The 369,549-nt window shown below is 55.2% G+C and carries 346 protein-coding genes, 1 tRNA gene, 7 pseudogenes and 3 riboswitches; of the genes and pseudogenes, 36 read left to right on the top strand and 318 right to left on the bottom strand.

All coding sequences use genetic code 11. The annotated features are described in order from the left end of the window. A partial coding sequence (locus FE782_RS11215) for an IS3 family transposase (RefSeq protein ID WP_138194172.1) occupies positions 1-778 on the top strand: 778 nt, incomplete at its 5' end. Between the two features lie 511 nt (positions 779-1,289). On the opposite strand, the gene FE782_RS11210 is transcribed toward FE782_RS11215, so the two are convergent. The 12 genes from FE782_RS11210 to FE782_RS11155 form a co-directional block, all read right to left on the bottom strand. Continuing rightward, positions 1,290-1,889, bottom strand: a complete 600-nt coding sequence (locus tag FE782_RS11210; protein ID WP_138194171.1) for a class I SAM-dependent methyltransferase — start codon at positions 1,887-1,889, stop codon at positions 1,290-1,292. An 88-nt stretch (positions 1,890-1,977) separates the two neighbouring features. Then, on the bottom strand, positions 1,978-2,634 hold the full coding sequence (locus FE782_RS11205; protein WP_138194170.1) for a class I SAM-dependent methyltransferase: 657 nt from the start codon (positions 2,632-2,634) through the stop codon (positions 1,978-1,980). Positions 2,635-2,832: 198 nt separating this feature from the next. Next, positions 2,833-3,066 carry a class I SAM-dependent methyltransferase gene (locus tag FE782_RS32825; protein ID WP_238392425.1) on the bottom strand — a complete coding sequence of 78 codons (234 nt, stop codon included), beginning with the start codon at positions 3,064-3,066 and terminating at the stop codon, positions 2,833-2,835. 838 nt (positions 3,067-3,904) lie between these two features. Next, a complete protein-coding gene (locus FE782_RS11195) occupies positions 3,905-4,432 on the bottom strand; it encodes a redoxin domain-containing protein (RefSeq protein ID WP_138194169.1) in 528 nt (175 codons plus the stop codon). 327 nt (positions 4,433-4,759) lie between these two features. Next, entirely contained in the window at positions 4,760-5,473 is a 714-nt protein-coding gene (locus FE782_RS11190) for a cytochrome c biogenesis CcdA family protein (protein ID WP_138194168.1), read from the bottom strand. Between the two features lie 21 nt (positions 5,474-5,494). After that, the gene (locus tag FE782_RS11185) at positions 5,495-6,142 is read right to left on the bottom strand and encodes a ZIP family metal transporter (protein ID WP_238392434.1); all 648 of its coding nucleotides are present in this window, start codon (positions 6,140-6,142) and stop codon (positions 5,495-5,497) included. Positions 6,143-6,282: 140 nt separating this feature from the next. Continuing rightward, a complete protein-coding gene (gene lspA / locus FE782_RS11180) occupies positions 6,283-6,744 on the bottom strand; it encodes a signal peptidase II (RefSeq protein ID WP_138194167.1) in 462 nt (153 codons plus the stop codon). A gap of 96 nt (positions 6,745-6,840) precedes the next feature. Further along, complete coding sequence (locus FE782_RS11175) at positions 6,841-9,243, bottom strand: heavy metal translocating P-type ATPase (protein ID WP_138194166.1); 2,403 nt, start codon at positions 9,241-9,243, stop codon at positions 6,841-6,843. Continuing rightward, entirely contained in the window at positions 9,236-9,604 is a 369-nt protein-coding gene (locus FE782_RS11170; RefSeq protein WP_138194165.1) for an ArsR/SmtB family transcription factor, read from the bottom strand. Before FE782_RS11170 ends, FE782_RS11175 begins: the two co-directional genes overlap by 8 nt. 75 nt (positions 9,605-9,679) lie before the next feature. After that, positions 9,680-11,089, bottom strand: a complete 1,410-nt coding sequence (gene lpdA, locus FE782_RS11165) for a dihydrolipoyl dehydrogenase (RefSeq protein ID WP_138194164.1) — start codon at positions 11,087-11,089, stop codon at positions 9,680-9,682. A gap of 40 nt (positions 11,090-11,129) precedes the next feature. Then, positions 11,130-11,768, bottom strand: a complete 639-nt coding sequence (locus FE782_RS11160; RefSeq protein WP_138194163.1) for a cadmium resistance transporter — start codon at positions 11,766-11,768, stop codon at positions 11,130-11,132. Between the two features lie 570 nt (positions 11,769-12,338). Further along, entirely contained in the window at positions 12,339-13,247 is a 909-nt protein-coding gene (locus FE782_RS11155) for a cation diffusion facilitator family transporter (protein WP_138194162.1), read from the bottom strand. A gap of 557 nt (positions 13,248-13,804) precedes the next feature. Between FE782_RS11155 and FE782_RS11150 the strand changes: the two genes are divergently transcribed. After that, positions 13,805-14,284, top strand: coding sequence for a hypothetical protein (locus FE782_RS11150; RefSeq protein ID WP_338016888.1), 480 nt, complete (start codon positions 13,805-13,807; stop codon positions 14,282-14,284). Between the two features lie 730 nt (positions 14,285-15,014). Here FE782_RS11150 and FE782_RS11145 read toward each other — a convergent pair. From FE782_RS11145 to FE782_RS11050, 20 genes are all read right to left on the bottom strand, one after another. Further along, the gene (locus FE782_RS11145) at positions 15,015-16,454 is read right to left on the bottom strand and encodes a TniQ family protein (RefSeq protein ID WP_138194161.1); all 1,440 of its coding nucleotides are present in this window, start codon (positions 16,452-16,454) and stop codon (positions 15,015-15,017) included. A gap of 18 nt (positions 16,455-16,472) precedes the next feature. Continuing rightward, positions 16,473-17,462 (bottom strand): ATP-binding protein, encoded by a 990-nt coding sequence (locus FE782_RS11140; protein WP_238392423.1) that lies wholly within the window; start codon positions 17,460-17,462, stop codon positions 16,473-16,475. Between the two features lie 14 nt (positions 17,463-17,476). Continuing rightward, a complete protein-coding gene (locus tag FE782_RS11135) occupies positions 17,477-19,435 on the bottom strand; it encodes a TnsB C-terminal domain-containing protein (protein ID WP_138194159.1) in 1,959 nt (652 codons plus the stop codon). After that, the gene (locus tag FE782_RS11130; RefSeq protein ID WP_138194158.1) at positions 19,428-20,081 is read right to left on the bottom strand and encodes a PDDEXK family nuclease; all 654 of its coding nucleotides are present in this window, start codon (positions 20,079-20,081) and stop codon (positions 19,428-19,430) included. Before FE782_RS11130 ends, FE782_RS11135 begins: the two co-directional genes overlap by 8 nt. Before the next feature lie 261 nt (positions 20,082-20,342). Further along, entirely contained in the window at positions 20,343-20,720 is a 378-nt protein-coding gene (locus FE782_RS11125; RefSeq protein ID WP_158299342.1) for a GNAT family N-acetyltransferase, read from the bottom strand. A 535-nt stretch (positions 20,721-21,255) separates the two neighbouring features. Continuing rightward, positions 21,256-22,542 carry an IS110 family RNA-guided transposase gene (locus FE782_RS11120; RefSeq protein WP_138194156.1) on the bottom strand — a complete coding sequence of 429 codons (1,287 nt, stop codon included), beginning with the start codon at positions 22,540-22,542 and terminating at the stop codon, positions 21,256-21,258. A 136-nt stretch (positions 22,543-22,678) separates the two neighbouring features. After that, positions 22,679-23,122 (bottom strand): GNAT family N-acetyltransferase, encoded by a 444-nt coding sequence (locus tag FE782_RS11115; protein ID WP_138194155.1) that lies wholly within the window; start codon positions 23,120-23,122, stop codon positions 22,679-22,681. A gap of 330 nt (positions 23,123-23,452) precedes the next feature. Then, on the bottom strand, positions 23,453-23,632 hold the full coding sequence (locus tag FE782_RS11110; RefSeq protein ID WP_138194154.1) for a hypothetical protein: 180 nt from the start codon (positions 23,630-23,632) through the stop codon (positions 23,453-23,455). Between the two features lie 359 nt (positions 23,633-23,991). Further along, positions 23,992-25,284, bottom strand: a complete 1,293-nt coding sequence (gene serS, locus FE782_RS11105; RefSeq protein WP_138194153.1) for a serine--tRNA ligase — start codon at positions 25,282-25,284, stop codon at positions 23,992-23,994. 16 nt (positions 25,285-25,300) lie between these two features. Beyond that, on the bottom strand, positions 25,301-26,389 hold the full coding sequence (gene serC, locus FE782_RS11100) for a 3-phosphoserine/phosphohydroxythreonine transaminase (protein ID WP_138194152.1): 1,089 nt from the start codon (positions 26,387-26,389) through the stop codon (positions 25,301-25,303). Between the two features lie 551 nt (positions 26,390-26,940). Then, positions 26,941-27,921 carry a Gfo/Idh/MocA family protein gene (locus FE782_RS11095; protein ID WP_138194151.1) on the bottom strand — a complete coding sequence of 327 codons (981 nt, stop codon included), beginning with the start codon at positions 27,919-27,921 and terminating at the stop codon, positions 26,941-26,943. Positions 27,922-28,118: 197 nt separating this feature from the next. Continuing rightward, a complete protein-coding gene (locus tag FE782_RS11090; protein ID WP_138194150.1) occupies positions 28,119-29,006 on the bottom strand; it encodes a carbohydrate ABC transporter permease in 888 nt (295 codons plus the stop codon). A 17-nt stretch (positions 29,007-29,023) separates the two neighbouring features. Beyond that, complete coding sequence (locus tag FE782_RS11085; RefSeq protein ID WP_138194149.1) at positions 29,024-29,938, bottom strand: ABC transporter permease; 915 nt, start codon at positions 29,936-29,938, stop codon at positions 29,024-29,026. A 96-nt stretch (positions 29,939-30,034) separates the two neighbouring features. Then, entirely contained in the window at positions 30,035-31,726 is a 1,692-nt protein-coding gene (locus FE782_RS11080) for an extracellular solute-binding protein (RefSeq protein ID WP_138194148.1), read from the bottom strand. A 120-nt stretch (positions 31,727-31,846) separates the two neighbouring features. Next, positions 31,847-33,502 (bottom strand): response regulator, encoded by a 1,656-nt coding sequence (locus FE782_RS11075; RefSeq protein WP_238392433.1) that lies wholly within the window; start codon positions 33,500-33,502, stop codon positions 31,847-31,849. Further along, positions 33,489-35,270 carry a sensor histidine kinase gene (locus FE782_RS11070; RefSeq protein WP_138194146.1) on the bottom strand — a complete coding sequence of 594 codons (1,782 nt, stop codon included), beginning with the start codon at positions 35,268-35,270 and terminating at the stop codon, positions 33,489-33,491. Before FE782_RS11070 ends, FE782_RS11075 begins: the two co-directional genes overlap by 14 nt. A gap of 216 nt (positions 35,271-35,486) precedes the next feature. After that, positions 35,487-37,175, bottom strand: coding sequence for a putative phage tail protein (locus tag FE782_RS11065; protein ID WP_138194145.1), 1,689 nt, complete (start codon positions 37,173-37,175; stop codon positions 35,487-35,489). Positions 37,176-37,203: 28 nt separating this feature from the next. Further along, positions 37,204-38,250 carry an SGNH/GDSL hydrolase family protein gene (locus tag FE782_RS11060; protein WP_138194144.1) on the bottom strand — a complete coding sequence of 349 codons (1,047 nt, stop codon included), beginning with the start codon at positions 38,248-38,250 and terminating at the stop codon, positions 37,204-37,206. Further along, positions 38,232-39,227 (bottom strand): MDR/zinc-dependent alcohol dehydrogenase-like family protein, encoded by a 996-nt coding sequence (locus tag FE782_RS11055; RefSeq protein ID WP_138194143.1) that lies wholly within the window; start codon positions 39,225-39,227, stop codon positions 38,232-38,234. Before FE782_RS11055 ends, FE782_RS11060 begins: the two co-directional genes overlap by 19 nt. Next, positions 39,217-40,197: a zinc-dependent alcohol dehydrogenase gene (locus FE782_RS11050; protein ID WP_138194142.1), complete on the bottom strand. Its 981-nt coding sequence runs from the start codon at positions 40,195-40,197 to the stop codon at positions 39,217-39,219. The genes FE782_RS11055 and FE782_RS11050 overlap by 11 nt, the downstream gene beginning before the upstream one ends. 215 nt (positions 40,198-40,412) lie before the next feature. Between FE782_RS11050 and FE782_RS11045 the strand changes: the two genes are divergently transcribed. After that, positions 40,413-41,258 carry a helix-turn-helix domain-containing protein gene (locus FE782_RS11045; protein WP_158299341.1) on the top strand — a complete coding sequence of 282 codons (846 nt, stop codon included), beginning with the start codon at positions 40,413-40,415 and terminating at the stop codon, positions 41,256-41,258. Positions 41,259-41,364: 106 nt separating this feature from the next. On the opposite strand, the gene FE782_RS11040 is transcribed toward FE782_RS11045, so the two are convergent. The 3 genes from FE782_RS11040 to FE782_RS11025 all read right to left on the bottom strand — a co-directional run bounded on the left by FE782_RS11040 (position 41,365) and on the right by FE782_RS11025 (position 44,373). Further along, positions 41,365-42,534 (bottom strand): MFS transporter, encoded by a 1,170-nt coding sequence (locus tag FE782_RS11040; protein ID WP_274388708.1) that lies wholly within the window; start codon positions 42,532-42,534, stop codon positions 41,365-41,367. A 176-nt stretch (positions 42,535-42,710) separates the two neighbouring features. After that, positions 42,711-43,115 (bottom strand): (R)-mandelonitrile lyase, encoded by a 405-nt coding sequence (locus FE782_RS11035; protein ID WP_138194140.1) that lies wholly within the window; start codon positions 43,113-43,115, stop codon positions 42,711-42,713. 208 nt (positions 43,116-43,323) lie between these two features. Beyond that, complete coding sequence (locus tag FE782_RS11025; RefSeq protein ID WP_138194139.1) at positions 43,324-44,373, bottom strand: NAD(P)-dependent alcohol dehydrogenase; 1,050 nt, start codon at positions 44,371-44,373, stop codon at positions 43,324-43,326. A 231-nt stretch (positions 44,374-44,604) separates the two neighbouring features. On the opposite strand from FE782_RS11025, the gene FE782_RS11020 reads away from it, so the two are divergent. Next, positions 44,605-45,162 (top strand): TetR/AcrR family transcriptional regulator, encoded by a 558-nt coding sequence (locus FE782_RS11020; protein ID WP_138194138.1) that lies wholly within the window; start codon positions 44,605-44,607, stop codon positions 45,160-45,162. Here FE782_RS11020 and FE782_RS11015 read toward each other — a convergent pair. Next, a complete protein-coding gene (locus FE782_RS11015) occupies positions 45,145-45,300 on the bottom strand; it encodes a hypothetical protein (RefSeq protein ID WP_202914515.1) in 156 nt (51 codons plus the stop codon). The two genes, FE782_RS11020 and FE782_RS11015, sit on opposite strands and share 18 nt — an antisense overlap. A 177-nt stretch (positions 45,301-45,477) precedes the next feature. On the opposite strand from FE782_RS11015, the gene FE782_RS11010 reads away from it, so the two are divergent. Continuing rightward, entirely contained in the window at positions 45,478-46,656 is a 1,179-nt protein-coding gene (locus FE782_RS11010) for a copper amine oxidase N-terminal domain-containing protein (RefSeq protein ID WP_138194137.1), read from the top strand. A 461-nt stretch (positions 46,657-47,117) separates the two neighbouring features. On the opposite strand, the gene FE782_RS10995 is transcribed toward FE782_RS11010, so the two are convergent. The 13 genes and pseudogenes from FE782_RS10995 to FE782_RS10935 form a co-directional block, all read right to left on the bottom strand. Next, complete coding sequence (locus FE782_RS10995; protein ID WP_138194136.1) at positions 47,118-47,570, bottom strand: pentapeptide repeat-containing protein; 453 nt, start codon at positions 47,568-47,570, stop codon at positions 47,118-47,120. A 190-nt stretch (positions 47,571-47,760) separates the two neighbouring features. After that, positions 47,761-48,129, bottom strand: coding sequence for a GyrI-like domain-containing protein (locus tag FE782_RS10990; protein WP_138194135.1), 369 nt, complete (start codon positions 48,127-48,129; stop codon positions 47,761-47,763). 288 nt (positions 48,130-48,417) lie between these two features. Next, positions 48,418-48,819: a VOC family protein gene (locus FE782_RS10985; protein ID WP_238392432.1), complete on the bottom strand. Its 402-nt coding sequence runs from the start codon at positions 48,817-48,819 to the stop codon at positions 48,418-48,420. 113 nt (positions 48,820-48,932) lie between these two features. Next, positions 48,933-49,301 (bottom strand): VOC family protein, encoded by a 369-nt coding sequence (locus FE782_RS10980; protein ID WP_138194133.1) that lies wholly within the window; start codon positions 49,299-49,301, stop codon positions 48,933-48,935. 229 nt (positions 49,302-49,530) lie between these two features. Beyond that, a pseudogene (locus FE782_RS32820) lies at positions 49,531-49,784 on the bottom strand (MFS transporter); the annotation flags it as partial. A gap of 399 nt (positions 49,785-50,183) precedes the next feature. Continuing rightward, a complete protein-coding gene (locus tag FE782_RS10970; protein WP_138194132.1) occupies positions 50,184-50,684 on the bottom strand; it encodes a DinB family protein in 501 nt (166 codons plus the stop codon). A 287-nt stretch (positions 50,685-50,971) separates the two neighbouring features. Beyond that, positions 50,972-51,223 carry a YolD-like family protein gene (locus tag FE782_RS10965; RefSeq protein WP_138194131.1) on the bottom strand — a complete coding sequence of 84 codons (252 nt, stop codon included), beginning with the start codon at positions 51,221-51,223 and terminating at the stop codon, positions 50,972-50,974. Between the two features lie 112 nt (positions 51,224-51,335). After that, positions 51,336-51,776 carry a DUF2663 family protein gene (locus tag FE782_RS10960; protein WP_158299339.1) on the bottom strand — a complete coding sequence of 147 codons (441 nt, stop codon included), beginning with the start codon at positions 51,774-51,776 and terminating at the stop codon, positions 51,336-51,338. Between the two features lie 135 nt (positions 51,777-51,911). After that, entirely contained in the window at positions 51,912-52,442 is a 531-nt protein-coding gene (locus FE782_RS10955; RefSeq protein WP_138194129.1) for a class I SAM-dependent methyltransferase, read from the bottom strand. A gap of 46 nt (positions 52,443-52,488) precedes the next feature. Then, positions 52,489-53,373, bottom strand: coding sequence for an RCC1 domain-containing protein (locus FE782_RS10950; protein WP_138194188.1), 885 nt, complete (start codon positions 53,371-53,373; stop codon positions 52,489-52,491). A gap of 53 nt (positions 53,374-53,426) precedes the next feature. Next, positions 53,427-54,680 (bottom strand): cytochrome P450, encoded by a 1,254-nt coding sequence (locus FE782_RS10945; protein ID WP_138194128.1) that lies wholly within the window; start codon positions 54,678-54,680, stop codon positions 53,427-53,429. 213 nt (positions 54,681-54,893) lie between these two features. Continuing rightward, positions 54,894-55,688 (bottom strand): SDR family NAD(P)-dependent oxidoreductase, encoded by a 795-nt coding sequence (locus FE782_RS10940; RefSeq protein ID WP_138194127.1) that lies wholly within the window; start codon positions 55,686-55,688, stop codon positions 54,894-54,896. 75 nt (positions 55,689-55,763) lie between these two features. Next, complete coding sequence (locus FE782_RS10935) at positions 55,764-56,768, bottom strand: helix-turn-helix transcriptional regulator (RefSeq protein ID WP_138194126.1); 1,005 nt, start codon at positions 56,766-56,768, stop codon at positions 55,764-55,766. Positions 56,769-56,973: 205 nt separating this feature from the next. On the opposite strand from FE782_RS10935, the gene FE782_RS10930 reads away from it, so the two are divergent. Next, positions 56,974-57,783, top strand: coding sequence for an alpha/beta fold hydrolase (locus tag FE782_RS10930; RefSeq protein WP_138194125.1), 810 nt, complete (start codon positions 56,974-56,976; stop codon positions 57,781-57,783). Positions 57,784-58,012: 229 nt separating this feature from the next. Here FE782_RS10930 and FE782_RS10925 read toward each other — a convergent pair whose 3' ends face one another. The 9 genes from FE782_RS10925 to FE782_RS10885 form a co-directional block, all read right to left on the bottom strand. Beyond that, positions 58,013-59,095, bottom strand: a complete 1,083-nt coding sequence (locus FE782_RS10925) for a Gfo/Idh/MocA family protein (RefSeq protein ID WP_138194124.1) — start codon at positions 59,093-59,095, stop codon at positions 58,013-58,015. Positions 59,096-59,114: 19 nt separating this feature from the next. Continuing rightward, positions 59,115-60,098, bottom strand: a complete 984-nt coding sequence (locus tag FE782_RS10920; protein ID WP_138194123.1) for a Gfo/Idh/MocA family protein — start codon at positions 60,096-60,098, stop codon at positions 59,115-59,117. A gap of 37 nt (positions 60,099-60,135) precedes the next feature. Next, positions 60,136-60,924 carry a phytanoyl-CoA dioxygenase family protein gene (locus FE782_RS10915; protein ID WP_138194122.1) on the bottom strand — a complete coding sequence of 263 codons (789 nt, stop codon included), beginning with the start codon at positions 60,922-60,924 and terminating at the stop codon, positions 60,136-60,138. A gap of 46 nt (positions 60,925-60,970) precedes the next feature. After that, a complete protein-coding gene (locus FE782_RS10910) occupies positions 60,971-63,154 on the bottom strand; it encodes a type 1 glutamine amidotransferase family protein (protein WP_138194121.1) in 2,184 nt (727 codons plus the stop codon). 73 nt (positions 63,155-63,227) lie between these two features. Beyond that, positions 63,228-64,931 carry an extracellular solute-binding protein gene (locus FE782_RS10905; RefSeq protein WP_238392422.1) on the bottom strand — a complete coding sequence of 568 codons (1,704 nt, stop codon included), beginning with the start codon at positions 64,929-64,931 and terminating at the stop codon, positions 63,228-63,230. Between the two features lie 60 nt (positions 64,932-64,991). After that, positions 64,992-65,912 carry a carbohydrate ABC transporter permease gene (locus tag FE782_RS10900; protein WP_138194120.1) on the bottom strand — a complete coding sequence of 307 codons (921 nt, stop codon included), beginning with the start codon at positions 65,910-65,912 and terminating at the stop codon, positions 64,992-64,994. A 32-nt stretch (positions 65,913-65,944) separates the two neighbouring features. Then, positions 65,945-66,895 carry an ABC transporter permease gene (locus FE782_RS10895; RefSeq protein WP_138194119.1) on the bottom strand — a complete coding sequence of 317 codons (951 nt, stop codon included), beginning with the start codon at positions 66,893-66,895 and terminating at the stop codon, positions 65,945-65,947. Further along, complete coding sequence (locus FE782_RS10890) at positions 66,896-69,949, bottom strand: alpha-mannosidase (protein ID WP_138194118.1); 3,054 nt, start codon at positions 69,947-69,949, stop codon at positions 66,896-66,898. It lies immediately after the preceding gene. A 405-nt stretch (positions 69,950-70,354) separates the two neighbouring features. After that, entirely contained in the window at positions 70,355-71,518 is a 1,164-nt protein-coding gene (locus FE782_RS10885) for a GntR family transcriptional regulator (RefSeq protein ID WP_138194117.1), read from the bottom strand. Between the two features lie 351 nt (positions 71,519-71,869). Between FE782_RS10885 and FE782_RS10880 the strand changes: the two genes are divergently transcribed. Beyond that, the gene (locus FE782_RS10880; protein WP_138194116.1) at positions 71,870-73,672 is read left to right on the top strand and encodes an RNA polymerase sigma factor; all 1,803 of its coding nucleotides are present in this window, start codon (positions 71,870-71,872) and stop codon (positions 73,670-73,672) included. Positions 73,673-73,677: 5 nt separating this feature from the next. Next, complete coding sequence (locus FE782_RS10875; protein ID WP_238392431.1) at positions 73,678-74,814, top strand: extracellular solute-binding protein; 1,137 nt, start codon at positions 73,678-73,680, stop codon at positions 74,812-74,814. 42 nt (positions 74,815-74,856) lie between these two features. On the opposite strand, the gene FE782_RS10870 is transcribed toward FE782_RS10875, so the two are convergent. The 21 genes from FE782_RS10870 to cntA form a co-directional block, all read right to left on the bottom strand. Then, a complete protein-coding gene (locus tag FE782_RS10870; RefSeq protein WP_138194114.1) occupies positions 74,857-75,354 on the bottom strand; it encodes an AAA family ATPase in 498 nt (165 codons plus the stop codon). A 16-nt stretch (positions 75,355-75,370) separates the two neighbouring features. Continuing rightward, positions 75,371-76,264 (bottom strand): haloalkane dehalogenase, encoded by an 894-nt coding sequence (locus FE782_RS10865; protein ID WP_138194113.1) that lies wholly within the window; start codon positions 76,262-76,264, stop codon positions 75,371-75,373. A gap of 109 nt (positions 76,265-76,373) precedes the next feature. Continuing rightward, positions 76,374-76,835: a MarR family winged helix-turn-helix transcriptional regulator gene (locus FE782_RS10860; protein WP_238392421.1), complete on the bottom strand. Its 462-nt coding sequence runs from the start codon at positions 76,833-76,835 to the stop codon at positions 76,374-76,376. Positions 76,836-76,971: 136 nt separating this feature from the next. Further along, positions 76,972-78,651, bottom strand: a complete 1,680-nt coding sequence (locus tag FE782_RS10855) for an S-layer homology domain-containing protein (protein WP_138194112.1) — start codon at positions 78,649-78,651, stop codon at positions 76,972-76,974. Continuing rightward, entirely contained in the window at positions 78,648-79,388 is a 741-nt protein-coding gene (locus FE782_RS10850) for a stalk domain-containing protein (RefSeq protein ID WP_138194111.1), read from the bottom strand. Before FE782_RS10850 ends, FE782_RS10855 begins: the two co-directional genes overlap by 4 nt. A 117-nt stretch (positions 79,389-79,505) precedes the next feature. Further along, complete coding sequence (locus tag FE782_RS33095; RefSeq protein WP_158299337.1) at positions 79,506-81,536, bottom strand: LuxR C-terminal-related transcriptional regulator; 2,031 nt, start codon at positions 81,534-81,536, stop codon at positions 79,506-79,508. 196 nt (positions 81,537-81,732) lie between these two features. Next, complete coding sequence (locus FE782_RS10840; protein ID WP_138194109.1) at positions 81,733-82,587, bottom strand: aldo/keto reductase; 855 nt, start codon at positions 82,585-82,587, stop codon at positions 81,733-81,735. A gap of 35 nt (positions 82,588-82,622) precedes the next feature. Next, positions 82,623-83,129, bottom strand: a complete 507-nt coding sequence (locus FE782_RS10835) for a hypothetical protein (protein ID WP_138194108.1) — start codon at positions 83,127-83,129, stop codon at positions 82,623-82,625. A 149-nt stretch (positions 83,130-83,278) separates the two neighbouring features. After that, entirely contained in the window at positions 83,279-83,899 is a 621-nt protein-coding gene (locus FE782_RS10830; protein ID WP_238392429.1) for a helix-turn-helix transcriptional regulator, read from the bottom strand. Positions 83,900-83,955: 56 nt separating this feature from the next. Further along, positions 83,956-85,131, bottom strand: a complete 1,176-nt coding sequence (locus FE782_RS10825) for an ABC transporter substrate-binding protein (protein WP_138194106.1) — start codon at positions 85,129-85,131, stop codon at positions 83,956-83,958. A gap of 161 nt (positions 85,132-85,292) precedes the next feature. Beyond that, positions 85,293-87,026 (bottom strand): Rieske (2Fe-2S) protein, encoded by a 1,734-nt coding sequence (locus FE782_RS10820; protein WP_138194105.1) that lies wholly within the window; start codon positions 87,024-87,026, stop codon positions 85,293-85,295. 186 nt (positions 87,027-87,212) lie between these two features. Then, positions 87,213-91,403, bottom strand: a complete 4,191-nt coding sequence (locus tag FE782_RS10815; protein ID WP_138194104.1) for an FIMAH domain-containing protein — start codon at positions 91,401-91,403, stop codon at positions 87,213-87,215. Positions 91,404-91,624: 221 nt separating this feature from the next. Continuing rightward, positions 91,625-92,776 carry an enolase C-terminal domain-like protein gene (locus FE782_RS10810; RefSeq protein ID WP_138194103.1) on the bottom strand — a complete coding sequence of 384 codons (1,152 nt, stop codon included), beginning with the start codon at positions 92,774-92,776 and terminating at the stop codon, positions 91,625-91,627. 261 nt (positions 92,777-93,037) lie between these two features. Beyond that, positions 93,038-93,253: a hypothetical protein gene (locus FE782_RS32585; RefSeq protein WP_202914510.1), complete on the bottom strand. Its 216-nt coding sequence runs from the start codon at positions 93,251-93,253 to the stop codon at positions 93,038-93,040. A gap of 84 nt (positions 93,254-93,337) precedes the next feature. Then, the gene (rpmG, locus tag FE782_RS10800; RefSeq protein WP_138194102.1) at positions 93,338-93,487 is read right to left on the bottom strand and encodes a 50S ribosomal protein L33; all 150 of its coding nucleotides are present in this window, start codon (positions 93,485-93,487) and stop codon (positions 93,338-93,340) included. Positions 93,488-93,585: 98 nt separating this feature from the next. Next, entirely contained in the window at positions 93,586-94,761 is a 1,176-nt protein-coding gene (cntE, locus tag FE782_RS10795) for a staphylopine family metallophore export MFS transporter CntE (protein ID WP_138194101.1), read from the bottom strand. Between the two features lie 23 nt (positions 94,762-94,784). After that, positions 94,785-95,528 (bottom strand): ABC transporter ATP-binding protein, encoded by a 744-nt coding sequence (locus FE782_RS10790; RefSeq protein ID WP_138194100.1) that lies wholly within the window; start codon positions 95,526-95,528, stop codon positions 94,785-94,787. 3 nt (positions 95,529-95,531) lie between these two features. Next, positions 95,532-96,335 carry a staphylopine uptake ABC transporter ATP-binding protein CntD gene (gene cntD, locus FE782_RS10785; RefSeq protein ID WP_138194099.1) on the bottom strand — a complete coding sequence of 268 codons (804 nt, stop codon included), beginning with the start codon at positions 96,333-96,335 and terminating at the stop codon, positions 95,532-95,534. A 6-nt stretch (positions 96,336-96,341) separates the two neighbouring features. Further along, a complete protein-coding gene (gene cntC, locus FE782_RS10780) occupies positions 96,342-97,235 on the bottom strand; it encodes a staphylopine uptake ABC transporter permease subunit CntC (protein ID WP_138194098.1) in 894 nt (297 codons plus the stop codon). Then, entirely contained in the window at positions 97,236-98,168 is a 933-nt protein-coding gene (gene opp1B / locus FE782_RS10775; RefSeq protein ID WP_138194097.1) for a nickel/cobalt ABC transporter permease, read from the bottom strand. A gap of 57 nt (positions 98,169-98,225) precedes the next feature. Continuing rightward, positions 98,226-99,833 carry a staphylopine-dependent metal ABC transporter substrate-binding lipoprotein gene (cntA, locus tag FE782_RS10770; protein ID WP_138194096.1) on the bottom strand — a complete coding sequence of 536 codons (1,608 nt, stop codon included), beginning with the start codon at positions 99,831-99,833 and terminating at the stop codon, positions 98,226-98,228. A 630-nt stretch (positions 99,834-100,463) separates the two neighbouring features. Between cntA and FE782_RS10765 the strand changes: the two genes are divergently transcribed. After that, positions 100,464-101,303, top strand: coding sequence for a DUF2935 domain-containing protein (locus FE782_RS10765; protein ID WP_338016887.1), 840 nt, complete (start codon positions 100,464-100,466; stop codon positions 101,301-101,303). A 17-nt stretch (positions 101,304-101,320) separates the two neighbouring features. On the opposite strand, the gene FE782_RS10760 is transcribed toward FE782_RS10765, so the two are convergent. Both FE782_RS10760 and FE782_RS10755 read right to left on the bottom strand, forming a co-directional pair. Continuing rightward, a complete protein-coding gene (locus FE782_RS10760) occupies positions 101,321-102,274 on the bottom strand; it encodes an EamA family transporter (protein ID WP_138194094.1) in 954 nt (317 codons plus the stop codon). Between the two features lie 111 nt (positions 102,275-102,385). Further along, positions 102,386-102,498: riboswitch (purine riboswitch) on the bottom strand. A gap of 131 nt (positions 102,499-102,629) precedes the next feature. Further along, on the bottom strand, positions 102,630-103,412 hold the full coding sequence (locus FE782_RS10755) for a helix-turn-helix domain-containing protein (protein ID WP_138194093.1): 783 nt from the start codon (positions 103,410-103,412) through the stop codon (positions 102,630-102,632). Positions 103,413-103,537: 125 nt separating this feature from the next. On the opposite strand from FE782_RS10755, the gene pyk reads away from it, so the two are divergent. Beyond that, positions 103,538-104,953, top strand: coding sequence for a pyruvate kinase (pyk, locus tag FE782_RS10750; protein ID WP_138194092.1), 1,416 nt, complete (start codon positions 103,538-103,540; stop codon positions 104,951-104,953). A gap of 65 nt (positions 104,954-105,018) precedes the next feature. On the opposite strand, the gene FE782_RS10745 is transcribed toward pyk, so the two are convergent. From FE782_RS10745 to FE782_RS10590, 33 genes and pseudogenes are all read right to left on the bottom strand, one after another. Beyond that, the gene (locus FE782_RS10745) at positions 105,019-105,666 is read right to left on the bottom strand and encodes a metal-dependent hydrolase (RefSeq protein ID WP_138194091.1); all 648 of its coding nucleotides are present in this window, start codon (positions 105,664-105,666) and stop codon (positions 105,019-105,021) included. Between the two features lie 125 nt (positions 105,667-105,791). Continuing rightward, positions 105,792-106,817, bottom strand: a complete 1,026-nt coding sequence (locus FE782_RS10740; RefSeq protein WP_138194090.1) for an alpha/beta hydrolase family protein — start codon at positions 106,815-106,817, stop codon at positions 105,792-105,794. A gap of 22 nt (positions 106,818-106,839) precedes the next feature. After that, entirely contained in the window at positions 106,840-108,282 is a 1,443-nt protein-coding gene (locus FE782_RS10735) for an MFS transporter (RefSeq protein ID WP_158299335.1), read from the bottom strand. 94 nt (positions 108,283-108,376) lie between these two features. Next, positions 108,377-110,194: a hypothetical protein gene (locus FE782_RS10730; protein ID WP_138194088.1), complete on the bottom strand. Its 1,818-nt coding sequence runs from the start codon at positions 110,192-110,194 to the stop codon at positions 108,377-108,379. 13 nt (positions 110,195-110,207) lie between these two features. After that, complete coding sequence (locus FE782_RS10725; protein ID WP_138194087.1) at positions 110,208-110,660, bottom strand: hypothetical protein; 453 nt, start codon at positions 110,658-110,660, stop codon at positions 110,208-110,210. A gap of 99 nt (positions 110,661-110,759) precedes the next feature. Continuing rightward, positions 110,760-112,373 (bottom strand): extracellular solute-binding protein, encoded by a 1,614-nt coding sequence (locus tag FE782_RS10720; protein ID WP_138194086.1) that lies wholly within the window; start codon positions 112,371-112,373, stop codon positions 110,760-110,762. A 63-nt stretch (positions 112,374-112,436) separates the two neighbouring features. Then, the gene (locus FE782_RS10715) at positions 112,437-113,324 is read right to left on the bottom strand and encodes a carbohydrate ABC transporter permease (RefSeq protein WP_138194085.1); all 888 of its coding nucleotides are present in this window, start codon (positions 113,322-113,324) and stop codon (positions 112,437-112,439) included. Between the two features lie 21 nt (positions 113,325-113,345). Continuing rightward, positions 113,346-114,296, bottom strand: coding sequence for an ABC transporter permease (locus FE782_RS10710; protein WP_138194084.1), 951 nt, complete (start codon positions 114,294-114,296; stop codon positions 113,346-113,348). 174 nt (positions 114,297-114,470) lie between these two features. Beyond that, entirely contained in the window at positions 114,471-117,422 is a 2,952-nt protein-coding gene (locus FE782_RS10705; RefSeq protein WP_138194083.1) for a DUF5107 domain-containing protein, read from the bottom strand. Positions 117,423-117,558: 136 nt separating this feature from the next. Further along, positions 117,559-119,160, bottom strand: a complete 1,602-nt coding sequence (locus tag FE782_RS10700) for a response regulator (RefSeq protein WP_138194082.1) — start codon at positions 119,158-119,160, stop codon at positions 117,559-117,561. Then, positions 119,157-121,019: a cache domain-containing sensor histidine kinase gene (locus FE782_RS10695; RefSeq protein ID WP_138194081.1), complete on the bottom strand. Its 1,863-nt coding sequence runs from the start codon at positions 121,017-121,019 to the stop codon at positions 119,157-119,159. The genes FE782_RS10700 and FE782_RS10695 overlap by 4 nt, the downstream gene beginning before the upstream one ends. A 52-nt stretch (positions 121,020-121,071) precedes the next feature. Continuing rightward, positions 121,072-122,313 carry a Gfo/Idh/MocA family protein gene (locus FE782_RS10690; protein WP_138194080.1) on the bottom strand — a complete coding sequence of 414 codons (1,242 nt, stop codon included), beginning with the start codon at positions 122,311-122,313 and terminating at the stop codon, positions 121,072-121,074. A gap of 54 nt (positions 122,314-122,367) precedes the next feature. Then, positions 122,368-123,219 carry a MurR/RpiR family transcriptional regulator gene (locus FE782_RS10685; RefSeq protein WP_238392420.1) on the bottom strand — a complete coding sequence of 284 codons (852 nt, stop codon included), beginning with the start codon at positions 123,217-123,219 and terminating at the stop codon, positions 122,368-122,370. Positions 123,220-123,303: 84 nt separating this feature from the next. Next, positions 123,304-124,131 carry a carbohydrate ABC transporter permease gene (locus tag FE782_RS10680; RefSeq protein WP_138194078.1) on the bottom strand — a complete coding sequence of 276 codons (828 nt, stop codon included), beginning with the start codon at positions 124,129-124,131 and terminating at the stop codon, positions 123,304-123,306. A gap of 17 nt (positions 124,132-124,148) precedes the next feature. Further along, positions 124,149-125,048, bottom strand: coding sequence for a carbohydrate ABC transporter permease (locus FE782_RS10675; protein WP_138194077.1), 900 nt, complete (start codon positions 125,046-125,048; stop codon positions 124,149-124,151). Between the two features lie 72 nt (positions 125,049-125,120). Then, positions 125,121-126,392, bottom strand: coding sequence for an ABC transporter substrate-binding protein (locus tag FE782_RS10670; RefSeq protein ID WP_138194076.1), 1,272 nt, complete (start codon positions 126,390-126,392; stop codon positions 125,121-125,123). 39 nt (positions 126,393-126,431) lie between these two features. Further along, positions 126,432-126,908, bottom strand: a pseudogene (locus FE782_RS32805) (Gfo/Idh/MocA family protein); the annotation flags it as partial. 214 nt (positions 126,909-127,122) lie between these two features. After that, positions 127,123-127,386 (bottom strand): annotated as a pseudogene (locus FE782_RS32800) (Gfo/Idh/MocA family protein); the annotation flags it as partial. Between the two features lie 26 nt (positions 127,387-127,412). Then, on the bottom strand, positions 127,413-128,417 hold the full coding sequence (locus FE782_RS10660; RefSeq protein ID WP_138194075.1) for a Gfo/Idh/MocA family protein: 1,005 nt from the start codon (positions 128,415-128,417) through the stop codon (positions 127,413-127,415). A gap of 15 nt (positions 128,418-128,432) precedes the next feature. Continuing rightward, positions 128,433-129,284, bottom strand: coding sequence for a sugar phosphate isomerase/epimerase family protein (locus tag FE782_RS10655; RefSeq protein ID WP_138194074.1), 852 nt, complete (start codon positions 129,282-129,284; stop codon positions 128,433-128,435). An 18-nt stretch (positions 129,285-129,302) separates the two neighbouring features. Beyond that, entirely contained in the window at positions 129,303-130,274 is a 972-nt protein-coding gene (locus FE782_RS10650) for a Gfo/Idh/MocA family protein (protein ID WP_138194073.1), read from the bottom strand. A gap of 39 nt (positions 130,275-130,313) precedes the next feature. After that, positions 130,314-131,147, bottom strand: a complete 834-nt coding sequence (locus FE782_RS10645) for a sugar phosphate isomerase/epimerase family protein (protein WP_138194072.1) — start codon at positions 131,145-131,147, stop codon at positions 130,314-130,316. Positions 131,148-131,269: 122 nt separating this feature from the next. Continuing rightward, complete coding sequence (gene nagA / locus FE782_RS10640; protein ID WP_138194071.1) at positions 131,270-132,499, bottom strand: N-acetylglucosamine-6-phosphate deacetylase; 1,230 nt, start codon at positions 132,497-132,499, stop codon at positions 131,270-131,272. A gap of 159 nt (positions 132,500-132,658) precedes the next feature. Further along, positions 132,659-133,189: a P-loop nucleotide/nucleoside kinase family protein gene (locus FE782_RS10635; RefSeq protein ID WP_138194070.1), complete on the bottom strand. Its 531-nt coding sequence runs from the start codon at positions 133,187-133,189 to the stop codon at positions 132,659-132,661. Positions 133,190-133,251: 62 nt separating this feature from the next. Beyond that, positions 133,252-134,076 (bottom strand): MBL fold metallo-hydrolase, encoded by an 825-nt coding sequence (locus FE782_RS10630; protein WP_138194069.1) that lies wholly within the window; start codon positions 134,074-134,076, stop codon positions 133,252-133,254. Between the two features lie 17 nt (positions 134,077-134,093). Further along, positions 134,094-134,630 (bottom strand): hypothetical protein, encoded by a 537-nt coding sequence (locus FE782_RS10625; RefSeq protein WP_138194068.1) that lies wholly within the window; start codon positions 134,628-134,630, stop codon positions 134,094-134,096. A 512-nt stretch (positions 134,631-135,142) separates the two neighbouring features. Further along, positions 135,143-136,273, bottom strand: a complete 1,131-nt coding sequence (ald, locus tag FE782_RS10620; protein WP_138194067.1) for an alanine dehydrogenase — start codon at positions 136,271-136,273, stop codon at positions 135,143-135,145. A 191-nt stretch (positions 136,274-136,464) separates the two neighbouring features. Then, positions 136,465-138,240, bottom strand: a complete 1,776-nt coding sequence (locus tag FE782_RS10615; RefSeq protein ID WP_138194066.1) for a methyl-accepting chemotaxis protein — start codon at positions 138,238-138,240, stop codon at positions 136,465-136,467. Between the two features lie 87 nt (positions 138,241-138,327). Continuing rightward, complete coding sequence (locus tag FE782_RS10610) at positions 138,328-138,900, bottom strand: SUMF1/EgtB/PvdO family nonheme iron enzyme (protein ID WP_500690494.1); 573 nt, start codon at positions 138,898-138,900, stop codon at positions 138,328-138,330. A 7-nt stretch (positions 138,901-138,907) separates the two neighbouring features. Then, positions 138,908-139,771 carry a carbohydrate ABC transporter permease gene (locus FE782_RS10605; RefSeq protein WP_138194065.1) on the bottom strand — a complete coding sequence of 288 codons (864 nt, stop codon included), beginning with the start codon at positions 139,769-139,771 and terminating at the stop codon, positions 138,908-138,910. Then, complete coding sequence (locus FE782_RS10600) at positions 139,764-140,690, bottom strand: carbohydrate ABC transporter permease (protein ID WP_138194064.1); 927 nt, start codon at positions 140,688-140,690, stop codon at positions 139,764-139,766. The genes FE782_RS10605 and FE782_RS10600 overlap by 8 nt, the downstream gene beginning before the upstream one ends. Positions 140,691-140,725: 35 nt before the next feature. Continuing rightward, the gene (locus FE782_RS10595; protein WP_158299334.1) at positions 140,726-142,021 is read right to left on the bottom strand and encodes an ABC transporter substrate-binding protein; all 1,296 of its coding nucleotides are present in this window, start codon (positions 142,019-142,021) and stop codon (positions 140,726-140,728) included. Positions 142,022-142,046: 25 nt separating this feature from the next. Then, the gene (locus FE782_RS10590; protein WP_138194062.1) at positions 142,047-143,648 is read right to left on the bottom strand and encodes an arylsulfatase; all 1,602 of its coding nucleotides are present in this window, start codon (positions 143,646-143,648) and stop codon (positions 142,047-142,049) included. A 362-nt stretch (positions 143,649-144,010) separates the two neighbouring features. On the opposite strand from FE782_RS10590, the gene FE782_RS10585 reads away from it, so the two are divergent. Beyond that, on the top strand, positions 144,011-144,934 hold the full coding sequence (locus FE782_RS10585) for a TauD/TfdA dioxygenase family protein (RefSeq protein WP_138194061.1): 924 nt from the start codon (positions 144,011-144,013) through the stop codon (positions 144,932-144,934). 57 nt (positions 144,935-144,991) lie between these two features. Here FE782_RS10585 and FE782_RS10580 read toward each other — a convergent pair whose 3' ends face one another. The 3 genes from FE782_RS10580 to FE782_RS10570 all read right to left on the bottom strand — a co-directional run bounded on the left by FE782_RS10580 (position 144,992) and on the right by FE782_RS10570 (position 148,206). Beyond that, a complete protein-coding gene (locus FE782_RS10580) occupies positions 144,992-146,479 on the bottom strand; it encodes a MutS-related protein (protein WP_138194060.1) in 1,488 nt (495 codons plus the stop codon). After that, the gene (locus tag FE782_RS10575) at positions 146,476-147,864 is read right to left on the bottom strand and encodes a MutS-related protein (protein ID WP_158299333.1); all 1,389 of its coding nucleotides are present in this window, start codon (positions 147,862-147,864) and stop codon (positions 146,476-146,478) included. Before FE782_RS10575 ends, FE782_RS10580 begins: the two co-directional genes overlap by 4 nt. Positions 147,865-147,966: 102 nt before the next feature. After that, complete coding sequence (locus tag FE782_RS10570; RefSeq protein ID WP_138194058.1) at positions 147,967-148,206, bottom strand: hypothetical protein; 240 nt, start codon at positions 148,204-148,206, stop codon at positions 147,967-147,969. 209 nt (positions 148,207-148,415) lie between these two features. On the opposite strand from FE782_RS10570, the gene FE782_RS10565 reads away from it, so the two are divergent. From FE782_RS10565 to FE782_RS10550, 4 genes are read left to right on the top strand one after another with little or no spacing between them, the layout of a single operon-like run. Further along, complete coding sequence (locus FE782_RS10565) at positions 148,416-148,985, top strand: sigma-70 family RNA polymerase sigma factor (protein ID WP_138194057.1); 570 nt, start codon at positions 148,416-148,418, stop codon at positions 148,983-148,985. Further along, entirely contained in the window at positions 148,942-150,093 is a 1,152-nt protein-coding gene (locus FE782_RS10560; protein WP_138194056.1) for a hypothetical protein, read from the top strand. The genes FE782_RS10565 and FE782_RS10560 overlap by 44 nt, the downstream gene beginning before the upstream one ends. Further along, positions 150,090-151,070 carry an ABC transporter ATP-binding protein gene (locus FE782_RS10555; RefSeq protein ID WP_138194055.1) on the top strand — a complete coding sequence of 327 codons (981 nt, stop codon included), beginning with the start codon at positions 150,090-150,092 and terminating at the stop codon, positions 151,068-151,070. The genes FE782_RS10560 and FE782_RS10555 overlap by 4 nt, the downstream gene beginning before the upstream one ends. Continuing rightward, the gene (locus FE782_RS10550; RefSeq protein WP_138194054.1) at positions 151,067-151,912 is read left to right on the top strand and encodes an ABC transporter permease subunit; all 846 of its coding nucleotides are present in this window, start codon (positions 151,067-151,069) and stop codon (positions 151,910-151,912) included. The genes FE782_RS10555 and FE782_RS10550 overlap by 4 nt, the downstream gene beginning before the upstream one ends. A 37-nt stretch (positions 151,913-151,949) precedes the next feature. Here FE782_RS10550 and FE782_RS10545 read toward each other — a convergent pair whose 3' ends face one another. Further along, positions 151,950-152,714, bottom strand: coding sequence for an SDR family oxidoreductase (locus FE782_RS10545; protein ID WP_138194053.1), 765 nt, complete (start codon positions 152,712-152,714; stop codon positions 151,950-151,952). Positions 152,715-152,801: 87 nt separating this feature from the next. Then, complete coding sequence (locus FE782_RS10540; protein WP_138194052.1) at positions 152,802-153,779, bottom strand: metal-dependent hydrolase; 978 nt, start codon at positions 153,777-153,779, stop codon at positions 152,802-152,804. Positions 153,780-153,957: 178 nt separating this feature from the next. On the opposite strand from FE782_RS10540, the gene FE782_RS10535 reads away from it, so the two are divergent. Next, complete coding sequence (locus tag FE782_RS10535) at positions 153,958-155,427, top strand: stalk domain-containing protein (RefSeq protein ID WP_158299332.1); 1,470 nt, start codon at positions 153,958-153,960, stop codon at positions 155,425-155,427. 215 nt (positions 155,428-155,642) lie between these two features. Here the strand turns inward: FE782_RS10535 and FE782_RS10530 are convergent, their stop codons facing one another. The 26 genes and pseudogenes from FE782_RS10530 to FE782_RS10400 all read right to left on the bottom strand — a co-directional run bounded on the left by FE782_RS10530 (position 155,643) and on the right by FE782_RS10400 (position 191,921). Then, positions 155,643-156,548 carry an ADP-ribosylglycohydrolase family protein gene (locus FE782_RS10530; protein WP_439116431.1) on the bottom strand — a complete coding sequence of 302 codons (906 nt, stop codon included), beginning with the start codon at positions 156,546-156,548 and terminating at the stop codon, positions 155,643-155,645. 225 nt (positions 156,549-156,773) lie between these two features. Further along, entirely contained in the window at positions 156,774-158,546 is a 1,773-nt protein-coding gene (locus tag FE782_RS10525) for a P-loop NTPase fold protein (protein ID WP_158299331.1), read from the bottom strand. A gap of 112 nt (positions 158,547-158,658) precedes the next feature. After that, positions 158,659-159,263, bottom strand: a pseudogene (locus FE782_RS32795) (DUF3841 domain-containing protein). Between the two features lie 412 nt (positions 159,264-159,675). Next, positions 159,676-159,975, bottom strand: coding sequence for a hypothetical protein (locus FE782_RS10510; RefSeq protein WP_138194046.1), 300 nt, complete (start codon positions 159,973-159,975; stop codon positions 159,676-159,678). Between the two features lie 445 nt (positions 159,976-160,420). Then, complete coding sequence (locus tag FE782_RS10505; RefSeq protein ID WP_138194045.1) at positions 160,421-162,730, bottom strand: RNA-binding domain-containing protein; 2,310 nt, start codon at positions 162,728-162,730, stop codon at positions 160,421-160,423. 227 nt (positions 162,731-162,957) lie between these two features. Next, positions 162,958-163,599 carry a hypothetical protein gene (locus FE782_RS10500; protein WP_138194044.1) on the bottom strand — a complete coding sequence of 214 codons (642 nt, stop codon included), beginning with the start codon at positions 163,597-163,599 and terminating at the stop codon, positions 162,958-162,960. A gap of 99 nt (positions 163,600-163,698) precedes the next feature. Beyond that, positions 163,699-163,786, bottom strand: a riboswitch (cyclic di-GMP riboswitch). A gap of 167 nt (positions 163,787-163,953) precedes the next feature. Next, the gene (gene katG / locus FE782_RS10495) at positions 163,954-166,137 is read right to left on the bottom strand and encodes a catalase/peroxidase HPI (RefSeq protein ID WP_138194043.1); all 2,184 of its coding nucleotides are present in this window, start codon (positions 166,135-166,137) and stop codon (positions 163,954-163,956) included. 241 nt (positions 166,138-166,378) lie between these two features. After that, on the bottom strand, positions 166,379-169,447 hold the full coding sequence (locus FE782_RS10490; protein ID WP_158299330.1) for a copper amine oxidase N-terminal domain-containing protein: 3,069 nt from the start codon (positions 169,445-169,447) through the stop codon (positions 166,379-166,381). A gap of 171 nt (positions 169,448-169,618) precedes the next feature. Then, positions 169,619-171,358, bottom strand: a complete 1,740-nt coding sequence (locus tag FE782_RS10485) for an IlvD/Edd family dehydratase (protein ID WP_238392419.1) — start codon at positions 171,356-171,358, stop codon at positions 169,619-169,621. A 23-nt stretch (positions 171,359-171,381) separates the two neighbouring features. Then, on the bottom strand, positions 171,382-172,221 hold the full coding sequence (locus tag FE782_RS10480) for an amidohydrolase family protein (protein WP_138194040.1): 840 nt from the start codon (positions 172,219-172,221) through the stop codon (positions 171,382-171,384). A gap of 31 nt (positions 172,222-172,252) precedes the next feature. After that, on the bottom strand, positions 172,253-173,014 hold the full coding sequence (locus FE782_RS10475) for an SDR family NAD(P)-dependent oxidoreductase (RefSeq protein ID WP_138194039.1): 762 nt from the start codon (positions 173,012-173,014) through the stop codon (positions 172,253-172,255). A 21-nt stretch (positions 173,015-173,035) separates the two neighbouring features. After that, positions 173,036-173,692: an RraA family protein gene (locus tag FE782_RS10470; RefSeq protein ID WP_202914509.1), complete on the bottom strand. Its 657-nt coding sequence runs from the start codon at positions 173,690-173,692 to the stop codon at positions 173,036-173,038. 27 nt (positions 173,693-173,719) lie between these two features. Then, positions 173,720-176,062 carry a putative phage tail protein gene (locus tag FE782_RS10465; RefSeq protein WP_202914508.1) on the bottom strand — a complete coding sequence of 781 codons (2,343 nt, stop codon included), beginning with the start codon at positions 176,060-176,062 and terminating at the stop codon, positions 173,720-173,722. Then, entirely contained in the window at positions 176,059-176,253 is a 195-nt protein-coding gene (locus tag FE782_RS10460; protein WP_138194038.1) for a twin-arginine translocase TatA/TatE family subunit, read from the bottom strand. The genes FE782_RS10465 and FE782_RS10460 overlap by 4 nt, the downstream gene beginning before the upstream one ends. Positions 176,254-176,266: 13 nt before the next feature. Further along, positions 176,267-178,144, bottom strand: coding sequence for an NHL repeat-containing protein (locus FE782_RS10455; protein ID WP_138194037.1), 1,878 nt, complete (start codon positions 178,142-178,144; stop codon positions 176,267-176,269). Next, entirely contained in the window at positions 178,141-179,142 is a 1,002-nt protein-coding gene (locus FE782_RS10450) for a zinc-dependent alcohol dehydrogenase (protein WP_138194036.1), read from the bottom strand. The genes FE782_RS10455 and FE782_RS10450 overlap by 4 nt, the downstream gene beginning before the upstream one ends. 39 nt (positions 179,143-179,181) lie before the next feature. Then, complete coding sequence (locus FE782_RS10445) at positions 179,182-180,060, bottom strand: carbohydrate ABC transporter permease (RefSeq protein WP_138194035.1); 879 nt, start codon at positions 180,058-180,060, stop codon at positions 179,182-179,184. Positions 180,061-180,076: 16 nt separating this feature from the next. Continuing rightward, a complete protein-coding gene (locus FE782_RS10440) occupies positions 180,077-181,042 on the bottom strand; it encodes an ABC transporter permease (RefSeq protein ID WP_238392418.1) in 966 nt (321 codons plus the stop codon). A gap of 66 nt (positions 181,043-181,108) precedes the next feature. Further along, entirely contained in the window at positions 181,109-182,767 is a 1,659-nt protein-coding gene (locus FE782_RS10435) for an extracellular solute-binding protein (protein ID WP_238392417.1), read from the bottom strand. A 271-nt stretch (positions 182,768-183,038) separates the two neighbouring features. Then, positions 183,039-184,385, bottom strand: a complete 1,347-nt coding sequence (locus FE782_RS10430; protein WP_238392416.1) for an extracellular solute-binding protein — start codon at positions 184,383-184,385, stop codon at positions 183,039-183,041. Between the two features lie 148 nt (positions 184,386-184,533). Next, the gene (locus FE782_RS10425) at positions 184,534-185,157 is read right to left on the bottom strand and encodes a response regulator transcription factor (protein WP_138194033.1); all 624 of its coding nucleotides are present in this window, start codon (positions 185,155-185,157) and stop codon (positions 184,534-184,536) included. A gap of 11 nt (positions 185,158-185,168) precedes the next feature. Next, positions 185,169-187,340 carry a sensor histidine kinase gene (locus tag FE782_RS10420; RefSeq protein WP_138194032.1) on the bottom strand — a complete coding sequence of 724 codons (2,172 nt, stop codon included), beginning with the start codon at positions 187,338-187,340 and terminating at the stop codon, positions 185,169-185,171. A 9-nt stretch (positions 187,341-187,349) separates the two neighbouring features. Then, complete coding sequence (locus tag FE782_RS10415; RefSeq protein WP_138194031.1) at positions 187,350-188,153, bottom strand: hypothetical protein; 804 nt, start codon at positions 188,151-188,153, stop codon at positions 187,350-187,352. A 117-nt stretch (positions 188,154-188,270) separates the two neighbouring features. After that, a complete protein-coding gene (locus FE782_RS10410; RefSeq protein ID WP_138194030.1) occupies positions 188,271-188,894 on the bottom strand; it encodes a zinc dependent phospholipase C family protein in 624 nt (207 codons plus the stop codon). 233 nt (positions 188,895-189,127) lie between these two features. Continuing rightward, positions 189,128-189,940: pseudogene (locus tag FE782_RS10405) on the bottom strand (DUF2935 domain-containing protein). Between the two features lie 100 nt (positions 189,941-190,040). After that, a complete protein-coding gene (locus FE782_RS10400) occupies positions 190,041-191,921 on the bottom strand; it encodes a beta-L-arabinofuranosidase domain-containing protein (protein ID WP_138194029.1) in 1,881 nt (626 codons plus the stop codon). A 255-nt stretch (positions 191,922-192,176) separates the two neighbouring features. Between FE782_RS10400 and FE782_RS10395 the strand changes: the two genes are divergently transcribed. Further along, positions 192,177-193,028: a helix-turn-helix transcriptional regulator gene (locus tag FE782_RS10395; RefSeq protein ID WP_138194028.1), complete on the top strand. Its 852-nt coding sequence runs from the start codon at positions 192,177-192,179 to the stop codon at positions 193,026-193,028. Positions 193,029-193,077: 49 nt separating this feature from the next. Here FE782_RS10395 and FE782_RS10390 read toward each other — a convergent pair whose 3' ends face one another. From FE782_RS10390 to FE782_RS10385, 3 genes and pseudogenes are all read right to left on the bottom strand, one after another. Further along, complete coding sequence (locus tag FE782_RS10390; RefSeq protein ID WP_138194027.1) at positions 193,078-193,554, bottom strand: small multi-drug export protein; 477 nt, start codon at positions 193,552-193,554, stop codon at positions 193,078-193,080. 16 nt (positions 193,555-193,570) lie between these two features. Further along, positions 193,571-193,789: pseudogene (locus tag FE782_RS32790) on the bottom strand (hypothetical protein); the annotation flags it as partial. A 71-nt stretch (positions 193,790-193,860) separates the two neighbouring features. Further along, positions 193,861-194,061 carry a helix-turn-helix transcriptional regulator gene (locus FE782_RS10385; RefSeq protein ID WP_202914514.1) on the bottom strand — a complete coding sequence of 67 codons (201 nt, stop codon included), beginning with the start codon at positions 194,059-194,061 and terminating at the stop codon, positions 193,861-193,863. Between the two features lie 151 nt (positions 194,062-194,212). Between FE782_RS10385 and FE782_RS10380 the strand changes: the two genes are divergently transcribed. Continuing rightward, a complete protein-coding gene (locus FE782_RS10380; RefSeq protein WP_138194025.1) occupies positions 194,213-194,869 on the top strand; it encodes a DUF421 domain-containing protein in 657 nt (218 codons plus the stop codon). Between the two features lie 69 nt (positions 194,870-194,938). On the opposite strand, the gene FE782_RS10375 is transcribed toward FE782_RS10380, so the two are convergent. After that, positions 194,939-195,835: an AraC family transcriptional regulator gene (locus FE782_RS10375; RefSeq protein ID WP_138194024.1), complete on the bottom strand. Its 897-nt coding sequence runs from the start codon at positions 195,833-195,835 to the stop codon at positions 194,939-194,941. A 187-nt stretch (positions 195,836-196,022) separates the two neighbouring features. Between FE782_RS10375 and FE782_RS10370 the strand changes: the two genes are divergently transcribed. Next, positions 196,023-196,490: a hypothetical protein gene (locus FE782_RS10370; RefSeq protein WP_138194023.1), complete on the top strand. Its 468-nt coding sequence runs from the start codon at positions 196,023-196,025 to the stop codon at positions 196,488-196,490. Then, positions 196,477-196,989 carry a hypothetical protein gene (locus FE782_RS10365; RefSeq protein ID WP_138194022.1) on the top strand — a complete coding sequence of 171 codons (513 nt, stop codon included), beginning with the start codon at positions 196,477-196,479 and terminating at the stop codon, positions 196,987-196,989. Before FE782_RS10370 ends, FE782_RS10365 begins: the two co-directional genes overlap by 14 nt. A gap of 437 nt (positions 196,990-197,426) precedes the next feature. Here FE782_RS10365 and FE782_RS10360 read toward each other — a convergent pair whose 3' ends face one another. Continuing rightward, positions 197,427-198,110, bottom strand: coding sequence for a hypothetical protein (locus FE782_RS10360; RefSeq protein ID WP_138194021.1), 684 nt, complete (start codon positions 198,108-198,110; stop codon positions 197,427-197,429). Beyond that, positions 198,091-198,654: a sigma-70 family RNA polymerase sigma factor gene (locus FE782_RS10355; protein WP_238392415.1), complete on the bottom strand. Its 564-nt coding sequence runs from the start codon at positions 198,652-198,654 to the stop codon at positions 198,091-198,093. The genes FE782_RS10360 and FE782_RS10355 overlap by 20 nt, the downstream gene beginning before the upstream one ends. 269 nt (positions 198,655-198,923) lie before the next feature. On the opposite strand from FE782_RS10355, the gene FE782_RS10350 reads away from it, so the two are divergent. Together FE782_RS10350 and FE782_RS10345 are read left to right on the top strand one after the other, a co-directional pair. Further along, positions 198,924-199,949 (top strand): permease, encoded by a 1,026-nt coding sequence (locus FE782_RS10350; protein ID WP_138194020.1) that lies wholly within the window; start codon positions 198,924-198,926, stop codon positions 199,947-199,949. A 24-nt stretch (positions 199,950-199,973) separates the two neighbouring features. Beyond that, the gene (locus tag FE782_RS10345) at positions 199,974-200,882 is read left to right on the top strand and encodes a TIGR03943 family putative permease subunit (protein WP_138194019.1); all 909 of its coding nucleotides are present in this window, start codon (positions 199,974-199,976) and stop codon (positions 200,880-200,882) included. A gap of 4 nt (positions 200,883-200,886) precedes the next feature. Here FE782_RS10345 and FE782_RS10340 read toward each other — a convergent pair whose 3' ends face one another. From FE782_RS10340 to FE782_RS10255, 18 genes are all read right to left on the bottom strand, one after another. Next, on the bottom strand, positions 200,887-201,930 hold the full coding sequence (locus FE782_RS10340; protein ID WP_138194018.1) for a FecCD family ABC transporter permease: 1,044 nt from the start codon (positions 201,928-201,930) through the stop codon (positions 200,887-200,889). Further along, on the bottom strand, positions 201,923-202,933 hold the full coding sequence (locus FE782_RS10335) for a FecCD family ABC transporter permease (protein ID WP_138194017.1): 1,011 nt from the start codon (positions 202,931-202,933) through the stop codon (positions 201,923-201,925). The genes FE782_RS10340 and FE782_RS10335 overlap by 8 nt, the downstream gene beginning before the upstream one ends. A gap of 10 nt (positions 202,934-202,943) precedes the next feature. Next, positions 202,944-203,915 carry an ABC transporter substrate-binding protein gene (locus tag FE782_RS10330; RefSeq protein ID WP_138194016.1) on the bottom strand — a complete coding sequence of 324 codons (972 nt, stop codon included), beginning with the start codon at positions 203,913-203,915 and terminating at the stop codon, positions 202,944-202,946. Positions 203,916-203,960: 45 nt separating this feature from the next. After that, entirely contained in the window at positions 203,961-205,166 is a 1,206-nt protein-coding gene (locus tag FE782_RS10325) for a GTP-binding protein (protein ID WP_138194015.1), read from the bottom strand. Positions 205,167-205,383: 217 nt separating this feature from the next. Further along, positions 205,384-205,908, bottom strand: coding sequence for a polymer-forming cytoskeletal protein (locus tag FE782_RS10320; protein WP_138194014.1), 525 nt, complete (start codon positions 205,906-205,908; stop codon positions 205,384-205,386). Between the two features lie 273 nt (positions 205,909-206,181). Beyond that, positions 206,182-210,189, bottom strand: a complete 4,008-nt coding sequence (locus tag FE782_RS10315) for a DUF5722 domain-containing protein (protein WP_138194013.1) — start codon at positions 210,187-210,189, stop codon at positions 206,182-206,184. Between the two features lie 27 nt (positions 210,190-210,216). Next, on the bottom strand, positions 210,217-211,092 hold the full coding sequence (locus FE782_RS10310) for a carbohydrate ABC transporter permease (protein ID WP_138194012.1): 876 nt from the start codon (positions 211,090-211,092) through the stop codon (positions 210,217-210,219). A 15-nt stretch (positions 211,093-211,107) separates the two neighbouring features. Beyond that, the gene (locus tag FE782_RS10305) at positions 211,108-213,039 is read right to left on the bottom strand and encodes an ABC transporter permease subunit (protein ID WP_138194011.1); all 1,932 of its coding nucleotides are present in this window, start codon (positions 213,037-213,039) and stop codon (positions 211,108-211,110) included. Between the two features lie 86 nt (positions 213,040-213,125). After that, positions 213,126-214,802 (bottom strand): ABC transporter substrate-binding protein, encoded by a 1,677-nt coding sequence (locus FE782_RS10300; protein ID WP_138194010.1) that lies wholly within the window; start codon positions 214,800-214,802, stop codon positions 213,126-213,128. A gap of 240 nt (positions 214,803-215,042) precedes the next feature. Further along, a complete protein-coding gene (locus FE782_RS10295; protein WP_238392414.1) occupies positions 215,043-216,164 on the bottom strand; it encodes a GntR family transcriptional regulator in 1,122 nt (373 codons plus the stop codon). 117 nt (positions 216,165-216,281) lie between these two features. Then, on the bottom strand, positions 216,282-217,964 hold the full coding sequence (locus FE782_RS10290; protein ID WP_138194009.1) for an alpha-L-rhamnosidase-related protein: 1,683 nt from the start codon (positions 217,962-217,964) through the stop codon (positions 216,282-216,284). A gap of 21 nt (positions 217,965-217,985) precedes the next feature. Beyond that, on the bottom strand, positions 217,986-218,741 hold the full coding sequence (locus tag FE782_RS10285) for an SDR family NAD(P)-dependent oxidoreductase (RefSeq protein ID WP_138194008.1): 756 nt from the start codon (positions 218,739-218,741) through the stop codon (positions 217,986-217,988). Between the two features lie 22 nt (positions 218,742-218,763). Beyond that, on the bottom strand, positions 218,764-219,777 hold the full coding sequence (locus FE782_RS10280) for a zinc-dependent alcohol dehydrogenase (protein ID WP_138194007.1): 1,014 nt from the start codon (positions 219,775-219,777) through the stop codon (positions 218,764-218,766). A 37-nt stretch (positions 219,778-219,814) separates the two neighbouring features. Beyond that, positions 219,815-220,594: an N-acyl homoserine lactonase family protein gene (locus FE782_RS10275; protein WP_138194006.1), complete on the bottom strand. Its 780-nt coding sequence runs from the start codon at positions 220,592-220,594 to the stop codon at positions 219,815-219,817. Positions 220,595-220,610: 16 nt separating this feature from the next. Next, positions 220,611-221,810 carry an enolase C-terminal domain-like protein gene (locus FE782_RS10270; RefSeq protein WP_138194005.1) on the bottom strand — a complete coding sequence of 400 codons (1,200 nt, stop codon included), beginning with the start codon at positions 221,808-221,810 and terminating at the stop codon, positions 220,611-220,613. Next, positions 221,807-223,882, bottom strand: coding sequence for a glycoside hydrolase family 88 protein (locus tag FE782_RS10265; RefSeq protein WP_138194004.1), 2,076 nt, complete (start codon positions 223,880-223,882; stop codon positions 221,807-221,809). The genes FE782_RS10270 and FE782_RS10265 overlap by 4 nt, the downstream gene beginning before the upstream one ends. A 45-nt stretch (positions 223,883-223,927) precedes the next feature. Beyond that, on the bottom strand, positions 223,928-225,541 hold the full coding sequence (locus FE782_RS10260) for a hypothetical protein (RefSeq protein ID WP_138194003.1): 1,614 nt from the start codon (positions 225,539-225,541) through the stop codon (positions 223,928-223,930). After that, positions 225,538-227,928, bottom strand: coding sequence for an alpha-L-rhamnosidase-related protein (locus tag FE782_RS10255; protein ID WP_138194002.1), 2,391 nt, complete (start codon positions 227,926-227,928; stop codon positions 225,538-225,540). The genes FE782_RS10260 and FE782_RS10255 overlap by 4 nt, the downstream gene beginning before the upstream one ends. A gap of 195 nt (positions 227,929-228,123) precedes the next feature. Between FE782_RS10255 and FE782_RS10250 the strand changes: the two genes are divergently transcribed. Then, positions 228,124-229,305: an MFS transporter gene (locus tag FE782_RS10250; protein WP_138194001.1), complete on the top strand. Its 1,182-nt coding sequence runs from the start codon at positions 228,124-228,126 to the stop codon at positions 229,303-229,305. Here the strand turns inward: FE782_RS10250 and FE782_RS10245 are convergent. From FE782_RS10245 to FE782_RS10235, 4 genes are all read right to left on the bottom strand, one after another. Then, complete coding sequence (locus FE782_RS10245) at positions 229,302-229,715, bottom strand: globin domain-containing protein (RefSeq protein ID WP_138194000.1); 414 nt, start codon at positions 229,713-229,715, stop codon at positions 229,302-229,304. The two genes, FE782_RS10250 and FE782_RS10245, sit on opposite strands and share 4 nt — an antisense overlap. Further along, the gene (locus FE782_RS10240; RefSeq protein ID WP_138193999.1) at positions 229,708-230,049 is read right to left on the bottom strand and encodes a cupin domain-containing protein; all 342 of its coding nucleotides are present in this window, start codon (positions 230,047-230,049) and stop codon (positions 229,708-229,710) included. The genes FE782_RS10245 and FE782_RS10240 overlap by 8 nt, the downstream gene beginning before the upstream one ends. 140 nt (positions 230,050-230,189) lie before the next feature. Then, positions 230,190-230,333: a hypothetical protein gene (locus FE782_RS32580; RefSeq protein ID WP_202914507.1), complete on the bottom strand. Its 144-nt coding sequence runs from the start codon at positions 230,331-230,333 to the stop codon at positions 230,190-230,192. A gap of 26 nt (positions 230,334-230,359) precedes the next feature. Beyond that, complete coding sequence (locus FE782_RS10235; protein WP_138193998.1) at positions 230,360-230,875, bottom strand: NUDIX domain-containing protein; 516 nt, start codon at positions 230,873-230,875, stop codon at positions 230,360-230,362. 280 nt (positions 230,876-231,155) lie between these two features. Between FE782_RS10235 and FE782_RS10230 the strand changes: the two genes are divergently transcribed. Together FE782_RS10230 and FE782_RS10225 are read left to right on the top strand one after the other, a co-directional pair. Continuing rightward, the gene (locus FE782_RS10230; protein WP_238392413.1) at positions 231,156-231,701 is read left to right on the top strand and encodes a thioredoxin family protein; all 546 of its coding nucleotides are present in this window, start codon (positions 231,156-231,158) and stop codon (positions 231,699-231,701) included. Next, positions 231,701-232,642: a DMT family transporter gene (locus FE782_RS10225; RefSeq protein ID WP_138193997.1), complete on the top strand. Its 942-nt coding sequence runs from the start codon at positions 231,701-231,703 to the stop codon at positions 232,640-232,642. The genes FE782_RS10230 and FE782_RS10225 overlap by 1 nt, the downstream gene beginning before the upstream one ends. Here the strand turns inward: FE782_RS10225 and pdxR are convergent. Both pdxR and FE782_RS10215 read right to left on the bottom strand, forming a co-directional pair. Beyond that, the gene (gene pdxR / locus FE782_RS10220) at positions 232,565-233,989 is read right to left on the bottom strand and encodes a MocR-like pyridoxine biosynthesis transcription factor PdxR (RefSeq protein WP_138193996.1); all 1,425 of its coding nucleotides are present in this window, start codon (positions 233,987-233,989) and stop codon (positions 232,565-232,567) included. The genes FE782_RS10225 and pdxR overlap by 78 nt on opposite strands. A gap of 80 nt (positions 233,990-234,069) precedes the next feature. Continuing rightward, complete coding sequence (locus tag FE782_RS10215) at positions 234,070-234,441, bottom strand: YidH family protein (protein ID WP_138193995.1); 372 nt, start codon at positions 234,439-234,441, stop codon at positions 234,070-234,072. Between the two features lie 68 nt (positions 234,442-234,509). Between FE782_RS10215 and FE782_RS10210 the strand changes: the two genes are divergently transcribed. Next, entirely contained in the window at positions 234,510-235,040 is a 531-nt protein-coding gene (locus FE782_RS10210; RefSeq protein ID WP_138193994.1) for a TetR/AcrR family transcriptional regulator, read from the top strand. 36 nt (positions 235,041-235,076) lie between these two features. Here FE782_RS10210 and FE782_RS10205 read toward each other — a convergent pair whose 3' ends face one another. From FE782_RS10205 to FE782_RS10155, 11 genes are all read right to left on the bottom strand, one after another. Next, positions 235,077-236,231, bottom strand: coding sequence for a Ger(x)C family spore germination protein (locus FE782_RS10205; protein WP_138193993.1), 1,155 nt, complete (start codon positions 236,229-236,231; stop codon positions 235,077-235,079). Then, the gene (locus tag FE782_RS10200; protein ID WP_138193992.1) at positions 236,228-237,673 is read right to left on the bottom strand and encodes a spore germination protein; all 1,446 of its coding nucleotides are present in this window, start codon (positions 237,671-237,673) and stop codon (positions 236,228-236,230) included. The genes FE782_RS10205 and FE782_RS10200 overlap by 4 nt, the downstream gene beginning before the upstream one ends. After that, positions 237,670-238,773 carry a GerAB/ArcD/ProY family transporter gene (locus tag FE782_RS10195; protein WP_138193991.1) on the bottom strand — a complete coding sequence of 368 codons (1,104 nt, stop codon included), beginning with the start codon at positions 238,771-238,773 and terminating at the stop codon, positions 237,670-237,672. Before FE782_RS10195 ends, FE782_RS10200 begins: the two co-directional genes overlap by 4 nt. 68 nt (positions 238,774-238,841) lie before the next feature. Then, positions 238,842-239,141: a spore coat protein gene (locus FE782_RS10190; RefSeq protein ID WP_138193990.1), complete on the bottom strand. Its 300-nt coding sequence runs from the start codon at positions 239,139-239,141 to the stop codon at positions 238,842-238,844. A gap of 14 nt (positions 239,142-239,155) precedes the next feature. After that, the gene (locus FE782_RS10185) at positions 239,156-239,356 is read right to left on the bottom strand and encodes a hypothetical protein (RefSeq protein ID WP_138193989.1); all 201 of its coding nucleotides are present in this window, start codon (positions 239,354-239,356) and stop codon (positions 239,156-239,158) included. 36 nt (positions 239,357-239,392) lie between these two features. After that, entirely contained in the window at positions 239,393-240,529 is a 1,137-nt protein-coding gene (locus FE782_RS10180) for a zinc-dependent alcohol dehydrogenase (protein WP_138193988.1), read from the bottom strand. After that, on the bottom strand, positions 240,526-240,912 hold the full coding sequence (locus tag FE782_RS10175) for a spore coat protein (RefSeq protein WP_138193987.1): 387 nt from the start codon (positions 240,910-240,912) through the stop codon (positions 240,526-240,528). The genes FE782_RS10180 and FE782_RS10175 overlap by 4 nt, the downstream gene beginning before the upstream one ends. 16 nt (positions 240,913-240,928) lie before the next feature. Beyond that, entirely contained in the window at positions 240,929-241,180 is a 252-nt protein-coding gene (locus tag FE782_RS10170) for a spore gernimation protein GerQ (protein ID WP_138193986.1), read from the bottom strand. A gap of 128 nt (positions 241,181-241,308) precedes the next feature. Next, entirely contained in the window at positions 241,309-242,484 is a 1,176-nt protein-coding gene (locus FE782_RS10165; RefSeq protein ID WP_138193985.1) for a KamA family radical SAM protein, read from the bottom strand. Between the two features lie 172 nt (positions 242,485-242,656). After that, positions 242,657-242,810, bottom strand: a riboswitch (cyclic di-AMP (ydaO/yuaA leader). Between the two features lie 44 nt (positions 242,811-242,854). Beyond that, positions 242,855-243,151, bottom strand: coding sequence for a 4a-hydroxytetrahydrobiopterin dehydratase (locus tag FE782_RS10160; RefSeq protein WP_138193984.1), 297 nt, complete (start codon positions 243,149-243,151; stop codon positions 242,855-242,857). Then, positions 243,148-243,468, bottom strand: coding sequence for a Dabb family protein (locus FE782_RS10155; RefSeq protein WP_138193983.1), 321 nt, complete (start codon positions 243,466-243,468; stop codon positions 243,148-243,150). The genes FE782_RS10160 and FE782_RS10155 overlap by 4 nt, the downstream gene beginning before the upstream one ends. Positions 243,469-243,582: 114 nt before the next feature. On the opposite strand from FE782_RS10155, the gene FE782_RS33090 reads away from it, so the two are divergent. Next, the gene (locus FE782_RS33090) at positions 243,583-244,551 is read left to right on the top strand and encodes a C40 family peptidase (protein ID WP_138193982.1); all 969 of its coding nucleotides are present in this window, start codon (positions 243,583-243,585) and stop codon (positions 244,549-244,551) included. 148 nt (positions 244,552-244,699) lie between these two features. Here FE782_RS33090 and FE782_RS10145 read toward each other — a convergent pair whose 3' ends face one another. From FE782_RS10145 to FE782_RS10030, 24 genes and pseudogenes are all read right to left on the bottom strand, one after another. Then, positions 244,700-244,939 carry a hypothetical protein gene (locus tag FE782_RS10145; RefSeq protein WP_138193981.1) on the bottom strand — a complete coding sequence of 80 codons (240 nt, stop codon included), beginning with the start codon at positions 244,937-244,939 and terminating at the stop codon, positions 244,700-244,702. A gap of 49 nt (positions 244,940-244,988) precedes the next feature. After that, a complete protein-coding gene (locus FE782_RS10140; RefSeq protein ID WP_238392412.1) occupies positions 244,989-246,521 on the bottom strand; it encodes a sensor histidine kinase in 1,533 nt (510 codons plus the stop codon). Positions 246,522-246,532: 11 nt separating this feature from the next. Continuing rightward, the gene (locus tag FE782_RS10135) at positions 246,533-247,228 is read right to left on the bottom strand and encodes a response regulator transcription factor (RefSeq protein WP_138193979.1); all 696 of its coding nucleotides are present in this window, start codon (positions 247,226-247,228) and stop codon (positions 246,533-246,535) included. Positions 247,229-247,693: 465 nt separating this feature from the next. Next, positions 247,694-247,843 (bottom strand): annotated as a pseudogene (locus FE782_RS10130) (monothiol bacilliredoxin BrxC family protein); the annotation flags it as partial. A 37-nt stretch (positions 247,844-247,880) separates the two neighbouring features. After that, positions 247,881-248,357 (bottom strand): DinB family protein, encoded by a 477-nt coding sequence (locus tag FE782_RS10125; protein WP_138193977.1) that lies wholly within the window; start codon positions 248,355-248,357, stop codon positions 247,881-247,883. A 558-nt stretch (positions 248,358-248,915) separates the two neighbouring features. After that, positions 248,916-250,715, bottom strand: coding sequence for an L-fucose isomerase (locus tag FE782_RS10120; RefSeq protein ID WP_138193976.1), 1,800 nt, complete (start codon positions 250,713-250,715; stop codon positions 248,916-248,918). A gap of 67 nt (positions 250,716-250,782) precedes the next feature. After that, positions 250,783-251,772: a LacI family DNA-binding transcriptional regulator gene (locus FE782_RS10115; protein ID WP_138193975.1), complete on the bottom strand. Its 990-nt coding sequence runs from the start codon at positions 251,770-251,772 to the stop codon at positions 250,783-250,785. Positions 251,773-251,909: 137 nt separating this feature from the next. Continuing rightward, positions 251,910-252,809, bottom strand: a complete 900-nt coding sequence (locus FE782_RS10110) for an ABC transporter ATP-binding protein (RefSeq protein ID WP_138193974.1) — start codon at positions 252,807-252,809, stop codon at positions 251,910-251,912. Positions 252,810-252,828: 19 nt separating this feature from the next. Then, the gene (locus FE782_RS10105) at positions 252,829-255,690 is read right to left on the bottom strand and encodes an FtsX-like permease family protein (RefSeq protein ID WP_138193973.1); all 2,862 of its coding nucleotides are present in this window, start codon (positions 255,688-255,690) and stop codon (positions 252,829-252,831) included. 23 nt (positions 255,691-255,713) lie between these two features. After that, positions 255,714-256,817 carry an efflux RND transporter periplasmic adaptor subunit gene (locus FE782_RS10100; RefSeq protein ID WP_158299328.1) on the bottom strand — a complete coding sequence of 368 codons (1,104 nt, stop codon included), beginning with the start codon at positions 256,815-256,817 and terminating at the stop codon, positions 255,714-255,716. Next, positions 256,792-257,496, bottom strand: coding sequence for an ABC transporter ATP-binding protein (locus FE782_RS10095; RefSeq protein WP_138193971.1), 705 nt, complete (start codon positions 257,494-257,496; stop codon positions 256,792-256,794). Before FE782_RS10095 ends, FE782_RS10100 begins: the two co-directional genes overlap by 26 nt. Positions 257,497-258,392: 896 nt before the next feature. After that, entirely contained in the window at positions 258,393-259,238 is an 846-nt protein-coding gene (locus tag FE782_RS10090; RefSeq protein ID WP_138193970.1) for an SDR family oxidoreductase, read from the bottom strand. 21 nt (positions 259,239-259,259) lie between these two features. Beyond that, a complete protein-coding gene (locus tag FE782_RS10085) occupies positions 259,260-260,045 on the bottom strand; it encodes a Cof-type HAD-IIB family hydrolase (RefSeq protein WP_138193969.1) in 786 nt (261 codons plus the stop codon). A gap of 44 nt (positions 260,046-260,089) precedes the next feature. Beyond that, positions 260,090-260,593, bottom strand: a complete 504-nt coding sequence (locus tag FE782_RS10080; RefSeq protein WP_138193968.1) for a GNAT family N-acetyltransferase — start codon at positions 260,591-260,593, stop codon at positions 260,090-260,092. A 61-nt stretch (positions 260,594-260,654) separates the two neighbouring features. Then, a complete protein-coding gene (gene rarD, locus FE782_RS10075) occupies positions 260,655-261,557 on the bottom strand; it encodes an EamA family transporter RarD (protein WP_138193967.1) in 903 nt (300 codons plus the stop codon). Between the two features lie 23 nt (positions 261,558-261,580). After that, positions 261,581-262,075, bottom strand: coding sequence for a cysteine hydrolase family protein (locus FE782_RS10070; protein WP_138193966.1), 495 nt, complete (start codon positions 262,073-262,075; stop codon positions 261,581-261,583). A gap of 137 nt (positions 262,076-262,212) precedes the next feature. Beyond that, on the bottom strand, positions 262,213-262,401 hold the full coding sequence (locus FE782_RS10065) for a hypothetical protein (RefSeq protein ID WP_138193965.1): 189 nt from the start codon (positions 262,399-262,401) through the stop codon (positions 262,213-262,215). Between the two features lie 407 nt (positions 262,402-262,808). Continuing rightward, positions 262,809-263,198: a hypothetical protein gene (locus FE782_RS10060; protein WP_138193964.1), complete on the bottom strand. Its 390-nt coding sequence runs from the start codon at positions 263,196-263,198 to the stop codon at positions 262,809-262,811. Then, complete coding sequence (gene coaW, locus FE782_RS10055; RefSeq protein ID WP_138193963.1) at positions 263,195-264,031, bottom strand: type II pantothenate kinase; 837 nt, start codon at positions 264,029-264,031, stop codon at positions 263,195-263,197. Before coaW ends, FE782_RS10060 begins: the two co-directional genes overlap by 4 nt. 81 nt (positions 264,032-264,112) lie before the next feature. Continuing rightward, entirely contained in the window at positions 264,113-264,637 is a 525-nt protein-coding gene (locus FE782_RS10050) for a hypothetical protein (RefSeq protein ID WP_138193962.1), read from the bottom strand. Then, on the bottom strand, positions 264,634-265,185 hold the full coding sequence (locus FE782_RS10045; protein WP_138193961.1) for a GNAT family N-acetyltransferase: 552 nt from the start codon (positions 265,183-265,185) through the stop codon (positions 264,634-264,636). Before FE782_RS10045 ends, FE782_RS10050 begins: the two co-directional genes overlap by 4 nt. Positions 265,186-265,296: 111 nt before the next feature. Further along, positions 265,297-265,752 carry a divergent PAP2 family protein gene (locus FE782_RS10040; protein ID WP_138193960.1) on the bottom strand — a complete coding sequence of 152 codons (456 nt, stop codon included), beginning with the start codon at positions 265,750-265,752 and terminating at the stop codon, positions 265,297-265,299. 61 nt (positions 265,753-265,813) lie between these two features. Further along, entirely contained in the window at positions 265,814-266,773 is a 960-nt protein-coding gene (locus tag FE782_RS10035; RefSeq protein ID WP_138193959.1) for an alpha/beta fold hydrolase, read from the bottom strand. Positions 266,774-266,889: 116 nt separating this feature from the next. Continuing rightward, a complete protein-coding gene (locus FE782_RS10030) occupies positions 266,890-268,263 on the bottom strand; it encodes a S41 family peptidase (RefSeq protein ID WP_138193958.1) in 1,374 nt (457 codons plus the stop codon). 158 nt (positions 268,264-268,421) lie between these two features. Here FE782_RS10030 and mgrA point away from each other — a divergent pair, with 158 nt between their 5' ends. Next, the gene (gene mgrA / locus FE782_RS10025) at positions 268,422-269,420 is read left to right on the top strand and encodes an L-glyceraldehyde 3-phosphate reductase (protein ID WP_138193957.1); all 999 of its coding nucleotides are present in this window, start codon (positions 268,422-268,424) and stop codon (positions 269,418-269,420) included. A 73-nt stretch (positions 269,421-269,493) separates the two neighbouring features. Here mgrA and FE782_RS10020 read toward each other — a convergent pair whose 3' ends face one another. The 7 genes from FE782_RS10020 to hrpB form a co-directional block, all read right to left on the bottom strand. Then, the gene (locus tag FE782_RS10020) at positions 269,494-270,726 is read right to left on the bottom strand and encodes an aminopeptidase (RefSeq protein ID WP_138193956.1); all 1,233 of its coding nucleotides are present in this window, start codon (positions 270,724-270,726) and stop codon (positions 269,494-269,496) included. Between the two features lie 81 nt (positions 270,727-270,807). Further along, a complete protein-coding gene (locus FE782_RS10015; RefSeq protein WP_138193955.1) occupies positions 270,808-271,863 on the bottom strand; it encodes a hypothetical protein in 1,056 nt (351 codons plus the stop codon). Further along, a complete protein-coding gene (locus tag FE782_RS10010; RefSeq protein ID WP_138193954.1) occupies positions 271,844-272,107 on the bottom strand; it encodes a hypothetical protein in 264 nt (87 codons plus the stop codon). Before FE782_RS10010 ends, FE782_RS10015 begins: the two co-directional genes overlap by 20 nt. Positions 272,108-272,246: 139 nt before the next feature. Continuing rightward, on the bottom strand, positions 272,247-273,356 hold the full coding sequence (locus FE782_RS10005; protein WP_238392411.1) for a sensor histidine kinase: 1,110 nt from the start codon (positions 273,354-273,356) through the stop codon (positions 272,247-272,249). Next, positions 273,346-274,038 (bottom strand): response regulator transcription factor, encoded by a 693-nt coding sequence (locus FE782_RS10000; protein ID WP_138193953.1) that lies wholly within the window; start codon positions 274,036-274,038, stop codon positions 273,346-273,348. Before FE782_RS10000 ends, FE782_RS10005 begins: the two co-directional genes overlap by 11 nt. A gap of 123 nt (positions 274,039-274,161) precedes the next feature. Next, positions 274,162-274,554, bottom strand: coding sequence for a globin domain-containing protein (locus FE782_RS09995; RefSeq protein ID WP_138193952.1), 393 nt, complete (start codon positions 274,552-274,554; stop codon positions 274,162-274,164). 17 nt (positions 274,555-274,571) lie between these two features. After that, on the bottom strand, positions 274,572-277,049 hold the full coding sequence (hrpB, locus tag FE782_RS09990) for an ATP-dependent helicase HrpB (RefSeq protein ID WP_138193951.1): 2,478 nt from the start codon (positions 277,047-277,049) through the stop codon (positions 274,572-274,574). Between the two features lie 141 nt (positions 277,050-277,190). Between hrpB and FE782_RS09985 the strand changes: the two genes are divergently transcribed. The 3 genes from FE782_RS09985 to gluQRS all read left to right on the top strand — a co-directional run bounded on the left by FE782_RS09985 (position 277,191) and on the right by gluQRS (position 279,186). After that, positions 277,191-278,036 carry a tyrosine-type recombinase/integrase gene (locus FE782_RS09985; RefSeq protein WP_138193950.1) on the top strand — a complete coding sequence of 282 codons (846 nt, stop codon included), beginning with the start codon at positions 277,191-277,193 and terminating at the stop codon, positions 278,034-278,036. Between the two features lie 43 nt (positions 278,037-278,079). Continuing rightward, a tRNA-Asp gene (locus FE782_RS09980) sits at positions 278,080-278,156 on the top strand. A gap of 67 nt (positions 278,157-278,223) precedes the next feature. Further along, complete coding sequence (gene gluQRS / locus FE782_RS09975) at positions 278,224-279,186, top strand: tRNA glutamyl-Q(34) synthetase GluQRS (protein ID WP_138193949.1); 963 nt, start codon at positions 278,224-278,226, stop codon at positions 279,184-279,186. Between the two features lie 4 nt (positions 279,187-279,190). On the opposite strand, the gene FE782_RS09970 is transcribed toward gluQRS, so the two are convergent. Continuing rightward, entirely contained in the window at positions 279,191-279,991 is an 801-nt protein-coding gene (locus FE782_RS09970) for an MBL fold metallo-hydrolase (RefSeq protein ID WP_138193948.1), read from the bottom strand. A gap of 129 nt (positions 279,992-280,120) precedes the next feature. On the opposite strand from FE782_RS09970, the gene FE782_RS09965 reads away from it, so the two are divergent. Together FE782_RS09965 and FE782_RS09960 are read left to right on the top strand one after the other, a co-directional pair. After that, a complete protein-coding gene (locus FE782_RS09965) occupies positions 280,121-280,507 on the top strand; it encodes a DUF1540 domain-containing protein (protein ID WP_238392410.1) in 387 nt (128 codons plus the stop codon). A gap of 9 nt (positions 280,508-280,516) precedes the next feature. Continuing rightward, positions 280,517-280,753: a hypothetical protein gene (locus FE782_RS09960; protein ID WP_138193946.1), complete on the top strand. Its 237-nt coding sequence runs from the start codon at positions 280,517-280,519 to the stop codon at positions 280,751-280,753. A 113-nt stretch (positions 280,754-280,866) separates the two neighbouring features. On the opposite strand, the gene murG is transcribed toward FE782_RS09960, so the two are convergent. The 7 genes from murG to miaB all read right to left on the bottom strand — a co-directional run bounded on the left by murG (position 280,867) and on the right by miaB (position 288,957). Further along, positions 280,867-281,940, bottom strand: a complete 1,074-nt coding sequence (gene murG / locus FE782_RS09955) for an undecaprenyldiphospho-muramoylpentapeptide beta-N-acetylglucosaminyltransferase (RefSeq protein ID WP_138193945.1) — start codon at positions 281,938-281,940, stop codon at positions 280,867-280,869. Between the two features lie 21 nt (positions 281,941-281,961). Further along, on the bottom strand, positions 281,962-282,993 hold the full coding sequence (rsgA, locus tag FE782_RS09950) for a ribosome small subunit-dependent GTPase A (RefSeq protein ID WP_138193944.1): 1,032 nt from the start codon (positions 282,991-282,993) through the stop codon (positions 281,962-281,964). A 239-nt stretch (positions 282,994-283,232) separates the two neighbouring features. Beyond that, positions 283,233-284,339 (bottom strand): Ger(x)C family spore germination protein, encoded by a 1,107-nt coding sequence (locus tag FE782_RS09945; protein WP_138193943.1) that lies wholly within the window; start codon positions 284,337-284,339, stop codon positions 283,233-283,235. Next, complete coding sequence (locus FE782_RS09940) at positions 284,326-285,447, bottom strand: GerAB/ArcD/ProY family transporter (RefSeq protein ID WP_138193942.1); 1,122 nt, start codon at positions 285,445-285,447, stop codon at positions 284,326-284,328. Before FE782_RS09940 ends, FE782_RS09945 begins: the two co-directional genes overlap by 14 nt. Positions 285,448-285,456: 9 nt before the next feature. After that, positions 285,457-286,809 (bottom strand): spore germination protein, encoded by a 1,353-nt coding sequence (locus tag FE782_RS09935; RefSeq protein ID WP_158299327.1) that lies wholly within the window; start codon positions 286,807-286,809, stop codon positions 285,457-285,459. A gap of 143 nt (positions 286,810-286,952) precedes the next feature. After that, positions 286,953-287,381, bottom strand: coding sequence for a YlbF/YmcA family competence regulator (locus tag FE782_RS09930; RefSeq protein ID WP_138194177.1), 429 nt, complete (start codon positions 287,379-287,381; stop codon positions 286,953-286,955). Between the two features lie 103 nt (positions 287,382-287,484). Beyond that, on the bottom strand, positions 287,485-288,957 hold the full coding sequence (gene miaB, locus FE782_RS09925) for a tRNA (N6-isopentenyl adenosine(37)-C2)-methylthiotransferase MiaB (RefSeq protein WP_138193940.1): 1,473 nt from the start codon (positions 288,955-288,957) through the stop codon (positions 287,485-287,487). A 172-nt stretch (positions 288,958-289,129) separates the two neighbouring features. Here miaB and FE782_RS09920 point away from each other — a divergent pair, with 172 nt between their 5' ends. Beyond that, positions 289,130-289,366 carry a YczF family membrane protein gene (locus tag FE782_RS09920; RefSeq protein WP_138193939.1) on the top strand — a complete coding sequence of 79 codons (237 nt, stop codon included), beginning with the start codon at positions 289,130-289,132 and terminating at the stop codon, positions 289,364-289,366. Between the two features lie 3 nt (positions 289,367-289,369). Here the strand turns inward: FE782_RS09920 and FE782_RS09915 are convergent, their stop codons facing one another. From FE782_RS09915 to rimP, 46 genes are all read right to left on the bottom strand, one after another. After that, on the bottom strand, positions 289,370-290,464 hold the full coding sequence (locus FE782_RS09915; protein ID WP_138193938.1) for a GerAB/ArcD/ProY family transporter: 1,095 nt from the start codon (positions 290,462-290,464) through the stop codon (positions 289,370-289,372). 46 nt (positions 290,465-290,510) lie between these two features. Beyond that, entirely contained in the window at positions 290,511-291,710 is a 1,200-nt protein-coding gene (locus tag FE782_RS09910) for a Ger(x)C family spore germination protein (protein ID WP_138193937.1), read from the bottom strand. Beyond that, positions 291,707-293,299 carry a spore germination protein gene (locus FE782_RS09905; protein WP_138193936.1) on the bottom strand — a complete coding sequence of 531 codons (1,593 nt, stop codon included), beginning with the start codon at positions 293,297-293,299 and terminating at the stop codon, positions 291,707-291,709. Before FE782_RS09905 ends, FE782_RS09910 begins: the two co-directional genes overlap by 4 nt. Positions 293,300-293,412: 113 nt before the next feature. Further along, entirely contained in the window at positions 293,413-293,982 is a 570-nt protein-coding gene (pduL, locus tag FE782_RS09900) for a phosphate propanoyltransferase (protein ID WP_138193935.1), read from the bottom strand. Positions 293,983-294,115: 133 nt separating this feature from the next. After that, on the bottom strand, positions 294,116-294,982 hold the full coding sequence (locus tag FE782_RS09895) for a 2-oxoacid:ferredoxin oxidoreductase subunit beta (RefSeq protein ID WP_138193934.1): 867 nt from the start codon (positions 294,980-294,982) through the stop codon (positions 294,116-294,118). 3 nt (positions 294,983-294,985) lie between these two features. Beyond that, positions 294,986-296,722: a 2-oxoacid:acceptor oxidoreductase subunit alpha gene (locus tag FE782_RS09890; RefSeq protein WP_138193933.1), complete on the bottom strand. Its 1,737-nt coding sequence runs from the start codon at positions 296,720-296,722 to the stop codon at positions 294,986-294,988. Between the two features lie 193 nt (positions 296,723-296,915). Then, positions 296,916-297,857 (bottom strand): dipeptidase, encoded by a 942-nt coding sequence (locus FE782_RS09885; protein ID WP_138193932.1) that lies wholly within the window; start codon positions 297,855-297,857, stop codon positions 296,916-296,918. Positions 297,858-297,980: 123 nt separating this feature from the next. Continuing rightward, complete coding sequence (locus tag FE782_RS09880) at positions 297,981-298,241, bottom strand: stage V sporulation protein S (RefSeq protein ID WP_006211249.1); 261 nt, start codon at positions 298,239-298,241, stop codon at positions 297,981-297,983. 147 nt (positions 298,242-298,388) lie between these two features. Beyond that, the gene (locus FE782_RS09875; protein ID WP_138193931.1) at positions 298,389-299,183 is read right to left on the bottom strand and encodes a TIGR00282 family metallophosphoesterase; all 795 of its coding nucleotides are present in this window, start codon (positions 299,181-299,183) and stop codon (positions 298,389-298,391) included. Between the two features lie 91 nt (positions 299,184-299,274). Next, positions 299,275-300,819 carry a ribonuclease Y gene (rny, locus tag FE782_RS09870; RefSeq protein ID WP_138193930.1) on the bottom strand — a complete coding sequence of 515 codons (1,545 nt, stop codon included), beginning with the start codon at positions 300,817-300,819 and terminating at the stop codon, positions 299,275-299,277. A gap of 199 nt (positions 300,820-301,018) precedes the next feature. Continuing rightward, the gene (locus FE782_RS09865; protein WP_138193929.1) at positions 301,019-301,696 is read right to left on the bottom strand and encodes a RecX family transcriptional regulator; all 678 of its coding nucleotides are present in this window, start codon (positions 301,694-301,696) and stop codon (positions 301,019-301,021) included. Between the two features lie 97 nt (positions 301,697-301,793). Further along, on the bottom strand, positions 301,794-302,846 hold the full coding sequence (recA, locus tag FE782_RS09860) for a recombinase RecA (protein ID WP_138193928.1): 1,053 nt from the start codon (positions 302,844-302,846) through the stop codon (positions 301,794-301,796). 256 nt (positions 302,847-303,102) lie between these two features. After that, complete coding sequence (locus tag FE782_RS09855) at positions 303,103-304,350, bottom strand: competence/damage-inducible protein A (protein WP_138193927.1); 1,248 nt, start codon at positions 304,348-304,350, stop codon at positions 303,103-303,105. Positions 304,351-304,428: 78 nt separating this feature from the next. After that, a complete protein-coding gene (pgsA, locus tag FE782_RS09850) occupies positions 304,429-305,007 on the bottom strand; it encodes a CDP-diacylglycerol--glycerol-3-phosphate 3-phosphatidyltransferase (RefSeq protein WP_138193926.1) in 579 nt (192 codons plus the stop codon). Further along, on the bottom strand, positions 305,004-306,335 hold the full coding sequence (gene rimO, locus FE782_RS09845; RefSeq protein ID WP_138193925.1) for a 30S ribosomal protein S12 methylthiotransferase RimO: 1,332 nt from the start codon (positions 306,333-306,335) through the stop codon (positions 305,004-305,006). Before rimO ends, pgsA begins: the two co-directional genes overlap by 4 nt. A 126-nt stretch (positions 306,336-306,461) precedes the next feature. Continuing rightward, positions 306,462-306,953, bottom strand: coding sequence for a YajQ family cyclic di-GMP-binding protein (locus FE782_RS09840; RefSeq protein WP_138193924.1), 492 nt, complete (start codon positions 306,951-306,953; stop codon positions 306,462-306,464). A 125-nt stretch (positions 306,954-307,078) separates the two neighbouring features. Next, positions 307,079-307,243, bottom strand: coding sequence for a hypothetical protein (locus tag FE782_RS32575; RefSeq protein WP_202914506.1), 165 nt, complete (start codon positions 307,241-307,243; stop codon positions 307,079-307,081). Positions 307,244-307,317: 74 nt separating this feature from the next. Next, positions 307,318-308,223 (bottom strand): helix-turn-helix domain-containing protein, encoded by a 906-nt coding sequence (locus tag FE782_RS09835; protein ID WP_238392409.1) that lies wholly within the window; start codon positions 308,221-308,223, stop codon positions 307,318-307,320. An 18-nt stretch (positions 308,224-308,241) separates the two neighbouring features. Next, positions 308,242-309,006 carry a DUF3388 domain-containing protein gene (locus tag FE782_RS09830; RefSeq protein ID WP_138193922.1) on the bottom strand — a complete coding sequence of 255 codons (765 nt, stop codon included), beginning with the start codon at positions 309,004-309,006 and terminating at the stop codon, positions 308,242-308,244. Between the two features lie 179 nt (positions 309,007-309,185). Further along, positions 309,186-309,437, bottom strand: a complete 252-nt coding sequence (locus FE782_RS09825; protein WP_138193921.1) for a DUF3243 domain-containing protein — start codon at positions 309,435-309,437, stop codon at positions 309,186-309,188. 102 nt (positions 309,438-309,539) lie between these two features. Further along, entirely contained in the window at positions 309,540-310,289 is a 750-nt protein-coding gene (gene ymfI, locus FE782_RS09820; protein ID WP_138193920.1) for an elongation factor P 5-aminopentanone reductase, read from the bottom strand. Between the two features lie 11 nt (positions 310,290-310,300). Continuing rightward, entirely contained in the window at positions 310,301-311,581 is a 1,281-nt protein-coding gene (yfmH, locus tag FE782_RS09815; protein ID WP_138193919.1) for an EF-P 5-aminopentanol modification-associated protein YfmH, read from the bottom strand. A 3-nt stretch (positions 311,582-311,584) separates the two neighbouring features. Then, on the bottom strand, positions 311,585-312,868 hold the full coding sequence (gene yfmF / locus FE782_RS09810; RefSeq protein ID WP_138193918.1) for an EF-P 5-aminopentanol modification-associated protein YfmF: 1,284 nt from the start codon (positions 312,866-312,868) through the stop codon (positions 311,585-311,587). Between the two features lie 165 nt (positions 312,869-313,033). Then, complete coding sequence (gene sleB / locus FE782_RS09805) at positions 313,034-313,813, bottom strand: spore cortex-lytic enzyme (RefSeq protein ID WP_138193917.1); 780 nt, start codon at positions 313,811-313,813, stop codon at positions 313,034-313,036. 90 nt (positions 313,814-313,903) lie between these two features. Further along, positions 313,904-316,504 (bottom strand): FtsK/SpoIIIE family DNA translocase, encoded by a 2,601-nt coding sequence (locus FE782_RS09800; RefSeq protein ID WP_138193916.1) that lies wholly within the window; start codon positions 316,502-316,504, stop codon positions 313,904-313,906. Between the two features lie 58 nt (positions 316,505-316,562). Next, positions 316,563-316,775: a YlzJ-like family protein gene (locus tag FE782_RS09795; RefSeq protein ID WP_138193915.1), complete on the bottom strand. Its 213-nt coding sequence runs from the start codon at positions 316,773-316,775 to the stop codon at positions 316,563-316,565. Continuing rightward, a complete protein-coding gene (locus FE782_RS09790) occupies positions 316,772-317,530 on the bottom strand; it encodes a ClpP family protease (RefSeq protein ID WP_138194176.1) in 759 nt (252 codons plus the stop codon). The genes FE782_RS09795 and FE782_RS09790 overlap by 4 nt, the downstream gene beginning before the upstream one ends. Before the next feature lie 193 nt (positions 317,531-317,723). Continuing rightward, positions 317,724-319,400 (bottom strand): ribonuclease J, encoded by a 1,677-nt coding sequence (locus tag FE782_RS09785; protein WP_138193914.1) that lies wholly within the window; start codon positions 319,398-319,400, stop codon positions 317,724-317,726. 241 nt (positions 319,401-319,641) lie between these two features. Then, entirely contained in the window at positions 319,642-320,532 is an 891-nt protein-coding gene (gene dapA, locus FE782_RS09780; protein ID WP_138193913.1) for a 4-hydroxy-tetrahydrodipicolinate synthase, read from the bottom strand. Positions 320,533-320,625: 93 nt separating this feature from the next. Continuing rightward, positions 320,626-321,840 carry an aspartate kinase gene (gene dapG / locus FE782_RS09775; RefSeq protein ID WP_138193912.1) on the bottom strand — a complete coding sequence of 405 codons (1,215 nt, stop codon included), beginning with the start codon at positions 321,838-321,840 and terminating at the stop codon, positions 320,626-320,628. Positions 321,841-321,895: 55 nt separating this feature from the next. Next, on the bottom strand, positions 321,896-322,492 hold the full coding sequence (locus FE782_RS09770) for a dipicolinate synthase subunit B (protein WP_138193911.1): 597 nt from the start codon (positions 322,490-322,492) through the stop codon (positions 321,896-321,898). After that, on the bottom strand, positions 322,489-323,388 hold the full coding sequence (gene dpsA / locus FE782_RS09765) for a dipicolinate synthase subunit DpsA (RefSeq protein WP_138193910.1): 900 nt from the start codon (positions 323,386-323,388) through the stop codon (positions 322,489-322,491). The genes FE782_RS09770 and dpsA overlap by 4 nt, the downstream gene beginning before the upstream one ends. A 167-nt stretch (positions 323,389-323,555) precedes the next feature. Beyond that, positions 323,556-324,008, bottom strand: coding sequence for a dUTP diphosphatase (gene dut / locus FE782_RS09760; RefSeq protein WP_138193909.1), 453 nt, complete (start codon positions 324,006-324,008; stop codon positions 323,556-323,558). Beyond that, positions 323,986-325,257: a M16 family metallopeptidase gene (locus FE782_RS09755; protein ID WP_138193908.1), complete on the bottom strand. Its 1,272-nt coding sequence runs from the start codon at positions 325,255-325,257 to the stop codon at positions 323,986-323,988. The genes dut and FE782_RS09755 overlap by 23 nt, the downstream gene beginning before the upstream one ends. Before the next feature lie 57 nt (positions 325,258-325,314). After that, entirely contained in the window at positions 325,315-326,352 is a 1,038-nt protein-coding gene (locus FE782_RS09750; protein ID WP_138193907.1) for a polysaccharide deacetylase family protein, read from the bottom strand. A gap of 143 nt (positions 326,353-326,495) precedes the next feature. Then, complete coding sequence (gene pnp, locus FE782_RS09745) at positions 326,496-328,634, bottom strand: polyribonucleotide nucleotidyltransferase (protein WP_138193906.1); 2,139 nt, start codon at positions 328,632-328,634, stop codon at positions 326,496-326,498. A gap of 204 nt (positions 328,635-328,838) precedes the next feature. Then, entirely contained in the window at positions 328,839-329,108 is a 270-nt protein-coding gene (gene rpsO, locus FE782_RS09740) for a 30S ribosomal protein S15 (protein ID WP_138193905.1), read from the bottom strand. 160 nt (positions 329,109-329,268) lie between these two features. Then, entirely contained in the window at positions 329,269-330,234 is a 966-nt protein-coding gene (locus FE782_RS09735; protein WP_138193904.1) for a bifunctional riboflavin kinase/FAD synthetase, read from the bottom strand. A 36-nt stretch (positions 330,235-330,270) separates the two neighbouring features. Then, positions 330,271-331,233, bottom strand: coding sequence for a tRNA pseudouridine(55) synthase TruB (gene truB / locus FE782_RS09730; RefSeq protein ID WP_138193903.1), 963 nt, complete (start codon positions 331,231-331,233; stop codon positions 330,271-330,273). Beyond that, positions 331,230-332,225 carry a DHH family phosphoesterase gene (locus FE782_RS09725; RefSeq protein WP_138193902.1) on the bottom strand — a complete coding sequence of 332 codons (996 nt, stop codon included), beginning with the start codon at positions 332,223-332,225 and terminating at the stop codon, positions 331,230-331,232. The genes truB and FE782_RS09725 overlap by 4 nt, the downstream gene beginning before the upstream one ends. Continuing rightward, on the bottom strand, positions 332,222-332,578 hold the full coding sequence (gene rbfA / locus FE782_RS09720) for a 30S ribosome-binding factor RbfA (RefSeq protein WP_138193901.1): 357 nt from the start codon (positions 332,576-332,578) through the stop codon (positions 332,222-332,224). Before rbfA ends, FE782_RS09725 begins: the two co-directional genes overlap by 4 nt. A gap of 6 nt (positions 332,579-332,584) precedes the next feature. Beyond that, a complete protein-coding gene (infB, locus tag FE782_RS09715) occupies positions 332,585-335,725 on the bottom strand; it encodes a translation initiation factor IF-2 (protein ID WP_138193900.1) in 3,141 nt (1,046 codons plus the stop codon). Further along, positions 335,722-336,051 carry a L7Ae/L30e/S12e/Gadd45 family ribosomal protein gene (locus tag FE782_RS09710; protein ID WP_138193899.1) on the bottom strand — a complete coding sequence of 110 codons (330 nt, stop codon included), beginning with the start codon at positions 336,049-336,051 and terminating at the stop codon, positions 335,722-335,724. The genes infB and FE782_RS09710 overlap by 4 nt, the downstream gene beginning before the upstream one ends. Next, positions 336,048-336,380, bottom strand: a complete 333-nt coding sequence (gene rnpM / locus FE782_RS09705; RefSeq protein WP_138193898.1) for an RNase P modulator RnpM — start codon at positions 336,378-336,380, stop codon at positions 336,048-336,050. Before rnpM ends, FE782_RS09710 begins: the two co-directional genes overlap by 4 nt. 28 nt (positions 336,381-336,408) lie before the next feature. Continuing rightward, positions 336,409-337,503 carry a transcription termination factor NusA gene (nusA, locus tag FE782_RS09700; protein ID WP_138193897.1) on the bottom strand — a complete coding sequence of 365 codons (1,095 nt, stop codon included), beginning with the start codon at positions 337,501-337,503 and terminating at the stop codon, positions 336,409-336,411. 34 nt (positions 337,504-337,537) lie between these two features. Then, complete coding sequence (gene rimP, locus FE782_RS09695; RefSeq protein WP_138193896.1) at positions 337,538-338,011, bottom strand: ribosome maturation factor RimP; 474 nt, start codon at positions 338,009-338,011, stop codon at positions 337,538-337,540. Positions 338,012-338,223: 212 nt separating this feature from the next. Here rimP and FE782_RS09690 point away from each other — a divergent pair, with 212 nt between their 5' ends. Beyond that, positions 338,224-338,598, top strand: coding sequence for a MerR family transcriptional regulator (locus FE782_RS09690; protein WP_138193895.1), 375 nt, complete (start codon positions 338,224-338,226; stop codon positions 338,596-338,598). Beyond that, on the top strand, positions 338,595-338,927 hold the full coding sequence (locus FE782_RS09685; RefSeq protein ID WP_138193894.1) for a thioredoxin family protein: 333 nt from the start codon (positions 338,595-338,597) through the stop codon (positions 338,925-338,927). The genes FE782_RS09690 and FE782_RS09685 overlap by 4 nt, the downstream gene beginning before the upstream one ends. Here FE782_RS09685 and FE782_RS09680 read toward each other — a convergent pair. The 47 genes from FE782_RS09680 to FE782_RS09455 form a co-directional block, all read right to left on the bottom strand. Beyond that, positions 338,890-339,579, bottom strand: a complete 690-nt coding sequence (locus FE782_RS09680; RefSeq protein ID WP_138193893.1) for a DUF6483 family protein — start codon at positions 339,577-339,579, stop codon at positions 338,890-338,892. The two genes, FE782_RS09685 and FE782_RS09680, sit on opposite strands and share 38 nt — an antisense overlap. A 5-nt stretch (positions 339,580-339,584) precedes the next feature. Further along, positions 339,585-339,989 carry a RidA family protein gene (locus FE782_RS09675; RefSeq protein ID WP_138193892.1) on the bottom strand — a complete coding sequence of 135 codons (405 nt, stop codon included), beginning with the start codon at positions 339,987-339,989 and terminating at the stop codon, positions 339,585-339,587. A 12-nt stretch (positions 339,990-340,001) separates the two neighbouring features. Beyond that, positions 340,002-340,760 carry a class I SAM-dependent methyltransferase gene (locus FE782_RS09670; RefSeq protein WP_138193891.1) on the bottom strand — a complete coding sequence of 253 codons (759 nt, stop codon included), beginning with the start codon at positions 340,758-340,760 and terminating at the stop codon, positions 340,002-340,004. After that, the gene (gene murI, locus FE782_RS09665) at positions 340,757-341,554 is read right to left on the bottom strand and encodes a glutamate racemase (RefSeq protein WP_138193890.1); all 798 of its coding nucleotides are present in this window, start codon (positions 341,552-341,554) and stop codon (positions 340,757-340,759) included. The genes FE782_RS09670 and murI overlap by 4 nt, the downstream gene beginning before the upstream one ends. A 114-nt stretch (positions 341,555-341,668) precedes the next feature. Next, positions 341,669-342,055 carry a DUF5071 domain-containing protein gene (locus tag FE782_RS09660; RefSeq protein WP_158299326.1) on the bottom strand — a complete coding sequence of 129 codons (387 nt, stop codon included), beginning with the start codon at positions 342,053-342,055 and terminating at the stop codon, positions 341,669-341,671. Continuing rightward, a complete protein-coding gene (locus tag FE782_RS09655; RefSeq protein WP_238392407.1) occupies positions 342,055-342,600 on the bottom strand; it encodes a GrpB family protein in 546 nt (181 codons plus the stop codon). The genes FE782_RS09660 and FE782_RS09655 overlap by 1 nt, the downstream gene beginning before the upstream one ends. 22 nt (positions 342,601-342,622) lie before the next feature. Further along, positions 342,623-343,171 (bottom strand): GNAT family N-acetyltransferase, encoded by a 549-nt coding sequence (locus FE782_RS09650; protein ID WP_138193887.1) that lies wholly within the window; start codon positions 343,169-343,171, stop codon positions 342,623-342,625. Further along, the gene (locus FE782_RS09645; protein WP_138193886.1) at positions 343,168-343,605 is read right to left on the bottom strand and encodes an SRPBCC domain-containing protein; all 438 of its coding nucleotides are present in this window, start codon (positions 343,603-343,605) and stop codon (positions 343,168-343,170) included. Before FE782_RS09645 ends, FE782_RS09650 begins: the two co-directional genes overlap by 4 nt. After that, positions 343,602-343,976 (bottom strand): glyoxalase superfamily protein, encoded by a 375-nt coding sequence (locus FE782_RS09640; RefSeq protein ID WP_138193885.1) that lies wholly within the window; start codon positions 343,974-343,976, stop codon positions 343,602-343,604. The genes FE782_RS09645 and FE782_RS09640 overlap by 4 nt, the downstream gene beginning before the upstream one ends. 103 nt (positions 343,977-344,079) lie before the next feature. Continuing rightward, on the bottom strand, positions 344,080-344,538 hold the full coding sequence (locus tag FE782_RS09635) for a GNAT family N-acetyltransferase (RefSeq protein ID WP_138193884.1): 459 nt from the start codon (positions 344,536-344,538) through the stop codon (positions 344,080-344,082). Beyond that, the gene (locus tag FE782_RS09630; protein WP_138193883.1) at positions 344,535-344,846 is read right to left on the bottom strand and encodes an antibiotic biosynthesis monooxygenase family protein; all 312 of its coding nucleotides are present in this window, start codon (positions 344,844-344,846) and stop codon (positions 344,535-344,537) included. The genes FE782_RS09635 and FE782_RS09630 overlap by 4 nt, the downstream gene beginning before the upstream one ends. Continuing rightward, on the bottom strand, positions 344,843-345,304 hold the full coding sequence (locus FE782_RS09625; RefSeq protein ID WP_138193882.1) for an NUDIX hydrolase: 462 nt from the start codon (positions 345,302-345,304) through the stop codon (positions 344,843-344,845). Before FE782_RS09625 ends, FE782_RS09630 begins: the two co-directional genes overlap by 4 nt. Positions 345,305-345,329: 25 nt before the next feature. Beyond that, positions 345,330-345,755 (bottom strand): GNAT family N-acetyltransferase, encoded by a 426-nt coding sequence (locus FE782_RS09620; protein ID WP_138193881.1) that lies wholly within the window; start codon positions 345,753-345,755, stop codon positions 345,330-345,332. Between the two features lie 23 nt (positions 345,756-345,778). Further along, positions 345,779-346,330 (bottom strand): DUF6886 family protein, encoded by a 552-nt coding sequence (locus tag FE782_RS09615; protein WP_138193880.1) that lies wholly within the window; start codon positions 346,328-346,330, stop codon positions 345,779-345,781. A 49-nt stretch (positions 346,331-346,379) separates the two neighbouring features. Next, entirely contained in the window at positions 346,380-346,841 is a 462-nt protein-coding gene (locus tag FE782_RS09610; protein ID WP_158299325.1) for a DinB family protein, read from the bottom strand. 38 nt (positions 346,842-346,879) lie between these two features. After that, positions 346,880-347,410, bottom strand: a complete 531-nt coding sequence (locus FE782_RS09605; RefSeq protein ID WP_138193878.1) for a hypothetical protein — start codon at positions 347,408-347,410, stop codon at positions 346,880-346,882. A gap of 146 nt (positions 347,411-347,556) precedes the next feature. Next, positions 347,557-348,678, bottom strand: coding sequence for a glycoside hydrolase family 88 protein (locus FE782_RS09600; RefSeq protein ID WP_138193877.1), 1,122 nt, complete (start codon positions 348,676-348,678; stop codon positions 347,557-347,559). 104 nt (positions 348,679-348,782) lie between these two features. Further along, the gene (locus FE782_RS09595; RefSeq protein WP_138193876.1) at positions 348,783-349,718 is read right to left on the bottom strand and encodes an acetamidase/formamidase family protein; all 936 of its coding nucleotides are present in this window, start codon (positions 349,716-349,718) and stop codon (positions 348,783-348,785) included. Between the two features lie 2 nt (positions 349,719-349,720). Further along, a complete protein-coding gene (locus tag FE782_RS09590; RefSeq protein ID WP_238392406.1) occupies positions 349,721-350,299 on the bottom strand; it encodes a histidine phosphatase family protein in 579 nt (192 codons plus the stop codon). 97 nt (positions 350,300-350,396) lie between these two features. Continuing rightward, entirely contained in the window at positions 350,397-350,666 is a 270-nt protein-coding gene (locus tag FE782_RS09585; RefSeq protein ID WP_138193875.1) for a hypothetical protein, read from the bottom strand. A gap of 25 nt (positions 350,667-350,691) precedes the next feature. Then, positions 350,692-351,336, bottom strand: a complete 645-nt coding sequence (locus tag FE782_RS09580) for a pyridoxamine 5'-phosphate oxidase family protein (protein ID WP_138193874.1) — start codon at positions 351,334-351,336, stop codon at positions 350,692-350,694. Then, on the bottom strand, positions 351,299-352,060 hold the full coding sequence (locus FE782_RS09575) for an SDR family NAD(P)-dependent oxidoreductase (protein ID WP_138193873.1): 762 nt from the start codon (positions 352,058-352,060) through the stop codon (positions 351,299-351,301). Before FE782_RS09575 ends, FE782_RS09580 begins: the two co-directional genes overlap by 38 nt. A gap of 225 nt (positions 352,061-352,285) precedes the next feature. Continuing rightward, positions 352,286-352,948 (bottom strand): HAD family hydrolase, encoded by a 663-nt coding sequence (locus FE782_RS09570; RefSeq protein ID WP_138193872.1) that lies wholly within the window; start codon positions 352,946-352,948, stop codon positions 352,286-352,288. 71 nt (positions 352,949-353,019) lie between these two features. Then, positions 353,020-353,484, bottom strand: coding sequence for a GNAT family N-acetyltransferase (locus FE782_RS09565; RefSeq protein WP_138193871.1), 465 nt, complete (start codon positions 353,482-353,484; stop codon positions 353,020-353,022). A 67-nt stretch (positions 353,485-353,551) separates the two neighbouring features. Beyond that, the gene (locus FE782_RS09560; RefSeq protein ID WP_138193870.1) at positions 353,552-353,875 is read right to left on the bottom strand and encodes a DUF3221 domain-containing protein; all 324 of its coding nucleotides are present in this window, start codon (positions 353,873-353,875) and stop codon (positions 353,552-353,554) included. A 41-nt stretch (positions 353,876-353,916) separates the two neighbouring features. Continuing rightward, positions 353,917-354,423 carry a GNAT family N-acetyltransferase gene (locus FE782_RS09555; RefSeq protein ID WP_138193869.1) on the bottom strand — a complete coding sequence of 169 codons (507 nt, stop codon included), beginning with the start codon at positions 354,421-354,423 and terminating at the stop codon, positions 353,917-353,919. Positions 354,424-354,479: 56 nt separating this feature from the next. After that, the gene (locus tag FE782_RS09550; RefSeq protein ID WP_138193868.1) at positions 354,480-355,019 is read right to left on the bottom strand and encodes an HD domain-containing protein; all 540 of its coding nucleotides are present in this window, start codon (positions 355,017-355,019) and stop codon (positions 354,480-354,482) included. Positions 355,020-355,032: 13 nt separating this feature from the next. Then, positions 355,033-355,566: a histidine phosphatase family protein gene (locus FE782_RS09545; RefSeq protein ID WP_138193867.1), complete on the bottom strand. Its 534-nt coding sequence runs from the start codon at positions 355,564-355,566 to the stop codon at positions 355,033-355,035. A 323-nt stretch (positions 355,567-355,889) separates the two neighbouring features. Continuing rightward, a complete protein-coding gene (locus FE782_RS09540) occupies positions 355,890-356,606 on the bottom strand; it encodes a class I SAM-dependent methyltransferase (RefSeq protein WP_138193866.1) in 717 nt (238 codons plus the stop codon). A 45-nt stretch (positions 356,607-356,651) separates the two neighbouring features. Beyond that, positions 356,652-357,341, bottom strand: coding sequence for a class I SAM-dependent methyltransferase (locus tag FE782_RS09535; protein WP_202914505.1), 690 nt, complete (start codon positions 357,339-357,341; stop codon positions 356,652-356,654). Positions 357,342-357,386: 45 nt separating this feature from the next. Further along, on the bottom strand, positions 357,387-357,821 hold the full coding sequence (locus FE782_RS09530; protein WP_138193864.1) for a VOC family protein: 435 nt from the start codon (positions 357,819-357,821) through the stop codon (positions 357,387-357,389). Positions 357,822-357,900: 79 nt separating this feature from the next. After that, complete coding sequence (locus tag FE782_RS09525) at positions 357,901-358,398, bottom strand: NUDIX domain-containing protein (protein WP_439116430.1); 498 nt, start codon at positions 358,396-358,398, stop codon at positions 357,901-357,903. A 107-nt stretch (positions 358,399-358,505) separates the two neighbouring features. Further along, a complete protein-coding gene (locus FE782_RS09520; protein WP_138193862.1) occupies positions 358,506-359,123 on the bottom strand; it encodes a GNAT family N-acetyltransferase in 618 nt (205 codons plus the stop codon). Between the two features lie 33 nt (positions 359,124-359,156). Next, a complete protein-coding gene (locus FE782_RS09515) occupies positions 359,157-359,993 on the bottom strand; it encodes a nucleotidyltransferase domain-containing protein (RefSeq protein WP_158299324.1) in 837 nt (278 codons plus the stop codon). Between the two features lie 24 nt (positions 359,994-360,017). Continuing rightward, a complete protein-coding gene (locus FE782_RS09510; protein WP_138194174.1) occupies positions 360,018-360,485 on the bottom strand; it encodes an 8-oxo-dGTP diphosphatase in 468 nt (155 codons plus the stop codon). Between the two features lie 155 nt (positions 360,486-360,640). After that, complete coding sequence (locus FE782_RS09505; RefSeq protein ID WP_138193860.1) at positions 360,641-360,937, bottom strand: MazG nucleotide pyrophosphohydrolase domain-containing protein; 297 nt, start codon at positions 360,935-360,937, stop codon at positions 360,641-360,643. Between the two features lie 41 nt (positions 360,938-360,978). After that, a complete protein-coding gene (locus tag FE782_RS09500; protein ID WP_138193859.1) occupies positions 360,979-361,386 on the bottom strand; it encodes an MmcQ/YjbR family DNA-binding protein in 408 nt (135 codons plus the stop codon). A 154-nt stretch (positions 361,387-361,540) separates the two neighbouring features. Beyond that, positions 361,541-361,993, bottom strand: coding sequence for a VOC family protein (locus tag FE782_RS09495; RefSeq protein WP_138193858.1), 453 nt, complete (start codon positions 361,991-361,993; stop codon positions 361,541-361,543). Between the two features lie 107 nt (positions 361,994-362,100). Further along, on the bottom strand, positions 362,101-362,745 hold the full coding sequence (locus FE782_RS09490) for a P-loop NTPase family protein (protein ID WP_138193857.1): 645 nt from the start codon (positions 362,743-362,745) through the stop codon (positions 362,101-362,103). A 138-nt stretch (positions 362,746-362,883) separates the two neighbouring features. Continuing rightward, positions 362,884-363,336: a GNAT family N-acetyltransferase gene (locus tag FE782_RS09485; RefSeq protein WP_138193856.1), complete on the bottom strand. Its 453-nt coding sequence runs from the start codon at positions 363,334-363,336 to the stop codon at positions 362,884-362,886. Positions 363,337-363,457: 121 nt separating this feature from the next. Next, positions 363,458-363,886, bottom strand: coding sequence for an SRPBCC family protein (locus FE782_RS09480; RefSeq protein WP_138193855.1), 429 nt, complete (start codon positions 363,884-363,886; stop codon positions 363,458-363,460). Positions 363,887-364,223: 337 nt separating this feature from the next. Next, positions 364,224-364,787, bottom strand: coding sequence for a chloramphenicol phosphotransferase CPT family protein (locus FE782_RS09475; RefSeq protein ID WP_138193854.1), 564 nt, complete (start codon positions 364,785-364,787; stop codon positions 364,224-364,226). A gap of 318 nt (positions 364,788-365,105) precedes the next feature. After that, the gene (locus FE782_RS09470; protein ID WP_138193853.1) at positions 365,106-365,915 is read right to left on the bottom strand and encodes a class I SAM-dependent methyltransferase; all 810 of its coding nucleotides are present in this window, start codon (positions 365,913-365,915) and stop codon (positions 365,106-365,108) included. A gap of 204 nt (positions 365,916-366,119) precedes the next feature. Next, positions 366,120-366,641 carry a GNAT family N-acetyltransferase gene (locus tag FE782_RS09465; protein WP_138193852.1) on the bottom strand — a complete coding sequence of 174 codons (522 nt, stop codon included), beginning with the start codon at positions 366,639-366,641 and terminating at the stop codon, positions 366,120-366,122. A gap of 348 nt (positions 366,642-366,989) precedes the next feature. Continuing rightward, positions 366,990-367,085 carry a putative holin-like toxin gene (locus FE782_RS32775; protein ID WP_338016886.1) on the bottom strand — a complete coding sequence of 32 codons (96 nt, stop codon included), beginning with the start codon at positions 367,083-367,085 and terminating at the stop codon, positions 366,990-366,992. 381 nt (positions 367,086-367,466) lie between these two features. After that, positions 367,467-368,345, bottom strand: coding sequence for a S1 family peptidase (locus tag FE782_RS09460; RefSeq protein ID WP_238392405.1), 879 nt, complete (start codon positions 368,343-368,345; stop codon positions 367,467-367,469). A 306-nt stretch (positions 368,346-368,651) separates the two neighbouring features. After that, positions 368,652-369,293, bottom strand: a complete 642-nt coding sequence (locus tag FE782_RS09455; protein WP_138193851.1) for an HAD family hydrolase — start codon at positions 369,291-369,293, stop codon at positions 368,652-368,654. Positions 369,294-369,549: the final 256 nt, after the last annotated feature.

Genomic DNA, 369,549 nt, shown 5'->3' with positions numbered 1-369,549 from the left:
GAAGCCTACCTCCAAACAGGAGCGGCAGGAACGCCTTCTGGTCAAAATCAAAGAAATCATCGGTGAACATGAAGACAATTGCAATTACGGCGTCCAACGTATTCTGTTGGCGCTGTCACAAATAGATATCACGACCAGCTACAGCACCGTCTATCGAATCATGAAGAAGCACGGCCTGCTGAAGAAAGCCAAGCGTCATCCCAACGGCATTACACGCGAGGATGCTGCCGCCCAAAAGAGCGAGAACCTGATCCAGGGAGACTTCAGTGCCTCAGCACCAAACCAAAAGTGGCTATCGGATATCACCGAAGTCCCTTGTTCAGACGGCAAGTTATATCTGTCCGCGGTATTGGATTGTTTCAACGGAGAGATCGTTGGCCTCGCCATGGACGACAATATGCGTAAGGAACTCTGCATCCAAGCCTTCGAGAACGCCTGTAAAGCGAGAAATGCTCGCGGGATGATGTATCACAGCGATCGAGGCAGCCAATTTACGAGCTATGCATTCCGGGAAAGTCTGGCTAAACGTGGCGCCATTCAAAGCATGAGCGGCACGGGGCGTTGCTATGATAACGCAAGAATGGAAAGCTTTTTTGCTACGCTCAAGAAAGAGAAGCTTTACAAAATCAACACGGAGCGTTATCCGATGGCCTATATTAAATCGCTTATCTTCAGATACATCATGGTCTACTACAACAGACGGCGGATCTACACCTCCAACCCAGGGGGCTGGCCCCCAACTGTTTATCGCGAAAGGATGCTTTCTAAAGCAGCTTAGTAACGGAATTTCCTTATGAGGGTGTTTTCAAACTGCACTTTTTTTGACAACTCCATAGTATGTGCCTCCAGTATGTATGCTTGCTTGAGCGATTGTCGCTAAGGTGAATTATTAGTCATTAGGCACCTTTGCAATCAAACATTCGTTTGAATATGTTATACTGCCGATCTCTAATACAGTCAAACAATTAGTTTAATGTTTAAGTAAAATAAAAAAAATCCCCCTCCCGAAGTGCCGGACTGGAGGCGCACGGCCTTAATCACAAAATTGTAGCCTCCTTTTCATCGTCCCTTTTTAATACCGATTATGGTTTCGTCCGATCCAAGCCAGAGATAATGATTCCTCTCTCCTGTCAACCAAGCATGATGATTGAAAGAGTCTGATCATGATCAGTTTCTGGATTTCAAAAAAATTGTATTTGTCGTCGGTTCTGAATGTGGTTCTAAAACCGTTATCCTACATTGGGTTCAAGTCCAGGAGTTAGTTTTTCTTGAAACTGCCCGAACGATAATTAACTACTTTTTAAGCAAAGAAAACTCCCAATCCCATTTGTGAAAATTCTTTTCTGGTTCAAAATTGTAAATCCGGTTGCTTCAAGGCTGTCAGTAAATTGTTCCCATGAAAAGTACGCTTCCGGAGGATGATCCAATTTGAGATAAGTAGCAAAGAAGTGAGATGTATCCTTGTTCAAATCTTCGATTAAACATACCCCTCCTGGCTTAAGTACTCGATGAAGCTCAGTAACAGCTTGTCTCCAATCGGGTATATGATGTAATATGCCGAAAACGAAAATAGCGTCAAATTTGCCGGGAGGAAGATTTGTTTGAAGTACATTACCCACCTCAAAGTTTATGTGAGGGTAATTTATCTTTGCCCTTGAAATTTGTGAGGGCATTAGATCAATCCCCAATAGCTCTGATGGGGCATATGTCTGATGAATTAAGTTCGTACTGTATCCGGAACCACAACCAGCATCCAATATGGCTTTGCCTTCTAACGTTATATTATGCTTATTTAAAAATTCATTAAAGGCTTTAAACTCAATGTTCTTTTGAAGCCAACGTCTTACTGGATTATTCATTAACTTGAACTCTAATTTGTTTAATTCCATCAGGGTTTCCTCCAGAACGGAAGTCTGTTGACTTCCTTTTATTTTTTAATTTTAAATAATCGGAAGCTATATCAAACGCAATGCTGGTTTATTTCTTCGCTTTGTATAAAGAAAGAGTTCCGTACACTGTCATGAAACTATCCGTCTCTTTATATTTAGCAAACCCGGCCTTTTCGATAATTTGAGGTATGAGGCCATTTACGTTATCTGCTGTCGTTTTAAAACCATCGAGGATTTGGATTGAAAGGAACGCAATGCGCATGAGCCGATTTTGCGCCTTTCCCCAATCCGCTATGTGAAGCTCACCTTGTGGTTTAAGTACACGAAAAATTTCTTTTAGTGTTCGGAGTTTATTTTCAAAAGTCAAATGATGAAACATTAGACTCGTGACAACACGATCAAATGAATGATCAGGGTAGGGGAGTTCAAACGACATCCCTTGATTAAACTTGATATCTATCCCCATATCCACTGCTTTTTTCTCCGCAATTCGGAGAACATTCGGATCAATATCTAGACCTGTTACTTCTGCTTTCGGGTAAGCTTGTTTTAAAAGAAGAGTTAATGTACCAGTCCCACATCCTAGATCAAGCACCCGCTGCCCCGGATCAACTTGAATTTGTCTAATTAATTTGTTCTTGAAGGTAGACTCCCTCATAGTCCAGCGAAGTATTGGATCATAAAATGATGTTAGCCAGTGAAATCTCAGAGCTGGTATAAACTCTCTATTGTCTTGTTTACGCATCTTTCACCCTCCATCCGGCCATCCTGCCAGTAGTTTAAGCTTGGATTTTACGAAGTATGATTTTACGATACATCCCGTTTAATAAGGCAGCCTCATTCTCCACTCGAATATGACCTTCATACGGTTTTGCAATTTTTTCAAAATGACGGCCAATGTCTGTCCCCAACATTGTTACGACGGGACGAAGAAGTTTCTTAATTATGGACAATTCCTACGATGTGGGGCAAATTTATCGAAAATGCCTATATATACCCCAGTTCGAGTAACCCGAATCATTTCTTGAAAACATAGTTCCGGATTGGGTACGACAGATAGGATCAAATTCACAATGACCATATCGAACGTTTCCGGAGAAAAGGTCAAATTTTGCGCATCCATTTCTGTGAACTTAAAGTTTGGTACATCATATTTACTTCTTGCTTTATCAAGCATTTCGGATGACAAGTCGATTGCCGTAACGGAAATATCTCTGTTCGAAATGAACTGTAAGTTTAGGCTTCATGTCGAGGTTCTCAAAAATCTTTTCCCGGGCCTTTAAAAAAGGTACCGCATTAAAGAAATAATCGTACAAGGGAGCCTAAGACCGATAAGTCACTTTGTTCCATAAGTTATTCATAGTCGATGATTTGATTCCACCCCTACAATCAAACGTTATTTTGAATATTATAATACACCAAACCTCCCTGGTAATCAAATGCAAATTTGATTATTTTCGAATATGAAAACAAGTTTCGAAAATGTTTTTGGAATCCGAACTTCGAGACAATCCACTTTATAATTGGAAAGATAGACTAACGTTAGGTAAATTGTTCAGATACGCACCATTGCGACGAAACTCCGCCGCACTTCAAAAAGCAGGAAGAACAGATCTCGTGGATTCAAAGTGAGGGGCATAAAGATGTCTTCCAAAAATGCGAAAAGGCTGCAAAGGGCGGACAACTGTCTGGGGCCCTTGCTAGGCGTTCGTTATCCTGACGAGGTCGGCCGAAGAGGGAACATTGAGTGGCGGTTTTTGTTAGTGTCTGACAACAGCATATGGATTCGTTGAACGACATGCGCCAAAGATGCAGGAAGAAGCTCCGAGTTTCATGCTGAAGGATCGATGGCGATTGCGTGGACACCTGCTTCTTTTGTTGATCCCGTTGAGGGCAGTATGCCCAACGTTAGCTTCTTTTAAAATACACAAAGCGGCCCCCGAAGGAGCCACCCTGTTTGAGGCTTGTGTTCGTCTTACCGAAACGCACCTCACCCGCAGCTTCGGTCTCTTATTTTATTGAAGGAGTCGTAAGATCCGGGATTCGATATACCCTTCCGACATACCGCCGACTTTGACTTCCACAACCCGGCCCGATTCGTCCACGAAGAACGTGGTTGGGTACGAGCGAACCCCATATCGGTCCCGTATCTCGAGATCGGGGTCCAATAAAATCGGATACGTTACGCCGAATCGTTCCGTAAAGTTCTGGATCCGAACGATCGGCTTCTCCCCCAGATTGATACCAAGGATGACGATGCCTTGATCCTTATACTTATCGTACATCCGCTGCAGTGCGGGCGTCTCTTCTACGCACGGCGGACAGAAAGTCCCCCAGAAGTTAATGACCATTGGCTGGCCTTTAAAGTCGTCGGGACCAAGTGTTCCTCCGTTCAACGTCTCGAGAGAGAACGCGGCCACCGGATCGCCAACGCTCGGTGGGGTCTCCTTGCGATCAAATACGCTCGTCGTAACCGTATACCCGACGACGAGCAGCACGAAAAAGAAAATCGACGCTTGAATCCGCTTCCTATGTCTACCCATCGTCCTCACCTCACACCCTATTATAACGAAATTAGCGCTGGCACACTCAAATGTCCTTTTGAACGGTTTGTGTCACCTATTACTCCGCCGTCTGTGCGGCAACTTGTACGTTTGAGCCCCATGGAACCACGTCTTTGTTCAGCTCAAACAACCTTGAAGATATTGGTTCCATTTTGGCTACCTATTCCGGAAAAAAGGGCTGAAAATCCCCCGCTACCGCTAATAACTGTTTTGTTATTTTCCTCCAGCAAGCAGAACGGCAAGAAGCTTCCGCCAATCTTTTTTCGTTTCGCTCAACACTTCCAAATCCTCATCCCAGATAATTCTTTAAAACCCGCTGAATCCCCCATACAAACGTATAAGCCATATCGTGATTTCCGTCATTTTATCTGTATACAGCAAAATTCCCATCACAACCATCACGGCTCCACCGATTTTCATCAATCGTTGTGAATATTGATTTATCCATTTTATTCTACCGATGAAGAAGGCCATTAGGAAGAACGGAATGGCAAAACCCAGCGTGTAAGCCAATACATAGATTAAAGATTGCTCGGGATTCGTAGCTCCAAGAGCTAAAATGGCTGAGAAAATGGGACCAATACAAGGTGTCCATCCAGCCGCATACGTAATGCCAACCAAGACGGAACCCAAATAGCCTGATGGCCTCGTTTTTAACTCAAAACGTTTTTCTTTCATCAAAAGACGGGGTTGGAAAATGCCGAGCATAAACAAACCCATCGAAATAATAAAAATTGCACCCAGTTGACGAATGATATCCTGGTAAGTCGAGAAAAAATCCCCCAAAAGGCTGGCTGAAAGCCCTAGGGCAAAGAAGATAATAGAAAACCCAATGAGGAAGAACACTGTATGTAACATGGCCCGACGTTGAAACATGCCTTTATTCCCGGCCAAATCTTTCGTGGAAACACCCGTAATATACGACAAATAAGAGGGGTATAACGGGAGCATACAAGGAGAAATAAAAGATAAAAAGCCGGCACCGAGTGCCAGCCATACCGTAATATTTACAACATCCATTGAAAAACACCTCACTTTTCGTTAATGCAAGGCTGGGGTTAATGATTGAATTACCCAGCTTAACAAAAAATACAGCGATACTCCGACAAAGAAAAACGAAGACGCAAGTCTGTCACCGGTAGCGTTCACGGCGGGAAGCAGATCGGTTAACGCCACATAAATAAATATTCCAGCAGAGAATGCGATCGCAACCGCAACGATCTGTTCACTTGGAACAAAATAATTAGAAAGAAGCGTTGCTATAATCGCGCCAGCCACTGTCGATACGCCTAACAGCAACGCAGCGTGTAACGCTTTGTTCCTGTTCCTTGTGAAAACATAAATAATCGACGAGATCGTGATTCCGTCTGGTATTTTATGAAGAAAAATAGAGATAAACACGGTGATTCCAACCCGGAAATCTACCGTAAAACTGGCCGCGATCGAAAACCCATCAAAAAACGTATGGATGAGCATACCTGCTATCGTTCCAACGACTGTACTTTTACGATGCTTGGGAACGTGGGCTTCCTCCCCAAAGTGGAAATGGCCGGCCACAAAATGCTGAAAGAGGTACATCCCTATTATACCGATTAGGATAAAAATCGGACTGAAAGAGTTATGTTCTAGGGATTCCGGAACGAAATCCAAGATGGCAATCGCTAGTAACAGACCAGCACTTAACGCCATCAACGCATGAAGGCCCCTATGAGACCAATTCCGTTTTAACAGGAAGACAAAACCGCCCACTACATTTGCTGCGGCCGCCAAGCCTACGTACAGTAAGCTATTCCCACCCAGAGCAATCACTCCTCACACTTATGGAACGTTTAAGCGGATCCCTTATCCGTTCTTGACGCCCGCAGCGTATCGAAGATGATTAAACCGACTCCTGTTACGATGAAGACATCCGCCATGTTGAAAACGGGGTAATTAATAAAGGTAAATTCCAGCATATCGACGACTTCGCCATGTAAAGTGCGGTCCACAAAATTTCCAAGCGCCCCCCCAAAAATCAATGCAAGCGCATAGGATAGCAATTTTTGTTTGCGATATATTTTGTATAAATAAACAATTATTCCTATAAGTACAACAGTTGTAACTATAATGAAAAATAACCTTTGGTTCTGCAAAATGCCGAATGCGGCCCCCCGATTTCGATGGGATGTTAGTTGGATAAAGCCCGAAATCAATGGGATCTTTTGACCGATATCCATGTAAGTCGCAACATTCCACTTAAGGATTTGGTCAACGGCAAAGGCGATTATCGCGACAAAATAGTAACGAAGCACAGTGACACATCCTTCCAAATAAAGATTTAGGGGCGTTTCGCCCCTAAATCGCGAATCATCTGTTTAAACCTCACGTGGGTACGCAGTTTGCCTTGCTCATTCCTTTACCCGCATGAGTCGCAACCCGTTCAATGCAACCAAGAGCGTTGCCCCCATATCGGATAGGATGGCAATCCAAAGAGTCAGCCAACCTGGAATCACGAGCAACAAAGCAATTAACTTAATCGCGAGTGCAAAAGTAATGTTTTGTTTAATGACGCCCAAAGCATTTCGACTTAGTTTGATGGCGAATGGCAGTTTCCGTAAATCATCGCCCATTAACGCAACGTCTGCCGTTTCCAGCGCGGTGTCTGTACCGGCTCCGCCCATCGCGATACCTACTGTCGATGCCGCAAGCGCAGGGGCATCGTTCACGCCGTCCCCCACCATGGCTACGTTGCCGTAGTCCGATCTCAACTGCTTAATAAAATCCAATTTATCCTGCGGCAGTAGTTCAGCCTGAACATCGGATACGCCGACATGTCCGGCGATAGCCGATGCCGTTCCTTTGTTATCACCGGTAAGCATAATCGTTTTTTTGATGCCGAGTTGATGCAACTTTTGAATAACGTCTTTACTCGATTCACGAACTTCGTCCGCCACTGCGATCACCGCGAGAACCTCACGATCCGTTCCGACAATCATCGCTGTCTTGCCCTCGTTTTGGAGGGTTGTAACCTGCTGCTCCTGCTCGCTGCTGAAACGAACCGTCGGCAGTTCCTTAAAGAGTTTCGGATTTCCAATATAAAACATTGTTCCATTAACAATCCCTTTAATGCCCTTCCCCGTAATGGAAGAAAAGTCTTCCACCTTGACGTCGGAATAAGAAATGCTTTCTTCTTCCGCCTTTCTCATGATCGCCGACGCGAGTGGATGTTGGGATCGGTACTCTAATGCAGTGATAATGGATAGCAGTTCCGATGGCTTTGTATCATTGTTAAACATCTTGAAGTCCGTTACAACAGGGACCCCTTTCGTGAGTGTGCCGGTCTTATCAAATGCGATCGCCTTCAAGGCACCCATTTCTTCGAGATACACACCGCCTTTGATAAGGACGCCCTTTTTCGCCGCATTTCCGATTGCCGACACGATGGAAATTGGCGTCGATATCACAAGTGCACAAGGACAACCGACAACGAGTACAGCTAAACCTTGATAAATCCATGCGGCCCAACTTCCATCAAAGAAAAGCGGAGGAATAACCGCGACTAAAGCGGCCACAATCATGATGATGGGTGTGTAGTACTTCGCAAATTTATCAACAAACGCTTGTGAAGGGGCACGTTCTCCCTGTGCTTCCTCAACCAGGTGAATAATCTTCGCAATGGTTGTGTCATCCACAAGCTTTGTTACCTTAACTTCTAGTAAGCCTTCTTCATTTAACGTTCCGGCAAAGACATCGTCATTGACTGTCTTTTCTACCGGAACGGACTCACCTGTAATCGCGGCTTGATTTACGGCGGAGTATCCACTTACAACCACACCGTCCATGGCGATCTTTTGACCGGGTTTCACGATCATAATGTCCCCAACGGCGATATCATCGACATGGATCATCATCTCTTGTCCATTACGTCTTACAAGAGCTTCTTTTGGCGCGATGTCCATTAAGGAACGTATCGATTGTCTCGCGCGATCCATCGAGAATCGTTCCAAGGCTTCACTAATTGCAAACAAGATAACTACGATCGCGCCTTCTGCCCATTCCCCTATAATCGCAGCGCCAATGATGGCTACCGTCATAAGCGTCTTCATGTCGAATTCAAATCGAAGCAAGTTCTTGAAGCCGACTTTAAAAAGGTTATAACCCCCCAATACAATAGAGGAGGCGAACAGCAAGGAAGTAACGATGTTTTCTTCTCCATTGACGTATTGGGAGATATAGCCGAATACAATCAATAAAACGGCAGTCAATAAAGAGCTGTGTTTTTTATAAAACGGTTCTTTAGCTTCTTTAATCGCGGTCTCCACTGATCTCGGTTCGCGAGCCGTCTTTTCCGGGGTCACTTTAAGGTTTTCGAACGCACCGGCTTTCTCCAATTCCTCGATCGTGGAGCTGCCATAAACCGTAATTTTCGAAGCGCCGAAATTTACTTTCGCGTCTTGAACGCCCGGCAGTTGCTTTACGTTCTTTTCAAATTTCCCAGCACAGTTCGCGCACGTAAACCCCTGAACATTGAATACACTTTTTTCCTCGTTCGTTACCGGGACAGGTTTTGCCCCGCGTGCTGGCTTGTCGGGGATCACTTTCAGATTCTCGAACGCCCCAGCTTTTTCCAGATCATCAATCGTCGTTTCACCGATCACCGTGATTTTGGAAGCCCCGAAGTTCACTTTCGCGTCTTGAACGCCCGGCAGTTGTTTTACGTTCTTTTCAAATTTTCCGGCACAGTTTGCGCATGTAAATCCTTCTACGCGGTACACGTTTTTACTTTCTAATGACTCTGCCGTTTTACTCAATCCCAACGACCTCCTTCTGATGCTCGATCGCGAGCCTAATTAATTGTTTGAGTTGCTCATCCTCCAAAGAATAGAAAACGAGTTTTCCTTCCTTGCGGTAATTTGCAATGCCCATATTCCGCATTAATCGTAAATGATGGGACGCTGTTGCCATGGTTGAGCCGATGACATTGGCTACATCGCACACGCACAGTTCATCCTCATCGCACAGCGCATAAGCCACCTTTAGCCGTGTATTGTCGGCAAGCACCTTAAAGATTTGAGCCATATCCTGAAAATCATGTTTGTTTAGCTTTTCCTTTACCCGATTCACCTTATGCTCATCAAAGCAGAAGATATCGCAAGAATCTCCGCGTTCCACGAAATCACCCCAATCAAATATATATTTGATTATTATCATATACCTCGTCGGAGAGTTTTGTCAAAAGGAAAATCCTTAAATATGAATGGGATAGCCGAGAGCCACCTCGGCAGCTTCAGCTGACAGTTCCCCAAGTGTCGGATGCGCATGGATCGTAAGAGCCAAATCTTCCATAGTCGTTCCCATTTCGATTGCCAGGGCGATCTCCGGAATCAGATCAGATGCGTTTGTGCCGACGATTTGCCCGCCAAGGATGAGCCCTGTTTTCTTATCGCCAACAAGCTTGACAAAGCCTTCGGACGCCGTTAAGGATAGCGCTCGCGCATTGGCCGCGAAAGGGAACTTGCCAACCATCACTTCAAACCCTCGCTCCTTCGCCTCGGTTTCGCTTAGGCCCACAGCGGCAATCTCGGGATCGGAAAAGACGACAGCCGGGATGACCTTGTAGTCGAAAATGCTCGGCAGCCCTGTTATCGCTTCGGCAACGATTTTTCCTTCATAAGATGCCTTATGTGCCAGTGCAGGACCGGGGATAATATCGCCTATTGCATAAATGTTTGGAATGGATGTTCGACCCTGTTGATCGACTTCAACAAGTCCGCGTTCGCCGATCTTTACGCCGATCCGGTCTAATCCAAGCCCCCCGTCCGTGTTTGGCCGGCGGCCGACTGTGACCAACACATAGTCTGCAGTCACTTGTTTTTGCTCTTTATTTACGGTGAATGTAACGGTTATGTCTTCATCCGTTTGCGTGGCGGATTGTGCCATAGCATCTGTGTACACGGTCGTACCAAGGGTATCCAGATGTTTGCTGATAACGCGGGTAATGTCTTTTTCGAATCCAGGCAGTATGTTTGGTGTCCCTTCCAGTACCGTCACTTGCGATCCGAACTTCGCGTACATTTGCCCAAGTTCGATGCCAATGTATCCTCCACCGATGACAATCAGACGCTTGGGAATCTCCTCTAAATTTAACGCCTCGGTCGATGACAAGATTCGACCACCGTAAGGGAATGGTTTTAATTCGATCGGCCGGGAACCAACGGCAACAATACAATTTTCAAAACGGAAACGAAGCGTTTCTTGCTCATTATAAACCCGAGCTTCTCTATCACTAATAAATTCTGCCTCCCCTTTGAATACCGTGATCTTGTGTTTCTTCATCAACGAATGTATACCTGTCTTAAGCCGGTTAACTACCTCTGATTGCTTCCAGTGCTGAATTTGAGCGAAGTCAATCTCCACATCGATGGCTTTTAATCCGGTGATACCGGAATTACGCATGTGTACGTACCGGTGGGCAGCGGAGATGAGTGCTTTAGACGGAATACAGCCGCAGTTAAGACATACGCCGCCCATCTCCGATTTTTCAACGAGCACCACTTTTTTACCCAGCTGCGCTGCTCTTATTGCAGCAACATACCCCCCTGAACCGCCGCCAATCACCAACAACTCAATGTCTTGAATTTCATCCCTTAACACCATTGTCTCAGCCCCCAGTTTGAGTTTTAATATGTCATCAAAATTACCTAAATAGCCCGATCAAATATTCAAATGAATCACCGTGAACCATGATCGAAATACCTAAGGCGATAAAAACAAGCGGCACGATGACACTGCCGTATTTCTGCAATACCTTTAAGATGGCTGGAAAACGCGCGAGACGGTAACCGAAGAAACACCAAACCGCCACCATAACTAAAAATATAACCGCGATATATATAAGGGAGCCGGTACCCTGCGTCGTAAAATACGGAATATATATCCCCAGGTTATCCCCGCCGTTCGCAAAAGTAATGGCAGCCACTTTGCCGGTCAATGGCCCAAACAATCGATTGTTCGAGGCCTGGGTCTTTACATCGCCCAATTTCTCTAGAGCCTCTTCCGCCTCATCTTCTTCCTCTTTTTTCAGGAACATCCGAATCCCGAGAATTATAGGTATCAGCCCAAGAAATCCGGTCCATTCCGGTGGCAGAAAAGTGAAGCCGAAGGCGCCAAGTATGCTGATCAAAACCAAAAGCCCGAACCCAAGGTATTGCCCAAGAACAATATTCGCATGACGTGCCTTCTCGATCTGAGCAAAAAAGATCATTAGCACGAAAATGTCATCGATGTTTGTAACGACAAAAGTTCCAATAGCACTAAGAATTAACGCGATAGACATAAGGTTTCTCCACCTTTGATATTTTATCAAGCTTATTTTGTCCACATTATCATAAGAAAAAAAGTATTTGAATGATCGAGAGTGTTTTTTTATAAAGGAAACACAGTGAGGCACTCCGTCACTTTCCTATCCACAGCCGCTCAATCCTTCTCCAACATCATATCGTGTGCCATTCCGGGAAAAATCTCAGGTTCCACACTGTACGCTGCAGTCGTCTCCATTAATTCATGGCGATCAACCAGAAAGTCATTTTGCCGTACCAAGCACCAACATCGGCCTTGTTATTTTCAATTTGAACCGGAATACATTCCATATCCCTAAACGCACGGAGCGCTGCTGCCTTGAAGCTTGCGAATATGGAAAAATATTCGGCCCACGCCCAAGATCCAATGAAATGCGCCATGGAATAATAAAGGGATTCGGCACTGTAATGAAGATACTGTCGTAGAGATTTCAAATGTTGACCTATGTGCCCCTCCATTCACTCAAACTAATATTTGATTGTTATATTATTTCAACCGTTGGGAAATGTCAATTATATTCTAATGAATTTTTTGATTGATGCAAATTTTAAACCTTCTTTGGTTCCGTTCCTTCGTACCATGGGTTTATGTGCACTAGCACTTCACTTACTTCCACCATCTGTTCTTGAATACTGTGTTTAATGCGGCGCGTTACGTCATGTCCCTCCGCCACGCTGAGTTCGGCAGGTATTGCGACTCGGACATCAGCTATTATGTAATGTCCATGCTCCCTGGCACGAATCCGATCAATCCTTTTTACCCATGGTACCGAGAGAACGATCGCCTTCAGTTGCTTCATTTTATCTTCATCGATATTTTTTTCCATCAAAATGTCGATGGAGGAACGCCCCATATGTATCGCCAGCCGAAGCACCAGGAACGCAACGACAATCCCCGCAACAGGATCGCCGTATGTTAAAAATCTAATGCCGAAATATTCTCCGGCCATGGAAAGTCCGATACCAAATACAGCTGCAATGGAAGCATAAACATCTGCCAAATGATCGTATGCGGTCGCAACTAAACCGCTGCTTTTTATTTCCCTTCCGATTCGCATCGTATACATATACAGCCATTGTTTCCAAACAAGAGACAAAGCGGCCGCACCGAACACGAGCCAATTCGCCGCATGAGGCGGCTCCCATAATGCCAATGCCGAGTGATATCCTATGTACAAGGCAGCCATCACTAATATAACAGCGACGAAACCAGCCCCTATTACCTCCGCTTTTCCGTGCCCATAAGGATGTTCAAGATCAGGGTCGCGTTTGGAAACCATCATCGAAACGAGTGCAGCGGCCGTTGCAAAAACATCACCAGCGTTATGCACCCCATCCGCAATAAGAACCTGACTGCTGAATAAAAAACCAACGACAAACTTTAAGATCGTTAATACAATGTTGCTAAATAAACTAATCCATATTGCATAAACCGATCGTCGTTCAGTTGACAACATTTTCACACCTCATAACTAAAAAGATTGCATACACAAGAGCAAATCACCTTTATTTTTCTAAACAGTGATCGATTTTACTCATCACCTCCGTATTAGTAGTCCCCTCCGCTGGTTGAAACATTTATTATCAATTTGGTAAATCAGTTACCACTCAAAAGAACTCTCCGTTGTAAACGGGCTTTACCTGCGCCGGTTGAAAAAAGGCAACCAGTGCGTTAGTACTGAAGCCAAAAGAGCGGGCACACTCGAGAGGCTCATGACCGGGATCCAACAGACCCAACTCCTCGTTCTAGACGAATGAGGTTACATAACCGCTAGACAATGAAGGCTCGCAACTGTTCTTTCGTGCAGGCATGGATTAATGAAAAGTCATGTATCTGCCGCTGCTTTGATTATAATTTTATCGGATTATCTGAATAGGCCACCGAAGCTCCCAAGATACCATAATCAATGAAAGAAAATTTTTTAATCTCATACTTTTATTTTCATTGACCCCCCCATAACTTACCGCCTCTTCTCCATAGCCAACGCGATATAATTGAGGAAGAGGTGTTTTTATGCTCGATTTTATATCGCCTATGTTACTGGAGATAGCGCCCGCCCCGTTCGACGACGAGCGCTACGTATTCCAACCGAAAATAGACGGTCATCGTGCCATAATTACGTGCTACAACGGCGAAATACGCATATTCACACGGCACGGTAACGAAGTCATGGATTTGCGCAAGGAGCCACTTACTGAACGCCAGCGGACCATTGTGGACGTGTATGATGAGTCGCCGGCATTCCGATCGTTACTTACAGTTGACGGCACGGGTAAGGCGATGTTTGACGCGATTAAAACGCGAAATATGGAGGGTGTCGTTGCTAAGCGGAAAGGGTCCGTCTATGTCAGCGAGCGCAGCCCCAATTGGCTACAAATCATTAATTGGACGTATGCTGACGTTTATATAACGGGATGGCGTAAGCAGAAGTTCGGATGGCTGGCAGCGGTGTACGGCGATGGCGGTAAATTGCGGCCTGCCGGCGTAATATAACTCGGTGTACCTCCGAGAGCGAAGAAAGCATTTAGAGGCGTTGTAGGACCATTAATTACCGGAGAGGATAGCACCAATGTCTACGTAGAGCCACGGATTAGGGTGCGCGTGAGGATGCGGAATTGGACTCGGACAGGCTTGCTGCGAGCGCCGAGTTTCGTGGAATTTATAGTATAACGAGGGGGTACGTATAAGTTATCAACGTATTGAATAAGTGAAAACACGAGGAGACAACGTCGACGCATGAAAAGGCTACTTGTGCACCTGTTAGCGCTTTCTTAATGGATTAATGTAACAAGGCGCCCGAGTTAAAAGGCCACTGAGGACATCTGTCCCTTCATTATTTGCCTCTAATCGAACCATATTTTATGGATCATCTCTTCAATAACCACTTTAGATTCCATGCAAATATGGTCATAATCCTTGCAACTGCAAGTGCAAAGTTCAAGGTATTTTTAACACTACTCGCTCCGGTTATTTTGTACAGTATGATATTTATGTACAAACTAACAATTCGACAATAACTCATGGCGCAAAAGGACTAGGATTGTTTTTTATATAGTTACATATTTGTTTTATGAAGATACTTTAGGTTAAGGCAATTATGCACCTTGCATAGCGTGAGAAACTACTTTTAGGTAAAGATCGATGAGATAATACCCGTTTTCAAGATCCGTTTCCCAACCAATATTGGACTAAACCCCGCGAATATTAATAAATAATTAAACAGCTACCAAGAGTTACTCTTCCTAGAAGAGAATGGGCAGACCAAATTGGGGGTAGAAGATTTTTGGCCCCACCAATGATATTCAAGCGGTTCATTTTTATTATCAGGAATAACCAAAATATAAAAAGGGACATTTTCTTGTTTGAATGGAATCCTTCTGTACTCTAACCTTTTTTCGGAAGATTCTTGTGAAACCGATAGCCAATTCATAAAATGGTTCCATATCAAAAGGCCAATAAGTCGGTTAAATATCCATTTCACAGCCGCAAAGCTTTCCTCCAAGAAACCGATCCTCAAATCGTAAAAAAGATTAGTTAAATAATAATCATCTTGTTTTGAACCAAATTCAATCCTGCTAGGATACTTCCGATAATGAGTAGCTCTTTTAATGATCCATAGGTTTTCGTATCCCATTACAAATTTCATCCAATGTGCGTAGGCAAGTGCATATGGGCATATTGGATCGTTGGATAAGTTCGCTTTGAATAGTCTTTCCAAGCAGGATCGATGAGTCCCGAGAATTGATTTTTTAACGTATGATGCTATACTTTGAACCGTCTGAACCGAGGATTCGTAAACGACATCATATAATTGGAATCTTTTTAAGATATAGTTTGATTTACCCTTTCCATTCTCCTCTTCGCCTTTTAATTTCCGTATATATGGTGCCGATTTTACAATAGTATGGATTTCTTTACTTTTTGTTTGGTGTTCCGGGTTTAGTACGGATAATACATAGTCCATAAAACCTGAGCATTCCTCTAAATCAAGATTCAATGGAAAATGGAGGCTTTTTAGACGAGAAAGCTGCCAACCGTCAAAATTTAACCAAGTAATCATTTCTATTGATCTTAGATCGTTAAGTGAAACCTGGTTCCAAGCAGGTAAATAGGATTTTTCTATCTTTTCTTCTAAAAACGATTGACCACATAAACATCGAAAAGGCTCTTTTGTAAAATTGTCCGATAATTCAAAGGGGAGTGACTTCTTGCAGCTCACACATCCCTTATGCAAAGGAATCTGGTGATACGGGCATTCGTGCAGAAGTTTAAATTGATGAAATAGGCTATGATGTCCCGTTTTGATGCATTCCGGACAAAAGTAAAGTTCGTCTCTGATATAAGAGCGCATACTGTGGGATCTGGGTAGACTACCAACCATTTGTTCAATATATCGTTCATTTATTTTTATAATAGGTTGTAAGAAAACGGACTCTACCAAATCCCCATCTAACCCGGATAAATGTATGCATTCGCGATGTTTCTTGCTTATGATATGTGTTTTTAGATTTTTGACATAGTCAGTTCCGAACACATTGAAAATGTCTTTTACAGTCGCGGAATTTGCAAATTTAAATTTTTCGAGTATCCCCCATAAAGATTCATAAGGCGATATCCATTCTTTTCTCCAGGTATAATGGTAATCTATTTTTGTTCCTGTCATTTGGCCTACCCCATTCTTTCATTCCGGCGCACGATAAATTTCCGCTTCAATATAACCTGAACCTTTTATTGCTGTTTTCCATTGGTTACGAGTAATATCGTTTACGTCTTCCCCCTCGCACCCATATCTTCTTAATACGTACTCCACTGTTCTTGTGAGGTATTGCATTGGGATTTCAAAAGGTTTACCGATGCCGGCTTCCTGCCGAAGAGTTATAAAAACATCGTGTAACTCAGCCGCGTATTTATGAAGGCGAAAATCTTGTTCGAAAGGCTTCGGAAAGTAGTATCTCGTAAATGACCACCCGCTATCAGCTGGAAAGATAGAATCTTCATCGTAGCATAACAGGCATTCGTAGAGATCCTCCAACGTTCTGACACCATAAAATTTATACGGTTCAACCATAAAACGCCCTATGATCTGATACTTTTCTTCCTCAAAAAATACAGACCGCTGATTGAGCAGTTCATTCTGTCCGACCAAGAACACCGTCAGATTTACTCCGTGCCTGTCTAATTCATTACATATATCCATTAGCCAGTTATATTGCAGTTCGTGGAGTCTCTGTGCATCATCAATAAAGAATACTGTACGACTCTGGCCGGCTGCATCCGCACGTTCCAACAAAAATTTCATAAGGCGATCCCTTTTGGCTGTAGCTTTACCCGAAGCAAATAAACCATGCCCGACATCTTTTAAGATTTCCGTGAAAAAAACATCCTCATTCGGCTTTGAATGCTCCCGGCACAGTAAAGTATATATGGGCATATTTCCAAAATCAGCGGGTAACGTATTAACTAAATAAGAAATTGCTCTCGTCTTGCCCAGGCGCGGTCTTCCATGAACGACAGTTCCAGGTAATCGATTTTGAATGCTGTTTTTAACCTTTTCGTAAAGCTTGTTAATCTCGTTGGTTGGTATGTTATATTTCCCAGTTTCAATCGGATGTGTATCTTGAGGCAGAAAAGGACGTTGGCTTGATTGATGATTAAATAAAGAAGTTTGCACGATCGTTTCCCCTTTTAATAAATCATCGTTTTTCGCAGATTCCGGGTTGAAGGTTTGGGTTCAAAGGTTTTTGTATTTTCCTTCTTTTCTTCTGTCGACTCAAGTTTCTCAATTACTTGATCCGGCGGAGTTGGAGAAACATCGCTATCCTTATTTCGAACCTGATTTCGTTCCATCTCATAAGCTTTGCTTGCGTTTCTTTTCTTGGTTTTGGCTCCTTCTTCCAGAAATCGTTGATAAACTTTGATTGGATCGTCTGATGAAGTAAAATGAAGCAATTTCAACCTTTTAAGTTTAAAAATCTCTTGTCTGACTTGCAGGGTATGTGGTGTTAGCCCCCATTTTCCCATTGCCTTTAGTTTCCCGAGTTCTGCACCATCCGGCAGGTAGGCTCTTAAAACCCGAAGATCATCGACATTAACCATTAAATCAACCTTTTTCCCGATCAATCCCGGTGATTTTGCTAACAGCTCATTCGTATAACGGACATTCTCGTATTGAATATATGGGCGTCTTCCAATCCGCACGTCCCCTTTTATTTGCCGGCTAGCTTTTAATGACAAGAAGACTACCTCATTTCTTTGTTCCTCAGGCATTTGATTGACCGTAAACCTCTGTAATCTTTGTTTCATTGCATCCAAGGGAGTAGCATAGTTTACTCCTTCATGCGGTGTCGCATTATAATCTGCAATTAACACATCGATCAGTTCTTCGAGATGTTGGGCAGTAATTTTGAATTTTATCGCCTTTTTTTCTGGTTCATTTCTTCGAGGATCTTTCGGGTGGCTACCGGTTGTATTCGGCAATCGGTGAAAACCATTCTCCTCAAAAAGTCCAAAAAGCCGTTCGATATGGCTTCTCCTAATCGGACAACTGACTTTTCCCGGGTTTACTCTGCATTTCACGACTTGTTTCAAGCGATCCTTTACAATATTGGAAAGATTGGCTTGAGCTTGGTCATACAGTATTTCATCCCATAATGCCCATGCAACTTCTTGTATAATACCTGAGGGGAACCCGCCTTTCTCAGGATATGTTAAACCGGGAATCGTGAGTTTTTTGGGTTTCCACGGGACAATGGCGTTACGTATGCAATGCAGTACATCATTTGAGGTATATTCTTTGTTGTAGCTCACATGATACCCAAGAACCGCTCTAGTCCCGACATCAATAATGGCAAGCAGCCAGATCCGGTCAATTACCGTTAAGATTTCATCGCCTTCCGGGGTGTAAAGCACAAGAGTAATGGCCAAATCTATCTTGTGTCCGTCGAATTGGACTTGTTCATAAGGCCGTACGATATGACGATAGTTATCCCCCGCCCCGGTGGAGCGAATTAATTGGGAGGCTTCTTTCCCATATCTTTCAGATGCTTCGTTCATGTATTGCGCTTCTAATTTCTTTATGTAATTATAAAGACTTCGTCTGCCCATTTCTGAGGTATTAAAGGGGTAATCGTTTGGAGCCTTCAACCCCAAATCTCGGCATTTTTGGATAAATTGTTTATGAATATATTTCGTCTTGATCACTGGGTCAGAGGCGGATCTGTTTTTTTGCTTGAAAAATAATGTGTGAATTTCGTCTTTTAGATCTGAGTAAGTTTCGAGCAATAGCATAAATGCTCCATTTTTGTTCGGGTTGGGGTTACTGGGTCTTGATTCCGGCAAAGTTTCTCGTTTGTATGAGTTGATTCTTTTTCTTGGAATTAATGCCCTGAATCCCCATACGATGTTTTCCGAATCCGTCTCCAGACATCGCTTCACCAATTTAGTGACAATATTGCGATGGATCCCAGTTGCTTTCATGATTTGCTCATGCGTTTTAATTTGAAAGTACATTTCAACCGCTTTTCTTCGATTGTAGTATGTCTTTTGATCCTCTTCAGACAAATTATCCACTAGCACATTGGGCCAGGAGGATATATCGATAGCCGAACCGAAATTTTCATTTTCGATAACCTTCCTTTTAGTCATGAAGCCACACCTCCATCCTTGAACCTAAGGGCACAATGTCTAAATTGCTTTGTACTTTACCTTGGTATATCATCCAACATAAAGCTTCCGTAATTCGAGCTGGCGCAATTTTATCAGCGAAATGAAGGTGTATATCCTGTAATGAATATCTACCGCTCGAAATAAATTTTTTGATCCGGAGGTAATCGGTGTCTATTGGCTGCGATCTGTTGCATACAAAGGATATAAGCAATTTTTTGTTTGATAATAGCAATGGATTAGAGCGAATTGATTCCTCTTCGACAGTTTTATAGTTCGCGTTATTTTGCTCGCACCATTTTTGTTCAATTTGAATTTCTTTATCCAGTTTCTTAGAAAGAATTGGATTTCGAACATAGGAGGGTTTTACTTTAATATAATGTTCAGATTGGTCATGATATTTTATCCACATGCTCATAACGGATTCCATGGTTTTACTACCGATTAAATCACTTACTTTACGGGGTCTTTCACAAAAAGAAATAATGTTCGGATCTGTTTCAACCCAAAGCCAGTAGTCATACTCAAGATCGCTTGTAAAAAATACATCGCGCTTAAGTTTGGGACTGAATCCTTCCCAGTATCCTCTAACTTTCTCAGCTTTAGTTATAGGAATCGGAGTTTTCATATTCCACCCATATTTCGATAATATCTGACAATTATAGAATAAATCCAAGCTGTCTATTATGCAATATGTTTTGCTTCAAAAATACATTATGCAACCACTTTTGGTTCAATAAAAAAATGAAGCAAAAGTGATTGCATAACAAAAAAATCCTTGTATATCAAGGACTTTAATGCAACCTATTTTGCTTCAACGCCCCGTCAATAAGTCAGGAATATAGTTCTTATAAACCATTTAATCAATCAAACTTCTTTTGCATATAAATCACAACTTCGGTTCCGATTCCTTTATTTCCTTACAACCCATTTCTTTTGCTAAACGTTCGGCTTCTTGGATGATGGCTGTTGCAACACCTTTTCTCCGATATTCATATACTGTTAACCCAGCTTCTAAGAAAGCACTATGGGTAATATCCACTAATTTAGTTACAGGCTCATCATTAGGACCACTCCATCGTAGTAAGAAATGGCCAATAGGGGTGTTATTATGCCAAGCGATTAAATATAGTCCCTCACCCCTCTTTTGTGTGGCATATCGGTTGTATTGAAACAGAGGATTACCAGGTGAAAACTGAGTAACGAGGATTTTCAACCGGGACTCTTCTGCTTCTTTTATTTCTAAGCATAGTTTATCTTTATTCATTTCAAGTTCCTCTCTCCCAAAAAGCAATATACATATAATATTCAAGCAATAATTTCGTCTAAATGCTTGCATTATCCTGCCCAGTTTGTGTTTAGCGGCGGTGCACAGCAACAGATGAAGCGATGGATCGGTTCCACCGCTGCGCTCTTGTACCCGTCCCTCGGTTTTAAGGGTTTATCTCACGTAAACTCAGTCATTCGCAGGATTTCGTTACCTTGAAAATATGAATTGCTAGGGAAAGCTGTCGACATACCCGTCCGGCCCCAATGTTGGGCATGCGGAAATAAAGGAAACGCACACCTTGGAACATTTCCCCAAGTTGCTGGTTTACTGCACGCATCCTCCACAATCTCCCTGGTAGTTTACCATCCCACGGCTCAACGGGTCTACGCCCTAACATTCCTTCGTTACACTTATCCAAGGTGTGGAGACCGATAGCGTTTAGCTGATGGGTCTGAGCCCTTATCGGGTACGAACTCGGTCCTCCGTGCTTTCTTTGTCCGAAATCCTACGAATGAGTCAGCATACGTGACAGTTAGGCTGCTTTAGTGAAGGATTGAACTGTCTTTTCAGGAGTGAATGATTCGCCGTTTTGAACCATGCCAATCAGAATTCGTGCCAGCTTCCCGAGCAGTTTAAAGACAGACTGTTGTTTCCCTATATGTTTCACTTGGACGTTGTTCTCGTGTAACTGTCGAAAGACGGGGTTGGTTCCGACCAGTGTTAGTGTAGCGAGGTATAGATATTTCCGCAGTTTTGCATCCCCGCGTTTTGAGAGTACGATCTCCCCTTTTCGCTTGCCCGACATACTTTCAGCCAGGTTTAAACCGGCTTTTCGAAGCAACTGGCGCCCATGAGCGTACTGCCTCAAGTCACCTGCACCAGACAAAATGGCTGCAACATAGATGGGTCCAAGACCTTTTAAAGACCTCATTTGGTTCGCCATAGGAATGTCGTTTAGTACAGCCTCAATGTCCATCTCGATCGTGTTCAATATGTCGGAGATGCGCTCAAACTCTTCTACCAAGCGACGGAGATCCTGTTTTGCCTCCTCTAGTGCAGTCGTATCCCCGACACTTTGGCGAGCTAGGAAAATGAGCTCTGCGGCTCTCTGAGTGCCTGTTGTACCGCCCGCCCGCTTCATATGCTTACGCCAACTTGTAATGACCTCGGCCGCGGATCGCTCCTTAAGTTCTTTAGGAGTAGGGAATTCTTTGAGTGTCGCTATTGATCGAGGGCAGGTCCAATCCTTAAAGACCGAAGCATACTCTGGGAAACGAATATCCAACCAGCGAACAATCCGGTTCTGCAGTCGGACACTGTTCGTCACCCAAAATTCCCGATCGCTCATGATCGTGCGTAGTCTTTGGAAGTCGGTGGCTTGGCGAGTGTATTCGTAATAGTAACCGCGGCTTACGACATCGGAGATAACTAGCGCGTCCTTCGGATCACTTTTTGAGGGGCTGTTATCACGGTTTTCCTTGTTCCGTTTCGTCGTTGCTGGATTGACCAACACAACGTGTAGCCCTTGATCAACTAACCAATTCGCAAGGTTATACCAATAATGCCCCGTCGGCTCCATCCCGATGATAATACTCTTCAGCCGGTGCTTCTGCAGCAGGCCCTCCATCCAACGTTGGAGTTTTTCATATCCTTCAATTATGTTCTTGAAAGATAAGTGCTTATTTGAAAGTACAATGCCCCGGAAGTTTGTTGCTTGTGCTACGTGGATATCTTTCGCCATGTCGATTCCCACGACAAGATGAGAAGTGGTAATTCGTTCAATCCGTTGATTTTGTCCGTCCGTTTGCTTAAACTTCATAGATAAGAGCGCCTCCTTGATGGTGTTGGGTTTCGAACCCGTGGACAAACCCATCATACCGAGGCGCTCCTTTTTTAACAAAGCCCATTTCTTAGGCTATACAGGAATGTTTAGAGTAACGTAAAATGGGTATTCATTAGTCAAGTTTAATAATCTTATCAAAGCAGTATGAATCTTTGTCATAGCCATTATGCTCATAGAAAGCATGGGCATCGGTTCGCCTCATCCCAGTACATAGAATAATGTTGGATATTCCGCTGTCTTTCGCAAAATTTTCAGTGTATCTCAGCAGTTCAGAGCCTATCCTATGACGCCGAAAATCATTATGAACAGCAAGGCCGGTTATATGCAGATAACCATTCACAGACCCTACAGCTAATGCATGTACGATTGATATGAAACCAACAACATGATTCTCAAGTAACGCTACAAACGTTTTGTAATTACCGGCTTTAATCATCTGTTCCATCGTAATGCGAAAGTTCTCATCCGTAACAGTACGAACACCAAGTACATCGTTCCATAAGAAAACAACTTCAGTATAATCATTTGCTTCGATTTCTCGTATCTTAATTTCCATGCCCTGTCCCCGCCCAAGTATAAAAATATTCAAAAACGAAAGGGTTCGACAATCGATGAAGCAATCCTGCCCAGTTAACGCAATGAAGCTGTCGATTGTGCCAACAGCTTCGTCCCGGTTGTTTGATGCTAACGTACCCGATAGCTCAATCGATTTTGCCGTAATAATCTGGTTCGCAAAATACTGCTTCCCAAGCCCCTACGTTAGTAATATACGATGCTCCTAGGTTAATGGTATGAGTCATACCGTATGTATCTTTGGACTTGGGAATCTAACAATAATTACGACCTGACTGTTGCGCTCTCGTCCCTGTTAGATCAACAATCTTATCTACTCATTTACTTTTGAAGGATGCTTAATACTTAATAAGTCTGAACCGTTTTCTAAAGATGTGTATTCGTAAGTGGCAAAATACTCATTACCTTCTTCTATAAGATTCCAAGCGTTAATTTCGTCAGTTGTTAAATTGATTTCACGTTGTTGTCTAGAGTAAGGGTCAACTGCCTTCACCCAGTATTGCTCCCCTGTAATTCCCTTTTCGACAACTATAATATAGGACGTTGTTGATGATTTTGGCTCGGAACACCCGGTGAGTAGTATGATAATACCAATGGAGACCACAACCATTTTGGTTATATTCAATTCTCACACACCACCTCGGTTTATGATAATCCCCGTACTAACGACATCTTCTTACATAATTAAATACGTCATGGCAATGGAGAAGTTCTGGAACTCTCCATTAAACTACTCAGTTAACGTAATGAAGCTGCCCGGTCGTGCCGGCAGCTTCGTCCTAGTTGTGTGATGAAATTAACGTCCCCGTTTGCTTAACCCCGAAATCGATTCTTACGATGCATGAGAATAATTCACCGTGCCCCCACCCCGACTTCGATCGCGCTTATCCCCTTCATATAAGGTCTAAGCGCTTCAGGAATGTAGATGCTGCCGTCCGCCCTCTGGTGATTCTCCAGCAGGGGAATGAGAATGCGCGGCGTGGCGACCGCCGTGTTGTTCAGCGTATAACAGTACTGCAGCTTGCCATTCTCATCCCGATACCTAATGTTGGCGCGCCGTGCCTGAAAATCGCGCACATTCGACGACGAATGTGTCTCCCCGTAATCCTGCCGGCTTGGCATCCATGTCTCGATGTCGAATTGCTTGTGCGTTTTCTGCGACATATCGCCGGTACACACTGCTACAACTCGGTACGGGAGTTCAAGCAATTGTAAAATCTTCTCCGCATTTCGCGTGAGTTCCTGCAGCAGGCTCTCCGATTCCTCAGGATCCGCCCTGCATAGGACGACCTGCTCCACTTTCGAAAATTGATGAACCCTATACAGCCCGCGCACGTCCCGTCCAGCCGAACCGATCTCACTGCGGAAGCACGCCGTCTGCGCAGATAGGCGGATCGGTTCTCGCACGTCCACGATCTCATCCCCATAATAAGCGACCAAGCTCACTTCCGATGTCCCGACTAGATATCTGTCCTCCTCTTTTATTGCATAAATCTGATCCCGCCCCAACGGCAAATATCCCGACGACACGAGCGCGTTCTCCCTCACCAGCATCGGAACGTCCATCGGCGTGTAGCCACGCTCCTCCAGCACGCCCATCGCCAATTGTTGCACCGCTCTGTGAAGATGGAAGCCGGCGCCCTTCAGCACGTAATTTCGCGCACCCGCAATTTTAACCCCGCGCAGGATATCGATCATGCCATGCAGCTCGTCAAGCGTCACATGATCGCGCGGATCAAAGTCGAACACCGGCGGCTCGCCGACACGCTTCACTTCCACGTTGTCTTTGTCCGAAAGTCCAGGCGGCGTATCAGGCGACACCGGGTTCGGTACGAGCTGCATCAACTCGCTGAACGCCGATTCGACCTCCGCTTGCTGCGACTCCAGATGAGCCAGCGTCTCGTTGTTCCATTTCACGTCCGCTTTAATGCGGGCAGCTTCATCCTTTTCGCCTTGCGCCATTAAGGCGCCAATCTGCTCCGATGCCCGGTTACGTGCGTAACGGAGCTGGTCGATTTCCTGCATCAACCCACGGCGCCGCACATCCATTTCCAGCAAGCGCGAGATCGACAGTTCGATACCTTTGGCTTCCGCTGTCCACTGGTATAGCTCCGCATTCTCGCGAATATGTCGAATGTCTTGCATGTTCGATGCCCCCTTCCTACCCGTTCCGCCGTTGAAAATCCTGCATGAAGTCCGCCAACGCCTCGCAAGCGGCAACTGGCAACGCATTATAGATCGAAGCGCGTAGACCGCCTACGCTGCGATGTCCCGCCAGCCCCTCGAAGCCCGCCTGCTCCGATTCGCAGACGAATTGCCGCGCTAGCGCTTCGTCCCGCATCCGCCAGGTGACGTTCATCCGCGAGCGCGATGCCCGTTCGGCGAAGCCTTCATAGTAGCCGCCGCTTCGATCGATGACGTCGTACAACAGATCGCTTCGCTCCAAGCTGCGCTGCTCCATCTCCACGAGGCCGCCCTTCCGTTTAGTCCATTCCAGCATGAGCTTCATCACGTAGATCGTGTGCACCGGCGGTGTGTTATACAGCGAGTCGTTGCTCGCGAACGTCGCGTATTTGAATATCGTCGGAATTCGCGCATCGGTCGAAGCTTTCAGCAAGTCTTCTCTCACGATGACGACGGTAACGCCTGCGGGGCCGAGGTTTTTTTGCGCTCCGGCGTACATCAACCCGAGCTTCGTCCAGTCCAGCCTGCGGCTGAGCATATCGCTCGTCATATCTGCAATAAGCGGCACATCGCCGGTATTGGGAAGATTACGGAACTGCGTGCCTTCGATCGTATTGTTCGTTGTCAGGTGGACGTAAGCTACGTGGGCTTCGGGATTAAATCCGAACAATTCAGGCAATTTCTGCCACTTGTCGGCTATGCCGCTAGCCAACACATTCGCGACGCCGATCACTTGCGCTTCCTGGAACGCTTTTTCCGAGAAACTGCCCGACAGCACGTACTGTCCAACCTTGCCTGCGGTAAGGAAATTCATCGGCACAAATGCGAATTGCGTGCTGGCGCCGCCGCCCATGAACAAGACACGATAGCCGTCCGGCAAGTCGAGTAGCTCCTTGAGCAGCTCCTCCGTCTCTCCCATCATCCGCTCGACTGTCTTGCTCCGGTGCGACATCTCCATGAGCGACATCCCTTTACTGCCGTATTCCGTCAAATCTTGCCTCGCCTGCTCTAGCACCTCGAGCGGTAGCACCGCCGGACCCGGATTGAAATTGTGTTTTCTCGTCATCGTATCGCATCCCCTTAGCCTATGATAAAAACACAAAGACGCTCCTCGTCTGATTGGGACGAGGAGCGTCTGCTCGCGGTGCCACCCAATTTGATCGATCCGAGCGTTCGGTTCGATCCTCTTGGTACCGCGGTAACGGGCGGATGCCGGTAAACTTAGGCAACAGTCACAATGGACTGCGCTTGACGGGAACGCCTCGGAGTTGGAAGCTCGTCATTGGCATAATGTCGTATCGAATAGTTATGTTCATTATACGCTGATCAATTATGATGTCAAGGGATGAATACTGCCCGTTACTTCAACAAGCGGTTCGCCTCATGTTAAGGAAGGTTTGATTGGAATGTACTTCTTAAATCCACAGCTTACATCGCCTTTATATCCTTGCTTAATAAAAAAACCGGTTGCCTTTATTCGGGTTGCACTGCTCATTAACATTCTACATTAGAGTTAAGTTCTTGCCGCGCATCGATAAACGGGTCAAGTGTTCGTAAAGTCAAAATAAACGCGCCGGCATGGGCGCGTTTCGGTGATCAAGGTTATGCTGTTAGTTCTTAGTCGGACGCAGGCATAACGTCCGGCACGTATCCTGCAGCCTGGTAAACCATTTCGGAGAATTTCACGACTTTGAGCGCGAATTCGCCGGGGACCATGACTTCGTGGCGGCCAAGAATCGCATCGATAAAGCTTTTGTCTTGATTCGTCGCAGGCTCCGGCAGCTTCGGCACGACCGGCTCCTCCCCAGCTTTACGCAGCGTGATCTTTCCGTTGTCAAAGAAAATCCCGCCCTTTTCACCAATGAACACGTAGGTTTCATGCCAGCATGGCGCATGCCCGACGAGGTTCAGTCCAGCTATAGCGCCTTCGGCAAAACGGATAGAGCTGAACGTGTCGATTTCCACAGGCGAGCCCTGCCGGTGGAGTTGTGTCTTCACTTCGACAGGAGTAAGACCTGTGGTCCACAGCAGCACGTCAATAATATGGCTGCCTGAATCCATTAGGAACCCGCCCCCGGAGAGCGAAGGATCCTGGCGCCAGGAGTTCGTGGTCCCCTCTCGCCATCCTTGGTAGAGCGAGGCGGTGATGGAAGTCAGCTTCCCGATCTCTCCGCTTCGGATCGTATCTCGAATATACAGAAACTCAGGCTGACAGTGGCGCTGATACGACACCTGCAGAATTTTACCCGACCGCTCGGCCGCTTGAATGAGGTTTTCCGCCTCCGCCGATGTGCACGTCATCGGCTTCTCGATGAGGACATGCAACCCCCTGTCAAGCACATCGCGGGCTTGCCGGTAATGTTCGGTATGCGGCGAGCAGATGATGACTGCATCCAGCACGGCATCGTCCAACATCGTCTGATAATCCGGATAAGCCGCGGCACGATGAAGCCCGTATTTCTCCGTAAACCGTTCGAGACTGTCCGGATTCACATCGGCCAAAGCCGCGATTTCAACTTCGGGGAGCTCCAGCAGTTGGCGGGCGTGCCACCCGGCGATGCCTCCGGTGCCGATCATGCCGACGCGTAGAATTTCCATAAAAAAGCGCCTCCTCGCTCTCTTCCTTATACATGTAACGCGTCAAGTTTGTCATGGGATGTCAGTGAAAATAGAATCGTCCTTCTGTAATAGCCTATTCGTTGAAGGCGCTTTTTCTTCCTGCTGTGATTTCGCGACACTGGTCTGCGAATTGACTTCATAGGATTCTGAACCGCCCAATGCAGCTCCCTTTCCCATTACCCCTTGACGCTGCCGAGCACGATACCGCTCATGAAATAACGTTGCAGGAACGGGTAGACGAGCAGAATCGGCAAGGCGCCGATAAAGATTTGCGCCGCCTTGTTGGTCCGGTTGGACACCTCCTGAAGCAAGGCGGTATCCTGAATCGTGATCATCCGCTCCAACCCTTGCTGTACGACGACGGTTTGAAGGTAGCTTTGTAGTGGATAATTTTCCGTTCGATTCATTAGGATGATGCCGTCGAACCAGCTGTTCCAGTGGCCTACGGTGGTGAACAGGATTAACGTAGCGATCGCAGGCATCGACAACGGCACGAAGATTTTCCATAACGTATACCAGTGTCCCGCGCCGTCGATATAAGCCGCTTCCTCGATCTCCTTCGGCAAGTTCCGGAAGAAGTTGAACAATAAAATGACGTTGAAGACGGAAACCGCCCCGGGAAGAATGAGCGCGAAGATACTGTCGAGCAGGCCGGTCATCTTGATGACCATATACCAGGGAATGAGACCGCCTCCGAACAAAATCGTGATCATGAAAAATACGATATACCCTCTACGGAAAGAGAGCGTCCGCGCGTCCTTGGACAATGGATACGCAATAAGGAGCGTAAGCAGCATATCCAACGGAACGCCGATCAGCACACGCTGGAACGAGACGATCATCGATCGGGTGAACTCCGGCTTGTTCGCTACGTACTCGTAGGCCTTGAAGGTGAAGTCGACGGGCCATAGCGTGACGAACCCTGCCGCCGCCGCCGTGCCGCTGCTCAGGGAGATGGCGAGCAGATGAACCATGGGCAGCAAGCATAACAAGGCGAACCCGACTAAGACGATGTAATTGAACGCGACAAATACCGACCGACCGAAAGACATCTTGTATTGCATCGATTCCCCCCCCTCTGCTATAACACGCGATAGCCCGCGTATTTGTCGGCCAGCTTATACGATACGACGATGAGAACGACGGAGATGACCGATTTAAACAGCCCGATCGCCGTGGCCAAGCTGTATTGATTTTCGATCAGTCCCATACGGTAGACCATGGTATCGATAATGTCACCGGTGCTGTAGACGAGAGGGTTGTACAGATTGTACACTTGATCGAATCCCGCGTTTAAAATGCCTCCGAGGCTTAATACGGTCATTAAAACGACGATCGGGAGAATGCCGGGCAGCGTGACGTGCCACGTCTGTCTCCAACGATTCGCTCCGTCGACGATCGCGGCTTCGTACAGCGTAGGGTCGATGCCGGTCAAAGCCGCCAAATAAATGATCGTGCCGAAGCCGGCCTCCTTCCACACATGCGTCGTGACGAGCATGTACGGGAACACGTCCTCGTTCCCGAGGAAGAAAATCGGCTCGATCCCGAACCAGGATAACAATTGATTGACGATTCCTTCGGACGGAGACAAAATATCGATCAAAATGCCGGCGAGGAGCACCCAAGACAAAAAGTACGGAAGATAGATGATCGTTTGGATGCTTCGTTTAACGTATTTCGCCCGCAATTCGTTCAAGAGCAGGGCGAGCAGTACCGGAACGATCAAACCGGCCACGATTTTCATGAACGCGATGAACACGGTATTCCAAAATACTTGACGCACGTCGGGAATTTGCAGGATGAACTCGAAGTTGTCGAGTCCGACCCAGTCCGAACCGAAGAACCCTTTCACGACATTGTACCGTTGGAACGCCATGATCACGCCGATCATGGGCCCGTAGCTGAAGATCAGAAGCAGGATGATTCCCGGCACCATCATGAGATGCAGGGGGGATTCCCGAATCCACTTCTTCCCCTTCCTTCTTGCAGCCTGCATGGACATCTCTCCTTGATCCGGTCGCGTCCGCAGGGGAGAAGAAAGGGAAGTCGGCAGCACCAACTCCCCCCTGTATTTCCCCGCTCCGCAACGGAGTTATTGATTCGATTGGTACCACTCGTTCACTTCTTTCGTAATGTCGTCTCCGCCCAGCTTTTTCCACTGCTCCACGAAGTTGTCGAACTCGTCGATCGGCTCCTTCCCCATAATAATTTTCAGGAACGTTTCGCTTTGCATCTTGCCTAGCGTCGCGCCTTTGTCGATCATCGATTGGGTCGGCGCGCCATAAAATTCGTTGAAAATCATAAGGTTGTTTTGATCGATTTGCTCCAGAATCGATTGCGAGCCTCCCGGTCCGAACACGGAAGCGTACCCCCAGCTTTTGACGTCGCCGCCTTCGTACGCGAGCACCTTTTCATAGTTCGATTTGTCGGTGCTGTTCAGCCCGGTCGGATCTTTCTTCTCCAACGCTCCCCGAACCGCCTGGAAGCTTTCTAGGTTTTGCTTCGGCTTCCACACCCGGAACATGGACATCTTGAATACTTCCTTGCCTTCCAACGTCGTGCCGTACTTGTCGTTGTTCGCGTTCGGACCGATCGTGTTTTCAACCCAAAGGTTGATCATTTTGATCAATGCTTCCGGATGCTCGAAATTTTTGTTGACTACGTGGTAGTTCGCGGCCGGGTTGGATACCAGGGATAGGACCGGCTTGTCGTCGCTCGAAACCGGCGGAATCGGGATCCATTCGCCGGGGTCTTCGGCGTTTTCTTTGCTCGAGTTCAGCGGCCAGATCGAGTTCCACATAGCTCCGTACGCGATGCCGATTTTCCCCGCCGTCGTCGACTCGGCCACTTTCGTGCCGTCTTTGACGCCGAATTCCGGATCGATCATCTTCCGGTTGTATAAGTCATTCAAGAACGCTAGCGTCGTCTTCACTTCAGGTTGAATCGTACCGCTGACGAGATTGCCCGTATCGTCCTTGATCCAGCCGTTCGGATACGCGTGGAACGCGTAGAAGATCGGTGCGATGTCCGCCCACCCGGTAACGGTTCCGAGGACGGCGTCCTTATTGAAGGCGAAACCGTATGTGTCGGCTTGGCCGTTCCCGTCAGGGTCCTGCGTCACGAACGCTTCGGCTGTCTTCACCAGTTCGTCCATCGTCGTCGGGACCGGCAAATTGAGCTTTTCGAGCCAGTCTTTGCGAATCCAGATCATTTCGACGTTGTCCAGCATCGAAAGCGTTTCCGGGATCGCCATCAGCTTGCCGCCGATTTTCGCCGTCCCTAGCATGAGCCCGCCGTCGCCTTCGATCACGCTCTTGGTCAGCGGCGTGGCGTATTGCTCGTAGACGTCGGTGAGATCGGCGATGACGTCGTTCTCCGTCAGAAGCTTGAGGTTCTTAATGTCGACGTCAAGCACGTCCGGCAGATCGTTCGACGCGAGCGCGACGCCGAACTTCTGTTGGTATTGGTCGGACGGAACGACCCATTGATACGACAGGTTAATGCCGAGCTTCTCCTTGTATTCCTGAATCCATATGTTGTTGTCGATCGTCTCGCCTTGATCGTATTTGTAGTTGGTGCCGAGGTCCGCCCTAACGCTCGTGAGCGTAATTTCCGGTTCGAACGGATCTAGAGGACCGCTTGCGGGAACGGCGGACGGCTCGGAGGCGCCGCCGGGCGGAGTCGGTTCTTCCCCGGTCGAAGAGCCTGTGCTGCAAGCGGCCGTCGCGATTGCGAGAGCGGCGAGCGGTAACGTGATCGATCTTGCGTTGCGCCGTAGCTTCATACCATTCCTCCTAGATTCTTAAATACGTCTTGAGGCCTCTTGGTCCAATTATAAAAATGAATGTAAGCGTTTTATATATGACGTTCTTTACTTTCGAGCGTTCTGTTTACTTGTTTTCATTTATGTAACGGAGTCGCGGTATTCTTGCGGCGTCATCTGAGTCGATTTCTTGAAAAACTTAGCGAAATACGCCGGAGAGTCGAATCCGACGGCTGCCGATACGTCTTGGATTTTCATGGCGGTATTGCCGAGCAGCTCCTTCGCCTTATCGATTCGAGCTTGATGAATCAGATCCGAAATGTTAGTCCCGGTCACTTGTTTGAACAACCGAGATAAATAAGACGGATTGAAATGAGTCAGCTCCCCAAGCTTCACCAACGAAATGTCCTCCGACAGATGCTCGAAAATGTACTTCTGTACACGCAGGATCGTGTCCCTTTCCCTGTTCTCAAGATGGCGCGCTTGCACCGTGAAAATTTGTTCCGCGACGGCGCGCAACTCATCGGTCGCGTCCGCCCAGCTGTCGAATTCGAGCCGGGTCAGCCGTTCCAACCCTCCGGGCCATAACTGGGTTTCAGCCAATCCCCAACGGTTGATATACGAGATCAGCTTTAAGGAAAGCGAAAGATACACCTCTGACGCAGGGGCGTACCGTATATTGCGAACCCCCTTTAAGTAATCCGCGACTTCGGAAAACGTGTCGAAAAATTCTTCCTTGTCCCCACGTTCCAAGGCGCTGGCGAGCTTCCCGATTCGGTTCAGCTGGATCAAAAGGGTACTGTCCGGCCGAGGCGGACCGTAGGAGCCGCTGCCGTCGAATTCGTCGGAGCCGGGGTCGCCTTCGGTCGCGATGACGCCGCCGCTCGGACCGATTCGGAAGTTAAGCAGCCGCTTTAACCCTTCCGCCTTCGCTGCGACCATCCCCCATTCGCATGTACCCTTGCCCAGCGCGAAAGACATACCGACATGGAGCGATTCCGCGCATATTCTCTGCGCGGTGTCCAGCATCTCCCTCACGTACAGACACGCCTGTTCCCAGTCGGAAACGGACGCCGAGGGCTGGAACAACCAGATGAAGTACGGCTCCTCATGAACGAACGCGGTATGCATCCGCTCAAACGCCACGTCCTCGATTACGCTCCTCACGGTGTAGATCAGGCGATTTCTTTCTGGCCGGTTCGATTGTCCCGAATAATGGTCCATTCGCCCGAGCAGCGCAAGGACGGGAAGATCCGCCCGAAGCGGGAGCTCCGCATCGTCTAACTGCGCCTGCGTCACCGGAAGCAACGCCTGATCCCCCCAGAGCAAATGACTTAAATATTGTTTCTGAAGCAGCGGAATCGCTTTGTTGACCTGCTGATTCACCTTGTCCAGCCGCTCCGCGTCCCGGAAACTTCTTTCTACTTCCGCGATCGCTTTTTCGACCGAGCCGACGATTTCTTCGTCGGTTTCCGTTTTCAATAAATAGCTCACCCCGTCGTGCTTAATCGCCGTATACACATACTCGAATTGGTTGTATCCGGTTAAAAATACGACCTTGCAGTCGGGCCATCGGCTCTTGATGTTTTCGAGCAGCCGCATGCCGTCCATGCCCGGCATGTGGATATCGGTAAGCACGACATCGATTTTCGTCCGGTTCAGCCAATGCATGGCTTGTTCCCCCGAATACGCCCGGTAAATATCCAAGTTCAATCGCGGTAAGCCGCCGAACAGCCGGTACAACCAATCCACGATCAACTGCTCGTCGTCCACGATTAACAGCTTATACATCGCCATGTGCAACGCGAATCACCGCCTTTAATCCTCCGAACTCGCTTCGGGACAGCAACAATCCGCTGCCGGCGCCGAACCGGTACCGCAGCCTCCGGTGGATGTTTTGAATGCCTGTCGTTTCGACGTCGTCCATGCCGGGTTTTTCGTTCAAGGATTCGCACAGCCGCTCCAACCTTTCGTCGGTCAACCCCGTCCCGTTATCCTCGACGATCACGTCCAACGCCCCCTCCGATTCGGAAAATGAAATATTCAACACCCCGCCGCTCGCCGTATGCGTAAGCCCGTGCTCCAATGCGTTCTCGATGATCGGCTGGATAACGAGTCGGGGAACTTTGATGCGCTTGCACGCTTGCGGGGGTTCCTCGAAGCGGAGCGACAGCCGATTGGCGAAGCGCATGCCTACAATTTCCGTATAGATTCGCGCATGCTCGACCTCCCTGTCCAGCATGACCTCATCCTCGCCGCTCCGGGTGATGAATTTCAGGTAATTGCCGAGCAGCTGGGAAAATCGGGCCGCATGGTCATTGTCTTCGTCAATGACCATACGGTGCAAAATAAAGTAGCTGTTATAAAGGAAGTGAGGGATGATTTGCGTCTGCAGCTGCTTCAGCTGCGCATGCTGCGCGAGAATTTTTTGTTTATATACCTGTTCGATCAGCGTGTTGACTTTGTACACCATCGTATTGAACGCGCCGTATAAATAGCGGAACTCATCGTGGGTTTGATGCGTGATGGAAGCTTCCATTTCCCCTCTCTCCATTTTCCGGAACGCTTTCACGAGAATGGACAGAGGCTTGTAAATCAATCGATACGTAGAAAAGGAATATAGCAAAATCAGCAGCACGGACGTCGCGGTAAACACCCAAAGCCAGTAAGAGTATTTCTGGAAGTTTTTCAGCACTTCGCGTTCGGGGATAAATTTGCACAGAGTAAGACCGAGATAATCGGAGCTCGTATAGACGGCCCAATACGTCTCTCCCGCGATTTCGATATTAAAGGAACCGCTCTTCTCGACTGCGACGGCTTTCCGGATATAGCTCATCATCTCCAGGTTCGTCTCCGTTCGGTTCGTGCTCGCAAGCTCGAACTTCGCGTCGCGGTCGATCATGACGGCTCCGCCGTTTTCGTAATCGTTGAACTGCTTCAGAGCGTTCTCCAGAGTCTTCTGATCGAGCTCTACGCCGATGATGTACGCAGGCGTGCGCTTCCCCGCGTTCGCCTCTAATGGCGTATTCGACAAATTCGACACGCTTAAGAAGATCCGGCTGTTCCAGTAAATCATTTGCGCGTCTATCGAATAATAAGAATTCGTATCTAACACCTTAAATTCGTCTCTCGGAATAGAGCTCTCGAAGGTCGCCGAAGTAACGACTCGGTTCATGGTAGGAAAATAGGCACTAACGCTTTTAATATACGAGCTGCTGCTGGCAACCGCTTTCAAATATTGTTGAAACTGCGTCACCGCAACCGTCTTATCGTAGTCGTCCACCGAGTCGGGCTGGTAGGCCAATAACTGTAAATTTAGATCGTTCGTGCTGTAAAACTGGAGCAGCTTGATCCTTTGAATTTCCTTCTCGAAATTGTCGACGTAAAAATCGACTTGAGAGAGCATCGTGTTCGAAATATCCTGCTTCTGCGTCTCGATCGCCCATTTATATACTTCAATGCTAAGCACATATAATGGAGTGATAATGAGAAGGAACGTGACGACCATTCTGCTGAAAATGGACTGATTCAACCGCGCCTTCACGCGCTTCCAGGACATCGGCATTCGGCGAAACCTCCCTACGCGTTGCTCATCGCTATTTACTTGTACAATAGCAATTTTCGTTAGCAATTGATATTTAACCCGTTAATTGTTCCCATGGTTAATTTATAACGAAAGGCCGACGGCAACTCGCCGTCGACCTTGGAAATCTTATGATTTCTGCAGCGCGTTCACTTTCTCGTCAGCTGCGACCTGCTCTTCCCCGACGGGAACCCGACGTCAGCTTTTCATCTCGATCCAATCCGTTCCAAGCGCGTTCCCGGTGCCGTCCGTTAATCGGTACCAACCGATAAGATACCTGTCGTTCATCAACACGGGCTCGGTATTGTATACCGTGTCCCCTCTCCGCCATGTTCCGCTAGCCGGGACGGAGTTTTTGACATATTGGCCGTTGAACGAGAGTTGGTCGATATTCGGATCATATTCAATGGAGCCTTTCGCATGGTTTCCGTTGATGAACACCGGATGCTTGTTGCTGACGACTCGAATCGACGTCGCTACATCGGACGCTAGTCGATTGCCGGAGATGTGGGCATTCTCGACAAAATCTACTAGAATATCGTACCCTACCATGCCGGAGATAAAGTTGCCTTCGATCGTCGTATTGTTCTGATTCCAGCCGATGCTGATCCCGATCGCTTGCGTATTCGTACCGCCGTAATGACCGATCGTGTTATGCTCGATTCGGCAGGATGCGAGGGAGCCGGGTACGCCGAAATTGCCCGCGTAAATTCCATATAAAGCCGCTCCCTCCGTCAGCGCGATCCAGTTATTGCTGATCGTGAGGCCGCCTTCCGTCGTCAAATAGTTAATCCCGTATTTTCGGCAATAGTCGAAATCGCACTCGGTAATGACGCCATATAGGCATCGAACCCAGTTCACGCCCATATCGAAGCCGAATGTGAGCGTCTTCGTGATGACGAGGTCTTCCGGCCTGTGCTCCGTAGTCCCCCCGGGTTCGTAATCGAACGTAGCGTCAACGTAGATCGCCATAGAATCGCCGCTTCCCGTAATCGTACCGCCGCCTCGTATAATCTGGCAGCTGTCGATCACGTTCTTCACGCTTTGTCCGATCACCTTGATGCCGTTCCAGACATCGTTCATGTAACATCCGTATACTCTGGAATGCCATACGCCGCGCAAGCTCATGCCGGTACCGTAGTAAGCTATGTAAATATTGGAAAAGGTAATGCCCGTCGTTCGCTGCAGTTGAGCCGTACCCGGCACGTTAATGGCCGTATAATTCGTCGCATCGCTGCCGAATATAGCGAACTTCTCGACCACGACCGGCGATAGTCCGTTGGAGACCGTGAACGTCAAGCAATCGCAGGCGGAACCTAACAATTGTGAGGCGTAGCCCGTGCCCTGAATCGACGTCAGTTCAGGAATGATTACGGTCGACGTTACCTTAAACACTCCTGCGGGAATATACACCGTCCCGGTTTGCGCCGCGTTCGCGCACTGCTGAATCGCCGCCGTGTCGTCCGTTACGCCGTCTCCTGTCGCACCGAACCACTTAATATTGAGACCGCCTTCGTAAACCCGCTTGAATCTGGCCCCGGACGCCGTAACGAGAATCGTCCCCGTATTGTCTTGAGACGTTACATCCGTCTGATCGTACGCGAATACGCCTTCTTGTCCCTTGTCCGTTACATAGTAGACCGTGTTCGGCGAGGGCGTCGTATTCACGGCGCGCAACTCGGCGACGTTGATCGTCGGAAGCTGCCTTTCGGCATTATCCTTCTTCTTTTCCGAGTTTTCGCCACCGATTCCTTGGACGTCCTCCGCCGCTTGAGCGACTCCGGCCAATCCGGCCGCAGCGGCGGCGACGCCGAACATCCCGATCGACGTCAACAATTTCCTTCTCGTAAGGAACAAATCTTTTTCCGCGTTTTGGTTTTCGGTCATGGTTCGACATCCCTTCCTATTTATGAATTCATAACTTCAACATGGAGGCGAATGCGCAGCTGTAAATCCAGTGACCGTAATCGTTCGGATGGTTAATATTGTTCAAGAGCAGGCTCTCGGGCGTTTTTCCTGCGGATAGCTCTTCATTCCATAAGGCGTGTGCATCTGCTACGCCGACGCCATACTCGACGCCTAGCTTCTTTATCGTATCCGCGTACAGATGGGTCGCACCGCTTGCGTGTTCCCAGTGCGGATTCGGCTCGCAAGGGGTGACCAGCAAGATATCGCAACCGCACTCCTTGCGGAGCGTCTCGACCATGTATCGAAGATGGCTTTCGAAAAGCTTGAGCGGAACCGAGTTTCCGTGCGGGTGCCGATTTTGATCGTTCATCCCGTATCCGATGGACACCAAGTCCGGCTGCCGGGGAACCACATCGTCAAGGATCCGACTTGCGCCGCCGTCGCTGGCTTCTCCGCCGACGGACTTGTTTACGATCTTGATTCGCCCTTCCGGAAATAAGAGCCGCAAGCTTTCCGCGAATCGACCGTAATACGCCAGCCGTTCTTCGCTCGCTTCCCCGCCGGCGCTGATGCTGTCCCCATAGACGACATACAACGCTTCTTCCCCGGAAGAAAGCTTGCGGGCGATTCGCTTCAAATACGCGGACCGTTCGACGTCCGACACGGTAAACCGGTCGTCCGTACGCGGGTCGTCGGTCCAGTAATCCGCGTACACGGTATAATTGCGGTTGCTGTAATCCGGATATTGCGTATGGTCGAACGGAGATACGCCATACATCGGGTGCTGCGAACCGTCCGGAATCCGGCTTCCCTCCGTTCGGCGAATCGTTGCTTGGTCGTAGTCGACGACGAAGTCTTTCCCTTCCTCGAACCGAACGTGCTTAGCGTCCGAAGAGAGCGGACTTTTCCTCACCCCCAGCGTCTGGTCGGCAATCGGCCGATATCGAAGCGGCAGGGGGTCTTCCTTTACGAACACGAACGACTCGGACTTCTGCTTGCTCATCATGTATTCGTTATTTCCCTCCCCTCTCGCCGTTATGGCTTGTTCCGCCATTCGAGGATAACCCCGAGGAACGGCTCCGACTTTTCCATAATAAGCATCCAGGCATTCTCCGCCTCGGCGGCCGAAAACTTATGAGTAATCAGGGGAAGCGTTTGAAGCCATCCCTCATGAATGCCGGCAATCGTCTCGTCCATACGTTGTTTCGTCCACCCGGACGGGCAGTGAAGCGTCATCTCCTGCGCGCGCAGTTGTTGAATATCGATCGTTCCTTCGGTTCCTAGGAACCCGGCCGATACGAAATGACTGTTCCACTTCATGGCCGGTTGGATTTCGCGGAACGCGTTCATGTCCCCGACGGTGTCGACGACGACCGCGATATCCCTCCGCCCGTCGAGCCAGCGGGACAATGGCTCTTTCCGCGTATTGAAGGAACGGATCGGCGAGGGAAGCAATGACAGCCGAGCATCGTGCCGGCCTAGCACCGTAACTTCCGCCCCCCGGTGCGAGAGCGATTGGGCGGCCCATTGCCCTACCATGCCGTCGCCGATGACGATGGCCTGGTCGCCGGCGGTGACGTCCGGGCGGAAACCGCAGTTGTACCCGACCTGGGTTAGCACCGCCCCGCTGTACGCCAGCGGCTCGACCCTTTCGGGAAGCTTCCAAACCTGGCTTCTGTGCGTAACGGAAGGGTTGATATGCCCGCCCGAGTCGAATTTCATTCCGTTGACCTTACTAATGGAGGCGAATACCCAGTCTCCGGGCTCAACGTCCTTAACGGATTCGCCGACGCTCCGAACGATCCCGACCTTCTGGTATCCGGCCACCTGGGGGAACGGCAATGCATCCCCCGGCCTCGGCGCTTGTTCCCCGGTAACTCGCTCTCCATATAGGAAGGAGGATTCCGTCCCGTTGCTGATCCAGGAATAGACCAAATCGACGACTACATCCTCCGGCCCCGGATCCGGAACCTCGACTTCCATGAAGCGGACCTGCCTTACGCCGGTAAATACGACCGCATCAGCTCGCATGTTCATCCTCCGTAAGGGAATCGACGAAATCCGTCTTGGGGTAAGCGTACACCTTAATCGCTTCTTGTTTCTTCAGTAGCTCAATCGTCTCGTCGTAGCGGTAGAAAGGTACATGGTGCGTCTGAAGGCATTCGGTATTTAACCCCTTGTTTAACACGAGATCGATGAGTAACGCTTTGTCTTCTTCGCCGAACCGGCGATATTTATAAGATTCTAAAATCGTACCCTTCAACCAAAGATGCTGGCCGTACCGGACTTCGCCCTTTAATACGCCGAAAATCATGAGATGGGAATCGACCTGCTCGAGCAGCCGCTGCACGGAAGCCGAAGCGCCGACGCAATCGTATCCTAAATCGAAACGCTCCTCTCCGAGCTCATCCGGGTGCTTCGCCGTGCCGATTCCTAACCGGTTGACGAGCTCGATTCGATCGCGGTTAATTTCTACGGCTGTGACGTTCGACGCTCCGAGCAGCTTCGCCGCCTGCACCGCCAACATCCCCGCCGGGCCGAGGCCGGACACGAGCATCGATTTTCCGGTAATATTGCCGAACTGCAGTAAGCCGATTAATACGCATTTCAGCAGCTCGAACGATACCGCTTGCTTCCACTCGATCCCGTCCGGCAGTTTAATGAGCTCTTGTTCTCGGTAATTCAAATATTGCGCATAAGCCCCGTTACCGCCGATATGCTCGAGCGCGGCGACTCGATCCCCTACTTTCAAGGTACGCACCTTGTTTCCCGCCGCGACGACCGTTCCCGCAGCCTCATGACCCGGAAACCCGGGAAGCAATGGATAGTCGGGCCGCCGACCTGCGTCGAACATGTCCTTGCCGCCCATCATGTGAATGTCCCAGCGCGGACAGGTGGAGACGATTTCGATTTGTACCGTGACTTGATCGTCTTCCGGTTCGGGGAGCTGGATGTCGATAATTTCGTAACGGTTCTGCTCGGTAATGTGTAAAGCTTTCATTGGATATCAACTTCCTTTATTTTCATATTGAACGATTTGAAGTATATTGATCTTGTGACGTATATTGACCTTGTTGACATAAGTGTACATCGAGAAGAAAGCGCTGTCTTTGCACGATGTGACCCTTAAAAAAAAACTCAATCAGGATGATTCGTGAAGTTCAAGCGACTGATTTGCACATCATTGACTTTTCGGTTGTAGAGGAGGTCATTCAGGTGAGGATTCGACTATGCAGGGAGGGCTCGATCTCGCGATCGGCGGAGGCGCCCGGCGGAGGTATGCATCCGGCTCTCTATGAAATTCTTCATATTACCTCTGGGAAAGTTCGATTTCGTTGGATGAGCAACGTATGCGAAGCGGAAGCTCCGGCCGTGTTCATTATGTCCGTTTCTACGCCGCATCTGCTCGAGAGCTTGCGCGCGGAGGCGAAATTCCGTTTCATTGAGCTCGCCGAGTGGGATCGTTTCACGTTCACGGATAAGCAAATCGACCGATGGAACTTTATGCAAACCCGCAAAGACATTTACTCGGGAGCATTGGCCGCCGCGATCATTCAGTCCCTGGATTTCGTCCACCACCTCCAGTCCACCGGCGTCGCCGATCAATCCCAAACCCTTGAAGAAGTTTGTTTGCTGGAAATTCAGAAAACCTACAAGCTTATCGAGCATATCCTGAACGACTCGGGGAAAGCAGGCGGGGGGCAGTACAAACCGAAGCCGAGCGAAATGGCCGATTTGTTGATCGAGTATATGGATGCGCATTATAAGGAGGATATCACGCTTCATCGACTCGCCGACGTCGTTCGCTTAAACCCGTCTTATCTCGTACGGATGTTCAAAAAGCAAACGAACACGACCCCCTTCGACTACCTGCGCGATCTGCGCCTGAAGGCGGCCATCCGCTATTTATCCGTGACCAACCTGCCGATTAGCTCTATCGTGGAAGAAGCCGGCTTTAAGAGCGTCCATTACTTCTCGAGAACGTTCAAGCAGGAATATGGTCAGAGTCCCGCCGAGTGGCGCAAGCGATTTCGAAAAACCGGGGCAATCGATAATATGTGAAAGAGGCCACCTTGTATTAACTCCTTGCTCCCTAGTTGAAACATGGCTTGTATGGTCGATCGGAAACCAAAAACAGTACCTCTAGTGCTCACTAGGGTACCGTTTTTCATTTAGCATGTTGATATGCGGGGTTATGCATAAAGCGTCTTATAAAAATAGTGACTATGCTTATGATCGAAAATACAATTCCCCCAAGAACTACGTACTGTAACCCAATACCTGTAATAAACATTGCACACACCGCCGTTCCCGTCGTAACGCCTAAGTTTGCAGAAGTCAGAAATAATCCGTTCGCAAACTCAGGCGCCTCCGGGGCCGCAGAAGTGATCCAGTATTGGTTTATATTTGCCCCGATCCCTGCCACGATTCCCCAAAGTAAAATCAGGAAGGCCATAGGAAGGCCCTGGTGTCCCAGCAAAATGAAGACGATGTACACGGCTCCTAATGCGAATGGAAACGCTGCTACCGTCTTGAAGGCATGCTTCGTCAGCAACTTCCCTGCGGCAAGGTTTCCGACAATATTGGCTGCACCGTAAAGAAATAACATGAAGCTAATCATGTTCCAACTCATTCTCGTAACGCTTTCTAGGTACTCGGCCAGGTAACTATACACGCCGAATACGGCTCCGTTCATGAGAATGACGCCGGCGATGGATAGCCACATCGCGGACTTCTTCAGCACGCTCACTTGCGCTCCGTAAGAAATCTTCTCCGAGACGGGCAGGGACGGCACGAATAACAAGGTTGCGACAAATACGACAGCACTCACTGTTGCGAAAAATAACATGGCCATGCTTAAGGAGGTTTCGCTCGCAATGAGGCTCGTGACAGGCACGCCTAGTACCATCCCTGCGGATACGCCGACGAATATTTTGGAGACCGCCTTGGGGGCTTCCTCTTTGCTGACGGACGATGCCGCGACCGTGAAAGCCAATGACACATAAACCGGATGTAACAAGCCTTGGATCACGCGGGAGAGTAATAAAATCGTAAAGTTTGATGTGGTTGCGGAAACTAGGCTTCCCAAAATAAACACACCGAGCACAAGCAGCATCGTCGTTTTCCGATTCATCCGCGAAAACAATAACGGCATCGTCGGACCCGAAATCGCAATGGCTAGCGCAAAGAAACTGACGACCCACCCTGCCTCGGTGATGTCGACCTGAAACTGATCGGCAATCATCGGCAGCATCCCTATAACGCCCATTTCGGTATTCAATATTCCAAAGACGCCTAGCGTCAAAATATAAACTAATATACCCCTGTTTTTTATCAAGGATTTACCTCATTCCGTCATTTCCTTCCCGCTTTGGTAGAACATCTTACGGTTATAATCGTTATGCAATGTCGCTACTTGGATTCATTCGAAGCATTCAGTGACGAGCCGCGATCCCGATTGCGGCTACGTCTTACCGCATGTCGATTGTTGTTGGTCATGTCCTTGAAAATCTCCTAGTGTGGTTGGGCATTGTACTGATCGTCGGCGACTTTCTCCAGCCAATCGACCGCCTTACCGTCAAGTTGCTCTTGAATGGCAATGTGAGTCATTGCTGTGCTTGGAGAAGCGCCGTGCCAATGTTTTTCGCCCGGCGGAAACCAGACTACGTCGCCGGGACGAATCTCCTCAATCGGACCTCCCCAACGTTGAACCCTTCCGCAGCCCGCGGTTACAATCAGAGTTTGACCGAGCGGATGCGTATGCCATGCCGTTCGTGCACCGGGCTCGAACGTAACGCTCGCTCCGGCCGCGCGTGCAGGGCTGGGTGCTCCAAACAGCGGATCAATCCGAACTGTACCAGTAAAATATTCAGAAGGACCCTTGCCGGAAGGTTGCGTGCCGATTCTTTTGATTTCCATTTTCTAGAACCTCCATTACCAATCGATTTGTTTGCCGTCCTTGAAGAATCCCCCGTTAGGCCCTTCAGGTCCGATCGTCGCTAACCAAAGGATGGACTCCGCGGCTTGCTTATTATACTTTTCTTCTTGGATTGGCGCTGGTATCCTTATTTACGTAAAGAGGCACACCGTTGTAGGCGTGCCCCTAAAATATCGCCAGAATGACTCGTTATTCGTTCTCCATCGTGGCGATGTCGATTACGAATCGATACCGAACATCCGAAGCCAGTACCCGTTCCCAGGCCTCATCGATCTGATTCGCGGAAATGACCTCGATCTCGGGAGCGATGTTGTGTTCGGCGCAAAAGTTTAACATCTCCTGCGTCTCGCGGATTCCGCCGATCATCGACCCGGCGAACGACCGACGATGAGGAATCAGCGAGAATACTTGAACCGGCAACGGTTGCGCCGGCGCACCGACGTTAACCAACGTACCGTCCAACGCCAGCAACGAGAGGAAGGCGTTGATATCGATTTCCGCGCTCACCGTATTTACGATGAGGTCGAATGAACCAGCCAATTTCTTAAACGTCTCCGGATCGTTCGTCGCGTAGTAATGGTCCGCGCCAAGCCGCAAACCGTCCTCTTTCTTTTTCAAAGATTGCGATAGGACCGTAACCTCCGCCCCCATGGCATGAGCGAGCTTCACAGCCATGTGTCCAAGTCCGCCAAGTCCGACGACAGCTACCTTCTTGCCGGGAGCGGCTCCCCAATGGCGCAGCGGCGAGTATGTCGTAATACCGGCACACAGGAGAGGAGCGGCGGCGTCCAACTCCATACCGTCAGGAATTCGAACCACGAAATCTTCCGTTACGACGATGTGGGTAGAATAGCCGCCCTGCGTATATTGCCCGTATCGGTCGATGGCTCCATAGGTACCCGTATTCCCGCTAAGGCAATACTGCTCCTCCCCCTTATGGCAGTTCACGCATTCACCGCAGGAGTCAACCATGCAGCCAACCCCTACTCGGTCGCCAATGGCATACTTGGTCACTTCCGAACCGACCTGGGTAACGATACCGGCGATCTCGTGCCCCGGCACGAGGGGGTATTGGACCGGTCCCCAATCGCCGCGAGCGGTATGAATGTCGGAGTGACAAATCCCAGCGAATTTAATCTCAATGAGAACATCATGCGGCTTCAGATCCCTGCGTTCGATCGTTGTCAGTTTGAAAGGGCCTTCCGGATGAAATACAGCACGTGCATTAGCTTGAATCATATATATCCTCCTGTAATCCATGAGTAAAATCTCAATATTTTCATGCTCGCTTAGAAATACTAATAAACTCAACATAAGATCGATAAACAAAACGCATTGTCTAATCAACCTATGTTTATTATTATATATGCAAGGAATGGACATTCAATGGTTAAAAGAAACCGAAACGTTGATATATCAACAGAGTAATACAAAATGTCAATTATCTCAGAAAGCCTGGTGACGATCGCAATGGCCAAATTAGATCGAAGAATTCTTAAAACACAGGAATCCTTGAAAAAGGCTGTTATTGAACTGATGACTGAAAAAAACTTTGATGATATAACCATTCAGGATATTGCGGATCGGGCAAACGTAAACCGCGGAACCATTTATCTACATTATCAAGACAAATACGATTTGTTGGATAAACTCATAGAATCACACCTGAGCGAATTGGGCGAAATGGATGAGTGGGCGTGTCAGATGAATTGGTCCGAGGCTCTTGTCCCTTATTTTGAATATTTCGAACAAAATTACTTATTCTTTTCCACCATGTTAGCAAGCAAAGAGGCGAAAGGGGCCCCATCTTCTTTCAGAACTCGGCTTCTATACCACTTTATGGAAGGATTTAAAGGTGAAATTGATAAGGAAAGCGAGCGAAATATTGATTTAAGTGAAGATGTTATGTTGCAATATGCCGGAACAGCTTATGTAGGGGTGATTGAGTGGTGGATCCGAAATGGCATGCCTCATCCGCCGCAAGCAATGGCCAAACAAGTGGGAACTTTGTTAGAGAGAACGCTTTAATAGAGCATCGAGCATCTTATTTTCACGTTCCTCTTGACGTAACCCTTCCATGATGGCGCGAAGAGCAAATTTCGTTCCGCAATAAACAGCGCCTCCTTGGAAAACGACATGTCCGGCTACGGAATCAGTCGTAACAATCTGACCGGATTGTTATTTCTTTATAACAGGTAATACCGCACTGAAAGCGCTGCGACACCCCCTATATCGAATTAGCTTTCGCCTTTTAGCCCCATGCCGGAAGGATCTTTTGCTCTAACCTTTATTAAGGTACTATGAGACCTGTATGTGCTTGAATTTACGGATGGAGGTTGAGGAATGAAACGTCGCTCTGAACTAGTTTTTATAGCTTGCCTAGTTTGCATGTTTCCATTTGGCGGTTTGGTTCATGCTCAAGAGCAGGACCCGATTAGGGTTTATATCGATGGAGTCGAGCTCGCTTTCGCGCAGCAACCACTGGTTCATGAAGGAACGACAATGGTCCCGTTTCGGCCGATATTTGAGAATCTTGGTTATAACGTCCATTGGAATGCTGCTGAACGCGTTGTGCTCGCAGAGCGTTCGGCTGCCGACGTAGCCCTTCGCCTGAACATCTCGATCGGCACCGTGAATCAGGTGAAATATTGGCTGACAGAACCCCCGCAGCTATCCAATGGAACCACATACATTCCGCTTCGGTTTGTTGCCGAAGCATCGGGTGCAACCGTTCGCTGGGATAACGAACAACGATCGGTTTATATCGAACGACCGGACAAGTTGACGGAGGAAGAGCAAATCCGGATTTTTCTGGAAAAGTATTTCTCATCCCTAAGCCTCAATGAGTATTTACGGGTGGCGCTCCCAGCAAACGGTGTAAAAGTTAACCGTACAGAAATTGTGGATATTAGGAACTTTCCCGAAGACAACGCCGCTGAAGCCACTTATCAAATAGAAGTTACAGCTATGAATGGCCAGCAACTAAGTACCGTGGTGCTAGAATTCAAAGACCGGCTGACGGTCGATGAAGGCCGCTCATGGTCCGTAGATCATAGCGCCCGTGTCTTTAAAGTAATCCACGAAGCGGAGGTTCCCGTTACCGGCGACGATCTCTATATGGAGCAGCTTATGAAGCAAGAAACGCCGGCTTCCCTTTCGGAGCAATCTTCTATCGAAGAAGTGGTAGCATTCATCATCCATCGTTGGGAATATGGCATGGATCGCACCGATGTCGAAGAGATCCTGAAGGACTTGGGCGCTTCCGTCATTCATGCACCGGATGGACTCAACAGTCGAGTAGACTTTCATGCGCAAGATGGTTATACATACAATTCCGAAAATGGTTCGAGGGCAGACATTACCGGCCTGCGCGAGGGTGCCCTTCAGGGACAGATCTGGCTGGAGTGGAATTCGAACCGGAAGATAGAGCGGCTGGACATGTACTGGACGCGAACCGGGGATCATAAGCAGCCGAAGACAATTTTCACTTACGGCTTCACCTTGGGTGGGAAGTGGTATTAACCAAGGCCATTTTATAAATTTCCCCCATCCACATAGTTCGCAGCGAGACCGCCGATCGTCTGATAGTCTGTCGCCCGTTACATAAAAGAAAAAGAACAGAGGCCGCGGCACTCTGCTCCATGGGTAGCTTCTTTCCCCGATACATGGGCATAAAAGGGGCAATAGAACGTCACTTCGCTTCGACGGCTTCGATCTCAACGAGCAAATCCGGTGAAGCGAGCGCTTTGACAATAACTAACATCCTCTGGAACTGATGAGACGAACAGCAGCTCTACGCGCAACTTCACTCAGTTCAATCTCCCCTGCCAAGTTCATTTCGATATAGTCCATCGCCCGGTTCATCCATTCATGCCAATCCATCAGATTCCTCCTTTCAACCACAGTATAAATTAACAGCGATAACGCATCGCAACTATTTGTGCACAACAAAGTTTTGTCTTACTGGACATTTTAAGTTCTCATCACTCCTTATACTTACTCAGTAATTTATCAATCTCAATTCCGTTTATGATTAGTCCCGTTACATTGCAGTCATTGATTGCTACATTGGATAAATCACATTTCGTAAACTGTGTATTTCGCAATATGCAATTATCAAATACCACAGGCCTATAATTTTGATCAGGACTATAGTTGGCGTCAATACCTTCTATTGGCCAGTCAATATCTCGAAACTGCGCACCGGTCATTTGCGCTTTCTCGAAAACAATATAGCTCATATTTGCAATTGATATTTTGGCCCCCGTCAAATTCACATCGTTTAGAGTTACTCCTTCCAAATTTGCACAGTTGATTTGTGTTCCAGCCAAGTCCACTTCTTGAAACATGAGCCTTTTAGCATCGACTTGATTAAATTTGGAGCCTGAAATGTCGGTCATCTGCAATTGAACTGCTCCATTCGCCCATTCGTTCATATGTATTATCCTCCTATTATCTTTAATTAATATTATAGGTGTGAGTAACGTACCCGACAGCTTAGTGATTTGACATCGACAGATGGGAATGTGATGTTGGAACGAGGCAGCAAGAGCCGGGATCCGGAAACCGGGAGGCCTAACTAGACGTCGTAATAAACGATGCTACTGGACGCATTTGGAAAGCAAATTATTTCATATGACTTACCGTCGGGATGTACCATTCTGTTATGCCGTTGGGTTGTAGTTCTTGGGTAAACCGTTCGTATCTTGGCTTGGCCAGGTCGATTCGATAATACAATTGGTTCTCGTTACTACATATCGAGCTCCAGAAATCGCCAAGATATTTTTCTTCGATTCGAAATACAACATAATCGTCCTCCGGTATGCGATGCATGACCATCCCTGGTGGTACATCGTGCAGATCGGCCGCTTCAACGGCTACATAAGGGATAAACCGATCTGGAAGTATGACGAGGTAGAGTTCATCGTTCTTTCTCGACCGGACTTCTTCCAGTCTTGCTCTCATCTCGGTAAATAAACGATCTTGATCGTCCAAATCCGAGCCCTCCAAACCGACTAGACATACCGCTTCTATCCTCGTCACACGCACTTTCATGACATCTTGTATATTCATTCAATGTCACCCGCTTCTCCTAACATTACTGAAGTTATACCAGTTTTACCTAAATTATCCTGCCCAGTTAGCGCAACGCGGCACGCCGTAATTAAAATAAGCGACGGCTCGGTTCCTTGCGGATCAAGTTCATAATGACGTATCGTGATTCCGTACACCGTAACTTGCGTTAGATTAAGATAAAAAAGAACCTTTGGGATATTTACGAATTTATTGTGGCGGTTGATGAACGTCAAACATATTTCCAAAAGGATCGTAAAACGTAAAGAAGCTTCCATGTCTTTCAACAACGATAGGACTTACTTTCGCATCGAGTTGTGATAAAAAATTATGAAATCCTTGAATGTCCTTAACGCGAAATCCGATTGTGTAATGGTCTTGACCATTTACCTTGAATGTGGCTGTAGTATCATCATTTGTCTTGACTAAAAACAAACTGGGACCCATAGAGAAATCTACAAAAGCAAGTTCATCGTTCAGTAGTCCTAGTTTCGCACCCAGTTTCCCACAATACCAATCAACCGCCTTTTCCAAATCGGATACAGGGATCTCAGTGTACTGAATGCCTTCAATGTATGCGTTACTAGTGGTCTGCATATGTTGATCGTTCATATTCTGCAAAGTTAGATTCTCCTTTCGTTTTATGATTACCACATTTTCTATACAGAAATGTCATGTTGGCAACCTATTGTCATGAAGCTATCGTACCCGTAAGTTCAGCAGTGTTACATTTGTATTGCCATTAATCGGTTGCCGTCAGGATCTTCAAAAACGACGATATTGTTTTCTAATGTTTCGTTATGAATTACAATCTCGGATTCCTTCAGAAACCGGAGTGTCTGCCGAATATTATCCGTCTTAAAAAACATCAACGGCTGGGGAGCTGGTGCAACGCCATTGTTTGAATCCAGCAGAACCTCGGTTCCTGCGAAATGCAGTGTATAAACCGTAGATAGCCGCCCCTCCAAGTAATCCTCGTTGTATGGCAGTTCAAACACACGGCTATACCATTCAACTGCCCGTTTCATATCTGAAACGTGGATAAAGATAGAGCCTACTCTTTTTTCAAGCCTGCTTCCTGCCGTTGTATTCAATCAAATCCCTCTCCTTTAGATAAAAATTAATCTAAGTTCAGAGTAACGAATATACGTTCCCTTGTAAATGTTTATTTCATAATGTTTACCATATTATCCTGCGCGTTACTTCAACAAAACAAGGTTATGCCGAAGTGTCATATGGAGCTATCGCCCCCTATTTCCCTCTACGCTTCCAGCCGTTGTTACAACAGTCACAGTCTCCTTGTGGATTACTCAAACGTGCTCCTCAATCAATGGGATTTTCCTTCCTTAATCTCGAAAACTCCGTCGCATAATACGCCATGGCGATGGCCGGTAAGGCGATTCCGATCAGCAGTGCCGCCTCCCAGCCCCCCGTTGCGTAAGCCCATCCCCCTGCCGCGAGCTGATAGCGCCCCCTAAAAAGAAAATGGCCATATACAAACCGTTAAGCCTACTGTGAAATTCCGCTCCTAAAGAGAAAATCCCCCGCTGTCCTAGAACCATGTTGGCGGAAACCCCAGGCTGGGATTAGATGGATTACAGACTTTTAAGTGAAATTAGTGGACCTCTGCTTTTCGATCACCACTTTCTAAAGAATAGCATTTGCTAGGTATTAGAGTAATCTGCCCAGGCAGCTTAATACGCAGGCAGGAACTTTTTTTAATCCATCCCTTCCCTCTAGTTTAAATAAGGTCAAGTTCTTGTCGGGCATCGACGAACGGGTCAAGTTCTTTTCGTTGGCCCGCGACAAGAACTTGTCCGATTCAAAACAAAAACCCGCGTTTCAGGCGGGTTTTAATCGGGTTGTGTTGTTGTCGCTCGACATCATAGTAACCTTGATACTTAAATGTTCACCATACCATTCAACAGGCCGCTCAAAATTGATTACTGGTACGGTCCAGTACATCTATTTAAGTGTTATTCCCATACTAAATGCCCCTTCCTCATTTTTGCAATGTACATGATTTGTCCCGTGTGAGTAGGTAAATGTCTGAATTGATGCAGCAGCATTTCTAGAATAGTGGCTTGGTTGTCTAAGGCGCCGTTGAAGGTCGGATAATTTAAATATGGTTGCTCCATTAACTTTTCTGGGTTAGCTTTCATGATTTCAAGAACTTGTACGATGCAGTCGTATGATTTCTTTGAAAGTTCCAAGGCTTGCTCTTTTGACATTTGAAGACCGCGTTCGAATTCTTTACTCCTATCTTCGATAAAAGGAGCACCACAGTAAGCGGTTTCAAACCATTGATGTACAGTCCCTGAAATGTGTGCTATCAAATTAGCGATGCTGTTACTCACGGGCGTGGGCGACCATGCGATATCCTCTTCAGATAATTGTTCAATCACTATGCGAGTCCATTTCTTGTCCGCTTTGTATTTCCTTAAGAGGAGGTCAATTACTATAGTTGAACTGTCCAAACTCCTTCACGCCCCTAGGTTTTTCCTCAAGTCTACCAAACGTATCGCTACTTCGCTATCCCGTCCGATACCTCAACAGGCAGCCATTGTGGTTTACTTCCTCCACGACCTTATCCCAATAGGAATAACCGTAACACCTGTAGTAGAACCCATAACTTATATCCCCCCTCCGCGCAGCGAGGCCGCCGACCGCGGCAGCCTCGCTCTGTTGTTCATTGAGTTAACTTAATTTACCGATTTTGCCCTTGACCAACGGATGACTAGCCTTGCCAATGACGAATAGCGGTCTAATCTCTAGGATAATCTACTTTCATAATATCCATGAACGGTACTTTCGTAGTTTCTCCGCCCCTTTGGATGTGCACTTTTCCAGTCCGTGAATCCATCATCGTAATCAAACCGCGTACTTGTTCTTCCCAGCCCCAAACAGTAAGCACTATTTCGGAATTTTCTTGTTTCGCTTCGCTTAATTGATTCCCGATCTCCTCTAATACAAATTCATCCCGAGTAGGTCTCTTTGATACCTTTGCCTTTGCCATGTTGAACCTCCTAAATGCAAAAAAACCTAAGCATTACTAGTTCTATGGAGTTATTCCATTCTCCTGCCAGTTAGCGGAGCGATGCCGCCGACCGATCCACCTGCAAGATATTTTACTTTCCATAATAATTCACGTTAACCCCTTTTTTATGCATGATTTCCGTAACCCGATCCCGCAACTCTGACTTAGGGTTCGCGATCCACGTCGTGTCGAGGTGGGTAATTGCTTCTTTCCGCAGCACTTCGTATTTAAGTTTATATTCATTTACTTTCTTTGTAAGTTGCATCGTGTGAAAACCCGAAGCAATACTACACAATAAGGGAAGATATACTCGCTGGTCCCCTATTGTAAGACCCAGAACGTCAAAAGGATTTTTAATCATTGGGGAAACGAATCTCTGAAAAGCAATAAAAGAAAATGCCGAACAGGCGGCGAATATCAAACAAAATAATAAAAGCTGATTTTTGGCTCCATCCCATTTAGCTTTCCTTTTCGTTAACTCGTCCAACATTCGCCCTGTATCCTCTGAAACCTCTAAACCATGCCATGACATAAGGTATCCACCTTCCATCGCTAAGGCTTTTCCAAATATATATTTCTACTACATATGCTTCAGAACTGGGTTGTTGAGGCGAGACAAAATATACAAAAAGCCCCCGTATACCGGGAGCCGAGTCCATTGAATAGATCATCCAGAATAGCTGAGATCTGCAACTACGCGTACGACAGGCAACGGGGCTATTTCTCCAATCACGACCGATTTGACATGGAAGCCGGCGTTAAGCAAATTATTGACGGTTCGTTCCGCTACTTCTCCGACCTTTTCTTTGGTTGGCGGTTGATTATATAAATATACGGCTCCTCCCGGTAGAAGGCGATCCTTAAGCATTGCAAGTTCGCGAGCAGCCTTCATCCAAAACAGATTTACATTTACCGCTAACACTTTATTGAACTGCTCCTGACGCAGGTCGACTTGATGGAGCGGTGCCGCTATAAACTTCACTTTCCCTTCCTTTACGTAATCAGCGTTCGTTCTCCCTGCCGATTCGATCATCTTTTCCGATTGATCGATAGCCAAAACTCTACCATCTACCAAACCCTTGCAAATAAGTGAAACCGCGACTCCGTGTCCACATCCGATTTCAAGGATACGATCGGAAGGAGCGACTTCGAGTGTCTGTACAGCCCATAAAAGCCTGTCAGCAATCGGTTTTTCCATCACATTCTCCTCCTGTCGTCTCGGATATTTAACGATCTCGTCGCCGTTAGTCGGGCGGAAGCTGGGAACGGATGCCGCGCCAGCCGCTTACATCGCATTGGCCAGAGGCGTTATCGCCGACAGCAACCACCGTGCCGTTCGATTTAAGCCCAACCGTATGCGCGCAACCCGCCGCTATCGCCACAATATCGCGCCAATCGCTTACATTGCATTGGCCATGCTCATTCCAACCCACAGCCGCTACAGTACCGTCAGATTTAAGGCCGACGGTATGATTACTACCCGCCGCTATCGTCACAATATCGCTCCAGCTGCTTACATCGCACTGGTCATGTATATTCAAACCCACAGCCGTTGCAGTACCGTCTGATTTAAGCGCGACTGTATGAAGATAACCCGCCGCTACTTCCACAATATCGTACCAGCCGCTTACATTGCATTGGCCATACCGATTATTACCTGCCGCCGTCATCGTGCCGTCCAAAGTAAGACCGACGGTATGCCAGTCACCCGCAGCAACCGCCGCAATATCATGCCAACCGCTTACATTGCATTGACCTTCATTATTTCGACCTACTGCTACCACTGTGCCATCGGTTTTTAATCCGATGGTACGGCGCCAACCCGCCACAACCGCTACAATATCACGCCAGCCGCTTACATTGCATTGGTCATACTTATTCCAACCCGCAGCCACCACCGTACCGTCCGATTTAAGACCGATGGTATGAGCATTCCCCGTGTTCGTCGCCATATGAACACTACCCGCCGCGACCGCCACAATATCGCGCCAACCGTTTACATCGCATTGGCCATATTTATTATCGCCTACCGCCATCACCGTACCGTCAGATTTAAGCCCAACGGTATGACGACGCCCCGCTGCTATGCTATCTTTAGGCCACCGTTTCGACAATAACGCCACCTGCATAAGCTCACCCCAATATCCCTTCCTCCGTAGCTCGAAAGTACGCCGCAGGTTTCTTAAAACCGTACGTGCATCGATTCCAAACCACGGAACAAAATGTTCGATCGCCAATTCGGCTTGCTGTCCGCGAGGCGCATCTGCGGGAACCGTTCCAGCAGCGCGGCTAACGCGATTTCGCCTTCGATGCGTGCGAGCGGCGCGCCAAGACAGAAGTGAGAGCCGGAGGCGAATGCCAAATGACGGTTCGGCGAGCGCCTGATATCGAACCGGTCCGGCCGTTCGAACTGGGCGGGATCGCGGTTCGCCGCCCCAAGCATCACATTCACGGACTGTCCCTGACGGATCGTCTGACCGCCGATATCGTAATCGACGGATGCAAGCCGCGATGTCATTTGTACAGGGCTTTCGAACCGTAAAACCTCTTCAACGGCGGAAGCAGTCAATTCCGGACTTTCGAGCAGCCGTGCATGTTGTTCCAGATGGTTCAGCAGCACGAGAACGCTGTTTCCGATCAGGTTCACGGTCGTTTCATGGCCAGCTACGAGCAGCAGTACGCAGGTCGCTATGAGTTCTTGCTCGGTTAATGCGTCCGCTTGAACTTGAGCAGCAAGCAAATCACTAATCATATCTTCGCGCGGGGTGGATTTACGCTCCGCAATCAAGCGACGGAAATATTCGGCAATGTCTTCGGCGGCTCTTCCCGCTTGTCGGACAAATTCAGGCGGTCGGTCGCCGCCTTCAAGCACCTTCGCGAACGTATTAGACCAATCCTTGAACAGTTCGCGATCTTCCGGCGGTACGCCGAGTAGCTCCGCAATGACGATGACCGGCAACGGAAATGCGAACGAAGCGATCAAATCGGGCTGCTGTTCATTGGCTATTCGGTCGGCGAGATGTTCTGCGATGGAGCGGATTTTTGGCTTGAGCCGTTCCATCTTTCGTGGTGTAAAGGCATGGCTGACTAGGCCTCTCAGTCTCGTATGAGCAGGCGCATCGCGAAACAGCATCCAGTTGTCGAGCAATTCGTTGACCGGTCTCCATTCCTTAGATGGCGGAGGCAGTTCTTTAGGTTGGCGCTCCGGCACGGCATTCCGGTATTCACGGACGAACAACGGATCCTTCAATACCCGGTTGACGTCTTCGTACCGGGAGGCCACCCAAAAATTGCTTTCTTCTACGTAACATAGTGGCTCGTGCTCGAGCAAATAAGCATAAAACGAATACGGTTCACTGTGCAAGTGATCGGAATACGTCCGGAACCACGATGCAATATCAGGCTTTTCGGAGGCTGGAGGCTGCTTTTGCAACACTATCACACTCCTTTGCGAAATTTCCCTATCTTACCGTTTGATTGTCAACTCAAGACTGTTCTCAACTATTTCTTCATTTGTTACCTATTTCCTCCAAACGAGTTCAATAACTAAATGCAACCGGTAAACTAAACTGTCCGTCCCTTGCTTTACTTCAACGGTAAACGGCAACCGAACATCTGGCATGCTGCCGGAGTATATTTATTGGCTATCTTAAAATATTGTCGGTACCATTCCCCCATCCATGCGGATCGGAGATCCTTTGAAAGCTGAAGCCATCGGGCTGCAGACGAAAGCGGCCAAGCGGCCGATCTCCGCAGGTCTGATAAACCTTTGGATTTCGGATTGAGGCAGGTTCTTCGTCATAAAGTCTTTCTCTTTAACAACGAATGTCTCCCCTTCGCCTGGGTAAATGCTCTCGATGATCTGCTGCACATTCTCGGAGAGGGTCGGACCCGGAAGGATAGTGTTCACGGTAACCTCGGTGCCACGCGTAAGCCTGGACAAGCTCTTGGACAATGACAACAGCATGGATTTGGTCACGCAATATTGAGGCATCTGGCCGGAAGGCATAATGGCTTCCTCGCTTGCGATAAAGATAATACGGCCATACTCGCGCTTCAACATTAAGGGCATATAGAACTTGATAAGATTGTTGGCGGCGAGAACGTTCGTGCGGAAATATTGTTCCCATACGGAATCGTCCACGTCGTCATAGGACATGACCTCATAGATGCCCATGCTGTTAACGAGAATGTCGACATAAGGGAATTTCGAGAATATAGCTTCTCTCTGCCGCTCATCAGTGAGATCGGCCGCAGCATTCTGAGGACGAGTCTCGGGGAATTCCGCTTGGATTTCCGCTACGATGCGCTCAACGTCATCGTTGTTCCGACCATTTATGAGTACATGAACGCCTTCTCTGGCAAGTTCAAGGGCAATCGCTTTACCGATTCCCTTGGTAGAACCCGTTACTAAAGCAGTCTTATTTTTCAATCCCATATCCATCCGTCTGGCACTCCTTATGTTTAGGATAGGGATAATACTACCTCGTTTCGCCTCAACGGTAACTAGCGCAAGACGTCAACTCTCTTGCGCGACGCGCCAATTGGCGGGAGTCTCCCCTTCCCATGTTCGAAACGCACGATAAAACGAATTTTGGTCCTCGTAGCCTACAAGAAAGGCGACCTCTTTAATCTCCAACGACGTGTCTGCCAGGAATAAGAGCGCCTGTTCATGTCTAGTCTTCGATAGCAGCTTCTTAAAGCTTATTCCCTCTTCCGTCAGTCGGCGCTGCAACGTTCGATCGCTCATTCCTAGTTCGTTAGCTACGGTTTGAATGTCGATTCGCCTCCGAGTAAGGCATCGCGAAAGTATCCATTTGACCTTGTCGCTTATCGTTCGCTTGCTCTGATGTTCATCCAACGAACGTTCTAGGGCGGGAGTTAGAATGTCGAGAAGTTCTTCGTTGTACGACGCGAAAGGTCGGTTCAGATCCTCTCGATGTAACGTTAGCCGATTGCGGTCCCTCCCTGTCCGAACGCAGCAGCCGAAATACCCCTCAAGAACTTGAACGTCGCCCGTGGGATGGATAAATTCGACGGATTGGGCCGTCAAGCGACGTCCGGTCCCCCGGCGTCCAAGCTCAAGCAGGTAAGCGAACGTGATGCCGACTAGCACTGGCGGTCCGGGCTGCTCCGCATATTGCCACTCTAGCTCTATCGAGCATTGCTCGCCCTCTTCGCGTATGCGCAAGTTTTCGGGAGGGCACATTTGCTTGTAACTCGCCATTCGGTTCAGCGCGTCGCGGTAGTTGCGAGCGTGGAAGGTCGCCAAGGCGGCAGGCGGATACTGTGCCGTTTCGTACGCGGTCGCAAGTTTGACGATTCCCGCAGCTGCGTCGCCGACGATTTCGGAATAAGCTTGCCAGATAGCGTAATAATTAGAAGTTGAGACGACCGGATCATGAATTACGGTTAACGGAAGACTCGCTTTGCGTGCAACGTCAATAGGATCTATCCCAATTCCTCTCAGGCTTGTCCAGAAGCCTGGCGCCAGTTTGATTCGATCTGTAAATAGATTATTCATGGATGTCGACCTCCCGGGACAATAGCAACATAATATGGCCCGCGTTTCCGATTATAAATTAACCATCAGGCAAATTCATCTGTTCTTTCTAAAATCGCGTGGCGTGAAAGGCATTCCTGTGGGGTGTCCTCGAGCGGAGTTATGGAACGGTCGCCTGTCATCTCGAATATGGATATAGGGATGCAAGAAAGGAGGAATCTCTCGGATGAGCGACATTTTCAAGCAAACGAAAGCTATCGTTTTCAATAACCATCCCTTCCACTACCATCTATACGAAAACGAAGGCAAAGAAACGATTCTTATGCTCCATGCTGCTTTCGCGGACCACCATCTGTTCGAGCGTCAAATCGCTTATTTTCAACATAAGTATCAACTCGTTCTGATCGACCATCCCGGACACGGCTTTCACAACCGGGACGTCGTGCAGATTACAATGGGGGATTTGCCGGAGGTCATGCACCGGATTTTGTCGGAAAACGGTATCGAAGCGTGCCACCTGATCGGCGTTTCGTTGGGCTCGTTGGCGGCGCAAGCGTTCGCTGACCGTTATCCCGAACTTGTTCGGTCGGTGACCGTCGTCGGAGGCTACTCCGTTCACAAGGCGAATGAGCGGGCGCTCAAGGCGCAAAACAAGCTGCGATTGAAGTGGATCGTAACCAGCTTGTTCTCGATATCGAAATTCCGAAGCGACATCGTGTCCAAAACGTGCCGGACGGAGGAAGGCCGCGAACTCGTCGCGCGAGGGGCGAGACATTTCGGACGCGCGTCTTTCCGGGCGATGGCCGGAGTGGGAACATTTTTCATTAAGAAAACGTCCCCCGTCCCATATCCGCTTCTAATCGTCGTCGGCGAGCACGATTTGCCATATGTGGCTGACTCCTGCGAGGAATGGCATCGTCTGGAACCGAAGTCCCGGCTCGTCAGCCTGCAGGGCGCCGGACACTGTGCGAATGCGGACGCCCCTGAGGCGTTTAACGCAGTCGTTGAGGAATTTATTTCGGAGACATATATTTGATACGGGAAAACAAATAACCTTCTGTTGAAAATGAAACGGCCGCCTAAAAAGGCAGTCGTTTCATTTTTAAATAAAACAGGTTATTCAAACTGCTGCCTAGGTCCGATAATATGGAATAGATGATCTCTTGGGAAATCGTCGACACCTAGACATAGAAAAATCCCCTCCGGTCGACAATGTCGAGTCGTCAACCATGAGGGGAAGAATAATCGCTCTTTATTTCACATCCTTATTCTTTATCGAAATAAACGGTTTTTCCCGTTTCCGCGGAGATGTATACCGCTTCTAATATTTGTGTAACAATCATGGCCTCCTCCGGTTTAACTAAGGGTTCGGTGTCGTTCACGATACTGTGAATCCATTGTTTGGCTTCATACTCGAAGTCGGTCAGTTGTTCTCCCCGGAATAGTTCCCTGTTATTCGGATTTACATCGATTTTATTCAGGAACAAACTTCCGTCCCTCTCGCCGTTGATGCGCAGTTCATTTTTAGCGAAATCCGCTCCTCCCTTCGTTCCGCAAAGCAGATTGCCGCCGCCTTCCGCGATGTTAAGAGCCCAGCTCGTTTCGATAACGACCGTAGCGCCGTTTTTAAATTTCACGTACCCGAACGCCGAGTCTTCTACCTCGAATTCGTTCGGGTCCCAGGAACCCCATTCGTTCGCGGCATTTTCGGTATGCTTCAGCTTATGGAAGACACTGCCGACGACGCTCTCCGGTTCGTAGTTGTCCATTAACCACAAGATTAGATCAAGGGAGTGGGTGCCGATATCGATCATCGGACCGCCCCCCTGTTTCTCTTTATCCAAAAACACGCCCCAGGTAGGAACGCCTCTTCTTCGAGTAGCCACGGCCTTTGCGAAATAGATTTCCCCAAGCTCCCCATCGGCGATCATCTTTTTTAACAATTGGCTTCTGGCGTTGGAACGATTCTGATACCCGACGGTTAGCTTTTTGCCTGTGCGCAAGTGAGCTTCGTACATCGCTTTGGCTTCCTCGCCTGTGACGGCCATCGGTTTTTCGCACATGACGTGTTTGCCGCTTTCGAGAGCGTCGACGGAGATCGCCGCGTGAGAGCTGTTCGGCGTCAGCACATGTACGACCTCAATCTCTTCCATCGCAAGCAAATCCTTGTAATCCGTAAACACCTTCGCTTCGGGCGTACCGTACTTTTTTGCAGCTTCCTCGGCTCTTTCCGGCAACAGATCGCAGAAGGCCACCATCTGCACATTGTCTAGCTTGGACAAACACGGCATATGTTTGCCGTTCGCAATCATGCCGCAACCGATAATCCCTACATTTACCGTTCTCATATGAATACCCTCCCCCGGTTTATTTGAACTCTACCGTCCGGTTTTCCTTATGAGCGATGTATGCCGCTTCCAACAGCTCCGTCAATTTCGTTCCATCTTCCAATCCGAAGGGCATCGGCTTGTCGTCGAGTAATGCATCCGCCCATTGGATGATCGGAAGCGGCTGCTCTTTAGGGAGTTGAGTGGGTGAAATCCATCCGTTGAAAGGGAGATCGAGCTTCTTCGAGATGACGCGAACCGAATCATCCGAGATCATCAAGGTACCTTCCGTGCCGTAAATCTCAAGAGCGGAAGGAGTTCTGTAGGTAACCAGGCTTGTTTCCACCAACGCGACCGCGTTATTTACGAACTCAATAGAACACTGCGCATTATCTTCGACTGCTCGATTCGTGAAATAATGAAACATGGAAGTGATTCGCTTCGGCTTCCCCAACATCCAACTCGCTAAGTACATCGGATGACAGCCCAAATCCATCATCGCGCCGCCGCCGGCTTGCTTCTCGTCATACCAGTATTCCGGGAGCCAATTATTCAGTGCGCCGTCGTGGCCGTTCCGAATGCGCAATAGCGTAACGTCCCCTAAGGTTTGGTCGTCGATCAATTGCTTCGCGAACAATTGGTGCGGCCTTGTGCGAGCGGGGAACGAAATGCAAAACTTAACGCCCGCTTTGCGTACCGCTGCGGAAATTCGATCGCACTCTTCAACGGTAAGTGCCATGGCTTTCTCGGTAAAAATATGTTTGCCGGCTTCGGCGGCAGCGACCATGACGTCCGCATGCATGCTTGTAGGAGCGTCTACCACGACTCCATCGATGTCTTCCCGTCGTAAGAGCGTATCCAAATCCGCTTCGAAATCCGCTCCCAATTGGGCGGCCCATTCGCTCCCGCGTTCCGGCTGTTCGTCCCAGACGGCCGTGAGCTTCACATTCCCGTGAGATTGTAACTTTCTAGCATAATCGGCAGCATGCACATGCCACTTGCTCAACATCGCAACGTTCAACATTCGGATTCCCTCCGTTATCGTTAAATTTTCGGATGGTTCAGTTTCCTTCAAAGGGAGGCGGCGCATAATTGGCTCCGAATGGCGCATCGGGCCTCGTAAAGTCTCCCATTAAAGCTCTCCGAAGAGGCGTAGTTCTCTGCATAAAATCGACATCGTTATGGAAACGGTCCGAAGGCTTTACCCACGGAGGACTATAGATGTAATGCATGGTGTAGCGGTCGTAATCCCGATTATGTTCGTACGTCCGATGCCATATAGCGTTGTGGAACACCAGAACCGACCCTGCAGTTGCGCAGAGCACATGACTGATCGGCGTACCCGACTTTGCGGCGCGGACCGAATCCGGAAGAGGAGCGCTGCTTCGGTGACTGCCTGGAATGAACTCCATATTCCCCATGCCGGGCTCTTCTTGGTCGGTTAATAAGAAGGAAGCTCGGAGCTGGATTAGGGGTATCGGATACCCTAACTTCTTAAAATCGTAGGCGCCGGATCCATCTTGATGCCAGCCTCCCATACCGCCGCGCGCCGGTTGCTTCGTATTCCACCCGGACTGCACAATGAATCGATCTCCAAGCAAACCTCTGATCTTCGGTAAAACCGCCGGATGATCCATTAACCTTTCGATAGCCGGCTCCGTCTCGTATCCTCTGCCGACTTGACCGAATCCGAGGGTACCCGCCGCTTCATGAATTCGGATGGATGCATCTAAACATTGTTGAATCTCCTCTTTCGACAGCACATTCGGAATGACGAAGTAACCCCACGATTCGAAAATAAATCGATCGAGGTCCGTGAATTCTCCTGCGGAAACGATCGGGTGTAACACGTGTTGTCCCCTCCCTTACCTGTTTGAAAGAAGACTGACCTAAAGATCATGAAAACAATAACGTAATCGTTACCCCATCCGGATGATTAGGGTACTGCAGATGAAGAGTCCGACATTGCTCGTGCCATGTGAAGGCCATTTCCTTCTGCGTGCCGGCATGCTCCAAACGGACGGAAGCAGGTTTCTTTTTGCTGCGGATGCAAGCTACCGCTTGAACGCGCTCAGGACCTTTGGCTGTAAAGCTGTATTCCGCATGAGTCGAAGAAAGCTGCTCGGTTCTTGATGATGCGGCGATAACGGAAGGTTCCTCTGCGACGGGTACGGAATTCAAATCGTATAACAACGCATTATCGCCCGGGGAAATCTCGATGTGTTCCGTAACGCTCAAGTTCGGATCGAACAGATTCACATACATTCCATTCAATACAAGGGGTTCGGGGCTGACGGATTCGTCCAGAACCGCGGCGATGACATAAGGCCCGCGATGAAGCAGGAAGTAATTTTTCGGGCTCCATTGCAAGCTTTGGTCTCCAAGCGCGGTAATCGCGTCGGCCACCATGCGACGAAGACGGTCCGCCCCCTCTTTCGTCTTCGCGCATACGGCCGGATCCAGCCGTACATATCCGACGATCCCCTTCCCGAGCGAATGAATCCCCTCGTTCGCGTCCGCGTTCAAACCGAGGCAACCGAATAAATGCTCGGCGGGCGTGGCGTATCCTCTTTTGCCTTGATTCCACCATGCTCGTACGCTATGGAACGGATCTCGGCCGTCTCCGACATAAACGAGAATGCCGCCGCCGCGCACCCAATCCGTAATGGCGTTATGGATATCCGGAGATTCCGGCTTCATGAACTCATAACTAAGAACGAGCACGCGGTAATCGTCCAAATACGCGGGATACCGTCGAATATTTTCCAACTGAACGGGCCTCACCGTCATGCCATGTTTCAGCAAGGGCAGCGTAAGTCCGTAAAACGGAGACCAGTCTAACAGCTCCCTGAAGTCGGAGCCTTGGGCGGATTCGACGACCGTTCCGTCGTATTTAAACGAAGTTTCCGATTCGCTAGCACCGGGTACATTTCGCTGATACATCGCACTGTCCGAAAGCAGCACTCCGATCATGCAGTTTTCGCCTTGGAATCGGATCACTTCTTGCTGCATGTCTCCGAGCGTATGCATCACGTTCAAGAGTAACGTAGCATAGTGGTCCGGAATTCCTTCCCTGCCGTCTCCGTCCTCTTTCGGATATTTCCCTTCGAAGATGCGGCTGGGCCAAGGGGCTACTTCGTAATGAGAAATATGCGGATGAAGCAGCGAGGCGACGACGGTCTTCAAATAATTCTCGCGATAGTCCCTCCAGGTGTGCTCCGGATCATCCTCGATCGGATCGTGCAAAAACCACATCCGTCGATTCGTACCGCGGACTAACTCCTGCATCGCGCCGTATTCGAGGAACGCCGTTTCGAACGTGCGTTCTTTTCTTTTCCCTTCGTATACATTCGGCGTCCGCGACGTTCCCGTCCAAATTTGCGCAATATATCCGTCTATGGTCGGGAGATCGAGCAGCCATGACTCGGGACTTACAATCCGCCATTGCGTATAATTGATTAGACTATGCGTCGGTACATAGAACCGGAGATGGCGGTTATAAGCGATCATGGCGTATTCCTTCAAAGCCGCGCAAAGTCGGTCCAAGCAGCGTGTATATAAATACGCTTTCAGCTTGGCGGAACGAAACTGCGCGTCGACGGACTCATGCGGAGCCACCCATGGCTCATTGTAGTAAATCTGCCATTCCCGCTTAAAAGCCTCCGAATAACCTCCTTCCACCCAAAATTCCGGTTCTTCCAGATGAATGGCTTCGACGCCTGCATCGACCGCCCGTTTGATCCGGTTCGTCAGAAAGTCCGTAAAGGCGATGGTCGGAACCATATAGGGGATGTCTTTCGATGTACCGTGAATAATGGTTTCTCCGTACCGGTTCATCTGCGCTTCATCCCAATGCTCGCGTCCGTCCACCTTCCCGTTCAAATAATCTTGATAAGAGCCCCAAGAAACGCCTGTCATCAAGTGTACTTCGTACCCGCGATCGGCCCATTGGCGAATCCGATCCGGCATATCCGGCCCGACGCCGTATACCATAACGAAATCGGTTTGCAGATCGTAGGTCGGTCCGTAGGGAGCACCGATTTGAAAGCCGGTCCGCTCTTCCGTACGCGATCGATTCATGACTTCGTCATCTCCCGATAGGAAAGATCTATGGGATGGCTGCGATACCATCCCATAGTCATAAAGCTTCCTTCTAGAACCCTACATCATCTCTTTCCGCAGCTTTTTGAGCCACGAACTCCGCCATTTCTTCCACGCCGGCAGCTCTGAATTTCTCTTGAACGTTATGAAGCATATTAAGAGCTTCTTCGTCGGATGCCGCAAAAAATGCTTTCTTAAATTCCTCGTCGAAGTTCAAGCTGCTGGTTTTATCTCTAAATTCCTGATATTTAGGCCACTCTCTTGCAAGGTAGCTGGCGCTGACTTTGTCGATGATTTTAATAGGCATCTTCGCCGAGAAGCTGTCCTCCAGCTTTTCCCACTCTGTTTTTTCATCCTCGGCTTTCGGCCAAGCGACGTCAGGGGAGAATGCGCCGATGAACCGGCCCGGAAGATAATTGAGACCTGCGTCCCGTTTCAAATCCGGGTTTTCGTCGAATTGTTTTTTCACGTCGGGAATCCATTTCGGAACCCCGTTCTCCAACGTGTAGTGCGTTCCTTCGATCCCGAAGTGTGCAAGCAATCGGCCCTCTTCGCTGTTGACGTAATCGATGTACCGCAATGCCGCATCGGGATCTTTGATGTCGGCGCTTAAGAACAGGACAGGGAAACCGGAACGGCCGGGTTTTTCCACTTGCGTTCGAATATTTCCGCTCTTATTCTTCATCGGTCCCAGCAGTTCATATTGCATTTCCGGATTCGTCTTATAGAGCGTTTTTTGCAAATCGGCTAACATCGGTTGAGCTCCGAATACGGCAAGCTTGCCGGTCGTAAGCTTTTCGTTTGCGGTTGTACTCGTATTGCTGAAGGCTTCAAGATCGAATAACCCTTCCGTTAATAACTTTCTCATGTATAACAACCTAGCTTCATGGTCCTCGGATTGCGTCCAGTGAATCAGCTTTCCGTCCACTTCGCGATAATCCGAAATCGTGTAATCCGTCCACCCGGCAAGGAATTGGCCGTAGTCCCATCCATTCCACATCGTTCCGGCCGGGATGACCGGCTTCCCGCCGATATCTTTGAAGCCGCCGTCTCTAATCTTGACCAATAGATCATATAGCTCATCTTGGGTATCGATATCCTCCGCTTTTACATTTAAGGCTTTCAGGATATCACCCCTGGCGAAGAGACCGTAATTCCAGTTATGAATGCTCTCCGGGGTTCCGTCCGGGGTCTCCGTAGGAATGAGATACGACTTGCCTTCGAATTCGGGACTATTGAGATCGAATTCATTGAAATCCTTCGCGATCCCGGTCGTCACAAGTCTCTTAACATTCGGATATTTATCGAGATAAGGGGTTAAATCCAGAAGCTGTCCTTCCATTGCCGCCTTCTTGATGACTTGTCCTTCTCCCCCTGTAGTAGACCAGAAAGGCGCGTTAACGATATCCGGAACCGTACCGGAAGCGAAGATGGTGTTTAGTTTTTCTACTTCGCTTGTCGTAATGGATTCCAGCTTTAACGTGACCCCGGTGACTTCCCGAATTTTCTGGGCTACGGGGTTATTCTCTTGATCCTGCGGGAAACCGGCTCCGCCGCCGTTCCAAGCGCTAAGGAAGGTTACCGTTACCGGCTTGATTTCTTCCGCGCCCGACTCGTTCGCGGTACCCGATTCATTCGGTCCCTTCTCCCCCGTACCGGCTTCCTTGGTGCCGCTTGATCCCGTACATGCCGTCATGAAAAGCAACACAGCGATTAGTGTCATGCCTAGAAGATTTTTCAGACTGCTCTTCTTCATCCTACAATCCCCTTCCCAATGCGAAATTTTTATATAAAAGGGCTTAGCCTTTTATACCGACTACTCCTTAAGAGAACCTACCAATACTCCTTTAACGAAATACTTCTGAAGGAACGGATACACGCAGATGATCGGAGTCGTAATAATAATGACGAAAGTCATCCTCAACGCTTCAGGAGTTACCCCCCGCAGCTCCATTTGCGTCTCGGTCATGTTTTGAATCGCGGATCCGCTATTTCCAGACGACGACGTCATCGATTGGAAAGACGCTTCGCTGATCATCTTGTTCAGGAACGTAGCCGCAGGCTGCAGATTTTCATTCTGTATGAAAAATTGACCGGTAAACCAGTCGTTCCAGACGCCCACTCCGACGAACAAGGCGATTGTAGCGAGCACCGGCATCGAAAGCGGCATTACGATTCTTGCAAATACCGACAATTCGCTGGCTCCGTCGATTCGGGCCGATTCCGATAGTCCTTCGGGAATCCCGTCGAAGAACGTTTTCATAATGATCGCATTGAAAAAGTTATAGAGCGAGGGCAATACCAGCACCCAAAACGTATCCAGGATTTGCAATTGCCTGAACAGGATAAAGGTCGGAATCAGTCCCCCGCTAAATAAAGTGGTAAAGAAAAAGAAGAATACGATATACTTCCTACCGGGCAAGCCCTTCCGCGATAGCGCATAGGCTAATAAAGCCGTCAATAACACGGAAAATACCGTTACCACCAAGGTGCGGGAAATGGATATAAAAAACGAGTTGAGGATTAACGGGTTATTAAATGCCTTAATATAGTTTTCTAACGTAAATACTCTAGGGTAAAGATAGATCCCCCCCTTCATCGCGTCATAGCCGTCGTTGAACGAAAGGGCTAGAAAATAAATAAACGGATATAAGGCCGTGACGCAGAATACAAACAGCACCGTATAGTTAAGCGACATATATATTCTATCTGCCGGCGTCAGCCTTCTCGCACCCATACACACACCTCCTCAGGTACATCGCTAGCGTGTTACCAAAGCGATACGTCGCTCACGCGTCTGGATATATTGTTTACAGCAACGATGAGTATCAACGAGATCGCGGATTTGAATAAACCGATTGCCGTGGAATACGCTAATTGCCCCTGTTGGAGGCCTGTTTTTAAAACATAAGTGTCCAAAATTTCCGAGACGCTTAATGTTGACGGAGATTGCATCAGCCAGATTTGGTCGAAGCCCGCGTTCAGGATTCCGCTGAGAGAGAAAATCAGCAAAATGCCGATCGTTGGCGTAAGGCATGGAAGCGTGATCTTAAACAGCTTGCTCCACCGGCCAGCCCCGTCGATTTCCGCAGCTTCGTACAAATGCGGATCGATATTCGTCAACGCGGCCAAATAAATGATCGAACCCCAGCCTACTCCTTTCCAAATATCGGAAATGACGACCAGCGGATAAAATAAGGAAGGCATCCCCATAAAGAAGATCGGGTCCAATCCCATTTGGTAACGAATGTCGTTGACGAGTCCTACGTTAGGAGAAAGAATTTTTTGCATCAAAGTAACGACGACGACCCATGAAACGAAGTGGGGAAGATAAGAAATGGTCTGAAATACTTTCTTTATTCTTTCGTGCATGACGCCGTTCAGCATTAACGCCAAGATCAGCGGAGCCGGAAATCCGAAAATAAGTTTAAGGGCGCTAATGGACAACGTATTCCGGAGTACATCGTAAAAACTGGAATCGTTTAAAAACTGTTCGAAAAATTTAAAACCTGCCCACGGGCTCCCCAATATTCCCAGATTATATTTGAAGTCTTTGAACGCGATCAAAATGCCGTACATCGGATAGTAAGCAAAAACTAAAAACCATACGATGGCAGGAAGCAAAAATAAGTAAATATGCCTGAAATACCATATCTTTGCGAATTTCTTGTTCCTTCTTACTTGCTCAAACCCAGGGATGATAACCCCTCTTGGCATCATTCACCGAACACCTCCTAGAGCAGTCAATCTAAGGGTCACTATTTCGAAAGGGGCGAACGTAAGGTTCAGCGTTTGTCCTTTGATATCCAGTTGTTCGATACGCCTTTCCAACAGATCGGCAAGCCATGCATCGGACATCTGAAAGCCTGTATGCAGATTCGTTTGGATCCGGGTTCCTGCCGTTTCATACAGTCTAATGATGATCTCCTCGCCGTCCTCCGCCTTCTTCACGGTTTCGACCATGACGTTCGGGTGGTCAAGCTTCAGGAACGAATCCATTCCCGCCGGCTTAGGAGCGGTGCCGATGTCGCTGCGATTCGATGCTTCGACGGTACGAAGCGGAACATTCAATTCATAACCGCGCTTATACACTTCTGCTTGGACATGGTCCCCTTGATGCGGATAAAGCGAATAGATGAAAGAATGTTTCGCGCGATCCGCCTCGGGATCCGGATAACTCGGACTTCGCAGCAAGTTTATATCGAGAACGTTGTTTTCTGCGCGGTGCCCGTATTTGCAATCGTTAAGCAGCGCTACTCCGTAGTCCGGCTCCGATAGATCGATCCAATGATGGGCGCAAATTTCGTCCTTCGCGTAATCCCACATCGTATTGCGGTGAGTCGGCCGCTGGATGTATCCGAACTGGATTTCGCAATTGACGTGATCCGAACGGACATTCACCGGGAAGGATGTCCGGAGCATCTTCCCCGATTCCTTCCAATCGACTTCCGTTACGAAATCGATTCTTCTGCTTCCGGCGGTAAGAACGACTTTCTGCGTCAGACTGGATTGGCCAAATTTGTACCGGATCAAGAAGCCGGCGACCGGACCGTTGACGATAGGTTCCAATCCTTCCATCGTAAGCGGCGTTCCGCCGGACTGTCGATAGGTAGAAGGGAAATCCCAAGCGTCGCCTTCATCATGGTAGATGCGGAGGGCATTGGCTTGTTCCCCTGGAACGACGATTTCCCTTTCGGATTCCTTGTCCCATATGGACTTGATTCCGCCGTCCGCGCCGAACGTCACTTTAAGCAGGTCGTTCTCCGCCGCTCGCTCGCGAAGTGATACCTTCATCTCCGATACTGTTGCATCTTTGTTTACGATAGAAACAATATTGGAATCCCCCGAGACGAAGCCCATCGGCGGAACGCGAAGCCGCAGCCATTCTTCGTCCAGCTTCAGCCATTCTACCCGCTCCCATGGCAATGAATTGAAGATTAGGACGCTATTTTCTTTCTGACCGGCTAAACACATTGAACCCGCTACGGATGTATAGCTCGTTGCGATCATCCGCTCGACTTGTTCGAGCATCGTCGCATATCGTTCTAATGACTCGTCATAAACCCGCTTAATCGAGGACCCTGGAAGGATGTCATGAAATTGGTAAAGCAGCACTTCCTTCCAAATTCTCTCCAGTTCCTCGGATGGATACGGATATCCATTTGCCATCCATGCGAGCACGGAGGCATATTCAAGCTCGCGCAACGCTTTTTCCATCTTCCGATTGAAACGTTTGTTTCGCGCTTGGCTCGTTAAGGTTCCTTGATGTTTCTCCAAATACAGCTCCCCGCGCCAAGATTGATATCGTTCGCCGTCTTCGGCAAGTTTTTCGAAGAAACGTTCCGAGGGCTCTTGTACGACGGGAGCTAATCCAAGTAGATTTTTCTCTCGACTCAGTCTCTCAAGATGCTCTTCCCCCGGACCGCCTCCTCCGTCGCCGATGCCGAACAGCATTAGGCAACGATCGGAGATGTTCTTATCCAAATACTCCTTCTCCGCTTTCATAATGGATCGAGGTGCAGCAGGGCTATTGTAGGTATCTTCCGGCGGCATATGGGCGAGAACTCTAGAGCCGTCGATCCCTTCCCAAAAGAAGGTATGATGCGGGTGCCGGTTGTACATGTTCCAGGATAGCTTCTGGGTCATCATGTAGGTAACGCCGGATTTCTTTAAGATTTGGGGTAAGCTAGCGGAGTATCCGAACACGTCAGGCATCCATAAGGTACTGATGTCGTGTCCGAATTCTTGTTGAAAATACCGTTTCCCGTATAAGACTTGCCTGACAAGCGATTCTCCCCCTGGCACATTGGTATCCGATTCAACCCACATCGCGCCTTGAGGCTCCCACCTTCCTTCCTTGATTCTCTCTTTGATCTCCGAGTATAGTTTCGGATAATACTCCTTCATCCAGTCGTACAGTTGGGGCTGGCTTGCGCCGAACACATAATCCGGATAACGTTCCATCATTCTCAATGCGGTCGCAAAAGATCTCGCTCCTTTGCGAATCGTCTCTCGGATCGGCCATAGCCAGGCAAGGTCGATGTGCGCATGCCCGATGGCACTGATCGTTAACACCGGATCGCCTCCGCGCATCGCCAGTTCCTTGCCGAGGATTCGGCGCGCTTCCGCTACTCGTTGATCGGTCAGCTCCGTTAATAACAGGGAAACATCGGATAACGCGCGGTATATCTTCTCCTTGCGAGCGGAACCCGATGGCAGCTGTTCGGCGGTTTCCACCAGCACCTCCGCGTCGTAGTACAACTGTCTTACCTGTTCCCGGCAAATGGCGATAACCGCTTCCTTCAACGTTCCGCTTCGGAACTGCCCGAATAGGTCGTTGCAGCCGGCATCGGCCCATAGGTCGATCGTTTCCTCCCCCGTTGACGACTCGCAAATGTGTACGACGCGTTTCCCCGGAAGCCCAAGGGAGGTATCAAACTCCGAATTAATATTTGTCAGCCCTTGTTTCGGGATGCCTTCATGATCCACAATGCATAATTCGCCGTTCACATCGATGAGCAACACGACTTTCGCGCCTGCCGCTTCCCTGGGCACTTTGCCTGTGAAATGAAACCACCCGCAGTCCCATAATTTCCCCCATCGATCTCCTGCACGAAGTTCTAATTTTTGCCCTGAATACCTCTCGGCGTATAGAACCGGCTCGGGCGTCACCCAGACGGTAACGTGTAAATCCGAAAGCGGAACATAAATGGACTTCTCCAGACGCCTTAACATGGATTTCAATGTTTCCGGTCTTACTTTTTCGTAGGGCATATAGCGAGTGACCCCCCCCTTCTTTGCAAGCGATTTCATTTCCTTGGTTATAATATATTCCATTTAATAAATATATTCAATATGTCGGGAGAAATTTTCTATAGCTTCCTCATATAGGCATAAAGTAACCTTTATATCGGAAAACAAGGTTCTGGTGGGTATTTTATTGTGGATTTGCATGAAAAGGGGGAGATATTGATCTTGAGGAGGAATCCTGATCCGTAGGTAATAAAGAAGAGGATAAGCGACCGCTTACCCCCACCCTTTATTCAGGCGTATTTATGTTATGGAAATAATATACCCTATTCAATATATACATATTAATGATGTGAATTGTTTGAAGTTTGAAGTGGATTTCTGTATCTGTTTTGGGGACTTCTTTAGAGGTTTACATGAGCGTCGGACTCATTCGTTAGGCGGTTGTTGAATTCGTTGTCCCGTCGTCTCGCCGATGACCAATTCCGGCTCCACTAGTGTTTTTATGTATTTTCCATTTTGACCGTCATCACCGTTAATGACCTCGTGCAGCGTGTAAGCCGCACGGTAGCCCATGTCCCGTTCAAACTGTTTGACATGAGTGAAAGTGCCGTATCCCTCGATAATTGAGGTCGGATCGTCGAAACTGATAATGGATATGTCCTGGGGCACCTTCAATCCGGCCTGACGCGCAATCTCGTAGATTTTCACCCCAAGACTTCCATTTAGTGTGATGTAGGCCGTTGCCATTCGATTTTGGATATAACGGTACAGCGGATGTGTTTCAACCTGGTCTAGGTTTCCTAATTCAAAACCGGTTACGATGTGGGCAGGGTTAATTAGCGATCCTTTTTCCTTCAAGGCATTCATATATCCATCGATCCGCTCTTGAACGGTAACGGTTTGTAAGGGCGAATCGGAACATATGGCGATTTCGCGATGCCCCAGCTCCCACAAGTAATTTACGGCCAGGCCAACCCCGAACCTGCCGTCTGAAGCTATATAATGAGTTTCCACCCCGGGAAGGTAACGGTCGATGAGTACGAACGGAAATCCCGCAAATTTCATGCTTAAAATTTCCTCGTTAAACAATTCCTCGTCAACCGGAAAAATCAATAAACCTTCCACTCCGATTTTCCTACATGTCTTGATGGCCTCTTTCTCCTTATCGATGTCGCCTTCAGAGAAATAGATAACGCATCGGTAGCCATTCTCGTTTAATGCTTGCTGAATACCTTGTACAAGTCGGATGGTAAAATAGTCATAAATGCTGGGTAATATGAGGCCTATCAACCGCGTCCGCATTTCTCTGCTGGCTGCCTCGACACGCTTTACCGCGCTTTTAAGAGTCGTCGGGATTTCATGTTCAGGATCGCTTACGAAAGTCCCCTTTCCGGGTACCCTAGTTATGATTCTTTCGTTAACCAAACCGGACAGGGCATTCACGACAGTGATCTTACTTACTCCAAACCGCTCCATCAATTCCTTTTCCGTAGGAATACGGTCTCCTATCTTCAATTCTTGCGACGCAATCAAGTCTCGTATATACTCTTGGACCATCTGATACAAAGGTGTTCTTTCCGTTGTGTTCATCCGATTCACCACATTTCATGCAGTTTGGTTTGTATTATTATACCACGCTATTTTGGAATAATCAGATTTATCAGTAAAAATAAATATGTTCAATATATATTGTAAAGGACGCCGACAGCGGACGTACAACCTGCTGTTCCAGCCCGGAGTTTTGGACGAATCGCTGCTCCCCTTCCACGACTTTTCTAGGCGATGTTTTCGGCGTGCGCGCAGCGTAGAGATCGTCTATTTGGCACTTTTTCCATATTTTTTTCTTCTGATATTCATTAAAATGAAAGAAAGGTGTTGAGAACGTTTCGGCGATTGGCATCTAACTTATCGAGGGCAGGCGGAGACACGGAGGTCGGACATGTGAGCAGTTACGATTACAGCATCAACTTCAACGCTGAAACCGATCGCGGGGAAGCGGATGAAGTCGACCGCCGCCGAATGCTGGCGGAGAGAGCGCAGTTGGGCGATACGGAAGCGTTCGGCGAATTGATTGAGCAGCATCGGAGCAAGGCGAAAATGTGGGCCGAGCGGATGACCGGGGATCCGCATATGGCCGACGACATCGTTCAGGACGCGCTCATTCGCGCCTTTCTGCACATCGGTTCACTGCACGATACGAGCCGATTTCTGCCTTGGCTGCATAAAATCGTTCGCAACCAAGCGAACATGCGTCTACGGCGGGGCGGCCCGTACAAGCGGGAGAAACCGTTCGCGGCGTTCGGTTTGCCGGATAGCGAGGCGGACTCGGTGGATTGGGACGACTTGGACAGCGTGCTCTTCCATTTGACGCGGACGGCCGCTAACGCGGCAAAGAACGTCCATGATCCCGCGGAGTCTCTTATGCGCAAAGAGCTCTACGAGACGATCCATTCGGTGCTGAACTGCTTGAACCGCAAAGAGCGGGATATTTTCGAGGCGTACTTTTTCAAGCAGTTGAGTCCGGACGAAATCGCCGCCATGTACCAGATGACGACTGGCTCCATCTATACCTATATCCACCGCTCCCGCCAAAAGCTGCGACAAGAGCACATCCGCGTCTCTCTCGGCCTACTACCTGACAAGGGAGGAATGGCATTGGTCAAAAGCAGGCTGCTCCCATTGCCGGAATGGCCGGCATCGGATGCCGTCATGCAATCCTTCGTCGATCGAATCGGACATCTGCTCGCCGCGATAGGCGACAAGCGGGAAACCGCCGAGTTAATGGGCCTATCCGGCTTCGCCTTTCGCATTCAGATTTCCGATAAAACGACGTTCGCGGACGGCATCTACATGTTCGATTGGCGGCGAACGCTAATGTCGTTCATGCAGGAGCTCGGATACGAAGTCTCCCTGCTGTGCGGGCAACTAGCGGATTCGCCGGTACCGTTGTTGGGAGCCGTCGAGAGGTTTCCGGTCGTGCTGCCGATCGAGGAAGCCGTTATCCCTTTCATCCGCAGAGCGATCGATGCCGGCAAACCCGTGATCTATTTCGACACGACCGCTTCCAGGCCGTACGTGCACGAATGGTCGTTGATTTACGGCTACGACGATGAAAAGCGAACCGTACGACTGACCGACGTCATGAAGCCGGATGGCAAAACGTTGACTTACGAGGATATCGCCCTCAACCCGGTTCGGTTTTTAGCGTCGGTCAACCGGATCGAAGAGTCGGTGAAGCTGCCCGCTTTACATGCAAGAGATGCAGCGAGGCGGCATATGGCGGAGGTCAGCATTCGCCGTGCCGTCGAGCATGCGAAAAACCCGCGCGCCTATTGCCCGATGACTGCATATTTATCTTATACGTCAGGCTTGTCCGCTTACGATCGATGGATCCGGCATATGCGCGGGGATCCCGCCATTCCGCCGAACAGGTACGGGGTCGGCCAGCTTGCTGCCGTATATGCGCAGGCAAGATCCTACGCCGCCCGTTATTTGCGAGGCGTCCCGCTGCAAGGCGAAGCGATGCGGTTTGCGCTGCTCGCTTCGGAAGCGTATGAACAAGCCGGCGAAGCTTTGGGCGAGTTCAGCGCTGCGGTGCCGTTCATGCGAACGGCGGAGGTGCTGTCTCCCGAGCATTGCGAGAAATGCGCGGTATGGCTCGAGCAAGCCAAAGCCTTCGAAGCCGCAGCGATCGGTTACTTGGAAAAAGCAGTCGACCAATTGGAGAAGGGGAAATCACTTTGAGCGAAATGACGACAATTCGATTGATGACGGACTTTCACCACTTGCACAACCTCATGGACGCGAAGGCTTCCTTCGAGCGCGATTATCCCGAAGTACAAATCGTTCTGGAGCAAGCGACCGACCATTACGAATTAATGCAAGCCTATAAATCGGACGAAGCTCCGGATATTATCGAATCCGGCGGGTGGGCTCTTTTCAACTACAAAGGCATGTTCGTCGATCTGCTCCCTTACGCGGAGGAGGTACCGGGTCTAATGGAGGATTTGAACTCGGGACTCATGCGAGTCGCTTGCAAAGACGGTAATTTGCCTGGATTGCCCGTGGATGTCGCGCTTCCGCTCATTCTGTATCGGAAAGACATGTTCGATGCCGCAGGACTCCCCTATCCGACGGACGATTGGACATGGGACGACATGATAGCCATGGCGAAGCAGCTCACGATCCGGGGCGAAAACGGGGTGGCGCGCCAATTCGGCTTCGGCTTCGGCGTCGATATCGAGGAGTACGAGCCCTTCGTGATGCGGAACGGAGGTCGATACTTGTCCGCTGACGGCTCCACCGCGCGAGGTTACGTGGATCAGCCAGCCGTTATTGAGGCATTCCGGAAGCTGATCGACGCCTATCGAGTGCATCGCGTCATCCGCAATCCTGGAGAGCCTTCGGAAGCAGGCGAGCTGCATCAAGGCTTCGCGATGATTTTCGGGTTTACCTGGTTTGCAGGCGGCGTCGTCATTCACGGGCTATCCGACCGATATGGCGTCGTCGGATTGCCGAATATGCCAGGCGGCGAGCAGTCCAACATGATATATATGGGGGCCGCAGGGGTAACGACGAAATCGAGGCAGCCGCGTCTCGCTTGGGAGTTTCTGCGACGCTACGCGTTGGACCGCCGCGAGCCTTTCCGCCCGGAATCGGCGCGCACGCTACCCGTCACTCGCTCTCTGGCGGACGCAAGCGGCATGACGCAGCACCCGATTTGGTCGCGTTACGTACAAGAACTGGATCGCGTGCAAACGAGCGGCTTCTACATCAGCGAGAAGTGGAACTCCTCCCGCCAATTAATCAATGAAGACATCCACCGGATGATCACGGAAGGCGCGGACGTCGCTCAAACCTTGAAATCTTGGACTCGATTTGCGTAATATTGCGAGGCCCCTTTTTGAAGGGGCCTCGTTTTGTTTGGGTCAAGTATATTGGAGTACCCACTCTTTTATCCGGGAGGCGACGACGGTTACATCCGTATCCGTTGTATCAATCGTAGGCATAGGCGGGTTATAAACCTCGTCGGCAATCTCAAGCAATCGTTTTGCGAAGTGTTTGTGGTTTTGTATTTCTTCGTCCGACCAATTTCTTTCGCGCAACCGTTTCTCGCGTGTTACTTCATCGCAATGTAGATTTATATAATACACATGCTTAAAGAAATGGAAATCCACGCACTTTTCAATATCCCAAGGCATCAACGTTCCGCATATGATAGTCATGCGTCCGCTTTGAGCAATGTTTCTTGCAACCCGCAGCCAAATATTCCGCATTTTCTCCCAATCATGCCCAATAAATTCAATAAGATGATCAGGGTCAAAAATATCATATTCCGGCATCATTCTCCGTAATTCCTTGATGACATATGTTTTCCCAGAACCGCTTGCACCCGTTACGATAAATAAAGGCAATTTGCTTTCCATCTGTTGTAACCTCGTTTCATGTGTTATGGCGGCAACGTATATCGTTCAGCCATATGGCAAGCGCTTCTCCAACTTTATCGGGTGCGTCTTCTTGGGGATAGTGGCGTCCCGGCACAGTAACTTCGGTCTGCGATGGCCATGTTCTGCAGAAATCGATGTGGGATTGAGGCAATAAGCCGGGATCGCATTGAACGAATAGTTTGGGAACCGTGCTGTGCGCCAACCATTCCCCGTTTGCGACGACAATCTCCGTTACATCGGCCGGATCTCCGTCGAACGGAAGTTGGCGTGCCCAACTGAGCATTGGACGGCGGCTTTCGCCCGGCGCAAGGAACGGTCGACGGTACTGTGCCATCTCTTCTTCCGACAGCTTGCGCAATATGTTGACCGGCAGGTTGAACTCAATGAACGAATTTTGCTCCAGCACCATCTTCTCTCCTTCGGGCGTCCGGAGCGATTGGAAGACTTTCCGCCCGTTCTCCGGCATTTCAACCCAACTGCGAGGCTTAATAATCGCCTCCATGTAAGCGATGCCTTTGACCGCGTCGGAATGGCGCTTACTCCAGTCGAAACCTAGTACCGCCCCCCAGTCGTGCACTACGAAAGTTACACGCTCGCCTACGTCAAGCTGTTCGAGTAACTTGTCAAGGTAGCGGCGGTGTTGGACGAAGGTGTACGCGTGAGGCCCGCTCTCCGGAAGCTTCGCGGAATCCCCCATTCCAATGAGATCGGGCGCAATGCAGCGGCCAAATTTCTTGGCGTAAGGAATAATGTTGCGCCAGAGATAGGAGGATGCCGGATTGCCGTGCAGGAAGACGATTGGGTCGCCGCTTCCTTCCTCCACGTATGCCATCTCCGATTCGAATACTTGTATGCGTTTTTTTTCGTAAGGGAATGCCTCGTTAATCATGTTTCATCTCCCTTTTGATATTGTTAGGTCATATTTTGAACGCGCTAACTCGATAGCGCCCAAGTCGACAGTTGTTCCGTCAAGTCCGTTCTCCCGTATCCGCTGATCATTACGTCCCCTCCTGCTCGGTTAGATTGCGAAGCACGATTTTCAGCAAGCTCATTAACAAGTCATACTCTTCGTCGGTCATCCCTTTCCGCGTTTTGTTCTTAACGCGGGCCAGCGCTTCCTGCACCCTAGGTACCACCTCGCGTCCGGAATCCGTCAAATAGAGCAAATGATAGCGGTTGTCGGCAGGATCGGCTTCCCTCCTTACATAACCTTCTGCTTCCAGCTTGGTAATCGCTTTGGCTGTCGTTGTTTTGTCGATGAGCAGGTTCTTGCTTAACTCCTTTTGGGTGATGGGTTGCCGGAACGCTATCGCCATTAGAAAAATATACTGTCCGCTTCCGATTCGATATGGTGCCAACTCGGATGAGATCGCCACCTGCATGTGTCGGTAGATGGCCGAGATATATTGACCGTGCGATTCCGCTGCGCGCTTGTCATCCTGCCTCCAGTGTTCGCTCACATTATTCCTCCCTATATAGGATGCTATTGCAACTAATACAACAATACACCTAATAGGTTGTTATTGCAACTAATTTCTTGCGAAAGACCTAACAAAGAATAGACGGCCGATAGTCGGCCGTCGGGTTCGTGATTTCTTATTGAATTTCCAGCATCCGGACGATGGCTGCAGCGGCTTCGGCGCGGGTCGTCTGCGCATGCGGCGAGAATCGCTCGTTCGGCAGCCCGCCGACGATAATAATGCCGGTCTCCTGCGCCGCGTTGACGGACGGCTTCGCCCAGTCCGGGATGTCCGCGTCGTCGGCGAAGCCGGTGCTCCCCGTATCGACCGCAAGACTACCGGAAGCGCGAACGACCATCGCGATCATCTCCGCATGCGTGATGGTGGCGTTCGGCCGGAACGTGCCGTCTTCATAACCCTTGACAAGGCCGAGCGCTACGGCCTTCCGCACCGCCGGAACCGCCCAGTCCCCGATCATGGCGTTATCATCGAAGGCGAGCGGCGCCCCTTCCCCTTCCGGCTGCAGTGCGCGTACCAGCATGCTCGCAAACTCCGCGCGTGTGACGCTGCCGTCAGGCCGGAACGTGCCGTCTTCATAGCCCTTGACAACGCCGTACGACACCGCCTTCTCGACTTCGATCTTCGATGGATGCCCCGTGAGATCAGGGAAGTCGACGACCGGAAGCACGGGCGGTGTCGGAGGAGAGGCATCCCCTACGACCGTTACGATACAGACTGCGGTAAAGCCGCCGACCTTCGTCGCGGCGGAAATTCGCGCGATACCCGGCGATTTGCCCGTCACCTTGCCCGAACCGTCCACCTCGGCGATATCCGGACGGTCGCTGCTCCAGAGGACGGTTCGGTCGGGCGCGTCGGCGGGCGACACGTCCGCGAGCAGCGTCTGACCCTCCCCGACGAGCAGCGCGACGGACGTCTGATCCAGCCGGACGCCGCTCACCGCAGGCGGCAACTCCTCCGTCGGCGCAATATCGAATTTACCCAAATAATCGGAGATGTTCGCGCTGAGCTCCGGATCGATTCGATAGATGTCGAAGTTCCCCGGCGGCTTCTGGATAAGAATCGGAACGTCCTTCACGATCGCATCGATCGGCCGGATCGGCGCCTTCGTCTTCACCGTCGTCCAGACGACCCCGGGCCGAATATCTTCCGGCAGGTCGTAGCGGTCGATTACAGGCGTGAGCGAGTATACGTAGATCGTGCTCTTGGCCGTGTTCGTATCTTTATCGACGTACGTAAGCGGACCGATATGATCCGTCGTGTTCGGCACGTCGAACGTCTTGTCGCCGTCGGGTCCGGAGCGCACGATCCGGTAAGAAGACTCCATGTTGGCATTGTCGCTCCATCGCAGCGTCACCGTCCCGTCGTCGTTCGGCGTCGCCTTGAAATCCGACGGATCGCCCGGCTGAAGAATCGGGATCGGACCGATCGTCTTCTCCGAATACGTTCTCGATCCGAGCAACGGAATGAAATCGACGCTTACGCGGATGTGCGCCGACGTCACATTCGGGTCGATCGGCAAGCTGAACGTTACCCACTCGGCGTCTTGCAACGTTAAGGATTGCCAATTGAGACCGTTATTCGTGGAGTATTGGTAAGAGGAGACGAATTGCGTCGTCTGATGCCGGTCGCTCGTAAAATTCGCGGAATACGGAAGTCCGGCGATCAGATAGTTTTCGTCGAAGAAAATATTGAACTGCGTGACGACAGCCGCGTTCGCCCGCGGCGTCGGCGCCGCGAAGCCGAGAAACAGCAAGCATGCGAGCGTCAGAGCGAACGCTTTGCGGACCGCGCTCATGGACTCGCCGTCTCCCCGTTATCGAAATACGAAGTATCCAGAATTCGGGCGTAAATATACGGATTCAGGTTCGGGCTTTGCACATGAATGCGGATTTTTTCCAACCCTTCGACGTTGAAGCTCATTCGCGTCGAATCGTCCTCAGGGCTTACAGTATGCTTCTCAAGCACCGTATCGGCGGCGTTCCCCGCTAAGTCGGACGCATTGTAAAGCGAAACATCGACCTCGTGTTCGCCGGGGCTGACGACGGCTGCATCCAGAACGAGGCGCTTGTACTTCCGGTCGATCGTGAAGTAGACGTCGCCGTACTGGTCGATCTTCAACACCTCTTGATAAGAGACGCCGTTCACCAGCGTGTCCGCGGAGGCGCGCGATAGAATCGCATAAATATTATCGATTTCCATCGGCGCGGCGAAGATCGGCGTCTTCGCCCCGGGCTTGGATCCGATATAAATCGTCTGCGCGGCGGCGTCGTATTCGATCGGAATTTTGAGCGCCTCCGCCAACGCCCGGGCCGGCAAGTAATTGGCCCCTTCGTAGTAGACAACATTGAGCGCCTTGCCGTTGGCATCCGTCGGCTTCCAACGCTCCCCGTTCAAGACGAAAGAAACCCCTCTGTTAAAAAAAGCGTTGATCGGTTCTAAGTTTACCGCCGCGTAAGCGGAGCCCAAGGAGCTCGTCAACATGGCGGCGCAGAACGCAACCGTCAACACCGACTTTTTCCGGAACGACCGCATTCCCGATTCCCCTTCCCGTTACGATTCAGAACAACCTAAGGGTACCAGCGTTCCGAGCCGGGCGACAGTATCCGAAAGGTGTATTTTCGCGTTGCCGCGTAGCGGAAGGGATCGAGTCTAGGTTCGTTCCCGAACTTTGTTCATCAATTGGATCCGGTTTTTCACCTGCAGCTTGCTGTAAATATTATTAACGTGTTTCTTGACCGTCGCCTCGCTAAGAAACAATTCCCGCGCGATTTCCGCGTTCGTCTTGCCTTGCCGCAACAGCTCGGTCACTTCGCGCTCCCGCTTGGATAGTTGCTGCCGAAGCGCATCCGCGGCGGCTTGCTCCTGCATCCAACCGAAGGAAGCCGTCATTTTCCCTAAGTAATCGAGCAGCTTCCTGCCTCTCGTATCCAGAGCGAAGTACGGGGTGGGCATCTCGTCGTCGTAATCGCGATGAAATACGTCCTTCACCGGTTCGAAACCTAGGCTTAGGAATGCGTTATATAAAAACGGGATCGGCGGCGAGGTGGTCACGACCAATCCGGCTGGAAGCATAGAAGAGATGAATGTAAGGCCCGCAGCTTCCCGCATGGCATCGTCGCCGAAATCGGTCACGTCGATCGACGGGATGAAATATCCGGCGGCGGCCTCCCGTTGCGTTCTTAGCTCCTTAAGCATCGGTTCGGACAGGCTCGCGAAATACGCCCGGGAAGGCGGATGCGTCAATAAGTAGTCGAGCGTCCCTTCATGAATGGGGATCAGGACCGCCATGCCGCATACGTTCCCATGCGCGTCGCGGATCAGCTTCACGATGTTCGAGTCCAATTCGAGCAGCTCTTGCATATAAAAGTGCGCAAGCCAACGCTTCCCATCCTCCGCCTTGATCTCGTATTCGTATCGTTCGTTCGACTCGGGGTCGGTCTGGACGATGCGAACGTCCTTCTCGCAGCGGCGCCGGTTATCCAGAAATCGTTCGGCTTCGAGCCGGTTCGAAGCGTGAACCGGCTCCAACGTGAAAACCGCGGCATGTTGATAAAACAACGTGCGGATCAGTCGATCGCCGATGTAATACACCCACTCCAACGTCTCCCACGCGATTGATGCCTTGGCGGAAGCTCTTCGAATCCGGAGGTAATAATGAAGCACGCAACGCTTCCAAAGTTTCTCGTAGTTATCCGGAGCCCGATGACGCAACTCGCGGGCGACGGCGTCTCGCAGCAAGTCGTGCATGATCCACCCGCGGTCGGTTCGGCGGAAGAAAGAGTACCCGACCAGTTGTAAAAATCGATCGGTCGCCACGTCCTTTTCCAATACGAAGCTCAGCAGTTCCTGGTTGAAATGCCGCAGCACCGCGGCCGCCTCCACCAGCTCGCGGATGTCCGGATCCGGCACCTCCTTCAGCCAGGTCGAGACGACATACGGGAAAATATCCGGTTCGTTCGATATCGGCCGCGCGTCTGCCGACCGGGCGAGCATCGTGGATGCGAGCAGCGAAAGCGTAAGCGGATGGCCTTTGGTTTTCGCCCAAATCAGCCGCAATGATTCATCCCCTTGGATCCCCGCCCGTTCCAGATACGTCTTTACGGCGTAGTACTGCAAATCCCGAAGCGGGAGCCGATAAATCGTCCGCCCCCAAGTCGGCGAAGAAAGCCATTCGCCCTGCAGCGGCAATCGCCCCGCAATGACGATGCGCGTTCCGTCCGGGAGGCTGGGAAGAAACTCCTCCCGCAGCCATCCTTCCAGCTCCCCGCAGGCTTCGAACGTATCGATCGCGAGGATCAGCTTTCCCGGAGCGGCCGCTTGCCGCAGAAGGGAGCTGCATTGCTCCTGTGCCGAGCCGATCTCCGTAATCTCGCGATCCGGTCGGGCTAGCAATCGGACCAAGTACGAGTAGAACCCGGAAGGATTGCGCGGGAACGCGAGGCCGTCCACATACAAGAAGGACACCTTCGCATGTTCGGTAAGGCTGCGAAATTCGTCCAGCAAGTAACTTTTCCCTACGCCGCCTGTTCCGTACACATTCAAGATTCGCTCCTCCGGATCTTGCGAAGACAGAACGTCAAGAAACGCTTGGATTTCTCGTTCTCGACCTACGAGCGAGCGACGCTTCGTTCGCTCCACTGCATCCGCCAACAGGCGGGACGAATTCTCCTCCATGGACATTGCGCGTCGGTCACCTCGTCGCATTGGGTCTTAGAACAAAAGAAGAGCGCCTCGGTTAGATCGGGCTGCGTCGGGGCATGCCCCAAAACCCGTCATGGAGGTCGCTCTACTTTGAATTGTAAGGCACAGCCGAATGGAAAACAATCCTTCGCGCAGCCTACTTGAGTTCGGTTGAAACGTCTTTCGCCTTCCCACGCTATCGCCGATCGATCGGGAAGTGAATCTCAATATCATTAATATCTTCTTTTTGCAGCTCCCACCCCAACGCGCCAAGATTATCGACGATGTGTTCCTTGTTCGCCGCTTTGGGGATTGTTATTAATCCTTCCTGCCGTAACACCCAGTTTAACGCCACTTGATATGCAGTTTTTCCGTACTTTGCTCCTATGGAGTCCAACGCATTTCGTTCCGGCGATCCGATCTTGGGAAATCCTTTCATCCCAAATACGCCTGGTGCATATCCGAATGGCGAATACCCCATAATCGTAATCCCTTGTTTTTTGGCAAAGGGCAACACGTCGCTCTCGATGCTTCTATCGTTCAAATGGTATCCGACTTGATTACAAACCAAAGGGACTTTGCCTAAGTGATGTTGAGCCTCTTCCATTAAATCCGTTGAGAAATTGCTCACCCCGACATATTTAACTATGCCCTTATTCACTAATTCAACCATTGCCCCCATCGTTTCTGAAACATCGTACTGATCACTCGGCCAATGCTGTAGATACAAATCAATGTAGCTTGTCTTTAATCGATCTAAGCTTGCCTCCGCCGCTCTAAGGACACCTTTGTACGAACAATTTTTTGCAGAGACCTTCGTTACAAGGAATACATCGTTTCTAATATCCTGGATTGCCTTTCCGACGACTATTTCCGACCCGCCGTTTGCATACTCTTCGGCAGCGTCGATTAAAGTCAGCCCATTTTCTATGCCGAAACGTAAGGCTTCAATTTCGTCCTTTTCCCGATGCTTATCCTCGCCGAATTTCCAAGTGCCTTGGCCTATTACTGGAACGCTTATTCCCGTATTGGCTAGTTTATGCAATCGCATGACAACCCCCCGAGGTCTGCAAAAGTAGCGTTAGGTTATAAAGACTTGATAAATAAGAAAACTGGGGCACCCATTACCAAACACGCACCGATTTTTGCCATAAACAAATAGAAATCGGTCGGCTCCAGGTTTTCTACATAAAGATTGAAGTAAAACAGGTTACCGTTCGTTGTATGCTGCTCTTCGTAAGCCGCACGGATCAAATCGTTCGCCAAATAATATTCTTCGCCGGGCGTAAGAATTCGGGTGTCGTCAATGTACCTAGTGGCCGGCGTCACCCATTCCCCTTGCTCGTCATACACCATGTACATGCCGGTAAACCGCTCGGCTGTATACGTTTTACCGCTCGGATAAGTGATGGATAGCCGAGAGTTGCCTTCGCCTTGCATGCTTCTTATCCTATAATTTTCGCCCTTGATCATGACTTCCTTGCGGTCCCCATAAGAGGTTACGGAAACTGGAACGGGCACACCGCCGCCAAGTGCCCGGTATGTTATTGTGTTCCCCGCTTCCGACTGCTTTGAATATTTCGTTTGATCCAAATAAAACACCGGTGTGGAACGTACATCCTGAAAATGCCCGCTGCCTCAAACATAACGGTAATCAGCCACCATTTACCGTGGCATTGAGGTCTTTTCGATTGCGAAAAGAGGTGTTCCAAAAATATGCTTGGACATAACTCCCGCTACGCTCAGCGCAAGTATGACTGGCCGCTGTATCGGATCGATTCTATTCGATCGAGGCGGAAATGCTCCACCTCGCCGGATTGCTCGCACCAAGCGATCACGGCCACATACGCCGGCTCCACCCGAGAATACGTTCGGTACGGGTGAATGTCTACTACATGCTCGCCAGAGTTATCGGCGTAAACGATGCGCAGCTTGTGGCCGCGATCGATCGCCCGATCGACGTCATGCTTATGCTGCGCCGTCTTGGCGTCCACCATGAACGCAGGCAGCTCGCTGTCCTCCGGCTGGTACGGGACGAATCGTTTGAGCGTCTGCACGACCCGGTCCAACCCATCCACGTATCCTATCGATTTAACAGCTTCTTCGTATTTGTAGATGAGAAAGTTAACGATACGAATATCCGTCTCCGTTAAAAATACAGAGGGCAAAATATACGCTGCATCGTTGTATTCATAGCCGCGGCGCCTAGCGTTGTAGCTCATGGGCGCGCGCAGCGAGTCCTGCAAATACTCGATATCCCGTCCCGCCTGCCGCACCGATATTTCGAAATGTTCCGCCAACGCTTTCGCATTCGGGAAGTTCCCTGATCGAATTTGCTCATCGAACCACAGGATGCGGTGCATATTGCTCACAGCCGTACGCCCTCCTCTCGCTTCCGATTACGCGCCTGCGACCGAAACTACCACCACTCGAACCGGACCGGATCGAAGGCGGGCAGCTTCGGCGTCCGGCGCGCCGCAGCTCGCAGCACCTGTTCTACATCTTCGGCATGCTCCATCGTGCGAAACGTGTCGCGGAAATGGAACGCAGGAATCATATTCGGCCACTGATACGCGCTCAGTCGAGCAGAGCGCAGCTCACGCAGAAACGGAGCATATAACGCGTCCGTCGTCTGTCCGCTGTGCTCCGCCGCCGTATCCGAAACGGCCAACTTGAGTACCGACCACAGCTTGCCGATTTCGCCGCCGGGCGCAGTCAGCTTGCGCAAAAACGCCCACGCCAGTTCTCGCTCCGGGCATGACGGCGAAATACCGTAGCCGTACACTTCAAACAAATTCGGCTTCCCCGGATCGCGCGGAAACCCGGCTACTCCGAATTTCGCCCGCTGCTCCGCCTTCATCGGCCGGATCGCCCAGTTCGCATCGAGGTACATCGACATTTTGCCGTGAATAAAGCAGTCGATCCACGAATCGCGGCCGACTTCCATGCGCGGGGACAACCCTTGGTCGATCAACCGCAAATAACTACGAACCCCTTCGATAGTAGCTTCGCTGTTCAAGTAGCCGTCCAACGCCGTCCCGTCTTCCGACAAAAACGCTCCGCCGCGATTCCAGACGACCGGTTCGACGTAAATCATGTAACCGAAGCTGGCGAACGCGCCATAGCGCCGGATATCCCCCCGCTCATCCCGGAGCGTCAAACGCTCCGCCGCATCCGTGAACTCTTCCCACGTCCAGTTTTCTCCCGGATACGAGAGCCCCGCTTGGTCGAAATGGTCCCGGTTGTAAAAGACGCCGAGCGTATCGGCCATCACCGGAATCGCTCCGATCCGTCCGTCCGAGTGCACCGCCTCATGAACGCTCGGGTAGTAGTCGCCCATGTCGATACGATCGCGCGCGATCAAATCGGACAAATCCGACAACAGTCCGCCGTCCAGACATTGTCCCATGTTTGCCCCTTCCCACTCGACAATGTCCGGCCCGTTCCCTTCCGCCAACTGCCGCCGCATCGTCTTTCGATCCGGCGCAAACTCCAACACGATGGCGACGCCTGGATGGTCGTTGCGAAACTGCCGCGCCGCCTCTTGAATGACCGCCATCCGCTGATCGTCATGCGTCGCAATTCGAATCTGCATCGCGTACCGCCTCCCTGTATGAATTGACTTACAGCCTCAGTATACCGAAGGCGGTCGGACATATCGTGTCCGACTAACCAATAGGATCCAATTCTTGTCGCGCACCAAGAAACGGGTCAAGTTCTTGTCGCTTGCCCAGACAAGAACTTGACCCGCACCGTCTACGCTTCTTCGAACAATTTCTCGCCGCGATGGAGCCGCCATGCAATTTTCGCCGTGTGAGGCGTCTCGCGGGAAGTCGGAGCATGCGCCGCCAAATAACGAGTCATCGCAAGAATCAACGTTTCGCAGGCTTTCTCGGCGAAAGCGCCCGACTCGGAAGCCCAGTGGTCATATTCCGCCGCGGCCGCCTCGAACATTTGGAAGGAGTGGAATTCCGCATCCTCTCGAAGCAGCGCATGACCCAATACGTTGAACAACGGCTCAGGCTTTCCGCCGCCGCGCAAATAACGGATCGCCCACGCCGCCGCCGGCGCCACCTGCTGCTGCTTGTCGAGAATATCGAGCAGCTCCTCGGGATGCGGAACTTCTTCCGCGGCGCTAATGGCAGACGGTCTCGGAGCAGGCGGGATGTTCAAGAACCGGTCGAGGTAAATCGTAGCCGCCGTATGGAAAATGCCGCGAACCATCCATGGATCGGCGGAACGGATCAAGCCCTCGTGAACGGCGTGAGCATGAGTAAACGTATGCAGTACCGAAATCCAATCTCCGAAATCGTTTTGCGTATGGAAGCGGACGATCCGTTCCGCCGCTGCCAATGCGGAAATTTGCGCGATGCGCACCGGAGAAGTACCGCCGAGTAAAGCTTCCTTCAACACGCGAACCGTCTGCAGCGGATCGTCTCCGAGCAGCGTTCGGAGCAGATCTTCGTCGTCGACGACTTTCTTTCCAGAAGAAACTCCCATACTAGATAGCTCCTCGAAGGCTTCTTTCAAGGGCTGAACCAAATCGACCGGAGACTGCCAGCTGTGAAGCTCTTCACTGCGCGAGGCGTCTCCGAACATCGGAACGAGCGAGGCGAGGACATATTTACGTTGCTCTTGCCCGACGTGTTTTAAGCTTTCGAACGCTTTATTATGGAAATCCAGCGCGTGGCCCCCGTTAATGTAGAAATGGTCCGTCGCCGCCATGCTCATCATAGAGAATAATCGCTTCTCATCCGCACCCTTCTGCATGGCTGTTAGAAGCACCCGTTCGGCGCCGCGCGTATCCCGAACCTCTATGCAATCGCGGTACCATGTCGCCAACCGTTCTTCGGAGACGCTTGTATCAGGGAGCGGATCGAGCAAGAAGCGCGTTCCGCTTCCGGCCGAGTCGCGCGCCGTATGCAGCAATCCTTGAAACAACGCAAGGATACGGCCTTGTTTATCTAGTTTGGGCAATATGTTCGCCATCGCGGTCAGAATCGTCAATCCGGATCCCCACCCTTGTCTGCGCTGCTTAACCCCGAATTCGATTCCGATGGCGGCGATTTCCGTTTCCGGAACGCCGGCCTCCAGTAATCCGACGATGGCCTTGGCTATGACGAGCCCGATATTTTGCTCTAGACCGTTCTGCAGGCGGTCTTTATACATTTTTACTTGATTGCCATTCCGGGAGTTAGGATTCACCCAGATCAAACCTTCAAGAACGGTCGAGTCGTGAACCGGAACATCGTCCGCCCAGGGGTCGAGCGTTCCGCCGCTGCATACGTCGAACCGCGCATGATGCCAATGGCACGTCACAATTCCATTGCATAAGCTTCCCATGTGAAGCGGAAAACCTAGGTGAGGGCACCGGTTGTCGAGCGCATGCACTTCATCCTCATGATAGAATACTACGATCCCACCCTTGATCAACTTGGGCCCCTGCTCCCGGAGCTCTTCTACCGTACCCGCCTGTATCCAACCGTTCATGTAAACGCCTCCAATTTCAGTTATCATGTGCGCCCCTTGGTTATACAATATAATATTTCGCACACTTTTTAAATATGTATATTCATAAAGTCGAAACTTTCTATTCGATTGCATTTCATTAGAATAGGCAAAATCAAGAGAAGGAAGCCGTCAAACTCGGCTTCCTTCCTCGTTAATACATCAAGTTTATTCTGACCAAATTGCTTTAAGCGCCGCCACGTCCTCTTCTAACGTGGCTTTAGCGACCTCTTCAACGGCGGAGTTCTTCTCCGGATTGTTCAGATGCTTTACGAGATCGTCCAAATGTTTATAAGACTGTTCCATATTCCCCATCTCTTTATGATGAAGAGCTTGCTCTAGGTTTGCCCGGAGCTGTTGCGCCAAGGCATGTTTCAATTGCCCGTCGCCTTCGTAAATATCGATCCATGCCCGAATCGACTCTGCGCTAACAACGACCTGGATTTCTATAGGTGAGGTCGTATACTTGACGCCTTGGCTCACCGCCTCGGCCCATACTGCAGCCGTACCTGCCGCTCTGCCGGTAACCGTCCCGTCCGGCGCAACATCGACAACCATGGGATCGACGGTTTTGTACTCGATCTCGGAAAACGTTACATCCGCCGGCGTCTCTAAACTTGTGATACCGTACACGGATAGCGTGACGCTCTCTCCGCGAATCGTTTCCGTATTATCCGCATGAAGCGCTACGTCCCGTAATGTGACAATCGCCAAGTCGAACTGAACCATTGCCGCGTTCAATGCGTCCGTAGCTGAACGAATAGCCTGCGGGTCGTCATATAAGGCGCTCTTTACGTTGTTCGCTGCATCCCAGGCGTTCTGCAACGCCTGCTTCGGCGCGATCGGCACCTGCCCGATCTGTTCGCCTGTCGTTGTCGCTTGGAGCTTGTTTCTTGCGGATTTTAACGCAGTAAGCAACTCCATCATATTTTCACCGTAAGGCGGCGTATATTTCCAAAGATCCGAGCTATTGTCGGAAAAATAAAACGACCCATAATCATCGCGCTGCAAATAGTTTCCATAGTTCCCGTTCAGCAGCATGAACTCCATCGTTTCCGGCTTCACCATAAAAAATTGACCTCGGGATGTACCATACATGTTTCCATCCAGTCCTGGCTGCAAAAATCCATAGGTCCAGACCGTGCCGCCTTCTTTATACCGGCGCAGCTTGGCGATGCTCGACACAATCTTTCTCGAGGCAGAGTCGAACGTAAAAATATGGTCTTCCGCCACTCCCCAAATCAATCCGTCGGGTCCGACGTTTAAACCTGTCACTCCTTTGCGCCCCTGGACGGGAACCGTTTGAAACACGACTTCCCGGATTTCCGGGTCATAAATGAAAAGCTTTCCTTCCTGCTCCGCCGGACCGCTCGTTCCAAGCCCTCCGAAAATGGTCGTGCCTCCATACAGCAGCCCGTCTTTATAGAGCAGCGATACGATGCTCTGATTGGGAATCAAATTCCCCATGACTTCCAGCTCGTCGGACTGAAAATCGTAGACGGCCAATGCGCCTTGCAGCGAGCTTGGAACCGGCACATTCCCGACGAACAGTTGATCCCGGTCCTCCGCATACTGCATCGCGAACGGACGGTCCTGTGCGTACGGCCTTAGATCAAATAGCTGGGTCGGATTGGATTCCGACCAAGGCAACGTCGGATCGAAGTCTAGAATTCGGGACCCGGCGTAGGCACCCAACAGCATATGTCCGTCGCGTATCGCCGACGATTCGACTTGACCCAGTGTATTCGTCTCGGAGAGGCTTCCGACAATAGGGTCATATGCCGTGAACCCGGACATATACCCGGCCACGTAAATTTTTCCATCAGGACCGTTATGAATGCTTTGAATCAAGGTTGGCGCGCTATATGAAGCAGGCTTTGCATGAGCGATTCCGGTTGCAGCGTTGTAGTATTCAATATTTCCGTGTCTTCCGGCGGCTACAAACGTAAGCCCCGGCCAATCGGGACTGCCCAATTCAACGAACTTCCCGTCCCAGAAATTCGTTCCGCCCTCCACTCCCGTCACCTTTTCGAAAGAAACGGTTCCGGAATCGTATACATAATAATCGGTGTTATAGGAAAATAATGCGCGGCCCGGTTGATCGGGAACCTCGATCGCCCTTTCGGAATGGATATCCATGCCTTGAGGATCGTAATATTCTACTGCATCGTCCTCGGCGCGAAGGATAAGGAGATCCCCATTCGAGAACTTCACGAACAAGCGATCCGCGGCGAAGGATATTCCGTACGGCCAAGTATACGTATCCCCTCCTCCAGGAATTCGTCCCGCAAGCAGCTCTTCCATCGAACCGTCCGAACTCCTTTTGAATACGCGGCTCTTCGTCCCTCCAACCCCAACATATAAGACGTCCCGACTCGCGTCGTAAGCCAACGAGCGGACATACCTCTGTTCAGGGTCCGGCTGCCCTAGATCGCGGATCACCCCTTCGACGGGATCATACTCAAACAAGCGCCCCCCCGGGTACGTCCCCGCATACATCTTCCCGTCCGCTCCCGCTGCTAACGAAAAAACATGCGTCTCATTCCCGAAGCGCCCCAAATACTCAAAGTCTTTCGTGCCGGGCGTATACCGGTATAATCCCCCGTCGTAATGCGTCCCGATATAGACTCTTCCGTCCGTAGCGATTTTCACCCCCCAAGCGGCTTCAACGTCGGGCAATGGGAAGGATCGGAGCACCTCCCGCGTCAGAGCGTCGATCACGGCGAACGTGGCCGGCACCTCGCCCCTTCCTTTGAACAAGGTGTAGATAACGGCGAGTTCATCCTCAACCCCGATCGCAGCGTCTTCGTTAATCATTCCTTCCACGACAGCTCCGATGTTCTCGAACGTACCGATCGGATTCAGTTCCACGCGCACGGCGTCGGAATATCCCCTGGCCCTTCCGGTGGAGGAGGAATAAATCAAGACATTAGCCGTCACCGCTCCGGCGGGGACTACTGCAGATACGGCGCTTTTTGCCCAATGTCCGTCTGTTGGCACCATCCAGTTACCCGATTCTGCAATCATAGCGCCGGTTTCATCGAAGAAGCGTGCATAAAGCGCCAAGGATCCCCTCTCTACCTTCTGCATGGCGGAGACGGAGTAGCTTACACCCGGTTCCACTGGAAAATGAGCGCTCTCGAAGCCCAGGAGCGAGGTGGCGCTGTTATCGTCCAGAAGCAAGCTCCTTGCTCCTTCGTACGGATTCGCTTGGGATAATTCGAACGACACGTTCTGTTCCCCCGCTCCATACGTCTGCGTCCAGTCCGAAGGAATCATTCGAACCGCATCCGACTCAAAGCCTTCATTCCCGATCGAAGGCGTCGTTCGGACGATTTGAACGGCATCGGCAAAGCCGCGGGCTCTGCCCGAAGCGGAAGAATAAATGAGAATCCTTACAGCTTCTGTGCCGACAGGCGGCGTGAAGCCGATCAACTGATTCTCCCATGCATTGTTCGACACAAACTTGCCCGTTTCTCCGATTTTGACGCCCGAGGAATTATAATAACGCGCATAAATACCAAGCGCCCCGCGATCTACTTTCGTCATTACCGATAATGAGTAGTTCACGGAAGGAATGACTTTGATCGCAGCGCTTTCAAAACCAAGCCCAACCGCAGCGTTGTTGTCGTCCAAGAGCAGACTCTTGGTCCCTTCATAGTAGCTGCTTGAAGAAACCTCGTAATATACATCTTTCTCCCCCGTGCCGAACACTTGGGACCAACCCGGGATCGATGCCCCTGTTTGCGCTCCTTCGAATCCGGCATTCTCAACCCAAGGCTTAAGCTCTACATGTATTGAATCAATATAGCCCCTCGCTCTTCCGGAAGCCGACGAGTACACGAGGACTTTCGCTGTCGCTGCGTCGTCGGGCACAAGGCCGCTTATTTCGCTCTTTACCCATTCCCCGCTGACTGCGGCTGTCCACATCCCTTTCTCGGCAACTTTATCGCCGGCTTCGTTATAAAGTTGAATATACATTCCGACCGAACCCCGCTCCACCTTCATCATCGAGGATACCAAGTAGAACATGCCGGGCGACACCGGAAATGGATCGCTTTCAAAACCCAATCCAGCGGAAGAATTGTTATCATCGAGAAGTAACGATGCCCCTCCTTCATAGGGATCCTCATTCGAGAGCTCGTAATGTACATCTTCAATTCCATCGCCAAAAACTTGGGTCCATCCGGGAATGTTAAATTCCTCTACGATAGATTCAAACCCTGCATTCGGCACTTGAGGAGGTGTCATAGCGCTGGCGTCGGCTGCTGCGGTAGACCCGGGATGCCAGGTAATCCCCACGCTAACGGCAAGAGAAATGCATATCATTCGAATAATCAGACTTCTGATAATAATCAACCCCCTTAACTGATTTACATCTGACTCATTTAAAGTCTATATAGCAACTTATACCATGTCAATCCCACAAAAAAATAACAGCTTACGAAAAATGATCGCAAGCTGTTACATGGAATATTGATAAGAATCATGCCACTTCCCTTTTGCAAATAGATGCTCACGCAAATGCCCTTCATCGGTCATGCCGGGGCGGTCGACTGCTATTATTCCTTCCGGTGCAACTATTCAACAATCCATCCGCCTTGGGAGACTTGATAGGTAAACAGATCGTCGTCGAATTCTAGTCCGAATCCCGCTTTCGGCGGAACGTAAAACTTCCCCTCTTTCACGGAATACGCGCTGGCGTCCATCCCATGGATCGTAATGTCATCCCATTCCACGAACTGAAACCCTCTGATGGCGGCCGATAGATGCCCCGTTGCATAAATGCCGTAGGCGTTCCCATAGCAATGAGGCGCCGTAAACAAACCATGTTCATCCAGCTTGGCGCCGAGCTCCAGCCAATGGGTAAAGCCCGGATGGATAATGTCGTATTGCAGCACATCTACGTACCCTTGCGTGGCCCAATCGACCAAGCGCGGGGAGGCATACCCTTCTCCATCCGCGATCAGCACCTTCTGATCCCGTTCCTTCAGCCACAATTTTAAGTCTTTGTACAATTCATTGTCCTCGTGGAACATTTCTTCGATCCAATACAACCCGACGCCCGATAAAGCGGTCAGCACTTGCTTTGTCAGGTTGAGATTGTACCCATTATTCGCGTCGATCATCAGTTTGCCGTCCGGGCCGGCGACTTCCCTGACGCCCTCCACGATCGCGATATCCCGTCTCGTCCCCTCCGTCAGCGGCATATGCATCCCGCCGCGGCCGACTTTGATTTTGAAATGACGATGACCCTTCGCGTATCCTTGTTTGGCTTCTTCTTGAATGAGCTTTACCGCATCCTTGTCGTCGGTAAGATGCAAATCGTCGAAGTAGAGAGAAGTGTCGTAACATGGAACGGCAAACCCGCCAGGGGACGGACTGCTTGTTCCCTGGACCAGCTCGTACACCGGTTGATTCCACCTGCGTCCTAACCAATCCAATAGCGGATATTCGAGACCGATTCGATAAGGCTCAAGGATGTTCCCGTTCTCGCCGAAGAAGCCGCGAACGTTCCTCCCTTTCCACTTCTCCGCCTGTTCTTTCGTGATATGCGAGGCGCCATACGCCGTCTTACCGTCGATCGTAATTCGAACGAGACTCACTTCGCAGGCTTTGCCGTGAACGCCTAGTCTGGCGTTCGCCCCGGCGCTGCGCGCCCGTTCCCCATGAAGCTTTGCGAATTCGATCTTCTCGACGACCCAATCTTTATCGATCCCTGCCAGATTCATTATCGATCCCGCCCTCGTATATGGTGACCAACGCCCCCATTATAACCCATATGTAGGATAAGGTGGAGCGTAAATCGTGTCATTCTTGATTCCGCTGATTCAAGCGCGTACTGTCGAGCGTATCGCGCAAGCAAGAAGCAGAAGGATCGGTTGTGCGCAATGAAAAACGAAGACAGGTCGTACCGATTGCGTTCGGGTTCATATGTTATAAGAATTCGGTGTCGCATTCGATCCATCGGGTACTCAAGAAATCGCCGCGTTTCATTCGAATGGATGATTGTAAACATAGGCGTACAAAGAGTGATCCTCCGGGTCATCCTTAAGGCTTACCCCAGCGCAAGAAAACTCGGTGATTACGTTAATGCTCCTTATATACTGCAGCGACGGAAGCAATTCCTCCTCCCTCCGAAGCCAGAGGCGAGCCGCATGTCGGCTGATCGTCAACTCGTCGCCGGACAACGGATGATGAGATGTCATAACCGCTACCTCCCGTATTACTACTTAATAAAAGAAGAGCATTCGGTCCATATTCGGGATTCGAATGCTCCTAGTTTTTGATTTTTACCGCGTTTCGCGATGGATCGTATATTTTTTCAAACGCGGACTGTACTTTCTCATTTCCAAGCGCCCCGGGTGCGTCCTCTTGTTCTTCGACGTCGTGTAATTCCGATCGCCACATTCCGTACATGCCAAAGTAACGATGACTCTCAAGGGTAATCCCTCCGATGATTTATAACATATTCCATAATTTCCGAGTTCGACACCAACGTCGTTTCCATGAGTTTCATCGGGTCAATAGTTGCATAAAACTACATGTCGTTACGCATGTAGGCGAACCCGATCACCGACACGCCGAGAATGGCGCATACAGTGTACATAAACGAATACGAACTGAGGTCGGCAATCGGACCCATAAGGATCGCCCCCATCGAAACGCCCAAATCCGCCGTAGCGATGAATAACCCGATCAAGACGTTGCGGCTGGCCTGCGGCAAAACAAAAGATAAATATGTGGTCAGCGTCGGATAAAGAAGCGCTTGAGCAACCCCCATGAGCGTAGCCCCCGCATAGAAGAAGGCGACGCCCGCCGCAGCCGAATAGCTTACGCTTTGCGCCGCTAGGGTCAGTAGAAGCATCACCCCCATGACGTAGCGGGAATGCCACTTCCCGTCGGAAGGGATCTTCTTCCTTAGGAAGAAACGGGACAAAACAATGACTCCCGCTTGAATCATTAGATAGACGCCTGCGCTTCCGTGCTTCACCTGCTCCGCGTACAAAGGAACGAAGGTCGTCACCGCGCCGAATACGACGGAGGCCGTCAACATCAGGACGCTGCATCGGAACAAGTGCGGGTTTTTGAACAATTCGCCGAAAGACTTCGCCACCGACATTGGTACCTGCCCCGCCGGAACCGCTCTCGCTTCCGACTTGTTCCCGTCCATTTTCGCGGTGAACCCGACTACGCCGGTTCCGACAGCGATCGCAACCATCGCAAGAGAAAATCCATATGGGCCCCCATTTTGCCACATGCCTAGCGCCAACAACGGACCGAATATTCCAGGCAAGTAAGAACATAAAGAATACATGGAGATCCCTTGAGATCGATCTTTGTCCGGTAAAGCGTCGATAATGCCCAACTGCAGCGCCATCGAGAAAAAAGCCGTGCAAATTCCTTGGAGAACTCGAGCCGCGAAGTACCCCTCTAATCCGGTAAAGCTGTATAACATTAAGGCGAAGGCGTTAATTAGCAATATCGTACGCAGTACTTTCATCGGTCCGTACTTTTGGATCCAGCGCCCTGCCGACGGCCGAAAAAACATCGTTGTGAACAAATACGCGCCCATAATAACGCCGATCGCTGTATTGTTAGCGCCCAGAGACTCGCCCTTTAACGGGATCATAACGTTCAGAATCGCATTCGCGCTGAAGTACAAGAGGGTCAATACGTATAACCGCAAAAAAGGCCAAGATAGTGCTCCTTTCACCCTTGAGGCTCCTTCCGTCATCGTTACGTAATCATCATCTGCAACAGTTTTTTTGCATACGAGGATTGGACATTCTTCAGCTCTTTCACGCTAACGATCTCTTCCACGCGTCCGCTGCGAAGGAACATCGCTCGGTCGCATAAGTAAGCAGCCGCCTCGATATCGTGAGTGATAAAGATAAACCCCATCCCAAAGCTATTCTTTAAATCGTTTAGCAGTTCTAACACTTGAATTTGTACGGATCCATCCAGCGAGCTGACGGCTTCATCGAATACGATGCAACTCGGTTCGGCGGCAACGGCTCTCGCAATGCACACCCGCTGCGCCTCCCCTCCCGACAGCTCATGCGGATACTTGTCCCGGTAGGAAGGGTTTAACCCGACTTGGCACAGAAGGGAATCGATTTTACGTTGCATGTCCGATCGTTCCCGCCGTTGCATCGACAATGGCTCGAGGAGCGCTTTCTCAACGGTGTAATATGGATTCATGGAAGAAGTGTAGTCTTGAAATACGGCGCTGACGTTCCCGATTCTCGTCTTCCGATCGCTTACGCTTTTCCCATTGAATCGAACCGTTCCTCGATCCGGCTTCTCAATCCCCAAGAGCAACCGACCTAACGTGGACTTCCCGCTTCCGCTCTCTCCGATGACGGCTAAACATTCCCCAGGCTTCCACTCGAAACAGATATCGTGAAGCACCTGCTTTCGTTCTTGCGAAAACAGCCCGCCTACGCGATACCATTTACTGACGCGATCAACGCTCAGCACCGTCTACACCCCCATAAGTCGCTGAAAATGTTGCTGCAACGCCAGCTTTGTAGACACTAAGTAGCGAGTGTACTCATGTCTTGCGTTCCTGAAGATTGCCTCGCTCGTCCCCTGCTCGACGATGCTTCCGCCCTTCATTACCAACACTTCGTCGGCGAGCTTTCGAACGACGCCTAGATCGTGCGAAATGAATATCATCGCGTTCCCGAGCCGTTCCCGTAACCGGATAAACTGTTCCACGACTTCGAACTGAGACACCGTATCGAGGGCCGTCGTCGGTTCGTCGGCGATGACGACGTCAGGCTCCAGGACGATGGCCAGTGCGATCATGACCCGTTGAAGCATGCCTCCCGACAGTTGATGCGGATAAGAATTCATGATGTCCAGCGGATGTTTCAGCATGACGGTTTCCATCGCATGCTTCATGTTTTCCACGATGTCGCTGCGGCTCCAGTCGAAATGTTCGGCGAGCGTTTCCTTGAGATGGACGCCTACGACGCATGAAGGGTCGAAAGCGCGCATTCCATGTTGTAAAATCATGCAAAGCCGTTTCCCCCTCTTCTTCCTCATTTCTTTCTCCGGGAGCGCGGCGAGGTTCTCTCCTTTGAAGTAGATGTCCCCCGCCTGAACGAGTCCCGGTTTGTTCAATCTCATGATCGCCCTGCAGGTTGCGGACTTCCCGCTCCCGCTTTCCCCGACGATCGCTAAACAGCTTCCTTGTTTTACTGCAAATGAATTCCCCGGAATGATCACCTTCCCGGTGCTTCGTTCCCAAACCGTAAGATTCTCGATTTCCAAAATATTCAATGTAACCTATGCCCCCTCTCTTCTTTCCAACTTCCCGACTTGAACTGAAAACCATCCTCGAGGTTTCCGTTTCGCAGCCATTAACTTGGGATCTAACGCAACTTGAAGCGCATCGGACAAGAAGTTGGTGAAGCATACGACAACGATGATCGCGAATCCGGGCACAAACATAAATTCAGGCTTTGAGAACATAACCGCTCTGGCCTCGTTTAACATCATCCCCCACTCCGCATTCGGAGCTTGGATACCTAAACCTAGGAAAGAGAACCCCGAAATTTGAAGTACCATCGTACCGAAAGAACTGCTAGCGATGACCGCGATATCGGGAAGCGTCACCGGAACAAGATGCCTCAACATAATTTTGGCATCGCTAACCCCAGCGATTTTAGCGAATGTAACGTAGTTCGCTTCGGCATGCTGCATGACGGAAGTGCGGATAATCCGTGTAAACCAAGCCCATTTGAGTATTAGAAACGCAATTAAAATATTCTCGAGGCCTACGCCCAATATGCCGATAAGGGCCAGGGTCATAACATAGCCGGGGAACGAAAGCATTACATCACAAATTCGCATCAAAACGGCATCCGTCGTTCCTTTGAAATATCCCGCAAGAAAACCCAGGGCGGCTCCAAGCCCGACGGACAAGACAAGCGCAGCGAATACCCATAACACGCTGGGGCGAATACCGTAGATCATCCGGGATAAGATGCACCGCCCCAAGTGGTCGTTCCCTAGCCAATACTCCCATGAAGCCGATGCGTAGCGAAGCTCCATATGCACTTCGTAGGGATCGTGCGGCGCGAAAACCGGAGCTAAAATCCCTAGGATCATAACCGCGCCAAGTACACTGAAAGACATCGAAGCTAGACGATCTCTTAGTACGTTTCTTAAGAGTGCCATCTACAGATCATTCCTTAATTTAGGATCGAGAGCCGCGTTCAAAATGTCGGAAACCGTGTTGAACAGGACGAAGGCTGCCGCCAAGACGAGAACATACGCTTGGATGATCGGAAAATCCCTGGCGAGGATCGAGTTCACGCTAAGCGTTCCTAGCCCCGGCCACGCAAACAGGTTTTCGACTACGACCGTACTTCCGAGAATGATCGGGACCGCCATGCAAAAAACCGAAACGGCTACTTGCAGCGAATTCCTTATGACATGCATCATGACGGTTTTCTCCGGCAACCCGCATGCCCTGCAGTATAAGACATAATCTTCGTTCATATTGCTCAGCACGGAACTACGAACGATCCTGAAGTAAATGCCTGCATAGTTGACCGTGATCAAGACGACCGGCAACAGGTAGCTATTGAACGAGTCCATCCCGCTGGTCGGCAGCAAATCAAGCTTTACGGAGAAAAACCAAATCATTAGCGCTCCTAACCAGTACGTCGGCATCGAGGTTAGAACGAAAGACGCGCTTCTCACCGACCGGTCGACGAATCTCCCTTCCCTCCAAGCGCTGGCAACCCCAAGTCCGATGGACAACGCAATGATCGCAACGAGCGAAACGAGCGTCAGCTTCAACGTGTTCAGAAGTGCCGGCCCCAACAACGACCACACCGGCTTTCCCGTCACATAAGAATTTCCGAAATCAAGCTGCAGGCAGGAGACGAACCAGCTGACGTATCGAACGAAGAAAGGGCGGTCCATGCCGAGCTCCGCCTTGGTTTGGGCGATCAACTCTGCCGTAATCTTCGGCACGCCTTGCGCATGCAATACGACTTCGACCGGGTCCATGGGCGATAAGTGGATGAGAATGAACGTGAAGAACGAAGCCGCCAAGAACAACGGAATCGAAAGAAGAACCCTTTTGAACCTATAAAAGCTCATCGCTATCCTCCATCCGCAAAAATAAAAAGGGGTCGGCTCCCCTCTTTATTTGTCGATCTATTCGAAATACATGTTCTCGAACGGAAGTTCGAATTGCGTTTGTTTAAATGTGATGCCTTGCAGATTTTTCGGCGCCACGACCGTGACGCTGCCGTTCGTGATCGGGATGAAAACCGCTCCGTCGTGAACGATCGTTAAGATGTCCGCATATAACGATTTCCGCGCGGCCTCCTCCGTGGATACCGTCACTTGACCGATTTTTTCATACAACTCCTCCGCTTTCGCAATGCCGCTCGTCGTATGTAGATAAGAAGCTTCGGAAGTAAACGCTGCAATCGTGCTTTGCGGGTCGTAAGCCAGCCCCCAAGTTTGATTGAACAGTAGGTCATAGTCGCCGGTCGATCTCCGATTCGCGATCGAAGATGATTCCTCGCCGACGAGCTCCAGCTGCATTCCGATCTGCTTCGCCGTGCTTTGAATAAATTCCGCTTGCGACTTCTGGGACGAAGAATTGACGTCATAGTATAGACTCATGGACAACGGAATCCCGTCCTTGACTCGAACTTCGTCGTCGCTTCCCGACAACCAACCGGAACGCTCAAGAATGCTTTCCGCCATGTCCAAATCGAAGTCGCGGCGCTGAAGTTCGACGTTCGCGTAATTGACGTTAGATGCGAATAAGGTGTCGGCCGCCGTTTCCGTTCCGTTGAAGATGCGCTCGCTGATCGTGTCCCGGTCGACTGCATACCAGAGCGCTTCGCGAACGGCTGTTTCCTTCACCGGACTGTCGGCTTTGCTGCTGTTCGCCACGATCATCTTCGTATTCATCGGCTCGCTTCGAACGAACTGGAAGTCCCCGGAGCTTGCCAAGCTGTCCATCGCTTCCACGTCGATACTGTCCGCCCCTCGATCGTCCGTAAACACGAAATTTACTTCGCCTTTCAGCAGCGCCAAATACGTCGTCTCGCCCGCCGGAAGAACTTTCGCCGTAATCTTCTTCACGCGCGGCGCGCCGTTCCAGTAGCTTTCGTTCGCCTCGAACACAGCATATTGCTCCGCTTTATGTTCCGTTAATACGTAAGGACCTGTTCCATGATGTCCGTTCACGCCGTTCTTCGTTTCCCCTCCGACGAAGTCTTTCGGCGAAAGAAAGACGAACGGCCGCGTCATCGATAACTCTAGCAATGTCGGATAGTATGGTTCCGATAAAACCAATTCGACCGTATGCTCGTCGATTGCGTTGCAGCTCGTAATCATAGTCGATAGTTTGATCCAAGCATGCTTCTCTCGATTCTGTAGGACGGCTTCGATGTTTCGCTTGACGGCTTCCGCGTTGAAAGGCTCTCCGTCATGGAACGTCACGCCTTTCCTCAAATAAAAACGATACACCTTGCCGTCCTCGGAGATGTCCCACGATTCCGCAAGCAAAGGCTTTATCCCTTCCTTCGTATTTTCTACGAGCGACTCGTAGACCATCCCTTGCGCCGGCATGGAGCCCGTATACAAATGGGGATTCATATCGTTAATATCCTTCGCGGTAGCGTAAGTTAACTCTTGGCCGAGGTCGGCGCCGTCCGCGCTTCCTGCCTTTCCGCCGCTACAACCCGCTAGCGACAAACACGCAATGATCAACAACGCGATAAAGATAACCGTCTTTCTACTCATAACATCCCCCAGTTTGTAAATAGTAATGATTACGATTTATACTCAAGTACGATAATAACCACGATTAGAAAAACAGTCAATACAATTCGTAATAATTACGATTAAACTCATCACCTCATTTAAACTTGTCGGAATGCACAAAAAAACCCGCAGCAACCTATGCGGGTTTGACGATCTCTTCTGATCCCCTGCCTCCTTCGTTAGACGACCGGTAAACTTTTCAAATATTCTGCATGGGAGCGAACCTCGTTCACCTCAAGCGGCCCCCTTTCTATAACATTAACCTTCTTAACCTTTAACGCCGCCAAGCATCATCCCTTCGGTCAACCTCTCGTACCGCTCTAACTCCCGGGTCGCATTTCGGTTTACATCGTCGAGAATTTGCGTCGAGTAAGCGCTAATTTTCTCTGTGATGCTTGCTTCGTATTTTTATTAGCGGCCCCTCGCTTGCAAAAGAAGATTCGTTAATATGGTTTATTAATAGTATCGTAAGTTATTTCCGTCTCGCCGTGAATTCGAGTTCGCATGAAAGAAGCCGCCCGATATCACTTGGACGGCTTTCCCTAATGGCATGAATCATAAACCATAACAATCTGCAATAAACATACACAAAACGAATCCGAACGGAGCGTGATCGTCGTGTCCGCCAAACCGCCTTTGTCCCCGTGGAACGAGCACTTGTTTTGGATCGGGATCCTAGAGGATCATGCGGTGTTCGTGATCGACCACCTGTCGGCAAGGGAAACCCGCTGGGCGGAAGCGGCCCATGACTACGTTCAGGCATTCGGTCGGCTGCGCACGCAGCTCCAGGCGTTGGATGCAGCGCTCCCTGTCGACAATGAAAGCATGATCGACTTCGCTCGCATTGCACAGCCCGTAGCTCATGGTTACTACCGATTCGAGGGAGAGTTACAGCGTCTAAGGATAAGCAATGCCATTGATCTCCAGCTGATGCCGGTTTACTTTAACGGAACCCTGCTTGAAAATGAGGAGTACCTTCGTATCCTCGGATATTATGTCAACGGCAAATCGTATCCGCCGAAGTCGCTTTACGGCTTACTCGACATGTGGCTGGAGGATCAGCTCGGACATGCGGTTCTGCTGTACGATCATATCGACCCCACAGAGCTGCCGACGCTGCAGCAAACGCGTACATTCATCGATGCGTTCCAAGCGCATATGGCGAAAAATCGCGCGATCGGCGGCTTCCTGCGATTTACCCCGCCTGGCTTCCCGGTGCAGCGCAAGTTTGCGGTTGACGTGTCGGTCACGTCCATAGCATTCTATTCGTTCGTAGAACGAACGATCGAGCGGTTCCGTCACGATGAGCTTCTCGGCAGACTCACCCTGCGGTTCCTCGAACATCATCTGCCCGAAACGTGTTATTTTCTTTACCAGCTCTCCCGCTTCGACCCACGCATCATTCCGCCTGAAACCTGCTATTTGTGGAAGCCTAACGTTTCGAAATAAATCCTCGCAGCTCATTCTCAAGAATACATCGTATTTGACCGCGGGAGTCGCAATTTGCGAAGCTCGGGCAGCACGACGCCGATGAGCACGACGATCACGCCGATCCACTGCAATACGCTCACTTGCTCGCGGAGCACGACCGAGGACATGAGAACCGCCACCGGAAGTTCGGCCGCACCGATCATGCCCGCCATCCCGCCGCCGATGTGTGGCACGCCGAACGCGAATAACACGGGCGGAATGAATGCTCCAAAGAAGCCGAGCAGCAAGCCGAACGCTAGAAGCTGACCCCAGATCAGTCCGTTGAAGAGGAACGTCGGCGGGAATAGGAAACACAGCAGAATCAGCCCGCCGGTTACCATCCAGGCGCTCCGGTATACCGGATGCGCGTCCGGCACGGCCTTGCCGCTAAAGAAGACGAACAGCGAGTAGCTAACTGCCGACGCCATGCCCAATGCGATCCCCCAAACGTTGAAATCGCCAACCCCCTGCTCTAAGAACCCTGCAGCAAGCAGCGTACCGCCGAATAGGATCAGCAGCGTCAACAGCGTTATTTTATCGGGTCTCCGGCGCTTGCCCGCCGCCTGAATCAGCACGCTGATCCAGGTGAACTGAAACAACAGGATAATGGCCAGCGATGCCGGAATGTACCGAAGCGATTGATAATAGACGAGTCCGGTAATGACGTTCGGCGTACCCGCGGCCATTAGCATCAGGCGGTGTTTCCACGTCAGCCGCTGCAAGTCCTGTACCGAGTCTGCCCCGCCTTCCCCTCGGCCCGCTTCGCGCGCCTTCCTGACTTGTTTGAATTTGGTGTATAGAGCGAGCGTCCACGATAGGATAAATCCCGTCAGAAGCTGACTTCCGACCACTTCTCCCAGCTGATAGCCTTGCCCGTAAGCCAATACGACGATTGTTGATAATATGCCATAACTCATGGCTCCTGCGAGAACGGCCACATAATATTTCATTGCTCAGTACCCCCTGTTGTCTAGAATTGCTGTGATATGTCGTTCGTGCCCGGTTTCGCATGTCGGCTGGAACGCAAAAAATCCTAACCCCGTCGCTTGAAACGAGCGTAATGCTCATTTTCATAGCTACGTAGTTAGGAAGTTAAGGCTCCCTGTAGAAACCCTCGCCCTGTGTACACGGCATTGGCCTGCGAGGTTATACGAATGGAATATGATATTTGTTCGCTTATGCGACAACGTTTCATATATTACATGGCAGGTAAGATGCTGTCAACCCATGCCGGCATATTAAATCATCAGAAGAATGAGGCAAAGGTTGGAAAGCGTTCGCGCATTAAGCAAGCAAGCGCAACCTTTACCTACGCGCGCTCCTGAAGAAAGAAGGCGGATGTCCGGCGATTCGCTTAAACATTCGTTGGAAATAGGACAGGTCCGAATATCCTACGAAGTCGGAGATCTCGCTCAATGTCAGCAGCGATTCATTCAGCATATACTTCGCGGTGCGGATTCGGGCATGATGAAGATATTCGCTGATGGTCTGCCCCGTCACCCGGCGAAACAAAGTCGCGGCATGGTTGGGACTTTTCCCGATATGTTCGCCAAGCTCCTGCTTCGTCACCTTTTCCCTGTAATGATCGAGAATATATTGCTTCATGCGTTCGACGTTACGTATGACGTCGGACGCAACCGGACCGCGGTCAAGCTCCCGGTTCCAGATCACCAGCAGCTCAAGCAGCAGCGCCCCTGCCATCGCATCGGCGTGAGGGATCCGATCCTGCAGTTCCGTATGAAGAGCCTTCAAGCGTTCAAGAACCAGATCGAACGCGCCGACTTTCGATTTCACCCATCTCGCGGTTCCGAGAACGGGGAGTGAATATGGCTCCTGCGCGGGGGCGACGGAGAACCGCACGACATACTTTTCGTGGACGTTCGTCGGCACCCCTTTTCCATAAAATAGCGCCCCGGCGGGAATCAGCAGCAGTTCGCCTTTGTCAAGAATGACCTTCTCCTGCTCGGCCCCAAGCCAATAGACGCATCTCCCGTAGGACACCGCGACAAGCGTCATATCGTTCGACGGCGCTTCAGACTCGTACCAACGGTCGCCTCGGTCCGCGCGAACTTCGCTCACAACGAACATACCGGAACGCTCCCCTTTCCATTCGCTTGATCGTACCATATTACATGCATAATACTATACTTCATAGATCATGGTAATCATCTGCAATACAATGGGAAACATGTAACCAAGGAGGCGGTACTACAGTGCGAAAAACGAAAATCGTCGCGACAATGGGTCCGGCTTGCGATTCGCCGTCGGCGTTGCGAGACATGATCAGATCGGGTATGAACGTGGCGAGATTGAATATGGCGCATGGCGACTTCGAAGAGCATCGAGGGCGCATCCGCAAGGTTCGAGCGGCTGCCGAAGAGGTCGGGGCGATCGTTCCGATCTTGATGGACATTAAGGGGCCGGAGATTCGGATCGGGAAACTTCAAGCGCCGTCGTACGAATTGAAGGCGGGCGACAAGCTGACGCTGACCACGGAGACGATCGAGGGAACGGCGGAACGCGTTTCCGTGACCTACATGGAACTGCCCCAAGTGATTCGACCCGGCGGAAAAGTATTGATCGACGACGGCTTGTTGGAGTTGTCCGTGGACAGCGTCGAAGGCACAGAGGTCGTCTGTACGGTGACAAACCACGCATTTCTTAAGCCGCGAAAAGGCGTCAACCTGCCAGGCGTGAAAACCACGTTGCCGGGCATAACGGAGCGGGACATCTCCCATATCGATTTCGGTATTGCGGAAGGAATTGATATTCTCGCTGTATCGTTCGTCCGAAATGCGAAGGACATTATGAAAATTCGAGGCATCCTGGAGGAAAAAGGGGCGTCTCGCATCCAAATCATCTCTAAAATCGAAAATGAAGAAGGCGTCGACGAACTCGATGCGATTGTCGCCGCATCCGACGGCATCATGGTAGCGCGCGGTGACCTCGGCGTCGAAATTCCGACGGAGGACGTTCCGATTTTGCAAAGACGAATGATCGAACGATGTAACGCTGCGGGAAAGCCTGTCATTATCGCGACGCAAATGCTCGATTCGATGCAAGTAAATCCGCGGCCGACTCGGGCCGAGGTAAGCGACGTGGCGAACGCCGTGCTGCAAGGAGCGGATGCCGTGATGCTGTCGGGAGAAACGGCAGCCGGCAAATACCCGCTCGAATCGGTGCGGATGATGGCGAGCATAGCGATAAAAACGGAGGCGACGATCGATTACGGCGAGCGGTTTTTGCTGAAGCCGCACCGAAGCGAGGGCATCACCGAAGTCGTCAGTCGCGCCGTCGTCAACGCATCGATCGAGCTTGGGGCAAGAGCGATCGTCACCCCGACTTGTAGCGGATTTACCGCTAGAATGGTTTCGAAATATCGGCCATCCGCGCCGATTCTCGCCGTCGCGCCGGACGATCATACGTTGATGGCATTGCAACTTCTATGGGGCGTATTTCCTGTTCGCGGCGTAACCGCGGAGACGACGGACAACGTAATTGCTTCCGCACTACGCGAGGGCGGTCAAGTCGTGCCCTGGCGATCAGGCGATATCGTCGTCATTACCGCCGGCGTACCGGCCGGAAAGTCCGGTTCGACGAATTTGATTCGGATCCATCAAGCGGAGTAATGGCAAGGATAAAAAACGAGCCCGTACGCGGTAATTCCACGCATGCGAGCTCGTTTTTTGGATGTTTACCTTGGGATAAACTTAAATGATTTCTTGTACAGCGGAGACAGCCACTTCACGCCGTTCGGGGTCAGCATGTCCGCGAGCAAGTGGGATGCATATCCGGCAACGGCGGTCGCCGTCACTCCTGGTATACCGATTTGCTTTTCCAACCCCCACCCGATCGTTCCCCATATCAGAAGAGCCCAAACCGTATGCGTCATCCCTCGATGCTTCAGCCATGGAACCCACGCCACGAAACCGCCGAGCTCCATCAGCCACGCTTGACCCGATCGAAGGCCGGCGTACATCAGACCGAGCCCGACGATACTGACGAGCGCGTTACGGATCGTGCCCTGCGACGTGACGAGGCTGAGCAGCAGCACGACGACAGCGATGGACGAATACTGAAAGGAGAACCAATCCTCGAAAACGAACCAGTACGCATTCGCAATCACAAGGAGAATCCCGGACCAGAGGGCGAACCCGCGCAGCCACCGGGACAACTTGCCCAGCTTCCCGCTTAACAAGCTAGGACCGTCCAAATCAGCGGCCAAGGCCGAAAATGACGCCACGAGCATATAGACGGCGCCGTGATTTGGGTGGAACGGATAATACAAGGTAGAGGCTGCTCCGATAGCAGCGCCGATGGCGAGATGCGTCGATCCTTTCATGATTACCTCCGCTGACGTTCGATGCAAACATATGTTTGGTAATCCTATTATAACCGAAAACTGAAGACATGCAAAATCTATTCAGGGTCCCGTTCGCACGCCTCCCCTTGATACCCCCCGTCCAATCAGACGGTTCGCTGCAGCCAGTCGTACGCTTGCGCGCCGCTGATTTCATGTTCCCCGTCGAACGCGTCGCACGCCAAATTCGAAGGAACCTCCAGCAGAGCGTACGCTTCGCGAATCCGTTCGAACGCTTCGAGCGCTGCGGATAGCGGGAATATGTTGTCTTTCGTCCCCGCCTCCATCAACAGCGGCCTCGGCGCAATCAAACTGACGATATCCGGCATTTCGGCGAACTCGCCCAATCCGGGAACGTAGTTGTCGATGCAATGGTCGATGCCCAGGATACTGGCCTTAAATGTATTGACGTACCCGCTGACCACAGTGGACTTAATCCGTTCGTCCAAAGCCGCCGTGAAGGAAGCTACGAGTCCGCCGCCGGAAATGCCCATGCAGCCGATCCGTTCCGCGTCGACGTCTTCTCGCATGCATAAGTAATCGACGGTTCTCATCGCTTCATAGACGCGGTGGCCAGCCATCGTGCGGCCCATATGGAGTAAAAACTTGCTAAGCCGATCGCAAGAAGAATACTTGTCGCGCTCGTACTCGTCTCGCAATCGCCGATCGCCGAAGCCGAAAATTTCCGGCGCGACGACGATAAAGCCCCGCTTCGCCAGCTGAACCCCGAAGTTTTTCTGATACGTCGGCCGATCGACGATCGACTCGCCCGCGGGCGACAGCCCTACGACCTCCCTGCTGCCGTACCCGTGTCCATGGAACGCGGCGACGGCCGGAAGCCGCGCGCCTCGCGTCTTGCTCCCGGTGGGCAGAAGCACGTACGCCGGACACCGCAATCCGTCGTACGTCGTAAATTCGACGCGCTCTCGAACGTACCCGTCGCATTCGACGCGTTCAAGCAGCTTCGGCTCCAATGCCGCGGGCCGAGCCGGAAAGCCGCCCAGACGTTCCGCGAACCGTTCCCGCAGTCGATCCCGCCACGCCTTCCATTCCTCCGCGTTCCCCGCGGCGAATCGCAGCTCCGGGGTTACGCTCGCGTACAAGGATTCTATATATTCATCCGGATGCCACATGCCAATCCCCCTCCTATCATGATTATCGGTCTGTAAATTCCTTCGGTCGGAATCGCGCCTCCCGCATCCACCCCCGCCAGACGAGCGCTAGCAGAACGAGCATCGCGGCGGTCCACCAGCCGGTCGCCTCGGTCCAATCCAGACGCTGCGCGGCGAGGCCGAGCCCCATGACGGGGAGACTTACGCCAACATACGTTATCGCGTAATACAGCGAGATCAGGTCCGCCCTTGCCGCATCCGGCGAAATGCGATTCACCGCGCCGAGACCGACGGCGTACAGCGGCCCGTGGCCAAGGCCGACGCAAGCCGCGCTCGCGACGAGCCAAGCCGATGACGACGCCGCGTTCGAGAGGAACAAGCTAACGAGACCGAACGCCATGAACGCGCAGCCGAACGACGCGGCGACGGGAACCGGCATCTTCTCCATCGAACGCTGACCGAGAACCGACAGCCCGAGAACGAATGCGGCCGTGCATCCCGATACGAGATAACCGGAGCGGCCGACCCATTCGTCCAGGTAAGACGGCACTACGCTCAAGAAGAGGCTGACGGCCGACCAGGCGATGAAAGAAGACGCCGAAGCGGTCGCGAACGGCAAGCGCAATCCTGGCGGCACGAACGGCAGATGCAGCCGGCTTCGGGGCACCCGCTCCGTTCTCATCTCGACGAATGCCAATCCCGCCATCGCGGCGGCGAGCATCAGGAGATGCAAGGCGTACGGGAGCACTGTCGGCATCGGCGCGAATTCCGCCAGAGACCCGGACGCGACGGGACCGAGGGCGTTGCCCGCGGTGACCATCGCCGCGGCGGCGAACGCCGCCGTTCGGCGATCTCGGGTCGCGTGCAGGTCCGTCATCGCGCCGACCGCGACGCCGTTGAACATGCCCACCGCCACTCCCTGCATCGTCCTGGCGGCCAACATCCACCCGTACCCGTCCGCGACGGCCAACCCCAGCGATCCGATCGCCGCGAAGGCAAGGCCGGCGCCCAGAATGCGACGCGGGCCGAGCCGATGCGCCATCTGCCCGAACAGGACGATCGACGGGATGACCGGGAACGCATACGCCGCGAAGAGCGCTGTCACCATAGCCGGGGTTAGATCCCATGTTTCCTTATAGATGGAATAAATCGGCGAAGCCAGATTAATGCCGAAGATGACGACGAACAAGCAATAAGCGACGGTGCCGTAAGCCATCGTTTCTTTCCTGGCGTCGCGCGCCCGGACGGACAGCACCTCCTGCATCGCTTCCAACCGGGACAACAGCGTGGACAGCGTACGGTCGTCGGCCTTCGCGGAAATTTTCATCCAAGCGAGCGCAGGATCCCGGTCCGCGCTGACCGTCAGCCGGTCGATGTTGCAGTCCGCGAGCGCGAATTGAGCGGAGATGCCGGCCAATACGCCGGGACGGTTGCGGACGAGCGCCGAAATCGTTCGACTCCCCATATTCCCCATCGGATTCCCCATCGGATTCGCTCCTTCGCGCATCCCTCGAATGCGTTATCTTCCAATCGTATGTCTCGTGCATGATCTTCCATGCGTACGAGGATCGACAGCCCGCTCACCTCTCCCCGTCATACCAACCTTGGCCGTCCAAGTAAGCCAACACGTCTTTGCCGATGCGCTCGATCGTTCTCGGCGACCTCCCCTCGCCGAAGGCGGGGGAACACGCCCGATCAACCGCGCCGCCCGGCGAGAAATCCCATATTCTCGGCGGCGTATCGACGAAGTCCGGCGTCGCTCTCCACCATTCCCGGCCGTCTTCGAACCCGTAATGCCGGTTGACGATGCGCTTGACGCCGCCGTTCACGTCCGGGCCGCCGTATTCGATGTCGGTGCCGCGCGTGCCCATCAGCACGTCGGCCAATTGCATGAAGTTGCGGAGCGCCTTCAGACGGATCGACGGAAGCGGTTCCTTCATGCCGAGCCGCGCCCCGGGGTACAGGATAACCTCCCCTGCGATCGGTTCGGCTAAATAGTCGGCGCCCCGATGTCCGAACGAATTCCACACCGTGAAACCGTGAATGCCCGTCATGAACGCCTCCATCGGCCAAGTGAACAAAGTCAGCAAGTCGCGCGATAGATCGCCGATGACGTTCCCGCCGTAAATCCAGATCGTGTTGCCCTTCGCCTTCATGCTAGGCACGCTATCGGGAAACCAGCTGAACATCCCCTCGCCGACGACCCACAGCTTACACATGTCGGCGAACCGGTTCCGCGAGTGGGTTCCATAGTGGTTGCTGGAATCCATCCGATAGACGAAGGAGACCGGCGTCGCGTCGAAGACGCCTTCGATGAGGTCGTAATACGCCTCCATCGGCTCCTCGTCGTGTTCGTACCAAATTTCGTCGATCGTGAACGGATAAAACCGGTATTGTTTCTTATGATTCAAGAAAACCTCGAACGTCGTCTCCGTCCAACCCTTCTCTTCGAAATGACGTACGAACTCCGACAAGATGCGCCTCGTTTCCGTCCGATATCCCTTCTTGCCCCACTTCTCGAAGCGTGCCGGCCACTCCAGGTTGAACGGCAAGTACATGTACTCCAGAGGATACGCTCCGCGCTTCGATCCCGCGAACGCCGTGCCGTCCAAATACGGGCCGAAGTGACGGTCGAACAGCTCCCAAGACTTGACTCGGATGTTCTTGCCTTCCCCTTCGAGCTCAGGCGCGAACGAGGGCGTCACTTTGCCGGAATGGCGGTATCCGAGATGATGGTACACCGCTCGATGCTCGCGGGCCATGCGGACGACCTTCGCTTCCATCTCGAAGAAGGAGCCGTCCTCGTATCGAGCGGGATTGTCCCGCAGTTCCGGAAATTCCGGAGAGATCGAATCGGCGTACGCGTTCAAATCCGCCGTCATCCTGCTTCGGTTCGGTACGGTCACCGCGTATATGCGCAATTGCAGCTCGAACTCCCGCTCCTCATCGTTCGCGCGAACCGCGAAGGTGCCGCGGTAAGCGCCGGGCGCCAGTCCCGGCGGGACGAACCAATCGACCCACAGCGCCCCCGCCCGTTGATCCGGCATATACCGTTCGTCCAGCGGAAGGCGGAACGGGAACGCTTCGGACATCGGCACGAGCAGATCGGGCACCAGCTTTCCGTTCGTCCGATGGAACCACTCGACGTAGACGTCCGTCTCTCCGGCGGACAGCAAGGCGCCGTCCTCGCCGCGCAAGTCGCGGAGCTCGAGGGCGAACGACGTGACGGGCGCGCCGGACGTCTGCACGACGATCTGGAACGAGACGTATTGATTCGTGCCCGCATGCAATTCGACGATTGCCTCGCAAATTTCCAAATCCGATGCATGGTCCCGCTCGACGAACGTGCCGGTCAAGCCGTCTATCCGCGCATAGTCTTTAATCGCGAAAATTCGCATGACGAGCCTCCTTTTATAGATCCGCGACGACCGCGAGTCCGGCGATCAGCTCCAAAGCGCCCACGATCTCGGCGTCGCTGTTTCGTACCGGATAGTAATAATGCGTCGTCCCCGCGGCGGGGTCTTTGCGGATCGGGCGTTTGCCGCGCGAATATACCGCTGCGAGCTCCGCGCTCGTGCGCGTCCGCGTCCATCCCTCGAGCGGGAGGGACGACCCGGCCGCGACCGGCACGGACAAGCCCGGATTATCGGGATACGCCTGCCAGAGCACGGCGTACAGCTTCGCCCCTTCCTCGATTCGCTCAAGGAACGCCAGCGCGCGCTTCACCTGGATGAACGCGTCGAAGTCATAGTCCGTATCCCCGGCGCGATCGAGCAACATGCCTTCGAACGCGTCCCCGTCCAAGTACATCAAGCCGATTCTCGCTGCGCGATCCGCTAGTTCCCGCAACGCCTCTTGCGTCATGGCTGCGCCTCCTCATTTTCCAAGTCCGTTCTTCAGTGGAAAAAGAGAGGGAGCGTCCCCCCTCCCTCCCCTCCATGCGGCCGCCGCGGCGACCGTCGCTTATTGCCAGTGCCCTTCCACGCCCGCCTCCGCGATCTTCGCGTTGACCTCGTCGATGACGTCTTGCCCGCCGCTCTTCAAGAAATCGGAGACCATGGCGTCCCAGGCGTCCATCGGCTGATCGCCGATAATCATCTTCGTCTGCTCGTCGATGAGGATCGTTTGAAGCTCCCAGTATTTCGTATTATACATCTCCGAATTGATGCTGTTCGTCGGATCGATGTACACGAATTTCGGCTTCGACCACATCTCCACCGACTTGTCGACGAATGCTTGCTGCAGCGGCGTCGAGATGCTGCTTCGCATATCGACCGCTTCGTCGCTCGGTGCCCATTCCGCAGTCATGAAGTATGTCTGAGGGCGGTTAGGCGCGCCTTGCTCGGTGAGCACTCTAACGCCGTCGACGAAGTCGTACCCCTTGCCGAGTCCGCCGTACTTCCAGTCGAAATCGGGATTGTCCGGGTTCGCTTGCTCCGTCGGGATGAAGGCGGCGAAGAAATCGGTCATCTCCAGAATGCGCTTTACCTTCTCCGGGTGATCGGCGAGCTCCGCGCTCAAGGTATGCATCAAGTAAAAGCCGGACAACCCTTGATAGCCTTGCGATCCGTCCGGCGCCACGAACGGAGGAAGCGGCTCGATGGCGGCCTTCGGATCGGCCGAAGCCAGCTGCTCGAACAACCCTTTGCCTCCCGGCGTACCCTCGTAGTAGATGCCGGCTTTTCCCGTCCAGAACAAGTTGCGCGCGTCTTGGTACGTCATGATCGGCCAATCCTTGTGGACGTATCCGCCGGCGTAGGCGTCGCGCAGGAACTGAATACGTTCCTTGGAACCGTTGGAGATGATGCCGGGGATGAGCTGCCCGTTATCGTTCTTATGCAGCCACGTGCCGCTGTCGTAGTAAGCGCCCATCTGCATTTCGTTATCGATCCCGCTGCTCATGGCGAAGCCGTACGTGTCGTTCTTGCCGTTACCGTCCGGATCCTGCTCGGTGAACGCTTTGGACACGGCCAGCAGCTCGCTGTAATTCGTCGGCATCGAGAGGCCCAGATTGTCGAGCCAGTCCTTGCGGATGAGCGGCGAGTTCCGGTACTTCACGCGGAAATACTGCGGAATCGCATAGATGTTGCCGTCTACGGTCAGCTTCGCCAGAACGTTGTCGGGAATCAGGTTCAGCGTCTCGTATTCGCCGGATTCGAAATATTCGTTAAGCGGCAAGAACGCGCCCTGCTCCGCCCATTGGTAGAAGTTGGTTGACGGTCCTTCGAACCCGACGATGTCCGGAATGTCGCCGGACGCCATCAAGACGGACAGCTTCTGCTCCGCTTCGCCCATCGGCACGAGCTGCGGCTTGAAGTCGACGTTGAATCTCTCGTTGATCGCCTGTAGTCCTTCGCCGTCATTGGGCGGAATGGCGGCCCACACGCCCTTGAACATGGAAATCTCGAACTTCTCGGGGGCGGGTTCCGCGGCGGGCTGCTCCGCGACGGGCGCTTCCGTTTCGCCTTCGTCCTTCGGCGTCTCCGTCTCCGTTGCGCCTCCCCCGGTACAAGCGCTGAGCAGCAAAACCACGGACAATCCGACGACCATCCCTTTCCTTTTGTTGCCGTTAACCATGTGTACCCCTCCTCGATTCGATTCGTACGCACCCTTTTACCTACCGCCAATCGGAGCTTCGCATCAATCCTTCAGCGATCCGAGCATCACCCCTTTGGCGAAGTGCTTTTGCAGGAACGGGTAGATCAGCATGATCGGCAGCGTCGCGACGAGAACCGCGGCCATGCCGATCGTTTCCGGCGGCGGCGGATTCTCGGAACGGAACGCTGCGCTTTCCGCGGACGCCCGAATCGTCCCCATCGCTTCCCCGGCGATTACGATCTGTCGCAGAATGACCTGAATCGTCCACTTGTTGGCGTCGTTCAAATACAATATCGCGTCGAAGAAGTGATTCCAGTGATCCACCGCGAAAAATAATCCGAATGCGGCGAGCGCCGGCTTCGAGAGCGGCAGCATGATCGTGAAGTAAATGCGCATCTCGCTCGCGCCGTCGATCAAGGCCGCCTCCACGAGCTCGCCGGGGATGTTTCGGAAAAACTGCCGCATAACGATGAGGTTATATGCACTGATCAAGCCGGGAATTATGAGCGCCCAGTACGTATCGATCAATCCGGTTTCCTTCACGACCAAATAAGTCGGAATCAAGCCCCCGCCGAACAAGAACGTAAAGAGAACGATAAAGCTGAAAAATCTTCGCCCCGGAATCGCCCGCGACAACGAATAGGCCATCGTCGACGTGAAGACCAAATTGATGAACACGCCGACAACCGTGACGCCGGCCGTTACGCCGAGCGAGCGAAGGAACGGCCTGAAATTGAAAATGTAGTAGTATGCGTCGGCCACCCACACCTTCGGCCATAGAATGATATCCGATCTCATGTATTCGCCGAAGGAGACGAACGAGGTGACGAACATGTAATAAAACGGGAACACCATCGTCAAGGCGATCGCGAACAGCGCCGCGATGATCAACCCATAACTGAAACGGTCCCCGAACGACGTATCTCTCATGGCGCGCGCCTCCTCCACACTTTAGAACACACCGTCTTCTCCGAATCGTTTCGCTAGACGATTCGCCGCGAGAATCAGAACGAGACCGACGACGCTCTTGAATAAGCCGAAGGCGGTGGCGAAGCTGTAGTCCGCTTTCTCGATCCCTTTCTGAAACACATACAGATCCAGCGTCGTCCCGACGTCCCTCGTAAGCGAGCTCACCATTAGGAAAATTTGCTCGATGCCGGTATTCAAAATATTGCCAAGCTGCAAAATGAGCAAAATGACGATCGTGCCCCGTATACCGGGCAGCGTAATGTACCAAATCTTCTGCCAGCGCTTGGCGCCGTCCATCGCCGCCGCTTCGTACAGGTTCGGATTGATCCCCGCGATGGCGGCCAGGAACAGAATCGAGCTCCACCCGGATTCCTTCCATATATTCTCGAGTACGATGAGCGGCATGAACCAGGCGTCCGACGTCAAGAAGTTAATGGTAGGCAATCCCAGAAGTTTCAAGGCGGAATTCACGATGCCGTCGCTGCTCAGCAGCGTGAACACGAGGCCGACGACGACGATCCAAGAGACGAAGTGCGGCAGGTAGACCACCGTTTGGACCGTCTTCTTGAAAAATTCGTGCCGCACCTCGTTCAGCAGCAGCGCAAGCACGATGCCGGCCGGGAACGCCAGGCCCAGCTGCATGAAGTTCAGATACAGCGTGTTGAACAACACCCTGCCAAGATCGGAGCCCTCGAAGATGAGCTTGAAGTTATCGAATCCGACCCATTCGCTCCGGAAAAATCCGCGGAACGCGCTATAATCCTGGAACGCGACGACCAATCCGAACATCGGGAGATACTTATAGACGATGAAGTACGCGAAGCCGGGCAGCAGCAAAAAATACATGAATCGAAATCTCCAGATCCGGGCGAGCAGCTTCTTGCCCGCTTCTCTCCTCCGGATCGCTCGTCCATCCGCTCGGGTCGCGATCATGACACGGCATCCCCGCCTCTCTTTATTGTTCGAAACCTTCGGCTTCACGTTAATTATAGGAGACATTCCATGACGGATATAGGCGATTCTCATGACCGCATTCCTTGTTTCCGTGACATTTCTCTTACGCCAAATAACACAACACCCTATTCGGCGTAATGTTTCCTTACACATTCATCGCCCGAAACCGAGCCATTCCAGCTCTACCTTCCGATGCATCGCCTTCACGATATACTCGTATTCCGGCGCCGTATCGTCGAGCCGTTCGGCCGCCGCTTCGTTATAACGCTGCAACGCCTCGGAGAAATCGCCCTTCTTTTCGAGACAGACGCCCATCCAATACCGCTCCTCCGCGAACGATTGATTCCACGTCGTTCCGAGCCCCGTATTTTCCGGAAATTCCGACACCCGTTCCAATTCGCCGATGGCGTCGTCCCAGCGCCCCTCTTGCATTGCAATGCGGGCGAGCGCCATTCGCGCGGTCCGATATAGCTTCGCGAGCGACAGATCCGGAAAATATTCGTTCTCCCAGCTGCGGAATGGGTAGCTTGACAGCAAATCCATCGCTTCCCGGTATCGGCCGGCATCGTTCCATATGCCGATCGTCATGCGCGCGAACAACTGGCTGAGACGGCTCGCATCGACGGTATCGCCAAGTAAAGCGAGCCGCTTGTCGATCCGGCCCTCCCGCTTATAAATCGAGTTCAGCGTGACGGCGATCTCTTGATTGGCCGGCGGGCGGCGAAGTCCGTCCTCCAGCACGGCCGTCGCCCCTTCGGCGTCGCCGCGGCGAAGCAGCAGCGTGCCGAGGTTCAAGTATACGACCGAATAGTCCATCCCTTCGCGCACGCATCGGGTCCACTCGGCCTCCGCCTCCCCGAAGCGATCCTTCGCGTTCAAGATTAATCCGCGGTAATACCGCGCTCGTACCGCATGGCCGCCGCTATGTTCGATGGCGCGCTCCAACGCGCGGAGCGTCGACGGCAGGCTCGGGAACACCCAATTCAGCGGCGCCTCCTCGGCTTCGCGGAACGACCGCTCCGCTTCCTCGAGATCACCCGCCTCCGCGTGCAGCCAACCGAGCTGGTACAGCACGAGCGGATTTCGGCGATCCGTATAGTTCGCCAGTACGGCGAGCTGCGCTTCCCTGTCCCCGATCTGGTCGTAGAAAGCCGCGAGCGAGAGCGCGAAAAACTCGTCCCCGCGAACCAGCGACTTCGCGCGGAGCGTTCCTGACGTTATGTCCGATTCCACCGCCGCCGCATGGTTGAGCGGGTCCCTCGACAAGATCGAGCCGAGGAGCTCGCCGGCGCGCTCCTTTCTTCCCAGCTTGCGCAGGCACACCGCCGACAGGACGTCCGCCGTGTCGGCGTCGGCCGGTCGTTTGGCCGCTTTCTCTACATACTGAAGCGCTTTGGCATACTCCCCTTCCTGCATCGCCAACTTGCCTAGCAGAATATTCGAAGCGGCCGCCAACGCCGACGTGTCGTTCACCCGCAGCAGGAACGTCCTCGCCTCTTTCTTCCTCCCTTGCAGCATGCGCACGAGTCCGAAGTAGTACGGGATTTCTTGAGAGAAAGGCGTCAACCGGAGCGCTGCGGCCAAGGTGGCTTCGGCATCGTCCGGAAGCAGCATCTTTAGTTGAACGACCGCCTTGCCTACGTATGCCTCGACATATGCCGGGTTGTCGCGCAGCAGCTCGTCATACAATCGAAGCGCTTCCATATAGTGGTTTCGCTGCTCCGCCTCGGCGATCCGGAACGCCGGCGTCGCGACGACGTCCTTCCAAGGCACCGCCGCGGGCGCTTCGGCTTGCTCCACCGCCGGCAACGATCGATTCACGAGATGATCGACGACGGTTTCGCCGCCGACCGTCACGACCAAACGCAGGTCGCCTTCCGACAAACAGCGGTAATGCAGCTCCGCCTCGGCGTACACATTGTTCGCGGGCGTCCAATCCCCTTCGGCGCGGAATACTTCCGTCCCGTCGTGCACGATCGCGACGGCCGCTCCCGCCATCGGCTCGTTCGCGGACAACGTCAAATCCAGTTGCAGCGCGTCGCCCGCTCCGCGTCGAAATCGGGTCGTAGCCGCGAGTTCCTTGGAAGCATACGTGAACGGCCCGGTCTCCACCGCTTGGAACCAATATTCCTTCCATTCGTTCGTCTGGTACGGCCGCAGGAACCGGTATTCGTTTTGCGTCTCGACGTCCCCCGCCTGATGTTCAATGTACGGGCCGTCCTTGTCCGTCAACAGCCGTTGCCAGCGCATGCCGAGCCCCGCTCGCCCCCACGCCCAATATTTTTTGCCGGGAACCTCGCGGTGGTCCGCCACATGAACCGTACCGCGCTTTCGGAGATTGTCGTATACGCCGAAGAAATCCTCGTCCGTCAGCGATGCGAATACGGAGGAAAACTTCCGGATTCGGCTCGCCCAGCGTACGTCGACGTTCCCGTCCATCGGCCAAGGGGTGCGTTCCCGGCTGCCCTCGTCGATCTTCCACTTGGACGGATAACGGCACTCGAGTTCGTCCGTCTCCGGATACGAAGCCGTGTTCCAGAAGAAGAACCGCTGCGGCAGCGGCGTCGGGTTATGGATGCGGACCGTCTGTTCGATGTACGCCTTCCCCGGATACAGCCGAAGCTCGACCGAAAACCGCAGCTCGCTGACCTTGTCGATTTCGCCGATGAAAATCGAGGCGGAGCCGTCGTCGTTGGTTCTGAGCTCCGTGTCGATGACCTCCATCGCGGTCGGGCGATGCCCCGTCGGGAAGTTGAATTCGACGCCTCCGGACGTCCATGCCCCCGTTAAGCCTACCAGCTGCGGCTTCACGACGTTGTTGCGGTAAAACACCTCTTGCCCGTTCCTCTTGTCGAATGCGGAATACAATTTGCCGCCCAACGCCGGAAGAGCCATGACCTTCAGGTACTCGTTCTCGATCGCGAGCGCCTCGTATGCCGCAGTCGTCGGCCGGTCGTCCAAATCGTCGTACAGCTTATACGGGTATGGCTTCTCGCGCCGGTATTCCCGGATGATAGGGTTGATGTTCGCGGTCCGCACCGGGTATGTCGGTAGGGTGATGCTTTCTCGATAGGCCGCCGCTCGATCGTCGTGTTCCGTCGTCATCCGTAAACCCCTCCCCGTTCTTCGAATTGCGCCGAAACGTCGCTCGTGCGCTTATTCCTCAGTATAAAAAGAAGACGACTCCGGGAGTACCGGAGTCCGATGACTTTGCTATAGGGTTTCATTACCTATCGACGTCTTACGAAACGCCCTTCCCCGCTCGTCCCAGCTCGCCCGGCGTCGTTCCCCAGAACCTGCGGAACATCTTCGTGAAATGGCTGACGTCGCGGTATCCGACTGCGGCGGCGGCCTCGTATACTTTGGCGCCGTCCATCAGCAGATCGCGAGCTTTGGTCATCTTCCGATCGGTTAAGTATGCGGAAAACGCGACGCCGGTTTCTTTCTTGAACAGACGGCTTAAATAGGCCGGAGCCAAGTACAGCTTTTCCGCGGCGGAGTGAAGCGTAATATCGAGACTTAGGTCTTCTTCGATCATCGCAAGCAGCCGGCTGATGAGCCGGTGCATCATCGTGCTGCGCTGCAGACCGCCGTAGTGAACGATGCGACGAGCCGCCCGCTGCAGCCAGTGCATCGCAAGAACGGGATTCTTCAACGCCTCCGGCTGCATGAAATCCATGAATTCGTCGCCTGCCGTCTCCCTAACCGACCAACCGTTCTTGTGGATCGTACGAATCAATAAGCTGTAGAGATAGAGCGCCTGTTCCTGAAAATATTCGAGAGACCGCAATTCCCCGCCGCGAGGGTCGAATCGTTCGGCGATCAACTCCGCGGCGCGGTCCGCGGCCCCCATGCCAAGCGCCGTCTCGAGCTCGCGTTCGAATTCGGGGGTCGCCGGCGCCGGCAAGCCGTCTTCCGTTCGTTCCGTGAACGGGATTACCAGGTTGTTGCCCAACCATGCCCGTTCGAGCAGCGCGCGGATCGCCTGCCGGTACAGCGTCGGGGCGTCGCCCCGACCTCCGAGCGAAGAGACTCCGGCGCTGGCGGTTCGCTTGAGGGCGTCTTCGGTCAGCGCGAGCAGCTTCGACGCGCCGTCGTTCGCGCGGAACGCGAACTCGTCCGCAATCTCGTCCTCCTTGCCTATATACAAAGCGGCGACGCGCTGCTCCGCATCCTGAAAGACGAGGATCCCCTTCGTACCGAAGAAGTCCTCCGCGATGGTCTGCAGCGCGAACGATTCGAACGAAGCGTCCTCCGCCGACGGCTCGTCGGCCGGATCCAACTCGAACACCGTCAACGCATACAGCCGGTCCGACGGCAGGTCCAATACCAACCGCCCCGCCTGCCGGTCGATTTCCTCCTCCGTATAATCGCCGTGAATCCAGCGGCTGAAGAACATCGCCCGAAGCAGCGGCAGATGCTCCTCCCACCTATGTCTCAGCGACAGGAAATCGACTTCCGCTTCCCGCTCCTTGCGGATTCGCTCCGCCGTTTCCCGAACCGCCTCGACGATTTCGTCCTCGCCCGCCGGCTTCAATAAATACCGGACGGCGCCCAGCTCCAGCGCCCCCTTCGCGTACGCGAAATCGTCGTGACCGCTCAGCACGATGACTTTCATTCGCGTCCCGCGCGACATCGCCTTTCGAGCGACGGACAAGCCGTCCAATCCGGGCATCTGGATGTCGAGCAGGAGAATATCCGGCTGCAGACGCTCGATCATCGCGAGCGCGTCGATTCCGTTCGTCGCGGTCCCGACGACGTCGATTCCGTACTCCTCCCAAGGAATGGAATAGGCAGTGCTATATAGAAGTCTCGGTTCGTCTTCGGCAAGAAACAGGTTCAAGCGGCTCCCCCTCCTCTGCTCTCCGACCCGCACAGCTCGACCGGGATGCGAACGACGCTGCGCGTGCCCCGACCACCTTCGCTTTCGACGACGACGCCGCTCCCCTCGCCGTAATACAGCTTCAATCGCGTCTGAACGTTCGCGAGTCCGAACAATTCGACCCTCGGCTGACTGAACGAGCGCAGCGACTGCCCCGTCACCTTGTCCAACTCCTCCCTTATGTAGCGAAGCCGCTCCTCCGGGATCCCGTTCCCGGTATCCTCCACGCGAATGACGAGATCGTCCCCTTCGACGCCGGACGAGATCGTTAGCGTCCCGCCGCCGGGCTTCTTCTCGAGACCGTGGACGATCGCGTTCTCGACGAGCGGCTGAAGAATGAGCTTCAACACGAATAACCCGGCGCTCTCCGGAGAAATCCGTTGCTCGAACGCGATCGAATCGCCGAAACGCAGCTGCTGGATTCGAATGTAATACTTCAAATGCTCCATCGTCTCCTGCATCGTGAACGCTTGTCTGCCCTTCATGAGGCTAAGGCGGAAAAACTTGCTCAGACACAGCACCATCTCGCTGCTGGCTCCCGCTTCGTAATTTCTCGTCTCCCAATAGATCGAGTCCAGCGTATTGTATAGAAAATGGGGGTTGATCTGCGATTGTAAAAATTTCAGTTCCGTCTCTGTTTTCTGCAGCAAGTGTTCGTAGCTCTCCCGGATGTATCGGTCCTGCAGTTCGACCATTCGGTTGAACTCTTCGGTCAACAGCCCGAACTCGTCCTTCCGATAGTTCGGCAGCTGCACTTGCCGATTGCCGGACTTCCATTGCCGCATGCCGTTCAGCAGGCCCCTCATCGGAGACGCGATGCCGGAGTAGACGACCAACGAGACGCCGCAGGCGAGCAGAAGACTAACCGCGATCATGACGACGGTGAATCGCTGGAGCTGGGCCGGCTCGTGTTTGATGAGACGCTCCGGTTGGATGAGGATCATGGACCAGTCGGACGACTGGGACGAGACGCTCGTCACATACATCGGATCGGAGGAATATGGCACCCTCCTGCCGGATACGTTCCGTCCGACCCACTCCCTCCAAGGGACGGAAGCGGGTTCGGATAAGGTGGAGGCAATGAGCTCGCCTTGCGGGGATACGAGAAAGATGTGAGAATCGTCGGTAAACAACAACCGATTGCCGAACTCGAGCAGCGTCTTTTTGGAGACGGATACCCCGACGACGCTGCGCGATGCGGCGCTGCCGTGGATACCGAGACCCATCTTCCGGGTCAGCGTCAGCAGCTCCGCATTCTGCGCGGGGTCAAAAGCGGGATCCCCGTACATGTAAGTTTGCTGAGGATGAGGTTGAGGCGCGTCCTGGGACGGGAGGATGAGGACGACGCCGCCCTGCGCGGCGATCGTCGCTTGATACCAGTCCAAATCCGCGTAATGGAACGGTCGACCTCCCGTCGCCGGAGAGATTAACGTGCCGAGCGGATCCACGATCATCCAGACGTTCTCCACCTGCTTGCTCATGAGCGCGATGTCTACGATTTGCCGTTTCAGCGTAACGGCGTTCAAGATCGTCTTCGTCGGACTGTCCTGGTTCGTCAACAGCCGGTTCATCTCCTTATTGCCGGAGATGTGGACGGTCAATTGGTCCACGTTATTCATGAACATGTCGATCTGATCCATCGAAGACAGCATGGCTTCCCTCGTTCGGACATCGACCTGCTCCCGCACGATCTGCTCCGATCGGTCGAGGGCATAGAGGCTTACCGCGATAATCGGCGTCAAGATCAGCAGGAAGTAAAACGTCAACCTCCATTGCACCGATCTTCTCATCAGATCTACCAGCGTCACCAATGGCGTCAACGCGCTCCCACCCTTCGGCCCGACGCCCGCTTCCCGAGCGAACGCGGAAACGTTAAAGCGATTCGATATATTCCTTCATGTCGATCGTTCGGCCGGAGCGCCGGGACGCTTCCGCGGCGAAGGCGATCAGATGGCTCTTCGCGGAGACGATGCCCGACGTGAGCGAAGCCGGAGCGCCTCTCTCCAACTGCTTCACGAACTCGCTCATCAGCATCGTATCCGCTCCGTTATGACCGCCTTCCACCTGTTCCGGATAGTACATCCGTCTCGCGCCGCCGAACCGTTTGACTTCGAGTTCATTGCGTTCTTCATTGCCGCGTATTTGGCCTTCGGTTCCCATGATTTTGAACGTGCGCGCGTTTTCCTCCGTAAAGCCGGTCATGGTGAACGAGACCGTTACGTCCCCTTCGAAGCGCAGGTTGACGACTTGATGATCGACGACGTCGTTGTCGCACCGATACACGCATCGACCGTACGGGCCGGTCCGGATCGCTTCCCACCGATCTTCGAGTTTGTTCGAGATCGACGCGGCGCGCTGAACGAAATCCGTCTTCTCGTTGTAATACCACTTGATCGCCGAGAACGGGCAGGTTCTCTCCACGGCGCAGCCGTCCGTGCAGCGCGCCGCGGAGCCTGCCGGCGCGTTGCCCTCGTGAAAATACGAGAGGCTTCCGAACGAAGAGACGGCCTCGCACTCGGTGCCGATGAGCCATTGCAGCATATCCATGTCATGGCAGCTTTTCTGCAGAATCATCGGGCTCGACTGCCCTGCGTTGCGCCAGTTTCCGCGGACGAAGCTGTGCGCCTGATGCCAGTAACCGACGTTCTCCGTCCACTGCACGGTCATGACGCGGCCGATCTCCCCGCCGTCGACGATTCGCTTCGCTTCTTGAAAATAAGGCGAGTAGCGCATCGGATGACATACGGTCAGGACCCTGCCGAGCTCCTCCGCGCGGCGCGCGATAGCCAGCGCTTCCGAAGGGTCGGTCGACATCGGCTTCTCGAGCAAAATGTCATACCCTTGTTCGAGCGCCCGCATCGTAGGCTCGTAATGATCGTTGTCCTGCGTGCACACGAGCAGCGCCCGACACAGCTTCGGATGCGCCAGCAGCCGCTCCCAGGTTTCGAACCGGCGTTCCTCGGGAATGCCGTGTTGCTCCGCGAAGCGCGTTCTGCGCTCCTCGTCCGGCTCCGCCACCGCGACGAACCGAATTTCGTTCGGACGCTTCCGCGCGTATTCCCCGTACGCGAACATGCCTCTCCCTCCGGCGCCAAGCAATGCCGCTTCAATCATTCGTTCCCGCTCCCTCCCGCGTCGTCCCGTTCCGCTTATGTAATGAATTTTCGTTTACACCATGCGATCGACGACCGCTTTGGCGGTAAGCTTGATAGAGTCGTAGGCGGTGTCTTTCAACTCCATGGTTACCAGCGTCAGCAAGACGTCCAGCAAATTCATCTGCGCGATCTTCGTACTGAACGAGCCTCCCTGAAGGGGCATCTCCTTCGAAGGGACGAGCAGCGTAATGTCCGAGACGGCCGCGAGCGCGGATTCCCCGTTGCCGGTCAGCGCGATCGTCGTCGCGCCGTTCTTCCTCGCCCGGCGGAACGCTTCGACCATATCGACCGTGCCTCCGGACGTCGAGATGCCGAACACGACGTCCTGCTCGCCGGCGAGCGCCGCCGTCATCGCGATAATATGAGCGTCGCGCTGCGCTTCCACATTCATCCCGATGCGCATCAGGCGATAATAGACGTCTTGCGCCGTCGTTCCCGAGGAAACGAGGCCGTATACATATATTTTCCTCGCGCCGATCAACGCCTTGACCGCCTTCTTCAGTTCGATCATGTTGATCGTGCCGAGCGTGTCCTGCACCATTCGTTCGTTGTTCGCCGTCGTCTTGCGGGCGACCATCTGGTAATCGTCGTCCTCGTCGATTTCGTCGTTAATATGCGTCGGCAGATTCACTAAGTCGATCGCGATCGACAGTTTGAAATCCTGATACCCCTTAAAACCCAGCTTACGGCAGAAACGCAGAATCGTCGTCTCGCCGACGCCGGCTTGCTCCGCCAAATTCGTGATCGTCGCCATCATGGCCGAATCCGAATGTTGCAGGATGAGGTCGGCGACCTTCTTCTCCGTTTTCGTAAGCGACGGATAGATGACCTTGATCATCAGCAACGTATCCGTTTGGTTAGGCATTTTTCCGTTCTTTCTCATGCATCGACCTACTCTTTCAACGCTCGTTCGAAGCGTTTCGTAATAACCCTCGGGTTTCCCTCTATCTTATCCCTTGATTCCGCTGAACGCGATACCTTTGACAATGTAGTTCTGTAAGGCGACGAAGAACACGATCAACGGGACGGTACACAATACCGCGCCCGCCATGATGAGAGGATACTCGAGACCGCCCCGCGTATTGCCTTGCAGCGCGCTCATGCCGACGGACAACACCTTCATGCTTTCGCTGTTCACGACGACGAGCGGCCACAGGAAGTCGTTCCAGCTCCAGAGGATGCCGAAGAACGCCATCGTGGCGATCGCCGGCGTCGTGAGCGGCAGCAGAACGCGGAAGAAAATCGTGCCGTAGTGCGCTCCGTCGATCTTGGCGGCCTCCTCCAGCTCCGCGGGCAGCGTCAAGAAAAACTGCCGCAACAGGAACACCCCGTACGCGGAAAAAATTTGCGGTACGATCAGCCCCGCGAACGTGTCGATCCATCCCAGCTTCACGACCTCGAAATATTGCGGAATCAACACGACCTGCCCCGGCACCATCAGCAGCGCAAGCACGATGACGAAGAGAACGTCGCGGCCGGGAAACTTTAACCTCGCGAAGCCGTAGCCCGCCATGGCGCACACGAGCACCTGCGGCAAGACGCGCCCGAGCGTCATGATGACCGTATTTTTCAAATACGTTCCGAATTGCACGCGTTCGAACACTTCGACGTACCAACTGAATTCGAACCGCGTCGGGAACCACACGGGCGGAATTTGCACCGAATCCGCGTACGTCTTGACGGACGTCGTAATCATCCAGAAGAAGGGCAAGAACATGAACGCCGCGCAGAGCAGCAAGACCGCATGTAAAACCGTCTTGGAGGCGATCGACCGCATGCCTGAATTCTCCCTTCTCATTCGTAGTGCACCCATCGTTTCTGCAGACGGAGCTGAACGAGCGTAATGAGCAGGATGACGAGGAAGAGCACCCATGCCTGCGCCGACGCATACCCGATCTTAAAGAATTGGAATCCGTTCTGGTAGATGGAATAGACCGCCGTTCTCGTCGCCTCGAGCAGCACGCCGCCTCCCCCGCTGCTGGAGCTCGAAGCGAAAATATACACGAGATCGAACACTTGGAAGGAAGAGATGAAGCTCGTGACGGTCACGAAGAAGATCGTCGGCGTCAGCATCGGAACCGTGATGTACAAAAACCGTCTAACCGCCGACGCCCCGTCGATCCGCGCGGCCTCGTAATACGACTCCGGGATCCCTTGCAGACCCGCGAGCAGAATGACCATATTGGAGCCGATGCCCGCCCAGACGGAGATGATGATGACGCTCCACAGGATGACGTTCGGATCGGTCAGCCAGGACGGGCCGTCGATGCCGACGAGCCCGAGCATGAAGTTAATCAGACCCGTGGAAGAATTATATAGCCACTTCCAGACGACCGCGATCGCGATCGGCATCGTGATCGAAGGAATAAAGAAGATCGTACGGTACACATTGCGGCCCGCGATGCGTCGGTCGAGCAGCGCGGCGACGAGGATCGACGCCGCAACGGTCAGCGGCACCGCGATGAGCGCATAGATGCCCGTCGTTCTCATGGCCTTCAAATAGACTACGTCTTGGAACAATCTCGCGAAATTGTCGAGACCGATGAAGGAAATCGAAGCGGAACCGTCCCAATTCGTGAAGCTCAGCACGAGCGAGAACAGCACCGGCAGAACGACGAACGCCAGCAATCCCAGCACCGCCGGCCCGATAAACAAATATCCCCATAACGCCTGACTGTGAAGCCATCGCCGCATTGATTCGAGCCCCCCTCCGGCAAAGACGTCCCGCCCGATCCGGGCGGGACGGCGCTTCGTTGCGCCGACGGTTTATTTCCCGAGCGTCGCCAAGATTTCGTTCGCTTCCTTCTCCATGGCCGCTAAGCCTTCCGCCACCGACTCTTCGCCGATCCAGATGTCCGCGAAGTGGTTGTACATCGGCTGCTCCCATTCCGTCGAGAACGAGGTCGGATACGGGATGCCGTATTGCGTGAAGTCCGCGTATTCCTTAAGGCGCATCGGCGCCGCTTCCGTCCATTTCGCTTGGGCGGCGGCGTAAGCGGGAATGACGAGCCCGGTTTCCGCTTGCATGTTGCCGAATTCTTCGGAGCCCAGGAACTTCATCAGCTCCCATACCTCGTCGGGATGCTTCGTCTTCGCATTCGCCACCCAGCCGACGCCGTGGATCGTGAACGCCTTCTGCTTGCCCTGTGGAAGAGGCGATACGTCGACGTTCTCTTTCAGCGCGTCGTAATACCCGCGGACCATCCACGATCCGTCGTAGATCATGGCGACCTTGCCGGATTGGAACAGCTGGGCGGGATCGTTTTCCAACAAAAACTTGCCGTCCGGCGACACCTTATCGTCGCGAATCATGCTCTGGACGAATTCGATCGCTTCGACCGCTTCCGGGGAATCGAGATTGACCGACTTCTTATCTTCGTTCATGATCGTCGCGCCGTTCTGAACCATGAACGGGAATTGGACGGTATACGCGCTGTCCGGCAGCGCGATGCCCCACTGCTTCGTCTCGCCGCCTTCGACGATCGTAAGCTTCTTCGCGGCGTCGCGCAGATCGTTCCACGTCCAATCCCCCGTAGGGTAATCGAGACCGGCGGCGTCGAACATCGCTTTGTTATAAAACAGTCCGATGCTGTCCATGTCCTTCGGAATGCCGTAGTGCTTGCCGTCGGCCTTGTACAGCTCTACGATCGGTTGGACGAACGGGTCGAAGCTGAAGCCGTCCCGCTCCGCGAATTCCGTAACGTCCAGCAGGAAGCCCCTGCTTTGGAACTTCTGGAAGCTAGGTCCGTCGATCCAAGTGACGTCCGGACCGTTGCCCGCGGTGAACGTCGTCTGCAGCTTCGCGTAATAGTCGCCTTCCTGCGTCTGCACGTCGACCGTAATGTTCGGGTGCTTCGCCGTGAACGCCTCCGCCGCCTGCTTCATCACGTCCAGCTGGTTCGCGTCCGCCACCCACCAGCTCAGTTCCACCTTCTCCCCTCCGGCGCCCGAGCCGCCGCTCCCGCTGCATGCCGCAAGCCCGATCGCGCACGCCGCCATTCCCGCCGCTACCCCACGAAGCCGAAAACGCTGATTCATCTGAAACCCACCTTTCGAATTGGTCGATGCTTCGCGAATCTATTTTGTCAGTTCAATGAAGTTTCCGGATTTCCGGGATATGTAACACGCTTCGACGACTTCCAGCGTGCGGAGTCCGTCTTCCCCGGCGATCGCCGGGGGACGCCCCTCCCTTACGCCTTCCACGAACTCGCGGATCAGTCCCTCGTCCAGATCGTCCATCCAGGGGAGCAGCGCCGTCTCCGCGCTTCCTGCGGCATACCAGCGGGACGATTGTCTGAACAGATCCAGCGTCATCGTCCCCCGTTCTCCGACGATCTCCATCGTCAAGTCGCCCCAGATCGGATACGCGTCGGGCATCGACCAGCTCGGATCGATCGTGACGATCGTCCCCGACCGCATCTCCAGCAGCACGATCCCGCAATCTTCGACCGCCCCTTGGTCGCGGAAGCTCGTCTCGAGCTCGGCGAATACGCGGCGGACTTCGTCCCCCAGCATCCAACGGATCGCGTCGGTCAGATGCACGGTGTGGTCCGCGGCCGCGCCGCCTCCCGAGAGCGCCGGGTCCTCGAACCACCCCCCCGGGGCGCTTCCCTCGGTTCGACGAACGGACGGCTAGCACGCGACCCAACTCCCCTGCCCGAATCCGTTCCTTCGCGATGCGCGCCGCCGTCGCGTGGCGGACGGGGAAAGCGATCCGGAGGGAGACGCCCTCCTCTCGGCAAACGCGGATCATCTCTTCCGCGTCTGCGGTCGTCGTCGCGATCGGCTTCTCGCATAAGACGTGCTTCTTGGCCCGCGCGGCAGCCACGACGTGCTCTTTGTGCCTTGCGTTCTCGGAGCAGACGACGACCGCATCGATCGGCAGCGATAGGAAAGCGGACAAATCGGCGACGTATTCGGCGCCGTACATCGCCGCCGCCTCGCGCCCTCGCGTCTCGTCCGCGTCCCAGACGGCGACGAGCGCCGCGTCCGGATGGCGCTGCAGCTGCGCCGCATAGGAGTGCGCATGCATGTGCGCGAAGCTAATGATCCCCGCCTTCATCTCTTGTCCTCCTCCCGGACGAGCGCGACCGGTCGGCCCGTGCGCGCGGATTCGACGGCCGCCCGGGCGATCTCGAGCGCCTTCGCGGCATCCCGCGCCGACACGATCGGTTCCGCTCCGTCGAGCAGACAATCCGTCATATGCGCGAGCTCCAGCTCATAGCTGTTCCGGCTGAGGCTCATGTCCGGAACGGCGACGGCTTGCGGCTTGCCGGGTCCCGAACGGGCGTGAAGCCGAAGCGGCGCACTGTCCGCCATATGCTCGACCAGCATCCCGCCGGTGCCCGACAGCTCGAACGAGCTGTCGAATTCCGTGTGCGCCCACGAGCCCTCGAGCTGGGCGATCGCGCCGCTCCGCATGCGAACCGCGACCAGCGCGTAATCGAGAGGCGCTTCCCCCGAGCCGCCGACGCGCAGCGCGGTGACCCGCTCCGCTTCGCCGAACGTCCATCGGAGCCAGTCGATGTCGTGGATCAGCAGGTCCGTGATAACGCCGCCGCTCTTCGCGGAGTCGCCGTACCATCCGTCCGCGCCTTCGGGAAACCGGGAACGGCGCGACATCCGAATCGTCCCGACTTTGCCCAGCTTTCCCGACAACACGAGCTCGCGCGCCTGCACATACTCCGGACAAAACCTGAGATCGTGACCGATCAGCAGTCGAACGCCGCGCTCCCGGCAGCGCGCGATCATCGACTCCGCCTCCTCCGGATCGAGAGCGATCGGTTTCTCGCATAGGACATGCTTACCGGCGTCGGCGGCTTTCCCCGCAAACTCGCGATGCAGATGCGTCGGCAAACAAATGTCCACCGCGTCGATCTCGGCCTCCTCGATCATCGCTTCGAACGAATCGTAGGCCGCCGCGCCGCAAGCGTTCGCCAGCGCTTCGGCTTTGTCCTTGTTCCTTCCGAGGACGGCCGTAACTCTCGCTCGCTCGACGTTCCGCCAAGCGGCGACGTGTTCGCCGCCCATCGTGCCCGTTCCGATCACGGCCACTTTCAGCATGCTTGCACCTCCCGGCTATTCCACGGTAAAGCCCGCTTCGATCAAGAGCCGCTCCAAGTTGCGTCTCGCCCGTTCGGCCCGACGGTCGGTTTCCTCCGGCGGGATCGGCTTGCCGTCTCGGTCCAGCTTCTCGACGATGACCGGTCCGTCGAAGCCGCTCTTGCGCAGCAGCCCGAACATGCCCGGGAAGTCGTAATCTCCCTCCCCGGGAACGGAGAAGTCGTAGCTGCGGAGCCCGCGCCGTCCCTGCTCCTTGGCGACGAAGGAGACGACTTCGCTCGCGACGGAAGGCAAGTCCGTCTCGGGATCGACGCCTTCGTAGTACCCCACGTTGCCCGGATCGTAACACGCTTTGACGAACGGCGAACCGATGCGCCGCAGCGTATCGAGCAGGATCGGCCCCGTGGCGGTATTCCCTGTATGCGGCTTAAGGGTGACGCGGACGCCTAGACGCTCCGCGTCGCGCGCAATCGATTGGTAACGCGCGATGAACCGGTCGTTCAACGTTTCGTATTCATCCGGCGTCAGGGGGATGTCAGGAAATGTACGATAACCCCAAAACCCCAATGTATTCACCTCGGGGATTTCCAGCTCGCTTGCGAATTCAAGCATGCGGACCGCGCGTTCGGCGGGCAAATCCGGGTGAAACTGGGAGTGAGCGAACAGCACTTCCGGCTTCAATCCGAAGCTTCGGAACAGCGCCCGCAGCCTCGCCGGCTCCGCCGGGTCCTCCTCGTCCGGCACGGGAGCTCCCACGTGCGCGGTGCCGAATGCCGCGAATCGGTATCCGGCCGCGGCCAATCCTTCGAGCGCGCGCTCGAAAGGCTGATCGTGGTAGGGCAGCGTCAATCCTACGATTTTCGTCACGGTCGCTTCCCTCCCGTTCTACAATTCAGCAGGCGATACGGCCCGGCCCGTCCCGGCCGAAACATTGGCCGCGACGGTCAGCTCGAGCGACTTCAACGCGTCCGCGTAGCTCGACCGGACAAGCCCCGGGTCGTTCGCTAAGATCGCTTGAATGAATGTATCGTCTTGCGCCTTGAAGATGTCGGCGACGTCGTTCTCGAACGTCTCCGTATTGCCTCGCTCCACGATTGTCAGCTTCGTCCCTTCGTACGCGACGCGGAAATCATGGCCTTGGATTTCGACTCCGAATCGGTGATCCGGCTGAATGCAGCACGTATCCAGATGTCCGACCGCGCCGGATTCGAACCGCAGCGCGACGGTCGTGACGTCGGGAATATCGAGCCCCGGCTTCTCCCCGAGGTGGCGCGTCGCCATGTTGGCGTACACCGTCGACGCATCCCCCGCGAAATAACGCATGAAGTCGGCGACGTGCGTCGCCTGCTCCACGAGCTGACCGCCGGACTTCGCCATGACGCGCCACCACGGCGTCTCTACGAAGCCGGATAAGTAATGCCCCCGCACCATCCCGATCGTCTTGTCTCGCAAATACGTCTTCGCCATCTCCGCCGTGCCGATGTAACGAAGCGCGTAACCGGATGAGGTAACGATGCCCGCGCGGCGGATCGCCTCCGCCTTCGCGCGCGCCTCGCGTACGTCGAGCCCGACGGGCTTCTCTACGAACAGGTGGATTCCGCGGGAAGCCGCGGTTTCTTCGATGTCCGCATGAGCGAAAGGGGGTACGCAGACGAACAGCGCGTCGAGCGATTCCTTCTCCAGCATCGTCTTGTAATTCGTATACGGCGTTGCATCATACGCGCCGGCGGCTTTCGCGGCGCGTTCCTCCATTACGTCGCAGACGGAGACGATCCGAGCGTTCGCGTTGTCTCTCATATGCTTCAGATGGGTTTCGGCCATGCCGCCGACCCCGACGAACCCGATTCGCAATGCCATGAATGCTAACCTCCTTATGAATGAAGGCGGCGAGACGACCTATCGTACCCCGCCGTGAATGATGACGTCCAAATGTCGAGCCGTATCGTAGACGAGCTGGTATGGCGCGTAAGGGTATGCGGAAAGCTCCGCCGTCAGCGGCCCGTCGTAGCCGATCGCCTCCAACGCTTCCCGAACCGCGATCCAGTTGACGTCGCCGGACAACAGCGTGACTACGCCGTAAGCCGTTCCTACGGAGCGGCGGAAGTCCTTCACGTGGATTTTCTTGATGCGAGAGCCGAGAATTCGGATCGACTGCTCCGGGTAACCGAAATTTATAATGTTGCCTACGTCGAAGTATGCGCCGACGACAGGCGAGCCGAGCTCGTCGATGTACCTCGCCATCTCGAGCGGCGAATACAGAAATTTGTTCCACACGTTCTCGACGCCGATGTCGACGCCGTTCCGTTCGGCGACGGGGATGAGCTTTGCGATCTCGTCCTGACTCCGCTTGTACGCTTCGTCGTACGGCTCGCCTTTGTCGTTGACGAACGCGGGGACAAGCAGGGCGGTTTCCATACCGAGCAAGCCTGCGACTTCAAGCTGCCGCGTTACGATCTGACGGCCCCGCTCTCGCGTCTCCGCGTCCGGCGAAGACAAGGAGCTCCCTCCCATTAAGCCGCAGGAGATGCTCTTTAACGCCAGCCCATGGGAACGGGCGAGCCGACCGAGCGCTTCCAGCTCCTGCGTCGTGGATTCCATCGTAATGCCCGGATTCCCCGGCTGCTGCAAGTTCAACTCGATCGCGTCGTATCCCGCCTTGCCGCTGTGCGCAAGCACCTTCTCGATCGGCGTTCCGTCGGGGAAACACCATTGATTGATCCCTTTTAACAAGTTTCTCAGCCTCCCGCGCAATAATTTTGCGTTAACCAAATCTTAACACCGTGTCAGGTATTTTTCCATTATTATTTTATGATTCTGAACATTTTTTCCTTTTTGTCGAATTTTCCGACATTTCAAGGCGGTGATTTCCCAAGCCTCCTCTCCGATGCCTCCTCTTCCGATTCCTTCCTACGAAATACTTCGCGCCCTCCGACATAGGTGCCAATCAGATTCCATTCGGCGTCGAGCAGTAGGAAGTCGGCATCCATACCGGCCGCCAGTCGGCCTTTGCGATCGGCGACGCCGGCCTGCCTTGCAGGCACGCTGGTGAGCGTCGGCAAAATTCGTTCGGTCGGTAGGCCGGTGAAGGCGATCGCATTGCGGAACGCCGCGAGCATATCCAACCCGCTGCCGGCCAGCGACGTGCCGTCGGCCAGCGTGACCTTGCCCCCGCTCATCCGGATCCGGATCCCCTCCGTCTCGTACAAGCCGTCGGGACATCCCGCGCAGAGCATGGCGTCCGTAACGAGTACGATGCGATCGGTCGGCTTGGCGTCGAACGCCAATGCGATCATCTCCGGATGAATGTGGTACCCGTCCGCGATCAGCTCGATCGTCAGCTCGGGCATCCGCAGCCCGGCTCCGGTGACTCCGGGCTCTCTAGATTTCAAGGGACTCATTCCGTTGAAATGATGCGTGACGTGCGTGACTCCGAGTCTCGCCGCTTCCCGCATCTGTTCGTACGTCGCATCGGTATGTCCCGCGGATACGGTTACATTTCGCTCCGCCAGACGGCGGATGACCCGCTCCGCCCCCTCCAGCTCCGGCGCGATCGTGACCATTCGAATCCAACGGCCGGCAACCTCCAAGTAGCGATCCATCTCCTCCATATCTGGCTTGCGCAAGGATGCAGGATTTTGCGCGCCGCCCCGCGCCGGATTCAAAAACGGGCCCTCGAGATGCATCCCGATTAGATTCGCGCCCTCTCTACCGAGAGCGCCCTCCTCGGCGGATTCCCGCCATTGGTCCAGCGTACTGACAATCGTCGTGCAGTCGGCGGCGACGGTCGTCGCCAAGAATGCGGTCGTTCCGCGGCTCGCGTGATACTTGCTCATCCCGGCGAGCGAAGTCTTCCCGTCCATTCCGCTGAAGCCGCCGCCTCCGTGCACATGCACGTCGATGAATCCCGGAACGAGCCGTTTTCCGCCCGCATCCCTAATTTCGGTCCCTTCTCTTCCATCGATCTCCGCTCCGCCGACAGCCTCGATTCGGCCGCCGGGTCCGACTAGCATTCTTCCGTTGACGATCCGGGTGCTCGGCGTGTAAATTTCAGCGTTGACCCATAAGACGGAATGGTCTGCCATATGACTTCTCCTCTCGGCCTCACAGTTTGAAGACAATAAGATTATGGTAGATCATACCATGATGTCATGTTTATTTCTATATTTTAAAATTAATTTCGGATATTTTTTTCTTTTTTTCGCTGCCCCGATGACATAAAAAAAAAGCCCGTAAGCGGGCTTTCATTCAACGCAATGATGTCCGCGTAAAAAGGACTCGACTTGGTCAATTAACGATTCGGGCTCTTTTATCGTATCCAAAACGATTTCGCCTTCCAACTTTTCCGTATTAACCTTCTTATAATGTTCTTTAAGGTCGGATAAATCGGTAATCCGCTGATTCGGCAATGGATTCGCGCAGCGATCGGATATTCTTTCCGACCATATGGACTCATCGCTGCAAATACAATAAAACGACAATAAGGTTCCGCCTCTTTCCTCGATCCAGCTCCTTAAATTTCTAACGTCATCCACATGATTTAACCCAAAATCAAGGATGATCACAGCGGAACTATCAATAACCGTTTGTAAAAAACGAAAAAGAAAATCGAAGCAAATTTTATTTCTGATTTCATGACCGGGGACTGACTCGGCAACAGCGTCGTAAATATCGTCCTTGTGTAATACGGGGACATGGATTCTCTTACCGAGTATATTCGATAACGTAGTCTTCCCGGTCCCGGACATTCCTCTAAATAAAATGATTTTGGACATGACACACTTCCTAGACATTGGATCGGCACGATAGAAACTGACTTTCAGCTTGACGTCTTCTCTTATTGCACTGCTTCCAGCTCGTTCCGCATCATCCTTACGTTTTCCTTGTGACTTTCTACAGTCGACGGCGACAGAAATGCAAATTCCGTTTCTAATCGTTGAATTGCAGGTTCATCTTTTTCGATGATCGCCATTCTTAACCGTGTTAAATAATCGGTTGCCATCGTTATTCTGCCGGCCATCTCGGAACGATTAACGGTATACCGGCCATGCCCGGGAACTAACATGTTAACGTCATGATCATTCATGATTTTCGCTGCTTTGTTTAATGTTCGTTCATAGGCGAACGCGCTGTCATGAATAAACGGGAGTTCGAAATCGGATAAATAATCCCCTGCCAAGAACAAACCCAGCGAATCGACAACCGTGAATAACCCGTCGAACGTATGCCCCGGGGCTTTATAAAATGTCAAAGTCGTAGATCCGATCGCAAGCCGTTGGGCGTCCTGTTCGATGACAATATCGAGAGTGGGAAACTCGACTTCATAGTCCCGAGTAATATAATAGGTGGCGTCGAATTCATGGATGAGCTTGACCTTATGCTCTTTCTTGGGATGGTTTCGCATCTCCGAACTTCCGATCGTCGTTGCCCCGGGGAAGGCGTTGTAACCGAGAATGTGATCGAAATCGCCGTGCGTGAACAATAGATAACATTCTTTCTTCCCCCGAATCGCCTCGACATGAGCTTGAATCTCTCGAATTTCGCCCGGCAGCCATGTCGGATCTACGATGAGTACGACTCCATCTACATGGATCACCGTAGAGGTTGTCTGAAACAAGGCGCTTTGGAATATCGTAATATGCTCATCGGCATATTGGATCATAGTTTCACACCCCCCCTTCAAGAGATTCTTCTAAACCTTGTTCCTTCGTCTTTTTGGTTTCCTATTAAGTCCATCTCCTCAACTACAAATTGGTTGCATTCGCCGCTGGGATCGATAATAAATCTGATGAGGATGCTGACGTTATCCATGTAAAACGCGTGCGTTACTTTTACTCTTACGCGTTGATCTCCGAAGACGGTTATTTGACCTCCCCTTACTTGAACGTGAACCGTAATCCGCAATTCTTCATTATGGTAAATCCCGGCGTATTTCGCGAGTTCGGCTTCCGGTACGATCGGATCGGGGACGTAAGACCACCCGAAGTATTCTAATAATTTGGTATGGTACGAGGTCCAATCCCACGCTGTATTATCGATCGCAAGGGAGCGCAGGTCGCACCTTACGAAAGCGGAGCGTGCGACCTCGGCGTATTCATGCAAAAAGTCGAGATGCGACTCCGGATTCTTCCTCGAACGATTCGCATAGTACGGCTCATGTTTATATTTCTCGAACGTCGAGGTCAGCCACTCCTTCCCTCCCCTTGCGTTCATCATTCTATTAATTCCTACCCACGGGTCTTCTTGATAGAGAAACACAAAGCAGCAATTGTTCTCGGATAACCGCGAAAACAGGTTTTCAATAAAACTTAGAATGACTTCCTTCGGAAGATCCAAGTGCAACAACCGAAGAATCGGCGCTTGCAATAAGACCGCTTCCATGACTACCGTTACATCGCTGTCTCCGTACGCCTTTATAAACTTGTCCCAATTCGATAAGTACGTCTCCATCCATTGATTCGGGATAAGTATAGGTTCGTGAATGAGGATCGGGTGTCGATAAGCGGATTCATGAAAAAGTTCCGTCGAATGTCCGTTCCTCTCCGACTGCAAGGCTATAAATCTTGCCGTCGTCGACTTCCCGGAACCCGGTATTCCCTCCACAAGAATAAGTTTCAAAAATACTCCCCCTAGGCGTTAACGCGATCCCGGCGAGGATAATCTTACCACATTGCCATGGAAAAAGGACCGGCCCGCGGCCGATCTTCTTCCCGTTTATTATACGAAGCTTATACGGTGGCGGGCAGCTGCAGCGCCTCCTCGATCGCGACGACCGGGCAGCCGAGATCGCCGGCGACGGCCGCGTGCGTGACGACGCCGCCGGCGACGTTGACGCCTTGCCTCAACGCGGGGCTGTCCGCGACCGCTTGGTGCAAGCCCTTGTTCGCAAGCTGCAGCGCATAAGGGAGCGTGGCGTTCGTCAGCGCGATCGTCGACGTCCGCGGCACCGCGCCCGGCATGTTGGCCACCGCGTAATGGATGACGCCATGCTTCGTATACGTCGGGTCGTCGTGCGTCGTGATCCGGTCGACCGTCTCGAAGATGCCCCCTTGATCGATCGCCACGTCAACGACGACCGAGCCCGGCGCCATCGCCCGGATCATGCCGTCGGTGACGAGCTTCGGCGCCTTGGCGCCCGGGATGAGAACGGCGCCGATCACAAGATCGGCTTCCGTCACCGCCTCCGCGATCGTGTACGGCGTCGAGACGAGCGTCTGGATCCGCGTGCCGAACAGATCGTCGAGCTGCCGCAGCCGCTCCGCGCTCTGGTCGATGATCGTCACTTCGGCGCCGAGCCCCGCGGCGATGCGCGCCGCGTTCGTGCCGACGACGCCTCCCCCGACGATCGCGACCTTGCCGCGCTTCACGCCGGGCACGCCGCCGAGCAGGATTCCCTTGCCTCCCTTCGCGTGCTCGAGGTATTGCGCGCCGATTTGCGCGGACATGCGCCCCGCGATTTCGCTCATCGGCGTCAGCAGCGGAAGCGTTCTGCCGACTTCGACGGTTTCATATGCGACGGCCGTCATGCCGGACGCCGTCAACGCGCGCGCCAGAGCCGGTTCCGCCGCGAGGTGCAGGTACGTAAACAGGATCAGCCCGGGCCGGAAATAAGGATACTCGGAAGACAACGGCTCCTTCACCTTCATGATCAAATCGGCCATCGACCATACGTCGATCGCTCGCTCGACAATGTCGGCGCCGGCGGCGACGAAGTCTTCGTCCGTAAAGCCGCTGTCAAGCCCCGCGTCCTTCTCGATGGCGACCCGATGGCCGGCTTTCGCAAGCGCATGCGCTCCGGCGGGCGCGAGCGCGACGCGGCGTTCGTTGTTTTTGATTTCCTTCGGCACTCCGACGATCATTTCGATTCCCCCTGGACAGTATGGTCTATGATGACAATTGTGAAGATAAAGGGGGGAAATGTATATGTTGCTCGTTTAATGTTTACTGTTTCATCGTTAAACAAAATCATCTCGGCAGAACGTCGAAAAAACGAGCGCCGAACCCGCGGTTATCACGCGAAGCTCGGCGCTCGTCTATCGTTCTCGCCTTGTTATATTTTAAACTTGCCGATCATGGCGCTTAATCCGTCGCTTAACGCGTTGAGCTCCTCCGCCTGCTTCGAGATCGTGTTGATCGCGTTCAGCTGTTCGTCGATCGAAGCCGAAACCTGCTCCGTCGCCGCCGAAGTCTGCTGGGATACCGCGGATACGTTCTGAATGCCGTCGTACACCGTCTGAACGGCTTCCGAGACGCGGTCGACGTATTCGGAGCTTCTGCGAATCGATGCGTCGATGTCCGTGATCGTCTCGGCGATCCTGACGAAATCCTTTTCCGTATGGAACACGGCCTCATCGAGCGTCGCGGCCAGGGAGAGCGTCTCATGTACGAGCGACAGGTTGCGCTTCACTTCGTCGCCGATCGATTCGATCATCTGCTGGATTTCCCCGCCCGAAGCGGAAGTGCTTTCCGCGAGCTTGCGGATTTCTTGCGCGACGATCGCGAAGCCCCGGCCGTGTTCGCCCGCGCGGGCGGCTTCGATGCCGGCGTTAAGCGCCAGCATGTTCGTTTGTTTGGCGACTTGTTGAATCGTACCGACGATCATGGCGATGCCCGCGGCTTTCTCGTTCAATCGTTCGATGCTTTCGTTAATCGACGCCAACCCTTCCTTCGCGCTGCGGTTCGCGGCTTGCAGCTGCAGCACTTGCCGCTTCCCCTGAGCTACGTTCGCGGCGCCTTGGTCGGTGCGGCCGAGCACGTTGGCGTTCTGCTCGTTCAGCTTCCCTACCGTCTCCGTCAGGAGCTCTGTTTGATGATGGATACGCTCGACGTCGTCCGCTTGCGTGACCGCGCCTTGCGTAATTTCTTCGACGGCTCTGGCGATTTGTTCGCTGGAGGCGGTCGTCTCCTCGGATAAGGCGGACAGTTCGAGTGCGGCCGACGCCGTATTTCCGCCTAACGTCTGCATCCGGGATACGAGCTCGCGAAGCTGAGACGTCATCGTATTGAAGGCGGTCGCCATCTGACCGATTTCGTCATTCGAAGCTAGAACGACGCTAGGCACGTTCAAGTTGCCTACGGCGACCTCGTTCGCGGCCCGGGTCATCGCCTTGAGCGCATTCAGCTTCTTCCGGTTGAACGCGTAGAAGCACAGCGCGCTGACGACGATCGCCCCGAGGGAGATCCAGAAGGTGATGCTCCGGATGTCTTCGAGAGAACCATAAAATTCCTCCTCGTAAGCGCCGATCATCATTGCCCAGTCCCACGGTTCATAGTAGACGCTGTAGACGATCTTCGTACTGACCGACGACTTGTCGGCCGTCTCCCACAAATATTCGAAGTACCGGTCTTCCGGATCCGCTTCCTTGCTTCGCTTCAACAGCTCCGCCACGAGGGAACGGCCGCTCTTATCGAGCGCGGACGACATGTCTCGGTCGTATTCGAGCGCCGGGTGCATGCGGACATGGGAATCGAATGCGTAAGCGAACAAGAATCCTTCTTCCTTATACCGGTAAGAGGCTTGCTTGAAGTCGTACTTCAGCGGACCGTCCTCGACCTTCGGACCGTTCAGGTAGACGCGCGCTTTCTCTTGAGCTTCCTCTGCGGATAATGCGCCGCTTTCGACTTGCTCGTTCAATGCCTCAAGCACGACGAGGGCGTTCTCCGCGATATGGCGCAAGTCGAGTTTGCCGCTCTCGAGCAGCTCTTCCTTAGCTTTCTGATAACTAACGGTTCCTACGATACCCGAGGTAGCGGTTAAGACGATGACGGCGACAAGGATCAACTTGACGGAGAAGCTGAGTTGGAGGCGACGGATCTTACGATTCATGTACTAGGACTCCCTGCTGTATGTAAGTTCTTGATGTCGAAAACGTTTCTAATTGTAATCGGTCGCCCCCGGACATACAATCGTTTTTTACACGCGCGAAAACAAGGATGCCTCAGGCATCCGCAGCGCAGCGGAAACCGATATTGCCGGATGAACTGTCCGGCGTGTTGGCGCTTCGAGCCGCGACCGATACCGGTTGCAGTAAGATTTATGGCATAAATATGATCCGCCGCGCATCGCCTTTTCGGTATGGTCTCCGCCGAACCCGTTCGAGCACCACTCCCATACGTTGCCCGAGACGTTGTAAAGACCGAATCCGTTCGGAGGGAATGCGTCGACGGGAGCCGTTCCGACATACCCGTCGCTCGCATTGTTTTTCTCCGGAAATTTCCCCTGCCATATATTGCAGTAATGCGCTCCGTTCGGCTTCAGAACGTCTCCCCACGGGTACCGCTTCCGAACGAGCCCGCCTCTTGCGGCATATTCCCACTCCGCCTCGGTCGGCAGCCGCTTGTTGGCCCAGCGGCAGTACGCTTGGGCGTCATGCCAGGTCACATGCACCGCCGGGTGATTCATCCGATCCGCGACGCCCGAACCCGGTCCCTCGGGATGCGCCCAGTCCGCTCCGTCGACGACCACCCACCTTCCTCCATACTCCATGCGTCGCTCATCCCTTGACCCCCGAAGCGACGATGCCTTCGATAAAGTATTTCTGCGTAAACGCGAACAGGATCAAAAGCGGGATGACGAGCATCGTCGTGCTCGCCATCAATAAATCCCATTGCACCTGATTTTCGTCCCGGAACATGCTTAGTGCGAGCTGCACCGTCTTCATCTCATCCGAGTTAGTGATAACGAGCGGCCATGTATATTCGTTCCAGGAAGCCGTAGCTTTCAGGGCGACCAGCGTGGCGAAGACGGGTTTGCTCAAGGGAACATAAAGGTGAAAGAACGCCCTGACTCTGCCCATACCGTCGAGCTTCGCCGCATCGTCCAACTCTTGCGGAATTTGCAAGAAAAACTGTCGGAACAGAAACACCCCGAAGGAACCGGCGACATAAGGGGCGATCAATCCGTTGTAGGAGTCGATCCATCCCAACCCTCCTTGCCCCCACAGATCGTTCCCCCCGGCCAACGGGATATGCTTGAGAACCAAGAATACGGGAATCATGGTCACTTGAGGCGGGATCATGAGACCGATGAGAGAGAGAAGAAATAAGATATCCCTACCCTTGAAATTCAATTTGGCGAACGCATAGCCGGCGAAAGAATTAATGAGCAAGCTGACAAGAATCGTGACGATCGTGACGTATAACGTATTGGATACATAGGTTCCCCAGTCTCCGCGTTGAAGCGCTTCTGCATAATTGGCCCAATCGAGCCGCTCCGGCACCCAAACGAATCGAGGCGCGAAGATTTCATCCATCGTTTTCAATGAAGTGAGAATCATGAGAAAAAAAGGAAGAAGCATTGCGACGGACAACCCCAGCATAGCCAACGATACCGGGATGATGAACGGTTTCTTAGGCATTCGTGCTCCCCCTTCCCCCAAAGCGAAAATTCGCCGCCGTGATAAGCCCGATCGCGAGCAGCATCACCATAGATAAGGAAGCGGCATACCCGATTTGAAACTGCTGGAAGGCGCGTATATAGATTTGATGGACTAAGGTCGTCGTCGAATGCAGCGGTCCGCCGTCGGTCATAATCATGATCTGTTCGAAAACGTTAAAGTTATGGATCAACCCGGTAACGATCAGGAAGAAGGTAATAGGCTTGATCTGCGGGATCGTAATATGGAAAAATTGTCTGAGCCCGCCCGCCCCGTCCACTGCCGCCGCTTCGTAAAGATGCCTCGGGATGCTCTGCAGCCCGGCTACATAGATGACAATGTTGTATCCCAAAGCCTTCCAGACGCTTGTGAAAATAACGGCGGACAACGCCCACTTCGCGTCGTATAACCACTGCTTCCCGGCGATCCCCAGCGCCTCCAGCAGCGAATTGGCGATACCGTGAGAAGGCTCGTAAATCCACATCCATATCATGGAAACCGCAACCATGGAGGTTACATGGGGGGAGAAGAAGCTGAGCCGAATCCACTTCGTTCCATACAGTCTGTAGTTCAAAAGCACGGCAAAGATCAATCCCAATCCGACGGTAACCGTTAAGGTAACCGCCGTGTAAACAAGCGTGTTTTTCATCGAGATGAAAAAGAACTGGTCGTGAAGAAGAGCCGCGTAATTGCTCCAACCGACCCACTTGATTTCGGACAAGTTATAATTGGTGAAGCTTAAATAAAGGTTGTAAGCGATCGGGAACAGCACGAACACGGCCAAAAACAAGTAAAACGGCAGAATCAGCGCATAACCGATCGGGTCCGAGTTCAACTTCCGACTTCGCTTCTTCGCGGCTGCTTTCAGCTTGATCGTGCGATCCAACGCGATATTCGCCATGACGCCACCCCATCGTTTGCATAATTTATTGCCTCTTATCTGATCGTTTCCAGCTCCTTGACGAGTCCGTCCTGAGCGTCCTTCAACGCTTGTTCCGGACTTTTGGCGCCGGTTAGCGTTTCTTCATAGGCTTGGTGGATGTACTTGTTGTACGTGGAGGTGAACGGCGTGATCGGCTTCCCTTTGCCGTATTTCACATAATCCACCAAGACGGCATTGATTTCCGGACGATCCTCGATAAATCGCTGCTCTAACGACTTACGTACGACCGGAATTTGCAACGCCTCGTATCGTTTCCACATTTGTTCCTTAGACATCATGAACTCGATGAACTTCCAAGCCTCCTCCGGATGCTTGCTTGTTTTGCCGATCGTAAACAACCGGTATCCGGTAAAAGCGTATTTCTCTTTCTGTTCCAGCACGGGGGCGTACCCGAGCTGATCCTTCAGCTCCGGGTGATTTTTGATCATGTTGCTGATAGTCGAGTTCGTCAGGAACGACATCGCCGAGTTCCCGCTGACGAAAGGCGCGGTGTCCTTCTTTTCGTAGTTGTAAGGGATCGCTACTTTGTTGTATAAATCAGCCAAGTAACGAAACGCCTCGACGGACGGCTCATCCGCGAATACCGGGACTTCTTTCGCCTCGTCGATTATCGGCGATCCGTTCTGTCGCATGAACGATTCGAAGAAAGAGCTCGCATTGTTCAACGGGACGTCGAGCCCCGCACGCACGATCTTGCCGTTCGCGTCCTTGACGGTCAACCGTTCTGCATAAGCGGCCAGCTCCTCCCAGTCGGTCGGCGGCTTCTTGGGATCCAATCCCGCTTCTTGGAAATAGTCTTTGCGGTACGTCAAGATTTCAGGGGCGGCGAAATAGCCGAGTCCGACGGTTTTCCCTTTGTATCTCCCCATCGCCAGTGCGCTTTCGCTGATATCGTCCTTATCCTCCCACGCGTCGATCCGATCGTCCAACGGCAGGAATTCATCCAGCGCGCCGCGGGTTCCCATGAAAATAAGATAAGCCGAAAATACGTCCGGGTACGTCCCGCTGAGCTTGGCGGCATTGAGCTTCGTATCGATATCGCCCGCGCCAGGCGGCAAGATCGTCGTTTGGACTTTAATATCGGGATGCTCCGCTTCGAACGCTTTGGCCGCATCCGTGAAATATTGCTCGTTCGCGCTCCCCTCCCCCGGAAACCAAAAATGCAACGTCACGGACTCGCTCGCATTCGAACCCGCTCCGGAGCCGGCGCTCCCCGAGCAAGCGGTTATGACGGCTCCAAGCATCGCGGTAAGCAACGTAAGAAATATCCATTTTCTCTTCATCTTCATGTTCATTTCCTCCCTATACCGTTATTCAGTTCTCTTTTCTATCGGCCGCGGCCTCGTATAATGCAAGGATGTTCTCCCTCGGAATGACGCCGCAGCGTAGAGCCCATGCTTCGTATAGTTGACTCAACTCTTTCGCGATGTCCGGATGCCGGTCGGCCACATCCTTGGTTTCGGTTCGATCCGATTCGATGTCGTATAGCTCCCAAGGGCCGGGATAATTCCGGACCAGCTTCCACTTCCCGCTCCGGACGGCGCCGTTGCCCTCATGCTCCCAGAACAAAGGAGGTCTCTCTAACGTGTCTTGGCGGAAAACGGGAACCAAGCTGGATCCTTCGAGCGGGAGAACGGCTCGGCCGCGGTATGTTTCCGGGTAAACGGCTCCCGTCGCTTCCAACACGGTCGCCATAATGTCCGTCAATTGACCCGGCGTATGTCGGATCCCCCCCTTGTCTCGGATAACCTTCGGCCAATGCGCGATGAGCGGCGTGGAGATGCCTCCCTCATGAACCCAATGCTTATACAGTCGGAAAGGAGTGTTGGACAAATTGGCCCAAGCCACGCCGTAACTTTGGTAGGTGCTTTCCGAACCTGGCGCATGGGCGCTCAGATTGCCGTATATGACAGGCTCGCCATGCTTCGTCTTCTCTCTCACGATTCTCTTGCGGAATAAATGCTCCCCGAGCTTCGCATCCAGCTCTTCCGCGCATCCGCCGTTGTCGGCAAGAAACAGAATCAGCGTATTGTCCAGCTGGCCCGTTTCTTCTAACGCGCGTACGATACGCCCGATGCCTTGATCCATCCGGTCGATCTGTGCGGCATACACCTCCATTCGTCGCAGCCGCCATTCCTTCTCATCCGCTTCCTCCCAGGACGGCTGCCCGGGGTCGCGCTCCGTCAGCTCCCATGATTCGCGAACGATCCCCAAGTCGATCATTCGCTGCAGCCGTTCCTCTCGGAGGGCGTCCCACCCTTTATCGAACCGGCCTTTGTATTTGGCGATATCCTCCTCCGGGGCATGGAGCGGCCAGTGAGGAGCGGTATAAGCGACATATTGGAAAAAGGGCCGATCCGGGTACTCTTGCGCATGCGCCTTAATGAACGTAACCGCTTCGTCGCTGATCGCGTCCGTCAGATAGAAATCATTGTTCTGCAGCGCTTCGTGTTCGATATTTTCGTTATCTCGGGTTAACGTTACCGGGGCGAAATAGTCCGCGGCCCCGTTAATGATTCCGTAGAAGCGGTCGAAGCCGCGCTGCTTGGGCCATGTATCGCTCGCATGAAATAGATCCGTAGCGACATGCCATTTCCCGCTCATATAAGTTCGGTAATCGTGTTCCTTCAGCACCTCCGCGATCGTCACGCATCGTTCGTTCAGATTGCCGGCGTATCCTTCCGGACCGTCGTCGTCCACCAGAATGCCGATCCCGGTTTGATGCGGATGCAAGCCGGTCAACAAGGAGGCTCGCGTCGGACTGCATCGCGCCGTATTATAAAATTGGGTAAAGCGAACTCCGTTCTCGGCCAACTTATTCAAGTTCGGCGTATCGACTTCTCCGCCGTAACAGCCGATATCCGAAAAACCCATGTCATCGTTTAAGATCAGTACAACGTTCGGCCTTTTCTTCATCCTGAATCATCCTCCATCATCGGATTTTTCAAAACCGTACTTATAATCGCGACCAAAAAAATAGAGGTTTCCCTGGAAACGGGAAACCTCTAGATATCTAGTCGGTTTATATACAAGTATTTTGATCGGTTTTATAGGATATAATATATCTCCCCTGAGTCCTGGTGTCAATCCATTTTCTGCATATTTCTTTCTTGACGCATTTCCCGGATTGCATTATTATGTTGACTAAACCGATGGGGATTCAAAGAATAAAAGTGTAACGCTGACCAGTCATCTGGAAGCCAGGGCGATATGCCCTGGCTTTTGTTCGTTTCCCGCTCGGAAATCTTAGGATCGACGAGAACGAGGAGGAAATGAAAATGAGTATCGCAAGAGAAGACGTGTTGCACGGCGAGGAGATCGCAGTCAATCCGGTCGCCGGCCGGATCGGTGCGGAAATATCGGGCATTTCCCTAACGGGAAGTCTTGATTCGAACGCCGTGTCCTTCATCCATGAAGCGCTCTTACGGCATAAGGTCGTCTTCTTCCGCAACCAGCATCATCTGGACGATCGGGAACAGGAAGCTTTCGCGAAGCTGCTCGGCCGGCCGGCCGCTCATCCGACCGTTCCGGTCCGGGAGGGTTCGGATTATATTTTGGAGCTGAACTCCGATCATGGGAACGGCCGGGCGAACTCCTGGCACACCGACGTCACCTTCCTAGCCGCATACCCGAAATTCTCGGTTTTACGCGGAGTGGTCATCCCGGAAGCCGGCGGCGATACTGTCTGGGCTAACACGGCCGCCGCATACGAGGGCCTTCCGGCGAGCTTACAGAAACTTGCGGATCAATTATGGGCCGTTCATACGAACGCCTACGATTATGCGGCGGAGCGCCGCGATTTCACCGAAGAAGCGTTGAAACACCATAACGAGGTATTTTCTTCGACTGTATACGAGACCGAGCACCCTGTCGTCCATATCCATCCGGAAACGGGGGAAAGACATTTATTACTCGGGCATTTCGTGAAACGCTTCGTCGGTCTCAGCACCGCCGATTCTCAGCAAATCTTCTCGATCCTGCAGAGGCATGTAACGCAAATCGAAAACACCGTCCGGTGGAGATGGAAAGCCGGGGACGTCGCGATCTGGGATAATCGCGCCACGCAGCATTACGCGGTCAACGACTACGGCAACGCATCACGAGTCGTCCGCAGGATCACTATCGACGGAGACATCCCAACCGGCTTGGACGGACGCCGGAGCGTAACCAAAACATTCGTTAAGAGACGTGAAGCCGAGTAATGTTTCTTCATACGACCAAGGAGGCTGCTTGCGCGCGGCCTCCTTGGTCGTACTGCTTTAGTTAGCGTTCTCGATCAGGCTCCGGAACAAATCTTCTCCGAAGCTGCTTCGAACGGGCTGACAGCGCGTCATTCGGTACGTTCGCCTTCCGTCATCGTTCCTTACAGGCGATAAGAAGAGCGCTTGGGGCGTTAGTTCCTCGAAGGCCCAATTCGCCAGCTCGAAATTATGGCTGACGAGAACGACCTTCAGCTGCAACTCGCAGCATGCGGCGAGCCAATGCCTTCCGACCGTCGCGCCGTCTCGTTCCGCGATCGCGGCGAACGGCTCGTTCATCAGGAGGAGCGAATGAGGCGTCGATCGTTCGACGAGCCGATTCAACCCGCGCAGCTCCTCCTCCAACGTCCCCCCGGCGGACTGCGACTCCGACCCGGCGAAATATGTTACGATGCGGTCGCAGACGTTCGCTTCGAAGCGAGATGCCGGAACGAACATGCCGCATTGCATCATGAGCTGCGCCAACCCGATGCTGCGCAGGAACGTCGACTTGCCCCCTTGATTCGCACCGGTCACGATGAACAGGCACGCGCTTTCCCCCGTTAAGTCATTGCCGATCGGCCGATGCGGGAGACGGAGCGCCAGTCCGGGGTCGTAGAGGTCGTGGAAAACGAGTACTCGTTCGTCGGCACTATAGGCCGTAGGGAACGAAACGGGACATCCTCGAACCGTCAACTCGCGATGTAACTGTACGCACCCGACATAAAAGCCGCTCTCGTACCGCAGGCTGTCGAAGTCGCCTAACGCGTCATCGATGAACCGCTTCAGGATGTGCAGCACGTTGCCAAGGGCGCTCTCCTCCATGTCCCGAAGGCTGTGTTCCGCCTTAAACAAGCCGTAGCCCTTAAGCAACCGATCCCTTAGTGCGGCTGTAGGCCGAGCATCCAAACTTCTAAGCACAACATCGGTTCCATGGAAGCCGTCCCCGACCGACGCGCCGATCTTTACGCCGCCTCTCCTCTCGACTTGCCGCAGCCGGGCGAGATGATCCCTCGCCTCCCGAAAGAACGCGTCAGGATAATTATTTTGAAGCCGCTCGAAGAAATCAAGAAACCCTTCGGAGCTAAGCGATTCAGCGTGACGAGCTCCTGCGTCCCTCAGCTCCTCAAGCGAGTCCAGCAAGGCCGGCAGTAACTCGACCGCGACTCGGAGCCTCTCGCGCACCGGAATCGTCCGAGCGAAGTTCGGCTTCATCTTTGCTCTGTATTCCGCGGATTTGCTCGAAACCTCGGAAGCAAGCGCGTATAACCGATCTACGATCTCCGGATGCCGAAGCGCGTCTTTCAACACTTGTTGTCTATAGCGAATCGCTTCAAGATCCGTTTCCGTTCTCAGCAGGACCCGCTTGCACGCTTCCGATAGAAACTTGTCTTGCCCCGACATCGCGCGGAATAGCGGTTCTAGATGCAAATCTCGCTCAAGGGCGAATTCATCCGGCGCCGGACCGTCATCGCGGGGCGCCCCCCTGCTAAGCAGCGATGGTTTCATCCGTGCAGCCGCTCCTTTAACCGACTTCTTAGCCGTTCCTTCGTGAGTCCGTATCGCTCGACTTCCTCTTCCACCCGCTTCCGACCAGCGTCGCAATCTTCCGGGGCGAAACCTGGAAGATGCGTGACGAACAAGCACATCGCGCCTCGGGCCGTCAGCAGATCCAACAACTTCCTTCCCATCGCGACCGCATCGCAGGTTGATGTCGTGGAGAACGTTTCGTTCAAGACGACCATGCTGCCATGATCCGCTTCAGCCACGATAGGCCGAAGCCTCGCGAGTTCCTCCTTCAGCTTTCCCTCGTTCCTCTCCGGACGGTCCGCCTTCGGGAAATGCGTATACAGTCGATCGACATGCGGAACGACGGCCGATCTTGCCGGAACAGGGCAGCCCAGCGCGCTTAGAGCGATAATTTGACCTACCGTTCTTCCGAACGAATCCGGCCTTTCCGGAAACGCCGGCACGACGACAGCCGCTTCCGCATGCCAATCGATTCCGTTTCCGATCGGTAGATTCGTAGTAGCGGCGATTACCTTAAGGTCGTAGCCGGCTTCGACCCGCAGCTCCTTCTTTTCCGTTATCGCGGGGTAACAATAATAGAGACCGCGCTTTCGAATCGCGCGGAAATATCGAAGACATGCGATGTAAAACGTTAATTCACTGGCTAAGGTCAACACCGCCGGATCGACGAACGAAGAATGGATATTGCAGAACGACTCTAACGCCGCGAATGCCGCCGGATGTCGCTTGCGCAACAGCCGGAGGATCTCTTCTTCCAAGCCCGGCGTCCGCAGTCCGACAATCGCCTGAAGGGACCCCTCCGACTCCCCGTCCCGGTCGAACGTGCGGCGCAGCTCCGCGCAATAATCCGCTTCGTCGCTGCCGGCGTAGATGTAGAACAGTCCATCCGACGCAATTAGACTATATTTCATATCGCAGAACGTACGGTCGAGTTCGAAGGCATCGTCGCGCAGCCGGATGAACGGCTTGGACATCGCGCAAGCCGACAACCATTCGGAGCAGCGCGTTAAGCCGTCGGAGCGCAATCCGGCAACATTAATCGCTTCCTTCATTTCCGACACGGCCTTGCAGTATTCGACCGCGGCGTCTAGCCGCCATTTGCAGCTTTGAACCGATCCCGAGCATGCCTCGCCGAAGTTCAAACATTCCGTTAGCCGCCTTACCCGTAACACAAACTTCTCGGCTGCCTCTAACGTTAACCGCCCATCGATATCCTCCATGACCGAGCTGCGGTAGCGCACGGCGTCGATGTCCGGCAGCGGACAACGGAACCATTGCCGCAGCTCCGCCTCCCCTTCCCGCCCGCGAAGCATTTCTTCCAGGATCATATCCAACCCGAGGTCGGACATCGCTCCGTCGGACATGAACGGCTCATCGGCTTCGGATGTCTTTCTCTCATTCGCAAATAGAATGCTCCGGTATTCCATAGAACAGCCCCACTTCAGCGAGATATCCTTGCGGCGAACCTATAAAATATCGACATCCCTCATGGAGTCCTCGATGATCGAACGGACGATTTCCGACACGGAATAATCGCCGCCGCCGCAGCGCCGGTCGATTTCCTGCCAGCATGACGCCGGCAGCGTCAGCGACAGTTTCCGGGTCGCTCCGATCCTCTTCCGGCCCGCCCCATTCCGCTGCCCGCCCGCGGCGTTTATTTGACGTAGACTGCCTCCGTTCGGCGTCTTCTTCCGTTTCTCGCTCATTCGGCATCACCTACCCTGTATTTTACACCTATAGGGTGCGTCGTCAATTTTTGCTACCTTTTTCAATCCGGCACACTTGACAGACAAATTTATCGCTTTACAATATATTTTGATTGCTACAGGATGTATTTTAATTGATTTTCATCTTTTCCCTGCTACAAAATCGATTCGACAACCGTCTTATAAGCGAAAGGGGGCGCGGCGGCAACATGGAGGAAGGCGCACAGGTACCCGAGTTGTTCCAACGCCTGTTCCGGGAGCATTACCCTGGAGTAGCGCGGAAGCTCTATGCGTTGACCGGCGACTATGCGGCGGCGGAGGATCTGGCTCAAGAGGTGTTTCTAAGGCTCTATCGAACCCCGCCCGACCGGCTGGAGGCTGTCGGCGCCTGGCTGCACCGAGTGCTGACCCGGGTAGGTTACGATTATTTGAGACAACGGTCGTCGGGCAAGGCGTTATTGGTAAAGGAGAGCGCCAGAGTGGCCGCTTGGTCGGAAGGCGCCGCCCCTTCGGGTGAAACGCAGGTCATCCGCGAATGGGAGAAGGACGTGGTTCGCAGAGTACTGAGGAAGCTCTCGGAACGAGATCGGACCGCCCTCCTGCTTCGGGAGGAAGGGTACAGCTACGAAGAGATCGCCCTCCGGCTGGAGGTCAATCCGAAGATCGTCGGTTCGCTGCTAGCCAGGGCGGAAGAACGAATGAAGAAAAAATACGGACAGGAGGAGGGGCAGCGCGATGGCGGACGGAATGAAGCGGAACGACGGCGAACCGGTATTTGATGCGGAGCGGGCTTGGATTCGGTTCGAAAGGCGAGCTTCTCGCGAACCGGCTCCGGCGTTTTGGAAGCAGGCGGCGGAAGATCCGCAGCCGGACGAAGCAAGGTTAGAGTCGCGAGCGCTGTGGGATGGGAATCGAGATCATTACGAGAAGGATGGTGCGATCGATATGAAGAGGTCAGAAGTATTCCAGTCGACGGAAACGCTCAGCGCGGCAAGGGTGAACGGGGCGCACGGCGTCTGGCGAACCGAAAGACCGGCCAAGCGCAGGCTTCGGAGATGGACGGCCGGGGTCGCCGCCGCCGTCATGGCGGTCGGCTTGTTCGCCACCCCCATGGGAGATCGGGCGCTGGCCGTCATGATGCAAACCTTCCGCATTCAGCACATGGTCGGAGTCGAGATTTCGGCGGACGACATGGCGACCATCTCAAGCATTCTGGAGAGCGGCTCGCCCGAGGGAGACCGGAGCTTCAGCCTGGCGCAGTACGGCACTTTGTCCCAATCCGGCGGCGGCGAAGCCCGTACCGTGACTTGGGACGAAGCGGAACAAAAGATGGGCGGCGCCCTGCTCCGGTTGGAAGACTCCCCGTCCCCCGAATATCAGCCGGCTACTACGCTCACCTTGAACCTGAAGGTAGATGCCGTCAATCGGCTGCTCACCCGTTTGGGCGGAGCCTCCACCCTGCCGGCCGAAGCGAACGGTAAGGCGATCCGGCTGCATATTCCGGACGGCGTCGCTTCGGAGGGCAGCTTGTCGGGCAAGCCGGTGCGGCTGCTCCAATTCGGCAAGCCGGAGCTCGCCGTGGAAGACGGCATCGATCCGGCCCAGGTCCGCGAAGCAGTGCTGGGGTTACCCGTGCTGCCGGACAGCCTGCGGACCAAGTTGGCCGCCATCGGCGATTGGCAGAGTACGCTGCCGGTTCCGGCCCGCGACGGCGTGACCTCCAACCTTCGGTTGAACGGACATGATGCGATCATGACCGAGGACGGCGGGCGACGGTATCTGCTCTGGCTTGACGGGGAGCGGATGGGATTGCTGAGCGGGGATATGGAACAGTTCCCCGCGGAAGCCGACTTCCGGCAGGCCGCGGAGGAGCTCATCCTGCCATGATGATCGACACGGAGGATCTGACCAAAACCTACAACGGCCGCGGCGGCTGCCGCGGCATCACCTTGCAAGTGCCGGAGGGCTGCATCTTCGGCCTGCTGGGACCTAACGGCGCCGGCAAGAGCACCTTCGTCAAGATGCTGGCCGGCCTTCACCGCCCCGATTCCGGGCGGGCCGCCGTGTTGGGACGGCCCCTCGGCCGGCCTGAGGCGCGGCGCAAGCTCGGGTATTTGCCCGAGCTGTTCCGTTTCCAAGATTGGCTGACTCCGGTCGAAGTGCTCCGCTTCCATGGTCAACTGGGGGGGCTGCGTCCCCGGGAAACGCGGGCGCCTGCTTTCCGTAGCCGAATTCGGGACACATTAGAGCTGGTCGGCCTGCTAGATGCCGCGGACCGCAGAGTCGGCGGCTTCTCCAAGGGAATGCAGCAGCGCCTCGGCTTGGCGGCCGCCCTGCTCCTCGAGCCCGAGCTGGTCATTCTGGACGAACCCGCTTCGGCATTGGATCCTGTCGGGCGCTTCGAGATCCGCAGTTTGCTGAAGCGGCTTCGGGGCAAGGGGGTGACGGTGTTTCTTAATAGTCATCTACTTGAGGATGTAGAGGAGCTGTGCGACGAAGCTGCCTTCCTGTACGGAGGCGAACTGCTGGCGTCCGGTCCGCTGTACAAGCTGCTCGGCGGTTCCGGCGATACCGGGGCCAACTGGCGCTTCCGGCTCGGCGGCTGGCTTCCCGAGACGTTGGCGGAGCTGAACAACGCCGTCGGCGCCGCCTTCTCCTCCCCGCTGCTGCGCCTGGTCGACGCGGATGCGAACGGCAACGCCCTCCTATCCGCCCGCGTCGCAGACCGGGAGCAAGCCGGTTACCTATGCTCTTTATTGATCCGGAACGGCCTGACGCTTTACGAATCCGGCCCTGAGCCGAACAATCTGGAAGCTTGGTTCCTTCGGATGGCCCGATCTCGAGAAGGAGGCGTCTTGCAATGACCATGTACATCTCCGCCACCTTCAAGGAGCTCACCCGCAAGCGGGTGTTCCTGGTTACTATCGTTCTGACCTTCGTCTTTCTGGTCTTGTTCGCCTTCGGGGCCAGGGAGCTGGCCGGCGCGGCGGCGCAAAGCCAAAGCTCCCCCGCCGAACGATTGTTGAACAGTATGGTGCTGATGGTGTTGGGACTTTTTTTCGCGCAATTTCTGTCTGCCTTCTTCGTGCTCTTCTCGTCGATGGGAACCGTCACGGGCGAACAGGAGAACGGATTGCTGCTGGCCGTCGCCGCCCGGCCCCTCCCCCGCTGGAAGCTTTATCTGGCCAAATGGTTGGGTCACGCCGTCTGGATCGCCGCTTACAGCGCCATCCTGTTCCTTTCCGTCATTTGGACCATTCACAGCCTGGCCGGACTTCCCGTACTGGCGGGGGACGTGGTTCGAGGCTTAGCGCTATTCGTCTGGATGCCGCTTCTTCTCTTGTCGCTTACCATGCTAGGCTCCGTCTATTTGCCGATGCTGGGGAACGGAATTTGCGCCGCCTTGCTGTACGGGCTCGCGCTCTTTACCGGGCTCGTCGAAGGGATAACGGTCTATGAAGGGTCTCACCCTGCATTGGATAAATTCGTACTGCTGATCGGGTTGCTCCTGCCCACCGACTCGGTTTACCGGAGAAGCCTTTACGAGGTGATCGGTGGAGCGGATTGGGCGGGGCTGGCGATCTCCGACATGGGACCCTTTTCCATATCGAGCGTTCCTTCGAACTCCTACCTATTATATACGGCAGGGTATGTTGCGCTTCTGCTCTTGCTGGGATGCCGAGCGTTCAGCCGGAAGGATCTGTAAGAATACAAACAGCCCCGAATCTCGGGGCTGTTTGTATTTACAGGTGCGAACCGCCGCTTGCATCCAGAACCTGACCGGTGATCCACCCGCCCTCGGGGGACGCGAGGAACGCCGCGATGTCCGCGATATCCTGCGGCTCCCCCCATCTGCCGAAGATGGAAAAGTCGGCGCCGAACCGGCGGCTTCCCGGGTCCTGCAGCATGCCGGCGTTCATATCCGTAGCGACGAATCCCGGCGCGATCGCATTGATCGTAATCCCGCGCGGTCCGAGCTGATTCGCGAGCGAAAGCGTCAATCCGTTGATCGCCGCCTTCGACATGCTGTACGCAGGAATGGCCGGCAGAGAAATACGCGTAACGGCTGAAGAGATTTGAATGATGCGTCCATCGTTGCGGAGATCGGGCAGCGCCTGCTGGATCATAAAGAAGGGCGCCTTCACATTCAGCGACATCACCGAGTCGAAGTCCTCCTCCTTCGTGTCTTCGATGGTCGCCGCAAGACCCATTCCCGCATTGTTCACGAGAATATCGAATCCGGCCGTGCCGAATCTAGCCTCCAACTCTCGTTTCACGCCGGCATAGAAGGTGCGGATTCCGTCAAGAGTTCCGAGATCGGAGCCCACGGAAAATGCGGAGCCGCCGCCTTGAACAATCTCGCCGACCACCTCTTCGGCCGCGCTTCGGTTCACGGCGTAATGCACGGCGACCGTCGCTCCTTCGCGGCCAAGCCGCTGCGCGATGGCCCGGCCGATGCCCCGGCTCCCTCCTGTCACGATCGCTACTTTATTCGCTAACTTACCCATGCGCTTCATCTCCTGGCGTCATTTTAGTACTGCATCTCTGTTGTACCACAGCCTTCCTTTCGAGAGGTTGCTCTCCTATTTCGAACGTCAAACGTAGGGTCCTTCCCACGCCTTCTTACGCCAGCCGATCTGTTCAGACACGACCGCCCGTTGCCGATCGAACGCGACGTCCGCCCCGAACGGGAGACGGCGCCCGAACCGGAAGCGCATGTCGCGCCACGCGACGACCGTTCCGGATTCGTCCTCAGTTATGAAAACATGCGCTCGCTGCGCGAACGCGAGGAAAGAACGGACCGCTTCGGTCCGCTTGGACGCTTCGACGAGCGGATGATCGGCGAGCGGCGCCCCTTTGGGGATTTCGACCACATCCTCGATCCGTCCGCATCGGATAAATCCGGAGACGAACGCGTCCTCCCGCTCGGCGGCGAACGACCATCGCCACGGATGCATACAGGGCGTTACGTAGCAGCTCGCCGTCCCGCCGAGCGCCTCGCGCAGCCGACGAAGGCGCCGCCGTTGCCGCCATACGCGCCATCCGACGTAGAACGCCGTCGCCGAGTACAGCGCCGGAAAGAGCGGAACGGGATCGGCCGCTCCCGCCAGCCAAAGCGCGGCCGCGCCCAGATGCAGAACGAACAAATAGGGGTCGAATAGAGTCAGAGCGTCTAGATGGACCCATCTTTTCGTAAAAGGACGTAAGCATTGCACGCCGTAGCCGTTAAGCGCATCGAGCAAGACGTGTAGGACGACCGCGGCCAACGCCCAAGCGTACGCATGTAAGGCAGCCTCGGCGAACCCGGAGGCAGCCGCGTAAATAAGCGCGATCGGAAGCGGCCACAAGAACCATGCGGGGATCGAATGCGAGACGCCGCGATGAAGCCGAACGTAAGCGGCCTGGCCTTTGATCCTCGCGACGATGTCGAAGTCGGGCGCATGCGACGCGACGACGAGCGACGCGATCCATGCCCCGCCGAACGCGCCGGGTTCCGCGGCGATCGCCGGATCGATCGCCGTCGCGAGCCCCGCGAGCGTCACGCCGAACAATACATGACTTGCCGTATCCATCGTTTCGTTCGCCTCCTTCGTTCTTAACGCCTTTACCATAACATCGTTCCGTTAACGCAGATGGCGAATGATTTTAAACTTTCTTGAAGTTGCTTCGGCGAGCTGGAATAAGGGAACTTTCCCCATATCAATGCGTCTATATATTCAGCTGTTCATTCCAATATCGGAGGATACGATCATGAAAATACGGAAGACCTTATTAGCGGCGGTCGCTGCGGCCCTGCTCGCCTCGCCGTCGGTCCTGCCGGCTAGCGCGGCAGAGACGGTTGCGCCCTATGTGCGTTCGTTCGGCTCCGGCTCGTTGGTCAAGACGGATGGAACGTATTGGGAATGGGGCGGTCCGAAGGCGGTCCCCACGCAAATCGTCGGCTTAACGAACGTAGAGGAAGCTTTCGAAGGAGGTTGGATCGTCAAGGAAGACGGAACCGTTTGGATTTGGGAGGAGAACCCGTCAGGGGAGCTTCGGATGGAAGCCTTGCCGGAAGCGGATGGATTGAAGGAAGTCGTTCATGGGTATTCGCATGCGCTTGCGCTCGATCGCTCGGGCCAGGTGTTCGTGCGGGCTTCGGACGAGAACGGCAAACTCGGCGCGCCCCGCCTGCTAGACGGAATAAACGACGTCGTCGATATCGCGGTTTCTTCGCAATCGTTTTACCTCTTCGTGAAATCGGACGGATCGGTATGGGCAGCCAATAACGACCTGGCCTCCGTCCTGCCGCTTCCGGACGTCGCCGGGGCCGTCGCCGCGGATAACAACGTCGTGTTGAACGCCGACGGGACCGTATGGGAAGTGACTCGGACGGACACCGTCGGCTGGGACAGCTCCCTCCGCCTCGCGGCGAATCGAATCGAAAATCTTCCGGATATCCAATCCATCACCGCGTATCGGGAAGTGAGACTGGCGATCGACGCTTCCTCGCGTCTGTGGTTTTGGGGGTCGACGCGAACGGGCGTTTCGGACGGCACGATCGTCCATAAGCAGGAATCGCCGATTCCGCTAACCGCCGTCGCGGACGTCAAGCAAGCGGTGCATTGCGAACGATCGATCGTCGTCTTGACGAAAGACGGCAGCTTGTACGAGACGTCGACCAGCCGCGAATCGATGCCGACCGATGCCATCTTTCGCAAACTGGCCGAGGACGTCGTCTCGGTGACGGAAGGCGGCAGACATGTCATTTTCCAAAAAGAGGACGGTTCGTTGTGGGGCTGGGGCGTGAACAAAGGCTCGATGCTCGGCGCGGGCGATGAGGAATTCTCTCACGATACGCCGGTACCGATGCAGAAGCCGATCGCGGTCAGCTTGGACGGCCGGACGGTTCGCCTCGCGAACGGCGTCATGCTGCGCGGGGCGCAAACGTTCGTCCCGTTGCGTTCCGTCTTCGAATCGATGGGAGCCCGGATCGTCTGGGATCATACGACGAAGTCCGTTACGATCGAACAAGGCGATCCTTCGCCGCTAACGATCGTCGTCGAATACGAGACGGGAACCGTTCTCAAAAACGGGAGCCCCGTCGTCATGGCGGAAGCGCCGTTCATTTCCTCCGGCACGTCGTACCTCCCGCTCCGATTCGTCAGCGAATCGCTCGGCGCTAAGGTGGATTGGTACGCGGATCAGTACCATATCGCGATCACGACGGCGGCGGATTAGGTTAAGGTAATAAAGACGGCAGCCTTGGACGGGGTTAACATGGTCCAAGACTGCCGCTGCCTCTGCGATAGACTTGGGAAGCTCCTCGTTTGCGTCCATGCATGCGCAAGCTCGTAAGAGGAATACTTCCCTTCCATTGCTTTTTCGGATCGGCTAGCATGCTCCTCCAACAATCGAAACGATATGTTCTGTGAAAATAGTTTTCATTGTATGCCTCACTTTATATAAATACTTCGTCCGAGCTCCAAAATATATTCTTTCATGACAATCGTCTCTACCCAGTGCTGAGGAATCTCATCCAGTCCGTAATACGCGCCGGCCAGCTGCCCATACACAGCGCCAGTCGTGTCGGCGTCGTCGCCAAGGTTGACAGCCAGAAGTGCTCCCTCTTCAAAGCTGCTGCTGTGATAAAAAGCCCACAGCGCTGCCTCCAGCGATTTTACAACGTACCCACTGCCTTGAATGTCTGGTGGTTCGAGGCGCATGTAGGTTCCCTTATATACTTCCAGAATCTTCTTCGTAAGCGGATCGTCCTTCCAGAGATTGTCGAAAGTCTCCGTGCTAAGAAGCTCCTCTTTCTTCATTCCCAGGGCGGCCGACGCGATAAAAGCACCGAGCAGACGGCAAGCGTCCACGCACTCGGTTGCAGCGTGGGTAGTACGCGAGCTGATGGCTGACAATTGGATGGCTTCGCGAATGTCCGAAGCGTAATACAACGGAACCGGGGCGAGTCGCATGATCGACCCATTCCCGGCCGCGTAGGGATCATCTGAGCCGCTGAACGGTTCCCCCGTCTTCTCGAAACGCCGCAGCGCCTCTGCGGTAGCGTTGCCGATATCGAAGCATTCCCCCGTGGAACTGAGAACACCTCTCCGATACCACTTCACATAGCGTTCCATCTGATCCTTCGCGTTGAAGCCTTTGCATTCGATCAAGCTTTCCGCCAGGCAGAGCGCCATTGATGTGTCGTCAGTCCATGCGCCTTTCGGCAGTTGGAAAGCGCCACCACCTGTAATGTCCTTCACCGGCGTGAACGTTCCGGGTCTCTTGAATTCCACAGCTGTCCCCAATGCATCGCCTACCGCCAATCCGATCAAACTTCCTTGAAAACGTTCTAGCACCCTCACCCCTCCGTTCCCCTTCTCCAAAGTTTACTTACACAAAGGGTCAATAATTTGTCACGGAATATACGTTCCTGTAGTCTTAGAATTCGGCAATCGTATGTTTTTTCCTGTTGTGGTTCCTTCAGAAGGGCAGTTGTCGAATTTGAATGAAATAAGTTTGCGGTTTCTCAGGGAACAATTAGCCCCGACAACCAATATTGCCGGGGCAGGTTTCCATAATGTTTATTTAGTTAACCTGGACTCAACATTTTCTATAACTTCAATAAGTTTCTTTATAGTGTAGTTCCTTATCGTCATTTTCTTACCATTAATCTTTTTGAACAATTTAGTGCTAACTTTAATAAGCACTGGTAAGTCCTCTGCGAAATAATCTTTAATATTGGAAAAGTTATACCGCTCTAAAATAGAAGATCTCAATGCTATAAGATTTTCCTGTGACAGTGTAGTTACTAGTTGAACAAATTGAGCTGCTGAGACATGTTTAAAAATAGGGGAATAGTCCAACCCATACTTTGGGTTGTTTTTTTGCCTAATTAACAGAAAAAGTCCTTCAGGGTCATAAGAAGCCCGTTTGAGGTGCTCGTGTACGATACTTTTAATTTGCTTTTCTTTGTATTCTTTGTACGTTTTTTCAGCATAATCAAGAATCTGCGTATATGTTTGGGATGAAGCAGATCTTTTGTGGTAATGTATTTCAAATTCAATCTTGGGTTCTGTCACCCGAATTGAGTTGTCAATACCTTGAATAAAAATTCTCTTTAAAGTGGGAATTCTCATGTCTATTAATCGCTCTTGCGAGAAAAGTTCAAAGAATGAGTATATGCGAGGAATACTATTAATATCGTAAATCCCCTCTTTGATTTCGCGTAATACGGTCTGGGTACAAGAACTGAATTCCTCTTGGCTTAATTCTTCAAATTTAGTTGTAAGCTTTTTGACAGGAGTAAGTTCCCCTTCATCTGTTAACTTCGTTTCCTCTAGAAAACGCTCATTGTCTAGATAACCAGTGTATATATACTCTGTGATTGTTGGTGACCATGTAAAGTTTTCAGTTAACCCTTTATAGTAAGTATTAACAAAGCGCATAATAAAAGGCTTTTCTGGCGCCTCGTTCTCAAAACCTGCTAAAAAATAGCTGCCCGAATCAATTTTTAAGGCCTCGTCTTTCTTAACTTTCCCTGCTCTTACCACAGACATTAGAGCTAAGATGAAGTGCAACATTCTCTTTGCCCAATAATCCAAATAAGCTTGCCCCATATCTCTAAGTTTCTTGTAAATCAGAAAATAATCAGCTATTGCATGATTAAGAGTTCTAAGATTTCTATCTTCCATTTTATTGAACACTTCATTTATAAACCTTAGATTTTGATCTAAAAACTTAAAGTAATTGTCGTCAATCATACGATAAGGAGCAATAAGTTGATGAACTATTGTGTCGGAATCAGCTATAAAAGAGATGGTCTTCCCAATAAGTTTTTCTTTTATTTTATGATATTCCTCGTTTTGGTCTAACTCATTCTCAGCAGCAATAAAAATTGTTTTGATCGATTCATGTTCAACGAGTATATTAATAAAACCAAATAACTCAGATAAATTCAGAGATGTTCTCTCTAAGTCATCAAAACACAAAACGAAATTATCTTTTATATTTAGAAATGGTTCAATCGAAATTTCATACTTATCTAAAGCATTTCCAAAGAAAGAGGCAGTATTAAGTGCTATCTTTGCTAATTGTGTGCTTAAATCTATAGCTGATTCTTTTTTTTTAAGAACTGGATTTGTGGAAAGGAATAGGTTTCTCTGTAATTCTTCGATGGATTTTATACCATACAAAGAGATGTAGATTGCATTTTTACCTTTTGATTCTATCACTCTGGACAGTCGTTTATTCCAAAAAAACGTTTTACCCGAACCCCATTTACCATTGATTAATATTGCGTAATTTGCTGTTTGGTTATCGATGTAGTCAATAACTGTTTTCTCGAGAGACTCCATAACAATATACGACACGCCCTTTTTTTGAAATGACATTAATTAATCTTAGTCAGCCCCATAATGTAAATAATGAGACCTGGATTATTTACCCCAAACACTCTATCGAGTTACCTTAACGACCAGTGAAGAAAGTAATTTTACGAACCCACTCTATTTTGATCTCCCACAACGTAGCTTGAATGGCACTTTGTTCTTTAGGTTCGTTAACAAACAAAAAGTAGAAATCTAAGTCAAATATAAGATCCCAACTCTTCTTAATTTTATCGTGGTAGTTATGATCCTTTAATAACTTCCTGTCCACATATTTCACATTGTTTTCGGTAAGCTTTTGTTTCATTTCCTTATCAAAGGTTTCAAAGTCCTCTTGGGAACTGGGTAAGTACCAGTAGTTAAGTACATGATGCCAGGTGGAAAAATTGGAGACGAGTTCGTCAGGTACCACTATTTCAAGCAATACATCTTTTTCCCACTTTCGATATGCCCACTTTTTCTTAGATCAGGTCTCTTCTTAGAAGAGTGATAGCACTGAAACCAAGCCCAAACTGGATATTGGTCCGTGTATCGTCTAGGAGCTAGCCGTTTATCCATTTGTTGTATTAACCATGTATATGCCTCATTGAAGTCTTCATCCATAATATATTCTTTTTTTCCGTACAACACTCCGGAATTCTTCAATTCTTCCCAGGTACCCACTGTTTGGATCGACCATAGTTGCATGGCAGTACCTCATTATTGTTTTATTATAGAGAAAACTAAGTTGAGGATAATGTCCAACTAAGCTAAAGTTACCTTTTAAATATTTTCTTAATAGTTTCAATAGTCTCCACCTTGTAGGTAGTGAATAAATGTGCCCCATTAAGAGCAATTGAAGCTGCAAGTACTGTCGAAAAAAATTGCTACCATAAAAGATCATATTCATTACGAGCATGAAAATTGAACCTATGACCAACGAGAAGGTCCAAGCAAACAATTTGTCCCAATTCATCGGGATCCCACCTTATTTCTTAACTGTTGTTACCTAGAAGGAATTATAAAAGCAAACCCTGACATTATGTTGTCAGGGAACATTCGTTCTCATAATAAAGATTATGTCACCAATTTTTATCGTCAAGTGCAACTCCAACGTCACTCATTGTACACCGGCTGAACTAAGTAATTTTTCGTATCTTTCATTGAACAAATGTTCAAGAAAGACTTTACGATCCCCTCGCTTATCAGAATAGTTTGTTTTCAAGCATTTATTGACCAGTTTAATAAATGAGCCGTGTTCTTTCCACCGGTTATATCTGATTGCTTTGTATTCAAGATATTCTGCTTGTACTTCGGGTTTAGTATCTACATACCTAGTTAGAACTAGAATGCTATCGTCATTGCGTGTTAACTTAAATAGTTTTGTTTTTGTATCTTTTGTCATTAGTACGATCTTCACATTTTCTCCCCCTAACAAGCAATCCTGCGCTACTTACACTAGGCATTGTAAGTTTTGTATATACCATTTTTACACCTTCCACATGCAATAACGCGGCTTCGAAATTCTTTTAGTGTCATGTTTAACCTGTTTCCGCAACTGGCACATGCAATGTACTTTTTACGTAATTTAGGACAGGAGCTAATCTTTGAAGGGACTTTATCACCTCTTGTGTTTACGATACGGGTACGCAGGTCAACCTTTCGTTTACTACGACCCGAGGAAGTGAAGATGATACCTGGTTGGGATTTTTTCATCTCATGTCACCCTCATTAAAGTCATAGATCCAGATTGTTAAATATAATCTGTACGTGTTTAATTATACTTTAAAATAATACCCTGACAGCTACGTTGTCAGGGAAAGGATGTTCTCATAATAACAATTACGTCACTAAAGAAAGGGGGTTTAGCATATTTCAAAATGCCTTAGTAACCTAGGGGTTCCGACATAATTTGATATTTCCATCTCTCTCTTCCCGTCAGAATAATGTCGATTGTGTTTATTATATTCGCTAACGACTCCCCTTTTTATAAAACGATAGTATGCCTTTTTATCAAAGGATTCCATATGTCCTTCGTAAATTTCATTTGCTTGGAACCGTAATTCGTCGTGATTCTTGTACTGCTGTTTGTAATATTCTTCTCTGGCTTTTAAGCTTTTAGCAGTTGCTAAAATGACTAGAAGTAACGAAGTGTGCTCAACTTGAGGAAGTTGATTTTGTTCTATATCTCCAATAATCTCATCATATTTTTCTAAATTTAAATATAAGAAGTATTTCCAGGAACGCAGCATTATTAATTCATTTATTGTACTTACACCTTGCTCAGCTACAGAAAAATCCATATGTATATCTGTGTATAATTGGAAACGATCTGAGTGCCTTAACTTATTATGATACTTTAAAAACGGGACCAAGTAGTTACCCTTGTGTAATATTCTAGCTTCACTTAATAATGGATCATTATCTAATAGATTATCTTTGGACTCTAATAACTCCATGAGGATATTATAAGACATTAATTCGTTCGGTTGAGTTACCTCTTCTAGTCCGAAATTTGTAATATAAGGTTCATCTATAGTCTTGCTATAATGAACCATTTTTTGTTGTCTAAATTTCGTTTTTAAAATTTCTGCAGCTGGTATTCTTTTTTCGTCAATCAGGTAAGCTCCTAGTAAATTATTTATGCTATACAGAAGTCTGCCGTTAGTATAAGTACGTTCAACCATAGAAAGTGAGGTTAAGTTATCAAGTAATTCATGAAGCTCTTGATATTGTAATAATGTTAAGTATCTCAACTCGTTGAATGATATCTGTTGTTTCTCAGATGAATTGTCAACAGCTAATGAATACATTATTTTCTTTTCATTTTCTTTTAAATTTGCAAGAGTTGTATCAAAGCAATACGCCATTAACGCTTTTTCCGACTCCTGGTTTCTTCTAGATAGAATATCATCTAAGGAACGCCCGTTCTTCATTTGAGAAATAAAAAACTTTATGTATAGTGGATTTCCGCTTGTTAAATCGTCAAATTGAACCTGTCTATCGTTTAATTCTTGTGGGACGTTACTATTTAACAAGTCAAAAGCCCGAATAACGTCTTCAATGTAATTTTTTGTATTTTCAGGGTCCAACCTAGGAATCGTAACTACGTCCTGTACCCTTAAGTCATGTCTTGAGGTTAGTAGAAATTTATGATTAGAAGGCGCTCTACTAATAAAGGTCTTAATTCCCTCGATTTCTGCCTGTGAGAAGACCTCCAGATTGTCAAGGACAAATAAAAATTTTGTATCTTGCAAGGCCTGAGAAACAAGAGATTCCTTTTGCGCTAATGTCTGTTTTGAAATAAAGTGCCCATCGTAAAAAACAAGCAGAATTTTCTCATATAAATCCTCCAAGGTATTAAATTCACGACTTAACTGTAGTCTTTGATCGAAATAAATTCTTTGATCTTTTGCGCTAATCCATATAACATCATCAAAATCAGTCTTTCCATTGTCAACATCGGTGAGTAGCTCTTCCGCTATTTTATAAGCAATAGACGTTTTGCCAATCCCCCCATCCCCATTTAGTGCGAGTAAATAATTTTTATGGTGTAAAAGCAGTTCTTCCTTTACTTTATTGATCTCATCTCTTCTACCAACGAAGTTATAATAAGGCGCGGGTGGAAATTTGGAATACCTGTTATATGTGGGGTCCGATATAGAATCTTGGGTTTGCTTTTTTCTTACAGAACCAAGTATCATTTTTTCAACAGTAACTAAGTCGTTAGCAAAATCATTATTTGATCCGTTTCTAAAATAAATGAGTCCTTTTTGGAGTTTTTCACCATCAGCCTTGATACAGAAGATTGGCCTTACCTGTTCTTCGAATATTTCAATAACAGCAATGGTTTTATTTAATTCGGTTAGCTGAATTTTATGTAAACGGAATTCAATCGGGTGACTCGCAAACTGGTTTAAGATTCCAACCCAGTTATTGTCGTCTACTAAGGTGTTTTGATGGATACCTACAACTTCTTTCCTACCATCAATTAGCACTTTTACGCCGCAGACAATATAACCCGGTTTAGTCATAGTTGAGTTGGCCATAGACAGAACATCTTTGACGAAATCTGTTTTTGACTTTGACTCACTTGGATTGTAAAAGGTTTCTTTAAAATCCAGTAGAGCGTGCTCCCAATCCGCTAATAATCTTATGATTTTTTTCTCATCCATTGCGTTTCCTCCGAAACATTTTTTGTAATACAAATTTCTACATTATTCCACATATTCCTTCCAAAGTATTACTTTTTCTTTTTTTTGCCTCATTATGACTAATAACAATGGCTTAATAGAAAAAATAGCCCTTCAAAAGAAGTGATACTACGGTTACATAATAGTGATTATGTCAACCTACTATTTCAAAGGAAAGAAAACATTTTATACACAAAAAGAGACACCGATCACGGTGTCTCCGGTCCTCCCGCTTGCGGGAGCACTTTCATTTTGCTTAACAGAATGGATGGATTGGAGGCGAACTCGTCCGATTCCCTCAACGGTTTCCCAGTACTGTCCTTTAGAGGGAGATCCTCGAGCACATACACTTGATCGAGGTAGGTTACGCGAACCGACAAAACCGATAGCTTCGCGTAATCGCTTAAGTTGTACATTTCCTGGCTGAGCCATGCCAGTAATCTATCCTGAAAGTCCTCCTCCGATCCCGTTTGACCGCCGTCGGCGACGGGATCGAATTCCATTGCCAGGTGCACATGTCTGTCCCTCACCTCTACCTGGACATTACGCATCGGCGGAATAAATTGGTCCGGCGCATTGTAATGAACGCGGAAATGCATGTCGGCCGTTACCTCCTGATGATCCCGAACGGCCACCTCCCATCGCGCTTGTCCCCAATCGGCGACGGGAGGCGCGACTAAGAGGATCAAGCTTCCTGCGGCGAGGAGCAGTTTCGCTCCCGCTTTCTCGGCCTTCCGTTCGGCGACCGTCATGATGATGAACAAGGCAATCGCACCGCCAACCAGGTAGAACGCGATCCCATACGCCTTGAACAACGGATCGTCCGACGAATACAGAGGCGAATATGCCAAGACGCCGATTGCTCCTAAGAGGATTAAAAATAGGATGATACCTCTATAACTCATATGCCGCTTCCCTTTTTCACCCAAAAAAAATCCGAGCCCGAAGAATGGAGCAACCCGGCTGTCATGGCGGCGAACCGCTGTAGACCCGTGGCTTTGCGCCTCCTACTTTCGTAAGGATTTGCCTTTGTTTCGATTCGATAGACTCGGTTTCTATGATTCCAATGGATTGGGTAAATTTAACTATGGAGGATTATACCAGTCGTTTGAAAGAGTTGGCAAGACATTAATGAAATGAATAGATTACCGGCAAAAAAAGCAAAGAGCAGTATGAAGGCAACCATACTGCTCTTTGTTATACACTTACGCTTTAAGGTCGAACCGATCCGCGTTCATGACTTTGACCCAGGCGGCGACGAAATCGCGCACGAACTTCTCTTGATTATCGTCTTGAGCATACACCTCGGCGATGGCGCGCAAGACGGAGTTCGAACCGAACACAAGGTCGACGGTCGTCGCCGTACGCACGACTTCGCCCGTTGCGCGATCGCGTCCTTCGTATACGCCTCCGTCCGCAGGCTTCCATTGGACTCCCATGTCCAGCACGTTCACGAAGAAGTCGTTCGTGAGCGTGCCCACCCGGTCCGTGAATACGCCGTGCTGCGTGCCGCCGTAATTCGTGCCGAGCACGCGCAGGCCGCCGACAAGCACCGTCATCTCCGGAGCGGTCAGGTTCAGCAGCTGCGCCTTGTCTACAAGGAGCTCCGCCGGACTTACGCTATACTGCTTCCTCTGATAGTTGCGGAAGCCGTCGGCGATCGGCTCCAGCACGGCGAAGCTTTCCGCGTCCGTTTGCTCTTGGGTCGCATCGCCTCGTCCGCCGGCGAAAGGAACGGTCACATCGAAGCCTGCGTCTCGCGCGGCTTTTTCTACTGCGGCCGTACCCCCGAGGACGATCAAATCGGCCATGCTGACGTTCTTGCCGAAATCCTGTTGAATGGCTTCGAGGATCTTAAGGACTTTGGAAAGTTGGGCCGGCTGGTTCACTTCCCAATCCTTCTGCGGAGCCAGACGGATGCGGGCGCCGTTCGCGCCGCCTCGCATGTCGGAGCCCCGGAACGTGCTTGCGGAAGCCCACGCCGTCGTTACGAGCTCGCTGACGGTAAGCCCCGAATCCAAGATCTTCGCTTTCAGCTCGGAGACTTCGGCATCGGTCAGTTCATACCCCGCAGCCGGTATGGGATCTTGCCAGATGAACACTTCGTCCGGGACTTCAGGGCCAAGATATCTTGCGCGCGGCCCCATGTCGCGATGCGTAAGCTTGAACCAGGCGCGAGCGAACGCATCTGCGAACTCCTCGGGATTCGCATGATAACGCCGAGCGATCTTCTCGTATGCCGGATCCGCGCGCAGCGCCATGTCCGCGGTCGTCATGATCGTCGGCACGCGGACGGAAGCATCCTCGGCGTCGGGCGCGAGATGCTCCTCGACCGGATTGACCGCCGTCCACTGATGCGCGCCGGCCGGGCTCTTGGTCAACTGCCACTCGTATCCGAACAGCATATCGAAGAAGCCGTTATCCCATTGCGTCGGATTCGGGGTCCAAGCCCCCTCGATCCCGCTGGTGATGGCGTCTCGGCCTTTGCCGGAGCCATGCGTGCTCAGCCACCCTAATCCCATCGCTTCGACGGGAGCGCCTTCCGGTTCCGGTCCGACGAGCGCGGCGTCTCCTGCGCCGTGCGCCTTGCCGAACGTATGGCCGCCGGCGACGAGCGCCACGGTTTCTTCGTCGTTCATGCCCATCCGCTTGAACGTTTCGCGAATGTCGCGAGCGCTGGCCAGCGGATCCGGATTGCCGTTCGGACCTTCCGGATTGACGTAGATCAGACCCATCTGGACGGCGGCCAGCGGATTCTCGAGATCGCGATCGCCGGTATAACGATTGTCCCCGAGCCACTCCTTTTCCGCGCCCCAATAGATGTCTTCTTCCGGATGCCAGACGTCCGCGCGTCCGCCTCCGAAGCCGATCGTCTTGCCGCCCATGGATTCGATAGCGGCGTTCCCCGCTAGAATGAACAGGTCTGCCCATGAAATCTTGTTGCCGTACTTTTGCTTGATCGGCCATAACAGTCGGCGCGCCTTATCCAGGTTGCCGTTGTCCGGCCAGCTGTTCAGCGGAGCGAAACGCTGCGTGCCGGTGCCGGCGCCGCCACGGCCGTCGCCTGTACGATATGTACCCGCGGAGTGCCAAGCCATCCGAATAAAGAACGGACCATAATGCCCATAGTCGGCAGGCCACCAATCTTGACTGTTCGTCATGAGATCGTACAGATCTTGTTTCAGGGCTTGATAGTCTAGCTTTTTGAATTCCTCGGCATAGTCGAAGTCGTCGCCCATGGGATTGGATTTCCTGTCATGCTGGTGCAGGATATTCAAGTTTAACTGGTTGGGCCACCAGTGTTTATTCGACGTTGCGCTAGGGTTGTGAGTTGTAACGCTTCCATGCAAGAACGGGCATTTTCCGGCAGCTGTAGCCATTGAGTCCATGTGAACATCTCCAATCAATTTAAATTGTGTATTAGATAATAATTACTCTAATCTAAGTTATAAATCTATGTAGAAGAAAAATCAACTATTTCTCTTTTGAAAATTATTTTCACTGTTCCCAACGATCCATTGACCCCCGTCATGTCCCGTGTTTCTCCTAATCCTAACGTATGAATGGGCAGTCCAGAATATTTCCGAAAATGAAGCGAGGCCGCCGTCAAGCCGGCAGCCTCGTCATTTTTCAAATCTCTCTTAACGTCACGCTTGCCGCGGAGGCTGCCAACTTATTCACGGTCGCTGCCGCTCCGTCGGCGATGGTCAATACGTAAACCTTATATGGCGTATTGTAGGCCAGCGGCGCCCCGTTGACGTCTACGCTCGCGCCGGTCAATACGGCCGATCTCGCGGTGCGGTCCACCCTCGTGTAATTACCGGCCGAATAGAAACCGTTCGCCATACTCTCGGTCAAGCCGCCGTCCGAATCCCTTACGAGCAGCACGGCGTAATGTGCAACCCCGACTTCATTCGAATTGGTAAAGCTTACGATCAAATTCATCGGACCGGCGCCTTGCTCCGCCGCGACGTTCTGCACTTCGGGCGCGGGTACCGTTCTCTGACCGATGGAGACGATATCGTCCGACGGACTGGAAAGCGCAGGGGACGCATTGCCGTTTGCCGTCGCCAACACGAACACTCTGTACCGGTCTCCGCTTCGAATCGCTTGGCCATCGGAATCTTTCAGCGTCGCGGTCAATCGTTGGCTAATATCTCTCCCCAGCTTTTGGATTAATACATAATTTCCGTTCGACACGGCCCGGTTCGCGTCCGCCAACGTATACGTGTCGGCTGCTGCTGCCGGCACCACGATCGCTCGATAATCCCTCACAGCGTACTCCGTTTCCGACATGCTGAAGCTTACCTCGATGTCGCTCGGGTCCCCGTTCGTTCCTTTTACGACAGCCTTTACGTTTTTCACAGCGGCGACGGCCGTTTGGTTGGAAAGCGTAATTTCGGGCGAAGCGGAAGACAGCGCATTGGTTCCGTTGTAACTGCCGCCTCCGACCGACAAGACGAACACGCGATAGCTTACCCCGTTCTGGATATACGCCCCGTTGACGTCGCGCGCTTGGGAAGACAGCGCCTGACTGAGGTCCCCGCCGGTTTTAAACACGACAGTGAATAATTCAGGGTTCGATATCGCATTCGCCGTCGGAAGCGTAAAGCTGCCTGCATTTCCCGACCTTACGACGAAAATGCGGTAATGCTGAACGCGGCTCTCGTCCGCGGCTTTGACGAACGACACTCTCAGGTCCTGACCGGTGCCGGTATCGTTCACATCGTTAACCGTTACATTCGTCGCCGGAGACACGCTGTTGTTCGTCAACGTGATCGCTGCGGAAGCCGAGGACAGCGCATTGGTCCCCCAGTAGATGCCGTCCCCGACCGACATGACGAATACTCGATATTTCACTCCGTTCTGGATCAAAGCGCCGTTCACGTCCCGGGCACCGGTCAACAGCTGCAAGCTGAGATCCCCTCCGGTTTTATACGCGATCGTATAGTATGACGGGTCCGTGATCGCGTTGGCCGTTCCCAAGTGAAAGCTATTGGCGTTGGCGTCCTTCACTACGAAGATGCGATAATGGTTGATATTGTTTTCTCCGGACGCTTTCCGGAACGAGACGCGCAAATCTTGGCCGTTATTGGCGTCGCCCACGTCGCTGACGCTGATCGAAGTCGCGGCTTCCACCGTATTCGCGGACGACAGCGTAATGGCGGAAGACGGCGCGGACAATGCATTCGAATACATCGGGGCGTTCGCGACGCCCATCGCGAATACCCGGTACGATACGCCGTTCGTTACGGCATTCCCCTTAACGTCCCTCATGCCGGAAGGCAGCGTTACGTTCATGTCGCTCCCGGTTTTGGAAACGTCGTAATGTCTTCCGGAGGATACTTTCGCCGCCTCGGCCAAAGTAAAGCTGCCGGCATCCGCCGAACGGACGACGAACATCCGATAACCGCTTATTCGCGATTCGTCGGCTGCCTTCTTAAAGCTAACCCTTAGATCCCGCCCGTCGCCGTGATTGCCAACATCCGCCACGCTCGTGATGACCGGAACGGAAACGGCGTTCGCGAGCGTCACGGAATTGGAAGGCGCCGATAACCGGTTCAGAGAAGCCACCGCGTTCTGGCTCAAGGACAGGACGAAGGCGGTGTAGGTTTCCCCGTTTTTAATCAATTCCCCGGAGACGTCTCTTGCAGCGGAACCGAACATAGCGCTAAGCGTGCTGCTGTTGCCCTTCGAAACCGTGACGTAATAATCGCTCGTTACTGCGTTCGCTACCGCTAACGTAAACTTCGAAGCATCTTTGCTCTTCACGATCATGACGCGATAACCGGAAACGTTGGCGTCCGGTTGAGCCTTCGCGAAGCTGACCAGCACATCCCGACCGTCCCCGTAGTCGCTGACGTCGCTCATCGTCACTTGGGTCGCGGCGCCCGCCGCCGGACTGCCGGTAATGACGATAGACGCGGATGATTTGGACAGCGCATAGGACTCGCTCCCGACCGTCATTACGAACACGCGGTAAGCCTGATTCGCCCGAATCAATTCGCCGTCCACATCCTTCGACTGAGACGAAAGAGCGGTGCTTCGACTCGCGTTGTTGACCGACACGGTCGTATAGTTGGACGATCTCACCTTCTTCGCCTTCGTCAAATCGAAGGAGGACGCTTTCTCCGCCTTCACGACCATGATTCGATAATGTCGGACATCCGTCTGGTCCGACGGCGGCGCAAATGAAATTTTCATATCGCGCCCGTCGCTGTACAAGTTCTCTAACGCGACGCTCACATTAGAGACGGCTGCTACTTCGTCGAGGGATGTGGCGATGATTACGGTTTGCGTTTTCGGGTCCCACGTCACCTCTTCGCCGAGCGCTTCGCTGACGAATCGCACCGGCACGACCGTGCGGCCGTTAATGATTTGGGCCGGAGTATCCAACTGCGTCGTCTGTTGATCGATGGTCGCCGTCCGGTCGCCGATCGTAAGCGAGACGGTCGTCCCCCGTTTGAACGCGGTCACCGTTTGGGTCTTCTGATCCCACATGACGCTTGCGTTCAACGCTTCGAAGATGCCTCGCAACGGCACCAAGGTCCGTCCGTTGACGATCACGGGGTTCTGATCCGTCTGGAGCAGCGCCCCGTCGATATAAATCCGAATGACGGAAGCGGCTTGCGCTTGTTGCGGAAGAAATACGGCGAACGTCATCATGATGGCGACCAACGCGGATATTGCTTTTCTCAAAGGGCTCATCTCCTTAGCGTATACATCCCCGAACTTTGCTAATTAGACGCTGCCAGGAGGGGAAATGTTTCCTCTAGAATCAAGAAATGGGCTCGATATTCGCGAAAAAGAAAAGCACCCCGCCGGAATCGAACGGGATGCTTTCGGAATGGCGGTACGTTCCGCCATAAGTTATTTTCCGGTAAGAAGTTCTTCTCTTAGCTCTTTAGGTAACAAAAAGTCAAAGTCGCAGCCCAGATTCGCCTGAAGGACGCGCTCCTGGAACAGGTATCCGTATCCCCGATCATAATGAGGGCTCGGGGGCTGCCAACCTTGCCGACGCTTTGCCAGCTCTTCCTCCGGCACGAGCAGCGCGAGTCGCCTCTCGGCGATATCGAGCTCGATTTCGTCGCCGTCCTGCACGAGCGCGAGCGGTCCGCCGATCGCCGCTTCCGGCGCGACATGCACGACGAGGGCGCCGTACGAGGTGCCGCTGATGCGCGCGTCGGAGAGGCGCACCATGTCGCGCACGCCGCGCTTCAACAGCTTCGACGGAATCGGAATTTGCCCGATTTCCGGCATCGCCGGCGCCCCCTTCGGACCCGCGTTCTTCAGCACGAGCACGCTGTTCTCGTCGACGTCGAGCGCGGGATCGTCGATGCGCGCCGCCAAGTCCGCGGGGCTGTCGAAGACGACCGCGCGGCCGCGATGCCGCTTCAGCCCCGGGGAGACGGCCGATTGCTTGATCAAGGCGCCGTCCGGCGCCAAGTTGCCCTGCAGCACGGCGATGCCGCCTTGCGGATCGAGCGGCGCCTCGAGGCTGCGGATGACGTCGCGGTTCAGCGTGCGCGCGGAAGCGATATTTTCCCGAATCGTCCGCCCCGTCACCGTCAAGCAATCCCCGTTCAACAGCGGCTCCAGCTCCTTCATCAGCGCCGGCACGCCGCCCGCCTCGAAATACTCCTCCATCTGATATTGTCCCGACGGCCGAAGATTGAGCAGCAGCGGCGTCTCCGCGCTCAGCTCGTCGAACCGCCGCAGCGGCAGCTTGAGACCGAGTCGGCCGGCGATGGCGACGAGATGGATGATCGCGTTCGTCGAGCCGCCGCTCGCCATCGTGACGCGGATCGCGTTGTCGATCGCGTCCGCCGTCATAATGTCGCGCGGGCGAAGATCGCGCCGGACGAGCTCCACGATTTGCTTCCCCGTCCGCTCCGCCAGATGCTTCCGCCGGCTGTCCGGCGCCGGAATCGCGGCGCAGCCGGGCAGCGCCATGCCGATCGCCTCGGCGATCGACGCCATCGTGCTCGCCGTCCCCATCACCATGCAATGCCCGTCGCTGCGGCAGATCGCGTCCTCCGCGACGGCGAGCTCCTCGTCGGTCAGATTGCCCGCCTTATGCTCCAGCGTGAAGCCGTAGCAATCCGTGCACGCGCCGAGGCTGCGCCCGTTCAGCCGCCCGTTCAGCATCGGTCCGCCCGTCAATACGATGGAGGGAAGGTTGGCGCTCGCGGCCGCCATCAGCTGCGCCGGCACCGTCTTGTCGCACCCGCCGAGCAGGACGACGCCGTCGATCGGATGCGCCTTCATCATCTCCTCGGTATCCATCGCCATCAGATTGCGCAGCAGCATCGTCGTCGGCTTCACGTACGGCTCGCCGATCGAGATCGTCGGAAACTCCATCGGCACGCCGCCGGCTTGCCAGACGCCCCGTTTCACGTACTCGACGAGCTCGTTGAAGTGCGAATGACATTTGTTCAGCTCGCTGAACGTATTGCAGATGCCGATGACCGGTTTCTTTAAATCCTCGTCCGTATACCCCATCGACTTCGTGAACGATCGATGGATGAAGCCCCATAATTCCTTTTCCTGAAAATACTTCTCGCTCCTCAGCCCGCCGCTCGGGCCAGGCTTCCGCTGCTCCTCGGTCACGACCGTATCCCCTCTCGTGCGGTTCATGCCAGGCCGAGCAGGCCCGGCGTATCTCGATGCAATATCGCTTCCAACGCGCGCTCCGGCACGCGGGGCAGCCGAGTGCCTTCCGCGAGGTCGTCGACGCGCTGCAGCGCGTCGACCGTCTGCCGCGTCGTGAAGAACGGGTAATCGGAGCCGAACAAAATTTTGTCGGTCACCCCGTACTCCGTCGCGGACACCAAGGCGTTGTAATACTGCCACGGGCGGCTTGCCAGCGCCGAGAGGTCCATATACAAATTCGGGTGCTTGCGCACCAGCGAGATGCATTCGTCCACCCACGGATGGCCCATATGCGCCACGATCATCTTCAGCCTCGGGAACGTTCGGGCGATCGGGTCGAGCATCGCCGGGCGGGACGCGTCCAAGTACCCTTCCGGCACGAACGACGTGCCCTGATGCCAGAGAATCGGCACGTTCAGCTCCTCCGCCTTGGCGTACAGCGGGAAGTGCTCCGGCCGATCCGGATAGAAGTTCTGGTAAATCGGCCCGAGCTTGAGGCCCTTCAAACCGAGCTCGCGAACGGCGGTCTCGAAATCCGAGACCGCGTTCGGGTCGTTCGGATCGACGCTCGCGAAGCCGAACAGCCGGGTCGGCGCCTCGGCGCAATACGAGGCAACGTATTCGTTCGGCACGACGAGCCCCGTAGCGCCGGCCGCCATCGCAAGCACGATCGCGCCGTCGAATCCTTCGAGATTCGCCCGATGCTGCTCCGGCGTCGCTACGATATGCATATCCGGCCCCCACGCCCGCTTGATCGCGGCGTCCGTCGGCCCGCTGACCATACCCGGTCCGAACAGATGCGTATGACAATCGAAAATCATCGGACCCCTCCTACGCGTGTTTTCCTTCCGCTTACAGCTCGCTCCCGTTCGCCAGATGGCCCCCGTCCACTCGCAGCGTCGTTCCCGTAATATAGGACGCTTCGTCGGACGCGAGAAACAGGAACGCGTTCGCCACTTCCTCGACGGTCGCGGCTCGTTTCATCGGCGTATGCGCGGAGTAGGCCGGGAGCTTCGAACGCTCCCTCAGCTCCCGGTCGAGCGGCGTATCTACGAAGCCCGGAGCGACCGCGTTCACGCGGATGCCGTACGGCGCCAATTCCACCGCCATCGACTCCGTCAGCAGCACCACCGCGGCTTTGGAGGCGTTGTAGTGCGCCAGGGCGCCGCTTCCCGCAAGCCCGTTCTTCGAGCTCATATTTACGATCGCGCCGCCCCCGCCCTTCGCGATCATGCGGCGGGCGGCGAGCTGGCCGAGGCGGAACGCCGCCCGGACGTTGACGTCGAACACCGCGTCCCACCTCTCGGGCGCGATGTCGAGGAACGGCTCCCGGAACGCGACGCCCGCGTTATTGACGACGACGTCGATGCCGCCGAACCTGTCGAAGGCGCGGCCCGCCGCCGCGTCAAGCCGGTCGAGCTCCCGCAGGTCGCACGCCTCCGTCGCGACGCGCGCGCCGTAGGCCGCCAGCGAACCGGAGGCGCGTTCCAGCTCGGCTTCGCTCCGGTCGAGCAATACGACGCTGGCGCCTTCCGATAGAAACTTCTCGGCGATGCCGAAGCCGATGCCGCGAGCCGCGCCGGTGACGAGCGCCTTCTTGCCTTGCAATCTCATGGGGAATCGCCTCCGGGCGGCTTAAAGCACGCCGTATTTGTCGTACACCTGACGAAGCGTGCGGCCCTCGAGCAGCTCCGTTCTCGTGTGGTTTTCCCGTTGGACCTTGTCGAGCGCCCGTCGGACGACTTCGTCGACGATCCCGGCCGGGATGACGACGATCCCGTCCCGATCGCCGAAGACGACGTCGCCCGGGTTCACGAGTACGCCGCCGCAGCGGACCGGCACGTCGTAGTCGATGACGAGGCCGCGGCCTTGCGAGTCGACCGGCTTCGTGCCCGTCGCGAAGACGGGGAAGTCGAGCTCGACAATTTTCTTCGTGTCGCGGATCAACCCGTCCACGATCGCCCCGCGCGCGCCGCGCATCTTCGACGCCGTCGAAAGCAGCTCGCCCCACAGTCCGTTCTGCTTCGATTCGTTCGTGCAGCCGATGACGACCTCGTTCGGCTTCACGCTGTCGACCGCCTCGATCTCCTTGGCGTACGGATCTTCCGGCAGGTAATGCACGTCGACGGACAAGATCGTCTTCGCCCGTCCCGCCACGACCCAATTCGGGTCGATCGGATTCAAATTCTCCCGCATGACCTGATCCCGGTAACCGAGCTCGTCGAGCGTGTCGGAGAGGACCGCGGCATACAGCGATTCGCACATCTGATCGAACAATTGTTTTTCTTCCACGATTCAGTCCTCCGTCTTTTCGAATAATTAACTCAGAATGAGATTGCCCCCGCTATGGGATATCCCGTTCCCTTCCGGCGGAAGCGCGGATCGGTCCACCCGTTCCTCGACGCAGCCGCTGATGAAGAAATAGCTCCCGGGTCCGAAGCTGCTCGCGGCGACGGCGTACCGGCCGCCCTCGAAGCGCGCGCCGACCGCTCTCAGCGACAGGCGGCCGCCTTCGACATGGAAGTGCGCCGTCGCCGCGTCGCCCGCCGCGCTTTCGCAGCTTCCGTAGTGCAGCGCGAACGCGCCGGACGAAGCGTATTTGACGAACGCCTTCTCGCCGTTCGTTCCGCGAAGCGCGGCGCCCCCGTCCAGCGACAGCCGTTGCCGGTCTTCGCCGACCAGCGTCCGGTCCCACGCCCCGGTGAAGACGAACCCGCAGTTTTCGAATCCCCCGCCGACGACCGCGACCTCCTTGCTGCCGACGCGGACGATGCCGCCCGCCGGGGTCGCGGCTCGGAACCAGCAATTCGTAAGCGTCAGACGGCGAATGCTCCCGATGTTGACGTTCTCCACGTTGCGGAATTCGCAATTCGCGAACGTCACGTCCGCTTCGACCGGCGTGAGGCCGACGTTGGCGTTGCGGATCGGCCTCGCGATCTCGTACCCGTTCAGCATGCCGAAGGAGCAGCCGTCGATCACGTTCGGCCGGCGCGTGCGCGAAGAGCTCTGGGACAGCGTGATCATGTTTTCCGCCGTGCACCCGCGCATCTGGAGGCCGTCGACGTTCGCCCAGATCGAGCCGGAGTTGGCGAGCGACGCCTTCGAGATCGCATAGCAATCTTCCAACGTCAGGTCGGTGAGCTTCTTGTTCGCGACGATGCGCGTCGCGATATGCTTCTTGACCGTGATTCGCTTCGCGCTGTCACCCCAATGCGTGCCGCTGTTCGCGAACGACAGCAACCCGGAATTGCCGATGTAGACGAGATCGTGCTCGAACTGTCCGTGCGTGACGAACGGGCCGTAGTCGTCTCCATCGCCGTGGCAGTTTTCGACGAGGCAATACGCGGCGCACGTGAAGTCGTTCAAATGCCGGGCGTTGCTCGTATTGCAGTTGCGAACGTTGCCGTACAACACGTTCAATTGTTGGGTCAAATACCCGGTGCCGCCCCAATCGCGCTCCTCCGGATTGATCAGCTCGCAGCTCTCCGTCACATAATGGGAGTTATAGCGCCGCTGCACGACCGGCCAGAACACCTTCGTCGCCCGGACGCCCGAGACGTCGCACTCCACCGCGAACTCGTAAGCGACCGGGTTCGAGCCGATCTGATCCCACGTCTCGAACGGACGCTGGCTCGTCGACTGCGTCGGCGGCACCGGCACGCCGACGAAGCTCATATTGCGGACGTGGCAGCGGAAGACCGGGTTCATTTTCTTATAGGATATCGTTCGTCCGGCGTCCAGCGTCCACCCGCACTTGTAATTGACCCGAATATGCGTGGCGTCCACGATCTCCGTCACCTTCACCAAATAGTCGAGCTCGCGCTGTGCCCGGCCGCCGGGAAGCGCCGAAATTTGGGCGATCCACCAGTCGTCGACGGCGAACATCGAAGCGCTCGGCACCTCGAAGATGTCGCTCCCCTCGGGAATCGCCGCGGACAACGCGACGGCGGTCGTCGGCCCTGCGGGCGTACCTTGGAAAAACAGCACCGCGCCGAACGGATTGTCGAGCGTATTGAGCTCGATGCCGTCCGTCGTTACGCGTCGCCCGCCGAAGTCGATCTCGAGGAAGCTTCGGCGGAACACATGGCGGCGGACGAAGTTAAGATCGGTATGCGCTTCGATGCGGCGAATCGATGGATCGTTCGCCATCGCGTCGAGCGCGTCGTCCGCGTTGGGCGCCGGTCCGAAGAGGCCGAACCAGCGGAAGTCGGCGACACCGTCGTGCAGCGTCTCCCAGGCGCCCGGCGCGTCCGCCGTAGGTCGATGTACGGTACCGCCGTTATCCGGCTTCATGCTGTCCGGCACCCACCGGACGAGCTTGCCCCCGCCGTCCCCGGCCGCATAATACCCTGCGACGTACGCCAAGGCGTTCGGAGACAGGCGGCTCGTATTCAGCGTTAACAACGTCTGTACGTCCGAGACGGTTTCCATCCTCGCCGGGGGCGCCGCGCCTTGAACGGCCGAGAACGGTTCCGCCCCTTGAGGCGTCTGTTCCCCGTTCCCCTCCGGGGTCGGCGCTTCAGCCTGCGGCGACTCCGCCAGCACCGCCCCGCCGCCCAACATGCTGCCGACGACGACCGCGCCCGCGGCCCCTAGCATCTTAAGCGCCTCGCGCCGGCTCAAGATCGCCTCCGGCTTCGCATCCCGCGTGTTCTCGTTCATTCCACGTCCTCCTTGCGCGTCGATTTCGATTCCTGCGTCTCCGCGTCCTCGATCAGCTTCCTCGCCCCCGACTTGAACTCCCGGATCGTCGTGCCGACCGCCCGCCCCAGCTCGGGCAGCTTCTTCGGTCCGAACAGCAGCAGCGCGATCGCGACGATCAGAACGAGTCCCGGCACTCCGAGATTCGGCATGCTTTTCCCCTCCCTATCGCTTGAATAACGACGTACCGATCGAGAAGTACGACCGCCCTTCCCGATCCCCCGTCGACAGCCATACGCCCTCCGCTTCCGCCGTCACCCGGTCGAAGGCGGGATCGTAATGAAACAACGTCCCGACGGCCGTGCCCACGATGCCGCCGTCCGCCTCGAACCGAAGCGATCCGCCTCGCCAGAAGTGGCCGCGCGAGCCCCAGTCGAACGGAACGACCTCTATGTCGCGGACGAGCCGCCAGTCGTCGACGTCGAACTCGAACAGCTTCCCCGCCGTTACGCCCCATAACCGTCCGTTCGGAGCGAACGCGAGCGCCGAGATCGCCTTCTCCCCCGGAACCGGGATCGTCCGCCGAAGCTCTCGGCGCGCCGCAGGATCCCAGGCGAGCAGCAGCGCCTCCTCGTCGATCGGCTTCACGCCCAACCCGCCCCAGATGCAGCCGCCGAGGTACAACGTCCCGGATCGGAACGCCAGCGAAGTGACGCTCTGCGCTCCGGCGATGCCCGGGAATCGCTCGACACGGCGCTCCTCAGGCCGAACGAGCGCAAGCGCCCCTCCGAGCCGTCCGTAATCGGGCACCGTGCCGACGGCGAGCGCGTCGCCTGCGTCGCAGAAGGCGAACGGCCGATCCTGCCCCTCGTCTTGAAGCGAGGCGAGCCTCGTCGGGTTGTCCCCGGGAATCCACGGCCGTTCCGGGTCATATTCGTACAGGATCGCCTTCGGATAGACTCCTAGGTAGAGCTTGCTGCCGAACGCCGCCATTCCTTCGATCTGTCCGAAGGTCTGGGCTTCCGACAGCTCGCCGGTCGCCGGATCGAAGCTCGCGAAGCCCCCCGCGAAATAGCCGCCGCAATAGATACGGCCGTCGGGCCCGGGCGCCAGCGAATGAATCGTCACGGGTCCGCCGGACAATCCCGGATCCCGTTCCTCTCGGCGTCCGGTCTTCGGATCGTACGTCCAATAACTTCCGTCGCGCCGGATGCAAATCAATCGGCTCGCCGCGGTCTCGAGCGAAGCGTCCTCCGGCCCGATCCAGCCGAAATCGACGCAAGGTCCTTCGAGGGGCACGCCGACATCCTCATATCCCCTCGCCGCGGCATCGTACCGATGAAGCCGGTCGTCTTTCGCGAAGTAGACGCTTCCATTGCCGTCCGGCGGCGATACGGCCAGCCCCATAGCGCCGGGGATTTCGTCGATCCAGACTTCTTCGGCAAGATCGTACACGCGCATCGTATTCGACGGCGTCAGCCGGATGTAGAGGTACGGCCATGCGATGTCCAAGTCGTACACCATGCTGTCGTTCGCGGCGGCGGCGGGCAGCGGGATTTCCTTCCGTTCCCCGCTGTCGACCTGCATCGCGACGAGCCGCGGGGCGACGGTGCCGATCCCCATATACAGCGCGCCGCCGTACGCCTTCATGCAGCGGACGTACTGCTCGCCCTCGACGATCGCGCCGTAATCGCGGAACGCGCCGGTTCGAGGGTCGTAGCGGAACGCTTTGCCGCCCGGGTAACAACCGCCGTAGATCGCGCCGTCGTCGTCCGCCGCCAGCCGCCACGAATAATGCTCCCCTTCGATCGCCGCCCCAAGGTGCTCCAAGCCGTTCCCGGGCGGCGCTGCACGATAACGGTACAGATGGCCGTCTGCGACCGCGTACGCCGCCTCCCCCGTCGCGACGACGCCCCAGCAGTGCTTCGCCTCCTCCATCTCGAATCGATGGAGGCATTCTCCCGAATGCGCGTCGACGACAAAGAACAAGCACCGCTCGCCCGAGGAGACGGCGTAGATGCAGTCGCGCCCGTTCGACCGGCCGTAGGCGGCCGCCCAGACGCAGATGCCGCGGATCGGCGTCCCGAGCCGAACCGCGTTCATCGGTATTCCAACACGACGCCCGTCGTGCCTTGAGGGTCCTCCCGAAGCAGCCGGAACGCATCGTCCGCTTGACGAATCGGCACGACGCGGGAGAGCAGCGGCCCGATCCGCACCTTGCCTTCCGCCGCCAGGCGCAAATACGCCTCCATATTGCGGCCTTCCGTCCACCGCGCGAAGCCGATCGGGTAGTCGACGCCCAGCCGTTCGTACGTCTCGTCATATCGACCCGGCCCGCCGGCGCGCGAGATGAGCACCGTCGCTTCCTTGGCGAACATGAGCTCCCTCGAGAAATCCAGCTTCAGGTCGCCGACCACGACGACCTTCCCGCGGTCCCGAATCCAGCCGAGGCCTAGATCGATCAATTCCCCGGTTTTCGCGCTGGCGCACAGCACGACGGCGTCGGCCCCGAGGCCGCCCGCAGCTTCGGCGATGCAAGCCTCCACCTCGTCCGAGCTCCGGCAGACGTTCGGGATGCCTAGCGATTCGGCGAGCGCGCACCGCGCTTCCGACACGTCGCAAGCGACGACGCGGTATCCCGCGGCGAGCGCGATTTGCGCGATCAGCTGACCGAGGATGCCGAGTCCCACGACGACCGCGGTTTCGCCGAACTGCAGTCCCGCCTGCCGCAGTCCGTGAATCGCGATGGCGCCGAGGCCTACGGTCGACGCGTCCGCGGTCGTCACGTTATCGGGAATCGGAACGGCCAGATGCCGCGGAACGCTCAACCATTCGGCATGTCTAACGTAAGGCGCGCCGTAACAGGCGACGCGGTCCCCGACTTTCAGATGCGTCGCGAGCGGACCGACCTCTTGGACGACGCCGGCCGAGCTGTACCCGAGCGAGACCGGGTGCTTGTGCGCTGTGCGGCTCATCATCTGTTCCGTCCCGGGGCTGATGGCGGAGTATTCGGTCTTCACCAATACGCCGTTCGCCTCGACCGTAGGCATCGGCACGTCGGCCACGCGGATTTTCCCTTCTTGCGTCACTACTGCCTTCATGGCTTCTCTCCTTGTCTGCGTGCGGAATCGCGAACGGATCTACTCTTTCAAAGCGCCGATCATTACGCCGTTGACGAAATACTTCTGCAGGAACGGATATATTACGAGAATCGGAACGGTCGCGACGACGATCGTCGCGTACTTAATCGCCTCGCTCACCTTGGACAATTCGTCCTGCGCGATGCCGGACGCCAGGTTCTGCGCCGACGATTGGATCAAGATTTCCCGCAGGATGAGCTGAAGCGGGAACAACGCGCGGTCCTGCAGGAAGATCATCGCGGAAAACCAGCTGTTCCAATGGCCGACCGCGTAGAACAGCGTCATTACGGCGAGCACCGGCTTCGAGAGCGGCAGCACGATCGACCACAAAACGCGGAAGTCGTTCGCCCCGTCGATCTTCGCCGATTCGACGAGTCCTTCCGGAATCGACTGGAAGAAGGTGCGCATGACGATCAAATTGAACGCGCTGATCGCGCCGGGCAAGAGCAGCGCCCATCGCGTATCGAACAGCCCTAATTCCCGCACGTTCAAATAACTCGGGATGAGCCCCCCGCTGAAAAACATCGTGAAGACGATGAACGCCATGACGGCGCCGCGGCCGTACAGCTGGCTTCGCGATAACGGGTAAGCGCCTAACGTCGTCATGACCAGGTTGATCGCCGTGCCGACGCCGACATAGAAGAACGTATTGAGGTAAGCGTCCCAAATCATTGAATCGGCGAACACGAACCGGTACGCCTCCAGATTGATCCCGACCGGCCATAAGGACACTTCGCCCGCCGCGATCGCGTGCGCGTCGCTGAGCGAGGAGACGACGACGAACCAGACCGGGTATAGGAAGAGGAACGAACAGACGGTCAAAAAGAAGACGTTGGCACCGTCGAACAGTCTTCCTCCCCAGCTTGCGTACTTGTACATGAGGCGCATTCCTCCTTTACCACAGGCTGTTTTCGGTCGTCTTGCGGCTGATGCGGTTCGCGAGAAGCAGCAGCGCGAAGTTGATGGCGGAATTGAATAGGCCGACGGCCGCGGAGAAGCTGTAATCCGCGTTAATGATGCCCCTGCGATAGACGAAGGTCGAAATCACGTCGGCCGTCTCGTACGTCGCCGCGTTGTACAGCAGGATAATCTTGTCCCAGCCCACGTTCATGAGCGACCCGATGTTCAAGATGAGCAGGATCAAAATCGTCGGAACGATGCCGGGCAGCGTAACATGCACGAGCTGCTTCCAGCGGTTGGCGCCGTCGATGACGGCCGCCTCGTACAAACTCGGATTGATCCCCGCTAACGCGGCGAGGAAGATAATCGAGTTCCAACCGACGCTCTGCCACAATCCGGAACCGATATAGATCGTACGAAACCATTCCGGCAAGATGAGGAACGAGATCGGCTCCGAAATGAAGCCCACGGCTAGCAGGACGCGGTTAATAATGCCGTCGGGCTGCGTGAAGTCGACGATCATGCCTGCGATAACGATCAGCGAGATGAAATGAGGCAAATAGGAAAGCGTCTGAACGACAGACTTCAATCGCTTCAAGCGCAGCTCGTTGAGCAGCAAGGCGAAGGCGATCGAAGCCGGGAAAATGACGATCAGCGAATATACGCTGAGCAGCAGCGTGTTGCGAAGCAATCGGACGAAATAGTGGCTTTCGAAAAAGTGCAGGAAATGCTTGAAGCCGACCCACGGGCTTTCCCATACGCCCTGGTACGGGTTGAAATTTTTGAAGGCGATCAGCGCGCCGTACATCGGCTTGTATTCGAAGAGCAAAAAGTAGACGACGACCGGCAGCAGCATGAGATACAAATATTTGTTAGCGGCCATCCTTCGGAGCAGGATGCCGTATTTTCTTCGACGGTCGGGCCGGCGAGCCGCGCCGGCCGCCCCCATGGACGGAGCCATATCGTGTCCCCCTCTCTAGCGGATCCCCGTAGCCGAGGATCCGCTTCTACGCTGCAATTCAGAGGATCAATTCGCGGAGGTAAAGCGTTCATAAGCGATTTGATATTGCGCGAGCACGTCGTCGATCCCCATCCGCTTCAGCTCGGCGATGAAGGCGTCGTATTCCTCGATCGGTTTACGCCCCATGACGAACGCGTTGATCGACTCGTCGACGTACGTCGCGACGTCGGCCATGATCGGCACGATGACGTCGTTCTCCTCCGGCAGGAATTGAACCGGCGGCATCTTCTTGTCGAGATCGATGAATTCGCCGTACAGCTCGAGCGGATTTTCCATCTGCCCGTTCGCCTCGCGGATTTGCTGCGGGTAGCTCGGATCGACGACCGTCGCCCAGCTGCCGCCGCCGATCGTGTGGCTGAGCAGCTTCTCGGTGTTCGTGGTGCCGTCTTCGGGATGCGTCACCTCGCGTTTGTACACCGGCTTGCCGTCCACAAGGTCGTAGGAGACGCCGTCGACCCCGAAGTTGTTGAGGATGATGCCCTCTTCCGAATACTGGTAGTCGAGCCACTTCACGACTTCCTCCGGATGCTCCGTCCGCGCGGACACCGCGATGCCGATGCCGGCGGCGGGATAGCGGAACGAGACGTGCGATTGATCGCCGTTCGGTCCGATCGGCGGCAGCATGGGCGCGATCTTGAAGGTCGGGTGCTTGCCCGCCATCAGCGTCGTGAAGTTGCCCATGTACGAGCCGGACCAGCCGAACCAGGCGCCGGCGACGTCCGAGGTCACCTTTTCGGTAAGCGTATCGAAGGTGTTGTCGACGAGATAGTTCGGGTCGAGGAGCTTCTCTTGGTACAGCTTGTTCAGGAAGGCGACGACGTCCTTGAAGCGCGGGTCGTACGGACCGTAATCGACTTTGCCGTCCTCGACGAAGAAGTCGTATTGAACGCCGAACGCCGGCGCGAACTGGAACATGACGTTATTGAGATTCACCGTGACGAACGGGATCTCGTCTTGCTTCCCGTTGCCGTTCGGATCGCCGTCGCGGAAGCTCTTCAGCACGTTGTACCAATCGTCGGTCGTCTTCGGCGCTTCGAGACCGAGCTTGTCGAGCCAGTCCTGGCGAATTTGAGGAAACATCTGCGTCAAGTTCGTGTTGTCGAGCACGATGTTCGGCATGTAGTAAATATGCCCGTCCGGGGAGGTGATTTGGCCGCGGATCGCGGGATGTTCGTCAAGAATTCTCGAGAAGTTCGGCGCATGCTCCTTCAGCAGCTCCTCGAGCGGAAGCAGCGCGCCCTGGGTGCCGTACTTGCTCGCTTCCTTATCCCAATTCGACGTATAGACCATGTCCGGAAGCTGGCCGGAAGACATCATGAGCGTGAACGCTTCCGCGCTCGCCGCTTCCGCGGCATGCTGGAACGCAATGTGGATGTTCGTATTTTCCTCCATCTTCTGGAAGGAGAACTTGTCGTTGAAGTCCTTCCCTTTGAAGTTCCCGCCGCTCGGCGCCCAAAGCGACAATTCCAGCTTGTCGGCCGCGATGGGAAGCGACAGCCCCCCGACGTCGCGTTGACCCGCGCCGTCGTCGGTCGCCTTCCCCGGTTCTGGGGTAGCGGACGGCGCGGGGGGTTCTTCGGTAGTTGCGGAACATGCGGACAATACGACCGAACCCGCCATCGTCAGCGACAAACCAAGCAAAGCGTACCGTTTCGTCTTATTCACCGTATAACCTCCCGAATATGTAAGAATATGACCTTGCGACCCTTGAACACTTCAATTCGAAAGCGCTTCCGAATTAACTTCCGACGGTTCTCATCACCACCTAATTCCCTATTGATTTCATTCCCCCGGGGTAAAACAAAATTAATGGCATACAATACACTATCTGATGTATCACTGATGTACCCTGATTATAATGTCACTACGAAAATGTTGTCAACACAAAAAAAGCCATTTACCTGACGGTAAATGGCAGTGACAGCGGATTCATTCGCTATGAATTCGATTCGATGATAAGTTCTTCTAATCTCATGTGAAGATCCCTCTCATCTGATATGCCGGACCAATATTCTTTCAGCCGGTTGCTGATCGATTTCAAAGAAGGAATGGACAGCCCCAAATCCTTATGATACATAAACGACGGGAACAGTTCTCGGTACATCAGGTATCTTGCAGGACGGTTCAGCGCATCCGTCGTCCCCTGCTCCGCCACCAGCTTTCTTGCGGGAATGCTCGTCGTCTTTTCGCGAATGACGAGCTGAGCTTCCTGCGATGCCAAGAAGTCGGCGAACGTCAGCGCCGCCTCCTTCTCCTTCGCGAGCCGGTTGACGCCGACGCCGATCGAAAGCAGCAGCGTCTTCTGCTCTCCGCCGCGGCGCAGCAGCGGAACCGGCGAAATATCGTATTCGAGCGGAAGCGACTTGAAGGCGTTCAGGCTGAAATACGTCGTCAAAATCATAGACACCTTCTCCTGCATGAACAACGAAACCGAATCGTCCTCGTTCGTTCCCGAGAAATACTTGGGGAAGATGTCGTGATCGTTCACGATATCGCTGAATTTGCGCAGGCTGTAGGCCAGCTTGGGCCCGATGCGGACGCGGCCCTCCGCGTCTCGACTCGTCTCCATCCCGCTTTGCAGTAAAAACAAAGAATATCGATTCAGCGATGCCGGAACGAAATAAACCGAATGTCTTCCCCCGTGCGCCGTCAGCTTCTGCGCGGTCTCCACGAGATCGTCCCACGTCCAGTAGCTGTCCGGCTCCGGCAGGCCCGCTTCCCGGAAGTGCGCTTTGTTGTAGCAAAGCACGACCGGCGAGAAGGAGACGGCTCTCGCGTACAACCGGCCATCGCAACGGAACGCTTCGCTGGCGATCGGATAGATGCCTTCGTCCGGCTCGAGCGGCTCGAGCAGCGAGAGGCGTTCGTCGTTTTCTACCAGCTCTTGGAATTGAGAATTGCTGAAGGAGACGACGTCCAGCAAGCCGCTCGATAACATCTCTCCGGCCGAACTGACGTGTTCGAAGAAGTCGAGAGGGATAGCGCGAACGCGAATGCCGGGATGCTTGCGATGAAATGCCTCCAACAGTTCGGTCATCTGAATATCGTCGGTCAGCGACGGGTTGCATCCGAAATTGACGGTGACGACCTGCCGATCCTTCGAGACCATGCTGCCGACGCGATCGATCTTTACGATCAGTCCTTCGGCGACCAGCTCGTCCAAGCCTTTGCGGACGGACTTGTTGCTGATGCGGAATTGTTTCGCCAGCGCGCTCTCGGCCGGCAAATACGTCCCAGGCTTGCGAGTTCCGTTGATGATTTCGGAGCGAAGCGTAGAGACCATATATTCCAATTTCTCTTGAAACGACAACCTACCTGATTGACCACTCATGTACATTACCTCGATTTTTTCGGCTCGATATACATCACATCATCCATTTTGCTGAAAACCACCTCGGTTGTCAATGTATGTATCGTTTCTCGGGAACCGCTTACCACCCGCCCTTCGACTTCTCCACCAACCGAATCGCTTCCGTTCGGTCGGCGGCGGGCAGCTTATTCAGGACGATCGTCACGTAGTTGGATACCGTCTTGGAGGACAGCCCCATTCTTTCGCCGATTTGCGCGTTCGAGGCTCCCTCGGCGATCCAATGCAGCACTTCCTTCTCGCGAGCGGTCAGCTGCGGGAAAGCATCCAGATGCGTGAAGGGACGCGTCGCGTAATCGATCATCCGCGTCGCCACTTCGCCGCTGAAGATCGCTTCTCCCGCCGCGACGGCGCGGATCGCCCGGAGAATCTCGTCCCGGTCGGCATCCTTCAAGATGTATCCCCGCGCGCCCGTCCGCATCGCCGCCATGACGGACGCGTCGTCCTGATGCATCGTCAAAAATAAGATTTGTACGCCCGGATGCCGCTCCTTCATGCGCCGAGCCGCCTCGACGCCGTTCATCTCCGGCATGCGGATGTCGACGAGCGCGACGTCCGGCTTCAGCTCCTCGCAGCGTTGAAGCGCCTCGGCGCCGTTCGTCGCCTCGGCGACTACGTCCATATCGCCTGCCGTCTCCAGAATCGTCCGAACGCCCTTGCGGTACATCGGATGATCGTCCGCGATCATGACTCGAATGTTCAGTCCGTCCCTCTCCCTTCCTCGCGCGGCGACATCGGAAGCCGGGCGGCGATCCGGGTCCCCCCGGAGCCGTCCCGCGGGGATTCGATCCGCAGCGTTCCTCCCAGCTCTTCCGCCCGCTCTCGAAGCGACGTCAGCCCGACGCCGCCGGAGCCGTCGCCCCTGCGCGGTTTTCTGTCCTCCGAAATTCCGATTCCGTCGTCCCGAATCTCTATATGCAGCTCGCCTTCCTTAGGCTCGAACGATACGCGGCATTCCGTCGCTGACGAATGCTTCACGACGTTGGCGAGCGCCTCGGACACGATGCGGTACGCCGCCGCCTCGACGGCCGCCGGCAGCGGCGGCAGCTTCCCGTCCGATGTCACGACGATGCGCGCGTTCGCCCCTTCGAGCTGCGTCCACCGCTCCGCCTGTTGGCGAACCGCTTCCAACAAGCCGTACTGGTCAAGCGCCGGCGGCCGCAGATCGTTCACGAAGGCGCGGATGTCCCCGGCGGCCTCCCGGATATCCGTCTCGAGCTCCGATACGATCTTCCGGGCGCGGGACGGATCCCGGTCCATCAAGTCGCTCGCGGCGGAAGCGAGCAGCGCCAACGAGGCTAACCGCGGCGCAAGATCGTCGTGCAGATTGTTACGGATCGTGCGCCGCTCTTCTTCCCTGGCGTACACCAACTTCTGTCTGGATGCTTGCAGCTCTTGCATAAGCCTCCCGATATCGAGCGACTGCTTGAGGTCGTACACGATTCTGGCGGCTTCCCGCGCGAACAGCTGCAGCAGCTTGCCGTCGGCGGAGGACAGCGGCTCGCCCGGCGCGCGCGGCATGACGTACAGCCCGCCGAGCTCTTCCCCGCCGACGACGAGCGGCAGCCGAGCGGCGGCGGCGTCCCGCGCGACGCCCGAAGCGGCCGCTTCCGTCTCGACGCCGCGATGTTTGATCGTAATCGACGCATGCGGAAGCCGCATCGCCTCCCGGATCGTCGTCGTCACCGATTCCAATACCCGCTCGGGGGCGAACGGCTCGCGCAGCCGATCGCCGAGACGGACGAGGTACGACACCGGATCCTCCCTTCGGCCGTAGACGATCCGATTCGACAGCTTATCCAACGCGTTCTTGATCGGCGAAAACAACACGGCGACGACTCCCGTCGCGATGAGCCGGAACACGCCGCTCTCCGTCTGAAACACCAACGCAAGATACGCAACGACGGCAAGGTAGATCGCGAACGAAATGACGAGCAACGCCGCGTAGACGAAGCCGCTCCTCACGACGGGGGGCACGCCCCAGAGTCTGTGCTTCAGCAGCGCCGCGCCTAGCGACAAGGGGATCCACAGCATCGCCGAACGCGCCGCCAGATCGAGCCAGAATAGGTGCCCGCCATACAATTCGGGCCACGCGACGAGCGGCAGGCTGACGGCGATGAGCGTCGCGAAGGCGCCGATGAACCCGACGGCCACCTTCCGAATCGCCTCCCGGCCGTGTTCCGCCGAGACTTCCCGGTATTGCGTGAATTGACTATAGGATAACGAACCGTAGAAGACCACCATCCAGAGCAGCGACAGCGCGAGCGGCCAACGGTCGACATGGATCGCCGGGAAGGGCAATACGTCCGGAACGTTCCGAGTCAGGAAAGCTCCGATCGCGACCCAGGGAAGCCACGACCTTGTCGCGCGGCCGCTCGGGAATAGAAGCGCGAATGCCATAAAGCCGGCGATGGCGGCGGTTTGCGCCGCAGGGACGAGCCATTCGGCCCCTTCCCAACCTAAATAGGTTTGGTTGCCGAACGCGAAGCAAACTAAGGATAACGCCGCGGTCGAGCCGAGCGCATCCTTCGGCTTCAGGAGCAAGATCAGCCCGGCGACGCCGGCGTACACGGCGAAGAAGGCGGCATCCAGTCCCAGGTGAAGCCAGGCCGTCCCGACGATGCCGAATAACGGCGCGCCGCCCGGTTCGGCCGCGATCGGACTCATGGTCGCCAGCTCGCAGCCCAAGGTCGGACCATAGCACGTCGATATCAGATAGTCGTAGTAGAACGGCAACGCCGCGAGGAAGCAGACGGTCAGCCCGAGCGCCCCCGCCGTCGCTGCGACGTACAACGCGGACAGCCGCCGGAAATTCCGGCGGCGGCTTGGTTCGGTCGACGTTCCGAAGGACGCTTTCCCCTCTGCGGTCATGAACGAAAATCACCTCGAGCGTTGTGTGTAAAATATCGTACCCGCGAAGGCGAGACCGAAGACGATCGACGCCATGCCCCCCGCGACCCCCCAGCTGCCCGGATGGTTCGGCACCGCGAGCGCCGCGGCCCCCAGATAGACGTACGTGAGGCTGACGATGACGCCGAGCGCGAACGAACCGGCCCGTTTCGCGGAAGCGAGGAACCCGGCGTACAGCAGTACGAGCAGCATCGCCGCTTCTTCGCCCCAGCGGAATTGATCCGCGGTTTCCCCCATCTGCTGCATGCCGGCGTGAATCGCCACCGGAACGAGGATCAGCGCGGCGGCGACAGTCATCGCAAGAAGCGGTCGGGTATATCCTCCGGCCGGTTCAAGCTTGATCGCCGCCGAACGGCGATGGTAGAAGGCGAACAGCACGAGCAGCACGAGAAGGAACATTACGAAGACGAACGCCTTCTGGAGCGCCATCTGCGGCGACGTAATCGCGAGGACGGCCAAGAACGCGATATGACCGACCGCGTATACATGAAGCAGCACCGGCTTCTCGTAAGGCTTGCGCAGCAAGGCGATGAGACACCCTCCGAATAAGAACGCGAGCAGCGCCCCGTGCGAGGCCGCGAGCCAGCGGTACGAATCCGGCACGAACGTCTCGTCGTTGCAGCCTCCGCAATCGGACGGCACCCAAGGCTCCAGCGCCTCCGTGGCCCCTTGCAGAAAGAAAAATCCGAATAACGCGAACAGAACGGCGACGATCCCGAATCCGATTCGCTTCCAGCGCTTCGGCTGACTTGTTCCCACTGTCGAAGCTAGCATATTTTCTAAATCCCCTCTCGTCGGTTATCGGTATTCAGCATACCGAATACCGCAACACGACGAATAGAGGTCCATTCCCGGATCTTCGGGAATATCGGTCGGGAAACGTTGCGCGCTCTATCGGGCAAGTAACTCCTCGATGACGGCGATCGCCTTCGATTTCGATCGATCGATGTACGCGAGGATGTCATCCAACCGATAAACTTCTAGCTCGCAGTCCATATGACATTCGATCCTATCGAAATCTCCGTACATCGTCTCGACAAGTTTCTGAAGATCGTCTTTCGCGACCCCTTCGATTTCCTTCGGCGAACCATCGATCTTCAGCCAATCCTGTAAATATCCCATATTGTAATGACTAAGCAGTTTCGTATTTAGCTTGCTAAAATCCGAATACCATTTATGCAAGAAAGTCGGGTCTGCGTCCTGCTTCGGTTTCAATTCATAGGGGTAATAGATCGACTCCATCCACACGTGGTCGGCGACGAGATGAGTCAAATATCCGAGGGAATAGTCGTCTCTTGCGCTTGATAAATATGAATCCATGTATCTCCGGTAGTTTACCTGTCTCGTCTTGCGGTCGGCATCCCCTTCGAAATAATGCGTCGTCGCTTTCCTCTCGAACGTGAAGGCCGCATCGGGCGCGATGGAACCGATTAGAAAATCGCCCTTGTTTTTGAACGCGTCAAGGTTGGAAGCTACTAGCTCGCCAATGATGAAATGCATGACTCGCGAACCCATGTCATCGCTCCTTGCGTAAAAAGACAGCCCGCGTTAACTCGCGGACTGCCCCCATCGGCTCCCCAATGATGGCATTCATGTCGGGAGCGCATCCTGCCTTGGATCATTTTCTAATAAGTTACAATAAAAGCTACCATAGATTTGTTACTATTTCCATTCCTTTCTTTCCATTCTTTCTCTCAAGCATGGAAAAGGGAGCCGCGCGGCTCCCAACGTTCTATTCTATCGCTCGGTCACGCTTCCACTCTCGGCTTTCCGGGGTCGCAGTTCGGAGGCTGCACCTCCGATACCCAGGACAACTTCGTTAAATAATAGCACTCTTCCCTAGCCATATGATCGGCCATTAGCGGCATAAGGGCGCCTAGCACCTCTTTCGTCAGTCTCATCTCTTCCAGCTCTTCCAGGAACTTCGTAAATAAGAGCATCTCAAGCTCGACTTCTTTGTTGAAACGCTGCAGCGCCGGGAACTGTCGCAGCCCTGTCCGGGTATAACCGGCCAATTCCACGGCTTTCAAATAAAACGCTTCGAACTATTTGGTGAAAGCTTCGCTCGTGTTCTTTAATCTCTTCTCGACCGCGTCGAGCTCCGCGCCGATCGCAGCGGAATGACCGAACGCGTCCTGCAGCCATACCAAATGATGATGAAGCGCTTCTTGTCGCGGAGGGATTTGACCCGCCTGAAGATGATGAAAGACGGACAACGCTTCCTCGACCTCGTTCACCATATGATTCAGGAACGTGGGCGGCAGATTGATTTTGATATTGCCCGCAAGATGACGTTGGAGAAGATGCAGCTTGTAAAAACGAATGTCTTGCCCGTTACGGTATGCGCTCCGATTGAGTTCGAGGATCGCCTGCGCAGGCGGCTCGGCTCTGGCCGTCTCCAACATGGCGTCGAAGAAACGAATGAACTCCTCCGCCCTGCTTCCCTCCTCTCGCTCCTCCGGCGACAACGCATTATGGATGAATCGAGCATGATCCCCCAATACCTGCAGCCAAAATCGGAGCTCGAACAAGGATGCTTCTTCGAACGTCATCGATTTCATTTCCATAAGCGCCTCCACCCCTTACTTCCGTCATGCAATAAGGTATGCGCATGCGCCCATGGGAATGAATGGTTCGGAAGGTTATGTTAGCCCTGCAGCTTCATTCCTTCGTTACCGGAAACTCGGCGATCCGCAGCTTCGCGGACGCGTACGGCACTAAGACGATCTCTTCTTCGGCTTCCGCCGAGACGACCGGACTGAGCGGCAGCTCCCCGGCGGAATTCATCTCCTCCCGCCATTGCGCGACGCGCTTCGCGCGCGCCTTCAGCCGTACCGGCGCCTGTTCGGCCGAATAGGGCTGTTCCCGGACCTCCGCTTCTTCGACGGAGAAGACGCCGCTCTTCCCGTCCACCGCCAGTCCGAAGTTCCAAGCGGCGCCGGAAGCGGGAACGATCTCCCAATCGGCGAACGGGAGGTTGCCGGATCGACGCGACCAGCGCTCCGGCAGCGGAAGCGCGTACACTAGCGGACCGCGTGTTACGCCGACCGCACCGTTGGCCCGCTTCTCCAACGTAACCTCCATCGGCAGCGAGACGGTTACGCGGTCTCCCGGCGCCCACTGGCGCTCGATCGTCGCGAAGCCCGAGACGATGTCGAGCGCGACGGCCGCTCCGTTGACGCGAACCTGCGGCCGGCTGCACCAAGCCGGCATGCGAAGCTTCAACGGGAAGCGGCAAGCGCGGCTCGGTCGGACTTCGATCTCGACCGCATCGCGGAACGGATATTCGGTCCGGACTTCGAACGTCGCGTCGACGCCGCCGGCCACCTCGGTCTTTACCGTGCACGGGGCGTAAGCGACTAACGCGACGCCTTCGTCGGGCGTGCCCAACCAGAGGCGGGCGGCGAACTTCGGCCACCCTTGATGCATGTTCGCCGTGCAGCAGCCGAAGTTCGGCTCCAACCCGAACATGTTCGCGTCGTCCCGGTTCTCCGTCCAATTGCGGTGCTCCTTCGTGCATTTGATCTGATTGACTTGCTGCACGTACTGATGGCTGGTCCAATCGGCGGAGATCGTCGCCGGCAGCGCGTTGTAGGCGACCCGCTCCAGAATGTCCCCGTACCAGCCGTCGCCGAAAATCCGCACGAGATGCTCCAGCGTGTACATGTACTCCACGACCGCGCACAGCTCTACGCCTTGACTGGGATGCGTGCCGGCGAGCCATTCGTCGCCCGAAAACATGCCGTGCAGCTGCCCGTGGTAACGCATCAGCGCTTCGATCCCCTTGCGGGAAGCTTCGCGATGCTCCTCCCGGTTCGACAACAATGAATACAGCGCCGGCTCTTTCAGTCCCATCGCCACATTGACGACATGGATGCGATGGTCGAACTTCGTCTGATATCGCCAATACGGAAAATCGGAAAACAGTCCGGTCCAATCCTCCGTTTGCGCGTGAATCGTTGAAGCCAATTCCAGCAGAAAATCCTCTCCGGTTCGCCGATACAACCACTGGAGAGACAGAATCGCTTCGCCGCCTCGCGCCTTGCCCCAGTCTCTCAGCGGTCTCTCTTCGATATGCGCCGCCTTGTATCGGAAGAAGTTCAGCAGGAACGGAACGACGCGCTCGTCCTCCGTCGCTTCCGCATATTGAATCAGCGCTTTGACCATCACCATGCGCGGCCACCAGTCGTCCTCGTCCGCAGGCCCGAATTGCCCGTCGGGCTGCTGGCTGCTTAACGTCCATTCGATCCACGGACGCGCTTCGGCAAGCAGGGCTTCGTCCTGCAGCAAATAAGCGAGCGGCAGCAATCCGTCGATATAGTACGGACCTCGCTCCCACTTCTCCCCCGGGCCGCCGAGCCAGCCGCTGTCCGGACCGAGGTGATCCCAATAGCGGGGAAGCCTTCCCGTAAATCCTTTGGATTGAATGACGAGCTGATCCTTCAACCAACCCGAAGGCAGTATCGATCCGAGCGGCAGCTCTTCGAATGCGGCCTCCGCCGGAAGCCGCGATGCAGGTTGTAGTCGATGCGCGATGGACATGGTCCTCTCTCCTTTAGCGCCATGCGTCAGGCACGGCCTTATGATCAGTCCCAGTATATAGAAGGAACCGCGCCTTCGACAGATCGGATGTGAACCAAACGATCGTACAATACGAACTTCGTCGACATTCGCGCACTTCTTTAAGTAATGGCTTATATATGTTATTTTACGTATATGTTCGACGACGTTCTCAACTTACCGCCATACATACGTCAAACTTTTGCAACCTCTACATAGCATAGGAGGCACTTACTTATGACCGTGCTGCAATTCCTCGCCCCTCCGCTTCCGCACTTCACGATCGGCGGAGAAGATCGGTATCCGGCCGGGCGGAAGCACCATAGCCGCAGCAAGATCGGGGTGTTCGATCTGCTGTTCGTAACGCAAGGAGCCCTCTACATGGCCGAGGAGGACCGCGAGTACGACGTTATGCCCGGGAAGGCGTTGATCCTTAGGCCCGACCTCCAACACCATGCGTACAAGCCCTGTACTGCGGATACTCATTTCTACTGGCTTCACTTCCAGACGATAGGCGGCTGGCGGGAGCTTTCCGACGAGACGCCGACCGATTACCGGCCGCCGGACGACCCCTATCTGCCGATCGCCTCGTTCATGATCGACTTGCCCCGCTTTTGCAGCTTGGCGAACCCCGCCCGCATGCAGGCGAACTTCGCCCGTTTGCTCGAGATGCAGACGGCGGCCAGCGCGCCCTGGGAGCAGCAAATCTTATTTCAGGAAATCGTTCGAGAGTTGAATTCCAGGCAGATGGAAATGTGGAATTCGCCGGTGTATCGCGCGGCCGAACAGACAGCGCTATATTTACGGCAGCATTACCGCGCGCCGATTACGAACGCGGCGTTGAAAGAACGCCTTCATTTCCACCCGACGTATTTGGCGCGCTGCATGAAACAAGTATACGGTTGCACGCCTTTGGCATACGCGAACGGTCTACGGCTGCGTCAAGCGAAGACGCTCTTGATGCGCACCGACATGCCCGTACACCGCATCGCGGCGGACGTCGGCTTTAACAGCTCCACGTACTTCATCCGCTGCTTCGTGCAAGCGGAAGGCATGACCCCGAAGTCGTACCGTTCCCTGCATCGATAAAGAACGCCCTTGCCTCCGGAAAACTCATGGAGCAAGGGCGTCCGCCGACTTAGATGAGATTCAAAAAACTAAACCCGTACACGGAACCGACGGCGAATACGATCGTCCACAACGCTAAGCTGACCGTCATCCAACCAACGACGCGAAGTTTGGAAGCGCCGAACGTCAGGGCCAACACCGCGGCGATATCGGTTCCGACGAAGATCGGCGCGATGATGGCCAATCCGGGGATGCCGTACTTTTCCCATATCGCTCTTGAACGCGTTTCCTTCTTCGTCGGACCGGTGATCCCTTTCTTCGCTCTTCTCGCTTGCCTCCATTCCGAGATTTGCTTGAAGAACAACCCGAGAATCAGAATTAATAAGAAATTCCCGACGAAAGCCGCCACGCTAACCCATACCGGCGACAACCCCCACAGCACTCCAAGCGGTACGACGAGAGATACGTCCATCCAGGGTGCCGCCGCCAGCAGAAATAAAACAATATATTGCCACATCGCACTCGCTTCTTCAGCCCACTCCAACACCTGTCCATCCCCCGCTTCAAAATTGGTTGAGTTTCCGGATCGTCAGCCAATACACAAGATATTGACCCAATCCTAAAGCGCCTATGCTGACTAAAGCCGTCAGCTTGTAATCCGCAAACACGAAACATGCGCCGGCCGCCGCAGGCAACGCGAACGCATAGTAGATATATACGTTTCGACATGCCTTGAAAGTAACCCATTGATGACCTTCATCCGTCTCGCGAAAAGGCAAGAAATCCGATTACGATAAGCAGAAAGAACGCTGGGACAAACGGGGATCGCACGATTCGTTGAAGCATATAACCGCTACTCCTTTATAGAAAAAATGTCTTCGACCGGCACGCGGAACGCCTTCGAAATTTTCAAAGCCAATGTCACGGACGGGGCGTAATCCCCTTTCTCGATCAGGCCGATCGTCTGCCGAGTCGCCCCGACGGCGTCGGCTAAGTCCTGCTGCGTCCACTTGTAACGCGCTCGAAGCTCGCGTACTCGGTTTTCAAGCATGATCGCGTTCCTTCCACCATGTGATATATCACATAGTAAACGATCCTTGTCGAAATGTAAATGATCATTGTCATTATGACAATAATCATTGCCTTATAGTTCACAGGAGAGCCGCGGATACTAAGATCAATTTTGCAAAAAAGGAGCTCTTGCGTTGTTAACCCAATTAACGATAAAGCTGGCGGTCGGTTTCATCGCCCTTTTCCTTGTGACGAAGTTTATCGGAGGACGCGAACTCAAGCATCTTACGATATTCGATTTCATATCCGCCATCGTGTTGTCCGAGCTCGTCGGCAGCATGCTGTATGACGAGGAAATCAATGTTCTGTATATGATTTACTCTCTAACGTTCTGGACCTTGTTAAATTACGCGATCGATAAGCTAACGCTCAAGGCGCGCAAAGCGAGGAAATTTTTCGACGGGGACATCGAACTTGTCGTGAAAAACAACGTCATCGACAAAGCGATCTTACGAAAGCACCGGATCGATCTTCATGAATTTCTTAGCTTATTGCGGGAGAAGGATGTGTATTCCATCCGTGAAGTCGGCTACGCATTCCTGGAACCGAACGGGGGGCTCAATGTGATCAAGGGGGACTCGGTGAATAAAGGCAGAATCGCGAAAGACTTGCTCCTGCCTCTTCCAGTGATCATGGACGGTCAGATTATCGAGAACGCACTAGGCCTTCTAGGCAAGGATCGAACATGGCTTCGCGAGGAGATCGGGAAATTCGGGTTTAGTCAAGCTTCGGAGCTGTTTTACGCGGAGTATATCGAGGGGCAAGGCTTATTCGTCCAGGCGCAGCCATGAACGCAGGTTCGACATAAACAACGGGACCGTACCTTACGGATGCAAGGCAGGTCCCGGTCGTTCGCGCGACTAGACGGCCGATCGCGCTGATTTCCCGCGGGATCCGGACGGAACAGACTTTTTCACGACGGGCACCCAAAGCTCGTTTTTGTTTTCTTCCGGCGGCAAATAACATTCGATGGCCGGCAAATACGCCAAGTCATAGGCGGAAGTCGGCAGCCATTCGGTATATAACCTTTTCCAAATGTCCCCGATCCCCTCCGGCCCTCCCTCCGCTTCGAAAACAGCCCAAGTCGCAGCCGGGAACTCGCGCTTGACCATGCCTTCCGCCGGGGCTTGGACGGACGCGACGGACATGATGTAATGGAACGATTCGTTCTTCCCGTGATCCCCGTCCGCGCATACGCCTAAGATGCCTCTGATGTTCGGATGGGGTTCCCGCACCTCCCACAGCTTATCGAACAGTCCTTCCTTCATCGCGCTTGTCCACGCGCGCGGTACGGCATCGAAAGCATCCGCCGTCTTGATCTTCTCTTGCACGCCTACGACGGCGAACGCCTCTGCTTCTTCGATCCGATACTTCATTCCCACGACCCCTTGGATTGAAATTTGGAAGGAGATTCGAGGATAGGCCTGAAGAGGGGTACCGCTATTCCGCGCGGCGGTCGGCGTAGTCCCGTGCACGTTTTGAAAAGCGCGGGCGAACGCTTCCGGCGAATCGTAGCCGTACTTCAGCGCGATATCGATCACTTTCGCCTTCCCATGCTGAAGCTCGAACGCCGCTAAGGTTAATCTTCTGCGCCTCACATATTCCGATAACGGAACGTCCGTAATAAAGGAGAACATCCGTTGGAAATGGTACACCGAGCAGCATGCGACTTTCGCAACGTCTTCGTAATCGATCTCTTCTAACATACGCTCCTCGATATAACCGATTGCTCGATTCATTCTGTCGACCCAATCCACCGCGATCATCCTTCCGACTTCAATTTAGCGCATGACGATCTGTGAATCCTTGCATTTCATGCACAAGATCGCAAGGTATTCTTCCATTCGTCATTCGATGACATATTTCTATCAGCCATGCTAGGGTAAGGTATGTAATACATCGATTCGGAAATAATACGGTTTATACCCTATCCGCGAGGTCACCATGTTACTATCCTTCTCTATCGCCGCAAGCTGGATGCTTATCGCGACGGCGGCTCTCGTTCGAAAGTCGTCGCGCCAGGATTTCGCCTTCGTCTTTTTATTGTCGAATTTCATCAACACCAACGTATATTATTGGTCCAGCCAAACGCTTCATATCTTCGAAATCTCGAAGGATCCGGCGAGCTTCGTTTCCTTCACGCTGTTGCAAAGCGCGATCGTCCCGCTATTCATCGCAGTGACGGCGAACGGGGCGGCTCTCGTTCGAACCGTCTCCCGCAGGGTCCATATACACGTCGCTTCGATCGCTTTTCTTATAGGCTTGGAGGGCCTTAGTCACTATCTTCGCATCGTTATTTACAACGAGGTTCACGTGTTTTCTTGGCTGGCCGGCTATCGTATTCTCTTGTATATCCTGCCGCTCATAACCTTGCGATACTTTCGAAGGATGTGCATTCATGCAAGGACCTAATTGGCTTTACGAGAAGGCCTTCGATTGGAACGATTGGTTTGTGCTTGGATGTATCGCCTTTTTATATAGTGCGGTCTATTTAATGCCGAAGCGGTTATCCAAATCTACCATGTTATTAATCTTCCTTTTCAGCGCAACGTTCGCAAGTATATTGGACAACTCCATCGGCGGACATATTTTCGATCTCTACGACATTATGGACGGACCGGCCTATACCGTCATGGATTTTACGCTTTACTTTCTCTACGCGCCGTTCGGCTACTTCTTCGTTTATTTTTACGATCTGTTCCGCGTGCGCGGTCTCCTGAGAGTCGGATATGTCGTGCTTTGGTCCGGCTTTTCGGTAGCTTTCGAACTTTTATGCTCCCTCGTCGGCGTGTTCCATTACAAAGACGCGTATGGGTTGCATTATTCGTTTTCGATCTATCTGTTCGTGCAAAGCGCCACGATAATGTTTTACCATTATATTACGGATCGCCCGCTCGGGACGTCCCCATAAAGAAAGGCCGCTCTGCGATCGCAGGACGGCCCGAATGAATTTCGAAACGGGGAGTTGTCACGACTTCAACCAACGGAAAAATCCGATCTTGCCTTGCCCGCCGCACTTGTCGCATCCGGTCAATCCTTCGCCGCTACAAGAAGTACACTTGCTTCGACCGTATTGGACCCCTTCTCCCGAACACGCGGTGCATTTCACCTTCCCCGTACCTTCGCATGGTTTACACTTCAATCCGCATCCCTCCCTGGTCGTATGATGAACGAGGAGACAGACATCCTTGCGTGTAATTACCGATGTAAGCGTATCACGGGATGGAAATCGATCTCAAGCGCCGATTTCGCTCGCGGGTCGCGCTGTGGCCTTGACAAGCGAAACGAATCTACGTCTATCGTCGATTCCCTTACGTTCTCTGGAACATTCTGGGTTGTCCATAACGGTTATTGCGCGGACTCGGCGACCTGCAACGCTTCTTCTCCCGTAATCTGGCCGGTAACGGAATATTGAATCCCGTCTACGCTCCAAAACAATTCGGTGAGACCGGGTTGTTCGAACACGAATCCGTCCGCGCCGCCGACCGTCGTCTTCGAGAACAAATCCGCCGGGAACGCGGCCGGTAAGCGGCTGGCGACGAACGTCAACGACTTCTCGCCGGAAGCATACGTGAAGATGACGTCTCTGGCCGGCTCGCCTTCCATCCCTACCGCCGCGATCTCCGACAACGTAAAGCCCTCGGGTACGTCGTTCGGAACATGCAATTCCGCTCCGAAGGCCGTTGCGGCTTCGTCGACGGTGCTCAGCGGAGTCGTGATCAGCTGCGACAAGTCGGAGCCGACGGCGCCTCCGTTCGCCGGCGGCTCGCTGCCGGCCGATTGGTCTCCCGGCGTCGGGGCGGCCGGCGGCTGCAGCATCGGATAGCCGATGAGAAGCATGACCGCCGCGGCCAACGCCGCCGCCCCCAGCATCCAAGACTTCGGGAAAGCCGTCCGCCGAACCGGCTTTTCCGCGGCCGCCGTCCGCCGAACCTTCGCTTTCAAATCTTCGCTCATCTCTATATTGGAAAATAACATCTCATCCGACTCCTCTCGAAATTGTCGACGCAGCTTACGATCCGTATCCGTCATTGTACGTCTCCTCCTTCTTCATCTCCCGAGCCAACGCCTCGCGCGCTCGGTGCAATCGGTTCCGCACGGTGCCTTCGGGCGTCTTCGTCGCATCCGCGATCTCCGGCGTGCTTAGATCCGAGTAATAGTATAGAAACAACACTTCTTGGTAGGGCAGGGGCAAGCGTAGTACATGCTGCAGCAGTTCGCTCTTCTTCAGCCGCTCAAGCGCCTCCTCTTCCACGCTGATCGTTCGCCCCCGCTCCATCCGACTCGGGTCGGTCGGCTGCTCCGAGAACATCCGCACGCCCATCTTGTCTCTGCACACGTTGACCGCGATCGTCGTCAACCACGTCTTCACCGCGCTTTCCCCGCGAAACGACGTCCATGTTCGATAAGCGCGCAGGAATACTTCCTGACTGATATCCTCGGCGAGATGCCGATCCCCGGTATAAAAATAGGCGGTCCGCATAACGGTCGCGCCGTAATGCTCCATGAGCTGCTCGAGCGCCCCCGCGGGATCCTTCGAAAATTCCTCTTTCGTCTTCAAGCCGGCCGGCTTCACTGGATCACCACCTCCACCCTATTAGACGGCCTGAGGAAGAAATCCGCTTCATCGCGAACCGCCGAAATGAAAAAAAAGCTTCACCGACTCCGATCCGGAAGTCGATACAGCCCATACGCCCGGCCCCCCTGGGAGGCGATCGATACGTCGATGGTCTCATCTTTTTTCCACAAAAAGGTTGACGTCGAGGCGAATAATCGTAATAATTACGAAATAATATGAGATAGCTTGACTGATTCGCAAACGGAGTATTATTGGAGGTCTATGAAATGATCGCTCCTGCCGTTCGGCTTGGTTTGTCGCTTGTTCTGCTCGTGTTCGTAAGTTTCCTTATCGTTATTTTCATGAATCCGGAAGTCATCCGCAACTTGCCCGAGCTGCAAATCTCTAGTATCCAAACGTTCAAAACGATGTTCGTCAGCATCGTCCTGGAGGCCTTCCCCTTCATTTTGCTCGGCGTCGTCCTGTCATCGATCCTCCAGGTATTCGTCCCCGACCGCATCGTGCAGCGATTGATCCCGAAAAATCCCGTTCTCGGCGTCCTGGTGTCCTGCTTGTTGGGCGTCATCTTCCCGATCTGCGAATGCGGAATGATCCCTGTCGCCCGTAGGCTCGTAAAGAAAGGGCTTCCGCTCTACTCCGCGGTTGTGTTCCTGCTCGCGGGACCCATTCTAAATCCCGTCGTATTCGCATCGACCTATATGGCGTTTCGGGCGAGACCCGAGATCGTCTATTCGCGGATGGGGTTAGCGTTCGCCGTCGCTGCGGCCGTAGGGCTTCTAGTATACGCCTTCGTGAAGAAAGATCCTTTGAAGTCCGTTCCGAGTCACGCGCATCACGATCACCATCACGATCACGGCCACCATCACGATCGCGACTCGGCCGGTACCGGCAATAAACTATTTTCGACCTTCGAGCATGCGTCCGGCGAGTTCATCGACATGGGCAAATATTTAGTGTTCGGCGCCCTCCTTACGGCCGGCGTTCAAACCTTTTTGGATCGCGACAGTCTGCTCGCCATCGCGAATTCCGAATGGATTTCCAATTGGTTCATGATGGGCTTCGCCTACATCCTATCCATCTGTTCCACTTCCGATGCGTTCGTCGCCTCTTCGTTCGCGTCTACCTTTTCCGCTACGTCTTTGATCGCTTTCCTCGTCTTCGGCCCGATGTTAGACGTGAAGAGCACGATGATGATGCTGGCGGTATTCCGAGGCAGATTCGTGCTGTTCATCGCCTTCTTTACGTTCGTTGCCGTCTCCGCCGGCGTATTTTTGCTCGGAAAATTCATCTAATTCTCTAGTAAGGAGAGGAACCTTATGACGATCCACCGTCTATTGCGAGCGTTCGTCGCAGCCGGATTTTCCACTTACATCATTTACTTAGTTAAAGTTGATGCGCTGCAATATTACATCGCGCCGAGGATGGAAATTTTCGTGAAGCTGTCGGCCATCGTATTGATGATGTTCGCCGTCGTCCAAGCATTCTCCATGTTCGTAGGCGCGAGAGGACGTCACGTCGATTGCGGCTGCGACCATCCCCCCTCCCCGTCGTTATGGCGTAACGCGCTGACGTACGGATTATTGTTTTCCCCGCTCGTACTTGGTTATTTCCTCCCCGACCTTGCGCTCGGGAGCGACCTGGTCGATAAGAAGGGCATCGTTCTTAGCCGAAGCGAACCGGGGACGCCCGCGATTCCCCGGGAAGAGACGCCTGTACGAACGCCCTTACCGTCTTCTGAATCGTTGCAGGACGATCAATTGTTGCGATCGTTCCAGACCGGCGATCTGTACGAGGATCAATACGCAAGCTTGGCGGTACGTTTAATGAAACAAGATCCCATGGTCGTTCGGGAAGATGCTTACTTAGAGATTATCACGGCGATCGACCTGTTCCTGAATCGATTCGTCGGGAAGAGCGTGCAAATCGAAGGGTTCGCGTACCGAACGGAGGAGATGGCCGCGGATGAATTCGTCGTGGCGAGGATGGCCATGGATTGTTGCTCCGCCGATGCGACGCCTTATGGATTCTTAGTGCAATCCCAAGAAGCGTCGCGATTCGCGGAGGATACTTGGATCCGAGTGACGGGGACGATCGGGACCGCCGATTGGGGCGGCGTGGAGATCGTAAAGATCGAGGCGGCGGAAGTCGCCGGCATCGATTCGCCGGAAACCCCATACGTGTATCCGAATTACGAAGCGCTCGACGAACTTCCGGCTCGAGATTAAGGAGTTACAGCGAACGGCGGAGCAAATATAAGAAGAACGGTGCCCCCAATAGCGTTGTAACTGCGCCGACGGGCAAACTTGCGACGTAGTGTTCCATCCCCGGCAGGGGCAATCGGATCGCCGCGCTTTGGCCGACCCAGTCCGACGCGAGGAGCAACAGCGCCGAGAAGAGCGCGCTCGTCGGAAACAACGCCGTCGGGCGCCTCCCTACGAACCATCCGGCGACATGGGGACCGATCAATCCGATGAAGCCGATCGCTCCGACGACGGAGACGGAGGCGGCGGTCAGCGCGGAAGCGATCGCGAGCATCAGGAAACGGGTACGATTCACGGCAAGGCCCAGACCGGCGGCCGAGTCGTCTCCGAGCTGCAAAATTTCGGCCTTCCGCGCGTACGCCAGCGCCAGTCCGATCCCGAACAACGCCCATGGCCAGAGCGTCGACCAGCTGCTCCAGCCCCTCCCGTTCAGCGAACCGAACAGCCATAGAAAGATCGAGGACAGTCCCTGCTGTCGATGGAGCAGCAGGAGCGACGTCGCGGACTGCAAGATCGAAGCGGTCACGACGCCGATTAAGGCGAATCGCGCGCGGTTGGCGCTCTGACGAGAGTTTAGCGCCAAGACGAGCAGCGTAGCGCCGACGCCCCCGAAGAGCGCAACGAGCTGCAACGAGACGGTCTCCGCGAACGAGCCCGCCGCGAACGTCAACCACAGCACCGCGAACAGAACGGCGCCGGCCGAGGAGCCCATCAGACCCGGTTCGACGAGCGGATTCCGCAAGATCGATTGCAGCATCGCCCCCGCCGTACCCAGCATGGCGCCCGCCGCAACGGCGATTAGCGCTCTCGGAAGGCGCAAATTCCAGACGACGTGCCGAGTCCCGGCATCCGCTTCGACGTGAAACAGAGCACGGACGACTTCTACAAAGGAATAAGGCGTCTTTCCGAAGCCGATGTAGAGCACGAAACAACCCGAGAGCGCGATCGCCAGCGTCAGCAGGACCACCCCCGTTTTGTTACCCGCGTACGATACATTTTTCCCCTCACCCATTCGGGACTCCTCCTTGCCGCCGGACCATGAGAATCAAGAAACAGCTCCCCCCGAGCAGCGTCGTCCAGACCCCGACCGGAATTTCCGCCGGGTACAGCAGCAGACGCGCCGCCGCATCCGCGGAGACGAGTAATGCGCCGCCGCAAAGCATCGAGAACGGCAGCGCGATCCGGGCGTCGTTGGTTCCGAGCATCGATCTTGCGAGATGCGGCGCAAGCAGCGAGATAAACCCGATCGGGCCGCACTGGGCTACGGTCACCCCTACGAGTCCGGTGCACAGCGCTAGAATCGCATGACGCGACCGCTCGACGTTCACGCCGAGACCCGCAGCCACGTCGTCGCCAAGCTGCATGACATTCAAAGTACGGAGGTAGAGGAACGCCATCGGCGCCATCGCGGCGAACCACGGCAAGGTTCGCTCGACGTGATCCCAGCTTCGATTGGCAAGCGAACCGAGCAAGTATAAGTAAAGCAGATTCACGTCGTTGCTCGTACCGAGCGCGATCAAGAGAATGAGCGTGCCGTTCAGGATGGCGGATACGGACATCCCGACGAGAAGCATGCTTACCGCGCCGCGGCTGCCTCTTGCGGCAAGCAATACGCATGCTCCCCCCGCCAGTCCTCCCGCCAACGCGAACAACGGCTGCGCATGCCAGGATACCGGAAGCTGCAGCACCGCGATCGCCCCCATGGCGAGCGACGCCCCGGACGATACGCCCAGCAGCTCAGGTCCCGCCAAGCGGTTGTTCATCGCTCCTTGCACAAGCGTACCTGCCGCTCCGAGCATCGCGCCGATGAAGACGCCAAGCACGGCCCGAGGCAGCCGCATCTCCAAGACGATCGTACGCGCGAGCGGTTCCCCCTCGCTCCGGAAGACGATGCCGAGCAGCTCGCCCCACGTCAAGTTGGGGGTTCCTAAGGCAACCTGCGCCGCCGACGAGGCAAGAACGACGAGAATCAGCAGAATCGTCAGAAGTACGGAACGAAGAACACGAAGTTCCATGTCAATTCCCTTAGGGAAGCTCAGGGTACAGGAACGCCATCGCTTCGTCGACCATGATGCCGAGCGAACGCGTGCCTCGCCCGTCTCCCCAAATCGGGGACCGAACTTCCGCGACCTTCCCTTCTTGGACCGCTTTCAGTTCCCTCCACAGCGGAAGCTGCGACAATTGCTCCGACAGCTGTTTCGTCCCGGGTTGGAACGAATAACTTTCGACGAAGATCGCGTCCGGGTTTTCCGCCAACAGCTTTTCCAACGAATATGGAATCGCGCCTTCCCCGAACGGATCTTCGGACGGATCGTTCACCTTCCAAGGGTAGACCGCGATTTCCCGTAACACCGTCCCCCCGAGACCGCTGTCGGTCACGATCGCGAAATTCACGTCGCTGCCGTACATAATGAGCGCCTTCCGGTCTTTCGGCGACTTGCGTTTCGCTTCTTCGAGCTTGGCGAGGAACGCGTCGGCAGACGTCTGCGCTTCTTTCGGCCGCCCGGTAATGGTACCGACCGCCTTGAGCAGCTCGACCGACTCGGAATAGCCGACAGGGTTGACAAGCAGGATCGGCGCGACCCCGGATAGCCCCTCCCTCATCGCGTCGTGCACGCCCTCCAATCCGATCACCAGATCCGGCTTCGCCGCGACGAGGTCCTCTACGTTCGGCTCGAAGAAGCTGCCGCCGATCGAAGCGAAGCTTCGTCCCTTCTCGCCGTAAAACTCCGGCTGCATGGCGATCGTCCGGACGCCGCCTTCCCCGATCGCGATCGGCTCCATGCCGAGCTCCGCCGTCAAGTCGATGCAGAGCGAGACGACACACGCGATTCGCTCGACCGGCTTCGCGAACGTTAGCGTCTCTCCTGTATCGTCGACGATGGATAAGCTCCCGCTCGGCGGCTCGCTTTGCACGGCGAGACCGTTCCCGCAGGCGGAAAGAACGACCGCCAGCACGGCGATCGTCATTCCTCCTCGAACCGTAAATTTCTTCATGGGTCTACCTCCGTATGTATGGATTCCAGCGTAATTCGATATGCGTCATTCGGCGACCGCCCATGCGGGCAGCGGGTCGGGCAACGCGCTCCAGTCGGGCAACGCCATCTCTTCGTCCGTCAGCAGGCAGCCGTCCAATTCGACCTCGATCGCTTCTCGATCCATGTCGATGCCGATAAGGACGAGCTCGGTTTGCCGGTCGCCATGAACGTCGTCCCAAGTTTCGAACAGTTCCGGTTGATCCGCGCGGAGCGCAATCCGTTCTTCGTCGGGCAAGGAGGCGATCCAATGTCCGGACGGACCGAACTGAATGGACGGCCCCGCTTGACTGATCATCCCGGCGATGCCGTTGCGGCTGGCGAGCCAGACGATTCCCTTGGCCCGGACGACGTCTTCCGGCCATTCTTCCAACCATCGCAGCAATCGCTCCGGATGGAACGGCCGGCGTCTACGATAGACGATGGAGCCGATTCCGTACTCCTCCGTCTCCGGCGTATGCGCCGGTCGCCGAAGCTCCCGGATCCAGCCTGCGGACCGACTCGCTTCTTCGAAGTCGAACAACCCCGTGTTCAGGATGGACGACGGCGGGATTCGGCCATTGACGGCCCGGATGACGCGGGCGGCGGGCTGCAGCGTACGGAGTACCCTCTCCAGCTGATTCAGTTCCTCGTCCCCGACCAAATCGCACTTGTTCAGAACGAGCACGTCGCAAAATTCGATCTGATCGATCAACAAGTCTACGACCGATCGCGTATCGTCTTCCCCCGCGGCTTGATTACGCTCCAACAAGCTGTCGCCCGAAGCGAAATCGTGCCAGAACCGGTACGCGTCCACGACCGTTACCATGCAATCGAGCTTGGCGAAGCGGGAAAGATCGATGCCGGATTGTTCGTCCGCGTAGGAGAACGTCTGCGCGACCGGAACCGGCTCGCCGATCCCGGTCGATTCGATCAAAATATAATCGAACCTTCCTTCCGTCGCGAGACGCTCGACCTCCCGGAGGAGATCGTCCCGAAGGGTGCAGCAGATGCAGCCGTTCGACATCTCGACCAGCTTCTCTTCGGTTCGCGACAACTGCGTCTCCCGGCCGACGAGAGCCGCGTCGATATTGACCTCGCTCATGTCGTTGACGATGACCGCTACCTTCAACCCCTCGCGGTTGTTCAATACATGGTTTAACAGCGTCGTCTTGCCCGAGCCCAAATAACCGCTTAGCACGGTGACGGGAATGCGTTGTTCCTTCGGATTCATGACGGATTCTCGTCCTCCTTATCTGTAATAATTACGATTAACCACGATGTCGATTGTAACGCTTGATATCCTTAATGTAAATAGTAATATTAACGATTTACACGAATGAGCGCATTTTTTCGCGAAAAAAACCAACGGCGCAACTGAATTGCACCGCTGGCTTTTCTCATTGTTCGATCTTACCGATGATTCCCGTCCGACTGGTTGCCCGACGACCTTACTCTTGCGTACCCGTCACGTTCCCGTCGATCTTCGCGGTTGCCTTCGCGTTATCGTTCGCGAACGACAGGCTTCCGTCGATCGTCGCCGTCTCGTGCAGATGGAAGCCGGCCGCTTCCACGACGACGTCGCCCTGAATCGTTCCGCCTTGCACGCGAAGGTTCTCGCTCTTCACCGTCAGCTTCGGAACCGTCAACGTGTACGACGCCGTAATATTGTGGTCCGCGTCTTGCGCGTACAACGCGATCTTCCGGTATATTTCGCCGTCCGCGGCGCCCTTATCCCGGAATTCGCCCGCCACTACTACTTCTTGATCGACCGCGACGTCGTTAAGAATGGCGATGATCCACGTCCCCTTCTCTCCGACCGCGTTCGTGAACGCAGCCGCATCGTTAACGATCGACGCCGATGTCGCCGCATCCGTCGGTTCCGTCGCCGGAACCGCGGTTTCCTCTTTGGTCCCGCAGCCGGATAAGACGGCGATAACGAGGCCGCCGACCAACAACCCTCTGAACCATTTCATGTTGATATCCCCCCGGAAACAAATTTTCTTCGTCGCTCAGGTTCATCATACCGGCAAAAGCGAGCGAAGTATGTGACGACTTTCACAATCTCTTATTCAAAAAAGGACTGCCCCAAAAGTGGGTAAAATCTACTAACGGGTAGCCATCCCCCTGCACGACGTTCAGTGGCGGCCGGAACCCGTACCCCCTCCCGCTAGGAGCATGATTGTAAAAAGAAGGAGCCGCCCCTAAGTCATTTTACGACTTTTGGGACAGCCCTTTTCGATCGACTATTATTTTTCGAAGCCGATGTAATCGTATTGAATTTCGGGATTCCATGCCAGATCGTTGCCTACGGCGCGGAAGCCGATCTCGATCGAAGTCACTTCGCTTCGACCGGCCCAGCCGCTGACGTCCACCGCGATGCGATTCCATCGATCCGCCTGCATCGCCTGCGCAGACTGCAGCGTCGTGCCGTCGGCGCCGGTCAAGACGACTCGCGTCTCATAGGTGGCGTTCGGAACGCCGCCGTACGAATCGATATGATAGAAGAACGTATGCGCTTCGCTCATGTCGATCGCCGTCTCCGGGGCAACCTTCGCCGTCTTCCATGCCGTCGCCGCGGCGACGGCGGATCTGGCGTTCAGCGCATAGCTGCCGAGGATCGGCTTCGTCGGGCCGTTCGGGAACGTCTCTACGGTCCGGAGCCCGGCCAGATTGTCGACCGCTTCCCAGCCTTGCAAGCCGGTTTCGAAGTTGTACAGCAGCTCGACGTTACTCGGCACTTGGTCTTCCCCGTTCGGCTTCACCGCGCCGATCGTCTTCGTTATCGCCGTCTCCCGATACGTGAACGTCATCGTCACGTTTCCGCCGGCGGGCGGCGGCGCGAAGTCGACGACCGACAGCAGGAACGTCTTCGACTCCCCGGGCAACACGTGATTCGCGTCCAAGGCCGAAAGCGAGAAGGTCGCGTGCTCGGACGTCACCGCGATTTCGCCCGACAGCTTCTTATCGTCGTAATTCGTAACGGTCACTTCGATGTTCGATCCGACCCCGAGCGGGTCCGCCAAGAGACGCGCGGAAATATCGAGATTCGCGACGGACTCCCTCGTCTCGCCCTTCCGCTCGAACGACACGTCGTCGATCAGGAACGAGCCGTTCCAGTTCGTCGTCGCCGGCGAAGACATCCATACCTTGATCCGATCCACCGCGCCGATGCCTTGGAAGTCGCGGAAGTCGGCCGCGATCGATTGCCATTCGCCCGGATTCGGCAAGGCTACGATCGCTTCCGCGCTCGTAGATCCGCTGTATACCTTCACCTTCGCATAGTGCGTCCGATCCGGCAGCGGTCCCGGCACTTTGAGCGCCAACTTGAGCACCGGCGTATTCGAGAGATCGACCGGCGACGCCAGCTTCAAGTCCGCGCCGCGCCACATCTTGGACAGCGCGCTGAACGTCACCCGCAACGCCGACGTCCCTTCGTACGCGTCTCCCGACACGCTGGATACGCCGTTGCTGTTGTCGGCGAACGTCCAGCCGTCGGTCCCGTTTTCGAACGTAGAAATCCGAACCGCCTTCGGGTCAAAACCTTGCGACGGGCCGTTCAATCCGGCCGGCGCGTACGCCGGCGCGACGCGGTCGTTCAGCTTCGCCGGATCGAAGCCCGGAATCGCGGCTTCCCACGAGTCGATGCCGATCACGTCGAGCGCGAAGCTCGTCGCCTCGAGCGACTTCGCCGTATCGATATCGCGGAACACGTGATACGCCAATTTCTTCTGATCGGGCGTCGCCGTCTCGCCCGGCAAATTCGTCCATAAGCCCAAATTCAGGCCGCCTTCGAAGGCGTGGTCGACGTGGCGGTGCAGAATGAACGAATCGATGCCGTCCAGGAATTCGACGATGTAGTAAGCGTACGCATAGGCGGCCGCTTGGATTTTCTGCGCCTGCTCGGAATTGTCGAGGCTGTGGAAGCCCTGTTCCGACAAGATGATGCGCCGCATCTCGCCTTCGTATAAATAATCCGGCTGCCGCAAGTAATCCACAAGGACGGACAAGTTCTTGAACGTAATGCGCTGCGTATTGAAATCGAACGTCGCCGTGGCGTCTTCCCAGAACTTCGGGTTGAACAAGTTTTCCGGATACGGATGGAACGCCATGTTCCACGGAATGTCGCCGTTCGTCTTCAGGTGCTCGGTCAGCAAGTCGACGATGTTCTTGTTGTCGTACTTCCAGAGCGAATCCGAAGGCAGATTTTCGTCCCAGAAGTGATCCAAGGAGACGTACGCGCGCGCCTTGTCGTAGTGGCTTCGAATGATCGTATCGGTCAGCCGCAGCGTACGCGCGTAGTCCTCCACGTATTCGTGAATGAGCTTCGGCCCCATGTTGTTCCAAACTTTGTTTTGGCCGATCTCGTTGCCGACGATATAGTTCACCGCGCGTCCGTACGCTTCGTCCGCGCGCGTATAACGCTCCGCCAAGAAGCTCGTGATCGCGCCGTAATACCCGACGCCCTCCGCCGTCTTCGTGTTCACGGCGTAGACGGTGCCGCCCGGCTCCGAATCCGGATGGATCAGAATATGGTTCGGCGTATTCGGATCGAGATTCCGGTACATGATCAGGATGAGCGAGACGATATTGTCGTTATCGGACAGGCTCTTGATTTGCAGATCGAGATTCTCGACGACGTTCTTCTTGAAGTAATACGTCTTGCCTTGGAATTCATACGGAATCGTATTGGCCGGTTGACTGTCGGTTAAGTACAGCATCTGATCGTAAGCGACGTTCAAGGCGGCGTGGCTGATGCCGAGCTCCTCGGCGTCGTCCGTATACTGCACCTGCAGCCCCTTCTTGCTCTTCGCCTCCGGGAACGGATACGTATTCGCGGCGAGCGACTGCGGGTTCGCGATGTATTGCGGCGCATCGACCCAGAGCGTCGCGTCGTCCGTCTCCAGCGCGACGGCGAACTTGGAGTATAAGCGGCTGCGGCTTCCGTCCTGCAGCGGGAACGCGAACGAGAAACTCGCCGCCGCCGGCTGTTCGCCGAGCTTGACGCGCTCCGTCGCCGGATCGAACGGATCGGAATAGGTAGGCAGCTCGTAGAGCGCTAATCGAGCTTGCGGATCGATCTCGACCGAAGCGGACGTGATCGTTCCCGCGACGACGACGCTGCCGTCGCCGCCGATGACCGGCTGCGCCAGCTCGCCGATCGTCTCCGGCGGCAGCGGCGGCAAAATCTTGAACTCCGCTTCGTCCAATCGAATGACGCCCCCTTCTCCTTCCTCCAGCACCGGTTGGATGCGGAACGCCTGAAGCGTGCCGCCCCAGTTCAGCTTATCGGACATATTGAAGTCGTACGCCTTCATCCCGGACGACGGATCCACCTCGAACGTCTTCGACTTCTCCTCGTCCCAGACCGGATCCTCCGCGGTCGTCCACGATACCTTCAACTGCGATGCGGGCGTTCCGTTCGCGAGCGTCAACGCGATCGCGTTGCGCTCCGCGATCGACAGCGCGAACGACCCCGACGTCAACGCATCGCCCGCCCCGGCGACCGTCCATTGCAGCGCCCCCGCGTCGACCGTCACGGCGCCTTCCGCCGCCGTGAACCCTTCGGGATCGCCCGCCTTCGAGAATCGCATATCGAGCACGTTCGTCGCCGAAATATGATCGATCTGGAACCGGCCGTCCCAATAATCGTATCCGGGCGCTCCCGGCGGCACCCCTTCGAGATCGAAGTTTTGCATGAACGAAATTTCCATCTTGGAGATCGCCCCGCGGCCCGACCAATTCGAGACGTCCACGAATACGGTTCTCCAGCTGTCCGGCCGAATATGAGCGATCGACTCGTTCACGCCGTCCGCGCCGTGCAGACGGATACGCAGCACATATTCTACCGGCTGCCAGCCCCAGCTGTTGGCGGCGAACGCCAAGTAACGGGAGTCGGACAGGTCGAGCGGCGTCGCGAAGTCGCGGTAAATCGTGCGCCACGCGTACACCTTCACTCGCTCCGGCTGCTGCTCGAGCGCGCCGGTCCCTTCGTATACGCTGCCGGGACCGTTCAAGATGCCCGTAACGAAGTTTACGCTCCTCGTATTTTCGCCGGCGGACCAGGTCGCCACGTCGGCGGCCGTATTGAAGTCGTTAATGATTTTCGCGGGATACACCGCCGTGCCGTTCGACACGTTCGGAGAGGGCGTAAGCCCTGGATCGTAGGGCGCCGCGACGGCGAAGGACGCTAAGAAGGCATGGCAAATCAACAGCCAGGCGATACACCCGGCCGTCCATTTTGCGGTTCGGTTCATAAATTACGAATCCTCCCTTGGGTTCATCTACATTTTCAAAGCGCCTTGGGTCATCCCTTGGATGTAATATTTCATGCCGAAGGCGAAAATGAGCACCAGCGGCACCGACGACAACGCATAAGCCGCGAACTGCACCCCCATATTCGTAATGCCGAATTGATTTTCGAACACGGTCAGCCCGACGCCGATCACCTGGATGCTGCTGTCTCGAATCGTAAGCAGCGGCCAGATGTAGTCGTTATAGACGCCGACCGACTGCATGATGAACAACGTGGCCAGGATCGGCACCGACAACGGCAGGACGATTCTCGTAAACACGGTGATTTCATGCGCCCCGTCGATTCTCGCCGCTTCGAACAGCTCGTTCGGCACACCGGACATAAAGCTTCGGCATAAGAACGTTCCGAAAATTTGCCCGCCCGCGGCGGCCGCGACGATAATGACCCACGGCGTGTTCGTCAAGCCGAGGCTGTTATACAGCACATAGGACGGGATTAACGTGAGCACGCCGGGAATCATCATCATGGCGAGCATCATCATGAACAACGTCTCCTTGCCGGGGAACGTCTTCTTGGCGAAGATGTACCCCGACACGGAGGAGAGCAAACAGACGAGCGTACTGCCTGCGACCGCATAAACGACCGTATTGACGACGTAACGCCAGATCGCCCCGAACGCTTCGCCGTAATTGCCCCATTGCGGCGGCGCGGGCAGCGCCCAGAAGTTGCCCAAGATTTGCGCGTTGCTCTTCAGCGAGCTGAACAGCATGAAGAAAATCGGAACGAGCGTTAAGAATACTAATAACGACAAGATCGAATAGGATGCGATCTGCGCCGCGGACCGATCGGAAGACCGGCTCCGCTGAACGGTCGTCGACAACTTGGCGGTTTTCACGGAATGCATGCGCGGTCTCCTCCTTTAATCGTTCGCGGTTTTGATCAGCTTCATATTAACGATCGTGATCGCCAGAATGACGGCGAACATGGCGACGCCGAGCGCGGACGCATACCCGAGATCGTTGAAGATCGTCGCGGCGTAATACATCTGGAGCGCCGGAACGTACGTCGAATCCATCGGTCCGCCGCCGGTGACGATCAAGATGCCGCCGAAATCTTGAATGATGCCGATGAGCGCCAGAATGATCAGCAGCTTGAATTGCCCGGACAAGAGCGGCAGGTGAATCGAACGAATAATGCGCCAGAGGCTGGCGCCGTCGATCTTCGCGGACTCGACGAGCTCCTCCGGAATCGCCAGCAATCCCGCGTAAAACACGAGCAGCTGCAGGATGCCGATGAACGGGAAGCCGATGAAGATGACGGCCCAGAGCGCCGTGTTCGGGTCGCCCAGCCAAGCGTGGCCCGGCAGTCCGATCGCTTCCAACACATTGTTGATGAGACCGACGTTCGGGTCGTACAGGTTTTGCCAGATGAGCAACCCGGCGACCGCCGGAATGACCATGGAAGCGACGAATGCGGTGCGGTACCAGTATTGAGCTTTCTTGCTCCGCAGATGGTAGATGAGCTCCGCCGCGATCAAGGGAGGCAGCAGCGACTTGACGATGCCCGTGACGATCAAGAGCGCCAGGTTGCCGATCCCCTTCGTCACGTACGGGTCGTTCGCCATGCGCTCGAAGTTGTCCAGACCGACGAATACCGTCCGTCCGCCCGGATTCCAATCGTACAAGGAGTGGAACAATCCGGAAAACGCCGGGTAATACAAAAAGGCGAACACAAGCGCGAAGCTCGGGGCGAGCGCGAGATAGATATACTTGGACCGCCACATCTCGATGAAGACGCCGAGCTTCCGCCGCCGCTTCAACCACAGCAGCCCGAAGGCGGCCATTGCGACGCCGGCCGCGGCGGCCGCGATCCACGAGAACAACCGGATCGTCGCGCCGCTCTTCGCCGAGGCGACGATCTCCCCGACGTCGTAGGCGAACAACGCGCCGTTGCCCGTCCCCGCGTACAGCATCGTCGCGTCCGAATTGAACTTCACCTGCCGGCCCGCGCCGTCGACGCGCGCCGTCCAGAGCGGTTTCCCGTCGGCCGCGAAGACATAGAAGTTGCCCAGGAAATCCGAAGCCGCGACGTACCCGCCGTCCGCCGACACGTCCACGTCCGTGACGACGTCCTTCACGGGATAGACCGTCGTCTGGTTCCCCTCCGCGTCGAAGGCGACGGCTTCGTTGCGGGACGTGCCGACGACGACGGCGCCGTCGTTCGAGACGCCGATCGCTTCGATCGTTCCGGAAACCCCGACCTTGCGCAATAACGTACCTTCCGCGTCCAACACATACGCGTATTGGTCCGGCGCGCCGACCGCCACGAACCGCCCGTCCGGCGACACCTGCACATGCGACGGCGTAATGCCGACGTCCGCCTCATGAACCGTCTCGCCCGAGGCGACGTCGAAGAACGTCACCGTCGACCGCCCCTGCGCGATATAGACGGCGACCGCGCCGTCCTTCGATGCGGCGACGCTCTTCACTTGCCGCTTCACGTCCAGCTCCCAAATCGGGTTGCCCTCTGCGTCGAGTTTGTAGAGACGCCGGTCGTCGGACGAGACGAGCAGGCTGCCGTCCGTCAAGAGCGCCACGCCGGTCACGACGTTGCGCGTCTCGAACGCGAACTGCTCTGCGCCGTCGGCTTGGAAGGAATACGCTTTCGCGCCATAGCTGCCGACCGCGATTCTCGTGCCGTCCTCGGATAACGACAAAGATGTAATATTTTCCGGTTCCGCCAGCGACCATCCTCCGTTCCCGTGCGCCGCTCCCGTAAATAAGAACGAAGCGCAGATCGCGAGGCAGCCCGCCAGCGCTGCGATTTTGCCGCGTACCGATCGTACCGACATCTCTACTCCTCCTCCGCGAGTTCTCTAGGAGACTAGCCGCGCGGCCCTACCGGCGCGCACGGTTCGTCTCCGTCTGTACTTCGGTTCTAGCTGCGCTCCGGCGGCCTGCGTTCCGGATGCTCCAGATCGCTCCGCTCGAGCTTCTTCTCCTTCAGCGCCGGCTCCAAATATTTGTCGACGATGCCTTGGTATTCGTTCAAGTATTGCTCGGTCGTCACTTGGCCGCCGAAATATCGCTGTACGAGACCGACCCAGTCCTGCACCGACGGCTGGTGATCCCATACGCCGCGCGCCAAGGAGTTAGACGCGCTCGGGAAGCCTTCCGTGTTGCCGATCGGCTCGAAGTTGGCGAACGCCGCCGCCATTTCGTCCGGCAGCACGATGTCCTTCAGCGCCGGGGAGCCCGAGAGCGCCGCGTCGTCGCTGTTTTGGATCGCGGTCAAGTACACCTTATACCCTTCCGGGCTCGTCAGGTACATCATGAAATCCATGTCCAGCTCCGTCTGCTTCGCGTCCTTCGCGACGAAGCTGTAGAAGCCGATCGGAATGTGGATCGTCCGCGCAGGCGCCATGACTTCGGGGCCTTCCATGGACGGCATGTTGAAGAATCCGTACTCGAACGGCTTCACGCCGCCTTGCGCGCCGGTCTTCTCCTCGCTCGCGAAGTCCTTCGGCAGCTGCCAGAACGAACCCGGCGTGCTCATCATCGTCGCCGCCTTGCCGGTCAGGAACAAGCTGTAGGCCTGCTCGGCGTTGACGCCGAAAAATCCGTCCGGCGTATACTGGAACAGCGTCTTTAAGTTTTCCATGAACGCCGACCACTTCGGATTGCCCGTTACCATGAACGGACCTTCCTTGTCCTGAATCGCCTTCCATACGCGAAGATCGTTCTTCGTGACCTTGCTGTTGGAATCGTTATACGGATCGTTCGGATCGAACGTCCAGCTGTCGTCCACTTCCGGCAGATACGTGTAATCGTCCGGCTGCGAGCGAACGATGTTGATCGAATCCCGCATGTACTGATCCGCATAGATGCGCACGAGCCAGCCGGCTTCGCCGCTCCACATCGAATTGGAGTTGCCGGCGAGCGCGAGCGGCGTATAGCCCGCCGCCTTGATTTTCTCGAACGCCTCGATCAGCTCGTTGAACGTCTTCGGCGCTTCGGATATGCCCACCGCGTTAAAAATTTCTTTGTTGTACAGCCACACGATCTGGACGGACTCGAAGTTCAACATGTAGAGGTGGTCGTCCGCGCCGATCCCGGAATAATTGATGCCCATCGCGTCTAAATCCAGACTCTCTTTCCACTTCTTGCCCGTATAGGGATTATCCTTCTCGAAGAACGGGTACATGTCGACGAATTTCTGGCTTTCGTGAAGGGAAGCAACCTCGTTGGAGACGACGAAGTCGACGTCCGGCGTGCCGGCCGCGAATTGCGCCGTCAGCCATTCCCGATAACCTTCCAACGGTTTATTGTCGACGATGACGTTCACCTTCGGATGCTTCGCCATATAGCCTTGCGCGACGGCGTTCCAGACGCCCGCGGACGCGTTCGGAAGCGAGATGCGAATCGTGCCTTCCAATTCGGACGCTTCCGCTTCCGGCGCCGGCGTCTCCGTCGCCGGCTTCGGTTCGGTTTCTTGCGCGGGCTGCTCCGCAGGCGGTTCTTCGGCTGCGTCGCCGCCGGAATTCGTGCAGGCCGCGAGAAGCGAACCCGACAACATCAGGGTCAGAAGCAATGAGATTGATTTCTTTAGCCGCATGTAACGACCTCTCCTTTTCAACGATAGGATCCATCCGAAAATGAATGCTCATCTAAGCGCTTACACAATACCGCCGAAAGTTTCGTTCACCTCCGTTTCCGATCGATAATTTAAAACGTATACTTATTACCATCATTATATACATAAAGTAATTGTTTATCAATAAGTATATTCTGAAAGTAAACAGAATACTTTGTTGAACGATGTCGAAAAAAATAACGCCTTGCGGCGTTAAGGGGTTCAAGCGTATGGATCAAGCTCCGTCGTGCTGTCGCGCACGATCAGCTTCGGGACGATCTCTTCCTTCAGCAGCCGCCCCTCTTCGTGTTGCTTCCATTCGAAAATCAACATCTCCGCGGCTCTGCGTCCGACGGAAATCGTATTCTGATTGATCGTCGTCAAACTCGGCTCCAAATAAGGGCTGATCAATGTATCGTCGTATCCGATCACACTGATGTCCTCCGGGATGCGAAGTCCGGCGTCCTTGATCGCCTGCATGGCGCCGACCGCCTTGAAATCGCTCGTGACGAACATCGCCGTCGGCGGCTTCGGCAGCGAGAGCAGCTTCTTCGCGCCCGCGTAGCCCATCTCCGCCGATTCCTCGTCCATCTCGATGACGGAGACGAGGTCCGGGTCGAAGTCGACGTTATACTGCGACAGCGCAAGCCGATAGCCCTGCAGACGCAGCGAGAACTCCTGATTCATCTCGAGCGCCGACTTCCCCGTCAGCACGATGCCGATGCGGCGATGGCCGAGAGACAGCAGATGCTGCGTCGCCAAGAAGCCGCCCGTCAAGTTGTCGACGATGACGTACGGAATTTGGAGCTGCGGATAATAGAAATGGACGGTAACGAGCTTGCGCACCTCTTCCTTCCAGCGGCGCAGCAAATCCGGATTCGTGTTCGCGTTCGGCAGCAGGACGAAGCCCGTCTTCTCGTCTTTCGCGGGCAGCGCGTTCTTATGACCGACGTCCAAGAGATGAAACCGGATGCCGTGTTCCTCGCACACCTCCTGGATGCCGGCGGCGAGATCCCCGTAGAATCGGTGGCTGAACGTCCCGAGCGGAATCGAGGAATGCGCGAGATAGATGCGCTCGAGCGCGATCGTCTTGTCCTTCGGCTTCCCGTCCGATTCCAGTCGAATGAACGTCCCCCTTCCGCGCACGCGATAAATATACCCTTCGTTCGCGAGCTCGGTCAGCGCCCGGCGCGTCGTAATTTCGCTGGTGTTGTATATTTTCGCGAATTCGACCTGCGTCGGCAGCGGTTCGTTCAGATCGAACGCCCCCGCCGCGATCTTTCGCTTCAAATCGTCGACGATCGTTTGGTACATCGGGGTTTTCTCAAGTTTCAATGATAGCACGCTCCGCTCCTTGTCATGACTTAAGTATACTTTATGTGTTCATCCCATTTCAAGGCGCCTCCGGAAAAAGAACCGGCCTCCCGTCGCAGACGAAAGGCCGATCATAGTTCTATTGGATCATGCGTATTCGATCTCGACGCCGACCGGAGCGTCGATCTCCGTCTCCACCGCGCCGTCCGCGCGCCGCCGGTGGGCGACGCGCACGGGACCGAACGGCGTCGGGAAGCTGCCCTCCGCCCATTCCAGGTCCCCCAACCGCGGCCGAATCGCAAGCTTGCGACATCCGGGCTCGACGATACGGACGCCGAGCACGTACTCCGACAGCCAAGCCGTCGGGCCGGACGCCCAGCCGTGGCATAAGCTGTGCCGGTATCCTTTATAACAATAATCGCCGTAGCTGCCGTGCACGTCGACCTTGCCGGGCACCGGCAGCTCGTCGATCCGCGACGCGTTTTCCATCCACGACAGGTCGAAATCTTCCCAGAACGTCGTCGCCCCGAGCTCGAGCATGCCGCCCCAATATCGTCGGATGACGTCGAGCGCGCCGACGAAGTCGCCGGCTTCGCCGCGCGCCTTCAGCACGTAATACCCGAGGAACGTCGAGATGCCTCGGGGGCCGTCCACCGCCAGAACCCGCTCGTTCGCTTCGACGGGATCGACCAGCCCGGAGAGCGCCATGAGAGCGGCCGCCTGCTTGCTGCCGCCGTGCTCCGGCACGCGCCGCCGCAGCGTTCGCTCCGCCCGCCGGCAATCGCGCTCCGCCTCCGCCGCTCCCAGCAGGCCGCACAGCTCCGCGCCGGCCTGCAGCGCCAAGACGAACAGCGCGTGGACGCCCGCCTCCACGCCCGCCCGATTGGGAGACGTCGGCCAGTCCAGGAACGCGCTCGGCGCATCGTGCGTGCCGTCGTCCCGAACGTGGCCGATCAGCGCCGCCAATAAGCCGAGCAGGTACGACTTCTGCTCGAGCAGATAATCCATATCGCCGGATTGACGGTACCAGTCGCGGTGGATCAAGATCCACCACATCGAATAACTGGGGAAGCCGTTCATCCACCCGGGCAGCGGGGTTTCGTCGCGGCTGAAATCAAGACTTAGCGGCACGACCTCGTGATTGCCGAACACCGCTTGGATCGTCGACGTCTCCGGATGCATATCCCCGACCCATACCAAGCGGTCCCGCTTCACGCCGTCCCATAAATATTCCTGCATATTCAAGTGCACGGTGTACGCCCCGACCTCCCAGATCCGCGTCAACAGCGGGTCGCTGCAGCGGAAGCTTCCCGGCCGCTCGAGCTCTCGAATCAACAGGAACGCCCGCACGCTCTTGATCCGAATGCTTTCTTCCGGGTCTAAGAGGTCGATGCGCACGAAGCGGAAGCCGGTATTTCCGATGTCCGTCGCGCCGAGGAAGCTGGAAACCTCGACGATCGTATCGCGGACCGCATGGTCGTTCGTAGCGGTGGAGGACGGGCCGCGCTCGCTCATCGCCTCCGCCGCCGATTCGCCGAACCGCACGCGCAGCTTCGTCGTCTTCGCGCCGGTGCCGGCCGTCCATAGCGCGATCTGCACGCCGCCCTGCAATTCCGTGCCGAAGTCGAGCAGCAGGCCGGCTTGCCCGCCTCGATTGCTCAGGATGCAGGCTTCGCCGCCTCCGAGCGTCGCCTGACCGTCGCGCTCCTCCAGCAGCGCTTCGGCCGATAGGACCTCGACCCCTTCGCCCTCCGTTTGCCACAAGACGCGGGTCGGCGTAACGTAATACCGCGTTCTGGGATCTTTCGTTTTCGCGATGCGTTCCAACATGACGGTTCCTCCCGTTTCGATTTACAAGACGAGCGCGCCGCCGTCGACGGCGAGCGCCGCGCCGGTCACCCACTCGCTGTCGTCGGAGGCGAGAAAGACGACCGCCTTCCCGATATCCTCCGGGCTTCCGATTCTGCCCGCGGGCACTCCGCGGCTCTTCGCCTTCGGCGCCGGCACGCCGTTCGCGAACTGGCGGCGGTTAATATCCGTCGGGACGCCGCCGCACAGAATGGCGTTCGTCCGAATGCCGTAAGGGCCGAGCGCGACCGCCATGGACGACGTCAACGAGTTCAGGCCGCCCTTGCTCGCCGCGTAATGCACTTGCTCCGGACCGCCGCGGAAGGCCGTCACGGTGCTGATGTGAATGATGGAGCCGCCGCCTTGACGCCGCATATGACGACCGGCCGCCTGAGAGCAGAAGAACGCGCCGGCGAGATTGACGTCGATCGTCCGCCGCCACGTCGCCTCGTCGATCGCGAAGAAGTCGGAAAACGGGCAGATCCCGGCGTTGTTCACCAGGATGTCGATCCTCCCGAACGCTTCCGCCGCATCGTCCATCATCCGGTCGACCTCGTTCTTCTTCGAGACGTCGGCCCGGAACGCCCGCGCCGGAACGCCCGCCCCGCGCAGCCGTTCGACGACGGCGTTCGCCTCCGACTCTTGATTCGTATAATTGACCGCGACGGCCGCCCCCGCCGCAGCCAGCTCTTCGCAGATGCCGGCGCCGATTCCGCGGCTTCCTCCGGTAACGACGGCGACCTTGCCCGCAAGCTTCATCCGGCCCGCCCCCTCGCTTCGCTTACGATTGAAGCAAAATCTTCCCCGACGGACAACGTCCGGAGACGAGCTCCCGGAACGCGTCCGCCCCGGCCGACAACGGCCGAAGCTCGGTCCACCCGCGCTCGCTTACTTTCGAATCGGCCAACAGCCGGAGCGCGTCTTGGAAATCCGAATCGGCGTAACAGAACGAGCCCTTCACGTCCACCTCGGAGCGGATGAACCGATTGATCGGCACCGACGTGTCGTCGATGCCGAGGCCGACATTCATGATGACGCCTCCCGTACGGACGAGCGACGCGGCGAGTGTCCGCGTCGGCTGAAAGCCGGCGGCGTCGATGACGACGTCGACGCCGCTCTCGCCCCGAAGCCGCTTCACCTCGCGTTCGACGTCTCCCCTCGCGTCGATCGGCACGCCGATGCCGAGCCGTTCCGCCGTCCGCAGCCGCGCCTCGTTCACGTCGATCACGTAGATCGCCGACGCGCCCATGATCCGCGCCGAGTACGCGGCCAGCAGCCCGATCGCGCCGGCGCCGACGACGGCGACGTCGGCCAGCGCATGGCCCGCCATCGCCCGGCGCGCCGCGCGGAACGAGCAAGCTAGCGGTTCGGTCAGCGCCGCCGTCTCGAACGGCAGGCCGTCCGGCAGCGCGACCGCGTTGTCCGACGGGACGACGACGTACTCCGCGTATGCGCCGGCCCGATGAATTCCGATCAGGCAACGGCGATCGCACAGCTGGCGAAGCCCCTGCGCGCAGAGGCGGCACCTGCCGCACGACGACAGCGGATTGACGACGACGCGCTGTCCCGGCGCGAAGCCGCCCCCGCTTCCGACCTGCTCGACCGTACCCGAGAACTCATGCCCCATGAGCAGCGGCGGCTTCCGCAAACTGTTGTGGCCCAAATATCCTTCCAGATCGGAGCCGCAGACGCCGACCGTATGCACTTTAATCAAGAGCTCGCCGTCCGCGGGCGCCGGCATCGGAACGTCCGTCCATTCGATTCGCTCCGGCGCCGTCCACAGTAACGCTTTCATTGTAAGGAATTCGCCTCCTCCCGCCAAGAACGGACCCTCACGCGATAATCCCGTCCGGATACCGTTCTAAGATTCGCTTGTCATGGCCGGGGAGCAGCACGTCCCCTTCGCGCTTCAATCGTCGCAGCGCCGCGACCGACTCGTACAAGCTGACGCCGAGGCCGATCGGATGCTCCGTCTCGAGGTTGTCGTACAAATACGCTACGTCGCCGGTCAGGACGACGTTGCCCTTCGCGGTTCGAATCTTCACCGCTTGCGAGCAGCGCGTATGCCCTCCGGTCCAGAGGACGGCGATGCCCGGCGCGATCTCCTCCTCGTCCGCCGCCAGCCTGAGTTGCGCTTTCATCCGCGTCGCCATATGCGCGAGCACGTCCTTCGGGAAGACGTCGAATACGGGATGAACCGGAGTCAAGGCCGCCTCCCACCCCTTCCGGTTGACGACGATGTCGGCGTTCTCGAACAGCTGTACGTTCGCGATATGATCGTAATGGAGATGCGTAAGGATCACGATGTCGATGTCGCCGGGCCGCAGCCCGTGGCGTTGCAGCTGCGACAGCGTATCCTCGCCGTCGCCGACGGGGAAGCCCGCTTCGCTTCGGCGCGCGCTTTCCGTCAGCCGCCCCGGGTAGTCGCCGCCCATGCCGGTATCGACGAGTACGTTCCGTCCGCCGCCTTGCACAAGCCAGAAGTAGCAGTTGACGTCCACCGTGCGGCCGAAGCCCTTCATGTAGAGGAAGACCGGCTCGGGCGCCTTATGGGTGGCCGTCCGCAAGCATCTCACGCGGTACTCGGGCGTCTTCGTCGCGTCGTCGTCCATCGTCCTCACCTCCCCCTTACCCTTCAAGTTCGATCAGATGATCGTCCGCGTCCGGACGGAATTCGATGCCGGCGCCGACGCCTTGCGGCAGCTCGAACCACCCGTCCTTCGGCGCCGGAACGCCCGCCAGCACAGGGTCTTGGTTCGGCAGGTCGGCCCCGTTGATATAAGCGAATTCCGCCATCGGCATGTTCGGATCCGCGAAAATGAGATGGAGCGCCCAAGGCTGCAGGCCGCCCGCATGCGGAATGACGGGAATATGCTTCGCGGACGCCATCGCGCTGATTTTCCGAGCTTCCGTAATGCCGCCGCACCAACAGACGTCCGGCTGCAAAATATCCGCGGCCCGGGCGTCCAGCAGCTGTTGGAACCCGTATCGGGTGTATTCGTGTTCGCCCGTGGCGATCGCGGACGAGTTCACCTTGCGATTGATGATCCCATAGCCTTCGTAGTCGTCGGGCGGCAGCGACTCTTCGATCCACTTCACGCGGTACGGCGCGACGAGCTCCGCCATGCGCACCGTGTAGTCGACGTTCCACGCCATATAACAATCCAACATGACTTCCTTCTCCGGACCGAGCGCCTCTCTCGCGCGCGCGACCAACTCGACGTTCTTGCGCATCCCCTCATAGCCGGAGGAGGGACCGTACGGCATCGCCAGCTTCTGCCCGAGGAAGCCGCGATCCTTCGTCTTCTCGAATTCGTTCCCGGTGCAATAGGCCGGCACCTTCTCCTTGACCGGGCCGCCGAGCGTCCGGTACAGCGGTTCCCGCCGCGCCTTCGCGATCAAGTCCCAGAGCGCCAGATCGACCGCCGAGATCGCCATGATCGGGGCGCCCTTCCGTCCGTACGGCAGCGTAACTTTAAACATGACGTCCCACAACCGTTCGACTTGAAAAGGGCTCTGCCCGACCAAAAACCGGCTTAGATGCTGCTTGATGATCGGGGACGTCGCCATGCCCGACGCCGTCTCGCCGATCCCGACGAGCCCTTCGTCGGTCTCGAGCGCGACGATCGTGCGGCCGCCCATGCCGGTCCAAGACGATCGCCGGTCGAAATATTCCGGGTACATGGACATCGGATTGGCGATGACCGTCTCGGACAGCCACGAGCCCTTCTTCGCGACGGCGGAACCGCCTGCGCCCGCAACGGCTTCCGGAGCGTTCGCCGCGGGCTTCCTGCCAGTGACGTACACCTTCACGGCGGTGATTTTCATGTCCAGCACCTCACTCCTGCGGTTTTCTTCCGTTCCAGAACGGCGAGCAAATTGATCGCGATCGGATCGGGCGGAATGACCATTCCGCCGTAATTGCCCGTGACGGCGTTATGGGTATCGGCGTAACAGTCGTCGAGCGCCCCTTGGCGATAGAGTTCCAACGTCCAAGGGAGATTGTGCGGCTGCCAAGCGTTGTCCCGATGATCGACCATCCAGCGCAGCGCGGCGATCGTAATGCCCTCCTGATACCGATGCCAATCGATCTCCGGATCGAGCGCCCCCCAGTCGAAGCCCATCTCCGATGCGGCCGCGAACGTGACGAGCGCTTCCCACTGCACGTGATCCCGCACCCAATTGGCGAAGTACCAATCGCTCGAGCAGAAGCATGGTTTCGTATTGTACATCATCGGCAGTCGGTCCGGATGCCACAGATGCGTGAACGGCAGCAGGGCGCGCAGCCAATAGACCGCCTTCTCCCGATACCGCGGTTCGCCGAACGCCCGGTAGGCGTACGTATAGGCCAGAGCCGCGTGTCCCGCGGCGAGCAAATTCGGACTTCGCAGCGGCGTCTCCCAGAAATCCCCGCCCTCGGGGCGCTTCATCGGTACGCAGAACTCCAACGTCAACGTCGCGGCGTCCCGGTACTTCGCCTCGCCCGTCGCTTCCCAGAGCGCGATCAGCTCCGCCGCGGGGACGATGCAAATATCGAGCGCAGTGTCGCCGGCATGACCCATCGGCTCCAGATACTCCCTCGCGACGACGAAGTCGTCCTTCATGTAATGCCTCCCGTCGGGGTCGAACGGGAACGCACCGTCTTCCCGTTGATACGAGAGAAGCTCCTCGCCGTACGCCGCAAGCCGTTCCGGAGACATGTCCCGAATCCGAGAGACGGCGCCGAACCGCAGCTGCGGCTTGACGTATCCCGGCTGGGCTCGGCACCAAGCGAGCTTCTCCCGCAGGCCCGCCGCGGCGGCGCCGTCCGGAAACAGCCGAAGGTACCTTTCGGCGAAGCCGGGCTCATGCGGCCCTTCCGCTCCGGGATGCTGCGCGAAGCCGAAGCCCTTGCCCTCGTGCCAATACCGGGTGTCGTACGCCGTCGCGATTCGCTCCAGCGCTCGTTCGAGCGGCCATCTCGGCGTCGGCGGCGCCGGCAGCCCGTAACGCTTCACCCAATCGACGACGGCATCGAGGCTGTCCCCCGCGCCGATGCGAATCGCCGCGTCGAAGCGTATCTCTTGATCCTTATGAAGCTCGAGCGGAGGATCGGCGTACACGCGATTCTCCGCGCCCTCCCCTTGCGCGTCGGGAACCATGACCCCCATTAATTGATTGTTCATCCGGTCGATGAAGTTCGGCGCGGCGAACACGGGCTGGGGGCGGTGGGCGCGATCGTTGAACCACCGCGTCGCGTCCTGCCGCGGATCCCACGAGAGCGACGCGAAGACGCCGCCTCGGCTGATCGCCATTAACGGAATGGCGACCTTGTTCGGGTGAGGCGCGAACCGCTGCGCCCACGGATCCTTGAACCAGTCCGTGCCGCTGGACCACTCGTCGCCCTGAAGCCATTCCACGCCGGGAAAGATCGCATCCGTCTTCGCCGTTCCGAAGTCGCCTTCCCCGACCTTCACCCAAGGCCCCCGAACGTATCGAGCGAATAGATTGCTTCGCGAACGAAGGCGGAACGAGAGAAGGAGCGCCGCCTCGTCCGCCGGAACGGTAAGCGTCACCTCTCCTTCCATGACAGGCTCCGCGAACGGATAATGAATCCATTGCTCGAAGGACGTGCCCTTCAGCTTCTGCTGCACGACGAGCGACGAGACCGCGAACGTCAACCGTTCCCCGAAGTCGCCGCTCGATCGAAGGACGTCCGTCGCCTCGAGCCGCATCGGCATCTCTTGGTCCCGGAGCATCACCTCGCCGAGATGATCGAGCACGCCGATATAGGCGCCGTCTCCGGCATGGATTTCCGCCCAGCCCCAACCGGTCAGACGCTTATGAACGTCCACGCGGATCCGCCCGTTATCCAATCGGATCGTCTCATTGGCATAGCTTGCATGCTTATACTTCGGCATGTGCGCATCTCCCTTAGTGGATTCCGCCCCAAGCGGTAAGCGCTGTCATTCCTTGTCGGATCCGGCTTCCCGATATACAAAATTCAATCGACCTTCCGGCGCGACGTCGCCGTGCCGGTAGAAGTCCATAAAATCCCCTTCGTTCTGCATATGGTCGACCCACTTAAATTCGAACCGCAGCGGCGTCCCCGGACGGTTCAAGCCGAGCGCCGACCTCGGCACGGCGAGCTGAAGCTCGTTCCCCCGTACGACGTATCGGACGTCGCAGACCGCTTCCCACCGCCATCCGCCGACGCTGCGCTCCAGCGTCGACCGCGAGGCGTCCCTCACCGTCCGGTTCACGATGTAATCGTACCCGTGCCAGCCTTCGTCCGGCGATCCGCCCGTGTCGATCAACAGCATCATCCAGTGCCGGTCGGTATGCGGCGTGACGGCCTCTCGCGTACGTGCGTAAAAGTATACGTACGCCTCGTCGTGCGTCGCCTTCATCGTAACGAAGTCGTTCCGTCCGGTATCGTCCGAATAGAGGAGGCTTCCGTATCCGCGATGTCGCCTCGGTACGGTGTCGCCCGCGAAGTCGCGATACTCCGGAAGAACGTCGTCCCATCCTCGGAAATCCCGCTCCATCGGAATCGTTCGCCCGGGACCGGCCGCCGGCGGCGGCGGCGTTCTCTTGAACCGCCGAATGTACTCGACCATCTGAAGGTAATAATTGTCGTGATATCCCCCCTTCATCGGTTCGATGTCCCGGCTGAAGTTCAATGTCGCTTGATCGACGAACAAGATCGGACGCTCCGGCGGTCCCTTGAGCCGCATCGCGATCCATTCGTTCCAGCCCGTGACGAACACGATGCTCGGGTCTTCGGCGAGGGCGAACTCCCATTGCTCCGCGATGTTGCGGCCCGCGTATTCCGCGCCGGGCGTATCGTCGTTGGCGCCGTTATGGAAGCTCCTTCCCCAATTGACGCCATGATTATAAAAGGGAGTGTCGCTCATCGCGACGGTCGGATGCTGCGCCACCGATACGCTGATGATTTCTTTCTCGCCTTCGTCGTTGAAATATACCCGCTGAGGCCGGCAAAACTCGATCCAAGGAAACCCGTTCGTCTTGCGCTCGTCGAACGGCCATTGATTCAGCCGGAACGTGAAGAACGTCCGAATCTCATCGCCGCATTCCCCGGGATCGCCGATGATGAGCGGCTTCCCTTTCCAGTGAAACCAAAGCTCCGCGTACCGCCCAGGTTTATAGATGTCCTCGTACAGCTGCGCGATCGTCTCGCCCGAGCGCGTATTCGTGTAGAAGACGATCCGGGGCACGTCGAAGCCTTGACGCCGGACGTCGTCCAGAATGCCGAACAAGACGTCGTAGACGTTCTTATACGTAACCGCGTTAGTCGTATCGAACGCGAGGAAATCGACGCCGGCGGCCGTCAGCAGCTGCACATGCTTCCGAAGCACCCACGCATCGTCGTTCAAATAATATCCGTAGAGCGGTTCTCCCCAAAAATGGAACGCGTTCTGCGGTCCCCACATGGGATGATTCGGGTCGTGCACCGCTTCGGGTGCTGCCGCCAGGATGTTCGCGTTGTCGAACGGCCCTTCCGTTCCGTGCTGCCCGAGCCATAGGAAATAGAAGATCCCGACGTACCGTTCCCTCATGCGATCGACTCCTCCCCCGTCTTCCGGTTCGCGCCCGTTTCGCCGCCGGCCAGCTTGCCGCGGACGACGACGACGCCGTTCTTCGTCTCTTCGGCCGCGCGCGTCAGCGTCGGCGACCGGAGACGCAGCCGTTCCGGGTACTCCAGCGTCGCCTCCGCCGTCCCGTCGACCGTCAGCCGCCACTCCGCTCGAATCGGCCCGAAGGCGGTCGGTACCGTCCCCTTCGCCCAGGCGAGATCGCCGAGCGCCGGCCGAAATTCGAATGCGCCCGACGAGATCTCGCGCACGTCGACGCCGAGCGTACGCTCCGACAGTACGTACGTCGGAGAAGCGCCCCAGCCGTGGCAATGGCTGACCGGAATATGGTCGACCAAATACGTCGGCGTGTTGCCCTGGTACGGGCTCGGCACGGTACAACGCGGGGACGACGGATCGAACGTCTCCCACCACGTCGTGGCGCCTCTGGCCACCATCTCGCCCCAATAAGATCGAATAATGTCAAGCGCCGCATCTACGTATCCGCGTTCATACAACACCTCGAGCACGATGTGATAAAAGAAAGCCCCCTTAAGCTCGGGACACGCGCCGCGCAGAAACCCTTCCGTCAGGAAAAACTCCGCTTCCTCGTCCGTCATGATGCCGGACCATACCGCGATGAAGTTCGTCTGGAACGTGACGCTGTCCGATAAACCGTCATCCGTCAAACAATCCGCGAACATGCGCTTCTCCGGAATCCACAGCAGCGAGCGGATCGAATCGCGCACCCGATCGGCCCGCTCGGTCAGCTCCGCCGCGAACGCCGCGTCTCCGAACGCCGCCGCGAGCACCGCAGCCTTCCGCAGCACCTTGTGATGCAGGCAGGATACGGCCGTGACCCGGTCCCGCTTATCGATGTAGTCGGCCCAGTCGACGAAACACCACCAGTTGTCCCGATCCGCCCGGGCGAACAATCCGTTCTCGTCTTCTTGCTCCCGGAACCAAGCGATCAATCGCCGGATCGGCTCCCATACTTCCTTCACGAACGCGTCGTCTCCGGAGTACTTCCAATAATCGTAGACGCCTAGAAACCAATATGCGTTAAAGTCGGGCAGCAGAAACTCGTTCCGCTCCGGTCCGGTGCCGGGGATGGAGCCGTCATCGTTTTGAATCCTGGCTCCCTGCAGCAAGCATTTCCGAACCAACGCCGTATCGCCGAACGTCTGGTAGATGACCTTGGCCATCACGACCGCGTCCACGACCCACAGCGCTTGTTCGCGATACGGGCAATCCTCCAGATGATCTTGGCTGTTGACCTCGGTCGTGTACCGGCCGATGTCCCAGATCCGGTTCAGCAGCGGATCGCTGCATTCGAACTCGCCTTCCCGCTTGAACGGGTATCGAACGAAACTCGCTTGGAACGAATCTATCGCGATCGGAGCGGGCGTCGCCTGCGCCGACAGCTTCAAATAACGAAACGCCCTTCTGCCGTATGGAGACAGACGATTCTCCCCGCGCTTCAGAACGAACGTATCCAGCAGCGTCAGCTCTAAGGATTCGCCGTAAAACAGCTGCAGCACGCCGCCCTCCGGCGCATGAACGAGCAGCTCAGGGTATCCGACCTTCACCGCGGAGAAATCGAACACGACGCCGGGCAGCGATCCCGGAACGCTCGCGTCGAGAATCATCCGGCCGACGGCCGCGTCGCCGAGTTCGCCCCCGTTCGCGATCATCCGCTCCGTTCCGAGCAGCGAACCGTAGTTCTCCTCGATCCGGACGATCGAGCGAGGCTGAACGACCTCCCTGCGCAGGAACGGAATTTCCCGCGGCAATAATCTCGGCCAAGGGGAATCCGATTGCAGCGCGTCCGCGACGACCTTGGCGCGTTCCCATGAGGAGTCGTCGTACCCCGCCAGCTCCCAGCCGTCTTCCTTTTCCGCTAAATAGATTTCTTTATACCCGCCCCAATTGTGCATTCTGGAGACGTTATTCACCCATCTCGGCGAACGCCGGCATCTCCACGATTCGTCCGTTCCGACCGTCATGTCGCTCTCGTCGGTCCGAACGTCCAACTGCGCGATCATGCCGCCGGGACCTTGGCGCTGCATCGTCACGATGTCCGTCGTCCCGAAGTTATAGGCGACGATCGCGAGGCAGTTGTCCCCGATCGTTAAGCGATCCGCCACGTCGTACTCGTCGTAATACTTCCAAGCGACGTCGGACGGGGACGGCCCGTTCCCGATCTCGACGCCGTTCACGTATACCTTATACTCTTGATTCGCGGATATCCGCAATGAGGCCGTACGGACCTGCGCATCGACGGGAAAGACGGTCCGCGCTTCTGCATAAACGTTGGGCGTTCGCTCCGGCGCATCGATCCAGATCCACTTCGCTTGCCAAGTTTGGTTCATTCCGGTGGCTCCCCCATTGATGAAGTAATTGCTCCACTTACGTATACCCTATACTTAAAATATATACTTAATGATCTCTTTTATCAATTGCATTTTAAATTATATACTTTTATTTTCGGCGTTCGCTCACATGAGGTTCGGCTTATTGGAGAATACTCCTAATAAGGAAAAACGCGGAGAGGGTGAAGTCCTGCGATGTCGACTTCGACTTCGAGCACTTATCGGAAGGTATTCTGGTCGGCCGGATTCGGGTGGATGTTCGACGCCATGGACGTCGGCTTGCTTTCTTTCATCCTTGTGATGCTGAAGGAAGAGTGGCGTCTGACGCCGAGCGAAGGCGGATTGCTGGGGACGATGAATATGGTCGGGATGGCGATGGGCGCGTTCCTTGGGGGATATTACGCGGATCGTATCGGCAGACGCCCCGTATTTCTTTATACGTTGGCGCTGTTCGGATTGGCGAGCGTCGGCAGCGCGGCGGCGACGGGATTTCTTTCGATGCTCGTCCTTCGATTCCTGATGGGCTTAGGACTCGGGGCGGAGCTTCCCGTCGCATCGACGCTCGTGAACGAATTCGCGCCAGAAGCGAAACGAGGCAGAGCCGTCGTGCTGCTGGAAAGCTTCTGGGCGTTCGGTTGGATCTTGGCGGCCGTCATCGCATATTTCGTCATGCCCGCATACGGATGGCGCACGGCCGTCCTCATCGGGGCGTTCCCGTTGTTATACGCCGTCGCGATACGAAGAAACATTCCGGAATCCCCGGCGTTCGTCCGAAGAGACGATGATCGCGTTACCGTTCGAGACATCTTTACGGTGTACCGAAAGCCGACGATCGCGCTATGGAGCGTATGGCTCGCGATCTCCTTTTCGTATTACGGCATGTTTCTCTGGCTTCCCTCCGTTCTGGTGGACAAAGGGTATACGTTAATCAAAAGCTTCGAATACGTGCTCCTCATGACGCTGGCGCAGCTGCCGGGTTATTTCTCCGCGGCCTACCTGGTCGAGAGGTGGGGACGCAAGCCTACGCTGGCCGCGTTCATGGCCATGACGGCCGTCGCCGCCGTCGGCTTCGGCGCTAGCGAATCCGACGGCTACCTCTTGTTGTATGGTGCTTTGCTTTCTTTCTTTAATTTAGGGGCATGGGGTGCGCTGTACGCATATACTCCGGAAAATTACCCTGCCCGCGTTAGAGCTTCGGGCGCAGGCTTCGCATCCGCCTTCGGCCGGGTCGGCAGCATCGTCGCGCCTTTCCTGGTAGGGGCGTTCATCGACAATCAAGTCGGTTACCTCGTCATCTTCGGCATGTTCACCGTCGTATTGCTTATCGGCGCTTTCCTGCTAATGTTCTTGGGTACGGAAACAAGGCCCCTCCGTTAACGCCGAGGGGCCTCCGATTCGATTCGCGTTCCGTCGTCCGGCCGATTGACCATATATCCCGCGACTTGCGTCAGCCGCTCGTAAAACCACTCCCGCGCCGGCCCCTCGAGGCCGATGTCGTCCATCGCCTCCTTCATGCATCGAAGCCACGCCGCCGCTCGGCGCGGCGTCACCTCGAAGGCGAGATGCCGCTGCCTCATCATAGGAGGACCGTACCGGTCCGAATACAACGTCGGACCGCCGAGAAATTGGGTCAGGAACAGCTCTTGTTTCCTCATGATCTCATCGACCCCGTCGGGAAACAGAGGGGACAAGTCCGGATCGGCATACACCTTCGGATAGAAAGCCGTCACGAGCTTCCTGACCGTCTCCGCGCCGCCGATCGCCGCATACGGGTTGTTCTCAAACATTGCGCGCGTACTGCTCGTTCGGCAGCTTCGAGAGGACGACCAGCAAACTGACGTTCTCGTCAGAATCGTTCGAGAAGGAGAAGCGTTCTTCCCCGCCGCAATGAACGGCGTCGCCGGCCGTAACCGTCGTATTTCGCTCGTCGATCGTCAACGTTCCGCTCCCCTCGAGAACCGTAAGGAACAGCTCCGACCCCGGATGCGCGTGAACGGGAAGCGCTTGGCCCGGCATGAAATTCAATACGAACATGACGCTTCCGCCCTTCTGAAACAATACTCGTTTCGTGAATCGATCCCGGCTGTATTCCATTGCGCCGGCTAACGTTACCTTTTCCATGCGCTCATCTCCTGTTTTCGAAATGATGTGTTACCTCTATTCTATGTCAGGAGAGATTGCGGCAGTGTGACGTGGAACACAGTTGCGCCTCATAACGAAAAGGAAGGAATGTCCGCGCACCCGGCAGACATTCCTTCGTTTCAATCTTCCTTCTTCTCGTTCGGTTCTTCGGAGCAGTCGAAGCATAACAGCGTCTTATCTTCCATGACGACGCCGTTCAGAAAACCTTCATTGCAATAAATCGGCGCCTCGCACGATCGGCAGTTTCCGACGAACTCTCGCACCGCCATCTCCTCCCCGCTCGCGCTTCCTAATCTATCAACTTCATCGCGTGCTCCAAAATCGCTCGATCCCGCGTCAGCATGAACCGTTTGGAATAATCGTCGTTGCGCAGTACCGCGTTCTCCATCGCTTCCAACGCTTCGGACGGCGCCAGCCACGCGATTGTCATGCCAAGCTTACGCTCGTTGGCGCTAAGCATCGTCTTCCCCGTATTTCGAAGCGCTCTGGCCAAATAACAATAAGAATATTGCATGAATCGATTGCGATTCTTATGCTCCTCCGCCCAGCCGAGCTCATGTACGATCTGCGCTTCAAAGCCCGTCTCTTCCAATATTTCGCGAACGAAGGCGTCCCGAGGATTTTCCCCCTTGTCTACGCCGCCGCCCGGCAGCTTGTACAAGTCCGAGGCGGACATATACATCATGCCTACGTACGAACGTCCATCCAGTAACACGCCTCTGGCGCCGTACCGGGAAACCGAATCCAAGTACGCCGGAGCGCCGCCGAAGAAGTCGCTGTCGGTAATTCTGACAAGACGCCGCATGTCACTCCTCCTTTTCGCCGATAAGACATGGAACCATTTTACTATATCTTAAGTTGAAATCATATGATCTAGCACCCAACCTAACCCCGAGTCGATCTGTCTTTCGAAAACCGCAGCGTACTGACCATTTCTTCATGGTCAGTTATCCGTTACATTCGAATTATCCCTTACATCGAAAGGTTGCGTGACGTAGTTGAACCTCCAAAAATTGAATTTACAACATTGTATCGGCAAAGGCATGTCCCCTCAGGAATTCATAGACGGGATGCAGATCCGCGCGATGGAGCTTAGCGGGATCCCGAATACGAAACGGCGATTTCTTACCGAATACGAACGATTCGCTTGGAATACCGAAGAGGACCGAAAGCACTTCTCGGGCATTCGGGAGCGTTCCGACGTTCGCCATTGCCTGATCCTCTGCACGGATTGGTGCCCGGACGTCATCTGGAACGTGCCCCTGTTGCTTCGGGTTGCGGAAACCTGCGGCATTCCCGGCGAAATTCTCCCGATGGAGGAGCATCTTGACGTCATGGATTCGTTCCTGACCGACGGCGGTCGCGCGCAGCCGATCGCGGTGTATCTCAACGCGGACGGCGATGCGCTAGGGCGTTGGGGCGCGCGTCCCGCTTACATCCAAGCGGCGATGGATCGCTTCAAGAAGGAAAATCCGGACAAATCCCGCCCCGAGTACAAGTCGAATCTGGATCGGACGTATCGACGTATCGGCGAGCTTTACCGCGAAGACGACGGGGCGCGCTATCGCGATGCGATCATTCAGGAATTGAAAACGTTATTTGCCGCTTTCCCGAAAGAAGCGCGCTTCTGATGCGAGGCTCGTTATCGCTCGCGTTGCTGCTGCTCGCCGAAATCTGGGGCGGATCGTATTTCTTCATCAAGGTGCTCGTCGAACACTTCGGTCCATGGACCGTCGTGTTTCTTCGATCCGTCCTGGGACTCGCCGCCGTCGCCTCGTTCATGATCGTTGCGCGCAAGCCGTTCGGTTGGAAGCGGCTCCCTTGGGGGCGAGTCGCGATCATGGCTTTCATTAATACTTGCATCCCTTGGGCCTTGATCGGCTTCAGCGAAACGCGAATCGCGAGCGGCATGGCTTCCGCGCTGAATGCCACGACCCCGCTCTGGTCGTTGGTCGTCGGCATCGTCTTCTTCGGCGCCGCTGCCCGCCGCTCGCAATGGCTCGGCATGGTCGCGGCGGTCGTCGGATTAGCCGTGCTGCTCGAAATGAACCCGGCAACGATTCTGTCCGTGGACTTTCTTGGGTTCGCCGGCATGATGCTCGCTTCGCTATGCTACGGCGCAGGGTCGCAGCTGTCCGGACGTCTGTTGAGCACGCTCACCGTCTACCAAACCACCTTCGGAACGTTGTTATTCTCGTCGATCGGCAGCGGACTTGCCGCGTTCCTCTTCGAGCCGATTCCGTTCGCGAAGCTCGCCGACCCGCTCCATGCGTTCGCGGTTCTCGGGCTCGGCGTCTTCGGCTCGGGGTTCGCTTATATTGTGTTCTACCGGCTCGTGCAAGCAGGCGGTCCGGAGTTCGCGACGCTCGTTACGTATTTGCTGCCCGTATTTTCGCTCGCTTGGGGAGGGCTGCTGTTGAACGAGACGATCCGCTGGAGCATGGCGGCCGGCCTCGCGCTTATCCTATCGGGCGTGTTTCTGGCGAGCAAGTCGTCAATCTCGAAACCACGCCCGACGAAGAGCGCGAATGCCGATGTCCATGTCCACCCCCTCGATTCCAGCGAAGCCTAAGAAACATTGGGGATCGTCGGGAGGAACGGTCGGCGGGGCCAACCACATTTTCCGAAAATCGTATACCTTCACGCCCGCCGCCGCCGCCAGTCGGATCAATTCCTCCGTCGATCGTCCCGTCTTGACGGTCAATCGGATGTGGAGTCCGGCGTCTTGTCCCGTAATCTCGACCCGATCGCCCAATTCCGCTCGGATTAAATCGATGATCCGACGATGCTTCCGCCGATACGCATTGCGAGCTTTGCGAATGTGCCGATACCAATGGCCTTGTTCGATAAACGATCGCATCGCCCACTGTTCGACGCGCGAAGGGGCATAGACGATCTCTTGCGGCAGGTCGGATAGTCGCGTCAGCAAATCCGGAGGCAATACCATGTAATTCATGCGCAAAGCCGGCGTCAACGCCTTCGAGAACGTGCCGATGTACACGACTCTTCCGTGAGCGTCCAAGCTTTGCAAGGAAGGGATCGGCTTACCATGGTACCGGAATTCGCCGTCGTAATCGTCCTCGATGATATAAGCGTCGTTCAAAACCGCCCATTCGAGGAGACGCTGCCGCTCGGGATACGGCATGACGACGCCGGTCGGGAATTGGTGAGACGGCGTGACATACACCGCCCGAGCCGAAATTCGCTCGAGCGCGTCGATAGAGAGCCCTCTTTCGCCGACCGGAATCGGGACGATCTCGTAGCCGTTCAGCTCGAATCGATCCCGCACCAGATTATACCCCGGCTCCTCGATCGCGACGCGCCGCGGACCGGGCAGCAGCTTCGTCAAAACCCCGATGCTATACGCCATGCCGACTCCGACCGCGATCCGTTCCGGAGAGGCGTTCACTCCCCGCGAATGGCGCAAGTAATCGGCCAACGCCAGCCGAAGCTCGAATTCTCCTTGCGGATGGCCGTACTTCCCGATGTCCCCCGCTCTCATCTCCATGGCTTCTTTCATCGTCTTCATCCATGTACGCCAAGGGAACAGGTCCGAATCCAACGCGGTCGGATCGAAATCCGCGACGAAGGCGGGACGCGCGGCCGGCGTCGGCTGCTCCGAGCAGGCCGCGTTCCGGCTCGGAGCAGCCGCCTCCGCCCGCTCCGCATCCCGGATTCCATGCGTTGCCGCGAATAGTCCGGAACGAGGCTTGCTGACGACGTACCCCTCCGCCGTCAGCATCTGATAGGCCGTCTCGATCGGAGTCTTGCTAATATTCAGTTGAACTTGCAAGGCGCGAACGGAAGGCAGCTTCGTTCCGTCGGGAAGGCGGCCGCTGACGATCAGCTCCCGGATTTGACGATAAATTTGCCGATAGATCGGCATCTCGGATTCGGTTGGCAAAAGGATTTCAAACATAAGTCGAAGCGTACCCGCTGTCTTTTGAAATTTTCGAATGATGCAGTAAGCCTACATGTCAGATTCATTGTACTCGCGTTCTACCCGATCAGCAATAAGACGACAAGTATCATCAATAACACATCGATGATCCCCAGGCTCGCGAACGCGACCCAGATCGATAAACTCGGAGCCCGAAAGCTGCAATCGTTAATCGTCCTCCGATTAATGAAATATTCTCTCGTCGCACATCCGATAATCAATCCGCCAAGCACCACGGACCCGACTCCCGTGACGACCGCGAAGAGATGCCCAAGGGATTCGTATTCGTCGGACCGAAACACGACTCCGGCCGCCAGGAAACCAACACCCGCCAAAGCGACCGCGGTTCGGACCCATGCCAGGAACGTCCGTTCATTCGCGAGGTGCTGCTGGATATATTGCGAATCGATGCTCTTCCGTTGGGTAGCCAAAACAAATATCTCCTCCAAGCGTAACGGTTCCCGTCGTCGCAAACTCGACGCGAACTTAGTATGACCGCTTGGAGGAGAACTATGGGATCGTCGATCGGTTAAAGATCTCCTTGCAGCAGATCGCCGAAGCTTGCCAAGTGACGAAAGCGACCGTATATTATTATTTCGAAAATAAGGCCGCGCTCTATACCGATGCGCTGACCCAATCGCTCCGCTTCGCGAACGCGAAGGTGCAGCAGCTGCTTCGGCAAGGCATGCCCGTCGTCGATAAATTGCGCGAGATCGCCGTCGCTCACCTGTCCAACGTGCCGGCCGATCCGGAAACGTTCATCTCCAAGGCGGAACACCATCTGAATCCGAAGCAGATCGAGAAAATCCGCGACGCGGAGAACGCCATCCACATGACGATGAACGACTTCTTCGCGACGCTTCAGGCGGACGGACAGCTTTCGGAGGCGGATACGTACTTACTGGCGCACTTCTATACCGGCGCGTTAATGATGGGACATCGGTCCTCCGTTCGAAACCTGTTTCCCGCCGTCGAGGCTTTGGCCGACCGGATCGTCGATTTATTTTGGCGCGGCGCCGGCGCTCCTTGACGCCAGGCGCCGATCGGACGCGAAGGCGCGCGCGGTTCAATACTCGTGCGGATCGGAGCTCTTCGCCTTATACATTCCGCTATTGGTCAGGTTTACCGTCGCGCGAACGTCCCCAAGTTCCACCTTCGAGGGAGGATGCTTGCCTCGACTCGTCGCCTCGCTCCACGTCCGGAATCGTTCCCGGTACAATTCGTGCTCCGCTTGATAGACGTCTACACCGCGGCTTGCCGCGTACTCGAACGTTTTTCGGATATCGTCGCGGAGCCGTTCCTCGGCATTCTTGATCAGTGCATCTCGATCGAACGTCCCGATCATCTCGACGATTCTGCCGCGGATGCGAAGATCGACATCCAAGTACAGCGTCTCGCCCGACATCCTCGCTTTCGTCCGCACCTTCGGCTTCGTCATCGACAACTGAACTTCCGACTCCCTTTCCAGCGGAACCGACAGCATAAATATTTTGGTCTGTTCATCCAGCCAAATCAATCCCGTCAACTCCGCCAGCTCCAACCAAATCGCGTCGGCGTCTCCCTTAATGGCGAACAACCCGTCGACGAACAGCTTCGGGTCCTTCTTATTGTTCTTCTCCCATACTTCGTCGTCGATGCCGAGGGAGGGAAGCAGGACGGTCTTCCCCGGCTCGCGAAGATCGGAGACGAATCGGTGCAGCCGTATCGGTTGAGTGTCTGAATATTGGTTATAGGTGCTCATCGGCTCGTTTAATATGGAGGAGAGCGGGGACAAGTTAAAAAACGGTTTCGTCGTAAATAGTTTCTCGATAGGCTCTTTCGTGCCGTAAGCCCATTGCGTATACCGCATCTCGCGGAACCGACTGATATTGTCGATGACTTCCGCCGTAATTCCTTGCTGCAATGCCGATTCGGTGAAGACGAAGGAAGACACGTGGCCCCAAAATACATGTTGCTGCGAGGTTTCGTACAACGACTGTATCGCTTGAGAAACCGTGGCTCCTTCACCCTTCCCGACCCAGATCGGCGCATTCGTCCTCGGGGTCCCCTGCTGCTTGGCGACATTCGAGAAGTCGGTCAATTGAGCGTAAACGACGTATCTCTCGTCTTTGTAATCGATTCCCACGGATACGACATAATTGATGTCTTGGATGTTCTTCGTATCCCAACACCCTGTCAGCAGCGCAGCGAAACAGCTGATCATGACGACAACGCGTTTCACCTCTTCCCCCCCCTCTTCGGATCGGTAGGATGTAAGAAGGTCGGCCGACGCGCTCGGTTTTTCCACGGCTTCGCCAGCAAGCTTTGCCAGAGATCCTTCCTGTGGAACGGCGCGATCGGAGCCAAGTACGGGACGCCGAACGATTTCAGAGATGCCAGATAGAGTAGCAGCCCGAGGCTTCCGGCGATCAGTCCGAACATCCCGAACGTCGAAGCCATAAGCAATAAGCCGATTCGCAGCACGGACACCGAACCGACCAACGTCTGGTTGATCAACGTAAAGGTGGCCACGGTCGACACTGCCGTTACTACTAGGGTCGTCGGAGAGGTAATGCCCGCTTGAATCGCGGCGTCTCCGATGATCAATCCGCCGACCACGGCCACGGTTTGGCCGACGGCTTTCGGCAGCCTTACGCCTGCCTCGCGGAACACCTCGAACATGGCGAGCATGAGAAACAAGTCTAACGGACCGCTGATCGGCAGCCCGATCCGCGCGGTCGTGATCGTAGCTAGTAAGGGGAACGGAATTTGATCCAGGTTAAACGCCGACACGCTAACCCAGAAACCCGGCAAAAACAACGCGAGCAACAGCCCGACGATCCGAAGCACCCGCTCCATCGACACGAAATAAAAAGGCAGGTGCGCGTCCTCCGGCGAGATCAAGAGCGATGTTAAATTGCACGGACCGATCAGCGCCATCGGCGTGCCGTCGGCGATGACCGCGAATCGGCCCGCCAGCAGGCTCGCCGCCGCGTAATCGGGCCGACCGATGTAATCGAGCAACGGGAAAAGCGAATACGGAGCGCCCGTCAACCCCTCCTCCAGCTGCGCGATGCCGACGACGCCGTCCGTATCGAACGTCTTGAGCCGCTCGCGAACGTTCCGCAACGCGTTCGGTTCCGCGATATCGTGTATGTATAACAAGAACACCGAGGTATTGCTTCTGCTCCCCAACGTGAATTTCTCGACGCGCATCGATGCGCTCTTCAACCGCTTCCGCACCAATGCGACGTTGATCACGGCGTCTTCCGTGAAGGCGTCCCGTGGTCCTTTGATCGAAATTTCCGTACTGGATTCTTCAGGCTTCCGCTGCGGCGTATTCGCGATCGATACGCTGTATTGCAATTCGGCGTTCGGGAACGACAAGAGCAGTTCTCCCGAGTACACTTTCAGAGCGACCGCCTCCCGCGTCGCGCCGCCGTCGAGCCGCTGCGCCTCCATCCGGCTTTCGATCAGCGAAGCGAGCGTCCGATCTTCGCCGATGTCGCGGAAGACGGAATCCAACCGCGGGAAGACGATCTCGTTCAGCAGCTTCCGGTCGACCATGCCTTCGCAGTAGGCCATGACGACCGTCTGGCTCTCCTGTCCTTCGCCCATGCAATTCGCGGAAATCCGGACGTCTCCCGAACCGGCGAACCATTCCCTTACCGTCTCTTCATTCATCGGTTGTCGACTCCCCCCGCCTCGTTCCGCTTGCCGAACCAGACCGATGCCAAGACGATCGCGAACAAGATAGCGGAGAATCCGATCGATATCGGGAAATATTCTTTAAGGAGGAACCGGAACAGTTCGATATCCCCGATCGGCAGCAACGTCGCCGTCGCCAACGCCGCAGCCGAGGTCAGCACGATCATCGCGCGCCGCTTTCTCCCATCCTCTCGAAAACAAACGTCCGCGATCAGAAAAATAAATAGCGACAAGCGAATGAACGCACCGGACAACCATTGGAAAATGGATAAAAAGTCAAGGTGCGTTATGAACTTCCCTAAGGAAACCATGCGCCATTGCTCGAAGGGGGGATACCGAAGCTCCGCCGACTCGAACGGACCGTAGATGGCGATCGCGCCCATAAGCGGGCCGGTCGCGAGAAAGACCAAGACGGCGCAGAGGACGATCATCCCCCGATACCCGACCGCCGTCGATACATGGCGTTGGAGGAAGAGCATCAAACTCAACTCCATCGTGCCTGCGAACGTGTAGAGGGCCGCTTTCCCGGCTGGTACGTAGCCATGCGTAAACAAAGGGAAAAGGAGCGAATAATCCTTGAATTGAAAGTTTACGGCGGCCACGAAATCCCCTAGTACGATGACGATCGGCAGCAGGAGGCCGGAACAAATCGCGATCGCCCGGATTCCCGCATTCGCGGCGAACGCGCAGATCGTCACGAAGACGAATGCGATCGCGGACAGCGGCGTCATCGGCAAATACGAGACGCGGGTCCACGTGGCGACGTCTTTGAGCGTTACGACCAACAGCAAGAACGCATACCCGGCCGCCGCGGCGCCGGCGATCGAAGCGACGAATGGCCCGAAGCGGCTCCGCAATCGTTCTAACGCCCCTGCATCCCCCGTCTTACGGGCGGCGTAAGTCAGGATTATGGCGAACAGAACCGAAGGAACGACGGCTGCGATCGAACCGACCCATGCGTCCCGCTTGGCGACGGATAATAGAACGGGCGCCAACAATACATGGTTGGTGACGCCGATCGAAAGCATCATGATGAAATACAATTGTAGCGCGGTGATTTTCGCTTGCGTATTCATGCCCAGCGGATTCCTCCCGAGCGAATGGATTTCAAAAAAACGTCCCGATTTCGGGACGTTTATCGCACTTACAGCGTAGGCGCCTTCAAAGCCAACTCGATATTGCTCAAATCGACCTCGAGCTGCTCGGTGACGTTCCAGGGATGGTAGATCCCCTTCTCCGTCGCATACGTCGCGACGCGTTCGTGAAGGTCGATCAACTCCTCCAGCTGCCGTGACAAGGTCGCCTTGATTTCCGGGGTGACCGTGTCGGTGATCGCCATCGCGTAATTGCGCACCCCGCTCTTTACCGTGTTCAAGAAATCCATCGCGACCACCTGATCGGTCAACGAACCGAGGCCGGTGAGCTTCTCCAATATAAAATTCATCGGTCGGACCCTCCCTACCGTTTCGCTTTCTTCAAAATGTCGCGGAGCTCCTCCAGATGGCGCGTCGACAGCTCGACGTCCGCTTGCATAAGTTGTTTCAACGCGTCGTCGGACACGAGCGCCTTCATCGTCTTCGACTTCGTCAAGCCGACCGTCCGGGACGCGGCCAGCTCGTGCACCTCCAGCGTTTCGTGTAATGCGTAACCTTGCTGCATCCTTTTTCGAACCTCCTGTATCCTCGGCGAATATGATTACGGCTTTAAAATAACCTTAATGCAGTCGTCCGTCTTCGTATCGAACGCCTCGTACCCGCGTTTCGCGTCTTGAAGCGGAAGTTTATGCGTAACGATGTCGCCCGGGTCCACCTTCCCCGAAGCGATCAGCTCGTACATATACGGCATGTAATGGATGACGGGCGCTTGACCGGAACGAATGTTGACGTTGCGCTGAAACAAATCGCCAAGCGGGAACCCGTTGTACCTTCCGCCGTACACGCCCGTAATCTGAATGGTGCCGCCCTTGCGCACCGCTTGCGATGCGATGACGAGCGGGCCAAGCGCGCCGCCTTGCAGCCTCATGCCCGTCGCGAGAAACTCGAGGTCGGTCATCTTGCCGTCCATGCCGACCGCGTCGATGACGACGTCCGCTCCGCCGCTCGTCAGCTCCTTTAAATATTCGCCGATATGCTCCTTCGATTCGAAATCGACGATCTCTACCCGATTCGTGCGTTTCGCATGCTCCAGCCGATAGCCGACATAGTCGACCGCGATGACGCGCTTCGCTCCCTTGAGCCAGCAAAACTTCTGCGCCAACAGCCCCACCGGTCCGCAGCCGAGTACGATAACCGTGTCGCCGTCCTTCACGCCGGCGTTGTCCACGGTCCAATAGGCGGTCGTCATCGCGTCCGCGATCAAAACCAGCTTCTCGTCTTCCGCTTCGCTGTCGTCGGGGATCTTGAAGTGGGTGAAGTTGGCGAACGGCACGCGCAAATATTCCGCCTGCCCTCCGGCATAACCGCCCGTCGTATGCGAGTATCCGAAGAAACCGCCCATCTCTCCGTATTCGTTCGAGTTATCGCATTGGCTCTCCAACTGATTTTTACAATAGAAGCATTCACCGCAGGAGACGTTGAACGGGATGACGACTCGGTCGCCCTTCTTCAGCTTCGTCACGCCGGGACCGACTTCCTCGACGACGCCCATCGGCTCGTGCCCGATAACGTAATCCTCCGGCAGGTTCGGAATCATCGCATGGAGCAGATGCAAGTCCGAGCCGCAGATCGCGCTGCTCGTCACTCGAATAATCATGTCGTCTGGCTTTACGATGTTCGGATCGGGGACTTCTTTCACCGCGATATTTTTGACGCCCTGATACGTAACGGCTTTCATGCTTGATCTCCTCTCAGACCTTCGTCCGGCAGGCGGTCGAACATCCCTTTTCTCGTCGCGTCGTCCCGGAACAGCTTCATGCCGCCGATCATCGACGTATTTTTCGCCGACAGCTGATCCAGCTTGTATTGCTCGCCGAGCTCGTACGGATGGAACCATCTTTTGCGAACCATCAATTCCGTAATTTCTTGATGCAGCGCGAGCGCTTCGCGAAGCTGATTCCGCAGCAGCGCGCGCGCTTCCGGGGAAGCGGCTTCCGTCAAAGCGGCGGCGCTATTGCGGACGCCGTCCTTCGCTCGGACGAGGAAATCCATGGCGAACGTCATATCCGCCAGCTCCGGCATGCCGAGGGCGTTGATCGGATCAAGATAATCTTGATTCATGGAGTGAAGTCACCTTTCACCTTCCGTCTAGGATCGGAGTCGGCCGGATATCCGGTACGGGAGTCCGGAACGGCGCCTTCTCGTATAGCGCCTGCAGGTCGGCGAGCGCCTTCAGGCTTTGTTCGACGTCCTTTTGCATCAAAGCTCGCAGCTCTTGGTCGAAGACAAGCCCTTGCATTAATTTCGACTTCGCCAAACAAAGCGTCTTGAGATTCAGCGTCTCATGGAGATCGAGCGACTCGTGCGCCGCCAACGTGGCATGATTCATCTAACGTTCACCTCGGTTGGGAATCTTCGGTATGATCGGTATTTTTACCTAACGGCGCGCGGCTATTCTCCTTCGGTGAAGAAAAAAGGCTCGCCTCCTCGAACTACCGAGGAGCGAGCCGTTTGCGATTATTTTGCGATTTTCGCCGCCCGACGAGGCACATCCGGCAGCTCGTTGACCGAGACGACCGCGTCCGTGCGCTTGGCCGGCCGCTTCCAATACCGTTCGTTGCCGGGCAGATCGTCGAACCAAGCCGCGTCGCTCGGGCAATCGAGCGTTAGAAACTTTCCGTAGGCGCCGTCGCGCGATTGATGGTATTTCAGGTACGCCTTCCCGCCTTCGATCGCGAGAATTTCGATCTTCCCGGACGTATGGCTCATCGAAAGACGAACCCGCTTGCCGAGCCCCGACGTGCGCGCCTTCGCCTCTTCGACGATCCGGTACACCCGCTCGAGCGGCAGGACGAAGTCCGAATTGCCGGCGACGGGGCGATTGACGAAGAAATAATACGGCGTCACGCCCGCCCAACTCAACTTGTCGAGCAGCTCCCCGAGCACCGCCGGATCGTCGTTGATCCCCCGCAGCACGGGCGTTTGGTTGACGACGATCGCGCCCGCTTGATGCAGCGCTTCGAACCCGAGCTTCGCCTCGGGCGTAATCTCGCGAGGGTGATTGATATGCGCCATGACGTAGATGCGGCGTTCGGGCGTGGAGTGGGCGCGTATCGTCTCGAGCAGCTCCGGATCCTCGTAGATGCGCATCGGATTGAAGACGGGCAGCTTCGAGCCGAGGCGAATGATCTTGACGTGCGGAATGGCGCGAAGCCGCTCCAAGATCGATTTCAGCTTCGGTGTCGCAAGAATGAGACTGTCGCCGCCGGTCAGCAGTACGTTGTTGATTTCGGGATGAGCCGCGATATACGCGAGTCCCGGCTCGACGTCGGACATCGCTTCCTTCACGTCCGCACGAAACAGCCGTTTGCGGAAGCAGTACCGGCAATACGCGCCGCACACCTCGGATACGATCAAGAGCGCCGTGGACCGGTACTTATGCTGGCAGCCGGGTACCACGTAATTCGTATCCTCGTCGGAAGCGTCCCAACGCCCGTATTCGAGCAGCTCTCCCTCGTTCGGAATGACGAGCTTTCGAATCGGGTCCTCGGGATCGTTCCAGTCGATCAGCTTTAAGTAATAGTCGTTCACGCGAAACACGAACTTCTCCGTGATCCGCTTCAATCGACTTCTTTCTTCTTCCGGGATCGCTTCGAGCTTGTCGATGTCGGTGATGTATTTCGGCTGAGCCATGCGCATTCCTCCTCGATTCGAAGTAGCGGCCGCCGGCGGATACGCAAAAAAAACTCCGCCGACGACATGATAAAGACATGTCTCGCCAGCGGAGGTACGAACGGGGTCGTATGGACGCACGAATGCCCGAACGGAATCGGGTCTCGGCATGTATAAGCTAAGTAGGCAATAGAAATCGACCCATCTCCTGCTGACGAGGTTAGCTGCCGGGCTCGGGATTAGATGGTTCCCTACGGTCCAAACTTCGGAACGATTCGCCCCACGTACATTGGTTCCCCCGCTTCCCGTCGAACGGATGTCGACTGGGAATTAAGCGTAATTTTACTGTATCGAACGAAGATGACGCTGTCAACCCATTTTCCGAAAACGATTACGCCCCCGGGGGCGCCCAAGCCGCTCGATCGAAAGCTTCGGCCGCCTCGAAGTCGAGCGCGGTCAGTCCGCCGGCATGCCAAGACGTCAACCGGAGCGTAATCAGCTTGTATTCGATCGCGATGAACGGATGATGATCGAGCCTTTCCGCTTCCGCGGCGACCCGGGCGACGAAGGCGATCCCGTCAAGATACGACGAGAAGCGGTATTTCTTGACGATCCACTTCTCATCCTCCCGACGCCACCCGGCCAGAGGCGCCAGCCGCGATTCGATCTCCTCCGGCGTCAGCTTCATGCGCGGCTCGTCTCTTTCCCGATCTCGTAGTCCACGACGACGACTTGATCGACGAGGCCGTCCAACGAGGCGACGAACGCTTGATGCGCCGGATGCGGTCCGTAAGCCATCAAGGCGGCATGATCCTCGAACGTGATGCGCAGCCCGATCGTAAACCCATGGATGTTCTCGGTTTCGTGCGTAACGTTCCGTCCCGCGCTCATCGAGACGATGCCGGGAATGCGTCCCTGGAACGACCGCAGCTGCGTCAGCAGGCTCTCCTCCTGCGCCGCGGGCAGCTCGGTCCGAAATTTGAATACGACGATATGCTCGTACATGTGCCGTCATCCTTTCCTCTTCTTCGTTCCTCCTAGTTTACCATATCCGTCGGCGCGTCAACGACGTTTGCTGCCGTTCGGACGACCGGAGGCATAACGAAATGCGCCGAATTTATGCGCATTCTGCTCGAATCCCAACATTTGGCCCCTCCCCGAGCCGGACAAGCGTGGGGTATTCTGGTTATGGAGGTGATCAGGATGCGAAAAACCATGATATTCCTCGCATCGGTAGTAGGATCCGCAATATTGGCAACATCCGCTTCGGCGGCAACGAGTTACGAGACGGAAGTTCAGTACGGCGTGAACATGAGGACCCAGCCTAGTTTGTCTGGCAAGGTGATTCGCATGCTGAATCGCGGCGAAGACATCCATGTTCTCGGGGAAGCGTCCGGCAATTGGTTAAAGATCCAAACGAAGAGCGGCACGACCGGATACATATCGGACAACGAAAAATATACGGACTATGACCGTTACAGCACGGAAGTGTCGTCCGGGGTCAACATGCGAACCCAACCGAGCACGTCGAGCAAAATCATCCGCATGCTGAATCGCGGCGAAGACATCCGCGTTCTTGCCGAATCGGGAGACTATTGGCTGAAGGTGCAGACGAAGGGCGGCACGGTCGGATACATATCCTCTAACGAAAAGTATACGGATTACGAAGGCGGCGCCGGCACGGGCAGTTCTACGTCGTCCGCGAGCCAGAGCGCGATCGTGAAGACCGCGAAGTCCTACAAAGGCGACTTCGATTACAAATGGGGTGCGGAGCCCTGGAATACGAACAACAAATACGCCGATTGTTCTTCTTACATGCAGCTGATCTTCCGCAAGCACGACATCGAGCTGCCGCGGACGAGCCGCCAGCAAGCGAAGGAAGGTACATACGTCAAGAAATCGAATTTGAAGCCGGGCGATCTCGTCTTCTTCGACACGAACGACAACGGCAGCATTAACCACGTCGGCCTGTACATCGGCGGCGGCGACTTCATCCATGCGTCTCCGATCTTCGACGGGGTCGGCATATCGGACATCAACTCGAACTATTGGTCCGATCATTACGTAACGGCGCGGAACGTATTGTAATCGAAAGAACGACCGCCAGGCTTCTCATAGCCTGGCGGTTTTCGCTGTTCACGAGGGTCGGTCGTCTACAAAGAAGAAGCTCCAGCGGCGCGGCGGCGCCCTGGAGCTTCTTCTTTCGGTTCATGGGGATACGTATGTGTCGTTCGCGTTATTCTGCCGCTTCCGGCAACGTCTCCGCTTCCGGCGCCGTCGTCTCCTCGGACGCCTCGGGCGCGTCGGTCGCTTCCGGCGTCTCCGTCGCTTCCGGCGCGGTCATGCCCGGCTCCATCGGCTGGTCTCCCGCCGGCGCGTCCATCGCCGGCTCGCCGCCCTCGCCGCTGCACCCGATCAATAACCCCATCGACATAACGGCGATCGCAAGCGCCGTCAACCACGTTTTCTTTTTCATTCCGAACCTCTCCCTTCGATCATTGTTTTCGGTGTTCTTTGGTACTCCTTTACTGTACCGGAAACGTATGATCGTTCGATTTTCGGTTCGGGAACTTTTTATGAAGAAATATGTTCGTTCGATGAACGGAGGATTCGCCGATCTTCGCGACGACGACTTCCGAAGGATCCCGGTACGCGGGAATTCTGACCCGGAACGTCGAGCCTTGCTCCAATCGACTGTCCACCTCGATCGTTCCTTCGTGCCGCTCTACGAGCTCCTTCACGATGGCGAGGCCGAGACCCGCCCCTTTATTTTTCCGGGAACGCCCGCGATCCGCTTTAAAGAATCGTTCCCAGATCCGGGCTTGATCCGCTTCGGAGATGCCGACGCCCGTATCGGTCACCTCGAGGACGACCTTGTCCTCCTCCGCGTACGCCTTCAGCAGGATGTAGCCGCGATCCGTAAACTTGACCGCGTTGCGAACGAGATTCGCCACGATCTGCTCCAAGCGGTCGCCGTCCGCGTACGCCTTCGGCAGCGCGTCGTCCGCCTCTACCCGCAGATCCAGCTCGCGCTCCCTCGCGTCGGGCTCGAACTTGAACGCCACCTTCCGCAGCAGCGGCGCGACGTCGAGCGGATGCCGATCGATAGCCACTTCTTCCCGTTCCAGCTTCATCAGATCGAGCAGGTCGTCGACGAGCCGCGTCATATGGTGCGTCTCTTGGTACATCACGTCGTAATATTTCTCTCGGCCTTCTTCCGGAATGAGTCCGTCTTGCAGCGCTTCCAAGAAGCCTTGCATCGCGGTCAACGGCGTGCGCAGCTCATGCGACAAATTCGCGAGGAAGTCGTCGCGCATTCGATCCGACTTGCGACGCTCCTCGTCCATGCGTTCCAACTTCGCGGCCAGCGAATTGATCGAGGACGCCAGGTCGTCGATTTCGTCCGCGCCGTCCGCCTCGAGCCTCCGGTCGTACTGTCCCATGCCGATTTCCGCCGCGGTCCTCGCGATATGCTGCAGCGGCCTCGAGATCGACCGAGACAAATACAACACGATCGCGATCGAAATTAACATGCCGAACAAGGTGACCCAGAGGATCGTCTCTCTCACCTGCACGATCGCATGCGTGACGCCGTTGACGGGCGCATGGAGCACGATGCCGCCGTATAACGCGTCTTCCTTCCCCCACGGAACGGCGACCGAGAGCATCGGTTCCGTCAATCCTTCGAAGTGGAGCTCGTCGCTCACCGCGTTCCCTTGCATGACGCGTTCCGCGATCGTTCCCGACACGGACTTCCCTACGGACACTTCGTCCTGCGTCGACGTGGCGATAATTTCGCCGCGGTCGTTGAAGATCCAGATGCGGGTATCGAACGTCTGGTCGAGGAACGTCAGCAGCGCCAACATATTTTCGTCAGCGGTTTGAAATTCTTGAATCGATAGATTGACCTTCTTCGCCTTGCGAAGCAGCTCCTGCTGCGTTACGTCGTATAAGTATCCCTTCACCATCATAGAGATGGCGATGCCGACCGCGCCGAGGCCGAGCAGCACGATCGCCAGATTGCCGAGGAGCAGACGGCGGAAGATCGTCTTATTCATGCCGAGCTTCCTCATCGCGGCGCCTCGAATTTATAGCCGACGCCCCACACGGTATGAATATACTCTCGGTCGGGCTGATTCAACTTCTTGCGTACGTTCTTGACGTGCACGTCGACGGTACGGATGTCGCCGATAAAATCGTATCCCCAGACGAGCTCTAACAGCTGTTCTCTCGTAAACACGGTGCCGGGCGACTTCGCCAGATGCGCCAACAGATCGAACTCCTTCGGCCGCAGCGACACGCGCTCTCCGCCCGACAGCACTTCCCGGCGGTCCGGATGGACGGACAGCCCTTCGAATTCGTATGCGGCCGATTTCCCCGCCTCTTCCCCGTTCGCCGCTTGCCGCGGCTGCACGCGGCGGAAGATCGCCTTCATGCGGGCGACGAGCTCCCGCGGGCTGAACGGCTTCGTCATATAATCGTCCGCGCCTAACTCGAGACCGAGCACGCGGTCGAACTCGTCCCCTTTGGCGGTGAGCATAATGATCGGCACGTCCCGCCGCTTCAAGATTTCTCGGCAAGCCTCGTAGCCGTCCATCTTCGGCATCATGACGTCGAGAATGACGAGGTCCGGCGTTTCCTTCTCGACGAGCTCGAGCGCCGCCGCGCCGTCGTATGCTTCCAGCAGCTCGATGTTTTGTTGCTCGAAATAGATGCGGATAATTTCGCATACGTTCGGATCGTCGTCGGCTACCAACACTTTCATCAACAGCGCCTCCTTCTTTCCGCGGAATGCGGGTCCTTACAACGTTCGTAAGGAGGCGATGTTTTCTGTCCGTCGGTCGAAAAAAACTACAACTAACCTATTAACATACAAAACCTTTGTAATTGAAGCTCGAAGGCAGTTAAGGACGTCCTGCTGAAGGAAGGCGTCATCGACGAACACGACAAACTCACCGGAACGAATGTTATATTCGTCGTTCCAGCCTTCTCTATTCTGTCTTTCGCCGATGACGTGTTTTGTTCTTCTGAAAAAAACGTTCGCGGTCGTTGTTGGTGCGAGGAACATGCGGTGGTCGCAGCAAGGAAAGAGGCCAGTTCAAAGCCTATTGCGTAGCTGATGAAATTGCTAACCATGGGCTGATCAGCCTCATAGGTGTACGTTTGCTTTACTCAGTTCTCGATATTGCCGCGGGTTGCCTTGGCATAGTCATTTTCTGTTGCTACGCCGTTAGTCCAGAACTGCGGTCATATGCGCTTTCGTGACCGAACAGTGGGAGGCAGTCCAGTATTTTGATTTATTTTTAATGCAAATCATTTGCGGGGATTCGCGTTTGACATTCAAATCCTCGGCGATCTTGTTTGACACCGGACGGGATTCGTTGCGAATCTGCATCTATATTTATTCTTTCGCATGATTACTGGGATAACAATCTTTTGTAAACCGAGACGATCCCGAAATGCAATCCTTCATGATACATATGATAACGGAGCGACTGTTCAGGAGTTTGCAAACCGAATCCCGTTGACGTTGTGAAGGTCGGCACGCTTTCGTTCAGGCGGTTACCCAGCGCCTCGCGAATTCTCTTCGGTTGCTCCTTCAACAAGCTCTCCAACTGCTGTAACGTCGGCAGAGGGGCCGATTTCGCTTTATCGTCCAGCGGCGACGTTCCGGGAATAAACCGTTCAATAAAACCCTCCGGCAGAATCATCGGAAGATTCGATTGCTTAAATGCCAAGATTTCCGTAGCGGTATAGATGTGCCCGAGTTGCCAACGAATATTATTGCGGAAACCAAATGGAATGCGATCTACGAGCTCCTCCGTGGCGCCCTCCATCGCTTGCAGTGTTTGAATTCTGACGTTGTCCAATTGATCGAAAAGAATTGATTTCATATAAATTCCCTCCTGTTTTAGTTATGGTTTCTAATTTAAACAAGTTCATTCTACGGAATTCCGCTCCAACTAAACACAATCCTCTTGATCAACGGTTTAATGATGAAGCGTAAACAATCCACAAAAGATATTTTAAATAAGATCTTAATGTCATTTTTCCACATCCCTTATTAGAGTCTGACTTCTGATGAAGGCCGATTAGTAGAACGATTTGCAACCATGAATATCGCTCCATAATACCGCCCATATTTGACGACAAGTTTTATCGCCGATCAAACATATCCACAATATAAATCGTATTATCCATACTGTCAAATTCCATTTTTTGAACAACTTGAAGCCGAAAAGCAGATGCGTATTTTCCTTCGGGAGAAGATGTTGTCGCTTTTCAGCGAACTTATTTGTCTGACGCTCCTCGGACAACATTCAGTGCTTCGTTTCTCTTCACGAATTGGTCACCATCCATGAAAATCATGATTCCGCCGAGACCCTTGTCAATTCATTGGTCAGTCATAAAAAAACCGCGCGGAAATCTTCTCCGCGCGGGGGATGCTGCGATTATTTATACAAGGGACCGTACGCCGCGCAGGCGCGATAATCGGCGCCCGTCGGCTCGTTCGCTCCGAACGCGGTCCAAGCGCTCGGGCGGAACAGGCGCTCGATCGGCACGTTGTGCATGCATACCGGAATGCGCAGCATCGACGCGAGCGTGATCAAGTCGGCGCCGACATGGCCGTAGCTGACCGCGCAATGGTTGGAGCCCCAGTTGTTCATGACGGCGTAGACGTCCTTGAACGCCGGATCGCTCGTCAGGTTCGGCACGAACCACGTCGTCGGCCACGTCGGGTTCGATCGCCGATCGAGCGCGTCATGTACGTCCTGCGGAAGCTCGACGGAATGCCCCTCGGCGATTTGCAGCACCGGACCGACGCCTTTGATCAGGTTCAGCCGCGCCATCGTCATCGGCATGCCGCCGCGCGTCGTGAAGTCGGTGGAATATCCGCCGCCGCGGAAGAAGTCGACCGCGGGGCACCACTTCGTCGCGGCGAGGCAGCTTTCGACGTCCCCGTCGGTAACGTCCCAGAACGGCTTCATCGTCGGGCGTCCGTCCGCGTACTTCTGCTCGCCCGTGCCGTCCAGCGCCGCGGGTCCGGAGTTGATCAGGTGAATGACGCCGCCGGCCGCCGTACCTTCGAGCGTATGGCCGGTAACGCGCTTCACCGCTTCCGGACTCCAATACGTGCGCACGTCCGCGAAGATTTGCGCACGGTCCGTCAAAAGATGGCCGAACAGCATCGTCACCGCGTTCAGGTTATCGTTCTCCGTCGACATGATGAACGGCTCGCGAATCCCGTTCCAATCGAAGGAGCTCGAGAGGATCGCCTCTAAGAAGTCGCCCGTCGGGAAGTGATCCGTCCAAGCCCGCTGTCCTTGGAAGCCTGCGGCGATCGCGTTATGCCCTTGCGCCTCTTCGCCGAAGCCCATCTCCGCCAGCTTCGGGTTGCCGATCATCAGATCGCGCGCGATGAGCGCCATCTTCACGACGGTCTCCCAATCCTGCTCTTTCTGCTCGGCGGTCCGCGTCAGCTCCGGCGGATTGACGTCTTCGCCGAGGCGGCAATGCTCCTTCGTCCAAGCGAGCGCCTTGGCGTACTCGTCGCGGTCGTAGATGCCGCGCTCCATCCGCCGGACGAACTCCGTCATGTCGACGTATTCGTTGCGCATGCCGAGGTAGTCCTGATAGAAGCTCTCGTCAACGATGCAGCCGGCGATGCCCATCGAGACGCCGCCGAGCGACAAATACGACTTGCCGCGCATCGTCGCGACGGCGAGACCCGCCTTCGCGAACCGGAGCAGCTTCTCCTGCACGTCCTCGGGAATCGTCTCGTCGCCGATATCCTGCACGTCGCGGCCGTAGATGCTGAACGACGGAATCCCCTTCTGGTTATGCGCGGCGAGCGCGGACGCGAGGTAGACCGCCCCCGGCCGCTCGGTGCCGTTGAAGCCCCAGATCGCCTTCGGCATGTGCGGGTCGGTGTCGATCGTCTCGAGCGGATAACACCAGGAAGGGGTCACCGAGATCGTGACGCCGACCCCTTCCTTGCGGAATTTCTCAGCCGTACGCGCCGCTTCCGCGACGCCGCCGATCGTCGTGTCCGCAACGACGCACTCTACCGGCAGACCGTTCGAGTGACGCAGATGCTCGGACAGAAATCTCGCGCACGCCTCAGCCATCTTCATCGTCGGCTCCTCGAGCGATTCCCGGATGCCGCCGAGGCGACCGTCGATGATCGGGCGAATGCCGATCTTCGGCATCTCCCCTTGCAAGCGGTTGCGAATGATTGGTTCGTTCGTCATAAGTCCATTCCTCCCAGGGAAAATGATTGCATGTATGTGTAATCGTTTACACATCATCGAAAAAAAATTACGACTTCGCCTCTACCGAAGGTATTCTTATTTTTGTAACCTTCTCGAGGCTCGGCTCCGATATTCGGGCCAGCACCGTTTCGCCTGCGGTGGTCCCGATCCATACGGGGTCTTGCTTGATGACCGTGAGGCGCTGCCGAAACAGCGGAGAAAACTCCAGATCGCCGAACGAGACGACTTCGACGGAAGCCGTGTCGATGCCGGCCTCCTGCAAGCCGAGGTAAAATCCGTACGTCATCTCGTTGTTGCACGAAACGACGGCGGTCGGCGGAGGCGACGCCGCCAATAAGGAGCGGACGGCACCGCGGCCGGATTCTCTCGTATAGTCGCCCTCGTACACCAATGCGGGGTCCAGCTTCGCATGTCTTTCCCGCAGCGCCGCCGCAATGCCCTCGTAGCGCTCCCTCGCCGTGACGATCCCCTCGGGACCCGCGATGACGCCGATCCGAGTATGTCCTCGGTCGAGCAGCTCGGATACCGCTCGGAACGTGACGTTCGCGTTATCCTCGCAGACGATGTCCGCGTCGACGCCGTCGATGCGCCGGTCGATCAATACGAGCGCCGTGCCGTTCGCGCGTATCGACTCGAGCTTCTCTCGATTGCGGTCGGTGCCCGCGAGCACGATCGCTTCCACCCGCTTCTCCATCAACAGGTCGAGCGCGTCGCTCTCCTTCCCGGCATCCTCCTCGGAATCCATGAACAGCAGATGGTATCCGGCGCTCATGCATCGCCTCTGGATATGTCTTGCGATCGTCATGAAGTACGGGTTCGTCATGTCGGGAATGACGATGCCGATCGTGTAGCTCTTCTCTTGTTTCAAGCTTCTCGCGATCGAGTTCGGCTGGTACTTCAGCCGGTCCACGACGCCGAGCACTTGGTCCCGCACCGACTCGCTGACGTATCCGGTGCGGTTCAGCACTCTGGATACCGTAGCGGTCGAGACTCCGGCTTCGCGAGCGACATCCTTCACCGTCAGCTTCTTCGGCATGCAACGCACCTTCGTTTCGACTCGGATGTGTTAACGTTTACATACCCCATTATATGCCATTCCACCGGAGACGTCCAGTATGAAAATGACGCCCGCCCGCCTTCGCGGCGAACGGGCGCGCCTTTCCTTTGCTTGCTTTATGCTTCCGGCTTGCCGGCCGGAGACGTCATCACGATTCGGTCGCCCTCGAGCTGCAGCTTGATCCGGTTGCTTCCCGCAAGGCCGAGCGCCTCGAGATAATTGGCCGGCACTTGGATGCGGCCCGCGCCGTCCATGACGACGTATTCCTCGTGCGAGTCTTCGACCGCGGACGTCGTCGCTGCTTCCTGCTCCATCTCGGCCAGCCGTTCGGCGTACGAAGCGCGACGAACGAGCTCGCTCGACGTTCGCCCGTCCCGAATCGCGACGACGCGGCTCACCTGCTTCGCCAGCTGCTGGTCGTGCGTGACGATCACGATCGTCAGCCCCAATTCTTGATTCAATCGGTTGAACAGCTCCATGATCAGCGCCGCGGTTTTCGTATCGACCGAACCGGTCGGCTCGTCCGCGAGCAGCAGCTTCGGGTGGTTGGCGAGCGCGATCGCGATCGCGACGCGCTGCTGCTCCCCGCCGGACAACTGGTCGAGGCGATTGTCCCGGCGATGGGACATGCCGACGGCCTCGAGCAGCTCCATGGCGCGAAGCCGCTTTCGCCGGCCTTTCAGCAGGATCGGGATTTCCACGTTTTCCCTCGCCGTTAAGTACGGAATCAGATTCCGCGCTTTGTTCTGCCACACGAATCCGACGGTCTCCTTCTTATATCGCGTCAGCTCCCGTTCGCTGAACTTCAGCATGTCCTTCCCGTCCACCCAGAGCCGGCCCGCGGACGGACGATCGAGCCCGCCCAGCATATTGAGGAGCGTCGACTTCCCGCTGCCCGAATTGCCGATGATCGCCGTCAGCTCCCCTTGCTCGATCGTGAGATCCAGCCCTTGCAGCGCGACGACCTCCAGGTCGGACGTCTTATAGATTTTGACCAAGTTCTCGCATTTGATCACCCGGCACGCCTCCTCCCCGTTAATCCTCGCCCAGCTTGAGCGCTTGATGCAGCTTGACCCTGCGCAGCGACGCCGCCAACGCGATCAGCGCGACGACGAGCATCGCGGCGATGAAGAGCAGCAGCCGCGTCGTATCCTGCGCTTCGATCATCACCTGGAACGGCGGCACGACGCGCCCCGGGTCGAACGACAGCTGAAACAGCGGCACGAACAAGTAGCTGGCCGTCGCGCCGGACAACAGACCGATCGCGAAGCCCGCGCCCGACGTGAGCAGCTGCTCGGTGCCGAGCATGCCGACGATATTGCGGAACGTTAAGCCCATCGCTCGGAAAATGCCGAATTGCAGCGTTCTCCCCTGCAGCGCCAGCACCCAATACAAGAGGAACCCGACCAGCGTGATCGCGAGCGACAACAGAAAACCAAGGCTCATGACGCCGTTCATCGCCATCCGGAACGGATCGCTCCGGCTGTCCGCGACCAGCTCGTTCGTATCGACGAGCGAGACGAGTTGAATTCGCTTTTCGCCGATCGCCGCATATAACGCCTCCCGGTCGTCCGGCGACGCGACGTCGATCCAGACGTCGTACGGCTCCAGCGCCAGCTCGTTCTGGATCGTCTCGAGATGTCCGACGACGAGGTACGGCTTCGGCGCGTCGGGATTCGCCTCCGCCCCGGCCGGGTTCGGATTGAACGTCGGGAAGTAATCGATCGTTCCGTACACCGTCGCTTGCATGCGCGACGTGTCGCTCCAACCGACGTCGATGACGTCGCCGGGCGTCAGCTCGAACGCCTCCGCCATCGACCTCGAGACGAGCACCGCTCTCGGATCCGGCGCGATCAGATTCAAATATTCGTAGAAATGGTAGGGCAGCAATCCGTCCTTCATCCATGACGTCATTCCGAACTCGTCGGTATGGATCCCGATCAAGCGGGCTTGAACGTTCTCCTCCTGCGTCCATACGACGGCTTTCTCCTTCGTGAAGACGCGAGCGGCGCTCCGAACGCCGGGCAGCGACGAGAACACGCCGAAATCGGGCTCGAGATAATTGATCCGATCGCTGACCGGCGGCGGCGCCTCCATCCCCGGACCTGCGGGGGGCGGCGCATCGTCGACCCAATCCTGACGCAGCACGACGTCGGCGCCTTGGGCGTACCAAATTTGGTCCTCCATATTCCCGTTGATCGTTCTCGCGGCGCTGGCGCTGTAGAGCCCCGTTCCGACGGTCAAGACCAGGAACATCATGAACAGCTCGTACTGCCGGCTTCGGCGGCCGACTTGCAGCAGCGAGGAATACTGCGACGCCGTCCATCGCGACTTCCCGATCCAGTAGACGAGCTTCACGAACCATGGATACAACCGCAGCAGCGCCAGGCCGAAGCCGAGGATGAACATCGACGGCACCGCGAACAACAGCGGATCGGTCGCGATGGCGCCGGCGTCGAGACCGAGCGCCGTCATCTCCGCTACGCGCTTGCGGAACGTATATAATCCGTATAACGAAACTGCAAGCAGCACCGCGTCCAACCCGAATCTATGCCAGACGGAGGCGCGGTTGCCGCGGGCGGAGGCGCGCTTCTGATCCACGATGCTGAAGCGCGTCGCAAGGAATACCGGGATTAAGTACACGACGAACGAAAAGGCGGCCGCCGCCCCGGCGAACGCGAAGCTCTCGCCGTCCACCCGTACGGGGAGCGCCTTGCGCTGCACGAAGCTCATGAAGCTGTCGCTCGAGCCCAGCACCGCCGTGAACGCCGCCCCTAGATAAGGGCCTATCAACAGCGCGACGATCGACAGCGCCGCCGACTCCATCGCGAACAACGCGATGAGCTGCCATCGTCCCGCGCCGCGGCTGCGCAGCACGGCGACCTCTGACTTCTGCTTGTCGACAAGCAGCCCGGACACCATGTACAAGTAGAACGCGACTAGGATGTACAGCGGTACGTTCAGCGACCAGAGCAACGACTCCAGCGTGGCTTCCTTCTCCTCGTATACGGACATAATCGCCTCGGCCGGTGCGCGGACGGTAGAGTTGAACGGCATCCGTTTCTTATATTCGGCGTCGATCCGTTCCTTCAACTCCGTGAAGCGAATCGCGGATTCCAGCGTGAATCGGTTATAGTCGAAGCTTGCTTCCCATCGAGCGTTCCCGATCGGCACCTTCGCTCCGTCGACGATCTCGGCTTCGAACAATGCGTCGTCGAGGATGAACGTCGCGTCGTATGCGCTTAGTCGCATGAAATCCCAATACATATCGTTGAGATCCGTCTCCGCGACGACCCCGACGGGAACGATGCGGATCTGCTCGCCCCAGTCGTCGTCGTCGCTGACGACCTCTACCCCGAGCACCATGCCCAACTTCACGAGCGTGCTGTCGGTCACCAGCGCCTCGTATACGCCGTTCTGCGGCTCCGGCGACGGCATGCGGCCGTCGATGAGCCGGACATGCTCCTCCAGCCCCGTTCGCATCACAAGCTTGGCGACGCGGTTTTCCTCCGGATCCATCCGGGTCGGATCCGCCGGAACGATGCGGAACGTCACCGTCTGCCGTTCCTTCACATAATCCAACGCGGTCAGGCTCGGGTCCAGCAGGGCGTCCTTTTCCCACAAGGCGTCGTACGATTTCAGGAATGCGGCTTGCTTCTCCGCATCTTCCGGTTGGAAATTCGGCGTGCCCGTCGCCATGATCGATCCCGGGTACGTGCTCGTCCTTTCGTAGTGCCGCTCCAGCTCTTTCGTCAGCATGCGCTGCAGCGAGGCGTTCTTATAAATGGGCATGCTGCTCGTCAGCGCCGTGCAGAGGCACATCCCCGCCAACAACCCGGCGACGAGCCATCGGTTCTTCGCCATCTTCCGGAACAGCATCGTCAGGATCGCTATCACTTCTATGTCCTCCTACAATCCTATTACTGTAATACGACCTTCGCTCCGGCTTCCAGCCCGTTCACGATTTCCACTTCCGTCGCCGTTTCGAGTCCCGTCTCTACGTCGAGCTCCCTTCGGCTCTCGCCCTCGATCACCTGTACGAACGTCCGTCCGAACAGCTTCCTCACGCCGCTCTTCGGCAGGATCAACGTGTCCTCGCTCTTCGCCGTAATGATGCGCACCGAGGCGGAATCGCCGATCTCCGCTTCCTCCGGCAGCCCCTCGACCTCGATGTATAACGTCTTCGAATACCGATCTCGCAGTCTTTCGTCCTCTTCGAAAGGCGCCGAAGACGGCGTCTGCACGACTTTCCCTGCATAATTCTTGTCTTTGAACACGATATCCGCGGCCATGCCGACCTGCGCTTCGGAGACGGCGCTGCCCGACGACACGCCGAACGCGAGGCGCATCTCCGACGGATCCGAGACGGTAAACAACGTCTGATATTCCTCGACGTAATCGCCCGGCTCCAAGTCCGCGGCGAACGTCACGACGCCGTCGATCTCCGAGCGCAGCTCCCGGTGATCGAACGTGTTTTCGATCGAATCGTACGCCATCGTCGCGATCTCGAGCTCGAGCTCCGCGATGTTTACGCGCCGGGCGTCGCCCGTCGCCTTCGCCTCGTCGAGCGCCAGCTTCTTCTTCTCCACCTCGAGCCGCCGCTGCAGCAGCGTCATCCGCATCTCGCCCGTGTCGAGGCGAAGCAGAACATCTCCCGCCTTCACCTCGTCTCCGGAGCGAACGAGCACTTCCTCGACGCGGCCGCCGGATTCCGTGAAGCGGTGGTACGCCGTCCGCACCGATTCGAACGTGCCCGAGCCGGAGAGCGCGCGCTCGATCGTGCCTACCTTCGGTTCGGCCGTCACGATGCGCGCTTCGGCCGGCTTCGCGAGCGGCGGCTTGAGCGGCTGCTCTTCCGATGGCAGCAGGGAACAGCCCGTCGCGGCTACGGACGCCGACAGCAAGATCGCGAGGCCGGCGACCCGCTTGGATTGTTGCGCGATGCGTCTGCCGCGATCCGCTCGCTCCGTCCGGTCTCCGCCGCGGCGCGGAGCGATGTTACCGTTCGCCTTGTTGTTCGACAATTTCCCCATCCTCCAATGCGTATACGTTATCGACGACGTCCATGATCGCCGGGTCGTGCGTCGTCATTACGATGCTGATCCCTTCCTGCTCCACCAAGTCGCGAAACACCTTAATGATTTGAAAACCCATCTTCGTGTCGAGCTCCGCCGTCGGCTCGTCCGCGAGCAGCACCTTCGGCCGATGCGCGATCGCCCGCGCGATGGCGGTGCGCTGCTGCTCCCCGCCGGACATCTCCTGCGGGCGATGGTGCATGCGCGGCTTAAGCCCTACGAACTCCAACGCCTGCAGAGCGTTCTCCTTCCGGCGCGCCGCCGGCGTCACGCCCGCGATGCGCTGCGAGAACTCGACGTTCTCGTAAGCGGACATAAACGGCACGAGGCCGAACGACTGGAAAATAAGGCCGATTTCCGTACGCCGCAGTTCGTCTCGGGCTCCGTCGGTCATCGCCTGAACGTCTCTACCGTCGTAGAACACATGGCCCGACGTCGGCGCATCCAACGTCGCCAACAGGTTCAGCAGCGTCGTCTTGCCGGAACCGGATCTCCCTTTCAGCGCGACAAGCCTCCCGCGCGGAATCGCCAGATTCGCGTTGCGCAGCGCATGCACCGCCCCTTCGCCTTGTCCGAACACTCTGGAAACGCTTACAGCCCTAAGAATCGGTTGCGGCTCTCCGCCCATGACGCTTCTCCCACCTCTTCGAACGTTTGTTGCATCTTTATCCAAACGGATACAAGCTCTTCCAGCTATTATAAAGAACATGGTTAAGGATGACTACCATGAATTTCATGCGGTTAAGGTCATACTGCGAATGCTAGATTGGGGACGCGTCCATCATCGATCGGAATCTTTCGTTTCGGCGGGGGCGGAAAGCTCGAGGGAAATGCTGCAGGTTCCGCATTCTTCGCGGCTGCGTGCAGGCATTGTTGGGGAGGCGCGCCCCGGTTTGGTATGTAATTTGTTTCGGTAGACGGGAGGTTAGAGGAGAATGCGGCGGGGTTTAACAATATTCGGGGCGGCGCGTCAACCGATTAGGGAGCGGCTCCCCGGTTCATCAGATAAAGTCGGAGAATCTCCGACTAATTCACGCTCCGGTGCCGCCCAGCGACCTGTAGTCGGATTAACTCCGACTATTTCGCGCTCCGGTGCCGCCCAGCGGCCTGTAGTCGGACAATCTCCGACTATTTCGCGCTCCGGCGCCGCCCAGCGGCCTGTAGTCGGATTAACTCCGACTATTTCACGCTCTGGTGCCGCCCAGCGGCCTGTAGTCGGACAATCTCCGACTATTTCGCGCTCCGGCGCCGCCAAGCGGCCTGTAGTCGGATTAACTCCGACTATTTCGCGCTCCGGCGCCGCCCAGCGGCCTGTAGTCGGATTAACTCCGACTATTTCGCGCTCCGGCGCCGCCCAGCGGCCTGTAGTCGGACAATCTCCGACTATGTCGCGCTTCGGCGCCGCCAAGCGGCCTGTAGTCGGACAATCTCCGACTATTTCGCGCTCCGGCGCCGCCAAGCGGCCTGTAATCGGATTAACTCCGACTATTTCGCGCTCCGGCGTCCTCGGGAGGCCGGCCGGAGCTAGCGCAGCAAGCGCCCGATCGCCGCCTCGTACCATGACCACGGCAGCAAATCCCGCGCCGCCGCCATCCAGCCCGCGCCGCGCGGGATCGCGTACCGAAGCCGCGGCCGGCGGGCGTCCGCGATGCGTCCGATCAGCCGCGCCACGTCCCGCGGGTCGCCGCCATTGCGGGCGGACCGCTCCGCTATGCCGCGGATGCGGGCGAGCGGCTTCGCGAACGCCGAATCGGCACCGCCGGCCATCGTCGCGAAGCCCTTGTCCCAGATGTCGGTCCGGTACGAAGCCGGTTCGATCAACACGACGAACACGCCGAACGGCCGCATCTCGAGTCGCAGCGCCTCGCTGAAGCCTTCGATCGCGTACTTCGACGCGGCGTACGGCGCGAAGCCGGGGATCGCGATCCGGCCGCTGACGCTGCTCATATTCACGATCTTGCCGCCGCGCCGCTCCCGCATATGAGGCAGCGCCGCCTTCGTCATCGCGATCGTGCCCCACACGTTCGTCTCGAACTGCGCCCGCATCGCCTCGAGCGACACGTCCTCGACGAAGCCGCCTTGCGCGAAGCCCGCGTTGTTCACGAGCACGTCGATGCGCCCGTACGACGCGATCGTCTCCGCGACGACCGCCTCCGAGCGGCTCGCGTCCGTCACGTCGAGCCGCGACGGAACGATGCGCCGCTCGACGCCTTCCCGAGCCGCCGCTTCGAACAGACGCCGTCCGCGTCCTTCCGGGTCGCGCATCGTCGCTACGACCGTATATCCGCGGCGCGCCAGCTCGACCGAAGCGAGTTGGCCGAAGCCGCTCGAGGCGCCGGTCACGATCGCGACTCGCGTTTCCGAAGCCATACGCGTCCCTCCCCTGCCGAATTAAATCGCCGCCGTTCGTTCCAGATGGTCCACGGCGTGCGCGATGCCGTCTTCGTGAAGCGACTTCGTCACGAACGTCGCGAGCGCCTTCAGCTCGTCGCACCCGTTCCCCATGACGATCGCGCTGCCGACGAGCGCCATCATCTCGAGATCGTTCAGGCCGTCGCCGAACGCGGCGGCTTCCTCCGGCGCCAACGACAGATGCTCCAATAACCGTTTCAACCCGACGGCCTTATTCATGCCGCGCGGGTTGAAGTCGACCGCCCACGGGCGCCAGCGGTGCACATAGAGATCCCCCTCCGCGAGAGACGTGTAGGCTCCCTGCTCGTCCGCCTCGCAATAGACGATGCACTGGTAGATGTCCGGAATCGCCGCCCGAAGTTCCGCAGACAACACCGTCGGTTCAAGAAACCCGATCTCCGACTGCGCTTGCCGGAACCGCGGCGCATCCGCCCGATTCAAATACATCGAATCCGCGGCGTACAGCAGCACCTCATGCCCTCGCGCCTCGGCCAGCGTCAGCCAAGACTGAATCAGCTCCTTAGGAAAAGGCGTCCCCGCCACCGTCGTCCCCCGGTACCCGATATGGCTTCCGTTGCACGACACCGCCCAATCGATCCCGAGCTCTTCCCGCAGCGCGACGAGCTCGAACTCGCTGCGGCCGGTGCAAATCGCTAGCGCTACGCCCTTTTCCTTAAGTTTACGCAGCGCCGTACGGGTCGAATCAGGCAAGTAGTCGCGTTCCCGGAGCGTCCCGTCGACGTCGAATGCAGCCAATTTGATCATACGATCCCTCTTTCCTATCCGAATAGATATGATCTATTTATTAACTACGGTTGCTTCGGACCGATCAATTCCAATTGATAAAACGCAAGATCCAACCATCGCCCGAACTTGTAACCGGCCTTCGCGATCGTGCCGGAATGCCGGAAGCCGAGTTTCTCGTGCAAGCGAATGCTATTCGCGTTGGAGGCGTCGATCCCGCCGACCATGACCGCATACTCCCGTTCGTTCGCGATGTCGATCAAACGTTCCAAGAGCGCTCTGCCGATGCCTTGCTTTCGAAAATCGCGATGAACGTATATCGAATGCTCGATCGTGTACCGATACGCCGCCCAAGCGCGGAACGGACCGAACGAAGCGAAGCCCGCGACGCGGCCGTCGCTTTCGTAGACGAGGACCGGGTACCCTTCCTCGACCTTCGCGTCGTACCACTGTTTCCGCTTCTCTAGAGGATGCGGCTCGTAGTCGTAGACGGCCGTCGTATGCAGGATCGCGTCGTTATAAATGTCCAGTATCGCCGGTAAATCCCGCGCTTCCGCTTGGCGAATCATGCTCGTCCACCTCATCGTTCATTGTATTAATTATTAATCTCATAAATATTAACTCCATTAATCAGTTCGCGCCGCTTTCTGTGCTCGCGGGAGCCGGCCGCGAAGGCCGCGTCGGTCGCGCCGACCGCAGAGAAGCGACCGTGTACAACGCAAGCGCGCTCCAGATGAGCGCGAAGCTCCAGGCATGCCCGTTCGTGAACGGCTCCCGAAAGAGCAAGACGCCGATCGCGAGCGTGATCGTCGGCGAGACGTATTGGATCAAGCCGACGGTGGACAGCGGCAATCGCTTCGCCGCCTGCGCGAACCAGAGCAGCGGAAGCGTCGTCGCGACGCCGGCGAGCAACAGAGGCCAGGCGTCGACGGATCGGAACGGCGCGTCCAGGCCGCCCGCGAAGAGCAGATAGATCAGCGCCGGGGGCAGCACGACCAACGTCTCGCCGAATAATCCGGAGGCCGCGTCGGCGGACGACTTTTTCTTAACGACGCCATAGAACGCGAAACTGACCGCCAGCGCAAGCGCGATCCACGGCGGCTTGCCGAACGAGATCGTCAGCAGCGCGACGCCGACCGCCGCCAGGGCGATCGCCGCCCACTGCAGCGGCTTCGGACGCTCGCCGAGGAAGAAGACCGCCAATACGACGCTTACGAGAGGATTGATATAATACCCGAGGCTCGCTTCGACGACGTGTCCGCTGTTCACGGCGTGAATGAACAGCAGCCAATTCGCGGAGATGAGCGCCGATGCCGCGACGACCGAAAACAACGACCGCTTCGACCGGAACATCCATTTCCATTCTTTCAGCCGCTTGGACCAAGCCAATAGGCACAACACGAACAGGAACGACCATACGACGCGATGACCGAGCACGACGTCCGAAGGCATCCCCTTGAACAAGTTCCAATACAGCGGGAGCAAGCCCCATGAGATATAAGCCAGTATGGCGTATCCGACGCCTGCTTTCATATGTTTTTTCTCTCTTTTCTATTCTATCGTTTCTCCGTCAACCAACCGATGACGTTGTGAGAAATGACGGCCCGATCCCGCTGCAGCGTCTCGGCGGACCCTTCCCGCTCCCCGATGACGCCGCGCTGAAGCACCGCGGGACTGAAGCCTCTCTCCGAAGCTCCGTTATACGTAAACAACACGCAATGCTCCGCCGCGAACCCGGAGACGATCACGTAACGAACGCCGCGCTCCTTAAGCATCGACTCCAGCTCGGTATTCCAGAACGAGTTCGACCATTTCTTATTTACGTATAAATCCCCGGAGGCGCGTTCGATCGACGGAACGATCTCGTAGTTCGAGGACTCCCGTCCTCCTTCGACGTCCTCGTCCTGCACGTGGACGACGATATGGCCGCTCCGACGAAGGAGATTCGCCGAATAATTGATATACTCCGATGCGACGCGAACGTCGTCCTTCCTCTTCTCGTCGCCGATAAACCCGACTTGCATATCGATGATTAGCATTGCAACCGTCATGCGCGATACCCCTTATCATTATAATGGTAGGATCATGACATTTTACCATAAGAGCGGCGAGCTCGTCTTGAAAATGAAAAAAGCGGCGCGTTCGAAACCTTCGGGTTTCCGAAACGCGCCGCTTTTTCTATGGAACATTACATATGAACCGTCTTGCGAGCGGTACGGACCGTCACTTCGACGTTCCACAGTTTGAACGCGAATGCGCGCTTCCACGACGGACGCGCTGCGTTCGTCTTCGCGAGAAGCGCCAAGTGCGCTTCGTATTCCAGGTTGCTATGCTTCTGTGCGGACAATTGTTCCGCTACGTAACCCATCAATTCCATGGTTAACCTTCACCTTCGTTTTCTTGTTTTATTGTAGTGCTTTGCCAAACGTTGCGATTGAAACATCGAGACTACCATGACATTACCGACGGTGTGCTGCTGCATGTTTTGTTGATCGCTCCTCTCGATTTTGGACGTAAAAAAGCCACGGCGAACGTCGTTCACCGTGGCTGAGTTACCCATCACACATATGGACCGCAGGCTGAAGACATCAAGCGTCAGCGTTGCGCTCCCGGGTATGACGGAACCGGGTGAAGCAAAGACGTTCTGTTCAGTTGTGCCGTAAGAGCCGTCGTCGCGATCGTAAACATGTTCCATCACCCCTTCATTAAGTATTGGGAATGTTTTCCCTTGAGTAAATATAAAGGATACGCAATCGTTTTGTCAACGCATTTTTTCAATCATTTTCAATTGTTATTTTGAAAACGAAGCTCGTCCCGCAAACCGCGAACCAGCAAAAAGCAGCCGGCCGCCACGAGAATCGGCTCCAAGACGTTCGCTTCCGGCCCGTCCGTAATGCGATGGAGTCCGAAGATCCAATGGAACGTTACGATATCGAAGCTGAAGAACAATCCGGTCGACACGATAAACCCGTGATAGAAGCTCCTCGGGAAGCGCCGCTTCAGCCAGACGATACAGCCCGCCAAGACGGCGACGCCGAACAAGAGCGCGCCGAGCTTCCCCGCGAGCGTCTGCGCCTTCAAACCGTAGGCGGACGCGCGCGCCGCGTGCAGAAGCAGCTCTGCGAACGCGTAACCGAGGAAGACGCCTCCGGTACGCTGCAGCCAACGCTTCATCCCGCTTCCTCCGTCCTCAAAGACAGCAGCGCGCCGAGCGCTCCGCTGTATTCCCCGTCCGGCACCATGACCGCGCGCGACCCGCGCAGCTCCGTGTACCCGGCGACGACCTTGCGGAGCAGATCGTTGCGAATGAACGACGAGCCGATGTAGAGCACGCAAGACGCGCCGCATTGTCCGGCCGCATGGACGCTGACCGACGCGACCGTCTCGCCGACGAGGCCGACGATGGACGCGAGCACGTCTTCCGGCCGGTCGCTGCCGCCGGTTTGGAGCCATCGTCCGAAGTTGCTGGCCGTCAGCTCGCCCGGAATCGGCGGCGTCGAACCTTCGTAGATGTGACGGACGAGCAGATCGATCTCGTCGCGCTTCCCCGTGGAAGCCAAACGCACGATTTCATCGAATTCCCGCACGCCGGTCGTCATCGCGGACAGCCCGACGAGCGTGCCGCCTCCGACGCCGGTGCCGCCGATGCGCGTATGCCGTTCCCCGTCGACATGGTGAATCGACGTTCCGGTCCCCACGTTCGTAAGCAGGAACGAACCTTGCTCCATGCCGTCGCGGCGCATCAACCAACGAACGCCGCTGCAGGTCGCTTCGAATTCGACCAAATACGACGCCGGGCGCCCGATCAACGCTTGCAGCGGTTTCGCCTTGCCGCCCGTTAGAGCGACGGTCGCGCCGTCCCCGCGCCCCAGCAGCCATGCCGCCGCCCCCTCGAGATCGTCCGACCTGAATTTAAGAAAACGCACGGCGCCGTCCGGCGTCTCGTGCGCGATTTTGATTAACGTGCCTCCGGCGTCGATGCCGATAGATTCTTTCATATCCCCCATAGGACTCCCCTCCTATCGCAAAAACCTTCTCTACTATATAAAAAAAGGAAGACATCCGCAATCGGAAGTCCTCCGCACCGTTCAACGCCGAAATCCGAAACGCTCGACGATCGCCGCCATTCCGCGCGAACCGAACGCCATAGCGAGTCCGAGCGCAAGCTGTACGAAGCCTTCGATCAACGCGCCTCTGTATACGATCGTCTGGTACTCGTTGAGCTCGAACCCGAATACGGGCGGCTGCATGATCGTGTACGTCGACCCGGCCAATCCGGGAACCGCCGAGACGGCCACGACGATGCCCGCGACGGCGAACGCCGGCGCCGCCCAATCGTCCCTGAACGGCTCCCCTTCCGGTTCGGCCGACTTCCGCGTGCCGGCGATCGCGGACGCCGCTCGCCTCGCCGACAGCCAGAGGACGACGGCGATCCCCCCTTGTACGGCGCCGGGAATCATCCCCGCGATCGCCACGGAGGAACGATTGATTTCGCCCCAGGGCAGCTCCGGGACGAGCAGCGTCAACAGCTGGCCCCACGCTTCAAGACTGCGAACGCCCCAGTATAAGGCTAGCAGCCGAAGCCCGATGAATGCGGCCGACTTCGCGTTCATCGTCCCGCACCGTGAAGCGCGGCGAATTCGTCGCGCGTCATGCCGTAATGAAGCTCGTCGTGATACGCGCCGTTCGTGTACATCATGCTCCGCAGCCGGCCTTCGAGCCGGAAGCCAAGCTTCTCATGCAGCCGGATCGACGCCTCGTTGAACGCGAACGCATGCGGCGTTACCTTCTGATACCCGAGCTCGAGGAAGTAATACCGGAGCGTCATTACGATCATCTCCGACGCGTATCCCATGCCGCGATGTCCGTCGGCGACGGCGATGCCGTACTTGAACGTGCCGTGCCGGCGATTGCACTGGAACGTGTCGATCGTCCCGACGGGAACGCCCTCCTTGTCGTCGGCCACCCATCGATTCGAATCGTCGAATCGGGCCTTCTGCTGCTGTTCGAACCAGCTCTGAAACTTCGCGTCCGACATCGGCCCGTGAACGCCGTCGAGATTCCGCGAAACCTCGTCGTCGAACGACCGAAACAAGGCGGCGTCGGACGCCCGAAGCGCCCGAAGCGAGATCCGTTCCCCTTCCCAATACCGATACGCCATCCGGTTCCACTCCCCCTGATTTCCCATTCCTTGGATGAAGTCAACTATACCAAACGGCGGCCGCGCACGGAAGAGGCCTTCCCGAAGGAAGGCCTCGCTCGTTCGAAAGATTTAGGATTCGCATGCGTAACTGAGGATGCCCGCCGCGATGCCGAGCATCGCGCCGACGGCGACCTCCCTCGGCAAGTGTCCGAGCTCTTCCTTCAGCTCCGCGCGACGCTCCCGGTGATACAACCCCGGATGCTGATCGGCGAGCTTCTCGACCCGCTCGTCCAGATCGTTCAACTCCACCGCCATCTCGCCGGCATGGCGGCGGATGCCCATGGCGTCATACATAACGATAAGTCCGAAAATGGAGCTGATCGCGAAGTCGACCGCCTTGACGCCCTTCTTCAACGCGATATACGTCGCCAGCGAAGCGACGCCCGCGGAGTGGGAGCTCGGCATGCCGCCGGTGCGAAACAACGTCTTCCAGTTCCATGTGCCGTTCGTCGCGTATTCGAGCGGCAGCTTCAGGGCTTGGGTCGCCGCGATCGTGCTGAGACCCGTAATAATCGCTCTGTTCATCGACACCACCTCAGTGGTAATGTCGTCCGTTAAGGAAGGAATTATGCCGAAAAGCGAATCGTTATAACTTGGATAAAAACAAGTACGCGTCGTCGTTAAAGCCCGGAAGCCCTTCGTGTCCGAAGTCCGGATATATAATATGGCTCTTCGGGGCGGAAATTCGATTGTACGCCGCAAACTGCGTCGAAGGCGGGCAGATGTTGTCCATCAGACTAATGCCCATAAGAACCTCGCCCTGGATGCGCTCCGCGAGGTACTGCACGTCGATGTAGCCCAGCGTGTTGAACACCTCGGCCTCGCGCTCGTGGCGAGGGTCGAACAGGCGGAAATACGTCCGAAGCTCTTCGTAAGCGTCCTTCGCGAGGTCCATCTCCCAGACGCGCTTGTAGTCGCTGAGGAACGGGAAGATCGAAACGCAGCGCTTCACCCTCGGCTCGAGCGCGGCGCAGACGAGCGCAAGCGCGCCGCCTTGCGAACCGCCGGTCGCGCCGACGCGATCCGCGTCGATCTCCGGCATCGCCATCGCCGCTCTCGCGAGCTGCGCCGTATCAAGGAAGACGTGGCGCATCGTCAGGTGATCCGGGCCGGAATCCAGTCCGCGGATAAACAGACCGCGCAGCGTATTTCCCTTCACGCCGCCCACGTCCTCGGACTTGCCGCCCTGACCGCGGCAATCCATAGCGAAGACGGAGAAGCCGAGGTTCACCCAATTGAGTTTGTCCGCCCAATCGCCCGAGCTGCCGCTATATCCGTGGAAGATCAGCACAGCCGGCGTCGGTCCCGTCGCGCCTTTGGGGCGCAGGTGCTTGGCGTACACCCGAGCGCCCCGTACGCCTGTGAACGTCAGATCGTAGCATTCCGCGTTCGGCGCCTGGAACGCGCTGGGCGTCAGCTCGATTTCCGGCGCCGTCGCGTCGAGCTCCGCCAACGCTCTCGACCAATACGCGTCGAAATCGTCCGGCTTCGGACTGCGTCCTTTATATTGTTTCAACTGTTCCAACGGCATATCCAATGCTGGCATCTGTTCTCTCTCCCTTGTCATAAAGAAGGTTATCGGTACCGTCGCTGCGGACATTCCCAGTTTATTGCAATCACCTGTTATTTACAACTGTTTATTACCGTTTGTTGTCGAACCGATCATTTCATCTGTTCCTTGACCAACTCCGCCGCCTTTTCCAACTGCGTATCGTTCGCTTGAATCAGCGCTCTGACATCCTCGATCAGCACGCGGGTCGTCTCCCCCGTCGCGATCCCGGTCGACTCGAGCTTCTTCGACGCCTGATAGTCCCGTACGGCCTTCGTCGTGTTCGCGTCGAAGAAGCCGTCCTCCCGGCCCGGATCGAAGCCGACCGCTTTCAGCATCGTCTGGACGGTCTTGATCTCGCCGGAAAATTCGTTCTCCTTCATGACGAGATCGGACTCGACGATCGGCAGCGAGGCGTACGACGGCAGCGAGACGGGAACGTCCGGCGTCAATCCGCTCTTGTTGATCGTGTTCCCGTTCGGCGTCAGCCACTCGGCGACCGTATACTTCATGTTCGAGCCGTCTTGGAACGGTTGGCTGAGCTGCGCCGTTCCCTTCCCGAACGACTTCTCGCCGACGAGCCGAACGCCCGCGGATTGCTGCAGCGCCCCGGCGACGATCTCCGCCGCGCTTGCGCTCCCGGCGTCGATCAACACGACGACGGGAAGCTCCCCGAGACCGATATCGTTATAGTCGGATCGGGATACTTCCGCGGGGTGGCCGCGTCGCTTGAATTGAACGATCGGTTCTCCGTCGGGCACGAGCGTCTCCGCGACTTCCTCGGCCGTGTCGGTGAGACCGCCCGGGTTTTGCCGGAGGTCGAGCACGAGCCCCTTCATTCCTTCGCTCAGGAGCCGCTTCGCTTCCTTCAGGTATTCTTCGGACGTCGTTTCCGCGAACGACGAAATCCGTATGACGCCCACGCCGTCTTCCCTCAGCTCGGCGTATACCGTCTCGAGCGGGATCGTGTCTCGCACGATCGACAGCTTCACCTCTTTGCCGTCCCGAACGATCGTCAAGTCGGCTGTCGTTCCTTTCTTCCCGCGGATAAGCAGGACGGCTTCATGCACCTTCATGCCCTCCAGGCTCTTGTCCCCGACCTTGATCACCTGATCGCCCGGTTTGACGCCGGCCGCCTCCGCGGGCGAACCCTTGATCGGAGCCACGACGACGATGCGGCCGTCGATCTCCTCCATCGTCGCGCCGATGCCTTCGAAGGAAGCGTTGATGCTTTCGTAGAACGCTTTCGCTTCCTCTTGATCCATATACGTCGTATACGGATCCTCGAGCGACCGCAGCATGCCTTCGATCGCGCCGTCGATCAGCTTCGACCGGTCGACCGGCTCCAAATATCCGTCTTCGATCAGATCCATCGCGTTCTCCAGCTTGGAGATACCGCTCTGGTTCAAGCTCGCGTATGTATAAGCCACGGCGCCGCCCGCAAGCGCCGAGGCGAGCATGGCGGGGATCCACTTCCATCTGCTCATCGATTATTCCCTCGTCTCTCTTTTACGAAATCCAATCGCGTTCATTATAGCCGAAGCGCGATTCGAAATCGAATGCAACTCCTCCTTTGCTTTCGCGAATGCGGTTTCACTATAATGGTATATGTTACACGAAACTACGAACGGGAGGAATCTTTTTTATGCCATATGCAGCCAATTCTTCGAGATACGAAGGAATGAAGTATCGGCGAACCGGGGCTTCCGGCTTGAAGCTGCCGGCGATCTCTCTCGGCCTCTGGCACAACTTCGGAGGCGTCGACACGTTCGAGAACGGCCGCGACATGGTGCGCAAGGCGTTCGACCTCGGCATTACGCATTTCGATCTGGCGAACAACTACGGTCCGCCTCCGGGCTCCGCCGAAGAGATGTTCGGCCGCCTGCTGAAGACCGACTTGGCGCCGTACCGCGACGAGCTGATCGTCTCGACGAAAGCGGGCTACTATATGTGGCCGGGGCCGTACGGCGAATGGGGCTCGCGGAAGTACATCGTCTCGAGTCTCGACCAGAGCTTGAAGCGGCTCAATGTCGACTACGTCGATATTTTCTACTCCCACCGCCCCGACCCGGAGACGCCGCTCGAGGAGACGATGGCCGCGCTCGACCACGTCGTCCGGCAAGGCAAGGCGTTGTACGTCGGCATCTCCAATTACTCGGCCGAGCAGACGCGCGAAGCGGTGCGCATCCTTCGCGAGTTGGGCACGCCGCTGTTGATTCATCAGCCGTCTTATTCGATGTTCAACCGTTGGATCGAGAACGGCTTGCAAGACGTCCTCCAAGAGAACGGCGTCGGCAGCATCGCCTTCACGCCGTTGGCGCAAGGACTGCTGACCAACAAATACTTGGCCGGGGACATCCCGAGCGATTCCCGCGCGGCGAAGACGACGTCGCCGTTCCTGAACGCGAAGGACGTCACCGAGGAGAAAGTCGCGAAGGTGCGCAAGCTGAACGAGATCGCCTCCGCTCGCGGACAGTCCCTGGCGCAGCTGGCGCTCGCTTGGGTGCTCCGCGAAGGAAGAGTGACGTCGGCGCTCATCGGCGCCAGTCGGGCGAGCCAAATCGAGGAGAACGTCGCCGCGCTGGACAACCTCGACTTCGCGAGCGAAGAGCTGCAGCGCATCGAAGACGTGCTTCGCGGATAACAAGGCGCGAAGCGCAAGCAAGGCCGGCATCGGGAACCCCGATGCCGGCCTTTTTCCAATACATGCCTACCGATTAGATCGCCCAATTGCCGCCGCGGAAGATCGGCTCCCGCTCGCCGTCCGCCGTCAGCCCGTCGATGTTCATCTCGGCGGAGCCGATCATGAAGTCGACGTGCGTCAAGCTGTCGTTCAGCCCCTTGGACGCGAGCTGCTCCTTCGTCATCGTCTTGCCGCCTATCACGCTGAAGGCGTAGGCGCTGCCGATGGCGAGATGGTTCGACGCGTTCTCGTCGAACAACGTATTGTAGAAGATCATCCCCGTATCCGAGATCGGCGAACGATGCGGGACGAGCGCGGCCTCGCCTAAATAGCGGGCCCCCTCGTCGGTATCGAGCAGACGCTTCAGCGTCTCGCCCCCGGTGCCTGCCGAGAAGTCGACGATCTTCCCGTCCTTGAACGTGAAGGCGAAGTCGTCGATCAGCGTTCCGCCGTAGTTGAGCGGCTTCGTGCTGCGCACCGTGCCGTTCACGCCGTCGCGCTTCGGCGCCGTGAACACTTCCTCCGTCGGCATGTTGGCGACGAACGTCGTGCCCTTCTCGTTGACGCTGTCCCCGGCGACCCACTGATGATCGTCCGCCAGCTCCACGACGAGATCGGTGCCCGGGGCAGTATAATGCAGCGCGCGGTACCGCTTGGCGTTCAGGTAATCGCTCTTCTCGGCCAGCTGCTTCAAGTGCGCGTTCCATGCGCCCACCGGATCCGCCAAATCCGCCCGCGTCGCGCGGAAAATCGCGTTCCAGAGCGTCTCGAGCCGGCGTTCCTGCGGTTCGTTCGGGAACATCTTATCCGCCCACACCTCGCTCGCCACGGCAAGGATGCTCCAGCTGAACTTGTCGGAACGTACCCCGTCGTAGAAGTTCGTCATCGCCGACCGCATCGCCTTCGTCGCCGCCGCCACCCGATCGGGGTCGATCCCCGTCAGCAGGTCCGGATTGGCGGATACGAGCGACAAGAACGCGGCGTCTCGCGCGATCAGCTGATCGTAATTGTGCGCCCGCAGCGCCGGGCCGTCGCCGAACGACTCCTCCGGCGCAAGCTCGTATCGGATGCGAGTCAACGGGTCGTCGTTCCATTCGACGTGCACGTAACGGGCGCCGAGCGAATACGCTTCTTTCGCCGCCAACCGGACGAGCTCGGCCGCCGTCGTGGGCGCCTGAATGACGAGCGTCTGGCCCGGCTGCAGATTGACGCCGACCCGGACCCCCAAGCTCACATAGTTATGTAAATGTTGTTCGAACGTTGCCATTTCATCGCCTCCTTCCCTCTTTATACCATAAGAAGGGGGGGCAACGCCAAGGGGGAGAGCGTCTCCGCCCTCCCCCTATCGTTACGTACGATGCCGTCCGCGCAGCAGCTCGAGCCCGACGCCGAGGAACAGCCCGGCGATCAGCATCGGCTCCGCCCAGCGGCGGTACCTGAACAACCAATCCGCGTTCGGCAGCCACTCGAGCGCCGCCGAAACGACGATGCGGTCGAATGCGACGTATCCCCCGAGCACGATCAGTCCGATGCCCGCCCAGCGAGCGACCGCGGACGACCATACCGGCGCCTCGTCGGCGTCCAAGCCGCCGAAGCCGACCGGCGACACGCGGCGGAGCGCGTCGAAGAACGCCCAACACCACAGCAGCGGCAGCGCGTAGACGGCCAAGTCGATGCCGTATTCCCGCTTTAAGAATAGGAGCAGGAGCAAGGCGCCGAGCAATCGAAGCCCGGCGAACAGCGAGCCGAGGTACAGATGCCCTACCCCGGGCACGAGCGACAGGAACAGGGCGACGACCGGACGACGGCCGTCCGACCCGGGAACGAACCAAGCGTCGAAGTCGTCCTCGGGCCGCAAGGCGTCGAGCTCGGAGCGATTCGCCGCTTCCGCGGCGTCGATCGCGGCGAACGCGATGAGCGCCGGCACCGCGAACCAGCCGAGCAGCATCGTCTCTTCGCCCAACACGAGCGCCGCCAGGAGCGGAACGATGGCGCAGGCGGCCGCGGCGATCAAGAGCGTCAACCCGCGGCGACTCCGTCCTAAATAGATGTGGCCGATCCCCGGAAGCAGCGACAGCATCGTCGCGATCGTTCGATCCCGCCGCGGAGACGGAGCCTCCGGAAAGCCGCCCGGCGCGTACGGTCTCCGCAGCGTCAGCGTAATCGCCATATCGATCATATTGACGCTCCAGACGAAAAATACCGCCAACGCCGCAAGGGAGAACGCCTCGATCGCGAAGCCTTCCACCAGCGTAAACAAGGCGAGCAGCGCGAGCGGAGCGGCCGCGGCGCCGCCGTACAGCAGCGTTCTGACGTATTTCCCCAAGTACAAATGGCCGACCCCGGGAATCAGGGATAACAAGAAAGCGACCGTCGGATGTTTCTCAGCCGTGTGCGCGTGCATAATCGAACCCTCTCTCATTGGAATGAAGCAGCAGAGCGTGGCGGACGGCGGCGGCGCGCGCCGATCGGGACCGCTCCCCTTCCGATCCGGCGGCGAACGCCGGGTCGCCGAACAAGGCGACGAGCGCCGCTTCGGCCGCTTCGCTCGCGAGCTTCTCCTCCCGGACGAGATGCAGGCAAATCGAATAGACGCGCTGTTCGTACCGTCTCAGCAGCAAAATCTTCTCTTCGAACGCCATCGCCATCCTGCGTTCACCTCGCTCATATCCGTTTTCTAAGATTCATTGTACAGGCGCAAGATTAAGAACGTAGTAACGAAACCATAAGATTTTCTTAAGAACGGATTAAAAAAACGCCGCGGAACGTTCGTTCCGCAGCGCTTACTCATGTCCGAGGATGCTCTCCCAACGGCAATCTTACTTGAAAGACAGTGCTTCTCGCGTCGCTGTACGCGGCGATCGCGCCGCCGTGCTGGTCGACGATGCCCTTGGCGATCGCAAGGCCGAGCCCCGAGCCCGGCGCGCCGTCCGCCTCGGTCCGGGATTTGTCCGCGCGGTAAAACCGCTCGAAAATATACGGCAAATCCGCGGCCGAAATCGGCTCGCCGTAGTTGGCGACGTCGACCTCCGCGGCCCCGCCTCCCGTTCGGACCGCGACGTCGATGCGCTTCCCGTCCCGTCCGTACCGCATCGCATTGGTCAGCAGATTTTCGAACACGCGTACGAGCTTATCCGGATCCCCGACGACCTCTACCGCCGTCTGCGGCGCCGACAGCGAGGCGGTCATGCCCGCCTGCTGCAAGCCGAGACGATGCTGGGAGAGCAGCTGCCCGAGCAGCTCCGTCAGATTGAACCGCGTCTTCCGAAGCGGCATGCCGCCATGACGCATCCGCGTATACTCGAACAGGTCGTCGATCAGCCCGTGCAGCCGCTTCGCTTTCGCGTTCGCGATCTGGACGTAGTGCCGCAGCTCGAGCTCGTCCCGGTATTTGTCGTCGTCGATCAGGCCGAGGTAGCCCAGGATGGACGTCAGCGGCGTCCGAAGATCGTGGGAGACGTTCGTGATGAGCTCGTTCTTCGTCTGCTCGGCGCGCCGCTCCTCCTCGATCGACGTGCTCAAACGCGCGATCAAGGAATTCATGTCGGCCGCCAGCACGCCGAAGTCGTCCTTCTGCTTTACGGGCACGGTGACGTCGAACCGCCCTTCGGCGATGCGCCGAACGGCGCGAATCATCTCCCCGTAATAGCGGAAGCGGCGGTACTGGTACAGGGTGAGGAACGTTAGGAAGTAGAAGATTAGCGCCAAGACGCCCCATCCCTCGATCGGCAAGAACCTAAACAGAAGTCTCAACAAGGAGCCGATGATATTGTTCGCGTCCGCCGCGGCGGTGACGACGATGCCCGTCGCGACGGTGGCCAGACCGGTCCACACCACGCTGAGGAACACTTGGAGCACGAACTTGAAGACGAGCCTGCGTACGATGTTATCCGTCAATTTTGTAGCCGACCCCCCAGACGGTCGCGATCATCTTATCTCCCGTCTCCTGCTCGAGCTTGTCGCGCAGATGACTGATATGCACCATGACCGTGTTGTTCGAATCGAAATACTTTTCCTTCCATACCTGTTGGAAAATGTCCTCCGCGCTGAACACCCGGCCGCGGTTGCTCGCGAGCAGATGCAGGATGCCGAATTCCGTCGACGTGAGATGCAGCGGCTTCCCGTCGACCTCGGCCCGATGCGTGTTCTTGTCGATCCGCAGCGCCCCGATCCGGATCGCGTCGTCCGCGGCCGGCGTCTCCGACGGCATCCGGTACGCTCGCCGCAACAGCGACTTCACGCGCGCGCTCAGCTCGAGCGGGTTGAACGGCTTCACCATGTAATCGTCCGCCCCGGTCATCAGCCCGAGAATCTTATCCATGTCTTCGGCTTTCGCGCTGACCATGAGAATGGGCAGATGCTTCTCCTCGCGAATGCGGCGGCATACGGTCAGACCGTCCATCTTCGGCATCATGACGTCGAGCACGACGAGGTGTACCGGCTCGTCCCCTTCGAGCGCGCGCAGCGCCTCCTCGCCGTCGTACGCCAGCACGGTGTCGTATCCGTCGTTGCGCAAGTAAATTTCAATCAATCCGGCGATTTCCCGGTCGTCGTCCACGATTAAGATGCGATAGTTCACAGGCGTTTAAATCTCCTTTCTCTTCCCAATCACTATACAACATTCGGTTCCGGTTTTCTTCGACCCTTACGCAACCTTAAGCAATCTTAAGGATTCCCTAAGAAATATGGGAAACGGCCCGCCTCATCGATCGAGGGAGCCGTCTTCGGTATTGACCATATGATGGGCGACCTGCGTCAGCCGCCCGAAGAAAAATTCCCGCGCCGCGCCTTCGAGGCCGACCTCGTCCATCGCGGCGGCCATGCAGCCGAGCCACGCTTCGGCGTGCGACGTCGTAATCGGGAACGGGAGATGTCTGTATCGCATCATCGGATGCCCGAACTCCTCGGAGTACAGCTGCGGGCCGCCGAGAAACTGCGTCAGGAACATCTTCTGCTTCCGTTTCACTTCGTCGATGTCGCTGCCCGCGAACAGCGGCGACAGCTTCGGGTCGCGTACGACGCGGTCGTAGAACGCGTCGACGAGCTTTCCGATCGCCGCCTCTCCTCCGAGCTGTTCGAAAATCGTCGTTTCCATAGGTTTCGGAGTCCCTCCTAGTCGCCTTGAGGTATCTTCGGCCGCGTCCCGCGCGTCGCGATCGCCGCGGTCGGGTCGTCCGGCCAGTAATGCTTCGGATATCGTCCCTTCAGGTCCTTCTTAATCTCGAAGTACGTCTCGCGCCAGAAATTGGCCAGATCTCTCGTAATTTGCACGGGCCGCTGGGCCGGCGACAGCAGGCGGATCGTCACCGGCACCCGGCCCCCTCCGATACGCGGCGTTTCGGCCCAACCGAACAACTCCTGCAGCTTCGCGGACAACGCAGGCGCGTCCGGGTCGCCGTAATCGACGGCCAGCCTCGAGCCGCTCGGCACGGTCAGATGCGTCGGCGCCCATTCGTCCATCCGGCGGCGCTGCTCCCAGGAGAGCGACGCCTCGAGCGCTTCGACGAGACGCACGCGCTCGAGATCGCCCTTCGACTTCATGCCGAAGACATAAGATCCTAGCCAGTCCGGCAGCGTCTCGAGCAAGCGTTCGTCGGAGACGTCCGGCCATTCCTCGCCCGCATGCATACGGAGAAACAAGAGCCTCTTGCGGAATTGGTCCGCCGCCTTCGTCCACGGCAGCAGCTGCAGTCCGGTCTCCGCGATGCCGCGGAGCAGCGCGTCCCTCACGCGTTCCGGATCGGGCGACGCCGCCGGCGTCTCCTCGAGCGCGATCGCGTCGAGCGTCGTCCGCCGACGCGCGCGGACCGAGGCCGACGCGGCGTCCCAATAGACGTCGTCCTCCGTGCGGATCCGGTCCGCGCAGACGCGCCGGAGCGCTTCCGCGCTTAACGGCGCCGCCGACCGGATGCGGCTGTCGACGCCTGCGCCGTCAAGCTCGGCGATCGCGAGGAACGTCTCGCGGGAGAGCGGCTCGTCCCCCGCGAATTCCGCGCCGCGCCCGCCGGCGAGCACGTATTTGCCGTTCGCGCGCCGCATCGCGACGCGGTCCGGGAACGCGAGCGCGAGCAGCTCGCCCGAGTCGGCGGCCGCCGTCGGGCGGCCGTCCCGAACGACGCCGGCGTCCCGCATCCGGCGCGCCGCCTCCTCGCGCTGCTTCGCCGCCGCGGGCGTCGCGCCCCGGCGCAGCGCCTCGACGCGCAAGCGCATATCGGCGCCGCCGGGCGACTGCGCGTCGCGCTCCTCGAGCAGCGTCGCCAACTCGCAGGCGAGGTCCCCGCGCCCGTTCTCCATCGCGCGCAGCGTCATATGCGCGAGCCGCGGGTGCATGCCGAGCTCCGCCATGCGGCGGCCCTCCGGCGTGACGACGCCCCGCGCGTCCAGCGCTCCGAGGCGCTGCAGCAGGTCGACAGCCTGCTTGTAGGCGCCTTCCGGCGGCGGGTCGAGCCAGGAGAGCTCCAGCGGGTCGCGAACGCCCCAGACGGCGAGCTCGAGCGCGAGCGGCGTCGCGTCCGTCGCGAGAATCTCCGGTTCGCCGAACGGCTCGAGCCGCCGGTGCTCCTCCTCCGTCCACAGCCGGTAGCAGACGCCAGGGGCGACCCGGCCGGCGCGGCCGCGCCGCTGATCGGCCGAGGCGACCGTCACCGCCGTCGTCTCGAGCGCCGTCAATCCCGTCCGCGGCGAATACCGCGGCACCCGGCTGAGTCCCGAGTCGACGACGATCCGTACGCCCTCGACGGTAAGGCTCGTCTCCGCGATGCTCGTCGCGAGCACGACCTTCCGTTCGCCCGGTCGGGCGGGCGCGATCGCCGCGTCCTGCTCCTCGGGCGACAGCGCCCCGTACAACGGGGCGACGCGAACGCCCGACGGCAGGCCGAGCCGCTCCAGCTCGCCGGCCGTGCGGCGAATTTCCCGCCCGCCCGGCAAAAACACAAGGGCATCGCCCTCCGGATGCCGCAACAGCGCCTCCTTCACGGTCGCCGCCGCGCGTCGTTCGACCGACAGCTCGGTTCGCCGCTCCTCGTACCGCGTCTCTACCGGATACATCCGCCCTTCGCTGCGCACGACGGCGCAGCCGCCGAGCAGCCGGGCCGCCGCGTCGGCCTCGATCGTCGCCGACATGACGACGAGCCGCAGGTCGTCTCGGAACAGCCCCTGCGACTGCAGCGCCAAGGCGAGCCCGAGGTCGGCGTGCACGCTCCGCTCATGGAACTCGTCGAACAGGACGCACGCGACGCCGTCCAGCGCCGGATCCTGCTGCAGCATCCGCGTCAGGACGCCTTCCGTGACGACCTCGACGCGCGTGCGGGGACCGACCTTCGTGTCCCCCTTCGTCCGGTAGCCGACCGTCTCGCCGGCGCGTTCGCCGAGCAGCGACGCCATGCGCCGCGCCGCCCCGCGCGCCGCGATTCGCCGCGGCTCCAGCATGACGATGCGCCCGCCTCCCGCCCACGGCTCCGACAGCAGCGCAAGCGGCACCACCGTCGTCTTGCCCGCGCCCGGCGGCGCCGTCACGACCGCGTTCGGGCCGGCGGCCAGCGCCTTCTTCAAGGCGGGCAGCGCTTCTTCGATCGGCAGCCTCTCGCTCATGCCGACACCTCCGCAACCATTCTTCGACCCTTACCATACACGAATCCCGCCGAATTGGGAAGAGCCCCGTCGCGCGATTGCGCCGGAACGGTTGCGTTCTTATAATAAGAGAGACTACAACGGAGAGGCCGGCGCGCATGCATGGATTCGATCATAGAGTCGTACCGACAGTACCTGAAGAGCCAGGGGAAAGAAGAAAACACGATTAAAGCGTACGTCCACGAAGCCGTAGGCTTCCTCGGGTGGTGTTCCGTCCGGAACGCCGGGCTGTCCGAGCTGTCGCAAGCCGCGTTCTCCGAATACCGGGACGCGCTCGTCGGCCGCGGCATGAAGACCGCGACCGTCAACAAGTCCGTCTCGACGCTCAGCACGTTCTTCAAGTGGGCGCAGTCGCACGGCCTCGCCGGCGACAACTTCGCCCGGCGGCTGCGGTTGCCGGCGTCGAAGAAGGACGAACCCCCTAGATGGCTGACGCCTGAGGAGGAAGCGGCGCTGCTGGACGTCGTCGCGAACGAGTCGACCGTCTTCCAACGCGTCCGCAACGAAGCGCTGATCGCCGCCATGCTGTATGCGGGCGTGAAGGTGGAGGAAGTGCCGCAGCTGCCGATCGGCGCCCTCCGCGGCGGCGAGCTGGACGTCTACGACGACGGGGTTCGCGTGCGGACCGTGCCGCTGTCGCCGTTCGCGTTCGCGAAGCTCGACGCCTGGCTGCGCCTCCGCCTCGCTTCGGCGAAGGAAGTCCACGTCCTGAGCGACGCGCTGTTCGTCACGGAGAGGTCCGGCAAGATGCAGCCGCGCGCCGTACAGTTCGTGATCGAAACCTACAGCGATAAGCTCGGCATCCCGCTCTCGAGCCAATCGCTGCGGAATACGTTCTGCCGCAGGCTTGCGGAGCAAGGCGTCCCCGTCGAGCGGCTGAAGGCGTTGGCAGGCCATAAGACGCTGCTGACGACGTGGAAATATTATCGGCAAGAAAATAAAGGTTGATTTATCCGAAAGCATCGTGGTATGATAACGCTTGTGTCCATAAGGAGCTGTGGTGTAGAGGCCTAACATGCCTGCCTGTCACGCAGGAGACCGCGGGTTCGAATCCCGTCAGCTCCGCCATACATACTTATTCAACAGTCTCGTCACATTCGTGTCGGGATTGTTTTCTATTCCGGGAGGGGTAGCTATGTACCGAGGCCGTTTCGCCCCGACGCCGTCGGGACGCCTCCATATCGGCAACCTGTACGCCGCGCTGATGGCGTGGCTGCACGCGAGAAGCGCCGGGGGCGCCTTCGCGCTGCGTATGGAGGACATCGACAAGCCGCGTTGCAAGTCCGACTACGCCGAGTTGGTTCTGAAGGACTTGCGCTGGTTCGGACTGGATTGGGACGAGGGTCCGGACGTCGGCGGTCCGTACGTTCCTTATACGCAGAGCGAGCGGACGGAACGCTACGAAGCCGCGCTCGACGCGCTGTTGGCCGACGGCAGGCTCTACCCGTGCTTCTGCAGCCGCGCCGAGCTGTTCTCGGTCGCGAGCGCCCCGCACGGCCTCTCCTCCGAAGGGCCGGCGTACGGCGGCGTCTGCCGCTCTCTGACGCCGGAACAGCGGACTCGGAAGGCCGAGACGAAGACGCCCTCCCTCCGCTTCGCCGTTCCGCCGGACGCGCCAGTCGCCTTCGAGGACGGCGTCTACGGCCGCATCGAATTCCCTCCCGGAGCGGGCGGCGACTTCGTCGTGCGCAGAGCCGACGGCATTATCGGCTATCAGCTCGCCGTCGTCGTCGACGACGCCGCGATGAACGTGACGCACGCGCTGCGCGGCGCCGACCTGCTCGACTCCACCCCTCGGCAGCTGTGGCTGTACGAGGCGCTCGGTCTGACGCCTCCCACGTTCGCGCACGTGCCGCTCCTCTGCGACGAGCGAGGCGAACGGCTGTCGAAGCGACAGAAGTCGCTCGCCGCCGCCGCGCTGCGGGAGGCCGGCGTCCCTGCGGAGACGCTCGTCGGACTCGTCGCCTGGTCGGCGGGCCTCGTCGATCGGCCCGAGCCGATCCGCCCTGCGGAGCTCGTCGCCGGCTTCGACCTCGATAAGCTGCCGCGGGACCCGATCCGCTTCCCCCTGGACGCCTTGCGGAACTATGGCGTGTAATCGTTTATCTCCCGCGATCTAAGAATTTGCTCTGGCGCGGGACCGCGATCTCGTCGAACCGATCGGTCAGAATGTCGAGCAGCAAGCTGCAATCGTATTCGCCGACGACGGGGACGCCATGCCCCGTCAGCGCGACATGCGGCCGCAGCTCGCGCAGCTCGGCCACGGACCGGCGCGCCGCCTCCCAGTCGGTCGTTAAGTACGCCGGCGGACCATGAATGGCGCTGCGCTGCATCAATACGCCGCCGAGCGATTCCTGCGCCACCGTGACGAACGCGTCGCCCGCGATCAACGTCCGATCCGAATCCCGGAACAACGAGATGTGGCCGTCGGTATGGCCCGGCGTCGCCACCCATCTCCACTCCGGCAACTCCGGCACGGAGCCGTCCGCGGGCAGCGGCTTCGCCCGGTCGCCGAGGTCGATCGCCTTCGTCGGGAACAAGACCGACAGCCGCGCCATGCCGCCCCCGCCTACCGTCGGATCCGGCCTCGGATACGCCGCCTTGCCTGTAATATGAGGCAGCTCTCTCTCATGCGCGTACACCGGCACGTCCCACTTCTTCGAAAGCTCCCGGACGGCGCCGACGTGGTCGAAGTGCGCGTGCGTCAGCACGATGCAGCTCGGCGCGCCTTCGTAGCCCAGCCACTCCTTCGCGTCCCGCTCGATCGCCTCCGCCGAGTACGGCAGTCCCGTATCCACGAGCGCCCACTCGCCGCTCTTCGCGCCCGGCCGGCCGATGAACGCCATATTGACGATCAGCAGCCTTTTCCAATACACATCCCTCGCTAATCGTTCCGCTCTCATGTCGCTCCCTGAACGCTCCCTTCGTCTGCTAAGCTGGTTTTACCGGATAGGTTGCCCACCGCAAGGCGGACTATGTTCCATCCGAGTGGGAATACTAGCGATAACCCACTGGAAAGCGAGTGAATGGCAATGCCGGAGGTCAAATGCGTCGTCAACACGTGCACTCACTATTTGTACGGGGATCGCTGCGGCGCGAAAAACATCGATATCCTGCATGAAGAGGAAACGATGATGTCCCAAGTCGTCGAACAGACGATGTGCAAGTCGTTCGTCCATGCGAGCAGCCTCGCCAATTATTTAGGCTCGGCGGACAACATCAACTTAGCCGGAACCGTCATGGGACTGGTCAATCCGGCGTACGCGGTCCATCCGTCCGTCGCCTGCACCGTCTCCTCCTGCGAATATTGGGGGGAAGGCGCCCACTGCGTCGCGAAGGCGATCGAAATTACGGGCCGCGACAGCAACGAATGCCAGGACACGAACTGTCAGACGTTCGAACGTCGGGAAGGAGCGTAACCGAAACCGATGGAATACGAGATGAAGGTGAAGGATCTGGACGAGGGCACGAATTATCCCGTGGACGTGTTGGCGGGCATGACGGGGCTCGGCTTCGATACGATCCGGCGGCTGGAGCGCGAGGGGAAGTTCTCGTTCAGCAACAATCGCGACGGACAACAAACGGTGAACGGCAAGGCGTTCCTCGATTGGGCGAAGTCGGTCGGGAATAAAATCGAAGTAGAGAAGACGGATTATACCCATTGACGGAAAACGAAAAACCTTCGTCCTTCGCGGCGCCTCCAAGAGGCGCGACCGCGATGGAACGAAGGTTTTTCTGTTTTTGACGCTTTGCAAGCATTCGCCCGGCGCTCGGAATTTCATCTTGACCTCGCCGTTTCGCAGATCAACTCGTACAACTGCTGCAGCGGCTCCCGCTTCGGCTCCCGCTCCATCGCTTCGACGTAACGGGCGCGGTTTACGTACAGTTCCCGGACGGCGCGCAGGAACGTCTCGCCGGTGAGCGTCTCCTCGGGCAGCACCTCGGCGATGCCGCGCGCGCGGAAGCTTTCCGCGTTCGCGATCTGATCGCCGCGGCTTTGCGAGAGCGGCAGCGGGATGAGCAGCATCGGCTTCTTCAACGCCAGGAATTCGAAGATCGAATTCGAGCCGGCGCGGGAGACGACGACGTCGGCCGCCGCCAGCAGGTCCGGCAGTTCGTCCGTCACGTATTCGAACTGACGGTACGCTCTTGTCGACGCCGAAGGATCGGCGTTGCCCTTCCCGCACAGATGCACGATTTGGAACGTCTCGGTCAGCGCGTCCAGCTCCTCGCGGATCGCGCGGTTAATCCGCTGCGAGCCGAGGCTGCCGCCCATGACGAGCAGCACCGGCTTCGTGCGGACGAAGTCGCACATCGCGAGACCGCGGACCGCTTCGCCGCGGAACAGCTCCTCCCGCACGACCGCTCCGATATGCACCGCCTTGTTCGGCGGCAGATGCTCCGCGGTATCCGGGAACGTCGTGCATACCTTCGTCGCCATCGGAATCGTCAGCTTGTTCGCGAGGCCCGGCGTAAAGTCGGATTCGTGAATGATCGACGGAATCCGGTTCAGCCAGGCTCCCGCGACGACCGGCACCGACACGAACCCTCCCTTGGAGAAGACGACGCTGGGCCGAATCGCGGTCATCAGCCGATACGACTGCCAGACGCCCTTCACGACGCGGAACGGGTCTTTCGCGTTGTTCCAATCCATATACCGGCGCAGCTTGCCGGTAGCGATGCCGTGGTACGTCGCTTGCGGAACGCCGGCGACGAGCTCTCGTTCGATGCCCCGCTCCGAACCGATATAATGCACGTCCCAGCCGTCGCGCAAAAACCTCGGCATCAAGGCTAAATTCACGGTCACATGGCCGGCCGTGCCGCCGCCGGTAAACACGATGGCGCGCTTCATCCGCCTCTTCAGCCTCCCCGTTTATCTTCGATGTTTCCGCTTCATCGCCGCTTGCAAGCGGGCGGACTCCTTACGAGCCGCATAGGCCGCCTCGGCTTCCATCTTGCGGTAGTTCCGGTACCGTCCTTCGGAGAGCGTGCCGGCTCGCAGCGCCTCGCGCACGGCGCAGCCCGGCTCCCGCTCGTGACGGCAGTCGCCGAACCGGCAGCCGCTCGCGACGGCGACGACGTCCTCGAACGTCTCCGACAGCCCCTGTCCGACGTCCCAGAGCTGAATCTCCCGCATACCCGGCGTGTCGATGAGCAGCCCGCCGGACGGCAGGGCGAACATCTCGCGATGCGTCGTCGTATGCCGGCCGCGGGCGTCGTCCTCGCGGATGCCCGCGACGGCGAGACGCGCTTCGCCGAGCAGCGCGTTCGCGAGCGTCGACTTGCCGACGCCGCTCGAGCCGAGCAGCGCCGCGGTGCGTCCGCGAGTCACGTAGGCGCGGATCGCATCCATGCCCTCGCCCGTCTCCGCCGAAACCGCGCATACCGGCACGCCGAGGCCGATCGCCTCCGCCTGCTCGAGGTAAGGCGCGGGGTCCGGACAGAGATCGGCCTTCGTCAAGACGATGACCGGATTCGCCCCGCTCTCCCAGGCGAGCAGCAAATACCGCTCCAACCGCCTCGGATTGAAGTCCAGATTCAGTGAGCTGACCAGGAACACCGTATCGACGTTGGCGGCGACGATCTGCTCCGTCGTCTCGCCGCCGGCCGTCTTGCGGGAAAACTTGCTCGTTCGCGGCAGCACGCCGTGAATCGTCGCTTTCCCTTCCTCGTCCCGCGCCGATACGGCGACCCAATCGCCCACGGCGGGCAAGTCGTCCCTCCCCAGCGCTTCGAATCGAAGCTTGCCGGACAGCTCGGCGAGCAGCTCTCCATTTTCCGTCCAGATGCGGTACATTCGCTTATGCTCCAGGGACACGCGCCCCGGAGTCCAACCTTTGGCGCGGGACGAGGCGAACGCCGCCTCCCGCGTTTCATTCCAACCGTATCGTTCCAATTCCGACATTCGGATCCTCCGTTATGATCGCTCGGAGGACGTACCGGCCGACGGAAGCTTCATATTATAGGGAACCGGCGAGTCCTCTTGCGCGAATCGATTGATGGGTTCTTGCCTTACCGACCGACGACGGGACGACGTTGACCGCGGAGCGGACAATTGCGAGATTCACCATAGTACATCACTCCTTCGGAAGCTTCCAAACATTACCCATTATAGGGCAACGGCGCCCGCCGCACAACGGCGGATTATTCGACCACGCCCGTCGTCTCGAGGATGACGCGAATGTCGCTCTCGAATTCCAGCTGCGGGTACATGTTCAACCACTCGTCCCATTCGGTCGCGTTGTTGAAATGCGTCGCGCGATAACGTAACCCGATCCCGAGCGGGTCGACGCTCGCCGCTTGAAATTTCTTTAACATCGCGAGCACCTCTTCGTTGATTTGCTTCTCGACCGCCCGCTCGTACTTGCCTAATTCTTTCGGTTCCACGGACTCGCTGGACGACTCGAGCGTGCTCAGCACCTTCCCCGTCACGATCACCCTCGGCTTTCCGCTCGTCTGAAGCTTATATTTCAGCTGAATTTCGTCCGCGTTGACCGTGAATACGTTCTCTTCCTGAATGACGCTTAACGTCGCCCGTTCCGCCCGGTGCAGCAGCATACTGAACATGCCGGTTTCCTGCGGACCGAGCTCCAGCGCCGCGCCTTTCATCGTCACCACGTACGCGCGCGAGATGTCGAATCGCTTCTCGGTCGATTCGACGATCGGCACGACCGGATCGATCCCCCTCTCGTGCAATCGGCGATGCAGGTCGAAGATATACTCGGTTATGATGTAAGGACTCTCCGTCCCCTCGTCTCCGAACGCCAGGAAGTACGAGTTCGAAGGGATCTTCTCGAACGACGGCTTGATGTCCTGCACGGTCGCCGCATCGGGTCGGGCGACGGCGACGAACGCGATCTTCTGGATGTCCCTCCTTCGGAAAAACCAATCCAGCGTCGGCTTCAATTCTTTCTTCGCCAACGACTCGCCGATGAAAATCATCTTCATATGCCCGAAGTCGAGCTCCTTGTCCACCTGCGTCTTCAACGACGCGACGGCCGTACCGATCGCGTCCGAATCCTTCTTGAGGATCAAGTACTCGTTCTTCGCCGCTTTCGGGTCCGCCTGGGGCAGCGCCAGCTTCAAAATCACCTCATATTTGTAGCCGTTCTTCCCTTCGTCGATTCCCATCGACACGACGAAAAATCGCTTTTCGATATCCTCGTACCCGTGAAACCCCGCGCCGGCGTACGCAAGCAGGAGGAGGACGAGCAGCGTCTTGACGATATTTTCGATTTTATATGCTTTCATCTCTGGTCCCTCTCCGCTGTCGACGCGTTCGGAGATAAGCGGCCCCGGCGAGGACGGCGAGCACCAACAACGTATTCGGCAGCTGCACCAGCATCCAGATGCGCGCGATCGTCCGCAAAAACCGAAGTCCGACGTTCAAGTCGATATAGATGGAAGCGAGCGAGATCGCGGCGAGCGCACAATACGGTACGACCACCTTCAACCAAGACGAACGAAAGCGCGGCATAGACGATTTGAGCAGGTCGAGCCCGATATGCCAGTACACGATGACCGAGATGACGCTGATCAGCACGTATAGCAGCAGGAAGAAGAAGAGCACACGTTCGATGAACCCGTATTGCAGACGAAGCGAATCCGCCGTGACGAACCACGGATACGTCCATTCCAATATGCCGTCGGCGCCGTGAAAGCCGATCGGCAGGAAGAACGTGATCAACAACGTGATGCTTCCCGTCAGCATCAACGCCGACAAATACCACATCCGCTTCGGTTTCGGCGAAATGACACGGTTAAAGACGCATAAACACATAAATCCGGAATACATGAACATCGAAGCGCAAAAGCTCATCAGCGAAGGCATGTCCAACGCATGAGTCGCTACCTCCATCATGCTGGAGACCAGTAAGCTGTCGCTGAAGATCGCCTTGCCGATGATGAAGGCGATGAACGGGACGGAAAGCAGCATAATGATTTCTAGCATATACAGTATTCTGTTCGACGGCATATTGGCGAACAGCACGACGACGATTAAGAAAAGCACTAACGCTTCCGCAGGAGCGAAATCCGGATTCATGAACCGCTTCGCCACCTCGGCAATGTATAGGAGGATGACGGAGCCGCATACGAACCAGAGGAAAGCTTGCAGCAATAAGAACGGCGCGCCGATCCATCTCGGCAGCGCGCCGCCGACGATTTCGGACAAGCCTTGATTCGGGAATCGGTCGAACAGTTTCACGAAGACGATCATCGCGACGGCGCCGATCGGAATCGAGAGCAGAATCGACGACACCGATCCATTGAACCGATCCTCGAACAAAAGGAGCGATACTTGGGAGACGATATTCGCTAGCATGTTCAAGGTGACGAGATAGACCAAATATCGGTTCATGAAATCCTCCTAGGCGCCCGGCTCGGGCTGTTGCTGCGTCGTCTTCACGTGTCTGTCGTCGTTTTCGAACAGCTTCAGGAACGGTTTGCCGAAGCTGTCCAAGGACACCAGGCAACCGATTAACAAAACCATCCCGAGGACGACGCCGATTAACCCGAACATCGTCGCGCAGATGAGGATAGCGTATTTCGCGACGCGGATCGCGAAGCTCATCGAGTTGATCGGAATGACGAAATTCGAAATCGCGACCGTTGCCACGATGATGATCATAATATTGCTGACGAGATTCGCTTCGGTCGCCGCCGTGCCCAAAATCAGACCGCCTACCGTCGTTGCCGTCGAACCGATCGACTTCGGCAGACGAATGGACGCTTCGACGAGCAGCTCCATCGCCAGCAGCATTAATAAGACTTCGACGAAGGCCGGATACGGAACGGGCACCCGGCTCCCCGCGATCGAAAGCGCCAGCTGTACCCGCAGCAGCTCTGGATTGTAAGCGGAAACGGCGACGTAAGAAGCGGGAAGCGTCAAGCTGATCAGAAGCGCCGCGTATCGAAGGACGATGAGAAACCGGCTGATGAAATACTGCTGGTAGAGATCCTCCATCGACGCGAAGAAATCGTAGAACGTCGACGGCGCGATCAGGGCGAACGGCGATCCTTCCATGAAGACGACGACCTTCCCTTGGGAGAGGTTGAGCGTCGCCCGGTCCGGCCGTTCCGTAATCATGAACCGAGGAAACAAGCTGCGCTTCGGCTCTCCGAGCAGCTGCACAAGCTGGCCGGAGGATTGGACGACGGCAAGCTGAGTCGCGCCGATTCGGCGCTTTACCTCGGCGATCAGCTTCGGATCCGCGGAGGTTCGGTCGTAGACGATCATGATCGACGTCCGCGAGAGCGTGCCGACCGTCGTCTTCTCCACTTGAAGCGACGCTTGATTGTAGCGTTGGCGCAGCAGCGTAATGTTCAGCCCAAGATCTTCGCTGAATGCATAAAGAGGTCCCTGAATGACGGTTTCGACCGTCGCTTCACGGACCGTGGCCAGCGGGAATTTCCGTACGTCGTAGACGAATACGTCCGACGCGTCGAAAACGATGGCGTAGCCGTCTGCTAAATACGAGAGCAGCTCCTTCTCCGACTTCGGAGCGACACGGTTCGGCAGACTCTCAATATACGACTTATAGTTCGTATACATCGATCGATCGTAAAACGGAATTACCCACGTATCGAACACTTTCTTCTCGTCGGCGACCGTAAGTATATACATAAGATCGATGCTCGAATGCTCCCGCTGCAACGTCTTATGTATGAAATCCGAAGTCCCTTTGAACTGCGCGGCGAGCTTTACCTTCAATTCCTCCATGGCTCCGATTCGGTCCCTCTCCCCCCGGTTTTCTAGATCTGGATTAGTATGGAGATCTAGGGGGTGGTTCATGCAATCGAAAAAAGACGACCCGAACGCATTCGGAGTCGTCTTATTTTATATATTCTATTCGTTGGTACTCGTCAGTCGCCGCAAGCGCCGCCGGCGGAAGCCGCCGTCGTCGCCGCATCTTCGACCGCGATTTTCTCGGACAGCGTATCGCGAATGAGGTTGAACACGAGCTGCAGCGTGTAGTTTAAGTCGGATTGCGACTGGCGGAATTGCGTCACGATCGGATAGTCGTCGAGCTGGTTTTGCAGTTCTTCGATTTCGGCTTCGATCTTCTTCACCATATCCGCGTTCTTGAACGTCGTCTCGAACGCGACGATTTCCTTCTGCTTCTTCTTGATCGCGGCGATCAATCGTTGGATATCCGGATGCTCGTTGACCCGCTTCTCCGCTTTGCGGAAGACGTCCGCTTCGTCGGACGACGACAGCAGCTCGGCGACTTCCTTCGCCTTCGCCATAATATCCTCTCGGACGAGCAGATCCTTCGTATGATAATGCTTCATCGGCTTGCCGTCGGCTTCCGCGCTGCACGCGTGCCCGGCATGTCCTTCATGCCGATACAGATGATGATGCGCCATGGGTGGGTTTCGCTCCTTCTATAACCTTCTATAAGTTGGCGACGGCCGGCGAATCGGTGCCCGCCAGTTCGCCCTTGATAAACCATGTCATCGGTTCGGTGACGGTCACCTTCGCGAACGTACCGATCAATTCTCGAGGACCTTGGAAGTGAACAAGCTTGTTCGACCGCGTCCGTCCCGACAGCATGTCGGCATTGTTCTTGCTGACGCCTTCGACGAGCACCTCCACCGTCTGTCCGCGCAGTCGTTCGTTCGCTTCGCGGCTGATTTCGTTCAGCGCGTCGTTCAGACGAATGAGCCGCGCCGACTTCTCCTCGGGAGGAATATCGTCAGCCATCCCGGCGGCCGGCGTTCCTTCCCGCGGGCTGTAGATGAACGTGTACGCCGAGTCGTAGCGCACTTCCTTGACGAGGGAAAGCGTGTCTTGGAACTGTTCCTCCGTCTCGCCCGGGAAGCCGACGATGATGTCCGTCGTCAGTACGACGTCCGGCATCGCCCGCTTGATTTTCGCGACGAGCTCGAGGTACTGCTCCCGCGAATATTTCCGGCTCATCTTCTTCAGGACGTCCGTATTTCCGGACTGCACCGGCAGGTGGATATGCTCGACGAGATTGCCGCCTTTGGCGAGAACCTCGATCAGGTGATCGTCGAAGTCGCGCGGATGCGACGTCGTGAACCGGATACGCGGAATATCGATCTTCCGGATGTCGTCCATCAAATCGCCGAACCGGTATTCGATGTCTTCGAAATCTTTGCCGTAAGCGTTGACGTTCTGCCCGAGCAGCGTAACTTCTTTATACCCTTGCCGCGCCAGCTCGCGCACTTCGGCGATGACGTCCTCCGGCCTTCGGCTGCGCTCCTTGCCTCGCGTATACGGCACGATGCAATATGTGCAAAACTTATCGCAGCCGTACATGATGTTAACCCATGCCTTCATGCCTTCGCGTTTCTTCGGCAGGTTCTCGACGATGTCGCCTTCCTTCGACCATACCTCGACGACCATCTCTTTGTCGAAATATGCGTCTTGCAGCAGCTTCGGCAGGCGGTGAATGTTATGCGTTCCGAAAATGAGGTCGACGTGCTGATGCTTCGTCAAGATACGCTGCACGACGCCTTCCTCTTGCGACATGCAGCCGCAGACGCCGAGAACGACATTCGGCTTCTCCATCTTCAGATGCTTAAGATGCCCCAGCTCTCCGAACACCTTATCCTCCGCGTTCTCGCGAATCGCGCAAGTATTCAGCAATATGACGTCGGCTTCCCGTTTATCCTCGGTCGACGTGAAGCCCATGGCTTCGAGCATGCCCTTCATCGTTTCGGTGTCGTGCTCGTTCATCTGACAGCCGTACGTCCGAATCATATACCGCTTATTCGCGCCGAACCGGGACATCTCGTCGGAAATCGAAAAGTCGTAGTGTACCCGAATCTCGTCCTTGCCGCGCTTCTTCGCGTCCGTGTAAGACGGCGCCTGAAAATATTTCGAATAATCCTTCGTCGTCATCGATTCTCACCTCAAGTGCCTGCTTGTAATCTATTGGAATGAATCGTATTCGTTGCATAAAGTCATTGAAACAATATTATAGCATAAAACGTTCCGAAACCTAAACCGCCGACCTATGAATTTCGGTTCGTTGGGTAATGATAACGGATAACTCTGGTTCCGGAGGTTCCTTATGAAAATATTTTTCGTGTACATCTTTCTATTTATCTTGATCATCGCGTTCGACATCGCGGTCGACCTCCTATCGGGCTTAAGTCTCCCGATGTCGATCCGCATCGTCGCGGAAGCGTTCTCGGCATCGACCGTTACGGAGAAGGCGCTCATCGCGCTGGCGCTGCCGGCGCCTGCCCTGCCTTCGCTCTATTCCCTGCTAAAAAATAAAAAACGGAATACGGCCGGCCGCGAATAGTACTTAATGGCCGATTCGTTTCCGTACAAGGTGAACCATCCATAAGAATGCCGGTATGATCGCGCACGCCGTCGACAATACATAGTTGATTCCCGTCTCGCCTTCTTCCGCATGACCCGGGAAGTTCCAAGCCGAAGTCATCGAGCCGAACAGCACGACGATCCCGACGGGAAGCGCTAATTTCCTTTCGTCTGACAGGTTGAACAGATCCGATGCGATGGCCATAACGGCGTAGCAGTGGACCGACATTTTGAAAAACACGCCGATGATCAGCGTCAGCAGCACCAGCGCATCCATCCGCTGCAGAAAATCCGCGATGTTGACCATGCTGATCGCCGTAAACAACGGGAACGTCGCGCGTTTATAAATGTCGGCTCCAAGCACGGCGACTTGGATCGCATGCGTGAAAGAGAGAAATGCGCCCGCAATGATCAGGGCGATGATACCCGACTTTCTTGCCAACGATGGTTTGTTCAGCAAGGGAAAGACGGTCGTGAACGCGATCGCTTCGCCGAACGGAAACAACCAAATATGGGGGTAAGCTCCGTGTAGGACGCTGCCCCAGCCTTCTCCCCGGATCGGCAGGAGGTTCTTCATGTCCACGATACCGGAGCATACGATCCCAAGAATACTGATCGCTCCCAAACAAAACAGGATGACGAAGTAAATTTGCCCCAGCCGATAAAACACTTCGACCCCTTTGCTCAATACGTAGATCACCGCCGTGATCATGACGAAGTGAATGACGAAGAGCGGCGTACGGTCGTAAGCCGCTGTCATGAGCAGATCGCCGGCTTCCCGCAAATTTCGGGAAGCCCCGAACAGAAAGAAGGCAAGATATAGAATGCAAATCGGAGTTCCGAACACCCGCCCGACGACGCGGCGGATATATCCGCTTAATATGTCCTTCGGAAATTCGCGGAGAAAATACGTATATAAAATATACAACGCGATTCCGCCCGGAAGCGCGAGCAGCGTGGACAGCCAAGTGCTCTGTCCCGCTTGCAGTCCGATCGGGATGACCAACGCGGTTCCGAATTCGAACAATACGATCATGGTCAACAGCTGACCCGGACTGATGACTTGCTTTTGTTCCACCGGTTTCCCCTCCCCCTTGTTCCGTTACCGGACCGCCCATCCGCTGCTAAAGATAAGACTTCGTTCTCATTCCCGTTCGTCGGATATACGCTTCCACCTCGATTTCGACCGAGGCGTCGGCGAACGTGTCCGCCCAATTCCGCTCCAACCGCTTCCATAGGGTCGGATACTTGCGATTCAACTCGTCCCCGAAACCGAAGACGTCGGTTTTCTCCTTTTGGGCGAGTTCGATCGCCTTTCGAATTTCCTGTTCCGTCTGGTTCGCCCACTCGTTTTGCAGTTGAAAGATCTTGTCGCGATTTTCGAGATCGATCGGGCAATGTATTTCGGTCACGCTGCCTTCTTCGCTGACGTGAATGCGATAGGCCGGTCGTCCGTTCCGCATCTCGACGCTTACGTCGGTGTACGAATACGTAAGCTCGATGGTCACCTTCTCGGGTTGACCGTCGCAGGCGATATCCATCGCCGTCCCTTTCATTTCATTTTTGACCCACAGCATGCCTCTAGCCGCTTTCCCGTCCGCCCACGTCTTCAATTTTCCGTCTTTGAACAAAGCGATCCCTTTCATTTCGATCGATGCCGGCAGTACGGTTCGCTCCGTGTTTTTCCGGGATTGCCCCGGTTCCGCGTCCCCGACGATCTCTACCCCGCTAATCGCGATTTCGCCTGGACCGGCCAGTCTTTTCACGACGTCCGCGACATCGACGTCTACGTTTTGGGCGTACTCGCCGGACGAGAATTCGATCCGTTTGGCGATGCCGACCGAAGGCATATTTTCTAACGGCGTGACGATGCTAAGGGCGGTCTCGGCGTCGATCCCTCTCGCGATGACGACGGGCGTATTGATTCGCAGTTCATGGGAACGATCGAACAGGTCGAACGTTTCCTTGATCCCGTCTTTAGCCAACTCCTCCCCTATGACGATCAACTGAATGTGGGAAAAAAACAGCTGACGCGGCACCTTCTGCGTCGATTTGCGCAAAGCGCTGAACAAGGAGTTGTCGACGCCCGCATACACCGTTACCGGCATCGCCTGCCCTCCGCCTCCTCCGCCTTGTTTGCCCATCGCGATCGCTCCGGGATTGACGATTTGGAACGACACCTTGTACGTATTTTCCTTTACGCCCTTATCGATCCCGATCCCGACCACGATCGCCAAATCCGTCAATTCCCGGCTGTTCCAGCATCCGGTCAGAACAAGCGGGGCGACGAGCAGGAGGACGACGAGCATCCTGTACGTTTTCATTCCGATCCCTTCCCTTGCGACTCGGACGGCTTCGTCGGTCCCGCGGGGGCGTCCTCGCGCGTAATATTTTTCGAACTGATCAAGCGGGGACGCGAAAACATCGCCTGAAACGGAAACCGAAAGATCGTGTCTTTCTGATCCTCTAAGACGAACGGCCCCAGCGGAGCCATATACGGAACCCCGAATGAACGCAGTCCGCACATATGCGCGAGGATAAAGATGCTTACGATCGCGATGCCATAAAAGCCTAGGAAGCCTGCGGAAATCATAATGACGAATCGCAGCAACCTGAAAGACAGCGCGATGTCGTACGACGGCGTGGAAAAGCTGGAGATCCCGGTGAGCGCGACCACGATCACCATCGCCGGGGAGATGAGCCCCGCTTCCACCGCCGCTTGTCCCAGGACGAGCGCGCCGACGATGGATACCGCTTGTCCGATGGCGCGCGGCATGCGAATGCCGGCCTCGCGCAAAATTTCGAAAGCGACTTCCATGATGAGCGCCTCGATGAACGCCGGGAACGGAACGCTCTCCCGCTGCGCGGCCAAGCTGACAAGCAGCAGCGTAGGAATCATCTCTTGGTGGAACGTAATCGCCGCGATATATATCGAGGGTCCGAATAACGAAATCAACAGCGACCCGTAGCGCAATAATCGAATCGCCGTCGCGACTTCCGGCCGCTGGTAGTAATCCTCCGTCGCCTGGAAAAACATAAAAAACGTAGCAGGGGTCAGCAGCACGAACGGCGTCCCGTCTACGAAAATCGCGATTCGTCCTTCCATCAGGTTTCCGACGACGGAGTCCGGGCGCTCCGTAGAGAAGATCGTCGGGAATACGGTTTTGCTTTCGTCCTGTATCAACTGCTCGATTTCGCCGGAGCCCGATACGAAGTCGATATCGATGCGTTCCAATCGCTTCTTCACTTCTTGAACGATCTTATCGTTCACGATATCTTTGACATACATCAAGGCGATCAACGTATTCCCTTGTTTGCCGACTTTCATCGATTCCACCCACAAGTGGGGACTTTTTAGTCTGCGCCGCACTAGGGCGACGTTCGTCCCGATCGATTCGGTGAACGCTTCCTTCGGACCGCGAATGACGACCTGCGAGGAAGGTTCGGTCACCTTCCGTTGATCCCCGCCCCTCGTGCCGCAAGCGACGGCATCGATCTGACCGTCCACAAGGATGAGCGTATCCCCGGATAACAAGGACAGAATGACCTCATCCCACTTCCGCACGACTTCGACTTGCCCGATGGTCAGGGCGTTCGAGCGGATGACGTCGAACAGCGCCTTGTCCTTGGTCATCCTCTCGATCGCGATTTCGTCCATCTCGATCATCAACGAGCGGATCACGAAATCATTGACGGTCTTCGTGTCCACCAACCCGTCCATATATACGACGGCGACCTGAATGTTCCCGCCGCCGATTTCGAATTGCCGGATGACAAGGTCCGAGCTGTTTCCGATCTCGACTTGAATTTGATGCAGCGTATCCGCCAGTTGGGGATTCAGAAGACGTTTGCCCGAGTGGTCGGATTGACTTTCCGGCCCTTGGCTTCGATAAACTTTTCCGAATGAAAACAAGACCGTCTCCCCCTAGGGCTGGAAAATATTACGCATATCATTCCACAAAGAGGAGGTTATTATTTACATAAAAAAAACGACCCCGTGGCGGGATCGCTCGAAATCAGACGCTGCTAAGGGATTAACGTCCCTTTCTCTCCGTTGCGGATGCCCGCGGCGTTCGCTTCGTCCGTGTCGATATGCATGTCTAAGGCGAATTGATCGGAGACGCGGCAGACGACGTTCGCGAACGTGACGGCTCGCTCGCCCTGCGTTTTCACGCTGACGATCTGCTTGTCCTTCACGTTCATCCGCGCCGCATCGTCCGTATGCAGATGTATGTGGCGGGACGCGACGATGACCCCGCGTTCGACCGTCACTTCGCCCTTCGGTCCGACGATCCGAATGCCCGGCGTCCCATCGATATTGCCGGACAACCGGACCGGCGCGTCGACGCCGAGCGCGAAGGCGTCGGTGCGGGAAATTTCCAGCTGCGTGTTTCCTCTCGCCGGTCCGAGAATGCGAACCTTGTCGAATCGTCCTTTCGGACCGACGACGGCCACCGTCTCTTCCGCCGCGAATTGTCCCGGCTGCGACAACGGCTTCAACGTTTTCAACTCGTATCCTTGGCCGAATAAGATGTCGATATGCTCCGGCGCCAAATGAATATGACGGGCGGAAACCCCGATCGGAATTTCGTACATGCTTGTCGTCCTCCTCGATCCTTGCGGTGTGATTTATTCCCTTTTCCATCCAATCATAGCCTTGTTCAGTATTCCATGCAAACGAAAAGAGCATACGGGAAGCCCCCGCATGCTCGCGTTCGTTGTGATCTATTTAACGGAATTCCGCGACAAGCTTCGCGAACTGCTCTTCCGTAATCGTCAGATCTTGCTTCGCAAGGCCTTCCGGCTTGAAGCCCTTGACCAAGGCCTCGTAAGGCTTCTTGCTCTTATCTTGATAGATCAGGCCGCACAGCATGCTGTTCGTCTCCATGATTTTCGTCATGGCCGCGATCCGGTTGGACGGATCGTAGTCGGACTGCTCGTCGAGATCGACGATGTGCTCCTTGAACCAGTCGTACGTATTGATCTTGTTGAACGTAACGCAAGGGCTGAATACGTTGACGATCGAGAAGCCTTCGTGCTTGATCGCTTCTTCGATAAGCGCCGTCAGCTGCTTGATGTTGCTGGAGAACGACTGCGCCACGAACGTCGCGCCGGCGGACAACGCGATCTCGAGCGGGCTGAGCGTGCCTTCGATCGAGCCTTCCGGCGTCGACTTCGTCTTGAAGCCTTCCGCGCTTCGCGGCGACGTCTGACCCTTCGTTAAACCATAAATTTGGTTGTCCATAACGATGTACGTCACGTTCATGTTGCGGCGAATCGCATGCACCGTGTGACCGAGACCGATCGCGAAGCCGTCGCCGTCGCCGCCGGACGCGATGACCGTCAACTCGCGGTTCGCCATCTTAAGGCCTTGGGCGATCGGCAGCGCGCGGCCGTGGATGCCGTGGAAGCCGTAAGCGTTAATGTAACCGGAGATGCGTCCGGAACAACCGATGCCGGAGACGACCGCAAGGCTATCCGGCTCGAGGCCGACGTTCGCGGCGGCGCGTTGGATCGCGGCTTGTACCGAGAAGTCTCCGCAGCCCGGGCACCAGTTCGGTTTGATGTTGTTACGGAAGTCTTTAAATGTTGCCATGGCTTATAACAACTCCTTGCAGCCGGTGTGAATTTCGGAAGGCAGGAACGGCGTCCCGTCGTATTTCAGGAAGTTCTTCACTTTGTTCGCATGACCGACGCGCAGCTTCAGCTGATCCGCCAGCTGGCCTGTCGCGTTGTTTTCGACGATGACGACCGTCTTCGCCTTCTCGACGTACGGCGCAACGAGTTCGGTCGGGAACGGGAACAGCTGGCGAACCGTCATGTGGTTCGACTTGATGCCGTCCTTCGTCAGACGCTCGCGCGCTTCGTCGATCGTGCCGCCGATGGAGCTCATGCCGACGATCAGAACGTCCGGCTCTTCGTGCGGCGCATCGATATGGATCGGGTTCGTGATCCGTACGCTCTCGAGCTTCTTCAATCGCTTATCCATCATCTTCTTGCGGTTGATCGGGCTTTCGGACGGACGGCCTTCTTGGTCGTGCTCGACGCCCGTCACGTGGTGGATGCCGTTCTTCATGCCCGGCAGGACGCGCGGCGATACGCCGTCTTCCGTAAACTCGTACCGCTTGAACAGTTTGTTTTCTTCCAGCTGCGGCAGCTCGCCGGTTTGCAGCGCACCGCGGTCGATCTTAATTTTATCGAGCTCGAGGTTTTCCGCGGTTTGCTTGCCGAGAGACAGCTGCAGGTCGGTTACGATGATGACCGGGCATTGGAACTTCTCCGCCAGGTTGAACGCTTCGATCGCATCGTAGAAGCACTCTTCGACCGTGCTCGGCGCGATGACGATCTTCGGAATTTCCCCGTGCGTGCCGTAGATCATCGCGTTGATGTCGGACTGCTCCTGCTTCGTCGGAAGGCCGGTGGACGGTCCGCCGCGCTGCGTGTCGACGATGACGACCGGCGTCTCGGTCATGCCGGCGAGGCCGATCGCTTCCATCATGAGCGACAAACCCGGGCCCGCCGAAGCGGTCAACGTACGCACGCCGCCGTAGTTGGCGCCGATGGCCATCGTGACGGCCGCGATCTCGTCTTCCGTCTGAATGACGGTGCCGCCGAACTTCGGCAGCGTCTTAACGAGGTATTCCATGATTTCGGAAGCCGGCGTTATCGGGTAAGCCGGCATGAAGCGGCATCCGCCGACGACGGCGCCGAGGCCGATCGCGTCGTTGCCGATCATGAACAGCTTCGCTTGGCCGTCGGAAGGCTCCAGCTGGAAATCCGCGAGCGAACCGCCCGCCAGCTCGAGAACGAATTCCGCGCCGCGGCGTACCGCTTCGACGTTCTTCTCGACGATCGCCGGACCTTTGCGTCCGAACTCTTCTTCTACCGCTTTATTGAACACCTCGAGCGGCAATCCGAGCAGCGCCCAGGATGCGCCGGAAGCGACCATGTTCTTAAACAGAGATGTGCCAAGCTCTTCCGCGATCGAGGTGATCGGGACCGGGAACAATCTTGCATCGATGCCTTCCGGCACCGTCGGATTGAATTTCGCGTCGGCCACGATGACGCCGCCCTTGCGCAATTCATGGGAGTTCAGATCGATCGTCTCTTGGTCGAACGCGACGAGGATGTCGAGATCGTCCGAAATCGCGCGAATCGCCTTCGTAGAAATCCGAATCTTGTTGTTGGTATGTCCGCCCTTGATTCGGGAAGAGAAGTGACGATATCCGTACAAGTAATACCCGAGCCGGTTGAGCGCAGTCGAGAAAATACGGTCGGTACTTTCAACGCCTTCCCCTTGTTGTCCGCCGATTTTCCATGACAATTGGCTAATCAAGAAAGTCCACTCCTTTGGAGGCCGAAAAATAGTGACGTTCGAAGTGAAACCATGAAAATCAGTTTCATATGTCAGTAGTTAGTTTATGATGCCGCCATATAAAAAGCAAGAGCTTTCAAGCATCTCGAAAGATAGTATTTTTCGATTGTATCCATACCGTTTCGAGATGGGTTGCAGCGGCGGGCATTCCGGATTACATGAAGCGCCCTTGATAATAGGATAACCAATTTCGCCGCAGAAAGCCCTCTACTTGCTCGGAAGTGTAATTTTTTTCGAGCCGTTCCGCCAACGTCTCGTACCCGCCCGGATGCTCCAGCCCTTTCACCCACGTCTCGATCCCGTCGAAGTCCGAACCGAAGCCGACATGATCCGCCCCGCCTAAGCCGCAGACGTAATCGAGATGACGCAGCACGTCGTCGATTCCGGCTTCGCGGCCGTCGCTGCGGAGGAAATACGGGACGAACGTGATGCCGATGCGGCCGTTCGCCGCGATCAGCGCTCGAATCTGGTCGTTGGACAGATTACGGGGATGGTCGCAGAGCGACTTCGCGTTGGAATGCGAAGCGATCGGCGCGTGCCGCGACGTCTCGAGAACGTCCCAGAACCCCTTCACCGACAAGTGAGAGACGTCGAGCGTCATGCCCAGCCGATCGCATTCGGCGACCAGTCGTCGGCCCGCCGCCGTCAGCCCGCCGCCTCTCGGCTCTCGGACGCCGTCCGCGGCCCAGTTCGCGACATTCCATGTCACGCCGAGCGTCCGCACGCCGAGCGCGTACGCGATGCGAAGGTACGCCAGATTCCCCTCCAGCGCATCGGCGCCTTCCATCGTCAGCATCGCGCCGATTCTCGTCTCCCCCGGTCGCATCAGCGTCTCGATGTCCTGCTTCGAACGAATCGGCAGGATGTCGGGCCTGGACGCGATGCGCTGTTCGAACGCGTCGACGCTCGCCAACACCGCGTCGAACGGCCTCCCCTTCCACGCTTCAGGGACGTAGATGGCGAACGCTTGCAGCTGGACGCCCCCCTCCTTCAACCGTTTCGCGGTGACGTCCAGGCGCCGGTCGTCCTCGAATCGGATGTCCGAGGCAAGAATCATTTTGCTCAATGCGTCGCAATGCAAATCCCAACGTTTCATCTCGAATCGCCCCTTCCTCAACCCTTGGTTTGGACAAAAGAAAAAGCCTCTCAGGGAGGCCATGCGAGCGGAAACGCGTTATGAAGGCGGGACGCCGACGTCCCGGGATGAACGAGGTTCGAATTACCGCGGTTCGACGATCAGCTTGATCGCCGTCCGGTCTTCCCCGTCGATGACGATGTCGGTGAATGCCGGGATGCAGATCAGGTCGACGCCGCTCGGCGCCACGAAGCCCCTGGCGATCGCGACCGCCTTGATCGCTTGATTCAGCGCTCCCGCGCCGATCGCTTGCAACTCCGCTCCTCCCCGCTCTCGCAACACCCCTGCCAATGCGCCTGCCACCGAGTTCGGATTCGATTTCGCTGATACTTTTAATACTTCCATGAATTGGACCTCCTCGGGAAAGCTTCACTCATTCCGGTATTCATGTATATTCGCATGACTTCGGAATCATTCCACCCGAGGAGGCTTGTTCTGGGTTTCCTCTTAATTTATCTAACAATTCAGAATAGTTCCACATGGAACAATGGCTTAGAACATCTTAAACTCGCCCTCGTAAATACGGATCGTCTTGATCGATTTCGCCTTGCCCGTCGACTCGTCGATGTCGATCACGACGCCGTGGAATTGGTATTTCCCTTCGGCGGCCGCGAACCGAACCGGCAGCTGCGTCAGAAATTTCGTCAAGACGGCTTCCCGTTCCATGCCGAGGATTCCCTCTCTCGACCCCGTCATGCCGACGTCCGTAATGTACGCCGTGCCGTTCGGCAGCAGCTGCTCGTCGTTCGTCTGCACATGCGTATGCGTCCCGACGACCGCGGACGCCTTGCCGTCCAAATACCAACCGACCGCCAGCTTCTCGGACGTCGCTTCCGCGTGAACGTCGACGAGCGTCGCGACCGGACGCTTCTTCGACTTGTCGAACAGCTTGTCGAGCGTTCGGAACGGGCAGTCGAGCGGCGGCAGGAAGGCGCGCCCCATCACGTTGATCAGCAGCAGCTCCTTCCCGTTCGCCTTCAGCGTCACGCTGCCTTGACCGGGCGTTCCCGGCGGGAAGTTGGCCGGCCGGATGAGCCTCGGCTCCTTATCGATAAACTCGAAGATATCTTTATTGTCCCACGTATGGTTGCCCATGGAGATGCCATGCACGCCCAGCTCGAAAAATTCGTTCGCGATCGCGCCCGTAATCCCCTTGCCGCCTGCGGCGTTCTCGCCGTTCACGACGATGAAATCCGGCTTATGCGTTTGCTTCAGCGCCGGCAAATTTTCCTTCAGCGCCCGCCGGCCCGTAGATCCGACGATATCGCCGATAAACAGTACTTTCACGTTCGTCCCCAGCTCCTTTTCGTGCGCGACTGTCGCGAAACAGGAACGGCTGTCCCAGTCGGAATGCACCGGGACAGCCGCCATGTCATTATTATTTTGCGTATTCCACCGCGCGGGTTTCGCGAATGACCGTGACCTTAATATGCCCCGGATAATCGAGTTCGTTCTCGATTTTCTTCGTGATGTCCCGCGCCAGACGGAACGATTCCGCATCGTCGATGCGCTCCGGCTGCACCATGACGCGAATTTCGCGTCCGGCTTGAATCGCGTACGACTTCTCGACGCCTTCGAACGACTCCGAGATTTCCTCGAGACGCTGCAGACGCTTGATGTACGTCTCCAACGTTTCGCGGCGCGCTCCCGGTCTTGCCGCGGACAATGCGTCCGCCGCGCCGACGAGCATCGCGATGACCGACGTCGCTTCCGTATCGCCGTGATGCGATGCGATACTGTTGACGACGACCGGATGCTCCTTGTATTTCTTGCCGATCTCGACGCCGATTTCGACGTGGGAGCCTTCGACCTCGTGGTCGAGCGCCTTCCCGATATCGTGCAGCAAGCCCGCGCGCTTCGCGAGGGTGATGTCCTCGCCCAGCTCTCCGGCCATGAGGCCGGCCAAGTAGGCGACTTCCATCGAGTGCTTCAGCACGTTCTGGCCGTAGCTTGTACGGAACTTCAAGCGGCCCAAGATCTTGATCAAATCCGGGTGCAGCCCGTGAACGCCGACCTCGAACGTCGCTTGCTCGCCGTATTCGCGAATCCGCTCGTCCACTTCCTTGCGGGATTTCTCCACCATCTCTTCGATCCGAGCCGGGTGGATTCGTCCGTCCGCGACGAGCTTCTCGAGCGCGTTGCGAGCGATCTCTCTGCGAATCGGATCGAAGCCCGACAAGATGACGGCCTCCGGCGTATCGTCGATAATGAGATCGATGCCCGTCAGCGTCTCGAGCGCGCGAATGTTGCGGCCTTCGCGACCGATGATGCGGCCTTTCATCTCCTCGTTCGGCAGCGCGACGACGGATACCGTCGTCTCCGCGACGTGGTCCGCCGCGCAGCGCTGGATCGACAAGGTGATGATTTCCCGCGCCTTCTTGTCCGCTTCTTCTTTCGCCTGCTGTTCGATTTCCTTCATCAGCTGAGCCGCTTCGAGTCGCACTTCGCTCTCGACGTTGCTCAGAATCATCTGCTTCGCATCTTCCTGCGTCAAGCCGGAGATGCGCTCCAGTTCCTCGACTTGCTTGCGATAGAGAGCGTCGATCTGTTGTTGCGTCTCTTCTACGCGCTTCTCTTTGTTGGCAAGCTGCTCTTCTTTACGCTCTAAAGAATCGAGTTTCTTATCCAGCGTTTCCTCTTTCTGCTGTAACCTTCGTTCCTGTCGTTGCGTTTCGTTGCGACGTTCGCGAATGTCTCGTTCGGCTTCGGAGCGAAGCTTATGGATTTCGTCTTTCGCTTCCAGGACCGCTTCTTTCTTCAGCGCCTCGGCTTCTTTCGAAGCGTTATCGAGAATATTCCGAGCCGCCTCCTCCGCACTTGAGATTTTGGCTTCGGCAATGGACTTGCGAATAAGGTAACCGATCCCAAAGCATGCTGCGCCAACAAGGAGAGCGATAATGAGGGTGACCCACCAGTAGGTCATCTAGTTCACCTCCCCGTTGCCACACAACGATTGAGCTTATCCTTCGAGGCCCAACGATGTGTTCTTTTTTAGTTGTAGTTGCGTTCGCTTTGACATTGCAGTTCTCTCTTCTCGCGCGTTCCGTAAAGAATTGGCGAAAATGAAAATTGAATATACCATTTCATTGTAGCTTTCACTAAAGAAAATTGTCAAGCAACGACTATTCCCATGCCCAGTCCTCTTCCTCGGCGCCGGTCGGCTCGTTCGCCGTCGCCTCTCGCACCGCTTCCCGGACCGCGGCCGCGGAGAAGCCTCGCCGAGCCAAGTACGCGTATAGCTTCCGTTTCGCGGCGACGCGATCCTCTTGTCCGGACAACGTCTTCCACCGCTTGCGCGCGACCGACGTCGCGGACGCCTTCTCCTCCTCGGGGTCGATGTCTCCTACCGCTTCTTGGACGGTAGCTTTGGCGACGCCCTTCTGCAGCAGCTCCTGCTTGATCCACTGCTTGCCCTTGCCCTGGCGCTGCAGCCGCTCCTCCGCCAGCGACCGGCTGAACCGTTCGTCGTCTACGTACCGCTGCTCGGTCAGCCGCCTCACGCAGTCGTCGATCGTAGACGGTTCGTATTCCTTGCGGGTCAGGTACGTCCGGATTTCCTTCTCGGTTCGCGGACGGTTGCCGAGCCAACGTACGGCCTTCACGTACGCGTCTTGGCGTTCTTCGTCCCGCAGCACCTCTTCCAGCCGGTCCGGCGGCACGGACTGCCCCTTGAACAAGCGGTGCCGCATCAAGACATCCTCATGGACCGCGAAGGCGAACTCGTCGTCGATGAACACGTTATATCGATGCTGCTGTTTCTTCTGCTTCTCTACCGATGTAATGACGCCTTGACGTTCCACTCGTCTCTTCCTCCTTACGCAACCGAAAACCGGCACCCGACGTTGGCCGGGTGCCGGTGCGTAATGTACTTATGACGCTACTATTCTATAACGAATCTTACGCTTCCGCTTCCTCGTCGAAATCGTCGTCGTCATCGCCGCTGGATATTCCGGCAGGCAGCCCCGGAGCGACGACCGTCGCTTCGCGTACCTTCTTCTCGATAGATTCCGCGATCTTCGGATTGTCCTTCAAGAATTGTTTCGCATTCTCCCGTCCTTGACCGAGGCGTTCGCCGTCGAACGAGAACCATGCGCCGCTCTTCTGTACGATATCGAGCTCCGTCCCGATATCGATGATGCTGCCCTCTCTCGAGATGCCTTCGCCGTACATGATATCGATCTCCGCTTGCTTGAACGGCGGAGCGACTTTATTCTTCACGACCTTGATCCGCGTGCGGTTACCGACCATGTCGTTGCCTTGCTTGATCGTCTCGATCCGTCGAACTTCTAAACGGACGGAGGAGTAGAACTTCAATGCGCGGCCGCCCGGCGTCGTCTCCGGGTTGCCGAACATGACGCCGACCTTCTCGCGAAGCTGGTTGATGAAGATCGCGATCGTCTTGGACTTGCTGATCGCGCCGGACAGCTTTCGAAGCGCCTGCGACATGAGACGCGCTTGCAAGCCTACGTGAGAATCGCCCATCTCGCCTTCGATCTCGGCCTTCGGCACGAGCGCCGCGACGGAGTCGATGACGATAATGTCGACGGCGCCGCTGCGAACGAGCGCTTCGGCGATCTCGAGCGCCTGCTCGCCCGTATCCGGCTGGGAAAGAAGCAGCTCGTCGATGTTGATGCCGAGCTTCGAAGCGTACACCGGATCGAGCGCATGCTCGGCGTCGATGAAGGCGGCTTGTCCGCCTCTCTTCTGTACTTCCGCGATCGCATGCAGCGCGACCGTCGTCTTACCGGACGATTCCGGTCCGTAAATCTCGATGATTCGGCCCCGCGGGAAGCCGCCTACCCCGAGCGATATATCAAGCGCGAGCGATCCGCTGGACACGGTCTCGACTTGCATATGCGCGCTTTCTCCAAGCTTCATGATTGAACCCTTGCCGAATTGTTTCTCGATCTGGCGGAGCGCCATCTCTAATGCGGCTTTCCGATCGCTCACAATGAACACTTCCTTTTCTCTGATAATTGTATGATACCTTCTTTTTGTCTCCTTGCCAACCATTTTTTCGAACATACATTCGACTTTTTTTCCGATTCGCGTCGATGTCGGCGTCCGCTTCCATATCGCTTGCCCGCTGTCGACGCCGCTTCACGCATCCCCGGCCGGAGGACGCAAAAAAACCGCGGCAAATCACGATTCGCCACGGTTCTTCCGTACCCCCATCATACCCCGAGCGCCGCCGGTTTGGCAAGCATTACCGCAGCCGCTTCCACAGCTCATAGAAGCCGGCGCGGCAGGCGCGCAGCTTCACGATCTCGCGGCTGCCGGACAGCTTCAGCTCGCGCACCTCCGTCGCCTTCCCCTCCTCGGCGACGCCGAGGTAGACGAGTCCGGCCGGCTTGCCGTCGGCGGAAGGTCCCGGTCCGGCCACGCCCGTGAACGACACCGCGAACGTCGTCCCGAGCCGGGTCCGCGCGCCTTCCGCCATGCTCGCCGCCGTCTCCGCGCTGAGCGCCCCGGGGGCGCCGGGGCCGCTCAGGAGCGCCTTCGGCACGCCGAGCAGCGCCGTCTTCGCGGCGTTCGAGTAGCTGACGATGCCGCCGGCGAACGCCTCGGAGCTGCCCGGATGCGACGTCGTCATGTCCGCGAACAAGCCGCCCGTGCAGCTCTCCGCCGCGGCGAGCGTCGCTCCGCGCTCGCGCAGAAGCCGCACGATGACCGCGTCCAGGCTGACGTCCTCCTCGGCGTACAGATGGTCGCCGACGCGGCGGCGGATCTCCGCCTCCGTATCCGCCATCTTGGCGAACGCCTCCGCCTCGGAGGAAGCGCGCGACGTCAGCCGAATCATCACTTCGCCTTCCTTCGCGTACGGGGCGATCGTCGGATCCGCTTGGGATTCGATCAGATCGAGCAGCGCATGCTCTAGTCCCGACTCCCCGATGCCTGCGAACTTCAAAGATTTCGAGAATAACGGAAGCGCGTCGTTCATATTCGCCCGGAGCCACGGCTTGGCGTACCGGTCGAACATCGGCTTCAGCTCCCGCGGCGGCCCCGGCAGCAGCACGTACAGCTTGCCGTCCCGGCGAAGCGCCGTGCCGACGGCCATCCCCGTATCGTTCGGCAGCACGTCCGCTCCCGCGAGCGTCAACGCTTGACGGCGGTTGCTCTCCACCATGACGGCCCCCCGCTCGGCGAAATACGCTTCGATCTTCCGCATGCCATCTTCGTCCATCACAAGCTCCGCCCCGACGTGTATGCCGAGCGCGTCCCGCGTCAAGTCGTCCATCGTCGGACCGAGCCCGCCCGTGCAGATGACGATGTCCGCCCGCTCCGATGCGATCCGAAGCGCCGACACGATGCGATCCACGTTATCGCCTACCACCGTCTGGTAATAGACGTCAATGCCGATGCCGGCGCAAGCTTCCGCCAAATATTGCGCGTTCGTATTCACGATCTGGCCGAGCAGCAGCTCCGTGCCGACCGCGACGATTTCCGCTTTCATGCCGCAACACTCCCCTTTGTTAGCAAAAGAAAAGCCGATCGAATGCAAGCGCGCGGCGCTTCCTTCGATTCGGCCTCCTTACCTCACGTCGTCGATGACGTTTTTGTTTTGCACGAAATAATCGATCCCCGAATAAATCGTGATCGCCGCGGCCGCCCAGCTCGAAATCAAATCGAACGGGATGCCGAGGAAATAAAACGGAAAATTGTTAAGCAAAAGCGCGATGATCATCGTAATCTGAATGCCGGTCTTCCACTTGCCCCATGCGCTCGCCGCGACGACCTTCCCCTCGAGCAGAGCGACTTGGCGCAGGCCGGTGATCGCGAACTCGCGAGAAATAATGACGACGGCGATCCACGCGTCGACCTTCTGCATGTCGACGAGCGAAATGAGCACCGCCGCGACGAGCAGCTTGTCGGCGAGCGGGTCGAGCAGCTTTCCGAGGTTCGTCACCATCTTGCGGGACCGCGCGATATAGCCGTCGAGCCCGTCCGTCGCGGCCGCGACGATAAAGATCAGCGTCGCGATGATTTGGTTGTATGTAATATGGAACTCGCCCAAGCGGAGCTCGGGCAAGTTGAAGCTGACCAGCAGGAAAAACATGATGATCGGAACGAGAAAGATACGCGCCAGCGTAATCCGGTTCGCTAGATTCATGCGGATACACCGACTCCCGATAAATCGTAATCGAGCGAATGTGTGATGCGCACTCGCTGCAGCTGACCGATCTCCGGCGTGCAGCCGGTGACGAACACCTCGCCGTCGATCTCCGGCGCGTCGTATTGCGAGCGGCCGATGAAGACGTCGTTGCGGCCGTCATAGCGTTCGATGAGCACGTCCATCGTCTGGCCGATGAACCGGCCGTTCGCGGCTTTCGCCACCTCGCGCTGCACTTCCATCAGTCGGGACGCGCGATACTCCTTCACGTCTTCCGGCACTTGGTTCGGCAGACGCGAAGCCGGCGTATCCTCTTCCATCGAATACGTGAAGACGCCGAGGCGGTCGAACTTCACCTCGCGCACGAACGAAACGAGATTTTCGAAATCCTCTTCCGTCTCCCCGGGGAAGCCGACGATGATCGATGTGCGCAGCACCGCATCGGGAATTCTGGCGCGGATCTTCGCGACGAGCTCGCGCACGTCCCGGCCGCGGCCCGGACGGCGCATCCGCTTCAAGATGCTGTCCTCGCTATGCTGCAGCGGCATGTCGATGTATTTGCAAATCTTCGGATTCGAAGCGATCGCGTCGATCAGCTCGTCCGTGAAGAAGCCCGGATACGCATAGTGCAGTCGGACCCACTCGATGCCTTCCACTTCGCTCACGCGGTGAAGCAGCGTCGGCAGCATGAACGAATCGTAAAGGTCAGTGCCGTAATTCGTGGAATCCTGCGCGATCAACGATACTTCCTTCACGCCTTGCTTCGCCAACGTCTCCACTTCGGCGAGAATCGACTCCACGGAACGGCTGCGGAACGCGCCGCGCATAATCGGAATCGAGCAGAACGTGCATGCGTTGTCGCAGCCTTCCGCGATTTTCACGTATGCGGTATAGCGAGGCGTCGACAGCTTCCGCGGCAGCGCCTGGTCGTAGTTGAAGATCGGATTGCCGACGGCGATCGGCTTCTTGCCGCGCAGCGCCTCGTCGACGATGTCGTTGATCTTATCGAAGTCGCCCGTGCCGACGATCCCGTCGATTTCGGGCATCTCCTGCATCAACTGTTCCTTATAGCGCTGCGTCAAGCAGCCCGAGACGATCAACGCCTTCAGCGCACCCGTCTCCTTCAGCTCGGCCATCTCCAGAATCGTGTTGACGGACTCTTCCTTCGCGGCGTCGATGAAGCCGCAAGTGTTAACGATGATGACCGTCGCATCCTCTTTATTATCTACAAGCTCAAACCCGCGCTGCGCGACGAGGCCGGACATAATTTCCGAATCGACCAGGTTTTTCTCGCAGCCGAGCGTCACCATCTTAATTTTCTCGGTCATGCATGGTATCCCCCAATGTTTATCCCATTCCAATCGATGCCATTATAATATAACCTTGCTAGAGAGGTCAAAAGGATGTCCGTACCATGGAAGAGAGCCGACCCCGTCGGAATCGGCTCATCGACCTTACTTAAAATTAACGAACTGCAGCTCAAGCGGCAAGTCCGCTCCGCGCAGCAGCGCCATGACCGACTGCAGATCGTCCTTGCTCTTGCCCGTCACGCGCAATTGATCGCCTTGGATTTGCGACTTGACCTTCAGCTTCGAATCGCGAATCAAGATGTTCATCTTCTTGGCGTCCTCTTGGCCGATCCCTTGCTTCAGCTTCACCTGCTGACGCACCGTACCCCCGGAGGCGGGCTCGAGCTTGCCGAAATCCATATTTTTGATCGAGATGCCGCGTTTGACCATCTTGCTCTGCAGGATGTCGACGACGCTGTTCAGCTTATACTCGTCGTCGGAGACGAGGATGAGGGCTTCCTTTTCCAACTTGATCTCGCTCTTGCTCCCCTTGAAGTCGAATCGCGTGGCGATCTCCTTCTCCGCTTGCGTCACCGCGTTCTGCAGCTCATTCATGTCCACCTTCGATACGATGTCGAACGAGTATTCCGATGCCATAAGTATGCAAACTCCTTCCGAAAAAATGGATATGTCCCATAAGTATAACAAGAAATTCGCCGGAAGCCAAAAGACGGCAAAAGAGCGCCCGCCGAAAACGACGAACGCTCTTTTATGTAAAGCAGTTACGTGCGGCTGCGGGCCGGATCCCGGAACATGTCCAGAATGCCGAGGACGATATGGGCAAGGCCGAATCCGAAGATGCCGTAGCCCCACGCGTCAGGCGTCAAATACCAACCTAACAGGCTGACGACGACGCCTAGTCCCGTGACGATCCAACTGATGGTCATGGATATCCCTCGCGATCGCTGTAGAATGGTGACATTCTTGCTAACGTTAGGATGTCCCGACGACCTTCGATTATTCAATTACCCGTCGTTCCGGTATCCGCAGGCGTCTGGACGAGTTCGAATTGGAACTTCCGCGGATTCGGCTCGGTCCCCATCTCGACGACGACGCCGTTGACGGTCAGCTCCACCGCATTCGCCCGACCGACGTTGAGGTACACGTTATGATCGTATTCTTCGGAATACGTATCCCCGTTCTTCAGGCCGCCTTGATGCAAATATTTCGACTTCGCGTCCGCATGCGTAATGCCGATCCAAGCTTCCGGCCCGACGATCTTGATCTCGAGCTTGATTTTGTCCGCGTTGCGCACTTCGAAGCGTTCCACCGTATTTTTGCTGTAGGTGAACTTGTCGACGAACGTAACGTCCGGCTCCGGCTCTGGCGGCGGGGGCAGCGGCGTCTGGACCGTGTCGGGCTCTGCGGGCGTATCCGCCGGTTCGTCCGACCCGTCCTCGCCGCCAAGCGTCGCCCCCTGCTCGGCGGCGGAGCTGTCCGTGATCGGCTCGTTCGGAAGCACGTTATCGCGCGACTCCATATTCATATTGAGGTAGTAATAAATCACGCCGATAATGAGAATCGGGAATGCGATCATCAGGAGCGCCGACGCCCACTTGCCCACCCGCTCCGGCGGATTGACCGCGCTTCGCCGCGCCATGCGAATCGGCTCGTTCGACGGCTCGGGATCCGCGGACGGAATGATGTGCGCATACAGTCGAAACACCTCGTCCGGATCGAGTCCGACCGCTTCGGAATATTGTTTGATGAATGCGCGAACATAAAACGTTCCGGGTAAAATCTTGTAATTTCCTTCCTCGATCGCTTCCAAATACCGTTTGCGGATTTTGGTCGTCTCCTGGAGCTGGTCCAAACTGATATTTTTCTCCGTGCGCGCTTTACGAAGCAGTTGCCCGAGGTCAGACACTCCTGTCACCTCCTGAAATTAGAATCCCTCGTAATTGTTCGTGAACGACTCGTACGAAATTTCTTCGTCCGGCGTATTGCGCAGCTCGATAATATAATCGAAGCGATTCATATCGAAACCCGACTCTTTCACGAAAATGTCCGGATGCTCGACGACCTTCGTCGACGGCATCTCCATAATTTCTTGAAGCAGCGTGTAATGCTTCTCGTTCGAGCGGATCGTGCTGACGATGCCGTCGATAATGAACACGTTATTCGGATTGAATTCGTCCTCGGACAACTGGCTTCGCACCGTCTGGCGCAGCAGCGTCGAGGAGACGAACGTCCAGCGCTTGTTCGCGCACACGCTTCCGGCGATGATCGACTCGGTCTTGCCGACGCGCGGCATGCCGCGAAGCCCGATCACTTGATTGCCTTCGCGCTTGAACACCTCGCCGAGGAAGTCGACGAGCAGTCCGAGCTCGTCGCGCGTGAAGCGGAACGTCTTGCGGTCGTCGGAATCGCGTTCGATGTAGCGCCCGTGACGCACCGCCAAGATATCGACCAGCTTCGGCGCGCGAAGCGCCGTTACGGTTATATTATCCACTTTTTTCAACATCTTACCCATGATCTCGATTTTCTCGTCGTCGTCCGTCTGCAGCAGCATGCCGCGCGTCATGTCTTCGACGCCGTTGATCGTAATGATGTTGATGGCCATCATGCCCATGAGGGAAGCGATATCGCCGAGCAAGCCCGGACGGTTCTTATGTATTTTATATTCCATATACCATTGTTTCTGTTCCACAGATCGTCACTCCATCCCTAAATGCAAGAAAAACCGCGTATTTCGATTATATTCTACAAATTTCAGGCCATTCCTTCCCTCCGTCAAAAAAAAGCGAAGAAAAGCCCCTTGCGAAGACGCGCGCGACCGGTTTGCCGATCGCGCGCCCTTCGGACGGGGCTCGCAAGAACTATGGCTCGTTAGTCGACAAGCTTCATCATAATGCCGGCCATGACTTTCTTTTCGTTTTCGTCGCTGACCGCCCAAAGCTCCTTCAACACGCGCTCTTCGTCGTTCTTCGGATCGACTTTGTTCGCAAGGAAGTCGCCGATGTCCGTCGCGAGCTTCTGGATCGTGGAATCGTTCATGCCTGCGGCGCGAGCGTTCTTCACGCGATCCCCTAGGAACTGCTTCCATTTATCATACGTGCTCAATACCGATGTCGTCGACATGCTTCTACGTCCTCCCTTTTCGAAATATGTGATGGATGGTGACCATCTCTAATATTCGCGGAAAGAGGGTTCGTTATGCACGGGAGCCTCTCGGTCGGTCCTTCAGGTCAGCCATCCGCCGTTCGGCGATATGATCTGTCCGTTAATGTACCCGGATTCGGGCAGCGCCAGGAAATACACGAGCGAGGCGATCTCCTCGGGCAGCGCGAATCGGCCCGCGGGAATATCCTCCGCGATCCGTTCCTTCTCCCCCGCCTCGAAGCCGCTCATCATCTCGGTGTCTACCGGCCCCGGGGCGACGGCGTTGACGGTAATGCCCGACGGCGCAAGCTCCTTCGCAAGCGCCTTCGTGAACGCATTCATGCCGCCCTTCGCGGTGGAATACAATACTTCGCAGGATGCGCCGGCGATGCCCCATACGGACGAAACGTTAATGATCCGGCCGTACTTCTGCGACACCATATGCGGCATGAACGCCTGCGTGCACAGAAACATGCCCTTCAGGTTAATGTCCATGACGTTATCCCAGTCCGCTTCCGTCGCGTCCGCGAGCATCCCGTAATGGGAGATGCCCGCGTTGTTGACGACGATGTCCGGAATCATGCCGTGCTTCTCAAGCTTCTCTTGCATGCGCTCGATCTGCTCCCTGCTCCGCAGATCGGCCGTGGCCGTCAGCACCTCGGCGCCGTGGCGCAGGCAGCGCCGAGCCGTCTCGTTGGCCGACTCGTGCTGCTCCAAATAGTGGATCGCCACCTTCATCCCGACGGAGGCGAACCGTTCGGCGATCGCGGCTCCGATGCCGCGGCTGCCGCCCGTCACGAGGACGGTCGTTTCTCGAAGAGATTTGTTCATTCGGTGTAAGTTCACTCGCTTTTGACGATACAGACGGAAAGCTGCTCCCAATCGAAATGCTCCTGCAATCGCGCTTCCACTTCGTCCAATGTGATTTGCTCATACAATTCTAACACATCGAACACGTTCGTGCCTCTAAACCGATGCTTCGTGAATTCCCCGGCGATCGCTTCCGGCGAATTCAACATCCGATAGAAGCCGCCGATCTTCTTCCGGCGCGTCCGCTCGAACAGCTCCTCGGGGATGCCCGACGTCTTCCACGCTTCGACCTCTTCCCGCACGCGAGCGACGAGCGCCTCGGGATCTCTCGTATCTCCGCCGATGACGGAGAACGCGTATTGTTCGCTGGCGTTGTATTCGGCGCCGAAGCTGTCGGTGATCAGCTTCTCATCGTAGAGCGATTGGTACAGTCTCGAGCTCGGGCTAAACAGCATGTCGAACAGCAGCTTCGTCGCAAGCTCGCGGCGGAGCAGCTCGGCGCCGTAGAATCCGACCTTCGTCTCCTTTACGCCGAACAGGCATTTCGGGATCGACACCGGCAGCTTGACGAACTTCTCCTTCATCCGCACGCCGGCCGGCTCTTCGTCGAAGATGCGATGAATTTCGCCTTGCGGCTCGAAACTTTTCCCCGCCTGATTTTCTTTCACGAGGTCGATCATCTCCTGCGGGTCGACGCCGCCGACGATGAACACCGTCATGTTCGACGGGTGGTAGAACGTTCGGTAGCATTGATACAACGTTTCCTTGCTGATTTCGTGAATCGACTCGACCGTGCCGGCGATATCGATATGAACCGGGTGGCGTTCGTACATCGCTTCGATCAAGCCGAAGTAGACGCGCCAGTCGGGTTGATCGGCGTACATCTTGATTTCTTGGCCGATGATCCCTTTTTCCTTAAAGACGTTTTCGTCCGTGAAATACGGGTTTTGCACGAAGTTTAGCAGCGTGGTGACGTTCTCCCGGATGCGATCCGTCGCCGAGAACAAATACACCGTTCTGTCGAAGCTCGTGTACGCATTCGCGGAAGCGCCGTTGGACGCGAACGTCGCGAAGACGTCGCCTTCCGGCTCCTCGAACATCTTGTGCTCCAGAAAATGCGCGATGCCGTCCGGCACCCGGACCGGCGGTTCGTCGCCGACCGCGAAATGGTTGTCGACGGAGCCGTATTTCGTGGAAAAGGTGGCGAACGTCTTCGAAAAACCTTCCTTCGGCAGCACATAGACGGTCAAACCGTTGTCCAGCGTCTCGGAGTAGATGGTTTCTTGGACTTTCGGGTATTCGTGTTTGTTCACGGCTTAGTCCTCCTTCCGGTCGCGCAAGAAGTAGACGGTGTCGAGCTGTACGTCTTGGGCGAACGCGGCGATGTCCGGGACGCTGACGCGCTCGATCTCGCCGAGCAGCGACTCGGCCGTCCGTTCCTTCCCGGACAGTACGGTGTTGAAATCGAAGCCGATCATCTCGTAGGCGCTGTCGTTCATCTCGCGCAGATGGTTCGAGATCATCGCCTTCGTTTGGTTCATCTCGAGCTCCGAAATGTCGCCCGCGCGCATCGCCTCGAGCTGCTTCTTAATAATCTCGACCGCCCGCTCGTACTTATCGATTTCGATGCCGGACGAAATCGTGATGATGCCCTTGTGACCGTCCAGTCGGGACGAAGCGTAGTACGCCAAGCTCTCCTTCTCCCGTACGTTCAGGAACAGCTTGGAATGCGGGAAGCTGCCCAAGATGCCGTTATATAACAATGCCGTCGCATAGCTCGGCTCCGCGTAAGCGGCCGGCGTGCGGATACCCATATTCAGCTTGCCCTGCCCGACCTCCATCCGTTCGATGACGGTGTTGACGTCCGTTACGCGCTTCGTTCGACGGGACGACGTATACGACGTCGGCGCGTCGTTGCCGCGAACCGCGAACGCATCTTGTACGAGACGCTTCACCTCGTCGATCGTCGTGTTTCCGACGACGTATACGTCGATCGGCGCCCCGGCGAGCCAGCTTTGGTACGAGTCGTATAACGATTCGGGGGTAATGCCCGCGAGATCTTCCTTCTGGCCGAGCGGATGCAGTCGGTAAGGCTCGTCCTTGCACATCTCCTCGATGCAGCGCTCCGCGGCGTACCGTCCCTTGTCGTTGACGATCGCCTCCAGCTTCTTCTGCACCGTATGCTTCTCCGCTTCCACGTAGGAGGCTAGGAAGCGGCCGTCCTCGAGGGCCGGCTGCGTCAGCGTCTCGCCGAGAAAGCCGATCGCCTGCTGCAGCAGCGGCGCGCCTCCGGCAGCGAATTCGTTCCGGATGACGTCCATACGGAAGTTGACGATCTGGTAATCGCCACGCTTGTAAATATCGAAGCCGAAGCCTGCGCCGTATAGATCGTCCAGCGCTTCTCGGAACGCCTTCGTCTCCGGATAACTTGCGTTGCCGCGACGCAGGACGAACGGAGCCAGCGCTACCGACGTGACGGTCGATTCTTGCAGGAGCGTGCCGACGAAGACGGAGACGGCCGTCGTCTTGAAGCGATCGGTGGAGAGCACGTGCAGGCGGATGCCGCCGACGGCATCCCGTTCAAAGCGTGTCGTTCCCATGTGGCGGAAACTCCTTCCATTTCGGATGTCTTCCGTTATTATAAGAAAAACCTTCATCGAAGTACAATCAAGGGCGCTTCGAAGCCCGTACCTTCGCTTTGAAACGGAAAAGAAGCAACCCGACGGTTACTTCTTTCCCGTTGTTCTCTTCCGGAAGTGTATGTCTTACCGGCAGAAAATATGTTTTCCGATCTGTTTGTATTGCGGTCTTGTCCAGATCCACTTGGACGTGGCCGTCACCGGGTTGAAGTAGTACAAGCACCCGTCGGACGGGTCCCATCCGTTCAACGCGTCTTGAACGGCCTTCATCGCGCTTTCGTTCGGCGTCAGCCAAATTTGGCCGTCGGCGACCGCGGTGAATGCGCCCGGTTGGAAAATGACGCCCGACGGGGTGTTCGGAAAGCTCGCGCTGTCCACCCGGTTCAAGATGACGGCCGCTACGGCGACTTGCCCTTCGTAAGGCTCGCCGCGAGCTTCGCCGTACACCGCGTTCGCCATCATCTTCAGGTCGTTGCTCGAGAAGCCCCGGTGCGACGACTGTTGAATCTGCTTCGCGGCGCCGGCGCTTTCCGCTTTCGGCTTCGACGCGGTCGCTCCGCCGCCCGTGTCGGCCCCGGGCCTCCAATTTTTCGTAGCGTTGTACAGCTTTAGCTTCGTCGAATCGCCGACGATTCCGTCCGCCTTCATGCCGAACTTCCACTGGAAGTTCTTGACGGACTTGAGCGTCGAATAGCCGAAGTCGCCGTCGATCGCACCGTTATAATACCCTAGGAACTTGAGCCTGCCTTGCAGTTCCCGAACATCCTGCCCGACGGCGCCGTATTTTAAGGTCGTCTTGCTGAACGCTTCCTCCGCACTATGGTCGGCGGTTCGCTGCTTCGCTTGGAAAGCGAAGGCCAGCCCGACGACGAGACAGAGCGTAACCAAGAGCAGTCTAGTTCGCATGCGTGGATTCAACCTTTCTCTACATAAGTTGCAGCCTGTTTCCTTATGTAGTATGAGGAAGGTGAATTTGTTCTATGCGTCCTATCGAGATCAGGAGCTCAATCGACCGCCTTGATATTGCTCGTACGACAGAAGCACCTCGCGCGGCTTGCTTCCCTCGTAAGGCCCGACGACGCCCTTCGCCTCCATCTGATCGATAAGACGGGCCGCGCGGGTATATCCGATCCGCATGCGGCGCTGCAACAGCGAGACGGACGCCTGCTTCGCTTCGAGCACGATAACGACCGCCTGATCGAACAGCTCGTCCAGCTGATCGTCGTCCTCTTCGCCGCTCTCCTGAATTTCCGGGACGAGCTCTTCCCGGTATTGCGCCTTCTCTTGGTCGCGGCAGAACGTGACGACCGCCTCGACCTCGTTATCCGACAGGAACGCGCCCTGGACCCGCACCGCCTTCGAAGCGCCGACCGGCACGAACAGCATGTCGCCGCGTCCGAGCAGCTTCTCCGCCCCCGCCATATCCAGAATCGTGCGGGAGTCGACCTGCGACGACACGCCGAACGCGATCCGCGACGGAATGTTCGCCTTGATGACGCCGGTAATGACGTCGACGGACGGACGCTGCGTCGCGATGATCAGGTGAATGCCGGCCGCGCGCGCCATCTGCGCGAGTCGCGTAATCGCGTCTTCGACGTCGCCGGCGGCGACCATCATCAGGTCCGCGAGCTCGTCGACGATGACGACGATGTACGGCAGCGGCGTCTCGCCCTTCTCGATCAGCTGGGCGTTGTAGCCTTCGATATTCCGCGTCGACGACTTCGAGAACGCCTCGTAGCGCTTCTCCATCTCGACGACGATCTTCTTCAGCGCGAGCGACGCCCGGCGCGGATCGGTCACGACCGGCGCCAGCAGATGCGGAATGCCGTTGTACACGTTCAATTCGACCATCTTCGGGTCGATCATTAAGAACTTCACTTCGTCCGGCTTCGCCTTATACAGCACGCTTGTGATGATGCCGTTAATGCAGACGGACTTGCCCGATCCGGTCGCGCCGGCGACGAGCAAGTGCGGCATCTTGGCGAGGTTGGCGACGATCGGCTGGCCGGAAATGTCGCGACCCAACGCGATCGTGAGACGAGCGTCCGATTCATGGAACGCGGACGTCTCCATCACTTCGCGGAGAGAGACGATCGATACTTCCGTATTCGGCACCTCGATGCCGATCGCGGATTTGCCCGGGATCGGCGCCTCCATCCGAATGTCCTTCGCCGCGAGCGCCAGCGCGATATCGTCGGTCAAGCTTACGATGCGGCTGACCTTCACCCCGACGTCCGGTTGAATTTCGTACCGGGTCACCGCCGGACCTCGCACGACTTGCAGCACCTTCGCGCGCACCCCAAAGCTTTCGAGCGTCGTCTCCAGCTTGCGTGCGTTCTCGCGGGCGAGCGTGTCGGCCGACTCTCCGCCCTTGCCGCCTCCGGGACGCGAGAGCAGATGGAACGGCGGCAGCACGTACGGCTTCGGCGGCGGCGCTGCCGCCGCCGGAGTAAGCGCGTCCGCGAGCGCATCGTCCGTCAGATCCGCCCCCGCGTCGTCCCCGGGCGCTTGTCCCGCCGCGAGCGCGACGGTCGGCGCCGCCGGGACGAGCGCCGGCTCCGGATCGGGCTCCGGTTCGTAGCCGGCCGCACGCTGCACCGACTCGCGAACCTGGTCCAAGAAGTCGACGAAGACCGGCTCGTGCCGTTCCTCCGGCTCCGATACCGGCTCGGGAGCCGATGGCGCCGCGCGCGTCGATTCGCTGACGACCTCAGGCGCGCGGTAGACGACCTCCTCGATCGGCGGCTGCACGCCTTCCTCCTCGGCGTCGTCTCGGGCCGCGGCGTCCTCCGCCGGCTTGTCGCCGAACCCCGACAGCTTATGGAACCAAGTCTTCTTCTGGGGCTTGTCCGGCTTCCAATGCTCCTCGTCGAACTCGTCGTCGAGCGCGACGTCCGGCTTGGCGGGCTTCGCCTTCCGCTTCGTGACGGCGGCTCCGCGCGACGCCGAGCCGCGATCGTTCAGCAGCTGGAACGTCTCCTTCGTCGATCGGCCCAGCTTGCCGAGCAGCCTGGCGACGAAGCGGCGCACCGCGCCGATGATCTGCACGTACGACCATCCGGTGAACAAAAGAATGCCGATCGCGTATAACGCGAATTGAATCAGCATCGCGCCGACCGTGCCGAACAGGACGTAAATCGCCGCGAAGGCGAGCCCGCCGATCATGCCGCCGCCGGCGTCGGCCGTAAATTCCAATCCGCCTCCGGTCATATGGCTCTTCAGCACTTCCCACGTCTGCGAGACGATCCAACCGCCCGTGTATCCGCCTTCAGGCATCAACGTTCCGAATAAACCGTTATGTAAACTGACCATCCATCCGAGCAGAAAGAGCGCGATGCCCGAAGCCTTGACGGACCAACCGGACGGCCATTGTCTGCGAATCATGAAGTGGTATACCGCGATGTAGATCAGCACGATCGACAAGACGGGTTCGAGATTGCCGACAAGCACTCGGAACAGGAACGCGATCGACTTGCCGACCGACCCTTCCCTCGCCAGCGTAATGACGGAAAACAACAACAGCAAGATGCCGTATAATTCGTATTTCAGGTTGGAGGATAATGGCTTTTTGCGCTTTTTTCTACTAGATTTCCCCAACAAAAACACCCCCAGGAGAACATTATAGCATAGTTCTCCCGAGGTTTCGAACGTATGTTCAGCGTGTCAGACGGAACACCGTGCCCGGCATATACGCCGGATTCATGTAGTCTTCGGCGCGCGGCGAGATGAGCCGAACGACCTTGGCTTCGCCATGCGCGAGCATCTCGACCTGCAGCGTCATGTCGCCCACGACGACCTCTTCCGGGCATCTCAAGTCCTCGATGCCCTGGAACACCTGCTCCAACGGGACAGGAGTGTACTGGATCAATGCTCCAACCTCCCCGCCGGCGCCCCTTCGTTTCCTTCGGGCTTCAGCTTCGCCGCCCGCTGCTCCTCGATGCGTCGGTTCAATTCACGGATCGCGTCCCCTAGACCGCCTACGGCGTTGATGAGTCCGTAGTTGACGGCTTCCTGTCCGATGACCGTCGTCCCGATGTCCCGCGTCAGTTCGCCCGTCTTGAACATCAGTTCCTTCAGTTTCTCTTCGGAGACGGTCGAGTGCGACTGAATGAAGCGAAGCACTCGTTCCTGCATCTTGTCCAAATACTCGAACGTTTGCGGCACGCTGATCACGAGCCCGGTGAGACGGATCGGGTGAATCGTCATCGTCGCCGTAGGGGCGATGAACGAATAGTCGGCGCTGACGGCGATCGGCACGCCGATCGAATGGCCTCCCCCGAGCACGATGGCGACGGTCGGCTTCGAAAGCGACGCGATCATCTCCGCGATGGCGAGACCGGCTTCGACGTCGCCTCCGACCGTGTTCAAGATGATGAGAATGCCTTCGATCTTCGTGTTTTGCTCTGCGGCGACGAGCTGCGGAATCAGATGTTCGTACTTGGTCGTTTTGTTTTGCGGCGGAAGCACGACATGGCCTTCGACCTGACCGATGATCGTCATGCAATACAGGTTCGACTGCTCGCTCGTCGGCGGGTTCGGGTTGCCCAAGGCGGTTATGTTTTCAACAACGGTGCTCTTTCGTTCTCCGTACGGATCCGGCTGCTCCGATTTGGTCGTCTTCATGTCGATGTCGTACCGTTCCATGGCGTAAGCCCTCCATTCGAAATACGGAAGCAATCCGTTTTAGTATGAAGGTGGAAGCAGGAATCTATACAATAAAACGGACGCCCTCCCGTCTAAGCGAACTGTACCCAGGTTACAGTTCGTTAAAGGCGGGAAGGCGTCCGTCCCGGTGACTTCAGCAACGGGGAAAACGTTACACTTCCATGATGATCGGCAAAATCATCGGTCTTCTTCTGGTTTGTTCATATAAGAATCGTCCGAGTGCATCCCTGACTTGCGTCTTCAACGAAGCCCATTCGTTCACGTTCTCGCCCATCAAGCGAGCCAGCGTGTTGGACACGATCTTGTTCGCTTCCTCTAACAGGCCTTCGGATTCGCGGACGTACACGAAGCCGCGGGAGATGATGTCCGGTCCGGAAATAATCTTCCCTTCCTGCTTGCTGAGCGTCACGACGACGACGAGAATGCCGTCCTGCGAAAGAAGCTTCCGATCGCGCAAGACGATGTTCCCTACGTCGCCGACGCCGAGTCCGTCGATCAGCACGTTGCCGGCCGGAATCTTGCTGCCTCTGCGCGCGATGCCGTTCTGGATCTCCACCGTATCTCCGATGTCGAGGATGAACGTATTCTCCCGTTCGACGCCGACGGATACCGCTAAATTCGTATGCTGCTTCAGCATCCGGTACTCGCCGTGAATCGGAATGAAATATTTGGGCTTCATCATGTTAAGCATCAGCTTCAGCTCTTCTTGGCTGCCGTGTCCGGATACGTGAACCCCCGTGATCGTGCCGGGACCGTAAATGACGTTCGCGCCGAGACGGAACAGCTCGTCCACCGTGCGCCCGACGTACCGTTCGTTGCCGGGAATCGGAGTAGCCGCGATGATGACCGTATCTCCGGGAAGAATGTCCAACTTCTTATGCGTGGACCGCGCCATGCGCGTCAGCGCGGACATCGGTTCGCCTTGACTGCCCGTAGACAAGATGACGACCTCGTCGGCCGGTAGGCTGTTGACCTCCTCCGGTTCGATCAACATGCCTTCCGGAATGTCCAAATACCCGAGCTCATTGGCGATCGTCACGACGTTCACCATGCTGCGGCCGATCACGGTCACCTTCCGGTTCGTGAGCATCGCCGCTTCGAATACCTGCTGCACGCGGTGAATGTTCGAGGCGAACGTCGCGACGACGACGCGCTGCTTCGCGCGCCGGAACACTTCGACGAGCTCTTGTCCGACGGACTTCTCCGAAGGCGTGAAGCCGGACCGTTCCGCGTTCGTGCTCTCCGACAGCAAACATAAGACGCCCTTGCTCCCGAGTTCGGCCATCCGATGCAAATCGGCGTACTGCTGATTGACCGGGGTAAAGTCGAACTTGAAGTCTCCCGTATGGACGATCAGGCCTTCCGGCGTGTCGAGCGCGACGCCGACCGAATCCGGAATGCTATGGTTCGTCCGGAAGAACGATGCCGTAATGGAGCCGAGATTCAGCTCGGTATCGGGATGAATAAGAATGCGCTTCGTCTCGCCGAGCAAATTCGCTTCCTTCAGCTTGGCTTCGATCAAGCCGAGCGTCAGCTTCGTACCGTACACCGGAACGTTCAGATGCTTCAAAATGTAAGGCAAGCCTCCGATATGATCCTCGTGTCCGTGCGTTACGAGAATCCCGCGCACCTTGTCCCGGTTCTCGGTCAAATACGATATATCCGGGATGACGACGTCGATGCCGAGCATATCTTCTTCCGGAAACTTCAGACCGGCGTCGATGACGACGATATCGTTGGCATATTGAACTACGTACATATTTTTACCAATTTCGCCTACGCCGCCAAGGGCGAAAATGGTGACTTTCTCAGAACTCTTCTTAGACAAAAAGGTAACCTCCTCAAATGGATTGGCGACGATCTATATGAATACAAACCATGCCGAGCAAAATGTAAGGAAACAGGAAATCCGCACCAAGTCACTTAACGTTCATTATACATGATCAAAAACGCGAAACACAAGTCGCCTGCGTCCCGCCGCCGGTATCCATAGAATGTCCAGCGCTAACGAAACGATGCCCGCCGCGTCCTCTCCCATGCAGGGAAATAACGCAAGCGGGCATCGTCGATTACCCCTCGTATGAAGCGACCAAAACGTCGATGTAATTCGCCTCTTCCGGCGTTACGCCGATGAGCGGAAGACGAACGCCGCCGCAGTCGATTCCTCTATGCTTCATCGCATATTTGACCGGCACCGGGTTCGGCACGCGATGCGGGCAGAAGAACATGCCCTTGAACATCGGCGACAGCCGAAGATGCAGCTTCGACGCGCGGTCCGGCTGGCCGGACACGTGCGCATCGATCATCTCGCTCATCAATTTGCCGACTAGGTGACTCGTCACGCTGACGATGCCGTACGCGCCGATCGAAAGCGCCGGCAGCGTCAGGCTGTCGTCGCCGCTATAGAGCTTGAATCTGTCCGGGGCTCCGGCGAGAATGGCCGACATCTGATCCAGGTCGCCGCTCGATTCCTTGACGGCGACGATGTTCGGAATGTCCGCCAACGCCAGCATCGTCTTGGCTTCGATATTGACGCCCGTGCGGGACGGAATGTTGTAAATCATAATCGGCAAGCTGACGGACGACGCCACCGCGCGGAAGTGCGCCAATAACCCGTCTTGGGAGGTACGGCTGTAATAAGGCGATACGAGCATAATCGCGTCTACGCCGAGCTTCTCCGCTTCTTGGGACAGGTGAATGGAATGCGCCGTATCGTTGGAGCCGGTGCCCGCGATAATCTTCGCCCGCCCGTTCGCTTGACGGACGGCGAACCGAAACAGCTCCAGCTTCTCCTCGTCGGTTAGCGTCGGGGACTCCCCCGTCGTTCCGGCGATGACGAGTCCGGTAGACGCTTGCTCGTCGATCAAATAATCGATCAACTTCGCCGTCTGGTTCCAATCGATCTTCAAGTCGCCGTCGAACGGCGTTACCATGGCAGTTAACAATCTTCCGAAATCCACTCTCGTTCCTCCTCGCCGCCACTCGTCCGGCCGCGCTGCGTTTTCAATTGTTCCCTATCATACGAAGGATATCGAATGATGTCAATTCGAAAATTACGCGTGCAATTGAAACTTGCGATGCAGCGCGTTGACCGCCTTCACCGTATCCGCGGAACGGACGAGCACCCAGATGGTCGTGTTTGAGTCGGCGGACTGCAGAATGCCGACCTCTTCCTCCGTCAATGCCTCTATAATCATCGCCATGACGCCGGGAACGCCGTTCATCCCGCCGCCGATGACGGACACTTTCGTGCAATCTTTGACCGCTTGCGGCTCGTACCCGAGCCGCTTCAACAAGCCGATCGCCCGTTCGGTCTCCGTGTCGTATACGGTGTACGCGACGCCGGACGGGTTGACGTTAATCAAATCTACGCTGATGCCGTTCTCGGCCATCGTCTTAAAGACGCGAAGCTGCAAGTCGTATTGGCCTTCCGCGGCGTGCACCTGAATTTGGGAGACGTTCACGGAATGCGCGATGCCGGTGATCAGACGGTCTTGGACATGACCCTTGCCGCGCAGCACCGATTGCCCGGCGACGAGCGTCCCGAGCCCGTCGGAGAACGTCGATCGAATGCGCACCGGAATGTCGGCCTCCATCGCGACCTCGACGGCTCTTGGATGAATGACCTTGGCTCCGTTGTTGGCCATATTGCATATTTCCATATAGCTGACTTGATCGAGCGGCTTCGCGTCGCCCACGATGCGCGGATCCGCCGTCAGCACGCCCTCGACATCGGTGAATATATCGACGTACTCGGCCTTGAGCGCGGCGCCGAGCGCCGTCGCGGACGTATCGCTGCCTCCCCTGCCGAGCGTGGTGACGTCGCCGTTCGGCGCCGCCCCCTGAAAACCGGTGACGATCGCGATCTTGCCCTCCTTCAGGATGGCGAGCAGCCGCTCCGTCCGAATGTCGGTAATGCGAGCGTTGCCGAATTCGCTCGTCGTCTCGATGCCCGCCTGCGCGCCCGTCAGCGCGATCGCATCGAGTCCGCGAGACTGAAGCATGGCGCACAGCGTCGCGGCCGAGATCGTCTCGCCGCAAGCCATCAGCAAATCTCGCTCCCTGCTAGCGAGCGAGCCCCCGTTCGCGTCGATTAAGCCGAGCAGCGTGTCGGTGGCGTACGGCTCGCCGCGCCGGCCCATAGCCGACACGACGACGACCAGCGCGTATTGCTCTTCGAGCGCCCGACGAATATGTTTGATGGCATGTTCTCTGGCTTCTGGGGTAGATAGGGACGTTCCTCCGAACTTCTGAACCAAGATGCGCATAGTACTACCTCCGGGAATCGCCTCGAATAATTAATGACATGAATCGTTCATAAGATTAAGAATACAAAAATCTTTCGATCAGCATCGGCTGCAGCTGTTTCCCTTGCAGCGCGGCTTCGCACGTCTCCATGATCAAATCCATGCGGGCGACGAGCGAATTCGGCTTCGCCTGCGGATTGTCTTGGCCGAAGGGAACGAAATAGATGTTTTTCGTAATCAACAGCTTCGCGATGTTCGCGCTGTTCAGTCCCAAGCCGTCGTTCGTCGAAATCGCCAGCACGAGCGGCCGTCCGTTGCGCATTTGCGCCTTAGCGGCCATCAAGACCGGGCTCTCGGTCATCGCATTCGCTAGCTTGCTAGTCGTGTTGCCGGTGCACGGCGCGATCGCCATCACGTCCAGAAGCTTGGACGGACCGAGCGGTTCGGCGTCCACAATTGAGGCAATAATATCATTTCCGGTAAGGTCTTTCAACTGCTTCTGCCAGTCCGCGGCCTTGCCGAATCGCGTATCCGTCATAGCGACGGAATGCGAGATGATCGGCACGACGTTCGCTCCGGCGTCTACGAATCTCTTGATTTGCGGCATGACTTCTTCCAGCGTGCAATGCGAACCCGTCAGCGCGTACCCGACCGAAATTCCGTTCCAATTCATGCTTCCTTCCCCCGTTTCGCGGTATCTTCCATTATCAGTTGACTGACGACCGTCGCGATGATGCGGCCCGCCGTCTTCGGAGCGACGATGCCCGGCAGCCCCGGCGCCAACAGCGCTTTGACGCCGCGGCGTTCGGCGAACCGAAAGTCGGTCCCTCCCGGCTTCGACGCGAGATCGATGATGACCGCCCTCGGCGGCATCGCCGCGATCACTCGGGCGGTAAGGATCGGCGTCGGAACCGTATTAAAGACGATATCCGCGTCTCCGACGTACTGCTGCAGCCGTGACGTATGGAACGGTTGAAAGCCCATTTCGTACGCTCTGGCGTAATGATCTTCCTTCCGAACGCCGACCAGCACCTTCGCCCCGAGCCCTAGCAGCGTTCGAGCCATCGTCATGCCGGTTCGGCCGAAGCCGATGACGAGCGTGGTCGAACCATGGATCGTAATATCCGTGTTCTGGATCGCCAGCAGAAGCGCGCCCTCCGCCGTCGGAATTGAATTGTATATCGCCACGTCGTCGCGCTCGAGCAGCTCGATCAAGGCGATGCCATGCTTCTGACAAAGATTGCGTAAGTACGGCTTCGCGATCCCGGCGTACACCTTGGCGTGCTTCGGAAGCCGCGCGAAGCAGGCGTCGGTGAGTCGCAGCTCCTTCGAGGTGAACACGCCCTCGACTTTCCCTTCGTCGTCCGTCCCGACCACCGGCAGCAGGACGGCGTCCAAGTCGGCGAACGCGTCTTCGGTGAGCTCCGCATGCGTCGCGCCGTTGAACGCCTGCTTCAGATTATCGAAGCCGATCAACGTCACCGACGCATCTAGCTCAGTCAGCCGCTGGATGACCTCCAGCTGACGAGCGTCGCCGCCGATGAAAGCAACCTGCGTTCCGGTCAGCATTGCGAACACGCTCCTTTCGGTTGCCATGAAATATAGTCATATCCTATGACATCCGCCCAGATTTGGTTACAAGGCGACGCGGTTCTTCCCGAACGTTCCCCCATCTATGGAAAAAGCCGACCGGCCCCAAGGGCCGATCGGCTTCACGAAGAATGCGTGTTATTCGATTAAACGCCTGTATGGCCGAATCCGCCGGCGCCGCGCTTCGTCTCGTCCAGCTCCCGCACCTCGGACAAATCGATGTCCGGCACGGTCTGGAACACCATCTGCGCGATCCGCTCTCCGCGGCGGACGACGAACGGCTCTTGTCCCAAGTTGACGAGCAGCACCTTCACCTCGCCGCGGTAATCCGCGTCGATCGTTCCCGGCGTGTTCAGCGTCGTGATACCGTGTTTATAAGCGAGTCCGCTTCGCGGCCGGATCTGCGCCTCTAAGCCGTCGGGCATCGCGAGCGCGAAGCCGGTCGGCACGAGGCGCCGTTCTCCGGGCGGAATTTCGAGCGGCTCCGTCACGGCGGCGTGTACGTCGTACCCGCTCGCTCCCGCGGACATCTTCAGCGGCAGCGGCACGTCCTCCGCTCCCGGCATTCGTTTGATCTCAACCCTGAACGGCTGCAGCATACCGATCTCTCCATTTCAACAACGCTTTGTCCGATCCGCCGACCATCGCGGTCGCGCACGGACCGCCGAACATGCGGGAAGCGAGCGCCCGCACGTCGTCCATCGTCACCGATTCGATCCGCTCGATCAGATCGTCGAGCGTGAATTGCCGGCCTTGCATCAACTCGTTCTTGCCGTTGCGCGTCATGCGGCTGCTCGTGCTCTCGAGACCGATGATGAGGCTCCCCTTCATCTGCTCCTTGCCCTTGCGAAGCTCCTCCGGCAAGATGCCGTTGTCCCGCACGTCCGCGATGACGCCTTGGATCAGGTCGAGCACCTCCGCCGTCTGCTTCGGCGTCGTTCCCGCATAGATCGTGAACAATCCGCTGTCCGTATGCGACGTGTGATACGAGTAGATCGAATACGCCAATCCGCGCTTCTCTCGAACTTCCTGGAACAAGCGCGAACTCATCCCCCCGCCGATCGCGTTGTTCAGGAGGATCATCCCGTACAGCAGCGGGTCGTCCTGCGAGAGGCCGGGCATCGCGATGCAAATATGGTTTTGTTCGGTTTTCTTCCGCAGATGCTGATGTCCTCCGGAGAACGCCGGCGCGACGGAAGGCTCCGTCGCGCTCGGCCGGTTCGGCTGCGCGGCTCCGCCGAAGTGACGTTCGAACAACTCCATCATCGATTCGCCGATATTGCCCGCGGCGCTAATGACGATCGCGTCGCTGCCGTAATGCGTCTCGATGAAGCGGCGCAGGTCGTCCGACGACATCGCGGTCAGGTTCGGTTCCGTGCCGAGGATCGGCATGCCGAGCGGGTGATCGCCGTATGAAGCCTTCGCGATCATATCGTGGACGATGTCGTCCGGCGTATCCTCGTACATCGAGATTTCCTCGATGATGACGTTCTTCTCCTTCGCCAGATCGTCCCCGGCCAGCTTCGAACGAAAGAACATGTCCGCGAGCACGTCGACGGCGATCGGGACGTGCTCATCCAACACCTTCGCGTAATAGCATGTATATTCTTTGGAAGTGAACGCGTTGACGTTGCCGCCGATCCCGTCGAAGACGTCCGCGATATCCTTGGCGCTGAACCGTTCCGTTCCTTTGAACAGCATGTGTTCGATGAAATGCGAGATCCCGTTGTTGGCTTCCTTCTCGTTGCGCGAACCCGTCTTGACCCAAATGCCGAAGGAGACCGAGCGGCTTGTCGGCATATTTTCCAACACGACTCGGATTCCGTTACTTAACTGCCTTCTTTCCACCTGTTCTCCCCTCGCTTCCGCCTACCGTATGACAACTGTTCCTGAAGATTGATATTATCAGAAACCCGTCGGCGTCTCAACCGCCAAGGCCGGCGACGGCGAGATCGTCTCGGAGACGGTGCCGAGGGCGTAGCCTTGCCGCTTCGCTTCCTGGATCATTCCGCGCAGCGCGCCGCTCGCGCTTTCCGTAGGGTGCATGAGAATCAGGGACCCCGGTTCGAGACGCGCGGCGACCTTACGTACGATCGTATCCGCCCCGGGCTCTTTCCAGTCGATCGTGTCCAGCGACCATAAAATCGTTCGAAGCCCGAGATCGTGCGCGACCTTGACCGTATCCGCGTCGAAGTCGCCGGACGGCGGCGCGAACAACGTCCCTTCGACGCCCAGCGTCTCCTTCAGCAGCTTCTGCGTATCCAAGATTTCCTTCCGCACCGCCTCGTCGGACAACTGACTGAGCGGCGTCTTGTGCCAATATGCGTGGTTCGCCAGCTCATGCCCTTCCGCGGCGATACGCTTCGCCTCTTCCGGATGCGTCTTCAGCCACGACCCGAGGAAGAAGAACGTCGCCTTCACGTTCTCGTCCCGCAGCGTCTTCAGCATGCCGGGCAAATTTTCTTCCTTCCATGCGACGTTGATCATGAGCGACACCATCGGCTTGCGCGGATTGCCTTTATAAATCGGGAGCGGCCCCAGATCGTCCAACGTCACCTTCGCTGGAATCTCCCGAAATACGAACGGGATCGGCTCCTTGCCTCCGTTCTTTACGGCGGCTTCGAACGTCGCGTCGACGTCCACCTCGCGGCCGTTGAGCGCCGGAATCGCTTTCCACACCGGATCCTCCTTGGCGTCGATCGGCTCCGTACGGAGCTTCTCGGCGGCCGCGGCCACGCGGTCGTACAATGCCCGGCGTTCCGGGTCGAGCTTCGCCGGATCGACGTCGAAAACCGTTTCTCCGGCCGACTCGCCCACGATCGCCGCCGGATTCGGCTGCAGGCCGGCTACCTGATGCGCGATCGTCCCGGACCGGCTGACCGCGACGAACGCGAAGGCGAAAAACGCGACGACGACGAACCCCTTTTTCCACATCCCGTTCATTCGGACTCTTCCCCTTCCTCCGCGAACGCGGCGTTCGGCTCGCGGACAAACTCTTCATGCATAAATGTATGCAATAAAAAAAGAGACAGAACGTGATTCTGACTCTTTCCGTTTCTTGCCTATTCGATTGGATCGACCGCCGATTATTGCCCGACCGTCGTCTTGCCGTCCGAAGCCGCTCCGCCTTCCGCGACCAATACCGCCTTGCGGGACAGGTTGACGCGTCCCTGCTGATCGATTTCGGTCACCTTGACGGTAATCGAATCTCCGATCGCCACGACGTCTTCCGTCTTCGCGACGCGCTCGGTCGACAGCTGGGAGATGTGCACGAGACCTTCTTTGCCAGGCAAAATTTCGACGAACGCGCCGAACTTTTCTACGCGCTTCACCTTGCCGAGATAAATTTCTCCGACGACGACTTCTTTCACGATGCCTTCGATGATCGCCTTGGCTTTGTCGTTCGCCTCCGCGTTCGGCGATGCGATGAAGACGCGGCCGTCCTGTTCGATGTCGATTTTGACGCCGGTTTCCTCGATGATCTTGTTGATCACCTTGCCGCCCGCGCCGATGACGTCGCGAATCTTGTCCGGGTTGATCTGCATGACCGTAATCTTCGGCGCGTACGGAGACAGCTGCTTCCGCGGCTCCGAGATGGCGGCCAGCATCTTGTTCAGAATGAACATGCGGCCTTCCTTCGCTTGCGCCAACGCTTCGCTCAGGATGCTCCGGTTGATGCCGTCGATCTTGATGTCCATCTGAATCGCCGTTACGCCTTCCGCCGTGCCCGCGACCTTGAAGTCCATATCGCCGAGATGATCTTCCATCCCTTGGATGTCCGTCAATACGGTGTAGTGTTCGTCGTTCTTGATAAGCCCCATCGCGATGCCCGCGACCGGCGCCTTGATCGGCACGCCTGCGTCCATGAGCGCCATCGTGCTCGCGCAGATGCTCGCCTGGGACGTCGAGCCGTTGGACTCCAAGCACTCGGAGACGAGACGGATCGTGTACGGGAACTTCTCTTCGGACGGGATGACCTTCGACAATGCGCGCTCGCCGAGCGCCCCGTGACCGATCTCGCGGCGTCCCGGCGGACGAAGCGGTCTCGCTTCCCCGACGGAGAACGGCGGGAAGTTGTAGTGGTGCATGAACCGCTTGCGATCCTCGAGGTCGAGGCCGTCGAGAATTTGCTCGTCGCCGAGGGCGCCTAACGTACAGACGCTGAGCGCTTGCGTCTGGCCGCGCGTGAACAATCCGGAACCGTGCGTTCTCGGCAAAATGGCGACGTCACAGTCGATCGGGCGGATTTCGTCGATCTTCCGGCCGTCCGGACGCACCTTGTCGACGGTGATGAGGCGGCGTACTTCCTCTTTCACGATGTCGTACAGCACTTCCTTAACGTCCTTCAGCTTCGCCGCGTCGCCGGCGTATACGTCCGCGAAGTGCGCCGTCGTCTCTTCGTTGATCGCGGAAATCGCGTCGCTGCGCTCGTGTTTCTCTTGAATCTTGACCGCTGCGATCAGACGCTCCGATGCATAGGCGCGAACGGCCGCGTTCACTTCCGCGTCGACCTGATGCAGCTTCACTTCCATCTTCTCGCGGCCCGCGAGGCCTACGAACTCTTCTTGCAACGCGACGATCTTCTTGATTTCTTCGTGGCCGAACATGATCGCCTCGAGCATGTCCTCTTCCGGCACTTCGTTCGCTTCGGCTTCGACCATCATGATGGCGTCCTTCGTGCCGGCTACGACGAGATAGATGTCGGATTTGTCTTCTTGCTCGACCGTCGGGTTAATGATGAATTGCCCGTCTACTCGACCGACGATAACGCCGCCGATCGGACCGTCGAACGGCACGTCGGAGATGGCCAGCGCCGCGGAGGTGCCGATCATCGCCGCGATTTCCGGCGAGCAATCTTGGTCCACGCTCATGACGAGCGATACGATCTGTACGTCGTTCCGGAAGCCTTCCGGGAACAACGGTCGAATCGGACGGTCTGTCAGACGGCTGGCGAGAATCGCTTTCTCGCTCGGGCGTCCTTCGCGCTTAATGAAGCCGCCCGGGATCTTCCCGACCGAATAGAGCCGCTCTTCGTAGTTCACGGTGAGCGGGAAGAAATCGAGGTCCTTCGGCTCGGTCGAAGCCGTGACCGTGGAGAGCACGACCGTCTCGCCGTAGCGGACGAATACCGCGCCGTTCGCCTGCTTCGCGAGGCGGCCCGTCTCCAACGTCAATGGCCGGCCGGCCAAGTCCATCTTTACTTGCTTTACGTTACCGGATTCCATACACTGCCTCCTTCGTTTCGATCTATCATACATTCTGCATCGTATGTATTATTTCCTTCTTCAGCCAAATCATTTCATCCGAACCCGCTCGCGGCAAAAGAAAAGCAACCGAACTCTCGCGAGTTTCGGACCGGAAGGCCGATCCGAGAACGAGAGACGGTTGCTTTCGGTTGTGCTTGCGTTGCGTTCGGTCGGGGCCTACCCTTAGCGTCTCAGACCGAGCTTTTCGATCAAAGCGCTGTACCGTTTAACATCTTTGTTCTTCAGGTATGCGAGCAGCTTGCGGCGCTGGCCTACCATCTTGAGCAAACCGCGGCGGGAGTGGTGGTCCTTCTTGTGCTCCCGAAGATGTTGCGTCAAGTTGTTGATGTTTTCGGTAAGGATAGCGACTTGCACCTCCGGGGAACCCGTATCCGTGTTATGGACCTTGTGCTCCTCGATCAGTTGCGTCTTGCGTTCTTGAGTCAATGCCATCCTTCGTCACCTCCTTCGTATAATCCCCGATTGCCTAGCCGTCCGTCGGTGAGTCGGATCGCCAAGCAACGGTTCGTTCGTCGCCCGCGCGGGTCGTAACACTCGCGATTCGAACAACGTCTCGTAGTATATCATACATAATAGCCTAGTTTCAACGATTTTATGCTTGGGCGCCGATTCTCCGTTTCGCCTCTTGCATATCGCGTCCGATCTGCTCGATGAGCGCCGTCACGGAATCGAATTTCCGCTCGTCCCGAATGCGCGAGACGAATGAGACCGTCAAACGATGCCCGTACAGATCTCCGTCGAAGTCGAATAGATGCACTTCCCATGTCGCCACCGGCAGCGCGCTGTGGAACGTCGGCTTCATGCCGACGTTCATGACTCCGGCATACGTCTGTCCCGCCGACGGCCCCGTCTCGATCGTCGCGTTCACCGCGTATACGCCGTTCGCCGGTTTCACCGATCGAGCGTCGATCGACAGGTTCGCGGTCGGCACGCCGATCGTGCGCCCGCGGCCGTCGCCGGTCACGACGTCGCCGGAGACGTCGAACGGCCGCCCCAGCAGGTTTTGTACCCGCTCGACGTCGCCGAGCGCGAGCGCCTCGCGAATGAGCGTCGAACTTACCCGCTCGTCCTCTATCCGAAACGGCTGAACGATCTCCGCGTCGAATCGGCCTTCGCCGAGCTGCTTGAGCAGCGCGGACGTACCGAGCCCCCGGTGGCCGAACGTGAAGTTAAAGCCGACGGTGACCGATTTGACGCGCAGCGGCACAAGCACTTCATCCACGAACGCTTCCGGGGAGAGCGCCGCCAACGTCGGCGTGAAGGAGACCACGTATACCGTATCCAGACCAAGCTCGCGAAACCGCTCCAGCTTCCGGTCCAGCGGCGTGATCGAGGTCGAATACGCCTTCGCCCCGAGCACCTCCCGCGGATGCGGGTGGAACGTCATGACGGAGGCCGCGAGCCCGCGTCTCCGCGCCGCGCTCACCGCCCGGCCGATCACTTCGCGATGGCCGAGATGCACGCCGTCGAAATCGCCGATCGCCATCGACTGACCTTCGGCCGGCACGCTCTCCAATACGCGCGCGGGCACCGGATATTCGAGATTTACGATATTCATGACCGCCACTCCCCCACTCGCCGAACATCCTAGAAATTAAGTAAACAGCTTCAACGGGACGAACAGGTCATCGTCCGCGTCTTTGCGATACAATCCGATCAAGCGGTCGCCGCCGTATAACCGATAGACTGCATGGTCGTCGGCTCGTTCGGACGCCCGCGTTGCCGCCTGCTCGGGCGAAGGCTCGCCCGCGGTCGACGCCAATCGTACTGCTTTCGCGTACAGCTTCCGGCCTTGCAGCGCAGGTACGACCGCGGCATCCGACACGTCGCCCCTCGGCAGGAACGACAGCGCCTCTCCAATCGGAAGAAGCGCTTCCCCGAGGCGATCTTCCTCCGCGAGCCGCGCCGCCTCCGCCAGCGTGAGGCATTGCTCACGGCGAATCGGCCCCGAGCCGGTTCGCACGAGCGCCGACATGACGGCGGGATATCCGAGGGAACGCCCCAGGTCGGCGCACAGCGTGCGAATATACGTCCCCTTCGAGCAGACGACGGTCATCGCTACCTTATAATACGGTCCGTCGCGCCGAATCTCCGTGACATCGATCACATGAATCGTAACGACCCGAGACTTCCGCTCGACCTCGACGCCGGCCCGGGCAAGCTCGTACAGCCGCTTGCCCTCCACCTTCACGGCGGAATACATGGGCGGCGTCTGTTCGATGTCGCCGACGAATCGTCCCGTCGCGGCGCGAATGTCCGCTTCCGTCAGGTCGACCGCTTCGACGCGCTCCACGACCGTGCCGGTCGCGTCCTCGGTATCGGTCGCGTACCCGATCGTCATCTCGGCTTCGTACGTCTTCGGAAGCTCCTGCAAATACTCGACGATGCGCGTCGCCCGCCCCAAACAAAGCGGAAGCACGCCGGACACCTCAGGATCCAGCGTGCCCGTATGACCGATGCGCTTCATGCGAAACAGCTTTCTCGCCTTCGACACGCAATCGTGCGATGTCATGCCGGCGTCCTTCCATAGCGGAAATACGCCTTCCCATTCCGTCATAACCGTTCCTTCACCGCTTCCACCACACGCCGGACCGCTTCGTCCAGCGTACCGTTGATCGTGCACCCCGCCGCGCGCACATGGCCTCCGCCGCCTAGCGTCTTCGCGAGACTCGAGACGTCCACTCTGCCCGCGGAACGAAGGCTCACCTTCACATGACCGGGAGCCTTCTCCTTGAACAGCAAGCCGACCTCGACGCCCGCCACGTTCCGCGGCAGGTTCACGAGCCCTTCGGTATCTTCGTCCGCGGCCCCGACGGCGTCGAGCGTCTCGCGCGTCACCGACAGCCACCCGATCTTGCGATCCTCCGAAAACGACAGCGTCGACAGCGCCTCCTTCAGCAGAAGCATCTGCGCGTACGTCATCGTCTCGAGCAGCTGCTCGGCGAGAACGGCGCCTTCCGCCCCGTGCCGAAGCATCCGCTCGGCCACCGCCATCACGTCGGGCGTCGTATTGGAATACCGGAAGCCGCCCGTGTCCGTCAGCAGCCCGGCATAGATGCATGTCGCCAGCGGCTTCGTCCATTCGATGCCGAGCGTCTCCGCCAGCTCGTAGATGATCTCGACCGTCGCCGCGGCCGAAGGCTTGACCACGTTATGCGTGCCGAAGCCGTCGTTCGTCGGATGATGATCGATATTCAGAAGAAGTCTGGATTCCGCGAAAAGGGTATGTACCGCGCCGATCCGCGCGAAATCCGCGCAGTCGACGGCGATGACGCGTTCGAACCGCCGGGAAGGCGCCGATCGACCGTAGTCGATGATCGGCTGCCCGCCCAGCAGTCCCGCGTACTTATCCGGCGTTCTGTCTTCGTTGATTAACGTATAGGTTTTGCCTAGCGCCCTCAAAATGAAACCGATGGCGCCCGTCGAGCTGATCGCGTCGCCGTCCGGCGACAGGTGAGAGACGACGAGGAAGTCGTCTCCCTCCCGGAGGAACGCCGCCGCCTGGCGGAGCGCCTCGCGATAGCCGTCCTCATGAATCGTTACGCTCATGGACGATCCGCCTCTTGGTTGATCGTACCCAGCAGCTTCTCGATCTTGCTGCCGTATTCGATCGAACTGTCGAAGTGAAACAGGAGGTCCGGGACGTGGCGAAGGCGCATCCGCTTGCCGAGCTCGGTGCGAAGGAAGCCCTTGCCGCGGGACAGCGACTTGAGCGTCGTCTCCTTCTGTTCCTCGTTGCCCAACACGCTGATGAACACCTTGGCTTGCGACAGGTCGTTCGTTACGTCCACGCCGGTCACCGTCACGAAGCCGATGCCCGGATCCTTCCATTCGAATTGGATGATATGGCTAAGCTCTTTCTTGAGCTGCTCGCCCACCCGTCCGACACGCACCTTGGCCATGCGTCATCACCTCTCTACGGTTTCCATCACGAACGCTTCGATGATGTCTCCCTCTTTCACGTCGTTGAACTTATCGATGCCGATGCCGCACTCGTAGCCCTGCGCGACTTCCTTCGCGTCGTCCTTAAACCGCTTGAGGGAATCCAGCTTGCCTTCGTGTACGACTACGCTGTCCCGAATGACGCGCACTTCGGCGTTCCGGGCGATCTTGCCCTGCGTGACCATACACCCTGCAATGGTGCCCACTTTCGTGATTTTGAATACGTTGCGGACTTCCGCCTGACCGATGACGACTTCCTTGAAGATCGGGTCGAGCAACCCTTTCATCGCGGATTCGATCTCGTCGATCACGTTGTAGATGATGCGGTGCTGACGAATGTCTACGCCTTCCTGATCGGCGGTCGCTTTCGCGGCCGGCTCCGGACGAACGTTGAAGCCGATAATGATCGCGTTCGAAGCCGATGCGAACGTGACGTCCGATTCGGTGATGGCGCCGACGCCCGTATGCAGAATGCGTACGCGCGCGCCTTCCACGTCGATCTTCGCGAGCGAGCCCTTCAACGCCTCGACGGAGCCCTGCACGTCGCCTTTGATGATGACGTTCAGCTCCTTCAGATCGCCTTCCTTGATCTTGCTGAACAAGTCGTCGAGCGTCACCTTCGTGTTGGCGCCGAAATCCGCTTGACGCTGCTTGGACGTCCGGGATTCCGCGATTTCGCGCGCCTTCCGCTCGTCCTCGAACACCATGAACGGATCGCCCGCTTGCGGCACTTCCGTCAAACCGGTAATTTCGACCGGCGTCGACGGCCCGGCTTCCTTCACGCGGCGGCCCTTATCGTTGACCATCGCCCGAATGCGGCCGAAGCTGTTGCCGATGACAAGCGCGTCGCCGACCTTCAGCGTACCGTTCTGTACGAGTACGCGAGCTACGGCGCCTTTGCCCTTGTCGAGCTCGGCTTCGATGACCGTACCGCGCGCCCGCTTGTTCGGGTTCGCTTTATATTCTTGCACGTCCGCTACGAGGAGAATCATCTCCAACAGCGTATCGAGATTCTGGCGTTGCTTCGCGGAGATGTTCACGAAGATCGTGTCGCCGCCCCACTCTTCCGGCACGAGCTCGAACTCCGTCAACGCTTGCTTGATCTTATCCGGATCCGCGTCCGGCTTGTCGATCTTGTTCACCGCGACGATGATCGGCACGTTCGCCGCTTTCGCGTGCGAGATCGCCTCTTTCGTCTGCGGCATGACGCCGTCGTCGGCTGCGACGACAAGAATCGTAATGTCCGTCACTTGAGCGCCGCGCGCGCGCATCGACGTGAACGCTTCGTGGCCCGGCGTATCGAGGAACGTAATTTTCCGGTTGTTGACTTCGACCTGGTACGCACCGATATGCTGCGTGATGCCGCCGGCTTCGCCTTCGACGACGTTCGCTTCGCGAATCGCGTCGAGCAGCGTCGTCTTGCCGTGGTCGACGTGACCCATGATCGTTACGACCGGCGGGCGCTCTTCCAAGTCCGCTTCGTCGTCCGTCTCGACGATCTCGTCGTAGTTATCGATCTCTTCCGCGATCTTCACTTCGACTTCGACGCCGAATTCGCCGGCGAGCAGTTGAATGATATCGAGGTCGATCTCTTGGTTGATCGTCGCCATCGTGCCCATGAACAGGAGCTTCTTGATGACTTCGGAAGCGTCTTTATGAAGCAGCTTCGCCGCATCGCCGACCGTCATGTTGCCGCGGACGATGATCTTCTTCGGCGTATTGTCGATCTTCGGACGATTCGGCTGCTGGGCGCGGTTGTTCTTGCCGCCCTTGCCGCCCTTCCGCCGGTTCCGACCCTTGCCGTCGCTGAACTCGCCCTCCATGAATCGGGACGTACGGTCGCGATCGCGCTCCTTGTCCTTGTCGCGATCCCGCTCGCGCGTCGGTTGCGGCTGCGTCCGGTTATCGACCGGAGGCGCCGGAATTTTCGCTGCGCCGCCGAACCGGCCGCCGCCGCCGCCGCCCGGACGACCGCCGCCCGGGCGACCTGGGCCGCCGCCGCCTTGCGGACGATTGCCGTAGCCGCCGCCTTGCGGACGGTTACCGCCGTAGCCGCCGCCCTGCGGACGGTCGCCTTGCGGACGGTTACCGCCGTAGCCGCCGCCCTGCGGACGGTCGCCTTGCGGACGGTTGCCGCCGTAGCCGCCGCCCTGCGGACGGTCGCCCTGCGGACGATTGCCGTAGCCGCCGCCTTGCGGACGGTCGCCCTGCGGACGGTTGCCGTAGCCGCCGCCTTGCGGACGGTCGCCCTGCGGACGATTGCCGTAGCCGCCGCCTTGCGGACGGTCGCCCTGCGGACGATTGCCGTAGCCGCCGCCTTGCGGACGGTCGCCCTGCGGACGATTGCCGTAGCCGCCGCCTTGCGGACGGTCGCCCTGCGGACGGTTGCCGTAGCCGCCGCCTTGCGGACGGTCGCCTTGCGGACGGTTTCCGCCGTACCCGCCTTGCGGACGGTCGCCTTGCGGACGGTCGCCCTGCGGACGGTTGTTGTACGGACGATCGCCTTGCGGGCGATTATTGTACGGGCGGTCGCCCTGCGGACGGTTGTTATACGGACGATCGCCCTGCGGACGATTGTTGTACGGGCGGTCGCCCTGCGGACGATCTCCCTGCGGACGTTCCCCTTGCGGACGTTCCCCTTGCGGGCGCTCGCCTTGCGGACGATCCCCTTGCGGGCGCTCGCCTTGCGGACGGTCGCCTTGCGGACGATCATGCTGCTGCTGTTGACGTTCGCCCTGCGGACGATCGTTCTGTTGTTGGCGTTCGCCTTGCGTACGCTCGTTCTGCGATCCGGATCGCTCATTCGACGTCCGGTTGTCGTCTCTTCCTCGAGACGGTTGATTTCTCGTGCTAGTTGCCACTGACGCACCCCCGCTGCTTGCTCCAGACCCTTGGCCATGGGTCTCCGCTGCTCGTTTCGCTGCGGCGTTCGCCTTGACGTCCTTAAAGAACTTCTCGACCGCATGCACCGCTTTGTCTTCCATTACGCTCATATGATTATTGACCGGCAAATCCAGCCGTTTCAAAATCGTGATGATCTCTTTACTGCTCATGTTTAAAGATTTTGCATATTCGTACACTCTTAACTTGTTATCAGCCTTGCTCAAAGAAACTCCACCTCCGCATGATTTGCCAAGCTCTTGCGGACAAGCTCGGATAATCCCTTATCCGTGACGGCGACCACCACCCGATCCGCTTTACCGATGCTTCGCCCTAATTCCTGCCGGTCGAACGCGAAGTTGAGCGGGACGCCGTAAAAATCGCACTTATCCCGATACTTCTTCTTCGCGTTATCCGATGCATCGTTCGCTACGAATACAAGAAGCGCCGTGCGGCTGCGAACCGCCTTCATCACGCCTTCGTCTCCGCTCTCCAGCTTCCCCGCCCGCAGCGCGAGTCCGAGATAAGACAACGTTCGTTCCCGGTCGTTCATCCGGTCGGTTCGCCTTCTTCCTCGTCGTCGGGCAAGGTCGCTTGATAAGCGCGGAACTCGTCTTCCACGCGGATGAATTCCTGCGCCAACGTATCGTAAACTTCGTCGCCGACCGTCACCTTCAGCGCCCGATCGAGCGCGCGGCTCTTCTTCGCTAAGGCAAAGCAGCGGACCTTCCCGCATAAATACGCGCCCCGGCCGGACTTCTTGCCGGTGATGTCGATGAGCACCTCGCTTTGCGGCGTGCGGACGACGCGAATCAATTCCTTCTTCGGCTTGCCTTCTTGACATGCGACGCATTTCCGCAGCGGTACGCGCCGAACTCTCACGACGATCACCTCCTTAGGGCGTTATTCGTTAATCGAAGCTGACGGAATCTTGCGGCAGCGCTTCGTCGGTACGCGGACGGCCGAACTCCTCTTCCGCCTGCGTCTCGCTCTTGATATCGATCTTCCAGCCGGTGAGCTTCGCCGCGAGTCTCGCGTTCTGCCCCTTGATGCCGATCGCCAGCGACAGTTGATAATCCGGCACGATGACGCGCGCCGTCTTCTCGTCCTCGAGCACCTTCACCTCGACGACCTTGGACGGGCTGAGAGCGTTCGCGACGAACTCCTCCACGTCCTCGCTCCAACGGACGATATCGATCTTCTCGCCGCGAAGCTCGTTCACGATCGTCTGGACGCGAGCGCCCTTCGGCCCGACGCAGGAGCCTACCGGATCGACGTCCTCGTTTCGCGAATGAACCGCGATTTTCGAACGGAATCCCGCTTCGCGAGCGACCGAACGAATCTCGACGACCCCGTCGTAAATCTCGGGCACCTCGAGCTCGAACAGCCGTTTCAGCAAACCGGGATGCGTTCGGGACAATACGATTTGAGGACCTTTGGTCGTGTTTTCCACGCGGGTGATGTACCCCTTGATCCGATCGTTCAGCTTGAACTTATCCGTCGGCATCATCTCGGCGAGCGGCATGACCGCCTCGACCTTCCCGAGATCGACGTACAAATTGCGCGTATCGAGCCGCTGTACGATCCCGGTGACGATGTCCTCTTCCTTATCGACGAATGCGTTATAAATAAGTCCTCGCTCCGCCTCGCGAATGCGCTGCGTAACGACCTGCTTCGCGGTTTGGGCCGCGATTCGGCCGAAGTCGCGCGGCGTCACTTCGATTTCGACGATGTCGTCGATCGTGTAATTCGGGTTAATCTCCCTAGCGGCGTAAAGCGAGATTTCCATGCGAGGGTCGAGCACCTCGTCGACGACCGTCTTGCGCGCGTAGACGCGGATGACGCCGGTCAACCGATTGATATCTACGCGCACGTTCTGCGCCGTATTGAAATTCCGTTTATAGCTGGAGATGAGGGCCGCTTCGATCGCTTCGAGCAGCACCTCTTTGCCGATTCCTTTATCCCTCTCGATTTCCGCCAACGCCTCGATAAAATCCGTATTCATTGGAAAGTCATTCCCCCTCTCGCGAGTCAAACCTTTAGAAAATAATCGTCAAACGAGCGCTGGCGATCCGATCCGCGCCGAACGTAACGTCCTTCGCTTTGCCCTTTTTGCCCGCCTTCACCGTGACCGTCTCGCCGTCGTACGCGACGAGCGGACCTTCGAACTCTTTCATTCCTTCTATCGGCTCGTAGGTCGTAATATAGACGTCCTTGCCGACCGCCCGGCGGAAATCTTCGGGCTTCTTGAGCGGGCGTTCGGCGCCCGGGGAGGAAACCTCCAGTATGTAAGCGTCCGGAATCGGATCGTTCTGATCCAATTGTTCGCTTAAATATTCGCTGACTCGTCCGCACTCGTCGATGTCGATGCCGCCTTCCTTGTCCACGTACACCCGCAAAAAGCGGTTCCCGCCTTCGGAAACATACTCTACGTCGACAAGCTCGAAGCCCTCCCTGTCCAGGAACGGCGACACCATATCGGCAACCGTTTGTTGCACTCCCGATGCGCTCACAATCGAACCTCCTCTATAGGAAAACGTAAAGAGTGGGTTTCCCCACTCTCCAATGTTCGCAGTATCGACATAATCACTTGAAAAGTATACCACAAGCGGAAAGTGCGCACAAGAGGGAGGATGAAAGGCCATTTTCGAAAATAATCGTTGACCTTCACATCAATGGTAGGGTTTATTATGAGAAAAGACGATCGCATGGGAGGCATCGCGGCATGAAAATCGGGGATTTGTCCAAGAAGACCGGCGTCAGTCTACGTTCGCTTCGGTATTACGAAGAGCAAGGTTTGCTCCAGCCGGAGCGAGGCGAGAACGGATACCGGGAGTACAGCCCGTTCGCCGTCGACCAGGTACGGACGATTCAGCTCTATCTTCAGCTCGGCTTGTCGACCGAACAGATCGCCGGGTTTCTGCATTGCGTCATGAAAAATAAAGAAGCCTTCTGCCGCGAAATCATGCCCGTCTACGAAACCAAATTACGCGAACTCGACGAACAGATCGCAACGCTAACCGCGATCCGATCGAATCTGATCGATCGGATCGAAGCCATACGCGGCGATTCCGCGTCGACGAAAGGAGATTTCCCATGAGTATTCCGCATCTGACCGCGGACTCGTTCCGTGCCGCGGCCGCCGCGCCGGGGCTGACCCTGATCGAATTCTCGGCGCCGTGGTGCCCCCCTTGCAAGGCGCTGCTCCCGATTCTCGAGGAGCTCTCGCAGGAGGAACGCGACGCCGCGATTTACCAAGTGAACGTCGACGACCATCCGGAGCTCGCTTCCGAATTCGGCGTCATGGGCATGCCGACCGTGTTCCTGTTCCGCTCCGGCGAGCCGCTGGAGAAGCTGGTCGGCCTTCGCCCGAAGCCGGCGTACGCGGCCGTTATTCGGAAGCACGCGGCGGAGCGAACCGTCTCGTAAAATCGTCGAGCCCTTCCCGCACCTCCTCCGCGGGGAGGGCTCCTTGCGTCAGAAGCTCTTCGTCCATACGCAGCAACCGCTCGTAAAACTTCTCCCCCTGCTCGTAGGCGGAGGCGTACGCAGCGTCCGAAACGCGCTCCAACGCGTCGAACCACCGACTTTCCGCTTCGTCGAATCGGCCGTACGCTTCGAAGGCATACGCCAAAGCGATGCATTCGTCCGCCCCGAGCTCCCTTCGATCTGCCTCCGCAAGCATGGAACCGAGTGGTTCCGCCTCCGGCAGCGCCGTCCTCTGCGTACGGCAAATCCGAACCGCTTCGGCATAGATGCGAATCGATTTATTCAGCGAGGCGGACGCGGCCTCGATCCCGCCCTCGTCGCGCGCTACGCCGGCTTCCTCGCGAAGCACCTTGGAGACGCCGATCAGCTTGTCCGTATTCACGACCCCGCGCTGCGTCAACAGGTCGATCACGTCGGGGACGGACAATCCCTTGAGCACTCGGCGATTCGGCAGCGACAACCGGAGCAATAGATCGTCGAGCGCTTCGTAAGCGGCTTCGAACTTCTTCTGTTGACGAAGCCCCATCGCCGCGGCGAACGCTTCCGTCATCTGACTGATCATCCGGAGCAAATAATCGTCTCGTTGGAACACGAACGCTACTCCTTCCGGCGATCGTCGACGATCGCCTGCGCCTCGATCTCGACAAGCAGCTCCGGATCGATCAGCGCTTTCACTTCCACCATCGTCGAGACCGGCCGAACGTCTCGGAACGCCTCGCCGTGCGCGCGGCCGATCTCCTCCCACTTGGTCATATCCGTAACGAACATCCGGGTTCTCACGACGTCCGCCAGACTGCCGCCCAGCTCCTGCAGCGACCGTTCCACGATGCCGAGGATGTGCTTCGTCTGAAGGTAGGCGTCGCCCTTCCCGACGACTTCGCCGTCTTGCATCGCAGTCGTCCCGGCCACCTCGATGACGGAACCGACCCGAATCGCGCGGCTGTATCCGACGATCGGCTCCCAAGGGGAACCCGTGCTTACACGCCTCCGTCGCTCCTCCATCTTACCGCCTCCCTAAACTTGTCCGTAGAACACTTCCGTCTCGTACTCGAACGCTATGTACCCGTCCTGCGACGCCCGATCGAACAACTCGTCCAGCGCCGCCATCAACGGCTCGTAGTTCGCCTCCCCCGGCAACGGGCAATACGAGGAAGAAAGCGTCCGCCCCTTCAACCCTTCCAGATCGTACGGCTGACGGTGTCGGAAGACGGCCTTCTCGTATGCGCCTTCCTTAAAGAACGATACGAAATGTTCATGCCGCAAGTTTTTATGATTTACCTTCTCGTAATCGCGGCCGTAGCGCTTTAACAATGCATCGTACTCGACCGCGAAGTCGCCGGTATCGGTTAATCTACGATTCCAGACCAATGCCGTATACCCGCCCGGCTTCAAGATGCGGCCGAATTCCCGCTTGGCGAGCGGAATATCGAACCAATGGAACGCTTGCGCGGAGACGATGCCGTCCACGGCGTCGTCCGGCAGCGTCGTCTCCTCGGCCGAGCCGTCCGTCGAGCGGTAACGTTCGTAGGACGACAACGAGGCCTCTGCGGCTCGGCGCATATCCGGATTCGGTTCCACCGCGACGACGGAGCTGCCTCGATCCAGCAACAATTTCGTGAAAATTCCCGTACCCGCTCCGATATCCGCGATCAGCCCGGCATCGCCGAATCCGAGTCGTTCATATAAGAAATCGATCGCTTCGACCGGATACCCCGGCCGATAACGGACGTAGTTTTCTACCCGATCGCTGAATCGCAGTTTACTGTCGCTCATGCGCGCCCCTCCTCGTCATTGGCCATCCGGGCGTAACGCTCCAGCGCGGTCTCCAGCTTCCGGACGTACGCTTCGCTCCCGTCGGAGCTGACGAAGCGGACGGCCCCCCGCTCGGTTCCCGACGCCCCCGCCATCCCAAGCACCTCCTGAAGACGCTTCACGGTGCCGCGGCTCCCGTCGATCAACCGGATATGATCCGGAAGCAATGCGCCGAGCGCCTTCCGATAAAACGGGAAATGCGTACAGCCGAGCACGATCGTTCCGTACTCCTCCAATCGGAAGCCGCGGAACGCCTCGCGGAAGTACGCATCGACGTCCTCGCCCTCGAACCGAAGCTCTTCGCATAACTCCACGAGGCCGGGCAACGGCAGAGAATCCACGATCGCTTGATCGTCCACCCGGTGAACCAATTCATGATACTTCGACTCCCGAAGCGTCAGCGGCGTCGCCGTAACGAGCACCCTGCGCCCGGTGTTCCGGTTCAACTCGACGGCCGGCTTCACCGCCGGTTCCATCCCGATGACGGGGATCGAGTACGCCGCTCGGATGTCCTGTATGGCGATGCTCGTCGCCGTATTGCACGCGATGACGATCGCGTTCACCCGCTCCGGCTGCTCCATAATGTGCCGAATCGACGTCATGACGCAATCTTTCACGACTTCCTTCGGCTTCGTTCCATAAGGGACGTGCAGCGTATCCGCATAATATAGAAAGTTCTCTCCGGGCAACCGCTCTCTGGCCTCATGCAGCACCGAGAGCCCGCCCATCCCGGAATCGAATACCGCGATCGACATTGTAACGTTCCCCCGACGTTCAGAATTCTCTCTCCCTACTTTACGCGAAATCGGGCGATTTGCAACCGCCGCCGGCGTCGTCCTCGAGAAAACCCTTTCGCCTCTCGTCTCGCCTTAGAGCCAACGCGATAGCAATTCCTCCGCAAGCTCGTCGACGCCTTCCTCTACATCGGCTTCCGATTCGCTCATCGCGAGCGTCAGCAGGTCCGGCGCCAGCTCCAAGGCGACATCCTTCGGTAAATCGGCGACGAGACGCTCCAGAACGGCCGCCTTCCATCGGGCGTCGCCGCCCTTCAAGATCGACCGGATCGGAACGATGAGCGCGTATTCCAACGGCAGCAGCGCCGCGGCCGCCTCCACGCTCCCGGCGTCTCCCGTCTTCAGCCAGGCGAGCAGCGCCGGAATATGCGGTTCGAGCCGCTCCGGCTCCCATGCGCGAAGCGACGCCCATCGTTCCCGGTCCTCCGCGCTGCGAGGCCAATATTCGTCTTCGTTGTTCATTATATATCCGACTCCCCCGGCGCCCATCCCGTCGCTTGACTCCAACGCGACGCTCTGCGCATGATGTCCCAGATCATCGGCTCCTTCGCTTCCACGTACGATTCGCGATCGAGCCGGAACCGCTGCGCCTGCTCGCGCTTCATCGCCGCGTACGCTCCCGCTTCCTCGGGGCAATTCCGAAGATAGTCGCGGAACAGCAGCGCGAACTGCTCCGACCAGCTGCCCCGGACGCGCATATGGATATGCGTTCGATCCATCTCCGGCGACTCCCGAAAGTATCGCTTCGTTCGATCCGGATTGTCCGAACGCCACGAATACCCGATGCCGATCATCCGTTGCCGATACGCATCGATCGGCTCCAGGCTCGCGACGGACACTTGGATGTCGATGATCGGCTTCGCGTCCAGCCCGGGTACCGCGGTCGACCCGATATGGTCGATCCGGATCGCCGCCGCGTCGAGCGCTCGCCTCACCTGCGAGCCGATCGTTCGGAAGCGTTCCGGCCAGTCGGGGGAATACGGCACGATCTCGATCGGATCCTTCACGACGCGACCGCCCCCATCCTCGTTATTCCAGCTTCTCGTTCCGAAGCACCATATGGATATGGTCCTCCCATACGCCATTGATCTTCAAATACTTCCTCGCCAAACCTTCCCTATAAAAGCCCAGCTTCTCGACCACGCGCAGCGACGCCGCGTTCCGGGGCATGACGTTCGCCTCGATGCGATGCAGCGAAAGCGTATCGAAGGCGACCCGCACGATCGCTTCGACCGCTTCCGTCATATACCCTTTACCGGTTTCGCGTTCATCCATTTTATACCCGAGATGGCAAGATTGGAAGCAGCCTCCCACGATGTTGCTGAGCGTCGCGTTCCCGATCGCCCGACCGCGTTCGAACAACCACAACCGAAGCGCTCTGCCTTCGCGCCGCTGCGCGGCCTCGTCGATCAACGCGTCGCGATGAGTCTCCAACGTATAATATAACGTGTTCCGAACCGGTTCCCACGGCTGCAGGAACGAGCGGTTACGCACGGCGAAATCTAGAGACAGCTCCGCTTCGTCCTCCTGCAGCGGTCGCAGCGTCAGCCGCGCAGTGCGGATTTCGAATGCGTTCATGGCCGCGCCGTGCGGTCATCCATCGCGAGCGCTTGTCCGACGCGGATGGAGACGCTTTCCCAATGCCGCTTCATCGCTTCTCTCGTCGTTGCGTCGGCAAGCTGTTCTTGGTGGAAGCTAATCGTCGTCTTGTCGGGCGACGCCGCGATCGTACGCACCTGAACGGTCGAGGCTCGCTCCCACTCCGGCTTCCGCCAACGGAGCCGCACGTTCTCCCGTTCGTTGACGACGCGAACCTCGCATTGCACGCCGTCTCTCGTCGCGAACGCCGCGCCTGCCGCCGCTCGCTCCGGCACGTCCGCCTCGAGCCACACGCTCATCCCCGAAGGAGACATCAGCCAATCCCAGGCGCGCTCCAACGAGACGGGCCACGTCCTTCTGACGCCGACTTGGTATCCGGTTCCGGCCGTCTTCCCCTTTTCCACGATTGTCATGATTGGGGCACCTCCCACTCGTAGAACACAATGCGGTTGCCGAACGGGTCGGACAGGCGGAGCTCCTTCGCTCCCCAAGGAGCGGATTCCAACCCCGGACGGGCGTACGGATATCGTTTCTCTAACAGCTCGCGTTGGTATTGCTCAAGACCGGTCGTCTCGATCCGAATCGCTCCGCCCGGCGTGCAATCGCCGTAATGCTCGGACAAGTGTATCTTCACCGCTCCCTTGGAGAGCTGAAGATATAACGGCAGGTCCGGCTCGAATCGATGCTCCCAATCCACCTGAAAGCCTAGGAACTCAACGTAAAATTGCTTCGCTTTGCCTTCGTCGAACATCCGAAAAATCGGAATGATCGAATGCGTCTCCATCCGGGGGCCTCCTCATGAACGTTATGGGAAATACCGAACTTCTTTCATTTCCTGAGCAATCGCAGTAAGCGATCCGTTTCGCTCATTTTCGACAATCAGTCTTCTATATGGAAAGAAAATAATCGATAAATTCCGTCTCCCGCACGTACCCGTTCCGTTCGTACAGACGTTGGGCGACCGCATTATCGACCGCCGTCGAAAGCGCCAACCCTTTCGCCCCCGTCTCCGCGGCATGCGCTTTCGCGCGTTCCAACAGACGCTGCGCCGCGCCTCTTCCTCGATGTTCCGCCGTCACGAACAAGTCGTTGAGAATCCAAACCCGCTTCATCGAAATCGACGAAAACGACGGGTACAACTGCGTAAAGCCTAGAATTCGACCGCTCTTCGCGTCCGAAGCGAGGAAAATCGAGGACTCCTTCCGCTCTAGACGTTCCGTAAGGTACGCGACGGCTCCGGCAAGATCGGAGCTCTGTCGATAAAATTGTCTGTACTCGTCAAACAGGACGGCCGCGTCCTCAACGTCCGCGAGGTCGGCTTGCCGCACTACGACGTCCCCGCTCATTCGGATCCCCTCTCGCCGACCGGAACGGAAACAAAATGCTCGACCGTCGGGAACGGATCGTAATAATGGTGCAGCAGCTTCTTCCATTCCGCGTATTGCTCGGACCCTCTGAACCCGACCGTGTGATCCTCCAACGTTTCCCATTTTACGAGCAATAGGTATTTATGGTCTTCCTCCATGCATTTTTGCAATTCATGGGCGATGTAGCCCTTCATAGAGGCGATGATCGGAGACGCTTTCTTAAAGCTTTCGATGAACGCCTCGTCCATCCCGGGTTTCACTTGCAACATTGCCGCTTCCAGTATCAAGTCGTCCGCCTCCTACCATTGCGATATACTTCTAGATGTTCCACATAGCCTTGACCGATCGGTTGCGGAAGTCGGTCCAGATCGAAAAATCGCAAATCGCGAGTTTCCCCATGATCGACCTTAAGACTGCCGGAATACTGGTCCGTCTTGAACAACGCCGTAACGGCGTAAAACTCGTCGCCGTTCGCGATTTTCCGATAATACGCCTTCCCCGAAAACACATCGACCAACGACAGCTCGCCCAGCGTCAATCCCGTCTCCTCGTACACCTCGCGGCGCGCCGTCTCTTCGAACGACTCGCCCAACTCCATTAATCCTCCGGGCAGCCCCCAGGTTCCGTCATGCCGCGATTGCAACAGAACTTCTCCGTCCGCGTTCGCGATGACGACCGTCGCCCCCGGCAGCAATAACGGACGGTGGCCTACAAGCTTCCTTACTTCTTTATAATATTCCGCCATTGCTTCCCCTTCCCCGACGGTTCCGTCACTCTGCCGTTCGGTACGTGCAGCGGTAACGTTCCACGCCGGGATACCGCTCCCCTAAGCTCTCGATTTCGAAGCCGATCCGGCGGTAAAACTCGACCGCCTCTTCATCCGTCTCCGCAACGAGGAGTCGGGGCTTCGCCATCTCGATCAGCTCCAGAATCTGTCCCCGCCCGAAGCCTGCACCTCTGCATTCCGGCTTGACGGCCAGATGCCGGATCAAGAGACCGTCTCCGCCGTCCAAGCGCTCGAAGCCGATGACGCCGACGATTTCTTCTTCGGATTCGTATCCGTACAGCCGCAGCTCGGGGTTGTTTTCGTATTCGGCCGCGACTTGTTCCAACCGCTCCGGGTCCGGGAACACGCAAGTTTCCAAAATCTCGACGATGTCTTGCTCGCGAACCCGGTGATTGATAGGTTTCAACAAGAATGCTCACTCCAATAGTTTCGTTAGTTGTTGCCGCTCGTGGGAGACGCCGCCGCTTCCGGCATCCCCTTCGCGTTCCGTAACCGAATCATCGAGAAATCGTCGATCGTGGAGTTCAGAATTTTCTCCCGCAGCGGAACGAGACTGGGCGTGAACCGGAGCTCGACGCCCTGTTTCATGATCTGTTTCACCAGATTGCCGACGGGCTCCACGTCGATCGGCTCCACGGTCGTCTTCGCGATGTAATACCCCGCGATCTCGTCATACAGCTCGAAATTCGCCGCTTTGAACGCATATCGGTACAGGACGGTTTCGTTCATACGGTCCCACCACGCGTTCTCCGTGACGATCACCGTGTCGGCGGTCGTGTCGGAGAAGAAGCGCACCCGATCCTCGTCGCTCATCGTTTCCGATTTTCGATAAATAATACGAGGACACTCTCTCGGGAAAAAGTAATTCACGGCATGTTGTTCGTCGATCGCCCATACGACCTCGTAGGACGCATCCACCTGCTCCGCTCTGCGCGGAACGAACGTCTGAATATCAGGTTCTTCGCTGAAATGATACAGAAGCATAAATCGCATCCTCCTCTCCGGTGTGTCGCTCCGTACCCGCGGAACGGCTTTAAGTTCGGTCCGCAGACGCTTCGATCTGCTTCATGTGATGCCGGTCATGCCCGACGAAATCCTTCAAGTACGTCTCTATCGTGAACGGGTTCCCGTCTCCATCCGGGTAGGCTTCGATAAACTTCGATTCGTCTTGCGCTTCGATTTCGCGAACGAGTTCGTTACGGACATATTTGGCAAGACGGATAAGCTCTTCTTTCGGCAGCGACTTCCCGAATTCGACGGCGCTGCGATTAAATTCATCGTAGTCGAGATGTACGACCGTCACCGGATCGCCCTTCGAGATCGGCTCAATGGCTTCCTTGAGGAAGTAGTTGTCCCAGAAGTAGATATGACTCACCACGCCGTGTATGTTCCATTTCCCCTCGCTAAGCGGTCGATTCCAGTCCAATGCGGCGATCCGGTCGACGAACGCGTTCCATTCCGTAAATTCCTTCAATAGTTCGTTCTTGACTGTCAAATCTTGTCCCTCCTTGGGAATCGTTCTATGGTTCGGATTTAGTTTAATAAGCCCCTAATCTCGTTGATCCCTTTAAGAGCTCTACTATTTAAAGCTTTCTTGTCTGTAATAGAGGCTTGAGATAACTCATGACCCGGGTCCAGCACTAACGGTCCAGACATGATGCTTTCAAGCAGAAGAACCGTTACCTTGCACGCTTCGAATAATTGATCTCTTGAGATCGCTTTCTTGCAGGCTTGAATGATACGGATCATGCTTTCGGCATACATAAGCTTCACAAGACTGTCGGCGCTCATCGTATTCCTTGCGGCGAAGGAGACGATCTTCTCGAGAATGGAACTGTCTTGAAAATTTCTAGAGAGCGCTTCTAAATTGAGCGCCGCGTCCCAATTTCGAATCGACAACTCCTTCGCATGCTTCATGACGAATTCTTCGCACCATTCGATTTCGACTTCCCTCGGGATGTTATATCCCTTGTACTCGTCCAAGTCCCCTTCGCGATACATTCGGGAGTGGCTTCCATGGTACGAAAGAAATAATTTTTTCGCTCTGGATTCTTCATCTTCCATAAGGATCACAACCTCGCGTGCAATCTTCTCTTATCTCCATGGAGATTATACCATTTATCTCCTGCCGAATACAGAATGTTTGTTCGATTCGGTCAGGAGAAAAAAAGACCCCCGACTCTTAATCCGTCAGGGATCTTCTCGCTCGATTATTCGTACCAATAACCTTTATGGCCTTTCTCCAGCCGCATGAGCGCTTCTAAGTAGTAGTAGTCGCCCCAGATCATATAATCGTCCGGCGCATTCCCTCCGCGAACGCTGTAAGAGCCTCTTTCAATGAACCCCTGCGCGTCGGGTTTCGACATCGTCGAATAAGATTGTACTAATCCTTTCATGGAACGATTCGCCCCCGCTTCCAGCCAGGATCGGTCGGAATGCGAAGCCGGGAGCTGCGACAGGATTTGCAAAATTCCGCAGGCCGCGATGGCGGAAGCCGAGCTGTCCCGTTTCGTCTCCGGCGTTACCGGGGCGTCGAAATCCCAATAGACGACATCGTCCTCCGGCAGCCGCTCGAGGAAATATTTCGCCAACCGAATCGCCGTCTCGAGGAACAACGGTTCGTTCGTGTATTTGGAGGATAACGCGAACCCGTAGATACCCCAAGCTTGCCCGCGCGTCCAGGTCGAACCGTTCGCGTAGCCTTGGTGCGTCCCGCCTTTCAACGCTTCGCCCGTTTCTTGATCGAAATAAAACGTGTGATAAGACGAATCATCGCCGCGAACGAGGAACCGCCGGCTTTGCTCGGCATGCTTCAAAGCCACATCGTAGTATTTCTTTTCTCCCGTCTGCTCGTAAGCCCAATACAGCAAGGGCAAATTCATCAAGCAGTCGATAATAATGCGCCCGCCGTTCTGCTCGTCGCCTTCGGGACCCCATGCTTGAAGGATTTGCGTCTTCGGCCGCCAGCGCCTCATCAGCGTATCGGCCGCTTGAAGCGTCAATGTCTTCGCCGCTTCGTCCTTCTCGATCATCCATTGCGCCTTCGACGAAAGCGAATAGAGGAAGCCGATATCATGGTGATCCAAGGAAATATGCCGCTCCAACCGCCGGCGGAAGCTCTCCACTGTCCGAGCGGCGGCATCGCGGAACTCCCTCTCCCCCGTATATTCGTAACAGAGCCATAGGATCCCCGACCAAAAACCGTCCGTCCAATCGGTATTATCGTTCAGCAGGTACTGGTCGTCCTTGCTGACATGAGGGAACCGATCCCCGAACCGCTCCATATTGACTCTCGTCTTCGCTACCGCGTCCTCGATCGCTGCCTTCCACATGCGACTCTCTCTCCCTTACCGTCAATTGCATCCAGTGTATCAAACGGTTCGGAGAAATATTTACGTTAGGTTGTCTGAAAATGTAGCTCTGATGCGATCTCGAATTACTTCAAGATCCCATGCGGCAAGCAAGCGTGAACGCCCTTCACCCCGTTCACGATCTGCGTGATGCGTAAATCGACGACCGAACTCCCTAACGCCATCGCCTCCACCCGGTTCAGACCGTATAACTCGCCCATCAAATGCAGCATCCCGTCCAGCGCTTGTACGGTCGCTTCGTCGAGATCCTCGTGAAAGCCGAACGTAATCCATCCCGCCGGCGTATTCGCCCGGGGATTCGTCAGAGGCGCGCCTTTCATGACACGAACCGTGATCTCAACCGCCTCCATAGGACATTCGATCGCCTGACAGCTGATTTCCCCGTCGCCCTGTACCGCGTGTCCGTCGCCGATCGCCAGATAAGCCCCGTCGACGGGGACGGGCAAGTACAACTTGCTTCCTTTCACGAGCTCTTTGCAATCGATATTGCCGCCGCAAAACCGGGGAGGCCAAGTCGGATGAATTCCCGTGTCTTCCGGAGGCATGCCGACGACGCCCATGAAAGGTCGTAACGATACCGCGAAGGCTTTCCCGTTGATGTCGCAAGCGCCCGTCATCGTCGCGTTGTCCAGTTTCCAGTCAAGGATGATTTCCTCGTAGTCGGTGAGCTGCAGCATCCGATTTTGCCAGTTCGGGTATTGGCCGGCGGAGGTAAATCCATAGGATCCTGGGATGATTTCATTGAATTGAATTTCCAGCGTATCCCCCTGCCTCGCGTCTTCAATAAAGATCGGACCGATTAACGCATGACCGCCGTCGACCTTTTCCCTTCTGGGAAATGGCTTCCTCCGATCCGTATTGCTCCCTCCCGTCCCCCAACCTGCATCCAGCGTCTCGAAACGAATCGTGTCGCCGGACGATACGGAGATGATCGGAGGCGCTTCTCTCGTGAACGAACCGATAAGCGATTGCTGCGACAATTCAATCCGGTGCGTCGCCATCGTCAGACCTCCTCCCACAATCGGTCGATCTTGTCCAATCGTCCGTCAACGAACGTCATCCTATAAATATCCGGCTTCGAGGTACGATTCCAGAACTCGAATCCATAGGAAGGATCGAAATAATTCATCATGATGGTCATGATGTTCCCGTGCGTGCCGATCGCGACGCTCTTCCCCTCGTATTCTTTGAGCAGTGTTCGAACGACGGGAATCGCCCTCTCTTGCGCCTGTCTCGTAGATTCACCGCCTTCCAGCGCAAAGTCCGGATCCTCGAACGACTTCTCGATCGCGGCGAGCAGCTCCTCCCATGGCGCTTGATAATCCAACCCTTTGATGGGTCTCTCCCGCAGCTCCTCGTATTCGACGATCGGCAAGTTCTTACGCTCCGCTAACCGCTGCACCGTCTGTTTCGCCCTAACGTAGTTGCTTGAAACAATGCTGTGAATCGGTTCCGACTCTAATCGATCCGCGACTTTCTTCGCTGCTTCGAACCCTTCCTCCGACAAGCCTCTCGATCGTTCTTCGCCGAATACGAATGGGGATTCCGCATGCCGAATCATATAGATTTGGGTTATGCTCATCTTTTCGTCATCTTCTCCTTCGTTTCGTTATCGGTAGTGCTTCAACAGCCATTCGAACAACTCGGGGTTAGAGAACGTTTCCTCCATAATAGAATGCTTAAGCCCGGGATATCTCGTAAACTCCGGAGACACTAGCGTATCCGAAGGGCACTGAGGCGCCATGACGAGAAAAGGAAAGTCTTCCGTTCGCTCCGCGAACGCCGGAAGTCCATATCCGTTCAATAAGCTCAAGTCGTTCCCCCTTTTTTTTATCCCATGAAGAAATAAGATGAAAGGGAAACCCTCGTTCGGCAAGGACTTTGGGAATAAATAACTTATAGCCCAAACCCGATTCAGTGTTGGGATCGTAACGGTCAACGATAGGCATGTTCGATCGCCTCCTACCTATGGAGTTAATATAATCGCTTGGTATAGCTTTCGTTTAACGATTGTTCGACTTCCTCTTCGGTAATTTGTATTTTATCGCCTACATGCGCGGCAATGATTCTAGCAGCGGAAGGCACGTCGCTCCTGGGCAACCATCGCCCTGGATCCCACAATCCGGAACGCTTGAAAGCCTTCCCGCAATGCATGAAGCATTCTTCGATCGCAACGCCGATGCCCAGGAGCGGAAGCTTTCCGTTCGCGGCGGTTTTATCGAGAAGCTCTTGATCTCGGCTTACGCATGCTTTGCCGTTCACACGGAAGGTCTCTTCCATCCCGGGAATCATAAAGATGATCCCAACGTTGGGATTCGTCAAAATATTCCTGATGGAGTCCATCCGTTTATTCCCCGGTCTCTCCGGTATGAATATATGTTTCTCGTCGATGATATGTACGAAGCCTGCTGCATCCCCTCTCGGAGATGCATCGCATTCCCCTTCCTGATTCGAAGTCGCTATTACGATGAAAGGGGACTTTCGAATAAAATCTATACTATGAATATCCAACGAATGAACGACCTTAATCGCCGCGAATTTGCTAGGATACCCTATTTCGGAACGAAGGATTTCTAGCTCGTCAATCGATTCGATTCGATTTTTGAATATGTTCTCCATCTCCTCTATATTCCAATAAGTACCTACCTAATAAGGATATGATTTCCTTAGCTACTGCGTCTGTCCCCTTCAATTTCCCTTCGAGCTTCTGTGCTTTGAAGTAATCCGATAGTCCGATATTCGCTTCCCTTGCAGTCGATTGCATGGAGGTGTCCATCATTCCGGGGTCGACCGCAATAATCTTTACTGGATTTTCCCCGACTTGCTCCAAAGCGGCGCATTTCGTAAGCATGTCCAACCCGGCTTTCGCCGAGCAATACAAGCTCATGCCGCCGGCAGGGAACTGCGCCGAAGCTGAAGTGATATTCACGACCATCCGCTTTTTCACGCTGTCCGAAGTCATTCTAAGGAAAGTAGATTGGAGTACAACGGGAGAAGTAAAGTTTATATTTATATTCCTGACGATATCTTCATCCGAGCAACTCGATAAATCCGTAAGGGGAGACACGGTCGCGGCATTATTGATCAACGAGATCGTTCCCGCTTCCGCCGATGGGATATCGGAGAGGATTTCATGCAACACTTTACTAGCCTCTTCCGGAAACGCTAGATCGACAGGGCGATACCGGTACTTAAACCCTCCGCTTCGAGCGAACGCTGCAACTTCTCTGTTCTCGGTTCTCGATAAACCATAAACTACATGATCCTCCTGCAACAACCGTCTGGTCAGAGATTCGCCGAGACCTCTAGATGCTCCCGTTATGATGTAGTAATTACCGGCCATAGCATCACTTCCATTCTAAATTCTTGAAAATAACAACTCCTCGATTTGATCGTCATCTCTTACGTTTTCAATCGCTTCATTAATTTTGAAAAACCCATCTTTTACCAATTGATCGTTCCTTCATCCGATTTCATTGGAACATCATATCTTCTTTCACTTCGCGTAATGCGGATTCCCTAGGATTAAACTTCAGCATGATCTATAACTCCGGGTTATGATTTTGCGTTAGAGCAGCGCCAACAATTCCCCTAATCGTTTGATTTCATAATTGGGTTTGATAGTCAACCCCGGGTTCCATGGTTGATTCACCTGCATCCAGATGGTTTTCATTCCTGCCTTGCCGGCTCCCTCAATATCGTTCGTTGGATGATCTCCTATGTAAATGCATTCTTCCGGGTTTACCTCTAATCTTTCTAAAGCCATCTTGAAAATTTGTGGATTCGGTTTTTTAATGCCTACTTCTTCTGACACTACTATTAGATCGAATTCGTTCCGCAATCCGATGCGGTCGATTTTTCCGTACTGGATCAAGGTTCTCCCATTCGTGATTAAGCCCGTTTTATATTTTGATTTTATATGCTGAACAACTTCTTGGGCTTGCTCCATCAAGGTTGCATTTCGTACATAATGCAGCTCATAATACTCCATTAATTCGGGCAACTCAGGACTTATTTTCCAAGGAAGTTCAACGATGAGTTCTTCGAATAATTCTGCCTTGTCTTTATACCCGTCTTGATCTAACTCAACGATTCTACGTACTAGATGATCAGTAATTTCTACATGATTGAAATATGTATTCACAAATGAAAGAGTGAAATTTCTAAATGTTTTACTTCGATCTAATATGGTATTATCTAGATCAAAAAGTACCGCTTTGATGTTCGTCATAGTACCCTCCCGCTCGCCGTTTCTTCCGGATTTCTTCTGCATCGAGATGAGTTCCTACCTGATACCCTAGATCATTCAAGATTCTTGTAAATAAATTCTCTATAAACTGAATATCCCTTCTTCTCGTAAAATTCTCGTGCCATTACATTATTGCTCCAGTAATCTAACTGAATCTTCTGTATCCCTCTTTCTCTTGCGATATCTTCAATTTTGTTCATAAGTTGCGATCCGAGCCCCTGATGTCTGTAATCATTTTGAGTGCTCAGTTGATGTACGAAAATAAATTTGTGTGCCTTCATGAACACACTTTCCGCTATTTCCTTTTCCTCAATCCAGGCATACCCGAAATATTCGAGTTCACCCTTGATCACCAGAAAATCATAATTAGGATTATTCACGATTTTCTTGAAAAATCCACTTATAGATTCATATTCGTATTTCTTAAAGTACTCCGGGTATAACAAAACATGGATATCATGGACATCTTTATTTAAGCGAGCGATGATCTCATGGTCTAAAGTTTTTACGATCTCCATGTTAGTACCCCCTACAGTTTTTCGACCCCTATATCGCGTTCATCTACGATTCGTTCAATCCAAACCTTCACTGCTGATTCCGTTCCAGCGTCACTATTCTCTTTGCTTCCGCTTGAGCGGGAAACGAAGTCGCTATGTCCCCCCTAAACCAAACTTCTATGTAATCTCCCTTCTTGATATTGCCTGGGTTTTTACCGCTTACCCAGTACGCCTCTTCTAATCGATCCAGCACCGCAAAATCAACGGTCTGTATTTCAAGGATCTCTTCCTTGCTTATTCCACTCACAACCAATAATCTATTCCTTTCTTGGTCTACGTCTAACACATATCCCGTAAAGTCGGATTCACCGCCGGAACATCCAACGAAAAAGAGAGACATGAGTGCAATCAAGATTATCCTTTTACATAAAAGAATAGATTCCACCCCCTAACCTACAATTGTTTGATAAAATACAAGTTCAAATCGTCATCGACTTGAACTGTTGTCCCTGGTTCTACTTCTACATTGTTGTACACGAGCCCATTCCCGTCAGGAATATATCCTCTTCTACAATAAATTCTTTGAGCCGCGCCGTAATCGCGATACAACCCGACTCCAATTCCGATTCTTTTATGGCCTTTTCTAACGATTCTTTCGAACTCCTCCAAGAGCCTATTCGCGATTCCTCTACGCCTAAACTCAGGGAAAACATTAAGATCATTGATTTCCGGGATTCCCTGTTCGTAAAAATGAGGGTACTCGGATTTATACTTCAGATGAGCGCACCCGGCGATCGAGTCTCCTATACTAGCAAATAACGTCACCCTGGTTCCTGATTTATTTTCTTCAAGACACCGAAAATAATAATCGTCGGTTCGATAAATCTTTTGTACTTGAAACGCCAGCTTCCACAAGTTCAGTAATTCTTCTGAGTCCAGCCTTTTAATAACAACTTCCACAAAATCGCCTCCCATCGAATCGCTCCGCGGACCGAGGTCGGCAGCTGCTACGCTAGCTACGCCTCTTCGAGTCCTGCTTTCAAATCCCTAATAAATTGTTCCGCAAAATCATGCATTTCTTTATAAATCTCTTTAGCTTCCGGTAAATAGCAATGAAATCTTCCGAGTATTCTTTGTTCGATGATATCTATAGTTTCCTCTAGTGTTTGTCCCCTTGCCGTTCCGGTTACTAGACACTTTACGATGATGTAAGTCTTTCCGCCTTCTATTAAATGAGCATCGTGAAGGATTCGTCCTTCAAGAGATTGAGCTTCTTCATCTTTTTGGGACTCCCAAGCAACCTTACATATGAAATCAACGAGGCTTTCTTCAACATTTCGATCAGACAGAAACTGACGAATTGCCGCTTCATCTTTGTATATAAACCCATGAAAATGTGCCGCTAAAATAATAATTTCCTCATTCGCTGAAGGATAATATTTGAATAGCTTTTTCGCAGATTGAACAACTCTTCTTATATGACTGAGATCATGCATAATATCCTTGTCAATATAATACGGAGTAACGAAATCGATTAGTTGTTCTTCTTGTATCACTCCAACAACCTCCTTAACCGCTTATGAATGTATAAGTCTTGTACCCCCCATTTTCCGATGCGTATTTCAAAATGTTCCCGTCACTCGGTAATCCATTGAAATAAGCTCCAATACAACCAGTCGTACACCTATGCCCTGAGATTAAAAGATTTGCATCCTTCATGTCGAGATTGCTCTGCAGCTCATTCATGAAATCAAAAATTCGTTTCATAAAAGCTCTCGCATCTTCCACCCCTCTATAGAAATGGGGATCCGGAATATGTCCGTGAAGACGAACTTCGCTTCTTTTCAAACCGTCCGCTTCGCCAAGGTCGTAAACATCTAGCCTGGAATCGACGCTGACGCTTAAACCGGTTACGATTTCCGCGGTTTGGATTGCCCTTTCTTGAGGGGAAGAAAAAACAATATCAAACCTAGTATCTTTTAGAATATCCCTCAAATTAGCCGCTTGAGCTTTACCCATCTCATTAAGGGGCAAACCCTGTCTACCTTGGAGCCGCCCCTCTTTATTCCAATCGGTCTGTCCATGTCTGATAACGAATATCAAAGTTTTCACTCCCAACGCTTTAGAAAATGCCTCTTGTAGACCGAGCAAGTTAAAAATGCCAAAAACCCACCTTCGGCGAGCAGCCTTGGGGTGGGTTATACTTTCTATTCCCGCTGAATGGTAAAAGAGCTTGGGCAATGGTTGCGATAAAGAATCATGATCGTTATCGCGTCCCTCAACACCATGGCCACATCCACTCGAAGGGAAACCATGCCACCCAAGACTCAATCACACTTCATGATTATACCATTTATTTCCTAGCTGAAATAGAACAATAATCTGTTCGCTCATCATTGCAATTCAAGATGACCTCCAGGTAAGATTTAGACGCAATTGCCGACTTTCTGTACCGCCCATGTCACTACGTCGCCGTGGAGCAATACCCTTTTCCCTTCTCTCTCGATTTCTACATCGTATGGTCTTGTAGTCTGCTTCAAGGTTTCCCAGCCTCTATAAGCATCTTGAAACTTATCAATAAGATATTGTGTCTCAAAATTTAACTCATACATCGGTTCAACATTCGTTCCGGAGTCAATGAGTGTCTCCGTTACATTGGTACTGATGATTATGCAATTCACTCCCCCGACCTTCGTGCCTTGAATCATATTCGTAATTACCTTGTCGAAAGTGGCCTCGGAATCTAAATGTTCTAAACTGGAAACTGAAAAGATATAATCATAACGTTCAAAACCAATAGGGAAGTTGCCAATGTCGATTTGGGTTCGGTCTATCCATTCTTCAACGCCGTATTGATTGGCATATTTCCCTAGAATACTTACAGCTGACTCCAACAAATCTACGCATACGACCTTTCCCGATCGATGCTTTAATTTCTCCGCTATCGGTATACTGTTCCTTCCTACGCCACAGCCTAAATCTAAAATCTGTACTTCCTCTTTCTGATCAAACAGGCTGAACAAATCTAGGACGGTTTTAACCGGTTTATGCAACCAAGATCCTTCTTGAAATAACTTGTTGTTTTCATAACAGGCATCGTGATATTGCTTTTCCATAGATCTGATTCGTTCAATTCGGTTCATTACACACCTCGCGCGTATCGGATGTCGTGTGCGTTTTCCGAACACCTAATAATGCTTCCACCATATCCCCGCACATTCCGGGACGATCGACCATTCATTATGAACTATTCTCTGCGCCACTTCTTTCCCAAAGAAAAACTCCGTTCCATTTTTCGCTTCCTCAAAGCTGGGGAATTCATAATCTGCACGTACCCAGCGGTGCTTGAAATCGTATTTGTCTGTTAATGCATGAAAATACGGCTTCAGGTATTCTGGTGGCTTGGGGATTTCCGTGCCTGTGCCCATTGTTTCAAAAATGATAATCGTGCCTCTATTTCTTAAGACTCTTTTCATTTCTTTAAATATTTGTTCTAAATTCTCTTCCCATCTCTCATTTCCTGTATGTGTTAAATAACAAATACTCCAACCGGAAATCACGATATCAATGGATTGATCTTCAATTGGTAATTTCCTGTGATCCGCAATGAGGGTTTTCCAGTTTCGATGTGTTCCTTGTTTCTCAAGCTTGCTGTCCAATAGGTTAAGCATAGATTCGGAAATGTCCGTACATATTAATGATTTTGCTTGCTTGGCAAGTGAGGCGGCGAATCTCCCGGATCCGGCACCTAAATCTAAGATATCCAGACCATGGATCGGTTGAATCTCGTTAATATACTTCGTTAAGCCAGGCTGCTTACTGATCATAAACTCATATGCGTCTACTTCATTTCGATAAATTTGTTCATGCGTAGCCAAATCGAGTCCTCTTTTCTGGATTATATGTTCTCGCATCTCGAAAAGTTATTTTTCTTCCACCACCCGGAAATAATGCCCATTCGGATCATAGAAGGTGAAGTAGCCGAAATCATTAGTAAATACAGGTTCTGTATCGATATGGGCGCCTGCCTGTTTAATCCGTTCATGCAAAGCAAGCAAATCATTCGTTAACATTTCGACCATGGTCACATGCCTCGTATCGTTAGTGATCCAAAATGAACGAGGAAATACGAATTTCAAATGGGTTATATCTTCCGGTTTGGTTTCCATCAAAAAAGTACTTGGACCGTTTCCATTTTTCAATGAGACATGAGCCTCTCCGAAGGAATAATCCGCCGAAGTTAATTCATAGCCCAATACATTGCAGTAAAAATCAACCGACTTTTTCAAATCCACGACTGGGAATCTTAAGCAGCAGTAACCACTCACATCTGCGTTATTTGTTTTTTTGCTCAACATTTTCACCTCTCCTTTTTATTTCTCTTTCTTGGCCGTGAATGCCGTGTTTTAAGATGCTCGCACCTTCCTCCAATTACATTCACATTTTGTTTTTGTCTAACGGTTTTAATTTGAAGTCCTCTATTAATTCGACATTCATCCTTTTGTCTATGTATGCTTTTAGCTGATCTTTGATATTTGGAATGAGTAAAACAGAATCCAATTGCTCGAGAGGGATCCACTTTACAGCGGATTGATGTGGGTCTGGGACTTGGGGTAGCTGTGGTATTGATCCGTCTTTTAAAGTGCATTCAAAGATAAGATGCAAACTATGCTTTCCATTAACTTCATAATCACCCGATTGTTTATGGGGAGCAAATTCATAAATTAAGGCCAGAGGCCCTACATCAATATCGATACATGCCTCTTCGAAAGCTTCCCTCTTTACAGCATCAATAATTGTTTCACCAGGCTCTGCCCCGCCGCCGGGCAAGTTATAATGTACTCCATTATCCTCATACTCTATTAAGAGTATTGAATTGTCTTTAATAATTAAGGCCGTAGGCCGAACTCTAATATGTGACAAGTGGCACCTCACCAATTTGAGATCTTGTTATCTCGAGTTTGCACGCGGTCTTTGATCCTTAAATTCAATGAGCAATTCCCCGAAAAGCGATTCAATCGTTGAATGGAACTGTTTCAGATTCACCTATGAGTACACCCTCTTTCAGACAACGGCACCTCTGGATTGTTTTGTCTTTCATTCTCTATAAATTCATCCTTTGTTAATCCAAATAAAATCAAGTCATGATACTTTCCATTTGTATATATGACTTGACGTCGAACTCCTTCTTGAATGCAGCCAAGTTTCCTCATCATGTTTGCAGAGGCATCATTTCCTTCAAGAACATAATCGTTGAATTTATTTAGGCGTCTCTCGAAAAAAGCATATCGTAGTAAAAGTCTAACTGCTCTAGTACCATACCCTTTGCCTCGATGATCCCGGTTGATTTGAATACCAATACTAAAAGTGCCATTTCTTTCATCAATGCTATTTAGGTTTATTCCTCCGATGTTCTCGTCATTTAAAGTTGTAATGGTAAACATGATTCGTCCAGATCCTGACGGAAAACCTGCAAATGTCTCAGCAAATTTCTTTGCTTCTTCGATCGTAGGCGGTAATTCAACGACGCACTCTAATAACCGACGAGCCGGTGAATCAAATCTATTGTAATAGTGTGCTTCCCAATCATTTGATTCAATTGCCCGTAACCTAATTTGTTCGTCTTGCCAATAATAATTGGAGTAGTTTATTTCCTTCAAATTTATCTCCCCCAAAAGAATAATTATCATCACTTACAAAACTAGGTTTACGATCTTATCGAAATTGTTATGGTTCTCGCCAAACCCAATCTTATCGCACAAATTTCCGTGAAGCCTGCGAAGTTCTGGTATCATTGAGTGTAAGGTCTTCATAATCTCTTCTTGATCTCTACCGCAACTCCACCGGCCTAACATCGACAATTGCCAAGGTTCTAAATTACTTCTACTCCCTTCAATCTTTGACCAATCCCACGCGTCATTTGGCTGACGATCCACTTCCATACTCCACCCTTTAACTATGAATGAACGCAAATTGCTAATCATCGTCAGGGCGTAGTAGTATTCTTCTCTCATCACTCTTCGATACACTTCATGAATATACGCATACACTTTGCCGCTCCAAGCTTCTACTTCTTCGCGAGTTACTTGATAAAACAAACCTTCCGATTGCCGAACGATTTCTTGTAGTTCTCCGGATGGATCATGAACCACTTTAATTCCTTTGAGCCAAACTGAGGGTTTTAAAGTTTGAAAAGTATAAATAAAGAGGTCCAGTTTAATAAACTGATCATAATGGGCAATTGTAAATGGTGCATTGGGATTTAAATCTTCAAAAAATAGTACATTCCCGAACTGTGCTGAAAGTTTTTGCTTATCGAAAATAAATCTCTTGTATTGTTCATCAGGAACGATAATTCGCAAATCAATGTCTGAAAAGTGATCTTCATTACCTTTCGCAAGGGAGCCACCAAGAAAGATTCCTTCAACATCCTCATTTGTTCTAAGGCTTGTTATGATTCGGTTCAAAAGTTCATGCCTTTTTCTAGGTAATTCCATATCTCTTTTGGAATGTCGGGAAATAAATCTCATCTCAGACCTCACCTTCATCGATTTTCAAGGGTTTCGGATAGTCCCCATACCATAATGTTTTATTGTTTCTTTGATCGTCTCATCCTTGTTCTTATCCCAAATAAAGCTTAATTCAAAAGTTCCTTCATTAAAGAACAAAGGGAACCTTCTCTTGAACCAATCCTGCATCGGTAAATCCATTGCCTTCCTTATTGGAATCCAAAGAAGTTCACCTTCAGGCGGGTTTTCGAGAAGTTCCCCTTCGAAAGAAGTTGCCAAATAATTAAAGACCATATATCTTAGGCCTTCATTGGGCTCACAAAATTCATCTAATCCTTTATAAATAATATCTTTTACAATTAGTCCCGTCTCTTCCCTCACTTCTCGAATCGCAGCATCGACGATACTTTCGGGGAAATCAACTTTTCCGCCAGGAGCAAGATAACCAGGAAACCCTAATCTATCAGGCCTGTTTACTAATAAGACGTTTGCATCGTTTTGAATCATACACATTGTATAAATCTTGTGGGTCACTGTTTTACTCAAGAACGTCAACTCCAAGTTTGGTGATAATTATTTTTTCGCTCATCCGGATCTTTCGCTCACGTCCCTCGCATTCAGCTTTCTAAGAACACACCCTCAACTTTATTTACCCTTATGACTTTCATTTACTTGTTCCATTTCGCCTTATTTATCTCTTCTTTTAATCTGAAGCATTCTTCTAAATCGATATCGTACACATTAGCTAGAGCAGCAATGTAATATAAAACGTCATACAGCTCTTCTTCAATTGTCCCTTTAATGTGCCCGGTATCTTTGATCCTTCTGTTCTTCCTGATTACTTCTGAGAGTTCCCCTATTTCTTCAACCAACTTATAAAAATAATGTAGTTTCTGATCAGGAGCATAATCCGTTCCCTTAATGTACTCTTGTAAACTCCTTAGCGATATAACTTGATCATTCATTTCATGTTCACTCCTTGTCCGCAACACCGGCTTCCTCGAAACTAAATATTATTTCCTTTCATCACCATTTCCTTGTATTTTTTCGGTGCTCTATTAAGATAAGCATCTCCAATGATTCCGGCTATATCTGTCCATGTAGCATCTCGGTCAAGTCTTAGTCCAACCCACCCTAGATGTCCAACATATGGTGGGTTAAAATAAATTTCAGGTTTTTCTTCGACGAGTAAAGTTTGAACACCTGGAGGGGCAGAACACCAAAGTGCAATTCTTCCATCACCGTGATGATTAACACGATATTGTACAAATGAAAGTTTATCGTTAATAAAAAACGTAGGTGCACCATGGCTGATTCGTTCACTGGTCCCAGGTAATGAAAGACATAAGGATCTGATTTTTTCAAAAAGAGACTTACCAGCCGATGATTCTTCAAATAATACTTCCCTGTCCAACTTACATCACTCCTCCTGCACTGGTTTCGTGTAACGTTCATCGCATTCACGATCTCCCGTAAGGGAGTTGTCGCAGCAACCACATCTTCGAACCCATATCTGGGACCAAGGGTGCCTGCACAATGCCGGCCTTCCAATTCGAAACGTCAGTTACTTATTTGTTACCGAGTTGTTCCGCCAAACCGATCAGAAGTCCTTCGGTTCCACGAATGTAGCAGAGCCGATACGAGTCCTCGTACTGAACCACTTCGCCAACGAGCTGAGCACCATACTTAGTGAGTCTGGATACCATTTCGTCAATGTCTTCAACGGTGAACATGACGCGTAGATAACCAAGGGCGTTTACAGGAGCAGTCCGGTGATCTGATATAGTAGGTGGGGTGAGAAATCGCGAAAGTTCAAGTCGGCTGTGGCCATCCGGGGTAACCATCATAGCAATCTCTACGCACTGAGAACCCAATCCGGTTACGCGGCCGGCCCATTCACCTTCGACAGTGGCTCGCCCTTCGAGCTTCAAGCCAATCTCCTCGAAGAAAGAGATTGCGTCATCAAGGGATTCTACAACGATGCCGACATTGTCCATTCTTAGTAATTTGTTTGTTCCCATAGGTTTATCTCCTTTGTGTGCAAATTTATTGCCTCATATCAAGTTTGGCGTGAATGCGGTGTTATACGATGTCAGCGCCCTTCTTCGAATAACCTTCTCCCGTTTCCTCAAATCCTCAAAAAGTTAAATATATTATCTTTGTATTCATCCCATCTATAATCTTCATTTTCTATTATTAGTTTTGGAATCGACCATTCTTGAACAATTGTAAACACAAAATCTTGATTCCTAGTCCAAAACTCCCCTGCCTTAACAAAATCCTCGTCTGAATATAGCCCACAACGATCTTGTGTAAATTCTGGCCCACGAATATTACAGATCCAACGCCAATTCTGTTCCACATACGGTTGAAAATAATAAATTAAAGCAGGATTAAGTGGTAATAGAATGTTTTGGATGTCTCTTGTTAAAACTTTTATATCGTCTAAATCCATCCCCATATTAAATGCGAAGCCAATGGTATTCTGAAAAAGATAAGCTTCAATTATTGTTATTTGATTACTTCTCAAACGGTCTTGAACAAACTGACTAAATAACTGCTTAACCTTTGTAGAAAACCAATTCGCCTCATCCTTCAGGGCGAATGAAGTGAACTGCCTGTCATAAATTCTTAATGGATGATTCTCTGCTAATTCGTGAATAAAAGTGTTCTGTACATTCCCTAAATCTAATTTATCTGCAATTAACTGGCCAGTCGTTGACTTCCCTGATCCAGGCATACCGTCAATAATAATCAGTCTTGTATCTACCATTAAGATCACCTATTCCTGGTTAAATGTTTGCGCTGATTTCCTAAAACGTTCTTGCATTCACGAACCCCGTAGGAGGTTGTCCGCAGCACCTACCTCAACGAAAATTACTTCTGCGGAACGAGGGCGCCTTATTCTGATCTACACTTCTTTAACGTATATTTTTGTACGCTCGCCATTAAAATAAAAACTATCTGCAACGTGATTCCAGTTATACTTCTCGTAATAATTCTCAAGAGAAGTACTTAAATATAACTGCTTATAATCAAACTTTTTAGCCTCAGCGGAAGCGTGATCGAGCAGTTTTGAGCCCATGTTGTTTCCTCTATATTCAGGCTCGACAAACAAGCAAGCAAACCATGGAGTTAGGTCTTGTCGCGCTACAAGTTCATTTCTTAAAATCGCGTAACAAGCCACAACCTGCTCTTCATCAGCTGCAAAATAAAATTTAGGAACATCATTGCTTATCAATGAATGAGCCATACAGTCGTAGTAAAAATTGAAATTTTCTTTTGTTCCCCATTTACTCCAAACATATTTGGAAAGCTGATCGATCTTATCAGTTTTTTCAGTTAATCCAAAGATACTAATCATCTAAATTTCTCTTTTCTGTTTTTTGTTTTAGGGTCTTTCGGCATTCACGAGGGCGCCAGCCCGATGCGTGAATGCGGTGTTATGTGATGTCAACGCCTTCTTCAATTACATGAGAGAGTTTTTAGAACTTACGTTTTTGATACGGCAGGCCAACTCCATCTTCACAATATGACTTTAAGCTATACAGAAATATTGCCCAATTATAATTACAAAATCTGTAGAATGTTGTAACTTCTCTCCAATTGGTGTGCTTGAGGGTGAGATATGACTTTTGATTTTTTTCTTCAATTTCAATGGATACAAGAGTATCGATCCATTCGGGATCAGAATCTACACACTTCCAAACCACCCTACTGTCTCTAACAAGTTCAAGTATCTGCATCTTTGTTATATCGTTACTTCCAAAACGAAACTCGTTTGTTAATCCAATCTGGTTTCGAACTGTAAGTTCATTCGTCCATACTTCGGACAATCCTTTGGGAGTAGTTAAGGCATCATAAATTATTGGGCTTGGTACATTTATTATTTGTAGGTGTTCAATATTCGGCAAGTTTAAAACCTCCTATGGTATTGTTGATTTAATTTTTTGTGTTAATTTCACATAACGCCCATCAGATTCACGAACCTTCAAAGGAGGTTGTCTGCAGTCTGCAGCTCAGCTTCCCCGAGGGCACTTCTGCGGATCGAGGGTCGTCAGGCCCAATGCGTAAATGTGGTGTTATCTGACGTTCCCTCATCTTTGAGATAACCCTCAAGATTGCCCCTATTCGTTCGATTGCTTTTTGTGATCTTGTATTATCCGTTGTGGTTATGATTTCATTAGCCGCCTTCTTCGAATTACCTACAAATATGTTCTATACAATATTCAACTATCTGTATCCTTTAGTTCAATTGCCCGCTCCTTGCTTTAATGTTTTGAACGCATTAAAATGGGGATTTTCATGCAAACACTTTTTGATTTGCAGTGCACATTCGTGAGTTTTATTGAATTCCGTATCTATTTCTAAGTCGTAAATGCCATGTGTATGAACTAGATTATACTGATAATTTGCAAGACCAATATTCCGATCTCCTCTTTCTCTTTCCCTTCGTTGAAGTTCTTCTAGTGAACAAATTACTGAAACAAACAACACTTTGTAATCCGCTAACAACATAACGCATTCTTCTAGCCACTGTCTTTTTTCGAGTACATGATCGACAATTATATTATTCCCGGCAGCAACTAATGCGGGAAGTGCATGATGCATTCCCTTTATAACTTTCAACATTGCTTCTTTTGTTGCATCCGCTGGTTTACCTCCATTAAGATAGTCAACCGGCAACATATATAAAAACTTGTCTACTGATATGTGTAAGTATGGTTCGTCTAAAATTTTTTGTAACTCCAAAGAAATACTGGTTTTCCCAGAACTCGAAGTTCCATTTAAAAATATAACTGTCCCATGTGACATTCGACATACCCCTCTTTTTGTTGACTTAAAGTTATTTCCTCATTAACTTAGATAACTTCTATGCATTAGATTGTGATGGGCTTTATGAACTTGCGGCTATTTCTTATAACGTTCCTCGCATTCACGAACCCTCACCGGCTTAGATAGCTCCTATCTTAGCCGGTGCAGGGTTGTCCGCTTAATAATCTACTTTAGAAAATGCTCCTCGCGGACCGAGGGGCGTTAGCCCCGATGCGTGAATGCTGTGTTATCGGATGTCAATTCCTTCGTCGATTCGTCTAAATGTTCATTATGTATAATGCGCTTGGTCATCTGATCTTATAGTTTTCTTGCCTTAATCACAAAAGTTACAGGAAGCATTTTTGCTCTCTTTGCCATATCGCTGTTATTATCCCGCGATTGCATTATCTCTTCATCAGTTTGCTCAATCATTTGCTCAATAACAAATCCCGCTTTCGCCAGCGCGTTTACATAGGTTGATAGCATACGGTCCGCTAACAATAGTTCACCTTCATCAACAGCTACCGGATACCAAGCTTCATCGAAATAACTCTTCTTAATTACAAACCTTTCATTGTCTGCAGTAACACATCTGTGTATAGGGTGAGACCAACTGAAAATAAATACACCGTCTTTTTTAAGGTAAGAAGCAATCCGGCAAAAGGTTCCCTCGAGATCGGTGGTCCAACCTATGGCATAAATCGAATAAACATAATCAAAATAGTCAACCGGGATGCCGCATTCTTCTTCCATGGGGGAACAGACCAAATTTGCTGAAATACCGCATGACTTTAAATGCTGAGCTGCTTTTTCGATTTGTCTTTCCGAAATATCCACAGCCCATAGTTCAGATGCGTTTCGTTCTCCGTGATATTGCAAGGATTGGCCGTTTCCGCAGCCGATCTCCAGTAGTTTTTTTCCAGAGATATCGCCAAAAAACTGGAATTTTTCTTCTGAGACAAACGCTCCATAATAAGGAAGCACAATTGCTTTCAAGAAGTCATTGCCTTTTGTATCCCAATAGAAGCTGTTTGTCTTACGAACAACATTCCTATCCATGTCGACCGAGATGGCGACGCCAACTTCGCCGTCAATATTGATTGTTTTATTTACAGAATTTTTGTCCATGAAGACACCTTCTCCTGATATGTTTATTATTTCAGATTTGCATTGATTTCCGATAACGTCTCTCGCATTCACGAACTCCCGTAGGAGGTTGTCCGCAGTTCCAGCTTCAACGAAGATCCCTCCTGCGGACCGAGGGCGCCAGCCCGATGCGTGAATGCGGTGTTATTCGCTGTACCCTTTTCTCCGAATCACTCTCCAAAGCATTTAATTCTTGATCCAATATCTTTTTATGACGTTTCCATCTTCTTCATAGAAGTCTATATCTGGTTTTCCACTATTCTTAATTATTGTTTTTTCCGAAGCGATATTATCAGCATCGCAAACTACCAGGACTTTATCTATTCCAAGTTTCCGAGCTTCAATTATAGAAAGTTGTAACAACTTTGTGGCATAACCCTTTTGCCTTTCGGATGGTCGGATACCGTAGCCAATGTGTCCACCAGTATTTTTCAAGTGTTCTGTTAATCTATGTCTAATATTAACTGCACCCAGCACCCTTTTGTCGTGATCTACTAGCCAAAACGTTGAATCCGGAACCCATCCTTCAGGCAATCCAATACCTTGTTCACTATCAGAAAGGAACTTCAACATACCTTGAAAATCACTCGGATCTTTACTAATGACCCACGGGACCATATCTTCACCGGAATCTTTCCATTCTCTATAGAAAGATAGATATTCTCTCTCAAATTCCATTTGGGGTTTTACTAACCTTATTTTGTTCATGTTTGTATAAGTCCTTTTTAATTTTTTGATCTTGGGGTATTGCGCATAACATTCCTCATTCACGAACTCCCGTAGGGAGTTGTCGCAGCAACTACTTCTGCGAACCCACGTCTGCGACCAAGGGCGCAAGCCCGATGCGTGAATGCGGTGTTATAGGATGTCCCGGCCTTCCTTGATCAACTTACAAATTGTTTTGGGGTTTTCAACTGGTTTCCCCTATGTTATTCTTAGAAGTAATAAAGCCGAGTGCGGCTAACACTCGGCTATACAATTGGCTTGGATGGGATATCCCTTCTGAGTTTCAGGACATAAAAACCCACCTTCGGCGAGCAACCTTGGGGTGGGTTTTTACTTTCTCTTGTAGTTATTCCCGATGTATGTTAAAAGAGCTAGGACAAAGGATGCGAAGAGAATCATGATCGTTATCGCGTCTTTCAACTCCATGGTTTCACCTCCTTCCGAAGGGAAACCATGCCCACCCAAGATTCAATTGTACCTCATGATTATACCATTTATATCCTAATGGATATAGAATGTTTGTTCGTTTTTTTGATTTTGTTTTACTATCTACGCGAGTTCACGAATCGATTCTTCTTACGCGGAGCGTAACTGTTCACGGTTTGTCTTTTGTAAGGCGAAGCGAACCTGTTCACGGATTGCTCTTATCGATGTAGTTTTTTCCGCTGGGATTTCCTATAACGTCTCTCGCATTCACAAACTCCCGTAGGGAGTTGTCGCAGCAACCACTTCTTCGAATCCACTTCTGCGACCGAGGGCGCCAGCCCGATGCGTGAATGCGGTGTTATACGAAGCTACCTATAATTTTTATTTTAATAATTTTTCTATTATCCCCTTAAAGTTTAGTAGTTTTTTGGCCTTAATTATGTAACCCAAATTATTTGGTATAGTTGATCTTGAAATAGGTACATTTGTTGTAGGGATATTTACCACTTGGATTTCACCCGTCACAGTATGTTGGGGTCCGGCATAGAGAACTCCCAACAATTTAATTCTATTTCCAACATAGGCATTTCCATCCCTCGTAGAGAACATGCCTACATTCCACAATAGAACAGGAGAACCGCTTGAACCGGGAAAACATGCGCAATCTATCATGAACTCCTCTTTGCCGTTGTAATTCATACTTGGATGAGTAGCTGTTACCCCTCTTCTAAAAATGGGAGCATTATTTACAGAATCCCATAGGCCGTTTGGATAACCAGCCATAATTATATCTTCTATAGCAGTAAATCCAATCTCATCTTCTTCTGTTGGGATAAGAAATTCAGGAATTTGGGCTGTAAATAAATGCTTCTCACTATTTAATAGAGGAGCGATAGGTAAAACACATAGATCGACATCAGCCTCCGGATGCATTAACCATTGGTTCTCAAAGTTCGACAAACTGTACGTCTCGTAAATTACAGGGATATGCGGATGGTTAAGCTTGTCAATATTGATATGGAAAGATCCATTTACTGCTCCTCGTACAACATGCTTATTCGTTACGATTACTGGAACTGTTTTATCTTCGCCAAAAGTGAAACTAAAGAAAAAACCTGTACCTGTACTTAATCTGTTTTGATTATCCCGGCACTCTATGCGTATAGTACTATGCATAATCTGCTCTGCTGGTGATAGTATTTGCTTCATGAATACCCCCACTAATAAATTATGGTTAGTTTCGTATAATGTCTCTCGCATTCACGAACCTCCGTAGGAGGTTGACCGTAGCCTCACTTCTTCGAAATCTCGTCTGCGGACCAAGGGCCGTCAGGCACGCCGCGTGAATGCGGTGTTATACGATGCCACCCGACTTCCTCGAATAACTCACAAAATCATTCCTTAATCGCGTATACTACTAAAGATACAAAACCGAGATCTACAATCCTGTTCCGATGTTCGGATCAAAATGATATACAAATAAATCCGTCTTCTTGATCCCCCTCTTGAAAATGAACACTCTCCTGTCTCGTCACAATCTTCAAGCAATTTTACCTTTATTCCGGCTCAGGTTACATTCAGGATAATGTCCTTTAGTTCAATCAGAGACTTGATTCGATAGCTGGCCTGTGAGAAGTCATGTGTTCTTGTGAAGTCGTTATGGACAATAGCACAGTCGATACCAGCCGCCACGGCTGAGTTCAACCCTCTGTTTGAATCCTCTACAACCAGGGTCTCTTCTTTGGTAGCTCCGAAGCGCTTTAGGCCGGTCAAGTATGGTTCCGGGTGCGGCTTAGTGCGCTCGTAGTCTTCGCGAACAAGGACAAATTCCATGAATTGTATAATCTGGCGTTCCTCGTGAATAAGTTGAAAGTCCGCACGTTTTGCAGTCGTCACGATGGCCATGCGTACGTACTTTGACAGTTCGGCTAGAGTATCAACTACGCCTTCAATCTCTATGGCTTCTGTTCTTAAATATTCCTGATAATAGACGTTGCGGACATCACGCTGCTTGCTGATGGTCTGTTCATCAATACCTGCCGCCCTTGCTTGGGACCAAGTGCCCAATGACTGGGTCATGTCGCGGAGGTATTGATCTTTATCCAAGGTAAATCCAATGTCAGCCAGAGCCCGTTCTCCCGCTTTGTAATACCAGAATTCAGTATCAACCAGAACACCATCATGGTCGAAGAGTATGTACTTTTTCATTGTTCGTTCTCCTTTGTCAGCTGCAGCAAGCGTGCCAATCACGCGCCGTTGATCACCTTTAAGTAAGCGGGACACTCCCTTTTTTTGGCTCTTTTGATTTTCCGGGTGGTTTCATATAACGTCTCTCGCATTCACGAACCTCCGAAGGAGGTTGCAGCAACTGGAGTGCTACGATAAAAATGCAGTCGAAAAACACCCTCGTATGAAATAAAATGAAAGCTGACGAGGGGACGAGAGACAATGAATCGGTACGACA

It is taken from the genome of Paenibacillus antri (assembly GCF_005765165.1).
Lineage (GTDB): Bacteria > Bacillota > Bacilli > Paenibacillales > YIM-B00363 > Paenibacillus_AE > Paenibacillus_AE antri.
This window is presented reverse-complemented; position numbering and strand designations above follow the sequence as displayed.

Excerpts from the sequence above, each read along its gene's own strand:
- FE782_RS11210 (WP_138194171.1), bottom strand. The coding sequence starts at position 1,889 with ATGGAATTAAACAAATTAGAGTTCAAGTTAATGAATAATCCAGTAAGA.
- FE782_RS11205 (WP_138194170.1), bottom strand. The coding sequence starts at position 2,634 with ATGCGTAAACAAGACAATAGAGAGTTTATACCAGCTCTGAGATTTCAC.
- FE782_RS32825 (WP_238392425.1), bottom strand. The coding sequence starts at position 3,066 with ATGCTTGATAAAGCAAGAAGTAAATATGATGTACCAAACTTTAAGTTC.
- FE782_RS11195 (WP_138194169.1), bottom strand. The coding sequence starts at position 4,432 with ATGGGTAGACATAGGAAGCGGATTCAAGCGTCGATTTTCTTTTTCGTG.
- FE782_RS11190 (WP_138194168.1), bottom strand. The coding sequence starts at position 5,473 with ATGGATGTTGTAAATATTACGGTATGGCTGGCACTCGGTGCCGGCTTT.
- FE782_RS11185 (WP_238392434.1), bottom strand. The coding sequence starts at position 6,142 with ATGGCGTTAAGTGCTGGTCTGTTACTAGCGATTGCCATCTTGGATTTC.
- lpdA (WP_138194164.1), bottom strand. The coding sequence starts at position 11,089 with ATGGTGTTAAGGGATGAAATTCAAGACATTGAGTTGTTGGTGATTGGC.
- FE782_RS11160 (WP_138194163.1), bottom strand. The coding sequence starts at position 11,768 with ATGTCTATCGCGTTAATTCTTAGTGCTATTGGAACTTTTGTCGTTACA.
- FE782_RS11155 (WP_138194162.1), bottom strand. The coding sequence starts at position 13,247 with ATGTTGTCAACTGAACGACGATCGGTTTATGCAATATGGATTAGTTTA.
- FE782_RS11150 (WP_338016888.1), top strand. The coding sequence starts at position 13,805 with ATGCTCGATTTTATATCGCCTATGTTACTGGAGATAGCGCCCGCCCCG.
- FE782_RS11145 (WP_138194161.1), bottom strand. The coding sequence starts at position 16,454 with ATGACAGGAACAAAAATAGATTACCATTATACCTGGAGAAAAGAATGG.
- FE782_RS11135 (WP_138194159.1), bottom strand. The coding sequence starts at position 19,435 with ATGACTAAAAGGAAGGTTATCGAAAATGAAAATTTCGGTTCGGCTATC.
- FE782_RS11130 (WP_138194158.1), bottom strand. The coding sequence starts at position 20,081 with ATGAAAACTCCGATTCCTATAACTAAAGCTGAGAAAGTTAGAGGATAC.
- FE782_RS11125 (WP_158299342.1), bottom strand. The coding sequence starts at position 20,720 with ATGAATAAAGATAAACTATGCTTAGAAATAAAAGAAGCAGAAGAGTCC.
- FE782_RS11120 (WP_138194156.1), bottom strand. The coding sequence starts at position 22,542 with ATGAAGTTTAAGCAAACGGACGGACAAAATCAACGGATTGAACGAATT.
- FE782_RS11115 (WP_138194155.1), bottom strand. The coding sequence starts at position 23,122 with ATGGAAATTAAGATACGAGAAATCGAAGCAAATGATTATACTGAAGTT.
- serS (WP_138194153.1), bottom strand. The coding sequence starts at position 25,284 with ATGCAAGACATTCGACATATTCGCGAGAATGCGGAGCTATACCAGTGG.
- serC (WP_138194152.1), bottom strand. The coding sequence starts at position 26,389 with ATGACGAGAAAACACAATTTCAATCCGGGTCCGGCGGTGCTACCGCTC.
- FE782_RS11095 (WP_138194151.1), bottom strand. The coding sequence starts at position 27,921 with ATGGAAATTCTACGCGTCGGCATGATCGGCACCGGAGGCATCGCCGGG.
- FE782_RS11090 (WP_138194150.1), bottom strand. The coding sequence starts at position 29,006 with ATGCAATACAAGATGTCTTTCGGTCGGTCGGTATTTGTCGCGTTCAAT.
- FE782_RS11085 (WP_138194149.1), bottom strand. The coding sequence starts at position 29,938 with ATGCAGGCTGCAAGAAGGAAGGGGAAGAAGTGGATTCGGGAATCCCCC.
- FE782_RS11080 (WP_138194148.1), bottom strand. The coding sequence starts at position 31,726 with ATGAAGCTACGGCGCAACGCAAGATCGATCACGTTACCGCTCGCCGCT.
- FE782_RS11075 (WP_238392433.1), bottom strand. The coding sequence starts at position 33,502 with ATGGCGATGTATAAGCTGTTAATCGTGGACGACGAGCAGTTGATCGTG.
- FE782_RS11070 (WP_138194146.1), bottom strand. The coding sequence starts at position 35,270 with ATGCCGATGTCCTGGAAGCGCGTGAAGGCGCGGTTGAATCAGTCCATT.
- FE782_RS11065 (WP_138194145.1), bottom strand. The coding sequence starts at position 37,175 with ATGACCGAAAACCAAAACGCGGAAAAAGATTTGTTCCTTACGAGAAGG.
- FE782_RS11060 (WP_138194144.1), bottom strand. The coding sequence starts at position 38,250 with ATGGCGGAACAAGCCATAACGGCGAGAGGGGAGGGAAATAACGAATAC.
- FE782_RS11055 (WP_138194143.1), bottom strand. The coding sequence starts at position 39,227 with ATGCGAGCTGATGCGGTCGTATTTACCGGCGTAAGGCAGGTCCGCTTC.
- FE782_RS11050 (WP_138194142.1), bottom strand. The coding sequence starts at position 40,197 with ATGAAAGCTTTACACATTACCGAGCAGAACCGTTACGAAATTATCGAC.
- FE782_RS11035 (WP_138194140.1), bottom strand. The coding sequence starts at position 43,115 with ATGGAAATCAAAAGAATCGGCACGCAACCTTCCGGCAAGGGTCCTTCT.
- FE782_RS11025 (WP_138194139.1), bottom strand. The coding sequence starts at position 44,373 with ATGATTCAAGCTAATGCACGTGCTGTATTTCATCCGGAAGGCCCTTTC.
- FE782_RS11020 (WP_138194138.1), top strand. The coding sequence starts at position 44,605 with ATGGCCAAATTAGATCGAAGAATTCTTAAAACACAGGAATCCTTGAAA.
- FE782_RS11010 (WP_138194137.1), top strand. The coding sequence starts at position 45,478 with ATGAAACGTCGCTCTGAACTAGTTTTTATAGCTTGCCTAGTTTGCATG.
- FE782_RS10995 (WP_138194136.1), bottom strand. The coding sequence starts at position 47,570 with ATGAACGAATGGGCGAATGGAGCAGTTCAATTGCAGATGACCGACATT.
- FE782_RS10985 (WP_238392432.1), bottom strand. The coding sequence starts at position 48,819 with ATGAACGATCAACATATGCAGACCACTAGTAACGCATACATTGAAGGC.
- FE782_RS10965 (WP_138194131.1), bottom strand. The coding sequence starts at position 51,223 with ATGGCAAAGGCAAAGGTATCAAAGAGACCTACTCGGGATGAATTTGTA.
- FE782_RS10960 (WP_158299339.1), bottom strand. The coding sequence starts at position 51,776 with ATGTCATGGCATGGTTTAGAGGTTTCAGAGGATACAGGGCGAATGTTG.
- FE782_RS10955 (WP_138194129.1), bottom strand. The coding sequence starts at position 52,442 with ATGGAAAAACCGATTGCTGACAGGCTTTTATGGGCTGTACAGACACTC.
- FE782_RS10950 (WP_138194188.1), bottom strand. The coding sequence starts at position 53,373 with ATGCAGGTGGCGTTATTGTCGAAACGGTGGCCTAAAGATAGCATAGCA.
- FE782_RS10940 (WP_138194127.1), bottom strand. The coding sequence starts at position 55,688 with ATGGATATGGGATTGAAAAATAAGACTGCTTTAGTAACGGGTTCTACC.
- FE782_RS10935 (WP_138194126.1), bottom strand. The coding sequence starts at position 56,768 with ATGAATAATCTATTTACAGATCGAATCAAACTGGCGCCAGGCTTCTGG.
- FE782_RS10930 (WP_138194125.1), top strand. The coding sequence starts at position 56,974 with ATGAGCGACATTTTCAAGCAAACGAAAGCTATCGTTTTCAATAACCAT.
- FE782_RS10925 (WP_138194124.1), bottom strand. The coding sequence starts at position 59,095 with ATGAGAACGGTAAATGTAGGGATTATCGGTTGCGGCATGATTGCGAAC.
- FE782_RS10920 (WP_138194123.1), bottom strand. The coding sequence starts at position 60,098 with ATGTTGAACGTTGCGATGTTGAGCAAGTGGCATGTGCATGCTGCCGAT.
- FE782_RS10910 (WP_138194121.1), bottom strand. The coding sequence starts at position 63,154 with ATGAATCGATCGCGTACGGAAGAGCGGACCGGCTTTCAAATCGGTGCT.
- FE782_RS10905 (WP_238392422.1), bottom strand. The coding sequence starts at position 64,931 with ATGAAGAAGAGCAGTCTGAAAAATCTTCTAGGCATGACACTAATCGCT.
- FE782_RS10900 (WP_138194120.1), bottom strand. The coding sequence starts at position 65,912 with ATGGGTGCGAGAAGGCTGACGCCGGCAGATAGAATATATATGTCGCTT.
- FE782_RS10895 (WP_138194119.1), bottom strand. The coding sequence starts at position 66,895 with ATGATGCCAAGAGGGGTTATCATCCCTGGGTTTGAGCAAGTAAGAAGG.
- FE782_RS10890 (WP_138194118.1), bottom strand. The coding sequence starts at position 69,949 with ATGCCCTACGAAAAAGTAAGACCGGAAACATTGAAATCCATGTTAAGG.
- FE782_RS10885 (WP_138194117.1), bottom strand. The coding sequence starts at position 71,518 with ATGAACACAACGGAAAGAACACCTTTGTATCAGATGGTCCAAGAGTAT.
- FE782_RS10875 (WP_238392431.1), top strand. The coding sequence starts at position 73,678 with ATGACGACAATTCGATTGATGACGGACTTTCACCACTTGCACAACCTC.
- FE782_RS10870 (WP_138194114.1), bottom strand. The coding sequence starts at position 75,354 with ATGGAAAGCAAATTGCCTTTATTTATCGTAACGGGTGCAAGCGGTTCT.
- FE782_RS10865 (WP_138194113.1), bottom strand. The coding sequence starts at position 76,264 with ATGATTAACGAGGCATTCCCTTACGAAAAAAAACGCATACAAGTATTC.
- FE782_RS10855 (WP_138194112.1), bottom strand. The coding sequence starts at position 78,651 with ATGAGCGCGGTCCGCAAAGCGTTCGCTCTGACGCTCGCATGCTTGCTG.
- FE782_RS10850 (WP_138194111.1), bottom strand. The coding sequence starts at position 79,388 with ATGCGGTCGTTCCGGAAAAAGTCGGTGTTGACGGTTGCGTTCTGCGCC.
- FE782_RS33095 (WP_158299337.1), bottom strand. The coding sequence starts at position 81,536 with ATGTCCATGGAGGAGAATTCGTCCCGCCTGTTGGCGGATGCAGTGGAG.
- FE782_RS10840 (WP_138194109.1), bottom strand. The coding sequence starts at position 82,587 with ATGCGATTGCATAAACTAGCCAATACGGGAATAAGCGTTCCAGTAATA.
- FE782_RS10830 (WP_238392429.1), bottom strand. The coding sequence starts at position 83,899 with ATGCACCGCATCCTGTGGTTCGATGAGCAAATTCGATCAGGGAACTTC.
- FE782_RS10825 (WP_138194106.1), bottom strand. The coding sequence starts at position 85,131 with ATGCAGATTCGAATTGCGACGCATGACGATCAGCGGATGGCGGTCATT.
- FE782_RS10820 (WP_138194105.1), bottom strand. The coding sequence starts at position 87,026 with ATGAACGGTTGGATACAGGCGGGTACGGTAGAAGAGCTCCGGGAGCAG.
- FE782_RS10810 (WP_138194103.1), bottom strand. The coding sequence starts at position 92,776 with ATGAATCTGGCAGGGATCGATAAAGATTGGGTCGTCGAGAAGATCGAA.
- FE782_RS32585 (WP_202914510.1), bottom strand. The coding sequence starts at position 93,253 with ATGACATCTCATCATCCGTTGTCCGGCGACGAGTTGACGATCAGCCGA.
- cntC (WP_138194098.1), bottom strand. The coding sequence starts at position 97,235 with ATGGCACTCTTAAGAAACGTACTAAGAGATCGTCTAGCTTCGATGTCT.
- opp1B (WP_138194097.1), bottom strand. The coding sequence starts at position 98,168 with ATGAGCTTTTATAGGTTCAAAAGGGTTCTTCTTTCGATTCCGTTGTTC.
- cntA (WP_138194096.1), bottom strand. The coding sequence starts at position 99,833 with ATGAGTAGAAAGACGGTTATCTTTATCGCGTTGTTGATCATTGCGTGT.
- FE782_RS10760 (WP_138194094.1), bottom strand. The coding sequence starts at position 102,274 with ATGAAATATTATGTGGCCGTTCTCGCAGGAGCCATGAGTTATGGCATA.
- FE782_RS10755 (WP_138194093.1), bottom strand. The coding sequence starts at position 103,412 with ATGTTCGTTGTGAGCGAAGTTCGCGCGGACCGAGGCGACCGTTGGTAC.
- FE782_RS10745 (WP_138194091.1), bottom strand. The coding sequence starts at position 105,666 with ATGAAAGGATCGACGCATCTCGCCATCGGCGCTGCTATCGGAGCAGCC.
- FE782_RS10740 (WP_138194090.1), bottom strand. The coding sequence starts at position 106,817 with ATGTGGCATCCGGATGAATATATAGAATCCTTGTACGCGAGCGTAACC.
- FE782_RS10735 (WP_158299335.1), bottom strand. The coding sequence starts at position 108,282 with ATGGGGAATCCGATGGGGAATATGGGGAGTCGAACGATTTCGGCGCTC.
- FE782_RS10730 (WP_138194088.1), bottom strand. The coding sequence starts at position 110,194 with ATGCGAATTTTCGCGATTAAAGACTATGCGCGGATAGACGGCTTGACC.
- FE782_RS10725 (WP_138194087.1), bottom strand. The coding sequence starts at position 110,660 with ATGACGCAAGAGGCGTTGCGGGAACTAGCGGATCGCGCAGCGAGAATC.
- FE782_RS10720 (WP_138194086.1), bottom strand. The coding sequence starts at position 112,373 with ATGGTTAACGGCAACAAAAGGAAAGGGATGGTCGTCGGATTGTCCGTG.
- FE782_RS10715 (WP_138194085.1), bottom strand. The coding sequence starts at position 113,324 with ATGAGAGATACGTCGTTCGGGGACCGTTTCAGTTATGGGTTGATCATC.
- FE782_RS10710 (WP_138194084.1), bottom strand. The coding sequence starts at position 114,296 with ATGATCGCGACCCGAGCGGATGGACGAGCGATCCGGAGGAGAGAAGCG.
- FE782_RS10705 (WP_138194083.1), bottom strand. The coding sequence starts at position 117,422 with ATGACGACGGAACACGACGATCGAGCGGCGGCCTATCGAGAAAGCATC.
- FE782_RS10690 (WP_138194080.1), bottom strand. The coding sequence starts at position 122,313 with ATGATTGAAGCGGCATTGCTTGGCGCCGGAGGGAGAGGCATGTTCGCG.
- FE782_RS10685 (WP_238392420.1), bottom strand. The coding sequence starts at position 123,219 with ATGCCTAACCAAACGGATACGTTGCTGATGATCAAGGTCATCTATCCG.
- FE782_RS10680 (WP_138194078.1), bottom strand. The coding sequence starts at position 124,131 with ATGCGGTCGATCGCCTCCAAGACGGTTTTACATGCGGTCTTGCTGCTC.
- FE782_RS10675 (WP_138194077.1), bottom strand. The coding sequence starts at position 125,048 with ATGCGGCGATGGCTTCACAGTCAGGCGTTATGGGGATATTTGTTTATC.
- FE782_RS10670 (WP_138194076.1), bottom strand. The coding sequence starts at position 126,392 with ATGAATCAGCGTTTTCGGCTTCGTGGGGTAGCGGCGGGAATGGCGGCG.
- FE782_RS10660 (WP_138194075.1), bottom strand. The coding sequence starts at position 128,417 with ATGCTGAAAGTGGCCGTGATCGGAACGGGCACGATGGGCGGCGAACAC.
- FE782_RS10650 (WP_138194073.1), bottom strand. The coding sequence starts at position 130,274 with ATGGCATTGCGAATCGGGTTCGTCGGGGTCGGCGGCATGGCCGAAACC.
- nagA (WP_138194071.1), bottom strand. The coding sequence starts at position 132,499 with ATGGCAGACCATTCCGTCTTATGGGTCAACGCTGAAATTTACACGCCG.
- FE782_RS10635 (WP_138194070.1), bottom strand. The coding sequence starts at position 133,189 with ATGTCCAAAATCATTTTATTTAGAGGAATGTCCGGGACCGGGAAGACT.
- FE782_RS10630 (WP_138194069.1), bottom strand. The coding sequence starts at position 134,076 with ATGATCCAATATGCCGATGAGCATATTACGATATTCCAAAGCGCCTTG.
- FE782_RS10625 (WP_138194068.1), bottom strand. The coding sequence starts at position 134,630 with ATGATGAACGCAAGGGGAGGGAAGGAGTGGCTGACCTCGACGTTCGAG.
- ald (WP_138194067.1), bottom strand. The coding sequence starts at position 136,273 with ATGATCGTCGGAGTGCCGAAGGAAATCAAAAACAACGAACGCCGCGTC.
- FE782_RS10615 (WP_138194066.1), bottom strand. The coding sequence starts at position 138,240 with ATGAATCGTAAGATCCGTCGCCTCCAACTCAGCTTCTCCGTCAAGTTG.
- FE782_RS10610 (WP_500690494.1), bottom strand. The coding sequence starts at position 138,900 with ATGGAGTATGGAGGAAGGTGGGTGGTCGTCGACGGAGCGGACTGGGCG.
- FE782_RS10605 (WP_138194065.1), bottom strand. The coding sequence starts at position 139,771 with ATGCCTAAGAAACCGTTCATCATCCCGGTATCGTTGGCTATGCTGGGG.
- FE782_RS10600 (WP_138194064.1), bottom strand. The coding sequence starts at position 140,690 with ATGGCGAATATCGCGTTGGATCGCACGATCAAGCTGAAAGCAGCCGCG.
- FE782_RS10595 (WP_158299334.1), bottom strand. The coding sequence starts at position 142,021 with ATGAAGATGAAGAGAAAATGGATATTTCTTACGTTGCTTACCGCGATG.
- FE782_RS10590 (WP_138194062.1), bottom strand. The coding sequence starts at position 143,648 with ATGAAGAAAAGGCCGAACGTTGTACTGATCTTAAACGATGACATGGGT.
- FE782_RS10585 (WP_138194061.1), top strand. The coding sequence starts at position 144,011 with ATGAGTATCGCAAGAGAAGACGTGTTGCACGGCGAGGAGATCGCAGTC.
- FE782_RS10580 (WP_138194060.1), bottom strand. The coding sequence starts at position 146,479 with ATGAAACCATCGCTGCTTAGCAGGGGGGCGCCCCGCGATGACGGTCCG.
- FE782_RS10575 (WP_158299333.1), bottom strand. The coding sequence starts at position 147,864 with ATGTCCGACGGAGCGATGTCCGACCTCGGGTTGGATATGATCCTGGAA.
- FE782_RS10570 (WP_138194058.1), bottom strand. The coding sequence starts at position 148,206 with ATGAGCGAGAAACGGAAGAAGACGCCGAACGGAGGCAGTCTACGTCAA.
- FE782_RS10565 (WP_138194057.1), top strand. The coding sequence starts at position 148,416 with ATGGAGGAAGGCGCACAGGTACCCGAGTTGTTCCAACGCCTGTTCCGG.
- FE782_RS10560 (WP_138194056.1), top strand. The coding sequence starts at position 148,942 with ATGGCGGACGGAATGAAGCGGAACGACGGCGAACCGGTATTTGATGCG.
- FE782_RS10555 (WP_138194055.1), top strand. The coding sequence starts at position 150,090 with ATGATGATCGACACGGAGGATCTGACCAAAACCTACAACGGCCGCGGC.
- FE782_RS10550 (WP_138194054.1), top strand. The coding sequence starts at position 151,067 with ATGACCATGTACATCTCCGCCACCTTCAAGGAGCTCACCCGCAAGCGG.
- FE782_RS10545 (WP_138194053.1), bottom strand. The coding sequence starts at position 152,714 with ATGGGTAAGTTAGCGAATAAAGTAGCGATCGTGACAGGAGGGAGCCGG.
- FE782_RS10540 (WP_138194052.1), bottom strand. The coding sequence starts at position 153,779 with ATGGATACGGCAAGTCATGTATTGTTCGGCGTGACGCTCGCGGGGCTC.
- FE782_RS10535 (WP_158299332.1), top strand. The coding sequence starts at position 153,958 with ATGAAAATACGGAAGACCTTATTAGCGGCGGTCGCTGCGGCCCTGCTC.
- FE782_RS10525 (WP_158299331.1), bottom strand. The coding sequence starts at position 158,546 with ATGGAGTCTCTCGAGAAAACAGTTATTGACTACATCGATAACCAAACA.
- FE782_RS10505 (WP_138194045.1), bottom strand. The coding sequence starts at position 162,730 with ATGGATGAGAAAAAAATCATAAGATTATTAGCGGATTGGGAGCACGCT.
- katG (WP_138194043.1), bottom strand. The coding sequence starts at position 166,137 with ATGGACTCAATGGCTACAGCTGCCGGAAAATGCCCGTTCTTGCATGGA.
- FE782_RS10480 (WP_138194040.1), bottom strand. The coding sequence starts at position 172,221 with ATGATTTTCGATTGTCATACGCATCTGTTCGGACCGGGTATGGTCAGC.
- FE782_RS10475 (WP_138194039.1), bottom strand. The coding sequence starts at position 173,014 with ATGAGATTGCAAGGCAAGAAGGCGCTCGTCACCGGCGCGGCTCGCGGC.
- FE782_RS10465 (WP_202914508.1), bottom strand. The coding sequence starts at position 176,062 with ATGAACGAGAACACGCGGGATGCGAAGCCGGAGGCGATCTTGAGCCGG.
- FE782_RS10460 (WP_138194038.1), bottom strand. The coding sequence starts at position 176,253 with ATGCCGAATCTCGGAGTGCCGGGACTCGTTCTGATCGTCGCGATCGCG.
- FE782_RS10455 (WP_138194037.1), bottom strand. The coding sequence starts at position 178,144 with ATGAACGCGGTTCGGCTCGGGACGCCGATCCGCGGCATCTGCGTCTGG.
- FE782_RS10450 (WP_138194036.1), bottom strand. The coding sequence starts at position 179,142 with ATGAAGGCAGTAGTGACGCAAGAAGGGAAAATCCGCGTGGCCGACGTG.
- FE782_RS10445 (WP_138194035.1), bottom strand. The coding sequence starts at position 180,060 with ATGTACAAGTACGCAAGCTGGGGAGGAAGACTGTTCGACGGTGCCAAC.
- FE782_RS10440 (WP_238392418.1), bottom strand. The coding sequence starts at position 181,042 with ATGGCTCCGTCCATGGGGGCGGCCGGCGCGGCTCGCCGGCCCGACCGT.
- FE782_RS10430 (WP_238392416.1), bottom strand. The coding sequence starts at position 184,385 with ATGGTCTCTACGCTTCGCTCCGAAATCATCAACGGAACTCGCAAGCCT.
- FE782_RS10425 (WP_138194033.1), bottom strand. The coding sequence starts at position 185,157 with ATGATCGCGGACGATCATCCGATGTACCGCAAGGGCGTTCGGACGATT.
- FE782_RS10420 (WP_138194032.1), bottom strand. The coding sequence starts at position 187,340 with ATGACCGCAGAGGGGAAAGCGTCCTTCGGAACGTCGACCGAACCAAGC.
- FE782_RS10415 (WP_138194031.1), bottom strand. The coding sequence starts at position 188,153 with ATGCTAGCTTCGACAGTGGGAACAAGTCAGCCGAAGCGCTGGAAGCGA.
- FE782_RS10410 (WP_138194030.1), bottom strand. The coding sequence starts at position 188,894 with ATGGGTTCGCGAGTCATGCATTTCATCATTGGCGAGCTAGTAGCTTCC.
- FE782_RS10400 (WP_138194029.1), bottom strand. The coding sequence starts at position 191,921 with ATGTCCATCGCGCATCGACTACAACCTGCATCGCGGCTTCCGGCGGAG.
- FE782_RS10395 (WP_138194028.1), top strand. The coding sequence starts at position 192,177 with ATGACCGTGCTGCAATTCCTCGCCCCTCCGCTTCCGCACTTCACGATC.
- FE782_RS10370 (WP_138194023.1), top strand. The coding sequence starts at position 196,023 with ATGTTACTATCCTTCTCTATCGCCGCAAGCTGGATGCTTATCGCGACG.
- FE782_RS10365 (WP_138194022.1), top strand. The coding sequence starts at position 196,477 with ATGCAAGGACCTAATTGGCTTTACGAGAAGGCCTTCGATTGGAACGAT.
- FE782_RS10360 (WP_138194021.1), bottom strand. The coding sequence starts at position 198,110 with ATGACGGATACGGATCGTAAGCTGCGTCGACAATTTCGAGAGGAGTCG.
- FE782_RS10350 (WP_138194020.1), top strand. The coding sequence starts at position 198,924 with ATGATCGCTCCTGCCGTTCGGCTTGGTTTGTCGCTTGTTCTGCTCGTG.
- FE782_RS10345 (WP_138194019.1), top strand. The coding sequence starts at position 199,974 with ATGACGATCCACCGTCTATTGCGAGCGTTCGTCGCAGCCGGATTTTCC.
- FE782_RS10340 (WP_138194018.1), bottom strand. The coding sequence starts at position 201,930 with ATGGGTGAGGGGAAAAATGTATCGTACGCGGGTAACAAAACGGGGGTG.
- FE782_RS10335 (WP_138194017.1), bottom strand. The coding sequence starts at position 202,933 with ATGGAACTTCGTGTTCTTCGTTCCGTACTTCTGACGATTCTGCTGATT.
- FE782_RS10330 (WP_138194016.1), bottom strand. The coding sequence starts at position 203,915 with ATGAAGAAATTTACGGTTCGAGGAGGAATGACGATCGCCGTGCTGGCG.
- FE782_RS10325 (WP_138194015.1), bottom strand. The coding sequence starts at position 205,166 with ATGAATCCGAAGGAACAACGCATTCCCGTCACCGTGCTAAGCGGTTAT.
- FE782_RS10320 (WP_138194014.1), bottom strand. The coding sequence starts at position 205,908 with ATGAAATGGTTCAGAGGGTTGTTGGTCGGCGGCCTCGTTATCGCCGTC.
- FE782_RS10315 (WP_138194013.1), bottom strand. The coding sequence starts at position 210,189 with ATGAACCGAACCGCAAAATGGACGGCCGGGTGTATCGCCTGGCTGTTG.
- FE782_RS10310 (WP_138194012.1), bottom strand. The coding sequence starts at position 211,092 with ATGCATTCCGTGAAAACCGCCAAGTTGTCGACGACCGTTCAGCGGAGC.
- FE782_RS10305 (WP_138194011.1), bottom strand. The coding sequence starts at position 213,039 with ATGTCGGTACGATCGGTACGCGGCAAAATCGCAGCGCTGGCGGGCTGC.
- FE782_RS10300 (WP_138194010.1), bottom strand. The coding sequence starts at position 214,802 with ATGCGGCTAAAGAAATCAATCTCATTGCTTCTGACCCTGATGTTGTCG.
- FE782_RS10290 (WP_138194009.1), bottom strand. The coding sequence starts at position 217,964 with ATGTTGGAACGCATCGCGAAAACGAAAGATCCCAGAACGCGGTATTAC.
- FE782_RS10285 (WP_138194008.1), bottom strand. The coding sequence starts at position 218,741 with ATGAAGCTTGCGGGCAAGGTCGCCGTCGTTACCGGAGGAAGCCGCGGA.
- FE782_RS10280 (WP_138194007.1), bottom strand. The coding sequence starts at position 219,777 with ATGAAAGCGTTACTGTGGACGGCGCCGGAGCGAATCGAATGGACGGAC.
- FE782_RS10275 (WP_138194006.1), bottom strand. The coding sequence starts at position 220,594 with ATGGACGACGACGCGACGAAGACGCCCGAGTACCGCGTGAGATGCTTG.
- FE782_RS10270 (WP_138194005.1), bottom strand. The coding sequence starts at position 221,810 with ATGAAAATCACCGCCGTGAAGGTGTACGTCACTGGCAGGAAGCCCGCG.
- FE782_RS10265 (WP_138194004.1), bottom strand. The coding sequence starts at position 223,882 with ATGCCGAAGTATAAGCATGCAAGCTATGCCAATGAGACGATCCGATTG.
- FE782_RS10260 (WP_138194003.1), bottom strand. The coding sequence starts at position 225,541 with ATGAGGGAACGGTACGTCGGGATCTTCTATTTCCTATGGCTCGGGCAG.
- FE782_RS10255 (WP_138194002.1), bottom strand. The coding sequence starts at position 227,928 with ATGAACCAAACTTGGCAAGCGAAGTGGATCTGGATCGATGCGCCGGAG.
- FE782_RS10250 (WP_138194001.1), top strand. The coding sequence starts at position 228,124 with ATGTCGACTTCGACTTCGAGCACTTATCGGAAGGTATTCTGGTCGGCC.
- FE782_RS10245 (WP_138194000.1), bottom strand. The coding sequence starts at position 229,715 with ATGTTTGAGAACAACCCGTATGCGGCGATCGGCGGCGCGGAGACGGTC.
- FE782_RS10240 (WP_138193999.1), bottom strand. The coding sequence starts at position 230,049 with ATGGAAAAGGTAACGTTAGCCGGCGCAATGGAATACAGCCGGGATCGA.
- FE782_RS10235 (WP_138193998.1), bottom strand. The coding sequence starts at position 230,875 with ATGCGGCGTCTTGTCAGAATTACCGACAGCGACTTCTTCGGCGGCGCT.
- FE782_RS10230 (WP_238392413.1), top strand. The coding sequence starts at position 231,156 with ATGGAGCTTAGCGGGATCCCGAATACGAAACGGCGATTTCTTACCGAA.
- FE782_RS10225 (WP_138193997.1), top strand. The coding sequence starts at position 231,701 with ATGCGAGGCTCGTTATCGCTCGCGTTGCTGCTGCTCGCCGAAATCTGG.
- pdxR (WP_138193996.1), bottom strand. The coding sequence starts at position 233,989 with ATGTTTGAAATCCTTTTGCCAACCGAATCCGAGATGCCGATCTATCGG.
- FE782_RS10200 (WP_138193992.1), bottom strand. The coding sequence starts at position 237,673 with ATGAATGAAGAGACGGTAAGGGAATGGTTCGCCGGTTCGGGAGACGTC.
- FE782_RS10195 (WP_138193991.1), bottom strand. The coding sequence starts at position 238,773 with ATGAATACGCAAGCGAAAATCACCGCGCTACAATTGTATTTCATCATG.
- FE782_RS10190 (WP_138193990.1), bottom strand. The coding sequence starts at position 239,141 with ATGAATTTTATATTGGAGAAGCTCACCGGCCTCGGTTCGTTGACCGAT.
- FE782_RS10185 (WP_138193989.1), bottom strand. The coding sequence starts at position 239,356 with ATGCAGCAAGGTTACGCATTACACGAAACGCTGGAGGTGCACGAGCTG.
- FE782_RS10180 (WP_138193988.1), bottom strand. The coding sequence starts at position 240,529 with ATGAAAGCCGTTACGTATCAGGGCGTCAAAAATATCGCGGTGAAAGAA.
- FE782_RS10175 (WP_138193987.1), bottom strand. The coding sequence starts at position 240,912 with ATGAATCAAGATTATCTTGATCCGATCAACGCCCTCGGCATGCCGGAG.
- FE782_RS10170 (WP_138193986.1), bottom strand. The coding sequence starts at position 241,180 with ATGAATCATGCCACGTTGGCGGCGCACGAGTCGCTCGATCTCCATGAG.
- FE782_RS10165 (WP_138193985.1), bottom strand. The coding sequence starts at position 242,484 with ATGGCTCAGCCGAAATACATCACCGACATCGACAAGCTCGAAGCGATC.
- FE782_RS10160 (WP_138193984.1), bottom strand. The coding sequence starts at position 243,151 with ATGAAGCTGACGCCGGAGGAGATCGAATCGCGGCTGGCGCCTCTGGCC.
- FE782_RS10155 (WP_138193983.1), bottom strand. The coding sequence starts at position 243,468 with ATGTACGAGCATATCGTCGTATTCAAATTTCGGACCGAGCTGCCCGCG.
- FE782_RS33090 (WP_138193982.1), top strand. The coding sequence starts at position 243,583 with ATGCGCATTCTGCTCGAATCCCAACATTTGGCCCCTCCCCGAGCCGGA.
- FE782_RS10145 (WP_138193981.1), bottom strand. The coding sequence starts at position 244,939 with ATGAAAAAGAAAACGTGGTTGACGGCGCTTGCGATCGCCGTTATGTCG.
- FE782_RS10140 (WP_238392412.1), bottom strand. The coding sequence starts at position 246,521 with ATGAATAAGACGATCTTCCGCCGTCTGCTCCTCGGCAATCTGGCGATC.
- FE782_RS10135 (WP_138193979.1), bottom strand. The coding sequence starts at position 247,228 with ATGAAAGTGTTGGTAGCCGACGACGATCCGAACGTATGCGAAATTATC.
- FE782_RS10125 (WP_138193977.1), bottom strand. The coding sequence starts at position 248,357 with ATGAAATCAATTCTTTTCGATCAATTGGACAACGTCAGAATTCAAACA.
- FE782_RS10120 (WP_138193976.1), bottom strand. The coding sequence starts at position 250,715 with ATGACGAACGAACCAATCATTCGCAACCGCTTGCAAGGGGAGATGCCG.
- FE782_RS10115 (WP_138193975.1), bottom strand. The coding sequence starts at position 251,772 with ATGCCGAAGAAGCTGACGGTGAAGGATGTCGCTCGCGAAGCCGGAGTC.
- FE782_RS10095 (WP_138193971.1), bottom strand. The coding sequence starts at position 257,496 with ATGGGCGGAGAGCCGCAACCGATTCTTAGGGCTGTAAGCGTTTCCAGA.
- FE782_RS10090 (WP_138193970.1), bottom strand. The coding sequence starts at position 259,238 with ATGGCTTCGGAAACGCGAGTCGCGATCGTGACCGGCGCCTCGAGCGGC.
- FE782_RS10085 (WP_138193969.1), bottom strand. The coding sequence starts at position 260,045 with ATGATCAAATTGGCTGCATTCGACGTCGACGGGACGCTCCGGGAACGC.
- FE782_RS10080 (WP_138193968.1), bottom strand. The coding sequence starts at position 260,593 with ATGATTCGCCAAGCGGAAGCGCGGGATTTACCGGCGATACTGGACATT.
- rarD (WP_138193967.1), bottom strand. The coding sequence starts at position 261,557 with ATGAAAGCAGGCGTCGGATACGCCATACTGGCTTATATCTCATGGGGC.
- FE782_RS10070 (WP_138193966.1), bottom strand. The coding sequence starts at position 262,075 with ATGACGGTTGCAATGCTAATCATCGATATGCAAGTCGGGTTTATCGGC.
- FE782_RS10065 (WP_138193965.1), bottom strand. The coding sequence starts at position 262,401 with ATGGAATTGATGGGTTACGTAGCGGAACAATTGTCCGCACAGAAGCAT.
- FE782_RS10060 (WP_138193964.1), bottom strand. The coding sequence starts at position 263,198 with ATGAAGCGTTGGCTGCAGCGTACCGGAGGCGTCTTCCTCGGTTACGCG.
- coaW (WP_138193963.1), bottom strand. The coding sequence starts at position 264,031 with ATGGGGGATATGAAAGAATCTATCGGCATCGACGCCGGAGGCACGTTA.
- FE782_RS10050 (WP_138193962.1), bottom strand. The coding sequence starts at position 264,637 with ATGAACGCGAAGTCGGCCGCATTCATCGGGCTTCGGCTGCTAGCCTTA.
- FE782_RS10045 (WP_138193961.1), bottom strand. The coding sequence starts at position 265,185 with ATGGCGTATCGGTATTGGGAAGGGGAACGGATCTCGCTTCGGGCGCTT.
- FE782_RS10040 (WP_138193960.1), bottom strand. The coding sequence starts at position 265,752 with ATGAACAGAGCGATTATTACGGGTCTCAGCACGATCGCGGCGACCCAA.
- FE782_RS10035 (WP_138193959.1), bottom strand. The coding sequence starts at position 266,773 with ATGCCAGCATTGGATATGCCGTTGGAACAGTTGAAACAATATAAAGGA.
- FE782_RS10030 (WP_138193958.1), bottom strand. The coding sequence starts at position 268,263 with ATGAGCAGATGGAAGTGGATCCCCGCCATGCTCGCCTCGGCGCTTGCG.
- mgrA (WP_138193957.1), top strand. The coding sequence starts at position 268,422 with ATGCCATATGCAGCCAATTCTTCGAGATACGAAGGAATGAAGTATCGG.
- FE782_RS10020 (WP_138193956.1), bottom strand. The coding sequence starts at position 270,726 with ATGGCAACGTTCGAACAACATTTACATAACTATGTGAGCTTGGGGGTC.
- FE782_RS10015 (WP_138193955.1), bottom strand. The coding sequence starts at position 271,863 with ATGCACGCGCACACGGCTGAGAAACATCCGACGGTCGCTTTCTTGTTA.
- FE782_RS10010 (WP_138193954.1), bottom strand. The coding sequence starts at position 272,107 with ATGGCGATGGCGTTCGAAGAGAAGATTTTGCTGCTGAGACGGTACGAA.
- FE782_RS09995 (WP_138193952.1), bottom strand. The coding sequence starts at position 274,554 with ATGGAAACGACGATTTTCGAACAGCTCGGAGGAGAGGCGGCGATCGGA.
- hrpB (WP_138193951.1), bottom strand. The coding sequence starts at position 277,049 with ATGAGCGAGAGGCTGCCGATCGAAGAAGCGCTGCCCGCCTTGAAGAAG.
- FE782_RS09985 (WP_138193950.1), top strand. The coding sequence starts at position 277,191 with ATGGATTCGATCATAGAGTCGTACCGACAGTACCTGAAGAGCCAGGGG.
- gluQRS (WP_138193949.1), top strand. The coding sequence starts at position 278,224 with ATGTACCGAGGCCGTTTCGCCCCGACGCCGTCGGGACGCCTCCATATC.
- FE782_RS09970 (WP_138193948.1), bottom strand. The coding sequence starts at position 279,991 with ATGAGAGCGGAACGATTAGCGAGGGATGTGTATTGGAAAAGGCTGCTG.
- FE782_RS09965 (WP_238392410.1), top strand. The coding sequence starts at position 280,121 with ATGCCGGAGGTCAAATGCGTCGTCAACACGTGCACTCACTATTTGTAC.
- FE782_RS09960 (WP_138193946.1), top strand. The coding sequence starts at position 280,517 with ATGGAATACGAGATGAAGGTGAAGGATCTGGACGAGGGCACGAATTAT.
- murG (WP_138193945.1), bottom strand. The coding sequence starts at position 281,940 with ATGAAGCGCGCCATCGTGTTTACCGGCGGCGGCACGGCCGGCCATGTG.
- rsgA (WP_138193944.1), bottom strand. The coding sequence starts at position 282,993 with ATGTCGGAATTGGAACGATACGGTTGGAATGAAACGCGGGAGGCGGCG.
- FE782_RS09945 (WP_138193943.1), bottom strand. The coding sequence starts at position 284,339 with ATGAAAGCATATAAAATCGAAAATATCGTCAAGACGCTGCTCGTCCTC.
- FE782_RS09940 (WP_138193942.1), bottom strand. The coding sequence starts at position 285,447 with ATGAACCGATATTTGGTCTATCTCGTCACCTTGAACATGCTAGCGAAT.
- FE782_RS09935 (WP_158299327.1), bottom strand. The coding sequence starts at position 286,809 with ATGGAGGAATTGAAGGTAAAGCTCGCCGCGCAGTTCAAAGGGACTTCG.
- FE782_RS09930 (WP_138194177.1), bottom strand. The coding sequence starts at position 287,381 with ATGAAGCATTATCATACGAAGGATCTGCTCGTCCGAGAGGATATTATG.
- miaB (WP_138193940.1), bottom strand. The coding sequence starts at position 288,957 with ATGACGACGAAGGATTATTCGAAATATTTTCAGGCGCCGTCTTACACG.
- FE782_RS09920 (WP_138193939.1), top strand. The coding sequence starts at position 289,130 with ATGAAAATATTTTTCGTGTACATCTTTCTATTTATCTTGATCATCGCG.
- FE782_RS09910 (WP_138193937.1), bottom strand. The coding sequence starts at position 291,710 with ATGAAAACGTACAGGATGCTCGTCGTCCTCCTGCTCGTCGCCCCGCTT.
- pduL (WP_138193935.1), bottom strand. The coding sequence starts at position 293,982 with ATGTACGAAATTCCGATCGGGGTTTCCGCCCGTCATATTCATTTGGCG.
- FE782_RS09895 (WP_138193934.1), bottom strand. The coding sequence starts at position 294,982 with ATGGCAACATTTAAAGACTTCCGTAACAACATCAAACCGAACTGGTGC.
- FE782_RS09885 (WP_138193932.1), bottom strand. The coding sequence starts at position 297,857 with ATGAAACGTTGGGATTTGCATTGCGACGCATTGAGCAAAATGATTCTT.
- FE782_RS09880 (WP_006211249.1), bottom strand. The coding sequence starts at position 298,241 with ATGGAAGTATTAAAAGTATCAGCGAAATCGAATCCGAACTCGGTGGCA.
- rny (WP_138193930.1), bottom strand. The coding sequence starts at position 300,819 with ATGACCTACTGGTGGGTCACCCTCATTATCGCTCTCCTTGTTGGCGCA.
- FE782_RS09855 (WP_138193927.1), bottom strand. The coding sequence starts at position 304,350 with ATGAAAGCGGAAATCGTCGCGGTCGGCACGGAGCTGCTGCTCGGCCAG.
- pgsA (WP_138193926.1), bottom strand. The coding sequence starts at position 305,007 with ATGAATCTAGCGAACCGGATTACGCTGGCGCGTATCTTTCTCGTTCCG.
- rimO (WP_138193925.1), bottom strand. The coding sequence starts at position 306,335 with ATGACCGAGAAAATTAAGATGGTGACGCTCGGCTGCGAGAAAAACCTG.
- FE782_RS09840 (WP_138193924.1), bottom strand. The coding sequence starts at position 306,953 with ATGGCATCGGAATACTCGTTCGACATCGTATCGAAGGTGGACATGAAT.
- FE782_RS32575 (WP_202914506.1), bottom strand. The coding sequence starts at position 307,243 with ATGACCATCAGTTGGATCGTCACGGGACTAGGCGTCGTCGTCAGCCTG.
- FE782_RS09825 (WP_138193921.1), bottom strand. The coding sequence starts at position 309,437 with ATGTCGACGACATCGGTATTGAGCACGTATGATAAATGGAAGCAGTTC.
- ymfI (WP_138193920.1), bottom strand. The coding sequence starts at position 310,289 with ATGAACAAATCTCTTCGAGAAACGACCGTCCTCGTGACGGGCGGCAGC.
- yfmF (WP_138193918.1), bottom strand. The coding sequence starts at position 312,868 with ATGGGAACGACACGCTTTGAACGGGATGCCGTCGGCGGCATCCGCCTG.
- sleB (WP_138193917.1), bottom strand. The coding sequence starts at position 313,813 with ATGCGAACTAGACTGCTCTTGGTTACGCTCTGTCTCGTCGTCGGGCTG.
- FE782_RS09790 (WP_138194176.1), bottom strand. The coding sequence starts at position 317,530 with ATGAAGACGACCAAATCGGAGCAGCCGGATCCGTACGGAGAACGAAAG.
- dapG (WP_138193912.1), bottom strand. The coding sequence starts at position 321,840 with ATGCGCATCTTGGTTCAGAAGTTCGGAGGAACGTCCCTATCTACCCCA.
- FE782_RS09770 (WP_138193911.1), bottom strand. The coding sequence starts at position 322,492 with ATGAATTGGAACGGAATTTCGGTCGGGTACGCGCTGACGGGTTCGCAT.
- dpsA (WP_138193910.1), bottom strand. The coding sequence starts at position 323,388 with ATGCTGACCGGAACGCAGGTTGCTTTCATCGGCGGCGACGCTCGTCAG.
- dut (WP_138193909.1), bottom strand. The coding sequence starts at position 324,008 with ATGCTGCAGCCGTTCAGGGTTGAGATCAAACGAATGCCGGGAGCGGAG.
- FE782_RS09750 (WP_138193907.1), bottom strand. The coding sequence starts at position 326,352 with ATGAACGGGATGTGGAAAAAGGGGTTCGTCGTCGTCGCGTTTTTCGCC.
- pnp (WP_138193906.1), bottom strand. The coding sequence starts at position 328,634 with ATGGAATCCGGTAACGTAAAGCAAGTAAAGATGGACTTGGCCGGCCGG.
- rpsO (WP_138193905.1), bottom strand. The coding sequence starts at position 329,108 with ATGGCATTGACTCAAGAACGCAAGACGCAACTGATCGAGGAGCACAAG.
- FE782_RS09735 (WP_138193904.1), bottom strand. The coding sequence starts at position 330,234 with ATGAATATCGTAAATCTCGAATATCCGGTGCCCGCGCGCGTATTGGAG.
- truB (WP_138193903.1), bottom strand. The coding sequence starts at position 331,233 with ATGACGGAATGGGAAGGCGTATTTCCGCTATGGAAGGACGCCGGCATG.
- FE782_RS09725 (WP_138193902.1), bottom strand. The coding sequence starts at position 332,225 with ATGAGCGTAACGATTCATGAGGACGGCTATCGCGAGGCGCTCCGCCAG.
- rbfA (WP_138193901.1), bottom strand. The coding sequence starts at position 332,578 with ATGGCCAAGGTGCGTGTCGGACGGGTGGGCGAGCAGCTCAAGAAAGAG.
- FE782_RS09710 (WP_138193899.1), bottom strand. The coding sequence starts at position 336,051 with ATGAACGACCGGGAACGAACGTTGTCTTATCTCGGACTCGCGCTGCGG.
- nusA (WP_138193897.1), bottom strand. The coding sequence starts at position 337,503 with ATGAATACGGATTTTATCGAGGCGTTGGCGGAAATCGAGAGGGATAAA.
- FE782_RS09690 (WP_138193895.1), top strand. The coding sequence starts at position 338,224 with ATGAAAATCGGGGATTTGTCCAAGAAGACCGGCGTCAGTCTACGTTCG.
- FE782_RS09685 (WP_138193894.1), top strand. The coding sequence starts at position 338,595 with ATGAGTATTCCGCATCTGACCGCGGACTCGTTCCGTGCCGCGGCCGCC.
- FE782_RS09675 (WP_138193892.1), bottom strand. The coding sequence starts at position 339,989 with ATGGAGGAGCGACGGAGGCGTGTAAGCACGGGTTCCCCTTGGGAGCCG.
- FE782_RS09670 (WP_138193891.1), bottom strand. The coding sequence starts at position 340,760 with ATGAGCGACAGTAAACTGCGATTCAGCGATCGGGTAGAAAACTACGTC.
- murI (WP_138193890.1), bottom strand. The coding sequence starts at position 341,554 with ATGTCGATCGCGGTATTCGATTCCGGGATGGGCGGGCTCTCGGTGCTG.
- FE782_RS09660 (WP_158299326.1), bottom strand. The coding sequence starts at position 342,055 with ATGAACAACGAAGACGAATATTGGCCTCGCAGCGCGGAGGACCGGGAA.
- FE782_RS09650 (WP_138193887.1), bottom strand. The coding sequence starts at position 343,171 with ATGAACGCATTCGAAATCCGCACTGCGCGGCTGACGCTGCGACCGCTG.
- FE782_RS09645 (WP_138193886.1), bottom strand. The coding sequence starts at position 343,605 with ATGACAATCGTGGAAAAGGGGAAGACGGCCGGAACCGGATACCAAGTC.
- FE782_RS09640 (WP_138193885.1), bottom strand. The coding sequence starts at position 343,976 with ATGGAGACGCATTCGATCATTCCGATTTTTCGGATGTTCGACGAAGGC.
- FE782_RS09635 (WP_138193884.1), bottom strand. The coding sequence starts at position 344,538 with ATGAGCGGGGACGTCGTAGTGCGGCAAGCCGACCTCGCGGACGTTGAG.
- FE782_RS09625 (WP_138193882.1), bottom strand. The coding sequence starts at position 345,304 with ATGGCGGAATATTATAAAGAAGTAAGGAAGCTTGTAGGCCACCGTCCG.
- FE782_RS09615 (WP_138193880.1), bottom strand. The coding sequence starts at position 346,330 with ATGCTTCTGTATCATTTCAGCGAAGAACCTGATATTCAGACGTTCGTT.
- FE782_RS09605 (WP_138193878.1), bottom strand. The coding sequence starts at position 347,410 with ATGGAAGATGAAGAATCCAGAGCGAAAAAATTATTTCTTTCGTACCAT.
- FE782_RS09600 (WP_138193877.1), bottom strand. The coding sequence starts at position 348,678 with ATGTGGAAGGCAGCGATCGAGGACGCGGTAGCGAAGACGAGAGTCAAT.
- FE782_RS09595 (WP_138193876.1), bottom strand. The coding sequence starts at position 349,718 with ATGGCGACGCACCGGATTGAATTGTCGCAGCAATCGCTTATCGGTTCG.
- FE782_RS09590 (WP_238392406.1), bottom strand. The coding sequence starts at position 350,299 with ATGAGCATAACCCAAATCTATATGATTCGGCATGCGGAATCCCCATTC.
- FE782_RS09585 (WP_138193875.1), bottom strand. The coding sequence starts at position 350,666 with ATGCCTATCGTTGACCGTTACGATCCCAACACTGAATCGGGTTTGGGC.
- FE782_RS09580 (WP_138193874.1), bottom strand. The coding sequence starts at position 351,336 with ATGGAGAACATATTCAAAAATCGAATCGAATCGATTGACGAGCTAGAA.
- FE782_RS09575 (WP_138193873.1), bottom strand. The coding sequence starts at position 352,060 with ATGGCCGGTAATTACTACATCATAACGGGAGCATCTAGAGGTCTCGGC.
- FE782_RS09570 (WP_138193872.1), bottom strand. The coding sequence starts at position 352,948 with ATGACGAACATCAAAGCGGTACTTTTTGATCTAGATAATACCATATTA.
- FE782_RS09565 (WP_138193871.1), bottom strand. The coding sequence starts at position 353,484 with ATGGAGATCGTAAAAACTTTAGACCATGAGATCATCGCTCGCTTAAAT.
- FE782_RS09540 (WP_138193866.1), bottom strand. The coding sequence starts at position 356,606 with ATGAACCGAATTGAACGAATCAGATCTATGGAAAAGCAATATCACGAT.
- FE782_RS09530 (WP_138193864.1), bottom strand. The coding sequence starts at position 357,821 with ATGTTGAGCAAAAAAACAAATAACGCAGATGTGAGTGGTTACTGCTGC.
- FE782_RS09515 (WP_158299324.1), bottom strand. The coding sequence starts at position 359,993 with ATGAGATTTATTTCCCGACATTCCAAAAGAGATATGGAATTACCTAGA.
- FE782_RS09510 (WP_138194174.1), bottom strand. The coding sequence starts at position 360,485 with ATGTGTATGATTCAAAACGATGCAAACGTCTTATTAGTAAACAGGCCT.
- FE782_RS09505 (WP_138193860.1), bottom strand. The coding sequence starts at position 360,937 with ATGAATGATCAAGTTATATCGCTAAGGAGTTTACAAGAGTACATTAAG.
- FE782_RS09495 (WP_138193858.1), bottom strand. The coding sequence starts at position 361,993 with ATGGGAACAAACAAATTACTAAGAATGGACAATGTCGGCATCGTTGTA.
- FE782_RS09490 (WP_138193857.1), bottom strand. The coding sequence starts at position 362,745 with ATGGTAGATACAAGACTGATTATTATTGACGGTATGCCTGGATCAGGG.
- FE782_RS09485 (WP_138193856.1), bottom strand. The coding sequence starts at position 363,336 with ATGATTAGTATCTTTGGATTAACTGAAAAAACTGATAAGATCGATCAG.
- FE782_RS09475 (WP_138193854.1), bottom strand. The coding sequence starts at position 364,787 with ATGTCACATGGGACAGTTATATTTTTAAATGGAACTTCGAGTTCTGGG.
- FE782_RS09470 (WP_138193853.1), bottom strand. The coding sequence starts at position 365,915 with ATGGACAAAAATTCTGTAAATAAAACAATCAATATTGACGGCGAAGTT.
- FE782_RS09465 (WP_138193852.1), bottom strand. The coding sequence starts at position 366,641 with ATGAACAAAATAAGGTTAGTAAAACCCCAAATGGAATTTGAGAGAGAA.
- FE782_RS32775 (WP_338016886.1), bottom strand. The coding sequence starts at position 367,085 with ATGGAGTTGAAAGACGCGATAACGATCATGATTCTCTTCGCATCCTTT.
- FE782_RS09460 (WP_238392405.1), bottom strand. The coding sequence starts at position 368,345 with ATGCGAGAGACATTATACGAAACTAACCATAATTTATTAGTGGGGGTA.
- FE782_RS09455 (WP_138193851.1), bottom strand. The coding sequence starts at position 369,293 with ATGAAAAAGTACATACTCTTCGACCATGATGGTGTTCTGGTTGATACT.